This is a genomic window from Embleya australiensis (assembly GCF_051903075.1).
Classification (GTDB): Bacteria; Actinomycetota; Actinomycetes; order Streptomycetales; family Streptomycetaceae; genus Embleya.
The window spans coordinates 5,231,543-5,692,915 of record NZ_CP182422.1 but is presented as its reverse complement, the minus strand read 5'-3'; the positions used below and the strand labels follow the sequence as shown (position 1 = coordinate 5,692,915).

The window sequence follows — 461,373 nt, the reverse complement described above, 5'->3', positions numbered from 1 at the left end:
GCCGCGCGAGGTGCCCGGCTACGCGATCGACCGCATGTGCGCGGGGGCGATGACCGCGGTCACCACGGCCGCCGGCGGCATCGCGTTCGGCGCCTACGACGTGGTGGTCGCCGGCGGTGTCGAGCACATGGGCCGACACCCCATGGGCGAGGGCGCCGACCCGAACCCGCGGATCATCTCCGAGCAGTTGGTGGACCCCTCCGCGCTGGTCATGGGCAACACCGCGGAGAACATCCACGACCGCTTCCCGCAGCTCACCAAGGAGCGCGCGGACCGGTTCGCCGTGGGCAGCCAGGAGAAGGCCGCCAAGGCGTACGCCGACAACCTGATCCAGCCCGACCTGGTGCCGGTCGCGGCCCGCTCGGTCGAGCAGGGCTGGGGCCTGGCCACGGCGGACGAGCCGATGCGCCCGGGCACCACCCTCGAGGGGCTGGCCGCGCTCAAGACCCCGTTCCGCCCGCACGGCCGGGTCACCGCGGGCAACGCGGCCGGCCTCAACGACGGCGCGACCGCGTGTCTGCTCGCCGCCGAGGACACCGCGCGCGAGCTGGGCCTGCCGATCAAGATGCGCCTGGTGCAGTTCGCGTTCGCCGGCGTCGAGCCCGAGGTGATGGGCATCGGCCCGGTCCCGGCCACCGAGAAGGCGCTGGAGCGCGCCGGGCTGAGCATCGACGACATCGGCCTGTTCGAGCTGAACGAGGCGTTCGCGGTCCAGGTGTTGTCCTTCCTGGACCACTACAAGATCGCCGACGACGACCCGCGCGTGAACAAGTACGGCGGCGCGATCGCCTTCGGCCACCCGCTCGCCTCCTCCGGCGTGCGGCTGATGACCCAGCTCGCGCGCCAGTTCGAGGCGCACCCCGAGGTCCGCTACGGCCTGACCTCGATGTGCATCGGGCTCGGCATGGGCGGGACCGTCATCTGGGAGAACCCGAACTGGACCGGGGCCGACGCGGACACCACGACCGCCGGCGAGAACTCCGAGGGGAACGACAAGTGAGCGACCTGACGCGACTGGCCGCCGAGGTCTTCCCGGACGAGCTGGTCTCGCACTTCCCGGTGCGTGTACTCGACCTCCCGAACGGCGCCGGAAAGTTCGCGCTGATCACCATCGACAACGGCTTCGACCACACCAAGCCGAACACGTTCGGCCCGGCGGGCCTGGCCGAGCTCGGCGCCGCGATCGACACGATCGAGGCACTGGCCGCGGCGGGCGACATCGTCGCGGCCGGGGTGACCGGCAAGCCGTTCATCTTCGCGGTCGGCGCCGACCTCAAGGGCGTCGAGAAGGTCACCAACCGCGAGCACGCGCACGCCATCGGCAAGGCCGGCCACGACACGTTCAAGCGGCTGACCGCGCTGTCCGTGCCCACCTTCGCGTTCTACAACGGCGCGGCGATGGGCGGCGGCGTCGAGATCGGCCTGGCCTGCACGTACCGCACCATCTCCACCGCGGTGCCCGCCTTCTCGCTGCCCGAGTGTTTCCTGGGCCTGGTCCCGGGCTGGGGCGGCTGTGTGCTGCTGCCGAACCTGATCGGTCCGGACAACGCGGTCACGGTGATCATCGAGAACGCGCTGAACCAGAACCGTCAGCTCAACGGCCCCAAGGCCTTCAAGCTCGGGATCGCGGACGCGCTGGTGGACTCGGCCGACTTCCTGGCCCAGTCGCTGGTGTGGGCCAGCAAGGTCGTCTCCGGCGAGATCGTGGTCGAGCGCCCGGAGATCGACCGCGGCGCCGGCTGGGACGCGGCCGTCGCGCGAGGTCGGGCGATCGCCGACTCCAAGGTGCACGGGGCCTCCCCCGCTCCGTACCGCGCGCTGGAGATCATCGACGCGGCCCGCGACGGTGATGTGCAGGCCGGCTTCGACGCCGAGGACGACGCGCTCGCCGACCTGATCATGGGCGACGAGCTGCGCGCCGGGCTGTACTCGTTCAACCTGGTGCAAAAGCGCGCCAAGCGACCGGCGGGTGCCCCCGACCGGGCGCTCGCCCGCCCGGTCACCAAGGTCGGCGTGGTCGGCGCCGGACTGATGGCCTCCCAGCTCGCACTGCTGTTCGCGCGCCGCCTGCGGGTGCCGGTCGTGCTGACCGACATCGACCAGGAGCGGGTGGACAAGGGCGTCGGCTACGTGCACGACGAGGTCGACAAGCTGCTGCTGCGGGGGCGCGTCTCGCCGGACGCCGCGAACCGGCTCAAGGCGCTGGTGACCGGCTCGCTGACGAAGGACGCGTTCGCCGACGCCGACTTCGTGATCGAGGCCGTGTTCGAGGAGATGGCGGTCAAGCAGCAGGTGTTCGCCGAGGTGGAGGCGGTGGTCTCGCCGACCTGCATCCTGGCCACCAACACCTCGTCGTTGTCGATCACCGAGATGGCCTCGAAGCTGGCCCACCCCGAGCGGGTCGTCGGCTTCCACTTCTTCAACCCGGTCGCGGTCCTGCCGCTGCTGGAGATCGTGCGCGCGGAGCAGACCGACGACGGTGCGCTCGCCACCGCGTTCGCCGTCTCCAAGCAGCTGAAGAAGACCTCGGTCCTGGTCAAGGACGCCCCGGCGTTCGTGGTCAACCGTGTGCTGACCCGCTTCCTGGGCGAGGTGCTGGCCGCGGTGGACGAGGGCACCCCGATCGAGGTCGCCGACAACGCGCTGGCCCCGCTGGGCCTGCCGATGTCGCCGATGGTGCTGCTCGAACTGGTCGGCCCGGCGATCGCGGCCCACGTGGGCGGCACCCTGCACGGCGCCTTCCCGGACCGGTTCGGGGTGTCGCCGAACCTGGAGCGCGTGGTCAAGGCGGGCAAGCGCTCGTTCCTGACCTGGGCCTCGGGCGCTCAGGAGGTCGACCCGGAGGTGGTCGCGCTCCTGGAGGTGGGCGACTCGCCGTCCACGGAGGAGCAGGTCCGCGACCGCGCACTGGCGGCCCTGGCCGACGAGATCGACCGCATGCTCCAGGAGGGCGTCGTCGCCGCCCCGCAGGACATCGACCTGTGCATGATCACCGGCGCCGGCTGGCCCTTCCACCTGGGCGGCATCACCCCGTACCTGGACCGCGCGGGCGTCACCGAGAAAACCCTCGGCAAGCGCTTCCTGCCGACGGGCACGGCCTCGGTTCCGCAGTAGCTTCGGTTCCGCGATAGCGGTAGTCGAGAACATCCGACGGGCGGCCCGATGAATGGGGCCGCCCGTCGGCGTTCGTGTCGGGCGGGATCAGAACGTGGCCTCGGAGTCGGCCTTCTGGAAGTACCACAGGTTCTGAATACGCCGGAACATATACGTATAGCGGACGTGCGCCTGGCCGCCGGCGGCGCGATTCACGGAATCCGCCAACGGCCGGCCGTTCACGCTCACGTGATCCGAATCGAACCTGGCCCGGTTGTCGCGGAGTTCGAGCTTGGCGATGTCACCGAGATCAGCGTCTCGGCATCCGGATTCATCGATCTCCACAAATTCGTGGCCGCCATGCCACAACCACCGAAGGGTGGAGTCGCGACGTTCCCCGCCTTGATGTTGGGACACGCGGCCTCGAAATCGTTGCGCCACGTCGCGGTGAACCAGGTGAGGGCCGCGCTCTTCGCCTCCGAAACCGCCGCAGGATCGGGTGGCCGCTCGGGCGACCCGCCGCACCCGGCGACCAGAACGATGCCTGCGGCTACAACCGACACACAACGCCGAACACCGCTCATCACGGATCGGCGGGCTGCTTGGGCGGGGTGACGACCTCGCGCAGGTCCACGGGTATCCGGTCCGGGAGGCTCTTCGGAGGGGAGTAGCGCGTTGAGGCCGGTGATGTCCGCGCTGAACCCCGTACCCGCGTTGTTCGGACGGAGCCTGATGTCGTTGGCCCCGCCGGGCTTCACCTCGTGCGCATCGATCTTCCCCTGGTCGACGACCGGACCGGTGGTGGTGGACGGCGCCACGTCGAATACCACGCGACCGGTGTCGGAGTCCCAGGCCAGGGTCATCCGGGAGGGAGCCCCGGGCGTCGTATCGAAGCCACGGGCATCCCCCTCCAGCAGGCTGAACGCCGCCTGATCACTGGGGATGAAAAAGCGCAGCACCGTGATCCCGTTGCCCGGTACAACAGGCCCCGAGAGTTCGACCCGTGAGTGTCCGGGCCGCGGCGGACCATCGCCGAAGTAGACGTCGCCCGCCATCTTGTAATCCCAGTCGGGATCATCCATGAACGCCGGCGCCCCGGGGATCGCACCCGGGTAAACCACCGCCGGATTGGGATATATGTGGCCGCCGCGCCACTCGTCGCCGGTGAGTGCCTTGACCGCGCGCTTGATCTCGCCGGCGGAGGACTTCGCGGATTCGTCGTGCATGTGTTTCACGTTCCGGCCGGCTCGGATGATGCCGTCCAGTTCGTTGTCCGCGGCCTCCAACTCGGCCTTGGCGGCAAGATTTCGCTGCACCCGATCCGGGTGACCCGTGGCGTCCCCGCCCGTCATGCCGATGGACAGCGGATCGAGGTGCAGGTCCGGGGAGTTCTTCGCCCGATGTAATCGATCCCGCGCCTGCCGGGCCTGCTGCTCCAGGGATTGTCCGTTGCGCTGATACTCGGCGAGCAGCGCGGACCATCCGCTCAACGCGGCCTGCACGCCGAACAAACAGCCCTTCGTCACCCCGGCGTTGGCCGCCATCCGGCGGACGACCGTGTAGAACTCGGTGGTGCTGCGTCCGCGCCACTTGGCGGGGTCCTTCAGGACGGAGTCCAGTTCCTGTTCCACCTGCCCCAGGCGGTTGACCGCGTCGCGCACCTGACCGAGCAGCCCGTCCACGGCCGGCACGATGCCCGGTGCGGGATCGAAGCCGAGCCCCGGGAAGTCCTTCGCGTCCGACATCAGCCCATCACCTGCTCGATGCGGCCCTAGGCCGGAGGGGCGGGGGCGGTCGGGGCGGTCGCGTCGGCGGGCGCGGCGGGGACGGTCGTCGTAGCCGACACAGCGGGCGCGCCGGGCGCGCCTGGTGCGGTGAAGGACGCGCCGACGGCGGTTTCCGTCGCTCCGTAGCTCGCCTTCGCCGCGGCCACCCCCTGACGCATGTGGTCCACGCCCTGCGTGAAGCCGCGGATACGTTCGTCCCACTTCTCGTGGAACTCCGAGCACGCCTTGTCGAGATCCTTGTGCCCCATACGTTTGGGACCGATCTCCTCCAGGGCGTCCAGCGTGGTCCTGGAGACGGACGCTGCCTCGGCCAATCGGCCGGACACGCCTTCGAGCCAGGCGAGATCGATGACGAAATCGGTCATGGTGCCCACCCCCGTGAGGCCGCCGGCGATCGGCCCACGCCTCGGAGGTGGGCCTCGACGCCGATCGGGTCACGTTAAGCGAGCACGCGAACACCGTCAAGGAATCGGTTGGCCGCGGCTTCGGGCGGTCCGCGGTCGCCGGCTCGCACCGTCCCCGGTTCGGGCGGCGGGGCTTCGGCGGAGGCCACAATGGTGATCATGAGTGATGCGATGATGCGTGGGGCCTCAGTGCGCGACCTGAAGCGGTTGCGGGAGATCGAGGTCGCGGCCGGGGCGCGCTTCCTGGATGTGGGGATGCCGGAGATCGCGGCGGACGAGCCGTTCTCCGTAGAGGAGTTGGACGCGTATCGGACCGGCGGACGCTGCCTGGTGGTCGGCGAACCGGCGCTGGCCTACGTGATCTGGGACCTCGTGGACGGCGCCGCGCACATCGAGCAGGTCTCGGTACATCCCGACGGCGCGCGGCGCGGGCTGGGGCGGGCGATGATCGATCGGGTGCAGGCGGACACCGGGCTCGCGTTGACGTTGACCACGTTCCGGGATGTGGCCTGGAATGCCCCGTACTACGCGCGGATCGGGTTCCGCGCGCTCGACCCGGCCGAAGTGACGCCGGGTTTGGCGGCGATCCGGGCACACGAGGCCGCGCTCGGACTCGATCGTTGGCCCCGGGTGTGCATGCGCCGGCCGATCTCGGATCAGCACTGATCCGCGAATCCCCTGCCATTTCCGACAGTTGGTCCGCTAACTTCTGCGCATGAAGGATACGCCGGATGCGACGGGCGAGTCGGCCGAGGCCGACGAAGCGGACAGAGCCAGTGAGTCGGCCGACGCCGACGAGGCGGACAGAACGAACGATTCGGCCGATGGGGCCGAGGCCCACTTCGAGCCGGCTCCGGCGCCCGCGCGCAAGTCCTGGTCGCGCCGCCGCAAGGCGGCCGTCGCCCTGGTCGCTCTGCTGACCCTGTCGTTGCTGGTGGTCGGCGGGTGTACGGCCTGGCTGCTGTACTCGCTGAACTCCAACATCAAGCGCATCGACGGCGTGTTCGACCGGTCGGGCATCCCCGCCGCGGGACCACGTCCGCCGGCCGATCCCGCCGCCGGCCGGGCACTGAACATCCTGCTCGTGGGCATGGACGCGGCGGCCGCCGGCGCCGACCCCGAGGCGCTGCAGGGGCGGCGCAGCGACACCATGATGTTCCTGCACCTGCCCGCGGGCCGGGCGTCGATCTCGGCGATCTCGCTGCCGCGCGACGCGTGGGTGTCCATCCCGGGACACGGCGAGGCCAAGCTGAACGCGGCCTTTTCGTGGGGCGGGCCGGCACTGCTGGTGGCCACGATCGAGAATCTGACCGGAGTGCGGATCGACCACTACGCGGCGGTGGATTTCGGCGGCTTCAAGGGCATGGTCGACGCGCTCGGCGGCGTGTCCGTGGACGCCGACCAGGGCCGGACCAGGCTGGATGGCACCAAGGCGCTGGAATTCGTCCGACAGCGCTACGGATTGCAGCGCGGCGACCTCGACCGGGTGGCACACCAGCAGCAACTCCTGGGCGCGATCGCGAAGCAGATCACCGCGGAGGGCGTGCTCGGCAGTCCGCTGCGCACCGAGAACCTGTTGCAGGCGCTGACCAAGTCGCTGACCGTGGACGACAACCTGAACTTCAAGGTGCTGCTCGACCTGGCCACCGACCTCAAGGGCATCGACGAGACCGACCTGGCCTTTCGCACGGCGCCCGTGGCCGGCTTCGCCGAGCGTGGTGGTGGGCAGAGCGTGGTCCTGCTCGACGACAAACGTTGCCGGGAGCTGTTCGCCGCCGTCCGCGCCGACATCCCGTGGCCGGAGCCCGCCCCCGGCGAACTCTGGCGACCGTGAACGCTCAGCGCAGGCGGTGCAGGGCGCGGCGGGCGGCGCCGGCGACCGCGGGGTCGGGGTGGGTGGTCTCGGCGAAGCGCAGGACGTCCTCGGCGCAGGGGTGGCCCATCGTCGCCAGCTCGCCGAAGACCACGTCGGCGCCCGGGCCCTGACTGCCCGTCACCTCGGTGAGCAGGCCCAGCACCGCCGCCTCGTGTCGGCCGAGCAGCGCCGCGGCGGCGTTGTCGGCGGTCAGCCAGGCGAGTGTGCGCAGCGTCGCGGGCGGTACGTCGCGGTCGTGGGTCAGCCGCCAGTTCCACACGTGCGGGGCCAGCGTGGGGTCGGCGCCGGCGTCGGCGAGGGCCTGTTCGACGGCGGCCTCGGGCAGGTCGGCGTCACCCACGTGGGCGAAGAGCATCAGCCGCTCGGTGGGGCCGGCGGCGCCCGCGACCGCACACAGCTCGGACAGCGCGGCGTCGATCGGGCGGCAGCCGATCCAGCTCGCGAACGTACGGGTGGCGATCGGTCGCGGCCATGCCCCCATCGCGCCGAGCAGGCGGGCGCCCGAGGCGGCGGTGTAGTCGTCGACGGTGGCGACCGGCAGGCCCTGCTCGCGAAACATCCGGTGCACGAGGGTGCCGCCCAGGCCGGTGAGGGTGATGCCCTCGGCGGTGCGCCGAACGATGCCGAGCGCGGCCAGGCGATCGGCGAGCAGGATCACCCCCGCCCGCACCCGGGCCAACACCTCCCCGGACCACTCGCCGGAGAAGGCGGACACCCCCGGCGCGGGCGAGTGCGAGTGCAGGTGCGGGGGCGCCGGCGAGGGGGAGGTGGGTGCGGTCGCAGGCGCCGGCGGATGCGCGGGTGACGGGGACGCGGTCGCAGGCGCCGGCGGATGCGCGGGTGACGGGGACGCGGTCGCCGGCGCAGACGCGGTCGCCGGCGGGTGCAGGGGCGCCCCGGTCGCAGGCGCAGACCCCGACACCGGCGACTGCGAGTGCGACGGTGGGGTCGGCGCGGTCGCGGACTCGGGCGACGGTGGGGTCGGTGCGGTGCCGGGGCCATCCGTCCCGCACAGGCGACCCATCTCGCGGACCAGGTCGGGCGCGTCCAGGATCCGTCCCAGCGCGAACGCCTCGCCGTCGGCGGGCGGCTCGGGCGGCAACATCCGAACCACGTGGTCGAGGTCGCGACGCACCGCGAGGCCGACGAACAGCGACACCGGGAGCGGCCCGCCGAGTTGCACCAGCCCGGTGAACAGCGACGCGGCCAGCCCCTCGGGGACGTCCCAACGCTCGTCGTGCGCCTCCCCGAACGTCGCGTTGTCCTCGGCCACCACCACCATCGCGCGCGCGGCGAGCGCGATCAGCTCGCCGTCGTCCCCCTCACGCCACACCCGCAGGCCGTCGGCAACCCGCACCGCACCCTCGTTCGGCACCAGCAGCCCGGTGCCGATCGCGAGCGTCCACCGCCGGTGCAGCGCATGCTCGTCCCGGGCGGTACGGGGCGGCCCCTCGGCCCGCGACGGCTGCCGGGGGATGCCGAGTTCGGCCATGACGCAGTCGGCGACCGCGGTCGCCAGTACCCCCTCGTGGGTGATCGGCAACGGCCCGTGCCGCTCGACGTACTCCGCGAGCGCCGCCGCCTGCGCCATCAGCGGCGACATCCGCGCGGCCAACGCGCACTCGGATCGGGGCGGCACGTACAGCGGCGGCAGCGCGGGTTCGTCACATCCACCCGGGCCGGTGAGCGGGGCGGGCACGCCCAATTCCAGGAAGCGGGTGCGCAGCCCGTACATCCCCAGCGGCGTCAGCCGCACCGCCATGAACGGCGCCCCGCCACCCACCAGCTCACGGATCTCCAGCACGCCGAACGCCCGCAGGTCGTCCATCTGATGCGCCAACGACAAACCGGTGAACAGCGCCGGGTCGGCGACCGAGGGCGACCGGGGCCGCCCGTCGGGCGTGTACGAGAGCAATTCGAACAACCCACCCATCGGCACCCACCGACCCGCGTGGTCGTACAACTCCCGCAACAACTCACGGATCACATCTCCGCCGCGCAGCACATACGCGGCGCGCCGCACCTCGGGTCGCCCGGTGGCCTCGCCGACCGCGACGCCCTCCCACAGGCTCGACCACACCCGCAGGACGTCGCCGGGCCGCCCGACCGCCAGCGCCCGGGCAAGCTCCCCGGCGGTCGCGACCGTACGCCCGACCTCGATCAGGCCGGCCGTACACGCGATCGACCACACCTGGTGCAACGGCTCCACGTCGCGCGCACTGCGAACGCCGGCGACCGGTTCGTCGATGCCCAGCAGCCGCACCGCCTCGGCCGCGGGCGCCAGTCGCAAAACCCCGGTCGCGGTCACCGGACGCCCGCGACCGACCCAGCGGGCGAGGGTGAGGGCGGCGGCGAACGACGGCGCGGCCGAGGCGGCCCGAGCCAACTCCCGCTCGTCCGGCAACCGCACCGCCGGCAACGCCCGCCCTCGCCCGGGCCCGGTCGCATAGCCCGCCACGAACAACTTCTTCGCCGAGCCCCATCGTCGCGAGTCGGCCATCCTCGCCGGCAGTTCGTCCTCGTGCCGATCCAGCACCTCGAACAACGGGACGAGCCGGTCGCTGTCCGGGTGCAGCGGACCCTGCTCACGCAAAAACTCCAGGAACAACCGCAGCGCGGGCACCACCAGCGCCACCGTGTCCTCGCGGGGCAGCGCGACATGCGCCGGCACCAACGTCTCGAGGAGCGCGTTCAGATCGCCGGCCCGCCAGCGGGTGTGATCGTCGAGCCGCAGGCACGCGACCCGCAGATCGAGCAGGGTGCCGAGGACATCGACCATCCGCTCGGCATCCCGGGCAGGCCGACCGACCCGCGCGAGCCACGTTCCGAAGTCGGCCACGATGCCGCAGGAATCGGGAGATAGCGCCACGTCGCAGAGCGTAGTGAGCACCATCCCCGGTCCGCATGGATTTCGGACAATCCATGCGAACCACCGACCCAGCCCCCGCCCCGCCGGCAACAAGCAACAACGACGCCCCAAGCACCGGCCCCTACACACAACCGAACAACCCACACCCCCACAGGCACAACCCCAAACACCCTCAACCAGCCGCCGACCACGCCCACGCCCATGGGGGCGACCTCGGGCAGTCGGCGCCGATGCCCGCAGGCGATGTCGATCGCGCCTGCACCGGCGCCCGCGCCCGCAGGAGCGACCTGCGTCGCACAGCAACGGCCGGACGCCCACACTCCCCGCGCCCGCGCCCGCGGGAGCGACTCTCACTCAACTAAGCGGAATGGGATCTTTGCGTCCCCGCGCCCGCGCCCGCGGGAGCGACCTTGGTCCACCAGCACTTGGAGGCGGATAGCGCGTGCGGGACGACCGCAAGCACGTGGCGACTGCATCACAGGCCGGGGCAACCGCGCCGGCAGGGACGACCTCGGTCCACTGGTTCCTGCGCCTGCGGAGGCGACCTCGGCCGAGCGGCAACGCGCTCGCGGGCGCTGCCACCTGCGCTCGCCGGCCCGCCGGCCCGCGGCACCTGCGCCTGCGCCTGCACCCGCACGCGTGTCCTCGGGTGGCTGGCGACTGCGCGTGCGGGCAGGAAGGAGAAGGCGGCGAGGGCGACCTCGGGCTCCGGCGTCTGCGGTGAGCGGCCTCGGGCTGCCGGCACTTGCGGGGGCGGACGCGGACGCTTGTGGTCACCCGCGCCTGCGGGGGCCGGTGGCACCGTCCTCGGGCACGATCGGGGGTGGTTCTTGCCGGTGATGTCCGCCACTTTTGGCTGACGCGCCGTCAGATCACCTGCGGGCCTGCGGCGACACCGGTGCCCGGAACGGAAAAAGACGCCTGTCTCCCTTCAGGTGACGGGTCGTCAGGTGGCATGGTGACCCCAGCGCAGAGCACGGCCCGCGATGGGCGGCCCCGCGCCGAGGCGACAACGTACGCGATCCACAGTGAGGTGCCCCCGTGCTGCTCGACCCTTCCGCCGCCCTGCTCACCGATCGAGTGGCCGTGGTCACGGGCGCGGCCCGGGGCATCGGCGCGGCGACGGCCCTCGCACTCGCCAGGTTCGGCGCCGACGTCGCCGTCTGCGACCGCGAGCCCACCGGTCTCCGGGAGACCGCCAAAGCGATCGAGGCCGCCGGCCGGCGAGCCTTCGCGATGGAACTCGACGTCCGCGACGGCGACGGCGTCGAGCGCTTCCTCCACGACGCCCACACCGCCCTCGGCCCGCTCGACATCCTCGTCAACAACGCCGGCGGGGGCTTCTGGTCACCGTTCCTGGATGTCCGCCCCAAGGGCCAGAGCGCACTGGTCGACGAGAACTTCACCTCCGTCACGCACGTGATCCGACACGGCGCCCCGCTCATGCGCGACGGCGGCTCGATCGTCAACGTCACCAGCATCGAGGCGTTCCGCGCCGCGCCCGGCTTCGCGGTGTACGCCGCGATGAAGGCCGCCGTCGAACAGCTCACCAGGTCGCTCGCACTCGAACTCTCGCACCGCCGCATCCGGGTCAACTGCGTCGCCCCCGACGCCATCCCCACCCCCGGCGACGCCGATCTCGCGGAGACGTTCGAAACAGCCGAGGGCGCGTACGACTACGGCGCCAAAGTGCCCTTGGGCCTCGGCGAGGCCGACGACTGCGCCGCCCCGATCGTCTTCCTCGCCGGCGACCTCGCCCGCTTCGTCACCGGCACCACCCTGCACGTAGACGGCGGCACCATGGCCGCCTCCGGCTGGGTCCGCCGCCCGGACGGCACCTTCACCCCCTGACCCCGCCCCACCGCCCGCACCCGCCGGCGCCCGCCCGCACCCGCCGGCGCCCGCCGGCGCCCGCCAGAGCCCGCCGGCGACCCCTCGCGACCGCCACCCCGCCCGCCCCGCCCAGAACCACCCGAGCGCACCGACCGACCACCCGCCCCGACCGCGGAACTGGGAGTGCAATGGAATTCGGCATCTTTCTTCAGGGCTACAACCCGGCGTTCCGACGCGAGGGAAACCCGAACGCCGAACACGAAGCCCTGATGAACGACATGGACTTCGCGATCGCCGCCGACCGGGCCGGATTCAAGTACGCGTGGCTGAGCGAGCACCACTTCCTCGACGAGTACTCGCACCTGTCCGCCAACGACGTCATGTGCGGCTACCTCGCACACGCGACCGAGCGCATCCACATCGGCTCCGGCATCTTCAACCCGCTCCCCCAGGTCAATCACCCGGCCAAGGTCGCCGAACGCGTCGCGATGCTCGACCACCTCACCCGCGGCCGCTTCGAGTTCGGCACCGGACGCGGCGCCGGCAGCCACGAGATCCTCGGCTTCCTCCCCGGCATCGAGGACATGTCCGAGACGAAGGCGATCTGGGAGGACGTGATCCGCGAGTTCCCGAAGATGTTCCTCCAGGACGTCTACGAGGGCTACCAGGGCACCTACTGGCAACTCCCGCCGCGCCGGATCCTGCCCAAGCCGTACGGCACGTCGCACCCGGCCATGTGGTACGCCGCCGGCAGCCCGCCCTCCTACGTGATGGCCGCGCGCATGGGCCTGGGCGTCCTCGGCTTCTCGATCGGCGACCCGGCGAGCGCCGAGCAGCTGGTCGCCGGCTACAAGCGGGAGATCGTCAACGCCGAACCGATCGCCGACTTCGTCAACGACAACGTACTCGCGGTCAGCACCGGCTTCGTCGCGGAAACGAAGGAACGCGCCATCGCCAACGCCGTCGCCGCCCGGCCGATGTACCTCACCAGCAACGTCTTCCGCTACCACGACACCTTCCCGCACCCCGAGGGCATCCCCTACTGGCCCGAGACGATGCCCGACCTGACCCCCGAGCTGGTCGAGTTCGCCGCCGACGCCGGCGCGCTGATCTGCGGCGACCCGGACGGCGTCCTGGACGCGGTGCGCGCGTACGAATCGGTCGGCGTCGACCAGCTCGTCCTCGGCCTCGGCTGCGACGACCGCGAGAACACGCTCAAGACCATCGAACTGTTCGGCCGGCACGTCATCCCCAAGCTCGACACCGACCCCGAACACCGCACCACCCGCTTCCGCCGGCAAGCCTGACCGCCGGCGAAAGCGCCCGACCACCCACCCCCGGTCCCCGACCGACCCACCCCGTCCCCGACACGAGTCACCGCACGACCCGAAAGGCAGTCACGTCATGAGCTTCGCCGAATACCCGATCCGGGTGGGCAGCATGCTGTTCACCGCCGTGGACCCCGAGCGCGGCCACGAGGTGAGCTACAACCGCTGGTACGAGCGCGACCACTACTACGCCGGCTGCATGATCGGCCCCGGCCTGCTCGCGGGCAGCCGCTGGGTGGCCACCGCCGACCTCAAGGCGCTGCGCTTCCCGGCCGACAGCGACGTCGTACCCGCCATCGGCGCCGGCTCCTACGTCGCGATCTACTGGATCAACGACGGCCAGTTCGACGAGTGGAACGCGTGGGCCGTCGACCAGGTCAACTGGCTCTACGGAAACGACCGCGGCTTCCAGCACCGGGTGCACGCGCACACCGCCATGTACCTGCACGACAACCGCTGGTACCGGGACGAGGACCCGGTCCCGCTGGAACTCGCGCTCGACCGCAACTATCAGGGCCTGGTCTCGCTCGCCGTGCAGCGCGAGGAGGGCGTCTCGCAGGAGGACCTGGAGAAGTGGTTCTCCACCCACCTGCCGGAATTCCTCCGCGAGTCCCCGATCGCCTCGGTCGCCGCCTGGACCGCGGTCCCCCTCAAGGACGACGCGCCCGCCTTCGTCCCGCGCGACCCGAACGCCGCCACGCGCAGCATGCAGCTCTACTTCCTCGAGGGCGACCCGCGCGAAAGCTGGGACGGCTTCCGCGAGTGGGCCGCGCGCATCGACGCCTCCGGCATCGGCCGGGTCACCTACTGCGCCCCGTGGATCCCCACCGTGGTCGGCACCGACACGTACACCGACCGACTCTGGGACTGACCAGCCCCCGTCACCACGCCGTCGACGGGCCCGGATCCGAACGAACCCCAACCCGGACCCGACCCGTCGACGGCACGGCAAGCGACCCACACGTCAACGCAGTCGGCTGTGCCTGGTCCCGTAGAAGAAGTAGACGGCGAACCCGGCCACCATCCACACCAGGAACCGCAGCCACGTCTCGCCACTCAGATTGATCATCAACCACAACGTGGCCAGTATCGACAGGATCGGCAACCACGGCACGAACGGGACCCGGAACGCACGGGGCAACTCCGGCCTGGTCCGGCGCAGGATCAATACGCTCGCCGCGACCACCAAAAACGCGAACAGCGTCCCGATGTTGACCATCACGTCGATCTCGTGGATCGGGGTGAACCCGGCGATCGCCGCGACCACCACCGCGATCAGCATCGTACTGACGTGCGGCGTGCCGTACTTGGGATGCACCCTGGCGAACAACGGCGGCAGCAGCCCGTCCCGGCTCATCGCGAAGAAGACCCGGCTCTGCCCCATCATCAGGATCATGCACACGGTGGTCAGCCCGGCCACCGCGCCGATGCTGATGATCGTCGCGATCCAGCCCTTGTCGACCGACCGGAACGCCTCCGCCAACGGCGCGGCGGAGGACAACATGTCGTAGCGCTGCATCCCCACCACGACCAGCGACACCGAGACGTACAGGATCGTGCAGATCACCAGCGAGCCGAGGATCCCGATCGGCATGTCGCGCTGTGGCTTGCGGGTCTCTTCGGCGGCGGTGGCGACCACGTCGAAGCCGATGTACGCGAAGAACACCAGCGCCGCGCCGGAGAAGATCCCCATCGCGCCGTAGATCTGCGGCTCGAACCCGAACAGGGTTTGCACCAGCGGCGCCTTGAGCCCGCCGTGGCCCGACGCCGGCGGCTGCGAATCGGGCACGAACGGGTGGTAGTTGCCGGACTTGACGAAGAACAGCCCGGCGAAGATCACGAGCAGCACGATCGCGATCTTGATGGTGACCATCACGAGGTTGAACCGCGCCGACAACTTGACCCCGAACACGAGGATCACCGCGACGCCGAGCACCAGCAGCAGCGCCGGCAGGTTGACCTTGCCCCCGTCGCCCGGCGCGGCGGTGATCGCCTCCGGCAGTTCGAGACCCGCCTGGGAGAGCAGCGAGTTCAGATATCCCGACCAGCCGATCGAGACCACCCCGACGCCGAGCGCGAGTTCGAGGATCAGGTCCCATCCGATGATCCACGCGGGTAATTCGCCGAGCGTGGTGTAGGAGAACGTGTACGCGGAACCCGCCACCGGGACCGTGGACGCGAACTCGGCGTAGCACAGCGCGGCGAGCCCGCAGACGAACCCCGCCAGCACGAAGGACAGCGCGACCGCGGGGCCGGCGTAGTCCTTCGCCGCCGTGCCGGTGAGCACGAAGATGCCCGTGCCGACCACCACGCCGACCCCGAAGACCATCAGGTCCAGGGCGGACAACTCCCGGCGCAGACCGTGCCCTTCGGGTTCGTCGGTGTCTTGGATGGACTGTTCGATGTTCTTGGTCCGAAACAAAGCGTTGGCCATGGCAACACCTCCTGGTGGCGGAGACCGTTGCCATGATCGGGGCTTTCACTCCTGTTTACGGGGGATCGATCCTCGGCGCGTCAGGGTGATCTTGCTATTCGTCGCCGTCGCACTCGCGCCCCCGAAGGCGTCGCCCGCGCTCGCATCGCGAAGTCATCGCCCGCGCTCGCACCTCGAAGTCACCCCCGCTCGCACCCGGGCACGCAAACGGCCCCGGGGCGCGGAACGGGAAGGTGTACCCCTCCCGTCCCGCGCCCCGGGGCCGTCGTGGCGCGAGCCCTCGGTCAGGCCGTCGTCTCGTGCTGCTCGGCGTCGGCGTCGGCGGTCTTGGACGCGATCTCCTCGACCACCTGGCGCGAGATGTCCTGGGCGTTCAGCCCGATCCGCGCCAGCACCTCGTCGCGCTCGGCGTGGTCGAGGAACTCCTGCGGGATGCCGAAGTCGCGCAGCGGTACGTCCACCCGGGCATCGCGCATCGACTGGGCGATCGCCGCGCCGACACCGCCGGCGCGGCCGTTGTCCTCGATGGTGACCACGAGCCGGTGCCGGGCCGCGAGCGGCGCGAGACCGGCCGGTACCGGCTTGACCCAGCGCGGGTCGACCACGGTCGCCGCGATGCCCTGGTCGGCGAGCCGGTCGGCGACCTCGATCCCGGTCTCGGCCATCTGCCCGACGGTGACGATCAGCACGTCGCCGCCCTCGCCGCCGCCGTTGCGCTCGGGGCCGGTGCGGCGCAGTACGTCCATGCCGTCGATCCGGCCGATCGCCTCGATGTCGGGGCCCACCGCGCCCTTGCCGAAGCGCACCACGGTCGGCGCGTCGTCGACGTCCATCGCCTCGCGCACCTGCGCCCGCACCTGCGCGGCATCACGCGGCGCGGCCAGCCGCAACCCCGGGACGACCTGGAGGATCGACATGTCCCACATGCCGTTGTGGCTGGCCCCGTCCGGTCCGGTCACCCCGGCGCGGTCGAGGACGAAGGTGACCCCGCACTTGTGCAGCGCGACGTCCATCAGGACCTGGTCGAAGGCGCGGTTGAGGAAGGTCGCGTACACCGCGACCACCGGGTGCAGCCCGCCGGTGGCCAGGCCCGCCGCCGAGGTGACCGCGTGCTGCTCGGCGATCCCGACGTCGAACACCCGCTCGGGATACTTCGCGGCGAACTTGTGCAGCCCGACCGGGATCAGCATCGCGGCGGTGATGCCCACGACGTCCTCCCGCTCGTCGGCGACGGCGACCATCTCGTCGGCGAACACCGACGTCCACGACGCGCCCGACTTCTTCACCGGCAGGCCGGTCTCGGGGTGGATCACGCCGACCGAGTGGAACTGGTCCGCCGCGTCGTTGACCGCGTGCGCGTAGCCCTTGCCCTTCTGGGTGATCGCGTGCACGATCACCGGCCCGCCGAAGCCGCGGGCCCGGCGCAGCGCGTTCTCCACCGCCTCGACGTCGTGCCCGTCGATCGGGCCGACGTACTTCAGGCCCAGGTCCTCGAACAGGCCCTGCGGCGCGACCGCGTCCTTGAGGCCCTTCTTGGCGCCGTGCAGCATGTCGTAGACGGGGCCGCCGACGACCGGGGTGCGGCCCAGGACACCCTTGCCCCACTCCAGGAACCGCTCGTAGCCGCGCGTGGTGCGCAGCGTCGCGAGGTGGTCGGCGAGGCCGCCCTGGGTGGGACCGTAGGAGCGCTCGTTGTCGTTGACGACGATGATCACCGGGCGGTCCTTGGCCGCGGCGATGTTGTTCAGCGCCTCCCAGGCCATGCCGCCGGTGAGCGCGCCGTCGCCGATCACCGCGACCACGTGCCGGTCGGTCTGGCCGCGCACCTGGTAGGCCTTGGCCAGGCCGTCGGCCCAGGACAACACCGTGGAGGCGTGCGAGTTCTCGATCACGTCGTGCTCGGACTCGGCGCGGCTGGGGTAGCCCGACAGGCCGTCGGCCTGACGAAGCCGATCGAACCCGTCCTTGCGACCGGTCACGATCTTGTGCACGTAGCTCTGGTGTCCGGTGTCGAAGAGGATCTTGTCGCGCGGGGACTCGAACACCCGGTGCATCGCGATGGTCAACTCGACCACACCGAGGTTGGGACCCAGGTGTCCGCCGGTCTTGGCGACGGACTCCACCAGGAAGGTGCGGATCTCGTCCGCGAGCTGTGCGAGTTGCTCGGGCGAGAGGGCTTTGAGATCACGGGGTCCTCGAATGCCGTCCAGCAGGGCCACCCGTTCCTCCTTCATCGGATCCGTCACCGCCCCCACGGGTGTGCGTGCGGGAGAGGCGTCCATCGAGTCTAGACGCGGCGGTGCCGACGGATGGTTCGCATCGACCCACCACGCCGCGCCATCCGTGCGGCACGGCTCACATCGCGGCACCCGCGATCTGCGGCTCGGGCGTGCGTTCGATCGCGAAGGGGGTCATCTCGCTCATCACCATCGCCATCGCGCCCAGCACCTCGGCGCGCTCGCCGAGCGAGCCGGTGACCACGGACAATCGGCGCGAAGCGCTGGGGATGGCATAGCGGCCGACCGACTCGACGATCGGCGCGATCAGCAGGTCGCCGGCGCCCGCGAGGTCGCCGCCGAGGATGATCCGTTGCGGATTGAGCAGGTTCGTCAGGCTGGCCACGCCCACCCCGACGTGCCGGCCGGCGTCCGCGACCACCCGCCGACAGCCCGCGTCCCCGGCCCTGGCGAGTTCGATCATGCGCTGGATGGTCAGGTCGGTGCCGTGGCTGCCGCGCAGCAGATCCAGGAGGTAGGAGGCGTTGGTGAAGGTCTCCAGGCAGCCCCGGTTGCCGCAGCGGCACACCGGTCCCGACTCGTCCAGCGTTATGTGACCTATCTCGCCCGCCGTGCCGCCGGGACCGCGGTAGAGCCGGCCGCCGATCACCAGCCCCGCGCCCACACCGCCGGACACCTTGAGATAGGCCATCTCGGTACATCCCACGCCCGCGCCCCACACCGACTCGCCGAGCGCGCCGAGGTTGGCGTCGTTGTCGACCAGGACCGGCAGGCCCAGGCGCTCGCCCATCGCCTCGCGCGGGTGGCAGCCCACCCAGCCCGGCAGGATCGTGGTCGAGCCGAGCGCGCCGGTGTCGATGTCGATCGGGCCGGGCACGCCGAGGCCGACCCCGGTGACCTCGGAGCGCACCACGCCGGCCCGGTCGAGCAGCACCCCCAGCAGCCGGTCGGCCAGGGCGAAGCCCTCGTCGGCGGAGGAATCGACGTCGATCGGGACATGCTCCTCGGCGAGCACACGGTGCGCGAAGTCGCCGATCGCGACCCGTAGGTGGCGGTGTCCGAAGTCGATGCCGACGACCACGCCCGACGCCCGGCTGAGCGAGACGGCGCGGGCACGCCGTCCGCCGGAGGATGTGGGGGTGACCTCGACCATGTCGAGGGCCTTCAACTCCCGTACGATGTTCGACACCGTCGCCGCGGACAGGCCGGTGCTCCTGGCGATCTCGGCCTGGGTGAGCGCCCCCGCCATCCGCACCGCGTGCAGGACCCGGTCGAGATTGCCCCGATGCAGCGAGGACTGGGACCCCGACGAGTGCGGCCCCGGCGACTGGGCCTCCGGAAAGCGGGCCCCCGTCGTGCCGTCGGACATCTGCGTTCTCCTCGCCCCGGTGCATCTGTAAGCACGTGTTGTGTGCAAGTCCTGAACTCTAATGCGCCCTGTGCTTACACAGAAGAGTCAAACCTGAACACAGGCGTCACGATCGGGCCTCTATTCGCCACTCCGCGTACACGCGGTGCGGGGAAGGCGGCAAACACCCCTTCGCCCGGGGCGGCCGCCCCGCCTCGCCCGGTCGCCCGGCCGACGGCCGCCCCGGGTGGTCGCCGGAGTTACAGCCTCGGTTCCCACCGCTCGCCGCCCAGCGCCTCCTCGACGAGGCGGACCGCGCGCTCGGTGGCCGCCGCGCGCGAGCCCTCGTACTCGTACATCCGCAACGTCGCCTCCAGCGCGTGCACGGGCACCGCCTCCTTGAGGTCGACGCGCGCCGTGCCGTAGCCGTGCCGTGCCGCGGCCAGCGCCGCCTCCACGTGCTGGCGGGCCATCCGGGCCAGGATCACCGGGTATTTGCGCAGTACCTCATGGCTTCGATAACCGGGCGGACACAGGTCGTACAGCCATGCGACGGCGGTGTCCTCCCACCCCGGCGCCCCGGGCGGTCGAACACCCCGCGGCCAACCCGCCGGCGCGATTCCGTCCTTCCCGCGCGGCCTGGCCTGCGCCTCGTCCCCAGTCGCCGCATGCGCGAAACGACCCGGCCGCTCCCATGCCGGGGTGTCTCGATCGCCATTGCCGTACATATGTTCGATTATGCGCGGTGGTCGGCCGAGAATGCACATGTGGATCATGGAGGGGTACACCCGCACCCACGTTCGACCGACACCGCCGCACCCCGGCCCCTTCGGGCCGCCCGCCAACCTACGGAGGACCCGTGATTCAGGCCGCCCGCTCCGGCGACGAGGCCGCCTTCGCCCACATACCGCTGGTCGGCGTGTGGCGCAACGGCTTCCTGGAATCGGTACACCACGGCACGGCCGTACTGACCGGCACCGACGGGTCGGTGGTCGAGGGGCACGGCGCGGTCGACGCGCCGATGTTCCCGCGCTCGGCCAACAAGCCGTTCCAGGGCCTTGCGATGCTGCGCAACGGACTGGACCTGGACGGCGAACTGCTCGCCCTCGCGTGCGCGAGCCATTCCGGCGAGGCGTTCCACCTGGAGGGGACCCGGCGCATCCTGGCCCGGGCGGGCCTGTCGGAGACCGCGCTGCGGTGTGTACCGGACCTGCCCCTGGGCGCGGCGCAGCGCGACGCGTGGCTGGCGGGCGGTCGCGGTCCCGAGCGGATCGCGATGAACTGCTCGGGCAAGCACGCGGCAATGTTGCTCACGTGCGTGCGCAACGGCTGGTCGACCGAGGACTACCTGGCGCCGGGGCACCCGCTGCAAAAGGCCGTCCGCCGGGCGGTGGAGGACGTCGCCGGCGAGCCGGTCGCGGCGGTCGGCGTGGACGGGTGCGGGGCGCCGCTGTTCGCCATCTCGCTGGCCGGCCTGGCCCGCTCGTTCGGGCGCTTCGCGGGGGCGGCCGAGGGCACCCCCGAACGGCGGATCGCGGACGCGATGCGGGCGCACCCGCAGTGGGTCGCGGGCACCGGTCGCGACGTGACGGACCTGATGCGGGCGATCCCGGGACTGCTCGCCAAGGACGGCGCGGAGGCGGTGTACGCGGTGGGCCTGCCGGACGGCCGCGGCGCCGCGGTCAAGATCGCGGACGGGGCGACGCGGGCGCACATCGTCGCGATCGCGGCCCTGCTGTGGCGCATGGGCGCGGACGAGCAAACCCTCGCCCCGTTCACGCAGTCGCCGGTGTACGGCGCCGGCGAGGTCGTCGGCGCGATCCGCGCTTTCCCTCGTTTGAGTGAACCGGCCCGGTAGCCCTGTCGCCCCCATGGGCCGAACGCAACACTGACCGTGCGGCCGGTTGGGAAACCAACCGGCCGCACCATTGCCTGCGCCCAGGCACCTGACCCTCGTACCGGTGCGCCTGCGCCTGCGCCCGCGCTCGTGCACCTCCGCCTGCGGGGCCGGTGAGCCTGGCCGCGCTCGTACACCTGCGCCTGCGCCTGCGCCTGCGGGGCCGTGCGCCCGCCGGCGCAGGCTCACGCGGGCGCACCCGCCAGGGCGCCCGCGCCGAGGCCGCCCGCCGGCGGACGGGGCGGTCGAGTACGAGGGCCGATTCACGCCTGCGGGGCGACCCCGATGACGCGCCGAACAGCGCCGGCAAAACCCACGGCGGAACACGAACACCGGGCCGGGCTCCCGAGGGAGCCCGGCCCGGTGCGTGACCACCGCGAGGCCGTGACCGCGAAACCGCACCCAGCCCTCGATCGGGGTGCGATCAGCCCTTGTTCACCAGCGAACGCAGCACGTACTGCATGATGCCGCCGTTGCGGTAGTAGTCCGCCTCACCGGGGGTGTCGATGCGCACGACCGCGTCGAACGAGACACCGGTGTCGGTGGTGACCTTGACCGTCTTGGGCGTACGGCCCTCGTTCAGTTCGGTAATGCCCTCGAACGCGAAGGTCTCCTCGCCGGTGAGCCCCAGCGACGCGGCGCTGTGGCCCGCCGGGAACTGCAGCGGGATGACGCCCATGCCGATCAGGTTCGAACGGTGGATGCGCTCGTACGACTCGGCGATCACCGCACGCACACCCAGCAGCGAGGTGCCCTTGGCGGCCCAGTCGCGGGACGAGCCCGAGCCGTACTCCTTGCCCGCCAGCACCACCAGCGGGATGCCCGCGGCCTGGTAGTTCACCGACGCGTCGTAGATCGTCGAGACCGGGGCGTCGGCCTGCGTGAAGTCACGCGTGAAGCCGCCCTCGGTGCCCGGCGCGATCTGGTTGCGCAGGCGGATGTTCGCGAACGTGCCGCGGATCATCACCTCGTGGTTGCCCCGGCGCGAGCCGTACGAGTTGAAGTCCTTGCGCTCGACACCGTTCTCGGCCAGGTACTTGCCCGCCGGGCTGTCGCCCTTGATCGAGCCCGCCGGCGAGATGTGGTCGGTGGTGACCGAGTCGCCGAGCTTGGCCAGCACCCGCGCGCCCGCGATGTCGACCACCGGCGCCGGCTGCATCTGCATGCCCTCGAAGTACGGGGGCTTGCGCACGTAGGTGGACTGCGGGTCCCACTCGAAGGTGGCGCCCGTCGGGATCTCCAGCGACTGCCAGCGCGAGTCGCCCGCGAAGACGTCGGCGTAGCGGTCGATGAACATGTCCTGGTCGATCGAGGAAGCCACGACCTCGGCGATCTCCTCGTCGCTCGGCCAGATGTCCGCGAGGTAGACCGGCTTACCCTCGGGGTCCAGGCCCAGCGGCTCGGTGGTGATGTCGATGTCCATCGAACCCGCGAGCGCGTACGCGATCACCAGCGGCGGCGAGGCCAGGTAGTTCATCTTGACGTCGGGGTTGATCCGACCCTCGAAGTTGCGGTTGCCCGAGAGCACCGAGACGACCGCGAGGTCGGCGTCGTTGACCGCCTTGGAGACCTCCTCCGGCAGCGGGCCGGAGTTGCCGATGCAGGTCACGCACCCGTAGCCGACCAGCGAGAAGCCGACCTTCTCCAGGTACGGGATCAGACCCGCCTTCTCGTAGTAGTCCATGACGACCTTGGACCCGGGCGCGAGCGTGGTCTTGACCCACGGCTTGCGGGTGAGGCCCTTCTCGACGGCCTTCTTCGCGAGCAGCGCGGCGCCGAGCATCACCGACGGGTTCGAGGTGTTGGTGCAGGAGGTGATCGAGGCGATCACGACCGCGCCGTGGTCGATCTCGTACTCGACGCCATCCTCGCCGACCACCTTGGTCGGGTTGTGCACGCGACCGTTCGAACCGGTGGGGGCGTCCGAGGCCGGGAAGGACTCCTTGCCCGACTCGTCGCCGTTGGTGACGTAGTCCGGCAGCGCGCCGCGGAAGCGGGACTTGGCCTCGGTCAGCACGACCCGGTCCTGCGGGCGCTTGGGGCCGGAGATGGAGGGCACCACGGTGGAGACGTCGAGCTCGATGTACTCCGAGTACTCCGGCTCGTGGCTCGGGTCGTGCCACAGCCCCTGGGCCTTGGCGTACGCCTCGACCAGCGCGAGCTGCTTGTCGTCACGGCCGGTCAGGCGCAGGTAGGTAATCGTCTCGGCGTCGATCGGGAAGATCGCGCAGGTCGAGCCGAACTCCGGCGACATGTTGCCGATGGTGGCGCGGTTGGCCAGCGGCACCGCGCCGACGCCCTCGCCGTAGAACTCGACGAACTTGCCCACCACACCGTGCTTGCGCAGCATGTCGGTGATGGTCAGCACCACGTCGGTGGCGGTGACGCCCGGCTGCGCCTTGCCCGAGAGCTTGAAGCCGACCACGCGCGGGATCAGCATGCTGACCGGCTGGCCGAGCATCGCGGCCTCGGCCTCGATGCCGCCGACGCCCCAGCCGAGCACGCCCAGGCCGTTGACCATGGTGGTGTGCGAGTCGGTACCGACACAGGTGTCGGGGTAGGCCTGCCCGTTGCGGACCATGATCGTGCGGGCCAGGTGCTCGATGTTGACCTGGTGCACGATGCCGGTGCCGGGGGGTACGACCTTGAACTCGTCGAACGCGGTCTGGCCCCAGCGCAGGAACTGGTAGCGCTCCTTGTTGCGGCCGTACTCGATGTCGGTGTTGATCTCGAACGCGTCCGGACGGTTGAACACGTCGGCGATGACCGAGTGGTCGATGACCATCTCGGCGGGCGCGAGCGGGTTGATCCGGGAGGCGTCGCCGCCGAGGGCCTTCACGGCCTCGCGCATCGTGGCGAGGTCCACCACACACGGCACGCCGGTGAAGTCCTGCATGATCACGCGCGCCGGCGTGAACTGGATCTCCTCGCTCGGCTCGGCCTTCGCGTCCCAGCCGCCCAGGGCGCGGATGTGATCGGCGGTGATGTTCGCGCCGTCCTCCGTGCGGAGCAGGTTCTCCAGCAGGACCTTCAGGCTGTAGGGGAGGCGCTTGCTGCCCTCCACCTTGTCCAGCCGGAAGATTTCGTACGACTCGTCACCCACGTTCAGGGTGGAGCGAGCGTCGAAGCTGTTCGCGGACACGACGGTCTCCCTTGATCTTGTGCGTTTCTCCCGCATCCTGCCGACACCCACTCGACCTTCGCCAAGCAAGGTGACCCTAAGTAGGGGATGCCGGGGTCTGCGCCCCGCAGATATCTTGATGTCAAGACAAGTCTAGCCCAGGCGCCGACTCCCCCGTGCGGGTACCCGTCTCCGGCGCGCCGAAAGGTCGGTCGGGATTCGTCTCGACGATCTCTCCCACGCACGCGCGTGCACCCCTACCATGCGGGACAGCGAGTCCGGTACGACCCACCGTGTGGGTCCGGAGCGTGGCCTCGGGAACACGCCCGAGGCATGGGCGCATCGGGTGGGATGGCGACGAGGGGAATGACGCCATGAAGCGGATCCGGATCGGGATACTGGGCGCGGCTCGCATCGCACCGGCCGCACTGGTCAGGCCCGCGCGGCTGATCCCGGAGGTACGGGTCGCCGCGATCGCCGCGCGCGACCCGGCCCGCGCCGACACCTTCGCCCGGCGCCAGGGCATCCCGCGCGTGCACGCGACCTACGCCGATCTGATCGCGGATCCCGAACTGGACGCGGTCTACATCCCGTTGCCCAACGCACTGCACGCGCAATGGACGACCCGGGCGCTGGCGGCCGGCAAGCACGTGCTGTGCGAGAAGCCGATGGCCGCCAACGAGGCCGAGGCGCGGGAGATCGCCGACGCGGCGGAGCGCGCGGGCCTGGTCGCGATGGAGGCGTTCCACTACCGCTACCACCCGCTCGCGGGGCGGATGCGGGAGATCGTCGACGACGGCGAACTGGGCGAGATCCGCCGGATCGACACCTCGATGTGCTTCCCCCTGCCGCTGCCGGGCGACATCCGCTACCGCTACGACCTCGCGGGCGGAGCGCTGATGGACGCCGGATGCTACGCCGTACACCTGATGCGGCTACTGGCGGGCGACGACGACGGCGACCCGATCGAGGTCCTGGGCGCGCGGGCGCTCACCGTACCCCGCGACCGCCGGGTGGACCGCGCGATGTCGGCCCGGCTACGACTGCCGGGCGGTGTCCTGGGCGCGGTGCACGCGTCGATGTGGTCGCGACGCCTGCTCGACATGCGTGCGCACGTGGTGGGCACGCGCGGCGAGATGCGCGTATTCAACTACCTGATGCCGCACCTGCCACACCGGTTCACCGTGAGCGTGGGCAAGCGCCGGCGGCACGAACACCTGGGCGAGGCCGCGAGGACGCCGACCTACCGCCTGCAACTCCAGGCGTTCGCGGACGCGATCCGACTCGGTCGGCCGACCCTGACGCCCGCGGCCGACGCGGTACCCACCCTGCGCATCATGGACGCGATCTACCGCGGCGCCGGCCTGCCCCTGCGCGGGGAGGCCGGCGCCACACGCTGAGCGAGCGGCTCAATGCATGATGTAATGCAGGATGACGTCGTGCACGTGCCGGCCCTTGTCGTCGCTGCGGAACTCCACGCTGTAGGTCTGCGTGCCGACGTGGATCGCTATCTCGCTGGAGCTCAGGTAGGAGCCGGTGAAGCTCTTGTTGGAGACCATGCTGACGCTGCTGATCTTCGAGTAGGGCAGCGACGTGATCGCGACCTTCTTGCCCACGAAGCTGTTGTCCTGGATGATCGCGCGCCGATCGGTCAGGCCGATGAACCCGGTGCCGACACCCTTCGCGTCGTAGACCGCGATGATCTGCTCGCCCGGGAGCAGACCGCTCTGGATCTTCTCCAACTGCTCGCGCTTGTCGAAGACGACGTTTCCCGCCCCGCTCATCCCGTGCTCCTCCCGGTGGACCTGCGACACCCAGCCTAAGGCCGCCCGATCAGCGCCATTCGCCCGTGTCGTGGAAGTGGGTCAAGGTTGCCTCGTATGGGGTGAGATCCAACTCCTGGCGGGCCAACCACTCGTCCGAGTAGTACGAGTGCGCATAGCGCTCGCCGCCGTCGCACAGCAGCGTCACGATCGAGCCGGTGCGCCCCGCGGCGCGCATCTCGGCGACCAGGCGCAGCGCGCCCCAGAGGTTGGTGCCGGTCGAGCCGCCGGCCTTGTGGCCGGTGCGGCGGTGCAGTTCGCGCATCGCCGCCACCGACGCGGCGTCGGGGACCTTGATCATGCGGTCGACGATGTTCGGCATGAAGCTGGCCTCGACCCGCGGCCTGCCGATGCCCTCGATCCGCGACGAGCACGCCTCGGCGTACGCCGGGTCGTGGGTGCGCCACCCCTCGAAGAAGGCCGAGTTCTCGGGGTCCACGACGCAGATCTTGGAGTGGTGTCGGCGATAGCGCACGTAGCGGCCCATCGTCGCGCTGGTACCCCCGGTGCCGGCCCCGACGACGATCCACTCGGGGATGGGGTGCCGCTCCTCCGACATCTGCTCGAACACCGACTCGGCGATGTTGTTGTTGCCCCGCCAGTCGGTGGCGCGCTCGGCATAGGTGAACTGGTCCATGAAGTGGCCGCCGGTCTCCGCCGCGAGCGAGCGCGAGACGTCGTAGACGGTGGCGGCGTCGTCTACGAGGTGACATCGTCCGCCGTGGAACTCGATCAGCTCGATCTTCTCGGGGCTGGTCGTGGCGGGCATGACCGCGACGAAGGGCAGGCCGATCTGGTTGGCGAAGTACGCCTCCGAGACGGCGGTGGAGCCCGAGGACGCCTCGATCACGGTGGTGCCCTCCTCGATCCACCCATTGCACAGGGCGTAGAGGAACAACGACCGCGCGAGGCGGTGCTTGAGCGAGCCCGTGGGGTGGGTGGACTCGTCCTTGAGGTAGAGGTCGATGCCCCACCCGCTGGGCAGCGGATAGGCGAGCAGGTGGGTGTCGGCGGAGCGGTTCGCATCGGCGCTCACCTTGCGGATCGCCTCGTCCACCCAGTCCCGGGTCTTCGCGCTGAAACGGTCCACATCGTTGCCCACCGGCGTCACGTCCACTCCCCTGGCTGGTTCCTGTCCCCCGTGCCGGGTGTGGATGACGAGGGCTGTGGGATCGAGGGTCATCGATCGCCGCCCAGGCTACGGGCCGGCCCGCCATCTGCGGGACCAACCCCCGGAAAGGCCTATGAGCTGCACATACGTATTCTCGGCCGGAACGTGTGACGTGTCGGGGGGTCCGCCGCGTCTATGGGGTGGGTACGCGCGAGGGCGCGTAGGGACGAGGAGGGCCTATGGCGGGCTTCGACGCTGAGCCGGCCGATTTCCTGGAGTTCGCCAACGCGTGCAGCGGTCGGCTGTTCCGAACGGCGTGGCTCCTGTGTGGCGATTGGCATCTCGCCGAGGACCTCGTGCAGACGACGCTGGGCAAGCTGTACCGGGCCTGGAAGCGGGTCAGCCGGGCCGACAGCCCGGAGGCATACGCGCGCACCGTGCTCACGCGCACGTATCTGTCCCATCGACGCAGGCTGAGCAGCACCGAGCAGCCGTACGCGGACCTGCCGGAGGGCGCCGGTCCCGAGGAGGACCAGGCGTTGCGGCTGACCCTCCTGAAGAGCCTGGCCGAACTGCCGCCCAAGGACCGGGCGGTGTTGGTCCTGCGCTATTGGGAGGACCTGAGCGTGGAGCAGACGGCACGGCAGATGGGCGTGTCCGAGGGAGCCGTGCGCAGTAGGTCCATGCGGGCGCTGGAGAAATTGCGGAGCCTGCTCGGGAGCGAGTCCGGCTGGCTTTCCGCCGCATGAGGGGTCGACGAGTGCACCGCCGGCACGGCCGTACGGCTGGTGAACGAGACGATCCGGGTTCATACGGATGGCGAGGAGACGGTACGTCTATGGGGTCCGAGGAAAAGGAACTGGCGGCCGCGATGCGGACGTCGGCGTCGGGGCTGGTGCCCCCGACGGGATTGGTCGCGGGCGGCATCGCCCGAGGCAGACGGATGAAGCTGGTCCGCCGTCTCCAGGTGGGCGCGTCCGCCGCGGCGGTGCTCGCCGTGGCGGGCACGACCGTCCTCGCCGTCTCCGGCGGGGACAAGGGTGGCGACCGGCATGTCACGGGCCCGGCCGGCATCGCGACGGAGATCCCCGCCCCACCGACCACGACGGCGCCCAAACCCCGGCCGGCCCTGTCCGCACCGACCGGCCTGGTGCCCGTCCTGCCGCCGGTGCTGCTGCAAAACCTCCTGCAGCGTGTGCCGCAGGGCCTCGTGCGCTCCGGAGTCACCGGGTCGGATCAAACAGTCAAAACCTCCGCGGGCATACTCAGCGCGGGCGCGTCGGTGTCGTTGGTCCTCGACGACTCGTCCGGCCCCACCTTGTTCTCGGTGACGGTACGGCAGGACGCCGAGAAGTCCGACGAGTTCCACTGCCCGCCACAGGACGGCAGCACCAAGGCCACGTGCACGGACCGCAAGATGGGGAACGGCACCCGCGTGGTCGAGAGTCAGGACTGGGTCTACCCCGCGTCGGCGGACACCCCGGCAAACCGTGCCGACGGCAAGGCCGGTCCTTCGGGAAGAGGACCGAAGGACTGGTCCGTGCGCGTCGAGCGCCCCGACGGCGTCGTGGTGGAGATCAGGGAGATCGCCTCCAGCGAGGAGAAGGGCACCGTCAGCCGGGAGACGCCGATCTTCCAGATGGACGCGTTGCGTGGGTTCGCACTCGATCCGGTCTGGAGGGTATGGATCCCGCCCGAGATCAACAAGATCGCCGACAGCGCCCTGCCGGTATTCGTGCGCACTTCTTCCTCGGGCGCGAAGTACGAGCCGCAACCGCCGGCGAACGCGCCGTCCGGTCCGACGGGCGGCGGTGGGACGGCCGTTCCGCCTGCGGAACCGTTCGCGGGAACCTGGTCGGAACACACCCGCGGCACCGCGCCGGGGTCCGCGTCTCCCAGCACGTCGACCCCCGGCCCCGGAAACGGCGGCTGAAGATCTCCGCCGCCTGTCGGGCATGACCCGGCGTCGTCCGGGCAGGCGCCGGACGTCGAGCCCCCGAGCGCCTCTGACTCCCCCTCACGCTTCGGGGGCTCGATGCCGCCCGCAGCCGGACGTCTGGGATCCTGACGCGGGGTCCTGCCGACCTCGCGGATACTCAAGAGAGGCGGTCGCGATGACCGGGGGCATAGGTATCGGTCTGGGCGGCGTGGGGTTCGAGGGTGGCTACGCGCAGTACGGCCCGACGGACGCCGAGGAGCGTGCCGGGCACATCCTGCAGGTCTTCGACCGCGCCTTCGGCGCGCTGATAGACGGCGACCCGGCGGCGTTCCGGGTGAAGTTCCGCAAGATGGCCGCCTCGGCGTTCGCGTTCTACCGGGGCACGGCCTGCCTGTTCTACGCCGACTTGGACGGCCGCGAGGATCCCTTCCTCGACGAGCGCACCTCGCGGGTGTGGATCCACGGCGACCTGCACGCCGAGAACTTCGGCACGTACATGAACGCGGACGGCAAACTCGTGTTCAACGTCAACGACTTCGACGAGGCGTACGTCGGCCCCTGGACCTGGGACGTCAAGCGGTTCGCCGCCAGCCTCGCGCTGATCGGGCACGGCAAAGCGCTGAGCGACGACACCATCGCGTCCCTGGTCGCCGCCTACGGCGCGGCCTACCTCGACCAGCTGCGCCTGCTGACCGACAAGACCACGCCACAGGACTCCGCGCTGACCCTGGCGACGACCGAGGGTCCGCTGCTGGAGGTCCTGCGCCGGGCCCGCCTGCAGACCCGCATCGGATTGTTGCGCTCGGAGACGGTCGTGGCCGACCACGAACGGCGGTTCGCCATGTCGGGCGGCGCGTTCGAGCTGCCGGACGACGTCAAGGCGACGGTCCTGGAGGCGTTCGGCCGCTACCTCGACACGCTGCCCCCCGCGACTCGGCAGCGGCCGGACACCTACGACGTCAAGGACGTCGTAGGTCGGCGCGGAGTCGGCATAGGCAGCGCCGGCCTGCCCTCGTACAACCTGCTGATCGAGGGAAACACGGAGGCGCTGGAGAACGACGTGATCCTGTATATGAAGCAGGGCCAGACGCCTTCGGTCAGCCATCACGTCACCGACCCCGAGGTGCGCTCCTACTTCGAACACGAGGGACACCGCACGGTCATCTCCCAGCGCGCCCTGCAGGCGCACGCGGACCCGTGGCTCGGCTACACCGACATCGACGGGATCGGGCAACTGGTCGCCGAGGTCTCGCCCTACGCGAACGACCTGGACTGGTCCGACCTCAACGAGGTGGACACGATCACGGAGGTCGTGGAGTACCTGGGTCGCGCCACCGCGACGATGCACGCCGTCGCAGACGAGGAGAGTGGTCACACGCTCGTACCCTTCTCGACCGAGGACGCCATCCGCACGGCGATCGAGCGCGACGAGGACGGCTTCATCACGTCGCTGGTGGACTTCGCACACGCCTACGGCGCACGTGCCCGAGCCGACCACGCGATCTTCGTGGACCTCTTCCGCAACGGTCTGATCCGGGGTCTGTAGTCCCGCCTCGAGGCCCGGAGGGGCGCCACGCCGGCGTCTGATTCCCGCCGGCCCCCGGGTCGGGAACGGGTGACACTGGTCGACGTGATGGACGACGAGCAGTGCTACCGAGCGTGCAGCAGCCGGGACAGTCGGTTCGACGGCTGGTTCTACATGGCGGTCACGAGCACCGACATCTACTGCCGGCCGAGTTGCCCCGCGGTCAAGCCGAAGCGGGAGAACGCGAGGTTCTACCCCTCCGCGGCGGCCGCGCAGGCGGCGGGTTTCCGGGCGTGCAAGCGCTGCCGTCCGGACACCTCGCCGGGATCACCGGAGTGGGACGTGCGTGCCGACGTGGTCGGCCGGGCGATGCGCCTGATCGCGGACGGCGTCGTGGACCGCGAGGGCGTGGGCGGCCTGGCGGGCCGCCTCGGCTACAGCGACCGCCAACTGAACCGCCTGCTGATGGCCGAGGTCGGCGCGGGTCCCCTCGCGCTGGCCCGGGCCCGGCGAGCGCAGACGGCCAGGGTCCTGTTGGAGACCTCCGATCTCCAGATCGCACAGGTCGCGTTCGCGGCCGGCTTCGCGAGCGTGCGCCAGTTCAACGACACGGTGCGCGAAGTGTTCGGGCGCACTCCGACGGAGGTGCGCGGACGCGCCGGCGCGCGAGGCGTCGAGCCCGGCGAGATCCGGCTGCGCCTGCCCTACCGGGAGCCGATCGCGCTCGGACACGCGCTGGACTTCCTGGGTCTGCGGGCAGTGCCCGGCGTCGAGGAGTACGTGGACGGCGTCTACCGCAGGGTGCTGTCGCTCCCGCACGGCACCGGAGTGGTCGAACTCTCCCCCGGCCCCTCCTGGGTGTGGTGCCGGCTGGTCCTGGCCGATCTGCGCGACTTGGGCGCCGCCGTGCAGCGCTGCCGCCGCCTGCTCGACCTGGACGCGGACCCGCTCGCTGTGGACGAGGCGCTGGGCAACGCCGAACTCGCCGACGGCGCTCTGGCCGCCCTGGTGCGGGCCACGCCCGGGCTGCGATCGCCGGGTCACGTGGACCCCGACGAACTCGCCGTGCGGGCGGTGCTCGGCCAGCAGGTCTCGGTCGCGGGCGCGCGCACGATCGCGGGTCGGCTGACCTCCCTGTACGGCAAGCCGCTGCCCGCACCTCAGGGCACGCTCACTCACGCCTTCCCGACGGCCGCCGCGCTGGCGGACGCGGATCCGGCCGATCTGCCGATGCCCAACGCGCGTAAGAAGGCGCTCTTCGCCCTCAACGGCGCACTCGCGTCCGGCGCCGTTCGCCTCGACCCGGGGGTCGATCGTCGGGCCGCCGAGGCGGCTTTGTTGGCCCTTCCGGGCATTGGTCCCTGGACCGCGTCGTACATTCGACTGCGGGCACTCGGCGATCCGGACGTGTTCCTGCCGACGGATCTGGGCGTCAAGCACGCGCTCGCGGGCTTGAACCTCTCGATCTCGGCGGCGCAGTCGTGGTCCCCGTGGCGCTCGTACGCACTGCACCACCTGTGGGCGAGCCTGTCCGCAACGTCCACCGTCTCGGTGAAGGAAGTCGCATGAACCAGGACGCCCTGTTCGAGGCCGTCGAAGCGCCCGACCCCAACGTGCCGCCCGCCGTGTTCAACACCCCCCTCGACGGCCCTCGTCGATACGCGACGATGGACTCCCCCGTCGGCGAGCTGCTCATGATCGGCGACGGCCGCTCGCTCACCGCCCTGTTCATGGGCGCGACGCCACAAGCGGACTGGGTACACGATCCCGGTGCGTTCGGTGAGACGAAGGCGCAGTTGAGCGCTTACTTCGCCGGCGAACTGCGCGAGTTCGACCTGCCGTTGGCGCCGGTCGGCACGGCCTTCCAGCTCAAGGTCTGGTCGGCCCTGACCACCATCCCGTTCGGGCACACCATGTCCTACGGCGGCCTGGCGACGAGGTTCCTCGGCCAACCGACCGCCTCCCGAGCGGTCGGGCTCGCCAACGGTCGCAACCCGATCAGCATCATCATCCCGTGCCACCGGGTGATCGGCGCGAACGGCACGTTGACCGGCTACGCCGGCGGACTGCCGCGCAAGCAACGCCTGTTGGCCCTGGAGAACGTCCGCGTCACGGGATAGCCAGGCCGCCTTCGACGACACCACCGCGGGCACGGGACTCACGACTGGAACGCTCGCCGCACGAGCGCGGCCACCTGTCCCCGGCGGAGCGTGTCGTGCCAGGTGAAGCGCAGCACCAGGGCGCCCACGAGGGCGAGTTCGTTGGCTCTGGCCCGATCGCGAAACAGCGCGTCGGGTCGCGAGTGCACGTCCATGCCGTCCGCCTCCGCGAAAACGGGCCGCAAGCCCGTGAGCCACGCGAGGTCCACCCGGGCCCGACCGCCGCCGGGCAGGGCGACCTCGTGCTGCAACTCGTCCGGCGCGACCCCGCCGCGCACGCAGTCGAGCCGTACCCGCGACTCCAACGGGCTCTCGGCTCGCCCGTCCGCGATCGCGAGCAGGGGTCGCACCCGGCCCGCGCCGGGACGGCCCGCCGACGCCCGCTCGATCCCCGCGAGGTCCGCCTCCTCCACCAGCCCCAGGTGCAGCGCCGAGTCGAGCACCGCGAGACCTTCCTCGGGCGACAACCTCGGAACGAGGTCGGCGAGCGTGCGCACCGGCGTCGTCACCGGCAGGCCGTCCACCGTCACGACCTCGTCGGTTCGCAGCCGGCGGCGGTACGCCACGATCCCCGGCCCACCACGACGCGAGGCGGTGTCGGGCGTCGCCACGTGCACACATGCCTCGTGTGGCACGCCACGCATCCCGTGCATACGGGCCGCACTGTGCAATACGGCGACGGCCCGCTCTCCATACGCCGCGAGCCCGGCGCGCAACAACCCGCGCGAGGAGAGCACACATCGATCGGCATCGACGTGCCCCACGCCGCGCGCGATCTCGCGCACCTTCCCAGCGTTCACGAGCCTTCGCCACACCTGTCCGGATACTCCGGCGGATGTCGCTCGCTCCCGTGTCACCACTCCGTCGTACTGCCATGCCAGCTCCCGAAGGACTCGTAGGGCCTCTTGCATTCCCGGATCCTGGTCCGTGCGGCCTGCCGTGTGCTGCCGGCGACGGGGAGCTGTGGACAATCGGGCACTTGTGGACAACTTGAGGCGCGCTTTGCCGGATTCGCGGATGATCTTCAGCTGCTCGACATCTTCATGATCATCGAGGGCCGCCGAACGGCCGGCCCCAACCGGTGTGATGGGCACGTCCCCACTGCCTCCCGTCCCGAGGATCGCCATGCCCGACATCCGCAAGCACCGGCGCATCGCCGCCGTGTGCGCCGCACTCGCCCTCACCGCGGGCGCGAGCGCCGCGTACGCCGAGAGCCGCCCCACCCCCCGCGCAGCCGCCCCCGCGAGCGCGGCCCCCGCCGCGCCCGCCAAGGTGTCCTTCAACGTCGTCAGCGACGTACAGGGCGACCTGGCGGACTTCGGCCGGGCGCTCGACCAGATGAAGGTCGTCAACCCCGACAGCCGCGCGCTCGTGGTCAACGGCGACATCACACCGCGCGGCTACAAGGCCGAGTACGACCAGGTGAAGCAGGTCCTGAACTCGCGCCCGCACCCGGCGAACACGTACTTCACGATCGGCAACCACGAGTTCTACGTGCCCAAGTACTGCAACCCGGACAAGCTGTGCCAGGAGACCTGGCCGAACGGCACGACCGAGCAGTCGCTGTTCCAGAACTTCTATGACTTCACCGGCCTCGACAAGGTCTACTACGAGCGCGTCGTCGACGGTGTGCCGATGTTGTTCCTCGGCACCGAGAAGTACATGAAGTACAGCGATCCGTCCAAGTGGGACGAGGTGTGGTTCAGCGAGGAGCAGCTGACCTGGCTCGAGCAGCGGATGAACTACTGGGAGGCGCAGGGCAAGCCCACGTTCGTGTTCTCGCACCACGTCCTTCCGGACACGGTGTCGGGCACGCGCAACAAGCTCTACAAGTCGGACTACCTCCAGGCCGACCGGCTCATGAACATCCTGGGCGCCCACAAGGACGCCGTGCTGTTCACGTCCCACACGCACTGGGATCTGAACCTGTCCGACTGGGCCGTGCGCAAGGTCGTGCCGGGGACCGGCAACCTCGAAGGCTTCACGGTCGTCAACACCGGCGCCGTGCAGACCCAGTGGACCGACAACGGCTCCGGCGGCGAGAGCGCGCTGGACGGGCTGGAGAACAGCGGGCTTCAGGTCGAGGTCGCGAACGACCGGGTGACGATCAAGGCGCGCGACTTCCGGCGCAACCAGTGGATCAAGGAGCTGAACGTCCAGCTCCACACCAAGTGCGCGGCGGCCAAGCCGTGGACGGAGTCGATGACGTACAACAACGGCGACACCGTGGTGTGGAACAACCGCACCTGGCGCGCCAAGTGGTGGACGCGCGGCGAGACACCGGGCACGACCGGCCCGTGGGGCGTGTGGGAGGACCAGGGCGCCTGCTGATCGGCTGCGACCGAGTCGATGGGGGTGGGACCGTGCCGGGGGCGGTCCCACCCCCCATCCGTGCCGCCGAATCCGCGGACAGCGGCGCGACGACGGCGCGGCGCCACGTGCTCTGCGCGTCGGGTCGAGCGCACGCGAGCGCTATCGGGGCCCGGCACGAGGTCCGGCCGTTGTCGAGCCGGGCGGCGCGGGCAGGACTTCCGCCGCGAGCGTCGGCTCCGCGTCGGAGGTCGAGGTCTCCGGCAGCGGAGGCGGCCCGATCGTGGGATCGACCCGCACGAGGGTGAGGTCGCCGTCGGCGAGCACACCCGCCCGCCGGCGCGCGGCCACCCATCGGGCGAGTTCCGACGGGCCGCTTGCCGCCGGTTCCCGCAGTTCCTCCCACGGCCGGCCGCCCGCCAGCGCCGTGCGCAGGAACCACGCGCCCGCCGTGTCGTTGGCGACGTACAGCAGGTCGCGGTCGGTCCAGGTGCCCCGCGCGCACCGCACCCGTCGGGCGACCGCCGCGGGATCCGCGCCGTTGCTGGTCGCGACATCCATCCGCCGAGAGGTCGGGAACACGCGCCAGAGCCGGTCCCCACGGACCTGGAAGAGGTACGCGTCACCGAGCACCGCCGCGGCCCACTGGCCCCGTCCCGACAGCCACGGGTGCGGTGCGAGGTGTGCGGCGAGGACTGCGGACGCGTGTGCCCCACGGGTCAACTTGCGGAGTTCGTAGGGCTGTACCGGCATCCCGCGCCGGTCCCGCTCGACCAGGTAGCGCCTGGTCAGGTCGGGCCATCGGTCCGCCGCCCGCGCCAACACGTCCGCGAAGCCCGTACCTCCGCACAGCAGCGGTGTGGGCGCCGCCCCGCAGGCGCGGACCAGGAGTTCGGCCCAGCGCCGTGCGAGCAGGCTCTCCGCGGCGCCGTCCGCGAGCGCGACCCGCAGGGCGCCGGGTCGGTCCACCCGGGCTCTTCTGCAGGCGGGCCCGGCCGGGGTCAAAAACCCCCGGCCGGCGCCGTCACCGATCCAGACCGCGTCCTCGTACTCGAGTGGTTCGCCTTCGTGCCGGTGCAGCGCCAGGACCGTGACGTTCGCGCGCACCGTGCCGTCTCCTCTGTGGTGGTACGAGAACCTCTCAGCCGCGTACGTCCGCGATCGGGTTGGGGATGTCGACGTAGACGGACTGGGTCTCCAACGGGACTTCGAGTTCGTCGAGACCCGCGACGCGGGTGAGCAGGTTGGCTTTGCACCGCAGTGTGGCACCGTCGAGGAGGCGGTCCACCAGCGGGCGTCCGGCAGGGTGATCGGTGCGGGTGCGCACCAGTCGGTCGCGGAAGATCGCGATCAACGCCTGTTCGTCCGCCAGTCCTTGCGCACCCATCGCGCCCACGAGACCGAGCACGTTGTTGATCGCCAGGTAGTAGCCGAGCCGTTCGTCGATCACATGATCGGGGCACCACGTGCCCAGATCCCGACCCGCGCCCGGGAGCCAACGCGCCAGACGAGCGCCCCGTTCGGCGGAGAAGTAGTAACCCTGGTTGCCCCGATAGCGACCGCCGATGGGACGGCCGTCGGTGTCCAGCACGACCATCGTGTTCTGCTGATGCGCCTCCAAGCCCAGGCCGTATTCACCGTGCAGCCACAGGATCGGCGCGACCAACACGTCCAGATAGCGCCGAAACCACGACTCCGCGGTCTCCCGCAGCGGTGTCGCGGTGCGCGCGGCGAGCGTGTACAGCACATCGGCGAGCATCGACCTGCTCCGCGCCAGATCCGGGCGCGGAGCGGACAGGCCCGCGATGCAGTGCACCCGATCGCGGGCGCCGAACGGGTTGTCCCGCACAACGAGTTCGAGCCCCGACTCGCCACGCCCGCCCGGGATGTCGACGGCGATCCAGCCCAGGTCGCGCAGCACGTCGAAGCCGGGATGGGCGGAATGCATGACCCGTTTGAGGCCGGCATCGAGCATCCGGTGCACCGCGAGACCGCGGCGCAGTTCACTGCGGTGGTTCTCGCGCCGGGAGTTGGTGATCTCGACACCGAGCGAGGTCTTGAGCATCACGGGCGCGCCGGAGCGGTAGACCGTGCGCAGCGAGGATGTCGCCGACCAGGCGGGACCGCCGGGTCCCAGGTCGCGCAGCAGGCCGCGATCCAGGAGGGCCGCGACGCCCGGGCGGGCGAGCACGTCCCGGGCCTGCCACGGGTGCGCCGGCAACGCGACCATGCCCGGAGGCAGGTTCACGTCGCCCTCGGCGAGGCCGGCGAGGACGACCGGCACAGGCCGCCCCAGGTCGCCGTCGTGAACCGCGACCGAGGGGTCGACGGCGAACCAGTGCAACGGGAAGGAGCCGCGGAGTTCCGGCGAGTAGCGCGGCGAGGAGGGTCCGTACATGCCCTGCCGGGATGCCGGCGAGGGGTGCATCGGGTGACCGAGCACGATCGACTGCTCGGTGCTCAGGAACGGTGTGTTCCCGGCAACGTCCTCGGGCGACTTGCGACGCTCGGAGAGGTGGTGTGCGATCCGCCGGGTCGAGTCGATGACCCGATCCGTCATGTCGGCGATGGCGGTGATCGAGCCGACGCGACCGTGCGCGGCCTCGATCGCGAGCAGGACCGCGAGCGTGGTGGCGTCCAGTGCGACGCCGCTGCTCAGTCGGACCGGTCCGAATCGGTGCATGCCGGTCTCGGATCGATAAAGGATCGGCGCGACGACGGTGCTGGCGGTCGCGGGCAACGGAAGCCGTAACGGGCCGTCCGCCGGTACCACCGTTCCGCTCTCGCGGATGCGGCAGCGCAGCAGATTTTCGATGGCCGCGTGATCGGCGGCGCGCCCCGGCACGGGATCGAGCAGCGGATCGAGCAGCGGATCGAGCAGCGAATCGGTCGAGACCCGGTCACCGGGGCCGGAGTGCCGCGCGGCGCCGAGTACCGCGCCGGTGCGCGGGTGTTCGGGTTCGACGTGGGCCGGATGGTCACGCGCCGGCGAGGGTTCGTCGCCGGCGGGCCCCGGGATGGGCTTTCGAGGGCTGCCCGGTCGCGCCGGCTCCGGAAGCGCCTCCGCGGATGTCGACATGTGCGGTACGTACCTCCCCTGGTCTGCACGGCCGTGGGTCGGACTACGGTTCGGATCGTGGACGCGGTCCATTCGCCACCGCTCCGAGGGACGTTCACCGTACGGCAATCCGTCGGTTATCAGAATCATGTCCCGCAACGGGGCTGCGTGTGCGGGCTTTGCGCGATGGCGACCCCTCGTCATGATCCGCGACTCCGGCGGGCACGGCATCGACGGCGGATGCGAACTGCCACCCGAAACGTCGTCACCGAGCGGTCCGGAGGACTCCTCCGCACGATACGAACCTCCCGGTAAGAGCGACGTCAACGGCCGGAACAGGCGGCTCCGAGCCGGTTTCCGTCCGCCCGCGCCGGCCCGTGAACATGCCGGTGGGCCTGGGGCGGATCCGCCCATCCGCCGGCGTGGCGATCGGGACGGACGAGGGGAAGCCACGTGGCGCACCACTCACTTCCACAAGGAGCTTGCACCACTTCGGGACGGCTCGGGGCACTTGTGGAGGATATCCCTGCGACGATCGCGTGATCCGCCGATCACCATCACGCATCGCCGCCATGCGGTTACGATACGAACGCCCTTGTCCCGCAGGCGCCGAGGGTCGCATGCGAAGGGAATCTCCCGATCCATTCCGCGCGTCCGCGCGGGAGCCCGCACCCGCAGGGGGTGTCCGTCACCGTCCGACTCTGCCGATCTCACGCGCCCTTACGACGAGTTCGACCGCACGCGGCCTCCGTGAACGCGGTGCGCCCGCACCCGCGGGGAGGGAATCAGGCGACCGGCCACGGCAGAATCACCCACAGCGTCTTGCCGTCCGGGTGGGCCTCGATGTGAATCTGACCGGCGAGTTCGGTGACGATATTGCGGACGATCAGCAGGCCGCGGCCCGACGTGTCGTCGACCGTTTCCAACAGGGCGACCGGACGGTAGGGATGGCGGTCGCGAACACCCAGCCACAGCCAGCCGTCGTGCACGGTGCACGTCACCGAGACCTCCGGCGACAGTACGGCCGCGTGTTCGACGGAGTTGGTGATCAGTTCGGAGGCGACCAACTTGAGGGCGTAGCCCAGGTCGTGCCCGTAGGGCAGTCCCCAGTAGGTCAGATGGTCGGCGAGGGCACGCCGGGCCTGTGCGACGGAGGCGGGTTGGGCGGGCAGGGTGAACCAGCAGGATCGCTCGTATCCCGTTCCCATGTCACCCCTTTCGGCACCGCGCCTCAGCGTACTGACCGGCGCGCTTGCGGGCGCACGGTTGACGATTCGTCATATCGCTACGATTCGATGATCGGTCGCGTGTGTGAGCGAAGGTCGACATGGGCAAGACCATCGCAGTCCACGTCCCTCCCGGCGTGTGATTGTGAGCGCCGAACAACGGCATTCCTTCGCGAATGACCGGATTGTGCACGGTGCGGATTCCAGAAGGGTGACTACCTGTGGTGGAAGATCTCGATGCCGTCGAACAGGCCATGCTGGCCAATCTCCTCGACGGTCGGCGGCCTCGTCGGCGCAGTTCGGAAACGCCGACCCGGTCCAATCGACAACACCAGCCGCCGCAGCAGCGCCGTCAGGCGCAGTCGGTGCCGCGCGCGGTCATCCCGGCGCCGGCGCCCACCGCGGCTCCCAATCGGGACGCTACGCGCGTACTCGACATCGGTCGGGTGATCAAGCAGATCGACCCCCGGACCACCCCCGAGCAACGCCACGCGATGGCGACGAGTTGGACCCAGCTGGACCTGACGGCGGCCCAGGTGTTGGCCTGGCTGACCGCCGGCATCCTGCCCACCGAGTACAAGCTCGCGGCCGCGTGCCTGGAGCGAGGCCTGACCCCGCAGGACATGAAGACCCGCCTCGAGGGCGTACGCGTGGTGGAGCGACTGCGCAGCGAGGGCGTCGACGGGGTGGTGGCGCTGCTGCGCAGCGGTGCCGCGTAGGCGGGCCGCATCGAGGCACATCGCGGGCCCGGGCCGGGGATGATCATTGACATGGTTCATTACCCAGCCTAGCTTTTAGCGATGTGAAGGATTCGGGGGCGGGTACCGCCGCCCCACCCACTCTGACGCATCGCCAGATCTTGCTGGTCTTTTGCGGGTTGATGCTCGGCGTCATGCTGGCATCGCTCGACGCGACCATCGTTTCGACGGCGATGCCGACGATAGTCGCCGACCTCGGCGGGCTCGAACATCTGGCGTGGGTGACCACCGCGTACACCCTTGCCACCGCCGTCTCGATTCCGCTGTACGGCAAGCTCGGTGACGTACACGGCCGCAAGCGGCTCTTCCAGTTCGCCATCGTGGTCTTCCTCGCGGGCTCGATGTTGTGCGGAATCGCCCAGTCGATGGGGACCCTGATCGCCTTCCGGGTGATCCAGGGGCTCGGCGCCGGCGGGCTCATGAGCAACGCGCAGGCCATCATCGGCGATCTGGTGCCACCTGCGGAGCGCGGTCGCTACCAGGGGTTCATCGCGTCCACGGTCGCGTTCTCGACCGTGTGTGGGCCCCTGATCGGCGGCTTCTTCACCGAGGCACTGTCGTGGCGGTGGGTGTTCTATGTGAACATCCCACTGGGCGCGGTGGCTCTGATGGTCACGTCGGTGGTGCTCAGGCTGCCGCGCAAGGCGTATACCAAGCGTCCGTTCGACCGTTGCGGGCTCGCTCTGCTCACCTGCGGGACCAGCGCACTGATCCTGTTCACCAGCTGGGGCGGAACGCAGTACGCCTGGATCTCCGCACCGAGCCTGGCCCTGGCCGGCACGGCGGTCGCCATGCTCGCGGCGTTCGTCCTGGTCGAGCGGCGCGCGGCCGATCCGTTGATCCCCCTGCGGCTGCTCTCGCGCAATACGATCGTGCGCGTCGCGTGCCCCCTGACCATGGTCACCGGGTGCCTGACCATCGGGATGAGCACCTTCCTGCCGATCTACCAGCAGATCGTGCGCGGTCACGGGCCGACCGAGTCGGGGCTGCTGCTCGCACCGATGATGCTCTCGATGATGGTCTGTTCGACACTGACGGGTCGGTTGATCTCGCGGATCGGCAAGTACAAGCGTTTTCCCCTGATCGGCACCCTGCTCGCCGCGGCCGGGCTCGCGGTGTTGTCACTGCTCGGCACCGACAGCCCGTACCGGCATCTGCTGATCGGACTGATGGTGCTGGGATTCGGCCTCGGCACGATCGGACCGGTCACCACACTCGCGGTGCAGAACTCGGTCGACCAGGCCGACATCGGCGTGGCCACCGGCCTCAACTCGTTCGCGCGCTCGATCGGTTCGGCCCTGGGCGCGGCCGTGCTCGGAGCGGTGTTCGCGCACGGGCTCGCCGACGGCGCCGTCGCGGGTGGGGCCGGCGAGAGCGGCATGGGCGTGACGCGGCAGGCGATCGACGCGTTGCCGGCGGGGCAACGGGAGGCGACACTGACCGGGTTCGCGGACGCTCTGGACGCGGTATTCCTGGCCGCGATCCCGATCGCGGTGCTCGGCTTCGTACTCGCACTGCTGCTGCGGGAGATCCCGCTGCGCCGAGGACCGAAGCGTCTGACGGCCGCGTCAGCGGACACCGAGCGCAAGCTCTCCGAGGCCGGCTGACAGATCGCGCAGGTCCTCCGCCGCGTCCCAGGCCCAGTGGTTGGGGTTGGCGGCGAGCGCCTCGTCGGTCTCCAGCCGGCGCAACGCGAGTCCGGCCAGGTCCGGGACCAGGTCGTGCCGGCCCCGCCCGCTCAGTCGATGCAGCACCGCCACCACGTCGCACACGCGTCGGGTGAGGCTGCGTTCGGGCACTCCCTCGATCAGCCGGGACAGGCCGTAGCCGGCCATCAGGCCCAGGATCATGCCGCGTATGGCCGGTAGGTCGTGCCGCTCCCGCGCCGGTTCGAACCGGAGCCACCAACGCGCCCACGCCTCCGGCTCGGTGGTCGCACGGGCCTCGAAGGCGCTACGGCGCGGCGGCGGGGACGTGGAGCACGAGGATCCGGCGCGCATCAACCGTTCGAGCGCCGCGTCGACCGCGGCCTCCAACTCGGGATGCGGCGAGGGCAGTCGGTCGGTGTCCCGAGTCTGCTCGGCGGCCGTCACAGTCATCGTCGTCATGCGATGTATTGGAGCGGAGGGTCGCGTTGCCGCGCCCTGCGATCACTCGAACGAGGGACACTGTGTCGTATGAACGAGTGGGAGCTGTGGCGCCAGGACGACAATGGCGCACGTTTCCGGATCCGGGGTTACGCCGACCGGGTCGGCGCGATCGCCGGGCGGTTGGTGATCGAGTCCGGAATTCCGCACAAGCAGGTGTACTGGGTGGCCGGGCCACGCGTCCCGACCTGCCCCGCGCCGGCCGACGCCGCAGACCTGATCCAGGCGCTGTCGGCGACTCCGGAGCCGTCGGCCGCCGCGTTCCTCGCCGCGTTTCGGCGAGTCGGCGAATCCTTGCGGAACGATGGTCGGTTGGAGCCCGACACCATCGCGGCCGTGTTCCGCGCCGCGTGGGACACCGCCGAACCCGCCCCCGAAGAGCGGGAGTCGGCATCCAACGCCGAATCCGGGTATGCCGACGATCCCCTGTCCGCACCCGGCCGGGCCCGGGAGCATCTCACCCGCGCCGCCGTCGCGTTGCGCATTCAGGACCCGCAGGCGGTCATGCGCTGGCAGGATCTGCTCGACCTCGTAACACACGTGCCGCGCTGACGGCGGTCGCCGGGCAGGGGTCGACCGGGGGTCGACGTCGCGGAGGCAGGGACGCCCATCGACTCAGGGGAAACGATGCGCGAACTCCAGGCCGGCGATGCGACGCGGATCGGGCCTACGCGATCATGGCCGACTCGGCACCGGCGGTATGGGGCGGGTCTATGGGGTCTGATCCAGTCGTATCTGGCCAAGGATCCCGAGGACCACCCACCCGCCCCACAGGTACTGACCTACCTCCAAGCACTCGGCGTGGACGCGCACTCGGCCCCGGACACATGGCTCCCCGAAGCCGTCACCACGATGCTTCCCGCCCACCGACCCCCGCCGGCTCCTTGCCCGCCCCCGCGCCGTCCGGCCCGCCCACGCCGGCTCCCCCGCCCGCTGCCGCCCCGCCCCATCCCGCTCCCCCGCCGACTCGCGCCGGGCGGCCACCCACTCGCTGCCCGCGCACCCGCCGCACGACACGGCCGTCCCCGCACCACCGCCGAGCCACGTATCGACCTACGCGTCCTCACCCTGCGCCGAACCCCGCAGGCGTGGTCGCGCGGGTCCGATCGCGGCCGCCGTCGTGGCCTGCCAGCCGGCCGCAGGCACGGCGGTAACCGTGCCCGGGCTTGTCCACGACGACTCCCCCGCCACCCATCGGACCGACCCGCCGGCCACGGACACCCCCTCGACCCGGCCCTCCGCCGGAGGGCGCGTGTCATCGGGCGGCGGCACCCCCGGCGGTACCGCCCCCATCGCCGCGACCGTGCCCACGACCGCCGGGACCCGCGCCGCGGCGGCCCCGCCGAATTCCGGCGGTGAGACGCGGCACAGCCTCCAGCGCATCACCTTCGCCGTGCCTGCGGGCTGGACCGTCGAGCAGGGCGTGGACAGCCCGAACGTGGTGTGCGTGTTGCCGCCCACCGCGCTTCTGGGTCGCCCGAACGACGGGTGCGCGGTGGACGGTATGGAGATCCGCCTGCCGGACCCGCCCGGTGACGAATGGGGGCGGCGCTGGACCTCGAATCCGGCTCCGGGTGGGTCTGGCAGGGCGACGGGTGGCGCCGGGGCACCATCCCTCACGGCAGCGCGTGGATCACGTCCTCGACGATCGCGGAACGAGGTCTGCGCCCGGTCTGGGGCAAGTCCGCCGACTACCGGCGCTGAACGGCCGGTTGCGACAACGGCTCCGCCTATCACCCACGTGTGTGGTGGTTGCCGGTCACGAAGCTCTCGATCGAGACCTTCGCAATGCCGCCGAGGTTGGACGCGACGGTCGATCGGATCGCCGCGTCCTTCGACTTCTCGAGCTACTCGGGCAGCCGGGGGTGACCGGCGGTCCCGACCGCGCTCACGGCTTCTCCCAGATCTCGAACGCCCGTACCGTGAAAGGCACATCGGGGACGAAGACGCCCTCACCCGGATAGGTGCTGAAGTCGCCTTCCGTGGCGCATTCCCGGCTCTGATACATCGTCACGTAGCGATCCATGCGGTTCGCGAAGGACAGCGCATCGACCCCCTCGGGGAGGGAGACGCACTGCTCCACGTTGGAGTCGGCCAACTCGAAACTGGCCATCGGTGCGCCCGCAAAGCCCGGAGAGGGCCAGAAGCACACCTGCCCGGGCGCACACGCGGACGCGGCGGCGGTGTCGGCGGATGCGCCGGGCGCTCCCGCAGCGGTCAACAGGCTCGTGGTCAAGGCCAGCGCGCAAACAAAACGGCGTCGCATGCGGTTCATGGGATGTTCCCCGTTCGTCGAATCCGTGCCCCGGTTCCGACGTGCTTCCACGGTCGCTCGTGGAGGGGGAGAACGCACGCGAATGGCGGTGAATTAGCTCTAAAGAGTGCACTGAAGATCAATATCCCGCGTCCGGGAACCGAGGTGCGAAACGTTTCGTCAGTGTAGGTATCGGCTTTACTGGGAGGCTGTCATGGCTGTTGTGTCCGTCCCTCGTCGCCATCTCGTCCGCTCCGCGCTCGGTGTCGCCGCCGTCGTCGGCATCGCCGCGACGACCGTGTTGTCCGGAACGGCGCAGGCCGCCGGCGCCACCTACCTCACCAACATCCGCGCCGGGGAACACTCCACCTACGACCGCGTGGTCCTCGATTTCTCCGCCGGCGTGCCCGCCTACGGGAGCACCACGAGCAGCGAGCTCTACCAGTGCGCGAGCGGGAAGCCGATCAGCTTCCCCAACAGCGCCGAGTACCTCGAGTTGGACATCGCGAGCGCCGCCCACGACGACAACGGCAACCCCACCTATACGGGCCCGCGCCAGGTGACGACCAACCTGCCCTCGCTCACCGGATATGCGATCACCTGCGACTTCGAAGGCAAGCTTAAGGTCGGCATCGGCTACAAGAGCAATGTGCACCAGGTGGTCACGTCCGTTCTGACCAACCCGAGCCGCATCGTGATCGACGTCCAGCGCTGATCGACTTCCGGCGCCGATCGGGGGTCGGCCGCTCGGTCGCCGCGACCGACCCCCGACCACGTGGTCATCCGCCGTTCGACCGCCGCCGGTTCGGCGGCGGTCGGCACCAGCGGCGAATCGACCGCGAGCGGATCCACGTCTCGGCGGACGGTGCCCGCGTGTCCGCCACGGCCCCGCCCTCAAGTCGGATCGGCCCGCTCAGATCCCGCCGTGGTGTCGATGGAATGCCTCGGCCTCGACACCGTCGTCTTCGGCGCCCACCGCCGTGCGTACCGCGTCCGACAGACCGCGCGCCCGCATCCGCCGCGGACCCGCGGCGACCATCGGATCGCTGTTCAGGTCCTTCAACAGCGCGACACACAACGCCATCATCACCAACACGAACGGCAACGCGACCAGAATGGTCGCCTGCTGGAGAGACTTGAGCCCGCCCGCGACCAGGAGTACGGCCGCGACCGCGCCGATCAGGGTGCCCCATACGACCACCAGCAGGCGGCCCGGCCTGAGCGAGCCCCGGCTGGTCAGCGAACCGAGCACCAGCGACGCCGAGTCGGCCCCGGTAACGAAGTACAGCGCGACCAGGACCATCGTCACGGTCGCGGTGACGCCGTACAGGGGCAGTGCGTCCAGCATCGCGAACAGCCCCGATTCGGGCCCCTCGGCGACCTTGGCCACCAGGTCGGCCGTGCCGGTCTGTTGCATCCGCAGCGCGGTCCCGCCCATCACCGCGAACCAGACGGTGCTCGCCCCGCTGGGTACGAGCAGTACGCCGATCACGAACTGGCGGACGGTCCGGCCGCGCGAGATGCGTGCGATGAAGGTCCCCACGAAGGGGGCCCAGGAAAGCCACCATGCCCAGTAGAAAATCGTCCAGGAGGCCATCCACGCGTCGCCGCCGAAGGTTCCGGTGCGGGTCGCCGTGGTCAGCAGGTCGTTGAGGTAGCTGCCGACCGAGGCCGGCAACACGCCGAGGACGTACACCGTCGGGCCGACCACGAAGACGAACAACATGAGCATCAGCGCGAGCAGCACGTTCGCGGTACTGAGCCACTTGACGCCGCGATGGATCCCACTGAACGCGGACACCACGAACGCGGCAGTCAGGGCCACGATGATCACCACGTGCAGTGTGGAGGTGTCCTCGATGTCGGTGGTGAGGTCGAGGCCCTTGCCCACCTGGAGGGCACCGAGACCGAGGCTCGTGGCCGAGCCGAACACGGTCGCAAAGATGGCGAGCAGGTCGATCGCCCGGCCCGCCGCACCGTCGGCATGCCGACCCAGGAGCGGTACGAATGCCGCGCTGACCCGATTTCCCCGACCGCGCCGGAAGGTCGCGTACGCGAGGGAGAGGCCGGCGATCGCGTAGATGGCCCATGGGTGCAACGTCCAGTGGAACAACGTCCATTCGAGCGCCGCCCCGGCCGCGCCCGGGGTCTCCGGGACCGCTCCCGAGGCCGGTGGCGGCGTGGTGAAGTGCTGGATGGGCTCGGCCACCGCGTAGAACATCAGCCCGATGCCCATGCCCGCGCTGAACATCATCGCGACCCAGGCTCCCGTGCCGAACTCCGGTTCGTCGTCGTCTCGGCCCAGGCGGATCCGGCCGTACTTCGACAAGGCGATGAACACCGCGAGCACCAGGAAGAGGTCGGCGGCGACGACGAACAACCAACCGAAATTGCGGATCGTCCAGTCGAGGCCGGTCGATGCCGCCGTATCGAGCGAACCCTTCGCGAAGACGCCCCAGAGGACGACGGCGAGAACAGCGGCGAAGCCGATGCCCGCGACGACCGGGTCCACGCGAGGCGCGGCTGCGGCGTCCCGGCTCGATCCGCTCACTGAGTCATCCTTTTCGTCCGCGTATGCCTCACATCACATCGTGCGGGCTCACGAATCGGGAGGAGGGGGACGCGCCGGGTCGAACGTCGGTGTCACTCCTTTGTCGCAGCCATCCGCACGGCCTCCGCCGTCGACCGGTGAAGCGCCACGATGTCGCGAATCTGCTTGTCCGGGTCGCGAATCCAGTCCCCGCTCCAGAGGCGGTACACAGTCCAACCACGCCGCTCCAGGCGGGCTGTCCGCAGCCACTCGCGCTCGCGCGCGGAGGGCGTCGCGAGGTAGACCGTGCTGCGATCCGTCTCGATCGCGACGAGCATCCGTCGCGAGCGCCGTCTGCACCCTGCGACTGCGTTCGTCGATGTCACCGAGTCTGCGCCTGCGCCTGCGGACACCGGCGCGCCGGCGCGCGCGGCCTCGACCGCGTCCTCATCCACATGAGGGGTGTCGCCGATGCGGGCTCCGAGGCAGCCGCCGGCGCCCGCAGGCGGGCCTGCGGGCGCGGGCGGAGCTGCGGGTGCGGGCGGAGCTGCGGGGGCGGGCGGGGCTGTGGAAGATGCGCTGGTGGCTGCGGTCGGATGTCGGTCGCGGCTTCCGCGCCCATCGACAACGGCATCCACCCCCACTCGCTCGCAGGCGCACGCCCCGACCCCCGCACCCAGGTCCGCCGGACGGTCGGGGAGCGCAATCACGACACCCGCAGGTCCCCCGAACTCGTACATCGGGTCGAGACCGGCCTCCCTCAGCCGATCGAGCACGTCCGCATGAAACACGTCCGGGCCGTCGACGTCGCGCCTGTTCCCGCCGGGCCGCACACCCGCGACCGCCTCCACACGCACCGGCGCCCTCGCGACCGCTGCCTCGCCCTCGGATCTCCCACGGCCGCACCCGCACCCGCAGTCGTTTGAGGCCGCGTGCCGTAGCACCGTTCGCAACATCCGTGCACCGCGTGCGCGCAGTCGGGTCGGGTCGAGTTCGCTCGCCTCGAAGGCGGTCACCACGATCAGTCGCCGGCGTGCACGGGACACCGCCGACGCCACGAGTGCGTCCCCACCGGGCATGGTCGCCGCGCCGAATCGATGGATCAGCCGACCCTCTCGATCCCGCTTCGCCCCGACGCTGAGGAGCACCGTGTCCCACTCACCCCCATGAAGGGCCGCCGCGCGACCCACCACGAGGTCCGGGCCCGAGTGCCCCGCCGGCAGTGCGGCCTGGATCCGGCGCGCCTGCGACCCACCCAGGGTGACGACGGCAACGCTCTCGTCGGGATGGCGTGCCCGGTACTCCCGCACCGTCTCGACCACCGCCGCGACATCGTCCTCTACCGACACGATGTGCCGCACGGCCACCTCCCCGTGCACGCCCGGGAGTTCGGCGGCGGTCGCCCCGCCCGAAGGCACCGCGAGCCGTTCGTCGAGGGCACGGTGCGGGTAGCCGATCCGGATCGGCTCGACGAACCGGCTCACCGACGCGAGCACCGACCGCAGGTCGCCTTCTGAACCGGGGTCGCCGGGTTCGACCGGGCCGTCCGGATCGCCGAGCCCCGGCCCCAGGGGGTCGCCGATCACGACGACCCGATCCGCCCGCAACAGCGCCGGGATCGCGTCTCGTTCGCTCACTGTCCCCGCGTCGTCCACCACCACCAGGTCGAAGTGCACGCCATCCGGCAACTGCCGCGCCGCATGCGGCGACATCACGTGCACCGGCACGCTTGCCGGCATCGCCTGCGACCACGTCAACCCACCCGAGAGTGCGACCGCCCCGGGTCCACCCGCGCTCGCAGTCGCCGCCGCTTGTATCCGATACCGATGCGCGTGCGCCTGCAGGCCCACCACTCCGCCGGGGTCGCCGGCGGTCGCGGCGTGTGCGAGTGAGGCGTACAGGAATCTCTCGTACTCGTCCGCGACCTCGTCCGCCGGCACCGTCCGCGCCGTCAGGCTCGCGACGAGCGGGGCGAGGCCGGCGGTCGCCAGGCGGGCGTACGAGCGACAGCGGTCCGCGAGCACCTCCGGCGACACGCCCTCCGCCGAGATCGACCGGGCGAACCGGTCGAGGTGGGCCGCGATGTCGGGCAATGAGGTGTCGACTGCCAGGCCCAGGATCGGGAACAGGGTTTCGGTGTACGCCGCGAACGCCTGCCGTTGGTGCTCCGAGTCGGCCCACGCCGGCACCATCGCGCGCAGGAACGCTGCCTCGGGCAGTCCGCCCGGCTGCTCCCGGAAGAGCCGACGCAGCGCCCGTGCCTCCGCCAGCGCGAGCCGCATCCCGCCCCGATCGATGGGAAAGCGGGTGTGCTCGCGCAGATGGCGGCGGACGGCGGGACGGCCGTACCAGTGCGTGGCCGCCAGCAATTGTCGGATCGAATACGGCCCGGCAAGGATTCCCGGATCGATGACGACCGAGAACTCTCGCACCCGCTTGACGAGGGCCAGACACGCGGCCCACTCGGCCGGATCGCGCGGTTCGGGCCGATCGGGATGCAGTCGGGCCTGCCCCGCGGCCGCCCGGATCTCCCGGAAGCGGGCACGCAACTCGGCGAGTTCGCCGACCGTGGCACGCGCCTGCTCGGGAGTGTCGATCCGTACCCCGTGCCAGACGCCGTCGCGCAGGCCGCCCGCGTGCGCGAAACGTTCGAGGTCGCGCCCGAGCCGCCGGGCTTCGCGTGGATCGAGTTCCGCCGCACACCGGGGATCGAGTACGGGCCCGGTCCACGGCGCCCGTCCGACGAGGTGGTCCTGAATCTCGCGCAGGGTCAGCCCCCAGGCGCCGAACGGCTCGACCATGGCACGCCTGTGCCGATCCAACACCGCGCCGTCGTCCGCACCCGCCCCCTCGCTCGCGCCCCGCCTCCCGCCCGCACCCGCACCCGCACCCGCACCCGCACCCGCACCCGCGAGTGGCACCCGTGCCCCGACCCCGACGTCGGCGAGTTCCGCCCACAACCGCCGTACGCCATAGCGCTGTCGCGTCACCACGAGCACCGAACCGCCGGTGTCGATCTCCCGCCGGATGATCATCGCGGCGGTCCTGGTCTTGCCCGTCCCGGCCGCGCCCACCACCACAAGGACGGGAGGACGGGCGGACGCAGCGGCGAGGATCCGCAACTGATCCGGGTCGGCGTCGCCCACCCACCCCGTCGCCTTCGCGTCGGGATCCGCCGCCCGCAGGGTTACCGCGGCCCCGGCCAAGGCCGCGACGACGCCCCCGCGAGCGGTGTACCAGCGATGCCCCGGATCGGCCGGCAACGGAAACCGCCCGTCCGCCCAGCGCAGCAGCGCGGCACCGACGACCTCCCCCTCACCATGCGCCATGTCCCGTCCTCCCTGAGGAAGACTCTCCTCCCGGACGGCACACGCCCGCAGCGGGCAATCCCTCAAACCGGGGCTCGGTGCCCGCCGTTCCGGAACCCACCCGGGCCACGGCGCGTCGATCGGCGCACGCACCGCCGGCGGCCGCTTCCGGAACCACCGCCCGGGCCCGCTCCCCAGGCACCCGACACGCCCCGTCACCCGCGATACAACCGCGCCACCACCTCCTCGATCGTCGGCTCGCGCACGGACACGTCCCGCAACCCACCGTCGCGCGCGATCCTGGCGATCAACTCCCCCGCAGGCACCCCGTCCAGCGCGAAGGTGACCCGGCGACCGTCCGCCTCGACGCCCTCGACCGTGACCCCCGGCATGCGCACGTCCAGCTCGCGCGCCTCGTCCAGATCGACCACCACTCGCCGGCGCGAGCCGTAGCGCGCGTGCAGGGCTTCCAGCGTGCCGTCGTGGACCACATGCCCCCGGTCGATCACGATCAGGCGTCGGCACAGGTGTTCGATGTCGGCGAGGTCGTGGGTGGTGAGCACGGTCGTCACCTCCCCGCCGGCGCCGATGTCCGCCAGAAACGCGCGCAGCGACTGCTTGCTGACCACGTCGAGTCCGATCGTCGGCTCGTCCAGGAACAGCACGTCGGGTCCGTGCAGGAGCGCCGCGGTGATCTCGCCGCGCATGCGCTGCCCGAGGGAGAGTTGACGCACCGGCGTGTCCATGAACTCGTCCAGTTCCAGCATCGCCCGGCATCGCTTCAGCCGGGCCTCGTGTTCGACGCGCGGCACCGTGTACACCGCGCCCAACAGCCGGAACGACTCGCGCAGCGGCAGGTCCCACCACAGTTGCGAGCGCTGCCCGAAGACCACCCCGATCCGGCGGGCGAGCCGGCGCCGGCGGGGCACCGGCTCCAGTCCGCAGACGCGGATGTGGCCCGAGGTCGGGGTCAGGATGCCGGTCATCATCTTGAGCGTGGTCGACTTGCCGGCCCCGTTGGGTCCGATGTAGCCGACCATCTCGCCCCGGGCGATGCTCAGTGCGACGCCGTCGACCGCGGACACCGTCCGCGTTTCCCGCCGTACCCGGCCGATCTTGCGCTTGATCGTGAATTCCTTGCGCAGGTCGCGCACTTCGATCACCGTGTCGGTATCGATCATCGTCTCGGTCGCGGTGTCGATCACGATCCCGTACTCCTGTAGTGCCGAATCCCCGTCCGCCACACCAGCAGCGCGATCGCCCAGGCGAGCGCGGCGGCGGCCGGAGAGGACCAGGCGAGCCAGTTCGGCCCGCCGAGCGGATCCGCGTGCCCCGTCAGGAACAGCGCGGGCTGATAGCCGACGAGTGCGAGGCCGACCCCGTACCCGAACACCCGGCGCAGCACCCCCGGGTAGATCGTCGCCGGATAGCGGGCGAACTCCTTGCCGCCGTAGGTGAACGCGTTCGCGATCTCACCGGATTCGACGAACCAGAACGCGACGCAGGCGCCCAGCAGGAACACCGCCGCGAACAGCGCGCAGCCCGCGAGCGGGGTGAGCGCGAGCATCAGCACGCGCGCCGGTGTCCAGTCGATGTCGGCGTATACGAGGACTGCCACCAGCAGCACCGACGACTGCGCCACACGCCCGACGCGGCGCAACGCGAAGTCGGTGGCGAGCAGTTGCGGCAGCACCCGCAGCGGGCGGATGAGGATGGTGTCGAGCGTGCCCTTGCGGACGTAGGTGGACAAGCGTTCGATGTTACCCACCAGCAGGTCCGCGAGGTCGAACGCGAAGGCCGCGAGCGCGGACATCACCAACACCTCGCGCAGCCCGAATCCGCCGACCGTCGGCGAGACGCGGAACACCACCAGGACCACCGCGGCTTCGACGAGCGTGCCGAGCGCGCAGGACGCGACATCGATGCCGAACGACAACCGGTACTGGGTCTGACTGCGGATCTGGGCCCGCACCAGGCGCGCGTACGCCTGTCCGACTCCCGACTCAGCCACCCTGGATCACCAGCCTGTCGGTGGCGGCGCGCTGCACGCGCGACACGAGCGGGATCAGGATCGCGACCCACGCCAGTTGCAGGACGACGCTGCCGATCTGCTGTGCGGGGCCGGGACGTTCGACCAGCACGTCGAGCGGGATCTGGAACAACCCGGGGAACGGGGTGCCGAACCACAACACCACCTGCGCCCACTCGGGCAGGAAGCGCAGCGGGAAGAAGGTGCCCGCGAACACCCCGGAGGCGAGCAACCACACCGCACTCAGCCCGCGCGCGTCGAGGAGCCAGAACGCGCCGAGGTTGACCAGATAGCGCAGGCCGAAGCTGAGCACCGTGCCCAGGGTCAGCGAGATGACGAACAGCGGCACCGTGTAGACGCGATGCGGCACGTACAGGGTGAACATCAGGCCGCCGGCGAGGACGGGGACGACCATGCGGGCGAGGACCGCGTAGGCGGCGCGCCCGAGGTCGGCGGCCAGGAACGCTTCGAAGGGGTCGATGGGGCGCAGCAGATCGGCGGTCACGTCACCGCTGCGGACGCGGTCGGCGAGTTCGTTCCAGGACCACACGTGGACGACGCTGAGGATGCCCTGGCCGACCCAGACGTAGGTGGCGAGTTGGGTGGTGTCGTAGCCGCCCGGCCGGCGGCCGTCGTCGGCCAGGGCGCGCAGCAGCGAGTAGATCATCACACCGAAGACGATGTTGGTGAACAGTCCGGCGAGCGCCGCTTGGCGGTACGTGGACCAGCGGCGAAAGCCCGCGCCGAACAGCGCACCGAAGCGGTACACGCGGGCCCGGCGATCGGGCGGACGGTCGGGCCGCAGCGGGCGCGCGGAAACGAACGACATGGTGAAATCCCTTCCCCGGGCGGCGTGCGGCGTCGGCGGGGCCGAACAGGCACGCGAGTCCGGGCATACCGGAGTGACCTCGGTCGGAGGCGTGGGGATGCTCACTCTTGGTTTCGTTGCGCCGAGTCTGATGCGTGACGAACGCCGACTCCGGCCCGCAACACCCCGGGCAAGGCGAGCAAGAATAGCGGACACGCAGGTACGTTTCACCCAGGTTTTACTCACCCGTACGAGTGGGCACCCGATTTTTTCGCGCCAAGGGATGAACCGATGAGCACACTCGTGTGACGATCGTGTCCATGGTGCAGCAGTTGGGCAAGGGACAGAACACGCCGGTGACCCCCGCGAAGGTGCGCGCGGTCCTCGTCTGGCGGCCGGGGCCGGGTACACCCGGTCTGGACGCGTCGGCGCTGTTGTTGGGTGCGTCCGGTCGCGTCGCGAGTGACGCCGACTTCGTGTTCTACAACCAGCCGGCCCATCCGTCCGGCGCGGTGCGACACGTCGGGAAGGACGAGGGGACCTGGTCTCGGGACGCGCTGGAGATCGATCTCGGGTCGATTCCGGCGAGTGTGGATCGGGTGGTGCTCGCGGCGTCGGCGCACAACGGCACCTTCGCGGGCATCCGGGATCTGCACCTGCTGGTGAGCGACCCCGGGGCCGAGGCGGACCTGGTCCGGTTCGACATCGCGAACGCGACCGTGGAGACCGCCATGCTCGCGGGCGAGTTGTATCGCCGGGGCGGGGCCTGGAAGTTCCGGGCGATCGGGCAGGGCTACTCGACCGGTCTGGAAGGGCTCGCCACCGACTTCGGCATCTCGGTGACCGCCCCGCCGACGCCGCCCGCTCCCCCGCGGGTGCAGGCGCCGCCGCCGCCTCCTCCGCCGCCGGTGCAGCAGCCGGCTCCGCCCCGGCTGAACGTCCGCAAGCCGGAGCCGGAGCCGGCGCCGCGGCCCGCCTCCACGCCGCCGCCCGTCACCCGGCAGTCGCCGGCCCCGAGCAACCCGGCCCGGCCGCCGGTGCGGCTGAGCAAGGTGACGTTGACCAAGGCGTCGCCGATGGTCTCGCTGAGCAAGGAGGGCATCACCGGGAGTCGGATGCGGGTGAACCTGAACTGGGTTCAGGCCGCTCCCGGGCGCGGCATGCTCAAGCGGTTGATGGGGCCGACGGACCTCGACCTGTGCTGCCTGTGGGAGCTGTCCGACGGCAGGAAGGGGATCGTGCAGGCGCTCGGCAACTCGTTCGGCTCGGCCGACTCGCCCCCGTACGTGTACCTCGACGGCGACGACCGCACGGGCGCCAATGCCGCCGGCGAGAACCTGTTCATCAACCTCGATCACAAGAGCAGCTTCAAGCGCCTGTTGATCTTCGCGTTCATCTACAAGGGTGTGACGTTCGACGACGCACAGGCGGTGGTGACGGTGACGCCGGCGACCGGACCCGAGCTGGAGATCCGGCTCGACGAGACCGGCGGCGCGGCGCGGTCGTGCGCGATCGCGCTGGTGCAGAACCAGGGTGGGGATCTGACGATCCAGCGCGAGGTGCGCTACATCAAGGGCAACCAGGAGAAGGTCGACCAGGCGTACGGCTGGGGCCTGCAGTGGCGGGCGGGCACGAAGGACTGACGCGAAGCCGACACCCGCGCCCAGGCTCGCGCACGTCGCGGGCGCGGGTGCGGGTGCGACCGCGGGCGCGGGCGCGGGTGGTTCACAGGCATGGACTCTGTCGCAGGCGCACGGGCGGGGAAAGCGGTCGCAGGTGCGGCTTCTGTCGCGATTGCGGCCGCAGGCGCACGGGAGCGCTCGCGAGTATGCACTCGGTCGCGGGCGCAGGCGTACGAATGTGGTCGCGGGCGTGGATTCGCGGCGGCCGAGGCCAAGGCGCGCCGGTGGTCGCAGGAGCGTTCGGTCGCAGGTGCAGGCGCGGGCACCCTTCCGGTCGCGAGGGTGATCACGGGTAGTCGCGGGCGCAAGGCATCGTCACGGTCGCAAGTGCCATCACGGCAGTCGCGGGCGCAGGCACCGTCACGATTGCCAGTGCGATCACGGCAGGCGCAGGCGCAGGCCCCGGAAGGCGCAGGCACGCGGACGTCGGGCGCGGTCACCGGGAGGGCACATCGGCGGTCACGGGCGAGTCGCCGGTTGCGGGCGAGTTGGTGGTCGCGAGCGAGTCGCCTGTCGCGGGCGCATTGCCGGTCGCGGGCGGCTTGGTGGTCGCGCGCGGGCGTTGGGCGCGGTCGCGTTCACCGACGCGGGGACGCCCGCAAGTGCAAGCGCAGTTGCGGGCATGGCCGCGGTCGCGGGCGCACCTCTACGCCCACGCAGGCGCCCCCCGGGTGCAGCCGATTCGGCGCTTGCAGCCGGTGCAGTTGCCCTACGCCCATGCGGGCGCCTCCCGTGCGGCCATTCGGCGCCTGCGGCCGGCGCGCAGTCGCCCTACGCCCGGCCGCCCGCCCCGTGCCCGCTCATGCGTCGTCCGGGTGAGTTCCCTCCGGGCGTACGCCGATGCCCGGCAGGTCGACGTATCCGCCGGATGTCCAGGCCCGGGTGCGGAGCCTGCGGACGCCGTCTATGCCCCAGTGGGCGAATGCCTCCAGGATCGACTCGGCGGCCTCGACCGCGTGTTCGGCGCCGGGGCGCAGCCAGACCTGGCGTCCGTTGCCCGGCATGTTGCCGAGTTCGAGCCGGTCCTGTCCGACCCGGATCTCGGCCGTGTGCGCGGGTTCGGCGACGTCGCCCAAGACCAGCAGCACCGGTTCCACCCATCCGACCAGTGGCATGTCCACCACCAGCGAGGACAGTACGCGCGGAAGCGCGTCGCAAAAGTCGGCCCAGTCGCGCGGGTCGGGCCCGAACGGCAGGAACAGCTCGGCCAGGCTCATGTCGGGCCGGCTGACGCACCAGATGTACGGCAGTCCGGCGAGCGATTGCGCGCGCTCGAATCCGCGTCGTTCGAAGGCCTCGCCGGCGCGGGTGGGGAACAACTCCATCACCAGCGCCTCGTTCGCGTCGTCGCGCGAGAGCCGCAGGGTGATCCGGCGCGACCGCCACCGCAACCACGCGGCCGGCCCGCCACGCCAGGGCGCCGGCCCCAGGGTCGCGGTGAGCGCCGCGCCGAGCCGGGTGTGCGCGGCGTCCAACTCCCGCCCGCGGTCGCGGACATACGGCACCGTGCCCCAGGCGCCGATCCCGCCTCCGCCGCCGTAGGCGTACTGGCCCGGCACCACGGGGCCCTGCAGGCCCGGCGTCGGCGGCGGCGGATCCACGCGGACCGGCAGCGGAGCGGTGAGACGTACGCACGGCGCTCCCTCGGCGTGCTCACCGGGATCGCCCCGGCACAGCAGTCCGGGAATACCGGTCTCGATCACCAGGCGCCCGTCCCCGTCCCGGCGAGTCTCCCAGCCGAGTCGCCCGGCGGTCTCCTGGAGGGCTTCGACGGACCAGTCCCCCCACTCGGCGCCTCGGGCGGCGAGCAGCGTTCGAGCGAGTGTGTCGGCGGCAGGCATCACGGAGACGGCCATGCTCGACATGGTCACAGCACACGGGTCGATCGGACCAGACCCTTTACCGATCCGCGCTCGAAAAGATCGTCGGCGAACCCGCGTTCCCGCGGGCCCGCCGCGGCCCGAACCACCCCGGTCGTCCGCGCCGACGACCGACCGGCGACCGCCCACCAGCGACCGCAGTGCGCCGAACATCCGGTACCGAAAACCAGGCACCGAGCGCCCACCTCCGAGCACCAACCCCCGAACCCCCGTCAGAGCAGGCTGGTCTCCGGATACTTGCCGCTCGGCGTGACGATCGTCCCGGCATTGCCCCGCAGGATCTCGGCGGCCTGATCCAAAGCGCCGATCGCCGCCATGTCACCGGTCATCTCGACGAACCGGCAGATGGCGTCGACCTTGGGCCCCATCGACCCGGCCGGGAAGTCGCCGTCGCGCAGTTGCATGGGCGTGGCGTTGGCGATCTCCTGCGCGTCGGGCTGCCCGAATCCGCGCATCACCCGGGGCACGTCCGTGAGCAGCAGCAGCGCGTCGGCGTCGAGGGCTTCGGCGAGCAGCGCCGCGGTGAGGTCCTTGTCCACCACGGCCTCGACGCCGGTGAGTTGGCCGAGTTCGTTGCGCACCACGGGCACGCCGCCGCCGCCCGCACACACCGCGACCGCGCCGGAGGCGAGCAGTTGCCGGATCAGCCGGGTCTCCACCACGCGCGCGGGTTTGGGCGAGGGCACCACGCGGCGCCACCACTTGCCGTCCTGCTTGACGATCCAGCCGCGCTCGTGCGCGAGCCGTTTGGCCTCGTCCTCCTCGTAGACGGGGCCGACGAACTTGGTCGGGTCCTGGAAGGCGGGGTCGGCGGTGGAGACGAGGGTCTGGTTGATCAGTGAGCACACCTGACGGCCGGGCAACGCGTTCTGCAGCGACTGGAGCAGCCAGTAGCCGATCATGCCCTGGGTCATCGCGCCCAGCACGTCGAACGGGTAGGGCTGGGTGAGTGACTGGTCGGCGGCGGATTGCAGGGCCAGTACGCCGACCTGGGGACCGTTACCGTGGGTCACCACCAGTTCGTGCTCGCGCGCCAACGGGGCCAGCGACTTGACCGCCTTTTGGATGTTGTGCAGTTGGATGTCGGCGTCGGGCTTGTCCCCGCGCTGAAGCATCGCGTTTCCGCCGAGGGCGACGACGACGCGCATGGTGGATCCCTTCGGTCCGGGCGACGATCGCGAACGGCGATCGGCCGATCACATCGTCGCGGCAAAGCGGGATGAATGGGGTGTTCCGCAACCACGCGCGGCCCGGGTACCGGTGGTCCGGTGCCCGGGCCGCGCCGATCCTCCTGCCGCGTGTCAGTCGCCGAGGGTGGCGACCATGACGGCCTTGATCGTGTGCAGGCGGTTCTCGGCCTCGTCGAAGACGATCGAGAACTCCGATTCGAAGACCTCGTCGGTGACCTCCAGCGCCTCCATGCCGGTCTTTTCGAAGATGTCCCGACCGACCGCGGTGTTGCGGTCGTGGAAGGCGGGGAGGCAGTGCATGAACTTGACCTTGGGGTTCCCGGTCGCCTTCACCACATCCATGTTGACCTGGTACGCCTTGAGTTGCGCGATCCGGGTGTCCCAGACCTCCTTGGGCTCGCCCATGGACACCCACACGTCGGTGTAGAGGAAGTCCACGCCCTTGACGCCTTCGGCGACGTCGGTGGTGTAGGTGATCGTGGCCCCGGTCCCGACCGCGATCTCCTTGGCCTTGTCGACGATCTCCGGGTGGTTCCACAGCGCCTCGGGCGCCACCATGCGTACGTCCATGCCCAGCATCGCGGCGGTGATCAGCAGCGAGTTGCCCATGTTGTTGCGGGCGTCGCCGAGGTAGGCGAACGAGACGCGGTGCAGCGGCTTGTCCGAGTGTTCGCGCATCGTGAGCATGTCCGCGAGCATCTGCGTGGGGTGCCACTCGTCGGTCAGGCCGTTCCACACGGGCACGCCCGCGTACTTGCCGAGTTCCTCGACGTACTCCTGCTTGCTGCCTCGGTATTCGATGCCGTCGTACATCCGGCCGAGCACCCGCGCGGTGTCCTTCATCGACTCCTTGTGGCCGATCTGCGAGCCGCCCGGGTCAAGGTAGGTCACGCCCGCGCCCTGGTCGTACGCGGCGACCTCGAACGCGCACCGCGTGCGGGTCGAGGTCTTCTCGAAGATCAGCGCGATGTTCTTGCCGACGAGGCGCTTTTGCTCGATGCCCGCGTACTTCGCGGCCTTCAGGTCCGCGGCGAGGTCGAGCAGGTGATTGAACTCCTTGGGCGTGAAGTCCAATTCCTTGAGGAAGTTGCGGTGACGCAGATTGAAGGCCATGGCTCCGGGCTTCTCTTCGAACGGGGATCGGGGGATCCGGGGGCTCGGGGGTCGGGGAGCCGTCGGACACGGAGGTTCGACGGATCGGACGCGGGTGCACGACGGTCGGACGACGGCCGCACGGATCGGCAAACCGCCAGGTTAGACGGCCTCGCGCTCGACGGGACAACTCATGCAGCGCGGTCCGCCGCGACCGCGGCCGAGTTCGCTGCCGCGAATGGTGACCACCTCGATGCCGTTCTTGCGCAGGAAGGTGTTCGTGGTGACGTTGCGTTCGTAGGCGAAGACCACGCCGGGCTCCACGGCCAGTACGTTGCACCCGTCGTCCCACTGCTCGCGCTCGGCCGAGCGCACGTCCTGGGTGGCGGCCAGGACCCGGATGTCGGACAGGTCCAGCGCGCTCGCGATCGCCTTGTGCATGTCGTCGGCGGGGTGGTCGGTGACCTTGAGCGCCTCCTCGTGGTCACCCGGTTCGATCGTGTACGAGGGCAGCATGCCCATGCCCGCGTACTTGGTGAACGTCTCGCCGTCGAGCATCGTCATCACCGTGTCGAGGTGCATGAACGCGCGCTTCTTCGGCATGCTCAGCGCCACCACCTTGGTCGCGGAGCCGTGCTTGAAGAGTGCTCGCGCCAGCGCCTCGACGCCCTGCGGGGTGGTGCGCTCGCTCATGCCGACCAGTACCGCGCCGTTGCCGATGACCAGGACGTCGCCGCCCTCCATCGTCGCGGGGAAGCTGTTCTGGCCGGGGTTCCACACGTTGAAGTCACCCTTGGCGAAGTTCGGGTGGTAGGTGTAGATCGCCTCGAAGTGCACCGTCTCGCGCCGGCGGGCGGGCATCGTCATCGCGTTCACCGCGACGCCGTCGTAGACCCAGCACGAGGTGTCGCGGGTGAAGATGTGGTTGGGCAGCGGCTTGAGCACGAAGTCGTCCACGTCCATGGTGTGGAACGCGACGCTGTGCGGCTCCTCCATGTACTCCAGGATCTCCCGCTTGGTGATCCCGCCGACCAGGTAGCGCACCAGTTCGTTGACGTCGAAGCCCTCGAACAGGCCGCGCAGTTCATCCACCGCGAGCAGGCCGAACTCGCGTTCGTCGAAGACCCGGTCCAGGACCATCTTCTTCGCCGGCGGCTCGCTCGCGAGGGTCTCGCGCAGCAGGTCGGTGAACAGGTGTACGCGGATGCCCCGATCGCGCAGCGCGTCCGCGAAGGCGTCGTGCTCCTCGCGGGCCCGCTTGACCCACAGGACGTCGTCGAACAGGAGTTCGTCCTTGTTCGTCGGGGTCAGCCGCTTCATCTCCAGGTCCGGACGGTGCAGGATCACCTGCTTGAGACGACCGGTCTCCGACTCGACGTGGAACCCCATGGAATGGTCCTCCTGACCGTTGCGAACTGCGATGTGCGTGCCGGTCGTCGGGACCGGACAGGCTTGCGGATGGTGTTTCCGGTTCGTGGGGACACGATGCGCGTGCCGGGCGCGCACCGCGCTAGTGCCCGCGCATGTCGACGGTGATGTCCGCCGGCTCGGTGGGTGGCGCCTCGGCGCCGCCGGGGCCGTACTCGCCGCGCGCGGCCTTGACCCAGATGTAGACCGGGATGCCGAGCAGCAGCATGATCAGGCTCTTGAGCACCGCGTCGGAGCCCGCGCCGTAGACCATCCACAGCGTGAACACGAAGCCCACGACCGCGATGACCAGGTCCTTGGCCAGCGCCGCGCGAGAGACCGGGCGCTCGCGGGTGACCAGCCAGAACAGTTGTGCCGACGCGGAGAACAGGTACGGAATCACGGTGGTGACGGTGGCGAGCAGCAGGATCGTCTCGAACGCGTCCTCGGACCACAGGTAGTTCACCGCGACCACGACCGAGGTCAGGACCGTCGCGACGAGGATCCCGAACGCGGGCACCCCTGCCCGGTTGACCTCGGCGAACGGGCGGGGGAACATGCCGTCCCTGGCCGCGGCGTAGGGCATCTCCGCGCACAGCATGGTCCAGCCGTTGAGCGCACCGATCCCGGAGACGATCGCCATCGCGGCCATCAGGCCGCCCCAGACGCTCCCGCCGAACATGTTGTTCAGCGCGTCGGAGAACGGGGCCGAGGAGTCGACGAGTTCGCCGTGCGGCACGTTGCCCATCACCGCGATCGTGCTCAGCATGTACACCCCGGCGCAGGCGAGCGTGCCGAGGATCGAGGCCCTGCCGATGTTGCGCCGGGGGTCCTTGACCTTCGCCGCGGCGACCGAGGCGGCCTCGATGCCCGAGTAGGCGAACACCACCAGCGCGGCGGAGACCTGGAGGGCGCCGAGGAAGCTCTTGCCGCTCGCGTTGAACGGGCCGAAGTTGGCGTTGTCGATGAAGAACAGGCCGACGATGGCGACGAACATCAGCGGGACGAACTTGAGCACGGTGGTGACGACCTGGAACAGCCCCATGTTCTTGACGCCGGACAGGTTGATCAGGGCCGGGATCCACAGGCCGACGAGCGCGATCGCGATCTTGCCCGGTCTGGAGTCCCAGTGCAGGAAGTAGTTGACGTAGCCGACCCAGGCCACCGCGATGCCCGCGTTGCCGGCCCACGCGGTGATCCAGAAGGACCACGCATTCAGGAAGCCCGGGAACTCGCCGAACGCCTCGCGGGCATAGGCGTACGGGCCGCCGGCCGCGGGGACGCGGGCGCCGAGTTTGCCGAAGATCGCGGCGATCGCCAGCGCGCCGATGGTGACCAGGCCGAAGGCGAGGATGCTGATGGTGCCGTACTTGGCGAGCGTGGCCGGCAACAGGAAAATCCCGGTGCCCACCACGCCGCCGATCACCAGCGCGGTCGCCTGCGGCAGACCGAGGGTGCCCTGTGCCGGATCGGGGTCGTCCACCGCAGGTGGGGGCGCCGATGTGACCGTCGGAGCCTTGGGTTCCACCGCGTGGCTCATCGCTGCTCCTCCGTGTGTCGAGGCGGCCCGGCGTCGAGTGTGTTCGACGCCGTTTTTCCGCCACATTCGGATCCTGCACCCGGACCCGGGTCCCCGACCTCCGACACAGGTCCCCACCTGCGGCGACGCTCGGACCAATCGACCCGGGACCTTCGACCCGCCGCGATCGGCACATGGCTTTTAAGCGACATACCCGAAGTTGACGGCATTCACATACAAAAAGGGCGGCATCCGTGTTTCCGCGGATGCCGCCCTTGGTGCGAACAGGTGACGTGGACTCAGAGTCGCGGGTCCACCGGTTCCGATTCGAGCGCGAGTACGGCGAAGACCGCCTCGTGCACACGCCACAGCGCCTCGCCGGACACGAGCCGCACCAGCGCCTCCGCGCCCAGCGCGTGCTCGCGCAGTGCCATCGAGCGCTTGTGGCCGAGGCCGCGATCACGCAACCGGTCGAGGTTCACCGGTTCGGTGTAGTCGGCGCCGTAGATGATCCGCAGGTACTCCGGTCCGCGGCACTTGACCCCGGGCTGCACGCGCCGGTTGGCGACCCGGTCGGCCTCGCCCGCGAGCGGCTTGACCACCATGCCCTCGCCTCCGGTGGAGGTCAGTTCGGTCCACCAGGCGATGCCGGCCGCGACCTGCTCCTCGTCGGTGACGTCCACGATCAGTCGCCCGGTGGGCGCGAGCAGCCCCGAGGGGTCGGCCGCGACCAGCCGGTCGGCGAGCGCGAGATGCCACTCGTGGTCACGACCCAGGTAGGAGCCGCCACGGCCGGCGAGCACCTGGAACGGGGCGAAGCGCAGCCCGGTCAGGCCGTCGGTGGGCCAGCAGTACCGGCCGTAAGCGTCCACGAACGCGCGGGCGTTGGCCGTGCGTCCGGCGATCCGGTCGGCCAGGTCCCCGACGTCGATACCGCGTTCGAGTGCACGCGCCAGCGCGGCGCCGGCGACCGGCAGCGCGGCGGTCGCGGCCGCACCCACCGACGCGTACTGCTGCCGCAGCAGCTCCTGCGCCTTGGCCGACCAGGGCATCAACTCGGCGTCGAACAGCAACCAGTCGGTGTCCAGTTCGGCCCACAGGCCCGCCGCGTCGACCGCCCCGCGCACGCGGTCGAGGAAGCCGTCGGTGGTGGCTCGGTCGGGGAAGAAACCGCGGCCGGTGCGGGTCCACACCGCGCCCGCGCCCATCCCCTCGTCCACGCCGAACACCTCGCGTGCGACGGCCTCGTCCCGGCACACCAGGGCGATCGCACGCGAGCCCATGTGCTTCTCCTCGCAGATCACCCGGGTGACGCCGTCCGCGCGGAACTGGGCGAACGCCTCGGCCGGGTGTTCGAGCAGACCGGGCAGCGTGCTCGTGGCGCAGGGCGCCATCGTCGGCGGCAGGTAGACCAGCCAGCGCGGGTCGATGGCGAACCGGCTCATCACCTCGAGGGCCGCGGCCGCGTTCTCCTGGCGCACCGTCACCAGGCCCGCGCCGGCGGTCTCGATGTGCCAGCGACCGACCCCGCCGGGGGCCAGGTCCAGCACGTCGCCGAGGTCGAGGGCGCGCCCGTCGCGACCGCCGGGAGCGGCGGAGACGAGCGGTCGCACCGGCTCGTACCAGACCTGTTCGGCCGGTACCGCGACCAGTTCGCGCTCCGGCCAGCGCAGCGCGGTCAACTCGCCGCCGAACACCGCGCCGGTGTCCAGGCAGATCGTGTTGTTCACCCACACGGCGCGCGGCGTGGGCGTGTGACCGTAGACCACGGTGGCCTTGCCGCGGTACTCGTCGGCCCACGGGTAGCGCACCGGCAGGCCGTACTCGTCGGTCTCGCCGGTGGTGTCGCCGTACAGCGCGAAGCTGCGCACCCGCCCGGACATCCGGCCGTGGTACTTCTCCGGCAGGCCGGCGTGGCACACCACGAGCCGGCCCCCGTCGAGTACGTAGTGGCTGACCAGGGATTCGCAGAAGTCGACCACCTCGGTGCGGAACTCCTCGCTCTCCGCGGCCAGTTGTTCGAGCGATTCGGCGAGGCCGTGGGTGGTCTTGACCTGGCGGCCCTTGAGCGCGCGCACCAGCTTGTTCTCGTGGTTGCCCGGCACGCACAGGGCGTGTCCGGCGCCGACCATGCCCATCACCAGGCGCAGTACACCGGGCGTGTCCGGCCCGCGGTCGACCAGGTCGCCGACGAACACGGCGGTGCGGCCCTCGGGGTGCGCCGCGTCGACCGGCCGCCCGGCTTCGTCGCGGGTGAGCGTGTATCCGAGTTCGACCAGCAGCGACTCCAATTCGGCCCGGCAGCCGTGGATGTCGCCGATCACGTCGAACGGGCCGGTCAGGTGTCGCAGGTCGTTGTAGCGGCGCTCGTGGACGATCTCGGCGCGCGCGACCTCGTCGGTGCCGGAGAGCACGTGCACCCGGCGAAAGCCCTCGCGCTGGAGACCGCGCAGCGAGCGGCGCATGTCGCGGTGCTGGCGCTGGATCACCTGCGGGGGCAGGTGCATGCGGTCCGGGCGCTCGGCATTGCGCGCCTGGCATTCGTCCTGGGGTATGTCCAGCACGATCGCGATCGGGAACACGTCGTGGTCGCGGGCGATCCGGACCAGTTGCGCCCGGGCCTCGCGCTGCACGTTGGTCGCGTCCACCACGGTCAACCGGCCGGAGGCGAGGCGCATGCGGGCGACGTGGTGCAGCAGTTCGAACGCGTCGCCGGAGGCCGACTGGTCGTTCTCGTCGTCGGCGACCAGGCCGCGGAAGTAGTCGGAGGAGAGGACCTGGGTGTGCTTGAAGTGGGTGCGGGCGAACGTGGACTTGCCCGCGCCGGTGGTGCCGATCAGGACCACCAGACACAGGTCGGGCATGGTCAGTGCGCGGCGGGCGCTCGCGTCGTGGGTCATGCCGTCGCTCCGGTGCCTTCGTCGTCGGTGGGGGTGGTGGTGGTGGGGGCGTCGGTGGTCGCGGGGGTGTCGCCGGTGTGGGTGATCGTGCCCGCGCCGGCGTCGGTACGGGAGAACACCACCATCTGGGTGGAGGGGCCGACCTCGGGGTCGACCTCGCCGACCGGTTCGAAGCGCGTCGCGTAGCCGTAGGTCGCCGCCGCCCGTTCGGCCCAGGCACGAAACGTCGCGCGGTCCCATTCGAAGCGGTGGTCGCCGTGGCGCATGGCGCCGGCGGCGAGGCCGTGGCCGCCCGGTTCCTCGGGCGCGTAGCGGACGTTGTACTCGACGTTGGGCGTGGTGACCACGACGGTCGCGGGTCGGGCCGCGCCCAGTACCGCGTACTCGAGGGCGGGCAGACGCGGTTCGTCCAAGTGCTCGATCACCTCGCACAGCACTGCGGCGTCGTAGCCCACGAGCCGCTTGTCGGTGTAGGTCAGCGCGCCCTGGATCAGGCGCACCCGATCGCGCTGCCGCTCCGACATCCGGGCGAGCTTGAGCTTGCGCTCGGCGATGGTGAGCGCGCGGACGGACACGTCGACGCCGACGATCTCGCGAAAACGCGGTTCCCTGAGCAGGGCTCCGATCAACTTGCCGTCGCCGCACCCGAGGTCGAGCACCCGTTCGGCGCCGGCCGCCCGCAATGCCTCCAGAATCGCATCCCGCCGCTGCCGGGCAAGCGAGATGCCGGCCCCGCCGGCGACCTCGCCCGCAGACGCGTCCGCAGGGACGGGGGTCCCGGCCGCAGACGACACGACACCGGTCGCGGGCACGGACGCAACGCCCGAGGCCGCAAGCGCACCCGCAGGCGCAACGTTCGACGCCGCGGACACGGACGCACCCGCCGCAGGCACACCCGCAGACACGACGCCCAGGCTCTCAGGCGCACCCGCAGGCGCAGCACCCGCCGTCTCAGACGCACCCTCATCCGCACCCGCAGGCGCAACGTTCGACGCCGCAGGTACGGACACACCCGCCGCAGGCGCACCCGCAGGCGCGATGCCCGAGGTCTCGCCCGCACCCGCGGGCGCAATGCCCGAGGTCGCGGGCACGGACGCAGCGGTCGCGGGCGCCGGCGTACCGGTCGCAGGCGCGTGCGTGACGCCCGCAGGCGCAGGCGCAGCGCCGGCGCTCGCGACCGCTGCGCGCGCTGCGTCGTCAGTCGCGACCGCAGGCCCCGATCCCGGTGCCTGGTCCTCGTCCGGCTCGTCCGGTATCGCGTTGTCGAGGTCTTCCGGTGCGGTCTCGTCGATTTCGGCCAGTCGTTCGATCGCGCTGCGGGTGAGGGTGGCTCGGCGCGCGAGGTACCGGCTCGCGATCACGTCACGGTCCGGGTGCGCGGCCAGCCAACCCTCGCCGGCGCGGAGCAGTTTGTCCACCTCGTCCGGCGCGACCCAGTAGTGCTTCGCGTTGTCCAGCACCGGGAGGAGCACGTACAACTGTCGCAGCGCCTCCGCGAGCGGCATGGTGCCGGTCAACGCCAGCCGCACGTAACGCGATTCGCCCCACTCCGGGAAGCCCGCGTCCAGCGGCACGGTCTCGGTCCGTACCTGCCACCCCAGCGGCTCGAACAGCCGCCGGACCATCTCCGCGCCACCGCGCGCGGAAAGCGCGGGCACCTCGATCTCCAGCGGCAGTGCCATCGCGGGCAGTTCGGGGCGCGCGTCGCAGCGCCCCTGCATCGCGGTGCGAAAGACCGTGCCGAGCGCGACCGCGAGCAACGACGAGGCGGCGTAGGGCCGGTCGTTGACGTACTGCGCGAGCGTGAGGTCGGGCGAGCCCTTGGCTCCCTTGCCCCGCTTGACCCCGCGCGTGAGCGCGATCGGGTCGACGTCGAGCAGCAGCGCCGCGGTGCAGCGTGTCTCGTCCGCCTCGGGGTAGAAGACGTGGGCGTCGCCATAGGTGGTGCTGAACCGCTGGGCCTTCCCGGGATGCTTGTGCAGCAGGAAGCCGAGGTCGGTGGCAGGTCGATGCGTGGTTGCGATGGTCAGGAACACCGGACCGATTATGTGTCAGATGTACCGGCGCCGACGATCCTTTATTCGCCCGAAGGGTGCGTGCCCTCGACCGCCACGGACAGTTCCACCGCCGTCCCGGACGTCCCGGATCCGGGCGCGCCCGGCACCTCGCGCGGGCAGTGTTGTCGCAGCGTGCCCAGGTCGATCGGCAGGCCCCGTTCGGCGGCGGCGCGAACGAGGGCGGCGAACGCCGGATGCACGGCGGTGTCGTCGTCGGGGTCGTTGTCGGTGACGGGATGGTCGGTGGCGAGCTCGCGACCGGCCGGGCGCAGGCCGGCGACCGTCCGCCTGCCCGGAACGGACCAGCCCTCGGGCGCCGGCGCGGACAGCGGCAGGCACAGCGCGACCTCGGTGCCGGCGTCCGCGGCGGGTCGGCCCAGGTCCAGCCAGAAGGGGCCGCTCGGGGTGATTCCGTCCGCCGCGAGACTCGCGTACAGGTCGAACAGGGCCTCCTCGACCGCGACATCGGCGTCCACGACTGTCCCGTCCGCCCCCGCGACCACCGCGCCCGAGCCCGCACCACCTGCGCCTGCGACCACCGCGCGTGAGCCCGCACGCCCACCTGCCGGCTCCGCCCCCGCGACCACCGCGCCTGAAGCCGTACCTCCACCTGCCGGCTCCGGGCCACCCCCGGGCGTCGCGATGTACTCGACGACGCCCACCCACGCCTGCGCCCGGGTGAGCCGCAACCGCACGTCGTAGCGCGCCTCCGTGCCGGCGAGCACGCGCTCGGCCGCCGCAAGTGCCCGGTCCTCGCGCGCCCGTTCGACACGCACCGCCTCGCGACGGGTGTGCAGGGCCTGCTGCGGGGAGCCGCCGGCGGCCACCGCGATCCGTACCTCCGCGAGTGGCACCCCCGCCGCCCGGAGTGCGCGGACCACGCCCGCCTGTTCGAGTTGGCCGACCGAGTAGCGGCGATACCGCGTGCCCGGGTGTACGTCGGCGGGCACCAATACGCCCTGTTCGTCGTACCAGCGCAGGGCCTTGACGGTCAGGCCCGTGGCGCGAGCGAAGTCTCCGATGCCGAGGAACATCCTCATCACCTCCCGGCCGACCACGGTGCCCCCTCCCGTGACGGGAGGGTCCACCGCCCCGGGTCGGGCGCGTGCGCCGCGGGTGCGCACCGCCACGATCGGTGCGATCGCGGCGGTGCCATCGCGGCGGGCGCGCGGCCCGGGTCACCAGTCGTCGGGCTCGGTGACGGTCAGCAGGCGGACGAATCTCTCGTAGGACACCTGGCAACTCTCCAGGCGCTCGTAGGTACGGGCCGACAACGCGACGGGGGCGCTGGGTTCGAGAGCAACGCTCCAGAACCAGCCCGGTGCCCCCGTCGCCCGTCCGATGACGGGCACCAGGTCCACGACCCGGCGACGCAGCCGGTCCAGCTCGATGCGGCAGGCCCCCGCCGTGACATGGCCCCGAGCGGACCGCGCGAGCACGCGGCCGTTCGGGGCGATGAGCCGCCACCGCACGTGCTGCTCGGCGTCCAGGTGGACGTCGTAGCGCGCGTGCCGTTCCGGCGTACCGTCCGGGGCCTGCGACTCATCCGAAGCGACCGGCGACATAGTCGGCCGTCCGGGGGTCGCGGGGGGCACCGAAGATCGCGGTGGTGGGTCCGGCCTCGACGATGTGGCCGGGGGTGTTCTCCGCCGCGAGGAAGAACGCACAGTGGTCGGATACACGTTGGGCCTGTTGCATGTTGTGCGTGACGATGACGATGGTGACCTGGTCGCGCAACTCGCCGATGGTGTCCTCGATCCGCCTGGTGGAGGTCGGGTCCAGGGCCGAGCACGGCTCGTCCATGAGCAGCACGTCGGGGTCGACCGCGAGCGAACGGGCGATGCAGAGACGTTGCTGCTGGCCTCCCGACAGCGCGCCGCCGGGTTGCCTGAGTCGGTTGCGCACCTCCGTCCACAGGCCGGCCCGGGTCAGCGAGGATTCCACGACGGCGTCCTTGTCCGTGTTGCGCACGCCGGTCAGCTTGAGGCCGGCGACCACGTTGTCGTAGATGGACATCGCCGGGAACGGGTTGGGCTTTTGGAAGACCATCCCGACCCGGCGCCGGGTCTCGATCGGCCGGCGGGCGGAGTCGTAGATGTCCTCGCCGTCGAGCAGGACCCGGCCCGCGAGTTGGGCGCTGGGTACCAGTTCGTGCATCCGGTTGAGGATGCGCAGGAACGTGGATTTGCCGCAGCCGGACGGCCCGATCAGGGCCGTGACGGAGTTGGCCGCCATCACGAGGTCGACACGTTCGAGCACCTTGTGGGTGCCGAACCAGGCGCTGACGGTCTCCGCGGTGAGCGTCGAGCCACGCCCGCCGGCGGATTGAGCCGGTAAAGGCTGGGTCTCGGCTGCGGGAGCGAGAGTCGTCGCACCGCTGTCCGGGCTGGTCACGTGCGGAGCCTCCGGGGTGTGGAGTGGGACGGGAACCGGCGTCAGAGCGTCGCCGGGAGTATGCGTGCGGCGGATTCGTACAGTGCCCACACGACGGCGAGCACGACCGGGGTGCCGAGCAGGAGCGTGACTCGGCGATCGGGGTGACGGCGCAGGGCCCAGACCAGGACGGCGACCACGATGGTGAACGCCTGCGCCCACAGGAGCAGTCGCACGCCGGCGTTCGCGTAGCCGCCGGTGCCCTTCTCGTCCGCGCGTAGACCTTGCGGACGCCGGCCCTCCTGGGCCTTGGGGGCGCCCTGTAGTTCGGCGACGACCACCGTGCGGCCGCCGGGGCGGATCCACGAGTCGGCGGTGATCAGCACCAGTCGGTTCTCCCGGCCGGGGGCGAGCACGTCGTCCTTGCCGTTGGCGATGTGCCTGCGCTCGATCACCTTGTAGGTGAAATCGCCCTGCTGGGTGGTCGCCTCGATGCGCTGGCCGACGCGCAGGTCGTCGAGGTCGTGGAACGGGCCGCCGAAGCTGTACGCGCGGCCCATGATCACGCTGTGCCCGCCCTGCCCGGGCAGGCCGCTGGTCCGCAGGTGTCCGGGGCCCTTGGCGAGCGAGTCGGCGGTGGTGCCCTCGACCACGACCTGGCGCAGGCCGATCGCGGGGATCCGCAACATCGCCACCGGCCTGCCCTTGGCGATGGTGCCGCCGAGAGGGGCGACGTCGCGGTAGAGCTCGTCGGAGAGTCGGTCGGCCAGGATGCTTTGGTCGCGGGCCTGTTGGATGTCGGAGACGACGTACACGTAGCCGACGAAGCCCGCGATGAGCAGCGCGAGCAGCGCGACCGCGGCGCCCGCGACGGTGTACGGGTCGGCCCTGCTCGCGCGGGCCCCGCCCGCGGTCGCCGGCGGTTGCCCGCCGGCGCCGGCACCTGCGGGTGCGGTCGCGCTCGCGGGTGCGGGTGCGGTCGCGAGGGCGGTCGCCGGCGCAGTCGCGGGGGCCTTGGAGAAGGTGTCGGCGGTCATGCGGGCACTCCCTGGCGACCGATCAGGCGCAGGACGGCGGCCACCGGTGGTGGCCAGTTGCCGGTGCGGCGTTTGTGTCCGAGGGAGAGCAGTACGGGGCAGGCGACGAGCGCGCCCGCGCTCACGCACATCAGTACGAGCAGTACGATCGCGGACCCGTCGCCGTCGAGCGCGTCCTTGATCACGCTGGCGACCTTCGGGAACGGCCCCTTGTCGGTCGGCGGCGCGGCGGCACCCACCGGTGCGGTGGAGGGCGCGGCGGTCGACGGCGCGGCCGAGGGCGAGGCGCCGGGGTCGCCGGTGACCGGGGTGTTCGGGATGCCGGTGTTGCCGGCACTGGTGCCCGCGGAGGTACCGGTGTTCTTGTCGGTGTTTCCGTTCACGGGCGGGTTGGTGGGCGGCGGGGTTTCCCCGGTCCACTTGGGCGCGTCGGCGATCTTCTTGCGGGCGTCCGCGATCTGCTGCTTCTGCGCGTCGGTGAGCGGGGTGTAGCCGGGCGGCAGCGCGCCGGGCTGGAAGGTGCCCGTCTGCGTCTGCCCGGTGGTCGCCGCGTAGGCGAGGAAGGTGTCGATCTTGGCGGCCTTGGCGGCGGTGAGCTTGTCGGTGGAGACCATCGCCACGTCGGTGGCGGTGAGCGGATAGGCGTTCGCGGCGGTGCTGCGGTAGTCGTTGGTCAGCGTCGCCCCGTCCGGGCCCGGCTTGGCGGCGGCGATTCCGGCGCGCACGGTCGCGGGGTCGGTCGGGTCCACGAAGTTGCCCGCGGCGTTGCGGAGCTTGGCGACCGGCGTACCCATGCGCAGGGCCGCCTCGACCGAGGTCACGGCCATCACGGTGTGCGAACCGAAGGCGTCCTGACCGTCGTCCTTGGGCCCGAAGTCGCCCACGGTGCGGTTCATCGGCACCGCGTTGCCCAGGCGGTTGACGATGTCCTCGTACACCGTCTGCGGCACGTTCACGTTGGACTGGTTCTCCAAGCGGTTGGTGTACACCGCCAGCGGGTACGTCGCCGCGCCGACGCGCCACTCCGGCGGGCACACGATGCCGCCGGCATCCGGTGTCCCCGAGAGCCATGTGGCCGTTTCCGGGTCGGCGGCGAGCCAGGCGGTGAGTGCCCAGATCATGTCGTCCTGGACGCCGCGCAGGATCGGACTGCGGTCGGCGACGGGCCATTCGTGCGGCTGGTTGATGGCCTTGAACTCGGGGTCGTCGTAGACCTTGATGATCGCGCCCGGCCCACGCGGCCCCGTGGTGTAGGCCCCGGTGATCATTTTCGCGACCAGGCGCGGGGTCAGGCTCATCGACGTGATCGGCTCGTGGGTACTGGAGTCGTCGATGTTGAAGGCGATCGCCAGCGCACCGTTGGTCAGCGGCGCGTACACCGTCTTGTCCTTGTCGCGGGTGCCGGTCAATCCCACCGGGCGAGCCTGGTCGAGCGCGCCGCCGATGGGCTGCTGGGTGACACCGATGTCGGCTCCGTCCCGGAGGAAGACCTCGCGAGCGTTGGGGCCGGAGCCGGAACTGACCGTCATGTTCACGGGGTTGGTCCGCGCCCCGCACAGCCCGAACACCCACGAGGCACCGGCCTGGGAGAACTCGCCGGTGCCGCTGACCGACAGGTCCGGGTGTTCCATGCCCGGACACGCGTCGGGCGCGGGGATGAACGACAGCGGCGTCACAGCCGCCTGTCCGGCGGCGAAGGCCAGCGCCATCTCGGTGTCGGTGATCTGGTACTGGACGCCCAGATCGATGTGCGGCTTCGGCTGGAAGGAGGTGGCGGTACTGCCCGCCGCGGGCATCACGAAGGCCACGACCGAACACGCCTGTCGGTCCGAGCAACCCAGTTGTGGCAGTCGCAGCGCGGGCCTGACCTGGAGCCACGCCTCTCCGGATCCGTCCGCGCGGGTGGGCACTCCGGTCTGCTTGGTGGCGAGGATCGGCGGATTGCCGTCGGGTTGCTGGAAGACGCCGTTGTCCGTGTAGGTCGGCGACCAGCAGTCCCGAGGCCGGGGCGTGGTGCCCTTGCACTGCATCACGACGATGCTGTTGGTACCGGCGGCCAGGGTGAAGCCGGTCCACTTGACCAGGATGCGCTGGTTGACGAGGTTGGTGCTCTGCGACACCGTCACCGCCGGGCGGGCGGCGGGCTCGGCCGCGCCGGCCGTCCCGGCGACCACACCCAGCCACCCCGCGAGCAGCGCGACGCACAGCGCGATGACACCGGCGACGGACAACGCGCGGCCCGGCGAAGCGGTGGAACGCTCGATGCCGCTCACGGCAACCCCACTTCCCTCGCCCCCGTTCGAGGACGGTTCCCCCGCCGATTCCCCCCGGCGAGAACGACCCGCGCCGATCCTCGCGCGGCGCGGCGGCGCGAGGGGAGCGGAAACCGACACGGTGTTCGAAAGTTCGCCTGCGGCGTACGGACCGGACATCTCCCGGTCACCCGATCCGGCCTGCTCGCGCGAGTCAGCGGACATCGGGACCACGTCCTCGACCGAGTCGGCTGTACAGGAATGGCGCGCCGAACACCGCCGCCATCAGGCACACCAGGGTGAGTGCGTAGAACCAGACCGGCGGCAGCGGCGGCGAGTCGCCGGCTTCCACCGATCCGGCGCTGACCGGCCCGCCGGGACCGGACTTGTCGCCGCCGGCGACGACTTCGCCGGTGCCCGGGTCGAGGCCGGCTCCGCCGCCGGTGTCCGGCCCCTGGGTTGCGCCGGTTCCGCCGCCGGCGGCTCCCGGCGTGTCCCCGGGCTTGGGCGTGTTGCCGCCGGTGCCGTTGTTGGTGGTGCCGTTGTTGTTCTGGTTGTTGGCGCCGCCCGGACCGCCCTGCTGGGGCTGCTGTTGCTGCTGCTTCTGCTCCGGCGGCACCCAGGCCGGGTCGAAGGTCGGATTCGGGCAGGCGTCGTGGTCCGCCTTGGTCGGCTTGTCCAGGTTCGCCGGCAGTGCCCCAGGGTCCGGCGCGCCGGGGATCGACTTGATCGCGTCGTAGCCGAAGCTGACCAGCTTGGGGGGCAGCGGCGAGTATCCCAGCCGCGGCGCCTGACCCTGCCCGGCGCACAGGAAGTATTTGATGAACTTGCCGAGTGTTTCGCCCTTGGACTCGTCGAAGGAGAACTGCTTGGCGGCTGGCACGATCATGTAGCTGTAGCTGGAAATCGGATAGGCGCGCTTGTCCGGGTTGGTGTAGACGTCGTCCAGGATCTGCGTGCTGTCCGGGTTCAGCCGGGCCTTGGTGAGTGCGATCGACACCGCGTCCGAGCTGGGCTGGGTGTAGACGCCGGCGACGTTCTTGACCGAGGCGACCGGGAATTGCCGCTGGATCGCGTAGGCGGTCTCGACGTAGGTGATCGCGCCCTCGCCGTATCCGGCCGCGACGTAGTTGGCCACGCCTTCGGAGCCGGCCTGCGCCTTGGTGGCCCCCTTGACCGGGAACTCGGAGGTCATGCCGCCGGGGAAGAACGGCCGCCAGATGTCGTTGACCTGGTTGGTCAGGAAGGCGGTGAACTGCGCGCTCGTGCCCGAGCCGTCCGAGCGCACGACCGGGGTGATCGGGGTGGCGGGCAGGGACAGGGCAGGGTTGTCGTCCTTGATCGCCTTGTCGTTCCACACCTTGATCTGGTTGGTGAAGATCCCGGCGATGGTGCGCGGCGACAGCTGGAGGTTGCGGACCTGCTGGCCGCGGATCTTCAGGTTGTACATGAACGAGGTGCCGCCCGCGACGATCGGCAGGTATTTGAACTTGGTGTTGTCGGCCTGCAGGCGCGCGAGTTCGTTGGTCGCCTGCCCGGCCCGGTCGACGTAGTTGCCCTGGAAGGGGATCTCCGAGACCGCGAAGTCGACCAGGTGGCTCATGAAGTCGTTGCGTCCGGCGGTGGATCCGTTGGGGGTGTAGTCGACCGCGAGGCCGCGGGCGGCGACGTCGGCCGACCACTGCATGGTCGCGGGCGAGCTCCACGTGGAGCCGCTGCCGTGGATGCCGGCGGCGGCCGAGGCGGTGCCGGACGGCAGGACGAGCAGGGGGACGGCGAGCACGGACGCGATCGCCACGCGTAGCAGATGCGCGGGCAGGCGCGTGGTCCTGGTCATGAAGTGGGCTCCGGGGTGAGGGACTTGGTGGCGGCGCCGGCGCGGCGCCGTTTGCGGCGTCCGGACTCGCCGGGGGCGCGACCGCCGATCAGGCGCGCGAGGGAGAACAGCACGAGGACGATGAGCAGCAAGGTCACGGCGGCGCCCCACGCGAGGGAGTTGAGCTCGTCGCTGGGCGACTTGTAGTTCACCCAGATGAAGTAAGGCAGGGAGGTCTGCACCCCGCTGAACGGGTCCCAGTTCATGCCCGCGCCGCCGCCCGCGACCAGCAGCACGGGCGCGGTCTCGCCGACCACGCGGGCGCAGCCGAGGATGACGGCGGTGACCAGGCCGCTGCGGGCGGTGGGCAGTACCACGTTCCACAGGGTGCGGAACTCCCCCGCGCCCAGGGCCAGCGACGCCTCGCGCAGGCCGTTGGGCACCAAGCGCAACACGACCTCGGTGGCGCGGGTGACCACCGGCATCATCTCCACCGACAGCGCCAGGCCCGCGGCCAGGCCGCAAAAGCCCTGGCCGAGGGAGATGACGAAGAAGGCGTAGACGAACAGGCCGGCGACCACCGAGGGGATCGCGGTCATCGCTTCGACGACCACGCGCACCACGACGGCGAACCGGCCGCCGACCTCGTTCATGTAGATCGCGGCGATCACCCCGAGCGGGACGCTCAGCAGGATCGCGATGCCCATTTGTTCGAAGGTGCCGACGATCGCGTGTGCGGCGCCCACCGAGACCCCGTGCGGGCTCAGCGCGCTGAAGTGGCGCTGGGTGGCGGTGAAGAAGTCCGTGTTCAGGATGCGGCCGAAGCCCTTGACGAAGACGTAGCCGATCACGGTCGCCACCGTGCCGACCATCAGGGCCGCGCCGGTGGAGATCACGGCGCCGGCGACGCGGTCGCCGGCGGCCACCCGGTCCAGGCGCATGTGGGTGGCGATCGCGTACAGCAGCAGGAAGCTGAGGTAGGCGGTGATCAGGTAGCCCTGCCAGCCGGCGACCGGCAGGATCCGCCCGTACAGCACCCACGCGAAGCTCGCGCCGGCGACCATGGCGCCGAGCGCGACGCCGATGTCGTCGGGGGCGACACGGCGCAGCGCCACGCGGGCCTGCTCCGGTGGTCGCGGCGCGGACGCGGGCGGCGGCGCGTCGGGTCCGGGCCGAACGATCGGCTCGGTGACGGTCATCGTCGTGGATCCCCTCGATGGTGGGTCTGGTGGAGCCGTGGGTCGCTGTCGGGAGTTCGGTGGGCCGGGACGCGATGTCCCAGGCTCGATGTCTCGGGTCTCGGTGTCGGGTCCGGTCGAGCCTCGGTCAGATCTCGGTGGACTTGCCGCTGCGCGAGCGGGCGACCAGGACGCCGGCGACGGTGTTGACGGCGAGCGTGAGGACGAACAGCGCGAGGCCGGCGGCCATCAGCGCGGAGATCGACTCGGTGTCGGCCTCGCCGTACTTGAGCACGATCAGCGACGAGATCGTCGAGCCCTGGCCGTCGAGGATGCGGAACGAGAAGTCGGTCTTGAACGAGATGATCATCGCGACGGCGATGGTCTCGCCGAGGGCTCGGCCCAGGCCGAGCATCACGCCGCCGATCATGCCGCCGCGGCCGAACGGCAGGACCACCGCGCGGATCACCCCCCAGCGGGTGGCGCCGAGCGCGAGCGCGCCCTCCTTCTCGCCGACCGGCGCCTGGCCGAACACCTCGCGGCTGACCGCGCAGCAGATGGGGATGACCATCGTGGACACCACCACGCCGGAGATGAACAGCGAGGAGCTGAACTGGCTGTCCACGAAGCGGGCCTTCACGTCGATCGTGCGGATCTCGAAGATCGGCAGGAAGTCGAAGTTCGTGGCCAACCACCGGCTGACCGGGATCAGTTGGGGTTGCAGTACGAAGAAGCCGAAGATGCCGTAGATGATGCTGGGCACCGCGGCCATCAGGTCGACGATCGAGGTGAGCACCCCGCGTAGACGTCGTGGGGCGAACTCGGTGATGTACAGGGCCGCGGTGAGCGCGATGGGTACCGCGACGATCAGCGCGACGATGGCCACGAGCACGGTGCCGGTGAGCAGTCCGCGTACACCGAAGGTGCCGCCCTTGGGCTCCCACGCGTCCTCGGTGAGGAATCCCCAGCCGGCCCGGTCGAGCGCGCTGCTGCCCTGGTAGAGCAGGTAGCCACCGATCGCGGCGAGCAGGGCCAGGACCAGCATCGCGACACCACGCGTGGTCCAGCGGAACACGTGGTCGGCCCTGGTGCGACGGACCACGATCCGGCGGGGCCGATCGAGCAGCTCCGGCGATTCGGGGGCGAACACGGTCGGGTGTGCCATGGGTTGCGGCTCCTGGAAGCGGGTGGCGAACCGATCTGACCGTTCGTCAGACGGCCGGCGATCAAGCCGGAAACCCCTGCCTGGAGACAACCAGAGCGCAGCCCCCGGGCAACTGTCCGCTACGGAAACAACCGGTGCCGAGGGTGTACGGCAGACGTCGTGTCCGTGCCGCACGGGTGCCGGAGTATCCGGTTTCCGTTACAGGCGCGGCCCGTTCGTGTCGGCGCCTTGTGCGGCCCGGTGCCGTTTCCCTGCCGGACATCCCACCACGATCGGGCCGCCGGCAGCGTTGTCGGCGTCGGCCACTGCGGGTCGACGGCCAGCAAATGCCAAGAGAGAGTTGAGACTTCGAATGTCCAGCGTCTTCAGCATGCGCAAGACCGCCACCGTTTTGGGCACCGTCGGTGCCGCCATGGCGCTCGTCGTCGGCGCGAACGCGTCGGCCAACGCCAACACCTACGTCAACGCCGGTTCCGACACCCTCCAGAACGTCACCCAGGCGCTGACGACGGAGTACGCGGCGAACGTCGATCCCAATGGCAACGACTGGGTGACGGTGAATGCCGGCATAGCCGCCGGTGGCATCAACACCGGCAAGGCCGAGTGCAACACCCAGTACGGCGCCGGCACCGGTCACGCGTGGCCGAACGGCTCGGGTGAGGGCATCAAGGCGCTTCTGGACCAGCGTGCGGGCACGAACGCCAAGTGCCTGGACTTCGCCCGTTCCTCGCGTGGCCCGAAGACCGGCACCGCCGAGACCACCCTGACCTTCGAGCGGGTAGCCGGTGACGCCGTGACCTGGGCCACCAAGAAGGTCGGCGCGCCGACCAACCTGACCCGCGCCCAGCTGCAGGACATCTACCACTGCAACATCACCAACTGGAACCAGATCCCGGGCAGCACCGTGTCCGGCGTGATCCAGAAGCACGTCCCGCAGGCCGGCTCCGGCACCCGCTCGGAGTTCCAGGACAAGGTGCTCGGTTTCGACCCGACCGCCGCCTCCAACGGCGCGTGCGCCGCCACGGTCATCCAGACCGCGCAGGAGAACCGCGGCGACGCGCCGCAGATCACCTCCACCGACGCGATCATCGCCTACTCGGCCGCGGCCTACGGCGAGCAGACCACCCCCGCCTCCGGTGTGCCGAACCACACCAACGGCTTCAAGCTCGGCAACATCGACTCCAAGGCGCCGAACGCGACCGGCTTCGTCGGCAACCGCTCGGTGTACTTCGTCTACGACCCGCAGAACGGCACGGCGGCCAACGCCAACGTCGTCGCCTTCATCAACTGGGCCAAGAACCCGGCGCAGCGCCCGATCTGGAACACCTTCGGCTTCGCCGTCTGAGCCACGCCCACCGGCACCGCTTGACGTGACGTGATCAGCAGCGGGCCGTCTCGGATCGGCGATTCGAGACGGCCCGCTCCGCCCCCGCGTCAGGTGCCCACAACCGCACGAATGGCTCTCGGATCCGTGTGGTGGGCCCGCGCCCCCGAGTCCGCCGATCCGACGCTCCGCACACATCGCAGAAGAACTGTTCACCCTCCGGTGGCGGATCGCTCATCCGTCCGCCATCGCGAGCATCCGACGTTTCCCCCGCGGATGCCCAACAGGCCGCCGCGTGCTGTTTTGCTCGAACCCACTGACCCCGGAAGGGCATTCTTCATGAAGCTCCGTCGTCTGCTCGCGCTCGCCGTCGCGGTTCCGGCCGCGTTCGCGATCGCCACCGTGCCGGCCGTCGCCGAGGACTCCGCGCCCGCCGCGCCCGCGACCGCCGCGCAGGGCACCGTCACGGTGAGCCCGCTGTACGGTCCGGCCGACAGCACCGGCAAGGCGACCGCCCGCGCGAGCGTGCCGTGCGGCCCGGACGCGACCAAGTTCCGCTTCGTCCTGCGTTCGCCCGGCGCCAACGAGCGTGTGTTCGGCGGCTCGTTCCTCGGCACCGACCTGCCGGCCGACAGGGTCGCGGACACCTCGGTCGTCGGTCTGCGCGCGCTGTTCCCGGCGGGCTCCGCCGCCCAGGAGGGCGTCGCGCACAAGCTGGTAGCGCAGTGCTACACCTTCGACGCCGACGGCGCGCTGACCATCACCGAGCCGGCGTCGGTCGACCTGCGCGTCAACAACGGTGTGTGGACCTCGCTTTCGCCCGAGGTGCGCGCGCTGCCGACCAAGATCGGCGCGCTGCGCTTCGGTCTGGTCCTGTTCCGCGGCTTCGCGCCCGGTGACCGCGTGGACGGCGTCGTGCGCACCGCCGACGGCACCTCCACCCCGGTCTCGCTGCAGCCGCAGATCACCCCCGACGGCACCTGGGGCGGCGCGCTGCTGACGCTGCCGGCCACTCTGGCCGACGGTTCCTACACCCTCGTGCTCTCCGGCACGAACTCGCACGCGACCTCCTCGGTCGCGATCACCCTCGACTCGTCCCGCCTGTGGTGGTGACGCGGCGTCGGTGACACGCCTTGGGCCATCGGGATTCGTCCCGGTGGCCCACTTGCCGTCCGTCCCCGTTTCCTTTATTTCTCAACGGAGTTGACCAGATGAGCCTAAGACTCGCGCGCGTGCTGGCATCGTGCGGAGCCGGGCTGCTCGTGCTGTCGGCGCTGCCGGCGATCGCAGCGGCCGCCGACGGCGGTACACCCGCGCCGACGATCGTCGTCGACCCGGGGACGGGTGGGGCCACCACCAAGGTGACGTTGAAGGCCACTGCGCCGTGCCCGGAACCGGCGACGAACTACCGGTGGGTCGTCACCGGCGGCACCCTGACCGCACCGAGGTTGATCGGTGGCACCACGGGCAACCCGTTGCCCGCGGACCGAATCCCGGTTCGGGAGAGCCCGATCCAGCTCTTCCTGACCGGCACCGTCTTGGACGGTACGTTCAAGTTGTCCTCGGAGTGCATGGACAACGCCGGGAATGTGCTCAAGGAACTCGCGGCGGTCGATCTCACCACCGCCGACGGCCCCAACGGCAAGGCGTGGACCGTGGCGGCCCCGCCCACCACCGCGCCGCCGACCAGCACGCCCCCGACGACCACGCCGCCGACCACCACACCGCCCGGCGGGTCGGACGAGGTGCTGGTGCTCAATCCCGCCACGGGGCCGATGGACCAGAAGACGACCATCACCTCCTCGAAGGCGTGCCCGGCGACGGCGACCTCGGCCCTGTTCCAGCTGAAGCTTCCCGGCCAGGAGTCGGAGCAGCGTATGGGTGGCTTCACTCCCCTGCCGCTGGCCGCCGACCTCAAGCCTGTCTACCCGAGCAAGAAAATGTTTCCGGGCGGCGCCGCCACCTCCGGCAACTACCACATTCGTGCCCAATGCCTCGATGCCGGCGGAGCCATCGTGGTGGACGACCTCGCTCGCGTCGACCTGCTGGCGACGGATGGCACGTGGAAGGTCGTCGAACACGCCACTCCGGCCGGAACCTTCGACAATGAAATACGGATCCCGGACGCGGGCCCCGTCGCAGCGCGCCTGAGCCTGTCCGGCTTCCCCGCGGGTGAAGACTTCAAGGCCGTCATCACCAAGTCGGGTGACGCGGCCTTCCCGTCCGTGGAGCTGACCAACGCCAAAACGGACACTATCGGTGCTTATGTCAACAATCAGCTCATTTTCCCCCGTGACGGCGCCACCTGGGTCGACGGGAACTACACGGTGACGGCCACGGCCACCCCGTCCGGCACGAAGGTCGAGATTCCCTTCAAGCTGCTTCTGGTTCACGCCGGCGCCACCAACGGCTCGACCGCCGGCACCACGACGGGTACGACGACCGGCACCACCACCGGGACCACCACCGGCACCACGACCGGGACGACCGCGGGCACCACCACCGGGACGACCTCCGGGACCACGGCCGGTGACACCGCCGGTACCACGACCGGGACGACCACCGGAACGACCACGGGCACCACGACCGGGACGAGCACCGGGACCAGCTCCGGCAGTTCGGCCGGGACCGGCAACGGTGGCGGGGGCGGTGGGCTCGCGCACACCGGGGCGCTGCTCGACCCGCGGCTGCTCGGCACCGCCGGTGGCACGTTGCTGCTGATCGGCGGCGTCATGTGGTACCGCGCCCGCGGCAGCCGCAGCGCGCTGCTCGCCGGCAGCGGCACCTTCGGCGAGGGCGACGAGGACACTCCCGCGACCGCCTGACGAGGAAACACACCGCACGGCCGCCTGCGACACCCGGGCGGTGGGGTGAGAAGGGGGCTCTGTCGCAGCGCACGGGCTGCGACAGAGCCCTTTCCCGTCCCCCGGGCCGTCGGGCCCTCGGCTCAGCCGAGTTGGGACATCACCTGCGAGGCGATCAGCTCCAGGTGGTCGAGGTCGTGCAGGTCCAGGATCTGGAAGTAGATCCGGGTCGAGCCGACCTCGGCGAAGCGGCCGATCCGGTCCACCACTTCGGCGGGCGAGCCCGCGAGACCGTTCTCCTTGAGTTCGGCGGGCTCGCGGCCGATCGCCGCGGCGCGCCGGGACACCTCGGCGTCGTCCCGGCCCACGCAGGCCACGAGGGCGTTGGACAAGACCAGGTCCTCGGCCTTGCGGCCGTGCTCGACCAGGGCCTCGCGGACCCGGCCGAACTGCTGCGCGCTGGTTTCCACCGACGCGAAGGGGATGTTGAACTCGTCGGCGAAGCGGGCCGCCAGCGCGGGCGTGCGCTTGGCGCCGAGGCCGCCGACCAGGATCGGCGGATGCGGACGCTGCGCGGGCTTGGGCAGCGCGGGCGAGTCGGCCAACGAGTAGTAGCGCCCCTCGTAGCGGAAGTCGGCGCCGACCGGGGTGTCCCAGAGCCCGGTGACGATTTCCAGCTGCTCTTCGAGGCGGCCGAACTTCTCGCGCGGGAAAGGAATTCCGTAGGCGGTGTGCTCCTCCTCGAACCAGCCCGCGCCGATGCCCAGCTCGACCCGGCCGCCGGACATCGCGTCGACCTGCGCGACCTGGATGGCCAGCACGCCCGGAAGTCGGAAGGTCGCCGCCGTCATCAGTGTGCCCAGACGGATGCGCTTGGTCTCGCGGGCCAGTCCGGCCAGGGTGATCCACGCGTCGGTGGGACCCGGTAGGCCGTCGCCGCTCATGTGCAGGTAGTGGTCCGAGCGGAAGAAGGCTCCGAAGCCGAGGTCTTCCGTGGCCTTGGCGACGGTCAGGAGTGTGTCGTAGGTCGCGCCCTGCTGGGGCTCGGTGAAGATACGAAGATCCATGCGCCCATCCTCTCCCGAGGGCGCGGGACGCGTGCGAGGCGAGGGCGCGAAGCACCCCGGACCCGATCATGCGAGCCGCGCGGGAAAGGGCACCACGCGCGCCGAGCCGCGCCGCCGCCGCTGGGGAATCGCCGGGGTGTGCCGGTGCGGTTGGCCTGACCAGGCGGCGCTCTCCTCTGCCGCGCGCAGCCTGATCAGGTTGCGGAAGACGATCGCCCAGGCCGCCGCGCAGGCCCGGCGCTCGGCGGGCGCCAACCGCGCCCAGTCCGCGCAGGGATTGCCCGCCACGCCCTGTCGGGCCAGCAGGGTGAGCACCTTGGCCGCCCGACCCAGCACCCGGGCGGCGCCCGCGATCGGCACGCCGGCCGGGTCGCCTCCGGGCAGCGGGACGACCGTGTCGGCGGCCGAGCCCACGACCCGGGCGACGATCTCCCGCGCGTCACCCAGTTCGTCGGCGACCCGACACAGGCAGCCGCCACGGTCCGGCTTGCCGCTCCAGGCGTGCACCACCTCCTGCACGGTGTGCAGGGCGAGCGTGACCGCGGCCAGCGCGCGTGGCGTGGAATCGACTGTGGCCAGCTCGTCGTCCAACTCGGCGAAGGTCTCGATGGTGTGCATGGTGATCGCTCCCTCGTGCGGTGCCCGTCCGGCTCGTCCGGAGTTCGGCCGGTGTGTTCCGACGACTCCAGGTTGCGCCCGGGGAGCGGACGGATCGCTCGCCATCGAACAATCTGTGGACAACCAGGCGTATTTCGGCGGGGTTTCACTCTTCGGAGTGATGTCGTGAGGAGTTGTCCACAGGGCTTCTGCACGCAGGGTGACCACTGTGCCAACCTCGTCGTTTCCCGAAGGGGTGTCGCGATCGGCCTCGGGCGAACGTCGAGTTCGCGCCGGCCGCGATCCCCGAGGGTGATCGGCGATCCAGCACAGATCAAGGGGGTGGTGGCATGTCCCGCACCGACGGCGGCGGCGCGAGCGGCTACGCGGTCGACACGGCCGAACTGCACGGGTTGGTACAACGCCTGCACAACATCGGAGCCGACTACCTGGCGCCGGGCTGCGCCGCCGAGCCCGCCCGGGTCACCGACCACACCGCGCTCGACACGGAGGCACTGGGCCGGCTCCCGGGCGCCGCCGAGTTGGCCGACCGGCATCGCCGTGCCGCCGCGCGGATGGTCGACCTGTTGACCGAGATCCGCGCCGAGTTGGCCACGACGCGGGTCGAACTCGCCCGTACCGCCGACCGGTTCGCCGACACCGAGACCGAGGTCGGCACCCTGCTGCGCGCGGTGGCGGCACGATGAGCGCCGGCGACAACACGGATCCGTTCGCAGCGGTCCACGCCGCCCGCCCCGGTCTGGTCGGCGCGGCGGCCGACGGGTGGCGCCTGGCCGCCGCGCGGTTGACCGAACTGCGGGACGAGTTGGCCGAGACCGCCCGCCTCGGCACGCGGGTGTGGTTCGGCGGCGGCGCCGAGCGCTTCACCGCCCGCTGCCACGCACTGGCCGACAGCGCGGATCGGCTCGCCGTCCAGGGCACCGCGCTGCACGAACACCTCACCGAGGCGGCACATGCCCTTGCCCGGGCCCAGAAGAGCGCCACCGACCCGCAGGCCGCCGAGGTCGCCATCGCGCAACTGGAGGGCACCTACCGCGACTTGGGCGAGCGCCTGCCCCTCCTGCCGTGCGCTCCCACCGACACCGCGCCGAGCCGACCGACCACCGCGCTCCCCACCACCGCCCAGGCCGACGCACCGCCTCCGAGCCGACCATGCGCCACGACCGCGCCTACGAGCGGCGACCCGGACATCACCGCCCCGGCACCGACCGCAACGGAGGCGGCCGTCGCGGACCCGTCTCCCCTGCCGACATCCGTCGCTCCGACCACCCCATGCGCGCCGGCGACGCCCGACACCCCCGCGGCGCCTCCGCCCGCGCCACCGGCGCAACCACCGCCGCCCACCGCCCCACTGGCCACGTGCATCGCCGCCACCACGCCGCCACCACCGCCACCGACCACGCCGCCGGTACCGGGACCGCCGCCGATCACCTGCCCGCCACAAGCCGCGATGCCCACCCCGCTCACACCGGCCGTGGTCGCAACCCCGCTCCCCCGCGATCCCCGCCCGGTACAGCCGGCCGGCATCGGCCCGCGTCTGCGTCAGGCCGCCCCACCACCGTCGCCCCCGATCGCCCCGGTGACCGGCATCCGGATCGCCCCCGGCCTACGCGGCGACACCGGCGGCCACCCGGCGGCCACACACGACGCCGCACACACCGCCGACCCCGCCCCGACCGTCCTCGGCGGCACCACCCACACCGGCACGCCCACCACGCCCGCATCACCCACGTGGGTGACCGCCCCCACCACCGGCGGCACCCCCACCACCCCGATCCGCCCCCGCCGAACCAACCGCTACGCCACGCACTCGGCCCAAGCCTGGTCGACCCCGGAAGAACCCCCCGAGCAGCGCCCCTGAAGTAACACGAACAAAGGCAGAGCGGAGACACACCCCAAGGCACGACCGCCGTCCAGGAAGCGAATGGGGACGGGGACACGGGCGAGGGCGGGGACGCGCGCGTGGGGGCGCGGACGCGGGTGGGGGCGTCGGGTGAGAGCGCGGACGTGGACTCGGGCGCAAGCACCGACGCGGACGCGGGCATGCGCGCGGATGTGGGCATGCCCGCGTCGCGCGCGCAGGCGTGGGCATGGACCCGGCGGTTCAGGGCGGCAAGGAGCTCGGGCGGGTGGAGGTGGCCATGGATGTCGGTGCGGGCGCGGGTGCGGGCGCGGGTGTCGGGCGTAGGCGCGGAGCATAGGTGTCGGCGACGCCACCGACTCCTGCGTGGGCGCGGGCGCGAACCCGGGCGGCGACGTGGGCAACAACGCCACGATGGGCCGCGTGACGCGCGCCGCCACGAGCACGGGCCGCCCCGGCAAGGCGGGGCGGCCCGGTCGGCAACGGCGCCGAGGCGTCGTCGTTCTCCGGTCAGCGGCGGCCGCGGGCGCCCTCTCGCCTGGCTGCCCGAGGGGCCGGCTCCAGGATCGCGACCGACTCGATGTGGTGCGTGTTCGGGAAGAGGTCGAACGAGCGCAACGACCGGAGCTTGAAGCCCGCGGTCGCGAAGTAGGCCACGTCGCGGGCCAGGGCGGCGGGGTCGCAGGCGACGTAGGCGACCCGGCGCGGGGTCAGGCGCGCGATCCGCTCGACGACCGCCTTGCCCGCGCCCGCGCGCGGCGGGTCCAGGACCACGATGTCGGCGCGGCGCAGGAAGCCGGGTCGGCTCAGCACCTTCTCCACCGTGCCGACCTCGAAGCGCGCGCCCGGCACGTCCCGCAGGTTGTGGATCGCGTCCTCGACCGCCTGCCTGGAACTCTCGATGCCGATGATCGTGTCGCTGTCCGCGAGCCGCTCGGAGAGGGCGCCCGCGAACAGCCCGACGCCGCAGTACAGGTCGAGCGCCAGATCGCCCGGCCGCGGCTCCAAGCCCTCGACGACGGCCGCCACGAGCACGTCGGCCGCGGCCGGGTGCACCTGCCAGAAGCCGCCGCCCGACACCTTCCAGGTCCGTCCCGCGGCCACCTCGCGCACCGCGGGCCGACCGTGCACCTTGCGTACCCGGCCCTTGTCGTCGGCCCGGAACACCGACACGGCCCGGTTCAGCTCGACGATCGGCATGCGCCCGTCCGCGCCCTCGGCCGGCACCACGGTGACCGCGCGGTCCAGCGAGCCGGTCGCGGAGACCGCCTCGATCGAGGCCACGCCGGGCCACTCGTGCGCCTCGATGCCCAACTCCTCGACACCGGGCGCCGCGATCGGGCACGCGTCGATCGGCTGGACGTCGTGCGAGCGGTGCTTGCGCAGTCCCGCCCGGCCCGTCGCCGGGTCCACCGCGAACTGCACCCGCGTGCGCCATCCCAGGCCCTCGGGCTGCCCGGGCGGGCTGTCCACGGCCTCCACCTCGACCTGTACGTCGACCTTGCCGAGCCGCAGCAGCTGCTCGGCGACCACATCGCCCTTGAGTCGACGCTGCGCGGCGGGCGTGGCGTGCTGCCAGTCGCAACCGCCGCACATGCCGGGCCCGGCCACCGGGCACGCGGGCGTGATGCGATCCGGCGACGCCTGCAGCACCTCGACCACGTCTGCGCGCAGGAAACGCGACGTCGGCCCGCCGTCGGTGATCTCCACGACGGCCCGCTCGCCCGGAAGGCCGTGCCGAACGAAGATCACACGGCCCTCGTGGCGAGCGACGCAGTGCCCACCGTGAGCAACCGGGCCGATCTCGACCTCGTACCGCTCACCCCGCAGGGACTGGTCCGACTCGGGGGTGGTGGATCCGACAGACACGACACTCCTCGCACAGCTCGTACAACGTCGACGAAAACAGTCGATGAAAACAGCGGGCAACAGACGAAAACCAGGGGCCGAGCACAACCGACGCACGACAAGGGGCCTCGGATGCCCCGCGGCCGACCACGCCCAGGCGCACACCGACACGACGACGACACAAAGAAAGCGCCTCACGGAGGTGGGCGCGGCTTCCAGGGTAGTCCCTACCCGAAGAACCCGCGCCCACCGTCACCACACACCGTCACGACCCACCCGAACTCAGGACGCCCCCGCCCCAGACCCGGACCCGGGCCCCGACCCCGACCCGCCCCCGGGCCCACCCCGCTTCCCATCCCCACCCCGAGGCGTCCGCGCCGGCCCCCGCCGCACCGACCCCGGCGCCACCCAGGCCTTCGGCTCCTTCAGCCGCTCGGACGACTCCAGCTGCCACGGCACCGACGTGACCATGACCCCCGGCGTGAACAACAACCGCCCCTTGAGCCGCAGCGCACTCTGGTTGTGCAGGATCTGCTCGTACCAGCGGCCGACCACGTACTCCGGGATGTACACGTTCACCACATCGCGCGGACTGGACCGACGCACCGACTTCACGTACTCGATCACCGGCCGGGTGATCTCCCGATATGGCGAGTCGAGCACCTTGAGCGGCACCTCTATCCCACGCTCGTCCCACTCCCGCCGCAGCGCCTCCGTCTCGGCCGGGTCCACGTTGACCGTGACCGCCTCGACCACGTTCGGCCGGGAGTAGCGCGCGTACGCCAGCGCCCGCAGCGAGGGCTTGTGCAGCTTGGACACCAGCACGATGGCATGCACGCGCGAGGGCAGCTTGGTGTCGTCCATCTCCACGGCCGCCAGCTCCGTGGCCACCCGGTCGTAGTGCCGCCGGATCTGCTTCATCAACAGGAACAGCACGCCCATCGCGGCGATCGCGATCCAGGCGCCCTGCACGAACTTGGTCACCAGGACGATCACCAGGACCGCGCCGGTCATGCACAGGCCGAAGGCGTTGATCACCCGGCTGCGCATCATCCGCCGGCGCTCGGCCGGTTCGGTCTCGGTCTTCAGGTGCCGGGTCCAGTGCCGGATCATGCCCGCCTGGCTCATCGTGAAGGACACGAAGACGCCGACCACGTACAGCTGAATCAGCTTGGTGGGCTCGGCCTCGAACGCGACGATCAACACGATCGCGAACGCGGCCAGCATGATGATGCCGTTGCTGAACGCGAGGCGGTCGCCGCGCGTGTGCAGCTGCCGCGGCAGGTAGCGGTCCTGGGCCAGGATCGAGCCGAGCACCGGGAAGCCGTTGAACGCGGTGTTCGCGGCCAGGATCAGGATCAGGCCGGTGACCGCGAGTACGAGATAGAACAGCGGCGACGCGAAGGTGCCACCGAAGACCGCGTCGGCGACCTGCGCGACCACGGTCTTTTGTTCATACCCCGCCGGCGCCCCCTGGATCTGGCTCTCCGGGTTCTCCGCGAACCGCACCTTGGTCATGTTGGCCAGCGCCAGCATGCCCATCAGCATGGTCACCGAGATGGTGCCCATCAGCAGCAGCGTGGAGGCCGCGTTCTTGCTCTTGGGCTTGCGGAAGGCCGGTACGCCGTTGCTGATCGCCTCGACACCGGTCAGCGCCGCGCACCCGGAGGAGAAGGTGCGCAGCAGCAGGAACACCAGCGCGAAGCCGCTGAAGCTGTCCTCGGCCTCGATGTGGAACCCGGCGCTCTCGGCCTCCATGGTGGCGCCGGTGGCGGCCCGGATCAGGCCGAACAGCGTCATCCCGAGGATGGCGGCCATGAACGCGTAGGTGGGGACGGCGAAGAGCTTGCCCGACTCGCGGACACCGCGCAGGTTCATCGCCATCAGCAGCAGCACCAGGCCGACCGCCACCAACACCTTGTGCCCCTCGAGCGCGGGCACCGCGGAGGCCATGTTGGCGACGCCGGAGGAGACCGATACCGCCACGGTCAGCACATAGTCGACCAAGAGCGCGCTGCCGACCGTCAAACCGGCGTTGGGACCGAGGTTGACGTTCGCGACCTCGTAGTCACCGCCGCCACTGGGATAGGCGTGGACGTTCTGGCGGTAGGAGGCGACCACGGTCAGCATGACCACGACGACGGCCAGACCGACCTTCCACGAGAAGTGGTAGGTCGCCATTCCCGCCATGGAAAGGGTGAGCAGGATCTCGTCCGGCGCGTACGCGACGGAGGACAGTGCGTCGGAGGCGAAAATGGGCAGCGCGATGCGCTTCGGCAGGAGCGTCTCGGACAGCTTGTCGCTGCGCAAGGCTCGGCCGACAAGGATGCGCTTGGACAGATCGGTCAGTCTTGACACGCAGGTGATCGTAAGCCCATCGACTTTTGCCGGGTCGGGGGCATGCCGTAAGGCGTCCACGTGTAACGTCTCGGCGAGGTCTGCCACCCTGGTAACACCACAAACGAGCATCAGACCGGGCACAACGGACCAAATCCGGAAGGACGGCCGTGCACATCGTCATCATGGGCTGCGGGCGCGTGGGATCCACGCTGGCCCAGACGCTCGAGGAACTGGGGCACTCGGTGGCGGTCATCGACCGCGATCCCTCCGCGTTCCGCCGGCTGGGGTCGCACTTCTCCGGCCGCCGGATCAAGGGCATCGGTTTCGACCAGGACACCCTGCGCGAGGCCGGTATAGAAGAGGCCGGCGCGTTCGCGGCGGTCAGCAGCGGCGACAACTCGAACATCATCGCGGCGCGCGTCGCGCGCGAGACGTTCGGTGTGGAGAACGTGGCCGCGCGCATCTACGACCCGCGCCGGGCAGAGGTGTACGAACGCCTGGGCATCCCCACGGTGGCCACCGTGCGCTGGACCGCCGACCAGATGTTGCGCCGGTTGTTGCCCAGTGGCGCCGAACCGCTGTGGCGCGACCCCTCCGGCAGCGTGCAACTGGCCGAGGTGCACGTGAACGCGGCGTGGGTGGGGCACCGCATCAGCCGGCTCGAACAGGCGTCGGGCGCCCGGGTCGCCTTCGTCACCCGTTTGGGCGAAGGCATCCTGCCGACCTCCGAGACCGTGATCCAAGAGGGCGACCTCGTGCACGTGGTCATGCACCAGGCGGATGTGGCCGCCGTCGAGGCGGCCTTCGAGAAAGCACCGGAGGAGGGCTGATGCGGGTCGCAATCGCGGGCGCCGGCGCGGTGGGTCGCTCCATCGCCGCGGAACTGTTGGAGAACGGCCACGAGGTCCTGCTCGTCGACAAGGCACCGGACGCCATCAAGGTGGACAGCGTGCCGCAGGCCGAGTGGCTGCTCGCCGACGCGTGCGAGATCTCCTCGCTGGACGAGGCCGCGTTGCAGCGCTGCAACGTGGTGATCGCGGCGACCGGCGACGACAAGGTGAACCTGGTCGTGTCCCTGCTGGCCAAGACCGAGTACGGCGTGCCGCGCGTGGTCGCCCGGGTGAACAACCCGAAGAACGAGTGGCTGTTCAACGAGGCGTGGGGCGTGGATGTCGCCGTGTCCACGCCGCGCCTGATGTCGGCCCTGGTCGAGGAGGCGGTCAGCGTCGGCGACCTGGTCCGCCTGATGCGGTTCAGCCAGGGCGACGCCAACCTGGTCGAGCTGACCCTTCCGGGCGACGCCGCCCTCGTCGGCACGCGCGTCGGCGACGTGGCGTGGCCCGAGGACACGGCGCTGGTGACGATCATCCGCGAGGGCCGGGTACTGGTCCCGGGCAAGGACGACTCGCTGGAGGCCGGCGACGAGCTGCTGTTCGTCGCGGCGCCGCACCGCGAAGAGGAGTTGGAGGAGCTGCTGTCGGCCTGACCGACGGCAGTGCCGGTCCTGCCGGCGACCGGCCCCGGTCCGGCGGATCCCGGCGGGGCCGCACCGCCAAGCGCCGCACCTCACCGCACCGGAGAAGCAGCCGCACGCAACCACCCCGCGCCTGCTTCTCCGGCACCTCCACGCGGCACGGCACCGAACGCCGCGACCTCATCCCCCGGGATCGGCCCGACAGGGCCTAGGCAGCGACCAGGTCGCCGAGGATGTGGTCCGCCTCCTCGTTGAACGCACGCGCGATCGGTTCCTTCGCGTACGGGCGCAGCCGCCTGCGGAAGTCCGCCAGGAAGTCGTTGCACTGCGTGGACGACAGGTTGCCCGTGATCCGCAGCGCCTCGCCGGCCTTGGCGCACGCCGCGTCGAGATCGCCCTGGGCCAGGTGCGCCGCGGCCATGAACGTGGTGTCCTGCGCACACCGACGGGAAGCGCCGGCCCGGCGCAGCTTCATCGACGCGCCCGCGAAGCCGTGGATCTTGTCCGGCAGGCCGAGGTCGCGGTGGCTGTGCGCGAACTCGTGCTGCAACTCGGACTCGTCGAAGTAGTTGCACCACGAAGGGTCGTCCTCGACCGCGTTCGCCGCGTCCAGATGCCGTTCGGCCGTCCCCATCGCCCGCTCGCACGCGCGCCGGTCGCCCAGCGCCGCGTAGCCCCGCGCCTCCATCGAGGCGACGATCGCGCGCGCCCGCGGGCCCAGCCGGCTCCCGCCGCCCTGCTCGGCGGCCCGGGCCAGCTGGACCGCCTCCCACCCGTGGCCCAGATACACCGCCTGGCAGGCCATGTTGGCCATCACGTACGCCCCGTACGCCGGGTCGTCGGCCGCCTGGGCCAGCCGCAGCGCCTGGATGTGATAGCGCTGGGCGAGCGCGTGCCGGCCGGAATCGAACGACAACCACCCCGCCAACTCGGTGAGTTCGGCCACCGCCCGGAACAGTCTGCGGCCCACCTCGTCGCCGTAGGAGCCGGCCAGCTTGGTCCGCGCGACGCCGTTGAGGTGGTGGACCACGGTGTCCCGCAGATCCCCGCCGCCCTGGGCACGGTCGAGTCGGCGAAACGCCAGGACGGTCTGGTGGATGCGTAGTACGTCTGCGTCGCGCACCGTGGTGGGGCCGTGCGAGGCAAGCTGCTCGGGCTCGCCCTCGGCCCTGGATGCGGTCGACCAGAACAACGCGGGAGCGGCGAACGCCCCGGCGCCGAAGGTCGTGTTGGCCAGGAAAGTACGGCGGTTCATGTCTCTCTCCGACAATTCGGCCACGGCGTGTCTGACTTCGGCCGCGGTCCGGGCGACGATCAGCCCGTCGAAGGGGTCGGGGGTCGGTGGTCGCCGATCACGCAAGCCGAGGTCCGCGACGGTCAGTTCGCAGCCCAGACGTCGGCCCAGGGCCTCCGCCAACAGCTCGGGAATCGGCCACCGCGGCTGCGCGCCTTCGAGCCATCGGGCCACCGAGGTGTGGCTGCACCCGAGGTGCAGCCCGCGGCGCTCGGCCACCACGTTGACCCAGCGGGCCAGTTCGCGCCGGGAGAGACCGGCTTGTGTCACCAATGCGATGAGGTCACCGTTTCCGGCCACCGTCCCCGCCTCCTTCGTCCACTGGAGGTCTAACGGGACGCTAATCGCACAGTTACGGGATCATGCGGTAATGACTGATTCGACCGCAGTTGGTCCAAATTCTCTGGAATCGACCGGAGTTCTCAACAGGAATGATCACTCAAGCGACCAATTCGGCAAATCTTCCGATAATAAACTCCGACAGCCGGACAACGTTAACCGGAATCGAAGCGGGGGGTCGAAGCGGAAATCAGCACGCACGCCGCGACGCCCGTCGAGCCACAAGCCGAAAAACGCGGTCCGGAAAAACAAGCCGGAAACACAAGCCGAAAATACGAGCGCGCCAGGCCGAAATAGCGAGCCATACGAGCGCGCCAAGCCGAAATGGCGAGCCCGAACGAATGCCGGACTCACCCCCTCCGGGCTCGTCCCGCCCGGCCCCCGCTCAGTCCGCGACGCGGTCTTCCCGCCGCTCGTCGCGCTGCTCCACCACCGGAGCCGCGCCCGACTCCACGCCGGCGGCGCGCTCCCCCTCCGCACCCTCGTCCTCGTCCTCCTCGTCGGCGACCTTCACCGGCGCCGGAGCCTTGGACATGATCAGCCAGGTGATGTAGCAGGCCACCAGGAACGGCGGCACACCCAGCGCGACCTTCGCGATGCCCAGAGCCGTGACGTTGCCCGTCCAGTAGATCGGGATCTGGATCACGATGCGCAGCACGAACATGACGAACCAGACCCAGGTGGCCTTGCGGTACGCCGCGTAGCGGGCCGGGATCCGCCGCCAGGTGAAGTTCTCGCCCAGCATCGGGCCGAGCACGACGCCGATGATCGGCCAGCGGACCAGGATCGAGATCAGGTAGGCGAGCGCGTAGCCGCCCGACAACAACATCCCGAACGCGTAGAAGTTCTCCGCCTTGCCGGACTTCACCGCGATCCACCCGGCCAGCGCGACGCCCAGGAAGCCGCCGAGCGCGTGCTGCAGGGTCTCCCGGCGGATGATCCGCACCACCGCGAACACCAGTGCGACACCACCGGCGGTCATCGCCGCCGTCCAGGTGGACCGGCTGATCGTGTAGGCGATCACGAAGACCAGCCCCGGCACGGTCATGTCGATCATGCCCCGCACACCGCCGAAGGCGGCGATCATCGAGGCCGCGCTGTCGGTGGGGGCCGGGCGGTCGCCGGGCACGTCGGAAGCGGGTTTATCCATGGAGGCGGTCACTCGTTCACTCTCGGCCGACGGGGCGCAGTTCATACCTGGGGTTGAACAGAACGGGCCGCCCCTGAGTGGTGCTGACCCGACCGTGGGCGACCAACTGCCGCCCCGGCTCGATCCCGGCTATTCGCCGCCGACCCAACCAGACCACCGACAACGCGCCCGATCCGTCGTAGATCTCCGCCTCGAGCGCGGGTACGCCCGCCCGCGGCCGGAAGGTCACCGTGCGCAGCGTGCCGCCGACCGTGATCAGATCCCGCTCGACCACGTCCACGATCTTCGTGCAGCCGAGCCGCTGGGTGTCGTGCAGCAGCTCCTCGGCGTGCAACTCCTCGTGGGTCGACGTCCATCGATCCAACATCCGCCGCAATCGCCCGGATCTACGCTCCACGCCGGCTGCGCTACCACTCATGCCGGCAAGGGTACCGCCTATCCCACGGCCCTCCGAGGTCCGAAACCTCCCACCCACCATCGGCCCCCACGGCCCGACCGACACCACCGGCCCCGGACCCCGCCGCCGCGTCGCATCACGCCCGAGGTCCACGAACCGCACCGCGCCGGGCGACGCGCGGCCCTAACCCTCGAACCGATAGCCCATCCCGGGCTCGGTCAGCAGATGCCTGGGGTGCGACGGGTCGTGCTCCAGCTTCCGCCGCAGCTGCGCCATGTAGACCCGCAGATAGTTCGTCTCCGTCCCGTACTGCGGCCCCCACACCTCCTGCAACAGCGCCCGCTGGCTGACCAGCCGGCCCGCGTGCCGGACCAGCACCTCCAGCAGATGCCACTCGGTCGGCGTCAACCGCACGTCCGCGCCGTCGCGCGAGACCCGCTTGGCCGCGAGGTCCACCGTGAACGAGTCGGTGACCACGACCGGCGCCTCCTCCTCCGGCACCGCGCGCCGCACCGCCGCCCGCAGCCGGGCCAGCAACTCGTCCATCCCGAACGGCTTCGTCACATAGTCGTCCGCGCCCGCGTCCAGGGCCGCGACCTTCTCGGCCGAGGCGTGCCGCGCGGACAGCACGATGATCGGGATCCTGGTCCACCCGCGCAGACCCTTGATCACCTCGACCCCGTCGATGTCCGGCAGCCCCAGGTCCAGCAGCACCACGTCCGGATGCCGGTCCGCGGCGGCGGTCAGCGCCGCCGTACCGTCGCCCGCGGTGTCCACGTCGTAGCCGCGGGCCTTGAGGTTGATGGCCAGGGCCCGCACGATCTGTGGCTCGTCGTCGACGACCAGGACCCGTGTCATCGTTGTTCCTCCCAAGTGGTTCGTTCCTCGGCCGCGGGGGTGGATCCCGCGACCGCGCCGCCGGCCGGCGATCCGGCCGTGCGCAGCGCCAGCACCATCGTCAAGCCGCCACCGGGGGTGTCCTCCGCGGTCAGTGTGCCGTCCATGGCCTCCGCGAAGCCGCGGGCGACCGCGAGCCCGAGTCCGACCCCGTTGCCCTTCGGCGCGTCGCCCAGGCGTTGGAACGGTTCGAAGATCCGCCCCTTCGACTCGTCCGGCACCCCTGGACCGCGGTCGGCCACCCGCAGTTCGACCCGGTCCCTGAGCGCGCCGGCCGACACGTGTACACGGCGGCCCGGCGGGTTGTGCTTGACCGCGTTCTCGATCACGTTGGCCAGTACCCGCTCCAACAGCCCCGCGTCCGCGCACACCGCCGGCAGCGTCTCGGGGATGTCCAGCGCCACCCGCTCCTCGGCCACCCCGGCCAGCGCGCCCGGCACCACCTCGTCCAGACCGATGTCGCCCATCAGCGGGGTGACCGTACCCGTCTGCAACCGGCTCATGTCGAGCAGATTGCCGATCAGCGTGTCCAGCCGATCGGCGCCGAACTCGATCGCCGCGAGCAGCTCCGCCTCGTCCTCCTCCGACCAGCTCACGTCCTCGGCCCGCAGACTGGACACGCTCGCCTTGATCGTGGCCAGCGGGGTGCGCAGGTCGTGGGAGACGGCGGCGAGCAGCGCGGTGCGGATCCGGTTGCCCTCCTTGAGCTGCCGCGCCTGCGCCGCCTCCGCGACCAGCTTCCGGCGCTCCAGGACCACCGCGGCCTGCGCCGCGAACGCCCCGAGCACCCGCCGGTCCTCGGCCGGCAACACCCGCCCGGACAGGGCGAGCGCGAGCGAGTCGGACACCGGCACGTCCACGTCGGCGTCGTCGGGCTTGATCGCGGGATGCGGTCCCACGCTGCCGACGCACGACCACGGGCTGCGGTGTTCCTCGCGCTGGAGCAGCGCGACCGACTCCATCCCGAACGTCTCGCGCACCCGGTCGAGCAGCGCCGGCAACGCCTGCTCGCCGCGCAGCACGCTGCCCGCCAGAAAGCTCAGGGTCTGCGCCTCGGCCTGGCTGCGCGCGGCCTGGTGGGTACGCCTGGCCGCCAGGTCCACCACCGAGGCCACCGACAGCGCGACCAGCACGAAGATGCCGAGCGCGAGCATGTTCTCCGGGTCGGCGATGGTCAGGTTGTGCAGCGGCGGCGTGAAGTAGTAGTTGAGCAGGACCGAGGACACCACGGCGGTCAGGATCGAGGCCCACAGGCCGCCGATGAGGGCGACCGCGACGGTGACCGTCAGGAACAGCAACATCTCGGTGGACAACCCGTGGCTGCCGCGCGTCGCGTCCAGGACGAAGGTGAGCGCGACCGGCCCGATCACCGTCACCGCCCACGACGCGATCCGCCTGCCGCGCCCCAGGGGTGAGCGCAGCGGGCGCAGCACCCGCCCCACGCCCGCGTGTTCGTGGGTGACGATGTGCGTGTCGATGTCGCCGGACTGCGCGGCGACGGTGGCGCCCACGCCGGGGCCGAACAGGTACTGCCAGGGTTTGCGCCGGCTGCTGCCGAGCACGATCTGCGTCGCGTTGACGCCGCGCGCGAAGGACAGCAGCGCGGTGGGCACGTTCTCGCCGACCACCGAGTGGAAGGTGCCGCCGAGCGACTCGACCAGCGCACGCTGTCGGGCCAGCGCCTCCGGGGAGGCACCGGTAAGGCCGTCGCTGCGCGAGACGTAGACCGCGAGCAGTTCGCCGCCGGAGCCGCGGGTGGCGATCCGCGCGGCGCGACGCAGCAGCGTCTCGCCCTCGGGGCCGCCGGTCAGGCCGACCACGATGCGCTCGCGCGCCGGCCAGGTCGCGTCGATCTGGTGTTCGCTGCGGTACTGCTGGAGGTATTCGTCCACCCGGTCCGCGGTCCACAGCAGCGCCAACTCGCGCAGCGCGGTCAGGTTGCCGACCCGGAAGTAGTTGGACAGCGCCGCGTCGACCTTCTCCGGCGCGTACACGTTGCCGTGTGCCATCCGCCGACGCAGTGCCTCGGGCGCCATGTCGACCAATTCGATCTGGTCGGCCCGGCGGACCACCTCGTCGGGCACGGTCTCGCGCTGGGGCACGCCCGTGATCGATTCGACCACGTCGTTGAGCGATTCGAGGTGCTGCACGTTGACCGTGGAGATCACGTCGATCCCCGCGTCGAGGAGTTCCTCGATGTCCTGCCAGCGCTTCTCGTTGCGCGAACCGGGCACGTTGGTGTGCGCGAGTTCGTCGACGAGGGCGATTTTCGGCCGCCGGGTGATCACCGCGTCGACGTCCATCTCGGTGAACGAGCCGCCTCGGTGGACCATGTCCCGTCGGGGGACCACCTCCAGACCTTGAAGTGCCTCCTCGGTGCTGGGTCGGCCGTGGCATTCCACGAAACCGACCACGACGTCGCTGCCGCGCCTGCGCCGACGCTGCCCCTCGCCCAACATCGCGTAGGTCTTGCCGACGCCGGGCGCCGCACCGAGATAGATCCGGAGCTTGCCGCGTGCCATGACATCCATTCTCTGTCTCGGGTCGGAGGGTGCCGACACCGGCACGCTCCGACCCGCGAACATCGTGACCGCCTCGTCAGCGGGCGAGCTTGGCGAGTGCGATGTTGAGCTCCAGCACGTTCACCCGCTCCTGGCCGAGGAAGCCGATGGTACGACCGTCCTCGTGCTTGTCGACCAGTGCGCGCACCTTGGCCGCGTCCAGGTTGCCGCGCTCCTTGGCCACCCGCTCGACCTGGATCAGCGCGTACGCCCTGGAGATGTGCGGGTCCAGGCCGGATCCGCTCGCGGTGACCGCGTCCACGGGGACCCGGTCCTCGCCGACGCCGTTGAACCTGGCCACCTGTGCCTTGCGGTCTGCGACGAGCTTGACGAAGGTCGGGTTCTCGGGGCCGTAGTTGGACGCGCCCGAGCCGAGGCCGTCGTAGTTCGCGGCCGACGGACGCGGCTGGAACCACTTCGGGTCGGGCAGCGTACCGACGCCCGCCGCCTGCTCGGCGGTCAGCGGGCCGCCGCCCTGGAGGTAGGTGTATCCGGCGCCGTCCGCCGTCGCCAGCACTTCGCGGCCGTCCGCGTCGAACTTGCGCGGGTTGCCCTGGGCGTCGACGAGGTCGAAGGACTGGCCGATCAGGCTGGAGCCGACGTCCTTGCCGTTGACGGTGACCATCGAGCCGTCGGCGTTGTCCTTGAACAGCGCCTGGGCGATCCCGGTCATCGACAGCGGATACAGGATGCCCAGGAGCACGGTGAGGACGAGGAAGGCGCGCAGGGCCGCGCCCAGGACGCGGATGCGGGTACTGAAGTTGGTGGCCATCTGAATCAACCGATTCCGGGGATGAGCGAGACGAGCAGGTCGATGATCTTGATCCCGACGAACGGGGCGATCAGGCCGCCGAGGCCGTAGATCCGCAGGTTGCGGGCGAGCAGCTTGTCGGCCGACATCGGCCGATAGCGCACACCGCGCAGGGCCAGCGGGATCAGGGCGACGATGATCAGGGCGTTGAAGATCACCGCCGAGATGATCGCCGACTCGGGGGTGGCGAGCTGCATGATGTTGAGCTTGTCCAGCGGGCCCAGGGCCTCGGCGCCCTTGATGCTCGCGAACATGGCCGGGATGATCGCGAAGTACTTCGCGACGTCGTTGGCGATGGAGAACGTGGTCAGCGCGCCGCGCGTGATCAGCAACTGCTTGCCGATCTCGACGATCTCGATCAGCTTGGTCGGGTTCGAGTCGAGGTCGACCATGTTCCCGGCCTCTTTGGCCGCCGACGTGCCGGTGTTCATCGCCACGCCGACATCGGCCTGGGCCAGCGCCGGCGCGTCGTTGGTGCCGTCGCCGGTCATCGCGACCAGCTTGCCGCCCGCCTGCTCGCGCTTGATCAGCGCGAGCTTGTCCTCGGGGGTGGCCTCGGCGAGGAAGTCGTCCACGCCCGCCTCGTCCGCGATCGCCTTGGCGGTCAGCGGGTTGTCGCCGGTGATCATCACCGTGCGGATGCCCATGCGGCGCAGCTCGTCGAACCGCTCCCGCATGCCCTCCTTGACCACGTCCTTGAGGTGGATGACGCCCAGGATTCGGGCGCCCTCGGTGTCCTCGACCGCGACCAGGAGCGGCGTGCCGCCGGCGGCGGAGATGGCGTCGACCAGTTCGCCGGACCGGGCGGGGACGTTGCCGCCGCGTTCGGACACCCAGGCGTTGATCGCGGAGGCGGCGCCCTTGCGGACCATGCGCACGCCGCGCTCGTCGCTCAGGTCGACACCGGACATCCGGGTCTGCGCGGCGAAGGCGATCCACTCGGCGTGGGCGAGTTCGCCCTGGTGCCGCTCGCGCAGCCCGTACCGTTCCTTGGCCAACACCACGATCGAGCGGCCCTCGGGCGTCTCGTCGGCGAGCGAGGACAGTTGCGCCGCGTCGGCCAGTTCCGCCTCCTCGACCCCGTCCACGGGGAGGAACTCCGACGCCTGCCGGTTGCCCAGCGTGATCGTGCCGGTCTTGTCGAGCAGCAGCGTCGACACGTCGCCCGCCGCCTCCACCGCGCGTCCCGACATGGCCAGCACGTTGCGCTGCACCAGCCGGTCCATGCCGGCGATGCCGATCGCCGACAGCAGCGCCCCGATGGTGGTCGGGATCAGGCAGATCAGCAGCGCGACGAGGATGATCATCGACTGCTCGGCGTGCGCGTACATCGCCATCGGCTGCAGCGTGACGACCGCGAACAGGAAGATGATCGTCAGCGACGCGAGCAGGATGTTGAGCGCGATCTCGTTCGGCGTCTTCTGCCGGGCGGCACCCTCGACGAGGGCGATCATCCGGTCGATGAAGGTCTTGCCGGGCTCGGTGGTGATCTTGACGACGATCCGGTCCGACAGCACCTTCGTGCCGCCGGTGACCGCCGAGCGGTCCCCGCCCGATTCGCGGATCACCGGCGCGGACTCGCCGGTGATCGCCGACTCGTCCACACTCGCGACACCGTCGACGACGTCGCCGTCACCGGGGATGATATCGCCGGCCTCGCAGACCACCAGGTCGCCGATGGCCAACGCGGTGGCCGCGACCTTCTCCTCGCGGCCGTCGACCAGGCGGCGGGCGACCGTGTCGGTCTTGGCCTTGCGCAGCGTGTCCGCCTGCGCCTTGCCGCGTCCTTCGGCGACCGCCTCGGCCAGGTTGGCGAACACCACGGTCAGCCACAGCCACACGGCGACCAGCCAGGCGAAGGTGCTCGGGTCCTTGATCGCCATGACGGTGGTGATCACCGAGCCGATCTCGACGACGAACATGACCGGGGTGCGGACCATGATCCGGGGGTCGAGCTTGCGCAGCGCGCCGGGCAGCGACTTCAGCAGTTGACGGGGTTCGAACAGGCCGGCCGAGACCCGGCCGGGGCCGGCGGGGGCATCGACGTGTTCCTCGGTGGGGCGTATTGCGGTGTCTGTCATGCCAATCCCTCGGCAAGCGGCCCGAGAGCCAGGGCGGGGAAGAAGGTGAGGCCGGTGATGATCAGGATCACGCCGACGAGCTGGCCCACGAACAGGGGTCTGTGCGTCTGCAGGGTGCCCGCGGTGTCGGGGACGCTCTTTTGTTCGGCGAGTCGACCGGCCAGGGCCAGGACCAGCGCGATCGGCACGAACCGGCCGATCAGCATGGCCAACCCGATCATCGTGTTGTAGAACTCGGTGTTCGCGCCGAGCCCGGCGAACGCGCTGCCGTTGTTGTTCGCCCCCGAGGTGAACGCGTACAGCACCTCCGAGATGCCGTGTGGCGAATCGGAGTTGAGGATCGCCGCCTGTTCGCCGGGCAGCGCGATGGCGATGCCGGTGAAGGTCAGGATGGTCGCCGGCACCACGAGGATGTACATCGCGACCAGCTTCATCTCGCCGGCGCCGATCTTCTTGCCCAGGTATTCGGGCGTGCGGCCGACCATCAGACCGGCCACGAAGACCGCCAGGATCGCCATGATCAGGATCCCGTACAGGCCCGAGCCGACACCGCCCGGCGTGATCTCGCCGAGCATCATGCCCAGCATGGTGATGCCGCCGCCGAGGCCGGTGAACGAGGAGTGGAACGAGTTGACCGCGCCGGTGGAGGTCATCGTGGTGGAGACCGCGAAGACCGACGAGCCGGGGATGCCGAACCGCTGTTCCTTGCCCTCCATCGCGCCGCCGGCCAGTTCCGGCGCGGCGCCGTTGCCGTGCGCCTCGGTCCACCACATCAGGCAGACCGCGACGAACCAGATCACGAACATCGCGGCGAGGATCGCGTAGCCCTGCTTGAGGTTGCCCACGAGCCGGCCGAAGGCGCGCGGCATGGAGAACGGGATGACCAGGATCAGGAAGATCTCGAACAGGTTGGTGAACGCGTTCGGGTTCTCGAACGGGTGCGCCGAGTTGGCGTTGAAGAAGCCGCCACCGTTGGTGCCCAGTTCCTTGATCACCTCCTGCGAGGCCACCGGACCGCCGGGGATGGTCTGCGTCCCGCCCGACAACGTCTGCACGGTGTGCGGGTCGGAGAGGTTTTGGATCGTGCCGGACGCGACGAGCACGATCGTGCCGATGATCGCGATGGGCAGCAGGATCCGGATCGAACCGCGGATCAGGTCGACCCAGAAGTTGCCGATCTCACCCGAGCGGACCCGCACGAACCCGCGCACCAGCGCGATCGCCACGGCCATGCCCACGGCGGCGGACACGAAGTTCTGCACGGTCAGGCCGACCATCTGGACCGTGTGGCCCATGGCGGTCTCACCGGAGTACGACTGCCAGTTCGTGTTCGCCGTGAACGACGCCGCGGTGTTGAACGCCTGGTCCGGCGTGATCGGCTTCATCCCGAGGTCGAACGGCAGGTGGTCCTGGAACCGCTGCAGGGCGTAGAGCCCGAGCAGCGAGAACATGGAGAACCCGAGCACGCTGCGCAGGTAGACGGTCCAGCGCTGTTCGGCGTTCGGATCGGCGCCGATCAGCTTGTACAGGACGCGCTCGCCGCGCAGGTGTTCGTCACTGGAGTACACGCGGGCCATGTAGTCGCCGAAGGGGCGATGTACCGCGGCCAGGACGGCTATCAGCAGGGACAGCTGGAGTATCCCCGCGAGCGTGACGCTCACCTAGAACCTCTCGGGGAAGATCAGGGCCAGGACCAGGTAGCCGAGCAGGGCGATGGCGACGCTCAGGCCGACGATGCCGTCCGCGTTCACAGCTTCGCCACCCCCTTGGCGATCACGACGACCAGCGCGAAGAACGCGATCGTCAGGCATACGAAGGCCAGATCAGCCATCGCGGGTACTCCTTGGAACGGACGGGCGCTTGATCGCCCGTGACGAGCTCATTGATAGCAGCTCCAAGCCGTCAAAAATCCCTATAAAAGGGGCAAAACAGAAAGCGTTGGCGGCGCCCTAACGTGCTTATATGCCTTCTTGACGCGCCCTTGACATCAAGATTCGCGAGTGCCGGCAACCGCATACGCACAAAGCCCGGCCCCGCCTTTCGGCGGAACCGGGCTTCGGTGTCCTGGGGGTACAGCGGTCGAGCGGTGGGGCTAGCGCACCTCGGTGATCTCCGGGCCGCGCTGGAAGGGGTCCAGGTCGCCCGCGAAACGGTTGTCCTCGGCGCCCTGCTGCGGCACCGCGAGCCCGCTGTTCGGGTCCACCTGGGCGTTCTCCGGCAGGCGCAGCAGGATCGGGTCGCGCGGCGCCATCGGGTCGTTGCCGCGGACCACGACGGTGTCGCGGAACATGCCCTCCAGGTCGGCGCCCACGGCGGGATCCACCGCGGCCCGGCCGGAGATCACCCCGCGCAGGAACCAGCGCGGGCCGTCGCAGCCGACGAACCGGACCAGCTGGTGGCCCTGCGTGCCGTCGGGGAGCTGGACCGGCACCTGGGCGCGCAGCTCCCAGCCCAGGCCCGCGTCCTGCTCGTCCACGACGCCACCCTGCTGGGTGATGCCGGAGGCGATCTCGGCGCGCACCTCGTGCCAGATGCTCTCGTTGCGCGGGGCGGCGAACGCCTGCAGCTGCAGGCCGCTGTCCTCCAGCACCACGGTGGCCGCGATGATCATGTCGTTGGAGACCTCGACCCGCAGTTCCATCCGCGGATCGGCCGGGATGAGCATCCCGCCGAGGTCGATGCGATCCTCGTGCGGATCCTCGAGCTCGTCGAAGTCCCACGGTCCGTCCGGCCGGGGCGCGGGCGGGACCGGTCGACTCAGCTCGTCGAGGTCCGCGTCGTCGGAGTCCGATGCGGCTCCGGCGCCGGGCGCCTCGTCGGCATCGTCCTCGTCCTCGATGATCTCGTCGAGGTCTTCGCGCTCCTCGACGGGCAGATCATCCTTTTCGCTGCGTCGGCGACGACCGAACACGTCACAGTCCTTCCCTGTCGGAAGCCGAGTGTTGCACGATGCCCGCGCTGCCCGCCGCGCCGACGCTCGAAACGCCGACCGCCGCGTGCCCGCCGGTGGAACCGAAGCCGCCTTCGCCCCGCCCGGACCCGGGCAGTTCGGCGACCTCGTGGAACCCCGCTCGCTCGACCCGTTGGATCACGAGTTGGGCGATACGGTCGCCGCGTCGGAAGACGACCGGCGTACGCAGGTCGTGATTGACCACGACAACCTTGATTTCGCCACGGTATCCCGCATCGACTGTGCCCGGGGCGTTCACCAGGGACACTCCGCACCGCGCGGCGAGTCCCGAACGCGGGTGTACGAACGCGGCGTAGCCGTCGGGCAGCGCGATCGCGATGCCCGTGGGCAGCACCACGCGCTCCCCGGGGGCGATCTCCGCGTCCTGCGCGGTCACCAGGTCGGCGCCGGCGTCGCCGGGGTGCTCGTACGCGGGCAGCGGCAATTCGGGGTCGAGCCGACGCACCAGGACGTCCACACTCGTGCTCACGGGTTCACCTCGAACGCTCGGCCGGCCTTGATCAAATCGGGGTTGTCCAGCACGCGCCGGACTTCCTCCGCACGTCCATTGTCGACGAAGTGCTCGAGTCCGACGCTGACGAACAACGCGGCCGCCTCGACCACGATCGGCCCGTCCGGGGCGTCGAGCCGGCCCACCGCACGCGAGTAGATCTTGCGGCCGGCCACCGCCTCGCACCAGGCGTGGATGTACAGGGTGCTGCCCACCGGCACCGGGCGGCGGAAGTCCGTCTCCAGGTGCCCGGTCACCGCCGTGGTGTGGAGCATGTATCCGATCGCCCCGAGCGCCTCGTCGAACGCGCAGGTCAGCAGCCCGCCGTGGGCCAGGCCCGGGGCGCCCTGGTGTTGGGCGGTGACGGTGAACTCGGCGTCCACGGATACGCCCTCGCCGGCGCGCGTACGAAGGCGCAGCCCGCCCGGGGCGGCCTCGCCGCAGCCGAAGCAGTCGCTGTAGTGCTCGCCCAGCTCGGTGCCGGGCGACGGGGCGTCCGGGTGGGGCTGGGGCACCACCGCGTCCGGAGGCGGGGTCAGGGATGTTGGTCGACTCACGCCGAAGGACACTACCGTCGTTCCGACCGACACCTGCGCAGAGGCTCGGGGGCCTCGAGCGCCGCGGCCCGAGAGGGTCGCGGGACGGAAGGAAGCGCATGACCAAGAGTGTGGTCGTCACCGGGGCAACCGGTGGGATCGGCCTGGCCGTGGCCCTGGAACTGGCCGGATCCGGGTTCGACGTGATCGGCACCGCCCGGACCGAGGAGAAGGCCGAGCGGCTGCGCGAGAGCGCCGAGCGGGCCGAGGTGGGCGTGCGCACGGTCCTGCTCGACGTCGCCGACGCCACCTCGACGGTGCGGGCCTTCACCGAGATCGCCCAGATGACCGACGGCGGCCCGTGGGCGGTGGTCAACAACGCCGGCATCGCCCAGCCGGGCGCGATCGAGGACGTGGACGACGAGGGGATCCGCGCGCAGTTGGAGACCAACCTGGTCGCGCCCGCGCGGATCGCACGCCTGGTCCTGCCGCAGATGCGCCGTCGCCGCGACGGGCGGATCGTCAACATCTCCTCGATCTCCGGCCGGGTCTCCTCGCCCTTCGTGGGTTGGTACTGCGCGAGCAAGCAGGGCCTGGCGGCGATCTCGAACGCGCTGCGGATCGAGACGGCCGGTTTCGGCGTCAAGGTGGTGCTGATCGAGCCGGGCAGCTTCGGCACGGACATCTGGGAGCGGAGCATGGCCCGGATGCCGCCGCGCAAGACGTCGGCGTACCACGACTCCTACGAGGTCGCCGACGAGGTGTTGCGGCGGGCCAAGACGCTGCCCGATCCGGCTCCGGTGGCGCACGCGGTGCGCACCGCGCTGAGCGTGCCCCGGCCGCGCCCGCGCTACCTGGTGGGCAACGACGCCCGGGCCGGGGCGGCGCTGGACCTGCTGGCCCCGACCGTGCTTTCGGATTACGCCAAAGGAGTGGCGACGGGCCTGCGTACGCCCCCGGAGGGGGTCACCCGCGTCCTCGCCCGGTTGACCCGGCGGCACGGCCCCCGCTGAAACCCGCGGGCCGCCCATGACAGGCTTGGGGCCATGCAGGCGTACAGCGAACGACTCGGCGTGCCGGCCTCGTGGTGGGCCCTGACCGTGCTCATGGCCGTCTCGGGCGGGCTGGTGGGCCTGGCCTTCGGGATCGTGCCGACCATCGTGCTCACCCTGGTCCTGGGCGCGCTGACCGCGTGGGCCACGAGCGCCTACGGGTCGGCGCGGATCACCGTGACCGAGACCGAGGTGTGCGCGGGGCGCGCGCGGGTGCCGCTGAGCGCGCTGGGCGCGGGCGTCGCGCTCGACCCCGAGCAGGCGCGCTCGTTGCGGATGGAGAACGCCGACCCGCGCGCGTTCATGCTGCTGCGCGCCTACATCCCCGGGGCGGCGCGGATCGAGGTAGTCGACCCGGCCGATCCGACGCCCTACCTCTACCTGTCCTCGCGCAACCCCCAGCGTCTGGTCGACGTGGTGGCCGCGCTGCGCGCCCGCGCCTGACCCGGTCGCGGGCGGGCCCGGTCCGACTCGATCGAGCCGAAGGGGCTCGATCCGGACCGGCGCCGACAGTCAAGAACGCCCGCCCTGTGCCGGCGGACGTTCGACTTCGTACGTCATGCGTGCGTCTTCGGTGTCTCCCGTGCCCCATGTCGTGTCCTTGTGTTCAAGGACGCTCGGCGAACGTCGACGGTCCAACTCCTGCCGGTACCCGTGTGGCGTGTGCAGGGTTGCCGTTCATCGCCGGTCGTCCTCGACCGAACACGGTCAGGCGCAGTCGCTGCAGATCGGCTGGCCGTCCTTTTCCTTGGCCAGCTGGCTGCGGTGGTGCACCAGGAAGCAGCTGGAGCAGGTGAACTCGTCGGCCTGCTTCGGGACGACCCGGACGGACAGCTCCTCATTGGAGAGGTCCGCGCCGGGAAGCTCGAGAGACTCGGCCTGCTCGAACTCGTCGACGTCGACCGAACCGGCCGACTTGTCCACGCGCCGAGCCTTCAGCTCCTCGATGCTGTCTTCGTTGATGTCGTCGTCGGTCTTACGCGGGGTGTCGTAGTCGGTTGCCATGTACCTCTCCCCCTCCGGGTGGATCTGCGGTGCTCAGTCGTGCAGGCACCGCCCCTGAACCTTCATTGGACGATGCCTTCAGCGCACGTAACGCGCGAGGGGCCGGAGTTGTGCCCGACCCGAAGCGCAGATTTTGCCTTACATCAAGGCTCGTTACGCAATCGACACCCAACCGAACCCCCAAAGAGGTGACTTGGTTGGATGGGGGGCCACTGTAACCCCGTACCGCCCTGCACAACCAGGAGGAATCGTGACGGTCTACGCGCTGGGTGATCAAGTACCCAAGGTGCACCCCGATGCGTATGTGCACCCGGACGCGGTCGTGATCGGCAGCGTGGAGATCGGCGCGGATTCTACGGTGTGGCCGGGCGCCGTATTGCGCGCGGACCACGGCCGCATCGTGATCGGCGAGCGCACGTCGGTACAGGACGGGTGCGTCCTGCACACCACGGCGCCGTGGCCGACGGTAGTGGGCGACGAGTGCGTGATCGGTCACATTGTGCATTTGGAGGGCTGCGTGATCGAGGATCGTTGCCTGGTCGGCAACGGCGCGGTGGTCATGCATCAGGCCGTGGTGCGCACGGGTGCCCTGGTGGGAGCGGGTGCGGTGGTCGGAAATCGGATCGAGGTGCCGTCCTACGCGATGGCGCTCGGGGTGCCGGCGAAGATTCGGGAGAACGCGGTCGAGCCCGGGGCGTTCGCGGAGGCGGTGCGCAGCTACGTCGAGAACGGCCGCCGTTTCCGCCGCGACCTGCGCCGCCTGGACTGATCCGCGGCCGCCGGTCACGCTGACCGGATGTGTCCGATCGCACACGCGGGCGCGAGTTTGAATGCCCGGATCGACCCGTATATAAGTGCGACACGGGGGGTTGGAACCATACGGGGAGATACGTGCTCGAGTTGGCCGGCCTGGACAAACGGTTCGGCGCGAAGGTCGTCCTCGACGACCTCTCGCTGACCGTACAGCCAGGCCAGATGTTCGGATTCGTCGGCACCAACGGGGCGGGCAAGACCACGACCATGCGCATCGCGCTGGGCGTGTTGGCGGCCGATCGGGGCGAGATCCACTGGCGGGGTGCGCCGGTGGACCGGAAGGTGCGGCGACGCTGGGGATACATGCCGGAGGAACGCGGCCTGTATCCGAAGATGCGCATCCGGGACCAGCTGGTCTACCTGGCCGAGCTGCACGGGATGTCGCGGACCGAGGCGCACGCGTCGGCCGCGCGCTGGTTGACCCGGCTGCGGGTGACCGGCGCTCCCGGCGACCGCCTGGAGACCCTGTCGCTGGGCAATCAGCAGCGTGTGCAACTGGCCGCCGCGCTGGTGCACGAGCCGGAGCTGCTGGTCCTGGACGAGCCGTTCTCCGGCCTGGACCCGGTCGGTGTGGACGTGATGGCCGGCGTGTTGCGCGAGCGCACCGCGGCGGGGGCCTCGGTGGTCTTCTCCAGCCATCAGCTCGAACTCGTCGAGTCGCTCTGCGACGCGGTCGGGATCATCAACGGCGGGCGCATGCACGCCTCGGGCACGGTGGCCGAATTGCGCGGCGACGATCGCGCGGTGCGCTATCGGGTGCGCGTGGTGGGGGCGCCCGCGGGTTGGGCGGACGCGCTGCCCGGCGTGCGGGTGCTCGGCCCGGCCGAGGAGGACGCGGTGCTGGTCGAACTGCTCCCGGGGACGAGCGAGCAGGCGCTGCTGGACGCGGCCCGGGCGGCGGGCCGGGTGCTCGCCTTCGCCCCCGCCGCCCCCTCCCTGGCCGAACTCTTCCGCGAGGTGGTCAACGGCGAGGGCGCCGGCCCGGAGGCAGGCGACCCCGGGGCAGGCGACCCGCCGGCGGCGGACCCGGAGGCAGGTGGCACCGCGGGCGCGAACCCGGCGGTCGGCGAGGAATCGGAGGTCGGCGCGTGAGCACCGGTGGCAGCACGTTTTGGTCCGCCGTGCGTCTGGTCGCGCGCCGCGAGTTCACCGAGCGCATCCGGGACCGGGGTTTCCAGATCTCGGTGGCCGTCATGCTGGTGATCCTGCTCGCCTCGGTGACCATCCCGGCCGCGCTCGGCGGCGGCTCGGACAAGTACGACGTGGCCTTCCTCGGCCCGCAGAGCACGCAGCTGGCGCAGACCGCCGAACATCAGGCGGCGCTGCTCGACGTGGACGTGCGCGTGGGCACGGTGGCCGACCGCGCGGCGGCGGAGAAGGCGCTGGCCGACGGCAGGCTGGACGCGGTCGTGGACGACGGCCGGATCCTGGTGGACTCCAAGCTGTCCGACCCGCTGGCGGCCGTGCTGCAGAGCGCCTGGGCCACGGTGGAGCGCGATCTGCGGCTGAGCGCGCGCGGCATCGACCCGGGCGCGGTGAACCAGGCGTCGGCGATCCAGCCGATGCCCAAGACCACGCTGGATCCCGACGCCGACCAGCGCGACGCGCGCAAGGGCATCGCCTTCGTCGGCACCCTGGTGCTCTACGGCATGTTGATGCTCTTCTGCATGTGGGTGGCCACTGGCGTGGTGGAGGAGAAGTCGAGCCGGATCGTGGAGATCCTGTTGGCCACCGTGCCCGCCCGGGCGCTGCTGACCGGCAAGGTCCTCGGGATCGGCCTGCTCGGGCTGCTGCAGATGCTGGTGACCGCGGTGGTCGGGCTGGCCGCGGCGACCGCGCTCGGCACCGTCGAGTTGACCGGGGCGATGATCTATCCGGTGGCGCTGGTGCTGCTGTGGTTCGTGGTGGGCTACGCGCTCTACGCGTGCATGTTCGCCGCGGCGGCGGCGCGGGTGTCCCGCCAGGAGGATCTGCAGAACGTGATCACGCCGATGACCTCGCTGCTGATCGGCTCGTTCCTGGCCGCCGTCTTCCTCGGGCAAAAGGGCGGCACGATCGCCCACGTGCTGGCCTACGTCCCGCCGTTCTCGGCGATGCTCCAGCCGGTGCTGACCGCCGCCGACAAGGTGTCGGTGGTGGAGAACCTGGTCGCCTTCGCGATCGCGCTGCTGGCGCTGGTGGGGTTGGTCCGGCTCGCGGCCCGGATGTACGAGGGCGCGGTGTTGCGGATGGGCGGCAAGGTCGGCTTCAGGGAGTCCCTCGGCGCGGCCCGCAAGGGCTGACCCGGGCACCGCGCGCGACGTCGGGCCGGGGTCGATCCGGGCACCGCGTACGACGGGCCCGCCGCCTCCGATCGGGAGGCGGCGGGCCCGTCGCGCGTCGTGGTGCCGGTCAGGCGCGGTTGGCCGCCTTGCGGGCCTCCAGGGCCAGTCGGCGCTCCTCGAAGCGGGTCGCCTGGGTGTTCAGGCCGCCCAGGAACACCGCGAGCTCCTCGCGGGCCTTCTCGCCCTCGGGGCCCAGGTCGGTGCGCTCCATCACCTTGAGGTTGCGCAGCACCGGCAGGAGCACGTCGTTCTGGTGGATCGGCAGGTTGTACACGCCGCCCACGGCGAGCTTGACCGCCGCGCGCTCGAAGCCGCCGATGCCGTGTCCGGGCATCCGGAAGTCGGTGACCATGTCGGTCACCGCGCGCATCGCCTGGTCCGGGGCGAGCTCGAAGGCGGCCCTGAGCAGGTTCCGGTAGAAGACCATGTGCAGGTTCTCGTCGGTCGCCACCTTCGCGAGCAGCTGCTCGGCGATGGGGTCGCCGCAGGTGCGGCCCGAGTTGCGGTGCGAGACCCGGGTGGCCAGCTCCTGGAAGGTCACGTAGGCGATCACGTGCAGCGGATTGTCCATGTGGTCGCCCTGGTAGCCGGCCTCCATGTGCTCCATCCGCGAACGCTCCAGCGCGACCGGGTCCACCGCCCGGGCGGCCATCAGGTAGTCGCGGATCGCGATGCCGTGCCGGCCCTCCTCGGCCGTCCACCGGTGCACCCACGTGCCCCACGCGCCGTCGCGGCCGAACATCGCCGCGATCTCGTAGTGGTAGCTGGGCAGGTTGTCCTCGGTCAGCAGGTTCAGCGTCAGCGCTATCCGGCCGACGTCGGTGAGGCCCGACTCCTCCGGGCTCCACGCCTCGCCGCCGAGTACGCCGTCGAAGTCGCGACCCGCGCTCCACGGCACGTACTCGTGCGGGAACCACTCCTTGGCCACGGCGAGATGGCGGTCGAGCTCGACGGCGACGACCTGCTCCAACTCACGAAGCAGGTGCGGGCCGGTCGGTGCGGCGGCAAGAAGATTCATCGGCACTCCAGTGCATAGGCAGACGGCGTCGTACAGCGGCAGACACGGAGGACGACGCTGTGCATCGCCCGCACGACGCGTCCCTACGTTCCCGTAACTTACGACAGCGTAGGTTGGTTCCACCCTCAGACGGAAATGTGATCCCCGACTCTCGTACGTGCGTACGAATATGGGCGCTCGCGGCAGTCCACGACAGCGGGCGACCGCCGGCCGGAAACAGTCGGTGACGAGAGAGGGCGATCAGCCGATCGGGAAACCGATCCGCATCATCAGCCCGCCCTCTTCCCGGGGCTCGACCTCGATCCAGCCGCCGTGCGCGCGCACGATCGAACGCACGATGGACAATCCCAGGCCCACGCCCTTGTCACTGGCGATCCGCTCGGTCCGCAGCCGCCGGAACGGCTCGAACATGTTGTCCACCTCGTAGCCGGGCACCACCGGCCCGGTGTTGGTCACGGTCAGCACCGCGACCCCCGCACCCGACTCGGTGGAGATGTCGACGGTGCCGCCGGCCCGGTTGTAGCGCACCGCGTTCTGGATCAGGTTCATCGCGACCCGCTCCAGCAGCACCCCGTTGCCCTGGAGCACGGCCGGACCCAGCTCGTCGTGCAGGGTCACCTCGCGCTCGGCCGCCTCGGCGCCGGTCTGGTCCACCGCGCGGCGGGCCACCTCGGCCAGGTCCACCGGCTTGCGCTCGGTCAGCTCGTTGTCGCTGCGGGCCAGCAGCAGCAGACCCTCGATCAGCCCCTCGCTGCGCTCGTTGGTGGCCAGCAGCGTCTTGCCGAGCTGTTTGAGCTCGACCGACGCCTCCGGGTCGCCGAGCGCGACCTCCAGGAGGGTGCGGTTGATCGCCAGCGGTGTGCGCAGCTCGTGCGAGGCGTTGGCGACGAACTTGCGCTGCGACTCCAGCGAGCGGTCCAGCCGGTCGAGCATGTCGTCGAAGGTGTCGGCCAGCTCCTTGAACTCGTCGTCGGGCCCCTCCAGGTCGATCCGCCGGTGCAGGTTGGATCCGGCCACCTCGCGGGCGATGGAGGTGATCCGTCCCAGCGGGCGCAAGACCCGGCCCGCCATCACGTAGCCGAAGCCGAAGGCGATCACCGAGAGCAGCAGCAGCGCGAGCAGCGACTGCTGCAGGAGCGAGTTCAGCGCCGCGTCGCGCTGGTGGATCTGCTGGAGGCTCTGCCACTGGTCGAACTGCTCGGGCGTCATCGGCACACCGTTGATGGTCATCAAGGTGTTCGGGGCCAGGGTCAGATTCAGCCGGCCCTCGTTCAGGCTCTGCCGCACCAGCAGGTAGACGGTGGCGAGCAGGAGCACCCCGGCGATCACGAACATGCCGCCGTAGAGCGCGGTCAGGCGCATCTTGATGGTGGACCGCAGCAGGTCCGGGAGCTGTGAGGGGGCCATCCGCGACAGCCGCGACATCTCCGCCGCGTCGTCGGCGTCGCGGCCCAGGATCAGCCGCCGACCGCCGGCGGTCGGGCGCTGCGGATCGCGGCCCGCCTCGCGCGCGGGCTCGCGGTTCGGTTTGGTGGGCGGCGCGCTCGGCGGCGCGCTCGGCGGCGCGCTGGGGCGCGGCGGCTGGGGCGGCCGGCCCGGGCGCGGCGGCGGTCCGGAGCGCGGCGCGGCGGCGGACCCGGCCGAGGCGGGCGCGGGCGCGGTCGAGGCGCCCGGGGCCGGTGCCGCGGTCGACCCCGACGTGGGAGCGGGGGGTGTCGCCGCGACCGGGGTCGCGGCGGGGCCGGCTTCCGCCGGGACGGCCCGAGAGCTGTCGTTCATGGCGGTCCTCAAATGCGGTATCCGGCGCCGGGCACCGTCAGGATGACGGGCGGCTCGCCGAGCTTGCGGCGCAGCGTCATCACCGTGACGCGGACGACGTTGGTGAAGGGGTCGGTGTTCTCGTCCCATGCCTTCTCGAGCAGTTGCTCGGCCGAGACCACCGCGCCGTCGGCGCGCATCAGCACGTCGAGGACGGCGAACTCCTTGGGTGACAGGTGCACCGGCACCCCCTCGCGCAACACCTCGCGCCGGTTCGGGTCGAGCCGGATGCCGGCCCGCTCCAGGACCGGCGGCAGCGGGGAGACGGCCCGCCGACCGAGCGCGCGCACCCGGGCGATCAGCTCGCTGAACGCGAACGGCTTGGGCAGGTAGTCGTCGGCGCCCAACTCCAGGCCCTCGACCCGGTCGCTGACGTCGCCGGCGGCGGTCAGCATCAGCACCCGCATCGGGATGCCGGTGTCCACGACCGCCCGGCACACGTCGTCGCCGTGCACGATCGGCAGGTCCCGGTCGAGCACCACCACGTCGTAGTCGTTGACGGCGATCCGCTCCAGGGCGGCCTCCCCGTCGTATACGACATCGACGGCCATGGCCTCGCGGCGCAACCCGGTAGCGACCGCGTCCGCCAGAAGCTGCTCGTCCTCGACTACGAGAACCCGCACCGGCTGTGCCTCCTGCTCGAAAGACTCGAAAGCTTCGCGGGACGCGAAGGAATCGAGGATGAAGACGGGGATGGAGATGAGGTGGATCCGTTGTCCATCTTCCCTCGCGGCCCGGTAAAGCCCCGGTAAGCCGGCGCCGGGCCCGACCCGGCCCGGGGCGGGCGCGGCCGGGCCCGGCGCAGATGTCCGGTTGCCGACGTTACGGGACCCCCCGAAGGAGGGAAGGATTCCGGTACGCCCCGGAAAGTCCGACACCGGATCGTTGGCTCGCACAAGTCCCCTGGTCAGACCCCTGGATCGAGGGGCCGCAAAGGCCCCGCTTCGGTGGTTTCCCCGGCGTTGCACGGGGGGTAGGACAACCGAAACCGGCGACGACGAGTGACATTGGGGCGGCCTTATGGACGAATTCACGGCCGGCGTACTGCGGCGCATACGTGAGACCGAACAGGCGTTGAAGCAGGCGTGCGACACCGGTGACGATTTCCTCGTCGAGGTCGAGCAGTCCGAGTTGGACGATCTTCTGCGGATGGCGTCGGAGCACGGCGTGCGGGTGCTGCCCGAGAGCGCCTGAGCCACACCGGCCACACATCCCCGCGGTACAGCAGCAGACACACCCGTTCTTGTTTCCCCCGGCGAGGTCCCCAGCGGACGCCGGGGGTTCGGCTGTCCGGCCGAGACCCGTGAGGCCCGGATCACTTCGATCCGGGCCTCACCCGTGGGCGGGTCTACGCGTGCAGAGCGGCCAGGGCGCTCTGGAGTTCCGCGCGCAGTGCGGCGGGGGCGGCCAGGCACATCGTCGAGCCGTCCGCCTCGGGCCACAGGTCGACGACCACGTCGGCACCGGCCTCGCGGGCGATCAGCGCGCCGGCCGCGACGTCCCACGGATTCAGGCCGCGTTCGTAGTAGGCGTCGACCCGGCCCGCCGCCACCGAGCACAGGTCGATCGCGGCCGAGCCCGCCCGGCGTAGATCGCGCACCCGCGGGAGCAGCGCGGCGATCGCCTCGGCCTGTCGGGTGCGCCGCTCGACGGTGTAGCCGAATCCGGTAGCCACCAGCGCCCGGGCGGAGGGCACCGCGGGCCGGCAGTGGATCGGCCGGCCGTTGCGGAAGGCGCCGCCGTCGCGCACGGCGTGGAAGGTCTCGCCGACCACGGGGACCTCGACCACGCCCAGAAGCGTGCCCTCGGCGGTCTCGGCGGCGATCGACACGCACCAGCCGGGCAGGTCGTACAGGTAGTTGACGGTGCCGTCGATCGGGTCGATCACCCACCGCACCCCGCTGCTGCCCTCGCTCGCGTCGCCCTCCTCGCCGAGGAAGCCGTCGTGCGGTCGATGCGCCCGGATGCGTTCGATGATCAGCTTCTCCGCGGCCGTGTCCATCTCGGTGACCACGTCGGTGGGGCTGCTCTTGGTCGCCGCGACGCCGAGGTCGGCGGGGCGCTCGTGCAGCAGGAAGCCCCCGGTGTGGCGCGCCGCGTCGCGGGCGATGGCCAGGAGTTCCGCGGTGTCGATCGTCATGGGTCCATCCTGCCGGAGCGCTCACCGAGCAGCGCCGCCCCGCGCGGCGCCCGCGCGGTCGCCTCCGGGTCGGGGGCCGACGCCCCGGGGCGCGGCCGCAGTGTCCGGGGATCGGGACAGCAGCCGACCGGGCACACGTCGTGCGCGGCGCCCAGCACGCCCAGCGCGCACCGCGCGGGCGCCTCGCCGCGCACCGTCGCGGCCCGCTCGAGCACGAGTTCGCGCACCGCGGCGGCGAACCTGGGGTCGGCGCCGGTGGTCGCGGCCCGGGCCAGCGGCAGGCCGATCCGGGCGGCCGTGGCGGCGGCCTCGACGTCGAGGTCGTAGACCACCTCCATGTGGTCGGACAGGAATCCGATCGGCACCAGCACGACGGCGGACACCCCGGCCGCGCCCAGTTCGACGAGGTGGTCGTTGACGTCCGGCTCCAGCCACGGGACCTGCGGGGGGCCGCTGCGGCTGGAGTACACCAGGTCCCAGTCGTGTTCGCGGCCGACCGCGCGCGCGACGCCCTCGGCGACCAGGCGCGCGGTCTCCCGGTGCTGGGTGACGTAGGCGTTGCCGGCCGGGCCCGCGGTGCGTGCGGTGACGGTGGGGATCGAGTGGGTGACCATCACCAGGCGGGCGCCGGCCTTGACCCGCTCGGGCAGCCGCGCCAACGCCTGCGCCGTGTGGTCCACCAGCGGCTCGACGAAGCCCGGGTGGTTGAAGAAGTGCCGCAGCTTGTCGAACACCGGGGCCCGCTCGCCGACTTCGGCGCGGGCGGCGAGCAGGTTCTCGTGGTACTGCGCGCAGCCCGAGTAGGAGCCGTAGGCGCTGGTCACCAGGACCGCGGCGCGTTCGATCCCGTCGTCGGCCATCCGGCGCACGGTGTCTGCCAGGTAGGGGCGCCAGTTGCGGTTGCCCCAGTAGACGGGCAGCCGCACCCCGTGGGCGGCGAGGTCGGCCTCGACGGCCGCGATCAGCGCCCGGTTCTGCGCGTTGATCGGACTGGCGCCGCCGAAGTGCGCGTAGTGGCCGGCCGCCTCTTCGAGGCGCTCGCGGGGGACCCCGCGTCCGGCGGTCACGTTCTCCAGGAACGGCAGCACCTCGTCGGGGGCGTCCGGGCCGCCGAAGGAGAGCACCAGGAGCGCGTCGAACGGCTCGGGGTCGGGGGCCTGTGTCGCGTGCATGCCTGTGATCCTCGCATCGTGCGCCCCGCCCGCCCACATCACACCCCGGGCCGCGGGGGGTGTGGCGCGGGTGAGCCGCGGGTGAGTTGCCGCCCATCCTCCGGCGACCCCTTCCCGGTCCGTTGACCGGCGGGTAATGTCCGGCAGATCCCGCGTCCGACCCCAGGAGGAATCCCGTTGAGCAGCGCCGGCACCGCCGTCTCCAAGACGCCCCCCGCCTGGCGGAACTGGACCGGGAACCAGTCCGCGCGACCGCACTCGGTACTCACCCCGGGATCGGCCGAGGAGATCTCGGCCGCGGTCCGCCGCGCCGCCGCGCAGGGGCTCTCGGTCAAGGCCGTCGGCGCCGGCCACTCGTTCACCTCGATCGCGGTGACCGACGGCGTACAGATCCGCCCGGAGGGGCTGACCGAGGTGCACGCGCTCGACCGCGCGGCCGGCACCATCACGGTCGGCTCCGGGATGCGGCTGAGCGACTTCAACACGCTGCTCACCGGGTACGGCCTCGCGCTGACCAACATGGGCGACATCGCGGTGCAGAGCCTGGCCGGCGCCACCTCCACCGGCACCCACGGCACGGGCCGGGCGTCCGGCTCGCTGGCGGCGCAGATCCGCGGCATGGAGATCGTGCTGGCCGACGGCGAGATCACCACGTGCTCGCCGACCGAGAACGCCGAGTTGTTCGCGGGGGCCCGGGTCGGTCTGGGTGCGCTGGGCATCGTGACCGCACTGACCTTCGGCGTCGAGCCGAGCTTCCTGTTGGAGGCGCGCGAGGAGCCGATGCGGTTCGACGCGGTGCTCGCCGACTTCGACGCGCTGTGCGCGGACAACGAGCACTTCGAGTTCTACTGGTTCCCGCACACCGACAACTGCAACGTGAAGCGCAACAACCGGATCGAGGGGCCGGCGAAGCCGCTGTCGAAGGCGCGTTTCCTGCTCGACGACGAGTTGTTGTCCAACGGGGTGTTCTCGCTCGCGTGTCGGGTCGGCCGTGCCGCGCCGCGCACGGTGCCCACCATCGCCCGGCTCTCCAGCCGCGCGTTGTCGGCGCGCACCTACTCGGACACCTCGCACAAGGTGTTCACCAGTCCGCGCCGGGTGCGCTTCATCGAGATGGAGTACGCGCTGCCGCGCGCGGCGGCGACCGAGGCGCTGACCGAGGTGCGCGCGTTCGTGGACACCGCCGGCCTGCCGATCGGCTTCCCGGTCGAGGTGCGCGTGGCCCCGGCGGACGATCTGTGGATGTCCACCGCGTACGGGCGCGAGACCGCCTACATCGCGGTGCACCTGTACAAGGGGACGCCGCACGAGCGGTACTTCACCGAGGTGGAGAAGATCATGGTCGCGCACGGCGGGCGCCCGCACTGGGGCAAGATGCACACCCGCGACGCGAATTACCTGGCCGACCTCTATCCGAGGTTCGCCGACTTCACGGCGCTGCGGAACCGGGTCGATCCGGAGCGCCGCTTCGGCAACGACTATCTGCGTCGGGTGCTGGGCGACTGAGGCAGCGGGGGCGCCGGTCGGTCAGCGGGTACCCGCACCGGCGTTCGCATTCGTGCCGCCCCGGCCGCCCGCCTCATTCCCGGCCGCCGCGCCGCCGCCGGCGTCCGTGTCGCCGCCGGCCGAGCCGCCCGCCGGGGGTTTGGTCGGGGACGCGGGCGTGGTCGGCGGCGTGGAGCCGGTCGGGTTCGTCGAGGCGCTGCCGCTGGGCCGGGTCGTCGGGGTGGTCGAGGGCACCGAGGTCGCGCCCCCGCCGCCGTTCGGGGTCGACGTGGCCTTGTCGCCGGTGTCCGGGGCGTGGCTCGACGTCGATCCGGTCGATCCCGTCGGGCCGTGGGTGGCCCCGCCGGGCGACTTCGGGGTGTCGTCGCGGGTGCGCTTGTCGTCGACGATGCGCGAGATGGTCGAGCCGTCGTCGCCGTGTCCGAACAGACTCGCGAAGGAACGGCCGATCGCGGTCTCGGCGAGGGTGACCACGCCCATCGCCACCACGAACACCACCACCGCGCCGACCAGCGAACGGGCCAGCCAGACCCGCCGCTCGCCGGTCGGGGCGGGCTCCGCCCCGGTCTCGGCCCCGGCGTCGCCCGGCGTCCGGGTGTACTCGCCGACCGGCAGCAGCATCGTCTCGTCGGTCGCCCGCCCCGGATCGGCCACGCCCGTCGGCCGGTCGGGGATCGCGGTCGGCTCGGTGGCCGGCCCGCTCTCGGGCGGCGGGGTCAGCGTCGCGCGCACGTCGCGCAGTTGTTCGCCGGTGCGCCGGAACAGGTGGACGTAGACCGCGCTTCCGACGGTGGCGACCACGCTCGCGAGCGCCGCGCCGATCACCGTCCCGGCGACGCCGAGGGTGGAGAGCAGGAACGCCGAGGAGATGGCCGCCAGGGCACTGCCCACGACCTGCACCCCGTTGACATCGATCCGGCGACGTTCACGCTCGGTCCTTTCCGGCATCACTTTCCTTGCACGTTCGTTCACAACCGGCGGCTAATCATGAAAAACACGACTTCACCCTGGTTACGACTGAACGGCCCAGCGACATCGTTCCAATCGGCCCAATCTTGTGATCGACATCACCCCGGACGGCCGAAAACGACTCGTCCGAACGGGACGCGCCGATGCGGCGCGGTGTGTCCCGGTAGAGCCCCCGAATGGAGTACTGTTCACGCCAGGTTCCGGAAAGGCCTGTGCGCGAAGGGGGAGGCGACCGACCGCAGGGGTCAGGGTGGGGCACCGCCCCGGTATCTACCCGAAATGGTGTAACCAAGGCAATTCGGCCAGTCAGGTAATAAATCCGACACGCCGGACAACTCGGTCAGGTTGTGGTCATGCCGAGGCTGGGCAGGTCACACTCGTAGCGGGAGCAACGACGCAGGTGACGTCGGCAGGCACCACCCGGGAGGTCCCCATGCCCGAACTGCGTGTCGTGGCCGTCAGCAACGACGGCACACGGTTGGTGCTGAAGGCTGCCGACGGCACTGAGTACATGTTGCCCATCGACGAGCGGCTCCGCGCCGCCGTCCGGGGCGACCGCGCCAGACTCGGTCAGATCGAGATCGAGGTCGAGAGCCAGCTGCGTCCGCGTGACATCCAGGCCCGGATAAGGGCCGGTGCCACCGCGGAGGAGGTCGCACAGCTCGCCGGCATCCCCGTGGACCGCGTACGGCGGTTCGAGGGTCCGGTGCTCGCCGAGCGTGCCTTCATGGCCGAGCGTGCCCGCAAGACCCCGATCCGCCGCCAGGGCGAGACCACCGGTCCGCTGCTCGGCGAGATCGTCACCGAGCGACTGCACCTGCGCGGCGCCGACTCCGAGTCGGTGCAGTGGGATTCGTGGCGCCGCGACGACGGCAGCTGGGAGATCCTGCTGCTGTACCGCGCCGACGGCGAGATGCGCTCGGCGAGTTGGAGCTTCGACCCGCCCCGCCGCCTGGTGACCACCAACGACGACGAGGCGCGTTCGCTGATCGGCGAGCACCCGGCGGCGTCCGAGACGCCGTTCCCGTTCCGCCCGCGCCTGGCCACCATCCCGCGCGAGAGCGACGACGACGCGATCACCAGCCTGCTCGACGCCGTACCCGGACTGCGCGGCGAGCCGGCCGCACAGGAGCGGCAGGCCTCCCCCGGGCCGATGCGGATCGACGTCACCGCGCTGGCCGAGCGCCCGCGCGTGGGCAGCATCGAGCGTACGGAGCGGCCCGAGCGCCCGGAGCGGATCGAACGTGTCGAGCGGCCCGAGCGGATCGAACGCGCGGAGCGGGCGGAACGCCCCGAGCGCGCCGAGCCGATCGAGGAGGAGGAGACCCAGGCCCCCGCCGCGGCGGCGGGCGCGGGCAGCGCCTACGAGAACGTGCTGGTGCCGCGCGGTGTGGTCGGCCCGCACCGCGAGCGGCTGGTCGGCAGCACCGACCGGCAGGCCGAGGCCGACGGGGTGCGCCCCGGCCGCCGGGCGACAGTGCCCAGTTGGGACGAGATCGTCTTCGGCAGCAGGCGCAAACGGCGCGAATAACCGAATAACCGAATAATCACAGACGACACCACAAAGGAGCCGAGGTCTTCCTCGGCTCCTTGGTCGTGTCCCGTCTCCGGCGGCGCCGACCGCTCGCGGCTACTCGCCCGTGGCCACCGGGCGTTCCGGGTCGGAGATCCAGTCGCTCCACGAACCGGCGTACAGCGCGGCGGGTACGCCGATCAGGTGCAGCGCCAGCACCTCGTGCGCGGCGGTCGCGCCGGAGCCGCAGTAGGCGGCCACCCGCGCGCCGGGAACCACGCCCTTGGTCGCGAAGTATTCCGCCAGCTCGGCGGGTTCGCGGAACCGGCCGTCGGCGTGGGTGTAGTCGGTCGCGGGCGCGCTGACCGCGCCGGGGATGTGGCCGGCCTTGGCGTCGATCGGCTCGGTCTCGCCGCGGAAACGTTCCCCGGCGCGGGCGTCGAGCAGCACACCGCCGCCCGCCACGAACGCCGCGGTCTGGTCCGCGTCGAGCCGGGTCGTGCCGCCGGGGCGCGGTACGAAGGTGCCCGGCTCGGCGGGTGCCGGCACCACGTCGGTGACCGGCAGGTTCGCTGCCGTCCAGGCGCCGAGGCCGCCGTCGAGCACGCGCACCCGGTCGTGACCGAAGTGGCGCAACAACCACCACGCGCGCGCCGCGGCAATGCTCTGCCCCGCGTCGTAGACGACCACGTCGGTCTCCGGGCCGATCCCGTACCGCCGCATGGCCGCGCCGAACGCGGCCGGTTCGGGCACCGGATGCCGGCCGCCGGCGCCGGTCGGGGTGTGCGGTCCCGACAACTCCTTCGCGAGGTCGACGAAGTGCGCGCCGGGCACGTGTGCGACCCGGTAGGCGTCGATGCCGGGCGGGCCGCCCAGTTGCCAGGAGACGTCGAGCACGATCGGGGGCGACGAACCATCCAGGGCGGCGGCCAGGTCGGCCGCGCTGATCAGGGAACTCATGACGGCATCCTGCCTCGTGTGACGGCTCGGCGACGAGCACATGGGGCACGCGGCCGGCAGCATCGATGTCGTATCGTCCCCGATTGTCACCTTCTGCCGAGGAGGCAGCGATGAGTGTGTGGACCTCGCGATATCCCACCGGCGTGCCGTGTTGGGTGGACCTGGCCGTGCCCGATGTCGCGGCCGGACTGGCGTTCTATCGCGGACTGTTCGGCTGGGACGACGAGATCGAGCCGGCTCCGCCGGGCGGTTACACGACCTGCACCCTCGGCGGGCGGCCTGTCGCCGGCCTGCTCGACCGAGCGCCCGGGCAGCCGGGGCCGATCGCCTGGACCACGCACCTCGCGGCGGACGACATCGACGCGGTGGCTCGCGCGGTCGTCGCCGCCGGCGGCGAGGTGACGGTGCCGCCGATGGACGTGCGCACGCTGGGCCGCACGGCGGTGGCCGCCGACCCGACGGGCGGGGTGTTCGCCGTCTGGCAGGCGCGTGAACACATCGGCGCGGGGGTGGTGAACGAGCCCGGCGCCGTGGTGTGGAACGAGTTGTACACACCGGACAGCGACCGGGCGAAGCGGTTCTACGCGGACGTGTTCGGCGTCACCTTCCAGGACATGTCCGACGCCGACTTCGACTACGCCACCTTCCACGTCGACGGTGTGCCGCGCGGCGGACTCGCCGGGGTGCGCAACGGGCCGCCTCCGCACTGGGCCGTCTACTTCGCGGTGCGCGACGCGGACGAGAGCGTCGCACGGGTCGACGACTTGGGCGGCACCGTGCTGCGCGGACCGGAGGAGTCCCCGTACGGCCGGGTGGCCGCCATACGGGATCCGCAGGGCGCGCTGTTCAACGTGATCGCGGTGGCCTCGAATCCGAATGGTCCGGAATAGTCGACTGCTCCCGATCCGCCGCCGGATCGGGCCGGACCGGGCCGCCACTCCGACCGGAAACCGCTCCCCCCTTGAACCAAACGGGTGACGTAGAGTCGAGCTTGACGGGCTTCCGACCGGAGCGGGGTCCGGGATCGGCGGGACCCGTGCGCCTACGTACACACGGGCCCGCGTCGCCCGCGACCTTCCCCGCCGGGAGACGCACCATCGTTTCGACCATCGAGGGGGTCCATTTCCATGGGCAAGCTGTTCAAGATCGTCCTGCTGCTCGCCGCCGCCGCGGGTGTCGCGCTCGCTGTGCAGAAGAAGCGCAACCAGGCCTGAACCGGCGGTGATTCGGCACAAAGGGGCGACCCCCATCGGGGGCCGCCCCTTTGTTTGCAGAAAAGGCTGCGCTTGCGGAAAAGCTGCGCTTGCCGAGATGCCCGGCCCACCGAAACGCGCCGCGCCCGCCGAATCCGGCGCGCGCAGGCGCTAACTCCGCACTTCGAGCAGCGGGATCAGTTGTTCGGCCGCGGTCATCGAGCCGTGCACGCCGGTGAGTCGGGACTCGCCGGGCTCGCGCCGGGAGGCGACGACCGCGACGTCGCCGAAGGCCGCCGCGACGATGTCGCCGATGCGCTCGCGGACCCGGTCCTCGACCTTGGGTCCGAACCAGCCCGACTCGATCGCCTCGTCGCGGGTGACCACCCACATCCGGTCGCCCAGCATGTCGTCCCAGATCGCGTACACGTCCCGGGTCGCGCCGGGTCGGGTGTAGACGTGCCGGGCACGCGCCTCGCCGCCGAGCAGGGCCACTCCGGCGGACAGGCCGGGGTCGGCGTCCACGTCGACCCGATGCTCGGGGGCTACGTCGACCATGCCGTGGTCGGCCGTGACGTACAACACCGAGTCGGCGGGCATCCCCTCGGCCATCGCCCGGACCACCCCGTCGATCCGACGCAACTCCGCGCGCCACTCGGGCGAGTCGACGCCCATGCCGTGCCCGACGCGGTCCAGCTCACTCGCGTAGGTGTAGATCAGCACCGGGCCCGGCTGCGCCAACTGCCGGTGTACCGCCTCGATCCTGGGGGCGCCGAACTCGGCGCCGAAGTAGCGACCGCCGGCGAGCGCCGCCCTGGTCAGCGGCGTGTGCTCGAACATGGTGTCGTTGACCTGCGCGACGGTGATCCCGGCCGCGGCGGCGCGTTCGAGGACGCTCGGATACGGCTGCCACGCCCGGGGTTCGATGTCGCCGACCCAGCGCAGCTGGTTCATCAGCCGGTTCTCGCCGGGCACCGCCACCGCGTAGCCGACCAGGCCGTGCACACCGGGGGTGAGCCCGGTGCCGAACGACGCGAGGCTGGTCGCGGTGGTCGCCGGGAAGCCCGCGGTGAGCGGTGTACCGCTGCCGGCGAACGAGCCGGCCAGGAGCGAGTGCAGATACGGCGCCTCGACGGGATGCGCCCGCAACAACTCCCACCCCAGGCCGTCGATCAGGAACACACACGCGGCGCGCGCGGGCGCGAGGCCGAGGATGTTCCGCTCCCCCGGCATGCCGAGGGAGGCGGCTATGGAGGGCAGCAGGTCGCACAGCGCCCCGGCCTCGTAGCGGGGCAACGGGACCGGGGGTTGCTCGTCGAGCCAGACGGAGGTGCTCACTGGTTGATGCCGGCCACGGCCTCGGACAGCGCGCGGGCGAAGGTGAGCGTGCGCTCCACCGCCTCGGGGCCGTCGGCGGCCTCGCTCACCCGCAGCGACAGGTCGTCGGCGGTCAACGAGCCGGTGTAGCCGTGGTCGACCTCACAGTTCGGGTCGGCGCATCCGGCCGGTTCCAGGTCGATGCGGCCGACCGCGCCCCAGCCGATGGTGAGCACGGCTTCGCGCGGCGGGGCCCCCGGAACGTATTCGGCGGGGTTGCCCACGACCCGACTGACCACGACCGACTCGAGTCGGTCGATCCGCACGGTCTCGGTGGACGTGGTCGCGTAGGGCGTGGGCGAGGTGTCGTCGGGTGCGTGTTCGTCGGTGTGGCTGACCAGGAATCGGCCTGGCGTGAGCACCAGAACGGTGATGTGGCGGCGGACCTCATTGGAATCGAACGTGGTCTCCTGGTGCACCAGGAAAGCGTCGACCGGCTCGGTGCCGATCGTGGACTCGACCGCGTCGGCAACGAGGCTCGGGTAGTAACCGCTGCGCTCGATGGCCGTGCGCAGCCCCTGGGTCGAGGTGGTGGTCTTAGCCATACCCCCCATCCTGGCACCTCCGAGGGCACCCGTGCGCCATCCGCCTCGTCCGAAGATCGGGTCGGATACCGGCCGTTGCCGAATGGTGACGGTTTGTCGACGTAATGACAGGACCGAACGGGTGAGGTGGATGCGCACCGTTGGGGCGCCCTCTACGGATCGCCACCGTGCGCCTTTCGTGCGCCCTCCCGTTCGACGGCTCGGCGGGGTTGACTGATCTCTCGAGAGACCCGGCCGGGGCAACAGGGACGCGCCGTGCAGACGGTGGCACCGGCGGATCTCTCGCGACACTCGTGCCCCCGGGCGGGGGGACGAGTGACACCGCCTCATCGCCGGGGACACTCGGGGAAACGACCGGCGCGGGGCGGCTCGGTCCGGACAGCGTGAACGGCATGAAATGCGCAGCCATGTGGAGGGTAGGCGCGGAGGGGCATGCCGCAGAGCTGATCCGGCCCGGAGCCGCCGCCGTACGTAGGTGCCACAGCTCGGGGTGGCATGTGAGTACGGCGGCGGTTCCACATGTCCGGGCGACGTCGAGGGGTTCGCGGACTCCGGGCGCTACGGCCGCGACAGCGCCCTCGGGCCCAGGTCGGTGCGCGCCGGTGGGCGGGACAGCCGGATTCGCGCGCCCAGCACGTGTGCGCCCTCGGGCGCCACCACCACCGGGTTCAGCTCGACCGACGTCACCTGCGGCAGGTCGTCGGCGAGCCGGGACAGGCGCAGGAGGACGTCCTCCAGCGCGGGTACGTCCACCGGTCGGGCGCCGCGATATCCGAACAACATCGGCGCCGCCCGTACCTCGCGGACCAGATCCGCCACGTCCTGATCGGTGGCCGGCACCAGGCGGTGGGCCACGTCGCCCAGAAGTTCGCTCGCCGGTCCGGCCAGGCCGAAGGACAACACCGCGCCGAACGACTCGTCGTAGGTGAGCCCGAGCACCGTCGCGATCCCGTGCGGCGCCATCGACTGCACCACGAGCCGGGCCTGGTCCGGGCCGCCGAGGCGGGTGGTCAACTCGCGGAACACCCGGCGCAGTCCGGCCTCGGCGCCGATGTCCAGGCGCACGCCGTCCACGTCGACCCGGTGGCGCAGGTGTTCGGCGATGGTCTTGAGCGCGACCGGATAGCCCAGTTCGGCCGCCGCGCGCACCGCCGCGTCCTCGCTGTCCACCCGCACCGCCGGGCGCAGCCGAATGCCGTAGCAGTCCAGGAGTTCGGCGGCGTCGGCCGGCGACAGGCCGACCGCGTCCGCGCCGCCGAGCCGGGCCCGGACCAGCGCGCGGGCCTGGTCGGTGCGTACCTCGGAGTGTTCGGGCACCCGGCCCGTGGGCCGCCGGCGCCAGGCGGCGTAGCGCACCACCTCGGCCAGCGCGCGCACCGCGTTCTCCGGGGCCGGGTAGGAGGGCACCGAGCCGAACGCGGGCACGCCGTCGGCGTCCAGCCGGCGCAGCTGTGTGGGCAGCCCCTCGTGTGCGAGGTAGGTGGTCAGCAGCGGTTTGCCGATCTCCGCCGCCTGCCCGGCCATCTCCGCGATGGCACTCGCGACCTCGTCGCCGGAGGTGGTCAGCGGCGGGATGAACACGGTGATCACCGCGTCGGTCTCGGCACTGGCCAGCGCGTCGGCGAGCGCCGCGCGGAAGTCGTCGGCGGTGGCGCCGGTGGTCAGGTCGACCGGGCGCAGCGGGCGCAGGCCCGCGCTCGCGCAGGCGTCCTGGGTGAGCAGGCCGAGCGAGTCGGAATTGCCGATGATCGCGATCCGGTCGCCGGCGGGCAGGGGTTGGTAGGCGAGCAGTTGGCCGACGTCGAACAGTTCGGCGACGGTGGGCACGCGGATCACGCCGGCCTGGCGAAAGAGCGCGTCGACGGCCGAGTCGGGCAGGGTCAGCGCGCGGGTGACGTGGCCGAGTGGGACGCCCTGGCTGTGCCGTCCGGACTTGACCGCGACCACGGGTTTGGTGCGCGAGATCCGGCGGGCGAGGCGGGTGAACTTGCGCGGGTTGCCGATCGATTCGAGGTGCAGCAGCACCACGTCGGTGGCCGGGTCGTCCTCCCAGTACTGGAGCAGGTCGTTGCCGGAGACGTCGGCGCGGTTGCCGGCGGACACGAAGGTGGAAAGCCCGATCCCGCGGCCGACGGTGGATTCGAGGATGGCGATCCCGAGCGCGCCGGATTGGGCGAACATGCCCACCCGGCCGCGGCGCGGCATCCGGGGCGACAGGCTCGCGTTGACGCGCAGGTCGGGGTCGGTGTTCAGGATCCCGAGGCAGTTGGGCCCGATCACCCGCATGCCGCGCCGGCGGGCGGCGCGGACCAGCCGGCGCTGGCTCTCGCGCCCCTCGGGTCCGGTCTCGGCGAAGCCGGAGGACACCACGACCAGGCCGTGCACGCCCTTGCGGCCGCATTCGTCGACCACCCGGCGTACCGCGTCGGCCGGGACGGCGACCAGCGCGAGGTCCACGTCGCCGGGGATGTCGGACACCGACGCGTAGGTCGGCACGCCGTCGATCGGCTCGCCGCCCGCCTTCGGGTTGACCGCGTAGACCTCGCCGGTGAACTCGCCCGCGCGCAGGTTGGTCAACAGCGTGTGGCCGACCGTGCCCTCGCGCCGGCCGGCGCCGATCACGGCGACCGATCGGGGGGTGAGCAGGCGGGCGATCGAGCGTGCCTCGGCCCGGTGCTCGCGCCCGAGCATCACGCCGAGCGAGGTCTCGGTGGGGGCGAGTTCGAGGTTGAGCCGGACCACGCCGTCCTCGAACGCGGACTGCTGGGTGTAGCCGGCCTCGGTGAACACGGTGACCATGCGCCGGTTCGAGGGCAGTACGTCGGCCACGAAGCGTCGGATGCCGCGTTCGCGGGCGACCGCGGCGATGTGTTCGAGCAGGACCGATCCGACGCCGCGGCCCTGCTGGTCGTCCTGGACCAGGAAGGCGACCTCGGCGGTGGACGAGCGGCCCTGCGGACCGGTGCGCACCGAGCGGCCGTCGGGGCCGATCCGGTCGTAGCGCACGATCGCCACCATCTCGTCGCCGACGAACAGCCCCAGACCCACCCGGTCGACCCAGTCGTGCGTGGTGAAGCGCCGCACGTCGCGGTCGGACAGGCGGGGGTAGGGGGTGAAGAAGCGCAGGTATTTCGACTCGGCGGACACGCGCGCGTAGAAGTCGACGAGGCGACCGGCGTCGTCCGGGCCGACGGGGCGCAGGTGGGCGGTCGCGCCGTCGCGCAGCACGACGTCGGCCTCCCAGTGCTCGGGGGGCTTCGGCGGCGGACCTGCGGTGTCGGTGGGCTCCACGTTTGCGAGGCTAACCCCTGTGTCGTGCCGCCGGCGGATTCCAGGCGCCCCGACTCGGTTGGTGTCCGGCACGCCTGATAGACCATCAGATACCGTTCCCGGTCTCACTCCAGGAGGCAACCCATGTCCGCTCAGGGCCTGTCCGCCGCTTTCCCCGTCGCCGACATGGCCGCCGCGGTGCGGTTCATGACCGCCGTGCTCGGGGCCGAACCGACCTTCGTCGACGGGGAGCGCTGGGCGCAGTTCGACGTGGCCGGCGGCCGGCTGGCGCTGGCGGGTACCGACCGCGAGGGCGACGCGGCCTCGGTGATGGTCAAGGTCGCCGACCTGGAGGCGGCGCTCGCGCCGCTGCGCGAGGGCGGGTTCACGGTGGGCGAGCCGGTCGAGGGGCCGCACGAGGTGCGCGTCCGGGTGAGCGGCCCGGACGGCTGGGCGGCCGTGCTGTACCAGCCCCGGCGCTGACCCCGCGTCGGGGTGGAACGGTGAATTGCCATGATCATCGGAGTATCCGAGCGTCGGGGTGAGGCCGAGCCGGCACGTCCCGGCGCGTATGCCACCCCGCTGCCGCTCGCGCCCGGTAGCGTCCTTCCGGTGAACGGCTTGCGGATTCTGCCGGAGGTCGCCGACGCGCTGGCCGCGGGCCGGCCGGTGGTCGCGCTGGAGAGCACGATCATCGCGCACGGGCTGCCGCGGCCGGACAATCTGCGGATCGCGCGGGAGATCGAGGGGCGGGTCCGGGCCGCGGGCGCGGTACCGGCGACGATCGCGGTCGTGCACGGGCGCCCGTCGATCGGTCTGGACGCCGAGACGCTCGAATTCGTGGCCGGCTCCCGGGAGGTGCTCAAGGCCGGGATCCGCGATCTGGCGCCGGTCACCGCGCGGGGCGGGCACGCCGCGACCACCGTGGGGGCGACCGCGCATCTGGCGCATCAGGCCGGGATCCGGGTCTTCGCCACCGGCGGCCTGGGCGGGGTGCATCGCCAGGCCCGGGACAGCTGGGACGAGTCGGCCGACCTGATCGCGCTGACCGGGTGCGGGCTGACCGTGGTGTGTTCGGGGGTCAAGTCGATCCTGGACGTGGGCGCGACGCTGGAGCGGTTGGAATCGCTCAACGTCACCGTGCTCGGCTTCGGTACGCACGCCTTCCCCGGGTTCTATCTGGCCGACTCCGGCCATCGCCTGGAGTGGCGGGTGGACACCGCCGACGAGGTGGCCGACGTGGTGCGCGCGCACGAGGCGCTGGGGTTGGGTCGTACCGCCGTGGTGGTGGCCAATCCGGTGCCCCGGGGCGATCAGATGGATCCGGACCTGCACGATCGGGTGCTGGAGCGGGCGCTGGCCGCGCTGGCGGACAGCGGGGTGCGCGGCAAGGCGGTCACCCCGTTCCTGCTGGAGTTCTTCCACCGGGAGACCCGCGGCGCGAGTCTGGCCGCCAACATCGCGCTGATCCTGGGCAACGCCGACCTGGCCGCGCGGATCGCGAGGGCGTTGACCATCACCTGACCGTGCCCGGGGTCGATCGTCACCGGACGGCGTGCCGGGTACGTTCGTCACCCGGCCGGGTCGACCATCCGGGGCCAGGTCGCCCGCAGGCGCGGCACCGCGGGCGCGAACCGCGCCGCCGTGCGCACCGCCTCGCGCATCGACGCGTATTCGGCGACGCCGGTGCCCGCGATGTCGAACGCGGTGCCGTGGTCCACCGAGGTGCGCAGGATCGGCAGCCCGACGGTGACCGAGACGGTGCCGTCGAAGTCGAAGGTCTTGGCCGCGATGTGGCCCTGGTCGTGGAAGTGCGACAACACCCCCGCCCAGCGCCCGCGCAGCCCCTGGTGGAAGACCGAGTCGGCGGGGATGGGGCCGACCACGGCCAGGCCGCGGTCCCGGGCCCGGGCCACGGCGGGCGCCAGCACCTCGATCTCCTCGTCGCCGAACGCGCCGCCCTCACCGCCGTGCGGATTGACCGCCGCCACCGCGAGCACCGGGTCCGGCTCGTCGCCGAACACCCGCAACGCCTGGTGCGCGGCCGTGATCGCCGCGTCCACCCGCTCGGTGGTGAGCAGGTCGAGCGCGGTGCGCAGCGAGGCGTGTCGGGTGGTGAAGAAGATCTTCAGGCCGCCGACCACGAACATGGTGTCGGGATGGGCGGCGCCGGTGAGTTCGCCGAGCAGCTCGGTGTGGCCCAACTGCCCGGCGCCCGCCGCCCAGATCGATTCCTTGTTGATCGGGGCGGTCGCGATCGCGTCGACCGCGCCGGCCTCGGCGGCCCGGACCGCGAGCCGGATCGCGGCGAGCGCGGAGGCGCCGGCGGGTGCGCCGACCCGGCCCCACGGCATCGTGTCGGCGATCTCCGCGTCGGTCACGGTCGCGGTGTCCAGGATGTCGACCACCCCGGGCTCCGGCTCCGGCCGCGTCCCGATCCCGGCCGTGTCGATCGAGCGCACCTTCATCTCCAGGCCGCAGGCCCGGGCACCGCGCCGCAGCGCCGCCGCGTCGCCGACCGCGACACACCGGGCGATGTGCGGCAGGCCCGGGTCGGCCAGGGTGCGGGCGACGATCTCCGGGCCGATCCCGGCCGGATCGCCGAGGGTGAGCGCCACCACGGGCGGCGGGTCGCCGGCGTGGTCCATCGGGTTACCGGCGTGGTCCATCGTCGCTCTCCCCGGTCGTGATCGGCATCGGCGACGGCGTCGCCGTGATGGTGGAACTCATCCGCAGGTGCAGCGCGCACGCCACCGCCGCGTGCGCGTCGCCGACCAGGCCGCCCTTGGCCGCGAACGGCAATCCGTCGTGCGCCCCGCCGACCAGGCGGCCGGCCACCACCAGGGGCTGGACCTCGGTCTCCACCGCCAGCCCGTCGGCGCCGAGCGCCGTGCACACCGCCCCCGCGATGTCCCCGCCGGTGGCGTACACGCCCGCGAACGGCGCGGCGGCCAGCGCGCGTTTGACCGCCTCGCCGAGCAGCACCGGCAGGCGGGCGGCGATCACCGGGTCGACCCGATCGGGTATGCGGGTGCGGATCCCGGCCAGCGCGGCGCCGGTGCGGGCCAGCGCGACCAGGTCGGCGGCGAGCCGAATCGGGTCCGGCGCGTCGCCCACGTCCAGCCAGCGCGCGTCCAGGCAGCGCTGGGTCTGCGCGATCTGCTCCCGGCTGAGCCGGCTCAGGCTGCCGGCCACGCCGAGCACCGGGCGGCCGCTGGGCACCGTGCCCAGCGCGCCGGCCAGGGCCGCGCCGAACGGTCCGGGGTCGACCGGCAACCAGCGCAGATCCCCCTCCAGGGCGTGGGTCGCGGCGGCCAGCGCGAGGGTCTCCACGTCGGCGTCGGTGATCGCGTCGCAGACCAGCATCCGCGCGCCCGGATCGCCCAGGGCACGGGCCAGCGCCGGCCGATCGCCGCGCACCACGTCGAGCGGGATGTGCGCGACGGTGTGCTCGCTCGTGGCGAACGTACCGAGCACGCAGGAGGACCTGACCGGGTGAAACGGGTCGCGGGCCGCCTCGCTGTCCGCGATCGGCACGCCGTGTACGCGGTGCACGCCGCCCTCGGTGGTCCGGCCGGCCTCGGGATGGGCCGGCACCACCAGCGCCCGCACCGGCGGCCCCGGGCGGGCGTCCAGCACGTGCAGCAGAGCGGCGGTCTCCGCGCCCGGGTTGCCGCGCAGCGTGCTGTCCACCCGCTTGGCCACCAGCGGGGTGTCCGGGAACACCGAGGCGCCCGCGACGACCCGGCGCGCGGCCTGGACGCCGGGCAGGTGCCGGGTGGCCAAATCGAGCACGAGCACGTCGGGGGCGCTGACGCACGTGCGCGGCGGCCCGCCGGTGACGAGTGTGCGCATCCCGCGCCGGGCGAAGCGCACCGCGGTGGCGTTGGCGCCGGTGAGGTCGTCGGCCAGGACAAGCACGCGTGGGCCGGATCGCGCCGTACTGTCTGTCAATTACGGTCCCGAATGTCAGATCAAGATCATCTTTGTGCGCTTCGTTCCGTGTCCCCGGGGAGTCTGGCTGCCCCCGCCGCGACGGTCAACGTGTATGGCCCGGTCTCGGTCGTTGACCGCTCGAACGGGTGATGCGAGGGTGCGTTTCTGCACGGGCGACGCCGTGTTGCGGTACAGCGAGACCACACGACAGACGGAGGAATTCGGCGATGACGACGGGTGCGACCGAGGCGTTTCGCGCTGCGCGCGACTTCCTGCTCGAACACCGCGAGGATCAGCCCACCGCGTGCCGGGACTTCCCGCGCCCCGAACCCGCCGAATTCAACTGGGCGCTCGACTGGTTCGACGCGATCGCGCGCGACAACGACACCACCGCGCTGTGGATCGTGGCCGAGGACGGCACCGACACCAAGGTCTCCTTCGCCGAGTTGTCCCGGCGTTCCGACCGGGTCGCCGGGTGGTTGCGGGCGCGGGGCGTGCGGCGCGGCGACCGGATCCTGCTCGTGCTCGGCAACCGGGTCGAGTTGTGGGAGGCGATGCTGGCCGCGATGAAGCTCGGCGCGGTGATCATCCCGGCCACCACGATGCTGGCGCCGGTCGACCTGACCGACCGGGTCACCCGGGGCGGCGTCGCGCACGTGATCGCCGAGTCGGCGGTGACGGCGGGCTTCGCCGAGGTGCCGGGCGAGTGGACCCGGATCGTGGTGGGCGAGCCGACCGAGGGCTGGCTGTCGTTCGACGACGCGCGGGTATCCGACGCCCCGTTCGCGCCCGACGGGCCGACCGCCGCAAGCGACCCGCTGCTGCTCTACTTCACCTCCGGCACCACCGCGCAGCCCAAGCTCGTCGGGCACACCCAGGCGAGCTATCCGATCGGGCACCTGTCCACCATGTACTGGATCGGCCTGCGGCCCGGCGACGTACACCTGAACATCTCCTCGCCCGGCTGGGCCAAGCACGCGTGGAGCAACTTCTTCGCCCCCTGGAACGCCGGTGCCACGATCCTGATCGTGCGTCAGGAGCGGTTCGCCGCCCGCCCGTTGCTGGACACCATGGTGCGCTGCGGGGCGACCTCGTTCTGTGCGCCGCCGACCGTGTGGCGGATGCTGGTCCAGGAGGACCTGGGCGCGTGGCGCACCTTGTTGCGCGAGGTGATCGGCGCGGGCGAGCCGCTGAACCCCGAGGTGATCGAACAGGTGCGGGCCGCCTGGGGGTTGACCATCCGCGACGGCTTCGGGCAGACCGAGACCACCGCGCAGATCGGCAACGCGCCTGGGCAGGAGGTCCGTCCGGGCTCGATGGGCCGCCCGCTGCCCGGATACACGGTGGCGCTGGTCGACCCGATCTCCGGCGAGGTGGTCACCGACACCGGCGCCGAGGGCGAGATCTGCCTCGAACTGGCCGCGCGCCCACTGGGTCTGATGGCCGGCTACCTCGACGACCCGGAGCGCACCGCCGAGTCGATGCGCGACGGTTTCTACCACACGGGCGACGTCGGCACCCGGGACGCGGACGGCTACATCACCTACGTGGGCCGCTCCGACGACGTGTTCAAGGCGTCCGACTACCGCATCTCGCCGTTCGAGCTGGAGAGCGTACTGATCGAGCACGACGCGGTGGCCGAGGCCGCCGTGGTGCCCTCGCCCGATCCGGTCCGGCTCGCGGTGCCCAAGGCGTACGTGGTGCTCGCCCCGGGGCACGAGCCCACCCGGGAGACGGCGCTGTCGATCCTGCGGCACGCGCGCGCGGTGCTCTCGCCGTACAAGCGGGTGCGCCGGATCGAGTTCGCGGAGTTGCCCAAGACCATCTCCGGCAAGATCCGCCGGGTCGAACTGCGGGGTAGAGAGCGCGAGTTGCACGACGAGGACCTGGCCTCGCGCGGCACCCTGGAATGGTTCGAGGAGGACTTCCCCGAGCTCAAGGGCAGCTGACCCGGGGCGGACGAACACCCGGTTCGCGCGGGGGCCGAGCCGGGCCCGGCCCCCGCGCGGCGGCTCAGATCTTGTCGGCGATGATCTTCGCGATCGCGATGTGCTGCGCGCGCGGCAGATCCTTCGCGGCGGGTGACAGGCTCACGTGCATGTCGACGATCACGTCGCCGTGCGTCTTGGCGAAGTAGACCTCGGGGACACTGGGCGCCGGGTAGCTGCCGGTGCCCGGCACGTACAGCGTGGGGAATGCGCCGAGGTCGGTGATCGGCTTGCCGTACTTCGACACCTCGTTCTTGGCCACCACGCTCTCCGGCGTGTCGGCGCCCTTGCTGCTGCGCAGGAAGTACTGCAGGGTCACCAGTCCGGAGTCGCCGGGCCCGTAGTAGCGGCAGGTGCGCAGCGTCTCGTCGTTCTTGGTGCGGGTGACCTCGGTGTTCAGCACACCCTTGAGCTCGGCGGGCGTGAGCAGTTCGCAGAACGCCTTGGGGTCGAGGTTGCCGGTACCGCCGGGCTTGGTGGTGCCGGGCGCCGTCGCCGGCGCGGTGCCCTTGCCCCCGCCGGGCTGGGTCGCGGGTGCGCCGGTCGCCCCGCCGGTCGAACCGCCGCCGGCACTCGCCTGGGGCGCGGCCGTGGCCGGATCCTTCTTCTTGTCGTCGTCACCCTTGACCTTGTCGGCCAGGCCGCAGCCGCTCGACAGAGCGATGACGGACGCGGCGACGAGCAGTCCCGAAAGGGCAGGCTTACGCAGGTACAACTGGTTCTCCATCCCCGTGTGGCGACCCGGCGCCGTCTTCCACCCCCGTGGACGCGTGACGGGACGTCACGCCGGCGCCGCTCGCTCGATGTTGCCGGTGCGTGTGTTCGGCAGGGTGAGGCTAATGCACGAAATGGCCCGCCGCTGAAGTGTCGTGGGAGCGATACCGTGCCGGATGTGACGATTACCGCAGGTGACTTCGACCGGCTCGGACGGGCGGCGGCGCTGGCTTGGGGAGGCGCCCGTACGGCACTGGGGGTGGTCGCGCTGCTCGACCCACCCCGCGTGGCCCGCCCCTGGATCGGCGACGACGCGAACCGCACCGGAGCGCTGGTGTTCGCCCGCGCCCTGGGCGGCCGCGACCTGGCCCTCGGCCTCGGAACCATGATCACCGCAGCACGCGGCGAACCGATCCGCCTATGGGCCCTGATGGCCGCCGCTGCCGACGTAGGCGACGTCCTGATCACCGCAGCACACGCCAAGGCCCTCCCCAGAGGCCACCGCACCATCATCGCAACCCTGGCCGCCGGCTCAGCCCTACTCGGCACAACCCTGGCCCTAACAGAACGCCACACCCCCTGAAACATCCCCCCGCCCCCCACCACTCCCCCACCCCGCGCGCAGCCCCCCATTGGCGCGTCAGCGCCCCCGACCCGGGCCAACCCTGGAGATCGACGCGCGCAGCGCGGAGAGCGGCGGAGCCGCAAAGTTTGGGCTGGGTGACCCGGAGCGAAGCGGAGGGACACCCAGCCCCGAGCGAGGGGCCGCTTTTCTGCGGAGGAGCGAAGCGGAGGAGCAGAAAAGCGGCCCCTCGCGAGCCGGCGCGAAGCGCCCAAAAAGAAGCAACGCCGCCGACACGACTGCGGCCCCCCGCCCCGCTCACGTCGCGACTCCGCCCACCCGCTTCCCGCCCCGCCCGAACCGGCGCGAAGCGCCCAACAACCAGAGCGCCACCCCAGGTCGCCGGGCAACCGGGGCGGCGCTCATACCCGTCACACCATCACGCCGAGGCCGAGGGCGCCCCCGCCGCGACCTCCAAAGCCAATCGCCGCTTGTTCCAAAACGCCACCACCTCGAGCAGCAGCCCCGCGACAACCGCCAAGCCAACCGCAGTCCACGGCATCTGCGTACCGACCAGCTTCAGTTCGAAGAACCGCTGCAACCACGGCACCGTCAACACCAAGGCGAATCCCGCGCCCATCACCAGCACCAGCGCTATCCGCCACCACGTATACGGCCGCGCGATGATCGCCAGCACCCACAAGCCGACCAAAAACAGCGTCAGCGTCGCGATCGAGGTCTCCGCCGTACGCGTGGCGTCCGTCGCCCCGTAGTGCGAACGAGCCAGCAGATACGCGGTGAACGTCGCGGTGCCCGCGATCACGCCGGAGGGCCCGGAGTAGCGCAGCACCCGCCTGACGAAGCCCGCCCGGGCCCGCTCCTTGTTCGGCGCCAGCGCCAGGAAGAACGCCGGCGTACCGATGGTGAACCACGCGAGCAGCGTCAGGTGCCGCGGCAGGAACGGATACGGCACGTTGGCGATGACCACCAGGATGGCCAGCAGCACCGAGTAGGCGGTCTTGGTGAGGAACAGGTTCGAGACCCGCTCGATGTTCCCGATCACCCGCCGGCCCTCGCCGACCACCGACGGCAGCGTGGCGAAGCTGTTGTCGAGGAGCACGATCTGCGCGACGCCCTTGGTGGCCTCGCTGCCCGAGCCCATCGACACGCCGATGTCGGCGTCCTTGAGCGCGAGCACGTCGTTGACGCCGTCGCCGGTCATCGCCACGTTGTGGCCGCGCGACTGGAGCGCGGCGACCATGTCCCGCTTCTGCTGCGGGGTGACCCGGCCGAAGACCGTGTTGGCCTCCAGCACGTCGGCCAGTTCGTTCTGATCGGTGGGCAGCGTCCGGGCGTCCACCGGGTGGTCGGCGCCCTTGATGCCCAGCTTGGCGGCCACCGCGCCGACCGAGATCGCGTTGTCCCCGGAGATGACCTTGGCGGCCACCCCCTGGTCGGCGAAGTAATCCAGCGTCGCGCCCGCGTCGTGCCGCAACCGCTGCTCCAGCACCACCAGCGCCGCAGGCGTGACATCGGCCCCGTCGGGGCCGCCGACCAGCGCGTCGACCGTGTCCGCGAGCGCGGCGTCGGTACGCACGAGCAGCAGCACCCGCAGGCCCTGCGCGCCGAGCCGCTCGGCCTCGCCCAGCAGGTCGCCGTGCGCCTGCGTGGTCACCAGCACCTCGGGGGCGCCGATCAGCCACGTGGCACGGGCGCCGGCCACCTCGAAGGTCGCCCCGCTGTACTTGCGCGCCGAGGAGAACGGCACGCTCTCCACCGAGGTCCAGCCCTGCTCGACCGGGCACTCGTCGATGATCGCGGCCAGGCTCGCGTTCGGCCGGGGCTCGGTGGTGCCGAGCGCGCCGAGCGCGGAGCGCACCGGCAGGCCCTCGGCCAGCTCGCGGACCTCGGCGACGTTCATCCCGCCCTCGGTCAGCGTGCCGGTCTTGTCCAGGCACACCACGTCGACCCGGGCCAGGCCCTCGATCGCGGGCAACTCCTGGACCAGGCACTGCTTGCGGCCCAGGCGCACCACGCCGACCGCGAAGGCCAGCGAGGTGAGCAGCACCAGGCCCTCGGGCACCATCGGCACGATGCCCGCGATCATCCGGGTCACCGCCTCGCGCCAGGTGGTGTCCTCCAGCCGGTACTGGCTGATGATCAGCGCGATCGAGGCCGGGAAGAGGATCCAGGTGACGTACTTGAGGATCGTGCTGATCCCGTTGCGCAGCTCGGACGCCACCAGCGTGAACTTGCTGGCCTCCTCCATCAGCTGCGCGGCGTACGCCTCGCGACCGACCCGGGTCGCGGTGAACGCGCCGTTGCCGGCCACCACGAAGCTGCCGGACATCACCGGGTCGCCCGGGCGCTTGATCACCGGGTCGGCCTCGCCGGTGAGCAGCGACTCGTCGATCTCGAGGTTGTCGGCCTCGACCACGACGCCGTCCACGGCGGCCTTGTCGCCCGCGCCCAGCTCGATCACGTCGTCGAGCACCAGTTCGGACGGGGACAGCGCGATGGCCTGTCCGTCGCGGCGCACCACCGGCTTGGACTCGCCGATCACCGCGAGGCGGTCCAGGGTGCGCTTGGCGCGCATCTCCTGGATGATGCCGATCCCGGTGTTGGCGATGATCACGAAGCCGAACAGGCCGTCCTTGACCGACCCGACGGACAGGATGATCAGCCAGAGCACGCCGATGACGGCGTTGAACCGGGTGAAGACGTTCGCCTTGACGATCTCGGTGGTGGATCGGCTCGACCGCACGGGGACGTCGTTGACGTCGCCTCGCGCGACCCGTTCCGCGACGTCCGCGGTGGTCAGTCCGACGCCGAGGCGCACGTTCGGTTCGCTTTCTTTCCCGTCGGGTCTGTCGACCGGCGGGATGGCTGTCGTCTCTCCGGGCCCGGCGCCCGGCAACGGCTGAGTCATGGGTCTACCGTAAGTGCCCGGGGTGATCCCGGTTGGCGGTGGGCCGACCGTTGTGATCCGCCCACCGCCGCGGCGCCCTATTCGACGACCGTGACCGGTCCCAGATCGAGGGCTTCCATGGGCTCGCGGATCTTGTCCGCGTCACCGACGAGCACCGCCACCAGGCGCGCGGGATCGAAGCCGCGCGTGGCCGCCTCGGCGGCGTCCTTGGTGGCCACGTCGGCCAGCTTCAGGTAGAGCTCGGGCAGATAGCCGTCGGGCAGCCGCTCGGCGGCCATGTCGGCGAGCGAGTCGCACACCGCGCGCGGCGTCACGTACTTCAGCGGCGCGACCCCCACGATGCTCTGCACGGCCGCGTCCCGCTCGCCGTCGGTCAGGCCCTCGGCGGCGAGTGTGCGCAGCACGGTGACCAGGTCCGCGACGGCCGGTCCGGTGACGTCGGTCTCCACCGAGCCGTGGATGGCGAGCAGCGAGCCGTTCGGCAGCGACTGGTTCGCCGCCCGCACGCCGTAGGTGTAGCCCTTCTCCTCGCGCAGGACCCGGTCCAGGCGCGAGGTGAGGGTGCCGCCCAAGCAGTAGGTGCCGATGGTCAGCGCCGGCCACGAGGCGTCCTCGCGGCCCGGGCCGATCCGGCCCACCAGCAACTGCGTCTGCACACTGCCGGCGCGGTGCACGATCACCACGCGCGCGTGGTCGTCGGCGACCACCGGGCCCGGCCGCGAGGGCTCGGCGGGCGACGCGCTCCAGGTGCCGATGGTGCGCTCCAGCACACCCGTGACATCGACGCCCGCGAAGTCGCCGACCACCACGAGGGTGGCGGTCTGCGGGCGCACGTGCGCGGTGAAGAAGTCCCACACCGCCGCCCGGTCCACCCGCGCGACGCTCTCCGCGGTGCCCGCGCGCGGCCGGGACAGCCGCACCGCGTCGTCGAACAGCGTCGCGTTCAGCGCGAACGCCGCGCGCCGGGGCGGGCTGGCCATCTCGTGCACGATCTCGTCCAGCCGCTGGCGCACCAGACGGTCCACCTCGGCGGCCGGGAACGCCGGCGCCCGGACCGCGTCGGCGAGCAGCCCCAAGGCCCGCTCCAGGCGCGAGGCCGGCACGTCGAGCGCGACCCGCACACCGGGGTGGTCGGCGTCGGTGTCGATCGTCGCGCCGCAGCTCTCCAGTTCGGCGGCGAACTCCTCCGCGCCCATCCGATCCGTGCCCTCGGTGAACGCGCGCGCCATGATCGTGGCGACGCCCTCGCACTCGGTCGGCTCGGCGGCCAGCGGCGAGTCGAGCACCAGCTCGACCGCCACCACCTTCTGTCCGGGCCGGTCCACCCGCAACACCGCGAGGCCGTTGCCGAGCACCGAGCGCTCGGGCGCGGGGAAGGTCCATTCGCGGGCCGCTCCCGCGCCGGGGCGCGGGTGGAACACCATCTCGCCGGTCTGGGTCACGCGACCTGCTCCTCGTTCTCGTCCGCGTCGTCGGTCGGTTCGTACACGAGCACCGCACGGTTGTCCGGCACCAGGCGCTCGGCGGCAACCGCCCGCACCTCCTCGGCCGTGATGTCCAACAGCCGATCCAGCGCGGTGAACGCCAGGTTCGCGTCGCCGAACAGCGTCGCGTAGCGGCACAGTTCGTCGGCCCGACCGCCGACGGTGGCCATCGTGTCCAGGTAGGCGCGCTCCAACTGGGCCTGCGCGCGCTCGAGTTCGGCCGGGGTGGGGCCCTCCTCGGCGAACCGGGCGAACTCCTCGGCCAGCGCCGCGTCGATCGCCGCCACCGCGCCCGAGCCGGACGCCTTCACATCGAGCATGGCCACCGAAGCGGTCCCGGACAGCCGCATCAGACCGACCCCGGCGTACACCGCGAGTTCGTCGTGCCGCACCAGGCGGGTGTTCAGCCGCGAACTCTCCCCCTCGCCCAGCACGGTCAGCGCGATGTCGGCCGCGTCGGCGCCCCGGGTGCCGTCGGCCGGCATCCGGTAGGCGGCCATCAGCGCGGGCGAGGGCACCTCCTCGTGCACCGTCTCGCGCAGCTCGGCGCCGATCACCGGCGCCAGTGCGCCGTCGGCCGGCACCGGCTTGCCGTCGTGCGCGGGGATCGTGCCGAAGTACTTCTCCACCCAGGCCAGCGTCTGCTCGGGGTCCACGTCGCCGACGATCGCCAGGACCGCGTTGTTCGGCGCGTAGTAGGTCCGGAAGAAGGCCCGGCAGTCCTCCAGGGAGGTGGCGTCCAGGTCGGCCATCGAACCGATCGGCATGTGGTGGTAGGGGTGGCCCTCGGGGAAGGCCATCGCCACGAGCCGCTCCCACGCGGTGCCGTAGGGCACGTTGTCGTAGCGCTGCCGGCGCTCGTTCTTGACCACGTCGCGCTGGTTGTCCAGGCTCTCCTCGGTCAGTGCCTGCAGCAGCCCGCCCATGCGGTCCGCCTCCAGCCACAGCGCGAGTTCCACCTGGTGCGCGGGCATCGTCTCGAAGTAGTTCGTGCGCTCGAAGCTGGTGGTGCCGTTGAGCGAACCACCCGCCGACTGCACGAACTCGAAGTGCTCGTTGCCGTGCACGTTGGCCGAGCCCTGGAACATCAGGTGCTCGAAGAGGTGCGCGAGCCCGGTCCGCCCGGGCCTTTCGTGCCGTGAACCCACGTCGTACCAGAGGCAGACGGCGGCCACGGGGTCGACGTGGTCCTCCGAGAGCACCACGCGGAGCCCGTTGCCGAGGGTGTGCGTGGTCGCGGTGAACCCCAACGATGCAGTCGCCGGTCCTGCCATAAGCCCATCCGTCCTCTCCTGGAGGGTGACCGCCGCGACGGCGGCCACCCTCACCCTAACGACGCGCGGGACCGGTTCGACTCCCGCTCGCGGGGCTGTTCGCGACGGGCGAAGCGGGACGCGCGGAGCTACTGCTGGTAGCCCTCGACCTGGCGCGCGGGACGCGCCGCGGCCGTCTCCGGATCCGCGCCGGCGTCGCGCAGCGCCTGACGCTGCCTCAGCAGATCCCAGCACCGGTCCAGTTCGGCCTCCACCTCGGCGAGCCGCCCGTGTTCCTCGTCGGTGGTGAGCGCGCCTTGCGCAAGTCGGTCGCGCAAGGCACGCTCCTGCTCGACCATGTCGGTGATGCGGTCGCGGATCTGCTTGTCGTCCATCGCGCGGAACCTTTCTTCCTCCTGCTCGAACGGCGGCCGGGAACTGCGGCACAACCGTGGGCCAAAGGGCTGTCCTTCCCCCCTCGCACGGCCCCCAAGCACGCTGTCACCCGGGTCGATGCACTCACTTGTCGCACCGGCGCGCCACAATGGGCACGCCGTGCGGGCCGTCCCCGGCCGCGCCGCCCTCGGGCGGACACGGGAGACACGGCCCGGCGCCGGCCCGAAGAAGCAAAGGAGCAACGCCGCGCATGGCCCGCCGTAGTACGAAAACCTCCGGTCCGCAGCCACCCGACGACTTCGAGGAACGCATCCTCGACATCGACGTCGTCGACGAGATGCAGGGCTCCTTCCTGGAGTACGCCTACTCGGTGATCTACTCGCGGGCACTGCCGGACGCCCGCGACGGGCTCAAGCCCGTACATCGCCGCATCCTGTACCAGGCCGCCGAGATGGGCCTTCGCCCCGACAAGGGCTACGTCAAGTGCGCCCGCGTCGTGGGCGAGGTGATGGGCAAGCTGCACCCGCACGGTGACGGCCCCATCTACGACACCCTGGTGCGCATGGCGCAGCCGTTCTCGATGCGCCTGCCGCTGATCGACGGCCACGGGAACTTCGGCTCCCTCGGCGGCGACGACCCGCCCGCCGCGATGCGCTACACCGAGTCCCGGCTGTCCACGGCCGCGATGTTGATGGTCGACTCGATCGACGAGGACGTCGTCGACTTCGGCCCCAACTACGACGGCCAGGAGCAGGAACCGGGCGTGCTGCCCGCCGCGTTCCCGAACCTGCTCGTCAACGGCGCGTCCGGGATCGCGGTCGGCATGGCGACCAACATGCCGCCGCACAACCTGGTCGAGGTGGTCGCCGCCGCCCGGCACCTGATCCGCCACCCCACCGCCGACCTCGACGACCTGATGCGCCACGTGCCCGGCCCCGACCTGCCCACCGGCGGTCGGATCGTCGGCCTCGGCGGTGTCCGCGACGCCTACGAGAAGGGCCGCGGCACGTTCAAGATCCGGGCGACCGCCACGGTCGAGTCGGTCACCGCGCGCCGCAAGGGCATCGTGGTCACCGAACTGCCGTACAACGTCGGCCCGGAGCGGGTGATCGCCAAGATCAAGGAGCTGGTGCAGTCCAAGAAGGTCCAGGGCATCGCCGACCTGAAGGACCTCACCGACCGCTCGCACGGCTTGCGCCTGGTCATCGAGATCAAGAACGGCTTCAACCCCGAGGCGATCCTCCAGCAGCTCTACAAGCTGACGCCGATGGAGGAGACGTTCGGCATCAACAACGTCGCCCTGGTCGACGGCCAGCCGCTCACCCTGGGTCTGAAGGAACTGCTCCAGGTCTACGTGGACCACCGCTTCGAGGTGGTCCGCCGGCGCAGCGAGTTCCGCCGCCGCAAGCGCCAGGAGCGCCTGCACCTGGTCGACGGCCTGCTGGTCGCGCTGATCGACATCGACCGCGTGATCGAGCTGATCCGCTCCAGCGACAACTCCGCCCAGGCGAAGGAACGCCTGATGGAGACGTTCTCGCTGTCCGACATCCAGGCGTCCTACATCCTGGACACCCCGCTGCGCCGGCTCACCCGGTTCGACCGGATCGAACTGGAGGCCGAGCAGGAGCGGCTGCGCGCCGAGATCGCCGAGCTGACCAAGATCCTGGACGACGACAAGCTGCTGCGGAAGGTCGTCTCCGACGAGTTGGCCGCGGTGTCCAAGAAGTACGGCACGCCGCGCCGCACGGTCCTGCTCGAATCGGCCGACGTCCCCGCCGCGGCGGTCCCGCTGCAGGTCACCGACGCGCCGTGCTCGGTCCTGCTGTCCTCGACCGGCCTGCTGGCCCGCACCTCCACCGGCGGCCCGCTGCCGCCCGAGGGGGGCCGGGCCAAACACGACCTGGTGGTCTCCTCGGTCGCGGCGACGGTGCGCGGCGAGGTCGGCGCGGTCACCAGTACCGGCAGGCTGCTGCGGATCAACGTGGTCGACCTGCCCGCGCTCCCGGAGACCGCGACCGCGCCGAACCTGGCCGGCGGCGCCCCGCTGTCCGAGTTCGTCTCCCTGGAGTCCGACGAGCGTGTGGTGTGCCTGACCACGCTCTCCGCCGACTCCCCCGGGCTCGCGCTCGGCACCGCGCAGGGGGTGGTCAAGCGGGTCGTGCCGGACTATCCGGCCAACAAGGACGACCTGGAGGTGATCGCGCTGCGCGACGGCGACTCGATCGTCGGCGCGGTCGAGTTGCGCACCGGCGAGGAGGACCTGGTCTTCATCACCGACGACGCGCAGCTGTTGCGCTTCCAGGCGTCCATGGTCCGGCCCCAGGGCCGCCCGGCCGGCGGCATGGCCGGCATCAAGCTTGGCGACCGGCAGTCCGTGCTCTCGTTCACCGCGGTCGACCCGGGCGCCGACGCGGTGGTGGTCACCGTGGCCGCGTACAGCGGCGACGCGCTGTTCGGCGCGGAACACGGCACCTGCAAGGTCACCCCGTTCGCCGAGTATCCGCGCAAGGGCCGGGCCACCGGCGGGGTGCGCTGTCAGCGCTTCCTCAAGGGCGAGACCACGCTGCGCCTGGCCTGGGCGGGCCCGGCGCCGGCACGCGGCTCCGACGCCAAGGGGCAGCCGGTCGAGCTGCCCACCCCGGACCCGCGTCGGGACGGCTCGGGCACCCCGCTGGCCAAGCACGTCGAAGTGGTCGGCGGTCCACCCGGCGCGGTCTGACCGAGGAGCCCGCCCCACGGGCCGGCTCCCACGAAACGGGCCCCCGCGGCGTCCCTCGCCGCGGGGGCCTCTCCCGTCCCGGGGCGTCCCGACCACGGCCGGGACGCCCGCTCAGCGCGCCGCGAACTTCTCCAGCAGTTCGATCGAGCGCGTGTACTTCTTGCGCAGTCTCACCTGCGTCGCCGGATCGAGCTGACCCAGGCGGGCCTCGGACCGGTTGTCCGCGATGTCCGCCCGCTTGACCACCAACGCGATCGGGTCCGCCGCCGCGCGGGCCATGCTGCGCTCCAGCGGCTCGCCGGGCAGCTTGGACAGTGCGATCACCGCGGCCACCACCTGCTCCGGCACACCGGCGGCGCGCAGGTCGTCCGCACCCACCGGCGTGTCCTCGATCACATCGTGCAGGACCGCCGCCATCCGCGTGTAGGTCCCCTCGACGTGCTGCATCACCCGCAGCGGGTGCGTGATGTACGGGTGACCACCCTTGTCCAACTGACCGTCGTGCGCGGCCCTGGCGAGCGCCACCGCGTCGTCCAACGTGAAGCCGGCTATCGCCGGGCTCCCGTCGGTCCGTCCCTGGGGCATGGCCGCCTCCCATCGTTACCGTGTGCAACAACCGTACCGGGATCACCCGATCGGGGCGCTCGGGGCGGGGCCGATCCGGTGCCCGCCTCCGCTGCGGCTGTACCGTGCACGGTCGTGGAAACCTGCGTCTTTCTCTCGCACGAACTGGCCGAGCCGATGGCCGGCACCGCCCCCACCACGCGCGGATGGCTGCTGATCGAGCATCCCGGGCCGTGGGCGGCGAAGGCGCTGGTGGACAGCCGGGGTCTGGCCGACGGCGTGGGTCGCGAACTGGAGGCGCGCGCGGCACGGGCGGGCTTTCGCGCGACGCTGATCCGCAGGCCCGACGAGACGGGCGCGCGGGCCGAGGCGGAACCGGCCGAGCCCGACGCGCCGCGCACGGTCTTCCTGGCCTGGACCGAGCCGGGCGCGACCTGGCTGCGCCGCCTGCTCGTGAGCGACGTCACCGAGCTGCTCGCCCACGATTTCGCCGCGCTCGCCGGACCGGTCGAGCCCTCGGTGGGCGAACCGGTCGCCGAGCCGTTGATGCTGATCTGCACGAACGGCAAGCGCGACCGCTGCTGCGCGGTCGAGGGCCGCCCGCTGGCCGCCGCCCTCGCCACGAGCTTCCCGGAGGCCACGTGGGAGGCCACCCACCTGGGCGGGCACCGATTCGCCCCGACCGCCGTGGCGCTGCCCCAGGGCTACCTGTACGGCCGCCTGGACCCCGTCGCGGCCGGCGCCGTGCTCACCGCCGCACGCCGCGGCGAGATCGCACCGGAGCACTGCCGGGGCCGGGCCACCTGGTCCCGCGCCGGCCAGGCCGCCGAACTCGCGGTCCGGGAGGAGTGCGGCGAGCGCCGGGCCGACGCCCTGTCGGTGCACGACGAGCGGGCCGAGGACGACGGCGGGTGGACCGTACTCGTCCACCACGTCGACGGGCGCCGCTGGACCGTGGTCGTGAACCCGCGCGAGGAGGCCCCGGCCCGGCCGGAGAGCTGCGGCAAGGGCGGCGGCCTCCCGATCAGCATGCGGGCCAGGGTGGCGGCGACCTCGCGTCAGTAGGCGCCCGCCCCGGTCAGCGAACGCACCTCCATCTCGGCGTACTTCGCCGCGTCCGCCTCCTCGTCCGAGCGCAACGTGCCGATCCAGCCGCACAGGAAGCCGATCGGGATGGACACGATCCCCGGGTTCTCCAGCGGGAACCAGTGGAAGTCGACACCGGTCACCAGCGGCGTCTTGCCCCCGGAGACCACCGGCGAGAACAGCACGAGCACAAGCGCCGAGCCGAGCCCGCCGTAGATCGCCCACACCGTGCCGTTGGTGTTGAACCGCCGCCAGAACAGCGTGTAGAGCAGCGTGGGCAGATTCGCCGAGGCGGCCACCGCGAAGGCGAGCGCGACCAGGAAGGCGACGTTGAGCTTCTGCGCGGACAGGCTCAGCCCGATCGCGATCCCGCCGATCACGATCGCGGACAACCGCGCCGCCCGCAGTTCGCTCTTCTCCTCGGTCGCCTCCTTGCGGATCACGTTCGTGTACAGGTCGTGCGCGAACGACGCCGAAGAGGCCAGGGTCAGCCCGGCCACCACCGCCAGGATGGTCGCGAACGCCACCGCCGCGATCACCGCGAGCAGCACCACACCGCCGAACGTGTCCGGCCCGCCGCCCAGTTCCTCCGCGAGCAGCGGCAGCGCGGTGTTGCCCGCCGCGTTCGACTTGCGGATCTTGTCCGACCCGAGCACCGCCGCCGCGCCGAACCCGAGCACGATGGTGAGCAGGTAGAACGTGCCGATCAGCCCGATCGCCCACATCACCGAGTGCCGCGCGGCCCGCGCGGTGGGCACGGTGTAGAACCGCACCAGGATGTGCGGCAGCCCCGCGGTGCCGAGCACCAGGGCGATGGCCAGGCTGATGAAGTCCAGTCGGCTGGTCAGGTTCTTCCCGTACTTCAGGCCCGGTTCGAGGAACTGCTGCCCGTGGCCGCTGGTGTGCGCGGCGGTGTGCAGCAACGCGTCGAGATCGAAGTGGAATCGCCACAGGACCAGCAGGGTCATCAGGATCGCGCCGCCGAGCAGCAACACCGCCTTGACGATCTGGATCCAGGTGGTGCCCTTCATCCCGCCGAAGGTCACGTAGACCACCATCAGCGCGCCGACCCCGACGATCGTCCAGGTCTGCGCCGAGCCGCCGCTGTCGCCGAGCAGCAGCGCCACCAGCGTGCCCGCGCCGACCATCTGGGCGATCAGGTAGAAGATCGAGACCACGATCGTCGCGGCGCCGGCGGCGGTGCGCACCGGCCTGCGGCTCATCCGGAACGCCACCACGTCGGCCATGGTGAACCGGCCGCAGTTGCGCACGAGTTCGGCCACGAGCATGAGCACGACCAGCCACGCGACCAGGAAGCCGATCGAGTACAGGAAGCCGTCGTAGCCGAACAGCGCGATCAGCCCGGCGATGCCCAGGAAGGACGCCGCCGACATGTAGTCGCCCGCGATCGCGAGCCCGTTCTGCGCGGCGGAGAACTCCCGCCCGCCGGCGTAGAAGTCGTTGGCCGTGCGGTTGTTGCGACTGGCCCACACGGTGATGCCGAGGGTGATCAGCACGAAGACCACGAACAGCAGGCCGGTCAGGCCGCGATGGCCGGCGGCGGCCGCCAGGTGCGGGCCGGTCATCGGAACATCTCCTGGGTCTCCCAGCGCAGGTTCAGCGCCGCGCGGTCGCGCTTGGCCCGGGCGTTGCGCGCGTACGCCCACGTGATCGCGAAGGTGCTCGCGAACTGGAGCAGCCCGAACGCCAGCGCGACGTTGAACGTGCCCAGGAGCCGGTGCGCCATGAAGTGCCGCGCGAACGTGGACGCGAACACGTAGAGCAGGTACCACGCGAGGAAGGCCAGCGACATCGGGAAGACGAAGTCGCGGTAGCGGCGCCGAATCTCCTGGAACTCGGGGCTCGCCTGCACGCGCAGGTAGATCTCCGCCGCCGGATCCGGCTCCGGGTCGCCGAACGGCACACCCAGGGTGGGTGTGGGTCGGTACGAACTGGTCGTCACCGTAGCTCTCCTCGTCGATCGCCGAACCGCGCGATGCCTCCCGGTCCGAGCGCCGACACAGGCGTTCGATGGGACTGGTGTTCAGCATGGTCAGCGGGCGCGGGCCGCACGGCCAGGTTCTGCGCGATTCACCTGTACGGATGAACCACCGGCACGGCCGCGCTCCTGGCGCCGCCATGCGTCGTGGAATCGTCTGGCCAACGAGGGGTCGAGCTCCGCCGATACGGGAGACCGGTCGGTCACACGCCAATGAGTGACATTGGTCCTTCTATCGCAGATATACGGAGTGTTTGGTCAGGATGTCCCGATCATGAAAAAGCCGGGCCCGATGGGACGAATCCCACCGGGCCCGGCGTGTGTGCGACGGGAGTCCTCGAACCGGGATCCCCGGTGCGAGGGACCTCGATTCAGGCGTCGATGCGCGACCGGTCGAGCAGCGACGCGGAGTTGGTGATGAACTCCTTGCGCGGCGCGACCTCGTTGCCCATCAGCAGGTCGAACACCCGCTCCGCCGCCTCCAGATCGCCGAGGTTGATCCGGCGCAGGGTGCGGTGTCGGGGGTCGACCGTGGTCTCCGCGAGCTGATCGGCATCCATCTCGCCCAGGCCCTTGTAGCGCTGGACCGGGTCCTTCCAGGCCACGCCCTTGCGCTCGAATTCGAGCAGCGTGCGCCGGAGTTCGCCGTCGGAGTAGGTGTAGACGTACTTGTCCTGGCCCTTCTTCGGCCGGGACAACTCGATCCGGTGCAGCGGCGGGACCGCGGCGAACACCCGGCCGGCCTCGACCATCGGGCGCATGTAGCGCTGGAAGAGGGTCAGCAGCAGGCAGCGGATGTGCGAGCCGTCGACGTCGGCGTCGGCCATGAAGATGATCTTGCCGTAGCGGGCCTGGTCGATGTCGAAGGTGCGCCCCGAGCCGGCCCCTATCACCTGGATGATCGCGGCGCACTCGGCGTTCTTGAGCATGTCCGAAACGGACGCCTTCTGCACGTTCAGGATCTTGCCCCGAATCGGCAGCAGGGCCTGGAACTCCGAGTTGCGGGCGAGCTTGGCGGTGCCGAGCGCGGAGTCGCCCTCGACGATGAACAACTCGCTGCGGTCGACGTCGTCGCTGCGGCAGTCGGCCAGCTTGGCGGGCAGCGCCGAGGTCTCCAGGGCCGTCTTGCGACGCTGGGCCTCCTTGTGCTGCCGCGCGGCGATCCGGGTGCGGGCCGCCGAGACGACCTTCTCCAGGACGGCGCGCGCCTGCGCCTTGTGGTCGCGCCCGGTGGAGGTCAGGAACGCCTTGAGTTCCTTGGACACCACGTTCTGCACGATCCGCGCGGCGGCCGAGGTGCCCAGCACCTCCTTGGTCTGCCCCTCGAACTGCGGCTCGGCCAACCGGACGGTGACCACGGCGGTCAGCCCCTCGGTGGCGTCGTCCTTGGTGATGTCGTCCTCGGCCACGCGCAGCAGCTTGGTCGAGCGCAGCGCGTCGTTGACCGTGCGCCGCAGCGCCTGGTCGAACCCGGCGACGTGGGTGCCGCCCTTGGGGGTGGCGATGATGTTCACGAACGAGCGCAGCGTCGAGTCGTAGCCGGTGCCCCAGCGCAGCGCCACGTCGACGCCCAGCTCGCGCTGGACCTCGGTGGGCACCATGTGTCCCTGCTCGTCGAGCACGGGCACGGTTTCCTTGAACGTGCCGGAGCCGGTGAAGCGCAACACGTCGCAGAGCGCGCGGTCGGGAGCGAGGTATTCGCAGAACTCGCTGATCCCGCCGGAGTAGTGAAAGACCTGTTCGTCTACTTCGCCCTGATTCGCCCCATTACGCTCGTCGCGAACAACGAGGGTCAGTCCGGGCACCAGGAACGCGGTCTGGCGGGCCCGCGCGTGGAGCAGTTCGAGGTCGAGGGCGGCGTCCTTGAGGAAGATCTGCCGGTCCGCCCAATAGCGGGTCCGGGTCCCGCTCTTGGCCTTGGCGATCTTCTTGATTCGGCGCAGTCCGTTACCACTGCTGAACGGAGCGTCGGCGCCGAGGTCGGCGAACTCGCCGGGCACGCCGCGGCGGAACGAGATGGCGTGGGTGTGTCCGCCGCGGTCCACCTCGATGTCGAGTCGGGCGGACAGGGCGTTGACCACCGACGCGCCGACGCCGTGCAGGCCGCCGGACGCGGCGTAGGAACCGCCGCCGAACTTGCCACCGGCGTGCAGCTTGGTCATGACGACCTCGACACCGGACAGGCCGGTCTTGGGCTCCACGTCGACGGGAATACCGCGACCGTTGTCCCGAACCTCCACCGAGCCGTCCGCGTGCAGGAGCACCTCGATCCGGTCGCCGAAGCCCCCGAGGGCCTCGTCGACCGAGTTGTCGATGATCTCCCACAGACAGTGCATCAGGCCCCGACTGTCGGTGGAGCCGATGTACATGCCGGGGCGCTTGCGGACCGCGTCCAGACCCTCGAGGACGAGGAGGTGCCGTGCGGTGTAGTTCGAGTGGTCGGGCTCGCCCGCCAGGAGCGCGGTGGACTGCGCGGTCGTCTGGGCGGTCACGCGGTGCAACTCCTCGCATGTAGTCGAGTAGTCGGATCGCCGCGTACGCGTCGATCCGTACGGCGCGTTCGCGGTGTGTCGAACCCACCGAAGTGGGCCCGGTGATCACCCTCGTCGCGCCGGAGAGCAAGGCTACCGGGGCCGGAAGACACCCCGACGACGGCTCGCCGCCGCATACTAGCCGGCATCCGAACACATCTTCGACCACCCGATCGGGTGGCCGGCATGAACCGTACGCGCACAGGGCACGTCCTATGCACAAGGAACGAGTTGCAAAAGGGGTGTGCCGAGAAGCTGTTGAACATGACACGATCACCCCGGGAACGTTCGAGGCTGATTTGATGTTGGACATCGATGAAGGCTTCGTCGAGTAGAGAAGAGGCGACGTGAATTCGGTTCTGACACCCGCCAGTCCGTTGACGGCCGCCGACCGTTGTGATCGGTGCGGCGCCCAGGCATACCTTCGGGTTGTCCTTTCCAGCGGCGGCGAACTGCTGTTCTGTGCGCACCACGCCCGCAAGTTCGAGCCGGAACTTCGGAAGGTGGCCGTGGAGATACAGGACGAGACCGACCGCCTCACGGCGGTCCCCGTTACCGCACCGGACGACGACAACTGACCAAACAGCCGACCCTCTGAGATCCCGACGAGCAGACATCGCGCCGATGGCGGCCACCGAGGTGGCCGCCATCGGCGTCTGTCCCGCGCACCCGCCCGCCTCAGGGCAGGTGGTCGGGGTCCGAAACGTGCGTGATATCCCTCACAATCCGGCGGCATCCCGGATGTCCCGGACGAACGCGGCGACCCGGGTGTACACGCCCGGCTTGCCCGCCAGTGCACATCCGTCGCCCCAGGACACGATCCCGGCGACTCGGCCGCCGATCAGCAGCGGTCCGCCGCTGTCCGCGCTGCACGCGTCCTTGCCGCCCCGCTTCTCCCCCGCGCACACCATCGACGCGGCGTCGTAGGTGCCGTACCGCCCACCCGGATACGCGGTACCGCACGTGGCATCGGACACCACCGGCACGGTGACCTGCCGCAGCGTCGGGGAGTAGTCGCCCCGTCCCGTGGTGTCACCCCAGCCGACCACCGTCGACGGGGTGTCGACGGCGTACACGTCCTCGTCCGCGCCGACCAGCGACGCACTGCCGGTGCTCAGCGGCTCCTCCAGGGTCAGCACCGCCCAGTCGCCCGAGATCCAGGCGGCGTCGAAATCCGGGTTCACGTACACCGAGCCGACCGCGACCTCGCGGCCCGCGGTGGTGCGCAGATCGGTCCGGCCCTGGATCACCTTGAGATCCGGGCGATCGTCGCGTTTTCCGTTCTGGTCGAACATGCAGTGCGCGGCGGTCAGCACCTTCGTGGGTGCGATCAGCGTGCCACCGCAGAACTGCCCCGATCGCGCGGAGCCGTACTCGGCACGACTGGAGAGGGCCACCGCCCACGGATAGGTCGCGGTGTCGGCGGGCGACCCGCCGACCACGCCGCGCGGGGGCCCGGCGGGCGCGGAGGGCGCGGCCCCCGTCAGGACCGCCGCGACCACGATCGCGGCCAACGCGGCCGCCGATCCTCGTGTGTACCGCCGGAAACTGCTGCGTTCGTTCCGCTCGGGCGCTCGCACCATCATGGGGAACCTCTCGCCGGCTACCGTCAGGTAGTATCCGGTGCCCAGGCGTGACGATCCGGAATCCTTCGCCCCGGCGAACGGGTGATTGAACCGCGTCCGCACACACGAAGGCCCCGGATGGTGTATCCGGGGCCGTGCGGACGGGTCGATCGGGTCGGTCGGATCAGTCGAGGTAGTCGCGCAGCACCTGGGAGCGGGAGGGGTGGCGCAGCTTGGACATCGTCTTCGACTCGATCTGTCGGATGCGCTCGCGGGTGACGCCGTAGACCTTGCCGATCTCGTCCAGCGTCTTCGGCTGACCGTCGGTGAGCCCGAAGCGCATCGACACCACACCCGCCTCGCGCTCGGAGAGCGTGTCGAGCACCGAGTGCAACTGTTCCTGGAGCAGGGTGAAGCTGACCGCGTCGGCGGGCACGACCGCCTCGGAGTCCTCGATCAGGTCGCCGAACTCGCTGTCCCCGTCCTCGCCGAGGGGGGTGTGCAGCGAGATCGGCTCGCGGCCGTACTTCTGCACCTCGATGACCTTCTCGGGGGTCATGTCGAGTTCCTTGGCCAGTTCCTCCGGGGTGGGCTCGCGGCCCAGGTCCTGGAGCATCTGGCGCTGAACGCGGGCGAGTTTGTTGATCACCTCGACCATGTGGACCGGGATGCGGATCGTCCGCGCCTGGTCGGCCATGGCCCGGGTGATCGCCTGCCGGATCCACCAGGTGGCGTAGGTGGAGAACTTGTAGCCCTTGGTGTAGTCGAACTTCTCCACGGCGCGGATCAGACCCAGGTTGCCCTCCTGGATCAGGTCCAGGAAGAGCATGCCGCGGCCGGTGTAGCGCTTGGCCAGCGAGACCACCAGGCGGAGGTTGGCCTCAAGCAGGTGGTTCTTCGCCCGGCGGCCGTCCTCGGCGATGATCTCCAGTTCCATCCGGAGCTTGGGTTGCACCTTCTCGCCGGAGCCCAGCTTGTCCTCGGCGAACAGGCCGGCCTCGATCCGCTTGGCGAGGTTGACCTCCTGCTCGGCGTTGAGCAGCGGGACCTTGCCGATCTGCTTGAGGTAGTCCTTGACCGGGTCGGCGGTGGCGCCCGCGGCGGCGACCTGCTGGGCCGGCGCGTCGTCCTCGTCGTCGGAGAGGATGAAGCCCTTGCTCTCCGGCTCGTCGGGTACCGCGTCCTCGACGACCACGTCGGGCTCGTCGGGCAACTCCTCGGCGTCCGGCTCGGCTTCGCCGGCCGTCTTCTTGGCGGCGACCTTCTTCGGCGCGGCCTTCTTGGCGCCGGCGGCGGCGGTCTTCTTCGCGGCGGCCTTGCGCGGCGCGGCGGCGGGTGCCGGGGCGGCCTCGGCGATCGGGTCCGAAGCGGCGTTCTCGTCGGGTGTCGTGGCGCTGGTGGTCGGCTCCGCCGTGATACCGGGAGGCGTGAAGCCGGGCGCCGTGCCGCCGGGCGCGGGGGCGGCCGGCACGGGGGCGGCCGCGGCGCGGTTGGTGACGACGGTCTTGGTCGCCGTGCGCTTGGCCGCGCTCTTCGCCGCCACGCTCTTGCGACTGCGCTTGGGCGCCGCCGAGTCCGCGGCACTGACCATGATGGTCACCCCCTCCTGGTCGAGGACCTGGTTGAGGCTGCGCAGGACGTTCTTCCACTGGGTGGCCGGAATCTGGTCGGCCTCGAACGCCTGGCGCACCTCGTCGCTGGCGATGTACCCCTGGGCCTCACCCCGCTCGATCAACGACTTCACATTGACGAATTCGGCGATCTCGGGCGGGAGCGAACGGGATGTGCTGGCCGACACAAACAACCTCTCGACGATCTGGACGGCGTCACGGCCTGGTGAACAGGCAGGCGCCGCCAAGCGAACGACACTCGGGCGGACAGCGCGTGGTTCCGGCAAACCGGTTGCACTCGAGTCAGCGCTTCGGCTTGTTTTGCTATTCCCGAACGGCTGCCACCTTCGTACTCATCGGGCCAGGCGAAGAAGTGTTACGCGCCCCTTCAGTGGCGCAGCTCACACGATTCCCCCTTGCGGCGCGCGCCACACCCTGTGTGAGGGATGTATGCGGGATCCGCCTCAATCGTCGCCGGTGATCCGCACCCCCAGGATGGTCACGTCGTCGTCGCGGCCCCGGTCGCCGATGAGTCCGTCGAGGATGGCGGTCAACAGCGGCTCCAGGCCCTCGTTGGCTCCTCGGGCCATGTCGACGAGGTCGTCCAGCCCTTCGTCGATGCCGCGTCCGCGCGTCTCCACGAGCCCGTCGGAGAAGCCGATCAGGATGTCGCCGGGATCGAGGCGCACGGTGTGCTGGGTGCGGTGTTCGGCCACCCCCAGGGGCGTGGACTCCTCGCCGATCTCGACCAGTCGGGACTTGCCGTCGGCCGAGACGACCACCACCGGCAGATGCCCCGCGTCGGCGAGGTCGAGCAGGCCGGTGGTGGGGTCGATCACCGCGTAGACGAGCGTGGTCAGCGACTCGTCGTCCTCGGTGGCGGTGAACAGCCGGTCCAGGCCGGTGAGTACGGCGGCGGGTTCGGGATCGGTGAAGGCGAGCGCCCGCAGCGCCGAGCGCACCCGGCCCATGCCGGCCGCCGCGGTCAGCCCCTTGCCGATCACGTCGCCGACCACGATCGCCACCCGCCCGTCGGGCAGTTGGAACACGTCGTACCAGTCGCCGCCGACCTCGAAGTCGGGCGCGCCCGGCAGGTAGCGAAAGCCGAACTCGACCCCGGGCACCGCGGGTAACCGATCCGGCAGCAGGCTGCGCTGCAGGGCGACCGCGGTGCGGTGTTCGCGCTCGTACAGCCGGGAGCGCTCGACCGCCAGCGCGCACTGCCCCGCGAACGCCTCCAGGAAGATGCGGTCGTCCGACCCGAACGCCCGTCCGTCGTCGAAGGTGTAGCGCAGCACGCCCAGCGGCGCGCCGGAGCCGACCAGCGGCAGGATCGCCCGGGAGGCGCCGGGGCCGTCGGCGCAGGTGTACCGCGCCACTCCGTCGGTGACCGCCGCCACCAGGTCCGCCGGCCAGTGTGCGGGCATGCCCCGGCGGCGGCCGACGGTGCGCTGCGCGGGCACGTTGGGCCAGGGGTACACCGGTGTGGTCTCGTCGAGGAGATATGCCTCCGAGCACACGGCGGCGATGCCGACGCCGAGTTCGCCGATCGCGTCCTCGACCTCGGGCACGCTCAGGGTGCCGGCGATCCGCGCGGTCATCGCCTGGAGGCCGGCGGTGCGCCACTGCCCGGCGCGCAGCAGGTCCTCGCAGCGACGCTGCTCGGTGACATCGCGCACCACCAGCAGCACGCCGATCGCCGGGCCTTCCTGGTCGACAGGGTCGGGAACGGGCAACCACTGTGCCTCGTAGGCCCGTTCGCGCCCGTCCACGGGCTCCGGCCGGGCCGGGTCGGCGGAGTCCGCGAAATCCGGGGCGTCCGCGACGCCGTCGGGGCCGGTCGCGTGCGGCTCGATGTGGGGTTCGCCGTCGGCCAGCACCCGGGACAGCACCGCCTCGATCCGCCGGCCCCGCGCGTCCGGGGAAACCTCGCCGGGACGCTTGCCGAGCAGATCGGCGGCGGCGCGCCGATGCATCCGGGCGAGCGCGCCGCTGACCCGGCGACAGCGCAACTGCCGGTCGTAGAAGGCGAATGCGGTGGATCCATGGGCGCTCAAGGTGTCGAGCAACGCCGCGTCGACGGCCGCGGGCCGCTCGCTTCCGCCCTTGTCGTCGTTCATTGCCTCACAACCCCACCTGTTGGCAATTACGGGCCGGCGAGTCGGATCGAGTCAGATATCGAGAGTACGCACGCGAACCGCCTCACCGGGAGGATTGCCCCGAACTCTCCCCGTCTCGCGCGCCACGTGGCGAACTGCCGTGCGCATGTGGACGGGTCGGGGTCGGTCGTCGGTCCGCCGGCGGATGGCCGGGCCATCCATCGGAGCGGCGACCGAGGCATACGCGCGCCCCTCCGTCGACCCGGGCGGTGGGTCGGCGAAGGGGCGATGCGCGGTATCCGGGACGCGGCGGCGCGGGTCATCCCTCGCGGGGGGCGGGGAACTGGCGGTCCACCTCGGGGTGTACCGCGAGCAGCGACCGCATGGCGGTCTCGGCGCTTTCCCCGTCACCGGCGGCGACCGCGTCGACCAGACGCGCGTGCAGCGCGACCGACGCCTCCGACAGGTGTTCGCACCCGGCGACATGGCCGCCGGACACCTGGAGGGCGGCGGCCAGGATGCTCGCGAGGTGGTCGAGCATCCGGTTGCCGGCGACCTGGAGCAGCAGGCCGTGGAACTCGGCGTCGGCGCGGCTGAAGGTCAGCGGATCGGGCTGGGCCACCGCCCGCTGCATGATCTCCACGACGTCGCCGAGCCGACGGACGATCTCCGGGTGGTTGCGACACGCGGCCATGTGCGCGGCCAGCGGCTCGATCCCCCAGCGCAGTTCGAACAGTTCGCGACGCTGCGAATCACGCTGGGGGCCGCACGCGCGCCACTCGATCACGTCGGGGTCGAGCAGGTTCCAGTCGCTCACCGGGCGCACCCGGGTGCCGACGTTGGGCCGGGCGCTGACCAGGCCCTTGGCTTCCAGGACCCGGAGCGATTCGCGCACCACGGTCCGGGAGACCTCGAAACGCTGGCCGATCTCCTCGGGCACCAGCGGGCGTTCGGCGCCGACCTCGCCCGCGACGATCATCTGGCCGAGCTGCTGGACGAGTTGGCCGTGCAGGCCCCGCCCCCGGCCGACGCCGGGTTTGCGGACGGCGCGGGCCGGTTCGAGGTCGGGTCCGTCCCACACGTACGGCCGGCGGGACATCGGGTCGGTGCCGGCGGCGCCCGGCTCGCCGGCGCGGAACGCGTCGGCCGAGCCGCTCGCCGGGGCGTGGGTCATTGTCTGATGGGCAGCGATACTCACGCTCTCCATCTCGGCCTCGAACGGGTCGGGCTTGAGCCGCAAACCCGCTCCCGGCTGAAAAACACACGAAAGGGTGATCTACCTTGCGGGTCGATCGTCCGAAAGTGTGAAGCCCGCACGACCCCACGAAGCGGCCCCGCCCTCCGAGGCGGCCCCGTCCTCAGGCCCGCCGACGACGGAACGTCACCATCGCCAGTACGGCGACCACACCCGTGAGTCCGGCCAGAGCCGCGCCGTCGACCAGCGGCGACCACGCGCCGCCACCCTCGCCGACCACGAGCATCCGGTCGGCGGCGCGGAACGGAAGGTAACGCACCAGGTCCCGCTGCGCCGGCGGAACGCCGGCCCGAATGGCCGCCGCGATCAGCCGTTCGGCGCCCGCGGGCAGCGCCGCGACGGCGACCGCGATCAGCGGCGCGCCGCGGGACAACACCCCGACGCCCAGGCCGAGTACGGCGGCGAGCACCACGTAGCCGACGAAGCCGACCAGGATCCGCGGCGCCGGAGGGTCGATCGCCGCGAGGTCCGGGAAGGTCGGACCGAACACCGCGCGGGCCGTGGCCAGATCGGCGCCCACCGCCAGGACCGCGACCAGCGCGGCGGCGAGCGCGGTGCCGACGACCTTGGCCAGGAACACCCGGTCGCGTCGCGGCAGGGCGAGGAAGAGCGTGGGCAGCGCGTCGCGACGCTGCTCGTGCGCACATGCCAGCGCGATCGCGAGCATGATCGCCGGGACCAGGACGGGTGTGTGGCCGGGGCCCGCGGTGAGCAGGTTGGCCACCTCGCCGGAGCCGATCGGCGCGGCCCCGGCCTGGCGGACCGCCACCCATGTGCTCCCGGCGGCGAGTGCGATCAGCGCCAACGCGCCCCACCAGGTGGCGCGCAGGCTTCGGGCTCGCGCGAGTTCGTACCGGATCGCGCTCATGCGCTCCTCACCTCGTCGGTCTGTCGGGCACGGTCGGCGGAGCGCCAGGCGCGGGCGAATCGACGCCGCGGCGGACGCGCGGCGGGCGGGTCGTCGAGGGCCGGCCCGGGCGCGTCGAGCGGGTGTACCTCGGGCGCGGCCTCCGGGGCCGGTTCGGCGCGTCGGGGGTCGGGGGTGAGGGCGGTTCTCGGGAGGTCGACGCGGGTGGGGGTGTCGAAGCGGGGGCCGGATGGGGCGAGCGTGGACTCGGCGAGGGCTTCGGTGAGGTGATCCGTCGTCGTCGGGGTGGGATCGACGCGGTGGTCGGTGGGTGATGCGGGGGTGGGGACGGGCGCGGGTGCGGGCGCGGGTGCGGGTGCGGGTGCGGCCGGGTGGTGGTCGGCGCGGACCGGGTCGTCCGTCCAGGCCAGGTCGTCGGTCCAGGCCGAATCGTCCGTCTGTACCGGGTCGGCGGGGTGGTGTGTCGCTCGGTCCGCGGGTGTCGGGTCGGCGCGGCGTCCCGTTGCGGTGGGCACCGCGTCGGCGGGGGGCTCGGGCGGGTGGGCGTTGGGGGGCTCGGCCTGGTGCTCGGTTCGGTGCCCGGCGTAGTGCTCGGTCCGGTGTTCGTCGCGGGTGGGTTCGGCCGTGACGGCCGTGCGCTCGCGGCGGCGGGTGATCGCATCGGCGAACGCGTCGCCCACGCCCGGCTCGCGTTCGGTCAACTCGTGCAGCAGTACGCCGCCGCGGAAGGCGATCTCGCCGACCCGGGCCCGATCCGCACCGATCGCGGTGAGTGTGGTGCCCCCGGGGCGCGTGGTGTGTACCCCCTCGGCCCGCAAGAGCGCGGACAGCCGGGCCACCTGCGGGGTCCGTACCGCCACCCCCGTGCGCACCCCTCGGCGCAGGAAGTCGGCGGCCGACTCGTCCGCGACCAGCCGCCCGCGGCTGATCACCAGCACCCGGTCGGCGCACCGCGCGGTCTCGGCCAAGATGTGCCCCGCGACCAGGACGGTACGACCCTGGGCGGCATAGGCACGCAGGAAGTCGCGCAGCCACCGCACCCCCTGCGGGTCCAGGCCGGCGGCCGGTTCGTCCAGGATCAGCGTGTCCGGATCGCCGAGCAGCGCCGAGGCGAGCGCGAGTCGGCCGAGCGCGCCGGCCGAGAGCACCCGGGCCCTGGCGCCGGCCACGGGGGTCAGGCCGACCAGGTCCAGCACCTCGTCGACCCGACGTGCCGGGATGCGCCCGGCCGCGGCGAGCATCCGCAGGTGCGCCCGCACGCGCCGGCCGGGGTGGGCCGCGCCCGGCCCGACGCAGGCGCCGACCACGGTGGCGGGGCGACGCATTCGGCGATAGCGACGGCCGTCGTACCGCGTCTCGCCGCCACCGCGTTCGAGATCGAGCATCAGCCGCAGCGTGGTCGTCTTGCCCGCGCCGTTGGGCCCGAGCAGGGCGGTCACCTTGCCCGGCAGCACGTCGAAGGAAAGGTCGTCGACGGCCACGATGCCGCCGTATCTCTTGGTCAGCGCACGTGTCTGGATCATCGCCATCGCCATCGCTCCTGGTCATCCCATGTGTGGGAGATCTTTGGATCTTTGGCAACATACCGGCGAAATCATAATTTTCCCGGCATTTGGCCCCGTATCGGCGAGCTGGGGAAAAGTCCCCCGAACCTGGACAGGTCGCGGGGTGCGGGAGGACCATCGAACTACCGCCGAGCACGTCTCTGGAGGTCGGTATGTCTCTTCCCGATCCGGGCGTCCTGGACGCCGTCCGCCGCAGGCGGAGCGACCTCGACGACGCGTTGTTGATCGTTCGTGACGGTCTGGTCGCCGACCGCGCGGGTCCGCGCCGGACGGCCGTGCTGTGTGCGGGGCTGCGGGAGTTGCGGGCCGATCTGTACGAACACGTCGCGGCCACCGAGGGGCCCGACGGGCTCTACGAGGAGGTGCGCCGCGCGGATCCCAGGTTCGAACCCACGGTGTGGCGGCTGCGGGGTGAACACACCCGCCTCGGCCTGCTCCTCGACGACCTGCTCTCGGGCCTGGCATACGACCCGCAGGACGCGGCCGGCTGGCCGGCGCTGCGGCCGAGGGTGCTGGACCTGCTCGCCCAACTGGTCCGCCACCGCAGCCGTGACGCCCAGCTCGCGTATGACGCGATGGCAGTGGACCTGGGCGGACAGGGCTGACGCCGACGGGGAGTGCGGCCGGGTCGGTGTGCCGGGGGTCCGCCGCGCCGCGCCATCAGGGCTTGGCCGTGGGGCGGGGGTTGGTAATCGAGCGGGGGTTGGCGATCGGGTAAGGGTTGGCGGTCAGGCTTCGGGGCGCAACATCGGCGGGTTGAGCTTCTCCGCGGAGCCGCGACGGAACAGTTGGGCGGGGCGGCCGCCCTGGCGCGTGGTGGTGCCGCCGGTGGGCACGAGGAAGTCGGGGGTGCCGGTGACCTTGCGGTGGAAGTTGCGCGGGTCCAGCGCCACGCCCCACACCGACTCGTACACCCGGCGCAGCTCGCCCACGGTGAACTCCTCGGGGCAGAACGCGGCGGCCAGCGAGGAGTATTCGATCTTGGACCGGGCCCGCTCGACACCGTCCTCCAGGATCCGCGCATGGTCGAACGCGAGCCGACCGCCGTCGCCCAGCAGTTCGCCGACCGAGGACCAGCGCGCACCCGCCGCGTCTCCGCCGGGGCGCGGCGCGGGCAGGTCGGGGGCCAGGACCAGGTAGGCGACGCTGACCACGCGCATCCGGGGATCCCGGCCGGGGTCGCCGAAGGTGGCGAGTTGTTCGAGGTGCACGGGCAGCCGATCCAGACCGGTCTCCTCGGCCAACTCCCGCGCCGCGGCGGCCTCCAGCCCCTCCCCCTCGCGCACGAACCCCCCGGGCAATGCCCAGGCCCCCTGGAACGGCGGCTCGCCCCGACGAATGGTCAGGGCACTCAGAGCGTGCTCGCGCACCGTGAGGACGACAAGATCCACGGTGACTCCGAAGGGCGGGAAGAGCGAGGTCTCGGAGCGCGGCATGGAGCGATCCTAGTGCCCGAAAGCCACTAGCTGTCTGGCTGACGATAAAACCACCCCCAACCTCACCCTTCCCGCCGGCCCCTCGAGCAACATCCGAACTCCCCCGAAGCGGAGCAACGTTCCGCCGCCCAATTGCCCCACCGACGGGCGGGGTGGCACATCGAACGAAACGGGGCGTGGCGCCGATCGGGACCTGCACGGACCACACCACGGGCCGGCCCGGACCGACAGGGTCGGTGCGGGTGGTCACTGAAGGGGTAGCGGCACGCGGGCGGATGCCCGCCGTGAGGAAACACAGCGCGGGGACGGCGCCCGTCGGCACCGGACGACGGGAGCGCGGGCATGGGGCCGGCTCGATGAGGCAGTCCACGGCTCACGGTCCGTACGGGCCGACGGTGCAGGGGCGGGACGGCGGCCTGGTGAGGGCCCGGGGTCGGGGACGGCGTGCGGGATCCGGCGGGGCGGAACACGATCGCGGCACGTGTGGCCGCAGCCGCGGCGGGCAAGGCGAGATGGTGGCGTGACGCCGCGTGCGGCGGCCGGAGGGTCGTGGCAGCGGCCGGCCCGGGGCTGCCCGGCGCGGTGTCGGACACCCCCCACGCGCCAGGAGACCCGCCACGCCACACCACACCACGCCCGACATCGCGCCGCCCTCTGCCGGGCCCGCCACCGCCACATCCCGCCGCCGCCCGGGTCGTGCCGGCTGCCGGCGGGCGGGGGTTGGCTATGTGGAGAGTTGGAGGGATTCGGGGGCCGCTTCGATGATGGGTTGGCCGGTGCGGTTGACCCGGACCGTGAAGGGGTCGCCGGCGATGCGCAGGTCGCGGAGTTCGAGTTCGCCGATGTCCAAGGGGCCGCCCGGGCGCACGGTGACGCGGCCGGTGGGGGCGTCGGGGCGGATGCCGGCGAAGGCGACCAGGACCGGCAGGATCGCGCCCGCGGCGCGAGCGTGCGGGCGGCAGGCCAGCGGGTGGGCCACCGGTGCGTGGCCCTCGACGCGCTGTTCGCCCACGTGCATCTCCGGCAGCCGGTACTGGAACCACGGCGCGGCGTCGAGCAGTCCGGCGAACAACCGCTGTGCGGCGTCGGGATGACCGGCCTCGGCCAGCCCGGCCACCGCCACGCACGTGTCGTGGGTGCGCACCACCCCGCCGCGCGCGGCGAGCGGGTGATAGCCGGGCGTACGGACCGAGGCGCCGCGCAGGCCCCAGCCGCAGTCCAGGTCGGGCGCGGTGAGCCGACGGGCCACCGCCTCGCTGCCGCCGGCGTCCAGGATGCCGCTGCCGGGCAGGTGCGCCATCGCCGACGAGGCCACTGGGATCGGCCGACCGCCGGGGTCGAGCGCCGCCGCGTAGTACTCCCCCGCCGCGTCCTCGGCCCGGAACGCCCGGCGAAACGCCACGGCCAACTGCTCGGCGCGCTCGCGCAACGCCGCCCCGCCCGGCAGGTCGTGCGCGTCGAGGAGCGCCGCACCGTGCCGCGCGGCCTCGTACGTCTGGGCCTGGAGCTCGCACGGCGCCGGCCCCTCGGGCCCCAGTCGGACGAAGTCGCCGGGCCGCTCGCCCAGCGTCCGGGTCAGATGTCCGAGCGCGCGGCCGAGCGCGGGCAGCAGCGCGGCGGTCTCGGTGGCCGGCAGCCCCCACCGCCACGCCTCGCCGAGCAGCGTGACGAACAGCGCGGTCGAGCCCGCGCAGTCGTAGCGCACCTGCCCGCCGCCCCGCCCCAGGGTGTGCGGGATCCGCCCGACCTCCTCGCCGACCCCCGGTCGCGACCGCACCCCCTGGCGCGACGCGAGCAACCGCAGCACGCCGCTCGCGAAGCGGGTGCCCAGCGGCAGCAACATCCGGGCCGTCCACAACGCGTCGCGCCCGGTGGGGGCGAGTTGCCAGGGCACGCCGACGGCGGGCAGCGCCGCGGTCGGCAGGTTCGGGTCGGGGACCACGAGCAACGCCCGCAGATCGCGCAGGCCCTGGTCGACCCAGGCCGCCACCCGTACGTCGTCGCAGCGCACCCGCGGCTCGGTCCACGGCGGTCGGCCCGAGACCGCGCGCGGGCCGGACCGGCCGGGAACCGGCTCGGCGAGCACGCGCATTTCGACCGCCCACGAGCGGGCCGGCTCCAGCGCCACCTCCCAGCGCAGCGTCGCGGTGGCGGCCAGCGCGGTGTCCGGCGCGGGCTCGGTCACCGCGCGCACGGACATCCCGTCCGGCGCACTCCAGCCCAGGCCCGCCGCCGCGACCCGGGCGGGCAGTTCGGCCGGCCGGTATCCGGCGCGCAGCGCGTCGAGCGGGATCAGGTCGGCGCCCAGCACCATCTCGACCGGGAAGCTCAGCGACCGGCGACCGGTGTTGCGCACCACGATCCGCTCCCGCCCGTCGGCGAACCGGGTGCGCTCGACCACCAGGGCGGGGTCGGGCGTGGTGTCCGCGGCGAATCGGCGCATCGCCAGGTATCGCACGGTCCCCGCGGCGACCACGTGCCCGGACACCGGCTCCGGCTCGATGCCGCCGAGCGTCAGCACGTTGCGCGAGAGCGTGCGTCGCCCGTCGTGGTACATGCCCTCCACGCCCTGACCGCGCAGTTGCCCGTCACGACCACTGATCACCATGCCCGGCGCGTCCACGCAGACGAGCGCGTCGTGCGCGACCGGATGTGGAATCGTGCTCACCGTCACCGCTCTCGCCTCCCGCTTCTCCCAGGTCCCACGCGGGGCCGTGTCCGCGCCGGTCCACCCGGACGGCGGCGACGCGTCGAGCCGCACCGCACCCCCGCGTTCGACAACCGGCCCCCGGCCCCCCAACGCTCATGGCGCCCGGTTGGTCACGGCATCGCGGAAGATCCGCCGCCGCACCTCGGCGGCGCTCAGCGGACTGTTGATCGCCGAGTGCAGCAGCCGCGCCATGGTGTATCCGGGATCGGCGCGCAACGCCCCGGTCACCGCGACCCGGGCCAGCACCCCGTCGTGCGCCGTCCAGGCCGCCCACGCGGCGAGGGTGAGCGGCGGCGCGGACGCGGGCGCGAACGCACGACGGGCAAGCACGGTCCACAGGGCGAGCAGCGTGCGGTCGTCGGCCTCCCCCGGCGTCTCCCCGTGCCAGGCCATCACCTCGTCCCGCACCCGCGCGTCGCCGAGCCCCAGCACCAGCCGCGCCGCCTCCTCCGGCTCGATCTCGGTATCACCGGCCCGAAACCGAACACGGTGACTCGCCAACGCCATCAAGGTGCGCCCCGGCTCGAAGCCCGCGGGATCACCCCGCACGTCGGTATACGCACGCAGCATCCGCTCACGCATCGCATACTCCGGCGGCCGAAACAGCCGCACCAACTCGGCCAACGAGGCCGGCTCCGGCAACCCGGCCCAAACCGCGGTGGCGGCCACGGTCGAATTACGTTCGGTACGCAGCGGCGTGCCTTCCATCGGGCAACACCGCGCATCGGAACACCCATAGGACCACCACCGCCCGGCGGCAACACACACCGCTTCCCGAACCTCGATCCCCAGAGCCGCACACTCCCGCACAATCGCCACATACAGCGGCCGCAACCGACCAACAGCCACGGGCAGCCCGCCGAGGGAGGCGGAGGACGAACCAGGCAACGCCTCCGCGCGTCCTCCCGACGCATCCGAAGCGCCCAATCCACCGGCGGTATCGGCTACACGCGACGCACCCGCCCCGTCGGATCCACCGGCGGTGTCGGTCGCACGCGACGTCCCGGCAGCCTCCTCGGCCCCGCTCACCGGGCTGCGCTCCCCGTCCGCGTATATCGCCACCGCCACCCCGCGCGCGCCGGTCCGCACCAGTAGGCGCGCGAAGTGCCGGGCGGCGTTCGCGAAGTCGGCCGGCGCCGGAAGGTCGTGCCGCAGAACCGGCCCCACCCGGCTCCGATCCCCCGGCAGGATCCCGAGCAGCACCACACTGTCGGTGGGCCGCACACCGATCAAATACGGCACGGCCTCCACCAGATCGGCGGGCGAACGAACCCGCAGGACGGACTGCGGGGACATGGCCACATAGGGCGTACGGTCGAACCCATCGGTGTCGTTCATGCATCGAGCGTGCGCTCGCCCCCACCCCCGACCGGACTTGTCCAACCGGGCTGTGCGCAACTCGCCCCTTGTGGACCGCCGATTCGACACCACCGAACCACAGCATCCCCACGGCCAAGGCCCACGCAAGCCTTCAACGGCTGCAGCGAACCCAACCGAAGCCACCAACCGACCCGCAGCGGACCAGCACGCCCGAAACCACGGGGTGAGCGGGCAGACTCGGGCCGAGTCCGCAGGGGAGCCTCCCCGAGTGAGCCGGGCGCCCCCGGCGCACGCTGCGCTTGTGGTTGCGGGTGACCGGTCCGGGGCCGGCCAGAGTCGGCGACGGGCCGCCGCCGGCGTACGGGGCTCCGAGACGGAGGGCTCCCGACGAGACGGGTGTGTTGCTCACCGAAACCCGGCCGGCAGCGGCGGGCAGGAGGGCGCTCGGGTCGAGCCCGCCGGGGAGCCTTCCCGAGTGGGCCGGGTGTTCCCGGCGAGCGTTGCGCTTTGGGTTGCGGGTGGCCGGTCTGGGGCCGGCCAGAGTCGGCGATGCGCCGCCGCCGGCGTACGGGGCTCCGAGACGGAGGGCTCCCGACGAGACCGGTGTGTTGCTCACCGAAACCCGGCCGGCAGCGGCGGGCAGGAGGGCGGCCGGGTCGAGCCCGCCGGGGAGCCTTCCCGAGTGGGCCGGGTGTTCCCGGCGAGCGTTGCGCTTTGAGTTGCGGGTGGCCGGTCTGGGGCCGGCCGGAGTCGGCGATGCGCCGCCGCCGGCGTGCGGGGCTCCAAGACCCGGGCCTCCCGACGAGCCTGGCGCAGTGCTCGGCGAAAACCGGCCGGCAGCGAGGGAGCGGGAGGGCGCTCGGGTCGAGCCCACCGCTGGCGTTCCCGACTGAGTCGGGTGTTTTCAGCGGGTGTTGCGCCTTTGGTCGCGTGGGCCGGTCCGGGGCCGGTCCGAGTCGATCGTGGGCCGCCGCCGGCGTGCGGGGCTCCGAGACCCGAAGCTCCCCACGAGACGATCGCGTTGCTCACCGAAAACCGGCCGGCAGCGGCGGGCAGGAGGGCGCTCGGGTCGAGTCCTCCGAGGAGCCCTCCCGAGTGGGCCGGGTGTTGTCGGCGTGTGGGTGGCGAGGTTCACGAAACCGGACGGTGTGGGGTGCCGTGACCTCGGCGTGAGAGAAATCCGCAGGTCAGCGCGGAGAGGGGAGGGTTTGAAGGGTCTCGGGATCCGGTTTCGGCCCTCACTGGGCACTTTCGGTCCCCTCGACGACCTCCGCGAGGTCGCAGCGCCCGCAGCTGCCTCCGACCAGGCAGTTTCGGTCTCCATACTCGCGCCGAAGAGGCCGGAGCACACGAAACCCGGCACTCGACACCCGACTCTCCACCCCGCCCCCGCAAAACCGCAGGTCACAGAAACCCGAAACCCACAACCACCCACCGAGATCCGGTTCCGAACCCCAACCCACCCCGGAAGGCTCCTCGGCAGACTCAACCCGAACACCCACCCACTCCCCCCTGCCGGCCGGATTTCAGTGAGCAACACGCCCGCCGGAAACACCCGACCCACTCGGGAAGGCCACCCGGGAACCCGACCCGACCACCCACCCGCCCCCTCGCTGCCGGCCGGTTTCCGGTGAGCAACACACCCGCTTCGTCGGGAACCCTTCATCTCGGAGCCCCGCACGCCGGCGGCGGCCCACCATCGACTCAGACCAGCCCCGCACCAGCCACCCGCAACCACAAGCGCAACGCCCGCCGAAAGCGCCCGACCCACTCGGGAAGGCTCCCCGGCGGGCTCGACCCGGCCGCCCTCCTGCCCGCCGCTGCCGGCCGGTTTTCGCCAAGCAACACACCGGTCTCGTCGGGAACCCTCCGTCTCGGAGCCCCGCACGCCGGCGGCGGCCCACCACCGGCTCAGACCAGCCCCGCACCAGCCACCCGCAACCACAAGCGCAACGCCCGCCGGAAACACCCGACCCACTCAGGAAGGCCGCCGGGGAGCCCGACCCACGCTCCCGGCTGCCAGCCGCTTTTCCGTCGACCAAAGCACCCGTCTCGGAGCCCCGCACCGGCCACCCGCAACCCAAGGCGCAACGCCCGCCGAAAACGCCCGACCCACTCGGGAAGGTCCCCGCAAACCCAACCCCCACCAGAGACCCCGCCCCCACCCCCAAGCAAACAGGCGCGCCAACATCGCGCGGCAAGCCCGCGTGGGCCGTCGCCGTCGCGCGGTGGGGCGGACGTGCAGCCGAGCCGGGTGACGCAGGCGGGCCGGGGCGTTCTGGGGTCGGGCGGGGGTGGTTGTGGGCGAGGGTGATCGGTGGGTAGGCGACGCGTTTCTGCACAAAAGCGTGCACCGGCTCTCCTCTCCGTCGGGGTGGGGGGTTACAAAGGGGGCATGAAACAGGACGACGCCGGCACCGGCCCGAGCGATACCGGCCGCAGCGATACCGAGCCGGGCGCCCCCGAACCAGGCGAAACCGAGCCAGGCGCCACCGCACCGGGCGCCACCGAACCAAGCGCCACCGATCCCTCCCGGCCCGACCCCGGCTCCGCCCCAGAGGACGGGTTGCGGGAACGTGCCGATGCCGTGTTGCGGGAGCTCGTAGGGGGTGCGGCTCGGCTGCGGGAGGATCAGTGGCGGGCCGTGGAGGCCCTGGTCGCGCGGCATCGGCGGGTTCTGGTGGTGCAGCGCACCGGGTGGGGCAAGTCGGCGGTGTACTTCGTGGCCACTGCGCTGCTGCGTGCTCGTGGGGCGGGGCCCACCGTGATCGTTTCGCCGTTGTTGGCGTTGATGCGCAATCAGGTCGATGCCGCCGCTCGTGCCGGGATCCGGGCCCGCACCATCAACTCGGCCAACGTCGACGATTGGGACGCGGTACAGGCGGAGGTCGCCGACGGCACGGTGGATGTGCTTCTGGTCAGCCCGGAGCGGCTCAACAATCCAGACTTTCGGGACACCGTGTTGCCGAAGTTGGCCGCCACCACCGGGCTGCTCGTGGTGGACGAGGCGCACTGCGTCTCCGACTGGGGGCACGACTTCCGGCCCGACTACCGTCGCCTGCGCACCCTCCTGGAGGAGTTGCCGGCGGGCGTTCCGGTCCTGGCCACCACCGCCACCGCCAATGCCCGGGTGAGCACCGACGTGGCCGAGCAACTGGACCCGACCGGCGACGCGTTGGTCCTGCGCGGCGCGCTCGATCGGGAGAGCCTGTCGCTGGGCGTGTTGCGGCTGCCCGATCCGGTCGAGCGGCTGGCCTGGCTCGACACGCACCTGCCCGAGCTGCCGGGCTCGGGGATCGTCTACACGCTGACCGTCGCGGCCGCCGAGGAGGTCACCGCGTTCCTGCGCTCGCGCGGCCACGCGGTCGCCTCCTACTCGGGCCGCACCGAGGACGCCGAGCGGCGGGTCGCCGAGGCCGACCTGCTGGCCAACCGGGTCAAGGCGCTGGTGGCCACCTCGGCCCTGGGCATGGGCTTCGACAAGGGCGACCTCGGCTTCGTCGTACACCTGGGCGCCCCGCAGTCGCCGATCGCCTACTACCAGCAGATCGGCCGGGCCGGGCGCGCGGTGGAGCGGGCAGACGTACTGCTGCTGCCCGGCCGCGAGGACGAGGCGATCTGGCGCTACTTCGGCTCGCTGGGTTTCCCCGCCCGCGAGCAGGTCGAGCGCACCCTGGCCGCGCTGGAGGAAGCCGGGCGCCCGCTGTCCACCCAGGCCCTCGAACCCCTCGTGGAGCTGCGCCGCAACCGCCTGGAGCTGATGCTCAAGGTGCTCGACGTCGACGGCGCGGTCAAGCGGGTGCGCGGCGGCTGGATCACCACCGGTCGGCCCTGGGCCTACGACGCCGAGCGCTACGCGCGCGTGGCCGCAGCGCGCGAGCACGAACAGCAGTCCATGCGCGACTACCAGGCCGACGGCACCTGCCGGATGGAGTTCCTGCGCCGCTGTCTGGACGACCCGGGCGCCGCCCCGTGCGGGCGCTGCGACACGTGCGCCGGGCCGCGCCACGACACGCGGGTGGATCCCGCCTCGCGCGACGCGGCCCGTGCCGCGCTGGGCCGGCCGGGCGTGGAGGTGGAGGCGCGGCGGATGTGGCCCACCGGCATGGCGGTCACCGGGGTCGCGTTCAAGGGCCGCATCCCCGACGGCGAGCAGGCCGCCGCGGGTCGGGCTCTGGGCCGCTCCTCCGACATCGGCTGGGGCAACCGGCTGCGGCCGATCCTGGCCCCCGGCGCGCCCGACGGACCCGTCCCCGACGCCGTGTTCGCCGCCGTCGTCGAGGTCCTGGCCGGATGGGGCTGGCAGCGGCGACCCGGCGGCGTGGTCACCATCGCCTCGCACACGCGCGGCACGTTGATCGACAGCCTGGGCGAGCGGTTGGCCGAGGTCGGCCGGCTGCCCTGGCTGGGCCGGGTGGAATACGCGCCGGGCGCCGGCGGCCCCGCCCCGCGCAGCAACAGCGCCCAGCGGCTGCGCACCGTCGCCGACGCGTTCGTGCTGCCGCCCGACGTCGCCGAGCGGGTGGCCGCCCTCGGCGCCCCGGTCCTGCTGGTCGACGACCGCACCGACACGGGGTGGACGCTCGCCGTGGCGGCCCGCCTGCTGCGTCGCGCCGGCGCCGTCCAGGTGTTGCCCCTGGTGCTCATGGTGGAGGGGTGACCCGCCCGGGACGGCCGCCCGCCCCACGCCGGCCGGTCGCCCACCCCGCCCCGCCCGGTCGCCGCGCCGTCACACGGACGTAGCGAATGATCACCGGTACGTGTTGCCGAGTTCGTCGACGTCACGCAAGAATCGACAAGGCGTTCTCTTCACTTTCCCGTGCGGGCCCCGTCGGCGCCGCTCCGCCGCGAGCCGCCCGTAGTCGGAGCGTGCGCCGCTGTCCGCCATGGACGGAAGGAGGACCGTGCACATCGCCGCAACCGCGTCCCCGGCGCCGGCCCACACCGGCACGCCCCCGGCCAGTCCCTCCCGCTGGTTGGACCCGGAGTCCTGGCGCGCGCGCCGGATTCCCCTGCTGCGCGATCCGCGAGCACTGCTCAAACGGCTCGACGATCTGCATCGGCCGGTGGCCCGCACGGCGGTGGTCGCGGTTCTGGATCGATCCGAACGGCCGGTCGCCAGCGCGTCCTTCGGCTTCGGCGAGGGCCGCACCGACGGCTGGCGCTGCCGCAACCTGATCCTGGCCAACCTGCGCCTGATCGTCCCCGACGACCTGCGCCGGGGCACCCCCACGCACACCACGGTGTTGGCGGTGCATCGTGAGGGCGGGCGCGGCTGGGTGGCGGACGACGGCCGCTGGATGTGGGGGCTGCACGACGCGTGTGTCCTGCACGGTCTGCGCTGCGGCGCCTTCGCGATCGTCGCGGAGGACGGCTGGCAACTGGTCGCCGACGGGCGTTGCGGACGTACCCCCGCGCTGCCCCCGGGCCGCGACGGCGGTCCCGGCGCCAAAACGCCGATCAGGGCAGCGGGCATCGCCCCGGCCCGCCCCGCGACGGAACTGCCGCAGGTGCGCTACCTGCCGGAGACGGGGCCCACTCCCCTGGTACGACCCTCCGCGTCCTGATGGACACGTGTGTGATCAGGCGGTGAGACCACGTTCGGCGAGCCAGTCGACCAGATCGGTCGTGACCGTCAACGCGTGGTCCTGAACGAGCTCCGGACTCTGCAGCCGCACTCGCAGATGTTGCGCGTGGAACGGCTTGATCCCGGAGATCAACTTGCGTACCCCGAACACGTTGCAGAACGCCCGGTCGTCACCGGCCGAGAAGGCGCGGTCCCATTCCTGGCGTTCTTCCCCGATCAAGGTCGTGTAGGCGTACCGGTTGAGATAGCCCGACAACATGTCGATGACGGTGCTACAGGCCCGGTACTGCTGGATTTTCAGCCGGTCCTCCTGGTCGCTGAGGAACCGGTCAAGGAGCTGCGCGATCGACGGCGATTCCGACATGGCAACGAACCGTAGCCGACCTTGGCGATCCGCGGGGCAGGGGGCCCGAGTTCGGTCGGACCGGATACGGCCGGGCCCCCTACGTGCTACGACGTGTTACGCAACGCCGGTGAGCGCGCGCACCTGCTCCACGTCGCCGCAGACCGTGACCGACGCCCCGGCCGTGAGCGCCGAGGTCAGGATCCGACCCGCGTCGGCGCCCTCGGCGAAACCGTTGACCACGACGACGACCGCGGCCCGCCGCAGCGGACGCGAGGCCGGCAGCGACGCGTAGAACACGTCCTTGCCCTCGTCGTACTGGCGCCAGTACTGCGCGGCGCCGAACGTCTCCTCGTGCTGCTGCCACGGGTGCGGCCCACCCGTGGTCAGCACCAGGATCGCGCCGGGCTCCGTGCCGGCCTCCAGGAGCGCGTCGACCGCGTCGTCGGCGACGTCGAAGACGTCGTCGGCGCCGGCGGGGATCAGCGTCACGCGCGGCGTCGGCGAGGCGGACGGGTCGGGGCCGGGCTTGGTCGCACCCGGCTTCGGGGGACCGGGCTTGGCCGGACCGGGCTTGGCCCCCGCGCTCGCCTGCCGCGGCACGGCGGGCTTGGGCGGGCTCGGCTTCGGGCGCGGTCCGGGCTTGGGCACCGCGCCGGAGGGACGCGGCACGGACGGGGTCTCTGCTGCGGACGTCGTGTCCGCGGTGTTTTCGGCAGTCACCGGATTCACAGTCATGTCTGGGGAAGGCTCGGTTCGTTCGTGGCGGTACCGGGATGCCCGGCGGTGAGGAGACGCGGGGAGGGATCGGTGGAGTCCCGTTCCCCGGAGAACACGCGCGGCATGGTGGCAGTCCTATCAAAGCCGCGCGGGGCGTGCCCACCCAGGGTGCTCCTGGGGTGTGGCCCGGGCGTACGACGGCGCATACTACGATGCCCCGTCAGCTCGGCCGGATCAATCGTCCACCACCACCCCGTGCTCGATCACCAAAGCTGCCAGCCCCTCCGCGTAGCCCTGACCGACCGCCCGCAGGCGCCAGGAGTCGCCGCGCCGATAGACCTCGGCCAGGATCATGACGGTCTCGTCGCCTCCGCTCAACCGGAATTCGGCGAGTCGACGGCAGGTCACGGGGTCGACGATACCGACGGTCACCGGCACCTGGGCGAAGGTGGTGCCACTCGTCGCGTCCAACGCGAGCGCGACGACGACCCGACTGCGGCCGGGGGGCAGCGTGGTGACGTCGATCTCGACCGAATCCGAGCCCGGTTCCACGTCGTTGGTGGTCCCGGTCTGGAGTTTGCCGGCCAACCGCACCGCGCCGCTGGCGTGTACCGGCTGGTTGAAGAACACCAGGTCGCCGTCGTCGGCCACCCGCCGATCGTCGTCGAGGACGAGGGCCACGGTGTCGCCGTCCACCTGCGCCGGCGCCCACCACGCGGCCTCGATCCGCACCGTGCCCGCGAACGGGCCCAGATCCTCGATCGTGACCGCCTGCCCCCGCGTCAGCCCGCGCGGCGGCGCGATCGCCGGCCGCGGCGGCACGGTCGGCACCGGACCCTCGGCCGCCGACTCCGCCGACACCTCGCCCGACGCCGGGTGTTCCGGCTTCGGCGGCACCGGCTGGACCGGCCCGGACGGCCCCGGCACGGGAGGCGGCACCGGCACCGTCGGCCGCGGCGTCGTGCGCCCCCCCGCGCCCGGCGGCACCTGCGGCGGCGTCTGCGGTCCCGGTACGGGCGGCGGCGTACGCGGACCCGCGTCCGGCACCGACGGCACCTCGGGCGGCGGCGGCAACACGTCCGGGACGGTCGCCTCCAACACCTCGGCGGCCGACGACCCGGCCGCGACCGGCAGATCGGCCGCGGTCGGCGGCGGCGGAATGCTCGGCAGCGTCGCCCCGGCACCCGGCACCGGCGCCGGCGTGGTGGCGGACCCCGCCCCGGACATCGGCGTGCCCGACGCGGACTGTGCCTCGGTGACGTCGAACGCCTCCGTCGGCGCGTCCGGCCCGAACGCCTCCGTCGCCTCGAATGCCTCGGTCGGCTCCGCCACCGCGGGCAGCACGTCCGAACCGTCCACCGGGGTGTCGTAGGGTCGGTACGGTCCTGGCGTGAACGACCCGGCGTCGGCCGCCACCGACGCGCTCGGCCGGGGCAGCAGGAAGCCGCTGGTGGTGCGCGGCATCCCCGGCACGGCCAGCGCCAACGACGCGGCGGCCACCTGGGACGCCGCGTCGGCCGCGCTGCTGCGCCCGCGCTCCAGGTCGGCGAGCAGGGCCAGGAACACCGGCTCGATCAGCACGCGGATGCCGCGCTGCCGGGCCCAGTAGGTGCGGTCCGCGGACTCGTCCGGATCGGCGACCACAAGCACGTCCACCCGGTCGTGGATGCCCGACGCCACGGACAGGTCCGCCCGGGCCATGCGACGCTCCAACTCGCCCCGGGTGACCGCCAGATAGCCGTGGAACAGCACGTGCAGACCCGACTCCAGCGGTCGCCCCCGGGCCAGGATGCGCGGCCCGCCACGACCCTCCTCGACGGTCGAGCGGGCCATCCCGACGATCTCGTCGAGCGCGGTGCGCGGAATGCCCAACTGCGCCGCGACCCGGGTCAGATCGGCCCGTTCCTCCCGGTCGATCGGCCCGGCGGCGACCATCGACGCGGCCAGCGCGGTCACGTACAACCGGTCCAGGTCCTTGCGCTGCTCCTCGGAGATGCCCAGGGAGACCGCGAGTTCGGCGAGGTCGATCGCCTCCTGCGGGGTGATCACCCGGTCCTCCAGGGCCGCGTCGAGCACCGCCAGGTAGCTGTCGGGCCCCTCCCCCACGCCGGTCGGCGGCCCGTACGCGCGGGCCTTCTCCAGGTACGACACCGCGTCCCGGCGGCGCACCTGCTCGGCCTCCTCGCGAGCGCGCCGGGCCGTGTGCGCGTCGTCGCGGGTGAACACGCGCGGCGGATCGGCGCTGCGCCGCGGCCAGTTGAGCGAGGCGGCCACGGTCCGGGCCTGCTGCCAGTGCCGGGCCTCGCCCGCGCCGCGACTCAGGTAGTGCTCCAACAGGCGCGCCGTACCCATCGCCTTGGCCGCCGCGCCGTGTCCGCCGTCCACCGGCACCCCGGCCGCCTCGCAGCAGGCGAGCAGGGTGAACCTGGGCGCCTCCGGCAGGTGGTGCGGCGCCTCGCGCATCGTGCATACGGTGGTCAGCGGCGGCACGGTCGGTCGGCCCCGGCGCTGGAACTCGCGCTCGACGAAGCCGATGTCGAAGCGCGCGTTGTGCGCGACCACGACCCGCTGCCGGAACAGGTTGGCCAGCCACGGCGCGACCTCGGCGAAGGTCGGGGCGTTGACCACGTCGTCGTCGAACAGCCCGTGGGCCTGGAAGTCGCCGGCGGGACCCTGCGGATCGAGCAGGGTTGTGAAGAACTCGGTCACGCGTCCGTCGAGATCGCATTGCGCGACCGCGATCTCGATGATGCGATGTCGATGTGGGGACAAACCCGTCGTCTCCACGGCCACCACCGAGTAGCCGGGGCATGCGAGGCGATCACCGATGCGCACAGTCACCCCCCAATGATGATGTGCCCGGTGCGGCCTCCTTCGGTCGCACCCCGGCAAGCCCGACCTGCGGCGCGCGTCCACCGTACGCGCTCGCGACCGGTGCGGGGTACGGCGCGACCGATCGGTCGTAACCGTACCGCTGGTGACGAGTCATCAGATATGACACACGATCAGGACGTGCTCGCCGAGGGCTGCGGCTTGCCGACCCGGATGCCCTTCAGGACGGTGTCGAGCGTCGCCTTGTCCGGGGCTCCGGCGGCGATCGCCAGCTTGAACAACACGCACGGGTATCTGCCGTCCTCGTTCTTCTCGTCGATCACCACCGCCTGCGCCCAGGCGGCGTTCGCATTCGTCCCCAAGTCCTGCGGCGCGCCGGAGACCCGGCCGCGCAGGATGTATCCCGGGTGACCGTCCACCGTGATCGCCTTGTCCAGTTCCATGCTCTCCAGCTTGACCTTGCCCTTGCCGCCGTCGCCGCTCACGGACTTCTTCAGATCGGCGACCACATCGGTCATGGAGTCGGCCCGGCGAGCGGTCAGCGTCAGATCCGCCACGTAGCACTTGCGCTCCGCCTGGAACCGGGTCTCCACATCGGATCCGCCGCTGCGCGACGCCGACCTGCTCGGGCAGGGGCCCTCCACCGCCTGGTCCGCCGGGGAGTCGGGGTCGGGGACGATCCAGTCCTTGAACCTGGGCACGGTCAGCCCGGTGATGGGGTCGGTGAGCGTGCCGTCCGTGGCCACCGTCGTGCCGCCGTCGTCGTCCCCGCCCAGAAGCACGATCAGCGCGGCGATCAGTCCGCCCACCACGACCAGCGCCAGCACGCCCAGTCCGATCGCCTTGCCGCGACCGGGTCGGGCGGCGCCGGGGGGCGGCCCGATCGGCTGATAGCCGCCGGGGTATCCCCCCTGGGGGTAGCCGGCGTGTGGCGGACCGGGCGGGGCGCTGCTCGGCGGCGGCGGAATCTCGCCCTGCGCACGGGTCCGGGTCGAGGCGGTCCACTGCGCTCCGTCCCACCATCGCTCGGAGCCGGGAGCCGACGGGTCTTCGTACCAGCCGGGAGGAATCGAGGCAGTCACCCGCGTGACGGTACAACCGGCCCCGGCGCGACACGAGCGCCACCCGACAAACGTGACCGTTCGGAAACGCGGACACCGCGAGCGGGCGCGATCAGCCCAGGTCGAGGCCGAGTTGACCGTCGACGGCCGGCTCCGGGCGGGGTCGCTTCAGGTGCCGCCACGCGGGCAGGTCGTCCCAGTACGCCCACGACATCCGGTGGTGGGGGGTGGGGCCGAATTCGGCCAACGCGGCGCGGTGCACCGGGGCCGGATAGCCGGCGTTGCCCGCGAAGCCGTACTCGGGGTACTTCTCGCCGAGGCCCGCCATCATCGCGTCGCGATGCACCTTCGCGAGCACCGAGGCCGCCGCGACGCTGACGCACGACTGATCGCCCTTGATCACGCAGCGCACGACCCACGGCGCGCCGAGGAAGTCGTGCTTGCCGTCCAGCACGATCGTGTCGGGGCGGATCGGCAGCGCGGACAACGCGCGCACCGCGGCCAGCCGCAGCGCGGCGGTCATGCCGAGCGTGTCGATCTCCTCCGGCTCGGCCGCACCGAACGCGTACGCCCGCACCCACGGATCGACCGCGGCGGCCACCTCCTCGCGACGCCGCGCGGTAAGCAGCTTCGAGTCGGTGAGCCCGGCGGGCGGTACGGACAGGTCGGTGATCGCCGCGGCGACCAACACCGGCCCGGCCCACGCACCACGCCCGACCTCATCCACGCCCGCCACCACACGTGCGCCGCGAGCGATCAGCTCCCGCTCGACGTCGTAGGTCGGCGCCGCGATCCGCCCACCGCCCTTACGCGGCCCGACGACCTTCTTGCCGGCCGCCTTCTTCCCGGCCACCTTCTCGGCGGTGATCGTCCTGCCCGCGACCTTCTTGGCGACGACCTTCTTGGCAGCGACCTTCTTGCCGGCGACCGGCCCGGCAGCGGCCTTCGTGCCCGCCGTTGCCCTCGGGGCGCTGCGCGCCCGGGTATGCGGCGTGGTGTCGGTGCTCGGCTCCGGGGCCGTTGCCGCGGTGTCCGCCGGGGTGTTCGTCGGTTCGGCGCTGGGCTGCTTCACGCCTCCACCGTAGGTCACCCGTCAGCGGTGGCCGACCACCGTCTCGCGCTCGCCGTCGGCGATCGAAAGCGGCGGCTTGGGCTCGAAGTAGGTCGACACCCCCGCCGCCCGCAACCGGTCGCGCAGCGCCCGCGCCCCGGCCGCGCCCGCCAACGCGGCCTCGGCCGCCGCGGCCAGGTCCAGGTCGACGCCGTCGTGGTCGGTGACGGTGCCCGTGCCGGCCCAACTCGGCCGCATCCGGCCCCGCCCCGACTCGACCCACGCGCACTCCAGCAGGGCCGCCAGCGCCTCGGCGGTGCCCTCGCCGTGCCGGGCGATCAGTTCGTCGCCCCGCCCCTCCACGAGCAGGCCGAGCACCCCGCCGAGGGTGACCGGATACTCCACGCCCGCCCGCCGCGCGGACATCCCGAGCGCCGCCGCCCGACGGGCCAGCCCGAAGCCGAGCAGGTGCCCCAGGAACGCCTCGTCGGACAACTTCACCAGACCGTCCAGCGGCGCGAACCCGCGCCGCCCGAGGTGCCCGTCGTCGTCGGTGGCCAGCAGGTACGGGTGCACATGCGCCAACAACCTCGGTTCGGCCGACGCGCCACCCACCAGGTCCGTACCGGCGGGTGCGCCCCGCCCGTCCGTCGGCCGCGCCCGCAGCCGTTCGATCCGGTCCACCAGGGCCGGCTCCGGCTCGCTCCCGGCCTCGTCCCGCTCCGCCCGAAAAGCCCGGAAGCCGGCGATCGGGTCGCGCGGTACGCACCCCGCCGCCATCCCCGGCACCAGGAGTTCGTCCCGGAACCGCCGCCAGTCCGCCCGCACGAGAGCCAGCTCGGTCAGCGCGTCCACGACCGCCTCGGTGCCGTACGCGCGCGCGGCGGCCCGATCGGCGGCCCGTTCCTCGAAGCCCACCACGGGCGCGCACACCCGCCGGTACAGCGCCGCGTAGCCCGCCGCGATCCGGGCCGACGCGCCCCGTCCGGCGAACGCGTCGGCCAGCCCGACCACCGCGTCCACGCCGTGGCAGGCGATGCGGTCCGCCAGCGGGGGTCGGCGGCGGCGGGAGTGGCCCAGCGCGTGCGCGATCACCACCCGCAGCCGGCGGCCGGTCATCACATGGGGCAGCGTGCCGCCGAGGACCAGGTGTCGGTGCAGCAGCGTCCCGGGCCGGCGCACCACCCGCAGTTCGCACCCCGCGCCGCCGGTCAGCACGATCCCGTCCGGGACCGGCACCCGCAGGTCGGCGGCCACGTCCTCGACCAACTCCCACAACACCGGCTGCGCCACCGCGTCGACGGCGAGTCCGGCCGGCAACCGGCGCGGGCCGGCGAGTTCGAGCAGCAGTGCGACCACCGCGACCACGCCCAGGCCCCACAACACCGCCGCGCCCGAGGTGAAGAACCGCCCGTGGTCGACGATCGCGCCCGTGGCGAAGGCCACGACCAGAAGCGGCAGCGCGAGCACGACGTAGAGCACGCCGAGGAGCAGTACCCCGGCGAGTGCGCGTAGGCCCGTCCGTGCGCCCATCGGTCCCCCTCGAGGAATATTCACCCGTTCGAGGACGACCCTAGAGCCTGGCCCACGACCCGCGCGGGATCCGCGGGCATCCGTGCATATCGACCGGCGGCCGGGCGCCCGCCGAAGGCCCACAGAGGGCTCGGCCGAGCGCCCGCCGCCCGGCCGACGACCCCCTCAAGGCAGCAGCGGCTCCAGCAACCGATGCGGCTGCCGCATCGCCCGGGTGACCGGATCGTCCCGGCGCAGCAGGTTCGCCCCCGGCCCCGGCGCCACCTCGGTCTCCGCCGGGCCGACCGTCGCCCCGCACGCCGCGCAGAGCCCGTGCGGGTCGACCACCCCGCCGCAGCTCTCGTGCCGGAAGATCCGGCAGGGCACCCCGTTCTGCACGTGCTGCTCGCCCCAGCGGGCCATCGCCCGGATGATCGGCCACAGGTCGATGCCACGCTCGGTGAGCACGTACTCGTCGCGCGGCGGGGACTCCTGATAGCGGCGCCGATCCAGCACGCCCGCGTCGACCAGCGTCTGCAACCGACCGGAGAGCACCGCGCGCGGGATGTCGAGGTGCCCGAGGAAGTCGCTGTAGCGCCGCACGCCGTAGAAGACGTCCCGGACGATCAACAGCGTCCAGCGCTCGCCGACGAGTTCCAGCGTGCGGGCGAGCGCGCAGTCCTGCTGTCCGTAGTCCTTGCCCAAAGCCATGCGAGCACTTTAACCCCGGGTCGGTTCATTCATCGAACCAATGAATGCTACGTTGCTCGGGCATCGTCGGTTCATTCACCGAACCTACGCGCCAGGAGTCGCATTCCGGGGAGCACAACCATGTCCATCGCCACATCCACCGCCACGCGCACGACGCCCGCAGCGCCTGCCGCGCCCGAGTCCACCCTCGACAGAACCGGCGCCGACCGCACCGTGCCGGTGGTGGCGCTGGGCACGCTGCTGCTCCTGGCGACCTACACGATGCCGATGGCGATCGTTCCGGACACCGTCCGCGACCTGCACGCCGGTCCTAGCGGCCCGGCCTGGATCCTCAGCGCCATCGGCCTGGGCCTGTCCGCCGCCCTGCTGATCACCGGCAGCCTCGCCGACGACCTCGGCCGACGCCGGGTGTTCACCGCGGGCGCGCTCGGCCTGACGCTGTCCTCCGCGCTCACCGCGCTCGCCCCGTCACTGCCGCTGTACGTGGTCGGCCGCGCCCTCCAGGGCGTCGCCGGCGCGGCGATCATGTCCGCCGGACTCGGCCTGCTCGCGCACAACCACCGGGGCCCCGCACGCGGGCGGGCGATGGCCGCCTACGGCTCCTCGATCGGCGTGGGCATGGTGCTCGGTCCGCCGACCGGCGCCGCCTTGATGCAACTGCACCGGTCCGCGCCCTACTGGTTCACCGCCCTGGCCGCACTCGGCTTGGCCGCCGTCGCCCGCAGCATGCCCGAGTCGCGCGCCGAGCACCCGCGCCGGCCGGACGTGTGGGGCACGCTCACCCTGGGCCCGGGCCTGATCGCGCTCACCGCCGCGTTGATCGAGGGCCGCCAGGGGTGGTCGCGCCCGGTGGTCGACGCACTGCTCGTGGCCGCCGTGCTCCTGCTGGCCGGCTACGCCGCGACCGCGCTGCGCGGCCGGGCACCGATGCTGGACCTGCGCATGTTCGCCCGGCCCGCGTTCCTGGCCGCCACGTTCGGTGCGCTGATCGCCGGCATCGCGGTGATCGCCATCGCCGCCTACCTGGCCACCGTGTTCCAGGGCACCCTCGGCCTGAGCGCCCTGGGCTCCGCGCTCCTGCTCGGTCTGTGGTCGGCCATGGCCGCGATCACCTCCTTCGTCGTCGGCCGGGTGCACGTGCTGCCCGACGCCGCCCACCGCTTCGCCGCGGGCCTGCTCGTCTCCGCCGTCGGCTTCCTGGGCCTGTACGGGATCGGCCCCGCCGACTCCTGGCTCCGGGCCGTACCCGGCCTGCTGGTCGGCGGCTTCGGGGTCGGCCTCGTCAACACCGCGCTGGCCCGCCTCGGGGTGGAGAGCGTGCCCGCCGACCGCGCGAGCATGGGCTCCGGCGCCAACAGCACCGCCCGCTACACCGGCGCCTCGATCGGCGCCGCGCTCGTGGTCGCCCTCGTCGACGCGGGCGGCATGGACCTGGCCATCCTGATGGCGGCCGGCGCGTCCCTGCTCGGCGCCCTCGTCGTACTCGGCCTCCGGCGCGCCGAGCGGCGGGCATAGACCGAGCAGCGGGCCTGGATCGAGCAGCCCCGCACCGGCCGCGCGGCGGCAGGCGGCACCTCGGCGCAACCTGCGGGAATACCCTCGGCATCAAAGCGAATAAACCCACAAAACTGCCCATGTCGGACACCCGCCGGCGACGCGGAGCCGCGCGTCTGGAAAACTCGGGTCATGTGACGAGCGATGTGCAGACACCGACGACGGATCGACCCGCAGCGCCGGCGGGTCGCCGTCGTTTCCGGGCACTCGGCAACGCGATCATCGAGCGTCCATACCTGATAACCGCGGGTCTGATCGGCCTGATCATCGTCACCGGGGTGAACGGCCCCGACTGGCCGGCGCAATACTTCCGCACCTGGCTGATCCGCGACCACGGCACCTACCTGTGGAACAACCAGTGGTACGGCGGCCACCTGCTCCCGGGCTACAGCATCCTCGCGCCGGTGATCGCCTCCAAGATCGGCACCGCCACCCTCACCGCGCTGTCCTGCGTCACCTCGGCGTGGGCCTGGGACAAGCTCCGGGTCGGCGCCAACGACTTCGCCCGCCAGGTGGGCAGCTGCTGGTTCGCGGTGATGTGCAGCGTCGACTACCTGATCGGCCGCACCCCGTTCGCGCTCGGCGTCGCGGCGGGCATGCTCGCGATACTGGCCGCCCGCCGCAGGCACCCGCTGTGGGCCGGCTTCGCCGCGCTGCTGTGCGGCCTGTCCAGCCCGCTGTCCGGCGCGTTCCTGATGCTGGTCGCGCTCGCGTGGGTACCCAGGGAGCGGGTCTGGCCGACCCGGCTGTGCTTCGCCCCGGCCGCGCTCGGCCTGGTCGCCGCGCTCGCGTTCCCGAACGAGGGCATGTTCCCGTTCCCGTGGTGGCGGTTCCTGCCGATCCTGGCCTTCGCCGCGGTCGGCCTGGCGATACTGCCCAAGGAGCTGAAGAGCGCCCGGCGCTTCCTGTGGTTGTACGCCGCCACCGCGGTGATCTTCTTCTTCGTGCCGACCTCGCTCGGCGGCAACCTGGCCCGGCTGGGCGAGCTGACGTCCGGGCCGCTGATGGCGGTGGTCCTGCTCTCGGCCGGCCGGCGCCGGCTGGTGGTGCTGCTGACCCTGCCGCTGCTGGTCTGGCAGTTCCAGTCCGCCGCGCTGGCCATTACGCACGACATCAAGGACTCGCCGGGCGAGAAGCCGCAGTACTACGCGGGCATGCTCGACTACCTCCAGAAGAACAACACCCACCCGCTGGGCCGGGTGGAGATCCCGTTCACGCGCGGGCACTGGGAGTCGGTCTTCGTCGCCGAGAAGATGCCGCTGGCGCGCGGCTGGGAGCGCCAGCTGGACCGCAACTACAACGCGGTGCTCTACCAGAAGGACCTGACCGTCGAGGAGTACCGCGACTGGATCGACGACACGGGCGTGCGCTTCGTGGCCCTGCCCGACATCCCGATCGATCCGTCGGCGGTCCCCGAGGCCGACCTGATCCGCAAGGGCATCCCGTGGCTCAAGCCGGTCTACACGGAAAAGGACGGGCGCTGGCAGATCTGGGAGGTGGAGAACCCGAGCCCGATCGTCGAGGGGCCGGGCGAGCTGACCGAGCTGACGCCCAGTCGGTTCTCCTTCAACGCACACTCCGCGGGCACGTTCGTGGTGAAGATCCACCCGACCTTCTGGGTGACCGCAGACCGGCCCGAGATCGTGATCAGGGCGACCAAGGACGAGTGGAGCGAGATCACCGTCGACCGCCCCGGACCGGTCACGGTGTCCGCGCGCGACGCCAAACTCTTCAAGGGCAACAAACCCTGATCCGCGCCGGGTGGGCGGGGGCGGGTCCGCGACCCGCCCCCGGCCCGCTCACGGCGCCGGCGGCGTGTCCGCGTCCAGACCGCCGGCCCACTTGGGCGCCCGGGGCTGCCACGCCTTGACCTCGGCCAACAGGCTCGCGGCACTCCGCGCGACCAGCAGCGTCGAGCGCAGATCCGGCTTGAGGAAGCCGTTGGCGGTCATCGTGTCCAGCGCGTCGAGCAGCGGACCCCAGAAGCCGTCCACCTCCAGGACCGCGACCGGCTTGGCGTGGATGGCCAGGTGCTGCCAAGTCCAGACCTCGAACAACTCCTCCAGCGTGCCCGCCCCGCCGGGCAGCGCGACGAAGGCGTCCGCCTGGGCCGCCATCGCCGCCTTGCGCTCGTGCATGGTCTCGGTGACCTGAAGATCGGTCAGGCCGCGGTGGGCGATCTCGCGATCCACCAGCGAGCGCGGCATCACGCCGATCACCTCGCCGCCCGCCGCCAGGCAGGCGTCGGCGACCGCGCCCATCAGACCCACGTGTCCGCCGCCGTAGACGATCCCGACACCCGCCTCCGCGAGCCCGCGGCCGAGTTCGGTCGCCGCCTCCCGGAACCGGGGCGAGACGCCCGACGCCGACCCCGCGAACACCGCTACCCGCATGACGGGCTCCCCTCGTCGAAGACCACCGTGGTGGTGTGCGCAGAAAAATACGCCGATCGAATTCTGCCCAATCCGGTCACGCCCCCGGACGGCGGTCCCGTCCGGGGCGGCGTGGCCGAGCCTCATCGGGTCGGTGCCGAATCGGTGGCGCATCGAGTCGATGAATCGCCTCTCACCCGCCACGGCGGCGGCACAGTCCCGGCATAGAAGGGCAAATTCGGCCATCGTCGGTGGCTGTCACCGAACCCGACGTTGACGGGAAGACCCCTCGCCACGGCAGAATGCCCGCGTGCCCGCCACCGAGCGCCCTGCCTCGGACATCCCGTTCGAGCGGCTGTTTCCCGATCTGGACGACCATGGCCGTGAACGCCTGGTCGCCGCCGCGAGAGCGCTCGATCTGCGCCGCTCCCTCGACGACCCCGCGCGCTGGTTCTGGAACGAGCCCGACCCGCTGAGCCCGGAACCCGAGCCCGAGCCGTCGCCGCACATCCTGGGCACCGCGCTGCTCCTGTACGAGGCCGACGGGGACTGGCTGGAACTGGGTCTGGACGTCTGGCAACTGGACGGGCCCTTCGTCAGCGTCACCGCCACCGTCGAGGTGGCGTGCTGGTGCGACACCGACCACAACATGCACGCGGTCCAGCGCGCCGAATGGCCGGCGTCCACCGCGCAGGCGTTCCTGGAGGCGTTCCACACCGCCGCGCTGTCCGTGATCCGCCGCATCGAGGGTCCGCGCGACCCGCGCGACCTGCGCGCCCGCGCGGGGCTGCCCAACCCGCCCGAACCACCCCCTGAGGATGACCCCGCCGTGCCCCCGAATGGCCCCGTGGTCTGAACCACCGATTCATCCGAACGAAGGATTTTTTCGCGGCACACCGGTGATTCCTCGATGGACATTGCGCCATGGCCCGTCATACATCGGACAATCCGGCGTCCTACCTCAATGCCCACCTGCATCCCATCGGCCCCGGCGTGAAAAACTGGGGGCGTCATGACACATGCTCTGGACGGCCGCATACCCCTGGGGGAGCCCACATCGGGCGCGGGCGGCACCGCCCGCCGTACGTGGCGCCGACACGCGCGCACGGTGCTGATCGGGATCACCGAGCACCCGTACGTGATCACTCTGGCCCTGGTCGGCCTGCTGACCGTGCTCGGCATCAACGGCGCCGACTGGCCGGCCCAGATCTTCCGCGCCTGGCTGGTGCGCGACCACGGCGCGGTGTTGTGGAACAACCAGTGGTACGGCGGGCACCTGCTGCCCGGCTACAGCGTGATCACCCCGGTCCTGGCCGGCGGCATCGGCACGCGCCTGCTCACCGCGATCTCCTGCGTCGCCGCCGCGTGGGCGTTCTCCCGATTGCGCCTGGGACGCGGCGACCTGGCCCGCCGGGTCGGCAGCTGCTGGTTCGCGGTCATCGTCAGCATCGAATACCTGATCGGCCGCACCCCGTTCGTGCTCGGCGTGGCCACCGGCCTGATGGCGATCCTGGCGGCCCGGTCCGGGCATCGGGCGTGGGCGGCGGTGGCGGCCGGCTTCTGCGGCCTGGCCAGCCCGCTGGCCGCGGCGTTCCTGTTGATGATCGCGCTGGCGTGGGTGCCCTCCGAGCGGGTGTGGGCGACCCGGTTCAGCCTGTCCCCGGCCGTGCTCGGCCTGGTGATGTCGCTGGTCTTCCCCGGCGGTGGCGACTTCGCCTTCCCGCTGTGGCGGTTCGCCGCGATCCTGGGCTTCGCGGGCGTGGGGCTGGCCCTGGTGCCGCGCACCGAGGTCAGCGCGCGCCGCTTCCTGTGGTTGTACGCGCTCTCCTCCACCGTGCTGTACCTGATCCCCAGCGCCGTGGGCGGCAACGTGGCCCGGCTCGGCGAGTTGTGCGCCGGCCCGCTGATGGCCGTGGTGCTGCTCTCGCTGGGTCGCCGTCGCCTGGTGATCCTGCTCGCCGTACCGCTGCTCGCCTGGCAGTTCTCCTCCGCCGGTAAGGCCGTCGCCTTCAACAACCAGGACAGCACCGGCAAGAACTCCGCCTACTACACCGGGATGCTCGACTTCCTGGAGCGGGCCAATCTGCCGGTGGGCCGGATCGAGATCCCGTTCACCCGCGGCCACTGGGAGACCGTCTACGTCGCGGAGCACATGCCGCTCGCCCGCGGCTGGGAGCGCCAACTCGACCGCGCGCACAACTCGGTGCTGTACGGCCCCGGCCTGGACGAGGCGCAGTACCACGCGTGGGTGCGCGAGACCGGGGTGCGCTTCATCGCCCTGCCCGACGTCCCGCTGGACCCGTCGGCCAAGCGCGAGGCGGAGATCCTGCGCGCCGGCGCCGACTGGCTGGTGCCGGTGTGGTCCGACCCGCACTGGGTGATCTGGGAGGTGGCCGACCCGGTTCCGCTCCTGGACGGCCCCGGGCAGCTGGTCGACATCACCCCGAGCGGCTTCACCCTGCTCGCCCAGCAGGCCGGCACGTTCACCATACGGATCCACCGGACCAGCTGGTTCGTCGCGAACAAGCCCAATACGAGCATCGGCGAGACCAAGGACGGCTGGACCGAGGTGACGGTCACCGAACCCGGCGAGGTCACCATCACGGCCAAGGCGTCGGCCGTCCTGCCCTGACCGGGGCGGGTAGGGTAATTCGGGTTCATGCCCTGGTGGAAAGGTAAAGCAGACCGATGGCCGAGCACCACGACCACTCCAGCCACGATCACCACGATCACGAAAAGGGCCGGATCTTTGTGATGGGCCGCCCGGTGGACTCGTACCCCGCCATGGCGCCCGAGGCCGCGCGCGGCAAGGTCCTGCGCGTCACCGTGGTCGGCGAGGAAGTCCTGCACCGGCCCTGCGCCGAGATCACCGAGTTCGGCACCGACGAGCTGAACACGCTGATCGACGACATGTTCCTGACCATGTACGTCGCCGACGGCGTGGGCCTGGCCGCGAACCAGGTCGACGTCGGCATCCGGCTGTTCGTCTACGACTGCGTGGACGAGGACGGCCACCGGCACGTCGGCCACATCCTCAACCCGGTCCTGGACGAACTGCCCGCGACCGAGCGGCACCTGGAGGAGGCGGGCGAGGGCTGCCTGTCCGTCCCGGGCCCGCACGAGGACCTGGCCCGCCCCGATCGCGCCATCGCGCGGGGGGTGGACAAGGACGGCAACCCGCTGGTGATCGAGGGCGAGGGCTACTTCGCCCGCTGCCTCCAGCACGAGACCGACCACCTCAACGGCTACCTGTACATCGACCGGCTCTCCAAGCGCGAGCGCAAGAACGTGCTCAAGGAGATGGAGTCGATGCGCGACGAGGTATTCGCCAAGCGCGAGGCGAAGGCCAAGCAACTCGCGGGCTGACGCCCGAAAGCGAGCAACACCGAAAGGGGCGGGGAACCGGTACCGGTTCCCCGCCCCTTTCAGGCGTTCACCTCATCCCGAGGCACGCACCGCTCTCGCGGTCAGCTGCACCCGCTGGTCGAGCCGCAGCCCTCGCAGACGTAGCAGCTGCCCGCCGGGCGCATCTTGATCCCGCAGGAGAAGCACAGCGGCGCGTCCGCGCTGCGGCCCTGGCGGGCCTCCAGCAGCTCGGTGGAGGAGTGCACCGCGGCCGGCACCGGCTTCAGGTCCGGGGCCTTGGGCGCGGCATCGGTCGGCGCGGACTGCGCGAGGGTGCGCATGTCCTCCGCGGCGGCCGGCTCGTCCGGCTCGTAGGAGCCGGTCTCCAGGTGCCGGGTGCGCTCCGCGGCCGAGTGGATGCCGAGCGCCGAGCGGGTCTCGAACGGCAGGTGGTCGAGCGCCAGGCGGCGGAAGATGTAGTCGACGATCGACTGGGCCATCCGCACGTCCGGGTCGTCGGTCAGACCGGCCGGCTCGAACCGCATGTTGGTGAACTTGGAGACGTAGGTCTCCAGCGGCACGCCGTACTGGAGGCCCACCGAGACCGCGATCGAGAAGGCGTCCATCATGCCCGCGAGGGTCGAGCCCTGCTTGGACATCTTCAGGAAGACCTCGCCGAGGCCGTCGTCCGGGTAGGAGTTGGCGGTCATGTAGCCCTCGGCGCCGCCCACCGAGAAGGAGGTGGTGATGCCGGGCCGACCCTTGGGCAGGCGCTTGCGGACCGGGCGGTACTCGACGACCTTCTCCACCACGGTGGTCGCGGTCGACTTGCCGTCGTCGGCCTTGCCCTTGTTCTCGCCCTTGCCGGCCGAGAGCGGCTGGCCGACCTTGCAGTTGTCGCGGTAGATCGCCAGCGCCTTGATGCCCAGCTTCCAGCCCTGGAAGTAGATCTCCTCGATCTCCTCCACGGTGGCGTCCTCGGACATGTTGACCGTCTTGGAGATCGCGCCGGAGATCCACGGCTGGATCGCCGCCATCATCCGCACGTGGCCCATCGGCGAGATGGTTCGCTCGCCCATCGCGCAGTCGAAGACCTCGTAGTGCTCGGTCTTCAGGCCGGGCGCGTCCACCACGTGGCCGTGCTCGGCGATGTGCTCGACGATCGCCTCGACCTGCTCCGGCTGGTAGCCGAGCCGGGTCAGCGCCCGGGCGACCGTGCCGTTGACGATCTGCATCGAGCCGCCGCCGACCAGCTTCTTGAACTTCACCAGCGCGAGGTCGGGCTCGACACCGGTGGTGTCGCAGTCCATCATCAGGCCGATCGTGCCGGTGGGGGCCAGCACCGAGGCCTGCGCGTTGCGGAAGCCGTGCTTGTCGCCGAGCTTGACGACGTCCTTCCACGCCTTGGTGGCCAGGTCCCACACGGGGGTGTCCAGGTCGTCCATACGCTTGCCGGCGTCGTTGGCGTCGGCGTGCTGGCGCATCACCCGCTTGTGCGGCTCGGCGTTGCGGGCGTAGCCCTCGTACGCGCCGACGATGGCGGCCAGTTCGGCGGAGCGCTTGTACGCGGTGCCGGTCATCAGCGAGGTGATCGCACCGGCCAGCGCCCGGCCGCCGTCGCTGTCGTACGCGTGGCCGGTGGCCATCAGCAGCGCGCCGAGGTTGGCGTAGCCGATGCCCAGCTGGCGGAACGCGCGGGTGGTCTCGCCGATCTTCTCGGTCGGGAAGTCGGCGAAGCAGATCGAGATGTCCATCGCGGTGATGACCAGCTCGACGACCTTGGCGAAGTTGACCGCGTCGAAGGTGTCGTCCTCGCGCAGGAACTTCATCAGGTTCAGCGAGGCGAGGTTGCAGGACGAGTTGTCCAGGTGCATGTACTCCGAGCACGGGTTGGACGCGGTGATCCGACCCGACTCGGGGCACGTGTGCCACTTGTTGATCTCGTCGTCGTACTGGATGCCGGGGTCGGCGCAGGCCCACGCGGCCTCGGCCATGCGCCGGAACAGCGACTTGGCGTCGACCGTCTCCAGCACGTCGCCGGTGAGCCGGGCGCGCAGCCCGAACTCCTTGCCCTGCTCGACCGCGTTCATGAACTCGTCCGAGACCCGGACCGAGTTGTTCGCGTTCTGGTACTGCACCGACGCGATGTCGGCGCCACCGAGGTCCATGTCGAAGCCCGCGTCGCGCAGCGCGCGGATCTTCTCCTCCTCCTTGACCTTGGTGTCGATGAAGTCCTCGATGTCGGGGTGGTCGACGTCGAGCACGACCATCTTGGCCGCGCGGCGGGTGGCGCCGCCCGACTTGATCGTTCCGGCGGAGGCGTCGGCGCCGCGCATGAAGGAGACCGGACCCGAGGCGTTGCCGCCCGAGGTGAGCAGTTCCTTGCTGGAGCGGATCCGGGACAGGTTCAGGCCGGCGCCCGAGCCGCCCTTGAAGATCAGGCCCTCTTCCTTGTACCAGTCCAGGATGGAGTCCATCGAGTCGTCGACCGACAGGATGAAGCACGCGCTGACCTGCTGCTTCTGCGCGGTGCCGACGTTGAACCAGACCGGCGAGTTGAAGCTGAAGATCTGGTGCAGGAGGGCGTACGCCAACTCGTGCTCGAAGATCTCCGCGTCGGCGGGGCCGGCGAAGTAGCCGTTCTCCTCGCCCGACTTGCGGTAGGTCTTCACGACCCGGTCGATCAGCTGCTTCAGGCTCCACTCGCGCTGCGGCGTGCCCACCGCACCGCGGAAGTACTTGCTCGTGACGATGTTGACCGCGTTCACCGACCAGGAGTCGGGGAACTCGACGCCGCGCTGTTCGAAGTTGATCGAGCCGTCGCGCCAGTTGGTCATGACGACGTCACGACGCTCCCAGACCACCTCGTCGTACGGGTGGACGCCGGGGGTCGTGTAGACGCGCTCGATCCGCAGGCCCTTGCCGGGTCGTGACCGACCGGCACCGCGTGCTGAGCCGCTCGTCGTCTCTGTCATGCCGTCTCCTCTTTTGAACAACGCCGTGGGCAGGCCGGGGCATCCCGATGGGAGGACCCGGATGACCGGTCGGGTGGTCCGTCGTTCCTGTGCTACCGACGTGTACTACCGAATGAAAATGTGAATGACCCGCGCGTGGATGACCCGCGCTCAGTCCGCGGCGGGAGCGTCCGCCGCGTTCGCGGGCACCTCGGGCCCGCTCGACTCCGCGCGACCGGCGCGCAGCAGCGCGACCTCGGCCTCGAAGTCCTCCAGGGACTCGAAGGCCCGGTACACGGACGCGAACCGCAGGTAGGCGACCTCGTCGAGCTCACGGAGCGGGCCCAATATGGTCAGGCCCACGTCGTGGGTGGTCAACTCGGCGCACCCGGTGGCCCGCACCGCCTCCTCGACCCGCTGGCCGAGCAGGGCCAGCGCGTCACCGGTGACCGGGCGGCCCTGGCACGCCTTGCGCACACCGGCGATGACCTTGTCCCGGCTGAACGGCTCGGTGACGCCGCTGCGCTTGATCACCGTGAGCGAGGCGGTCTCGATCGTGGTGAAGCGTCGTCCGCAGTCGGGGCACGAGCGACGGCGCCGGATGGCGGCCCCGTCGTCGGTGGTCCGGCTGTCCACGACGCGGCTGTCCGCTCGCCGACAGAAGGGGCAGTGCATGCCGTTCCCTCTCCCCCTCGTTCAGACGCAGGTCCTGCGTGGTGCTCGTGCGCGTCGCGCGCGGAGCGGCGAAACGTGCCCTGGTGGTGCCGCGGGTTGCCGCGCCCTCGCCCCGAGGGCCCACGCCTGGGGGCCCGTCCGGTGCGGTCCGGGAATGCTCCGGGAACATAGTATATACGGCAACCACAACTTGTGGGCTTCTGCAACGCCCTCGACCACAAGATGTAGTGGCTACGGTAGACCGCGACCCGGGGCGCTGCAAGCCGACTCGCAGACACTCGGAGAGCCCGTGGTGACCTCTCGTCATCCCCGCAGGTCACCGCCCGAGGAGTCGGCGAAATTAACCCGACCGGCCGCGTGTCGCGGTACGCGAGCGGCGCATGCGACATTTCGGGCATCGCTTCCGTGGGCAATTCCCGAACGGAATTCGAATGTATGTACGATTACTACAGCGGGAACCGAATGATCGCCACCGGATTGGCCTAAATTCACTCGAACGTGTGTTTGGCGCAACCTTTCGAACCCGACTACCGTTCTCCACGTGCGAGCAATCCGTCGAAAGGGCCAGCCGTGACCGGAGAAGCCACCGGAGCCATCCACCCCGGAATCCGCACCGAAACCCTCCCCGCGAAACACCCGCACAGCGCCACCGTGCCGCCGCCGGCGCCCGCCCCGGGCACCGAGAACGCGCAGGTCCAGGGCGGTGCGACGCGGCGTCCGGCGGGGGGGCTGACGCCGCGCCAGACGCGCGTCCTCGAAGTGATCCGCACCTCCGTCGAGTCGCGCGGATATCCGCCGAGCATGCGCGAGATCGGCGAGGCGGTCGGACTGTCCAGCACGTCCTCCGTCGCGCACCAGTTGATGGCGCTCGAACGCAAGGGCTATTTGCGCCGTGATCCGCATCGGCCGCGCGCCTACGAGGTGCGTTCGCCCGACGGCGGGCGTCCGCTGGCGCCGGCCGGGCCGCACGCCGAGCGCGGCTCGCAGGCCGCGTCCTACGTCCCGGTGGTCGGCCGGATCGCGGCCGGCGGTCCGATCCTGGCCGAGCAGTCCGTCGAGGACGTCTTCCCGCTGCCGCGCCAGTTGGTGGGCGACGGTGACGTGTTCCTGCTCAAGGTCAGCGGTGACTCGATGATCGAGGCCGCGATCATGGACGGCGACTACGTCGCGGTCCGCCGCCAGCCGGTCGCCGAGAACGGCGACATCGTCGCGGCGATGCTCGACGGCGAGGCCACCGTCAAGCGCCTGCGGCACCGGGACGGCCACCGCTGGCTGATGCCGCACAACCCGGCCTACGAGCCCATCCCGGGCGACGAGGCCACCATCCTGGGCCGTGTGGTCGCCGTCATGCGCCGAGTCTGAGATGACCGGGGACCCCCACATACCGCCCACGGGCGGTCGTCCGGCGAACCCACGCCGAACGACCGCCCGTTCCGCGTCCGGGCCAAACCCACCGCCACGGTGCCCCTCGACCACCCACACGCCGCAACACCCCCTCGGCAATCGAAACGACACGGCCCACCCCCCGAACCGGCCCACGCCCCCCGCCCACCCCCAGGCGCGCCAGCGCCCCCGCCCCAGGCCGCCCGCGTGATCGACGCGCGCAGCGCGGAGAGCGGCGGAGCCGCAAAATTTGGGCTGGGTGACCCGGAGCGAAGCGGAGGGACACCCAGCCCCGAGCGAGGGGCCGCTTTTTCTTGGAGGAGCGAAGCGGGGGAAAGAAAAAGCGGTCCCTCGCGAGCCGGCGCGAAGCGCCCAACAAGCAGCAACGCCGCGCACACGACTCCGCCCCCGGGCTTCACTTGCCCGCGAGACTCCGCCCGCCCGCTTCTCGCCCCGCCCCCTCCCGACCCAACCCCTCGCGAGCCGGCGCGAAGCGCCCGAGAGTCAGTCCTTGTCGATCGCGGCCAATGACCGGCGGACCTGATTGCGGTCCTCCGTGTACCACAGGGGGGGCATCGAAGCCCTGAAGAAGCCGCCATACCGCGCGGTGGCCAGCCGGGGGTCCAGCACCGCCACCACCCCCCGGTCGTTCATCGACCGGATCAGCCGGCCGGCCCCCTGGGCCATCAACAGCGCCGCGTGGGTGGCCGAGACCGCCATGAAGCCGTTGCCGCCACTTTCCTGGACCGACTGCGCCCGTGCGCTCATCAGCGGGTCGTCGGGACGCGGGAACGGGATCCGGTCCATGATCACCAGTTGGCAGGACGGCCCGGGTACGTCCACCCCCTGCCACAGCGACAGCGTGCCGAACAGGCACGTGCGCGGCTCGGCCGCGAACCGCCGCAACAGCTCGGCCAGCGAGTCGTCGCCCTGGCACAGGATCGGCACGTCGAGCCGCTCGCGCAGCGCCTCCGTGGCCGCCTCGGCGCCGCGCCGCGAGGAGAACAGGCCCAGCGCCCGGCCGCCAGCGGCCTCGATCAGCTCGGCCAACTCGTCCAGCGTCCCGGTGTTCATCCCGTCGCGGCCCGGCGGCGACAGGTGCCGCGCGACGTAGAGGATGCCCTGCTTGGGATAGTCGAACGGCGAACCCACGTCCATGCAGCGCCACGGCGCCAGGTCGGCGTCGCCGTCCGCATCGTCCTCCCCCGCCGCCTCCTCGTCGTCGCCCGGCCGCACCGCGACCTCCGTGGGCACCGGATCGGGCGCGTCGGTCAACATGCCCTCGGGGCTCAGCCCCAGGCTGCTCGCCACGCCGCGGAAGTTGCCGCCGAGCATGAGCGTGGCCGAGGTGAGCACCACGGTGCGGTCGCCGAACAGCGCCTCGCGCAGCAGCCCGGCCACCGCGATCGGGGCCACCCGCAGCGACGCGCCGGTGCGCTCGTTGCGCTCCATCCAGATCACGTCGTGCGGCGACTCCCGCAGGATGCGCTCGCAGGTGTCGTGGATGTGTTCGACGCCGGCCAGCGCCTGGCGGCGGGCCGCGTCCTCGTTGCTCAGCGACTTGTCCCGGACCTCGCCGAGCGAGGTGATCACGCCCCGGCTCGCATCGCGCAGTGCGGTCACCGTCCAGCCCAGGTCCGGATCCACCTCGCGCAACCGGCCAGGCTCGCGCCCGTCCAGCGTCTTGCGGAACGCCTCCGAGGCGGCGTTCAGGTTGTCCACCGCGCCCTCGTTGGCCAGCTTGCCGGCGCGCCGCGCGGCCCGGTCGACCGCGCTCAGGCTCAGCTCGGCGGTGGCCACGCCCGTGGCCCGGCTCGCGAACTCGTGCGCCTCGTCGACGATCAGCAGCTCGTGCTCGGGCAACACCGGCGCGTCCTCCAACGCGTCGATGGCGAGCAGTGCGTGGTTGGTCACCACGATGTCGGCCTGCTTGGCCCGCTCGCGCGCGGCCTCGGCGAAGCAGTCGTCGCCGTACGGGCACCGCGAGGCGCCCAGGCACTCGCGCGAGGACACCGACACCTGGGCCCAGGCCCGGTCGTTGACCCCCGGGCTCAGGTCGTCGCGGTCGCCGGTGTCGGTCTCGTCGGCCCACTCGCGCACCCGGACCACGTCCTGCCCGAGTTTGCTCGTGGGCGCCGGGTCGAACAGCACCTCGCCCTCGTCGGGCGGCCCGTCGTGCAGCCGGTGCAGGCACAGGTAGTTGCCGCGCCCCTTGAGCGTGGCGAAGGTCGGCGAGCGGCGCAGTTGCGGGCGCAGCGCCTCGACCGTGCGCGGCAGGTCGCGCTCGACGAGTTGGCGCTGGAGCGCGAGGGTCGCGGTGGCCACCACGACCTTGCGGTGCGCGGCAAGCGCGGGCACCAGGTAGGCCAACGATTTGCCGGTGCCGGTGCCGGCCTGGACCAGCAGGTGTTCGGCGCGCGCGACCGCGCCGGCGACGGCCTCGGCCATCGATACTTGTCCGGGTCGCTCCGATCCGCCGACGGCGGCGACGGCGGCGTGCAGGAGTTCGGTCAGCGCGGGACGGTCGGAGTCGCTCATCGGGCGACAAGCCTAGATGCTCCGACCGACATCCCCGACCGCGCGGCCCGCTTCGTCCGACTCCTCCCCGAAGGTTTTCCGGCTCAGCCGAGCTTGGCCAGCACCGCCTTGGCCATGGCCTCCTGGCCGAGCGCGTTGGGGTGCACGGGGCCGGCGGGCGACTCCGGCTTGACGCCCTCGACCCACTTGGTGCCGACCGGCTTGCACACGTCGTGGCCGGCCGAGCCGGTGTAAGTGTCAACGTATTCCGCGCCCTGCTTGGCCGCCTCCTTGGCGATCATGTCGTTGAGCGCGGGCACCACCTTGCGCAGGTACGGCAGGTCGCCGTCGGCGACGGGCACCTGGGTGGGGCAGCCGGGGCCGCTCTCCGGGAGGATCGTGGGGTAGCCGACGACCAGGATCCGGGCCTTGGGCGAGCGCTCCTTGATGCCGGTGATGGCGGCGGCCAGCTTGGGCCCGGTGTCGGCGATCCGCTTGGTCAACTCGTCGTTGCCGCCCGGGGCGTACTTGTCGGTGCACGGCTGGGTCGAGGTGGTGCTGCGGCTTTGCAGCACGCACATCGTGACGATCTCGGAGAAGCCGATGTCGTTGCCGCCGACGCCCAGGGTGACCAGCGCGGTGTCCGGGCGCAGCGCGTCGAACTGCGGCGGCGGGGTGCCCTGGGTCTGCTGGCCGACCGTCAGGTCCGGGGTCCTGGCTCCCCCGCAGGTGACGTCGACGAAGCCGGCGATGTTCTTCTGCTTGGCCACCAGGTGCGCGTAGTTGCTCTCCGAGCGGCTGCAGCCGGGCGGCGCGGTGGGCACGATCACCGGTATCTTCACGCCTGCCGCGTACGAGTCGCCGAGCGCGACATAGGTGGCGCCACTGGCGGCGGCGGGCAGTGCGCCGGCCGGTGCGGGGGCGGCCTGCGTACCCGCGGGGGCGCCGCTCTTCGCGGCGGCGGATGCCTTGGCATCGCCGGAGTCGTCCGAGCAGGCGGACAGCGCGCCGAGCGCCGTCAGTGCGGCCAGGCCCGCGATCACCCTGCGAGTTGTGCGCACGAGCGCTCCCCTCTCGTCGTTGCCCGCCCATTACCCGTCGGTAGGTATCGGCGTTCCGGCGAGACTACGGTTTTCCGCGCCCGAATGCCGGCCTCGGTGCCGGCTCAGTCGAGCTTGATCGTCTCGCGGCGAGCGCCCGCCGCCGCGCGCGCTCGCGAGGGCAGGTCCTCCAGCATGGTCAGGCACTCGCGGGCGGCGTCGATCTCGATGTCCTGGAAGGTGGCCGCGACCACGTCCACCCGCTCCTCGTCGGCCTCGATCACCACGCGCCCGTCCGGCCCGTACACCCCGCTGCGTCCGCACGCCGGGCCCAGGCCGGTGTCGCCGATGTGGTTGGCCACCACCGTGTAGCAGGTGTTCTCCAGGGCGCGGGCGGCGAAGTAGAGGTCGCGCCGGTGTTCGCCGTCGCCGCGCGTGTACACCCCCGGGCACAGGTACGCGTCGCAACCGTCGTGCACGGCCGCGCGCGCGTGTTCGGGAAAGCTCACGTCGTAGGCGCTGCCCAGGCCCAGCCGCCAGCCGGCGATCTCGATCGTGCAGCCGTGGTCGCCGGGGCGGAACAGTTCGCGTTCCTCGCGCCACAGGTGTTGGCGGTCGTAGGCCACGTGCGCGTCCCCGTCGCGGCCGATCACCAGCAGCGAGATGGTCCGCCCGCCCGCGCGGCGCACCGCGGCGCCGACCACGGCGACCGTGCGGGTGGCGTAGCAGGCGGCCTGCAACTCGCCGAGCCGGGTGTCGCCGGGCACGATGTCGCACGGTTTCACGTCGGGTCGGAACAGGTCGAGGTCGTAGCCCGACAGGAACAGCTCCGGCAACACCACGACATCGGCGCCGGCCGAGGAACCGAAGCGCACGAGTTGCGCGGCCGTGGCGACATTCGCGGGGATGTCGCCCGGCTGCGCCTGGGCCTGTGCGGCGGCGACCCTCAGGGGTTGCCTCGCGTTTTCGGCGACGTCGGTCACCCGCCGCATTCTGGCATCGTGATGGGGATCACACCATCGGCAAACCGGACAGGTTGTTCGTGAGCCCGGGTCGGATCGGGGTGCGTCTCACATGCACAGCGCGTTGGGCACGGTCCCGTGCGCGCCCACGTGCGGGCGGGTGGGGCGGTCCCGGTAGCCGTCCAGGAGCAGCCGATTGCGGTTCAGGCACAGCCGGTCGATCCGGGGCGTGAGCAGGTCGAACAGCTCGAAGCGGTCCCCCAGTTCGGGGAACGCCGCCTGGTGTTCCAGCACCTCCTCGCGCACCAGCGCCCAGAATCCCTCCTGGGGGATGCCCAGGTGGGCGACCGCGAGATCCGCGAGGTAGCGGTGGTGGCCGACCAGGAGCGCGGCGTGGATGAACTGGCACAGGTAGTCGGGCTTCTCCCGGAGCAGGACCGCGTCCACGTCGGCGGGCAGCGCGGCCAACTCCGGCAGCGGCCGGTCGCTGATGTTGACGTCGTCGACGAAGTCCTTGATCGCCAGCCGGACCGGGACGTCGTGCTCGTCGAAGACCACGATCGTGTTCTCCCCGTGCGGCGAGAACACCAGGCCGTAGCGGTACAGGCAGTGCAGCAGCGGCGGCAGCAGCGCATGGAAGAGCCGGCGCAGCCACACCCGGGGGGCCAGGCCGGAGCGTTCGATCAGTTCGACGACGAACGGCCGCCCGGCCGGGTCCACGTGCAGCAGCGAGGCGAGGGTGCGGGCGCGCTCGCCGGGGTCGAGGTGCGGGGCCAGCGGTTCGCGCCAGATCGCGCCGAGCAGTTCGCGGTACTGGTAGGGCACGCCGGGCAGTTCCTCGAGGACCGGATGGCGCACGGTGATCGACGCGGTCTCGCCGAGCATGATCACCCGGCATTCGTCGCGCAGGAACGGGTCCGCGTCGCGCAGGCCGTGCACCCACGCGGTGACCGCGGGCGCGGCGAGGGTGCGCTCGCTGGGCAGGCCGCGCCACACCAGCGTGTTGAGCACCGACAGCGGCAGTTTGACGGTGCGGCGGGTGGGGCGGTCCACGTTGAGGAAGGTACGGACCGACTGCTGGGCCAGGTGCCGGTCCTCGGCCTCGCCCAGCGGCACGATCCGCCCGGCGGCCAACTCCGGCGCGAACAGCGTCGCGATCGCCTCGTCCCACTGCCACGGGTGCACCGGAAGCCACCGGAACTCCTCCGGCGCCGACACCCGCGCGGCCAGTGCGTGGTGGAAGCGCTCACTGGTCGCCGGGCCCAGTTCCTCGTCGTAGAGCCGCTGTTCGGCCAGGCCCGGCACCGCCCGCCACTGTGCCAAGTCCCGGTGCACCGCGATCCACGGCAGCCGCATCGGCTGCCGCGCCTCGGGCGCGTAGGCGCGCGCGTCGCTCGCCGAGAAGCCGACGCGGCCCTTGTTCGGCACGATCCACGGGTGCCCGGTCTGGTGGCCCTCCAGTTCGGCGTAGCCCAGGTCGGCCAGCACGGCCGCGGCCGGCGCGCTCGCCGCGATCGCCGCGTCGGCGGCCAGCGTCGCGGTCAACTCGCGCACCAGGTGCCCTGCGGTGTCGCCGGCGAGGCCGATCACGGTGTGCGCGTCGAGCAGGAACTGGAGCATGTCCTCGGCCGGATCGGCGCCGCCCTCCCACTCGCGCACCACCGACGCCGGGTCCACGTGCCACGCGTCGTAGGCGCCGCGCCGGGCCCGGAAGCGGTAGTGCACGTCGCCGGACACCCCGACGGTGTAGGCGTCGCCGTCGGCGACGGGGGCGAGCAGTTCCTCGTAGGCGAACTCGGCGATCGCCTTGGCGATCATGTCCCGGTTGACCCGCCGCCACAGCTCCGGATCCGTGGAGGGCGCGCCGTGGCGCGCGGCGGGCACCCGGGAGGCGGGCTCAGGCGCTGCGTGTCGGGCGCCCTGGTGCGGCAGTTCGGCCTCGATGGGCTCCGCTTCCGGGTTCGACTGCGACATGGCGTACCTCTGCGGGGTCGGTCGCGCTCCGTCGGTGCGGTCGGCGGGCGGGCTCGGTGTCGCCCGCGGCCAGGCCGAACGTGGTGAACGCGGTGCGGATCGGCAGTCGGTAGACCGCGCTGCCGCACACGGAATTGAGGATGGTCGCGGCCCGGTGCGCGCCCAGGCCCAGATCGGGTGTGCCCACGCCGTGCGTGTGCAACTCGGCGTTTTGCGTATACAGGCCGCCGGTGATGTACGCGGGCAGGATGACCCGGTGGTCCAGGTCGATCAGCGGGCGCCCTGCGGCGTCGCGGGTGATCAGGTCCCACAGCGGGTCGAGCATCGCGGGGTGCCGCTGCGCGTAGCCGGTGGCCAGCACGACCCGATCGGTGCGGACGGTGAACGCGCGGTCCTGCTCGCCGTGCCGGCAGCCCAGTTCCACCCCGTCGCCGGTGATCCGCGCGGCGGTGACCGTCACATCGGGCATCAGCGTGGCGCGCACCCGGCCGCCGGCGATGCCGCGCTCGTACAACTCGTCGTGGATCGCGGCGATGGTGTCCGCGCTGATCGCCTTGTACAACTGCCACTGCTCGGGCAGCAGTCGGTCGCGCACCGGCTCGGGCAGGCCGTGGAAATAGCGCGTGTAGTCGGGCGTGAAGTGCTCCAGGCCGAGTTTGGAGTATTCCATCGGGGCGAACGCGGGCGATCGGGTCAGCCAGGTCAGCCGCCGGCTGGGGCCGGTGCGCCGGCGCAGCAGGTCCAGGAACACCTCCGCGCCGGACTGGCCCGAGCCGAGCACCGTGACGTCCTCGGCGTCGGTGAGATCGGCGCGGTGGTCGAGGTAGTCGGCCGCGTGCAGCACGCTGTCCCCGAGCAGGTGCGCGAACGGCTCGGGCACCACCGGTTCGGTGCCGATGCCCAGCACCACGTGCCGCGCGTGCACCCGGTGGTGCTCGCCGCCGGCCACGTCGCGAAAGTCGATCCGGTACAGGTCGCCCTCCCAGGCGACGGAGACCACCTCGCTGCCGAAGCGGCAGGCGGGCAGCGCCTCGGCGACCCAGCGGCAGTAGTGGTCGTATTCGCGCCGGGGCACGTGCAGGCGTTCGGCGAAGTAGAACGGGAACAGCCGGTCGTGCGCGCGCAGATAGGCCAGGAACGACCACGGGTTGGTCGGGTCGACCAGGGTGACCAGGTCGGCCAGGAAGGGCACCTGGAGGGTGGTGCCGTCCAGGAGCAGCCCCGGATGCCAGCTGAACGTGGGCGCGCGGTCCAGGAACAGCGTGCGCAGCGGCTCGACCCGGTCGGCCAGCGCGGCCAGCGCCAGGTTGAACGGCCCGATGCCGATGCCCACCAGGTCGTGCACCACCGCGCCGGGGTCGGCCGCCCGGCGCGGCGCGGGCAGGAAATCGGTCACGGCCGGGCACCCGATTCCCGCGCGGTACGCGGGCGCACCATCAGCGCGGCGGTCTTGTCCGGCAGGCGCACATCGCCCAGGCGCCTGAAGCCTGCCCGCTCGAACGCGCGCACCGACGCCTCGTTGCGCACGTCCGGCTCGGCCACCACGCGCATCGTGTCGGGCGCGGCGCGCAGCACCAGTTCGGTGACCGCGCGCAGCAGCAGCGAGCCGATCCCGCGCCCGCGCGCGCCGGCCGGCCCGATCAGCAGGTGGATGCCCACGTCGTGCGGGCGCGCGGGGTAGTGCCGGGCCAGATCGTCCAGGTCGGCGCGGTACAACTCCCAGTAGCTGACCGGCTCGTCGTCGAGGCAGCCCAGGTAGGCGCTGCTGTGGCCGCGCACGGCCTGGCCGGCCAGGTGTCGGCGCACCACCTCCTCGTCCCCGGCCAGCTCCCACCAGCGGGCGGTCACCGGGTCGTTCATCCACGTGTGCAGGAGCGGCAGATCACGCTTGGGGTTCACCTCGTGCAGCGAGAACCGGCCGACCGGCAGGGTCAGCGCACCCCAGCGGGCCGCCTCGGTGAGCGGGCCGGTCGGCCCCGTGCGCGGCCGGCGGGTGGTCAGGCGCAGCGTCTCGGCCTCGGCGAGCGGGATCTCGGGGGACGAGAGGAATGACGGGCTCATACGGGGACGGAACCTCCTGGGGCCGGGCTCACGCGGGGACGTCGGCGAGCGGATTGCGGATGTGCACGTAGATCGACTGGGTGGCGACCGGCCCGACGAGTTCGTCGAGGCCGTGCAGGCGGGTCAGCAGGTTGGCCTTGCAGCGCGGACGCGGATCGGTGAGCAGCGAGCGCGCGGCGCCGCTGTCCTCGGCGTAACGGGCCAGCAGGGCGCGCAGCCGGGCCAGCAGGACCCCCTCCTCGACCAGCCCCTGGGCGCCGAACGCGCCGATCAGGCCGAGCAGGTTGTTGACCCCCAGGTAGTAGGCCAGGCGTTCGTCGGCGATCTCGTCCGGCACGATCGTGTCGCTGGCCACCCCGGCCGCGGGCAGCCGGCGAGCCAGGTCGCCGGCGCGCGAGGCGCGGAAGTAGTAGCCCTGGTTGTCCCGGTAGCGCCCGCCCGAGGGCAACCCGTCGGCGTCGAGCAGGACCAGGGTGTTCTGCTGGTGTGCCTCCAGCGCGATGCCGGCGTGCCGGTCCAGCCACAACACCGGCTCGGCCACCACCGCCAGGTAGCGCTCGAACCATTCCTCGGCCACCGACGCCGGCGCGCGCCCGGAGCGCTCGGCGAGGGTGTGTACGTGTCCGGCCAGGCGCGAGGGGCCGATCCCGGGGCGTTCGGCGACCAGCGCGGCCAGGCACGAGACCCGGTCGCCGGCGCCGAACGGGTTGGCCCGCAGCACCAGTTCCAGGCCGGCGGCGGGCCGGTCCGGGCGTGGGAACGGCTCCGGCGGCGCCACCGAGATCCAGGCCGGGTCCCGGACGATGTCGAACGTGGGGTGCACGGCCCGCAGTTCGTGTTCCAGGCCGGAGCGCAGGATGCGGTGCACCTCGATGCCGCGCAGCAGTTCCTTGGGCAGGTTCTCCCGGCGGGAGTTGGTGATCCGCAGGCCGAGGGAAAGCTTGAGCATCACCTCGGCGTCGGGCCGGTACACCGTGCGCACCGAGGAGGTGGGGTGCCAGGGGGCGCCGGCGGGGCCCAGGTCGCGCAACCGGCCGGCGTCGAGCAGGGCGCGCAGGTGCGGGCGCCGCGGCAGGTCGCGGGCCTGCCACGGGTGGGCGGGCACGAGCACGGTGCCCTCGGGGGCGCGCAACTCCCCGGCGAGGTCGGCCAGCACGTCGGCGGCCTCCCGCTCCAGCGCGCTGTCCTGGCCGACCAGGTCGGCGTCGGCGGCGAACCAGTGCAGCGGGAAGGATCCGCGCAATTCCGGCGACCACGCGGCGTCCTCGTCGGGGTCGAGCCGGTCCCGGCTCTTGGGTGTGGGGTGCATCGGGTGGCCGAGCACCAGGGACTGCTCGGCGGCCAGGAACGGGGCGGTCCCGGGCGGGTCTTCGGGATGCGCGCGCCGGTGGGCGACGTAGCGCTCGGTGTGGGTGACCGAGTCGGCCACCCGAATCGCGGTATCACCGCAGGCCCCGCCCGCCGCGCCGGTCCCGCTCGCACTCGCCTCGTCGCCGAGCAGCAGGGCCAACGTGACCGCGTTCAGCGGCCCCTCGCCGTCCAGGTGCGCGGCGCCGAAGCGGTGCCAGCCCGCCGGCGACCAGTAGCGCACCACGACCGTCAGGGTCCGGCCGACCCCGGGCAGTTCGACGGTGAGTGTGCCCGACTCCGGTCTCGGCAGCGCGTGTTCGCGCACCCAGCAGCGGAGCAGGCATTCGACCGTCGCCGCGTCGGCGGCGTGCCGGGGGTTCGGCGCGTCGAGGTGGTCCGTTTCGGGGTCCGTCCGCACGGCGGACGGGTCGGGACCCGCGATGGTCATCGCTGCTCCGTGTGGTGTCGGTCGACCCGGGGGTCGATGCCCGTGAATCGTGAATCGTGCATCGTGCCGGAGGCGGCACTCGGGATATGGAGATTTCGACCCGTGTCGATTGTTTGGCGAGGATGGTCGCGAATATGCGAGGCGCGCGGGAGCGAAGATTGTTGATGGAGCGTCAGCCCGAGGTCGCGCTTTCCGCGCGCCCCGCCTCGACCACCGCGGCGAGCAGCGCGCCGAGGTCGGCGCCGGTGGTGTCGGGGTTGAGCAGGGTGAGTTTGAGGCGGACCGCGCCGGGCCCGTCGCCCAGTTCGGTACGGCCGACCACCGCGCGCCCCTCGTGCAGCAGTCGGCGGCGCAGCGCCGCGTTGACCCGGTCCGCCTCGGCCCGGTCGGCCGGGTCGTCGGGGTCGTGCCCTCGGGGGAGGTAGCGGAAGAGCACGCTGGTGAGCACGGGCTCGGCGGCCAGTTCCAGGTGCGGGTCGGCCCGGATCGCCTCGGCAGCGTGTCGGGCCAGGTCGTGGCAGCGGTCCACCAACGCGCCCAGTCCGGCCCGGCCGAGCGCACGCAGGGTGACCGCGATCTTGAACACGTCGGCGCGGCGCGTGGTGCGCGGCGAGTTGCCCAACAGGCTGACGTAGCCGGCGCGTTGGTCGTCGTCGGGGTTGAGGTAGGCGGCGCGCTGGGCGAGCGGCCCGAGTAAGGCCGCGTCGCGGACCAGGAACACCCCGGCCGCGATCGGCTGCCAGCCGAGTTTGTGCAGGTCCAGGCCCACCGAGTGGGCCCCTTCGAGGCCGGTGAGCAGCGGCGTGAGCCGGTCCGAGAACAACGCGCCGCCGCCGTAGGCCGCGTCCACGTGCAACCACGCGCCCGCCGCGCGCGCGACCGCGGCGATCGCCGGCAGCGGGTCGATCGCGCCCAGGTCGGTGGTGCCGGCCGTGGCCACGATCGCCGCGATCCGGTCGTTGCCCGCCCGCACCCGTCCGACCGCGGCCGCCAGCGCGTGCGGGTCCATCCGGTGGTCGGCGTCGGTGGGCACGGTGACCACCGCGTCCTCGCCCAGGCCCAGGTGGCCGGCGCAGCGGCGGATGGAGAAGTGCGCGGCCTGCGAGCACAGGATCCGCCGCCGGCCGACGCCGGGGCCGAGCGCGTCGCGGGCCAGGAGCAGTCCCATCAGGTTGGACTCGGTGCCGCCGCTGGTGATCGTGCCGCCTGCGCCGCCGGGCGGGAAGCCGACCAGGCCGGCGAGCGCGGCCACCACCTCGGCCTCCAGGGCCACCGCCGCCGGCGCCTGGTCCCACGAGTCGAGTGAGGGGTTCAGCGCGGAGGCGATCAGGTCGGCGGCCACCGCGACGGCCAGCGGCGGGCAGTGCAGATGGCCGGCGCAGCGCGGGTCGGCCGGGTCGGCGGACCCCCATGCGAGCAGCGCGGACAACTCGCGCAACGCGGCGAAGTCGCCCACCCCGATGTCCGGCAGCGTCCCGGGCCCGGGGCCCGCCGACGCCGCACCGCGCGCGGCCGGCACCGGCCCCGCCGCGCCGGAGCCGAGCACCCGGGCCACCTCGACCGCGACCCCGACCGGCCCACCCGACGGCAACGGCCCACCCCGCGCACCGACCCCGGCATCCATCGCGCCGAGCGCAACGTCCACCAGCGCCCGCAACGCATCGGCCCCGCCCACACCCCCCGAGAGCGACACCCCAACTGGGTGCCCCACCCCCCACCCGCCACTCACACCGACCCCGATCCAACAGCCACGAACCCAACCCCCGAAAACCCGCCGCTCCCACCCCCGGCACCCGCGAACCCACCACCCGGGAACCCACTCATCTCGGACTCGGCAACCCCCCACCCGACCCCCGAAAACCCGGCACTCCCACCTCCGGCACCCGCGAACCCGACGCCCCCAAACCCGCTGGTCTCGGACGCGGCAACCCCACACCCGCCACTCGGGAATCCGGCGCCCCCAACTCCGGCACCCTCGGACCCGACGCCCTCAAATGCACTGGTCTCGGACTCGGCAACCCCGCACCCGCCACCCGAGGGTCCGGCACCCTCGGACCCGACGTCCGGGAATCCGGCGCCCCCAACCCCGGCACCCTCGGACCCACCACCCGGGGACTCGGCGGTCGGGCCGCCGTTTCCGGTCCCGGTCGCCCCGTTTACGGATGGGGGCATCGAGGCTCCGGCACTCGCGGCCCCGGCTGCCCCCGGCCCGGAACCCGCCGCCCCGGCACTCGCGCGCGCGAACCGGGCCGGCCCGGTTCCGGCGCTGCCCGGACCGGCGGTCGGGCCGGGGTATCCCGCCCCGGCCGCCTCGATGGCCTCGGCCAGGCGCTCCAGGACCGCGTCGGCCTGGACCTCGGTCATCGTCAGCGGCGGCAGCAACCGCACCACGCTGTCGTGCCGCCCGCCCAGTTCCACGATCAGCCCCCGGGCCAGCGCCTCGCGCCGCACCGCGAGCGCCAGGCCGGGCGCCGCGGGCCGGGCCCCGATCGCATCCGGCGCCGCGTCGGGCTCGACGATCTCCACGCCGAGCATCAGGCCCCGCCCGCGCACCTCTCCGATCGCGGGCCGGCCGGGCATCAGGTCCCGCAGCGCGCCCGCGAGTTGTGCCCCGACGCGGGCCGCGTGCTCGTGCAGGCGGTGCTCGCGCACGAAGGCGATGGTCGCGGTGCCGGCCGCCATCGCCAGCTGGTTGCCGCGGAAGGTGCCCGCGTGCGCGCCGGGCCACCAGCGGTCGAGCTCGGCCCGGTAGACCACCACGGCCAGCGGCAGGCTGCCGCCGATCGCCTTGGAGACCACCATCACGTCGGGCACCACGCCGGCGTGGTCCACGCCCCACATCGCGCCGGTGCGCCCCAGGCCGGTCTGTACCTCGTCGGCGATCAGCGGGATCCCCCGCTCGGCGGTGAGCCGGCGTAGCTCGCGCAACCACTCGTCGGGCGCCGGCAGCACCCCGCCCTCGCCCTGGACCGGTTCCACGATCATCCCGGCCGGCGTCGGCACGCCGCCGCTCGGGTCGGCGAGCAGCGTGCCCGCGTAGTGCGCGGCGATCCGCGCGCCCTCGGCCCCGCCGACGCCGAACGGGCAGCGGTAGTCCTGTGGGAACGGCAGCCGCACCGTGTCGCCCGTGCCCGCCCCGGTCGCGTCCCGAATCGCGGTGTCGCCGCTCACGGCCAGCGCCCCCGCGGTCATCCCGTGGTAGGCCCCGGTGAACGCGACCACCCCGCGCCGCCCGGTCGCGGTCCGCACCAGCTTGAGCGCCGCCTCCACCGCGTCGGTGCCGGCCGGCCCGCAGAACTGGATGCGCCCGTCGCGCGCCAACTCCGGCGGCAGCGTGGCGAACAACTCCTCGACGAACCGGTCCTTGACCGGGGTGGCCAGGTCGAGCACGTGCAGCGGCGCGCCGGTGTCGAGCACGCCCCGGATCGCGGCGAGCACCACGGGGTGGTTGTGCCCCAGGGCCAGCGTGCCGGCGCCGGAGAGGCAGTCGAGGTAGCGCCGCCCGTCCGCGCCCTCGACGGTCATGCCGCGGGCCCGCACCGGCACGATCGGCAACGAGCGCGCGTAGGTGCGCGCCGAGGACTCGCGGCCGGCCTGTCGCCGCAAAATGCCCGGCACGTCGACACTCGCGGCCCCCGAGCGCTGCCGGCCGATCGCCGCACCGACCCGCCCCCCTCCATCGGGGCTCACGGCGTCGGCGGGCGGTCCCAGCGGGGTCGGGTCTGGGGCACCGGAGCGGTCGTCCGGCCTGGTCAGGGCGGCGGTCATGACTGCGGCACCTCCACGAGGGCGATCGGAAACTTAGGTAAGGCTTACCTTTGCACGACAGCGGATCGCAACACCATCACCACAAAGAGTGACGTTCGTCGAATCGACGACTCCCTTGCTGACAACGACCGAACGGCCGCCCGATCACGGGCGGCGGTCCCTCCGATACTGTCGACCGGCACACACGGGGGGCGCACACGGGAGGTAGGCGCTTGACGCGCGGCGTTCGCACGCTGTTCGTCACGCTGACGGTGGCGGTGTCGCTGCTGGTGACGGGCACCGTCATGGCACTGACACTGGACGGCGTCGGCACCGACGACGGCCACGGCCGGGGACCGGCGGCACTCGCCGATCCGGGCGATCCCGCGCACTGGACCCCGGAGCGGATGAGTCGGGCCAAGCCGCGCGAGCCGCGCGGCAACGAAGAAGGCCCGGCCGTACCCCTGCCCTCGCCCGAACCCGGACGAACCGGGGCACCGGCCGGCCCCGAACCGCTGCCCGACGTGCTCGCCGAGGCCAAACCGCCCCCGGTACAGGCCCGCGCGGTCCCCCGCCCCTACACCGGCGAGGCCGGCACGGTCGCCGTCGGCAAACTGTTCTTCGAGGCCCCCGACGGCCCCTCCGTCTGCTCGGGCACCGTGATCGCCGACCCCAAGCGGCCCGGCCGCAGCAACCTGGTGTGGACCGCCGGCCACTGCGTCCACGCCGGACACGGCGGCACCTGGTTCACCAGCCTGCAATTCGTACCCGCGTTCAACAGCAGCGGCCAGGCCACCCTCGCCAACCTCGCCAACCCCGGCCCGGTCGCCCCCTTCGGCCAGTGGTGGGCGACCTCCGTGGCCACCTCCGACCAGTGGCGCGCCGGCGGCACCAACGCCACCTCCTCCGCCACCTCGTACGACTACGCGGTGGTCGAGGTGAAGAACCCCGACCGCAACGGACCCAGCCTGGAAGAGGTGGTCGGCCGCGCCCTGCCCGTGTGGTTCGACGCCCCGCGCGAGCTGGCCGAGGCCGGCGCCTACGGCTATCCGCAGGACGCCCCCTTCGACGGCCTGACCATGTTCGGCTGCGCCCAGGCCCCGCGCCGGATGACCGTCGACCCGAACACCCCGCCCCTGCTGCGGATCGGCTGCACCATGACCGCCGGCGCCAGCGGCGGCGGCTGGTACGCCACCGCCCCCGACGGCACGCTGTGCCTGATCGGCAACAGCGCGCTCAGCGGCGCCGGCCACACCTGGATCGCCGGCCCCTACCTGGACCAGGACGCCCGCCGCATGCTGGACAACCTCAAGCGCAAGCGCTGACCGGGCCGGACACGACGAAGGCCCGGGTCGCGGACGCGACCCGGGCCCTCACCATCCGACGATCAGCGCGTGACCACCACGAACCGCTCCAGCTCGGCCGCGAGTTGCCGACCCACCCGGGCATGCAGCCAGGTGCCCGACTCGCGGTGCTCGGTGCCGAGCAGTTCGCCGCTCGCGTGCACCTTCGCCACCAGGTCGCCGCGCTCGTACGGCACGACCACCTCGACCTCGACGTCGGGACGCGGCAGTTCCTCGTCGATCAGCGCGAGCAGTTCGTCCATGCCCTGCCCGGTGCGGGCGGACACCACGATCGCGTGCTTCTCCCGACGGAGCAGCCGCGCCAACACCTCCGGATCGGCCGCGTCGGCCTTGTTCACCACCACGATCTCCCGCACCCGGTGTGCGTCGACCTCGGTGAACACCTCGCGCACGGCCGCCAGTTGGGCCTCCGGCGTGGGATCGGAGCCGTCCACCACGTGCAGGATCAGGTCGGCGTCGGCGACCTCCTCCAGGGTGGACCGGAACGCCTCGACCAGCTGGTGCGGCAGGTGCCGCACGAAACCGACCGTGTCCGCCAGCGTGTAGCCGCGTCCGCTGGGCGTCTCCGCCCGGCGCACCGTCGGATCCAGCGTGGCGAACAGCGCGTTCTCCACCAGCACGCCCGCGCCGGTCAACCGGTTCAGGATCGAGGACTTGCCGGCGTTGGTGTAACCCGCGATGGCCACCGAGGGAACCGCGTTGCGGCGGCGCTCCTGGCGCTTGGTGTCGCGGGCCTTCTTCATGTCCGCGATCTCGCGGCGCATCTTGGCCATCTTCTCCCGGATGCGCCGACGATCGGTCTCGATCTTCGTCTCACCGGGACCACGCGTGGCCATGCCGCCACCGCCGCCGCCACCCATCTGGCGCGACAGCGAGGCACCCCAGCCGCGCAGGCGGGGCAACATGTATTGCATCTGTGCCAGCGAGACCTGCGCCTTGCCCTCTCGGGACTTGGCGTGCTGCGCGAAGATGTCCAGGATCAGCGCCGTGCGGTCCACGACCTTGACCTTGACGACGTCTTCCAGCTGGATGAGCTGACCGGGCGTCAGTTCACCGTCGCAGACCACGGTGTCCGCGCCGGTGGCGATCACCACGTCGCGCAGTTCGCGGGCCTTGCCGGAGCCGATGTAGGTCGCCGGGTCTGGCTTGTCGCGGCGCTGGATCAGTCCGTCCAGCACCTCCGAACCCGCGGTCTCCGCGAGCGCGGCGAGTTCCTTGAGCGAGTATTCGGCGTCGGCGGCGGTTCCGTCGGTCCAGACCCCGACGAGGACCACCCGTTCCAGGCGAAGCTGTCGGTATTCGACCTCGGTGACGTCGGTCAGCTCGGTGGAGAGACCGACCACCCGGCGCAGCGCACTGCGCTCGTCACGGTCGAATTGGTCGCCGTCGTAGTCGACCGGACGACCCCCGACGTCATCGCCCGGTCCGAATCCGTCGAAGGCCGCTCCGTCGTCGAAGCCGTCGGCGTCGTCGAAATGGGGAGTCGAGTCCGTGTCGTCGTGTCCGGCGCGGTGTGAGCGAGAAGTCATATCGTCCTGTTCAACGTAGTCGGCGGGCCGCTCCATTCCCCGAAGCGGCCGTCACGATGGTCCCACGAGGGTCCGCACTCGGGCATCCGGGTTTTCGGCCGGTTCGCCCGAGGCGAACCGGGGCGTGGCCCGCCGCGTTCTCACGAGGTCAGCAGTCGGGCCTGCCCGACTTCGGTGCGCACCTTGATCTTGTGCGGCGACTGGTCGTTGCGCGAGACCTTGACGTCGCTGTCGCCGATCGTGGTGGACACATCCGCCGCGTACTGCTGCCCGCCGGGCACCCGCACCGTCGCCCGACCCGCGTCGGTCTTGGCGCTGACGTCGGTGGGCGCCTTGGTGAAGGTCATGTCGATCGAGCCCGCGCTCGTCTGCGCGGTCACCTTCGCCGAGGCGATCCCCTCGCCGTCGATCTTGCCCGCGCTGGTGTGCAGGTTGAGCGTCCCGGTCACATCGCGCAGCGTCACGTTGCCGGCGTCGGTGCGGATGTCGAGCGCGGCGCCGCCGCGCGGGATGGTCACCTCGTACGCCACGAAGCAGGCCTTCTTGCTCGCGCAGTCGTAGTCCAGGACCAACTGGCCGCTGCCGTCCACGTTGTGCGTGGTCGTCGGCGCGGTCTTGTCGTAATGCTGTTTCTCGGTCACCTTGACCACGTTGACGTCGCCCTCGGTCACCTTGACGTTGCCCGCCGCGCTGTCCACCTTGAGCGACTTCACGCTCTGCGTGACGTCGTAGGAAGTGGTCTTCTTCTCCGCGTCGTGGTCGGTGTCCACGTTGAACTCGCACGCGGTCAGCACCAGCGGAAGCGCGACGAGCGGAACGAGCAGGGCCAGACGACGGTTGCGGGCAGCCATAAGGGTCTCCTTGGGTCGGGGCGGGGTACGCCGCCCGAACGCACGACCACTCCCCCGCTGTCCTCTTGCCCTCCAGGCTAGGAAGCACCCCTGTTCCGCGCGTCGGTCCGGCGTCGGGTTGACCGGCTCCTTCCCTGGCAGGAGGCGACCCCGAGGCACTCCACCTCCGGGCAGGGCCCGCCTCGGGGTTCTCCCGGACCCCGGTACCGGTACCGGAGCCGCCGGTCAGTGCGCCAGCCGCGCGCCCAACGCCGGGGCCAGCGCCGCGAATTCGGCCGATTCGGCGTCGTCGAGCACGGCATACGCGGCCGCCACCAGCTCGTCCGTGGTGTCCTCCGCGGCCTGTCGACGTGCCGTCAGCTCGTCGGTGACCTGCGGAAACGGCTTGGTGTGGCCGTAGAACTCGAGGTAGGGGCTCGCCTCGGCCACCTGCGCCTCCACCGCGGTCAGGCGATGCGCGGCCAGGGCCAGGATGTGCAGCCCGCCGCGATGCTCGCGCAGCGTCTGGAGGTTCTGCGCGAGCCGGGCGGGCGCGTCATCCGGAAGAGGTACACCGCGCCAGGCCGAGTACAGCGGGGCCAGCGCGCCCAGGTCGTTCGCCCGCACGATCGTGGTGGTGATCTCCGCCAGCCGGGCCGCCTCCGGCAGGTCGGCGAGGTGCTCGCGCCCCCAGTCGCGGGCACATTGGGCGTACAGCGCGCCGACCCGCTCGGGCGGCGCGACCTTCCTGCCGCCCTGCCACAGCGGAAGCAGCGCGTCGGCGGTGAAGTGATGGAACGCGGCGACCACCGCGGCGTCGTCGACGTCGCCGAGCACGCCGCCGCGGCCGGCCACGTAGAGCGTCACGCCGTCCAGCCCCAGTTCGGCGCCGCGCGCGACGGTGTGCGGCGCGAAGAAGAACGCCCCGGCCGCCTGCACCGTCTTCTTGACCGCGCGGGTGGTCTCGCGGGCGGTGTCCATGCTGCTCATGCTCGTGTCTCCCCGGGGACGACCTTGCTTGACCATGTCAGGCAAGACCTATCACGGCGGATCGAACGAGCACAGGTGTTCGGACACCGGTTCCGCGACGCCCGCACCGGGGTCACAGGCGGGCGAGGTCGACCCGTCCCTCGGCGACGATCACGGCCGGGCCGGTCATCTCGATGTGCCCGTCCACCCGCTCGGTGATCACCAGGCGCCCGCCGGGCACGTCCACCGTGTAGGTGACCGGCTCGCCGGTGACCGAGGGCTCCGCACCGTCGGCGCGCGCCGCGGCGACCATCACCGCACACGCGCCCGTGCCGCAGGACCGGGTCTCCCCCGAGCCGCGCTCGTGCACCCGCATGGCCACGTGACCCGGCGCCCGGCGCACCACGAACTCGACGTTGACCCCGTGCGGATAGGCCCCCGCGGGGGTCACGGTCGGCGCGGTGTACAGGGTGCCCGCCTGGGCGAGGTCCTCGACGAAGACCACCGCATGCGGGTTGCCCATGTCCACGTTGGTGGCCGGTCGCACCCGCCCCTCGACGTCGACCCCGATGCCCTCGGAACCGGGCAGCCGGGCCGGGCCCATGTCCACGGTGACCGGGCCCTCGGCGGACACCGTAACCGCCTTGACCCCACCGCGCGTGGCCACGCGCAACTCGCCCGCCTCGGCCAGGCCCCGCTCGACCAGGAACCGTGCGAACACCCGCACGCCGTTGCCGCACATCTCCGCGATCGAGCCGTCGCCGTTGCGATAGTCCATGAACCACTCGGCCTCGCCCGCCAGGTGCTCGGCGGCCGGATCCTTGGCCGAGCGCACCACCCGGAGCACCCCGTCGCCGCCGATGCCCGCCCGCCGGTCGCACAACGCGGCGACCTGCGCGGCGGACAGGTCCAGTTCGCCGTCGGCGTCCGGCACGATGACGAAGTCGTTCTCGGTGCCGTGCCCCTTGAAGAAGTGCAAAGTGCTCACCCCGCAATCCTAGGACGGGGCGGGACGGAGCACGCGCGAGCGGCCTCGGCGGAACTCCGCCGAGGCCGCTCGCGCGGTTCATTGGCCCGTTATCGGTCCGGGTGCACCACGCCGGCCGCGCCGCCGCCCCGGCGGGTGGGTTCGGCCACCGCCTGGACGCGCCCGCCGGGCAGGAATTCCAGCGCCGCCGCGGCGCCGATCTCCGGGTTGGCCTTGAGCACGTGCCCGCGCTGTTCCAGCCCCGTGCGCAACCACGCCGGCACCCCCGGTTCGACCTCGGTGGCCGCGCCGTTGCGCTGCGACAGTCGCGGCGCCGCGACCGCCTGCGGCAGCGAGAGGCCGCGATCGAGCCGCTCGGTCAGCACCTGGAGCACCGTGGTGATGATGGTCGCGCCACCGGGCGAGCCCACCGCGATGAACGGCCGGCCGTCGCGCAGCACGATCGTCGGCGACATGCTGCTGCGCGGCCGTTTGCCCGGCGCGGGCAGGTTGGGGTCGAACACGCCCGGGGTCAGCGGAGCGAAGTTGAAGTCGGTCAATTCGTTGTTGAGCAGGAACCCGCGTCCGGGCACGGTGATCGCACTGCCGCCGGTCTGCTCGATGGTCAGCGTGTAGGAGACCACGTTGCCCCAGCGGTCGGCGGTGACCAGGTGCGTCGTGGACAACCCCTCGATCGGCTCGGTCGCCTCCGGCGTGCCGCTCGCCCGGCACTGCCGGTCGTACGGCGGCTTCGGGTCACCCGGCGGCACCGGGCTCACGGCGGCGTGGTCCGGGTCGATCAGGCACGCGCGTTCCCTGGCGAAACCGTCGGCGAGCAGGCCCTTGAGCGGCACGTCCACGAACGCGGGGTCGCCCACGTAGCGGTTGCGGTCCGCGAAGGCCAGGCGCGACGCCTCCAGGTAGTGGTGCGTCGCGGCGACCTCGTCCTGCGCGCGCGGGTCGGTGGTCTCCAGGATGTTCAGCGCCTCGCCCACGGTGGAGCCGCCCGACGAGGACGGGGCCATGCCGTAGACGTCCAGGCCCCGGTAGTCGAGGTGGGTCGGCCGCTGCTCCCGGATCCGGTAGTTCGCCAGGTCGCCGTTCTCGATCAGTCCGGGCCGGAAGACCCGGTCGGCTCCCGGTGCCACCGGCGGTTGTTGCGCGGTGCGCACCACCTCGCGGCCGAGGCCGCCGCGATAGAACCAGTCGACGCCGTTGCGACCGAGTTGCTCGTACGTGCGGGCCAGGTCCGGATTGCGGAACACGCTGCCCACCACCGGTGGTTGCCCGTTCGGCAGGAACAGCTGCGCGGTCGGCGTGATGTCGTCGAACCGGGACGCGTTCGCCGCGGTCTGGTCGTGGAACGTCTGGTCCACCACGAACCCGCGCTCGGCCAGCTGCCGAGCCGGTTCGAGGGCGGAGCGCAGACTGGTCGTACCCCACGTGCGCAGCGCGGTGTTCCACGTCTGCGGCGTGCCGGGAACCCCCACCGAAAGTCCGGAGTTGACCCCCTGGTCGAACGGGATGGGCAACCCGGTGGCGGGGTCGAGGAACGCGTCCTTCTGCATCTTGGCGGGCGCCGTCTCCCGCCCGTCCAGGGTGCGCACGCTGCGACTGCGCGCGTCGTAGTAGACGAAGTAGCCGCCACCGCCGATCCCCGACGAGTACGGCTCGGTCACGCCCAGCGCGGCGGCCGTGGCCACCGCGGCGTCCACCGCGTTGCCTCCCCGGCGCAGCACGTCCAGGCCGATCCGGGTGGCGTCGGGATCGACGCTGGACACCGCGCCGCCCCATCCGGTGGCCACGGGTTGTTTGGCCGGCGCCTCCGCCGGCCCGCCGGGTGACGCGGACGCCACTCCCGGGATGGTCATAGCGAGCCCCAGCGCCGCGACCGACGCCATGGCGCGACGAACCGAGCGAATCACGACCAGCCTCCCCCGAACAGGTTCCGGTGTGTCACGAACCCCCACCGTGCCACGCCGGCCCCACCCGCAACACCCCCAAGTCCCCACCCGGGACCAGGTTCACCCGGTCGCGCGCACCCGGCCCGGAGCGGACGCGCATCAAGTCGCCCGGCGTCCGCGCTACCGAGCGCCTACCCTTTCCAGGGCCGCTTCGAGCAGGTCGGCGCGGGTGTGGTCCAGCCATTCGATTCTCGGGTCGCGGCGGAACCAGGTGTCCTGGCGGCGGGCGAACCGGCGCGTGGTGCGGACCGTGTCCTCGCGGGCCTCCTCGTCGCCGCACTCGCCTGCGAGCATGCGCAGCACCTGGGCGTAGCCCAGCGCGCGGGAGGCGGTGCGGCCCTCGCGCAGCCCGACCCGCTCCAGCTCGCGCACCTCCTCGACCAGGCCCGCCGCCCACATGCGGTCCACCCGTGTGGTGATCCGCTCGTCCAGCACCGGCCGGGGGACGTCCACCCCGATCTGCACGCTGTCGTAGAGCGAGCGGTGGGTGGGCAGGGTCGCGGTGAACGGCCGCCCGGTCAGCTCGATGACCTCCAGGGCGCGCACGATCCGCCGGGCGTTGCTCGGCAGGATCACCGCGGCGGCGGGCGGATCGGCGACCGCCAGGCGCGCGTGCAGCGGCCCGGGGCCCACCCGCTCGGCCTCCGCCTCCAGGCGGGCCCGGATCTCCGGGTCGGTGCCGGGAAACTCCAGGTCGTCGAGGACGGCGCGGACGTACAGCCCCGAACCGCCGACCAGGATCGGGGTCCGCCCGCGTGCGAGCAGGTCGTCGACCACGGCCCGCGCGTCGCGTTGGTATTCGGCCACGCTGGCGGAGCTGGTCACCTCCCACACGTCGAGCAGGTGGTGCGGGACGCCGCCGCGCTCGGCGACGGTCAGCTTGGCGGTACCGATGTCCATGCCCCGGTAGAGCTGCATGGAGTCGGTATTGATCACCTCCCCGTCCAGCGCACGGGCCAAGGCGACCCCCAGATCGGACTTTCCGGCCGCAGTGGGACCGACGACGGCAATGACACGGGGACTCACCCCCCAAGTCTGCCGGATCGCCGACGGGTCGCCGCGCACGGCGGTGAGCGACGGCGCCCGTCCCGGCACGCGCCGGCGTGCGCGCGCCGTCGCTCGTTGCGGTACGGCCGCGCGCGAGGTCGTGACCGGCCACGTTCGCTCTCGTTGAGTTCGGACACAGACATACGGCCAAGGAGCAAATGTGAGTGTTTTCGACTGGTTCAAGCGGCGCCCCGACACGACGGAGACGGGCGGTTCGTGCTGCTCGGGCAACACGGCGGGCACGGATACCGCCACGCTGGTCGAGGACCGGCCCGGGACGCCGGCCGAGGGGCACGCGGCGACCGAGACCGGCGAACCGGTCGCCGCCCCGGCGCCCCGGACCGCCGGGGACGAGGCCGTCGCGGCGGAGGCGGCAAAGACCCCGGAGGAGCCGGACACGGGTGCCGCCCACGACGCCGATGCCGAGGACGCGCCGGCCGAGAGCGGCGACGGCACACCCGAGGTGGCCGGCAAGCAGCCCGCGGCGGCATCGGGCGCGTGAGTCGGACATCGGGCGGCGGTCACCGGATCCGGTGACCGCCGCCCGTCGCGTTCCCGGGGGCACGCGCACCGGGGCACGGCGGAGGCGCCGCCGGCCCGGCCGGCGGCCGGGCCGCGCCCTCCCGCCCGTCAGGCGTCAGGCGTCAGGCGTCAGGCGTCAGGACCACAGCGCCACGAAATAGCCCACGCCATAAGGCGCTTCGTCATACAGCAGCCGCCCGCTCCGGCCCGGGCCCGCCGCCCCGGCCAACACCTGCAGCGCCGGTCGGCCCCCCACCCACAGCTCCTCCGCGAGCGCCGGGTCGAGCGCCGCCAGCGCCGCCGGGTCGGCCGTGTCCAGTGCCGCGGCGAGCGCGACGTCGTACGGCTCGGCGCGCGCGTCGAGGTAGCCGGGGGCCTTCTCGGTCCGGCACGCGGACCCGTCGCCCACCACCAGGAGCGCCACCCGATCCGCTCCCGCGACCAGCTCCGCACCCCACGTCGCACAGCGCGCCGGATCGGCGTCGGCGGCGATCACCGCGCCGGACACCGGGCTCGGCGCGGTGCCCGCGGCGACCCGGTCGGCGGCCCACGGGGAACGGCCGAGCAGCCACGCGCCGACGGCCAGCGCGGGCGGCAGTTCGTGGTCCGCACCGCCGCCGAGGGTGACCTCCAGGTCGACCCCGTACCGCGCGAAGGAGCCGACCCCGCCGTCGCCGAGGGTCGCCTCGACGGGGCCCGCCCCCACCACCACCAACCGGTCCGGCGCGCTCGCGGCCAGTGCGGCCAGCGCCTGATCGCACGCCGCGCGCAGCGCGTCCAACTCCGCTACGGCCCCGCGGGCCAGCTCGGGCACGATCATCGGGGGGCACGGGACTACCGCGGCGGCTACGAGCATTCAGGGAGAGTACTAAGCGGCCGCCGCGACGCCTCCCGGGTCGCATGATGGGATGGATCACATGCGTGAACTGATGCTGGTGCGACACGGTGAGACCGAGTGGAGCAGGTCCGGGCGGCACACGGGGCTGACCGACATCCCGCTCACCCCCGAGGGCGAGACGCAGGCGAAGGCGGTGGCCGACCTGCTCGCCGGGCGCGAGTTCGGGTTGACCCTGGTGAGCCCGCTGGGCCGGGCCCGGCAGACCGCCGAACTGGCCGGGATCACCGGCGGGACCCCGGAACCCGACCTGGTCGAGTGGGACTACGGCGGCTACGAGGGCATCACCACGGATCAGATCCGCGAGCGGGTGCCCGGCTGGGTGTTGTGGCGCGACGGGGTGATCCCCGGCGACGCGGCACACCCCGGCGAGTCGATCGCCGACGTGGGCCGGCGGGTGGACCGGGTGCTGGAGAAGGTGCGCCCGGTGCTGGCGCGCGGCGAGGACGCGGTGCTGGTCGCGCACGGCCACCTGCTCCGGGTGCTCACCGCCCGCTGGCTGGGTCTGCCGCCCGAGGACGGCCGGCTGTTCCGCCTGGAGACCGCCCGGCTGTCCACCCTCGGCTACGAGCGCGAACAGCCGGCGATGCTCGGCTGGAACGTGTCCTGACGAAGCGGCGCGAACACGGCCCGACCGGTCAGTCGCAACAACCCGCCGTCGCCGTCGGCGCCCCCACCGTGACCGGGGCGCCGATGCTCGGCATCCCGAGCAGTACGCCCGGGCTCGGCGCGGGGGTCGCGGTGCGGCGCTCCCACGCGTCGCCCGCGCGGGTGCGCCGGATGGCGAGCGGGGGGCGCTCGGCCAGCAGGTGGTGCGGCGCGGCGTAGGTGATCTCGACCGAGACCATGTCGCCGGGCCGCACACCGTCGGCGGGGCGCTCGAAGTGCACGAGCCGGTTGTCCGGGGCGCGCCCGGACAGCCGCGCGGTGTCGTGGTCCTTGCGGCCCTCGCCCTCGGCGACCAGCACCTCCAGGGTGCGACCGACCTGGGTGCGGTTCTCCGCCCAGGAGATCTCCTCCTGGAGCGCGAGCAGCCGCTGGTAGCGCTCGGTGACCACTTCCTTGGGCACCTGGCCGTCCATCGTGGCGGCGGGGGTGCCGGGGCGCTTGGAGTACTGGAAGGTGAACGCGGCGGCGAAGCGGGCCTCGCGCACCGTGTGCAGGGTCTGCTCGAAGTCCTCGTCGGTCTCGCCGGGGAAGCCCACGATGATGTCGGTGGAGATGGCCGCGTCGGGCATCGCCGCGCGCACCCGCTCGATGATCCCCAGGTAGCGGTCCTGGCGGTAGGAGCGGCGCATCGCCCGCAACATCGTGTCGGACCCGGACTGCAGCGGCATGTGCAGCTGGTGCATGACGTTCGGCGTCTCGGCCATCGCGGCGATCACGTCGTCGGTGAAGTCGCGCGGGTGCGGCGAGGTGAAGCGCACCCGCTCCAGACCGTCGATCCGCCCGCACGAGCGGAGCAGCTTGGAGAACGCCTCGCGGTCGCCCATGTCGGAGCCGTACGCGTTGACGTTCTGGCCGAGCAGGGTGACTTCGATCACGCCCTCGCCGACCAGCGTCTCGATCTCGGCGAGCACGTCGCCGGGGCGGCGGTCCTTCTCCTTGCCGCGCAGCGCGGGCACGATGCAGAACGTGCAGGTGTTGTTGCAGCCCACCGAGATCGCCACCCAGGCCGCGTAGGCCGACTCGCGGCGGGTGGGCAGCGTGGAGGGGAACACGTCGAGCGATTCCAGGATCTCGACCTGGGCCTCCTGCTCGACCCGGGCCCGCTCCAGGAGCACCGGCAGCGAACCCACGTTGTGCGTGCCGAAGACCACGTCGACCCACGGCGCCTTGCGCACGATGGTGTCCCGGTCCTTCTGCGCGAGGCAGCCGCCGACCGCGATCTGCATGCCGGGGCGTTCGGCCTTCGCGGGCGCGAGATGGCCCAGATTCCCGTACAGCTTGTTGTCCGCGTTCTCCCGGACGGCGCACGTGTTGAAGACGACCACGTCGGCCGGCTCCCCCTTGGGCGCGCGGACGTAGCCCGCCTCCTCGAGGAGGCCGGACAGCCGCTCGGAGTCGTGGACGTTCATCTGGCACCCGTAGGTGCGGACCTCATAGCTTCGCGCAGTCATAACACCCGACAGGGTACGGGGTTTGCTTCCTGGCGTGTGTGGCCGACCTCCATGGCAATATCGCCGCCGTGCCCTCCTTGTCGTTCCTCCCCGTTTCCCTGCGCGACGCCTACGCGCGACGCCCCCGCCTGGTGCAGGCCGGGGTGGCGACGCTGCTGCTGTTCTGCCTGGTCGGGGGCTACCTGGTGCTCGGCAAGGACGACCGCCCGGCGCCGAGCGGGCCGGTCTCGCTGGCCACCGGGGTGCCGATGGGGGTGTACCACCGCTACGGCGAACTGCTGCGGCCCCGGCTGTCCGCGGACCTGGGCGTGCGGGTGAGCGTGGATGCCAGCGGGGGGTCGGTGGAGAACCTGCGTCGGGTGGTCGCGGGCGTGAACACCTTCGGCATCTCCACCGCCGACGCGGTGGCCGATCTGGGGCCGGGCGACCGGGACCAGTTGCGCGCGGTGGCGCGGCTGTACGACGACTACGTGCAACTCGTGGTGCCGGTCGGCTCGCCGGTGCAGAAGATCACCGACCTGCGCGGGCGTCGGGTGGTGGTCGGGCTGCCCGGCTCGGGGGTGGAGCTGATCACCCGCCGGCTGCTGAGCGAGGTGGGCATGAGCGACATGGAGCAGGCCATCACCCCGGTGCGGGTCGGCATCGGCGAGGCCACCGAGCGGCTCAGGGACGGCACCGTCGACGCGTTCTTCTGGTCCGGCGGGCTGCCCACCGGAGCGGTCTCCGATCTGGCCGAGCGCTGGCAGGTGCGGCTGGTGCAACTCGGCGACCTCGCGGGCAAGCTGCGCGATCGTTACGGGCCGGTGTACCGCGAGGCGGTGGTGCCGGCCGACGCCTATCCCGGCGGGACCGAGACGCCGACCATCGCGGTGCCGAATCTGCTGGTCACCCGGGCGTCGCAGGATCCGGAGCTGATCAGGCGAGTGACCGAGACGGTGATGGAGAACCGCGAGGTGATCGGACGCGAGGTGCACGCCGCCCAGTTGGTCGACCCGAGGACGGCGATCTTCACCGATCCGCTGCCGCTGCACACGGGCGCGCTGCGGTGGTACCGATCGGTGAAACCCTGATGGGACAGATCGTGATGCCCAGGGCGTCGCGCGAACGGCTTCGATGGCACATGCTGGGTCGTGTCATCGTGTTCGGGACCGACATCTACGCTCTGAGCCTGTGGGCCAGACCGTGCGCGGTCCCCGAACCGACGCCGTGAGCCGACCGGGGGGAAGGCTGCACAGCATGTTCAGGGAGGCCCGCTTGCTCGGGAGGAGGGTGCGACCGCGGTGTCCGAGGGGGAGATCGGCCGAATACTGAACAATCGTTACCGGCTGAGCCGCAGTCTCGGCCGAGGCGGTATGGGCGAGGTCTGGCTGGCCGTCGACACCGCCCTCGGTCGCGAGGTCGCGGTCAAGGAACTGCTGCTGCCCAAGTCGCTGGACGCGGGATCCCAGCGTTCGTGGCTGGAGCGCAGCAAGCGCGAGGCGATCGCGGCGGCCCGTATTCGCCACGAGAACGTGGTGACGGTGCACGACGTCTTCGAGGAAGACGGTTTGCCGTGGATCGTCATGGAATTGGTGATTTCGCGGTCGTTGGCCGACGTGATCCGCGCGGAGGGTCGACTCGACCACGCCGAGGCGGCGCGGATCGGCCTGGACGTACTGCGGGCGTTGCGCGCCGCGCACGCCAAGGGTGTGCTGCACCGTGACGTGAAGCCGGCCAACGTACTGCTGGGCATGGACGGCCGGGTGGTGCTCACCGACTTCGGCATCGCCACCTTCGTCGACGCGCCGCAGGTGACCCAGTTCGGCGAACTGCTCGGCACGCCGGGCTATCTGGCGCCCGAGCGCGCGGAACAGTTCGCCCGGTCCCGCCCGAGCGTGCTCACCGACGACGCGAACGGGGACCACACGCTCGCCGACCGGCCGGACGTGCTCGATCCCGCCTCCGACCTGTGGTCGTTGGGCGCGACGCTGTACGAAATGGTCGAGGGCATGGCCCCGTTCAGCCGGGCCTCGCCGGTGGAGGTGGTGGACGCGGTGGTCAACGCGCCGCCCGCGCCGCCCCGGCACGCCGGTCCGCTGGAGTCGGTGATCATGGGCCTGTTGCGCAAGGACCCGACCCGGCGCCTGGACGCCAAGGAGACCGACGCGCTGCTGACCCGGGTGGTGCAGGACTCGGTACCGGTGACGTGGGGCGGTGATCCGCTGCCCCGCCGCGACGAGCGCGCCGCCGAGCGGGACGAGGACGTCGACGCGACGTTCGCGGGCGAGCCGCTGGCCGACGAGCCGTCCGCGCGCCCGGCGCGCCGGTCCCGCTGGTGGCGGCGCACCCGGGTCGCGCTACCCGCCGCGCTGGCCTTCCTGCTGGTCGCAGTCGGGGTGTCGTGGCTGGCGGTGGAGAACAACCGGGCCGAGGGCGGCACGCACGAGGCCGACCCGCTCGCGAACCTGCGCAAGAACTCGCCGACCTACCGGGAGATGGTGGCCCGGGGCCGGGTGATCATCGGGGTCAAGCCGGACCAGCCGGGGTGGAGCGTGCGCACCGGCGATCAGGCGTATCAGGGCTTCGACGACGACGTGGCCCTGATGATCGCCGAGGACCTGGGGTTCAAGGACCGCGTCACGTTCATGGACGTGGAGACGCAGAACCGCGAGTACCGGATCACCAGCGGCCAGGTCGACCTGGTCGTGGCGAGCTACACGATCAACGCGGTCCGCGCGCAGAAGGTCTCCTTCGCCGGGCCGTACTACATCGCCGGGCAGGACTTCCTGGTCCGCACCGACGATCCCGGGGTCAAGGGCCCCGAGGACCTCGCGCACAGCTCCGTGTGCGTGGTGCGCGAGTCGACCTCGGCACTGCGCATCCGTGGCGACTTCCCGACCATGCGGGTCGAGGAGCGCGGCAAGTACTCGGAGTGTGTGGACGAGTTGCTGGCCGGCAGGGTGCGCGGGGTGAGCACCGACGACGCGATCCTGTCCGGCTTCGTCGTGCAACACCCGGGGGCACTGCGGATCCTGGGCCGGCCGTTCTCCGACGAGCCGTACGGAGTGGGCCTGAGCAAGGGCGACATCGCGCTCGCCGAAGCCGTGTGCGGCGCGCTGAACCGGCACATCGCCAACGGCGACTGGCAGCGCGCCTACGACGCGCGGTTGCGCCCGCTGGGCCTGCCCCAGCCGCGCGCGCCGCAGTGCCGGGTGAACGAGTAGGCCGCCGACGGGGACGGGCCCGCGTCCGCCTTCCCTGCGGCCGGGCCCGCGCGGGTGGACCCGGCGCGCGGTGAATCGGACCCGGCTTCGGCGCCGGGTGGATCCCCTCTGGCGCGGCGCCGGTTCAGTCGGCCCTGGGCACCGTCAGCGTGACGGTGAGGCCCCCGCCCTCGCGCGCGGCGAAGTCGATCGTGCCACCGCTCGCGGCGAGCAGCGTGCGGGCGATGGACAGGCCCAGACCGGAGCCGTCGACGTTCTGGTGCCGGGGGCTGCGCCAGAAGCGGTCGCCCACCCGGCGCATCTCCTCGAAGGTGAGCCCGGGGCCGCGGTCGCTGACCCGGATCTCCACCTCGCCGCCCACCGCCGCGCACGCGACGGTGATCGTGCTGTCCTCCGGGGCGAACTTGAGCGCGTTGTCCAGGATCGCGTCCAGCGCGCTGCCGAGCGTGACCGGGTCCACGTTGCCCGTGAGCGCGAGCGGGCCCTCCTGTTCGAACCGCCGGGCGCGCGAGCGGGCCAGGGTCTGCCACGCGTCCACGCGCTCGTGCACCAGCGCCGCCACGTCGACGGCCCGCGCGGACGGGCGGGCGTTCTCGGCCAGTGCCAGTTCGAGGAGTTCGTCCAACACGCGGGTGAGCCGACGGCCCTCGTCCCGCACCCCCTCCAGGGTCTCGCCGTGTCCCGGCGGCAACGACAGGCCCAGTTCCTCGATCCGCAGGAGCAGCGCCGACAGCGGATTGCGCAACTGGTGCGAGGCGTCGGCGGCGAACGCCCGCTGCTGGTCCACCACGGTCTCCACGTGGTCCGCCATCTCGTTGAACGAGCGTGCCAGGCGCCGCAGTTCCGGCGGCCCCTGGGCGCCTGCCACGCGCGCCCCGAGCCGGCCGGTGGCGATCTCGTGGGTCACCGAGTCGAGCACCCGCACCGGGCGCAGCACCCAGCCGGTCAGCCGGGTCGCGAGCAGCAACGCGGCCAGTACCGCGACCACTTCGCCGGCGAACAGAATCAGCCACACCTGCTGGATCTTCGAACGCATCCGACCGGTCGGCGAGTCGGTGAGCACCACCGCGACCACGTCGCCCCGGTGGATCACCGGCACCGCCACCACGATGCGATCGCGCTGCCAGGGCCACACCTGTCCGGGGTCGTCGCTGCGCCGTCCGGCCAGCGCCTCGGTGAACGCTGGCGAACGCGGATCGACCCGAAATCCCTGATGGGACACGGCGATCGGCTGACCGCGCCGGTCGAAGGCGCCGACCCGAATGCCGTAGACGGCCTCGTAGCGCTCCAGCTCGGAGCGGAGCATGTCGAGGTCGACGGCGTCCGGTCCGGGCGGCACGCCGCCGTCGGTCTGCGCGCGCAGCGTGTCCGAGACCACGGTCAGCTGGGTGTCCGAAACGAACCGGGTGAGGTCGTCCACGCGATCGCGGATCAGCTCCTGCTGATGCGCGGCGGCACGGGAGATGGCCAACGGGATGCCGAGGGCGATCAGCACCGCGGTCATCAGGGCGAGGAGCAATGCGAGCAGGCGGGTGCGCACGGGAACCGGTGACGATCCTTCGGGAAGCCGGTGGGATCAGGCCTCGGGGACGACACGGTAGCCCACGCCGCGCACCGTCTCGACGATCGCCGGGTTCCCGAGCTTGGAGCGCAGCGACGCGACGTGCACCTCCAGGGTGCGATTGTTGCCCGCCCAGCTGGTGTGCCAGACCTCGCTGATGATCTGTTCGCGGCGAAAGACCACACCCGGGCGCTGGGCGAGGAGGGCGAGCAGGTCGAACTCCTTGCGGGTGAGCACCACGTCGACGCCGCCGACGGCGACCCTCCGGGTGGCCGGGTCCAGCTCGATGCCGCCGGGCCCCTTGGCGGACGGCGGGCTCTCCGCGGCGGGCGCGTCGCTGCGCGTACGCCTGCTCACCGCGTGTATTCGGGCCAGCAGTTCGCCGATGTCGTAGGGCTTGGTGACGTAGTCGTCGGCGCCCAGGTTCAGCCCGTGTATTCGGGATCGGATGTCCGCCCGCGCGGTCACCATGATCACCGGGACGTCGCACAGCCTGCGGATCCGGCTGCACACCTCGAAACCGTCGTGGTCGGGCAGCGACAGGTCCAGGAGCACCACGTCGGGCACGTCGTCGAGCGCGGCGAGGGCCTCCTCGCCGGTGGTCGCGTGCCGCACGGTGAATCCGTGTCGGCCCAGCACCGCGCGTAGCGGCGCGGCGACACGCAGGTCGTCCTCAACGAGCAGGAGGCGCACGTGGTTCCTCACATCTGACGGTCCGTTACCGACTCTTGACCTCAAGACAAGCTCAAGTGCACTGACTGGAGGGGTGCTGCCTGCCTTAGTGTCACGCACCACCCGGCCTCGCCGGGAGCCCTCGAACCCACCTGCCACCCGGTCGCGCAAAAAGATACGGGACGACTCTGGACGGAGCCCGCCATCGTGACGACGGATGCCTCTGACACCACACCGAAGCCGCCGGTGCTCACCAAGAGCGAAGTCGGCAAGGACGCCGTCCACCCCGGCGCACCCCTTGTCGTCTTGGAGAACGTCAACAAGCACTTCGGCGCCCTGCACGTGCTGCAGGACATCGACCTGACCATCCACAAGGGCGAGGTCGTCGTCGTCATCGGTCCGTCGGGATCGGGCAAGTCGACCCTGTGCCGCACGATCAACCGCCTCGAGGCGATCGACGGCGGCCGGATCACCATCGACGGCGCCCTGCTGCCGCAGGAGGGCCGCGAGCTGGCCCGGCTGCGCTCCGACGTGGGCATGGTGTTCCAGTCGTTCAATCTGTTCGCGCACAAGACCGTGCTGCAGAACGTCACGCTGGGCCCGCTCAAGGTCCGCCGCGAGAAGGCCGATGTGGTCACCCGCCGCGCGCACGAGCTGCTCGACCGGGTCGGTGTGGGCAGCCAGGCGGACAAGTACCCCGCCCAGCTCTCCGGCGGTCAGCAGCAGCGCGTCGCGATCGCCCGCGCGCTGGCCATGGAGCCCAAGGTGATGCTCTTCGACGAGCCCACCTCGGCGCTCGACCCGGAGATGATCAACGAGGTCCTCGAGGTCATGCGCGACTTGGCCCGCGAGGGCATGACGATGGTCGTGGTGACCCACGAGATGGGCTTCGCGCGCTCCGCCGCGAACCGAGTGATCTTCATGGCCGACGGCCGCATCGTCGAGGAGAACACGCCCGAGGAGTTCTTCAGCAACCCGCGCAGCGACCGGGCCCGGGACTTCCTCTCCAAGATCCTGCACCACTGAGCGCCGTCGGGCGCCCCCAGCCCGCCCGACGCCGCCGCGACTCCCGCTCCGCAGCCCGTGGTTCGGCCACCGCCAGGCCTGTTCCCCTTTTCCGAAGGACGTTGATCATGAAGATGCGCTCATCCGTGGCCGTCGCCGGCATCGCCGTGCTCGCCCTGTTCGGCACCGCGTGTGGCAAGGACGGTTCGCCCGAGGCCAAGACCCCGGCCGGTTCGACCGGCGGTTCGCAAGGTGCCCCCGGCGCGCCCGGCGGCGCCGCGCCCGAGCTGCCCACCTACACGCCCAAGACGGGTGTGGCGCTCACCGGCTCCAAGACGTTCGACGCGGCCAAGTCGCGCGGCAAGCTGGTCGTCGGCGCCAAGGAGGACCAGCCCTTCCTCGGCTCCAAGGACCCGGCCACCGGCAAGGTCTCCGGTTTCGACATCGAGATCGCCAAGATGATCGCGGCCGACCTCGGCTTCGGCCCGGACAAGATCGAGTTCAAGGCGATCGCCTCGACCAACCGCGAGAACGCCCTGGTCAACGGCGACATCGACTACTACGTCGGCACCTACAGCATCACCGACAAGCGTAAGCAGCAGGTGTCCTTCGCGGGTCCGTACTACATCGCCGGCCAGTCCCTCCTGGTCCGCAAGAACGAGACCGCGATCACCGGCAAGGACACCATCAAGGGCAAGACGGTCTGCTCGGCGAAGGGCTCGACCCCGCTGCAGAACCTCCAGAGCAACTTCCCCGACACCACCACCCGTGTCTTCGACACCTACTCGCTGTGTGTCGAGAGCCTGCTCTCCAACCAGGTCGACGCGGTCTCCACCGACGACGCGATCCTCAAGGGCTACGCGGCCAAGGACCCGAAGGCGCTCAAGGTGGTCGGCGAGCCGTTCACCGCCGAGAACTACGGCGTCGGCCTGAACAAGGACGACTCGGTCTTCCGCAACGCGGTCAGCGACGCCATCGAGGCGCACGAGAAGAACGGCGACTGGAAGAAGGCGTACGACGCCACCCTGGGCCTGTCCGGCTCGGCGGCCCCGGCCATCCCGGCGCTCGTCCGTTACTGATCGTCCGCACTCACGCGCGCCGGCCGGTCCCGGCTCCCCCTCGACCGGCCGGCGCGTGCCCCCTCCCGTCCCCGCCGCACCGGATCGTGGGCACGGGCCGTCACGCCAACCCCTGAACCCACGATCTCGGAGAGGAGGGCTCGATCACGATGCTCGAAGTGATCCAGGACAACTGGGACCTCTTGCGGCACGGCTTCGTCGGGACGCTCAAGCTGACCGTCGTCTGTGGGATCGTGTCGCTTCTGCTCGGCACGCTGATAGCCGCGTGTCGGGTCTCGCCGGTGCCGCCGCTGCGCTGGTTCGGCGCCACCTACGTCAACCTTTTCCGCAACACCCCCCTGACGCTGATCTTCTTCGCCGTCGCGCTCGGTTTCCCGAAGCTGCGCTTCAACTTCTCCTACTTCGAGTTCGCGGTCATCGCGCTGAGCACCTACACCGCCGCGTTCATCTGCGAGGCGATCCGCTCGGGCATCAACACCGTGCCGATCGGTCAGGCCGAGGCGGCCCGCAGCCTCGGGATGTCCTTCACCCAGACGCTGAGCCAGATCGTGCTGCCGCAGGCCGGTCGGGCGGCGGTCCCGCCGATCGGCAGCCTGCTGATCGCGATGGTCCGCAACTCGGCCATCGCCAGCGCCTTCAACGTCACCGAACTCATGGGCACCAGCGCGCAGATGGTCGAGAACGGCTACAAGTCGCTGTGGGTCCTGCTGTGGATCGCGGTCGGCTACCTGATCATCACCCTGTCCATGAGCGCCGCGCTGGCCGCGCTCGAAAAGAAGCTGGCGGTGGCCCGATGAGCCGCGAAGCGAGCGTCCTGTTCGACGTCCCCGGTCCCAGGGCGCGTCGGCGCAACCTGATCATCGGCGTCGTCGGCAGTCTGGGTCTGGCCGCGTTCCTGGTCTTCGTGATCGTGCGGTTCAACGACACCGGCCAGTTCGAGTCGGCGAAGTGGGACCCGTTCCAGTACAACGGTGTCCAGCAGTTCATCTTCGACGGCCTCAAGGCCACGCTGAAGGCGTTCGCGCTGGCCGCGGTGTTCTCCATCGTGCTCGGCGCCTTCCTGGCCGCCGGCCGGCTCTCCGATCACAAGATCGTGCGCTGGGCCTCGACCACGTTCGTGACCTTCTTCCGCGCCATGCCGCTGCTGGTGCTGATCTTCATGCTCTACCTCGTCCCGGGCAGCCAGGGCTGGTGGAAGTGGGATCCGATGTGGCCGCTGGTGGTCGGTCTGACCATCTACAACGGCACCGTGCAGGCGGAGAACATCCGCGCCGGCATCCTGGCCGTGCCCAAGGGGCAGAGCGAGGCGGCCTACGCGCTGGGCATGCGCAAGACCCAGGTGATGACGATGATCCTGGTCCCCCAGGGCATCCGCACCATGCTTCCGACGATCATCAGCCAGATCGTGGTGACCCTCAAGGACACCTCGCTCGGCTTCCTGATCACCTACCCGGAACTGCTCGCGGCGGCCAAGCTGATCGGCGGCTACCAGGACTACAACATGCCGTTCATCCCGGTCACCATCATCGTCGGCACCATCTACGTGGCGATGTGCATGATCCTGTCGGCGTTCGCGACCTGGCTGGAGCGCAGGCTGCGCACCTCCCGCAAGGGCAAGCCGCCGGCCGTCGTCCCGCCGACGCAGGCCGAGTCGTCCCTCGACAAGATGGCCGTCGTCTGACCCCGTCAAACGCCCGGTCCCGCCCCCGCACCACCGACCGACGCCCCGCGGTGAACGCCACCCGCGGGGCGTCGCTTTGTCGTCGTAGGGCCCCGGTGCCGGATGATGGGCGACGAGTACGACACGTCTTGCAACACTTGGGGGGCCACGATGGCGGGCAACGCTCCGCGCGCGGACTCGGTGATCATCGCGGGCGCCGGGCCCGCCGGTTTGGCCGCCGCATTGGCGCTGGCCGGGCGCGGGGTGCGCTCGGTGGTGCTCGACATGGGCAACGGCACGCCGCGCGCGGGTTCGCGGGCCTGCGGTCTGGAGGCCTCGACGCTGGCCTTCGTCTACGACCTGACCGGCACCCGGCTGGACGGCGCCGCCGAACCGTGGGGGGTCCAGCGCATCCGCCGTCGCGGTCGCGACGTACCGCAGCCGGTGGCCGAGCCCGAGGCCCCCGTGCGCTACGGGCTGTCCCAACAGCGCCTGGAGCGCGCCCTGTTGGACGCCGCGCACGCCAGTCCCCTGGTGACCACCGCGTGGCGCCACCGGATCGAGGGCGTCGAGCAGGACGAGACCTCGGTCACCGTGCTCGCCCGGGGCCCGGGCGGGCCGGTCAGGTTTCGGGCCCAGTGGCTGGTCGGCTGCGACGGGGCCCGCTCGGTGGTGCGCCGCGCGGTCGACGTGCGCTTTCCGGGTCGGCCGCGGGTGGACCGGCTGTTGTGCGCCGACGTGAAGGTACGGCTGCCGCGCCGGATCACCGCGACGGCGCTGGTGCCGCCGGACCCCTCGCTCGCCGACGAGCCCGCGAGCCCGGACCTCGGCGGGCCGGCCACGCCGTGGTTGTTCGTCGACCCGCCGTTCCACCGCGGCGGCACCGTCCTGGCCCAGCCGCTGCCGGACGACGTGTGGCGGCTGACCTGGCAGTTGCCGATGGCGCACGGGGTGGCGAAGGCCGCCGAGGAGACCCGGGTGATCCCGGTGACGGGTGATCCGGCCGACCCCAAGCGCATCGCCGCGCGGGTGCGCTCGGTGCTGCGCACCCTCGACGCGCTCTCGCCCGAGCCCGACGCGTCCGAGGATCCCGCGCACGACCTGCTGTGGAGCGGCGAGTACGAGGTGCATCAGCGGCTCGCCCGACGATTTCGGGTCGGCCGGGTGCTGCTCGCGGGCGACGCCGCGCACCTGGTCCACCCGTCCGCCGCCGACGCGGTCGAACTCGGCCTACAGGACGTGCGCAACCTGGCCTGGAAGCTGGCCTTCACGCTGCGAGGCTACGCGCCCATCCGGCTCCTGGAGACGTACCACGGCGAACGCCGGGGCGCCGCCCGCCGTCGGCTCGCGCTCGGCGAGGACGCGCTGCACTTCCTCGCGCCCGCGAGCCCGGCGCAGAAGGTCGGCCGCCGGCTGACCCTGATGGGCGCGCGCGGCAAGGGCACCACGCTGCGCCGACTCGACCCGCGCGGGCCGGCGGCGAGCACGTCCGGCCCGGACTACACCGGCTCGCCGCTGCTCACCCCCGGGCCGGGTGTGGGCGAGTGGATCCGCGACGTCGAGGTGTTTCGCGCGGACGGCGCCGAGGGGTGGCTGAGCGAGTGCCTGGACCGCGGCCTGGTCGTGCTGCTGATCGCCCCCGGCATAGAGGTGTGGCACGGCGACGGCTGGCGCGAGGCGGGCCTGATGCCGAGGCTGCGCGGACGGCTGGACAAACTCGCCGCGCCCGCCGAGCTGGTGGTCACCCCGGACTATCCGGGCGCCACCGCCCACACGATCCTGCTCATCCGCCCCGACGGCTACGTAGCCGCCCACCTGCCCCCCGAGAACCTGGACATCCTCGAGGAATCCATAGACCGAGCCCGCGGGGCCGGCCGCTGAAGCCACCCCGAACCGGCCCGCATGATCAGACCGGGAGCCCCGACTCTGCGAGGTGGCGTCAAAAAGGCCCCATGGCCTGCATGTTCGCAGGTCAGGGGGCCCTTGTTCGGGTGGGCGGTGGATGAGTCGGCCTTTACGCCGGGTTCTGTCTCCCGGGAGCCTTGCGGCGCCCGGGGAGGCGGCCATCCATCTACGACTGCCGTTGCCGACAGCCTCCAGCGGTCTACCCGCGAACTCGGGCGGGCCGCCCTCGAACGTTCGCGCAGAGCACGTTTCACGGTGCTCCTCTTGACCTTGCTCCGGGTGGGGTTTACCTAGCCGCCCGAGTCACCTCGGGCGCTGGTGGTCTCTTACACCACCGTTTCACCCTTACCGGTCGTCCGAGGACGCCGGCGGTCTGTTTTCTGTGGCACTGTCCCGCGGGTCGCCCCGGGTCGGTGTTACCGACCACCCTGCCCTGTGGAGCCCGGACGTTCCTCGGCGGAACCCTCCGAGGAGGAATCCCGACGCGGCCGCCCGGCCGACTCATCCGCCGTGTCGTCCATCCTAGCCGGGGCGAAGCGAACCCTTCGCCGGGTGCCGTCGGCCTCGGTGAGCCGCACCCGTACCCGCTCGCCCAGGCCCAGGCCCGCACCGTCGAAGCGGGCCCGGACGGCCGGCTCGGCGAGTTGTACCGTGCCGCCGTCGCCGCGCTCGTTGAGATCCACCACCACCGCGTCGAACACGTCGCCGACGTGGTCAGCCAGCACCACCGCCTCGACCAGGGAGACCGCCTCGCGCTCGACCTCGTGGGCCCGGCGATCGCCGGCCTCCATCGCCTTGGGCAACTCGTGCAGCCGCGCGCCCACCCACTCGGGCACCTCGACGCCGGCGACCAGCGAGACGCAGATCTCGCCCGCGTACCGGTCGACCAGGCGCCGCAGCGGCGCGGTCACGTGCGCGTACTCGTCGGCGACCGCCGCGTGCCCGGCCTGCTCGGGCGCACCCGCGTCGAACGCGGTGTAGCCGGCCCCGCGCAGCAGCCCGGTGGCCTCCTCCAGGAAGGCGGCGTGCCGGGGGTTGTCGGGATCGAGCGAGCGGATCACCGCGCCGTAGGTGGCGCTCTCGGGCCACGCCACGTCGAGCGCGCGCCCGACCCGGCGGACCCGGTCGAGCGCCTCGGGCGACGGTTGCGGCAGGGTGCGCAGGACGCCGATGCCCGCCCGGGTCATCAGGTCGGCCGCGGCGATCCCGGTGAGCAGCGAGATCTGCGCGTTCCAGCCCTCGGCGGGGAGCGGCGCGCGGTACTCCAGCCGCCACGAGTCGCCGTGCTCGACGATCTCCTGCTCCGGGATCGGCAGGCTCACCCCGCCGCGTTCGATCTCCAGCCCCTCGCGCAACCGGCCGATCTCGGCAAGCAGCGCCAACGGCTCCGCCGCCGACCCGCTCTCGATCGCCCGCTGCACCCCCGGATAGTCGTAGCGGGCCCGGCTGCGCACCAGTGCGCGAAAGACGTCGGTGCCGACCAGGTCGCCGGACCCGTCCAGGTCGAGCACCCACACCAGGGCCGGCCGGTCCCGACCCGGGAGCAGGCTCGCCGCCGCCTCGGACAGGGCCGGCGGATGCAGCGGGATGCGCTCGTCGGGCAGGTACAGCGTCTCCACCCGGCGCATGGTCTCCGCGTCCAGCGCGCCGCCCGGGACGACCCACGCCGCGACGTCGGCGATCGCGTAGTACACCCGATAGCCGCCGTCCCGACGGGCCAGGTGCATCGCCTGGTCCAGGTCCATCGACTCGGCCGGATCGATGGTCAGGAACGGCAGCCCGGTCAGATCCCGCCGAGCCAGCGTGGGCCCGCGCCGCACCGCCGCATCGGCCTCCGCCAGCACCTCCGGGGCGAACGCCCCCGGCAACGCCAGATCGGTGCGCAGGCGGGCGAAACCCGCCCGCAGGAGATCACCGTCGGCGGACCTGATGTGGAGATGACGACGAGGCACGAGTCGAGCTTAGGAAAGATCCGCTGCGCCGAGAAGGACTTTCCCGGCTTTTCGCCCGCGCGCCCGGAGCGCCGGCGGCGCGTTCGGTCGGGGTCGTCCCCATAAACTTGGTCGGTCGCCCCGGCCGTCCGCAAACCCGGTCGGCCGCCCTGCCGTCCGCGTCGCTTGGAGTTGCGCCCGTGCTCGTGTTGTTGCCGCCCTCCGAGGGCAAGGCCGCCGCGGGGGCGGGCCCCGCGCTCGATCTCGCCGGTCTTTCGATGCCGGAACTGAACTCCGTGCGGCGGCAGGTGCTCGACTCGCTGATCACCCTGTGCGAGGGCGACGAGCGCAAGGCGCTGGAGGTGCTCGGCCTCGGCCCGAAGCTGCGCGGCGAGGTGCTGCGCAACCTCGATCTGCGCGAGGCGGCGACACTGCCGGTGGCCGGGCTGTATACCGGAGTGCTCTACGACGCGCTGGACCTGTCCTCGCTCACCGGCGCGGCGGCGGCGCGCGCGGCCGGTTCTATCCTGGTCTTCTCCGGGCTGTGGGGCGCGCTGCGCCCGACCGACCGGGTGCCGCCCTACCGCTGCTCGATGGGGGTACGGCTGCCCGGCATCGGCGCGCTCGCCGGCCAGTGGCGCGCGGTGACGGCGCCGGTGTTGCCCAGGCTCGCGGGCGACGACCTCGTCCTGGACCTGCGGTCGGCGGCGTACGCCGCGGCCTGGAAGCCGGTCGGCGCGGTGGCCGAACGCACCGCGACCGTGCGGGTGCTGCACGAGCGGATCGTGGACGGGGTGGCCAAGCGCTCGGTGGTCAGCCACTTCAACAAGGCGACCAAGGGCCGGATCACCCGCGACCTGCTGGTCTCCGGCGCCGAACCGCGCAACCCGGCCGAACTCGCCGACGCGCTGCGGGAACTGGGCTGGACCGTGGAGACCGCCGAGCCGAAGCAGGCGGGCACCCCCTGGGCCCTGGACGTCGTGGTCGCCGCGATCTGACCCCTCACCCCTGCCGCCGGAACACCTCCCGCCCGGCCACTGTGCCGACGAACTCCCCGTGGAATTCCGGCCCGTCCCGGGTCAGCCGGGCCGTCACCACCACCGGCCGCCCGGATGGGGTGTGACCCGTACAGGTCACCACGATCGGCGGCCGGGACGCCGAGCCCCGGGTGTCACGGCAGTCGAGTTCGCCCGCGACGTCGACGCCGGCCCGCTTCAACTGCTCGACGGCGAAACGCTCCGCGGCCGAGCGGGTCACCGCCTCGGCGGCGCCGCCGATCCGGTCCCCGGCCTCCCGGGTGCCCTGCTCGACGACCCTCCTGGCATCGTTTCCGGTGCACCCCACGGCAAGTGGCAAGAGGGCGATCGTGATCGCCGTCGATCCCACCTTGACAAAACCGGGGAGCTTCATGATCCTGACGCTTCCTCCGCAGACGGAAAACAAAGCATTTCGTCCTACTTTCGGACGATCCGCGCGTCACGTCAGACGGAGTGGACGACCCGACATCCATGGGGGATGAGTGAGTTACCCGCCGCCGCCCGGCCAGGACCCGAACCAGCCGTACGGCCAGCCCCAGTACGGGCAACCGCCCTATCCGGGTCAGAGCCAGGGCCAGGGCCAGTACCCCGGTCAGTACCAGCAGCCCCAGTACCCGCAGGGGCAACCGGGCCCGTACGGACAACCGCAATACCCCGGCGCCTACCCGCAGGGCGGCGGTTACCCGCCCCCGCCGAACCAGAGCCGCAAGGGTCTGTGGATCGGTGTCTCGGTGGTCGCCGTGCTCGCGATCGTCGGCGTGCTCGTCGCCGTGGGGCTGTCCGGCGGCGACGACGACAAGAAGTCGACGGCATCCTCCACGTCGTCGGCGACCACTACCGGCGCCCCGAAGTCGGGTTCGCCGACCCCGACGGGCAAGGCGACCAAGCGCACCGTCGCGCCCGATCCCACCTCCGACGACGACTCGACCACCGGCCCCGGTCCCGGCACGCGCGGGCTGGGCGAGGACAACTTCCTCACCACGATGCACCGCCTGATCCCGGGCACGAAGTCGACGTCGGACGCCGACCTGATCTCGCAGGGCAAGCAGGCCTGCTCCGACCTCAAGTCGGGCAAGTCCCTGCTCGACACCGCGATGAAGGTGACCGCGGTCAGCGGTGTGTCCGAAAAGGGCATGCTCGTCGGCGGCGCCATCGCGGCGTTCTGCCCGGACCAGTCGGGCAAGGTCTCCTGACCCGCCCCACCGCCCGAACGCCGGCCTGAAAACCGGCTCGGGCCCGGACGATCCCGGCCCGCGAGATGAACGAGTGAATCTCGCGGGCCGGGCGTTTCCCCTTCACGATCACGTCGTTGACCAGCCTGCCGAACCTGGTCGGCACGCTACGTGGAGGAACGAACGCAGTGACGAACATGAAGAAGATCGCCGCCGTCGCGGCCATGGCCGGTGGCATCGCGGCCATGGGCGCCGGAATCGCCAACGCGAGCGCCGACGCGGACGGCGCGGCGGTCAACTCGCCCGGTGTCGTCTCGGGCAACAACATCGAGGCCCCCATTCACGTGCCGGTCAACATCTGCGGCAACACCGTCGACATCCTGATCGGCGTGCTCAACCCGACGTTCGGCAACACCTGCGTCAACGCCGGCTGACTCGCCGCCCCGGCCCGCCTCCTTGGTCGGTGGCCGGCGCAACCGCCCCGTTCTCGGTTCTCCGGGAACGGGGCGGTCGTCGTTGTGAGCGCCGCGCCGAACACAAGCGATCCGCGATGTACATTTCTCGCAGGCTCGCGGCGTCTTACCCGTGCCATTCCGCGCCATTTCGCACTGGTCCGGTCATCTCCGAACCCGGTCGGCAGATGGGCGCGGGCGACCCGCGATGATGGGGATTGCCCGGACGGGTCTTCCGCGTTGTATACGCAGAGGCGCCGTGTGGGGCGCGCACGAAACGCACGCGGAAGAAGGGGTTCCATGGAGCGAATGGGCAGAATGGCCGGATGGCTGCGCCGTCGACCGCGTGAGGATCCGGACACCGTTCGCGACCGGCGGGCCGGACTGCTCATGGACGTGGTGGAGCGCGGTTGGCCCGTCTGTCCGGCGGCGCACCCGGTGGGCTTCGGCTGTTCCTGCGACCGGGTCGGCTGTCCGTCGCCGGGCATGCACCCGGTCTCCTTCGCCTGGCAGACCCAGGCGTCCACCGACCCCGTACAGGTGGCGCGCTGGCTGGAGCTGTATCCCGACGCCAACTTCGTGACCGCGACCGGCACGGGCCACGACGTGCTCGACGTGCCCGCGCGGGCCGGCGAGATCGCCCTCGCGGTGTTCGCCGAGCAGGGCATCGAGATCGGCCCGGTGGCCTCCTGCGGCCCCGACCGCACGCTGTTCTTCACCGCGACCCGAGGCACCCCCGCCGACGAGGACGAGTGGTGGCCCTGCGAGTTGGACTGTCACCCGGAGACGCTGGATGCCCACCCGGGGCTGCGCTGGCACTGCCGGGGCAGCTACGTCCTGGTGCCGTCCTCGCAACACCCCTCGGGGCAGCCGGTGCGCTGGATCCGCGGCCCCGAACTCGCGCTGCCCGACCCGCTGCGGGTGCTCGACGTCCTCACCGACGCGTGCGACACCGTGGGCGCCGCGGCCGCCGACGGACACTGGGCCTAGCGGCCGCCACCACGGCCGTCGGGTCGGCGACCGTCCCGCCGACCGCTCACTCGCCCTCGGCGCCGACCAGGCCGTACACCCAGCCGACCAGCTGCACCTTGCCACCGGCCTTCGGGACCACCGCGACATACTCCGAGAGCCGGTGCTCGGTGACCGACCGGCTCGGCTTGCCGGTCAGGAACGCCAGCGTCGACGGGTCCACGTCGCCGAGTCGGCGCGGGGGCTGCACGGTGAGCTTGATGCTGTGCTGGAGCGCGAACAACACCAGCGCACCGCCGTCCGCGGTGCGCACCGCCAACGGCGGGAACTGCGCCGCCGGGCTGTCCACGGCCTGCCGTACGTAGCCGTCGCCGATCGGCTCGTCCCGCTGCTTGCGCAACTGCGCGGTGTACGGGTCGGGCCCGAACAACTCGGCGCGGGTCTTGCCGTCCTTGAGGAACTCGCTGAGTACGGGGGCCAGTTCGCCGGGCGAGGCGGCAAGTCCGGTGGCGGTGGGAGAGACCTGCTCCAGGTAGCCGGACGAATCCCGCTTCAGCTTGGGCAGTTCGCTCTGCAGCGTCGGCCCCCACGCCGCCTGCCATACCGCGTCCGGGCCCGCCCGGAGGAAGACCAGGAACTGCGGCTTGGCGTTGTTGAAGTTCGGGGTGTTCCGCACGGCGAACCACTTGGGCCAGCCGATCACCTTCGGGATCAGGAACTCCGGCCGCTCGTGCAGGATCGGGGCCCGGCCCAGATTGCCGTTCGGGTCGGTGAAGGCGAGGATGCGCAGACCGGCCTGGTCGAGCACGCCGAGCGAGCCCGTCTCCGCCCGTGCGTTGAGCGGGAGATCGCGGTTCGCGTACGCCTGGTTGTTCTGCACCTCGTACTCGTGCAGCACCTTGGCGGCCTCGTGCTTGTCCAGCGCCGCGACGGGCGTGCTCGCGCCGCTGACGGTGACACAGCCGGTCGCGGCGAGCGCGGTCGCGAGCAGGGCGGCGACCGCGGCCGGCATGCGGGATATGCGCATCGGTAGTCGGCAACTCTTCCGGGGGAGCGGGCAGGAGGAGATCTCGCGAAACCATACTGCCCGCACCCCGCGACACACCGCGCCCGCCCGGCGGGTGCGGCAGGACACGCCCTACGCCAGGGTGAGGATCTCGGCCCCGGTGTCGGTGACGACCAGCGTGTGCTCGAACTGGGCGGTGCGCTTGCGGTCCTTGGTGACCACGGTCCAGCCGTCGTCCCACATGTCGTAGTCGTGGGTGCCCAGGGTCAACATCGGTTCGATGGTGAAGGTCATCCCGGGCTCCATCACGGTGGTCGCCCGCTCGTCGTCGTAGTGCGGGATGATCAGGCCGGAGTGGAACGAGCTGTTGATGCCGTGGCCGGTGAAGTCGCGCACCACGCCGTAGCCGAAGCGCTTCGCGTAGGACTCGATGACCCGGCCGATCACGTTGATCTGCCGACCCGGCTTGACCGCCTTGATGCCCCGGTTCAGCGCCTCGCGGGTGCGCTCGACGAGCAGCCGCGACTCCTCGTCCACGTCGCCCACGAGGTAGGTCGCGTCGGTGTCGCCGTGCACGCCGCCGATGAACACGGTGACGTCGATGTTGACGATGTCGCCGTCCTCGAGCCGGGTGGTGTCGGGGATGCCGTGGCAGATCACCTCGTTGATCGAGGTGCAGATGGTCTTCGGGAAGCCCCGGTAGCCCAGGCAGGACGGGTAGGCGTGGTGGTCGAGCACGTACTCGTGGGCGACCTTGTCCAGCGCGTCGGTGCTCACCCCGGGCGCGATGTGCGCGGCGGCGGCCTCCATGGCGCCCGCCGCGATCCGCCCGGCGATCCGCATGCGCTCGATGGTCTCGGCGTCCTGCACCTCGGGCCCGGTGTACGGGGTGGGGGCCGGCTTGCCGACATACTCCGGCCGCGGGATGTCGGCGGGTACGGAACGGATGGGGGTCGGCTTACCGGGTACGAGAATCGCCATAACCAGCGAGTGTAGCCGGCGCCGCGACCGAGCCGGCGGGTGATCCGGTCGGCGACGGCATCGAGTGGGTGGAGGACGGCCGTGAGGTTCAGACTGTGGCGCAGGCCCGAGGGTCGCGCCGGCGAGTGGTACTACTGCATCAAACACGGCAAGGTCGAGGAGGGACCCGACTGTCCGGCCCGCGACCGGCTCGGCCCGTACGCGACCCGCGCCGAGGCGGCGAACGCGTTGGAGACCGCCAAGACCCGCAATCAGGCGTGGGAGAACGATCCGCACTGGAACGACCCCGGGCGCCGCTGACCGGGCGTACGGCGCGGCGGGCGGGTCACTCGGCGGGTTCGGGGACCCGTCCGCCGCCGACGGTGAGCACCCCGGGCAGTTCGGACAGGCCCGACACCAGCTCGCCGGGTTCGCCCGGCCCCTCCAGGAGCAACACCACCGCCGCGGCCCTCGGTTCGGTCGCCGCGGCCTCGCCGGCATCCTCGACGGGCTCGCGCTCACGGTTGTGCACGGAGACGTCCACCACGGTGAATCCGGCGCCGGTACAGGCCACCAGGACCGCGGACAACACGCCGTGTCCGGGCAGGTAGGAGACCCGGATCTCGGCCGCCCGGTCCCGGGGGCCGCCGATCCGGCGGATGATCGGCGGATAGCCGTAGACGACCACGAAGTGCAGCGTGGTGACCCCGATCGCCAGGTACGGCAGGCCCGCGCCGCAGGCCATGCCGATCGCACAGGTGAGCCAGACCACCGCGGCCGTGGTGAGGCCGCGCACGGTGTCGCGGCGGACGAAGATCAGGCCGCCGCCGATGAAGCCGATGCCGGAGACGACCTGCGCGGCGATCCGGGAGGGGTCCCAGCCGACGTGGCCCGCGGGCAACACGTCGGCGAAGCCGTACTTCGAGATCTCCATGAACAGCGTGGTGCCGACCCCGACCAGCGCGTGGGTGCGCAGTCCCGCGCTCTTCTGCCGCACCTCGCGCTCGACGCCGATGACGCTGGAGAGCACGAAGGAGAGCATCAACTCGGAGAACTGGGTCCACCCCTGACTCGCGCCGATCCCCTCCGACCACGCCGCCAGGGTCGTTCCGGAACGCACGCGCCCACCTCCTCCGCCCGGGACCGGGGTCCCGGGGCTGCTCGATCTTCTTCCTCTGCTCGCACGCTATGACTCCATACGGAGCAATGGGTCACGGCCGAGGTTCGGATACCGCGATCGAGGGAGGGGTGGGCGACGGGAAATCAGGCGCGCGAGCGAGCCGTGGTGCGCGTGCGCGAGGCGGTCGTCCGGGTCACGGCCTTACGCGGACGCGACGTAGCCGTCTTGGATACGGCCTTTCGGGGGCGCGAGCCGGCCGTCTTGGATACGGCCTTTCGCTGGGACGCGGCCTTTCGAGGACTCGATACCGCCTTTCGGGTACCGGATACCGCCTTTCGGGGACGCGAGGCGGTCGGTTTGGACACCGGGCGCTTTCGCATGGCCGCGGCCGACGCGGGCGCCGCCGGGGCGTCGACCGTACGGTCGTCGACCGTTTCGGTGTCGCCGTTGCGCTGGATGTAGCGAAGTGCGGTCAGCGCCTCGCGCTTCGTTTCATAGGACGCGGACTTGATGACCGTCGAACCGTTGGCGGCGGTCAGCACGAATCCGAACTTGCCGGAGCGTCCCTTGGTGACGATGAATTTGGCCGGCACGACATCTCCTTGGGAGAGAAGAGAAAGTTTTCTCCTCCACGGAAACATGGTTCGTCCCGGTTGTCATATATAAGGGCTATTTACGGGTGAATCGGCCTCCGCAGCCGAAAACCACTGTGACGTCGACTGCATCCGGGCGCGGACCCCGTGTTCTCTTCGGTTTCGGCCGGCAGGATCGCGCCCATGACAACCCCCTCGTCCCCCAAGCGTGACCCGCGCGACCTGCCGAACATCGACGATCTGGTGGTCGGCGTCCTCGGCGGCACCGGTGAGCAGGGCCGCGGCCTCGCGTACCGCCTGGCCGTCGCCGGCCAAAAAGTGATCATCGGCTCGCGCAGCGCCGACCGTGCCGCGTCCGCCGCGGCCGAACTCGGCGCCGGCGTGCGCGGCGCCGACAACGCCACCTGTGCGGCCGAGAGCGACATCGTGATCATCGCCGTGCCCTGGGAGGGCCACCGCGATCTGCTGCTCTCCCTCACGGGCGAGCTGGCGGGCAAGATCGTGGTCGACTGCGTGAACCCGATGGGCTTCGACAAGCAGGGCGCGTTCGTGCTCGACGTCGAGGAGGGCAGCGCCGCCCAGCAGGCCGCCGCCGTGCTCCCCGACTCGACCGTCACCGCCGCCTTCCACCACGTGTCCGCGGTGCTGCTGCTCGACCCGAACGTGGAGTCGCTCGACACCGACATCATGGTGCTCGGCGACAAGCGCGAGGCCACCGACGCGGTGCAGGCACTCGCGTCGCGGATCCCCGGCATGCGCGGGGTGTACGCCGGGCGGCTGCGCAACGCGCGGCAGGTCGAGGGGCTGACCGCCAACCTGATCTCGACCAACCGCCGCTACAAGGCACACGCCGGACTGCGTGTCACCGACGTGTGAGCCGGCCCGGCCACGCCCGCCGGTGCCCGTGCGACGCACGACGGCGTGCGGCCCCGCGCATCCGAGGATGTGGGGGTCGCACGCCGTTCGTGCTTTTCGGGGCCGAAGCCGAGGGCGCTTGGAGATCGCCCGGGATCGCCCGGGGATCAGACCTGGGCGGCGCTCCAGGTCTGGAGCGGGCGGGTGACCAGCTCGCCGGCGCCGTTGTCGATCGCGTCCCGCAGGCCGCCGAGCACGTGGGTGACCATGCCGGCGGTGACCGGGTCGGTCAGCACATGCTGTACGTCGGCCTCGACGCCGAGCCGGGTGTGCACCTCGGGCACCGCGATCTCCGGGCCGGAGACGACGAAGTTGCCCAGGTCCCGCAGCAGCGCCTTGAGCTGGATCAGCGCGCGAATGCCGCCCTGGGGGCCGGGCGAGGCGGAGATCGCGACGATCGACTTGCCGGTCAGCACGCCCTGGGCGTACGGACGCGAGGCCCAGTCCAGCGCGTTCTTGAGCACACCCGGCAGGCTGCGGTTGTACTCGGGGGTGGTGATGATCAAGCCGTCGGCCTCGGCGATCGCCTCGCGCAGGCGCACCACCGTGGCGGGTGGGTTCGGCTCCAGGTCCTGGTTGAAGTGCGGCAGTTCGTCGAGACCCTTGAACACCTCGATCTGCATGCCCTCGGGCGCGAACGGCTGGAGGGCGTTCAGCAGTGCCGTGTTGAACGACTCGGCGCGCAGCGAACCGGAGATGGCAAGGATGCGGGACATGGGTTCCTCCATGGATGGAGAGAGGGTGCCGGGTAGGGCGCGGAAGCAGGTTGTTGAACGTTTAACAATGTAGCGCGGGCTTGTTGTGGATTCAACTTCCGATTGCCGAGTGGGTGCCGGGTGGGTGCCGATCGGGCGGTCGTCGGGGGCGACAATGGACCCGCGTCGCGCCGGAAAGCGCCGCGACCGAGGTCCGTCCGCACTCGTCTGGAGCCCCCGCCATGCCCCGCATCGTCGTCCTCGCCGTGATCGTGTGCGTGCTGGCGCTCGCCGCCGCCGCGGTGGCCTTCGTCAACGGGAGCTGGCTCGGCCTGCCGTTCGTGCTCCTCGCCGCGCTCGACGGCAACATCGCGTTCTACTACCTGCGCCGGCAGCGGGTGCGCCGTGCGCGCGACCTCGCCGCGCGGGCCTGATCCCCGCCGCCCGATCCCCGCTCCCCCGCCGCCCGCCTGCCGTCCCCCGTAAGGGTGGACGCCGGTGCCGGATGGCGTGTCGGCATCGAATTCGAACAAAGGTTCGAGCTACGCTTCGATCCGACGTTGTCCACAGGCGTGCGCCGGTCGTGCCTCCGTGTCGGTGCGACGGGTTAGCGTTCAAGGTGTGAAGCGAACACCACAGACCGGCAAGGCGGCATCCATGGCTGGACAGGATCGCGAGAAGGCGCTCGAAAACGCCCTCGCCCAAATTGAACGGCAGTTCGGGAAGGGCTCGGTGATGCGCCTCGGCGACGAGGTGCGCGCACCGATCGAGGTCATTCCCACCGGCTCGATCTCGCTCGACGTGGCGCTGGGCATCGGCGGGCTCCCGCGCGGCCGGGTCGTCGAGGTCTACGGCCCGGAAGGCTCCGGCAAGACGAGCCTCGCGCTGCACGCGATCGCGAGCGTCCAGCGGGCCGGCGGCATCGCGGCCATCGTCGACGCGGAGCACGCGCTCGACCCGGAATACGCCAAGAAGCTCGGCGTCGACACCGACGCCCTCCTGGTCTCCCAGCCGGACACCGGTGAGCAGGCGCTGGAGATCGTCGACATGCTGACCCGCTCCGGCGCGGTCGACATCATCGTGATCGACTCGGTGGCGGCGCTCGTGCCGCGCGCCGAGATCGAGGGCGAGATGGGCGACTCGCACGTGGGTCTCCAGGCCCGACTGATGAGCCAGGCGCTGCGCAAGATCACCGGTGCGCTCAACCAGACGAACACCACCGCGCTGTTCATCAACCAGCTGCGCGAGAAGATCGGCGTGATGTTCGGTTCGCCGGAGACCACGACCGGTGGCCGGGCGCTGAAGTTCTACGCCTCCGTCCGCCTCGACATCCGGCGGATCGAGACCCTCAAGGACGGCACCGAGGCGGTCGGCAACCGCACCCGGGTCAAGGTCGTCAAGAACAAGCTCGCGTCGCCGTTCAAGCAGGCCGAGTTCGACATCCTCTACGGCATCGGGATCAGCCGCGAGGGCGGCCTGATCGACATGGGCGTGGAGCACGGCTTCGTGCGCAAGTCCGGCGCCTGGTACACGTACGAGGGCGACCAGCTCGGTCAGGGCAAGGAGAACGCGCGCAAGTTCCTCCGCGACAACCCCGACCTCTCCGACGAGATCGAGAAGAAGATCAAGGAGAAGCTGGGCGTCGGCCCGCGGGTCGACGCACCGGCGGAGGCGGAACCCGAGGAGGGCTGAGTCCGTGGTTCGCCCTGCCGGCGAGTGGTCGAACACGTGGGGAGACGGGTCCGCCGACGGATCCGTCTCCCCAGCCGCCCGGCCGCCCGTCGATCCCGCCGAACTGCGAGCCGCGATGGCCGCCATCGAGGCCGCCGCCCCCTCGGGCGCCGACACCGGGGCCGGCGGCACACGCGGTGGTGGTGGCGGGCGACGCGGTGCTCCGGGAGCCGGCACCCGCCGGACCCGCACGGCGCGCCGTGCCCCAGGGGAGCACGAGGCGGGCGAACCGGATCCGATCGACGACGGCTCGGGGGCCGACGTCACGGGCACGGACCGACGCGCTCGCGGTCGTGGGACCGGGAGTGGTCGGGCGAAACGCGACAGGCGGGCCGGGACTCGGGGCCGGGCCCGTCGTGACACCGAGGACTCGGAGCGGCCGGCCGACGAGGACGTCGACGCGGCTCCGGAACCGCTCGCCGATCCGGAGGCGACGGCGCGGGCGATCTGTCTGCGGCTGCTCACCGGGCGGGCGCGCACCCGGGCCCAACTGGCCGACGCGCTGCGCCGCCGGGAAGTGCCCGACGAGGTCGCGGAATACGTACTGGGCCGCTTCACCGACGTCGGTCTGATCGACGACACGGCCTTCGCCGACGCGTGGGTGAGCACCAGGCACACGGGCAAGGGGCTGGCCCGACGGGCCCTGGCCCAGGAACTTCGCCGGCGCGGGGTGGACGCGGTCGTGGTCGACGAGGCGGTCGCGCAACTGGAACCCGAGCAGGAGTTGGAGACCGCCCGGACCCTGGTCGCCCGCCGGTTGCCGGGCACGCGCGGTCTGGACCGGGACAAGCGAATCCGCAGGTTGGCGGGCATGCTCGCGCGCAAGGGATACGGCGAGGGGCTGGCCGTGCGCGTCGTCCGCGAGGCGCTCGATCACGAGGCCGAGGCCGACGAGAACGACGACCCGGCCGAGACCCCGTGGCGCGCCTGGGACGGGCCGGCCTGATCCGGCCCCCCGCCACGTCGCGCGGTGACCTAGCCTGGGAGCGTTGTCCCAGCCGTCGGGGCGTCACGAGCGTGTCCGTCGGCACCGTTGCGCTCCAGCCGTCCGCTTGAAGGGCCATCCGCCTTGGCGATCAGTGTGTTCGACATGTTCTCGATCGGGATCGGCCCGTCGAGCTCCCACACGGTGGGTCCGATGCGCGCCGCGCGGATGTTCGCGCAGCGGCTGAAGAGCGAGGGTGTCCTCGACCGGGTCGCCTCGGTCCGGGTCGAGCTGTACGGCTCCCTGGGCGCGACCGGGCACGGACACGGCACCCCGCGCGCGGTGCTGCTCGGCCTGGAGGGTTACTCGCCGCGCACGGTCGATCCGGAGGAGGTCGAGCCGGAGCTGGCCCGGATCCGCGAGTCGGGGACGTTGCGGCTGCACGGCGTGCACGAGATCGCCTTCGACGGCGACCGCGACCTGGTGCTGCACCGGCGCAAGACGCTGCCGTACCACGCCAACGGGATGACCGCGTGGGCCCGCGACGCCGACGGCGCCGAGCTGCTGAGCAAGACCTACTACTCCGTCGGCGGCGGCTTCGTGGTGGACGAGGACGCGGTGGGCGCGGACCGGGTCAAGCCCGACGACACCGTGCTGCGTCACCCCTTCCGCACCGGCGACGAGTTGTTGCGGCTGACCCGGGAGACCGGGTTGTCGGTATCCGCGCTGATGCTGGAGAACGAGAAGGCCTGGCGCACCGAGGCGGAGATCCGGGCCGAACTGCTCGAGATCTGGCAGGTGATGCGCGGGTGCGTGGAGCGCGGCCTGGCCACCGAGGGAATCCTGCCGGGCGGCCTCAAGGTGCGCCGTCGCGCCGCCCGTACCGCCCGCACGCTGCGCGCCGAGGGCGACCGGCCCACGCACGCGATGGAGTGGGTCACCCTGTGGGCGATGGCGGTCAACGAGGAGAACGCGGCGGGCGGGCGGGTCGTCACAGCGCCCACCAACGGCGCCGCCGGGATCATTCCGGCCGTGCTGCACCACTACGTGGAGACCGTCCCCGGCGCCGACGACGACGGTGTGGTGCGCTTCCTGCTCGCCGCGGGGGCGATCGGCATGTTGTTCAAGGAGAACGCCTCGATCTCCGGCGCGGAGGTCGGTTGCCAGGGCGAGGTCGGTTCGGCCTGCGCGATGGCCGCCGGTGGTCTGGCCGAGGTGCTGGGCGGCACCCCCGAGCAGGTGGAGAACGCCGCCGAGATCGGGATGGAGCACAACCTCGGGCTGACCTGCGACCCGGTCGGCGGCCTGGTCCAGATCCCGTGCATCGAGCGCAACGGCATGGCTGGGGTCAAGGCGGTCACCGCGGCCCGCATGGCGCTGCGCGGCGACGGCCGGCATCACGTGTCGCTGGACAAGGTCATCAAGACCATGAAGGAGACCGGCGCCGACATGAAGACCAAGTACAAGGAGACCGCCCGGGGCGGCCTCGCGGTGAACATCATCGAGTGCTGAGTCTCGTCGAGTGTCCAGTCTCGTGGGTGCCGGGTCTCGTCGAGTGCCCGGTCGCGGGGTGCACCATCGCATCGACGGGGTGAGGTGTGCTTCCGGGGACGAGGGGTAGGCATGCGCCCGTGAATGACGAGAGTGGTCCCCTCCTGGTGCAGGTGTCGGCGGTCGGAGCCGGTCATACGTTGGTGACCGTGCACGGCGAGATCGACATGGACAGCGGTCCGATCCTGGACGACGCGCTGGGTCGACAGGTGTCGGCCGAGCCGACCCGTCTGCTCCTGGACCTGTCCTCGGTCGCCTTCATCGACTCCTTCGGACTGCGCATCCTGGTCCGCGCGGAGCGACGTGTGCGGGAGGGGGGCGGTTCGCTGCGGCTGATCGCGCCGACGCGCGCGGTCGAGCGGGTGTTGCGGCTGACCGGCTTCACGCTGATGGTCGCCGTGCACGACACGGTGCGCGAGGCGCTGGACGCCGAGGAGGCTCCCGTCGGGCACGAGTAGCCGCGCCACTGTCCGATACACGCTGCGCTGTGAGCGGAATCGGTACCAAGCATGATCAAAGTGCGGTCGAGGGGTGGCCGGATTCGATCATGCACGCCACACTTGGAATGTCCGCGCGCCGGATGTTTCTGCTGTCGCCCGAAGGCCGTGGACCTGTGGCCGTCCCGTCGAGCGCAAGCCCGACGGGACGGCCGCCGCATGTTCGGGGCGGGGGCGGGTGAGGCGGCCCCGTGCCCGGATCAGCCCAGGGTGCGCTTGAGGAATCCCGCCATCGTCGAGCGATACTCGCGCGCCTCGGGGAGCAGCGCGGTCAGCTCGCCGGCCGCGTGCACGAAACCGTCCCAGCGCTTGCTCTCGACCGCGACGCCGGCCTCCGCCAGGCGCTTCGCGTACGCCTCGCCCTCGTCCCGCAGCGGGTCGTACTCGGCGGTGAGCACCAGCGCGGCGGGCAGCCCCGCCAGGTCCTCGGCGTGCAGCGGTGAGGCCAGCGGGTCGGTGGCCTCGCTGCGCGGGCTGGACAGGTACTGCGCGATCGCGAACTCCAGGCCGGCGCGGGTGAGCAGGTAGCCCTCGCCGTTCTCCGTCACCGACGGCTGCGCCAGGGTCAGGTCCAGGATCGGGCAGTCCAGCACCTGGGCCACCGGGGTCGGCTGGCGGCGGTCGCGCAACATCAGGGCGCAGGCGGCGGCCAGGTTGGCCCCCGCGCTCGTGCCGCCGATGGCGACCTTGTCCGCGTTGACGCCCAACTGGAACGCGCGCTCCTGGACCCAGATCCACGCGGCGTACGCGTCCTCCAGGGGCCAGGGGAACTTGAACTCGGGAGCAAGGCGATACTCGACCGAGACCACCACCGCGCCGCTCTCCGCGGCGATGTGCGCGCAGTGGCTGTCGGACGCGTCGACCGAGCCCAGCCACCACGCGCCGCCGTGGAGGTACACGTAACCTGGACGACCGCCCTTCGGCGCGGGTCCGGCCGGCGTGTACACGCGGGCGGTGATCTTCCCCGGCTCGGGCTCCTTGACGGTGATGCTCACTTCCCGCGTCGTCACATCTTTCGGCGCGGGCTCGACGGACGCGAGGATGGTCGTCTCGAGACCTTTGTTCGACGCGGCACGACGCTCCGCCAGGGGCAGGTCGGCCGGAAGGGGCGGCGCGGCGGCGACAGCGTCGAGGATCGGCTGGATCTGCGGTGCGACGGGCATGCGACTCCTCCGAACGGAACTACGAACCAGCACAGTAGAACTTCACGTCCGGAGTTGACAGAGCGTCAGAAGTCGAGCGCGTGACATAGGCCACACAGAAACGGCACGAAGGGCGTCAACCGTCCCAGTTGCCCCCAGCGTTCAATAGACGAACCCAACGAGGAGTACGTGTTGACCGTCATCGACGAACCCCGGATACCGGGCGCGCCCCCGTCCGGACCGGGCCGGGGCGCATCCGACGAGCGCGTGTCGGGAGCCCTGTCGTTCGTGGAGCGCGGCCTTCGCCTCCTGTGGCGACCGCTGGCCGTCTACGCCGCCACCGCGCTGGCGCAATTGCTCGTGCTCTCGTGGATGATCCCGCCGGGCGGACCGAGCCTGCGGGATCGGCTGTTGCAGTGGGACGCGCACTGGTACGTGGACGTCGCCGCGCACGGCTATCCGGACAGCTTCACGTACACGCCCGAGGGCGACCTCACGGGGAACACGCTCGCGTTCTTCCCGCTGTATCCGGGCCTGGTCCGGATCGTGCACTACCTGACCGGGACCGACTACGAGACGGCCGGCCTGATCGCCGGGCACCTGGCCACGGCCGCCGCGATGTGCGTGCTGTACGTATTCATGACGCGCCTGTACGACCGGCGCGCGGCGCTGGTGATGGTCGTCCTGGTGGGCGGCGCGCAGCCGATGTCCGTGGTGTTCTCGATGGCCTACAGCGAGACCCTCTTCCTGGCGCTCGCGGTGGGCACGCTGTTGGCCGCGCATCGCCGGGCCTGGCTGACCGCGGGCCTGCTGGCGTGTCTGACGAGCGTGACCCGGCCGGCGGGCATCGCGGCGATCGCCGCGCTCGGGGTGGCGGCGCTGATGGAGATGTGGCGGCATCGGCGGCTGATGTCCGCGCCGATCGCCGCGTGTGCGATCGCGTGTATGGGGATGCCGCTCTACCTGTTGTGGGTCGGCGAGCGGTTGGGCGAGGTCGACGCCTGGTTCACCATCCAGGACGCCGGGTGGGGTACGAAGTGGGACAACGGGGACGCGGTCCGGCACTTCCTCACCGACACGCTGCGCAACGGCGACCAGTGGATAGCGGTCAGCACGGCGGTGCTGATCATCGCGGCGGTCGTCGGCTCGCTGGTCGCGCTGAACCGGCGCATCTGGCCGCCGCTGGCGGTGTACGGGCTGTCGATCCTGGTGATGACGCTGTGTCAGAGCAACTACTACCACTCGAAGTTGCGGCTGATGATCCCCACGCTGCTGTTCTTCGTCCCGCTGGCGACGGTGCTGGCCCGGGCCCGGACCCGCACGGCCGTACTGGTGCTGAGCGGGGCATGCCTGTTCGGGATGTGGTACGGCGCGTACATGCTGACCACGTGGCACTACGGAATCTGACCGGAGCCCGGCCGGCCTGCGGCCCGCCGTGGATTCGCCTGCCGCGACTGTTGTGATCGGCATTCGGGTGATGGCCGAATAGTTGGGCATTTACCGACGATTAGCATCCATTCCCGTGACAGAACATCACAATGCGCGGATGTTACGCGACACGACCGACGTGCTCATCCTCGGTGCCGGGCCCGCCGGGCTCGTCCTCGGGACATCCATCGCGACGAGGGAGTCCCTTTGATGACCGCGCACACGCCGACGAGGACGAACGGTGGTGACGACACGGCCCGCCTGAGCGCGGCGATCGACATCGTCCGACACCAGGACACCGCGACGCTGCTCGCGCTGCTGTTGCCGGGTCTGGACGGGCCGGAGTTGCGGGCGCTCGTGGATCGTTGCCGCTTCGCGCACGCCGGGCTGCTCGTGTGCCCACCCAGCGTGGCGGAGTTGCGGACGGAGCTGGCCGCGCACGGTTTGGACGCGGATGCCCCGCGGCGGCCCAGCGTGGTGGTCCGCGAACGGCTCGCGTTACGACACCGGCGCGATGTCGCCGATCTCGACGTGGGCATCCTGCGCCCCGTCGTATGGGGTCCGGACGGCGAGCGCCGGGCGGTCGAGGTGTTCGTGCTCCCCGTGCCGCCGGGGTCCGGGCTGGCGGACATCGCCGCGCACGAGCGGGAGCGGGAACACGAGACGCACCTGGCGTTCGAGGTCGAGCGGCCCGATCCGCTGGTGCTGCGCGGCCTGTGTGCGACGTTCGCCCGGCACGGGGCGCTCGCCGACGGCGGCGGGTACAACCCGCACGAGGACGGCACGGTCTTCTACTTCACCGCTCCCGCCGACTCGAAGGCCGGGTACAGCCGCCTGGAGCTGTACGCGGGCGGCGACCACCGGCAGGTGCTGGCCGCCCACCTGGCGGACTTCCGGACCAGGCAGCTCACCGAGACACCGCTGCGGCTGTCGACCGGGGCATGAACGACCCGGGCCCTCGCGACGTGTGCGCGGCTGGGTCTGGCCGACGCCATGGAGACCGGCGCCGCCGTCGGGCTCACGGCACCGGCGCGAGCGGTCGACGCCGATCCGCCGAGCCTGGCACGGCTGTTGCGCTACCTCGCCATGCCGGGTGTGGTCGTGGCGGACCCGAACGGCTTCCGGCTCACCGAGGTCGGCGCGCTGCCGCGCACGATCCCCCGGTTCGATGCGGCCGTTGGCACTGATGTACGGCGGCCCGTTCCATCGGTCCTTCGCGCTGCTCACGCACACCGTGCGAACCGGACCACACCGGCTCCGAGCGGCTGTTCGGCGAGAACCATTTCGACTACTTCGCCCGCCGGCCCGAACTCGCCGCCTGCTTCGACGAGTCCATGGCCGCGCGTGCGCACATGTTCGATCCGCTGCCGGCGCACCCGGTATTCACCGCGACCGGCGGTGCGGCCGGGCCCGGGACCGTGGTCGATGTCGCGGACGGCACGGGCGAGTTGCTCGGCCGACGTCGGGGGCCGCGAGCGCGGCGTCGAGCACTACGGTCGGCTGCCGGGCGAGGCCGGGGTCCGGCTCGTCGACGCCTCGCCGCTGCCGCTGGGCGCGAGTGTGCCGCATGTCCGCAGGGCCGACGCGTCGCGCCGCCGAGACCGGAGGCGGGGGCTCGCATACGACGAAAGCCCCGGCCGGGATCGGCTCGGGGCTTTCGGAAGTTTGGTCCTCCGCGTGGTCCGCCCGGATTCCACTGGCGGGCACGCTGAAGGCACTCGTCACTATGCCACACCCTCGGCACCTGGGTCAAACTTTTGTTCGATCCGGGGTCGGGCGGCCGGGCCCGGCCGCCCGCGTCAGCGCAGGTGTGCGGTCTCGTTGAAGACGCGCAGCGACGCGTTGCCGTCGGACCACCACTGGACCGCGCTGATCGCCGCCGCCGACAGCTCCATCCGGAACATCGACTCCGCCGGCGCGCCGAGGGCGATCCGGACCAGGGTCTTGATCGGCGTCACGTGGGTGACCACGAGCACGGTGCGGCCGGCGTACCGGGCGATCGTCTTGTCCCGGGCCACCTCGACCCGGCGGGCCACCTCGGTGAAGCTCTCGCCGCCGGGCGGGGCCGCGTCGGCCGAGGTCAGCCACGCGTCCAGGGCGTCCGGGGTACGCTCGCGCGCCTCGGCGAAGGTCAGCCCCTCCCACGCGCCGAAGTCGGTCTCCCGAAAGCCCGGCTCCTCGCGCACCTTCAGCCCGAGCCGCTGCGCCACCGCCTCGGCGGTCTGCCGGCAACGACCCAGCGGCGAGGACACGATCGCCTCGATGGTGCCGCGCTCGGCCAACGCCTCGGCCGCGCGGGCGGCCTGCCACCGGCCGCGCTCGGACAGGTCCGGGTCGGCGCCGGTGCCGGAGAAGCGCTTTTGCGGGGTGAGCGCGGTCTCGCCGTGGCGCAGCAGCACCAGGGTGGTCGGGCGGCCCAGGTCGGGCCCCCAGCCGGGAGCGGTCGGGCGCACCTTGGGCGCCGCAGTCGACTCGCTCGGCGCGGGTTCGGCGGCCGGCGCGGCCTCGTCCGGCCCGGCCGTCGCGAACGCCGTGGAGTTCTGCGGGGTCCAGGCCCGGCCCTTGGCCGCCGCGTCCATCGCCTCGTTGGCGAGGCGGTCGGCGTGCTTGTTCCGCTCGCGCGGGATCCACGTGTAGGTGACCTGCCCGGACGGATAGATTCCGCGGGCCTTGGTCGCCAGGTCGCGCATGTCGGCGTGCTTGATCTTCCAGCGGCCCGACATCTGCTCGACCACGAGCTTGGAGTCGGCCCGCACCTCCACGGTCGCCGTCGGGTCGATCGTGTGCGCGGCGGTCAGCCCCGCGATCAGGCCCCGGTACTCGGCCACGTTGTTCGTGGCCACCCCGATCGCCTCGGCGATCTCGTGCAGTACCTCGCCGGTGGCCGCGTCACGCACCAGCGCGCCGTAGGCCGCCGGGCCCGGGTTGCCCCGAGAGCCGCCGTCGGCCTCGACGACGAGCCTCACAGGCCCGACTCGGCGGTGCGGACGAGGATGCGCCGACAGTTCTCGCAGCGCACGATCGCGTCCGGCGCCGCGGCCCGGATCGCGCCCAGGTCGGTGATCCCCAGCTCCAGCCGGCAGCCCTCGCAGCGGCGCTGGAACAGCGGGGCCACCGCCACGCCGTGCGACTGCTCGCGGATGCGCTCGTACAGCTTGATCAGATCGGCCGGGATCGCGCTCGCGACCACCGTGCGCTGCTTGGCCGCGGCGTCCGCCTCGGTGTCGATCTCCGCCTCGGCGGCGGCGCGGCGCGCCTCGGCGGCGTCCCGGGCGGTCTGCGCCGCGTCCCGCTCGCCGACCAGCTGTCCCAGGCGGCCCTGGATCTCCTCGCGGCGCTCCATGACCTCCAGGACGACCTCCTCGAGGTCGTCCTGGCGCTTGGCGAGCGAGGTCACCTCGCGCTGCAGGTTCTCCAGGTCCTTGGGCGAGGTGACGTGGCCCGAGTCGAGCCGCTGCCGGTCGCGCTCGGCGCGCTTGCGGACCTGGTCGACGTCCTGCTCGGCCTTGGCCTGGTCGCGGGCCGCGTCGCTCTCCTCGGTCTCGGCGGCGACCACGAGGTCGCGCAACCGGGCGAGCTGCGAGCCGAGGCGGTCGATCTCCTCGTTCTCCGGCAGCGTGCGCTTCTTGTGGGCGAGCAGGTCGATTCGCGAGTCCAGGGCCTGGAGGTCGAGCAGGCGAAGCTGGTCGGCGGGCGCGGCGTTCAGCGGGGGCTCCTTGAATACGGGTCGGGTGGATACGGCGCGGACGGGCCGGCGGGCCGATCATCCGCGTCGCGGTGCCCGGTCGCGGTGTGGCAAGTGTGGTCTGGCGAGTGTGGTGTGGCTGTGGGTACGGCGGTGATCAGGGATGCGGTGTGTGGAACGTCCATGGATCGGTGACTAGTTCCGAGACGTGGGTTTCCACCGTAGTACCGCCGGCGGTCAGTGCACGGGTGAGTTCGTCGGCCGCGTAGCGCAACCACGGCCACTCGGTGGCCCAGTGTGGGGCATCGAGCAGCGCGGGGCCGCCGGCCTCCAGCGCCTCGGACGCCGGGTGGTGGCGCAGGTCGGCGGTGACGTAGACGTCGGCGCGGCTGCGTCGGACCGCGGCGAAGAGGCTGTCGCCCGCGCCGCCGCACACCGCGACGGTACGCACGAGGCGATCCGGGTCGCCGGCCACGCGCAGGCCCGTGGCGGTGGCGGGCAGGGCTCGGGCGGCCCGGGCGGCGAACGCGGCCAGCGTCTCGGGGGCGGCCAACTCGCCGATCCGGCCGATGCCCCGGCACTCGCTCGGGTCGGCCGGGGCCGGGTCGAGCGGCGCGGTGACGGTCAGCCCGAGGGCGGCGGCGAGTGCGTCGGAGACCCCGGGGGCGGCCGAGTCGGCGTTGGTGTGCGCCACGTGCAGGGCGCAACCACCGGTGATCAGCCGGTGGACGACGCGCCCCTTGAACCCGGTCGCGGCCACCGAGTGCACGCCGCGCAGGAAGAGCGGGTGGTGGGTGACCAGGAGGTCGGCGCCGCGCGCGAGCGCTTCCTCGGCGACCGCCAGGGTCGGGTCGACGGCGAACATCACCGAGCGCACCTCGGCGTCCGGGTCGCCGCAGACCAACCCGACCGCGTCCCAGGATTCGGCCCAGTCGGGATGGTAGATCCGTTCGAGGGTGGCGACGACGTCGGAGAGCTTGGGCACGAAGGGAGGTTACCTCTCCGCGCCCGCCGCCCCGATTCGGGCATCTCGGACGGACGGTGACGGAGCACACCGGAATGCCTCCGGGTTGTGTGAAGTCGGCCCCATCCGAAGCGTTTGTGCGGTATGCAGGCTCGCACTGTCGTACGACACGAGGGGGACGACGACGATGCTGCACTGTCTGCTGTGCGGTACGCCCTATCTGGAGACGGACGCGTACTGCCCGGGCGAACAATGCGGCACCGACCTGCATGGTCAGCGCATGGGCGACCCGGCCTGCGCGGTACAGGCGTGGTGCGAGCCCCGTCGGATCACCGCGGCTCCCGGCGAGACGGTCATGGTGACGCTGACCCTGCGCAACACGGGCAGCGTGTCGGACGTCTACGACCCGGAACTGCCCCGGGACGCCGCCCGGCGGATCGGCCTCGACCGGCCCGGGCCGCCCGAGCTGCATCCGGGCGAGGTCCGGACCTGGACGATCGTGTACACGGTGCCCCCGGACGTGGAGGACCAGCTCGCGCCGAACGGGATGTTCGGCCTCGGCGAGGTCGGCGCGGACGGTGGCGGCAGCGCGTTCGAGGAGGACTCCCGGGTCGTCGAGGAGAACGACGTGCCGGTGCGGGTGGTCTCCGCCCGGGACATGCGGGTGGCGGCGTGCGCGCCGTTCTCGGTACGGGTGGTCGCCGGCGGCGGCGCGGGGACGTGGGGTGCGGCGGGGGCCGCCGCGGGTGCCTCGGTCGACCGCGAGCGTCGGAACGGGAATCGGCGGACGAAGGTCGTCGCGGCCGTGTTCGCCACCGTGGCCGCGATCGTGGTGGCCGTGGTGCTCGGCATGGCGATGGCGGATTCGGACGACACCTCGCCGGCGGCCAAGACGAATCCGACCACGTCCGCGCCGGAGTCGACGAGCCCGATGCCGGCCGCCGGGCCGACCACCGAGGCGCCGGTGACGAGCACGCCGGACGCGAGCGACTCGGCCGTGCCCAGTACGAGCGCGCCCACCCGGCTGACCGTGCCGAACGTGGTCGGGATGACCGAGGCGCAGGGCGTCGCGCTGCTGCGCGAGAAGGGCTTCCGGGGCACCATCCGGGGCAGCGGCGGCACGATCGTGTCCACCGATCCGGCGGCCGGGACAAAGGTGGACCGGGATCGGGCGGAGGTCGTGGTGGTGATGTCGGGGGCCAGGACGACCCCGCCGCCGACCACCGCCGCGCCGATCTCCTCCCCCACGGCGACCGCGCCGGCGACGACGACGGTGCCGCCGCTGGTCGGCGCGTCGTCGTCCGAGGCCGAGTCCCGGCTGCGCGGCGCCGACCTGGTGGCGCACATCGTGCGCGTGCCGACCGCCGATTCGCCGGAGGACACGGTCTTCGACTGCGCTCCGGGCGAGGGAGCGAAGGTTCGGCGCGGCTCGACGGTGACCGTGAAGGTGGCGACGGCGCCGAGCGCGGGGTCGCCGGCGCCGCGCTGACGGCGGGGGCCGGGGCCGGTCGGCACGGCGGGCCTGGTCGCTTCCCCATGCCATGCAATAGCTTGCTTCAGTCAAGAACAGGCGAAGGGAGCTTGCTCATGCTGGATCTCACCGGCGCGTCCGCGATCGTCACCGGCGGGGCCTCCGGGCTCGGCGAGGCCACCGCCCGCCGCCTCGCGGCCGGCGGCACCTCCGTGGTGATCGCGGACAAGAACGAGGAACGCGGCAAGGCGGTCGCCGCCGAGATCGGCGGTGTCTTCGTCGCCACCGACGTCACGCAGGAGGAGCAGGTACAGGCTGCGGTGGACGCGGCCGTCGCCGTCGCGCCGCTGCGTGCGCTGGTGTCCTGCGCGGGCACCGGCATGGGCGCGCGTACCGTGGCGCGGGACGGCACCCCGCACGCGCTGGCCGCGTTCGAGTTCATCGTCCGGCTGAACCTGACCGGCACGTTCAACGCCGTCCGCCTGGCCGCCGCCGCGATGGCCTTGGTCGAGCCGCAGGCCGACGGCGAGCGGGGCGCGATCGTGTGCACCGCCTCGGTGGCCGCGTTCGACGGGCAGATCGGGCAGGCCGCGTACGGCGCCTCCAAGGCCGGCGTGGTCGGCCTGACCCTGCCGGTGGCGCGCGACCTGTCCGCGATCGGCGTACGGGTCAACACCATCGCGCCGGGCACGATGGACACCGCGCTGTTCGCCGCCGCGCCGCAGGCAGTCAAGGACACCCTCGGCGCGCAGGTGCTCTTCCCCAAGCGCATGGGCGTGCCCGACGAGTTCGCCTCGCTCGCGTACGAATTGCTCACGAACAGCTACCTCAACGCCGAGGTGATCCGGCTCGACGGCGGGATTCGCTTTCAGCCGAAATAGCGGTAATCACTGCGAACCGGGAGCTTTCCCCCATCGATCGGCGGCAATGGTCGGCACGCCCGTCCCCATGATGTTGGGATGGGGTCGTGAGCGATCAGACCTCCGCGTGGCAGCACCCCCTGCCCGTGCACCTGCCCGGCCTGGCGCCGCCGATCCGTCGCGACTGCGCGATCGGCGGCGTGGTGTTCGTGGGCGCGCTCGTCCTGCTCTTCACCCGTTCGTATGTGGTCTGGAGCGTGTGGGATCCGAGTCCGTGGTTGCGGCTCGCGCCGTTGCTGCTGCTCACCGTCGCCCAGTGCCACCGCAGTTCGTCGCCGCGCTTCGCCCTCGCCATCGGACTCGTCGGCGAGGGCGTCGACACCGTGCTCGGGCCCTCGATCGGCGGCCTGATCATGTGGTCGGACGTGCTGTACGCGGTCAGCGTGTACGGCAGTTCGCGACTGGCCTGGCGCCTGTTGTACGGCAATCTGACGGTGCTGGTGGTGAGCACGATCACCATCTGGGCGACGACCCGCAGCTTCCGGACCTTCGTCCTCGCCGTCTTCTACATCGGCCTGGTCGCCATCTCCCCCGCGCTCACCGGGTTCTCGGTGCGCGAGCACCGGGAGAAGGCCGAGGTGGAACGGCTGCGCTCCGCCCAGACGGCACGGCTGGCCGAACTCGACCACCAGGCCGCCGTGATCGCCGAACGTGCCCGGATGGCCCGCGAGTTGCACGACGTGATCGCCAACCACCTGAGCGCGGTCGCGGTCCAGTCCACCGCCGCGTTGTCCGTGAAGAGCCTGGACGAGGCGCGGCTGCGCGAGGCGCTGGAGGTGATCCGAGAGAGCAGCGTGCAGGGGCTCACCGAGATGCGCCGGATGATCGGTCTGCTGCGCTCGGAGAACACTCCCGAGGAGCCGGTGTCGGTACCTCGCCTGGCCGAGACCGATCGACTGGTCGAACACGTGCGCCGGGCCGGGCTGCACGTGGACATCGAGATCGTCGGCATGGTGCGCGAGTTGCCCACCCCGGTCGACCTCGCGGCCTATCGGGTGGTCCAGGAGACACTGACCAACGCCCTCAAGCACGCCACGCCGCAGCGGTTGCGCCTGGTCTTCGCCTATCGCGCCGATGATGTGGTGATCACCGGCGAGAACGGGATCGACCCCGACCACGTCACCGGACTGCCCGGCGCACGGGCGGGTCTGGTCGGCATGTCGGAGCGGGTCTCGTTGCTCGGCGGCCTGTTCGAGGCGGGCCCGCGCGACGGCCGGTGGCATCTGCGGGCCGAACTCCCGTGCGGTGACGACGTGGTGCTCGACGCCGGAATCAAGAACGCCCCGACGGGGCCGAAGGGTGGGACCGGGTGAACGACCCCGAGACGCTGCGGGTGCTGGTCGCGGAGGATCAGGCGGCGGTCCGGGCGGGGCTCGTCCTGATCCTGGACGCGGAGCCGGGCATCGAGGTGGTCGGCGAGGCCGCCGACGGCGAGGACGCGGTGGCGCTGGCCCGGACGTTGCGGCCGGACGTGGTGCTGATGGACGTACGGATGCCGCGCCTCGACGGGATCAGCGCCACCCGGGAGTTGACCGCGGCGGGCCTGGACGTGCTCGTGCTGACCACGTTCGACCTGGACGAGTACGTGTTCGGCGCACTGCGCGCGGGCGCCGCCGGGTTCCTGCTCAAGACGGCCGACGCCGCCCGGTTGGTCGAGGCGGTACGCCTGGTCGCGCGCGGCGACGGCTTCGTCGCGCCGGAGGTCACCCGTCGGCTGATCCACGCGTTCGCGAGCCCGCCCCCGACCCGGCCGGCGGACGGCCCGGACGTCCCCGCCGAGGCCCTGGCCTCACTCACCCCGCGCGAAAGCGACGTCCTGGCCTGCCTGGGCCGAGGCATGTCCAACCAACGCATCGCCGCCCACCTGGACATGGCCGAGGCCACCGCGAAAACCCACGTCAGCCGCATCCTCACCAAACTGGGCCTCAACAGCCGAGTCCAAGCCGCAATCCTGGCCCAACAACGCGGCATCGCCGAGTAGGGACGTGCGGGCTTACGTCCACCTGGACACGGCTACCTCGCCGCGGCCGTCGTCATTCGCCCCCGCACCTGATCGTTCCGGGCGCGTCAACGGCTCCATGACCTCATCCGCGTCCTGACCCGATGGCCTTCTTCGCTGGGGAGTGCTTCTTTCCTTGCAGCTGACAGGACCCTCGACAAGCCCCATCGTTGCAGGTCAGTGCACTCTCCATTGTTCCGATCAAGAAGCGGACAGGCCGGCTCACGAGGGCGCACGGCTAACCGTTTTCTCGGCCCGGCAGGGCAGCACCCTCCAGGAAGGCGTGATAGGTCTCGACGGCGTCCGGCTCGATTTCGGAGTTGGAGGGGCCGTAGCGGGTGTCGGTGCGGTCCCGCTTCGGCCCGGAGACCCAGAACTCCTCGTTGGTCTGCACGTCGTAGAAGTTCGCGTCGAACATCCGAGTCCGGCCGGTGCCATCGATGCTTGCGTGCGGTGCGCGCTCCGTTGCGTCCGATGCTGCTTCGGCGCCGGATGTGGGGTCAAGTTCGGTCGGTTTCCCGGATGGGAAATCTGCTTGGTCTCGCTCCCTGTGCGCTTGCGTGTGCCTCCGGGCGATTCCGTGGGAATTGGGGAGCCGAATTGGGGATGTGGAGGTCGGGTGGGGGCTCGCTCGATTGGGCCATCCTCTGGCGTGTGGGGGTGGGGCGATGGGTGGGCTGAGCTGGGGGGATGGCGGCTGGGCGGGAATATGCAGATGAACTGACCAACTGGTCCTCAATGCGGGTCACTTCACTCAATTGGGTGAAGGGAGTCGCAACTCGTTGAGGTGGCCCGAAGGCGCTGCGTACGGTCATGCCGTCCCGTCGGGGGGAGCGATCCGAGGCGGGGCGGCCGCGTCGGCGACCGGGGCACCCGGTCGCTCGACAACCGTTTCCGGGCATCGGTCGACGGGCGCGCGACGCGTCGTCGGCCGGGGCGCGAGGGCACTGTCGAGGGGGGAAGTCCAGGGATGGCGACGACGACTCGCGGACACCGGGCGGAGCGCACCGGCGGCCACGGCGCGCCGGGTACGAACCTGGTCGACCGCGTCCGTGCGGCGCTCGATCGCGATGCGGTCGGTGCCCGGGAACAGGGAAACGACGGGCGGGCCCCGGGCTCCGCCGATGCGTGGGATGTGCGCTTCGACGACTTCTGGTGCACCGTACGGCCGCCGGGCCACGCGGCTCGCGCGCAGGGCTGGAAGATCCATGTCAGCGCGCGGACCGGGGATGCCCCGCACGTGCTCGGCCGGGTCTGCGACGTGTTGTTGCCGCGCCAGGTGGCGTTCAAGTTCGCCGGTGACCTGGAGCGGTTGCGGATGCTCAACTCCCGTGAGGCGGACCGGGCTTCGGCGGGCAAGTTCATCACCGTCTATCCCGACGACGACGAGCAGTTCATGGAACTGGTGGACGCGCTCGACGAGGTCACCCGCGAGCTGACCGGCCCGGGCATCCTCTCCGACCGGCCGTGCCGGCCCGGCAGCGTGGTGCACTACCGCTACGGCGGATTCGGCCGTCGGGCGGTGCTCGGCAACGACGGCGGCTATCGCGCGGTGCTGACCGACCCCGACGGGTCGGCCGTGGACGACGCCCGGGAGGCGTGGTTCGCTCCGCCGTCGTGGGCGCCGGATCCGCTGGTACGGCGGGCCCGTTCGGCGCCGGCCGCCGCGTCCGAGCCGGCGCCTCGGCGGGCGGCGGTGCTGATCGGCGGCCGATTCGCGGTCACCTCGGCGCTGCGGCACTCCGCCAAGGGCGGCGTGTTCCTGGGCAAGGACACCACCGACGACACCGACGTCGTGGTCAAGCAGGCTCGCGCGCACATCGAGGTGGACCGCTCCGGGCGGGACGCGTGCGCGGCGCTGCGGCACGAGGCGGTGCTGATGCGGCGGCTCGAACACACCGGCGTAACCCCTCGGCACGTCGCGCTGCTCGAAGAGGCCGAGACGATCTTCCTGGCCCAGGAGCGGGTACCGGGCGAGCCGTTGCGTGCCTGGGTGGTCCGGCACGCCGCGGATTTGGGCGTACCGTGGGCACTCGCTCGGCCTCTCGTCGAGGGGCTGATCCGGCTGGTCCGGACCGTGCACGGCGAGGGTCTGGTGATTCGCGACCTGTCGCCGACGAATGTGCTGGTCGGGCCGGACGGCGCGCTGCGGCTGGTGGATCTGGAACTGGCCGCCGAGATCGGGGTGTCGGCCGGCGCCGCGGGTACGCCCGGCTATCGGGCGCCGGAGCAGCGGCCGGGCGTCGACGGCAGCCATCGCGCGCATCCCTCGGCCGACCTGTACAGCCTCGGCGGCCTGTTCTTCCTGCTCGCCACCGGCGCCGACCCGGCCCTGCCCGAGGACGTCGGCACCACCCGCGACACGGTGGAACGCCTCGGCGCATGGCTGGAGTTGGCGGCCCAATACGGCGAAACCGCACGGCGCCTGGCCCCGGCGATCCGCGGCCTGTGGCACGAGGACCCGACCCAACGCTGGTCGACGGAGCGGGCATCGGCCTTCGCGGCGGGGACGGCGGGCGGGGACGCGGCGGACACGGTCGACGATGCGCGCTCGCGCTCGGGCGACGGGCCGAACGGTGAGCCGGACGACGGGGCTGCCGCCGGGCCGAACGGCGGGTCGGCCACCGGGTCGCGCTGCGAACCGAGCGACAGGGCAGCCACGGGGACGAGCGACGGGACGCCTACCGGCGTGGGAAACGTGACGCGCGCACAGTCGGTGGGCCTGTCGGGCGACCGGGTGGGCAGCCGGTCGGACCGCATGACGGCAGACCTGCCGAGCGACGACCCCCGCCGCGAATCGGACCACGCCGTGGGCGCGGCGAGCGGCCGGGTGGACAGGCGGTCGGACCTCGCGCGCGCAGACCTGCGGAGCGGTGGCCCTCGGCGCGAATCGGGCCGCGCCGTGGGCGCGGTGGGCGAACGGTCGGGACTCGTACCGGCAGACCTGCCGAGCGACGACCCCCGCCGCGAGTCAGGCCTCGGCGGTGCCGCCGACGGGTGGGCCGGATGTGCCGGGCGGCGGGATGCGCCGGACGGGCCTCGGCCGCACCCGGACACCGAGGGTGACAAGGTGCCGCCGCATCCGCAGCCGCCCGAGGACGACGTGCTGCTTCGGGACGGGCTCGCGCACCTCGTGGCCACGATGACGCCCGGGCGGGTGGATCGGCTGTGGCCGATGACGGCCGGCGCGGCGGCGATGGATCCGTGCAGCGTGCAGTACGGCGCGGCCGGCGTGCTCGGCGTGTTGGCCCGGGCCGCGCACACCACCACGCTCGAACCCCGGCTGCGCTACACCCTGCATCGCGCGGTCGAGGACAGCGCCGCCTGGCTGCGCGATCGGGCCGCGGCCGAGCCGGTGGTCTTACCCGGGCTGCACTTCGGGCGTTCCGGCACCGCCTGGGCCCTGCACGACGCGGCGGCGCTGCTCGGCGACGCCGAACTGGCCGCCGGCGCCGCCGACCTCGCCCTGCGCGTACCGATCGCCTGGCCCAACCCGGACGTGTGCCACGGCGCCGCCGGGGCCGGTCTGCTCCAGGTCCGAATGTGGCGGGCCACCGGCGACGAACGGTTCCGGCAGCGCGTCGTCGCGTGTGCCGACACGCTGCTCGGCGCCGCCCGGCAGACCGGCGACCTGACCCTGTGGCCCGTACCGCAGGACTTCGACTCGCGCCTCGCCGGCGCCGCGCACCTCGGATTCGCGCACGGCGTCGCCGGGGTGGGCGCGTTCCTCCTCGAAGCGGCGCTGGCCACCGGCCGCGAGGGCTACCTCGACGGCGCCCGGGCGGCGGCGCACACCCTCACCCGTACCGTGCGCGTCGACGGCGACGGCGCGTGGTGGCCGCAGGGTCCGGGCGATCCGGCGGGGATCCGGTTGGCGTACTGGTGCAGCGGCTCGGCCGGCGTCGGTACATTCCTGATCCGGCTGTGGCGGGCGGACCACGATCCGCTCCACCGCGACCTGGCCGAGCGGGCAGGCGCGGCGGCCCATCGTGCCCGGTGGCATTCGGGCACCACCGCGTGCCACGGCCTCGCGGGCAACGGGGAGTTCCTGCTCGACCTGGCCGAGGCGCTGGGCGAGCCGATCCATCGTGCGCGGGCCGCCGAGCTCGCCGATCAGCTGCGGGTACGGACCGCGATCGTCGACGGCCTGCGGGTGCCGGCCGACGAGAGCGCCACGGGTGTGTCCGCCTCGTACGGCACCGGCACCGCCGGTGCCCTCGGCTTCCTGCTCCGGCTCCGCCACGGCGGAGCCCGGTTGTGGTTGGACGGTGAGGAAGCGTGAGCACCATGGTGTCGACTCGACCGCTACGCCGGATCAGTTGGTCGTTCGCGGCCGACGGCGGGCACGCCACGTGCCTGGCCACGCCGGGCGACGGCACGTGGCGGGTGGAGTCGTGGTCGTTGCGACCGGGGCGGGCCAGTGGCGCGATCCCGGTCGGCACCGGTGCGCCCGAGCGGCTGCACACGCAGTTGCTCGCCCTCCCCGACGGTCGGGTGCTGGCCTGCCGACACGAGCCCGGGCGGCACGAGTTGGTCCTGCTCGAAGCCGACGACGCGGGCAGCGAACGGCACTTGGCCATGGTCCGGCTGCCGGGCCTGCGGCTGCTCCCCTACCCCGGTACGGACGCGCTCGCCCTCGCCCTCGGGGCGGACACGTCCCCGTCGACGACGGTGTGGCTGGTCCGTGAGGACGGGCGGTTGGACCCCGCCGCCGAGTTGTCGGGGCTGTACAGCGGGGGGGTCTGGCTCGATCCGGACGGCGGCCGGCTCGCCCTGGACAAGGTGCGCGGCGGCCGGGTCAAGACGGTCGCGCTCGACCTGGAGACGGCGACCGTACGCCCGTTCCTGGAGCTGACCGACGAGAGCAACGACCGGCTCCTGCTCGCCGATCCGGTCGGCGGCCTGCTGGTGATCGCGAGCGACGCGCCGGGCTCGGATCGGCTCGGCTGGATCCGGCTGCCCACCGATCGCACGCAGGCGCCGGGCCGGGTGCGGTTTCCCGAGGTCGTACATGTGCCCGACGCACAGGTACGCCCGATCGCGATCGCGCCGGACGGCCGCCGGGTGGCGATCCAGCTCGACCGGGGGGCGATCTCGCGGCTGGCCGTATGGACCCCGGAGGATGGCGAGCTGGTCGAGGCGGCCACGCCGGACGGGTGCCTGGGCGCGGTCGGCCGGTGGACCGAACAGGGGTTGCGCATCCCGTTCTCCGCGCCGGATCGGCCCAGTTGCCTGGCCCGGCTCGACCCGTCCCGGCCGGGGTCGTGGCGCCAGGACGGCGAACCGGGCCCGTTCGTCGGCTTCGACGACGCGGACCGACCCCAGTGGCGGCCGGCCCATCTGGAACTGCTGGTCGGCGGGACCGGTCCGGTCGAGTCGATCGTCTACGGCGGCCCCGACTGGCGGTGCGCCGAGCACGTCCTGCTCGCCCTGCACGGCGGCCCGGCGGCGGCGTGGCGGTTCGAGTTCGACCCGCTGCTGCAACGGCTCGCGGCGGCGGGCATCGCGGTGGTGGCGCCGAACCAGCGCGGCAGTACCGGATACGGCGCCCGCTTCGCCCGCGAGCTGCACGGCGCGTGGGGCGGCCCGGATCTGGCCGACGTCACCGCGATCGGCCGCACCCTGGCCGCCGAGCGGGCCGCCTTCGGCCGTGCGCCGGCCGCCCTGTTCGGGGTCAGCTACGGGGCCTACCTCGCGCTGCTCGCCGCGTCGTTCGCGCCGAGTGCGTGGTCGCGCTGCCTCGCGGTCGCGCCGTTCCTGTCCGGGCCGAGGTTGATCGCCGAGGCGTCGCTGCCGATCCGCGCGCTGATGACCCGGCTCGGCGGGGACACCGAATACGTCGACGACCAGGGTCCGCGCGACGTGCTCGCGGTGTGCGAACGCATCGCCGTACCGCTGCTGTTCGTGCACGGCGACCGGGACGACACCATCCCCGTCGGCCAGTCCAGGGCGCTGCGCCACACGCTGCTCGCGCACGGCCGGGTCGAGGGCGCCGACTTTCGTTATCTGGAGCTTCCCGGTCTCGGCCACGAGGCCCTGGCCGGGGATGGGGCGCCCGAACTCCACGCCCACCTCACCGGTTTCCTGCAAACCGGCCGGGTGTGACGACAGGGGGGAATCGCCCCGCACCACCCGTCGCGGGCAACCGCTCGCGGCGGCGGCACGTCCCGAAGGAGATTCACCATGGAGCACATCGAGACCGACCTCGCCGCGCTGCAGCAGCTTCCCGAGACCGAGTCGGTCGAGCTGGGCGGGCACGGCGGCAACGGGTGTCAGTTCACCTGTCTGCTGATCACCTGCCTGCTCTTCACGATCAACTAGCGCACCGCGTCCGGGACGCGGATCCGGTACCGGACTCGGCACCCGGATTCGGTAGACGTCTCGGCAGCCGAACTCGACAGCCGGACGTGGTTCGCGGGCACGATCGGTCGCGCTCGTGAGACCGGTCGACGCTTCGGTCGGGTCAACAGGTTGTTCGACACGTACGAACCCGGGACCGGGAGTTCCTGCCGGAATCAGGAGCTCCCGGTCACCGGGCCCAGATCAGCATCGCAATCCGGGCGACCGACGCCCAGGGGGCACGCCGCTCGCGCGCGTTTTTCCCCGCGACGGCGAGGGCGGGAGCGGGGGCGCGGCTGGCGCGCCGGTCCGCTGCGCTCGACGGCCCGCGCATCCGAGGAGGCACGCCGTGGTCGACGTCCCGATAGCCGCGCAGGCGCTCCCGGCGGGCGCGCCGACACCGACGCCGATACCGGCGTCGGCGCCGAAGGATCGCACCGGCACCGGGGTGCGCGGCGCGCTGCGGGTGGCACCCGGGGCGACGGTGACCCTCGCGCTCGCCGTCCCGGCCGGATCGATCGCCGCGCTGTTGTTGCCGGCGGCGGTGGCCGGCTCGGTGGACGCGGTGGTGCGGGGCGACTCCGCCTCGGGGCCGACCGTACGGCTGATCGCCGTCCTGGTCCTCGGCCTGCTGGCCGGTCTGCTCGCGGAGATCGCCGGTCCGGGGCTGGCCGCCGAACTCACCGCGCGCCTGCGCCGCCGGCTCGCCGTACACGTCACCGACCTGGGCACCGGTTCGCGGAATCCTTTTCCCGCCGGCGACGTCACCTCGCGCCTGGTCGGCGCCGCGCCCGACGCGGCCGGGCTCGTCCCGTCGCTGCTCGGCACGCTCGGCGCACTGGTCACCTCGCTCGGCGGCATCGTCGCGCTGGCCCTGATCGATCCGTGGCTCGCGGTCGGCTTCCTCGGCGGGCTGCTGCCGGGGCTGCTCGTGGTGCGGGTGTTCATGGCCCGCGCGACCGACCTGTTCACTCGATACCAGGCGGTACAGGGCGGGTTGGCCGGCCGGTTGACCGACGCGCTCGCGGGGGCGCGGACGATCCGCGCGTGCGGCACGCGTGAACGGGAGATCGCCCGGATCCTGGCCCCGCTGCCGGAGCTCTCGGCCGCCGGGCACGGCCTGTGGCGGGCCCAACGCAGCGCCGTCGCACAGGTGTTGCTGCTCGCGCCGATGGTCGAGCTGACGGTGCTCGCGACGGCGGGGTGGTTGCTCGCCGAGGGGCGGATTCCCCCGGGGCAGTTGGTCGCGGCGGCCGGATACGCGGCGCTGGGTCTGGGGTTCCTGGAGCAGGTGGAGGCGCTGGTCGGGGTGGCGCATGCCCGTGCGGGGCGGGTACGGGCGGCCGAGTTGCTGGCGGTCGAGCCCGCCGGGTACGGCACCGCGCGCACTCTGCCGCCGGGGGGCGGCGAACTGGTCTTCCGGGGGGTGCGGGTGCGGGCGGCCGACTCGGCCGGGGGGCGGGTGGTGCTCGACGGGATCGACCTGACGGTGCCGGCGGGGGCGTGTGTGGCGCTGGTGGGAGCGTCCGGGTCGGGCAAGTCGACGCTGGCGGCGCTGGCCGGGCGGCTGCGCGAGCCGGACGAGGGCGAGGTGCTGCTCGACGGGCTGCCGGTGACCCGGTTGGCGCGCGGCGAGTTGCGGCGGGGGGTCGCGTACGCGTTTCCGCGCCCGGTCCTGGTGGGCACCGATCTGACGGAGGCGCTGGCGTACGGCCGGCCCGGGGCGGATCCGGAGGCGGTGACCGGGGCGGCCCGGATGGCCTACGCGGACGACTTCGTCCGCCGACTGCCGGCCGGCTACGCGACCCGGATCGACGGCCTGGCGCTGTCCGGCGGCGAGGTGCAACGGCTCGGCCTGGCACGCGCGTTGGTCCAGGACGCGCGGGTCCTGGTGCTGGACGACGCGACCAGCGGCCTGGACACGGTCACCGAACACCACATCCACGAGGCCTTCCGCACGGGCCTGGCCGACCGCACCCGAATCGTCGTCGCCCACCGCGCCACGGCAGCGGCCGACGCCGACTTCGTGGCCTGGCTCGAATCCGGCCGCGTCAAGGCCCTCGGCCCACACACGGAACTGTGGAACGACCCGGCATACCGCGCGGTATTCACGAGGGAGGAGCGGACGTGACGGGGGATGGGGCCGGGGGCGAGATGGAGACCGATACCCGAGCCGGGGCCGAGCACGAGACGTGGACGGGGGCCGCGCCGGGGTCTTGGGCCGGGCCCGAGGTCGGGATCGAGTCCCGGACGGGCGACCGGATCGAAGCCGACATCACGACCGGGCCCGAGGTCGACGCCCCCGTGGCAACCGCCGGCGAGTCCCGACCTTGGGATGCGATCGGGACCTGGGACGGGACACGGACGCGGGCCTCGTCGGGGTCTTGGGTCGGGCCCGAGGTCGGGATCGAGTCTCGGACTGGCGACGGGGTCGGGGCCGACATCACGACCGGGCCGGAAGTCGACGCCCCCGTGGCAACCGCCGGCGAGCACGGATCCCCGTCTCGGGCCGTGATCAGGTCCTGGGAGGAGACCCGAACGGAGACCGCGCCGGGGCCTCGGGCCCGGCCCGAGGTCGAGGTCGGATCCGGGAGGGGCGACCTGGACGGGGCGGACAGCACGACCGGGCCCGAGACTGATGCCCCCGTGGCGACCACTGGCGGGCACGGATCCCCGTCTTGGGCCCCGATCAGGTCCTGGGAGGAGGCCCGGACAGGTGACCGGGCCGGCTCCGACGCCGCGATCGGGCACGAGATTGATGCCCCGGTGCCGACCGCCGGCGAGTCCCCGCCTCGGGACGCGATCGGGATCTGGGACGAAACACGGATGCGAGCCTCGTCGGGGTCTTGGGCCGGGCCCGAGGTCGGGATCGAGTCTCGGACCGGCGACCGGGTCAGGGCCGACATCACGACCGGGCCCGAGGCCGACGCCCCCGTGGCGACCGCCGGTGGGTCCCGGCCTCAGGGCGCGATCGGGTCTTGGAGCGAAGGCTCGGTCGGGGGGCGGAGTGGTGAGTGGGCCTGGTGTTCGGCGGTGTCCGTGCACGCGACGCGGATGGTCGAACCACGCGCGAGCGCCGCGCGCCCGACGGCTAGTGCCGCCGACGACAGGACGGAATCCGGCGAACCGGCCGGGACCGAAGGGGGAAGCCGGATGACGGACGACGACCACGACGGGCCGACGGACCGCCGCCGACGGGTGGTGATCCCGGTCTGGGACCTGGGCGGCCTTCCCACCGAGCCGGCCAAACGCGCCACCGCTTCCGACGAGGGCGACCGCGAGCCGCCCCGGGCCACGGAGACCCGATCCGCCCGCCGCCTGGTGGTGTGGTCGGGCACTACGCCGGAGGTCGCCCAGACCCCAATCCGGGTCGACCCGGACGAATCACCCGACCGTCCGGGCCGCCGACGAGCTCCCCGCCCCGGCCGCCCACACCGCGCAGCGGCGCCGCGTCGGGACGCCGACGAGGGGCCAGGGCCGGACGAGACACCGCCAACGCCGGCAAACGGAGGCGGGTGGCGGATCCTGCGCACCGGCCGACGCGCGGGCCCGGCCCGGGAATCGGCCACGGACGGCTCGACATTCGACCCGACGCCGGCGGACTCCACGCATACCGCCCCGGAAGCCCCGCTCGGCCGCCCGCAGTCCGACGCCCGACCGGCGGCAGCGGTACCGGAGCAGCGCCACGAGGACGGCTCGGCCTCCGAAGCAAAGCCCACACCGACCGACCCGGCGCAACGACCCGACACGGGACGCCGCCGACGCATCCTGGGCCCGGGCCGGCGGCGGAAGTCGGCGGCAGCGAAGGAAGCCCCAGCGTTCTCCTCGACCTTGGCTGCGCCCCCCACGCAAGACAACACGGCAGAAACACCCGACGCAGGCCGACGCCAAGAGCCGGCGGCAAGTGACGGAGGCCCGGCATCCGCCCCGGGCCCGGGCGTACACGCCACCGAGGGCGACACGGCAGGGACACCCGATCCGGCCCGCAGCCGGCACAGGCGGCCGCGCACGAGCCCGCACCGGGAGCCGGCGGCAGCGGAGGAAGGCCCGGCATCCGCCTCGGAACCGGGAGTGCACGCCTCCCGAGGCGACACGGCAGGGACGCCCGACCTGGGCCGCAGATGGCACAGGCCGCGCACCGACCCGCGCCGGGAGCCGCCGGCAGGCGAGGAAGGTCCGGCATCCGCCCCGGACCCGGGAGTGCACGCCTCCCGAGGCGACACGGCAGGAACGCCCGACCTGGGCCGCAGATGGCACAGGCCGCGCACCGACCCGCGCCGGGAGCCGCCGGCAGGCGAGGAAGGCCCGGCATCCGCCCCGGACCCGGGCGTGGACCCCGCCCGAGGCGACACGGCGGGAACGCCCGATGCGGGGCGCCGTCGGCACAGGCCGCGCACCGACCCCGACCTGCGCCGGGAGCCGGCCGCAGACGAGGAAGGTCCGGCACCCGCCCCGGACCCGGGAGCGCACGCCTCCCGAGGCGACACGGCAGGAACGTCCGGCCCGGGCCGCAGATGGCACCACAGGCCGCGCACGAGCCCGCGCCAGGAGCCAGCGGCAGCGGCAGCGGCAGCGGAGGAAGGCCCGGCATCCGCCCCGGGCCCGGGCGTGGACCCCGCCCGAGGCGACACGGCGGGAACGTCCGATGCGGGGCGCCGCCGACGTATCTCGCGCACGGGGGCGCAGGAGGGCTCGGCGGAGGCTTGGGGGGCCGCTTCGGTCTCCTCGGGTGACGAACCCGCGCGTGGTGACATGGTGCGGGAGGCCGATGGAGATCGCCGGCGGCGTGCCTGGAGTGGCGAGCGGCAACAGGTGCCGGTCGCACCGGGGTTGGGTCCGGACGGCGAGCCGGTGTCGGCACTGGCTCCGCCGGTCGGTCCCGGGGACTCGGTCGCAAGGCGGCGGCGGATCCTGGGCAGGGGTGGAGCGGACGGGCGGCGGCAGCGAGCGGAAGTGGGGCTTCCGGATCGCGCGATCGGTTCGGAAGCGGGCCCGGGGGAGGTTCGTCCGGGACGGCGTTGGCGGGTTCGGGGGGCGAGGTCGGCGGGCGAGGTACCGGGCGGGGGGCCGCAGGCTCCGGGTTCGGCCGAGGCCGGCTCCGTTGGTGGTGAGGTCGATTCCGGCTCCGGCCCGCGTCACCCCCGTCCGACCGACCGTCTCCCCCGAGACGCCTCCCCGGGAGACGAAACCGCGACCGGCTCGGCGCAATCGCCACTCCCGTCCGATGCCCCCGCGCGCAAACCCCGTCGCCATCGGCGCGTGGGCCGTGCCCCGGCCCCGGATCCGGCTCGGGCCGAGGACGCCGACCGCCCGACACCCGCCCGACGCGGCGGCGGCCGACGCCGCAAGCCGCGTAAACAATCGGTACGCGGCATCCGAAACGCGCTTGCGCGCAACGCACTTCCCGAAGGTCGACCCACCGCACCGCCCGAAGACGGGTCGGCTCCTTCCTTCCCGCCACCGGACGCCGACCCCCTCGCAACGCCCCGGTCCACGGCGGCCGGCGCACTCGATCCGTCGAACGGCGTTCGCAACGAGGGAGACGCGCAGCCGCTCGCCCTCCCCGCGCCGAACCGACCAAACCGCCTGAACCGTCCGGACGGACCGAACCGCCCGCACGAATCTGGGCGCACAACCACGCCCGACGACCCCGCGTGGGCCGAGCCCGGCGGCGACCGGTCGAGCCGGCGGACCCAGGGCCCCGATCCGGCATCACATGATCCGAGCGAAGCGATCGCCGACGCGGCAGCGCCCGACCCTGCCGTGCCGCTCGGGGCAGAGGCGGCGCCGACACCGCCCCCAGGCGCGACCACCCCCGAGCGCCGAAGGCGACACAGCGCCGGCCCCTACGGCGGCGGACTGCGCGCCGGGCGGGCGTTGTTGGCAGACGCGTTGCGGGAGCGGCGGGCGGCGTTGGGGCGGGTCCTGGGGTGGTCGGTGGCCGAGGGAGTGCCGGCGTTGTTGTCGGGGGCGCTGCTGGCCGCCGCGCTCGATCGTGGGTTCCTGGTCGGGCGGCTCGGCGTGGGGTTCGTGCTCCTGGGCGTACTCGCGCTGGCGATGCTGATCCGGGCCGCCGCCACCTACGCGATGTTCCCGCATCTGGCGGACGTGGTGGAGCCGTTCCGGGACACCCTGGTCCGACGGGTGGTGACCTCGGCCGTCCTCGACGCGACGTCGGGACGGCCGGACGCGGGCCGGGACGCCGACGCGGCGGTGGCCCGGCTCACCGAGCAGGTGGAGAGTTGCCGCAATCTGACCGCCTCGCTCCTGCGCACGCTGCGCCAGCTCGGCGTGACCATCGTCGCCGCCCTGCTCGGACTCGCCCTCCTCGCCCCCGTGTTGCTCCCGCTCGTGCTGATCCCGCTCGCCCTCGCGACCTGGTTGTTCGTCCGCCTGCTGCCCCCGCTGGCCAGGCGCCGGCGCAACCTCGTGCTCGCCGACGAGCGCATCGCGATCCGCACCGCCCACACCGTGGCCGGGCTCCGGGACGTGGTGGCCTGCGGCGCCCAGGAGCGGGTAGCCGCCGAGATCGGCGCCGCCGCCGACGCCCAGGCCCGCGCGACCAGGCTGCTCGCGCGTGCCTCGTCCCTACGCCTGCTCGTGGTCGCCCTGGGCGGCCAACTCCCGCTGCTGGCTGTGCTGATCGCGGCCCCGTGGCTGGTCCGCGAAGGCATGCTCAGCACCGGCGAGGTGGCGGGCGCCGCGCTCTATCTGGCCCAGCACCTGGAGCCCGCCGTACGCGCCGCGACCGCGACCGTGGGTGGCTGGTTGCTGGAACTCCTCGTGGTCGCCGGGCGGTTGGCCCAAGCGGCGGCCCCGGACCCGGCGACTCCCGCCGCGACGGCCCCGAACACGGCAGGCCCCACCCCACTCCCGTCACCCGCCGCCGCCCACGGCCCCCTCGTCCTCGACCGCGTCACCTTCGCCTACGGCCCCTTCGCCGAACCGGTGGTCCGCGACCTGTCGATGACCCTCGACGCCGGTTCGCACCTGGCCGTCGTCGGCCCCAGCGGGATCGGCAAATCCACCCTCGCGGCCCTGCTCGCCGGCCTGCTGACGCCCGATCAGGGCACCGTGTCGCTGGCCGGCCGCCCACTCGCCGCGCACCCGGATGCCGCGCTGCGGAACACGATCGCGGTGGTCCCGCAGGAGGCGTACGTCTTCACCGGCTCCGTCCACGAGAACCTGAGCTACCTCGACCCCGACGTCTCCCGGGCCGACCTGGACCGCGCGGTGCGCCTGGTCGGTGCCGCCGAACTGGTCGCCCGGCTCGGCGGCTACGAGGCCCACCTCGCCAACCCGGGCACGTTGTCCGCGGGCGAGCGCCAACTGATCGCGCTGGCCCGGACGTACCTCTCTCCCGCCCGCTTCGTCATCCTCGACGAGGCCACCTGCCACCTGGATCCGCCCGCCGAAGCGCTGGCCGAGGCCGCGTTCGCGACGCGCGCGGGCGCCCTGGTGGTGATCGCGCACCGGATCGACTCGGCCCGCCGCGCGGACCGCATCCTGCTCATGGACGGCAACCGGCCGATCCCGGGCGCCCACCACGAACTGCTCACCCGCGCACCGCTGTACCGCGACCTGGTCGGCGCGTGGGAGCACCGCCCCACCGACGCCGGCGGCTGGTTCGAGAAGCCGACGAAGCCGACGAAGCCGACCAGGATCGCGGAGGGCCCACCGCCCCGGACCTGACCCGGGGTCAGCCCGCGTACCCGTCGAGGATCTCCTTGAAGCCGTACGGCACATGCGGCCCGAAGAACAACTGCTCCACCACACCGACCCCGACCCGGCCCGCGCCGGTCAGTTCGGTCACCCGGATCACCTGCTGCTGGTGCTGACGGTCGAACCGGAGCGGGTCCACCTTGTCCAACTCCCAGCTCTCGTAGCCGACCTTCAGCTCGCCCTGCCAGACCCCGTGCCCCCACTCCGGGTGCAGATAGCCGAGCCCGGCGAGCAGTCCGCGGGCGCCGATCGGCTCGATCCGGTACGCGAACGGCTCCCCGTTCTCGTCCGTCATGTGGAACTCGCCGCCCTCGATCCGCCGCGTGCCCGGCACCCACGTGAGTGCGTGCCGATGCGGCGTCAGCTTGGCGAACGCGGGCTCGTCCTCGGGCAGCGGTACGGCGGCCGGGTCCGGGGCCGCGCCCAGCGGCGTGGCCGCCACCCGCTTGCCGTCCACGTGGTACATCCGCCCGTCCGCGCGCTCGAACGAGGCCCACAGGCTGACCTCGTCGGCCCAGTGGATCGGCGTCCACAACCACAACATCGGGTTGAACGGCTTGGGCGCGCCCTCCTCGCGCTCGCCGACCGGGCGTACGCCCCACGAGCGGTCGCGGGTGCCGAGCGTGGTCGCCGGGTCGATCTCGAGCACTCGGCCATCGGGCAGCGTGATGGTGCCCGACCAGACGCCGAGCTGGGTCAGCCGGGTCGAGTCCATGATCACGTGGTGGCCGTTGCGGGTGGTGGTGCGCTCCTCCTCGATCGCCGCGGCGCGCGCGGTGAACGTCAGGTCGCAGCCGAGGCCGTGCTCATTCGGCTCGACGTACAGGCGCAGCACCTTCAGCGGTGTGCGTACCTCGATGCCGAACGGGCCGACGGTGAGGTCGAATCGGTCCAGCGGCGCCCGGCGGGACGCGTGCAGGCTGTGCTGGACGCCGTCGATCCCGATCGTGAAGTGCGCGTCGGCGACGAACCGGTTCGGGTACAGGCCGTGCGAGGCGGCGAAGTAGAACCCGCCGTCGCGGTCGTAGCCGTTGAACCAGTAGCGGTCGTAGGCGTTGCGGTCCGAGGTGGCGGGTGTGGCCACCGGCTCGGGGGTCTGGTGGATCGGGAAGTCGTCGGCGGAGGTCAGCACGGGGAACCCCTTCTCGGTGCGGCCCGAGAGGCGACCCTCGCGGCACGACACGTGTCAACGGTGCGGGCGAAAGGCGGGGCCGGAGGTGATCGCGCCACCTCCGGCCCCGCGCTTCGGAGTCAGCGCGGGTCGCGCTTGAGGAACAGCAGGTCGTCCGCGGTGTAGCCGGCGCCGAGCTTGCGGTCGGCGTAGTGCGCGGAGAGCACCTGGTCCAGCTCCTCCGGCGTGAAGGTGGCCTGCTTGGAGTCGAACTTGGCCTGGAGGGTGGGGCGTTCGATCACCGCGACGAAGCCGCCGTGCACCACGAACGCCTGCCCCGTGATCTGTTCGGCGGCCGGGCTGGCCAGGTACGCGACCAGCGGCGCGACGTGCTCGGGCGCCAGCGGGTCCAGCTCGCCCTCGGCCAGCGCGCCCGCGCTCTCCCCGAACACGTGCGTGGTCATGCTCGTACGCGCCCGCGGGCAGATCACGTTGGCCCGTACGCCGTACTTGACCAGCGCGTTGGCGGTGGACATGGTCAGGCCGACGATCGCCGACTTGGCGGCGGCGTAGTTCGGCTGCCCGGCCGAACCGGCCAGCCACGCCTCGGACGCGGTGTTGATCACCCGCGCGTACACCGCGCCGCCGGTCGCCTTGGACTTCTCCCGCCAGTACTTCGAGGCGTGGTGGGTGGTGTTGAAGTGGCCCTTGGCGTGCACCGCCAGGACCGAGTCCCACTCCTGCTCCGTCATCGAGAAGATCATCCGGTCGCGCAGGATGCCCGCGTTGTTGACCACGATGTCGATCGAGCCGAAGGTGTCGATCGCGAGCTGTATCAGCTTGCCGGCCGCGTCGAAGTCGGAGACGTCGCCGCGGTGCGCGGCCGCCTTGCCGCCGGCCGCGACGATCTCGGCGACGACGTCGTCGGCGGGGTTGGGGCTGCCTTCGGGGGCGAAGTCGTTGATCACGACGGCCGCGCCCTGCTTCGCGAGTTCGAGGGCTTCGGCGCGGCCGAGGCCGCGACCGGCGCCGGTGACTACGGCGACCTTGCCATCCAGCGACGTGGTCATGCGGATTCTCCCGTGGGGTCGGTGGCTTTGCTGCGGTCGCGTGTGGGTTGGCTCGGGCATTGGTCTGCCCACCCGCCCACCCGGGGTGTCGGGTGGGCGGGCTGCGGATTACGGCGCCGCTTGTTGTGAGCTTGTGGGTGCTGCCGGGTGGTGCCGGGTGCTGCGGGGTGGTGCCGGGCGCTCTAGGTGCGCTTCGTCAGAGGGTGACGATGGTGCGGATCGACTCGCCGCTCTTCATCAGGTCGAACGCGTCGTTGATGTCGGCGAGGGTGAGGCGGTGGGTGATCATCGCCTCCAGGTCGAGCCGACCGGCGCGCCACAGCTTGGTGATCCGCTCGTACTCGGAGACGATGTCGCCGCCGCCGTAGATGCTGCCGATGATGCGCTTCTGGTCGAAGAACAGCTCGAACATGTTGAACGAGACGTTGTCGTCCATCGCGCCCGCGCCGACGATGATCACGTCGCCGCCGCGCCGGGTGAGCTCGTACGCGCTGCGGGCGGTGAACGACTTGCCGACCACCTCGAAGACGTAGTCGAAGCCCTGGCCGGCGGTCAGGTCGCGCTTGGCGTCGGCGGCCTGGTCCGGGGTGATCGCGTGCGTGGCGCCGAACTTCTTCGCCCACACGTGCTTGGACTCGGCCGGGTCGATCGCCACGATGTCGGCGGCACCGGCCGCGCGCAGGCCCTGGATCACCGCGATGCCGACGCCGCCGGCGCCGATCACCGCACAGGACGCGCCCGGCTGGATCCGCGCGCTGTTGAACACCGCGCCGACGCCGGTGGTGACGCCGCAGCCGATCAGCGCCGCGATCTCGTACGGCACGTCGTCGGCGACCTTGACGGCGCACGGCGCGGCGACGACGACCTCCTCGGCGAAGGTGCCGGTGCCGGTGAAGCCGTACGACGGGGTGCCGCCGAAGGTGAAGTTCTGGTTGCCGGCGTTCATGAACCCGGCCAGGCACAGGTTGGACTGGCCGCCGCGGCAGTAGTTGCAGGCGCCACACGGCGGCGCCCAGCAGATGATGACGCGGTCGCCGACCGCGACGCTGCTCACGCCGTCGCCGACCTCGACCACCTCGCCGGCGCCCTCGTGGCCGGGTACGAACGGCGCGGGCTGGGGCAGGACCCCGGTCATCGCGGACAGGTCCGAGTGGCACACACCGGTCGCGTGCAGCTTGACCCGCACGCGCCCCGGGCCCATGCCCACCGCCTCGACGTCGTCACGAACGTCGAGCTTGTCCTGGCCGGTCTCGTGCAGAACCGCTGCGCGCATGGGGGCTCCTCGTTTTTCCTGCACCAATACTTGGCTCGGTCAAGAACTATAACGTGTTCCTGTTTTGACTCAAGACCAATGACACGGTCAAGGTATCCGCCCCTGCTGCGGGACGAAAGGCATGCAGCTCCCCCAACGAGACCTCACCCCTGTACGTCACATCACACGGCAGTCGGGCGGCGGAACAAGAGGGGGCCCGGATGGCAGGCGCGCCGGAGGACGGCGACGCCGACGGTACGGCGTCGGCCCGGCTGTCGGCCGCGCGCGGGACGGTACTCAAGGGCGACGCGTACCCGCTGTGCGGCGACGCGTCGCTCGCGGAGGACCTCGTCCAGGAGGCGCCGGCGCGGGCACTGGGCACCCGACGGGCCCGGTCGGTGGAGCATCCGGAGTCCTACGTCCGCACGGCGATCCCGAACCCGGTGATGGACGGCACACGCCTGAGCGCCCGCCGGCTGCGGGTCCGGCCGCTGTTCGTGATGCCGACGGAGCCCACCGGGGAGGGGAGGTCGCCGCGCCGGCCGGCCCGTTGGCCCTGCGCGCGGACGACCTCGCGCGAGCGGGTCGACGCCGGGCGCGGCGGCGGCGACCCCGACGGTCTGCGCGGTGGTAGGGACGACGGTGGCATACAGGCGCCGCTGATCACGTTCGACCTGGACTTCGAGTCGGAGGCCGTGCAACGGATGTGCCACATCGGGCCGGAGGTCCCGGTCATGCGCGACGGCATCGTGGTGGCGGGCCGATTGCCCGAAGCATGTGCCGCCGCCCCCCGGCGCCGGCGGCTGGGCGGTCAGCATTCCCGTCACGCGGCTCGATCCCCGGCAGAGCCCCGATTGGTTGTGCGGCGCTCTGACGTGGTCCGAGATTCGCGCAAAACCCGGCGCGATTTTTCCGACTCGCCGCGGTGATGACCGCCTACGGAGAGGCGGACCAACCGCTTCCCCCAGGACAGCCCTCTGCTCCTCGTCGAGACCGGAGTCGAGGAGCGCCGGCCTCCGGCCGGGTCAGCACCGGCGATCCGGTCCCGACCCGGCGCCCGGCGCGGTCTTCCGCGCCGGGCCCGTGGCGCGCCGTCAGGCGCTGTACTCCACCACCGTGTCGGAGAGCACGATCGCCTCGTCGCGCTCGACGGCGCAGGTGTTGATCAGCAGCTTCCCGTCCTCTGCCCAGACCCGCACCCGCATCGTCTCGCCGGGGAAGAAGATGCCCGCGAACTTGGTGCGGTAGCGCTTGACCCGCGAGACGTCGCCGCCCAGGACGTTGTCCACGACGGCCTTCAGGGTCAGCCCGTACGAGCACAGGCCGTGCAGGATCGGGGTGTCGAAGCCGGCCGCCTTGGCGAAGTCCGGGTCGGCGTGCAGCGGGTTCCAGTCGCCGGACAGGCGGTACAGGAGCGCCTGGTCGGCGCGGGTGGCCACATCGATCGTGTGGTCGGCCGGACGCTCCGGTACGTCGATCTTCGTCGCCGGCCCGCGCTCGCCGCCGAAGCCGCCCTCGCCCCGGACGAAGATCTCGGCGCGGGAGTCGTACAGCTTGGTGCCGTCCTCGAGCTCGGCCGACGATTCGAGCACGATCACCGCGGCCTTGCCCTTGTCGAACACGTCGGCCACCCGGCTGGTCGCCTTGACGCCCTTGGCCTTGGCCGGCAGCGGGTTGTGCACCACGATCTCCTGGCCGCCGTGCAGCACCGCGCGCAGGTTGATGTCGATGCCGGGCAGCGAGGAGAGGCTGCCGCCGACCTTGGTGCCGGCCACGGTCGCGAACGTGGGCAGCACGTGCAGGTTCTTCTCGTACGTGTAGCGCAACTCGTCCGCGCCGGTGGCGGGCGTGCCCGCGCCCAGGCCCAGGTGGTAGAGGATCACGTCCTTGTTCGACCAGGCGATCTCACCCGTGCGGGGCTCTGCTCCGGTGGCCTTCGCGGCGTCGATCGGCATGGTGTCTCCTCTGGTGTGGCTGTGATGATGACCGGTGACTCGGGACTGCGATGGCGCCGACCACCCGGACCGCGCCACCCGCCCAAAACTAGAACTCGTTCTTTTTACATGCAATGATCGGCCATTCGCCCGGCTGCGGCCGGGATCACGTCACCCCGGGAGCCGTCATGACCGCCGCCGCCCCCGAAGCCTCGGACGCCGCCGAGCCGCCGCCCGTGCCGGCCGACGTACTGCGCGAGTTGCGCCTGACCTGGACGCCGCGCCCGGACGCCGACAGCGCGGGCCGCGCGGCCCGACACCGCCTGGCCGAGGCGACCCGCCGCCTGATCGAGGCGGTGAAGACGGTCGACCCGCACGACGCGGAGGCCATGCTCGAAAGCGTAGCTGACGATGTATCAGATTTGGCGGATCGCATCGCCGCATTGACCCGTGTGGGCGAGCGCACACCGACCTCGCGCGACCTGGCCCTGCACGAGCGCAGCCCGTTCATCGGCGCCGCGAACCCGATCGCCCCGCCGATGTCGATCATCGGCGACGGTCCGCTGGTGCGCGCGCACGCGACGTTCGGCGCCGCGTTCGAGGGCCCGTACGGGCGGGTGCACGGCGGCATCGTGGCGGCGGCGTTCGACGAGGTGATGGGCTGCGCCCAGTCCGGCGCGGGGGCGCTCGGGATGACCGTGTCGCTGACCGTGCGGATGCGGCGGGCGACGCCGCTGTACACGCGGATCGACTACGAGGCCGGCGTCACCCGGGTCGAGGGCCGCAAGGCGTGGGTCACGGCGCGCTCGTACGCCGGGGGCGAACTGGTGGCGGACGCGGAGGCGTTGTTCATCCGAGCGGCGCGGGCCTGAGGCGGGGCGGGGCCGGGCCGTCGGGGTGGGTCCGGCGCGCGGGGGCGGGGCGGGCCTGCGTCGGGCCGGTCGATCACGCGAGACGGCGTCGGGGGCGTACACCTCGTACGCCCCCGACGCCGTGCTCATCCGATCCTGATCCTGCCGTCGGCCCGGCCGCCCGCGCCCGGCGCCGTGGGCGGGGCTACTTGAGCGCGATCCGGTCGAACAGGATCAGGCCGTCCTCGAACAGCGACAGGCCGTCGATCTTGGCGCTCTTCCCCTGGACCGCCGCGGCGAAGGACTTCTCGTAGGCGAAGAACGGGACGTCCTTGACGATCTCGGCCTGCACCGTCTGGTACGCGGCCTTGCGCACCGCCGGGTCGTCACTGTTGCGGGCGTCGTCGAGCGCCTTGTCCACCGCGGGGTTGTTCCACTTGGTGCGGTTCTCCGGACCCTTCGAGTGGGTGAAGTTGTAGAGCACCGGCTCCGGTTCGTCGAAGGTGATCACGAACTCCGAGGCCTGGAAGTCGTTGTTGATCATCACCTTCTGGATGTAGGCCGCTCCCTCGAGGAATTCGGTCTTCATCGTGATGTTCTTCATATTGCCGATCTGGGTGAGCCAGTACTCGGCGGTCAGCCGCGCGCTGGCGCTGCTGTTGGTGGTGTACGTGAAGTTCAACGACTTGCCCTCGGCGGCCAGTTCGTCGAGCAGCTTCTGCGCTTCGACCCGGTTGTTGGTCGCGTACACGGCCTCCGGGTTCGCGAACGGCGACGCGGGCTGGAACAGGCCCTTGAGGGTCTGGCCCGGCGAGCCCTGGATCGTCTGGTTGCGGTCGTCCGGGTTCATGATCAACGCGAACGCGCGGCGGGCGCGCGGGTCGTTGAACGGCGGCTTGGACGTGTCGAACATGGTCATGAAGCCACCGCTCTTGGGGTCGAGCGTGACCGTCATGCCGTCCTTGCGGGCCTGTTCGGTGGACGGGAAGTGCGCGGTGGTCATCAGCTGGGCCTGGCCCGAGGACAGCGCGGCCAGGCGCTGCTTCTGGTCCATCACCGGCTTGAAGATCAATTCCTTGAGCGCGGGCTTGCCCTGACCCCAGTACGAGTTGTTGCGCTCCAGCGTGAGCTGCGAGTCGCGCATCCACGTCTTGAGCTTGAACGGGCCTGCACCGACCGGCTTTTGCGCGAACAGCTTCGGGTCGGAGCGGATCGCCGTGGGCGATCCGATGAACGCGAGGTTGTGCGCCACGACGAGGTCGAAGTGGGCGTTCGGCGCGGGCAGCGTGACCTTGACGGTCAACCCGTCGACCGCCTCGAACCTCATCCCCTTGACGGCGGTGAACTGTACCGACCGGTTCGCGGGATCGGCGTGCCGCTCCCAGTTGAACTTGACCGCCTCGGCGTCCAGGGCGGTGCCGTCGGAGAACTTCACGTTCGGCTTGAGCTTGATCGTCCACACCGAGTTGCCCTCGGCGGCGGTCGCGCTCTCCGCGATCTGCGGTTCCGCCTTGCCGGTCTTGGGGTTGATCCAGAAAAGCATGTCGAACACGGCCGCGGCCTGGTTGCCGCCGGTGAGGGAGGACACCGTGGTCATGACCGGGTCGATGCCCTTGGCCTCCTGGGTGATGAGCACCGTCATCGAGCCGGAGGCTCCGCTGCCGGCGTCGTCGTCGCCGCCACAGGCGGTGGCGCCGAGCGTCAGGCCGACGAGTCCCGCGACCACGCCGGATCGGCGCAGCAGGCGGGTTGAGAAGGGTGTGGAGTTCACGGTTCGCACGGGACGCTCCTGCGTTCGGGAAGCACAAGGCACGCCGTCCCGGGAGCGGGGTGGCGTCGTTTTCCTTGATCCAGACGTGGATGTACGGCCACGGTAAGGAGAAATCTGACGGGCCGTCAAATAACAATTCGGCACCGTCCGTGACGGTACCGCACCCCCAATCCCCAATTTCCACCACCCGATGTGACGCTCCGTCAGGAGTCATGGAGGGTGGGCCCGGAGCACCATCCACCCCAGCCACGGACCGTACACGTCCCGCGATCGAACGCCTTTCAGACCGTCGGCCCGGCCCTCGACGAAGGCCCCACGCGGATCTCGGACACGGCCCAATCCCCAAGGTGGGCACTTCACTTCCTGGCGCTCAAACACTGGAGCCCACACAACCGTCGTCACCGGCAACCCAGGACAGGCACCCGCATCGCCCCGGGAACGGCCCTCGAAACCACCTCGCCGCACAGCGGCGGCGCGGACCGGTCGCGGGCGCGGGCGCGGTGGCTCGCCGCACGGGCAAGGCGGCCCGGGCTCGGGGCGCAGTGGCATGCCGCACAGGCGAAACACCAGTCGGGACGGCCCGGGCGCAGGGCGGGTGGTCCGAGCACGGGCGGGACGATCAGGACACCGAGCGGGGCGGCCCGAACACCGGTCGTGGCGGCCCGGGCACCGGACGCGAGGCGGCAACGCAATCCACATCGGCACCCCTTGCGAACCGCGCCGCGCCGATGCCGTGAAGCAGGTCGCAGGTCGGCGACCGAACCGCGAGCTCAAGGGGCGGCCGAGATCCGCACCGCGGGCGGCGGTCGAGGCAGGCGCGGCACCAAAACGCCAACACAACAATAGGGAGGCGCAACGCCTGAGCGGCAACGCCCACAGGCACAACGCCCGAGTCGCAAAGCCGGAGACCCGACGCGAGCGAGACATCGAAAAGGGACGTCGGGCTGCCGGTCGTCCGACCGGCCGCGTCCCCGGTGCCCTGGTCTGTCGCGATGGCGCCGACGAATACCGATTCGGCCATAGGACCGAACCCGAACGGAACCGACCCGGCGCCACTACGTGGTGCGTATACACATATCGAAGCGTCGTGCGGCGTGGCCCACGCCGGCGGTGGCCCCGCTCGTGGCCGGAGGCGGCTCGGGCGACTCCCGACGGCTCGTCCGCCGCCCGGAGTAGCGCAGTGTCGTCCATCGGCTCATCGGGCGGTGGGGCGCCGGGCCCGACCTCGTCGACCACGGCGCAGTCCCACCCGCCGACGCTGCTGGAGGCGGCATCCTCGTCACCGACGCGCCGCCGTTGCCGCAGACCTGCTCGGCGGCGCCCACCGCGCAGGCACCGGGTGCGCCCTACGCCACGGTCACCACCTGGGTGACGACAATGCGCGACACCGACGCGGGTGCGGTGCGGGTGCGGGTGCGCGTGCGCCCCAACGTCCGGTCCGCAATGCCTACCGAGGGCGTTCAACTTCCTTTTGACCCGCTGCCGGGAAAAGCCCAAGGAGAGGTCAAGGCGTCCGTCATGAGAATCGCGCCGGCCTCCACCCAGGACGCCGAAGGCAAGCGCTACTGAACGCTCACGGTGCTCGGCGCCACGCGCGCCCGCGAGCGGAAACCGGTGCGCGCGGGTCAGCGGATGGCCGTCGCGGCACGCGCTCCTGTGCGCTCCACCAGGCCGGCCCACGCCGCCGGGTGCACGGCCAGCACCGGAGAGTCGACGACCTTGCTGTCCCTCACTCCGACAAGGGCTCCCAAAACCGCGACTTCGACGCAGTTCTCTCCCCCGCTGTAGCTGCTGGTCGTCCATCCCCCGCGAGCTTCCATGCCGTCTCCAGTTCCGCGAGCCTCTGCGCAACAAGTTGCATCGAGTCGTTCGCACCCAGCGCTGCTGCCTGAAGTCGATCGTAAGCGAACGAATACGCGGCGATACAGGCTGGTCGCGAAGTCCACGAAGCTCCCGTCAGGGCCTCCGTGTACACGACTCGTCTGGCTCCGAAGTCGAACAGCGTGAATGGCCCCGCCATACCGGGGTGTCCACCGGCACTGAGAGGCACCACCTGCAGTTGCACGTGAGGCAGGGTGGAGACCGTGATGAGCAGGTGGGCAAGTTGGGCACGCAGCACCGCGTTGTCGCCAAGGGGCCGATGCAAGACGGGTTCGTCGATCAAGAACAACAGCACGCGCGATCCGTCGGAGAGCGCTTGGAGGTTGGCAAGTCGCCCAGTGCGCTTTCGCGCCCGCCGGATCACCTCGTCCTCGGGAAGCGCGGGCAGGTAGGCGCGGATCGCTGCGACCGCGTATTCATAGACCTGGAGAGGCCCAGGGATCAAGCTGGATTCGTAGGCGCGAGTGACGACGGCCCGCTGTTCCGCTTGAATGAGTCGATCAATGCGAGCATCGGAACCTTCACTCGGGTCGGTGCGCCACCACCCGGACTGCTCGCCTTCGTGCAAGCCCTCGATAATGTCGGTGATCTGAGCGCTGGCGATCTCATCCTCGAAGCGTCTCGAGCCGACCGGCGGCGCGAAACCCAGCATGGTGAGTGGCAGCCCGAACAACGCCTCCAGGACTGTCTGGTAGTCACTCGACGGCCAAGGAGGCTCCGCACTCTCCCAGCGTCGAACCTGACGCACACTGACGCCGATCCGGAGCCCGCATTCCGCCGCCATGCATTCGAACGCGTCGGCCAATCGCTGCTGCGAATGCCATCCGCGTTGGTGCCGCGCGGCGACGAACGCCGGGTTGCCCGGCTCGATCGAACGTTTCACGACACCCCCAGGATGGTCACCGATACACACGCTAACGACCTCGGTAGACGCATTCGGCCGATTCGTGATTGTTCACCGGTGGCGAATGGTGGCGTCGGTTGGCGATGGCAACTCGTCGGCGCCCCGAAAGTTGGCCCATCACCTCACCCCCGTCAAGGCCGGAGGCCCTTCAGGGTCAGGTCGACCAGGCTGTCGGCGTATTCGGGGGTAAGGGGGCCGCTGCGGAGCAGCCAGCGTTGGTACAGAGGGGCGTAGAGGAGTTCCAGGGCCAGGTCGAGATCCAGGTCGGGGGCCAGCTGACCGGCGCGTTGGGCGCTGCGTAGGCGCTCCTTCTTGGCCTCGTCCACGGGGGCGGCCATTTTTTCGTGGTAGAGCCTGGCCAGCTTGGGGTCGTTGATGATCTCGGCGTTGAGGGCGCGGATCGGGCCCTCGAAGGCGGGGTCGGCGAATTCCGCGACGGTCTCGCGCATCAGGTATTTGAGGTCCGTCTCGAGATCCCCCGAGTCGGGCAGCACGATGCCCTCGCCCGGGTCGCTCAGGGCGAGGAATGCCTCGAAGACGACCTCGCCCTTCGAGCCCCACCAGCGGTAGATGGTCTGCTTGCCGACGCCCGCCCGTGCGGCGATCGCCTCGATGGAGAGCTTGGCGAAGCCCAGTTCGGAGACGAGTTCGCGGGCGGCGGTCAGGATCGCCCGACGGGACTGTTCGCTGCGTCGGGACGGATTCGGCCTGCCAGCGGATCCGCCCTCGGCACGCGCACTCTCCGCGCTGCGGTCACTGCTGTCGTCGATGGTCATGCGCCCACTGTACCGCATAAACGAGACGATACGTCTCGTCTTGACACGGCCTCGTCGATCGCGCATGCTTCGGGGAGTCCGAGCGAGACGATACGTCTCGTCTTGACATTCCAACGCCGAAGATGCATGCTTCAGCGAAAGGAAGCGAGACGCAACGTCTCGTCTCACGAATCAAGGAGTTGTCACCCATGTTCCGCACTCGGCCCTCCGTCGCACCCTTCGCCCACCAGGTCACCGACGCGTTCTCGGTCCTCGACATGCGGACCACGAGTGGTCCGGCTCCGCGACTCACCGCCGAGGTCGCGGCGAGTCCCACCGAGGCCCTCCGGCCGATCGTCCCGCCTCGGCCGCAGCTTCGGCGCGCTCGGCGCGTCGGCGTCCCCCAACCCCCTCGTACCGGTCGTCGCACGGCGACCTCGTCCGGCTACCGACCCAGGTGAACCCGATGACGACAACCACGACATCCACACAGTCCACCCAGGCCGACCTCACCGACCCCAGCCACCTGGAAGAGAGCACGCGCATGACCACCACCGCACCCACTACCGCCACAGCCACAGCCACCCAAGCAACCACCGCCGCCATCCGCCGCGACCCCCGCGTCTGGTTCATCACCGGTGCCTCTCGTGGCCTGGGCCGTGCCTTCGCCGAGGCCGCGCTGGTCGCCGGTGACCGGGTCGTCGGGGCCGCGCGGGATGTCACCCCACTGGCCGACTTGGTCGCCGCGCACGAGGATCGTTTGCGGCTCCTGACCCTCGACGTCACCGACCGCGACGCGGTGTTCCGTGGCGTAGCGCGTGCCGTGGCGGCCTTCGGGCGAATCGACATCGTCGTCAACAACGCGGGGGCGAGCCTGATCGGCATGGTCGAGGAGGTGACGGAGGCCCAGGTCCGCGCCCAGTTCGACGTCAACTTCTTCGGCGCCCTGTGGGTGAGCCAGGCCGTACTCCCCTATCTCCGCGAACAGGGTTCGGGCCACATCGTGCAGATCAGCTCGATGGGCTCGGCCGTGGGCTTCGCCGCCACCGGTCTCTACAGCGCGAGCAAGGGCGCCCTCGACAACATGTCCGGTGCGCTGGCCATGGAGGCGGCGGGCTTCGGGGTGAAGGTGACCCTGGTCCAGCCCGGTGGCTACGAGACCACGCTGTTCACCCAGGGCCTGACCATGACGACCGAGAACGAGGTGTACGCGCCACTGCGCGCCGAACTGGCGGAAATGTGGGGGGAGTCGAAGGACGCCGACCCGGCGAAGGCGGCCGCCCTGTTGCTGCGCATCGTCGACATGGCCGAGCCGCCGCATCGGATCATCCTGGGCGGCGCGGCCTACGACATGATCGCCGAGCTCGACCGGGCCCGCCGGGAGGAGGTGGCCCGGTGGGAGGAGCTGAGTCGCGAGGGCGACTGATGCCTCGGATCGGCCGCCTGCGCGGCGGCTGCTGGTCCACCTCTTCGGAATTGGCTCCTGACGGCAGGCCACTCGGCCAGTACGGTCGGCACCATGGGTGCAGAACGTCGCGGTTTGCTGTTGGGCATGGCGGCCTACGTCATGTGGGGCCTGTTCCCCCTCTTCTGGCCACATCTGAAGCCTGCGGGCCCGGTAGAGATCCTGGCCCACCGGATGGCCTGGTCGCTGCTGTGCATGCTGGTCCTGCTCGCGGTGCTCCGGCAGTGGTCGTGGATCCGCGAATTGGCCCGCACCCCGGGCAAGTTGATCACCGTGACGGTGGCCGCCGTGATGATCTCGATCAACTGGGGCACCTACATCTACGGCGTCAACCACGACCAAGTCGTGGAGACCTCGCTGGGCTACTTCATCACGCCGCTGGTACTGATCGGCATCGGTGTCGTGGTCCTCGGCGAGCGCCTGCGCAGGATTCAGTGGGCCGCGGTGGCGCTGGGGGTCGCCGCGGTGGTGGTCCTGATCGTGGCCTACGGCCGGGTCCCGTGGATCGCGCTCACGTTGGCCGCGTCGTTCGCCACCTACGGCTACGTCAAGAAGCGGATGAACCTCCCCGCAACCCACTCGCTCGCGGTCGAGACGGCGGTGATGTTCCTGCCCGCGCTCGGCTACTTGACCTGGTTGGCATGGACCGGCGAGGGCACGTACGGGCACGAGGGAGCACCGCAGGCGCTGATGCTGATGGGCGCGGGCGTGATCACCGTGATCCCGCTGCTGTGCTTCGCGGTGGCGGCCAACTCGGTGCCGCTCAGTTCGATCGGCATGCTGCAATACCTGGCTCCGATCATCCAGTTCGGGATCGGCGTGGCGGTCAACCACGAGCCCATGCCGGCCGCCCGGTGGGCGGGGTTCGGTCTGGTGTGGATCGCCCTCGTGGTGCTCACCTTCGACGCGATCCGCCAGTCCAGGCGCGAGCGGGTCGCCGTTGTGCCCACCGAGCGGGCGGCCGAGGCCCCGTCCGCCGTCGAGCCCCGGGATCTGCCGGTCTCGGCCGCGCCGGAGCGGGAGGCGGCCTCGTGAGCGTCGAACAATTGCGGCTGGCCGTCTACCGGGGCTTCGCCGACACCGGGCGGGCGCCCTCCGACGCGGAGTTGGCGGCGACGCTGGGCGTGTCGGAGCCGACCGTGCGTGCGGGGTTGCGGGCCCTGCACGAGCAGCGGCACATCGTGCTGCGCGACGACGCGATCGTGATGGCGCATCCGTTCAGCGCGGTGCCGTTGGGCTTCTCGGTGATGGGCCGGCACACGCTGTGGTGGGGCGGCTGCGCGTGGGATTCCTTCGCCGTGCCGCACCTGGTCGGCGAGGAGGTGCTGGTCGCGACCCGATGTCCGGGGTGCGAGGGGGCACTCGCCTGGAACGTGGGCATCGACGAGCCGCCGAAGGGCGACGAGGTGGCGCACTTCCTGGTCCCGATCACGATGTTGTGGGACGACGTGGTGCACGCGTGCGGCAACCAGCGACTGTTCTGCGACGAGGGCTGCGTGGACCACTGGCTCGCCCGCACCGGCCAGACCCGGGGCTACGTCCTCGACCTCACCAAGCTGTGGCGTCTGGCCGAACACTGGTACGAGGGCCGCATGCACCGAGGCTACGAACGCCGAGACCCGGCATCGGCAGCCACATACTTCACCTCGGTGGGCCTCCAGGGCCGGTTCTGGGGCCTGTGACACCTACGCACACCGGACCACCCTCGCGGCCGGGACCGAAAACCGGAGAGCCGGCGGGCAGTCGGGGAACCGGGGAGCGCCCGGCGGTCAGTTGTCGGCCGCAGCGAGCGTGACGCCGAAGCCGGCGATGACCGTACCGGTCGACGCATCGAGCGCACGCCGAAAGCGCGGCCGGCGCAGCCTCGCGCGCAGGCTGTTCGCGCCGAGGATGATCGCCGCGAACCACACCATGCCCTCGATGTCGTGGACGAGGGCAAGCAGTATCCCGAAGGCCAGATGCGGGGCACCGGAGGGAATGAACTGCGGGATCACCGCCATGTAGAAAACGCCGACCTTCGGATTGGTCAACGAAGTGAGCACACCGCGCCCCCACGCCGACCACAACCCGGGGGCGGCCTTGCCACCGGCGGCCGAGGCGACCTCGACGTCGACGTCCACCTCGGTATAGCGATTCACCCACGCAGCCCGCAGCAATCCATAACCAAGCCAAAGCAGGTAGCAGGCACCGACAACGCGCAAACCCGTATACGCAATCTGAGATGTGGTCAGCACCGCAGAAACACCGGCTGCCGCAGCCGCACCCCAAACCAACGTCCCGGACCCTATGCCGAGCGCGGTCGCGAACCCGTGCCGATTACCCCGAACCAGCGCCGCCCGCAACACAATCGCGGTATCCGGCCCCGGCACAACCGTCAACAGCCCCGCAACCAGGGCAAACGAAGCAAGGTGTGAGAGGGCATCCATGAAGGCATGCTGCCGGCACCGGAAGCTGACGCATAGTCACGACAGGGCGTGAGCCGAGTCGTCCGCTCACCAAGCGGACCGCCAGGTCCGCAAGGCGCCCCGGGGCGGCGCCACGCGGCTCGACAAGGGTCACAAACCGCCTATCTCGGCACCCGCAGCCGAGAAGCCGAGGACTCGCTGAACAATCTCGGCCGCCGGTCGGCGAGCCTCCACGCCTCGGCGATCCAGGCCGATCCCCCACCCCGACACCGGAACTGGCCAGGAACACAGCCCGGCACCAACACAACGGAATCAACAAGAACGCAGCAACCACGAGCAGCAGCCGGCGAGCGCGCACACACCGGACACCGAGCCCGACCGGTACGGGCACCGTCACATGCCGTCGTGATACCCGGGCCGGTCGGCGCAGCGGTCGGGTCGGGCTTCCCGGCGGGGCTTCCCGAGTGGGCCAGGCTGGTCCTGACGCGCGTCGCGCTTTCGGTCGCGGGGCGCCGGTACGGGGCTGGTCCGAGTCGGTGATGGGCCGCCGCCGGCGCACGGGGCTGCGAGACTTGGGACTTCCGGCGAGGCGCGTGCCTTGGTCGGCGAAACCGGCCGGAAACGGCGGAGCGGGAGGGCGCTCGTGTCGGGTTCCCCGGGGCCTTCCCGAGTGGGCCGGGGCGTTCCCGGCCGGCGTCGCTCCTCGGGTTGCGGGTGACCGGTCCGGGGCTCGTCTGAGCCGGACGTGGGCCGCCGCCGGCGTGCGAGGCTCCGGGCTCCCGACGAGACGAGCATGTTGCTCACCGAAACTCGGCCGGCAGCGGCGGGTAGGGAGGGCGCTCGGGTCGAGTCCACCGAGGAACCTCCCCCAGTGGGCCGGGCGTTCCCGTCGGGCGTTGTGCTTTTGTGGTTGCGGGTGGCTGGTGCGGGGCCGGTCTGAGCCGGTGGTGGGCCGCCGCCGGCGTGCGGGGCTCCGATACTCCGGCTTCTGGCGAGGCGGGTGTGTTGCTCACCGAAACCCGGCCGGCAGCGGCGGGCAGGGAGGGCGCTCGGGTCGAGTCCGACGAGGAACCCTCCCGAGTGGGCCGGGCGTTCCGAGCGGGCGTCGCGCCTCGGGTCGCGAGTGGCCGGTCCGGGGCCGGTCCGAGTCGGAGATGGGCCGCCGCCAGCGCGCGGGGCTCCAAGACTCCGGACTCCCAACGACACGAGCATGTTGCTCACCGAAAACCGGCCGGCAGCGGCGGGCAGGGAGGGCGCTCGGGTCGAGTCCGCCGAGGAACCCTCCCGAGTGGGCCGGGCGTTCCCGGCGCCCGTTGCGCTGTTGGTTCCGGGTGGCCGGTCCGGGGCCGGTCCGAGTCGGAGATGGGCCGCCGCCAGCGCGCGGGGCTCCAAGACTCCGGCTCCCGGCGAGACGAGCATGTTGCTCACCGAAAACCGGCCGGCAGCGGCGGCAGGGTGGGCGCTCGGGTCGAGTCCGCCGGGGAGCCTTCCCGAGTGGGCCGGTCGTTCCCGGGGCCCGTTGCGTTGTTGGTTCCGGGTGGCCGGTCCGGGGCCGGTCCGAGTCGGAGATGGGCCGCCGCCGGCGTGCGGGGCTCCAAGACTCGAGACTCTCGACGAGGGGGTGTGTTGCTCACCGGAAACCGGCTGGCAGCGAGGGAGCGGGAGGGCGGTCGAGTCGGGCTCCGCGAGGAACCTTTCTGGGTGGGTTGGGCGTTCCCGGCGGTCGTCGCGCTGTTGGTTGCGGGTGGCTGACGCGGGAAGGGTCCGGGTCGGTGATGGGCCGCCGCCGGCGTGCGGGGCTCCGGGACTCCGGGCTCCCGGCGAGTCGAGCGTGTAGCTCGGCAAAGACCAGCCGGCAGCGGCGGAGAGGGAGGGCGCTCGGGGCGAGTCCGACGAGGAGCCTTCCCGGGTGGGTCGGGCGTTCCCGTCGGGCGTTGTGCTTGTGGTTGCGGGTGGCTGGTGCGGGGCTTGTCCGAGTCGGTGGTGGGCCGCCGCCGGCGTGCGGGGCTTCGAGACTCAGGGGCCCTGACCAGCCGGGTGCATTGCTTGGCAAAAACCGGCTGGCAGTGGCGGGGAGGGCGGGCGGTCGGGTCGAGTCTGGCGGGGCTGCCTTCCTGAGTGGGTTGGGTCGCTTCGGGGTGCGGTGGGTGTGTGGGTGACGAAGGTTCACGAACTCGGATCGCGTGAGGTGCTGTTGCCTCGGTGTGAGAGAAAACCGCAGGTCGGTGCAGGCAGGGGCTGCTTGGGGTGCATCGGGATCCGGTTTTGGCCTCTGTCGGGCACTTTTGGTCTTCTGGGCGGTCTCTGTGGGGTCACAGTGTCCGAAGCCGGTTCCGATGGGGCGGATTCGGTGTCCACGCTGGCGTTGAAGGGGCTGGAGCACACGAAACCGGCACTCGGCGCCCGACTTTCCGCGCCGAACCCGCAAAACCGCAGGTCACCGAAGCTCGAAGCGCACAACCACCCTGCCGAGATCCGGTTTTGAAACCCCAACCCTCCACAGCGCCCCCGAAATGCCCTGACCCGCTCGGGAGGTCTCCTCGTCGGACTCGACCCGAGCGCCCTCCCTCTCCGCCGCTGCCGGCTGGTCTTTGCCGAGCTACACGCTCGACTCGCCGGGAGCCCGGAGTCCCGGAGCCCCGCACGCCGGCGGCGGCCCATCACCGACCCGGACCCTTCCCGCGTCAGCCACCCGCAACCAACAGCGCGACGACCGCCGGGAACGCCCAACCCACCCAGAAAGGTTCCTCGCGGAGCCCGACTCGACCGCCCTCCCGCTCCCTCGCTGCCAGCCGGTTTCCGGTGAGCAACACACCCCCTCGTCGAGAGTCTCGAGTCTTGGAGCCCCGCACGCCGGCGGCGGCCCATCTCCGACTCGGACCGGCCCCGGACCGGCCACCCGGAACCAACAACGCAACGGGCCCCGGGAACGACCGGCCCACTCGGGAAGGCTCCCCGGCGGACTCGACCCGAGCGCCCACCCTGCCGCCGCTGCCGGCCGGTTTTCGGTGAGCAACATGCTCGTCTCGCCGGGAGCCGGAGTCTTGGAGCCCCGCGCGCTGGCGGCGGCCCATCTCCGACTCGGACCGGCCCCGGACCGGCCACCCGGAACCAACAGCGCAACGGGCGCCGGGAACGCCCGGCCCACTGGGGGAGGTTCCTCGGCGGACTCGACCCGAGCGCTCTCCCTCCCCGCCGCTGCCGGCCGGGTTTCGGTGAGCAACACACCCGCCTCGCCAGAAGCCGGAGTATCGGAGCCCCGCACGCCGACTGCGGCCCGTCAGCGGCTCGGACAAGCCCCGCACCAGCCATCCGCGACCAACAGCGCAGCGCCCGCCGGAAGGGCCCGACCGCCCGGGAAGACCCCCGGAGAGCCCGACCCGACCACCCACCCGCTCCGCCATTGCCAGCCGGTTTTCGGTGAGCAACACGCCCGCCTCGCCGGGAGCCTGGAGGCTTGGAGCCCCGCGCGCCGGCGGTGGCCCATCGGCGGCTCGGAGCGGCCCCCGACCGGCCATCCGCAACCGAAGCGCGAGGTGGGGCCGGGGTGGCCGGTCCACCCACGAGCGCTCCTTGGCGGATTCGGCCCCAGCGCCTGCCCTCCCCGGCGTTGCCGGTCGGACTTCGGTGGGCGGCACGGCCATCTCGTCGGGAGCTTCGGGGCTTGGAGTCCCGCACGCCGGCGGCGGACCACTCCACGACCCGGGTCGGCCGCCTGCGGGCCGCCTCGGGTTGGGTGAGGGGCGGGGGTGTCAGGCCTCTCTCGATATCAGGGACAGGATGTGGGCGCGGCCTCGGGCGGTGAAGGCTGATTCCAGGGTTTCGCGGTCGGATTCGGTGAAGGGGCGGTATGGGGCTGTTGTGTCGCTTCGGGGGTCGCGCCACCAGATGGGGTCGGGGGCCGTGTGCCAGGCTTGGCGGGTCAGGACTCTGGTGAGGATCTTGTTCGTGCTGGTCTGTGGGAGTGCTTCGGCGATCCGGATGTAGCGCGGGTGCCAGGCGCGGGACAGGTCCGGTTGGGCCGCCAGCCAGTCCGCGAAGGCTGCCGGGTCGAAAGTGGCGCCCTCGCGCAGGACCAGGGCCGCCATCGCCTGGTCGCCCGCCGCCTCGTCGGGGACGCCGTACACCGTCGCGACCGCCACGTCCGGGTGCCGGGACAGGATTCGGGCGACCGGCGTCGCGCCGAAGTTCTCCCCGCCGACGCGCAGCCACTCCCCCGTGCGGCCGGCGAAGTAGACCAGGCCGTCCTCGGTGCGGTAGGCGAGGTCGCCGCTCCAGTACCAGCCGTCGCGCATGCGTTGCGCGGTCGCCGCCGTGTTGTTGTAGTAGCCCTCGAAGGTGCCCGCGCCGCCGACGTTGACCAGTTCGCCGACCGCCGCCTCGGGGTTGGTCATCCGGCCCGCCGCGTCGAAGGTGGCCGGTGGGCATTGCTCGCGCGTGTCCGGGTTCAGGATCCGGATGTCGCCGTTCGGCCGGCCCAGCGCGCCCGGCGGCATGTCCGGGACCGGGCTGAACGACAACCCGCCCTCGGTCGAGCCGAACCCGTCCCGCACCGTGCAGCCGAAGCGTCGGGCGAAGCGCTCGACGTCCTGCGGCCCGCCCTCGTTGCCGAACACGCGCGTCAGCGGGTTGTCCGCGTCGTCGGGGCGCTCGGGTGTGGCCAGGATGTACGACAGGGGCTTGCCCACGTAGTTGGCGTAGGTGACCCCGAACCGCCGCACGTCCGGCAGGAATCCCGACGCGGAGAACCGCCTCCGCAGCACCAGTTCGGCCCCGGCCGCCAGCGCCGGCGCCCAGCACGTGACCACCGCGTTCGAGTGGAACAGCGGCATCGCGCAGTAGGCCACGTCGGTCCCGTCCAACCGCTCCATGGCCACCACGCTCGCCCCCTGCCCGGCGATCTTGCCCTGCGAGCAGATCACCGCCTTGGGGTGCCCGGTCGTCCCGGACGTCAGGATCAACATGAACGTGTCCTCGACCCCCGGCCGCTCGACCGGCGGCTCGACCCCCGCGTACGGCTCCAGCGCCCGCGCCCAGGCCGGATCGTCCACGCACAGCAGCCGGTCCGCCGGGAAGTCCGGTGCGGCGGTGCGCAGCTGTTCCAGATGCGCCGCGTCGGTCAGGACGAGCGAGCAGTCCGTGTGGTCGATGTCGCGCGCCAACTCGGTCCCGACCCGGGTCGGGTTCAGCCCGACGATCACCGCGCCGGACAGCGCCGCGGCGCCGAGCAGCAGCGGAAACTCGGGCACGTTCTCCAGCATCACCCCGATGTGCCACGGTCGACCCTCGACCCGCAGCGCCCGCAGCAGGGCGGCTCGACTGGCGGATTCCGCGACCACCTCGGCCCAGGTCCACGCCCGGTCCTCGTCGCGCAGACCGGCGCTGTGATCCCCGGCCCGCTCGCGTAGCAGTGCGTCGAGTGTGGTGCTCCAACGTCCAGACACGACAGGACTCCTGACGGACAGACAGACAAACGGACAGACGGACAGACGGACGGACGGGAAGACGGACGGATGAATGGGTGGATGGATGCCCGGGTGGACAAACCGACCGACGCGCCTACATGGCACGATCAAGCTTCTGCTTCGCGCAACCTAACCCGCGTGCGCGCGGATCGGAAGACGGCCAAGATCGATACCGGACCGGAACCACACCGAATGTGGCCTCGCTTGCCCGCACGTGACGCGTCGGACAGATTGAAGCCGTACGCATCGGGGGAGGCAGGCATGGACATGAGTATGGATTCGGGCATACCAGGCAGAATTCGCAGCGCACTTTTCCTTGACTTTGACAATATTTACAGCGGACTGCGGGAGACGGACCGCGCGTCCGCGGAGATTTTCGCTCGCAAACCGTCCCAGTGGTTGGAGTGGTTGGAGAACGAGGCGACCGAGCGCGGCCTGCGCCGATCGTTGCTCGTCCGCAACTGCTACCTCAACCCGGTGATGCACGACCGTTACCGGGCGTTCTTCACGCGGTCGGCCTTTCGCGTGATCGACTGCCCGCCGCTGACGGGCCGGGGCAAGAACAGTGCCGACATCCACATGGTGATGGACGTACTCGACACGCTCCAGCACTCGACCAGGTTCGACGAGGTGATCATCATGAGCGCCGACGCGGACTTCACTCCGGTCCTGCTGCGGTTGCGCAGCCACGACCGGCGCACGATGGTGATCGCCAGCGGTCCGGCCGCCCAGGCGTATGTCGCCGCGGGCGACGTGGTGATCAGCGACCAGGAGTTCATCGAGCGGGCGCTGCGCGACGAGATCGACGTGGCGCCGGCCGACGAGGGGGTGCGCGAGCAGGTGATGGCGCACGTACGCGAGCAACTCGACGGCTCCGAGGAGCCGATCGTGCTCGCCACCCTCGCCCACTCGGTGCTGCAACAGGTCGGTCGCGAGCAGGTCACCCGCACCCGCTGGGGCGGCGCGGCCACCTTCTCCTCGCTGCTCGAACTGATGCTGGAGCAGGGCACCGACGAGAAGTTGTCGATCAGTCGGGTCCCACCCGGGTACATCTACGACCGCACCCGACATCAGCCGCCCTCGGCTCGTCCCAACGGCCAGGGCCGGATGGACCACCTGCGCGAGCCGGTCCGCGACCTGATCGACCGGGTGGCCACGGTCACCGGCGCACCGCGGCTGTCCCCGGAGGAATACCACGTGCTCTTCGCCGAATTGCACGCCGAGGTCAGCGAGAACGGCTTCCAGGGCAACCAGACCTCGGGCGCGGTCCGCGACCGGTGTGCCGAGCGGATGCAGACCATCGCCCGCAAGGCGATCGCGTTCGTCACCACGGGCCTGGTCTACTCCGGCTACTGGTCCTCCACCGCACACCCGGTCGCCTCCGCCGACGACCTCGCCGTCGCCTTCCTGCGCAACGTCGAGACGCTGTGCGCCAACGCCCGCCTCTACCTCAACGACACCGAGCGCGCCCTCCTGGCCGAATGGCTGCTCGGTACCGCGACCACCAACCACGCGACCGCGAACCACGCGCCTGCGAACCACGCGGCCGCGCATCACGCGGGGGCCGACCACGCGGCCGCCGATCCCGCCGCCGACCTCTCCACCGTCCCCGGCGCCGACAACGCATAGCCGGTCCGGCGGGTGCGACCCCGAGGGCGCACCCGCCGGACCGAAAAGGCGGCCCGTACCGGGGCCGCCCGCGCTAGAACTGTCCGCGCCGGTACAGCCCGACCACCGCGGCGCCGCCGAGCCCGATGTTGTGGGTGAGCCCGACCTTGGCGTCGGCGACCTGGCGCGCGTCCGCCAGACCGCGCAGCTGCCAGCTGATCTCGGCGGCCTGGGCCAGGCCGGTGGCGCCCAGCGGGTGGCCCTTGGAGATCAGCCCGCCCGAGGGGTTGACCACCCAGCGCCCGCCGTACGTGGTGGCGCCCTCGGCGACCAGCTTGCCGCCCTCGCCCTCGCCGCACATGCCCAGCGCCTCGTAGGTGAGGATCTCGTTGATCGAGAAGCAGTCGTGCAGCTCGATCACGTCGACGTCCTCGATCCCCAGGCCGGACTGCTCGAAGACCTGCCGCCCGGCCGCCGCCGACATCGGTTTGCCGACCACGTCGATGCAGCTGTTCGAGGCGAAGCTCTCCTCGGTGTCGGTGGTCATCGACTGGGCCAGGATCTCGATCGCCTGCTCCTCCAGGCCGTGTTCGCGCACGAAGCGCTCGCTGACCACGACCGCCGCGGCAGCGCCGTCGGAGGTGGGCGAACACTGCAGCCGGGTGAGCGGCGAGTGGATCTCCTTGGCGGCCAGCACCTCGTCGAGCGAGTACTCGACCTGGAACTGCGCGTACGGGTTGTTCACCGAGTGCCGGTGGTTCTTGACCCCCACGTGCGCGATCTGCTCGGCGGTGGTGCCGTAGCGGGCCATGTGCTCGCGCGCCGCGTTGCCGAAGATCTGCGCGGTCGGCGGCGCGGTCATCGAGAACCCGTGCGCGTCGCCCATGATCTTGTAATGCCGGGCCACCGGCGACGTGGAGAAGTCGCCCTCGCCGCCCCCGCCGAGCGAGCCGCGCTTCATCTTCTCGAAGCCGATCGCGAGCACACAGTCGTTCAGCCCGCCGGCGACGAACTGACGGGCCATCATCAGCGCGCTGGAGCCGGTCGCGCAGTTGTTGTTCACGTTGTACACCGGGATGCCGCTCAGGCCCAGCTCGTACACCGCGCGCTGACCGGCGGTGGACGCCTGGAAGCAGTAGCCGACCGGGGCCTGTTCCACCTTGTCGTAGCCGACACCCGCGTCCGCGAGGGCCTTGCCGCCGGCCTCCTTGACCATGTCCCAGTACTGCCAGTCGCGGCTCTCCGGCTTCTCGAATTTGGTCATGCCGACGCCGACGATGAACGCCTTTTGTGCCATGTTGCCAACTCCTACGGAAACGGATCAGGATCGGGAAGGGGAAGCGGAAGGAAAAGAGGAACGAGAACGGAAACCGAAGCGAAAACGGCAACGAAACCGGAAGCCGAAAACCGGAAACGAGACCGGAACCCGCAACGGCCCGGCGAACGGCAGGACCTACTTCTCGCTCGGCTGCGGATCCCTGGGCAGCCCGAGGATGCGCTCGCCGACCACGTTGAGCTGGACCTGCGTGGTGCCGCCCGCGATGGTCAGGCAGCGGCTCATCAGGAAGCCGAACGCCGCCTTCTGGCCGTCCCCCTCGTCCACCGCGCCCAGCGGGCCGAGCAGTTCGAGGCTCAGCTCGGACTCGCGCTGCTGGTGCGGGGTGCCGACGAGCTTGCGTACCGAGGCGCCCGCGCCCGGCTCCAGGCCGGACAGCCGGGCCAGCGTGGTACGCAGCTCGATCAGCGCCAGCGAGGACGCCTCGGCCACCAGCGCGCCCAGGCGCTCCCGGAAGCCGCCGTCCACGAACTCGCCCGCCGGGCCGTTCACCGCCGCGACCAGATTCGCGATGCCCGCGCCGAACGAGCTGCCCGCGCCCATGTGCACCCGCTCGTTGCCGAGCGTGTTGCGGGCCACCTGCCAGCCGCCGTCGACCTCGCCGACGACCATCTCGTCCGGGACGAAGAGGTCTTCGAGGAAGATCTCGTTGAACATCGCCAGGCCGCTGATCTCCTTGAGCGGACGGATGTCCAGGCCCGCCGAGGCCATGTCCACGATGAAGTACGTCAGGCCCTCGTGCTTGGGCTTGTCCGGCGAGGTGCGCGCGAGCAGGATGCCCCACTGCGACTCGCGGGCCCGCGAGGTCCACACCTTCTGACCGTTGATCAGCCAGCCGCCCTCGGTCCGGGTCGCGCGCGTGGAGATCGCGGCCAGGTCGGAGCCCGCGCCCGGCTCGGAGAACAGCTGGCACCACTGGATCTCGCCGCGCAGCGTCGGCGGCGCGAACCGCTCCTGCTGGGCCTGCGTCCCGTAGGCGATCAGCGACGGGATCACCCAGTTGCCCATGGTGATGTCCGGCAGCCGCACGCCGAGCGCCTTCATCTCCTGCTGGATCACCAACTGCTCGACCGGCCCGGCCCCGATGCCGTACGGCTTGGGCAGGTACGGCGCCGCGTAGCCCAACGGGGCCAGCCGCGCGCGCTGTTCGGCCCCGGACTCGCCGGCCACCTCGGCCAGGATCGCCCGCGCGGTGTCGCGCAGCCGCTCCGCCTCCTCGGGCAGGTCCAGGACCAGATCCCGGCGCGCGCCGGCGCTCGCCAGCTCGGTCACCCGCAGCCGCCACCGCGCGGCGGGCCCCGCGTACTGGCGCAGGGTCAGCCCCCGGCGCAGGTAGATGTGCGCGTCGTGCTCCCAGGTGAAGCCGATGCCGCCGAGGATCTGTACGCAGTCCTTGGTCGTGGTGAAGGCCGCCTCGATCGCATACGTGGCGGCGATCGCGGCGGTCAGCGACCGGGTCGGCGCGTCCGAGCCCGCGTCGTACGCGCGCGCCGCGTCCCACGTGACCGCGCGCGACTGTTCGACCCGGACCAGCATGTCCGCGCACAGGTGCTTGATCGCCTGGAACTGCCCGATGGGGCGGCCGAACTGCTCGCGCACCTTGGCGTACTCGGTCGCCGTGTCGAGCGCCCACGCGGCCACGCCGCAGGCCTCGGCGGACATCAGTACGGCCGCCAGGTCGCGGGCCAGGGCCTCATCCACGCCGGCCAGCACCCGCGTGGCCGGGACCACGGTGTCCACCGTCACCTCGGCACTGCGTCGGGTCGGGTCCACGCTCTTGAGCGCCCGGACGTCGACGTCCGGCGCGTCCACCGCGACGTACACCACCGCGCCGTCGGTTCGGCGGGCCGCCAGCACCAGCACGTCGGCGAGCGCACCGCCCAGGATCGGCGTGGCCACTCCGCTCACCCGCAGCCCGCCCGCCTGCTCGGCGGCCGTCACGGTGCCGGGGCCGGTCGCGACCGCGCCGATCAGCGTGCCGTCGACCAGGCCGGGCAGCAGTTCCTTCGCCGCGTCGCCACCGTCGGCCTGCAGCAGCGCCGAAGCCAGGACGGTGGGCAGGAACGGGCCGGGGAGCATGCCGAGGCCGGCCTGTTCGAGGGCCACCGCGGTTTCGACCAGGCCGTAGCCGGCGCCGCCGAACTCCTCGGCGACATGCATCCCGAGCAGGCCCTGCTCGGCGAGGGCCGGCCAGTGTCCGGGGCGCTCCTCGCCGTCCGCCTCGAGCACCCGGCGCACCTCCTGGATGGGTGCAACACGTTGCACCCATCCGCGTACCGATTCCGCCAGGGAGCGGTGCTCCTCCGTGATGCCGATGGCCATATCGCGCCTTCCATGACTTCCGTGACTGGGTCCAGTACTTGCGATAGTAGAACCCGTTTCAATTGTTGGGGACCCCGATGTGGCCCCCGACACGGTGGCGCGGGGGCGGCTGCGGCAGCATGGGGTCCGGCCGGCCGACGGCGGCCCGGCGGTGTACCGACCCGGCCCGCGTGGTCCGACCCAGGAGATCCCGACATGAGCACCATCGACCCCGCCGTGCGGGCCGCGTTCGAGGCCGCCACCGGATTCATGCCGGCCGACGAGGGCGACGCGCTGTACGCCGCGGCGGTCCTGGCCGCCCGGGTCGGCCCGCTGGTCGAACTGGGCACGTACTGCGGGCGGTCGACGATCCTGCTCGCCGCGGTCGCGCGCGACGCGGGCACGGTGGTGGTCACGCTCGACCACCACCGCGGCTCCGAGGAGCAGCAGCCCGGATGGGAGTACCACGACCCGAATCTGGTCGACGCCGAACTGGGCGTGATGGACACGCTGCCGACGTTCCGCCGCACGCTGTATCGCAGCGGGCTCGAACCGTACGTGGTGGCCCTGGTCGGACACAGCCGCACGATCGCCCCGCTGTGGAACACCCCGGTGGGCCTGGTGTTCATCGACGGCGGGCACACCGACGAGCACGCGCAGGGCGACTACGAGGGCTGGGCGCCGCACGTCGCGGTCGGCGGACTGCTGCTGATCCACGACGTGTTCCCGAACCCGGCCGACGGCGGCCAGGCACCGTACCGGGTCTACCGACGCGCACTCGCCTCCGGCGCGTTCGAGGAGCTCCCGGGCCGAGGCTCGCTCCGGGTGCTGCGCCGCGTGGCGGCCGGAATCTGACCGGAGCGACGCACGGGCGGTCACGGGAAGCGAGCCGGGGGCGAAACAGGGGTGCTCCGGGCCTGACCCGCGCGTCCTCCGCCCCGTCGTTCGGCGTCAAGATCGAATCGAGCCTGATTCGATTCCCGAAAGCAATCCGATCCGGTCCCGCGCGGGTCGCGTTTGCTGGGACAATGCCCATCCGGAAGGACGCGGGGGGATGGTCATGTCCGATCAGCATCAGCACGACGACGGGCCCGGCGAACCCGCGGCGGAGGGCGAGCGGTTCGAGACGGTCTGGGACCGGACGGCCAACGGCGGCGTGGGCGGCTGGGTGCGCCGCCGGATCACCGCGGAGCCGACCGCCGTGAACCCGGGCGCGCCACCGCGTCCGCATCACGAGCCCACCGCCCACCTGCCGGCCGCCACGCCGCCGGCAAGGCCCGCCACGCCGCCGCCCACACCACCCGCACCGCTCGCACCACCCGTGTCGCCCGACGAGCAGGACACCGTCGACAACCCGGCGGCGGCCCGCGGCATGCCCGCCGGCCCGCCACCCCCGGGGTGGCCGGTTTCCGCCCCGCCCCCGGCGTCCGCCCCGCCCCCGGCGTCCATCCCGCCCCGGATGTCCCCCCAGCCGCCCGCCGTTCCCCCGCCGCCGGTGCCCATGCCCCCGAACCCGTCGGCGCCGACCGCGGACTGGTACCGCCAGGACCCCGGGCACACCCCCGTCCACGGCATCCCGGGCGACCGGCCCGACCACGGCGTGCCGCCGGCCCGCGACGTCCCCGCCGCCCCGGACTGGTACCGCGGCGCCACCCCGCCGGCCCCCGGCCCGATCTCGCCCACCCCGCCCGGCCCCTCGTTCGAGCGCACGCTCCTGTTCATCGTGGCCGCCGTCGTCCTGATCGCCGCCGCCGGCACCCTGGTCGCCCTGAAGCCGTGGGCGGAGGACGACAAGAAGCCGGCCGCCCACGGCTCACCGAGCGTGGAATCCACCGCCGGCTCGCCCTCCCCCTCCGGCAACGCGGCGGGCGCCCAACCCGGCGTCCCGTCGACCCCGCCGCCGGCCCAACAGACCACGATCACCACCCCACCGCCCGCGAGCCCCACACCGGACGGCCGCACGCAGGCCGCCGCGTTGGACACCCTCCTCTCCCGCAGCGGTTCGTCCCGGCAGTCGGTGATCGACGCGGTGAACAACATCGGCTCCTGCTCGTCGCTGGCCGCGTCCCGCTCCGCGCTGCTCGACGCCGCCGCGCAACGCGACCAGCTGGTCACCCAGTTGGACACGATGCGCTTCGATGCCGCCCCCGAACTCCAGGCCGCCGCACCGACGTTGCGCACCGCGTGGACCGCCTCCGCGCGCGCCGACCGATCGTTCGCCGCGTGGGCGCAGTCCGCGGCCGACTCGGGCTGTCCGGGCACCCAGGCGCTCTACGACGAGGGAGCCACGATCAGTTCCGAGGCGTCCACCGCGAAGAAGTCGTTCGTGACGACCTGGAACGCCGTCGCCTCGCGCTACGGCCTCACGTCCAGGAGTGAACTTGACCTCTGACCGCCGCGACGATCGCGGCCGTCCCGACGACCCCCCTCCCCGCTACCGCCATCACCCGCCCGCCGCCGACCCGTTCGGCCACGCGCCCGCACAGGAGGCCCGGATCGAGACGGCGCACGACCGCCTGCGCCGCCGTCGGCGGATCACCCTGACCGTGGCCGCCCTGGCGCTGGCCGCCGCCGGCGCCGGCACCATCGCGGTGGCCTGGCCGAGCGGGCACGACGCGGCGCGCACTGAGGCCGCCCACACGCGGTCGGCGACCGCGGCCGGCGACCCGCCGAGTACGCCCCACGCCGCACCGGCCGACGGCGCACCCGCCCCGAACGCGACCACCTCGACCGGCGAACCACCGCCCGCCGCCCCGGCGGAGACTCCCGCGACCGCCGTCGTCCCGCCCCCGCCCCGCGCCGGTGGCGGCGGACTCCCGCTGTCAGGGCGGTTGGTGATGCTCGACCCGGGCCACAATCCGGGCAACGGCGGCCATTCCCGCGAGATCAACAAGCAGGTGTACGCGGGCGGGCTGACCAAGGAGTGCGACACCACCGGCACCGAGACCGACCAGGGTTACACCGAGGCCGAGTTCACCCTCGACGTGGCACACCGCGCGAAGCGCCTGCTGGAGGCCCAGGGCGCCACCGTGGTGTACACGTGGGAGAGCGAGGCGTGGGGGCCGTGCGTCGACGAACGCGCGGCGCGGGGCAACACGGCCAAAGCGGACGCCGTGGTGTCCATCCACGCCGACGGCGGTCCGGCCGGCGGGCGCGGCTTCCACGTCATCCTGCCCGCCTCGGTCAAGGACAAGAACGTGGACACCACGCCGATCCTGGCGCCCTCGCGCACCCTCGGCGGCCTGCTCGCCAAGGCGTTCCGGGCGGCCACCGGCACCTCGCCCGCCACCTACCTGGGCACCGACGACGGGCTGGTCACCCGTACCGATCTCGGCGGGCTGAACCTGTCCACCCGACCCAAGGTGTTCATCGAATGCGGCAACATGCGCAACGCTTCGGACGCCGCGCAGTTCACCGACCCGAACTGGCGCGAGCGCGCCGCGTCCGGGATCGCGACCGGGATCACGGCCTATCTGTTGAAGGGGACGTGAGCCACGAGTCCCCCGTCCCCTAGGGTCGTTGCGATCGTCCCGACGCGCGTGCGCGGCGGTGACGCTCCCCGGTTCGCGACGTCCACGCGTGCCGGGCACCGCCGGACGGTTCCCGGTCGGGACACGGACCACCGCGAGCCGCACGATCGGGCCCGGCGCGAGCCGCCCACGCACCGCACGTCGTTCGGCGCACCCCGCGCCGTCGGCGTCACGTCCCCCTCCGTATCGCCAAAGGAGCAACGTTGAACCGGAAAGGGATCACGAGGGGCGATGCGATCGTCATTCTCGCGATCGTCCTGATCTTCATCTTCTCGTTCTTCAAATACTACGAAGTCAGCGCCACCTCCCACGGCAGCAGCAACATCAGCGACGACGGGGACCTGCTCGGCGGCGGCCGCAGCGAGTCCAAGAGTTGGAACGCCTGGACGGTCGACTTCTACCCGCTGATGCCGGCCGTCGTCCTGGTGCCGCTGCTGGCCGTGCTGCTCATGGTCATCGGCCGTTTCACCGCGCAGCCGGACAAGCCGGCCCTGGGTCTGGCCCCGCGCCAGTGGGCGATCGCGTTCGGCGTCTCCGGCGCGATCAGCGGTTTCTTCGCCCCGTTCGGGGCGGGCGGCATGATCGGCGACCTCGTCGAGGGCTCGGCCCCGTCCCGCTTTACGGTCGATTCCGGACCCACCGTCTTCGCCTGGCTGATGATGGTGGCCGGACTGGTCGCGGCGCTGTTCCTGATCATCGGCGACCGCATCCCCAGCCTGGCGTCACCGCTGTTCAGCCCGGTCCCGCAGCAGCCGTGGGGCTACCCGCCGAACGCCACCGGCGGCTATCCGGCCCCGCTGGACCCGAACACCGGCCTGCCGATGGCGATCGACCCGAACACGGGTTACCCGCTGCCGAACGCCACCGGCGGCTATCCCGCGCCGCCCGGATACCCGGCGACGGGGGTGGGCACCGCCGCCGCGCCGATGGCCGGCGTCCCCGCGCACATGCCGCCGCCGACCCCCGCCGGGTCGACCGCCGCCGTTCCCGAGGCCGCGCCCGGCACCACCGCGCCGGGCGCACCCGCCGCTCCGGGCGCCGCCGCTCCGGGCGCCGGCGCACCGGGCGCCGGCGAGTCCGGCACGGGCGCACAGCCGGCCGCCGCCGGGACCGGCGCGCAGCCGCCGGAGTTCGCCCAGTTCTGGTTCGCCGTGCCCGAGGCCCGACCGCTGGCCCCCACCGAGGGCCTGTCCAAGGAGCCGGTGGCCACGCTGCGGACCGGCCAGTGGTACCTCGCCGTCGCCCCCCACCCGGGCGGCGTCCTGGTCGAGGCCGACGGCGTCCGCGGGGTCCTGAGCGACGTCTCCGGAATCCAACGCGGAGAATGACGGTATGTCAGGCCGCGGTGCCGGTGCGGGCGACCGTACCGGCACCGGGCCGCGGCGCGACGGCCGCGGTCCGTCGCGGCACGCGCATGTCCACGCAGTACGAAAGCCCCGTCAGGGAGGAGCACGATGCCACGCAAAGGCGTCACCCGAGGTGATCTGATCGTCGCGGTGGCGGCGATCGGAGTTCTGGTCTTCTCGTTTCTCCCCTGGTACACGGTGACCGCCAAGGGCAGAGATCTGACCGAGGGCACCACCCACTACTCGGCGTGGATCGGCGACTTCACACCGCTCGCGCCCGCCGTCGTGCTGCTGTCCTCGATCTCGCTGGTGCTGCTGCTGATCGGCCGGTACACCTTCCGTCCCGGCTCGCCGCCGACCGAGATCCAGTTCGCCGGGGTCGCCCTGCGGCAGTGGGGCGTCGTGCTCGGCGTGGCGTCGGCGTGGAGCGCGGTGTGGGCCGTGCTGGGCGCGGACGGCGGCTACGACAAGCTGGCCCGCACCGCGCAGCGGATCGCCCGCGCGGGCGGCGACTCGCAGGCGACCGTGGACGCCGCGCACGGCTATGGCGCGTGGGGACTGGCCGGGTTCGCCGTGTTGCAGGCCGTGTTGCTGCTCACCGTGGACCGGATCGGCGGGCTGAACGTGCCGCTGGTGCGCCCGCGCGAGGCCGGCTGGCCCGGCTACCCCGGCGGCGGCTTCCCCGGCGCGCCCGGCGGCTATCCGCCCGGTCCGCCCGGAACCGGCGGCTTCCCGGTGCCGCCTCCGGTCGCGCCGCCCGTGTACGGCCCGTCGGGCAACACTCCCCCGCCGCAGACCCCGCCGATGCAGCCCCCGGCGATGCAGCCGCCCGCGGTGCAACCTCCGGTGCTGCTGCTCAAGTCGGACGACTCGGCGGCGAATCCGGCGATCGGCGCCGACCGGGTGCCGGCCGCCACGGGCGGGGACGCCCGGGACTCGGCGGCGGATTCCGGCGATCCGGGCACGTTCGAACAGTACTGGCTGGCCGTGCCCGAACCCCGCACACTGCGGCCGCTCGACGTCTCCGGCGACGCGCCGGCCACGCTGCACCCCGGGGTCTGGTACCTCGCGGTGGGCGTGCGCGACGGCGGCATCGTCATCGATATCGACGGCGTTCAGGGCGTGTTGACCGACCTGACGGGTATTCAGCGCGGCGAGTAGACATCCGCGGAAAATGCCCCCATACGGTGTGTCGTATGGGGTCGGGGTACAGATCGTTCCCCCGTCTGGCACAGTGTCCCCGGACCAATGCACCGAGGACGCGCGGGGGCGATGTCGGTGGCACGACTTGGGTCGCCCCCGTACGCTGTCGGCGCCCATCCCCCTCGGGAGGAGTATTCAGTGGACGTCAGAAAGCTCTCGCGTGGCGACGCGGTCATCGGGGTCGCCGCCGTGCTCATCTTCATTTTCTCGTTCTTCGACTACGTCGGTGTCAAGGGCGAGGTTCCTCGGGGCTTCGACGGCGCTTGGAGCGCCTGGTCGGGCACCATGGCACCGGTCATCTTCGCGTGCGTGCTGACCCCGATCATCGCGGCGGCGCTGTTCATCCTCGGCGGTCTGCTGCCGCCCTTGCGGGACAAGCAGATCCTCGGCCTGACCGCTCGTCAGTGGGCACTGCCGCTCGCGGTGGTCTCGCCGATCAACGCCCTGTGGTCGATCGGCCGCGCCTCCGACGGCCTGGAGATGAAGGCCGGCGGCATCCTCATCGTGCTGCTGGTCCTCGTGCTCAGCGGCGCCCTGATCGCCACGAGCGTGGTGCCGGCCCTCCAGGCGCCGCTGCTCGGCGCGGGTGGTCCGGGTGCGGGCGCGGGTCAGCCCGGCCAGTACGGCGGCCCGCAGGGTCAGCAGCAGTTCGGCGGCGCGCCCTATGGCGGCCCGCAGGGCCCCCAGGGTCAGCAGCCGTACGGCGGCGCCCCGCAGCAGGGCGGCTTCGGCGGCCCGGCGCCGCAGGGTCCCCAGGGACCGCAGGGCGGCTTCGGCGCCCCGGGCCCGCAGGGCCCCGGCGGTGGGCAGCAGCCCGCCCCGGGCGGTGCGCCGTTCCAGCCCTTCTGGTTCTCGGTGCCGGACTCGCGCCCGATGCTGGACGAGCACACCAACCAGGAGAAGGGCGTGCTGAACACGGGCGTCTGGTACCTGGCGGTGGCCGAGCACCCGAACGGCCTGCTCGTCGAGGTCGACAACGTGCGCGGCGTGCTCCAGAACACGATGGGCATCCAGCGCTCGTGACACCGGTGCTCCCGAGGAACCGGTGATACCGAGACCCCGCGAACAGATACAGGCAGGGGCGTCGTCCACTTCGGACGGCGCCCTTTCGCCTGTCCGGGGGAGGCGACCTCCCCGAAAAGTAAAACGTGTTCTAGTCTGCGGAGGCGATTCACCGCGCCGCGGCACGCCGCGTCGCGCGGTTCCGTACGACTTCGGGCAACCGTGGGCAAACATGGAGGTACCGCCATGAGGCTGGGTCTGACGTTCGGGTACTGGGGCCGAGGCCCGTCCGCCGACTTCGTCGAGACGGCGCGCGAGGCCGAACGCCTCGGCTTCGACTCGGTCTGGACCGCCGAGTCGTGGGGCTCGGACGTGTTCACCCCGCTGACCTGGATCGCGGCCAACACCTCGCGGATCGCCCTGGGTACCGCCGTCACGCAGATGACCGCCCGCACCCCCACCGCGACCGCGATGCACGCGTTGACCCTGGACCACCTGTCCGGCGGGCGGATGATCCTCGGCCTCGGGCTCTCCGGGCCGCAGGTGGTCGAGGGCTGGTACGGGCGGCCGTTCCCCAAGAGCCCGCTGACCTTCACCCGCGAGTACGTGGACGTGATCCGCCAGGTGCTGCGCCGCGAGGGGCCGGTGGTGGCCGAGGGCCGCTACGCGCAGCACCCGTACGCGGGCGAGGACGGCAGCGGTCTCGGCAAGCCGCTCAAGTCGATCACCCACCCGCTGCGCGCGGACCTGCCGATCTTCCTCGGCGCCGAGGGGCCGAAGAACGTGCATCTGACCACACAGATCGCGGACGGTTGGCTGCCGCTGCACTGGGCGCCGACCCGTCCCGAGGTGTACGCGGACGCGCTGCGGGACAAGCCGGCGGGCTTTCGGATCGCGCCGATGGTGCAGGTGGCACTCGGCGACGACGTCGAGCGGGCGATGTTCCCGATCAAGGCGGCGATGGGCTTCTACGTCGGCGGGATGGGCGCGAAGAACAAGAACTTCCACGCGGACCTGATGCGCCGGTTCGGCTATGCCGAGGAGGCGGACCGGATCCAGGAGTTGTTCGCGGCCGGCAGGCGCGACGAGGCGATCGCCGCGGTACCGAGCGCCTTCGTCGACGAGATCGCGCTCGTCGGCCCGGCGGCCCGGATCCGCGAACGTTTCGCCGCGTGGGCCGCCGACCCGCACGTCACCGACATGATCGTCACCACGCGCGACCCGGAGGCCCTGCGCCTGCTGGCCGACCTCGCGTCCTGACCCGAGGCCGCGCGGGCCGGGCGGCGTCCCCGGTCTAGGTCACCGTCGACATGCACAGTTCCTGTCCCCGGGAGGGCAGCGGATAGTAGACCGGGGACCGGGCCGGGCAGGTGGGGCCGGCGGACGAGGGCATCGGATGGATCTCGTCGATGCGCAACCGGCCCTGGCCGTCGCGTTGGAAGGCGCCCTGGCACGGTACGAGCGCGGCCAGGAAGGCCCATTGGCGCCCGTCGCGCACCTCCGCCGGCACACACTCGCCGGGTCGGAAAATCCGCTCCAGGCACAGCGCGGGCTGCCCGGGCGCGATCGGCCACCGGCTGCGCCCGTCGGTGCTCATGCAGTCCGCCGTGCCGCCGGCGGCCGAGGTGCGGGCCAGCACCCGCTGCCGCGCCGCCGGATCCTCACAGGGCAGCGTGCGCGGTCCGGCGGGCCGCCAGGTCGGCGAGCCGTCGCCGGCGAAGTCCACGCAGGCGCCGACCTGTACCGAGGCCACGAACGCCGCGACCGGATCGCCGGAGGCGCCGGCGGTCGGCACCCCGGCGGGGCCCATCGCTCCGCGCTCCCGGTCCTCGCGGCCCCGCTCGTAGGCGACCCCGGCCAGCACCCCGCCCACCAGCGCGATCACCACGAGCGCGGCCACCAGTACCCAACTGGCCCCGCCACCCTCGTGCACCTCGGCCGGCTCGGGCAGGTCGTAGGGGTCCTGCCGATCGTCGCTGTCGTCGATCCGCGGCACCATCGCCTGGACGATCTTGGCGAGTTGCATCGTCTCGGTGGTCTCGGAAGCACCGGTGCCGTCAGGTGCGGGTTGGGGTGCGGGCTCGGGCTCGGGCTCGGGCTCGGCCGGCTTCGCCGGGGTCGACGCGGCGGCCTTCGGGTCCGATCCGGCCTCGTCCGATCGTCGCGGTTCCGCCGGGTCCGGGATCGACCCGGCATCGGCCACGGCCGAGTCGACGGGCTCGTCCCGCTCGTCCTGCTCCTCCTTGTCGACCGGCTTGGCCGGTCCGAGGCGGTCCGCGAGGGGCACGGTCGGCGGGTCGCCGACCAGGCGGCCGCGGCGGTGGTACGCGTCGATCAACTCCAGGGCGGCGCCCGGGAGCCACGAGGCAGCCCCGTAGGCCCCCTCCCGAGCCGTCACCGCCCCGGCCGCCCCGTCCAGCAACTCCCGCGCCGTGGGCCGGGCCTCCGGATCACGCACCAGGCAGGACCGGATCAGGTCGGCGACCTCGGCCGGTACATCGGCCAGTTCGGGCTCACCGGTCGCCACGCTCCGCCGAATCGCCGCCTCCCCCACACCGGAGTGCGGAGGATGTCCGGTCGCCGCGAAACACAGCAGCGCACCGAGCGCGTAGATGTCGGAGGCCGGCACCGGCTCCTCCCCGCGCGCCTGCTCGGGCGCGAGGTAGCCGGGCGCGGCGAGCGGGGCGTCCGGGCCCGCGCCCGTGATCCCGAATCCGGTCACCCTCGGCCCGTCGGAGGCCACCACGATCTGCGCGGGCCGCAGGTCACCGTGGACCAGCGACGCCTGATGGATCGTCACCAGCCCCTCGGCGATCCCGGCCGCGAGCCAGCGCACCGCGTCGGGCGTCAGCGGCCCACACGAGATCACCAGGTCGGCGAGCGAAGGCGCCGGCACGTACGCCGAGGCCACCCACGGATTGCGGGCCGCCCCACCGCTGCCGATCACCTCGATCACACCGGGCCCGCGCACCTTCTGCGCGCGCTTGATCCCCTGCTGCTCGCCGTACAACATCCGCACGGCCATCGGCCGCCCGGCACCGGTCCGCGCCAGATACACCCAGCCGGGACTACCGACCCCCAGCAGCCCCACCACCGTGTAGGGCCCTATTCGATCCCCAGGCTCCAACCCAGCCGCCATACCCACCTCGCCACCCAAACAACCCAACCCCCCTGTCCAAACCCTATTGCCGCCCCCCACCCCCCAAGACCACGGCCACACGCAGACGAACGGCGAGCCGACATCGAGCCCGGAATCGCGGCGGGCGGGGGCGGGCCGAGCGGGGCGGGGCGCCGGACTCGCGGGGTGAGCGAGGCGGGATGCCGGGGTCGGGGAGCGGGGCGGTGCGCCGGAGTCGCAGGGTGAGCGGGGCAAGGCGCCGGAGTCGCGAGGAAGCCGGGCGGGACGCCCGCCCGTCAGCCCGTCAGCCCCTCAGCCCCTCACGCAGATATCCGACCCGCACCGCACCTGTGCCGGGTCCAAGCCCACCGGCAGGCCGTCGCCCTCGTAGGCCGTGGGGGTGCCGCCGAAGACCGCCGTCGTTGCCGGTTCGCCGCCTAGTGCCGCCGTGGCCAGGATCATCGCGCCCGCCGTCCAGGCCGTGCGCTCCACCGGCCAGATCGCGTCGTCCTCGAAAACGTAGCCGGTCCAGTACAGGCCGTCCTCGTGGCGCAGCCGCTGGATCCACGAGACGATCTCCACCGCCCGGTCGCTCTCGCCCAACGCCCACAGCGCGATGGCCAGTTCGCAACTCTCCGCGCCGGTCACCCACGGCCGGTCCGAGACGCACCGCACGCCCAGGTCCGGCACCACGAAGGTGTCCCACCCGTCCTTGATCCGCTCGTCCGCGGCCGGCCCGCGCAGCGCGGTGCCCAGGATCGGGTAGTACCAGTCCATCGAATAGCGGCTCTTGTCCAGGAACCGCTCCGGGTGCGAGAGCACCGCGTGGCCCAGTCGACCCGCCGCCAACTCCCAGTCGGGCTGCGGCTCGCCGAGGTGTTCCGCGATGGCCAGCGCGCAGCGCAGCGCCTGGTACATGCTCGCCGACCCGGTGAGCAGCGCGTCCGGTACCGGCACGCCGTGTTCGTCCCGCTTCCAGCGGATCTCGCCGCCGGGGGCCTGGAGTTCGAGGATGAAGCCCATCGCCGCGCGCAGCTTCGGCCACATCCGGACCAGGAACTCCTCGTCCCCGGTGAGCAGATGGTGGTGCCACAGGCCGACCGCGAGGTAGGCGGTGAAGTTGGCCTCCTTGTTGCGGTCGGTCACCTCGCCGTCCACGTACGCCGCGTACCACGAGCCGTCGGGCTCCTGGCGGCTCGCCAGCCAGCGATAGGCCCGCTCGGCCTCGGCGTGCCGGCCGGCCACGTCCAGAGCCATCGCGGCCTCGGTGTGGTCCCACGGGTCGAGGTGTCCGCCGACGAACCACGGGATCGACCCGTCGGGCCGCTGTACCGCGGCGATGCCGTCGATCGTCGCGGCGACCTGATCGACGGTCAGCACGCCTTCCAGCGCCAGCAGTTCGAGCGCCGGCTCGGATCCGGGCCGGGCGAGGCTCATGCGCCCGCCCCGTCGAGCGTCCCGTCGGGACCGACGGCCCGTGCGGCCCCCGCGACCCCGGCTCCGGTGTCCGTCTCCCCCGTCGGCCGCGGCTTGGTCGCATAGACCACCAGGCTCTTCCCGATCAGCGGATCCAGCGCCTTCTCCGCGAGCCGCGTGGCCAGCGGGCGCTTCATGATGTCCCAGACCAGGAGCTTGTGCCACGCCCGGACCGGCAGCGCCTTGTCGTTGTCCACGCCGACCGCGCACTTGATCCACCAGTACGGCGAGTGCAGCGCGTGCGTGTGGTGCGTCCCGTACGGCCGCAGTCCCGACTCGCGGATCCGGGCCGCGAACTCGTCGCCCTTGTAGATCCGGATGTGCCCGCCCTCGACCTCGTGATACGCGTCGGACAGCGCCCAGCAGATCTTCTCCGGCCCGTAGCGCGGCACCGTCATCGCGGCCAGCCCGCCCGGCTTGAGCACCCGGAACAGCTCGCCCAGCACGCCCTTGTCGTCCGGGATGTGCTCCAGCACCTCGGAGATGATCACCCGGTCGAAGCTCGCGTCCGGGAAGGGCAGCGCCAGCGCGTCACCGACCATCGCCTCGGCGCGCGCCCCGGCCGGGACCTCGCCGGCCGCCCGCATGGAGGCGAACATCGCGTCGACCTCGGCGATGTCCTTCGCGTTCTGATCCAGCGCGACCACGTCGGCGCCGCGCCGGTATGCCTCGAAGGCGTGCCGGCCACCGCCACAACCCATGTCCAGGACCCGATCCCCGGGGGCCAGCGGAAAGCGGGAGAAATCCACGGTGAGCAAGTCGGCGACTCCGTCTCGTAGTGCGCGAACCGGTTGCGGGGGCGCCCGGCGAGGATGGGCTGGGGTCAGCTGTTTCGGGATCCGACGGCGGGCTTCGCGGACGACACCCGCCCGAACGGCGACCGGCCGAGCAGCACGTCGCTCGCTCTCTCGGTCAACCCGCGTCGCCCCGCACCGGCCGTGCTCGGCACGGTCGGACCGGCCGCGAGCGCGGCCCGATACCGCTCCACGGTACGCACCGCCGTATTGCGCCAGGTGAACCGTTCGAGCACCCGGGCGCGGCCCGCCTCGGCCAGCCGGGCCCGCAGTTCGGGGTCGTCGAGCAGTCGGCCCAGGGCCGCGCGCAGTGCCTCCGGGTCGCCCGGCGGCACCGCCAGGCAGGTCACCCCGTCCGGCCCGGCGACCTCCGGGATCGCCCCGCCCGTACTCGCCACCAGCGCCGTGCCGCACGCCATCGCCTCGGCGGCGGGCAGCGAGAAGCCCTCGTAGAGCGACGGCACGCAGGCGATCTCGGCGCTGCGGATCAGGTCGACCAGCTCGTCGTCGGTGAGTTCGGACACGAAGCGGATGGCCGAGCCCAGCCCCAGCCGCTCGATCGCGCGCAACACGGGACCGTCGCCCTTGGGCCGGCCGACCACCACGAGTTCGACCCGGTCGTGCTCGACGCGCAGCTTGGCCAGCGCCTCGACCAGGTGGATCAGGCCCTTGAGCGGCACATCCGCGCTCGCCGTGGTCACGATCCGTCCGGGCACCTTGGCCACCGAGGGATCCGGCGCGAACCGGTCGGTGTCGGCGCCCACCGGCACCACGGTGACCCGACTGGGCGAGACGCCCAGGTGGTCGACGATCTCGGCCTTGGACGAGCCGGAGACGGTGACCACCTCGGTCAGCCGCGCGGAGACCCGCTTCTGCATGGTGGTGAACCCGTACCAGCGGTGCAGCGTGGCCTTGCGCCGCAGCGTCGTGGCCTCGCCGATCTCCAGCGCGCGGTCCACGGTGATCGGGTGGTGGATCGTGGTGACCAGCGGGAACCCGAGCCGGGGCAGCGCGAGTTGCCCGTAGCCCAGCGTCTGGTTGTCGTGCACGACGTCGAACTCGCCGCGCCGGGCCGCGAGGTGGCGCCACGCGCGCAGCGAGAAGGTCAGCGGCTCGGGAAAGCCCGCGGTCAGCATGCCGCCGACCTCTAGCACGTCGATCCAGTCGCGATACTCGCGCAGCTTGGGCATCCGGAACGGATCCGGTTCGCGATACAGGTCCAGGCTGGGCAGCGTGGTCAGCTTCACGCCCTCGTCCACGACCGCGTACGGCGGGCCGGAGATCACCTCGACCTCGTGTCCGAGCCTGGTGAGTTCGCGGGAGAGGTGGCGGACGTAAACTCCCTGTCCGCCGCAGTACGGGTCGCCCCGATACGCCAGCAGGGCGATTCGCAGGGGTCGCTCCGGGGAGGTCCGCGCCGGGCCCACCTGGGCGTTCACAGCGGATGCGGTCTCCCGTGTCACGAATGGCCCCCTATCGCTGCCCTCGTCGGAGCATAGTAGTCGCGTAATCTAGAACAGGTTTCAGTATGTGCCCGTCGGAGAGCAGCCAAGATACCGCCGGGTACCCACTGCGACGTGCACCGCGTGACCCGTAACACACCGCCCGGCGGACCGCCGCGCATCGAGAGGCTGACATGACGACGTATACGAAGGCCGACCGGGCGCCGCTGACCGAGCGCCAGGAGGCACGCCGACGCCGCATCCTGCGCGCGACCACCCAACTGGCCGCCCGAGGCGGTTACGAATCGGTACAGATGCGCGAGGTCGCGGAGCTGTCCGAGGTGGCGCTCGGCACGCTGTACCGCTACTTCCCGTCCAAGGTGCATCTGCTGGTGGCCACCATGTACGACCAGCTGGATCAGCTGCACAGCCAGCTGCGCCGCCGCCCGCCGAAGAGCGTCGGCGCGCGTGAGCGGGTGGTGGACACCCTGCTCCGGGCGTTCAAGGGGATGCAGCGCGAGCCGCACCTGACCGAGGCGATGATGCGGGCGCTCCAGTTCGCCGACCGCTCGGTCGGCGCCGAGGTGGACACGGTCAGCCGGGAGACCACCTCGATGATCCTGGAGGCGATCAGCGGCGACGAGCCGCCGAGCGAACCGACCACGGAGGAGTTGGCGGTGATCCGGGTGATCACCCACACGTGGCACTCGTCCCTGATCGCCTGGCTCAACGGCCGCGCCTCGATCGCCCAGGTCCGCACCGACATCGAAACCGTCTGCCGGCTGATCCCGGAGGACTGAGGCCCCCCGCCCCTCCCGCGAGGGCACCCGGCCGGGCCCGCTTCGGCCCGGCCGGAGCACTCGCGCCAGGGCCTAGTCCGGCGGGAACACGGCCGCGCCGGAGGCCGCGTCCACGATCGAGATGGCCTCGACCGGGCAGCTCTCGGCCGCCTCCAGGATCGCGTCCGAGGCGTCCGTCTCCCCCGCCGTCGGGTGCGACTGCCGACCCGCGTCCAGCTTGAAGTCGTTCGGCGCGCTGCCGATGCACATGCCCGACCCGATGCATACGCTCCGGTCGACCTCGACCCGCCAGCGATCACCCATCAGTACTCCTCTTTCGCTCGACTCCTGCGTCCGCCCGCACGCGGCCCGCGGCCGCGACGGTCAGATCTGCGCGTCGTAACCCGCGGGCAGCGCGATGGACTTGGCCTCGGTGTACGCGTCGAGCCCCTCGATACCGAACTCACGGCCGATGCCCGAGTTCTTGTAGCCGCCGAACGGGCCGAAGAAGTCCAGGCCGAACGTGTTCACCGAGTACGTACCGGTCCGGATCCGCCGGGCCACGTCGATCCCCTTCTCGATGTCCGTCGTCCAGACGCTGCCCGACAGGCCGAAGTCCGAATCGTTCGCGAGGGCGATCGCCTGCTCCTCGTCGTCGTAGGCGATCAGCGCCACGACCGGGCCGAAGATCTCCTCCTGGGCGATCCGCATCGAGTTGTCCACATCGCCGAACAGGGTGGGTTCGACGTACCAGCCCTTCTCCTGCGCCTCGGGACGACCGCCGCCGGCGAGGATCTTGGCACCCTCCTCCTGGCCGATGCGGATGTAGTCGAACGAGCGCTGCTGCTGGCGCTTGGCCACCAGCGGGCCGACCTGGGTGTCGGCCGCCATCGGGTCGCCGACCTTGAGTTCGCCGACCCACGCGGCGAAGCGCTCGGCGATCTCGTCGTAGCGGGCGCGCGGGGCCAGGATCCGGGTCTGCGCCACGCACGCCTGGCCGTTGTTCATGTACGAGTTCGGCAGCAGCGTGGTCGCGGTGTGCTCCAGGTCGGCGTCGGGCAGGATGATCGCCGCCGACTTGCCGCCCAGCTCCAGGGTGACCCGGGTGAGGTTGCGCGCGGCGACCTCCATGATCCGCTTGCCCGCGCCGACCGAGCCGGTGAACGCGACCTTGTCGATGCCGGGGTGGCCGACCAGGTACTCGCTGACCTCGCGGTCCGCGGCGACGATGCTCAGCACACCGTCGGGCAGCCCCGCGTCCCGGCAGATCTCGGCCAGGATGTACGAGTCGAGCGGCGTCTCCGGCGACGGCTTGAGCACGACGGTACAGCCGGACGCGATGGCCGGCGCGAGCTTGGCGGCGGTGACGAACTGCGGAACGTTCCACGGCACCACGGCGGCCACCACGCCGACCGGCTCGCGGCGCACGAGCAGCGGGTTGAGCAGGCCGGTGCGCTTCTCCTCCCACCGGTACTCGCGGGCGATCTTGGCGACGGTGTCGTAGATCATCCCGGCGCCGATGGCCTGCGCGAACAGGCCCCAGCCGACCGGCGAGCCGTTCTGCGAGGCGACCACCTCGGCGAGTTCCTGCGACCGCGTCATGAAGCCGTCGCGGATCTTCTCCAGGATGGTGATGCGCTCGTCCAGGGACATCCGCGGCCACGGGCCCTCTTCGAACGCCTTGCGCGCGGCGGCGACCGCGGCGTCCACGTCGGCGGTCGACGCGTGGGGAACGCGCGCGATGACCTCTTCGGTGTGCGGCGAGACGACCTCGATCGTGTCCGTGCCCAGCGGGTCGACCAGCTGTCCGCCGATGACCAGTTGGCTGTGCTCCACGATATCCGTCATCACGGTCCTCCTCGGTGCGCACACGCTGCGCGCGGTACAGGGGCTTGCGGGTGGGGCTTGCGGACGTTGAGCAGAACTCCGACTAGAACAGATACCAGTTCGCCGATGAGGGAACAACGGATTCACGGCTCGAATGAGACTGGAGTCTCACTGGCTGACAGGTAAGGATCGTACGTGCCGGATCTCGATCTGACGACCCCTCAAATCACCGGCCCGGTGGTGTATGAGAGAACGTGTTCTATGGTGATCATCGGAGCCGGATTCCCGTCCGGCGGCCGTTGGGCGCCGCTTCGAGAACCGTCGAGAAGGAGGCCGCCCATGACCACCGCGTCCGATCGCCCCATTCCTCCCGTGCCGGATGCCGATGCCGCCGGGTCGGCGGTGGGAGCTTCGTCGCCCGCCGCCGGCGCCGATGTGCCCACCGCCGAGTCGGCTGCCCGTGCCGATGCGCCCACCGTCGCCGATCTGGGCAACGGTGTGTGGACCGTTCCGGTTCCGATCCCGAACAATCCGCTCGGCTGCACGCTCGTCTACGTGCTCGAAACCGACGCCGGGCCGGTCCTGGTCGACGCGGGCTGGGACGACCCGATCTCCTACCGTGCCCTCGTCGACGGCCTGGTCGAGGTCGGGACCTCGATCGAGGACGTGCACGGCGTCCTGGTCACCCACGCCCACCCGGATCACCACGGGTTGTCGGAGAAGGTGCGCGAGGTCTCCGGCGCGTGGATCGCGCTGCACGCGGCCGACGCGCAACAGGTCGAGCAGATCAACGCCGCCCCGCGCGCGGCCTGGTTGCGGCACCACCTGGAGGTGCTGACCCTCGCGGGCGCGCCGCAGGAGGCCGTCGACGCGCTGACCGCGCTGCGGACCCGGAGCGCGAACGACGGCACGAGGCCGCGCCTGCGCTACGCGGTGCCCGACCGGGAGTTGGTACACGGCGAACTCGCGCCCGCGCCGGGGCGGGCGGTGCGTACCGTGTGGACGCCCGGCCACACTCCCGGCCATGTCTGCCTGCACCTGGAGGACGGCGACGGGCGGCTGCTCTCGGGCGATCACCTGCTGCCGTCGATCACCCCGCACATCGGGCTCTACGACGACGCCGAGGAGGCCGATCCGCTCGGCGACTTCCTCGCCTCGCTGACACGTGTCGCGCGGCTGCCGATCACCGGCGTACTGCCCGCCCACGAGCACGTCTTCACGGACGCGGCGGGCCGGGCGGCCGAGGTGGCCCGGTTGCACGAGGTACGGCTCGCGGCGCTGCACGCGCGGCTGCGCGAGCGCTCGCTGACCCTGTGGCAGATCGCCGAGGGCATGGACTGGAACCGCCCGTGGGCCCGGTTGGGCGCGCAGAACCGGCAGTTGGCGCTCAGTGAGGCCGCCGCGCACCTGCGCCACCTGGTCAAGCGGGGCCGCGCCGCGGCCGAGGCGCAGGGCGACCCGGCGCGGTATACGGCCCTGTGACTCCCGGGGCCGAGGGGGCACCCGGGTAGGGTTGGCCGGGACTTGCGGCGGGCCTGTCGAAGGGCCTGTCGGCGGGTCCGGTCCGCGGTCGGTGCCGCGGTCCGAACCGAGGTCCGATCCGATCGGATCCGCTTCGCTCCGATCGGCGTTCACGAAAGGCCATGCATGCCCTCCCCCCGACGCCGCAGGCGCGCCGCGGCGGCCTCCGTGCTCACGACGGCGCTGTTGTGCTCGGCTTGGACGGGGGGCGTGGCGTCGGCCGACACGCCGACGCCGGTGTCCGCGGTCGGGTACACCACGACGGCCAAGGCCCAGGGCGGTCCGGTGCCGCTCGCGCTGTACGGGAAGACCGACCCGACCACGGACGGCGTGTACCGGCAGTCGTTGGCGATCATGGCGTTGGCCTCGACCGACACGCAGCCGGCGCCGACCGCGGTCGAGTGGCTGCTCGGGCAGCAGTGCGCCGACGGCGGGTTCACCGCGTATCGGGCCGATCCGGGCGTGCCGTGCGATGGCGCGCGGGAGGACACCGTGGCGACGGCGACCGCGATCGAGGCGTTGCGGGCGCTGCGGACGTATGACACTCGGGTGGCGCGAGGGGTGGACTGGCTGCGGTCGAAGCAGCTCGCCGACGGCTCGTTCGCGAGTGTGCCAGGGCCGAACGCGGTCGGTGACGCGACCGCGACGGCCGCCGCGACCAGCGCGATCGTCACGGCCGGCACGTCGCCGGAACTGCTCCGTACGCCGCAGGGGCGCACCCCGACGGACGCGCTCGGGGCGGCCCAGCTGCGGTGCGACGCGCCTGCCGCGGACCGGGGGGCGTTCGCCGGTGGGCCGGGTGCGCCGGTCGATCCGCTGCTGACCGCGCGCGCCGTGCTGGCCCTGGGCTACGGCACCCAGCCGGCCGTGGCCGCCCCGTCGATCGCGGTCACGCCGCTGACCTGTCCCGGGGCCGAGCCGAACCGGCAGGCCGCCGCGCAGGCCGGCGCCGCGTGGCTGGCCGCCAAGCTCAAGGCCGGCGGCAACCACCTCGGCGGCCCCACCGACTTCGCGGCCACCACGACGGCCGTCCAGGCCCTGGCCGCGACGGGCCACCCCGCGGAGGCGGGCGCGGCGGCCGACTGGCTCGCGGCGGGCGCCAAGACGATGGCCGGCAACGACCCGGTCCGCCTGGCCTCCCTGATCCTGGCGGCCGTCTCCACGGGCCGCACGGTAACCACATTCGGCGGCCTGGACCTACCAAGCCTGCTCCGAGACACCGGCCCGGCCCCGACCCCCACCGCCGACATGGCCAACCAGAGCAACCTGATCAACGGCCCCGAAGACCACACCCTCCGCGACACCCTCGCCGCAGTAATCGCAGTCCTCCTGGCCGCCACACTGATCATCGGCATGCGCCGAACCCGCCGAGAAGACTGACCCCCCGCGGGCACCCCAACCAAACAACCCACCACGGCCCCACCCCCAACCCACCCGGCCGGAACGCCACACACACCCAGCCGGACCACTCAACCCAGCCGGAACCCAAGCAGCCTGACCAAGCCACTCAGCCCGGCCGGCGTTTGAGGCCAAGTAGCCCGGCCGGCGCTTGAGGCCGCCTCGGCCAGGGACAGCCAATACAGCCCGGCCGGCGCTTGAGGCCACCCCGGCCGAAGGCCAGGCAACCCAGCCCAACCCGCGCATGAGCCCACCTCGGCCAGGGACAGCCAATACAGCCCGGCCGGCGCTTGAGGCCACCCCGGCCGAAGGCCAGGCAACCCGGCCCAGCCCGCGCGCTTGAGGCCACCCCGACCAAGGCCAGGTCACCCGGCCCCGCCCGGCCCGCGCGTTCGAGGCCACCTCCGCGACAACACCCGTCAATGCCGAAGGCCCGGCAACACCACCTCCGCCCCCGCGACCCGCGCCTCCTCATCGCTGAAGACCCGAGACCGAATCAGGAACCGCCACCCCGTGGGCGCCTCGACCGAGAACCCGCCACCGCGCCCACGAACCACGTCCACGGTCAGATGGGTGTGCCGCCAATACTCGAACTGCGCCGCCGACATATAAAACGGCTGACCGGCGACCCATCCGAGCAACACATCCGCATCGCCGACCAGGAACTCCCCCCGCGGATAACACATCGGCGACGACCCGTCACAACACCCACCGGACTGGTGAAACAACAACGGCCCATGCTCCGCCGCCAGTTCCCCCACCAGCTCGGCCGCGGCCCCGGTGATCGCGACCCGCTCGACCGCCCCACCCTCCGCGTCCGACATCACCGCACCTCCTCCTCCGCGACCGCCACGACCGCCGTCGCGACTCAGAAGAACCCGAGCTTCTTCGCCGAGTAACTCACCAGCAGATTCTTGGTGTTCTGGTAGTGCCCCAACATCATCCGATGCGTCTCCCGCCCCAGCCCCGAGGCCTTGTACCCACCAAAGGCCGCATGTGCCGGATAGGCGTGATAGCAGTTGGTCCACACCCGCCCTGCCTTGATCTCCCGCCCGAACCGATAGGCCCGCGTCGCATCCCGCGTCCACACCCCCGCGCCCAGCCCGTACAGCGTGTCGTTGGCGATCCGCAACGCCTCGGCGTCGTCCCGGAACGTGGTCACCGACACCACCGGACCGAAGATCTCCTCCTGGAAGATCCGCATGTCGTTGGTGCCCTTGAAGATCGTCGGCTCGACGTAGTACCCGTCCTCGAAGCCCTCGACCGTCTTGCGCGCACCACCGATCAAAACCTCGGCACCCTCCTGCCGACCGATGTCCAGATACGACAGGATCTTCTCCAACTGATCGTTGGAAGCCTGCGCACCGACCATCGTCGCCGGATCGAGCGGATTGCCCTGCACGATCGCCCGGGTGCGTGCCAACGCCCGTTCCATGAACCGGTCGTAGATCGACTCGTGGATCAGCGCCCGGGACGGACACGTACAGACCTCGCCCTGGTTCAGCGCGAACATCACGAAGCCCTCGACGGCCTTGTCGAAGAAGTCGTCGTCCTCGTCCGCCACGTCGGCGAAGAAGATGTTCGGGCTCTTCCCGCCGAGTTCGACCGTCACGGGGATGATGTTCTGCGAGGCGTACTGCAGGATCAGTCGCCCGGTGGTGGTCTCGCCGGTGAACGCGACCTTGGCCACCCGGCTGCTGCTTGCCAGCGGCTTGCCCGCCTCGAAGCCGAAGCCGTTGACCACGTTGACCACGCCGGGCGGCAGCAGGTCGGCGATCAGCTCGATCAGTACCAGGATGCTCACGGGCGTCTGCTCGGCCGGCTTGAGCACGACGCAGTTCCCGGCCGCCAGCGCGGGGGCCAGCTTCCACGTGGCCATCAAAATGGGAAAGTTCCACGGGATGATCTGCGCGACCACGCCGAGCGGTTCGTGGAAGTGGTACGCGACGGTGTCCTCGTCGAGCTGCGAGATGGACCCCTCCTGGGCCCGGATCACACCCGCGAAGTAGCGGAAGTGGTCGACGGCCAGCGGGAGATCCGCGGCCAGCGTCTCGCGGACCGGCTTGCCGTTCTCCCACGTCTCGGTGACCGCGAGGCGTTCGAGGTTCTGCTCGATGCGGTCGGCGATCTTGAGCAGGAGCAGCGAGCGTTCGGTGGCGCTGGTCCGGCCCCAGGCGTCGGCCGCGGCGTGCGCGGCGTCCAGGGCCAGTTCGACGTCCTCGGCGGTGGAGCGGGCCACCTCGCAGAACGGCTGACCGGTCACGGGGGTGATGTCGTCCATGTACCGACCCTGCACGGGCGGCACCCACTTGCCGCCGATGTAGTTGTCGTATCGCGGTTCGAACGTGACGATGCTGTCCGGTTGGCCGGGCTGACTGTAGACCACGCGAGCCTCCGCTTCCCTTGCCGTGCAGTGGGCATGACGGACCGTCGGCGGCCCCACCGGCCTCGGAAAGCGGGCCGGGCCGCCTGCGGCCGACGGTAGTCGCTCGGCCGCCGATGGTCACCGGGTCCGGGGAGAAAAGCCGCGTTGTCATCGGCGCCGACCAGCGGCATGCACGGGACTTCGCGGAATTCACCGGCGACTCGCGCCACCAGAGAGCGAGTTGGCCACAATCATCGAATACTTCATCTGGATGTCACCTGTGACATGTGCCATTGTACTCGACGTCGTGTTCTCGATGTGGGTCGCCGATCGTGGCCCACCTGCGCCCGAAGGGCCGTACATGAGCACTCACGCACGCCGTAGAACGTGGTTTGCCACAAGCGTTCCCCTCTTGGCGCTGGTCGTCGGTGTGTTGCCGATCGCAATCACGCCGACGGCCTCGGCCGGCCCCTCCCCGGACACGAACTCCCGGGTCGGGCACGTGAACACGCAGCCGGCGGCCGACCCGGGAGACGAGGTCGACCGGGTCGGTTCGCCGCTCCCCCTCGGCCCCGACCGGGGCCCGGGTCCGCTCGACGGCGGCAACGGCGCGCCCACCGGCCGGGGTCCGGCGGCGACCGACCTCCCGCTCGGGCCTCGACTTCGGACCGACGCCGCGCCGGTGCCCGGCTGTACGCTCGCCGAGTTCGCCGCGTTGTCCCCGCAGGCGCTGGCCGACTTCCTGACCCGCGCCGACGTCGGGCCCGACTGTCTGCGTGGCTTCCTGTGGACCTACACCCCGGAGCTGGGCCGGGTGTTGACACCGGCTCACCTCCAGGCGGTGCTGGCCCGGATCACCGCGCTCGCCCCGGCCTACGACGGCGGCAACGCCTCGCACCTGTACGAACTCTGGTACTTCACGCACGCTGCGCTCTACCTCGACTGGGACAACCCCGCGATCGACCTGCGCGGCCCCGCGACGGTGGCCGCGATCAGCTCGGCGGCCGACGCGTTCCGCGCCGCGACGCACGCGTTCGACGTCACGCCCACCTCGGGCGCGCTGCTGCGCGAGATCCTGATCAGCGTCGACGTCGACGGCGTCCGCGAACACCAACTGCCGCTGGCCGCCCGGGTCCTACGTGACATGGACGGCAGTACCGACGCGTGGCAGAGCCCCACCCGCAGGGAAGCGGCGCTGGCCGCCCAGAACTTCGCGTACCACGGCATCGCCAACGGCGACGCGGGCTACCAGTCCGCCGTCGCGGCCGACCCGGCCTACCGCGCCGGGCTGAAGGCGTTCGTCGGCTACCGCCACCTGAACGTGCCGACCAGTGCCGGGCTGCTGCGCAACGCCGTGTTCGAGTACGGCCGGCTCGGCCGCATCCCGAGCCTGACCGCAGAGACCGTGACGGGCCTGGGCGCCCTGCTCGCCGACACCGAGGGCTGGTACGGCCGCTTCTCGGTGCCGTGGAGCGAGATCGCGCACTGGCTGGAGACGTACGGCGGTTGCCATGCGGCGGGGGTGTGTCGGGCCGACGTCGAGGCGCAGGTCTTCCCGAACACGTACACCTACGACCTGGGCGACATCGAGGTGCACACCTCACTCGACCGGGCCACGGTCGAGCAGCTGTACTACGCGTCCAAGCAGGTCAAGGAGCAGTTCTTCCGCACCCTCGGCACCGACCAGCCGCTGGCCGGCGACCCGAACCACAAGCTGACCGTCCGGCTCTACGCGAGCATGGCCGACTACCACACCTACCAGCCGTTCCTGTACGGCTACGCCACCAACAACGGCGGCCTGTACATCGAGGACGGCGCCACCTTCTACACCTACCAGCGGGTCGTGCCGCGTGACTCCAAGCTCCAGTTGGAGGAGCTGTTCCGGCACGAATACACGCACTACCTCAACGGCCGCTACGCGGTGCCGGGTTCGTTCGGCCAGGGCCCGTGGTACGCGGACAACCGAACCACCGCGTTCGACGAGGGCATGGCCGAGTACATGGCGGGTTCGACCCGTGACCAGGGCGTGAAGCTGCGCAAGTCACTGGTCACAAAGATCATCTCCGACATCCAACAGTACGGCAGCCGCCCGTCGGTCCGCGAAGCCCTGCACTTCAAATACGACGACGCCGGCTACTTCTTCCGCTACTACGCCTACGCCGGCTCGTTCTTCTCCATGCTCGGCCGCGACCACCCGGACCAACTCACCGAGATGTACACCTACTTGCGCACCAACGACGTCGCGGGCTTCGACGCCTTCCTCGACCGCATGAGCGCCCCGACCCACCAGGCCGAGTTCGACACCTACCTGGACCAACAGATCGCCGGCGTCGACACGTTGACCATCCCGGTGGCGAAGTACACCCCCACAGCCCAACTCGCCGCAACGGGCCCGGAATACATCCGCCAGGTCTTCCACCGGTCCACATCCAACAACCCGACCTCATGCACGGCGTACTACGACCAGCACCCCCGCTTCACCTGCGAGGGCGCGATCACCGCCAACATCCCCTCCACCGCCCCCGGCGAAATGCACACCGCCATGGCCACCACGATCGACTACTTCATCCTGACCCGGGCCGGTGCCGCCCTGAACAACCTGGCCGACATGAACTGCCACTTCACCGAACCAACCCCCTGGCCCAACGCCCAAGCGGCCACCTCCACCTACACCTGCGAAGGCCCCCTCCGCCCCTGACCGCCCCCCAAACGACGGCCCCCGAGCGCTGCCCACCCCGCGCCGGGGGCCGTCACAGTCCCCGGACACGACCCGCGTGCCGCCTATGGCGCGACGATGGCCACCACGGTGACGAGGAGTTCGCCCTGCGCGCGTGCCTCGCGGAGGCGGAACAGTGCGCGTAGGCGCGGCGACAGCGCGTCGTCGGCCAATACCCGTTGCGCCAGTCTCAGCGCTTCCCGAGGTCGACCGAGTGCGGCCGAGTGCCGGTTCGCGTCGATCAGGACCCATCCCGCGACCTCGCCCAACTCGGCGACGGCGGCGAGGTATTCCCGCTCGATCGCGGGCGGTACGAAACTCGTCGTTACACGCCGCTGAGCGTCCACGCCGTGTTGCACGCGACGAGCCGGATCAACCGACCTGGCTGGGGCGTACGTTCATGGTGCGGCTCGTGTTCCGGCCCAAGCGGGCGGTGGCAATCGAGGTGCGGGCCGTGTGGCGCCGCTTCGACCTGGGAGCCAGGGGGCCGGCCCGCCCGTTCCGGAAGACCGGCAATCCCTGCGCTCCGGGCGGCACCCGGTCGGTCGGGCCGGGCCTGGGGGGTCGGGCAGACTGGGGTCATGTCTGTGGTGAAGATCAATGCGTTGACTGTGCCCGCCGAGATGCGGGAGACCCTGGAGCAGCGGTTTGCGTCGCGTGCCGGGATGGTGGACTCGCAGGACGGGTTCGAGTGGTTCGAGTTGTTGCGGCCGGTCGAGGGGACCGACAAGTACCTCGTGTACACCCGCTGGCGCAGCGAGGAGGACTTTCAGGCGTGGATGGCCGGGACCATGCGGGCCGCGCATGGTGGCGGTGCTGACGGTGCCGAGCGGCCCAAGCCGGCCTCGACCGACTCGGCTCTGTGGTCCTTCGAGGTGATCCAGAGCACTGGGCCGAAGGGCTGACCCGTCCGGGGGTTGGTTATAGGTCGACCGCCCGTACGCCCAAGTGGTCGTCGAGCGCTTGGCGGCCTGCGGGGGTCACGGCGAGCGCGCGGGTCGTGCCGATTCGGGTGACCCAGCCGACGGTGAGTGCGTGGGCGCATAGCGCGGCGCCCACGGCTCCGCCCAGGTGGGGGCGGCGCTCGCTCCAGTCCAGGCACGCCCGAACCGGCGGCCGGCGCGAGCCAGGCGGCGGGACGGTGATCCCGAGTTCGGCGAGCCGCAGATGGGAGCGCCTGGGAGAGGTGCCCTGCGATCCCCCGGCGCCGGTCGCGTCTTCATGACCAAGGCACTCACCGCACGGAACGACAACGAGATCCGATCGGGAATCGCGGGAATCGCGGGAAACTCAGGGAGCAAGGCGAACATCGCCCGACCCGGCACTAACCTTGCCCCATGCCACGCTACGACTACCGCTGCCACGCCTGCGACGTGACCTTCGAGGTCAACCGCCCGATGGCCGCCTCCAACGACCCGGCCACGTGCCCGGCCGGCCACGCCGACACCACGAAGCTGCTCTCCACGGTCGCGGTTACCGGCGCCGCCTCCGCCCCCCGCCCCACCGGAGGCGGCGCAGGAGGCGGCTGCTGCGGCGGCGGCTGCTGCGCCTGACCCGATCCGATCAACACCCGGAACCCACGCCCGACGGATCCCCGTGCTCAACGGTCGGCGCTACCCGGTGGGACGACCCACTGCGCGGGTTGACCGGTGAGGTCGGCAATCATGTCGAAGTCGCCGTCGTAGTGGAGCACGGTCAGGCGGTGCCGTTCGGCGATGGCGGCGATAAGCAGGTCCGGGAGCGAGAGAGCACGGTGAAACCCGGCGTCGAGCGCGTGTCGTTGGACCTCCAGCGCGCGGGTAAAGATCTCCTCGCTGCTGTACACATAGTCGAAGGCGTGGAGCCAGGTACTGATCCGCGTGGCTTCCGCAACATCCCGAGCCGAGTGGATCATCTCGTACTCGGTGGGTTGGCACACGGCAAGGAAGTAGCGTTCGTGGAGAGGCTTGAGCACCTCTCTGACGTTCGGCTTCGTCCAGCGCGCGAGGGCTGATTTGTCGATCAGATAGCGGTCCTGCATCAGGCTGCCTGGCCACCCGGGTGCTTGAGGGAGCCGTCCGGGTTGCGGGGCCCGGTGCTCTCTACGATCTCGCTGAAATCGAGTTCGCCGGCGTCCATGGCATCGAAGAACTCCTGGCGAAGGTGGCGCTTGACGGCGTCCTCCATCGCGAGGCGCACAGCCTTGGCCTTCGTTTTGGTGCCGTATATGCGCATGGCCTCGGCAACCATGTCGTCGTCGAGGTCGATGACGGTTCTGGCCATGCGGCGCTCCTTCAATGGGTGACCCGAGATGCAAAACGATATCACTAGCATGGATTGATCGATATCGTTTCAACCTGGCCGAGCCGGATCGGGGCTACGCGGCCAGAGGCTTCGGGGTTTCCTTGTCGCATTCCCAGTGGGCCAGGGCCGAGCGGTCGAGGAGGGTGATGCCAGCGTCGGCGGCCAGGGCTTCGGCCTTGGCGGAGAAGCAGCCGGCCGTGGTGGCCAGCAGGAGCGGGCCGGGGCGTTCCGCAGCGGCGTCGAGGGCGGAGACGAAGTCCTGGACCACGCCGCCCGCCACCGGGCCCGGGCCGTCCGCGCTGCGACAGCGCAGCACCGCCGGTGTCCCGTCGCCGCGCCTGGCGTGGACGTCCACCGCGTACGCGTCCTCTACCACCCGCACCGTCTCCACCTCGGCCAGGCCGTCCCGCTCGCACAGTTCGGCCACGTGCTCCGCGAGCCGGGCCGGGTCCATCCGGTCCAGGCGCGCCTGCGCGTCGCGCAGCGCGCGGTCGTCGCGATACTCGATCGGCTCGTCGGCCCTGGGCCGGTATCCCGCCAGCCAGATCACCGAGGCCAGCCCCGCCGCCGCGCAGATGTACACCACCATCATGCTGTCGGACTGGTTCACCCGAACACCTTCGAGGACGAACCAGACACCGATGGCGAGGAGTTCGAGCCCGGCGACCAGGATGGCCAGATTGAGGTAGGCCCTCACCGTCGTACGTGCCATGTCCGTCGTCCCCCCGGTGACGCATCGGCCGGTCGTACCCGTGTCGTTCACGTTGTCCCGAACTCGTTTCGAGCCGAACTGCCCTGATCCGAGCGGCTCGACCGACCTTCGGCCGCACCGTCGTCGTCCTGTCGCCATCCCGACGATCGGGAACCGTCACCCGGTTCCCGACTCCCGCCACAACCGGACGAGACCCGGACCACACCCGGACCACACCCGAACCATCCGACCGGACCGCGACCGCACGACAACGGGACACCCTACGAAGGTGCCCTCACGCGCCGTCCGGCAGGTTGGTCCAACCACGACCGTCGGCCCTGCCGTACCACCCACTGGCCGCCGTGGTCCCGCCGTCCACCGGGATCAGATGACCCGTCACATACGACGATGCGGCACTGGCCAGGAAGAGCACAACCTTCGCGTAGTCATCGGGTTCGCCGAATCGCGCCAACGGGACCCACGAACCGATCAACGCCGGGTCGCGATCGCGCAATTTGGCCTCGTATGTCGTCTGCGGCGTGTTCGCCATGTCCGGGGCGATCGCGTTGACCCGAACCCCCTTGCGCGCCACATCGACCGCGAGCGACTTGGTGAACGCGATGATCGCGGCGTTGTACGCGGAGTAGACCGGACACCCCGGGATGCCGCGCAGCGCCTCGACCGTCGACACGTTCACGATGCTCCCCCGGCCCCGCTCGACCATCGACGGCAACACCGCGTGCGTGACCCGCAGCACGTGTTCGAAGTTGATCGCGTGCAGCGCCCGCCACTCCTCCTCCGTACTGCGCAGGAAGGTGGTCGAGGGCCGGTAGTCGCCCACGTTGTTCACCAGGACGTCCGCGCCGCCCGCCGCGAGCGCCGCGTCGCGCAGCCGCTCCACCGTCGCCGACTCCCGGATGTCGCCGAGGACCACCTCCACCCGCCCGCCGGCCGCCTCGATGTCCGTACGCGCCTGCTCGGCCCAGTCCGCGTCGATGTCGTTGAGCACCACGAGCGCGCCCGCGCGGGCCAGCAGCCGGGAGACCCCGCCGCCGATGCCCGCACCACCTCCGGTGACGATCGCGACCTGGCCGGCGAGGGGTTCGGGGTCGAGCATGGGTGGTGCCTCCTCGGCGGATATGACGATGCGTCAGATCTGCGCATGCTCCCCCAGGTCGGCCACGAGGTCAACGCCGAACCCGACCCGGACGATCTTCGCCACACCCCCGCCTCCGGCCCCACCGATCGAGCCCGGGGGACCGAGACCAGGCAGGATGGGGGCAACGAACACAACCGGTGCGCCCGACCCCGTCGGCACGCACCACGACGAAGGGATCACATGGACATCAAGGTCGAGGACGTCCCGGCGCAGCACCGCTTCGAGGCCCGGGTCGACGGCGCCCTGGCGGGCTTCGCCGAGTACATGACCACCGACACCCTGATCGTGTTCACCCACACCGAGGTGGACCCGAGCTTCGAGGGCAAGGGCGTGGGCGGCACCCTCGTCCGCGGCGCCCTCGACCTGGTCCGCGCCGGCGAGCACAAGGTGCTGCCGCTGTGCCCGTTCGTCAAGGCGTGGATCGGCAAGCACCCGGACTACTTCGACCTCGTCTACGACGCCCCGCCGAGCAAGGTCACCGACTGACGCCACGCCCCGACGGCCCGGTCCCGGTCCCGTACCCACCCGAACCGCCCACCCCGTCGCGCGACCCCCTCCCTCGGTTGGGCGTACGCATGGCCTCGCCGTAGGCTCGACTCCCGTGAACAGCCTGCGCATGATCGACACCTGGCCCGTCGGGAAGGCCGCCGCGGCCGTGGTCACCCGCGATGGAGTGGTCAAGAGCGAGCACGGTCCGGTGGACGAGCCGTTCCGGCTCGCCTCGGTGACCAAGTTGCTCACCGCGTACGCCGCGCTCGCCGCGATCGAGGAGGGGGCGATCGAGCCGGACGACCCGGCCGGGCCGCCCGGATCCACGATCCGCCACCTCCAGGCGCACACGTCGGGCCTGGCCTTCGACGAGGACCGGGTGCTCGCCGGCCCCGGCCGCAAGCGCATCTACTCGAACACCGGCTTCAACCTGCTCGGCGCCACCATCGAGAAGGCGTGCGACATCCCGTTCGGGGAGTACGTGCGGCAGGCGGTCTTCGCCCCCCTGGGCATGACCGAGACCACGATCGGCGACTCCCCGGCCGCCGGCGGCGTGTCCACCGTGCGCGACCTGACCCGGTTCGCGGCCGAACTGCTCGCCCCGCGCCTGCTCGCGCCGGAGACCGTACGCGCGGCCACCGCCGTGGCCTTCCCCGGCCTGGACGGCGTACTGCCGGGCTACGGCACCCGGCGGCCCAATGACTGGGGCCTGGGCTTCGAGATCCGCGGCACCAAGTCGCCGCACTGGACCGGAACCACCAACTCGCCCGCCACATATGGCCACTTCGGCGCGTGCGGCACCTTCCTGTGGGTGGACCCGGAGCTGGACGCGGCCTGCGTCTGCCTGACCGACCGCGAGTTCGGCCCCTGGGCCGCCGAGGTCTGGCCGATCCTGAACGACGCGGTGGTCGCCGAACTGCGCTGAGCCGAAGCGCACCCCTTCACTCGGCTCGTCCTGCGCCGCGCCGGCCGGCGCGGCGCATACCGTCGACCCGTGGTGTTCTCCGTACTCGCGGCGCTCGCCGCCGCCCTCTGCTACGGCGTCGGAACCGTCCTGCAGGCCCTGGGCGCGCGGCGGACCGCCGGCGCGTCCGGACTCGATCCCCGGGTGCTGACCCGGGCGCTGCGCCAGTGGCCGTTCGTGCTCGGCACCGGACTCGATCTGGCCGGGTACGCCTGCCAGTTCGTCGCGCTGCGCGAGTTGCCGATCTTCGCCGTCGAGGCCGCCCAGTCGGCCAACCTCGCGGTCACCGCGGTGCTGGCCGTGCCGGTCCTGGGCGCCCGGCTGCGCGGCCCGGAGTGGGGCGCGGTCGCCGCCGTCTGCGCGGGCCTGGCGTTGCTCGGCGTCTCCGCGGGGCACGAGGGCCCGGCCCACACCCACGCCGCCTTCCACTGGTCGCTGCTCGTCTGCGTCGCGCTGCTCGGCCTGGCCGGATGGGCCGCCGCCCGCCTCGCCGAACCGTGGCGCTCGCGCCTGCTCGGCCTGCTCTCCGGACTCGGCTTCGGCCTGATCGCGCTGGCCACCAGGGTGCTGACCGACCTGTCCTTCCCGGACCTGCTCGGCTCCCCGACCGTCTACGCGCTGGTGATCGGCGCCGCGCTGACCTTCCTGCTGTACACGATCGCGTTGCAGGGCGGCGCGGTCACCTCGGTCGCCGCCGCGCTCGTCGTCGGCGAGACCGTACTCCCGGCGGGCGTGGGCATCGTCTTCCTCGGCGACCACAGCCGCCCGGGCCCCTACGGCCCGCTCGCGCTGACCGGTTTCGTGTTCGCCGTCGCGGGCGCGATCGCCCTCTCCCGCTTCGCCGAGGGGGAACCCGACCGGCCCGGGTAAACGCGGTCGGCCCCCGTCGCCGTCGCGACGGGAGCCGACTCCCCGAGAGCACATGATCCGAACGTCACCCACCGGGACGCCCCGACCGGTCCGCTCACTCCTCCGGTTCGATGATCTGGTAGTCCAGCTCACCGATCGAGTGCGCCAGTTCGGCGGGGGTGTACACCGCGCCGTCGTAGACGAACGCGGGCTCGATCGCGGTCTCGGTAAGCCCCTCGGCGCTGGTGTCTTGGACGACGATGGCCCAGCCGATGACGGGGCACAGGACGGGCTCTTCACCGGACCTGGTCACCTCGACGTCCCACCCGGGTTCGGCCGGGGCGAGATTGACGACGCTGCGGCGGGTGTAGCGCATGGCGGGACTCCTCGGCTGCACGTGAACCGGCGGTCTGCGCCGGTTCGAACAAGCCTATGGTGCCGGTGTGACTGCTGGGGTCACGGGGCGTATGCAGTGCGAAGACCCGCAGTCGTACGGCCCGCCGCCCTCGGTCGTGCACCCCGCCGGCCCGGGCGTGTGCGCCCGGTCGACCGGGGTAGGTACCGCCCGAACACGCCCGGTGGATGCCGTGCGCCCGCGAGTGGTCGGGTCCCCGGGGCGAGCCCAGGAATGCCCGCGACCCCGCGCCTGTTGACAGGCACGTACACGCAGCACGGGGCACGAACGTTTGGGAGGACGCATGGCCACGGTCGCACTGACCAAGGAGAACTTCGAAGAGGTCGTATCCGGCGACGGCCTGACCGTCCTGGATTTCTGGGCGGCCTGGTGCGGGCCCTGCCGGTCGTTCGCGCCGACCTTCGAGAAGGTCTCGGAGGCCACGCCCGACGTCGTCTTCGCGAAGGTGGACACCGAGGCGGAGACCGATCTCGCGCAGGCGTTCTCGATCCAGTCGATCCCGACCGTGATGCTCGTCCGCGACGGCGTCGTGGTCTTCTCGCAGCCGGGCGCCCTGCCCGAGGCCGCGCTGGTCGATCTGATCAAGCAGGCGCAGGGGTTGGACATGGACGAGGTCAAGCGCAAGATCGCCGCGGGCTGACCGACCGCGAGATCGGGCCGTTCATCCCGATCCATGCCGTTTGCACCTTCGACGCGGCAGAGGTCTACTTGAAGGAACGAGAGGGGCCCGCACGGATAGACGCGGAGAAGCGGTCGAAGTAGGGCCGCGCACCGCGCAATCAGGATCCGCGAGAAGTGGATGGGCCCCTCTCGGTTCGGTAACTCCGGTTACCTGGAGCAGGCGACACGGAAGCCCGTCGGATCACATCCGACGGGCTTCCGCGCGTTCACGCCCCAGGCGCCGCCGGCCCACCCCGCGCCGCCGTCGGCCACCCCGGCCCCACCGCCGGTCGCGCCCGCAGGTGCGCCCGCAGCGTCGCGATCTCCTCCCGCAGCCGCGCGGAGCGGGCCGGCTCGCTCGGGTCCGCGCGCGGGATCCGCCCCGCCACCAGTGCCAGTTGGGCCTCCTCGATCTCGCCGATCAGCACCCGGACCGGCCGGGGCCGAGGTCCGCCCCGCACCTGCCGCCGGCTGTACCGCCGCGGCAACAACTCGGCCTCCACGGGCCGGATCGCCCCGGTCGCGGCCTCCTCGGCGGCCACCTCGCGAAATCTGGCCAGATAGTGCCGCCGCGCCGACCGGTACACCAGCATCGCGACCACGAAGTCGACCCCGACCCGGGCAAGCACCCCCCGCCACCCGGGCGGCAGCGGCGCGTTGAAGAACCAGTGCATCCCCATCGCCAGCACCCAGCAGCCGAGCGCGACCGACACCCGCCGAGCGAGCGGCCGACCGTCGCGCGCGACCCGGTAGCCGATTCCGGTGCCCGCGACCGCGCTCATCGCCCAGTGCGAACCCCACCCGGTGATCCCCACCCGCACCGCGAAGGACGTGTTCACCGAGGCGCCCGGGTCGGTCGCGCCGTCGAGCAGGATGGTGTTCAGCGCGTACAGGAGGTTCTCCACCACCTGGAAGCCGAGGCCGACCAGCGCCCCGTACACCCAGCCGTCGATCGGCGCGCGGATCACCCCGGCCCCGATCAGCGCGAGTATCAGCAGACCGCAGAGCTTGAGCGTCTCCTCATTGAACGGCGCGGTCATCGCAGCCCCCCACGTGTCCGCGAAGTCGACGCCCCGGGTCTTCGCCCAGATGTCGCCCAATCCGGTGTTGGCCAGGATCGCGCACCCGGTCGCGGCGGTCATCCCCCACACGACGCATACGATCGAGCCGGCGTGCGGCGGCTCGACGACCGGTCGGATCCGGCGCGGCAGCAGGTAGCCGATGCCGAGGGTGAGCAGGAGCAGAAAGCCCGCGAGGGCCGCCGCGGCCGGGAAGACCCGTACCGTGTCCCGGTATTCGTGCACGATGACGCCGAGTCCGAACAGGCACCCCAGGAGTGCCACCCCCACGGCGACCGGAGCCGAGGGCTCGCCGGCCGACCGGACCACGCCACCCCTCACGCGGCCTCCTCGGTGAACGTCAACGAGCGCAGTACGTCCGCCACCTGTGCCCACTGGGGATCGGCGGTCGCCGGCGGCGCGAGCGCGATCAGCCGGATGGCGAAGGCGTCCTCGGGGCCGGGATAGATCACCGCCTGCCCGGTGTCGCCGTCACGGGCCACGGTGCCGACCATGCCCCGGGCCCCGGCGTGGGCGACCAGCGGTCCCGGCACGCCGAGTCGGGCATGCCGGTCGCCGACCCGGAGCGTGTCGCGCAGCCCCGTCCACAGCGCGTCGGCGTTCTCGGTCCGGGGCAGCGAGATGTACACGACCGACAGGTCCACGTCGCCGTGCCGCAGCACGAACCGCCGCGAGGGGGTGGTGGCCGCCCGGTCGAGGATCCAGCCGGCGCCGACCCGGAACCACGCGCGGTGGTCGTCGTCCGGTCCGACCCGGAACACCGTGCCCGCCCGGACCCGCTTGTCGCCCGAGATCCACGAGTCGATCAGCGGCCACCCGCCGGTGAGCAGCACCAACACGGCGGCGACCGCGAGCGGACCCCACCAGCGAGCCCGCCGCGGCCCGGGGAGGATGCGGGCGTCGGTCATGTCTCCAACGTCCGCCGAACGGCACGATTCCGCCCGACGAACATCGGCCGTCGGGCGGAATCGATCCCTCGAAAGGGTTGGCCGAAGCTTCGGGTCAGAGACCGAACTCGACGGGGGGCAGGTCCAGTGCGAAGCACGCGTCGCGCACGACCGCCTGCTCGGTCTTGTCGAAGTGGCCGTCGGCGCCGCCGATCACGATGCCGATCTGGATCACCGCGCGCGCCTCGGTCGGCTTCTTCTTCACCTTGGCGATGTCCTGGAGCACGGACACCTTGCCCAGTTCGAAGTCGGCGGTGAGCTTGGCCAGATAGGTCTCGAAACGCTGTTCCAGGTCGCTCGCGGCGAAGTTGCGCAGCACGTCGTTGCTCGTGATCAGCGCGCTCACCCGCTGCCGCTCGGCCGGGTCGATGGAACCGTCGGCCGCGGCGACCAGCGCACACATCGCCATGCTCGCGTCCCGGAACCCGCCGCTCTTCAGCTCGTTCTTCTTCGCTTCCAGCTGTCCCTGCATCGTCTGGGCGGACTGCTTGAACTTGTCCCACAGAGCCATGGGGATCCCCCTGCCTCGCGTACATACGCGTAGATTTCGAGCCTTCAATCTACAGACTCGTAGAAGATACCCGTTACTCGGGCACCCGCAGAATCCATTCTGCGGGGACGAGGCACCGGACGGAGCGGCGCCACACCGTTCGGCGCGGCGGCGCGCTCATGCCCCGTGCAGCGTGGCGGTGAACCGGCGGTTGTAGGAGTCGGTGGCATCGAACTGGAGGGTGCCGTCCGTCGCGATCGACAAGAGAGTGTCGTTGCGGACACAAAAGCCGGAGCTGTCGGGGAGGATGCCGCCGCCCAGCACGATCCGTTCCCGCGTGTACTCCTTCAGTCTTGCCGGCGTCTCGCAGATCACCTTGTTGTAGGAGTCCAGGTAGACGATCCGTGCCGACAGGTCACCGACTTGACCCCGGTTCAGCACGATCCGGATATTCACCGGTTGATCCGTGTTCTGTGCGTCCGAGAATCTACCCGCCCACGGCCGTACGAACTGCATCGGCAGTTCCGCCGGTCCCGATGGGGACGGAGGGACGGTCGGCTTGGGCTTCGCGGACGCGCTCCGCTTCCCCACGCCCACGGTCGCGTACAACCCGCCCGCCGTCAGCGCCGCGCCGAGCAGGAGGATCAGCGGGTACTTCCACCACATCCCGCGCCGCTTCCCCGCGCGCCCGGCCCCGGCGGCGACCTCCGTCGGCTCCGGCGCGAGCCGGGTCTCCTCCGTGCCGGCCACCCGGGTCGGTTCGGCGCCGATCACCCGGGTCGGCGCCGCGTCGTCCGCAGCCGGTTCGGTCTCGATCTCCAGCAGCTCCACGGCCCGCCGGGCGGTCGACTCCACCACCGGACCCGGCAACCAGCCGGGCACGAACAACCGCCGCGGATCGCCCTCCGGCGCCAGCGCGGTCACCACCTGATCCGCCGTCGGCCGCACGGCGGGATCCTTCCGCAGGCACGCCTCGATCACCAGATGCATCGAGTACGGCACCCGGGACAGGTTCGGCTCGTGCCCGATCACCCGGTACATGTGCGCCTGGTCGTTGCCCTCGCCGAACGGTCCGACCCCGGTCGCCGCGTGCACCAGCACCGAGCCGAGCGAGAACACATCCCCGGCGGGCCCGACGTCGAGGCCGTTGGCCTGCTCCGGCGACATGAACGCGGGCGAGCCGACGGACACGCCCGTCGTGGTCAGCGCGGTGGCGTCCGCGGCCCGGGCGATGCCGAAGTCGATCACGCGGGGGCCGTCGAGGGTGAGCAGTACGTTGGACGGCTTGAGGTCGCGGTGCACGAGCCCGGCGTCGTGCACGCTCACCAGCGCCGCGGCCAGCCCAGCGCCCAGCGCCCGCACCGCCTCCTCGGGCAGCGGCCCGGCCAGTCGAACCGCCTCGTGCAACGACGGCCCGGCGATGAACCGCGTGACCAGCCACGGCCGCGCCGCCTCGGCGTCCGCGTCCAGCACGGTCGCGGTCCACGGCCCGGCCACCCGCCGGCCCGCCTCGACCTCGCGCCGGAACCGCACCCGGAACTCCGGGTCGTCGGCCAGCTCCGGACGCACCACCTTCACCGCGACCAGGCTCCCCCGCCCGGTCCGCCCCAGGTACACCCGACCCATCCCGCCCGAACCGAGATGCCGCAGCAGGCGGTACCCCCCGATCACGACCGGATCGTCCTGCGCCAACCCCCGCACACCACACCCCCGTCGGGTCGGGCGACCGCCCGACTTCCTCACCCCCGAACAATACGATCACCCGGGATTCGCGGTTGTCCGATGCACGCGCCGAGCCCGTACCGGAGTCGCGCGGGGGCCGTCCGGACAGCCGAACGCCCCGGAGTCCGGTCCGGCCGGTCCCCGGGGCGATGCGGATGCGGGTCAGCCCGCGAGTGCGCTCTTGGCCTTCCACTGGTCGTAGCTCATCTGCCAGTTGCCGAAGCCGTTGCCGGGCTCGGTGGTCTCGGTGTTGGTCGAGCCCTTGACCACGACCGGGTCGCCGACCTCGACCCGGTTGAAGAACCACTCGGCGTCCGGGACGGTCATCCCGACGCAGCCGTGGCTGGTGTTGGCGACGCCGATGTTGGCGGTGTTCCACGCGGCCGAGTGGAAGAAGGTGCCCGAGGAGGTGAAGTGCACCACCCACGGCACGTCCGGAAGGTTGTAGCTGTCACCCAGGCCGACCGTGGTGGAGTCGAGCGTCTCCTTGGCGTTCTTGTTCAGGATCACGTGCGTGCCGCCACGCGTGGGGAACTCGGCGGAGCCGGCCGACACCTTGATCGTCTTGACCGCGACGCCGTCCTCCATGATGGTCAGCCGCTTCTTCGGGACGTCCACCTCGACGACCCGGTTGGTACCGACCGTGAAGGTGCTCTCGTAGTCGCGCGCGAAGTAGGTGCCGGGGCCGCTGGCGACACCGCCCAGGTTCGCGTTCAGGGTGACCTTCGTACCGCTGGGCCAGAACTCGCGCGGGCGCCAGTCGACCCGGTCCTTGCCGGAGATGTCCTTGGTCCAGCCCCACGAACCCTCGACGTTCGGCGTCGTGGTGACCTTGAGGTTGCGCTCGACCTCGGCCTTGTCCTTGACCGCGTAGTCGAACATCACCGACACCGGCTGGCCGACGCCGAAGGTGCCGCCGTTGGCCGGCCGCAGGGTGACCTTGTTCACCGTGTCGGCCTTGAGCGTGCCGAACTTCGTGGTGGCCGAATTCTCCGCGCCCTTCTTGCCCTTCGTGGTCGCGGTCACCGTGTAGGCCGCGCCCGGCACGGTGCGCGTGGTGGAGGTCCAGGTGCGGCCGTCGGCCCCGATCGTGCCCTCGATCGCCCGGTTCTGCGCGTCCACGACTCGCACCGAGGTCAGCGTCCCGGAGTCGGCCGTCACGATGACCGGCTTGCCCGGCAGGACCCCCTGGGTGCCGTCGGCCGGGTCCACCGTCACCCGCGCCGGTGTGTCCTTCGCCTCATTGTCCGCGTCACCCGGCTTCGCCTGTGCCGCGTCCGACTTCGCCGCCTTGTCGGCCCCTCCCGAGCCGCATCCCGTGAGCACCACCGCGGCCGCGACCAGCGGCAGCGCGAGAACACGAATTCCCTTGCGGGAGCCGGATATCAGGGGCTTACGCACGTACGACCTCACGAGGGGTGGACGACCGGGGATCGTTCAACACTAACAATGCGGATCAATTCCCCGTTCCCCCACGCGGTGTGACGGTTTCGACATGATCCGGACGCAACCGCCCGCCCCGGCACGGCGCGAAGCCGCGCCCGGGACAAATCCCGGACGCGGCTTCGGAGTTGCTGCACCCATCGCGCGGCGGTCGAGCGCCGCGCGAGGTGGACTACGCGACGGCGGTGCGCCGGCGCTGGGCCGGGGCGCCGGTCGAGCCGCCGGAGCGGCCCGAGGTCGCGCCGGACGCGGCGGCCGACGGACGCCGTCCGGTACCGCTGCCGCCGCCCTGGCCGGGCCGACGACCGCGACCACGACCGCCGCCGGCGCCGCGGCGCGGCGACTCGGCGGCCGGCGAGGAGATGACGACCGGGACGCCGGAGGGCACCTGCGCGCCGGTGACGCGGGTGAGTTCCTCGTCGCCCGAGCGCACCTGGATGGTCTCGGCCTCGATGCCGGCGATCATCATCAGCCGGGCCATCTCGCGGCGCTGGTTCGGCGTGACCAGCGTCACGACGCTGCCCGACTCGCCGGCGCGCGCGGTACGGCCGCCGCGGTGCAGGTAGTCCTTGTGGTCGGTCGGCGGGTCGATGTTGACCACGAGGTCCAGGCCGTCCACGTGGATCCCGCGCGCCGCGACGTTGGTCGCGATCAGCGCGGTGACGTGCCCGCTCTTGAACTGCTCCAGGGTGCGGGTGCGCTGCGGCTGCGACTTGCCGCCGTGCAGCGCCGCGGCGCGCACGCCGCTCTGCAACATCTGCCGGGTGAGCCGGTCGACCGCGTGCTTGGTGTCCATGAACATGATCACCCGGCCCTCGCGGGCGGCGATGTGCGTCGCGGCGGTGTGCTTGTCGGCCTCGCTCACGTGCAGCACGTGGTGCTCCATCGTGGTGACCGCGCCCTGCGACGGGTCGACCGAGTGCACGACCGGGTCGGAGAGGAAACGCTTGACGAGCCGGTCGACGTTGCGGTCGAGGGTGGCCGAGAACAACATCCGCTGCCCGTCCGGCTGCACCTGGTCGAGCAGCGCGGTGACCTGCGGCATGAAGCCCATGTCGGCCATCTGGTCGGCCTCGTCGAGCACCGTGATGCCGACCGCGTCCAGCCGCGCGTCGCCGCGGTCGATCAGGTCCTTGAGCCGGCCCGGGGTGGCCACCACGACCTCGGCGCCGTTGCGGAGCGAACTGGCCTGGCGACCCAGCGACATGCCGCCGACGACCGTGGTCATCCGCAGCTGCACCGAGGTGGCGTACGGCATCAGCGCGTCGGTGACCTGCTGGGCCAGCTCGCGGGTGGGCACCAGGACCAGCGCGAGCGGCTGCTTGCTCTCCGCGCGGCGACCGGCGATCCGGGCCAGCATCGCGAGGCCGAACGCGAGCGTCTTGCCCGAGCCGGTCCGGCCGCGGCCGAGCACGTCCCGGCCGACCAGCGCGTTGGGCAGGGTGGCCGCCTGGATCGGGAACGGCTCGGTGACGCCGTTGCGGGTGAGCGCGGCGAGCAGCTGCTTGGGCATGTCCAGCTCGGCGAACGCGGCGACCGCGGGCAGCGACGGGGTGGTGCTGACCGGCAGCGCGAACTCGGCGACGGGCGCCGCGGTCATCGGCTTGCGCCGGTTGCCCGACGGGGCGCCGCCGCGGCCTCGACCGCCACCGCCGCCGTAGCCGCCCCGGCCGGAGCCGGAGCCGCCGCCGCTGCGGCCGTAACGATCGTTGGAGCTGGAACGGGGGGTGCGATTCATGGAGAACCTTCCTCGATGCGGCGCGTATCGAGGACGTCTCCGCGCGGCGGGAAGCCGCACAAGGAGTCGCAAGAACGAGCCGGAGTACCTGAACTGAAGAACCGACGCGGTGACTCGGGTCACGCGCGTCGAGATGTTGCGCAACGGTCGGGCGCCTGCCGAAGAGCGGCGGCCGATGTGCCGGACCGTGCGAGGCCGCGCGACGAGGTCGCGTCGGGCAGGGTCCTGAACGACGGATGTCGGGCATCCGCCTGGGTGGTGCGCCGTGGCTCCCCCGGTTTCGGGAGTCGCCGACCGGGGCGGCCGGCGGCCACGGGAAGGGCCCGCACCTTGCGGCGCGGGCCCTCGCTGCGTGACCGAGGCCACGCCCATGAGCGCAATCAGACGATGTTGATGTTCTCCGCCTGCGGGCCCTTCTGGCCCTGCGTGACGTCGAAGGAGACCTTCTGGCCTTCCTGCAGCTCACGGAAACCCTGAGCGTTGATGTTCGAGTAGTGGGCGAAGACGTCGGGGCCGCCACCGTCCTGCTCGATGAAGCCGAAGCCCTTTTCGCCGTTGAACCACTTCACGGTGCCAGTAGCCACGTATCTTCCCCTTCGGGGCAGTACCGGGATCCCGCACCCTGCGAGACCCGAATCGTTGCTGATTACCCCGCCCGGAGTTGGACACCGGAAAAACAAAAGTGCACCTGTTGGCTACAACCAGCAGGCGCACAGAAAATTCCATGGGAACCACAGCAGCAATTAACGTTAGCACGCCGGACCGCCAAGCCGGCGGGATCGTCTCGATCTTGTCCGAACCGCCCGGCCGGCTCCCGCCCGCCACCACGCGCGCCGGTCCACCGATCGGCGCCGGGTGCGACCATGGACGCTCCCCGCCAGTCCCCCAGCCCCGAAGGGTTCGCGTGTCCTCCTCCTCCGGCATCCCCGCGTCCGACGACTCGGTCCAGCCGATCTCCCTCTCCCCCACCGGCACTCCCCTCACCCTCGAGGACATCAGCGCGCCCGGCGGCTGCGGCGACGGTTGTGGCTGCGCCGGCGGCGGCATCGACATCGACGCCGACCTGCTCGACGCGTTCGTCACCGAGCAGGTGCTGCTGCGCCTCGAATCCGAGCCGGCCTTCCTCGCCCACTCCATCGCGGCGCTCGCCGCGGCGGACGAGATCGACGCCGAACTGGCCGAGGAGATCGAGGAGTTGGAGTCCGACCCGGTCCTCCTGCTGGACGTCCTCGGGGCCACCCGGCAGACCCTGCCGGAGATGGAATCCGACGCCGTCGTCCTGCTCTTCCGCTACGTGATCGACCATGTCGCGCTCGGTCCGGAGGAGTTGCCGTTGGAGGACCGCGTACAGATCGAGTGGCGCGTGCCGCCGATCGAGCGCTGAGCCGGGGCCCCTCCCGGACGAGGGCGCGCCCCTCGTCCTACGGCTCGGCCCGCCCGTTCCCGGCGACCTCCGGGAGCGGGTCGGGGGCCGTCGGCGCGAGTGCGGTCCGCGACAGTGGCCGGCCCGAGCCCGGCCGCCATCGGCCCGTGAACAGGAATCCGGCGCCGAGGCCGATCAGCGCGGCCGAGACGTGCCCGATCGTGGTGAAGTCCGGCAGGTCGCCGTACCACTGCACCGACGAGAACGGGTACAGCAGGCAGCCCAGCGCCCACAGCGGCCGCAGCGGTTTGGGCAGCAGCGGGGTGACCGCCGCTATGGCCGCCATCGAGGCGTAGCTCACCCCGTAGTCGAGCGTGTACCGGGTGTCCTCGGGATACGTGCCCGCGCGGATCGCCGCGATCAGCACGACCGCGGTGAGCAGTGTCGCGCCCACGTGGCCCAGGAGCGTGACGCCGACCGCACGCACCGTGCCGAGCCGGCGCTCCAGCACCGCCATGCACACCCCGATGCCGAATCCGATCGTGGTCACGTTGCCGAACAGGGTGCCGTGCACGTCCGCCACCAGCAGGCTGCCCGCCATCGCGCGAAACGGATGGTGGTCCAGGTTGTCGAGGTTGGTGCTGATGTCGGCCAGGAGCCGGTCAGCGGCCGACTCGGACATCAGGCCGCCGACCACGATCCCGTTGATCGCCAGCAGGATCAGCACGACGAAGGTCGCGGGGCTGCGTCGCGGGTATCGGGCGACGTCGCGCAGCCGGTTCGCGAGGTTCCGGGTCACGGTGCGTTTCTCCTTGGGCCGGCGCGGGGACGCGGCGCGAACCACCATGCTGCATCACCGGCCGGGGTCGCCGTGTCCCGACCCCGGGATCGGGGCGACCGGCGCCCGGGGTTGGAGCGGGCGACGGCGACTCGACACACCCCCCGCCGGGTGCGGCAGGATCGCCCTCGACGGTGCCGGGACGAGGGAGATGGCGTGACTGCGGTGGGTCGGGTGGCGGACCGGTACGAATTGGTGGAACAGCGTGGTCGTGGCGGGCTCGGGCGGGTGTGGGCCGCGCGGGACTCGGTCGAGGATCGCGAGGTCGCGGTCAAGCTGCTGCACGGCCCGCCGGACGAGGCGGCCGCGACCCGGTTCGTGGAGCGCACGCGGGCCGCCGCGCCGTTCGATCACCCCGGCCTGGTCGCGGTGTCCGACGTCGGCCTGACCGACGACGGCACGCCGTTCCTGGTCACCGAACTGCTCTCCGGCCGCGACCTGCGCACAGTGCTGCGCGGGGGGCTGCCCGAACTGCCCGCCGTATCCGAGGTGTTGGACTGGACGGCGCGGATCTGCGCCGCGCTCGACCACGCGCACCGGGCCGGCGTGGTGCACGGCGACCTCAAGCCGGCCGACCTGTTCCTGACCGCCGACGGCGGGATCCGCGTCCTCGACGTCGGCCTGGCCGACCGGCTCGGGGCGGTCGCCGCGACCGGCACCGCCCTGATCGGCACGCTCGCCTACACCGCGCCCGAACGGCTGCGCGGTCGCCCCGCCGAACCGGCCGCAGACCTGTACGCACTGGGCTGCGTGCTGTACGAACTGCTCACCGGGACACCGCCGTTCGGCACCGGGGACATCGCGGCCACGGTGTACGCCCAGCTCCAACGCACCCCGGAGGCCGTGGACCGGCGCCGCCCCGACGTCCCGCCGCACGTGAGCCGCCTGGTCCTGGACCTCCTCGCCAAGGACCCGGCACAGCGCCCGCCGACCGCCGCCGAGGTGGCCCACCGCCTGACCGACCCGCGAGCCTCCATCGAGGCACCACCCGCCCCGACCGGGATGGCACCGACCGAGGCCGGCCCCCTGCCGGATCCGACCGACGTGCCGCCCACCACGGCCGAGGCGCCGCCCGCCCCGGCGGAAGTGCCGCCGACCTCCGCCGAGGCGCCGGCCGCGCCCGCCGAGACACCGCCCGCGCCGGCCGTGGTGGTGCCGCAGCCGACCGGCCCCCTGCCGGATGCGGCCGACGTGCCGCCGACAACGGCCGATGTGCCTCCGACCTCCGCCAAAGCGCCGCCCGCGCCGATCGAGGCAGCGCCGACAACGGCCGATGTGCCATCCGCCCGGGCCGCGGGGCCGCTGACGCTGACCAAGACACCGGCCGCGTCGACCGAGGCACCGCCGACCACGGCCGAGGCACCGCCGGTCCCGGCCGGGCCTCTGCCGGATGCGGCCGTCGTCCCGCCCGTTGCGGTCGAGGCGGGGTCCGCCCACTCCCACGCCGCCCCCGCCGCCCCGGTCGACCCGGCGCGCCGGCCCACCCCGCCGCCGCTTCCCCCGGCGCCGCCGAGCTTCCCGCCGGGAGCGCCCGCCGCCTCGGGGTTCGGCATCCCCGCCCCTTCCGCCCCCGCCGACGACGAGGCCGGGTTGCGGCGGGCGGTCGCGGCCAGCGACCCGGACGCCGCCGTGCAGCTCGCCTACCACCTGGCCGACACCGGCCGGGATGCCGAGGCCGAGGCGCTCTACCGGGAGGCGCTGGCCCGCAACCACCCGGATGCCGCCAACGACCTCGCCGACCTGCTCGCCGCACAGGACCGGCACGCCGAGGCCGAGGAGCTGTACCGCCGCGCCCTCGTCCAGGGCCATCCCGACGCCGCGAACAACCTCGGCCTGCTGCTGCTCCGCCTCGGCCGCGCCCCGGAGGCCGAACACCTGTTCCGGCACGCCGCCGCGCGGGGCCACGACGACGCCGGGCACAATCTCGGCCTGCTCCTCGCCAACACCGGTCGGCTCGACGAGGCCGAGCAGTGGTTCCGACACACCTACGCGCAGGGCCACCCCGACGCGACGGTCAACCTCGCCGGCCTGTTGGCCGCGAAGGGCCGGATGAAGGAGGCCGACAAGCTGTACCGGCGCGCCCTCACCGAGGGCCACCGCGACGCCTCGATCGGCTACGCCGGCCTGCACGAGCGCCGGGGCCGCGTCCGCGAGGCGGAGGAGATGTACCGCCGCGCCCTGGCCGAGGGCCACCCGGCGGCGGCCGGCCGGCTGGCCCGCTTCCTCGACACCCTCGGCCGCGGCCAGGAAGCGATGTGGCTGCGCTCGTAGACGACCCCGCCCCGACCGCACAGACACCACGCACGAACGCCACGCACGACGCCCCACCGGGGCCTGTCGTGCGTGGCGAACGGGTGACGAAACGGTTGTGACGCGCCGTTACGGCATCGTCTCGTCGCGGTCGGAGCGGCGGTGCGCGCCGGTCCCGGTCCGGTATGCCTCCTCGTCCCGGGCCTGCCACTCGGCGATGCTCTCGTCGCGGTAGCCCTGCGCCGCGCCCCAGCGCACGGTCAGCGCGTACAGAACCACCAGGTCGAGCGCCACCACGATGGTGGACCAGACGGGGTGCGCGGCCAGGAAGCCGATCTCGGCGATGATGTTCAACATCACCAGCAGCGAGCCGGCCACCCTGGCCCAGGTCTTGCCGGTGAGCAGCCCACCACCGATGAGCAGTTGCAGCCCGCCGAAGATCAGCAGGATGACGCCCCAGGTGTTGTAGTTCCAGACCAGCAGATCACCGGAGCGGGTGACGAAGTACCCGTCGGAGAACAGGGCCGTGAACCCCTGGAAGAGGTTGAGGACACCCAGGACGAGCAACGTGCAGGCGGCGAATGCCACCCAGCCGGACCAGGCGCTCGTCCTGCGGGTTGTGCTGTTCATGGCCTACTCCCAACCCCGGCCGGACGGCCGGGCGGATGTGCCTGATTTTCACTCGATTTCCATGCGGCGCCGCCCGCTTGCCCGCCGTCGCGCAGACGGCGACCCGACGAGTCGACCCTCTCGCACCTTGACACGCCGAGACATAATTTGCACCTTTTGTCCAATCCGAGTAGATCTCCCGATTTCATGGAACCCGCATGGGACGAACACGGGCCGTGATCGAGGAGAGGACGCCGGCGATGTCGAGGTCAGCCGAGCAGGTCCGGACCGGGCATCCGGTGCGCTTCACCCTGGCCTGCCTCCTGGTGGTCCTCGCCTGTCTGCTCACCCCGGTGGCGGTGACCGCCGCGTGGGCGCGGAACGAGGTGGCCGACACCGACCGCTTCGTCGCCGCGCTGGCCCCGCTGTCCGGGAACACCGCGGTACAGGACGCGGTCTCCGCCCGCCTGGCCACGGCGGCCGTGCAGGCAGTCGACGTGGGCGGGCTGACCGACTCGCTGCGCGAGGCGCTCGGCCTGGGGCCGAACAACGGCTCCGGGCCGGTGTCCGGCTCACTGCAGAGCCTGCTGGCGGGCGTGGCCCACCAAGCCGCGCAGGTATTCGTGGCGAGCGACGCGTTCACCGTGATCTGGCGGGACGCGCTCCGGATCGCGCACGCGTCCGCGCTGGACGTACTCGAAGGCCGGGACAGCGGCACGGTGAGCGCCACGAACGGTGAGGTGGTGCTCGACCTGGGGCCGATGATCGATCAGGTGCGGCAGGGCCTGGTGGGTCGGGGTTTCGCGCTCGCCTCGAACATCCCCGACACCGACCGCCGCTACGTGCTGGTGCACCGCGAGGGGTTGCGCACCGGGCAGGACGCGTTCCGCTTCCTGGACACCGCGGGCACCTGGCTGCCGATCGTGGTCGTGGTGCTGTTCGTCCTGGGCGTGTGCCTCGCGCCGCGCCGCCGGCCCGTGCTGCTGTGGGCGGGCGTGGGCACCGCGCTGACCCTGCTCGCGCTGGGCATCGTGCTCGCGGTGGCCCGTCGGACCTACCTGGACGACCTGCCGCCGGAGGTCTCCCGGGACGCGGCGGCGGCGGTCTACGATGCGCTGGTGAGCTTCCTGCGCCGGACCACCCGCACGCTGGGCGTGGCCGCCGTGGCGCTCGCGATCGCGGCCTTCCTGGCCGGACCGGCCCGCCCGGCGAGGACGATCCGGCGTGCCTTCGCGGTCGCACCGGACCGGGCGGGGGCGGCGTTGGCCCGGCACGGTTTCGGCACCGGGTCGGTGGGCGCGTTCGTGGCCGCGCGCCGGGGGCCGGTGTACGCGGTGACGGGCCTGCTCGGCGGGATCTGGCTGTGCCTGTGGAACCAGCCGACGGTGTGGTCGGTGCTGCTGATCGTGCTGGTGGTCGTCGCGGCGGTGGCGGTCCTGGAAGTGGTCGCGGCGGCCGGGACACGCCGGGAGGTCGAGACCGCGCGGTGAGTCACCGCGGGCCGGCTCAGGGTTGACCGGGGTTCTGCCCGACGCGGCGGAACTCGGACGGGGACTGCTGTACGCGTCGGGAGAACAGCCGGGCGAAATAGGCCGGGTCGTCGTAGCCGACGTTGCGCGCCACCTCGTGGATGGACTGGTCGGTGGACAGCAGCAGCCGCTTGGCTCGGGACAGTCGGGTGCGCACGATGTATTCCTTCGGCGTGGTGCCGGTCGCCCGCTGCATCTCACTGCGCAGCCCCGCCTCGTCCAGGCCCAGTCGCCGGGCGTGTTCGCCGACGGTCAGCGGCTCGGTGGCGTGCTCGTCGAAGTAGCGGACCACCCGCGAGCCGTCCTCGTCGACCCGGATCGTCTTCAGGTCGATGATCAACTGGTGCACGATCGCCGAGGTGACCACCTCGCGGTTCGGCGCGCCCGGCTCCACCGCGGTCAGCAGCCGGTCGAAGCCCTGGCGCAGCGGCCGTACCCCGCCGAGCGACATCACCGGCTCGGTCCGGTCCAAAAACCCCAGGTCCTCGTACGCCGCCGCGGTCGGCCCCTCGAACAGCACCCAGTGCTCGCGCCAGCCCGTCGGGTCGGGGCTGTACGCGTGGTACTCGCCGGGGAAGAGCAGGAACGCCGCCGGGGCCTGCACCGGAATCCGCGGCGCGTGCCGGTTGCCGAACCGGAACCAGCCCGATCCGCCGGTGATCAGGGTGAGTTGGTAGCAGCCGAGCACCCTGCCCTCGAACCGCATCGCGGTGACCTGCTGCCAGCCGACGCCCAGGCACACCAAGCCGAGCCGCTGGTGCTCCTTGGCGGGCGTGAGATAGCGCGCGAAGATCATGGTGCGCCGATGGTACGGCGGCCGGCCCCCGCCGCGAAGCGGTTCCTCACGCCTTGACCCCGCCCGCGACCAGGTCGGTGCGCCAGAACCGCTGGAGCGACCAGAACGCGGCGATCAGCGGCAACACCGACACCAGTGCGCCGACCACGACGAGGTTGGCGTGCGGGTGGCTGAGGTCGCCGTTCCAGGCGTTCAGGCCGAGCGTGACCGGCCACAGGTGCTGGTCGTTGAGGGTGATCTGGGGCAGGAAGAAGTTGTTCCAGACCGCGACCAGCTGGAACAGGAAGATGGTCACCAGCGCGGGCGACATGATCCGCAGGCCGATGGTGTGGAAGATGCGGAACTCGCTCGCGCCGTCGAGCCGGGCCGCCTCGATCAACTCGTCGGGCACCGACGCCTCGGCGTAGGTCTTGGCCAGGAAGACGCCGAACGGGCTGACCGCGGCGGGCAGCAGCACCGCCCAGATCGTGTCGACCAGGTGCACCTTGGACAACATGAGGTAGATCGGCAGCGCGAGCATCGGGGTGGGGATCAGGACCGCGCCCAGGATCACCGAGAAGATGGCGCCCCGGCCGCGGAAGCGGTACTTGGCCAGCGCGTAGCCGGCCATCGCGGCCAGGAAGGTGGCGACCACCCCGCCGCCGACCGCGTACAGCACCGAGTTGAGGACCCAGCGCAGGAAGATGCCGCCGTCCTCCTCGAACAACTGGCGCAGATTGGCACCCAGGTTCCAGTCCGCGAACCAGAAGCCGTTGCTGCCGTACAGGTCGCTGGAGGACTTGGTCGCGGAGACCAGGAGCCACCACACCGGCATCAGGAAGTAGGTCGCCACCAGGAACAGGAACGAGGTGGTCAGCACCTGCGAACGCATCGGCGCGGTACGGCCCTTGGCCGGCGTCGGCGCGGGGTGCGCGACGGGTGCGCGGACCGGGCTCGCGGGCTTGTCGGTCAGTGTCGTCACAGCGAGGACCTGCCGTTCGTGAGCCGGGCGGAGAGTTTGAGCACGGCGAAGGACAACACGCATGTACCGAACGCGAGCAGCACCGAGATCGCGGCGCCCTGGCCGTAGTCGTTGTTCTCGACGGCCTTGTGGTAGGCGGACATGATCGGCGTGTAGTCGGCGTCCAGCGACGAGGTCAGCGGGCGCAGCACGCGCGGTTCGGTGTAGAGCTGAAGCGTGCCGATCACGGAGAACACGGTGGTCAGCGCGATCGCCGGGGCGACCAGCGGCACCTTGATCCGCCACGCGGTGCGCCACGGGCCGCACCCGTCCAACTCGGCGGCCTCGTACAGCTCCTGCGGGATCGCCTGGAGCGCGGAGTAGATGACCAGCATGTTGTAGCCGGTCCAGGTCCAGGTGACCACGTTGGCGATCGACCACAGGACCGCGTCCTCGCCGAGGAAGTCGGACGGCAGTCCGACCGCGTCGAGCATGCTCACCACCGGGCTGGAGCGCGGCATGTACAGGAATGCCCACAGGATGGTGGCGATCACCCCGGGGATCGCGTAGGGCAGGAAGTACGCGGTGCGAAAGAAGCCCTTGAGCCGCGCCGACTTGGCGTCGAGGAGCAGCGCGAGCACCAGCGCGAGGCCGAGCATCACCGGCACCTGGATCACACCGAAGAGCAATACCCGGCCCACGCCGTGCCACAGCGCCTCGTCGTGCAGTGCCTTGGTGTAGTTCTCGAACCCCGCGTACACCCGCTCGGGCGGGGTCAGTCCCAGGCCGGAGCGCCGCATCTTGTGCAGGCTCTCCACGATCGCGTAGCCGACGGGGACTGCGTACATCGCGACGAACAGCACGCCGAACGGGGCGAGGAACATCAGGGGTGCGGACCGCCGGCGCTTGCGCCGCGGGATCGGTGCGCTCAAGGGCGGGCTCCCGGTGAATGTCGTGGATGCTGCGATTGCGTGTGGACCGGCGGGCGGGGCCGGTGGGCCGGTGACGCCCGCCGCCGCGCGGGATGACGCGCGGCGGCGGGGCACGGTGCGGACGATCCGCGGCGTCGGGGTGGTGTCGCCGGGTCAGCCCGCGGCGGCCTTCAGGCCCTTGTCCTGCATGGCCTTGATCGTGGCGCCCTGCACTCCGGTGAGCGCGTCGGCGAGTTTGCCGTTGCCGGCGCCGGCCTTGCCGACCCGGTCGGTCAGGTCGTTGGAGACCTGGGTCATCGTGGGGCCCCACTGCCAACCGGTCGGAGCCTGTGCGGCGGACTCCTTGAAGATGTCGTAGATCTTCGCGTTGCCGAAGTAGGCGGACGGCTGCTGCATCGCGTCGAGCGTGGTCCCGGCGGTTGCGGCCGGGTAGATGCCCGCGTCCTTGACCAGCGTGGTCAGGCTCGCGGGGTCGCTGCTCATCCAGTCGGCGAAGGCGACCGCGGCCTTGGTGTTCTTGCAGCCCTTGAGTACGGCGGTGCCGGAGCCGCCGATGTTGCCGGTGGTCTTGCCGTTCGCGTCCCACTGCGGCATCGGGGCGACCGCCCACTTGCCCGCCGCGCCCTTGGCGTTCTCCTCCAGGAGTGCGGTGAACCAGACCGGGCCGACGTAGCTCGCGACGCTGCCGTCGTCGAAGCGCTTGTACCAGTCGGGGGTGAAGGTCGGGTCCGAGGAGACGGCCTTCTTGTCGAGCAGTTGCTGCCAGTACTGGGTGACCTTCTGCGTGCCCGGTTCGGTCATCGAGACCTTCCAGGTGTCGCCCTCGGGCTTGAACCAGCTGCCGCCGTTCTGCCAGGCCATGCCCGCGTACCACCACGGGTCGTTGCCGCCGAACGCCGAGTAGGCCACCGACGGGTCGGCCGTGTGCAGCGTGTCGGCCTGGCGGGCGAACTCGTCCCAGGTCTTGGGCGGGGTCAGGTTGTGCTTGGCGAACACGTCGGTGCGGTAGAACATCGCGACCGGGCCGGTGTCCACGGGGATGCCGTAGGTCTTGCCGGCGACGCTCATCTGCGACCAGGCGCCGGCGGAGTACTTGGCCTTGACCGCCGAGGCCTCCTTGTCCACGTCCTGGAGCGCGCCCTCGACCAGGAAGCTGGGCAGCGTCTCGTAGCCCATCTGCGCCAGGCACGGCGCGTTGTTCGCCTTCACCGCGGCGAGCATCTTGGCGTAGCCGCCCTTGGAGCCGGGCTCGACCTTGTTGTAGCTGACCCGGATGTCGGGGTGGGACGCGTTGAACGCGTTCACGGCCTTCTCATAGGCCGGGTTCCAGCCCCAGAAGTCGAGCTGTGCGGTGCCGCCGGACGCCTTGTCGCCCGAGGCTGCCTTGTCGGCGCCGTCCTTCTTGTCACCGGAGTCCGAGCCGCAGGCGGTGAGCGCGGTCAACGCCGCGACGGTGACCGCGACGGCTGCGCGACGAGCCGTGCGGCGGCCGATGCGCGGGCGGGTGCTGGCCCACATGGTGGCCGTCCCTTCATAGGGGCAGGGCTCGACGGAGCCCGGCGGGGCGGAGGCATTGGGAGGATGTCTGGCCGCCGATCATGTGCCCTGCCCGACGGGGCGTCAACGGGTTGCCGCACGGTTCGTGGTTTTGTCGAGGTGATCCGCAAGAAAAGTCCAAGTGGCCGGTCACCGCGTGGCAACCAGAGTGAACCAGAGAGTATCGATCCAGGTCGGAGCCCTGGAGACAGGGGTGAGTGGGTTCAGAAAAGTCCACGATGCTGTGAAGAAGAGTGCATATCCGGGGCGGGTGCCTCGGGCACGATGATCCGGACCCACCGCACCGGATCTGCCCGAGGAGCGTCTTGACCACCCCCAGCCTCGTCCCGAGTCGAGACGGCTTCACCCTCGACGGCAGGCCGTTTCGTCTGCTCGCCGGTGCCCTGCACTACTTCCGCGTCCACCCCGCGCAGTGGGACGACCGACTGGCCCGGCTGCGCGGCCTGGGCCTGAACACGGTCGAGACGTACGTCGCCTGGAACCTGCACGAGCCGACCCCGGGCACCTTCGACTTCACCGGCGGCAAGGACCTGGTCGCGTTCCTGCGCGCGGCCGAGCGCCAGGGGCTGAAGGCGATCGTGCGGCCCGGCCCGTACATCTGCGCCGAGTGGGAGTTCGGCGGCCTGCCCGCCTGGCTGCTCAAGGACCCGGGGATGCGGCTGCGCTGCTCCCACCCGCCGTATCTGGCCGCGGTGGACCGCTGGCTGGACGCGGTGATGCCGCTGGTCGAACCGCTGCTCGCGGAGCACGGCGGGCCGGTGATCGCCCTCCAGGTGGAGAACGAGTACGGCAGCTACGGCAACGACGTGGCCTATCTGCGGCACCTGGTCGACGGGATGCGCCGGCGCGGCGCGAGCGGGCTGCTGTTCACCTCCGACGGGCCGACCGAGCCGATGCTCCAGGGCGGCACGGTGGCCGGGGTGTTGCCGACGGTGAACTTCGGCTCGCGCGCCGACGAGTCCTTCGCGGCGCTGCGCCGCTGGTCGCCGGACGGGCCGCCGGTGTGCATGGAGTTCTGGAACGGCTGGTTCGACCACTGGCGCGACCCGCACCACGTGCGGGACGCGGCGGACGCGGCGGGCGTGCTGGACGACATGCTCGCGGCCGGCGCGTCGGTGAACCTGTACATGGCGCACGGCGGCACCAACTTCGGGCTGATGAACGGCGCCAACGAGCAGGAGGGCGTCTACCAGCCGACGATCACCAGCTACGACTACGACGCGCCGATCGGCGAGGCGGGCGAACTCACCGAGAAGTATTGGGCGTTCCGCGAGGTGATCGGCCGCTACGCGCCGCTGCCCGACGAGCCGCCGCCGGCGCTGCCGGCGCGCGTGAAGCTCGGCGAGGTGGCGCTGCCGTCCTCCGCGCCGCTGCTCGCGCACGTCGAGGACCTGTCCGCGCCGGTGTACTCGCCGAACACGCTGACCATGGAGGAGTTGGACCAGGCGTACGGGTTCACCCTGTACCGCACGTGGGTCAGCGGCCCGCGCGAGAGTGCGCCGCTGTTCGTGGACGGACTGGCCGACCGGGCCCAGGTGTTCCTGGACGGGGTGCCGGTCGCGGTGCTCGATCGCAGCGAGGGGCGCACCGCGTCGTGCGAGTTGTCCGTGCCCGCCGGCGGCGCGCGGTTGGATCTGCTGGTGGAGAACTGCGGCCGGGTCAACTACGGGCCGGGCCTGCACGACCGCAAGGGCATCAGGGAGGGTGTGCGGTGGGAGCGGCAGCGCCTGTTCGGCTGGCAGATGTATCCGCTGCCGCTGGACGCGTCGGGGGGACCGGTGTTGCCGGACGCCTCGGGGCCGATCCCGGCGGGTGTTCCGGTGGTGCGTAGCGGCACGTTCGACGTGGCGACGGTCGGCGACACGTTCGTCCGGCTCGACGGCTGGACCAAGGGCCTGGTGTGGATCAACGGCTTCCTGCTCGGCCGCTATTGGTCGGCGGGGCCGCAGCGCACGCTCTATGTGCCGGCGCCGGTGTTGCGGGAGGGGGAGAACACGGTGACCGTGCTGGAGCTGCACGGTCCCGGCGGGGCGCACGTGACCTTCACGGACACTCCCGACCTGGGCGAGCCCGCGGCGGCGCCGGTCCTGTAGCCGGAGGAACCTCGGGGGCGACCAGGGCGTGTCTTCAGACCCCCGTCGGGCTCCGCGGCGTCCGGTGCCGTGCATCGGCGTGCCGGAGAAGCAGGTGCATAGTGGTTCTATTCGCCTGTTTCTCCGGGGCGGCGAGGTGCGGTGCCGGGCGTCGTGGAGCTCGGCGGGGGTCTGAAGACACGCCCTGGGTCCGCGTCCGGTTCGCTGACCCCGCCGCGGCGGGCCAGGTCGACGAACAGCCGGGCCGAGCGCTCCCGGGAGTCCTCGCGGCAGACCAGCATGATGCCGCGCCACAGCGGCGGGTCGAGCGAGCGGATCGAGGCCGAGTCGCCGAAGACGTCCTCGGCCACGTCCCGGTACCACAGCAGCGAGCCCTCGCCGTTGAGGACGCCCGCGACCCAGTTGACCCGGTCGTTGTGCTCGCAGCGGGCGAGCGGACGCACGCCCATCTCGGCGAACATCGCCTCGAACTGCGAGCGCCGCTCGCTGCCGCGCTCGGGCAGCACCATCGGCAGGCCGTGCAGCGCGTTCCACGGCACCGGGTCGGGCAGCCGGGTGTCCGGCGGCGACACCAGCACCACCTCGGTCTCGGCCAGCCGGTAGGTGCGCAGGTCGCCGGGTCCGGGTGTGTCGGCCACCCCGATCGCGGCGGTACCCGCGCGGACCGCCGCGAGCACCGCCTCGCGCCCGTCGTGCCGGGTGACCTCGATCGGCGCCTCGGGGTGCTCGGCGGCGAACGCCGCGACCAGGCGGGCGACATGGCCGATCGCGAGGGTGGACGTGGTGGCCACGGTCAGGGTCGGCTCGGACGCCGCGCCGACCGGCCGTCCGATGTCCTCGATCGCGGTGACCGTGTCGAGCACCGTGCGGGCGAGCCGGACCACCCTGGAGCCCTCGGCGGTCAGGCCCACCGTGCGCCCTTCGCGTACGAACAGCTCGGCCCCCAGCTCGTGTTCGAGCGCCTTCAGGGCGCGGGACAGCGCGGACTGGGCGACGTAGAGGGCTTCCGCGGCCGCGGTCATGGTGCCGAAGTTCGCGACGGCGACGAGGTAACGCAGCTGCTGGAGGGTCACGCGCCGCACCCTAACGGTCACGCCGCCCGCACCGGCAGGGGTTCGAAACGGGCAATTCGCGTACGTCGCCGAGTCGTCGGGACGCTCACGCCGGATCGGTAGGGCATGGATGCATGCCGTACGGGCAAGAGTCGTCGCCGTTCCGGAACTGGGATCGTGATCGGTCCGGTGGGCCGGGGCGCCGCGTGTCGGCCGGGTATCGCCCCGGTGTCGCCCGGGTGCGGCGGGGTTCGACGGGCGCTCGTGGGGGTGTGGGCGAGCGGAGGGGCGCCGGCCGGTTCGTCGTTGACTCCTGGATGGCCGAAACCGACGATACGGCGCGGTGGTTCGACTGCCGCCGATTCTTCGATTCCGTACCGCTTTCCACGGTTACACGGTCTTTCCATCGCGACATGCACGTTTTCCCACCGCCACGGACGCCCCGACTCGGGCGTCACCGGGGCAATTCGCCATGCCCGCCCCTACGTTCGCGCCCCTGCCGCTCGCACCGACCGGTTCCTCGCAGGTTTCCCGGATGGAGGCACTTGCCCATGACGTCGACGTCCCCGCGTCGCGATCAGGTTCTCGCGGTGAGCCCCCTGGGGCGCCCCGACGCCCGACTCGTGATCGCCGCACATCGGGCCGGCGCGCTCGCGGTGCTCGACCTCGGCCGGGAACGCGAGCCGGCGCTGGCCGAGTTGGCCCGCGCGGGCGTGCTTGCGGGCTTCGGCGTACGGGTCCCGGTGGGTTGTCCGCTCGGGCCGCGGGAGCTGCCCGAGCAGGTGGACACGGTGCTGCTCGCGCCCGACGCGCCGTGGTCGATCGCCGACGCCGGTCCCGGACGGCGGGTCCTGGTCGAGGTCACGTGCGCCGAGCAGGCGCACGCGGCGGTGGCCGGCGGCGCGGCGGGGGTGATCGCGCGAGGCGCCGAAAGCGGCGGCCGATGCGGCGAGTTGACCACATTCGTGCTGCTTCAGCAGTTGCTCGCGGACGCGCGGGTGACGGTACCGGTGTGGGCGGCCGGCGGGATCGGGCCGCACACCGCCGCCGCGGCGGTCGCGGGCGGTGCCGCCGGGGTGCTGCTCGACACCCAGCTGGCCCTGGTCGCGGAGAGCACGCTGCCGGCCGATGTGGCGGCGGCGGTTCGGGCGATGGACGGCAGCGAGACGGTCGTGATTCGGGGGCATCGGGTCTATCGCCGGCCGGATCTGCCGATCGACCGCCTCGCTGCGGCGGCGGCCGGCGATCTCGGCCTCGCACTGGGCGCGGGCGGACTGCATCGCGAGTTGTTGCCGGTCGGGCAGGACGGCGGGTCGGCCGCCCGGCTCGCGGATCGGCACGGCACCGCCGGTCGGGTGGTGTGCGCGGTACGCGAGGCGATCGTGGACCACGTGGCCTCGGCCGCCCGGCACGGTGCGCGGCTGCGGCCGGTACAGGGGCCGATGACGCGGGTGAGCGACCGGGCCGCCTTCGCGCACGAGGTGGCCCGGGCGGGCGGGTTGCCCTTTCTGGCGCTGTCCCTGCTGCGCGGCCCCGAGGTGCGCGCGCTGCTCGCGGAGACCGGCGCGCTGCTCGGCGATCTGCCGTGGGGTGCGGGCCTGTTGGGCTTCGCGCCGCCGGAGTTGCGCGAGGAGCAGGTGGCCGCGGTGCTCGCCGCCCGCCCGCCGTATGCGCTGATCGCGGGTGGTCGGCCGGATCGGGCCGCGCCGTTGGAGGCCGCCGGGATCCGCACCTACCTGCACGCGCCCTCCCCCGGGCTGCTGGACCAGTTCCTGCGCGAGGGCGCCCGGCGGTTCGTCTTCGAGGGCACCGAATGCGGCGGGCACGTCGGGCCGCGCGCCAGTTTCCCGCTGTGGGAGGCGCAGGTGGACACGCTGCTCGCCTTCGCAGAGCGGCACGGCGGCGCGGCCGGGTTGGACCTGCTGTTCGCGGGCGGGATCCACGACGCGCGTTCGGCGGCGATGGTGGCCGCGGCGACGGCGCCGCTGGTCGAGCGCGGTGCCTCGGTCGGCGTGCTGATGGGCACCGCGTACCTGTTCACCCGCGAGGCGGTGGCGGGCGGGGCGATCGTGCCCGGGTTCCAGGCCGCGGCGGTCGAGTGCGCGGCGACCGCGCTGGTCCAGACCGCGCCGGGGCATGCCACGCGCTGTGCCGACACGCCGTTCGTGGCCGCGTTCGAGGCCCGTCGGCGCGATCTGGAGTCGCGCGGGGTGCCGGCCCGCGAGGTGTGGGCCGAGTTGGAGCGGCTGAACCTGGGCCGGTTGCGGATCGCCGGCAAGGGGCTGCGCCGGGAGGCGGACGGGCTGGTCGCGGTGGACCCGGACGCGCAGCGCCGGGAGGGCATGTTCATGCTGGGCCAGGCCGCGGTGTTGCGGTCCGCGCCGACCGACGTGGCCGCGCTGCATCGCGAGGTCACCACCGGGTCGGCCGCGTGGCTGGCCCGCCGGGTGCGCGAGGTGGGCGGGGCGGACCGACCGGCCCCGCCCCGGCCGCAGGACGTGGCGATCGTGGGCATGGCCTGTGTGCTTCCCGGTGCGCCGGACCTGGCGAGCTATTGGCGCAACATCCTGGCCGGCGTGGACGCGGTGACCGAGGTGCCGCGCGAACGCTGGGACACCGAGCGGTACTTCGCGCCGAGCACCGAACCGGGCGCGACCGCGCGCGGCTCGGTCCGCGGCGCGGCGCCGGGAGCGGTGCCGGCCGGGCGGACGCCGTCCAAGTGGGGCGGGTTCGTGCCCGCGATCGGCTTCGACGCGACCGGTTACGGCATCCCGCCCGCCTCGCTCGCCGCGATCGAACCGGCCCAACTGCTGGCGCTGCACGTGGCGTCGGGGGCATTGGCCGATGCCGGCTACGGCCCCGGGCGGGCCTTCGCCCGGGAGCGGACCTCGGTGATCTTCGGCGCCGAGGCGGGTACCGACCTGGCCGGCGCGTACGGGTTCCGGGCCTTGTTCCCGGGGTACTTCGGCGCGCTGCCGGCCGATCTGGATCGGCAACTGCCCGCCCCCACCGAGGACTCCTTCCCCGGCGTGCTGGCCAATGTGATCGCCGGCCGGATCGCCAACCGGCTCGATCTGGGCGGGGTCAACTTCACCGTGGACGCCGCGTGCGCGGCCTCGCTGGCCGCACTCGACCTGGCCTGCAAGGAACTGAACACCGGGTCCAGCGATCTGGTCCTGTGCGGCGGGGTGGACACCCACAACGGGATCAACGACTACCTGATGTTCTCCTCGGTGCGGGCGTTGTCGCCGACCGGGCGGTGCGCGACGTTCGACGCGGACGCGGACGGGATCGCGCTGGGCGAGGGCGCGGTGTGCGTGCTGCTCAAGCGGCTCGCGGACGCCGAACGGGACGGCGACCGGATCTACGCGGTGGTCAAGGGCGTCGGCGGGTCCAGCGACGGCCGCTCGCTGGGGTTGACCGCGCCGCGCCCCGAGGGCCAGCGGCGGGCGCTGGAGCGTGCCTACCGGGCGGCGGGCGTGTCGCCGGCGCGGGTCGGCCTGGTCGAGGCGCACGGCACCGGGACGGTGGTCGGCGACCGGGCCGAACTGGACACCCTCACCGAGGTGTTCACGGCGCATGGGGCCGCTCCCGGCGCCTGCGCGGTGGGCTCGGTGAAGTCGCAGATCGGCCACACGAAGTGTGCGGCCGGGCTGGCCGGGTTGGCCAAGGCGGCGCTCGCGGTGCACTTCGGGGTGCGTCCGCCGACGCTGCACCTGCGCCGACCGCCGGACGCGGGGCCGTTCGTGTTCGACAACCGGGCCCGCCCGTGGACGGCGCCGGTGGGCGAACGCATCGCGGGGGTGAGTGCGTTCGGCTTCGGGGGCACCAACTTCCACGCGGTGTTGGCCGGTGCGGAGCCTGGCGGGGTGAGCGGACCCGGTGGCGCCGATGCCGCTTGGCCGGTCGAACTGTTCTGCTTTCGCGGCGCGGATCGGGCGGCGGCACTCGCGGCCCTCGATCGGCTGGCGGCGCGGCTGGATGCGGGCGAGGACCTGCCGTTGCGGGGGTTGGCGGCGATCGCGGATGAAGTGGTCGAGCCCGGGTCGGGTGCCGAGATCCCGGTGTGGATCGCTTTCGTTGCGGCTGATCACGCGGATCTGCGGGTGAAGCTGACCCTGGCCCGGGCGGGGGCGGCCGATGCCGCGGGCGAGATCTTCCACCGGAAGGACGCGGAGGTGGGGGCGGAGGCCGGGCTCGGCACGGAAGCGGGGGCCGGAGCGGGTGGGCAGGTGGCGTTTTTGTATCCCGGGCAGGGGAGTCAGCGGCCGGGGATGCTTGCCGATCTGTTTGCCCGGTTTCCCGAACTGTGCGACGGGCTGCGGGACATCGATCCCGAGTGTGTGCGGGCCATGTTTCCGGCGGCGGCTTTCGACGCGGAGGAGCGGGCCGCGCAGGCGGCGCGGCTCACCGATACCCGCCGGGCGCAGCCCGCGCTCGGGGTGGCGGCGGTCGCGCTGACCCGGCTGCTCGACCGGTTCGGGGTGTGGCCGGACCAGGTCGCGGGGCACAGCTACGGCGAGGTGGCCGCGTTGTGGTCGGCGGGCGTGCTGGCCACCGGGGACCTGGGCCGGCTCGGCGAGGTGCGCGCGGCGGCGGTGCTGGGGGCCGCCGGCGCGGAACCCGGTGCGATGGCGGCGGTCACGGCCGGCGCGGACCGGGTGGCCGAGGTGCTGGCCGGGATCGACGACGTGGTGCTCGCGAACCGCAACACGCCGACCCAGACCGTGGTGTCCGGCCCGGAGGCGGCCCTGACCTCGGCGATCACCGCACTGGCCGAGGCGGGCCTGTCGGCCCGGCGGCTGCCGGTGGCGTGTGCGTTTCACAGTCCCGTGGTCGCGGCGGCGGCCGACACCCTCGCGGTCGCCGTCGCGGACCTGGACATACGTCCGCCCAGGATCCCGGTGTGGTCCAACGGCACCGCGGCGCGCTACCCGGGCGCGCCCGCCTACATCCGGGCGCTGATGGCCCGTCAGGTGGCCGAGCCGGTGCGGTTCGCCGAGCAGATCGAGGCGATGTACGCGGCGGGGGTGCGGATCTTCGTCGAGGCCGGACCGGGCCGGGCGCTGACCGGGATGGTCGGAGCCATCCTCGGCGACCGGCCGCACACCGCGGTGGCCTGCGACGTCCCCGGCGAGGACGGCCTGCGCCGACTGCTCACCGCGCTCGCCGAACTCGCCGTCGCCGGCGTGCCGGTGCGGGTCGCGGGCGGGCTGGCCGGGCGGGTGCGGCCGGAGGACGTCGAGCCCGGCCCGCGACCGGCCTGGACGGTGGACGGCCATCTGGTGCGGACCGCCGACGGCCGGCCGGTGGCGGGTGGGCTGCGCCCGGCGACCCCGGTGGCCCCGCTGCCGACCGGGCCGGTGGCCGAGTCGGGTGTGCCAGAGCGCTCGGCGCGGGACGCGGTGGTGCTCGAATACCTGGCCGGCGCGCGGGCCGCGGTCGCCGCACAGCGTGAGGTGCTGCTCGGCTACCTGGGCGTACCGGGCGGGGTTCCCGAGTCGCCGCCGATCGTGCCCGCACCGGAGCCGACTCCCGTGCGGGTGGAGCCGGCTCCGGTGCGGGTGAAACCGGACACACCGGCCGCACCGGCCGGGCCGGCCGGGCCGCTCACACCCGCGCAGGTGTTGGACGTGGTCCTCGACATCGTGGGCACCCGGACCGGCTATCCGAAGGACATGCTCGATCCGGCCCTGGACCTGGAGGCGGACCTGTCCGTCGACTCGATCAAACGCACCGAGATCATCGGCGAACTGGCGCTGCGGTTGCGCCTTGCCGGCGGCGCGGGCGTCGCGGGCACGGCCGACGCCGAGCCGGTCGACGCGGAGGTGATCGAGCGGCTGGCCAGGGTCAAGACGATCGACGCGATCGTGGCCGGGGTGCTGGAGGCGGGGACCGCCGGGAACGAACGGGCGGTGCCGATCGAGCCGATGGTGGACGAGCGCGCCGCTCCCCTCGCCGGCCGGCCCACCCGGCATGTCGTCGAGTGTGTGCCGATCGAAGAGCCGCCCGCCGCAGCACCCGGGGATTCGGAAAGCCCTTCCCCCGAAGGGCGGTTGCGTGGCCGTCGCGTGGTGCTGGTCGAGGACGGGGGCGGCGTCGCCTGGGCGCTGGCCGATGCACTGGCCGCGCACGGGGTCGTGGTGGAGTCGCGGGCGCGGGATCGGGTCGAGGCGGGTGCGGATCCGGGCTGGACGGAGGTGGACACGCTCGTACACCTCGGCGCGCTCGCCGACGGTCCCGACCCCGTGTTCCCGGACGCCTTCGCGCTGTTGCGGGACGCGCTCGTGGCCGGCGTACGGCAGGTGTTCCTGGTCACCGCCGGCGGTGGTCGGTTCGGCCGGGGTCCGGAGGCCGCAGGGCCGGATCCGGTACCGGGGGCGGGGTTGGCCGGGTTCGCCCGGGCCGCCGCGCTGGAGTATCCCGATCGGGTGGTCCGGGTGCTGGACCTGGATGCCAAGACCGAACCCGCCCGGCTCGCCCACCGGCTCCTAGCCGAACTGGGCCGCACCCCCGATCGGCCCCGGCCCGGCGCACCGGTCCTGCTCGGCCTGGCCGGCGAACACCGGCTGACCCTGCGTCCTCGGCCGGCGCCGCTCCCGGACCTGCCCCCCGCCGACCGGGACGCCCTGCTGCGCGAGCGCATCGGCCCGGCCTCGGTGGTGCTGCTGACCGGCGGCGCGCGGGGCATCACCGCCCGCGCGGCGATCGGCCTGGCCCGGGCCACCGGGTGCCACATCGAACTCCTCGGTCGCACCGGCCTCGACGACGAGCCGGAGCCGCAAGCGCTCGCCGCCGCGCCGGACGCGCCCGCGCTGCGGGCCGCGTTGATCGCGGGCGGGATGCGCGAACCGGCCCTGATCGAGGCCGAGTCGACCCGGATCCTGCACCGCCGCGAAGTGCGGGCCACGCTGGCCGAGACGGCCGAGCACGCCGCCTCGGTACGGCTGCACGCGGCCGACGTCACCGACGCCGACGCGGTCCGCAGGGTCCTGACCGGCATCGCCGAGCGGCACGGCCGGCTGGACGGCATCGTGCACGGCGCGGGGGTGCTGGCCGATCGGCTGTTGGCGGACAAGAGCGCGGAGTCGTGCCGACGGGTGTTCGCCACGAAGGTGGCCGGGGCCCGGGCCCTGGTCGCGGCGCTGCGCACACTGCGCCCGACCCTGGCTCCGCCGGCGTTCCTGGCCATGTTCGGCAGCGTGGCCGGGGTGTACGGCAACCGGGGCCAGACCGACTACGCGGCGGCCAACGACGCCCTGGCCACCCTCGCGTGGCACTGGTCGGCCGGGTCCGACGACACTCTCGCGCCGGTGGCCCGGCGGGTGGTGACGGTCGACTGGGGTCCGTGGGCGGCGACCGGCGGCGGCATGGTGACGGCGGAGTTGGCCCGCGAATACGCCCGACGCGGCGTGCCGTTGATCGATCCGGAACACGGTGTGCGGGCGCTGCTGGACGAACTGGCCGCCGGTACGGACCCGCAGGCCGTGTACGTCTGCCTGCCGGCCGACGGGTCGGTGGCCGGGTGAGCGCGCGCGGCCCGCGTCCGGACGATGCGGCGATCGTCGGGATCGGTGCGATCTTCCCGGGCGCGGCCGGGCCCGACACGTTGTGGCGGCTGGTCGAGTCGGGGGTGGACGCGATCACCGACGTGCCGCCGCATCGGTGGGATCCGGCGCTGCACTACGCGCCGGGCACGGCCGGCGAGCCCGCTCGCGGCGACCGGTTCTACTGCCGGCGCGGCGGTTTCGTGGACGACCTGGCCACGTTCGATCCGGTGCGCTTCGGCATCATGCCCGCCGTGGTCGCCGGCGCCGAACCGGACCAGTTGCTGGCATTGCGGGCCGCCGCCGAGGCGATCGCCGACGCGGGTGGCGAGGCCCGACTGCCGGACCGGTCCCGGGTCGGCGTGGTCTTCGGTCGTGGCGGCTACATGGGCGTGGCCACCGCACGGCTCGATCAGCGGGTTCGCACGGCGCATCAACTGGCGGCCCTACTCGGCGAGTTGGCGCCGGAGCTGGATCGGGACCGAGTGGCCGCGATCCGGGAGGCGTTCCAGGCGTCGCTCGGCCCGGAGCAACCCGAGGCGTCGATCGGCCTGGTGCCGAGTTTCACGGCGTCCCGGATCGCCAACCGACTGGACCTGGGTGGGCCCGCCTACACGCTGGACGCGGCCTGCGCGACCTCGCTGCTCGCCCTGGACCAGGCCGCCGCCGAGTTGCGGTCCGGGCGTTGCGACGCGGTGATCGCGGGCGCCGCGCACCACTGCCACATCGCCACGTTGTGGAGCGTGTTCACCCAGTTGCGGGCGCTCAGCGCGAGCGAGCACATCCGGCCGTTCGATCGGGCGGCCGACGGCACGCTGATCGCCGAGGGCACCGGCGCGGTGCTGCTCAAGCGTTTCGCCGACGCCGAACGCGACGGCGACCGGGTGTACGCGGTGGTGCGCGGCGTCGGCGTGTCGAGTGACGGCCGGGCCGCGAGTCTGCTGAGTCCGCTGGTGGACGGGCAGGTCCGGGCGCTGGAACAGGCGTGGCGGGCCGCCGGGTTGGATCCGACGGAACCGGGTCTGCTCGGTCTGGTCGAGGCGCACGGGACCGGTACCCCCGTCGGGGACGAGGCGGAACTCCTCACGCTGGGCAAGGTGTTCGGGCCGCGTGTGGGCAACGGGCCGGCGGATGTCGCGCTCGGCACGATCAAGTCCAACATCGGTCACACGATGCAGGCGTCGGGGATGGCCGGTCTGCTCAAGGCGGCACTCGCCCTGCATCACCGCACGTTGCCGCCGACCCTGCATGTCGACGATCCGCATCCGGGCTTCGCCGGCACCCGGATGCGCCCGCAGGGTCGGGCCGAGGCGTGGCCGGCCAACCCGGTGGGCGGGCGGCTGGCGGCGGTCGACGCGTTCGGCTTCGGCGGGGTGAACGCGCACGCGGTGCTGGAGCAGCCGCCGGCAGGGCGGGCGGTGGCGCTGCCGACCGGGGGCCGGCCGTCGGCGGGCGAGGGCGAGCTTCCCGATGTGCTCACGCTGGCCGCCGATTCGGTGCCCGATTTGCTCCGCCTGCTCGCCGATCGGGCGGCCCTGGGCGGGTCGACCGGTTCGGCCGTCTCCGCCGGCCCCTGTCGGCTCGCGGTCGCCGATCCGACGCCGAAGCGGCTCGCGCTGGCCGCGCGTGCCGTGGAGCGCGGGGTGCCGTGGCGCGGCCGGGCCGAGATCTGGTTCACCCCGCGTCCGCTGCTCGGGCCGCACGCGGCGAATCCGGGGCGGGTCGCGTTCCTGTTTCCCGGTCTGGAGCCGGAGATATCGCCGCGCCTGGACGATCTGGCCGATGCGTACGGCCGGCCCCGGCCCGAGACCACCGGCGCCGAGGACCTCGTCGGCCGGGCGGTGGACGCGCTGACCGCAGGCCGGTTCCTGGCCGCCGAGCTGGAACGGGCGGGTCTGGTACCGGATCTGCTGGCCGGGCACAGCATGGGCGAGTGGACCGCGATGGTGGTCGCCGGGATGTACCCGCGCACGGCGGTGGACGGCTTCCTCGCGTCGCTGCGCCCGGACTCGCTGGACGTCCCGGACCTGGTCTATGCGGCGGTGGGCTGCGGCGTCGCGGTAGCCGAACGGCACGTGGGCGCCGAACCGGTGGTGGTCTCGCACGACAACTGCCCCAACCAGAGCGTGATTTGCGGACCGGCCGATGCCGTCACCGAGGTTCTGGGTCGGCTGCGCCGGGAGGGCTTGATGGGTGGCGAACTGCCGTTCCGGTCCGGCTTCCACACCCCGATGTGGGCGCCCTACCTGGGGCAGGTGGCCGACGCGTTCGAGCAACTGCCGCTGTGTACCCCGCGCCTGCCGGTGTGGTCGGCGACCTCCATCGCGCCGTATCCGGCGGATGCCGCCTCGGTTCGCGAGCTGACCGTACGTCATCTCCTCGAACCGGTGCGGTTCCGGGAGTTGATCGAGGAGCTGTACGCGGGCGGTGTACGGGTGTTCGTCCAGCCCGGCGCGGGCAGCCTGGTCGGCTTCGTGCACGACTCCCTGCGCGGCTGCGACGCGCTGGCCGTGGCCGCCCACTCCACGCTGCGCCCTGGCCTGGCGGGCTTCCGCCGAGCGCTGGCGGCGTTGTGGGTGGAGGGCGCGGCGATCGATCCCCAGGGGCCGGCACGAACGGGCCCGCCCGCGGCCGAGCGGGAGTCCGGGCCCGTCGGCGACTTCACCGCCGCACGACCGCCCGCCGGGCCGATCGTCCGGCTCGACCTCGGCTCCCCCGTGGTCTCGTTGGGACCGGCCGCCGGATCGCTGCGATTGACCGGTACGTCCCGCCCGCCCGCCACATCCACGCATCCGGTGCTGGCGGCGTTCCACGCGACGCTCGCCGAGGCCGAGCGCACGGTGGCGGCGGCCATGGCAGCGGGAATGGCCGGCGAAGCCGAGACGCCCGGGTTGCCCGCGACGCCGCCCGGCCGCGCGGGCACCGGCACCGACTCGCGCCGGGCGTACCGCTTCTCGCTCGTCGACCACCCCTACGTCCGCGACCACTGCGTCTACGAGCAGCCCGAGTGGTGGCCGGACCCCGCGGATCGGTTCCCGGTAGTGCCGATGACCACGCTGGTCCGGCTGGCCGGCGACGAGGCGCTGAGCGCGGCCGGGCCGGGTCGGGTGGTCGTCGGGTATCGGGACGTACGCTCCCTGCGCTGGTTGCCGGTGGCTCCGCCGACCGACACCGAACTGGTCCGCACCACCATGGACCCGGACCGGATCCGGATCGCGTTCGGCCGTTACATGTCCGCCGAGGTGCTGCTCGCGGACGAGGCCGCCGCCCACCCGGCACCGGCCCCCGACCGCACACCGCTGACCGGCGAGACCCCCGCGCCGGTGCGCGCGCCGGATCTGTACGGGGACCGCTGGATGTTCCACGGACCCGGATTCGCCGGAGTCGAGCAGGTGTTGACCGTCGCCGACGACGGCATCCGGGGCATCCTGCGTGCGCTGCCCGCGCCCGGGGCGCTCCTCGACGCGGCCGGGCAACTGCTGGGCCACTGGATGCAGTTGCGGTTGACCACGGACCGCCTGGTGTTCCCCATGTCGGTGGCGGCGATCGACGGGTACGGACCGGAACCCGAGCCGGGCGCCCGGCTGTTGGCCACCGCCCGAATCCGGGAGATCGGCCCCACCACGGTGCGCGGTGACGTCGAGTTGGTCGACCCGGGCACGGGCGCGGTGCGGATCCGGGTGCACGACTGGGTCTATCGCCGGTTCGCCGCCGACGAGCGGGTGTGGCCGATGAAGTTCACCCCGCACACCACCGGCATCGCCGAGCCGCAGCCGGAGGGCTGGTGTCTGCTGCGCACGCGGTGGCCCGACCCCGCCGCGCAGGACCTGGTGACCCGCCGCTACCTGGACACCGCCGAGCGGGCCGAGTTCGCCGCCCAGGCCCCCCGGGACCGCCAAGGGTGGCTGCTTCGGCGGGTCGCGGCCAAGGACGCGGCCCGGCACCACCTATGGGCGCACGGGCACGGTCCGCTGTACCCGGCCCAGATCCGGATCGACACCGCCGACCCCGGCCGCCCGCTCGCGCACGTGGTTGCCGAGCCCGATGCCCTCGCCCCGACCCCGCTGCACGTCGCCATCGCGCACCACCACCGCCTGGGGGTGGCCGTCGCGGGCCCGGGACCGCTCGGCATCGCCGTCGCCCGCCTCGACCCCGAAGGCTCACCCCCGGCCCCCGACACACACGACTTGCCGGCCGCGCTCGTGGGATCCGACAGCGAGCCGCGCGAGCTGTGGGCGCTGCGCCTTCGCTGTGCCAGGGAGGCGGCCGACCGTGCGGCCGGCACCGACCACCCATCGCACGTGGTGACCTCGGCCCGGCCCGTCGGCCCGCACGAGACAGAGCTCTCCGTCCGCCCCGCAGCGGCCGGCGGCGCCGAACTCCTCGTCCACACCCGGGACATCACCGACTCCGACGGCACCCGGATCGACCACTACGTGGTCGCGTGGACGAGCGCCCGGCAACCAGGAATCCCCACCACCTCACATGGGAGCACCCGATGAGCGCGGACCCGCACGCCGACCGGATCCTGGCCGAGGTGGCCGGGATGCTCGCCGAGATCGTCGGCGAGGAACTGCTGATCGCCGCCGAGATCACCCCGGACAGCGGCTTCGACGACGATCTGGCCCTGGAGAGCATCGAGTTCGTCGCGCTGGCCGGCCGGCTCCAGGAGCGCTACGGCGACCGGGTCGACTTCATCGCCTTCCTCGCCGACCTGGAGATCGAGGAGATCATGGCGATGACGGTCGGCCGCCTGGTCGAGCACATCGCGGCCTGTACCCGCACCGAGGCCGTCGGTGGTGCCGGTCGATGAGCGAGGTGCACGCGAACGACCTGCGCTTCCACGTCCAGCGGTTGTCCCCACCCGCCGACCGACCCGCACTGCGCACGCCGGTGGTCTTCCTGCACGGTCTGGTGTTGGACAATCTCTCCAGCTTCTACTACACGCTCGCCGCGCCGGTCGCCCGCGCGGGCGCCGAGGTCGTGCTCTACGACCAGCGCGGACACGGCCGCACCGAGCGGCCCCGCAGCGGATACGACCCGGACAGCGCGGTCGCCGATCTGGCCGCGCTGCTCGACGCGTGCGACGTACCGACCCCGGTACACCTGGTCGGCAACAGCTTCGGCGGGCTGATCGCGCTGCATGTCGCCCGGTCCAGGCCCGACCTGGTGGCGAGCCTGGTGCTGATCGAGGGCCAGTGCCTGGACGTCCCGGCCGACGCCGAACCGTACGCGGGCGGCTGGGTCGAGGAGATGGCCAACACGCTCAACCTGGCCGCGCTCGGCCTGGCGGCCCATCCCGGTCCGGAGCGGCTGCCCGTGGGGCCGGCGCGTAAGGCGGCCCGACTGCGGGCCGGCGCCGACGCGCTCCTGAACGGCACGACCCTGATCGAGGACGTCACCCTCCTGCGCGCCCCGACCGAGGCCGAACTCGCCGCGGTGACCTGCCCGGTGCTCGCGCTGTACGGCGAGTTGTCCGAACTGGCGCCACCTGCACGGCGGTTGGCCGAAGTGCTCCCGCACTGCACGCTCAGCGTGTTGCCCGGCGTCGCGCACACCGTGCTGCGTGAGGCCACCGCGCCCGTACTGGCCGCGCTGCTCGACTGGTTGCCCCGGCACGAGCCGGTGTCGATGCGGCCCGGGGTCGGCCGATGAGATTCATGTTCGTGGTGCCGCCGTTCGCCGGCCACGTCAACCCCACCGTCGCGGTCGCCGCCGCACTCGCCGAGCGTGGGCACGAGGCGGTGTGGTGCGGGCCGCCGGAGATCCTGGACCTGCTGCCGTTGGGCGCGAGGTTGTTCGCCACCGCCGACTCCCCCGGCGCCCCCGGCGGGTATGCCCGACTGCACGCGAGATGGCAACGGCTGCGCGGGGTGAGCGCGTTGCGCTTCCTGGTCGAGGAGACCCTGGTCCCGCTCGCGCACACCATGCTGCCCGGCGTCGCGGCGGCCGTGGCCGGCTACCGGCCGCACGTGGTCGTGGCCGACCAGCAGACCTTCGCCGGTGCCTTCGCCGCCGTGAAAGCCGGTGTCCCATGGGCTACTTCGGCGACCACTTCGGCCGAGTTCACCCGGCCGCTGGTGGGCTTTCCGAAGATCGCCGACTGGGTGCGGATCCGGATCGCCGAGGCGGCGGTGGCGGCCGGCGTACCCGGCGACTGCGATCCGCGCTTCTCGCCCCGGCTGGTGCTGGTCTTCTCCACCCCGGAACTGGTCGGCCTGACCGATCCGGTCCCGGCGCACCACTGCTACGTGGGCCCCGCGTTCGGCCGCCGGCCAGCGACGGTGGACTTCCCGTGGGACCGGCTCGATCCGGACCGCCGGCACGTCCTGGTCTCGCTCGGCACGCTCAACCGCGACGCCGGCGACCGGTTCTATCCGGCCGTGGTGGCCGCCACCCGCCCGCTCGCCGATCGACTCCAATTGATCCTGGCCGCGCCGGAGCGGCTGGCCGGGGCGCCCGCCGAGCATGTCCTGGTCCGCGAGTTCGTCCCGCAACTGGCCCTGCTCCCGCACCTGGACGCGGTGGTCACGCACGGCGGCCACAACACCGTATGTGAGGCGCTGGCGTTCGGCCTGCCGCTGGTGCTCGCCCCGATCCGGGACGACCAGCCGATCGTGGCGCGCCAGGTGGTGGCGGCCGGCGCCGGCGTCCGGGTGCGCTTCGGGCGCGCGCACGTACCCGAGTTGCGCGCGGCCGTCACCGACGCGCTGGATCGCCCCGAACTGCGTGCGGGCGCCGCCCGAATCCGTGCCTCGTTCGCCGCGGCCGGCGGCGCCGACGCCGCCGCCGAACGTCTGGAGAAGCTGTGCTGAATCCCGTGGACGGACCGTTTCCGTGGCTCGCCCTGCTGATCGGGCTCGGCCTGGCGGGCGGCACGCGCACCCTGCGCCGGCGGCTGCGCGCGCTGCCAACGCTGCCCGAATTGCCCACACCTGGCGCCGCATCGACGGAGGACCGGCAGACCGGTCCCTGGACATGCGTATCCGCGACCGGCGTCCACCCGGACGAGGCCACCGTCCGCGCGGCGGTCGCTCACGCGGAGGGGCACGACCTGCTCCTGCTCGATCTGGTTCCCGGCGACCTGTCCAGCGACGAACTACTCACCCTGCTTGCTCGGTTGGACCCTGTCCGCATCCACCGCGACCCGCTTGCCCGTGGCCGGGGCGCGGGCCACGCGCTGCTCGTGCACGAGGACGTGCTGCGCCGGGCCGCCGTGCCGGCCGACGACCTGGACGACCTCGACGGCCCAGGCCTGATCGAACTCATCGCCCGCCTCAAGCCGTTCGCCGCGCTCGGCACCGGGCACGCGGTCGCGCCCGGGTTGTCCGCGACGCGTCCCGACCCCGCGCTGCGCAAACGTCGGCTGCGGGCGAACGGGGTGCCGGTGTGGCCGACCCTGATCGGCAACCTGGGTGAGGCCGCCGCGTACGCCGGTGCGTGTGTGACCAGCCCGTTCTGGGGTGCGGTGGTCTTCCTGGCCATGTGGACGCAACCCTTCGCCGTGGTCGCCGGCCGCTCGCCGGTGCGCCCGCGCGACCTGGGCCGGGCCGGCGCGCTGCGTCCGTTCCTGGCCGTGCCGCGCTGGCTCCGCACGGTCTCCGGGCCCCGTCCGACCGCTGCGGCCAAGCGGCCGGCGCCGGATCCGGCAGCGCTGCGCCCGGCGTACGAGCGCAGCGTCGCCGACGGCCTCGACGCCTTCTTCGAGGACCGGCGCGACACCTGTCCGTGGTGCGGCTCGGACCGGCTCGCCGCGCACCGCCGGGTCCGCGACCACCTCCAGGGCAAGCCCGGCCGCTTCACCCTCGAACGGTGTCGGGATTGCGCGCACGTCTTCCAGAACCCGCGCCTGTCCCTCGCCGGACTCGACTACTACTACCGCGACTTCTACGACGGTCTCGGCGGCGCGGGCGCCGAGGCGCTGTTCGGCACCATGTCGCGGACCTACCGCGCCCGTGCCGAACTGCTGCGCCGACACACGCCGGAGGACTCCGGCCCACGCGCCTGGCTGGACGTGGGCACCGGCCACGGGCACATGTGCGTGGTCGGCCGCACCGTGCTCCCGGACACCGTCTTCGACGGCCTCGACATGGGCGACGGGGTCGCCGAGGCCGAGCGGCGCGGCTGGATCCGCACCGGGTACTGCGGTCAATTCCCGGAGCTGGCCGACGGCTTGGCGGGCGGCTACGACGCGGTCGGCATGCACCACTACCTGGAGCACACCCGCGATCCGCTCGCCGAACTCGACGCCGCCGCCAAGGTCCTGGTCCCGGGTGGCCGGTTGCTGATCGAACTGCCCGACCCGCAATGCCGGTACGGGCAGCTGCTGCGCGGCCTGTGGTTGCCGCTGTTCCAGCCCCAGCACCAGCACCTGATGCCCTGGCGCAACCTCGAAGCCGCGCTCCACGCCCGGGGGTTCACCGTGCTCGCGCGCGAACACGGCCGGGCGCATCAGGGCAACGACTTCACCGGCGCGGTCTCCCAGGCCCTCACCGCGCTCGGACCCGACCCGGCCATGCCGTGGGTCCCCGGCGGCCCGACCCCGCTGCGCCGGGCCCGCCGCGTCGCACTGGTCACGCTGTCCGTGCCGTGCTTCGTCGTGGCCGTACTGCTTGACGCCGTCGGCGCCGTGCTCGCCCGCGTGGCGGGCGAACACGGCATGAGCAACGCCTACCGTCTCCTCGCCCGAAAGGATCCGGGATGACCCGCCCGCACAGCGGCCCGCCGACGGCGGCGGCGCTGCCCACCGCTCGCGGTGCGGCGCCCGTGTTGCGCCTGGTGCCGTTCGCCTTCACGCAGGCGTTCGGCCGACCGCCGGCCGGGGTCTGGTCCGCGCCGTACGTGCTGCGCCGGACCGGCTCGCGGGCCGGGGCGGGCACCGCCGTGGCGCTGTCCTGGCGGGTGGTGGTCGCCGCCGCGCCGCGCGCCGACGGGAGGTTGCGGCTCGGCTCGATCGACCGGCCCGACGAGGGCGTCGAGGTGGACTCGAGGGGCGCCATCGGCCCGGTCCCGGAATGGGCCCGCCCGGTGCTCGCGGGCACCACCGGCGCGGGTGGGCTCGATCTGCTGGTACACACCGACCTGCCGGAGTGCACCGGGCTGTCCGCGGCCGTGCCGCTGGCCTGTACGGCGGCGCTGATCGAGGCGGCGTTCCACGACCCGGAGCCGGGCGATGCCCACCGGTCCCGCATCCGGCTCAGCGATCCACCGTTGGGTGCGGTGGCGCTGTTCGCCAGGCTCCGCCACGTGATGGTGTTCGGGGGCGATACCGGCGCGCCGAGCCACGTGCCGTTCGACCCGGATGGGCTCGGCCTGCGCTTCGTCCTGGCGGTGCCGAGGCGGGCGGGTGGCGCGGCCGGCGGGCCGATCGTGGGGCCGACCGCCGAGCCCGCTCGCAACGCCCTGGCCGCCGGCGCGATCGAGGCCCGCCCGCTGCCGGGCGCGGACGGGCCCACGATCGCGGTGGTACCGGGCGCCGCGCTCGCGGCCGTCCGCCGGGCGCTGGTGCACACCTACACCCGCGCCGGCGAACCGGCCCCGCGCGTTCTCAGCGCCGCACTCGGATCCCCCTGCACCCGGGTCGCGTAGGCCGACCCGGGCCGGGGCTCACACGTACTCGATCTCCTGGACCCCCTGGCGCCGGGAGTAGTCGAGCAGCGTCCGCACCTCGCGGCTGATCGGACCGCGCCCGCGCACCATGCCGACCGTCCGGATCAGCCTCGGGCTCATCGACCGCACGGCCACACTCGACGCGAACGGCTGGGCCAGGTCGGCGTACCAGAGCACCGATCCGTGCCCGGCCACCACGCACGGGATCCAGGCCCCCCGGTCGTCGGTCTCCATCGCCACCGTCGGCCGCACCCCGGCGGTGGCGAACAACATCTCGAAGTCGGCCCGCCGCGCGCTGCGCCGGGACGGCAGGATCATCGGCAACTCCTCCAGGTCCGTCCAGGAGACCGGATCCGGCAACCGGGTGTGCTTCGGCGAGACCAACACCACCTCGTACGAGCGCAGCGGCAACACCTCGAAGCCGCCGGGCGCGGGCAGGTCCACCATCGCGATGTCGGTCGCCCCCGAGCGCAGCGACGCGAACAGCGCCTCCCGGCTGTCCTGTCGGTCCACCACGATGTGCAACTCCGGGTACCGCTTGGCCAGTCCGGGCAGCAGGCAGCTCGTGCACTCGATCGCGAGCGTGGCGGTCGCGGCGAGGTGCACCGTACCGCTGTGCGTCGGCTCCTCGATGTGCACGAGGTCCTTGATCGCCTGCACGCCGCGCAGCACCTTGCGCGCGAGGTTGATCACCTGGGCCCCGGCCGCCGTGGGCACGAGGCCCCGGCCAACCCGGGCGAACAGGACGACGTTCAGCTCGCGTTCGAGGCTCTGCAACGACCGGGAGAGCGCGGGCTGCACGACGAACAACTCCTGTGCGGCGCCGGTCAGACTGCCGTGCTCGGCGACGGCGATGAGGTAGCGCAACTGTTGGAGGGTCACGGGGTATCGATGCCTCCGCCCGGGAGCAGGATTTCGACCCGCTCGTGTGCCCGGGTGCGGGATGACGTTCGGAGTGCCGCACGGTGCCTGTCGACCATGGTGTTCCTCCAGGGTGAGACGTGGTGCCGGGGGGCGACTGAAACGGGGCGCGACATCGATGACGGAGCGAGCGCGCGGGCCGACGCGGCGCCCGAGGCGACTGCCCCGAACACCGCGCCGGCCCGCCCGGCGGTGCCGCGTTGCGCTGCGACCGGCACGGTTCGGCCGGTGCGCCGTGGACGGATCGGGTAATCGGTTCGTTGCAATCCGTTCGCTACGACTGTGGATCAGAACCAGTTCACGGTCCAGCGAAACGCGGCGTCGGCTTTCGCCCCGACGGAATCGGTGGCGCTCACCTCCGTGGCGAACGTCCCCACACCCCACGCCCGACCCGAGATCACACACGTCGACGCGTTCAGGAACAGACCCGCCGGCAGATTCCGCCCGACGCACGAATACGGCCCGGTCCCACCCGAGACCCGAAGCGCCAGATTCACCTCCTGATTGAACTTCGACGTCTGCGCCCCCGGATCGGCGATCGCCACGGTCGACGGACCCGGACCGCCCGGGATCGCCTCGGGCGGCAACGGGATCACCCAGAGCGGGCTGTTCGCGCCTTCGGAGCCGACGTAGAGCGACTTGCCGTCGGGGGCGTACATCAGCGACTCGCCCTGGGTCGTGCTCGGCGCGGCGAACTTGGCGAGTTGCTGCCCGGGCGCCGAATACACGGTGATGTCCGAGTAGTTGCGGATCGCGAACGAGCGCCCGTCGGGCGCGAACGCGCCGTCGGTGGCGGTGTCCGGTGCCGGTCCGATCCGGGTGAGTTCGTTGACCTGGTCGCTGCGCAGGCGCGGCGGCGCCTGGTAGAGCGAGCCGGGCGCGCCGAAGAGTTTGCTCGCCACGTAGAGGCGGTTGTCGCGCGGGTCGATCAGCGCGGTCTCGGCGTCGTGCGCGCCGTCGGCGAAGCGCAGCGGGAAGCTCGTGGCCGGCACGGTGGCATCGGCGAGGGTCGCGGGCTCGGCGATGCGGTACAGCGTCACCTGGGTCCGGGTGGAGAAGTTGTTGCCGATGTCGGCCGCGAAGATCGCGGAGTTGCCCGCGTCGTCGGTGCCGACCGAAATCGCCTCCCAGTCGGTGTTGGTCGCGCCCGACACGTGCAACACCGCCACGGTGCGGCAGGTGTTCGAGTCGATCGCGAACACGTCGGGCGCGTTTCCGCTGTCGTTGAGGGTGTAGGCGATGCCCGGGTGCCGGGAACTGGGCGCCAGGCCGCTGGATTCGCCGATGCGCGCGTCGGCGAGGGTGCATTGGATGTGGGGCGGGTCGGCCGCGTGTGCGGGGGTGATGCCGACCGCCGTGGCCAGGGCCGTGGCGAGTGCGGCGACGGCGGCGGTGCGGGCAAGGCGCAGGGCGCGGGCGGCCCGCCTGTGACCGGGCGGTGCGGGCGCGTCGATCGGGGGGCGGGTTTCCGGTGGGGTCGCGGAACGTGATCTGTTCATGTTTCCAGGAGATGAGGCCGCTCTCACCCGCGTCCAATACCGGTCCGGCATGCATTCATGACGGAACGACATGGCTGCTCCGGTGGTGCACCGCTTGGGCATCGATGCATGCGCGCCGGGTCGGTATACGGCCGGTGACCGCCGCGTGGACCGGCCGAACCGGCCTGTCTCCGGGCCAGTTCAGGCCCCTTGCGCCGAGCGGAATCCGGCTCCCGTGAGGCGGGCGGGGCCGACTCCCTTGTGCGCGGTGGAGGTTGTTTCGTCGGGTCGCCGAATCCACGCTGCGGTTCCGCTTCGTCCATGCCAAGGAGGCGCCAGGTCATGGCCCACTTCCGATCCGGGTCCCGGTCGACGGCCCGGGGCAAACCCCGGTCCACCACCCTCGTCGCACTGTCCGTCGGGGTCGTACTCGGTGCGATCGCCGGGGTCACCGCCCCGGCCTCGGCCGGCCCGTCCGAGCGGGTGCCGGCCGCTCGCGCGGCCGCAGCCGCGATCCCGCACTACGACCACGTGGTGGTCGTCGTGCACGAGAACGCCAACCAGGAGGAGATCATCGGCAGTTCGCAGGCGCCGTATCTCAACCAGCTGGCCGCCGGCGGCGCCTCCCTGACCGACTTCCACGGCGAGACGCACCCCAGTCAGCCCAACTACCTGGCGATGTTCTCCGGTTCCACCCAGGGCGTCACCGGCGACGAGTGTCCGCCGCCGGGCGCGCCGTACAGCGCGGACAACCTCGGCCGGCAGCTGATCGACGTCGGTGCCACGTGGGGCAGTTACAACGAGGACTGGTCGGCGGCCAACCCCGGTGCGTGTACGAATGGTTCGTATGCGCGCAAGCACAACCCGTGGTTGTCCTTCGCCAACGTGCCCGCCACCACCACATATCCGATGACCGCGTTCCCGACGGATTACGCCGCCCTGCCCACGGTCTCCTACGTGGTGCCCAACCTGTGCAACGACATGCACGACCGCCTGTTCAACCCGGCGTGCGGGATCTCCACCGGGGACACCTGGACCCGGAACAGGCTGAGCGGCTACGCGGAATGGGCCAAGACGCACAACAGCCTGCTGGTGGTCACGTGGGACGAGGACAACTTCCGCAGCGAGAACCGGATCGCGACCATCCTGTACGGCGCGCACGTCAAGCCGGGTCGGTATGCGGGCCGCGAGGACCACTACAGCCTGCTGCGCACCTTCGAGGACATGTACGGCACCCGGCACTCCGGCCAGGCGGCGACCGCGACCCCGATCACCGAGGTATGGGACGACGGTGGTCCGGGTCCGTCGACCGTGGCGATCGCCGATCCGGGGGCGCAGACGTCGAAGTTCAATCAGGAGGTGAATCTGGCGCTTCGGGTCTCGGGTGGGACCGGGCCGTATTCGTGCGTCGGGCGGAATCTGCCGGCGGGTCTGTTCCTGAACGCGTCGACGTGTGTGATCTCGGGTCGGGCGTGGGGTGTGGGGACGTTCGCCACGGAGGTGAGCGCCACCGATTCCGTCGGGGCGAAAGCCGACGCCGCGTTTCGCTGGACCGTGAACTGGTTCTGATGGTCGGCGAGTTCCGGCCTTGAGCTGATTCCGATCGCTCGACGCGTCGAGCGGGTGGGCGTCGAGGGCTCGAACCAGCCCTCGACGCCTGCCACTTCCTTTCTTCCTGCCCGTGCCCGGCCGCCCGGAGGTCCCGGATGTATCTGTCGTCCAGTCGTTCCGCCGATCTCGCGTCCGGTGCGCGTGATCCGAGGGCGCAGGCGCCGCCGGCGCCGCCACCGCCGACCGGGCGTGGTGTACGGCGGGTCGCGCCCGTGGTGCTCGTCCTCGGCGTGGTCTCGCTGGTGACCGACGTCTCGGCCGAGATGGTCACCGCCGTGCTCCCGGTGTATCTCGTGCTCGGACTCGGGCTCTCCCCCATGGCGTTCGGCATGCTCGACGGGCTGTACAACGGCGCCACCGCGGCGTCGCGGCTGCTCGGTGGGCACGTCGCGGACCGATTCCGCCGGCATCGCACGGTCGCCGCGGTCGGCTACGGGATCTCGGCGGGCTGCAAGCTGCTGCTGCCGGCCGCCGGCGGGGTCGCGGCGATCGGCGGGGTGCTCGCGGCGGATCGGGCCGGCAAGGGGCTGCGGACCGCGCCGCGCGACGCGCTGATCTCGATGGCCGCGCCGCCGGCCGAGCAGGGGCGGGCGTTCGGGGTGCATCGGGCGATGGACACGGCGGGGGCGCTGTTCGGGCCGCCGGTCGCGCTCGCGGTGTTGTGGGTGACGGCCGACGCGTACGACGCGGTGTTCGTACTGAGCTTCTGCTTCGCCGCGTTCGGGCTGCTCGTACTGTTGCTCTTCGTCCGCGACCCGGCGGGCGGTACCGGCGAGTTCGGGGTGCGGCGCGCGCCGGTGCGGCTGGGGGACGCGGCGGCGGTGTTGCGGGTGCCGGGCTTCGCCCGGGTGTGTACGGCCGCGCTGCTGCTCGGCGCGGCGACCGTCGGGGACGCGATGGTGTACCTGCTGCTGCAACGGCACACCGACCTGTCGCCGCACCTGTTCCCGCTGTTGCCGCTGGGCACAGCGCTGGTCTTCCTGCTGTGCGCGGTCCCGGCCGGCACCGCCGGGGATCGGTGCGGGCGCGGCCGGGTTTTCCTGGCGGGTCATGTCGCGCTGCTCTGCGGCTACCTGGTGCTGCTCGCACCGCTGCCTGATCGGGTGTTGATCGTGGCGGTCCCGACCCTGCTCGGGGTGTTCTACGCGGGCACCGATGGCGTCCTGATGGCGCTTGCCGCACCGGCCGCACCGGCGGAACTGCGCGGCGGGGCGCTGGCGTTGGTACAGACCGGGCAGGCGGGCGGACGGGCGCTGGGCGCGGCCGGGTTCGGCGCGGCGTGGACCCTGTACGGCCCGCACACCGCCGTGCTGCTCGCCGCCGCCGGGCTGGCCGTCGCCCTGCTCGCCGCCGTCGCGCTGCTGGCCGCCGGCACGCTCGCCCCGGGCGCCGGGCCTTCGGCCGGCTCGAAGGGGGCTTCCCGATGACCCGTACCGCGCGCCTGACCGTGCTCACCGTGGTCACCGCCCTCCTCGTCGGCCTCGCCGTGATCTACACCCTGCGGGCGGCCGGCGACGGGCGCGCGGGGCGGGACGGCGACTACACGGCGCTGAAACTGGACCGTCCGGGCCGCATCGTGTTCCGCAGCACCGCCGCCGACGGCGGCCGGGACCACCTCGCGGCGGTCGACGCGGCGCACCCCGACGAGCGGCGGGCCGTGGCCGCGCGTGGTTGCCTGGTCTTTCACGCCGCGCACGGCACGGGGGTGTGCCTGCAACCGGCCCGGTTCGCCCTCGGCACCTACGACGCGGTGCTCCTGGACACGAACCTGCGCGAGACGAGCCGGCGCGCGCTGGCCGGGACGCCCTCGCGCGCCCGGGTCTCGCCGAGCGGCCGACTGGTCGCGTGGACGTCGTTCGTCAACGGCGAGTCGTACGCGGGCCTGAACTTCTCCACCCGGACCGCGATCCTGGACACCCGCGGCGGCCGACTCGACGACAACCTGGAGTCGTACACGCTGCGCCGCGGCGACGAGACGGTCCGCTCCCCCGACGTCAACGTGTGGGGCGTTACCTTCGCGGCCGACGACAACACCTTCTACGCGACGGTGGCCACCGGCGGCCACACCTGGCTGGCGCGCGGCGACGTGGCCGCCCGTACGTTGCGCACGGTGCGCGAGAACGCCGAGTGCCCGTCGTTGTCCCCCGACGGCACGCGCGTCGCGTACAAGAAGCGGGTCCCGGGCGCGGACCCCGACCGCCCGTGGCACCTGTTCGTCCTGAACCTGGCCACCAACGTGGAAACCCCGCTCGCCGAGACCCGAACCCTCGACGACCAGGCGGAATGGCTCGACGACGCACAGGTCGTGTACAGCCTCCCGGGCGACCTGCGCGGCGACATCTGGACCGCGCGCGCCGATGGAACGGGCCGCCCCGGCCTGCTCATTCCACACGCCCTGTCCCCAGCCGTCCTGCGCGGCTGAGTAACCCCGGGCGGCGTAGGCTCCGACCGAAACGGACGATCGAACCGATGGGAGGCACGGCATGTCGGTACTGAAGGGCAAGTCGGCCGTGGTCACAGGGGGTTCGCGCGGAATCGGGCGCGCAGTGGTCGAGCGGCTGGCCCGGGACGGCGCGGACGTGGTGTTCGGCTACGCCCGCGACGAGGCCGCCGCAGAGTCGGTGGTCGCGGCGGTCGAGGCGGCGGGCGGCCGGGCCCGGGCGGTACGGGTCGACCTGGGCGAACCGGGCGCGGCCGAGTCGTTCATGGCAACGGCCGACGAGCACCTGGGCGGCCTCGACATCCTGGTCAACAACGCCGCGACGGGCACCGCCTCGACGCCGATCGCCGAGCTGACCGAACAGGACTTCGACCACGTCCTGTCCGTCAACACGAAGGCTCCCTTCCTGACCATCCGCTACGCGGCCCGCCACATGCGAGACGGCGGCCGAATCATCAACATCTCCACCCTCAACACCATCCGCCCGGCCCCCGGCATCGCGGCCTACGCGGCAAGCAAGGGCGCTCTGGAACAACTCACCAAGATCGCCGCCCACGAACTCGGCCCGAGAGGCATCACCGTCAACTCGGTCGCCCCGGGCGCCACCGACACCGACCTCCTCAACTCCGCGAATCCCCCGGAGGCCCTGGCCGCCGTCCCCGGTCGAACCCCCCTACGCCGCCTCGGCCTCCCGGCCGACATCGCCGACACCATCGCCTTCCTCGCCGGCCCCGACGCCCGCTGGATCACCGCCCAAACCCTCCACACCAACGGCGGTCTCGGCTGACCGTCGAAACGAGTCGGTGGCCTCCGTCATCACGGGCCGCGGCGATCGCGGCCGACCGTGTCGAAAGCCTGCCGAGTGCCCTGGCCGCACACCGGAGCCGCGATGGAATCCACTGCGCCGGGCACCACGGGCACGGCGCCAGGGGATCGCGTTCGACCCGGTCCGACTCCACGTGTGGATGGAGCGGACCGAGATCGGGCATTACGTCGAAGTGCCGGTGGAGACCACCGCCTACACGACCGTTCCGCGTATCCCCGGGAGGCGATCCCCATCAGCTCGACCCACCCCGCATTCGAGCGCGCCACCGAGTCCCTGGCCATCGGGCCCAGGCGCCACGATCTGCTGGATACATACCTGCGCTGGACGAACGACCCGGTGGTCATGCGCGGCAACGGTCGATTCGAGGCGGAGGGACGTGAAGCGCTCCGCGCCGCGCTGGAGGTCATGATTGCGGGGCCCGACGCTCACTTCACCGTGTACGACCGCCTCCGCACGGATCCTCACGGGGGGCCGCTACCGATCGGCACCGCGACCTTGTCCATCGACCGCCCCGTCGCTGCGGCCGAGTTCTTCCTCACCCTGGGCGACGAAGGTCGCGGCCGGGGACTCGCGGCCCCCGCAACCCGCCTGGTGCTCGACTTCGCCTTCGAGGAAACCGGCTTGGAGAACGTGTTCCTCGCGGTCTTGGAGCCCAACGTGGCGGCGATCCGGGCCTGCACACGAGCGGGATTCCAACGCATCGGCCATCGCCGCCGCAGTGCGCTGTGGGCAGGCAGTCGGGTGGACGAAGTCCTGATGGACGCCATCTCGACGTCGTCGGACCCGGCTTGAATGGCCGACCGGGTCAAGCCGAGCCGCCCGGGAGTGCGGTGACGGTGTCCCGGGGCGGCAGTGCGGCCACGAATGGATGGTCTCGACCGGTGGGGCCGACGTTCATGCTGCCGCCGGGGGAGCCGAGGGTGGCGAAGAATTCGGCGTTGACGTCGTTGAAGTGCCGCCATTCCTGCGGCATGTCGTCCTCGGAGTAGATCGCTTCGACGGGGCACACCGGCTCGCAGGCGCCGCAGTCGATGCACTCGTACGGCTGGATGTAGAGCATGCGCTCGCCCTCGTAGATGCAGTCGAGGGGGCATTCCTCTATGCATGCCTTGTCGGTGATGTCCACGCAGGGCAAAGCGATCACATACGTCATCGAACTGCGGTCCCTTCCAGGTCGTTCGTACCGTTGCGACGCGGTCGAACGTATGACCTCAAGTAATGTCGAGGTCAACAGGAGGCCGCCCATGACGAGCTACCGTTCCGGCGAGGTTCGGGCCCGCCCGGACGACTTGCTGACCATCGGCGAGGTGAGTGCCCGGACTGGGGCGACCGTCTCCGCTCTGCGGTTCTACGAGGAACTGGACCTGATCGCCTCCGAACGCGACGATCGCAACCAGCGCCGCTACCCGCGCCACATGCTTCGCCGGGTTGCGTTGATCTCGGTCGCGAAGCGCATCGGCATCCCGTTGCAGGACCTCCGGGAGGCGTTCGCCGACGTGCCGCTCGACCGTCCGCCCAGCCACCAGGAGTGGCAGCGCGCCTCGCGCGGCTGGAAGCGGCGACTGGAGGAGCGTCGGCAGACCATCGAGCGGCTTGAGGCCGAGCTGACCGGGTGCATCGGCTGCGGATGCCTGTCGATGAAGGCCTGCGCCCTGCTGAACCCGGGCGACACGCTCGGCGGCGACGGCGTGGGGCCTCGACGAGTGTGAAAGTCCCGCGCTAGGCGAGGGTCCGTTCGCGGGCCTGGGTGGCGGAGATGAGCCCGGCCAGGGAGGTGCGGGTTTCCGCGAGCGCGGAGATCCGGTTGTCCAGACCTTCGAGGTGTTCCCGAAGGGTCTCCAGCTTGCATTCGGCGATCGTGCCGTCCTGGCGAATGCACGGCTGTAGGTCGCGGATGACGCGGGTCGGCAGGCCGGCGTCCAGCAGCGCGCGAATGCGTCGGACCACGGCGGGGGCGCCGTCGCCGTAGCGGCGGTGGCCGCTGTCGAGGCGGTCGGGTTCCAGGAGGCCCTGCTCCTCGTAGTAGCGCAGCAGCCGGACCGGGGTGCCGGTGAGGGCGGCGAGTTCACCGATCTTCATGTGCTGCTCCTCACATTCCCTTGAATCTCACATCAGTGTGAGATCTTAACGTAGGGGCCATGACGAACACAGCTCGCCCCCTGACCCTTTACGGTTTCCTGCGCCCCAGGCCGGAGTACGCGGACGAAGTCCGGCGCACCCTCTCCTCCTTCGTGGAACCCACCCGGCAAGAGCCCGGCAACCTGGAATACCACCTCCACGAACACGAGGACGGCCGCTTCTTCCTCTACGAGGTCTGGCGCTCCCAAGAAGACCTGGACCGGCACAACGCACTGCCGTCGCTGCGCGCCTTCCTGGACAACCTGTCGACCTACCTGGAGGAAGCGCCGGAAGGCTACTTCGACACCATGCTCAGCCCGTACCCCGAGCCCGATCCGATCCCCGCCTGAGGCAGGCAACCGTCCCAGCCACATGGGAACTTCCCCCCGAGCCCACCGGCCGCACATGCAAGGCGCTCGACTGGAAACCCAGTCGAGCGCCTGCCGGTCGTCGTTCTGACCGCGCGTCAGGCCGTACGCAGAGTCGACAGCAGCGCCGACCAAGAGCCCGGGGTGACAACGAGGTGGCCCACGCTCGGGTCCTTCGAATCACGGACCGGCACGACCGCGTAGCCGGGGGCGACTTCGAGGCAGTTACCGCTGTTGCCGCTGTAGCTCGACTTGCGCCATGGCGCGGCGGGCGAGTCAAATGCAGTGCTCATCAGGATTCTCCAGGAGTTTGCGCAAGTGATTCACTGTCCGACCTGGGGATAGAGCGTCGGTTTTGGCCAGATCGTAACGTCGTTCGACTTCACTGACTCCACTTGCGTCCGAGATCAACTGGCCGGTGGTTACTGACTCGATGTACCCAACTTCGCCTTCGGGCAACGTCATCAGTAGGAAGCTTCCGTTCATGGCGGCGTGCACGGTCGCACTGATGGGCAGCACCTGAAGCACGATGTGCGAACGCCCCGCGATGCCGATCAGGTGCTCCAACTGTTCCTTGACAATGGCCGGGTCCATCTTCGCGAGTCGAAGCAGCACCGCCTCGTCGACGAGTGCCCACATTTGCGGCGGAACCTGACGAAACAACAATCGTTGACGCGCCATTCGCCCGGCGACCAGTTCATCGACCGATGCGTTCACGGGACGCATGCCGTTGATCAACGCACGGGCGTAGGACTCGGTTTGCAGCAATCCGGGCAGTGCCTGGGGCTCGAAGAGGCGGATGCGAGTCGCGCGGGGTTCGGCGCGCAGCAGATCGCCGAACCACTTCGGGTGGATCGGGTTCTCGTTGTCGATCAAGTCGTGCAGATCGCACAGCAGTCCGTCTCCGCCGAAGCGAGCGTCGACCGCACGAGTGAAGGACCACGCGGGGCGTCGTTCGCCACGCTCGATTTGGTACACAAGCGAACCCGAGCAGTGCCCGATCGCGCCGAGGTCGTCGGCGCTCAGGTTCGCGGCGTTTCGCCGTTGGCGCAGGTGACGGCCGTACACCGTTTGCGCGTTCGATGTCGTCGGTTGGTCGTCCGACACAGTGCTTGCCTCCCGATGTGCTCAGCTCCGCCTGTGCGACGGAATCACTACCAAACGTAGTCATCGGAGGGTCAATCTGGGGATCACTTCACACATCACGCAAGGCGGAAACAATGCGCAATGGCATGACTTTGACGCTGTACCGCGTCGACCAAGACGGTACGAGGATGGTCAAACCACCTACCCGATACGGGAGTTCGCTGCCGTGGCCGTTCGGCGACAACCCCGCCGACGCCAACCCACCGTGCACGTGCTCGCCGGATTGCCGCTACCCGGGTTCCGGCACGGCGCCGCGCGCGACCTCGTCCCCACGTCCGGGAAGGACGTCGACCACGTGAGGAATTCTCTTGCCCGCGCGCGCTCTTGGGTGCTGCGACTCTTGGCTCCCGCGTCCCGCGACCGGCCTGGGAGTCGGGTCGAGCGGGCCCCGCGAGCGGGCGGGCCCGCCGCGCCGGAGCCGGCGGACCGGCGAAGCGGATGGCGGGACTTCGTGCCGCCGGGGCCTGCCGGTGACGAGCCGCCCGTGCAGGACTCGGCGACAGTCGTTCCGCCGTACCTGATGACGCCGGGCGAACTAGCCGCGCGGCGCCGACGCTACGCCGAAGGACCTGCGCAGGTCGACACCCGCGCGCGGCCCGCCCACGACTGGGCCGTGGCCGCGCGCGCGGCGGGGGTGATGGCGTGAACCCGCAGGCCGGCCGCCCGCGTTCAGGACCGCCGGTGCACCACGCGCGCCGACGTCTGGTCCCGCGCCAGCACCGTCATCGTGTCGATGTTCACATGTGGCGGGCGCGTTGCCACCCATCCCACGCATTCCGCGATGTCCTGGGCCACCAGCGGCGTCATTCCCGCGTACACCGCCGACGCGCCCTCGGCGTCCCCGCCGAGCCGGTTCAGCGTGAACTCGGTCTCGACCATGCCCGGGTCGATCTGGCACACCCGCACCGGCCGCCCGCGCAACTCCAGCCGCAACACCCGCGTCATCGCCGTCACCGCGTGCTTGGCCGCGTTGTACCCGGCGCCGCCCTCGTACGGCTCCCGCCCCGCCACCGAGCCGATCGTGATCACCTGACCGTCGCCGGAGGCGAGCAGCAGCGGCAGGAACGCCTTCGTCACCCGCAACGTCCCGAGCACGTTCGTCTCGTACATCGCCGTCCACGCCGCCTCGTCGGCCTCCGCGACCGACTCCGTACCGCGCGCGAAGCCCGCGTTGTTGACCAGCACGTCACACCGCTCCACCTCGGCGGCGAACGCGGCGACCGAGTCCGGATCGGCGACGTCCAGCGGCAGCGCCCGGCCCCTTCCGGCGCAGCGCGCGACCACGTCCTCCAACCGGTCCTTGCGCCGCGCGCCCAGCACGACGTCGTAGCCCAGACTCGCCAGGTGCACGGCGGTCGCGGCGCCGATCCCGCTGCTCGCGCCGGTTACCACGGCACAACCTCGGGGCGCGGAAGCGGGGTTCGCGGTCTCGTCCTGGCTCATCACGGCATTCCTCTCGTCGACGCCGGCCTCCCCGCACCGTATGCCGGATCGCCCCGCCCCCACACCGCCGCCCTCCGGTTCAGCCGGAGGATCCGCCCTGCCCCGACGTCCAGGGCCACCCCAACCGCCCCCGCCGCTGCGGCGGCGCGGCCGATTCGGCACGCTCGGACGGCGGCGCCGAAGCGGCCTGCCCGACCGGCAACGGCGGCAGCGCCTCGCGGTCCAACCACGCCTCGAACAACGCGTCCAGCGGCCGGGAGGCGTACCGCCCCGCGTGCGCGGTGAAGTCGTCGGTGGTCACCAGCCCGTGCCGGTGGCTCGTCGCCCAGTTCCGCAACATCGCGAAGAACGCCGCATCGCCCAGCGCACACCGCACCGCGTGCACGGTCAGCGCGCCCCGCCCGTAGATCCGGTCGTCGAAGATCAGCTTCGGGCGCGGCGACCCGAGCAGCAGGTCCTGCGGCCGACCGCTCAGGTCGGTGTGCTCGATCGCGGCCTGCACGGCGGCGCTGCGCCCGCCCGAGCGCTCGGACCACAACCACTCCGCGTAACGCGCGAAGCCCTCGTTCAGCCAGATGTGCCGCCAGTCGGCCAGGCCCACACTGTTCCCGAACCACTGGTGCGCCAACTCGTGCGCGACCAGCCGTTCGGCGCCGCGCGCCCCGTCCACGTGGTTCGCCCCGAAGGTGGCCATCCCCTGCGCCTCGATCGGAATGTCCAGGTCGTCGTCGGTGACCACCACGGTGTACTCGCCGAACGGGTACGGCCCGAACAGCTCCTCGAACAGCGTCATCATCTGCGGCTGCCGACCGAAGTCCGACCGGAACCGGGACACCAGCCGCGCCGGCACGTGCGCGACCTGCGGTACGCCCGTCCCCGGGAGCGGAACGGTCTCGTAGCGCCCGATCGAGACGGTGACCAGGTAGCTCGCGGTGGGCGCGGGCTGCTCGTAGACCCAGGTGGAGTTGCCGCCCCGGGTGCTGCGGGTGAGCAGCCGGCCGCCGACCACCACGGCGTACATCGACGGCGCGGTGACCGAGATCTGATACGCCGCCTTGTCGTCGACCCGGTCGTTGCACGGGTACCACGACGGCGCGCCGATCGGCTGGCCGGCCACGAGCGAGCCGTCGGTCAACTCCTCCCAGCCGACCCCGCCCCAGGGGCTGCGTACCGGCTTGGGATTGCCGACGTAGTGCACCTCGACGGTGAACGCCGCCCGGGCCCGGATCGCCGTGCCCGGCCGCACCCGCAACTTGCCCGCGCGGTGCGTGTAGCGCGCCTGGTGACCGTCCACGAGCACCCGACCGATGCGGAACTCGGCCAGGTCGAGCACGATGTCGCCGAGCGGGCGGTCACCGGCCACCGCGCCGATCCGGGCGCTGCCGGCCAGGCGGTTGGGCCCCGGGCGGTAGTCCAGGGTCAGCTCGTAGCGGTGGACGCGATAGCGCGGGTCGCCGTGTGTGGCGAAGTACGCCTCGCCGGCACCCGAGCGCGGCCCCTGGTCGCTCACCGATTCGTGCTCCGTCCCCGTCGCGCCCACCGTCACGGGACGAGCCGTGTCCCGCGACGCCGTCTCGAAACGCATTTACCGCCGCCATGCCTCGATCGGATTGCCCAGCCAGCCCGTGTCCTCCGGAACGGTCTCGCCCCGCATCACCAGCGAGGCGGGGCCCAGCGTGCTGCGTGCCCCGATCGTGCTGCCCGGCAGTACGATCCCGCGCGGGCCCAGCGTGGCGCCCTCGCGAAGGATCACAGTATCCATGCGCATGATCCGGTCGTGGAAGAGATGCGTCTGGAGTACGCAGCCGCGTCCCACGCTCACCGCGTCCTCAAGGGTGACCAGGTCGGCCTCGGGCAGCCAGTAGCTTTCGCACCACACGCCGCGCCCGATGTGCGCACCCAGGCCGCGCAGCCACAGGTTGAGCACGGACGTCCCGGAGACCCGGCCGACCAGCCACGGCACGGCCAGCACCTCGACGAAGGTGTCGGCCAACTCGTTGCGCCACACGAAGCCGCTCCACAGCGGGTGCTCGACCGGGCGGAAACGCCCGACCAGGAGCCACTTGGCCGCGATCGACACCACGCACGCCGCCACCCCGCAGGCGAGCAGGACCAGGCCGGAGAGCAGCGCGGCCAGGACGAGCGAGTACGTGCCGAGCCAGGCCAGCGCGGCCAGGGTGAGCAGCGCCAGCGCCGCCGAGCACAACACCGGGATCGCCCGGCACAGCTCGACCAGACCGCGCGCCCAGCGCAGCCGGGCCGGCGGGTCGTAGGTCAGGCCCTGGTCGGCGACGTCGGCCGAGCGCGGCAGGCGCATCGGCGGCATGCCCAGGTACGAGCCGCCCTTCTTGGTCTTCTTCGGCGTCGCCGACAACACGCCGACCAGGCCGCGCGCGGGCACGGAGCGGCCGGGGGCGGTCATCCCGGAGTTGCCCAGGAAGGCCCGCTCGCCGATCGTCGCCGCGCCGATCCGGATCCACCCGCCGCCGAGTTCGTACGAGGCGATGAGCGTGTCGTCGGCCAGGAACGCCCCGTCGCCGACGGTGGTCAGGCTCGGCAGCGCCAGCACGGTGGACGCCTCGACGCCCTTGCCCACCTTCATCCCCAGCGCCCGCAACCACACCGGCGTGAACAGGCTCGCGTAGATCGGGAACAACTTCTCCCGGGCCAGGTCCATCAACTGCGTGACGGTCCACGCCTGCCAGCCGATCCGGCCGTGCAGCGGGTGGTAGCCGGGACGCAGGCCCACACTGAGCAGCCGGACCAGGAGCACGATCGAAAGGGCGTACACCGCGGCGAACGCGGCCACCGCCGGAACCAGCGCGAGCAGCGCGCCGCCGAGCGCCGTACCGAGCCCGTCGCCGGGGTGCACGAACGCGCCGAGCACGGCCAGCGCGGGCAGTGCGGCCAGAACGGGGAGCAGCGTCGGCAGCAGCCCGGCCACCCCGTACAGCACCGACCAGGAGGCCCGACGCGGCGGCCGGTCGCCGAACCGGCCCCGGTCCACCTTGCCCAGCCGTATCGCCGGCACCCCGCCCCAGCGCCGGCTCGGCGGCACGTTGCCGGTGACCGCGGAGCCCGCCGCCACCTCGGCCGAGCGGCCGATCCGCGCGCCCGGGAAGAGCGTGCTGCGGGTGCCCACGATCGCGCCGGCGCCGACCTTGATCGCGCCGATCTCCAGGCGGTCGCCGTCCAGCCAGTGGCCGGACAGGTCCACCTCGGCCTCCACCGCGCAGCCCCGGCCGAGCTTGAGCAGGCCGGTGACCGGCGGCAGCGTGTGCAGGTCGACGTCGCGGCCGACCTTGGCGCCGAGCGCGCGGGCATAGCGCAGCAGCCAGGCCCCGGACAGCGAGGTAGCTCCGCTCGCGTCGGCCAGCTGCTCGGCCGCCCACAGGCGCAGGTGCACTCCGCCGCCGCGCGGATACGTCCCCGGGCGCAGCCCGCGCAGCAGCAGTCGGGCGCCGCCGGCGGAGATGGCGACCCGGCCGGGCGGGCTGAACAGCACGGCCCAGCCGGCCGCGACCCACCACCAGGACGCGGTGGGCGCCCACGGGTAGTGGCCGAACCAGGCGGCGACGTTGCCGAGCGCGAGCAGGCCGACCGTCCAGCGCAGGCCGATCAGTGTGTACAGCGGGACGAGCAGGAGCAGTTGGGCCACCCGGGCCCGGGTCGGCGTGGGCGCCACCTTGCGGCTCGCGCCCGCGTCCTGCGCCGAGCGCTCCAGCCGGCGGGCGAGTTTGCGCAGTGTGGGCTGCTGGTAGATGTCCGCGACGGCGGCGGCCGGATATCGCTCGCGCAACAGCGTGGTGAGCCGGGCGGCGGCCAGGCTGTTCCCGCCGATCGCGAAGAAGTCGTCCTGCGCGGTGTCGGGGGCGATGCCGAGCACGTCGGTCCACTGCTCGGCGAGCCAGGCCTCGGTGCCGTACAGCTGTTCGGTGGGGCCGCTGTCCTCGGTGTCGGCGAGCGGCCAGGGCAGCGCGTCGCGGTCCACCTTGCCTGAGGTGCGGGTGGGCAGGTCGGCGACCGGGGCGAGGCGGGGTACGAGGGCGGCGGGCAGTTCGGCGCGCAGCCGGGCCACCGCGTCCTCGCGGTCCCAGCCGTCGCCGGTGACCAGGTAGCCGACCAGGAGCTGGTTGCCGCCCTTGACGGTGCGGACGGCCGCGGCGGCGCCCACCACGCCGGGCAGCGCCTGAAGGGCCGCGTCGATCTCGCCCAGTTCGATGCGTCGGCCGCCGAGCTTGATCTGCTCGTCGCCTCGGCCGACGAAGACCAGGCCCTCGGGGTCGGCGCGGACCACGTCGCCGCTGCGGTAGGCGCGCGCCCAGCCCATCGATTCCAGCGGGGCGTACTTCTCGGCGTCCTTGGCCGGGTCGAGGTAGCGGGCCAGGCCGACGCCGCCGATCACCAGCTCGCCGGTCTCGCCCATCGCGACGGGGCGGCCCTCGGCGTCGACCACGGCCAGTTCCCAGCCGTCGAGGGGCAGGCCGATGCGGACCGGGCCCTCGCCGGTGAGCGGCGCGCCGCAGGCGACCACGGTGGCCTCGGTCGGGCCGTACGTGTTCCACACCTCGCGGCCCTCGGCGACCACCCGCTCGACCAGCTCCGGCGGGCATGCCTCGCCGCCGAAGATCAGCAGGCGTACATCGAGCAGCGCCTCGGTCGGCCACAGCGCGGCGAGGGTGGGCACGGTGGAGACCACGGTGATCTCCTGCTCGGCCAGCCAGGGTCCGAGGTCGGCGCCGGAACGTACGCGCGAGCGGGGCACGGTGACCAGGCAGGCGCCGTAGCGCCAGGCCAGCCACATCTCCTCGCAGGAGGCGTCGAAGGCGACCGACAGGCCCGCCATGACCCGGTCGCCGGGGCCGATCGGCTCGTCCTGGAGGAAGAGGCCGGCCTCGGCGTCGACGAAGGCGGCGGCGTTGCGGTGGGTAACGGCGACGCCCTTGGGCTTGCCGGTGGAGCCGGAGGTGAAGATGATCCAGGCGTCGTCGGCGGGGGTGGGGCGGGCGGACGGGCGCGGGTCGCTGACGTGGCGCGGGTCACCCACGTGAGTGACGCGCAGGTCGCGTTCGGCGCCCAGTACGGCGGCCACGCCGGCCTCGCCGAACACCAGGTCGGCGCGCTCGTCGGGGTCCTCGGCGTCGACCGGGACGTAGGCGGCGCCGGCGGCGAGCACGGCGAGGATGCAGATGTACAGGTCGTTGCTGCCGGAGGGCACCCGGACGCCGACCCGGTCGCCAACGCCGATCCCGGCCTCGGCGAGCCGCCGGCGCAGGCCCTCCACCTCGGCGGCCAGGGCACGATACGTGAGCGTACGGCGGCCGTCGTCGAGGGCGGGTTCGTTGGGGTGGGCACGGACGGTGGCGTCCAGGATGTCCACGAGCGTGCGGGGGGTCGACGCGGGCCGTCCGGAGTAGACGGCGGGGGTCGACGTGGGCGCGGTACCGAACGGATCGTCGGTGGCGCGCAGCGGTAGCGCTATGGCCATGAGGTCCTCATCCCTGGTCCCCGTCAAGGCCTGCGATTGGCTCCCGGGGAGGTGTCGCGGGCCCGGCCCCTGGCCGACCGGGTCGCTTCTCGAGCGTGGCAACCCGACCGACACTAACCCCGTTCACCTCGAAGCCACGACTCCTGACGCGATCAACTACCGCTGAAACAAAGGCTTCTGACGCACCGTCACATCTCACTTGACGCCCTATCAGGTCCCAAGCCCCCCTGCAATCAAGCCTCCTGACGCCCCGTCAGCCAACAACCCGCGTTACACCCCACCCCAAACTCCTGTGACCCACGCAACACGCTAAGCCCACCCCACCCACCCCCGCCCGCCAACGGCGCCCGGACGGATGACGCCGTCTACGGGGCGGGGGCCTGCGTCGGGCCCGCTGCGGCGCGCAGGCAAGGCCGGACACGGAAACGAACGCAAGCCACCCGGTCGGCCACCGAAGCCGGGCGGGGCCGGGCCGGGCCGGGGACCGGGCCAGTCGGTCGAGCAGCTGGGGCCGGGTCGAGCCGGGCGGTGCCGGATCGAGTCGGTCGAGCGGGTAGGACAAGGCCGTGGCTGGACGGGCCGGGCCGACTGCGACGCGATTCCACCTGGGCGTGAGCGCTCGCCACCGGGAACCGGCGTCGACCGGATACCGCCCGCGCGGCTCGCCGAGGCGCAGCCGGGCGCGGCGGTGGGGTTGGCGCGAGTGTTCCTCGCGTACGTCGAGGATGTCGGCGATCTCGCGGTGGCTGTGTCCGAACGGCCCGCGCAGCACGAACACGGCCCGCTCGGCGGGGGTCAACTCCTCCATCAGGGTGAGCATCGCGAGCGAGACCGACTCGCGCTGCTCGGCGGTCTCCAGCACGCCGAGTACGTAGTCGCCCCGGTCGGTCCGAGCCGGTTCCGGCAACCACGGGCCGACGTAGAGTTCGCGACGCGCTCGGGCCGAGGAGAGTCGGTTCAGGCAGATGTCGGTCAACACCTTCGTCAGCCACGCGGCGGGCTCGCGCACGGCGTCGTGGTCGCTCCGTCCGCGAAGGTACGCGTCCTGTACCGCGTCCTCGGCCTCGCTCGCCGACCCGAGCAGCCGATACCCGACCGCGAACAGCCGAGGGCGATGCGCCTCGAACTCCCGGGCCGCCGACTCCCGCGCGCCGTTCTCGGCGTTCCCATGGGTTTCCCTGGTCACCGCCTCCGCATTTCGGCTCGTGCCGCCCGGCCCCACGTGCGGGCCGGGCGGTACACCACACCCCGAGGTCGGCGGCTCAGCCGTCCATCCGCCCCGCCCCCAACGGCATCCCGGCCAACCGCGCCGGCTCCGCGATCACCTCGATGTCGGTGATCCGCCCGTCCGCGAAGCTCAGCCGCAGTACCGCGAACAGTCGCCCACCCGGCGCGATCACGATGCCGGGCCGCTCGTCCACGAGCGCGACCGCGCCCAACCGGGCCCGGTGGGCGAACAACCGGGTCTCCTCGGCCACCGCCCGCGCACCGCGGACCTCGCCGGCCACCCCACTCGGCACCGCGAACGGGTCGACGCGGCGCACCACGTCCGGCGCGAGCAGCTCGACCAGCGTGTCCAGATCGCCGCCGCGCGAGGCGGCCAGGAACGCGTCCACCACGGTGTAGTGCCGGGCCAGGTCGACCTCGTCGAGCACGGCCCGCCCGCGTACCCGCTCGCGCGCCCGGCTGGCCAGCTTCTTGCTCGCCACCGGCGTACGTCCCACCACCGGCGCGATCTCGGCGAACGGCACGGCGAACATGTCGTGCAGGACGAACGCGACCCGCTCGGCGGGGGTCAGCCGGCCGAGTACGACCAGCATGGCCAGACCCACGGATTCGGCCAGCACCGCCTCGTGTTCGGGTTCGGGCCCACCCGGCCGCTCCAGGACCGCCTCCGGCGCCGCCGTCAACGGTTCCTCGCCCCGGGTCCGACGGATCCGCAACATGTCGAGACACACCCGCGCGGTGACCGTGGTCAGCCACCCGCCCAGGTTCTCGACGCCGTCGATCCCGGCCCGGTCGACCCGCAACCAGGCCGCCTGCACGGCGTCGTCGGCGTCGTCCAGCGAGCCGAGCATGCGATAGGCGACCGTGCGCAGGTGCTCACGATGCGCCTCGAAGCGCTCGGCCAGGGCCTCGCTTGCGTTCATGGTCACCTTTCCGATCAGGCATCAGTCAGAGAGGAGAAGAGCCGCTACCGAGCACGATGCCGATCGATGGAGGAGACAACAGCCGACTTTACCGCCGACCCATCGGCCCCTCGCGGCACCCGGGCGGCGCGCAGCACGGCACGGCCCGAGCCCGAAAACCCGAGATCCCGCCCCCCACGCCGGGCCGCCCCGGCGCGCTCCCGCACGCCCCGACACCGGCCCGGTCCCGGCCCGACACCACCCCGACATCCCGATGCCCCACCCCGACACCCCAGGAGCCCCCGTGAAGTTCTTCCGTCTCGACGCCGCCATCCGCGTCGAAGGCTCGATCAGCCGATCCCTCGCCGACCTCGCCGAGGCCGAGTGGACCCGGGCGTTCCCGGACGCCGAGTTCGTCCGGCGCGACCTGGGTCGTCATCCCCTGCCCCCGGTCTGGCCGATCGCCGAGGCGAGCCGAACGACGCCGGAGCACGCCCGTACCCGGGAACAACGCGCGGCGACCGCGCTCGGCACGGAGCTGGCAGACGAGTTCCTGTCCGCCGACGCCTTCATCCTCGCCGTGCCGATGTACAACTTCGGCGTCCCCCAGCAGGTCAAGACCTGGATCGACCTGATCATCACCGACCACCGCGCCGCCGACGTCAGCCGCCCGATCGTGTCCGGCCGCCCGGCCCTGCTCGTCCAGGCCCGGGGCGGCGGCTACGCTCCCGGCACCCCGCGCGCCGGCTGGGACCACGCCACGCCGTACCTGAACCGCATCCTCGGCGACGTCTGGGGGTTGGACGTGGTCGCCGCCACGGCCGAACTCACCGCCGCCGACGTCAGTCCCGCCCTTGCGGACCTGCGTCCGTTCGCCCGCCAGTGCCTCGTCGACGCCCGAGCCGACACGATCCGCCACGCCCGCGACATCGCCGACCGGCTGCGCGCCACCCCCAACTCCCGTACACCCGAACCGATCACGGCCTGACCGACCCGTCGCCGAGGGCGCGGGACGGCACCCGCCACCGCCCCCTCGGCGCACCCGACGAAGCCGACGGACCGTCATGCGGCCACTCCGGCGGGGATTTTCGCGTCCGCGAACATATTGGGTACAGATCGAGTACAGCCCCGATACGCGCCCGCATCGGCCATCCGGCCCGTCGGGCACCGGCAACAATCAGCCATCGCGGCCGGATTCGCCGTTATGTGCGGGCCGGAATGCCTGCGATCGGTGCTGGATATGCTCAGTGGCGACCCGAACCCCTTCCCGAGCACCACGTTTTCCCATGTCGAGGTTCGGCACGTCGTGTGCGGAGATCCACCCCCTCCGATCTCCGCCGGCCCGGTTCGACGACCACCACGGCTCGACGGGACAGGACAGGGCGTCAAGCGCACCGGAGGCACCACCTTCACCCCAAGGAGGAACCACCAGATGTCGCACTTACCTCGTTGTGAAGGAACCGCGAGATGACGGCCGCGCCGCGACCCGAGGAGCCGGCGGGCGCCGAACCCCCGGCCTCCCGGCCGATCGGCTCGTGCCACCGGGAGTTGGGGCTGACCCTGTACCGCCTGCGCCTGGAGCGCGGACTCTCCCTCCGGGCCCTCGCCCGATGTCTCGGATACAGCTCGCACAGTGCGTTCGCCGACTTCGAGAAGGCCCGACGCATGCCCGGCGAACCGCTCCTGGTCGCCTACGAGCGCCTGTTCGAGCTTCCGCAGGGACTCCTGCTCGAACTACACGCACGGGCGTTGGCCGAACGCGCGGCCCGGTTGACCGCGATCCGGGAAAGCACCGTCCTGGGCGGCATGGAAACCCTCGGCACACCCACACCCACACCCACACCCACACTCGACACCTCGGCCCGCTCCCCGGCGCCCCCCGCCGCACCACCCGGCCCCCCAGGCACCGATCCGGCCGGCAAGCCCGAGCGGGAGGTTACGCGCGTCAACCGGAGCAAACGAGCCGAACCCCCGGCCCCGCTCGATCGGAAGAGCCGCCTCACCGGATTCGCCCGCAGACCCAAGGCCACCGGCGGCCTCGCCGGCCTGGGCGCGGCGGTGGCACATTTCCTCGGCCGCCGTACCGACGCCAGACCCGGCGCCCGAAGCATCGCAAAACGCTGATCCTCCACCATCACCGCACGCACACACGTCGCAAGGGCCGCCGCCCTCCGCCCCGGCGAGGCCGTCCCCATGCGACGACACAAACGCCACCACCACCACCCGCACAGGGCACGGCCCGGCACTCCCGCCGGGCCGCGCCCCCGCTACGAACTCCCCCGCTGCCGCGCCGCGTTGCGATCCACCGGAGCCACACGCACCGGTCACTCAACCCGACGCCACCACCTCCTCCTCCCGACCCGCCCGCGCGTGCGACCTCGCGCCCGCCTCGCGCCGATCGAACAGGCCCAACAGCGGAACCGTCATGACCGTGGTGATCAGGGCGACCAGGACCAACGCGGCGAACAATTCGTCACCGACAATGCCCGCCGCAAGCCCGATGTTGAGCGCGATCAACTGCATCAGCCCCCGAGCGTTCATCAGCACACCGACCCGGACGGCCACCGGCCGTGGCTCCCCGCGCAGCCGTGCGGCGGCCCAACAGCCACCGAACTTGCCGACCACCGCGACGACCACCGCCGTCGCCCCGAACACCATCACCGACGGGTCGGCGAACACGTCGAATCGGGTGTTCAGACCGGAGTAGGTGAAGAACATCGGTACGAACACCACCTGGGTCACGGACTGGGTGGACCGCACCAGCCGCTCCGAGTTCTCTCCGCGCGGCATGGCCATCCCGACGCAGAACGCGCCGAACACCGCGTAGAGGTCGATCACGTCGGTGAACCACGCGGCGCAGAACAGCACCACGACGACGAGCAGGAGCCGTGTGTCGTCGCCGAGACCCGGACGCTCCACGATCCACCGGAGCAGCAGGCGTCCCAGCAGGAACAGCACCACGACGAACAGCAGGGAGCCGCCGATCGTCTTGACGACCGGTCGCACCTCGCCGGACGCCCCGCCCAGCACCCCCGCCAGCATGATCCAGGCGAGGGCGTCGTCGGTGGCCCCGGAGGCCAGCGCGAGGGACCCGAACCGGGTCCCGGACAGGCCGCGTTCGGTGATGATCCGGGCCAGCATCGGAAACGCGGTGATCGCCAGGGCGACTCCGACGAAGGCCGCCGTGACCCAGACCGACACCCCGTCGACGAAGATGCCCACGTGCCCGTACGCCGCCAGGGTCAGCCCCATGCCCAGGACCAGCGGGATCACCACCCCGGCGGCGGAGACCGCGACCGCGGTGCCGGCCAGTCCGCGCCCGGCGTGCGCCCGGAATTCGTACCCGGTGGCGAACATCAGCGCCACCAGGCCGATTTGGCCGGCCACGTACAACACCGGCTTCAGCTCGGGCGGGAACACCTCGGCGGAGGCGCCGGGGGCGACCAGCCCGAACAGGGAGGGGCCGAGCAGCACCCCGGCGATCATCTCGCCGACCACGGGTGGCTGCCCGAATCGGCCCACCACGAGGACGACCAGCCGACACGTCAGCAGGATCACCACGACGGCCAGGAAGAACACGGGCGCGAGTTCCGACGGAGTCATCGCCTCGCCCCTCTCATCGGCCGGCGGGAACGGAAGGCGCGGGACCGGCGGACGCGGGACCGGCGGGCGAGGCGCCGAAGTAGGCGCGGCACAACCCCCGTCGGCGGGCGTCATGAACCATGTAGGCGCTGAGCACGAGTTGGGTGAGGCTGCGCGGGACGGCGGCCCATCGGTCCGTGAGGCGCATCACCGCGAGCCGGACCCGGGGCCGGCGCGGGTTCGCGGCGGCCGGATCGGGGCGCGGAACGAGCAGGCAGGGTCCTCGGTTGGGCAGGGAACGGGTGTGCTGCGCCGAGGAGTCGAGCCGAAAGCGGCGCAGCGTCTCCTCGGCCGCGACCCGCAGGGTGAGCAGGGCGAAGCCGCGGGCCGGGCACGGGCGGTTGGCGGTGACGCCGAACGGAATGTACTCGGCGGGCCGGGTGTCCGGGCGCGACCACCGATCGGGGTCGAAGGCGAGGCCCTGGGAGCCCTGGTACTCGGGGTAGTTGAACAGCAGTACCGAACCGGTCGGGATGGGCTCGCGTCCCTCCCGGGGGATCTCTCGCGAGGTGATCCGGTGCGCCACGCCGAAGAGCGGGAAGTGCAGCAGCGTCTCGTCGATGATCCGGTCCAGGTGGTCCGGGTCCGAGCCGGGCGCCTGGAGGCGGGTCTGCACGTCGCGGTGTGTGGCCAGGGCCAGCAGCAGGTGGGCGGACGCCTCCGACATCTGCACCACGGCGGTGTTGAAGAACGTGCCCTGGAGGTAGTACGCCTGCTCCCGCCGGTCCAGCGATTCCGGCAGCGGCCCGGGCGGCGGGTCGTCGGCGAGCCGGGCCCGCAGGTGGTCGGTGAGCCGGGCCCGCCGGTCCATGTGCCGAAGGCCCAGGCACTTGATCGAGTCGACCACGTCGTTCGCGTGGTCGGTGATCAGGTTTCGTACGTGACGCGGGCAGGGCTCGCGGAAGACCACCTCGTAGTAGACCTCGGCCCAGACGGGCATCATCAGGTCGCGCAGGCGCACGTGCAAGGTCCTTGCGGCGCGCGGGTGTTCGCGTGGCCCGCCGGGCGTCGGATCGACACCGCTCAGTTCGTCGAGGACATTGCGCGTGCAGCGGCCGACCAGTTCGGTCCACTGCTCCCGGGAGATGCCCGCCAGGATCCGTCGGGTGGTCCTGGCCACGTCGTCGTAGCGGGGCCCGGGTTCCAGGTGTTCCTGGTGCACCTCCGGGCCTGGGGCCAGCCAGTACCAGAACAGGTCGGACAGGGCGGCGCCACGACTGCGGCCGTCCGCCGCCGGATGCCCGTACACCCGCTTGAACTCCTCGGCGGACACCTCGGGTCCGGGCGCGCGCACACCGTCCGCACCGCCCGCCCGGGCGAAGATGCGGACGCGCAGCGCGACCACGATCCCCGGCAGCCAGTAGGGCAGCACCGCCACCGCGAGCACGACCGCGCCGACGATCGACCAACCGACGGCGCTCATGCGACCACTCCGCCGAATCGGGTGTCCGCCCCTGGCGTCACGGTGGGACCGGGCGCGGATCCCCACCCCGGCACCCGGACCAGGTCGGGCGTCAGATCGGCGAGTCCGGAAGCGCCGCACAGGGCCAGCGCGTCGTCGAGTTCGTCCCGCATCAGGTGCAGCAGCCGTCGTACGCCCTTCTCGCCGCCCTCGGCCAGCGCCCACATCACCGGTCGGCCGATGCCTACGGCGACCGCGCCGAGCGCCAGCGCCTTGACCACGTCGGTGCCCCTTCGGATCCCACCGTCCAGCACGATCGGGATACGCCCCGACACCGCCGCGACCAGCTCGGGCAGCAGCTCCAACGTCGATGGCACGGTGTCGAGTTGCCGACCGCCGTGGTTGGACAGCAGCAGTCCGTCGACACCGTGCCGAACCGCGAGCCGCGCGTCCTCGGGATGCAGCACACCCTTGAGCAGGACCGGCAGATCGGTGAACCGCCTTAATCGATCGACGTGTTCCCAGGAGAACTCCGGGGACATCGCGATCTGCCGTACGTGCCCGCGCTCGCCGTCCCGCAGATCCACCAGGTTCTCGCAGCGCATCCCCGGCGGCAGGTCGTGGAAGCCGTTGCGCCGGTTGCGTTCGCCCGCGCCGAGCACCGGCGAGTCGACGGTGACCACGAGGGCGGTACAGCCGGCCTCCTCGGCCCGGCGTACCAGCGCCTCGGTGATCCCCGGGTCGGGTTGGACGTAGAGCTGGAACCACAGCGGCGGCGCCTGGCCGGGCTCGGCGGCGGCGCGGGCCGCGTCGGCGACCTCGCCCACCGCCACCGTGGACGCCATGGAGACGATCATGATCGCCCCGGCGGCGGCCGCCGCCCGGGCGGTGGCCGCCTCTCCCTCCGGATCGACCAGTTTGTGGAAGGCGGTCGGCGAGAGCAGGATCGGCAGGCGTGCGCGACCGCCGAACAGGCTTACGCACAGGTCCCGTTCGCCGCAGCCGCGCAGCACCCGGGGCAGCAGTTGCAGTCGGGCGAAGGCCGCCTCGTTGGCCCGTACGGTGATCTCGTCGCGCGCTCCACCCGCGATGAAGTCGGCGTATACGGGATCCAGTCGGGCGCGCGCGGCCTCCTCGAAGTCGTACACGGTGAACCGCACCCCGCTCACCGCCCGGCCGGGCTCGGCCGCCGGTCCAGTTCGCGGGCGAGGAAGGCCACGAGTGGGGCGTGGTGGACCTGCGGATGGTCCCACTCGTTCTCCAGGTTCTCCGTCATGTTGTGCGTGGCCGACAACTCACCGTCGCGGAAGTGCCGGATCACCGGGTGCAGATAGGCGGCGTCGATGGAACCGTCCACCGAGTTCTGCGCGGTGCGGCGCACGGTGATGTCGAACGGGTCGACCTTGTCGTGGTCGGGCCCGTACTCGAGGGTGATGGTGAAGTAGTCGCCGCCGTCGGGCGATCGGCTCTCGTGCGCGTAGTCGACCGGCACCTCCTCGCGGTAGTGCGCCCGCCCGTCGTGGTCGACCACGATCAGGTCCCCGATCACGCCGAACTGCTGCCACAGCGCCGAGCTGCGATTGACCCGGGCCACCACGGCATCCGCGAGCGCCACGGGCGTGGCCGGCAACGTCCGCTGCGGCCAGGGACGTTGGTGGTACCGCTCGTCGAGGATGTGGCTCAGCGCACGGACGGCGTAGCGGAAGCCGTGGATGAAGCCTCCGGTGGACTTCTTGAAGTCGCGCTGCTGCATCAGGGTGCCGGCGAAGTACAGACCGGGCACGTTCACCGACTCGTAGGCCGGGGACAGGGCGGCGAACCGGTCGTCGATGACGAGTTCGGGGCGGCAGTCCGGGTCGAAGATCGAGGCGTCGAAGCGGAAGCCCGTACAGACCAGGACCCGGTCGTAGTGGAGTTCCTTGACCACCTCGTCGGCACGCGAGAACGCGAACCGCACCCGGTAGCGCCCCGCGTCGCCGCCCTTGTCCACGGACAACACGCGGCCGTCCAACACGGCGTTGCGCAGCTTGAGTTGGTAGGTGTCGAGGAAGTTGGCGTTGATCGCGCGCAGGTGTCCGACGAAGTGGGTGTTCCAGGCGAGCCGGATGGAGTGCGGCCCGGCCACGTGGATCACCGCCGCGGTCTCCAGGAGGTTGTCCGCGGTCTCCAGCGCGGAGTTGCCCTTGCCGAGGATCAGGACCCGTTGGTCGACGAAGTCCTCCGGGTCCACGGACACCGTCGAGTAGTCGTCGGCGGTCTCGATGCCCGGGATATTCGGGGTGTTGGGCCGGGTCAGTCCGGTCGCCACGATCAGTCGCCGGGCGTCGTGTCGCATCCCCCGTTGGTCGGTCACGGTGAATCCGCCGTCGGTGCGGCGCCCGATCCGCTCGACCCGGGTGTCGTAGGCGATGTCCAGGTCGAATACGGCGGCGAAGTCGGCCAGATAGCGCACGAGGTCGTCGGCGTGCGGGAAGTAGCGCTTGCTGTACCGGGTGAACAACAGCTCGGGATCCGGGGACAGGAGTGAATTCCAGTCCATCCGCATGTTCAGTTCGGGATCGTCGGTGCCGTTGTACACCTTGTTGATGGAGATCAGTTTGCGGTGCCGCGGGAAGGTGCGGAAGAAGGTGCCGGGAGTGCGGCCACTCTCCAGGACCCGGTACCCGTGCCCGGCGGCCTGGAGTAACTGCGCGATCTGGAGCCCGGCGGGGCCGGCGCCGATCACCAGGTAGTCGAGGAGGTCGGGGGACGTGGCGGAGGCGGTGGGCGTGCCCGATATGGAGGTCATCGAACTCTCCTTGCGCTCCGGGCGAGGACGGGCCCGGAGACCGGTGGGGACGGATGGGGACGGAGTTGGACCGATGAGGACGGAGTTGCGGGAAGTGCGCGGGGGCGTGCGGGCGCAGCGGGGTACGGGGGCTGCGCGGGCGCGGGTGCGGTGCCGACCGGGCGGGGCGGGTCGGGGGCCGACGGGGCGGGGCGGCGCTGAACGGTCCGGCCGCGGCCGAGAATCGCGGCGTGACGTCGAGTCCCTTGAAGACTCAACAAACACGGTAGTAACGAGGGTCACGCCGGGCAACCACACGACGCAACCGAATGATGACGCGAACGGGGCACCGGATCCGCCCGCGCGGGTGGGTCGCGCGGGGCGGGCCGATGCGGGCCGCCGCGGAGCCGCGCCGCCGAAACGAGCGGAGAAGACGCGGGACGCGGTCGTCGCCCGCCACAACGTCGAGCCGACGGTTCGTCGCACTCGACGATGTTCGGCGCGGCCGGGGTGGGAATGCTGGGCCTGTGGGCGTCCGGCAGGGCGGCGCCGGCAATGCCCTCCCTCGTGACGGAGGTGCCCGCGAGGTGGGCGTGGGCGCGCGGCGAGTGACGAGCGACCAGCGACAGGAGATCCGGTGGAGACGACTTCCGATGCGGCTCGGCGGCGGCGCACGGCCCGGGACGCGGCGGTGGCGGCGGCCGTGCGGCAGGGGCTGCTGGGCGCGGCCGAACCGCTGGTCGGGCTGCTGGATGTGGACGGCCTGCTCGGCACGGTCGCCGAGTTGCACGCGGCCTTCGCCCCGGCCCCGGTCCGGCACGCCTTCGCGGCCAAGGCGTGCGCCCTCGCCCCGGTGATGCGGCTGATGGCGGACGCGGGGATGGACTGCGAGGTCGCCTCACCCGGCGAGCTGCGGTTGGCACTGGCGGCCGGCTTCCCGCCCGAGCGCATCGTGTACGACAGCCCGATCAAGACCGTCGCGGAGCTGGAGTTCGCCCTCGCCCACGGCATCGCGCTCAACGTGGACAACTTCCAGGAACTGGACCGCGTCGACGCCCTGCTCGCCGGCGCGCCCGCGCCCGCGCCGCTCGGGATCCGGGTCAATCCCCAGGTGGGGCGCGGTTCGGTGGACTCCACGAGTACAGCCACGGCGACGTCGAAGTTCGGCGTGGCGCTGCGCGACGAGGGCGCGACCGAGGCGGTCGTACAGGCGTTCGTCCGCCACCCGTGGCTGACCCGGATCCACACCCATGTCGGCTCGCTGGGCTGCCCGTTGTCGCTGATGGCCGAGGGTGTGGCGGCGGCCCACGCGCTGGCCGAGCGGGTGAACGCCGAGGTGGGGCAGCGCCGGGTCACCGGTCTGGACATCGGCGGCGGCCTGCCGGTGAACTTCGCCGACGACACCGACACGCCGACCTTCGCCGACTACGTCGCCGAGCTGCGCCGGGCCGTACCGACCCTGTTCGACGGCCGCTATGACCTGATCACCGAGTTCGGCCGCTCGATCTTCGCCAAGAACGGCACCGTCGCGTCGATCGTCGAATACACCAAGACCACCGGCGGCCGCCGCATCGCCGTCACCCACGCGGGCGGCCAGATCCTCACCCGCGCCATGTCGATGCCCGAGGCGTGGCCGATCCGCATCGACGCGTTCGACGCGAAGGGCCGGCCGAAGTCCGGCCCGACCGAACCCCACGACATCGCGGGCCCGCTGTGCTTCGCCGGCGACCTCTCGGCGATCGCCCGCGACCTGCCCGTACTCGAACCGGGCGACATCCTCGCCCTCCACGACACGGGCGCCTACTCCCTGTCCACCCACTTCTCCTACAACTCGCTCCCCCGCCCGGCCATCCACGGCTACCGCACCACCCCGACCGGCGAAACCACCTTCACCCCGATCCGCCCGGCCCAAACCCTCACCGAGGTCCTCACCGACAGCGGCACAACCCACATCGAATCCCTGACCGCTCCAAGCACGCCTGCGGTCGATCGTCGTCACCCATGACCACGTCGTCCTCGAACGCCGGAGCATGGGCCATCACGGACAACGGGATCTCCCGAAACGCCGTACCCGGCTCCTCGAACACCCGCGACGGCCACCCGGCGTACCAGTGATAGGGCCGCGTCCAAAGGGGATCAGTCCGTCATGAAGGTCGTCGTCTCGGTGATCGGGGCCCGGTCCGTGCGGAAGGGACGCGTGGTCGGGTCCTCGAAGCCGATCGACATGCCGCAGTAGAGAATCAGCCCCTCCGGGGGTGACACGACCTCCGCGACGGTCGCCCGATACACCGACCATGCCATCTGCGGGCAACTGTGCAGTCCCTCCGCGCGAAGCAGCAGCATGACCGTCTGGAGATACATGCCGAGATCGGCCCACTGGGCGGATCCCATCTCGCGGTCGATGAAGCAGAAGAGCGCGGCGGGCGCCCCGAAGCAGTCCCAGTTCGCGGTCACGGCCTGTGCGCGTGCCCGCGTGTCCCGACGCGAAATGCCGAGCGCGCCGTAGCGCTGCTCGGCAGCCGCGGACCGCCGCTCGCGGTAGGGCGCGCCCAGTTCGGGCGGGTACATCTCGTACTCCCGCGCGTCTCCGGGATCACCCGCGGCCACTCGCTCGGCGGTGCGCTTCTTGAGCCGATCCAATGCGGAACCGGCGAGCACGTAGGTGTTCCAGGGCTGAAGATTGGCCCCGGAAGGCGCCCGGGACGCGGCGGACAGCACTCGTTCCAGCACCTCCCGCGGAACCGGATCGCCGGTGAAACCGCGCACCGCACGCCGAGTCGCCACGGCCTCGTACACGTCCAAGCACAACCACCTCCCACGCCCCCTGACCACGCCCACCTACACCTGTGACGACTCGGGAAACAAAGAGGTGACCGGCACAATCCCGGCGGTTCATCGGTGTCGGCGCTGCGGCCCGATGAGGGTGGCGGCGGTGGGGGTCGTGCCGTGGACCGTCGCGCTGATGCTCGGGGCCGTCGCGGTGTCGCGGGCCGGGACGGACAGGGCGAGCAGGGCGACGTCGTCGCGGTCGGCGTCGGGCAGCGTGCCCAGGAGAGCGACGGTGTCCTCGACGAGGGTCCCGGCGGTAAGGGGGCCGGGGCGCAGGGCCAGGAAGGCGGTCAGGCCCTCCTGGTCGAGTCTGGCGCCTGCGGCGGTACGGGCCTCGGTGAGTCCGTCGGTGTACAGGAGCAGGCCCTGGCCGTGGGCCAGATGCAGGGTGCGGGAGGCGAACGTGGCCTCGGCGAACGCGCCGACGAGCATGCCGCCCTCGGCCCGTACCGTCTCCACCCGGACACCTGCGCCCGGGTCGGGGCTGAGGTGGTAGGCGGGAGGATGGCCGCCGGTAGCCAACGTGACGGTGAATCCGCCGTCGGTGTGCGGGTCGAGCATGCCGAAGATCGCGGTGCAGAATCGGGTGCCCACCGAGGCGTCCAGCAGCAGGGCGGTGTTGAGCGCGCTGAGCGCGGCGGTGGGGTCGGCGTCGATCAGGGCGGCGGCGCGCAGGGTGTAGCGGGTCAGCGAGGTGACCGTGGCGGCCTCGGCGCCCTTGCCGCACACGTCGCCGAGGAAGAACGCCCATCGCCGGGCGCCGAGCGGGAAGACGTCGTAGAAGTCGCCGCCCACCTCCTGCGGCGAGGCCGTCTGGTAGTGGCAGGCCAACTCCAGGCCGGGTACCGCCGGCAACAGCGGCGGTATCAGGGTCCGTTGCAGCGTGGAGGCGAACGCGGCGATGGCGGCCCGGTCCCGCTCCGCGCGCCGCCGCGCCTGCTCCTCCGCGCGGCGCCGGTCCTGCTCGATCCGGTGCCGTTCCTGCTCGGCCCGGACGGTGTTCAGCGCGGACAACCGCAACTCCAGCTGGTCGCGCACTATCGCGGCCAGGTCCGCGAGGGTGGCCGCGTCGGCGGCGTCGACGCGGCGCGGGCGGGTGTCGAGGATGTTGACGGTGCCGAGCCGGTGCCCGTCGGCGGTGACGATCGGGGCGCCGGCGTAGAACCGCACCCCCATGGGTCCGGCCACCAACGGGTTCGAGCACGCGACGGGATCCACCAGCGTGTCCGGGATGATCAGCGTCTCGTCGCTCAGCACCGCCGAGTCGCACAGGCCCGGGTCGCGGCCGATCTCGGTGACGCCGAGCAGGCCGTGTACGGCCTTGAATCGGATGCGATCGGTGTCGACTATCGTCACGGTCGCGACGGGCACGTCGAACAACCGTGCCGCGAGGGCCGCCACCCGGTCGTACGCGCCGTCGGGGAGAGTGTCGAGGGTGTCGTAGCGACGCACCGCCGCGATCCGGTCCGCCTCCACCGCCGACGACCCCTTCGTCGGCCGGGCTTGGGGTACGGCTGTTCGTTCGGACATGTGCCTCGTCTCGTCTGCCCCCGTGAAGTCACCCACCAGGACGGCGGGAACCCGTACGACCATCCCCGAGGCGGCGGACGTGGCCCGCACGGGGGCGGTCGCGGTTCGTCCCTCGTCGTCGACCGGTGGTGCAGGTTCCGGTGGTGGGCGAGGTCGTCCACGCCTTGGGGAGCCACCTATCCCTGCCCCCGATCCGCCGAGCCGAACTCGCGCCGATCCTCGCGGCCGGCCGAGGCTTGAGTCGCCGATCAGGGGGCAGGCGTGCGGGCGCGGCCCATACGAGCGGTCGGCGCGCCGGCGCCGAGCCGAAGTGCCGTCCGCCGTCCGCCGTCCGCCCATGTCCCTTGCCTCTTGCCTCTTGCCTCTTGCCCCGGAGGAAGGTCAGGTCATGACTCGACTTCACCGTTCCCTCTTCCGGTGGCGGGTGCCACGGCAGACCGGCGCGGCCGCGCGGGCCCGGGACGAGGCGCGAACCGCACTCGCCGGCTGGGGCTGGGACGAGGACCACATCGCGACGGCCGTCCTGGTCGTGTCGGAGCTGTCGACCAACGCGCGTCTGCACACCGACGGCCCCATCGGCCTGGCCATACGCCGCACCATGCGCGGAGTGCGCCTGTCGGTCACCGACACCAACCCCCACCCCCCGACCCACCGCAACACCGGCCCCCAACACGAGGGCGGCTTCGGCCTGCACATCCTCGACACGATCACCACCCGCTGGGGCATCCGCACACACCGAGCCGGCAAAACCATCTGGGCCGACCTCGAAGCCCCCCACCACAACCCCCACCCGTGGCCGGCCCGAGCCCGATCAACAGCCGCCACGACCCGAGTACGCATCCCCCCATCACTGCGCCGCGCAAGACGCAGCGGCACAAGCCTGATCCTCATGACCACATTCGCAGCGGCATAACCCGCCCAACGACCCCGCGCCCGAATCCGATCACCGAATCGAACCTTCACCGCCCTCGAGCACAAACGGCGCCTCGAATCGTCCCGCACCGCTTCCCTGACCGCGTCTTCGCGTCGGACGGGTTCGGCCGTTCGGCTTCCGCCCCACAGCCGGCTTCGGCCGGCTCGCACCAGCCACCCCGGGCGCCGCCGACACCCTGACCCCGCTCAGATCGATCCGCGCGGCACGGCCGAACGGCACCCCGATCCACGTCATCTCGGCCAACCTGTCCGCGCACAAGGGCGGGACACTCCGGCGGAACCTGTAGGCCCGTAGGACCTGTTCGAGCACTCGCACCCGGGACAGCAGCACAGTGCACCGAGACCGGGGTGGTCTCGGCGCACCGGCAATGGGTGGGACAGCTACGCCTGGGCGGGTACCAGGACACCGACCGGAACGGTCGGGTCGTCCGGGACGGGTCCGGTCAGCCCGGCGGTGCCGGCGTGGAGCACGGCCCGGCCCTGCGGGCGGCGTCGATCCGTGCGATGACGACTGCGGCCGACGGAACGAGCCGGTCAGGTCGGTCCGTTCGCGCACATCTCCCACTCACCGCCACGCGCCTTTCCGTTGAACGATCTCAGCGCGGATTGGGGCTCTTATCCGGGTGCAGGCAGTTCCATGTGTTCGCGCCGACCATGCCGTCCACGGTGATCCCGCACCGACTCTGAAGACTCTTGACGGCAGTACGCGTACTGGCCCCGTAGATGCCGTCCTCGGCGATCCCGTAGCCGTAGAGGTTGATCAGGCACTGCGCGTGCCTGACGGCCGAGCCGGTGTCGGTGTAGTAGAGGTTCGGGTGGCCCGAGCTGTAGGGGCAGGGGCTCTCCGCGAGTACCGCGACCGATGCGAGAGCGGGAGAAGAAATGCCTGGAGCGGTGGCGGCGGACGTGGCGGAAGCACTTGAAGCCGTGACGGTGACGCCGGCAAGAGCCGCTACCCCGCGACGGCACACGCAGCGAATTTTCCGAGCAATCTCATTGTCTCTCCATCTCATGACTCGACATGGGGCCGCGTGCCTCCCCCACAAGAGCGTCACCGGTGCACTGGCCGGCGCAAGCGCCGACACCCACATGCGAAGGACGTAACGAACCCGGCCGCCCCCGTCTTCGCAAGGGCGACCGCAGACCACCGCGCACGCACGCCACCCCACGCGGCCTTCCGCTCGGCGTGGGCATCGGCCCGGGACATGAAAAAGCCCAAGTCAGCGGGCTGACCTGGGCTTCGTTTCGGGTGGGCACAGACAGACTCGAACTGTCGACCCCTGCTTTGTAAGTGCCGATGGCATGGTGACGGGAGGTACCACAGAGGGACGCTGTGTCCCGTTTTGAATCCGTCTGACACCCCGAAGTCGGTGCCCGATACCGCCGAATGTCGGCGAGTGCCGGAACGGCCGTGCACGCGCCGCGCGCGCAAATGCGTGCACTGGTCGGAGGTTTCCGTGGTGCGCCCCAGAGCTCTTCCGGGGCGCACCACGTCGTTACGGGGGCGCGGGCTCAACCTTTCGGGTGGTCGCGCCGTCGTGGTGGTGACGAACCCGAAGCTCGGTTCGTAGCGTGGCGATCGGGTTCCGTGCTTCGGGTATGGCTTGCACGCACGTGTCGCTGTGATGGCTTTGCGCGATAGGACCGTCCGAAGTGTTCGGCGGGTGGCCTCATCGCCGATTGGGATGTGTGGATCGGATCGCCGGTGCGGATACGCGGGCGGCCACCCTCGCGGAGCCCCCTCGGTACTTCTTCCTGGGAGGGGAGGTGCGTGGTGGCCGGGATCTGGGTCGGAGTGGACATCGGCGGGACTCACCATCACTGCGTCGCGATCGACGAACGCGGAAATGTGTTGCTGTCACGTCGGTTGGCCAATGACGAGGCCGACCTGCGGGCGTTGATCGCTGACCTGACGGCGTTGGGCGTCGATCCCGTCTGGGCCGTGGACCTGCCGGACGGCCCGGCCGACCTGCTGCGGACGTTGCTCCACCACCAAGGTCAACAACTCGTCTACCTCCCCGGGCGATTCATGCACAGTGCCGCGGGCTCCTATCCCGGTGAGGGCAAGTCCGACGCCCGTGACGCGGCGATCCTCGCCGACCAGGCCAGAGTGCGCCGGGACCTGCGAACCTTGTCCCCACCGGACGCGATCGCGGTCGACCTCGCGCTGCTGACCGCGCGCCGCGTCGACCTGGTCTGCGACCGCACACGCGTCTACAACCGCATCCGAAGCCACCTCGGCACCATCGCACCGGCCCTCGACCGGGCACTCGAAGTCCGCCTACAGGGACCGCTGATCCTGCTGGGCCACTACCCCACACCGACGGCCCTACGAAGGATGGGCACGCGCCGTTTGGCAGCGTGGCTGCGACGGCGACACATCCCCCGCGCGGAAGCACTGGCGGAACGCGCACTGACCGCCGCCCACCGTCAACACGTGATCGTCCCAGGAGAAGAACCCACGGCGGCCCTGATCACCGAACTCGCCCACGAGGCCCTCGCGTTGCAACGGCGCGTCCGCGAGATCGAACACCGGATCACCACACGGTTCCACGCCCATCCCGACGCCGCGTTGATCACCAGCATGCCCGGCATCGGCGACGTCCTGGGCGCCCACTTCGTCGCCGCCACCGGCGGCGACCTCACCCGCTTCGCCAACGCCGGAAGCCTCGCCGCCTGCGCGGGCCTCGCCCCGATACCACACGACAGCGGCCGGGTATCGGGCGTACGCCGCCGCCCCCACAACTACAACCGACCCCTACAACGCGTCTTCTTCCAATCCGCACGCATCAGCATCGGCTGCCCCGCCTCGAAAACCGACTACGACCGCAAACGAACCGAAGGCAAGCGCCACACCCAGGCCGTCCTCGCCCTCGCCCGCCGCCGCGTCGACGTCCTATGGGCCATCCTCCGCGACCGCCGGCCCTACCAGCCCCGGTGAGAGTGATCTCCCGCCTTCAACACGGAGCCCTGCGTCCACGTTCCGGTACCGGCTCGAGCGAGGGCCACCCAACAAGGAGCAGGCCTGCCGTCAGGACGGGATTTCTCCACACCTCTCCTCCCATGTCGGTCGCTTTGTCTAGCCTTGACACGAGGTGACGGGAGGCCGCTGGGCGACGGCGGTCGAGGCAGAGGTGGGGACTCATGGCTCGTCGTAAGTCGATCACGTCTCAGTTGCTCGGTGCGTATCAACAGCGCCAGAAGGTCCACGAGCAGGAACAACGCCGCATCGCCGCCGAGGAGGCCCGCTTGGCGGCCGAGTTCGACCGGCAGGCCAGGGCGGAACTGCAACGGGCCAAGGCAAAGCAGCAGAAGCAAGCCGCCGCGGACCGTAAGCGCGTGCGGGAGGAGGCCGAACGACGCCGCGAGCAGAAGCGAATCGACGCCGCCGAACAAAAAGCCAAGCAGGAACTCGCGCGCATCCGCCAAGAGGCAGAGCGTCGGGAGGCCGCACGCGAACGAGACAGGCAACGGGCCTCGGCCGAGACGACCAAGGAGGCACAACGTCTGGCCGTGGAACGGATGACGAGCCTGGCGGACGAGTCGACTCGACAGGCCGCGGCCCGAGTCGCCGGATTCGACACGTTGTTGGCCCGCCGGTACCTGAACCTCACTGATCACCGACTGGCGGTCGGCCGCAACTTCGACCTCGGCGGGCCGGAGGATTTGGCGCGGTCGGTGTGCGAGGTCCTCGCCCATCCGATCCACGAGACGGGCGAGCCCGAGCGGTGCCGTGCCACCTATGCCCCCGAGCAGCGCCAACTCGTGGTGGAGTTCGAGCTTCCCCGGCAGAGCGTGGTTCCCACCGCTTCGGCGTATCGATACGTGAAGGCCCGCGACGAGATCGTCCCTCAGCCCCGCAAGGAAGTGGAGGTCAAGGCCATCTACGGTCGCCTGGTCGCCCGGACCGCGTTACGGATCCTCGATCAGTCGTTCCGCACCACGCCTCCACAGTTGGTCGACACGGTCGTCTTCAACGGACACGTATCCGCGAAGGACCGAGCCACCGGCAAACCGATCCGCCCGTGCCTGATCAGCGTCGAGGCACCTCGCGACAGGTTCGAGGAACTGGAGTTGGACGAACCGGAACTGGACCCCGTCCTGTGCCTGCGCGGACTCAACGCGATCGTGTCCCCGCATCCCTTCGACCTCGAAGCCGTGCGCCCGGTAATTCAGTTCGACCTGTCCCGCTACAAGTTCGTCGAGGAAGTCGACGTCGTCGCGCGCATGGACGCCCGCCACGACCTCCTCACCCTCACCCCCGGAGAGTTCGAACACCTGATCCGCCGACTCTTCGAGGCCGCGGGCATGAAGGCGTGGGTCACCCAGCAGTCCAAGGACGAAGGCGTCGACGCCGTCGCCGTGGTCGAGGACCCGCTCATGAGCTTCACCTGCGTCATCCAGGCCAAGCGCTACAGCAAAGTCGTCGGCCTGGAGGCGGCCCACGCACTCGCCGGCGTCATGGAGGACAAGAACGCCGGCAAGGCGATCCTCGTCACCACCTCGTGGTTCGGCAAGGCCAGCCGCGACTTCGTCCAACGCCACGGCCGCATCGAACTCATCGACGGCCGCGGCCTCAAAGCCATGCTCGCCGAACACCTCGGCCTCGACGTCCTCATCAGCCTCCCCAAAGTCCCCCCGGGCTGGGACCGCCACGACATCAACTGACACAGCGGGACGATGCCCGCCAGTTCCGAGGGCACTGGTACGAGCCCCCCCGGAACATGCACCGACTCTTCGCCATTCGTCGGTCGAGACGTCCGGTCGCGGACTAGCGTGCTGAGAACTAGGCACGCGGGAGTGTGGAACATGGGTCCGGTTGACGACGCCCGAAGGCAAGGGCGTGAAATCGAACAGATCAGGTTCGCGGAAGAACGGGAACGTCTCAGGCACTGGGGCATCGACTCCCGCCGGGGAGTTCAGATGGCTCCCGAGCTTGCTGCCTTCGCGGGCGACATGGCAGGACGCCTGTCCAGGCGGAAACTGGAATCGCTGTTCCTGCACGTCGACACCCGCGAAGAACGCGTTGGACTGTTCAGCGGCAAGAGGCAGTTGATGAGGGTTTTCGAGTCGGTCGGCAAAGCGTGGCAACTGGCGACGTTCACACCCGAGAACGGCTCCAACGAGCACAGCGCCGTATTGTCTCCCGACGGCCGTCTGTTCGAGGCACGCAGGCTGGACGCGCTGTTTCACCGCGGTATTCTCAAAGGAGGCGGGTTGGCGTTGGTACCAACAAGGAAACACGTCGTTGGACTAACCCCTGACCTGCAATCGCTCCTCTTGGACTACCTGGACTCGCGAACCGTGATCTGCGCACGCGACCCCTACCGAATCGGATAGACATCCCAACGGAACACCCCGCGCGACGCGCGTCTTGAACCCAGAGGCGATCGACGTCGCGTAAGACGGCCGCAGCGACAACCGCCAGCCATCAAACTCATCGAGGAGCAGGCCACCCGACCGAGGGCGTTGGTCGTCGTTCCAATCGGGCGGAATTTCAAGATCCAGTCGGAATGCAGCACCCATTTTCCTGATCTCCCGCAGGCCGGACACGCCAGTTGAGGCGTCCACGTTCGACCATCATCCTGCTATGCGTAATTCGATCGGTTCATCTCGCCTTCATCCTCGACCAGGTAGTTTTCAGGGGAGAAACGACTGAGTGCGCGCTCAAGACGTGAGGTCGAAACAGGAAAGTAACAACTTCGCGATGCGACCAAAACGAGACATAGCACCCTGCCGGTGCGCCGGATGCCGCAGTGTCGAAGCAATCGCCTATTCGGAATGACCCGCTCATCGACCAAGAGAACGAGTTCGCGGTGCGCCGGGCGCGCGGGATCCACGCTCCGCCAGTGAAAGTCTCGAATTTGGTTCCAAGGGATGCGCACGCCACGTCCGCGAACACTCAGGGCCAGTGCGTTGCGATCGACACGCACCGCGAACGCTTCTTCGGACACGATCATTGCCAACAGCAGGAACAGAAGGAGCGAATAGACGGCCACGATCATGAACCACGCCGGAAAGACATAACTGGGGGGCAGGGGGTCACTGGCCAAGCAGCAGACGACGAGCCAGAGAACAAAACTTAGCAGGATCGCACCATATCTGCGGTACCCGAACGTTCTTCCTTCGACGTGGAGTTCTTCGATGTCGTCGCGAATAATGCCTCGTTCGGGATTGGCGCCAGGATCCCATGCCCGGCGACCGAAGTACCCAAGCGCCCGTTCCAACTCGACGCGGCGCAGGCCCAACGAGAATAGTTCACAAACCACGATCTCGTTCGCGCACGACAGGCGTCGCGGGAACACCCAGAATCGATGAGGCCGCGTAGCAACCGTCGATCTGTGATCAATTTGCAGAAATAGCAAACCGGTCGCGGGCTCCGCATCTCTCCATGAGATAACTCCCACGCGAGTGATCTCTGCCCAATCCCAGTGGTGGGTTTCACCTGCTCGCTCGTACCGAACGCCTTTTTCGTCGATTCTAAGCCTGACAGGGCTCCTCAACGCGCCCAGCACGGGCAGGGCGGGAAGCAGTAGGAGATAAGTCCAAAGGGCGACAGCCAAAAGATTCGGCCAGTGGTAGCGCTCAAGGGAGACGCGCGTCAGGAGAGTCACCGAAGGGGTAAAAGCCATGACGAGGAGCAGGAAAGTGAGAGCCATCAGTGGCGTTTTTGGCACCGTACGATCAATGGCCGGTGCGGCGGCGGAAGGATTCGTCTCAAAATGAGGTTCGCCTTGCATCCGAGCCGACGCGTCGCCAGCTGCAACGAGCTTTTTTCCACCGAAGAGGGCCAAGGCACTTTTCAGTTCTGCAGGGGCGCAATCCAGTTTGGTCAAGTCGGCGGCGACGACTCCGCCGAGCTTGCGCGACAGGAACGCTCGGCGCGGAAACCAATAGGTCTTCTCGTGAACCTCGGACTCGAAGTTTAGGACAAGGAAGTATCGCCCGCGTCTTCGCCCCAGGATGCTCGCACACCATACAATCCGGGCGTGCGTGATGGTGTGCCAAGAGTGACGGTAGAACGCTCCGGGACCGCGTGCGAGTACGATCTCATCCCTGTCGACGGAAAGATCATACTTTTGCACGAATACCTTGATGCCAATCAAGATACAGCCTGCCAGCGCGCCAATAAGCGGGAAAGCCAAGCGTCGCGGTAATTTCAAGGGAACAGCTTCGGCCCGGCCGTCGACCAGCCGAGTGGGCCGCGCATTTGCGAAGTCGAAACTGCCCATTGCCAGGTAGCGCGCGATCAGCCCGAACCCCACGAGTAAAAACAATACCAATGCAATCATGCTTCCGGTGCGAGTCCGCCTGGTATAACGAACGGTCTCGCCCGTTGGGACTTGGGAACGCAACACCAGCCACGTCTCTCGCCACGCGGTTACCTGTTCTGCAGGCACATCACACGCCGCCAAGTAGGCGGCCGTCGCTGCCCAGGTTGGCAGCGTTTCCAGTGTGGTCAACGTGGCGATGTCGTCGACCGCGAGGCATCCCCGCGTCCGTCGGCTGATCACCTGAGGGCTACTGCCACACGTGACTCCGACTTCGGCCAGCCTTCGTACAAAGCCCGACGCCGAGGTCTCGCCCCGCACGTTGGGCCAGGCCCTCATGTCGTCGACATCGGCTGGGTGAGGGGCTCTGTTGACCGCCAAGGCGATTCGCCCCGCCGTGTTGCGGTCGCTCTTCTGCGGCTCGGGGCGGCCCGAGGCCAATAGACGCTCACGAGTCGCCGAGTAAACGGTGTTCAAGTCCAGTAGGCCCGGACCGCCGGGGACCCCGTCCTCGACGACGCTAAGCAACGCCCCAGTGAAGGCGGTGTGTCGCTCGTCGAGCGGAGCGATCGCCCGGACGTTCTCGTGCGCGGCGGTCAAGACGAACGTTCCCTCGATGGCAGCCTGCTCCGCCAGTCCCTGCGAATCCCCCATGCTGCCCAAGGCCCTGCCGCCGTAACAGCAATCCAAGATGACGACACGGCGCACAGCCCGGGATTCCAAGAGCGCTTTACGCAGATGCCGATACTCCAGGCCGGTGTAGCCCTCACCCTGTATCGACTCCGGCAAGGACAGGAACAATTCGCCTGTATCGCTTTCCAGGAGGCCGTGGCCCGCGTAGTAGACGAGCAGGGTGTCCGTAGCTTCCCGCGCCGCCTCTCGGACGACATCTACGATCGGTTTACCCGTCGGTGGATCCGCAATTACCCGTAGATTCCTTTCGGGCAATCCCCACGAGTGAGATCCCCCAAGCATCGCTGCGAGGTCGTTCAGATTGTTCGCCACCGTGGGCAGGTCGTCGAGATCGTCGTACCTGGCTACACCGATGAGGACCGCTCGAGACGTCTGCGGATCGGGCAGGTTCACGTCGGTTGATCCTGGCATTCATGCCCAGGATCGCCCGTTTGATCCAGGAATGCGAGCAAGCGTTGGACTTCAGCCTCACTCATGTCGGTAAGCGTGATTTCGGATGCTCCACGTCGCACAGTGATCTGCGGCGACCTCGGCCTGGTTCCTCGCCACGCGGCCACGGCTACCGCCAGTGAGGCTGCCGACCAGCCGCTGTCCGTGATCAGCTGGATGACATCGAGAACAGACCCCATCTCGTCGAGCCGCGAAGGTTCTCGCCCGGACAACGACGTGCGAGCCGTGCCACGCAAGCCGGGGTCGCGACCCAACCAGGCGTAAAGGGAGCGCAGTTCGTTCTCGCCACCACTGACCTGTAGCTCCACACGCATTGGTGCCCCCGTTCTCGACCACGCCACAATCACCCCACTACGGGTAATCGCCCGGAATCGATCTCATCTTGGCATCCTCACTCCCCATGCGTCCGTTCGATCAGGTCATTCGCCCGGTCTCTCACTCATCCGAGGTAAATTGCGGGCCCAGGCGTCGCTGGGGATCGCTGAGGTCCTCCAACCTCGGTCAAGGAGATTCGAACCAACGCCTCCTCGTCATCCGCGGAACGCGGCAGCTGCTTGCCGCCAGTCCACAACACGCTGATTCCGCCGGGCTCGATACGAGGGGTCCTTGGCAACCATGTCGATCAGGTGGGCCCCGCGCGGAAGCCCAGCCTCGACCAGGAGGCGCAGGCGGATGATCGAAAGCGTGAGTTCGTGGACGCCGACGAGAACGCCCGCTTCCCACTCCAAACGGTGGTCGGTTCCATAGCCGTGGCTGAGGGCGTTGCGTATGGAGGCGGCGACGAGCGCCCACTCGGCGACCCGGCCGTCGAAGAACCACTCACAGAATTCCTCGCCCAAGTCGTTGGCAAGTTCCGCGAGCCGTTTCTCCAGAGACGGCCCGTTCGATCTGATCGCGGAACGGATCCTGTCGCGGTCCTTGCGGTTGAGACCGGTCAGTTTGAGGGCTTCCCACACCCTGTTCGTGAACGTGTCGCTCTCGGCGACGGCGGCGTGCAGGCCCCGATGGAGGGTCTCGGCCGCGTTCACGGCCTCCACGACCATTGTCTGCAGAGTGCCGCGCTGCTTGTGCGGTTGGGCAACTGTGACGGGGAAGATGTGGTCCTCGGCGAGACGCAACCATTTCGGGATCAGCACCGATACGTCGACGTCGTCCGCCGTGAATGTCGGCGTGCAACCCCGCAGTTCGCCCTCGGCTGCGACTGCGTCGACGACCTCGGGATCGACGCTGACGGGAAGAGTGCGGTGCGCGAGCGGAGAGTCCGGCCCTCGGTAGGCGAGCGGTTGAAGCCTGCAGTCGAACTCGTACACGGGCTCGTGGAAGGCGATCGAGATCAGTGATCGCAACGGCATGATGATCCGCTGCGCCAAGGTCTCAAGCGTGAACCCGGCTTCGCGTTCAACCTGGATGGCGACGAGTTCCCTCAGTGACCGGACGCGTGGCCCCGTGGTGCCCACGAGGTCCGCGAAGATGGTGACCGTAAGACCATCCCCGCAGTCCACTACGGTGGCTTCGGGAGCGTGATAGTCCTCTTCTGTGCGGGCTCCCCGGGGGCCTCGCAGACCACCGCGGGGCCACCAGGTGGACAGGCCGGTCACCTCGAACATCGCGGCTTCATAGAGGGCGTCCTCGGAAAGAGCGTCACCTTCCAGAAGCGAATGGGACCACCAACGTTGGGCATGTTGGTCGTCCGCCCCGTCCCGCTCGTCGAAGGGTACGTCGAACCGTCGGCCCGGGCTGCGGTACAGCGTGGAGTGAGCGCTGACAAGGGTGTATCGCCTGCCCAGGCAAGCACCGTAGATCGTCACGGACGGAACCATCGCGACGCTGTCGTCTGCCTTCGGCTCCCACGGCAGTGTGCCGATGACATCCAGACGCCAGTGATCCGTCTCGCGCGTGAGCGTTCCCGAGACCCGCCTCTCCGGGTGTCCATCCATCCACCACACGCCGCTCCGGGCGTCGATCATTCAGCCCACCCCACGATGTGAACGAGGCTCGGCAAAACCGATCACCCCACCGTAGCGTCGGGCGCGGACACGGTCGTCTCGCCCACCATGTTGGGCCGGGCGGTTCGTTCATTGAAAGAAAGCGTTTTGCGGATCCCGTGGTGCTCTGGGCCGTCCTCGTCGGTCATCCTGATGCACCCGACGTGACCTTGAACGGCTCCGTCAGTTCGATCTGGAGGGCTAGCGAGGGACATCCACAATCGGGCTGCGCTGCGTCGGCACCGCCCCAGCTGGAATTGGCCGAGGACCAGCTGAATTTCGCTGTGCCACCTGCGCTGATGGGGAACCGCATTGGAATATTCCGTGCGCTGGTCGGAGGTTTCCGTGATGCGCCCCAGGGTTCTTCCGGGGCGCATCACGTCGTGGAGAGAGCGCGGAACCACCTACGCGAGCGCTCCTGCCGAGCTACTGGCGGGGATCGCCCGTGCCGGGATCGGCGTGGTACAGGCGCGCGATCTCCTCCGAGACTCCGAGACGCGCCGTGACTTCCGCGAGTATCCGCAGGGCTTGGGGGTCGTTGACGGCAAGCGCGGCAAGGACGGCGTCCAAGTCACTCCCGTCGTGCCCCAAGCCGCCCATGACCCCCGCAAGCACTCGGTGAGCGTGCGCGTTTCCTGCCGCGAGCGCTTCCTTCCAGACCTTCACTGCGTCCTCTTCGCGATCGAGATCGATCAAGAGGATCGTAAGATTGGTAGGCGCATGCGGGTGGCCTTCGGCAATGGCGGCTCGGTACAGGTGTTCAGCCTCCTCGACGCGTCCCAGGCTCACCAAGAGGTTCGCGAAGTCGTTGGGTGTGAGGGGGTGCCCGCTGTCGAGCGCAGTGCGGTACAGATTCTCTGCTTCCTCGTCACGGCCTTGTTGCGCCAGCAGCAGCGCCAGGTTGTGGGCTGCGTTCGGGTCACCGCCGGCGAGTGCGATCCGTAGGAAGCGCTCGGCTTCCTCCAATCGCCCGAATTGCATCGCGAAGTACGCGATCCAGGTGGCTGCCTCCGGGTCTCCTTGGGCGCACGCGAACCGCAGGCAGTGCTCGGCTTCTTGGATACGACCCGCCTGTGCCAAGAAGAGACCCAGTTCGAGCGGGGCCTCGGGAACACCGTCGCTGACCGCGCGCCGGTAGAGCTGTTCCGCACGGTCGAAGTCTCCTGCGGTCGCCAAGGCACGTGCGAGACCAAGGGGCTCGTCGAATCGTCGGAGTTGGTCGCCGATAGAAGCCAGCCGGTTCCGTACCGCGGCTGCGTCCGAGGGGCGATCGTTTGGTTCTTTCGCCAAGAGTTCGAGAACCAACTGGGCCAGCTCCGCCGGGATTTCCGGGCGTATGTCCTGGGGCGGTGTCACGTGTTCTTCGAGATGGGCCCACATGTGGCCGGTCCCCTGGAGATAGTGGAAAGGTGGCTTGCCGGTGAGGAGTTCGTAAAGGACGCAGCCGAGCGAATAGAGGTCGCCACGGTGATCGCCCAGGCGTCCACGCCAACGCTCGGGTGGCATGTACTGGGGCGTACCGATCGTGGAACTGGCGGTTGCGGTGAGAGCCGCGTAGGTACGGGCGAGGCCGAAGTCGAGGATCTTGATGCGACCTTCGACGGTAAGGAACAGATTCGCCGGCTTGAGGTCGCGGTGGATCAGCTTGATCTTGTGTGCGGCCTGGAGTCCGTCGCAGACCTGGGACATCCAATCGACGATCCGTTCGAGAGCAAGTGGCTCCCCTCGGAGCACGTGGGCCAGGTCGTGGCCCTGGAGTCGTTCCATCACGAGGTACATGACCTCGTGTCCGTTGCCTCCGCCGGCGTCGTAGACGGTCACAACGTTGGGGTGGTTGAACCTGGACACCGATTCGGCTTCCCGGACGAACAATTCCTCGGCCCGCGCGTCTTCCGTGTTGGTCAACAGCTTGACGGCGACGGTCCGAAGGAGTCTCGGATCGTGGGCAGTCCAAACCTCCCCCATACCGCCACGGCCGAGGCGTTCGAGCAGTTCGTAGCGTCCATCGATGATCCGGCGCGTGGTGGTCACGACCGCCCCCCGTTCACGTATTCCCAGGACGATGCTCTACCAGTCAACTCCTCGGCCGCGCGGGGGGTTTCCCGCATAGCTCTCGCCGCCGCCCTGGCCACCGATGAATCCGGAACCTTTCCATCTCCTCGGGCAGGGATGGTTCATCGCGGGCGCTCGACAGTTGAGGAATCAACAGGTGATCCAGCTGCCAATCGTGGTGAAGAGCGACGCGATGCGCCGACCCGGGATATCCGCCTCCAGGCACCCTCGCCATCCTGAACGAGCCGTTGGCGGCCCCCGGCGCCCGACCGGGTGCCGGGGGAAGGTTCGTCGAGTGGATCGACCCCGGACTACGACGCGGCTCGGGACTGCTCACACCCTCATCCCAACAGGGTTGCGATGTTCGGCCACGACCGATCTCCGCGTCTCAGCAGCGCCATTCATCCACGTTGCGATCCTCGGTCACCCCCTCATGGTGACCGCCAAACGACTCGTTCGACCTCGGCGACGGTGTGCTCGTCGTTGCGATCCTCGGCCACCCCCAAGGGTGACCGCCACCACCTCCGGGGCCGCCCCCGGGCCTGTCCCAGCACCCGGTGTGAAGTTCGCGAAAATGCCCTCGGGGTGGGCAGGTGGTCACTACCGTCGGGCCCCTCACCCTGGGGGCAACATGGCTGAACTGTTCGGAAACACCCGCCCGCGCAACGAGGTTCCGACGTGGGGCCGCGTGGTGTTGGTGCTCATCCCGATCGTGTCGATCGGGTTCGCGATGTGGTTGCCGTTCTTTTACCTGGCGAAGACTCGCCACCGGCCGCGTGACTGGTACTTCACCGTGGTGTTCGCCTTGGCTGTGGTGTTCTACGTGATCGCCGCGAGCACGACCGAGGACTCACCGATCGCAACGATCCTGGCAACGGCCGTGATCTTCTTCATCCTGTTCGCGTCGGTGTACGCGTGGCTGGAGACGCGCCCGAAGCGTGCATGACACAAATAGGCCCCCCGCTGCCTTCGGGCAGCGGGGGGCCTATTTGTGTGTCGGCCAGGCCCTCACGCCGATGAAGAGCAGGGCCTAATCGTCCTCCCCGAAGCCGTAGCGAACGTTCTGGTGTTGGCAAGACGGGCAACTGATGTAGGCGTCGGAGTTGTTGCCATCTTCGTAGGGCAGATACGACGTACCGCCCGAGAGCGAGGACTGACACACCGCGCAGCTGCCGCCTCCGCTCTTGCTGCGGGTCGATGGGTCTACGAGCACGCCACCTTCATCGAAGTAGACGCGCCACCCCATGCATGCGCCGTTGTGGCATTCGTATCGACCTCCACCCGAGTCGGCCCACAGGGACTCGCCGCAGTCAGGACATGCCCGGCCCGATCCTGCGCCGATGCTCCCGAACAGCTTGCCAAGGAACCCCATCGGTAATTCCCCCCCCACATCGACGATCTCGTAGTCATCAGATCGCATGAGTACTGGCCGGGTCTGTCGAACCAGTCGTTGGGGGTCGCCAGCCTTGTCGAAAGCCGTGATCTCGCCGAGGTCACGGTGGCGCGCATGCGGGTTCCCCTCCCTGTGGTGGCAGGGAGGGTGGCGGCGATGTCGAAAATCTCGTGACCGAGTTCACAGAACAGCCCCCGCTGCCTCACGGCGGCGGGGGTTTTCGCGCGGCCGGTTCACCCACTCTGCCCCTCGAAGTAGAGCCGCCCGTCCGCAGGGTCGTCGCCGAGTCCTTGTGCGCGGTGTGGCTCGACGCCGGGTCAGCGGGTGACGGTCAGCCGGATCGGTGTGGTGGGCTCGACCGGTGTCCCGGCCGCCGGCTCCATCGACTTGACCGTCCACTGGTAGGCGATGTTCGCCGCGTCCTTCATCACATCGTGACCATCGGGGGCTGTGGCTGCGGCGACCTCGAAACAGAGCAGGGGGTCGGCGCCGGTGCTCAGGTCTTTGCCAACAACGTTCGGCACGGCCTGCGGCCACTGCTGCCCGTAGCACGCAGTGCCGGGTTTCACGGCCGGGTCGGTGTGGGTGGTCGCCTCGGGTGCGGGTGCTGCCGTCGTTCCCTTCGGCGGGGGCGCGGGGGTCTTCGCCGGGGGCGCTGCCTTCGTGCTCGGCGCGGGCGGCAAGGCCGTTGTTGCCGGCACGACGGGCGCCGGAGACGTGGCCGCCGGCTGGGCATCCTTGTGCTTCTTCGGCGCCCCCACGGTGACCCCGATGGCCCAGAACCCGACGAGCAGCATGCCGACCGCGATGAGCGCGGTCCGGACCTTGTGGCGGATGTACCACGGTCGCGGCCGGTCGGCGGGTGGTGTGGGCGGTGTCCAGGCCATGGCGGGACGGTAGCGGCCCGCACGGTCGCACGTGGCCGGTTCGGGAATCCGAGCCGGTCGACCTCGCGCCGGACATGCGTCCGCCCCGCCTCCCGAGGGAAGCGGGGCGGCTTCGTCATGTCAGTCGATCGGCTTCGCGCCGTGCCCCGCGACAATCGGGTCGATCCACCGGGCGAGAACGAAATCCCGGTCCGTCAACTTGCCCCCGAGATCGTGCGTGGTACTGGAGAACTTGATGCGCTGCCACGTGATGTGGATGTCGGGGTGGTGTCGGATCTCGCGGGCCTTCGCACCGACGTACATCGCCAGGTGCAGGGTCTCGTGGTATGCCTGAGTGAACGTGCGCTCGATTGCATCGCCCACGTGCGTCCAGCCCGGCAACTCGGCGAGCGACTTGGTGATTTCGTCGTTGGTCAGCGGCGTCGGAGCCACGTGCACCACCCCCATGCGGGCCGATCGTAGCCAGCAGGTCGGCGAGGTCGCGCCCGTATGCGTGATCGACCCACGGGCGCATCCGGTCCCGCACGAGGGCGAGTTCGGCGCGGGCGCGCGCGGAACCGGTCGACGTGCCGACGAGCGTCGCGCGTTCGGCGAGGTCGAGGGCGCGCTCCGGTTCCCCGGCCGCGGCGGCGACGGCCGCGTGCCGGGCCTGGACACGGCGACGTCGCGGCGGTGTGCGTCGGGCATCGCGCCGAGCACGCGCGTCCACACCCGGTCTGCCTCGGCGATGGCGTCGGGATCGTGCATGCGGCCGTAGCAGGTCGCTCGTTGGGCGTCGATGTATCCGGGGGTACGGCGGCAGGCGTCACCCCAGGGCAGGTCGTCGTCGATGCGTTCGACGAGCTGCTGTGCCTCACCGAGGAGAGCGTCGACACCAGCGCGGTCGCCCCCGAGGGAGCGGCCGTGTGCGCCGTACACGGAGGCGATCACCCGCACCTTGGGGGTGAGAGATCGCGGGTCGGCGAGCGCCGCGTCCGCGAGGTCGATTGCCCCGGCGCCGTCCCTTATATCGACGCGCAGCGAGGCCTTGTTCGCGAGGGCGTATCCGATGAGCTGGTGGTCCCGCGCGCGGTGGGCCATGTCGAGGGTGATGTCGCGCCACCGGATCGAGGACGGGTGGTCGCCAGCGTCCTGGTACAGCCGCCCGAGGAGCGCGGCATAGGCAGCGCCGACGCGGAGAAGATCCCGCCGGAGTTCACCGGCCGCCGACCCGGAGAGTTCGCAGATGAGTTGGTGCTGCGCGGTGACGGTGGCGACGAGCTGGTGCGGGCCGAGGAGCATGTCGGCCCGGTAGTGGCCCTGGAGTTGCTCGCGGAAGTAGAGGACGAGCGCAGGATCCACGGGCTGCCGCGACGCTGGGGCGCGTGCGGCAACGGTGGGTGGGGCGAGGGCGGATGCCGTCCCGGTGAGGGCAGCGCCGACGATGAAATCACGACGGAGCACGGGCTGCATTCGAGCGGTGGTGAACGTTCATCAGGTGTGGGATCGGTCATCGTCGTGCTCTCGGACGAAGCGACGGTCGACCGTCAAATCCGGGGCCATCACGTCGTAGGCGACGGCATAGGACGGGGACGGGTGATCCCCGCCGGCGACCCAGGGCGTAGGCAGTCGAGGCCCGGTCAGCTTCAGGTGCCGCATGGGATTGTGCGCCGGGTGCTGGAACAGGTGGATGTCGGCGGCGTCGTGGATCGCCACGCTGAATATCAACCCGATGCCACCGTCCAGCTTCAGGCGGTGGTCGACCCGCTTGTTCCGGTCCTCTTGCTGCATCACCAGGTCCGGCAGGAACAGGAAGCGGTGCGGGTCCAGGGGAACGAGAATGCTCAGGTGGGCCGCCGAGAGCATTTGGTCGTCGGAGTCCTGGCCGTTGAGGACCACCACGGGCACGTCACCGCTCATCAGGCAGGCGGCGCTGACGCCGACGCCCCAGGGCCGCTGGTCGACGAGGAAGGCCAAAGGCCCGAGGTACTCCTCGATGAACCGCAGGTGGTCGTCGTTGTCCGCCGCCGACCGAATGTTGGGCGGCGCGTCGAGTGTCCCACCACCGGAGGCCGCCTTGAGGTGATCGAGGCGCTTGCGCTGACGGGTGGTCCGCAAGAGTTGCGCCGCGATCCACCACGACATCCTGCGTCGGTCCGCCGGACGCAGGGGCCAGCGGCGCGGCAGCGCGTACTCGGCGTCGTCCAGAATCATGCTGAAGACTCCCGCCGCGCCGGCCTCGATCCGGCACAGACCCCTCTCCGCCTCGTGGTGCAGGGTGCCGTCTGGTGCGGTGCCCCAGTAGAAGCCCTTGACCGCGGCGACGTTCCTGACGTTCGTGGGAAAACACACCGACGGATCCTCGGCATTCCGCGCGATGGTGAAGTGCCCGCGATTGCGCCGCTGTTCGGCAAACCTGCGCAGGTACATCTGCGGGACGGTGTGGTCGTTGGCCGTCACGGCCCCGCCTGTGCGTCTGCCTCGGCGCGGGTACGAGCCTGCCAGGGTGCTTCAGGGTCCGCGAGGGTATCGAGCATGAGCTGACACCACGTCAGGGCGGCGTTGACCGCGAGGTGCGCGTGCCGGGGTCTCAGTCCCACGCGGGTGGTGGCCGGGCCGTGGCCGGGGCCGTAGCCGCGGTTGCGCAGCTCGGCGAGGCCGATCGCGATGCCCGAGACCGACCCGAGGATGCGCTTGACGGCGTCGCTGCCGTCCGGGCCCGGCGTGTGGGACGAGGGGTGCAGGTCTAGGAGCTGCTGCGCCTCCTTGACCAGGGCGGGTATGCCCATGGTGTCGTCGACGGTGACGCCGCGCTCGGTCAGGACGACCTTCGCGGTGCTCTCGATCAGCTCCTTCGCGCTGCCCACCGCGAGCGCGGGATCGTCCAGGACGGCCCGCTGGATCCGGGCTAGTTGCTCGCGGATCGCCGACGCGTCCTTGAGGTGGGCAAGGTTGCCCACCACCAACCGCGCGCCGACGGGGGTGATGTGCCCAGTCTCGGGATGGGTGGCGTAGCCGTCGCGCAGGAGCGAGTTGCGCAGGCTCCCCGTCGCGTCACCCTCCCACCCGTCGATCAACCGCTCGAACACGCGCAGGACCCGGTCGACATGGCCGGGGTCGGTCCAGTCGACGGACTCCAGATAGGTCTGGGTGGTCTGCCGACGGATACTCGGGTCGTCGTAGGTGCTGTCGGGGTTGGGTGCGAACTCCTCGTCCTGGAAAGCGGTCGCGATGGCACCGACGTAACTGTCGGTCATCAGGTGCCGGAAGCTGCTGCGGGTGGCACGACTGATCAACTCGGTCATCGCGAACCCCCGATCAGACGACGCGGATCGGGACAGCCATTTCCGGCATCCTTGGACATGCCACGACGGTAACGGCAGTCACCAGCACCGGGCTTGCATTATTCGACGTCCGTCACACCACCGTGATCACCGCAGGGTGACCCCGGTCCGCGTCATCGTGAGGCCCGCACCAGGCTGGGGCTCGGCGCGAGCAACATGACGAACACGTCGGATTCCGAGTGGGTCCTATGCCTGGTCTGTGGTGAGTTCGCCGATCAAGACGCGGATGCGCTGCTCGATCTCGTCGCGAATCGGGCGCACGGCGTCGACGCCCTGGCCGGCCGGGTCGTCCAGGGCCCAGTCCAGGTATCACTTGCCGGGGAAGATCGGGCAGGCGTCGCCACAGCCCATGGTGATCACCACGTCAGAGGCTTGGACGGCCCCGACGGTCAGGACCTTTGGCGTCGCGTTCGAGATGTCGATGCCGACCTCCTTCATCGCCTCGATCGCCGCCAGATTGACCTGGTCACCGGGGATCGAGACTGCGGAGCGGACCTCGATGGCGCCATTCCCCGGGTGTTCGAGGAAGCCGGCGGCCATCTGGGAGCGGCGGGCGTTGTGGACGCAAACGAACAACACACGCCCCCGCCATCCTCACAGCCTTGGCCGAGGCCCTCGACCAGGCCGGGCAACGCCCGCGTGCACGAAGTATCGCCGTCAAAGCCGCAGACGCGGGAATGCTGGCCCCGCTACGCAGCCTTGTCGCCATGCGCCCTGACGATCCTGGCCGCCCAGCCTGGACGTCCACGATTTCGAACCCGCGCCATGGCCCTGATCGCAGCAAGCCTGTTGATGCCTCATGAGCGATCCGTATTGGGAAGAGTCCGCATTGTGGTGGTGGCGAAGTCGAAGCTTGGTTCGTAACGTGCCGATCGGGTTCCGTTCTTCGGACATGGCTTGTACGCACGTGCCGCTGTGATGGCTTTGCGCGATAGGACCGTCCGAAGTGTTCGGCGGGTGGCTCATCGCCGATTGGGATGTGTGGACCGGATCGTCGGCACTGATACGCGGTCGGCCCCCTCGCGACACCCCTCGGTAATTCTTGCTCGGAGGGGGATGCGTGGTGGCCGGGATCTGGGTCGGAGTGGACATCGGCGGGACTCACCATCGCTGCGTCGCGATCGACGATCCCGAAAACACGCTGCTGACCCGTCGGGTGGCCAACGACGAGGCCGACCTGCGGGCGTTGATCGCGGACGTGACGACGCTGGGCGTCGATCCCGTGTGGATCGTGGACCTGCCGGACGGCCCGACCGACCTGCTGCGGACGTTGCTCCACGACCGAGGCCGGCAACTCGTCTACCTCCTCGGGCGATTCATGCACAGTGCCGCGAGCTCCTATCCCGGCGGGGGCAAGTCCGACGCCCACGACGCGGCAATCCTCGCCGACCAGGCCAGAGCGCGCCGAGACCTGCGAACCCTGTCCCCGCCGGACGCGAACGCGGTCGACCTCGCGCTGCTCACCGCGCGCCGCGTCGACCTCGGTGGACCTCCCGGGCGTCATGACGTCGGCGCCGGTGGGGCGGCCCGGGTGTTGTTCGTCGCACGCGCGATGCCGGGCAGAGGGGTCCAGGTTTTGCGGGTTTCGCCGAGGTGGAAGTTGAGGATCTCGCGTGATCCGTAGCCGGCTTCGGCGGCGTGTTGCCCTGCTCGCGCACGGCGTCGAGTTCGGGGCGCCGCAGGCGGCGGCCGGTGGGGAGTCCTCGGCTGGAGTCGAGGGGTCCTTTCAGGCGAGCAGGTCGTAGCGCGTCCACAGGTAGAGCGAGGAGACGGCGACCGTTGCGGCGGTGACGATCAGGCCGTATTTGGTGAACTGCCAGAAGGTGATGGGTTGGCGGTTGCGTTCGGCGATGCCCAGGACGACGACGTTGGCGCTGGCGCCGATGGCGGTGGCGTTGCCGCCGAGATCCGCGCCCAGGGTCAGGGCCCACCACATGACGTGGCCACCGCTGTCACCGACGTCGTGGACCAGGTCGACGGTGATGGGGGCCATGGTGGCGACGTACGGGATGTTGTCGACGACGCCGGACAGGACGGCGGAGGCACCGAGCATCATCTGGGCGCCGCCCTGTTCGTCGTCGCCGATCAGGTCGGACAGGGATTGGGAGACCTGGTCGATGACACCGGTGTCGATGAGGCCGCCGATCATGACGAACAGGCCGGCGAAGAACGCGAGGGTGGGCCATTCGACCTCGCCCAGCACCTCGTTGGTCTCGACGGTGGAAACCGCGATGAGCACGCCGGCGCCGAGCAGGGCGACGATGCTGGGCTCGTAGTGCAGGACCGGGTGCAGGACGAATCCGGCGACGACCAGGGCGAGGACGACCAGTCCCTGGATCAGCAGGCGTGGGTCGCGGATCGCCTCGCGCTCGTCGAGGGCCATGATCTCCGCGGCGCGATCCTCGTCGTAGACGAACGTGCCGCGGAACATCACCCGGCACAGGCCGATCAACACCAGTACCAGGACGGCGGCGAGTGGGGCGAGGTGGACCAGGAAGTCGTTGAAGGTCAGTCCGGCGCGGCTGGCGATGATGATGTTGGGCGGGTCGCCGACCAGGGTCGCGACGCCGCCGATGTTGGCGGCCATGACCTCGGCGATCAGGAACGGCGCCGAGGGCAGGGCGAGCCGTTCGCACATCAGCAGCGTCACCGGCGCCACCAACAACACCGTGGTGACGTTGTCCAGCAACGCGGAGGCGACCGCGGTGATGACGATCAGCATCACCATCACCCGGAAAGGTTTCGCGCGAGCCTTCTTCGCGGACCAGATCGCCAGATACTCGAACATGCCGGTCTTCTTCAGCACGCCGACGATCATCATCATCCCCAGCAACAGGAAGATGACGTTCCAGTCGATGCCGCTGTCCTGGGAGTAGAACGCCGAGACGTCGTCGGTCGCGCCGACGGCGAGCATCAGGCCGGCGCCGCCCATCGCGGCGGCGACCCGATGGATCTTCTCGCTGATGATCAGTGCGTACGTGCCGACGAAGACGGCGATAGCCGCCCAGCTGTGCCAGTCGCTCATGTCACCCCGAGCAGTTGTTCGAGCAGGTGGGACGCGGTGATCACGCCGAGAAGCCGGGGCCCGCCGGCCGGGCGTTCGTTCGGCCGATCGATCACCGCGATCAGCGGACTGCGTTCGCGCGCCATCAGCGCGGCGACCTCCAACGCGGTGGCGTCGGGGCCGGTGATCGAGGGCACCGGCTTCTCGCGCGGCAGACACTCCCGTACGGTGCGCCCGGCCAAAGCGCGGCAGAGACGGTCAGCGTGCGGCTCGTCGATCACCGCCGCCAGTGCCGGGTCGTCGAGCACGTAGCCCGGCACCAGCAGGCCCACCAGGCGTGATGCGGGCAGGATCGCGTACGGCTCGCCGCTGTCGTCCAACACGAGGACACCGGGCAGGCGCTGTTCGGCGACCAGACGGGCCGCGTCCAAGGCGTCGCCGTCGAGCGTCACCACCGGGTACTGGGTGGCCAGGTCACGTGCGCGCATCACGAACTCCTTCTGTCTTGCCGGCGGCGGATCCGGTTTCCGGTGTGTGCGGGTGCGGCTTCGCGACGGCCACCGCGTGGACCGGAGCGGCGTCGTCGTCCGGGATGCCGACCAGGTCCTCGACGTCGAACGCGCGAGCCACGGGCACGTCCGTGCTGCTGTGCGCGACAATCGAGAAGGCTATGCACACCGCGATCACGGTGTATGCCTGCTCACCGTGCGGAATGCCCGACTGGAGCACCAGCAGGCCGTAGACGACCGATGCGAAGCCCTTGGGCCCGAACCACGCCGCCGCCAACCGCTCGCGCCGGTCGATGTCGGTGCCCAGCAACGACACGAGCAGCGACGCCGGCCGGATCACCACGATCGCCAGGACCACCGCGACGTAACCGCCCACCGACAGATCCCCGAACAGGCTCGGGGTCAGCAGCGCCCCGAACACCAGCAGCGCGGCGAACTTCGCCAACTCCGACAGCGCCTCGCCGAGCGGCTCGAACACCGCCTTGGACTCCGGCGAGATCGACGCCGTCACGGCCCCGGCGGAGAACGCGGCAAGGTAGGGGTTGGCGTGCGTGAGGTGGCAGGTCGCGTACAGGATCACCCCCGTCGCGAGCGGCAACAGCGGCTGCAGTTTGGGTTCGGCGCCCAACAGCCTGAACCGGGTGAGCAGGTGGACCAGCAGCGGCAGCACGACGCCCATGGCGAGTCCGGCGACCAGTTCGGCGCCGATCTTCGCCGGCGACGCCTCGGCGGAGTGCGCGGTCGGCCCGGCCGCGGCGATCAGCAGCAGGACCACCGGCAGGGCCAGCCCGTCGTTGACGCCGCTCTCGACATTGAGCAACTCGCGCAACCGGGCCGGAACCTCCTTGCGCCCGACGATCGCCGACGCGAACACCGGGTCCGTCGGCGCCAGGACCGCGCCGACCAGGAACGACGTCGTCCAGTCCAGTCCGACGAGGTAGTGCGTGGCCAACGCCATGCCGACGAAGGCCAACGGCATGCCCAGGCCGAGCGCCCGGGCGGGGTTGCGCCAGGTGGTGCGCAGCTTGGGGAAGGAGACGTGCATGCCGTCGGTGAACAACACCGCGAACAACGCCAGGTCGGCGGTGACCGAGACGATCGTGCTGTCCGGGGTGATGTGGATCAGCCCCAGACCACCGTCACCGACCAGGGCACCCCCACCCAGGAACAGCAACGACGTGGACAACACCGACCGCGCGGCCAAACCCGACAACAACACCGCCACCAGCAGCGCGACACCGAACACGGCGATGAGCACCACGACAAGCCCCCGATCGACGAAGGGAGTTCTGTTGACCGCCGACCAGGCTTCCCGGCACACCGAGGAGGAACCTACACGTTCTCGACCCGGAGACGACAGACGCACATCGACACGGTCAAGTCCCCCTTCGCTGCCGGGAGTAGGCAATCACCTCGCGGGACTCGCCATCCGCCGGCACCGCCCGCTCGGCCGTCCTGCCGGCTCGACGGCCATCTCGGGCGCCTCCCCTTCCTCACCGCGAAACCGTGGCGAGGGCAAATGCGAGCATCAGCACAAGGAGCGCGCGAGTGGTCCCTGGTCCCACATGTCGCCAGTACCACCTCCGCACCCCGTTCACGTCGTCCGGCATCGCCCACCGGACGTCCTGAGGCGCGGACCGGCCCGGGGCGAGCAATGCCACAGTCGGTGCGTGTGGAAGTCCGGCACCCGCCACACCTGGTCGCCTCGGGCACGCAACGGGGCCGCCAGGAATACCAACTCGCGTTTCCACGGCAGCTCTCGCGTCCGTGTCACCCGGACCGGCCCCGCAACAGCCTTGAGGAACACGACCCGAAGCACCGTCACCCACACCCGGGCCGGCGGGAGCCCCAGACGAAAGCCGCGGGCGTCGCGATCGCCGGCGGGATCGCCAACTCGCATAAGTCGCTCGCCGAACCGTCGTCCGCACCGCTCCGATCCGGTGCCGAGGCAACCGCCCGACGTCGTGGAACGCCCGGGGTCGGCCGGCCCCGGCACCGTCACGAAGTCTTTCGCCGTCGGATCACCGGTCGACGCCCGGGAGGGGGACGCTCGGCTCACCACGCCCCACACGCGCGCGCAGGTCCCGGATGAATTCCTCGACCTGGTCGCGGTCGTAGCCACGTCGGACGATCGCGAACCGGGGCGGCTCTCCCAACGGGCCACCGTCCTCCCCACACAAAAAGCGATCGACCGCGTTTCGGTCATAGCCACGAAGCACCAGATCGAACCCCGGAAACTTGTCGGTCATCACACGCTCCTCATCCCCGGTCACGGCCCGGACGGGCTGTCCGCGCCCAGGGACACTGTCGCGACGACGACGCCCCGCCCGCAGTGCCGCATCCCGGCAGAGTTCGGGGCCCATCGTCGACCGAGTCATCCCTCGGCCGGGCGCTGCGGCACACCGCCGTTCGCCCCGCCTGGGGTCGGCTGGGCGAGTCTGGGACGGGGTGTGGAAGCCCGTCCGATCCGGGCCGCGGATCCGTGACGACCCGACGCGAGCGTGTCCACACGACGACGATCGGCCGATCGAGTCGGGCGGCTTCAACTCCACGCTCAGTCTCGAACTCCTCTTGATGCCGGACAGTCGCCAGCCGTGGACACGGTCCGCATCGGGATATCGGGCACCCGGGGGGAATCGGCCGGGGGCTGACGGCAATCGATACGCGTCACCGTCCCGCAGGTGGACGTCGCGCCGCCGATTCGCGCCCGCCTCACCCGCGGTTCCCGGGCCCCGCCCGCCGGCGGTGATCGGAGTCACGCGGCACCCGGATGACGACGCCGACGCCGATCGGGTGGATCGGGGCACCGACGATGGCGCATTCGTGAATCCGTCCGATCGCGGTCGCGGTCGGGCGGACGTCGCGTGCCCGACCGGGCCGCCCCGGCGTGATCGCCGAACGTGTATGTCATTCCTCGGTCCCGATCGATGTGTTCGGGTCGGCGGGTACGTCGCGTTGTACCGATCGTGCGTGGCGATCCTCGATCCTTCCGACGGGCCCTCCCGGTGGGATACCGGCCAGCGGATTCCGGCGCCGGTGACGAAACAGGCCATTTGCGTCGAGACGTGGTTCGGGTAGTGGCAATCGCCCCCTATCGGTGCGGACCTTGTGCAAGGAATAGGGGAGGTGCCCTCGTTCCGGCCGTGAGGTCGGACGAGCAGGCGTCCCACGAGGGGGGTCTCGTGCAATTCCTCGCACCCGCCGAGGGCCCGGTGGCATGTCGCACCGTGCCCGGGGCACGTGCGCGCCGATCCGCGTACGCAAGCCCGATGTTCGGGGCGTCCGTGCGCGGCCCCGTCGTGTCCGGCGACTCGGGGTTTCACCGCGTTCATCCGTCGTGAGGCGCGTTCGTCCCCGTGCGCGGGGGCGTTGCCCGGCCGCCGTCGTCGCATCCGTCGCACCACAGAGGAAGGCAACCGCATGCCACACGACACCGTCACCGTCTTACCGGCCCGCGGCCCACGCAGGGCCCCGGCCCGCCGGATCGCCTCGCTGACCGCGGTCCTCGCGCTGGCCCTGGCGGGCCTGACCGCGGCCGTGACACCGGCGCACGCCTCCTTCCCGGGCACCAACGGGAAGATCTACTACTCGGACGACGTCTCCGGGAACCGGGACATCTACGCCGTCAACCCAGACGGCACCGGCGCCACACAGATCACCGACACCGCCGACGACGACTCCAACCCGGCGTCCTCGCCCGACGGTTCGAAGATCGTCTTCAACCGGTTCACCGACGGCCAGGGCGTCTACACGATGAACGCCGACGGCACCGGCGTCACCCAGGTCGGGAGCGGCAACTTCGACGACCGGTCGAGCTTCTCCGGCGACGGCACCAAGATCGTGTACCCGGCGTTCGACAGCGGCCTGGTCGTCGTCAACGCCGACGGCACCGGCGCCACCGTGCTGGGCACCAACACCAACGCGAACAGCCCCGCCTGGTCCCCCGACGGCACCAGGATCGCCTTCACCCTGTCGGGGAACATCTTCACCGTCCACCCCGACGGCACCGGCACCACCCAACTCACCACCAACCCCCCGGGAACCCTCGCGGGGGCCCCGAACTGGTCGCCCGACAGCACCCGGATCGCCTACAACCAGCGCGCAGGCATGGGCGCCGGCCAGGTGTACGTCATGAACGCCGACGGCACCGGCCAGACCAACATCTCCAACGACGCCATCACCTCCAACGCACCGCTGTGGGCACCGGACGGCACCAAAATCGCCTTCACGCGCGGCGGCGCCCTGTGGACGATGAACCCCGACGGCACCGGCAAGACCTCCGTCCTCGCCGCCGGCACCGGATCCCGCAACTTCACCAACTGGGCCGCAGGCCCGCCGCCCGCGAACGCGGACATCGCCGTCTCCCTGACCGCGCAACCGCACCTGGGCATCCTCGTGCCGTACCTGTCCTACACGGTCACCGCGCACAACAACGGCCCCGGCGCCGTCACCTCCGCCACCCTCACCGCGACACTGCCCGCCGGGAAGACCGCGACGAACCCGTCCCCGGGCTGCACCTCCGCCCCCGGCAGCGTCACCTGCACGTACGGCGCCATCGCCAACGGCGCGAGCGCCGTCTCCACGTTCCGCCTGCCGATCGGCCTGCTCACCATCGGCCAGGTCACCGTCACCGCCACCCGCACCGCATCCGCCCCCACCGACAACAACGCCGCGAACGACCACGCATCCCGCACCTGCACCGTCGTCTCGATCATCCTCGCCACCTGCCCCTGACCCCCGCACCACACACGCGACCGGCAACCCACGCAAGCGGCACCACGACACGAACGGCCGGGCGGCCCCGAACACCGGGCCCGCCCGGCACCGCACACCCCGCCCACCGATACCCCCCACCCCGGAACGGCCACGCGTCGACCGGAGCCCACACCCGGGAGGAACCGATGTCACCCAGTCCGACCCACCGCCCCGCCCGGCGGTCGCTCCGCACCACGCGTCGCCTGGCCGTGCCCGCACTGACGGCCGCGATCATCGCCCTGGTCCCGATACCCACCGCCCACGCGGCCGACTCCACCACCTGCACCGGCAGCAGCACCGTCACCTACAGCCCCGGCCTCACATTCACCCCCCGCACCGTCACCTACAACGAGGCCGAGACCCTCACCTCCTGCCTCTCCACCGACGCCACCCTCACCGCCGGCGCCAGCACCAACACCACCACCCTCCCCGGAGCCTCCTGCCTCGGTGCCGGACCCGGTTCCGGCACCTACACCATCACCTGGAACAACGGCCACACCAGCGTCCTGACCCTGACCTACACCGACGTCATCGCCGCGGGCGTCGAAACCGTCATCGGAACCGGCACCGTCACCGCCGGCCAATTCACCGGCGGCACCGCCCTCGTCACGACCGTCCTCACCGCACCCGACCCCCTCCAATGCCTCACCACCACAGGCGTCACCAGCCAGACCGGCATCGTCACCGCACAGATCACCACCCTGTGAACCACCCACCAACACCACACCCCGACACAGCCGACCCACGCCCCCTCCCCCCCACGGACCGGGACCATCACGGACTCGGACCGCGCTGCCGACCGCCCGCCCCGGCCGCGCCGACGCAGGTGGCGAACGGGCACGCGACAGGTACGGCCATACGCAGCGCCACAGGTGGGTACGGGGGAGGGCGCACCTCAGCCGTCGGCGGGTTCACCCGGCCCCTCGAAGGCGGGCATCGGACGCGCTGCTCGAAAGCGGCAACCTCACGGGTGAATACAACCGAGCACCCTGCCCGCCATGATCGTTGGACGCCCGCAGCTCAGCCATAGCCCACCGACAGGTCGGTTGTGGCTCAGGTCCGGTTGGCGGCGACGGGGCGGGCAGGGAAGAAGCCGGGACGGGCTCCGCTTCCGCTGAAGGTGACGATCCGTGCATGCTCAAGAACGTCCGGGGGCGGCGTCGCGTTCTCGACAACGATCGCCTGGCCGGGGAAGGCGAGGAACGAGCGGTAGAAATGGTCGATCACGTTCGGGGGGATGCGGTCGGCGTCGTAGTCCGGCTCTTTGTACGTCACCAGAGGCGAGTCCAAGACGAGGAAGCCGAGGTGTGGGAGTCTGCGGTCCAGGCAGTAGCGAACCAAGGCAATGGTGAACGCGGCGTGCAGAAGTGCGCGCATGCCCCGGCCGTGGCTGGCGCGTGCCGTTCCGCCGGCACTGACATCCCCGCTGTAGGGGTCGTAGCCGGCGTTCTCCACCTCCGGGATCCGCCAGGAATCCAGGGCGCGTTGGAAGAGGTCGTTGAACGACGACAGGATTCTTCCCGCGATCAGGGATTCCCGCCGCTTGGACGGCAGGGCGCCCTGGGCCACCAACTGGGAGCGGTGCTCTTCCAGTTCATCGAGCCGGGCCCGCAGTTCCAGGTCGCGTTCGATGCGCAGCCGCTGGTCGACAGTGTCCTGCAGTCGGTCGCGGAGAGGGGTCAGTCGCGCTTCGATCTGCCTCAGGGCTTGGTCGGCCTCGGCCGCCTGCGCGCTCAGGGCAGTTCGATGTTCGGCCAGTTCGTCGCGCTGGCCTTCCAGTCCCTCGATAGTCAGCCGGAGGTCGGCAAGAAGGGAGTGAGTCTTGGCAGACTCGACGAGCACGGCTTCGTGAAGTTGAGTGGTCTCCTGATGGCCGTGCTGGGCCTGCTGGTGTTCGGGGTCCGCCCCGCAGAAGACGCAGCGGCCGACCCGGAAGTAGCCCAGCAGATTGCCCGCCTCGCTGACCATCTCCAGTCGAGCGAGGTCTGTCTCGTATTGCTGACGCAGGATGTCGAATCGCGCCAGCAGGTCGAGCACCTCACCTGTGCGTGACTCCAACTCCGCTTCTTTCTCGGCCAGTTGTGTACGAGCGGCGACGGCTCGGGCCTGCTGCTCGGACTCGCCGGCCAGCGAGCGTGCCATGTCGTTGAGGCTTTCCTCTAACCGCGCCAGTTGATCTCGCAGTTCGTTGGGGGTCTGGTCGCGGGAGAGTTTGGCGTGCAGGTCCAGTGCCAGCGAATCGATCAGATTGATCTTGCCCCGCTGGACGCGCCGTTGAGTGGAGTTGGGAAGTTTGCTCGCCGGGGCCTCGTCCTCGCCGGTCAGCATCAGCTTCATGACCGAACGCGCTCTGGTCCTGACCGCCGTGCCGCGCGCGCGCTGCGAGGGCGGATTCGTATCGATCATGCGCGTGTCGGTGACCACGCTGAGGTGAGTCAGGTCGGCAAGTTTGAGCAGGTCGGTGTTGCCCCCCTCGTTCGTGCGGACGTACGTGTCGTCCAGTCCCAGCTTGCTGAGCAGGTAGTGCGAGATGTCACGACGACTGCGGATCCTGCGGGCCGAGACGATCGATTCGGGAGTGGCATGGGACAGCTCCCTCAGGTCGTCATGGTGTACGTGAATGCTCTTGCCGCCGGGCTTGCGGACCAGCGTGAGGGGTGTGCCATCGGGGAGCAGCAGGCCGAGCAGGATCTGTCCGTATCCTTCGGCGCGCGGGATCGAGGGACGGACATGACCGCCGAGCATGTAGTCGATGGAGTCGACAAGGAACGTCTTGCCTGTGTTGGAGGAGCCGTAGATCACCGTGAACTTGGGGTCGAACTCCACGCTGGCCGTGGGCAGGCCCGCACCGGCGTACGTCAGATGTGTCAAGGTGAAGTTAGCCATGGCCGGCCTCCAAGCGCCGTGTTTCGGCGGTGAATTCCTCGTGCCAACGGGTGGTGATGTCGCGCGTGGCCGCCACCGCGTCCGTGGTGGCGGCGAACTGCTCTACGGCCCACCGCGCGCGCTGACGCAGCTCGCCGATGTACGGGGCCTCCAGGATGCCGACGAACCCCGAGCCGCGCTGGGTCACCTGGTAGACGAGCCCGTCACCGGTCGCCTCGACCGTGGCCAGGCCGGCTCGCAGCAGCACCTCCAGTCCTTCCTGTATCACCTGCCGCTTCATGCCGAGTTCGCCAGGCTGGGCGGGCAAGCGTGGATGGAGGCTGGGCGGACCGTCGAACTGGCTGCTGTGCAGCATGACGTGGTCCAGGACCACCAGCCAGGACAGGTCCAAGGGGTGAGGATGGCTGCGGGCCAGCAGGACCAACGTCCGCATCCCCACCTCAATCGAACTGTTGAGCGGGTTCATCGGCCACCTCCTTTGCACCAGAGCAGCTTGTCGACGTTCGCCAGTTGGTGGCACATGCCCTGACGCTGGCTGTTGCGGAAAAGGTGCAGCAGGGGCGACCCGGTGAGGCTCAGCTGCCCGGAGGCTTTGAGTACCTGCTGGAGGCGGTCCCAGCCTGAGGGGTAGTCGATGGCGGCCACCTCGATCAGGTTGGTCAGCACGTCGTCCTTCAACTCCTCGTACGTGTCCCCCGCGATGCTCTCGCGTGCGTACATGCGCAGGGCCTCCGAGTCGAAGAACGCCACCCGCTGCCGCCCAAGGTGCTCTCCCGAATCGGGGTGCTCGAAGGCGTGCTGCACGGTCGCGATGTCCTCGCCGAATCTCTCCTGATAAACGTCCAGAAGCTGCTGGAGGTAGCGCGCCTCATTGACCTGGGGCTCAGGAGGGGGAAGGAGCTTGCGGGGCTTGCCGGTGGGCGGCAGGTTGAAGCGGGAGGCGAACAAGGGCGACTTGCTGTAGATCTCCAGGACCTCGTCCAGGTTCACGGTCCAGAACATCGAGAAGTCCGTGCTCTCCGCCAATGCCCGTACGTCCGCCCGGGTCTGCGGGGACAATGCGGCGACCGGCTTGGTCCGTCCGCCCAGGTACGTGAGAAACCGGGCCTTGAGCGCGGCCGGGGTCAGCACCGTGTCCTTGAGCCGAGGATGGATCCTCGGCGCCACGAAAATGTACCGGGCGGGGAGCGTCCGGCTCGTGTCCAGCGTCGCCACGAATGGTTTGATCATCTCGGGTAGCGCGTCGTCGAGCGTGAGGTCGTCCGTGTAGTGCTTGCACTGGTAGCAGTGCCAGACACCGTTCAACCGCTGCTCGCTCATGAAGGCCACGACGTCGGCGCCGCGGTCGTTGGTCCCGCCCAGGACCTCGACGCCGAGGTAGCCGAACTCGTCCCTGCGCATGCGGACCCACTCACAGGTGAACTGCTCCCACTGCTCCGGCGTCCAGTAGAAGACCTGCTGCAGGGGTGTCCGGCTGTCGAACTGGTTGTGCGGCACGACCGACGGCGGCGGCACATACTGCGACACCGACACACCGTCCGCGCTTCTCGGACCATCGCCCTGCGATAACGCGTCCACTCCGCCCCCCGCTGCGCCATTCCCCATGTACACGCCGCAGCCCACTTCTACCATCGGAGATCGTCGATGGACAGGGCTTCTCCAAGGGGCTCCATTACGGCTCCGGCACCGAGGCGGATGTCCCAGAACGATCGGCCGTCCACGGCGAACCGATATCGCGACGCCGGCGATGTACAGCGCGCGCTCCACCAGGAGCCACGCCGGCACGTTCGACCTGTAGGCGGCAGCTCTTGGCCCCGACCACCGCGAGGACCTGCCCAGACCCTCTGGGTGTCGGTGAGTCCACTCATCGTGGGTGCCCCGGTGGTGAGGGCGACAACTCTCGCGTGACGCAGCGTAAGAAGGCGCGGCTCAACTGATATGGGCCCGGGTTCGTACGTGCAATGTTGCCCGGAGCGCCGGGCTCCCCTCGGGCACGCAGCGGCTGGTTCCGCCCTGGATTTTGGGAGTCAAAGTTAACCGCGTTCCCGAAAACTGCAGCTCAGGAGCCTATAGCCGATCCTATGCGGGCGAGTCGCACGAGGCTGAGTCCCGAACCCAGCGAATGAAAAGTCCGCTGCTCCCCCATTGGCGCTCAGTCTCGAAATCCTCTTGACGCCGGACAGCCGCCAGCCGCCAACCGTGGACATGGTCCGCATTGGGATATCGTGCACGCACGGCACTCCGGACGGCCTTCAAGCGGGCGAACTCACCGTCACGGACAGCGATAAGCCCAGGTCAGCGGGCTGACCTGGGCTTCGTTTCGGGTGGGCACAGACAGACTCGAACTGTCGACCCCTGCTTTGTAAGAGCAGTGCTCTAACCAACTGAGCTATGCGCCCGGATGTGAGAGGACAGCCTACCGAATCTGTGGGGGTGCGTCGTGCCGGGTTGGGGTGGGGGTGGTCACGTGGTGGGGTGGCGGGGGCGAGGGAGGCGGGGCGCTGGCTGGGGCGGGTGGCTTGGGGGGCTGGGTGGGGCTGGAGTTCGTTGGGGTGGGGTGGGAGGGTCTAGCGGCTGTGGCCGTGCATGGGCATGGGCGCGGCTCGTCCGCTGCTTCGCGGGCCGGGCTGGTTGGCCGGGGCCGCGTGGATGCGGGTGTTGAGGCGGGGCTGCCGGTGCTTTCGTCGTAGGGCGGTTGCACGGGGCGGTCCCGAAACCCCTGACCGAGGCAGGTACTCATGCACCGCAACCGGCATCGACCGCTCGTCCGCGCCGCTCTCGTCGCGTGCGCCGCCGTCGCCGCGCTCACCGGCGGCCTCCTGAGCACCACCCAAGCCGACGCCGCCACCGAAGCCCGCGCCGCCACCCCGGCCACCCACTCCGCCCCTACCGCCGCCTCCTGGGCCGCCCCCCTCTCCACCAGCGGCCGCTGGATCGTCGACGCCAACGGTCAACGGTTCAAGCTGCGTTCCGCCAACTGGAGCGGCGCCCAGGGCACCTGGAACGGCTCCGGCGACATCGCCGACCCCGCCAACCACCACGGCGGCGAGAACGCGAACGGCATGCCGCTCGGGCTCGACCGGGCGAGCCTGCCGTCGATCCTGGCCGGCTTCCACGCGGTCGGCGTCAACAGCGTCCGCCTGCCCTTCTCCAACGAAATGGTGCACGCGAGCACCCCCGTGCCCGACGCCGCAGTCGCCGCCAACCCGGGACTGCGCGGCAAGACCCCGCTCCAGGTCTTCGACGCCGTGGTCGCCGCACTGACCGCCGACGGCTTCGCGGTCGTGCTGAACAACCACACCGGCACCACCCGTTGGTGCTGCGGCCTGGACGGCAACGAACGCTGGAACACCTCGCGCAGCACCACCGACTGGGCCAACGACTGGGTCACCATGGCAAGCCGCTACCGAACCAACAAGCGGGTCGTCGGCGCCGATCTGTACAACGAGGTCCGCCGCAACATCACCGACGACCCGAACTGGGGCTGGGGCAACGACAAGGACTGGCAGGCCGCCTCCCTCCTGGCGGGCAACCGCATCCTCACCGAGGCCAACCCGGATCTGCTGATCATCGTCGAGGGCATCAACTGGACCGGCATCCCGCTCGACGGCCTGCCGCACGGCCGCCCGACCCTGACTCCGGTCCGCACCCTGTCGCACACCCTCGTCGACCCGAACAAGCTGGTCTACTCGGCGCACTTCTACGGGTACACCGGCCCCAACCACAGCGGCGCGTACGGCACCGGCGAGACCCACGACGCCCGCTACCAGGACCTGACGCGTGATCAACTGTTCGCGGAGATAGACCGGTCGGCGCAATACGTGACCACCGACGGGCAACACCACACCGCCCCCGTCTGGATCAGCGAGTTCGGCACCGGCGCGGAGGAGACCGACCCGGCCGCGCGGGCCTGGTTCACCAACTTCACCGACTACCTCGTCGCACGCGATCTCGACTTCGCCTACTGGCCGTTGCTCGGCTGGAAGGGCAACGGCCGGGGAGACTCCTGGGCCCTCCTGCGCTACGACCCCAACGGCGTACGCAGCGGCATCCTCGACGACCCGAACGACTGGCGCGCCGCCGCCTGGACCAGGCTGATCGGCGCCGCCGGCCGCACCGGCCCGATCGCCCCGTCCGCCCGGTGGAACATGCTCGACCTGGGCAGCACCGACGCCCAACCGTCTCTGCGCATGCGCGCCCGACCGGACTGGGACTCCGGTGCCCGCAAGGGCGTATGCCCCGACGGCGAGCGGATCATCGGCCTGGCCCACACCGGCAACCGGGGCCTGTGCACCACGATCGGCGGCCCCGACCTCGGCGCGCCGGATGCCGACACCACGGTGGTGCGCGACGAATCGTACGTGCGCGACGACTGGGCAACGGGCTACACCAAACTCCAGTGCCCCACCGGCATGGCGATCACCGGGTACAGCGTGCGCGGCGCGACCGTCTCCGCGACCCTGTGCACCCGACCCGCCGGCGCCCCGCTCGGCACCCGGGCCCGCACCCTGTGGTTCGACCGAGGCGACAACCGCCCGGCGAACGGCACCGACGGCACCAACAGCCCCAACGGCACAGGCGGCGAGTTCGCCCCCGGTGCGTACAAGGGCCAGTGCAACGCCGACGAGTACGCGGCCGGCGTCGCCTTCATCCGCCGAGTCGGCTCGTCCGGCACCCCGGACGCCCTCCTCTGCACCCGCCTGAGCTGAACGCCCCAGGCACCAGGCACCTACCGCCCCGCGCCCCCGCTCCCGCCACCCGCGTCCGGCAACTGCGAGGGCTCACCCGTCGGCACGGCCGGGGGCGCGGTGCTGCCCGGCAGGTCCCGATTCCGCGGTGTCTGAGGAGTGCCGGTCGGGGCCTGCGCCCGGAAATCGGGCATCTTCGCCCGCGCGGCCAGATTGACCTCCGGATCGACCCAGAGCGCCCAACTCGGCGACATCACGATGTCCCGAAGCTGCTTGATCGGCACGATCGCGTACCCCGGCATCCCTATCCCCACGCTCCCGGCGTCGAACCTCGACGTCGACGTCGCCGAAACCCGCACACCGTCGCGGCGGATCACCTGCGCGGCCCATGCCGAGGGTTCCTTGCCGCCGGGGTCGACGGTCTGCCCCTCGGGCCGAGTCTGCGCGAGGTAGCCGTGCGTGCCGTCGGCTTCCACGAAGACATCGCAGAGGCGGTACACATTCCGTACCGCCGCGCAGTCGTCACCCGCCGGATCCTGACCGCTCGCCTGCACCGTCACCGTGAGCGTCGCCGCTCCCTTGTTGGTCACCACCAGCATCACGGCGAACGCACCCACCGAAGTCGGGTCCCCCGTCTTCGGCGCGATCCCGGCCCCGCTGGGGTCCCGCATGTTGCCGCCCAGCGGCGTCTGCCGAAGGATCCGCGCGATCTCCTGCGGGGAGACGGCTTCCTTGCCCGGCGGCGGAACGGCCGCCGGGTCGGGAGGAGGGCTCGTACTCGGTCCGGGCGCACCGCTCTGCACGCCCGCCGGCCCCGACGTCGCCCGTACCGCCGACCGGCCGTCGTCCATCCCCGGGAGCACCACCGCGGCGGCCCCGCCCAGCGCCACCACCGCCAGCGCCGACGCGCCGATCCGCATCCGACGCGCCCGGCGCATCCGTCGCCCCCGGGCGATCCCGCCCGCGACCAACCCCGCAGGTGGGACCAATTCGGTCGCCGCCCCGCGCATCGCGGCGGCCAACTGCTGCTCCTCAGAACCCGGGGATCCCATCGGCCTGCTGTCTCCTAGACATCCGTTCCACCACGTGTCGTGCCCCACCCCGAGCCGGTGTCGGCAGGTCGCCCGCGCCCCGCTCGGATCAGGCGGCCGTTCCGTTCCGTACCCTCCCGTACCGGATACGGGCGCGACCACGGAGCGCGACCGGCAACCCACCGAACCGCGCCCCATGCCGCCCGCTCACCCACTAGATAGAACGCAGTGGACCCCCCGGCGCGTCACGGAACTTCGCCCGGAACATGAAGTACGTTCCACGCCAAGGCAGTTGAATCCCGAAGCCACGGTATCGAACCGCACCCCACGTCGCCCCGAGGCACACGGTCCGTACCGATCCGCCCACCGTGTCCCACGACCCACCGGCCATCCGCCCACGATTCGCCCGTACCGGAGCGATGATTCCGCACCCCCCGCGGAGTCTGCCTTTCGGCGGTACGGAGACCGCCGCGCACGCGCAGCCGACCCGCACGTCGCCCCCGAGGAGCCCATCCGATGAACCCGAACACCCCCGACGACCTGCGAACGCTGCTCGAAACCCACATCGCCGAGGGAGCACTCCCGGGCGCCGTCGCCCTGATCGCCCGCGGCGACCGCGTCGAGGTACGGGCCGCCGGCTCCCTCGACACCGCCGGCACCGCCCCGATGGCCCGGGACTCGATCTTCCGCATCGCGTCCCTCACCAAGCCCGTCGTCGCCGCCGCGGCCATGATGCTGATCGAGGACGGCCGGATCGCCCCGGACGACCCGGTCGACGACCTCCTCCCGGAACTGGCCGACCGAAGCGTGGTCCGCACGCCCACCGCCGCGATCGACGACGTGGTCCCCGCCGATCGCCCGATCACCGTGTTCGACCTGCTCACCTTCCGGGCCGGTTACGGCTTCCCGAGCGACTTCTCGCTGCCCGCGCTCGCCCCGCTGATGGAAAAGCTGGGCCAGGGTCCGCCGCAGCCGCAACAGGTCCCCGCGCCCGACGAGTGGATGGCGCGGCTGTCCGACATCCCGCTGCTCCACCAGCCGGGCGAGGCCTGGCTCTACAACACCTGTTCGGACATCCTCGGCGTACTGATCGCCCGGGCGGCCGGTCGTCCGCTGCCCGAATTCCTCGCCGAACGGCTGTTCGAACCGCTCGCCATGGTCGACACGGGATTCGCGGTACCGCCCGCCGACCTGGGGAGGTTCACCACTTGCCACCTCGCCGACCCGGACGGCACCCTCCGCGCCCTCGACGGTCCCACCGGCCAGTGGAGCACCCCACCCGCCTTCCCGTCCGGCGGAGGCGGCCTGGTCTCCACCGTGGACGATTACCACGCCTTCGCCCGCCTGCTCCTCGCCGAGGGCACCGTCGCCGGGCGGCGTCTGCTCTCCCCGGAGTCGATCCGCCGGATGACCACCAACCACCTGACCCCGGCGCAGCGCAAGGCCACCGACCTGTTCCTGGAGGGCCAGGGGTGGGGCTTCGGCGGCTCCGTCGACATCGAGGCCGTCAACGCGTGGAACGTTCCCGGCCGCTACGGATGGGTCGGCGGCACCGGCACCACGGCCCACATCGTCCCGGCGACCGGCAGCACCGCCATCCTCTTCACCCAGGTGCAACTCGCGGGCCCCACTCCGCCCGCCGTGATGCGCGCGTTCTGGGAACTCGCCGCCCACACCTGACTCCGCGACCCACCGGCGGCCCCGGGAATCGTCCCGCCACCCGGCAACGTTGCCCTGCGACATGACGACATCGGACCCGGCGCCCACCGCCGCCGCCCCGCTTCGCTACACCGCCTTCTCCACCGACCCGAACGGCGGCAACCCCGCCGGCGTGGTCCTGGACGCCGGCGCCCTGACCGACCGGGACATGCTCACGATCGCCGCCGAACTTGGCTACTCCGAAACAGCGTTCCTCACCCGAACCGAAGCCCGCCCCGAACCCACAACCACAACCGCAGCCCCAGCCGCAGCCGCAGCCGCAGCGGAAACCCCAGCCGAAACCGAGGCCGACCCCACCACCCCCCGCACCTACACCGTCCGCTACTTCAGCCCCCTCGCCGAGGTCTCCTTCTGCGGCCACGCCACCATCGCCGCCGCAATCGCCCTCGCCGAACGCATCGGCCCCGGCCCGCTCGCCTTCACCACCCCGGCCGGCCTCGTCCCGGTCGACGTCATTCCCGGCCCCGACGGCCGGCTCCGCGCCACGCTCACCAGCGTCGAGCCGCACCACACCCCCGCCCCGGCCGCCGACGTCGCCGAGGCGCTGGCCCTGCTCGGCTGGAGCGCCGACGACCTCGACCCCGAACTGCCGCCCGGCTACGCCTACGCCGGCGCCCACCACCTGATCCTGGCCGCCGCGACCCGGTCCCGCCTGGCCGACCTGGACTACGACTTCGACGGCCTCGCCGCCTTCATGCGGGCCCGCGACCTGACCACGCTGCAACTGGTCCGACGCACCTCGGCGGACACCTTCCACGTCCGCGACCCGTTCCCGGTCGGCGGCGTGATCGAGGACCCGGCCACCGGCGCCGCCGCGGCGGCCCTCGGCCACTACCTGCGCGCCCTGTCCCTGGTCCCCGCGCGGGCCACCCTCACCCTGCACCAGGGCGACGACCTCGGCCGTCCCGGCGTACTCACCGTCGACCTCGACGAACACGACCCCCGCATCCGCGTCTCCGGCCCGGCCGTCCCGATCCCCGACCCGGCCGGCTGAACCCGTGCCCGACGCCGCCACCCCACCGCGCCGGCGACGACCCCGATCCGGATTAGCCAATTTGTGCCGCACGTGGTCCAGACCATTGACCGACCGGAATCACCGCTTCTAGCGTGAAAGAGCGCCCCCGGTAACGAAGGCACGCGACTCGCGCAGGTCGCACCCGACACGATCCGCACCCGGATCGTGTGGTTCCACGTTCGGATGCGGATGTCGACGTCCCATCGACTCGCGACATCCGCGCTCCGGCGCACGTGCGCACGCGCGCGGACCGTTTCGAGGCCGCGTCCGAACGAGTCTGCCCGTCCCGGCACGACTTCGTTCACGAGGAGAAGTTCGATGCGCAAGAGCACCATCCTGGCCACGCTGAGCGCTTCGGTGCTCGCCCTGCCGTTCCTGCTGCCGGCGTCCTCCGCCTCCGCCCACGGGTACATCTCCAACCCGGCCAGCCGCTCCGCGTTGTGCGGCGAGGGCAAGGTCAAGCGCTGCGGCGATATCCAGTGGGAGCCGCAGAGCGTCGAGGGTCCCAAGGGCTACCCCGCGGGCGGACCGCCCGACGGGCAGCTGTGCGCCGGCGCGGACGGCCGCTGGGCCCCGCTCGACAACCCCCGCAACGGCACCTGGCCGGCCACCCCGCTCACCTCCGGCGCCTCGTTCAGCTTCACCTGGGAGATCGAGGCCCGGCACTCGACCACGTCGTTCCGCTACTACATCACCAAGCCGACCTGGAATCCCGCGACTCCGATCAGCCGCGCCCAGATCGAGAGCACCCCGTTCCTGACCGTCCCGTACCACGGTGCCCAGCCCGCCGCGCACCAGGTGCACACCGGCACCCTTCCGGCCGGCCGCACCGGCCGGGCGCTGATCTTCGCCGTCTGGGACATCGACGACACCGACAACGCGTTCTACTCCTGCTCCGACGTGACCTTCTGACCGAAGCACCCACCGGTACCACCCCGTCACACTCCGCCCGGCGGTCGCCCACAACGGCCGCCGGGCCCGCCACGCCCGCCCCCAACGCACCCACACACCCGCCCATCCACCAGGCCCGACGGCCCACCCCACACACCGCCCCCAAGCGCCCCGTCCGACCCCGGACACGCGCCGAAGGGACGGTTGGTGGACCTCCATCGGACAGCACCTGGAAGGATGGGCAGGATGGAGTGCGCACAGTTCACACGGTGACGGGAGCAGGCGTGGTGGTCGGATCCGCACGACGGTCCCTCGGGGGCGGCCTTCCCCTGTCGATCACGCTCGCGCCGCTGCTCCTGGCGCTGCTCCCGGGCGCGTTCGCCGGCGGCGAGACCCGCCCGTGGCGCCGGCGCAAGGAGGCCGCCCGCTCGGCCGCGCTGGCCGCGCGCGAGGCGGCGGGCGAGGCGTTCCTCCAGCTGGACACCGCCCAGCGGGACATGATGCTCTCGCTGGAGACGGTCCGAGCCGTACGCGGCGCGCGCGGCACCGAGGACGCGCTGCGCAGCTTCGCCGCCGTGAGCCTGCGAATCGACGAGGCGAGCGCGGCCTACATCGCGCTGATGGACCGGCACCCGCTCGACGTGGAGCTGGAGACCGACGAATACGAGTCCGCCCGGCGGGAGTTGGCCGAGGTGGCGAGCCGGCTCGACGCCGTGCGCCAGGAGTTGGACCGCTTCGGCACCTCGCTCGGCCCGCTGCTCGCCGACGCCGAACAGGCGCTCGGCCAACTGCCCCCCGCCGTGGACCGGGCCCGCCGCGCCGCCGCCGAGGCCGAACAGGCGGTCGCCGCGACCGAGCGGGCCGGCCTCGGCTCGACCACGCTCACCACCCGACTGGCCGCCGTACGCGCCGATCTGACCGAGCTGGACCGGGGCCCGGCCGCGCTCGGTATCCCGGGCACGCTGGAGGTGGCCCGGCGGATCGAGACCGCGGCCGGCGAGCTGCGCGCGGAGGCCGAGCGGCTGCCCAGGCAGCGCGAGGAGGTCACCAACCGGCTGTCCTCGCTGCGCACCCGCGCCCAGGCGCTGGAATCCCGCCTGGGCACGATCGAGCCTGCCCTGCACCGACTGCGCCGCGACTACGTACAGTCCTGCTGGGTCGACCTGGAGCAGGTCCCGGCGCGCACCCGACAGTCCCTGGGCGTGGCCCGCAGCCGCCTGGAGGAGGCCGGCGCCGCGGCCGGGCGCGGCGAGTACGCCGACGCGGTCAGCCGGCTGGCCACCGCCCGGGCCACCCTCAAGGACGCCGACGAGGCGATGGCCTCGGTCAACGACCGGCTGCACGCCCTCGAAGAGGTGGCCCGCGACCCGGAGGCCGAGTTGGAACGCACCCGATTCGCGCTGCGCGACGCCCAGCGGCTCGCCCTCGGCGGTCGGGCCAACGCCGAGGAGCGCTACGCCCGCCGGCTGGACGCGCTGGTGTACCGCCTGGAGGCGATCGCCGCGGAGCCGGAGCAGCCCCGCCCCGACTGGTGGCGCTTTCTCAGCGAGACCCGGGACATCCGCGCCGAGGTCGCGGCCACCGTGCAGGTGATCCGCGAGGACCGGGCCGGCCCCGGCCCGCACTGACGCCAAACCCGGACACTACGCACAGCGATCATCCGTCGCCAAAAAGCCGACATTTTCCGCAGTCGGCGCATCATCGGCAACTCCACGTAGCGATTTCGTCGCCATGTTCGACCAGTCGGGTAAAGAATCGGCACCGGTGGCCACTTTCCCGAAATTCAAGGTTTAAAGTCGACGGACCGGCCGACTTCGGGACCTTGGTCCCGATTCACGGGGACGGATCCCGCGCGCCGCGCCGGCGACCACGATGCTGACACCGGGAAGTCGCACATGCCCGTGCTCTTGATGCTCCTGTTCGTGTTTCTCCTCGTCCTGGCACCGCCCTGCCTGCGCGCGCTGCGCCGGGCTCCGCGGACGGCCCCGGTGTTGCCCCTGCACACCGACGACATCACCGACATGCACCGCATGATGGCCGTCGCCTACGAGGAGGAGCGCGCGGTGCTGCATCGCCGGGCGGTCAACTGGCTGCACTCGCTCGGGCGCGGTCCGCTGCGGGTGACCGACGCCCAGGCGGCGACCGGCAACCGCGGCTGCGACCTGGTCACCCTCGGCGACGGCACGGTGCTCGGCCTGTCCTCGACCGGGGTGGTCATGCACGAGTTGTGCGGTGCGCTCGACCGGTTCACCGAGGTCGCGCTGACCCGGGTGCGCGCCGCGCGCGACGGCTTCGAGCTGACCTTCGACATGGAGTGCGGCCGACAGCTGCACGCCCGCGCCGAACTACTGACCGTCCGCGGCGCCTGCGTCTGACCGATCCGGCGCCGCCCCGCCCGGCTCCGCAACCGCGTCCACCCAGCACTCGCGCACCGTGTCCGGCCCGGGTCCGCGCAGCGCCACCGTCGCCGCGTAGCCGACGCCCGGCGCCAGGTCGTACATCCGCACCGCATCCTGCCCGCGGTGCGGATGTCCGTCGTCCGGGTGGTCGATCGCCGCGAGGTCGCCCGGCACCCCCGCCGCCTCCGGCGGGTCCGGCCAGTCCAACAATCGGGGCGGCTCGCCCGCGCCGGACACCGTCAACCGGCGCGGATCGACGGTCAGACCGAGCCCGTACACCTTGAGCAGCGCCTCCTTGCGGGTCCACCGGGTGATCGCGTCGGCCGCCCGCAGGCGCGCGGGAAGCCGATCCTGCGCGGCCAGTTCGGCACCGGACAGGGTGCCCTCGACGGTCGCGATCCGCTCCACGTCCACGCCCACCTCGGCGCCCTCGACCACCGCGAGCACGACCCGCTCCCCGGCGTGCGAGATGGAGAAGTCGAGCCCCGCCGGGCCGTGCGCCACCCTCGGCTTGCCCCGGTCGCACCCGCAGAGCCGGCAGGTCGTGTCGAAGCGCACCTCGCCCGGGGCCACGTCGAGCCGGGCCGCCAGCACCTGTCGGGCCAGCGCCCGCGCGGTGGCGAACCTCGCCTGGTCGGCCGGTCGGCGATACCGCTCGTATCTGGCCCGCTCGGCCGCGTCGAACCAGGCCCGCGCGACCGCGTCCGGATCCGGCTCGGCCCACCACACAACACACTCGGCAGGTCCCACGACGGCCCCTCCTCCTCGTCGCGCACCATTCAACCGCGCCCCACCGGCCCCGGCCCCGATCCTCCGGAACAGGTGCGGCAACCCGCCGCGCCGGAGCACCGGCGCCCTACGCGCCGACCACCGGCCGAATCCGACTCCGGCTCCGCTCCAGCAGCCACTCCGCGATCCGCTCCCCCGCGGACAGTCCCATCGCGGCCAACGCCTCCACATGCGGCACCGACCAGTCGCTGTCGGCCAGTTCGCCATGCCCCGGCCGTACCCCGGCGACCGCGGCCCGCAACAGTTCGATGTCCAGGAGCGAGTCGCCGGCCGCGAACACCACGTCGGCCGAGGCCCGTCGGGCCACCTCGCGCACCGCGTCGCCCTTGGTCAGCGCGTCCGGGACGAGGTAGAGCTTGCGTCCCTGAAGCGAGACGCCGTAGCCGCGCGCGTTCGCCCACTCGGTCAGCTCCGGCACGAACTCCGGCGGCAGTGCCGCGCGTTCCACCACCAGGTAGCCGAACAGGTCCTCGGCCACCCGGAGTTTGAGCGTCCACTCGGGTCGGGCGACCACTTCGAGGTGGGCGATCACCTCCGGCAGCGGCGCGGCCTTCGCGGCGAGCGTCTTGCGCACCCCCGCGTGCCAGTCCGGGTCGCTCTCGCCGTGCACGAGCAGGTGGCCGCCATTGGCACAGATCGCGAACTCCGGCGCCCGGCCGGGCAGTACGATCCGCCCGTACTGCTCCCGGGTACGCGTCGTGGTGGGCACGAACGTGCTGTGCTCGGCGAGTTCGGCCAACAGCTCGCTCGCCCGGCGGGTGACGAAGGACATCGGCGCGCCCTCGTACTCCTCCACGCACACCAGCTCGGGCGTCGGTTCCTCGGGGCCCAACCCCAGCCGCGCGGCGGCCTTCGAGTAGATCAGGGTCCGGTCCAGGTCACTGGCCACCAGCACGTTCACGCGGCACTCCCGTCCCGGCGAAAGCCCGGTTTGACCAGACCCACGCACGAGTACGGCAGGTCGTCCACGTCGATCACCGGCACCCCGCGCTGGGCGGCGAGCATCCGCACGTGGTCCAGCTCGGCGCCGACCCCCTCTCGGGCCAGGATCTGCCACGGCACCCGGCGCAGCAGCACCCGCGTGGTCTCGCCGACCCCGGGCTTGATCAGGTTGATGTTGTCGATCCCGTACTCGGCGCCGATCCGCTCGACCGCGCGCCATCCGGCCCAGGTCGGCGTGCGGTCGCTCGCGGCGAGCACGGGTTGGTCGCGCGCCACGTCCTCGGCGACCGCGTCGAACCGTTCGGCGACGGCGTCCAGGAACAGCCCGGACACGTCCGCGCCGGCCAGTTCGGCGTAGAACTTCGCGCCGTGGAACTCGTCCGGCCCGATCAGGTCGTCGCGCAGCACGGTGCGCGAGACCAGCCCGGACACCGTCGAGTTCAGGCACGCGGACGGGATCAGGAAGTCGTCCCGGGTGCCGTAGGTACGCACGCACGAGCCCGGGTCGGCGAGCACGGCCAACTCCGGGTCGAACCGCATGCCGGTGGTCGCCGCGGTCACGTCCAGCGCGTCGGACAACTCGCGGGTGATCGCGCCCTTGCCGGTCCAGCCGTCCACGAAGACGATCCGCGACGGGTCGAACTCGCGGCCCAGCCACCGCAGCGCGGTGGTGTCGATGCCGCGTCCGCGCACGATCGACACGGCGAAGTGCGGCAGCGTCAGGCCGTGCGCGCGCCGGGCCCAGCGGCGCATCAGCACGCCCACCGGGGTGCCGGCCCTGGCCAGCGAGACCAGCACCGCGTCCCGGCCGCGCTCGGCGAGGATGGTCTCGGTGACCACGCCGACCGCGTGCGCGATCCGCTCCGCCGAGGCGTCCAGCGCGGCGTGGAACAGCGCCTGGTACTCGGGCGAGGGCTGGTACTCGATGGGCAACGACTCGGCGTAGTGCGCGCCCGCGTGCTGGATCGCCTCCTCGCGCTCCTCCAGCGGCGCTTCCAGCTCGACCGCGGACAGGTCCTTGAGCAGCCAGGCGACCTCGTCGGCGGCGTAGGAGGAGAACGCGGGACCGTACAGCGGCTCCGGCAGCTTCCCGGTGTCGGGTCCGGCCGCACCGGGCCGATCGTTCACGGACTGGTGGTTCATGACCTGCGCACCTCGGGGGTGAAGGAGGGGACGACGAGCAGACCGACGTGGTCGGTGACCCGGGACAGCGCATCCAACAGCCCGCCGGGCGCGCGCAGTTCGGGGGTGTCGGCGACCGAGTCGACGACGATCAGCACCTCGTCGAAGCGCCGCTCGGGGTCGGCGCCGGCCGCGACGTTGTACGCGTAGCGCTCGCCGGGCCCGTCCGCCGGATCGTCGTGGGCGGGGAATTGCAATCGGGTACGGATCGCGTAGCCCGGATCGTCCACGGCCAGCACCGGCGAGCGGGTCGTGGTCGAGTAGCGCACCTCGACCCCGGCCGGCACGTGCTCGGCCAGCGCACGGGCCAACCGCAGCGGTGTGTACATCAGTTCCTCGAAGCCGAGGACCAGGATCCGCCGGCCCACCACCTGCCCGGCCAGCGCCGCGCCGAGGGCGGGCAGGACCCGCTCCAGGGTGTCCTGGTCGGCCTGGGTGAACCCGTGCCGCCCGCCGTCGGGCAGGTCGGCCGGCCAGTCCAGGTCGAGGGTGCGCACCGTGCCGGGCGGCTCGTCCGCCGGCCCGCCGGCCTCGTGCGCGGCGACCAGCGCGGTGCCGCGCGCGAGCACGTCCTCGGGCAGGTCGACGGTGCCGGCCGCGAGCGCCACCACGTCCACCCGGGCGCCGAGTTCGGCCGCGAAGACCTCGAACTCGGCCCGGTCGGCGGGACCGCGCACGTCGATCAGCGCGGCGATCACGTAGTGCGCCCGAGGCGCGACCGCGTGCAGTGCCCGGATCGTGTTGGACACCGTGCGCCCGGTGGACAGTTCGTCGTCCACCAGGACCAACGGCCCGCTCCCGGAGAGCAGTTCGCGATCACGCGGCAGGATCAGGTGCGAGGTGGCATGCGAGTGCTCCTCCTCGAAGGAGCCGAACCGGTCCACCCCGGCCACCGGACGCCGGGTGGAGTGCAGGTAGGCCGCCCCCGGCAGCGCCTCGGCCACGCAGTGCCCCAGGCCCGTGGCGGTCTCCGCGTAGCCGAGCACCACCGGCGTCGGCTCGTCGGCCAGCACGCGCGCCACCCGCATGCCCAGGTCGCGGCCCGCGTCGTGCACCACCTCGGGCAGTTGCGGGACGTGCTTGCCCAACACGGTGGACACCAGCAGGTGGGCCCGGCGCGGGTTGCGCCGCAGCGCGAGCCCGACCAGTGCGTCGAGCCCGTCCCCGGCGAGCGCCACGTCGAGTCGCTCGGCGACCCAACTCCCCGACCAGGTCGCCGTATCCGTCGACCCGCCCGATGCCTTCGGCCCGCCCGGCCCTCCCGGCTCGCCCGGCCCTCCCGACCAGGTTTCCATCCGATGTTGCGTCACGCACGAACCCGCTTCCCTTGTTGCCCCGTATCGACCGATCCCGCCGGGACGTCCCGCCCCGGCCGCCGGCTCACTCCATGACCCCCGCCGCGAGCAGGTCCACGAACGTGACGTCCTCGCGGGCCACGCCGAACGCGTGCGCCCGGCGCATCACCGCCTGCGCCCACGCGCGGTGCGGCTTCACCTCGTTCATCTTGTTGGTGTACGCCGAGCGCAGCACCCCGCCGCCGGCCGCGCTCTCCGCGAGGATGTCGCCGGCGTCGCAGTACTCCTCGTGCGTGACCACCGACATCGCGTGGATCACCGCCACGTGGCTGGGGTGGATCGCGGTCTTGCCGAGAAGCCCGTTGGCCTTGTCCAGTTCGAGTTCGCGGATCAGCCCGTCCAGGTCGGCGGAGATCAGCCGGGTGCGCAACTCGACCGCCTCCGGATCCTCCGCCTCGGCGAACGGCGTGCGCCGCAGCTGCGGCTTGAACAGCCGCTCACCCTGCGGGAAGTACTCCCACACCGGCCCGCTGATCACGTGTCCGGTGCCGTCGGCCCGACCGAAGACGTTCACGATGTCGCCGATCAGCTGGGCCACCAGGTGCACGTCGTAGGCGGTCAGATCGCGCGAGCGGCGCAGCGCGTACGCGGACTGGAAGTCGGTGGCCCCGATCCGTACCGCCAGGATGCGCTCGCGGTGCGCGGCGATCAGCTCGGCGAGTTCGGCGAGCACGGCCCGCCGATGCTCGATGTAGGCGATCGACGGCGACTCCAGGACGGGCATCGCGAACAGTCGGCGACCACTCATCGTGATCGCCTCGTCCAGTGCCTTGAGGTAGCGCGCGCCGCTGTCCGGCTCGAACTTGGGCAGTACGAATCCGGTCAGCACGCCGAGCGTGTCGCCGAGCCGCTCGGCGAGGTCGGTGATCTGCTCGGGGTGGCGGACCCGGATGAACAGCAGCGGCCCCTCGGCCCCGGAGCCGGCGAACGCGGCCAACTGCTCGACCAGGTTCTGCTCGGCACCGACCACCTCGCGGTCGTCGATCGAGTCCTCCAGGCACAACACCATCGAGGTCACCCCGCGGGCGGCCTGCTTGGCGATGTCCGTCGCGAGCGTCGCGCGCGTGGCGGGACTGTACAGGGTCGCGCCGAGAGCCGAGGCGAGCACGCCGGCATCGCTGTCCCGGTCGAACGTCTGCGGCTCGCGGTGGAACAGGTGGTCGCGGACCGCATCGTCCAGGTAGCCGAAATGCCGCATCGTGATCTGATCCCCCTCGACCGTCGGTGGTGATGGCACAGGCGCGTCGGGAAGGGAACCCGTACCCGCCCCGGATATATCGAAAGGCGCATTACGCGCCGAGCCGGTGAGCCGCCGGCAGGTGCTGCCTACGGTAACCGAAAAGCAAAATCGAAGACGTACGATCCGGTTATAGGACCATGTGTTCACACAATCGTCACGGCCCCGACCCACGTTGAGCCCGACTCCGTCGGGACGGCAGGATGGGGACATGACCCAGGTGATGTCCAAGGGAGCGAATACGGCCCTCCCCGCCCGGTCCGTGCGCGTGGTCCTCGAATGGCGGCCGGGAGCCGGTGTCCCGGACATGGACGCCTCGGCCCTGCTGCTCGGCGCGGACGACAAGGTGCGCGGCGACCACGATTTCGTCTTCTACAACCAGCCCAGACACCCCTCCGGCACGGTCGTCCACGAGGGCAAGAACACCGCCCCCGACCGCTGCACCGACGGCGTCCGCGTGGACGTCGCGGCGCTCGCCCCGGATGTCCGCCACGTGATCGTGGCCGCGTCCGCCGACGGCGGCACGATCGGCGCGGTGCCCGGTCTGGTCCTTCGACTGTACGACGTCGACGGCGGAGGCGAGCTGCTCAACTTCCCGATCACCGGCGCGACCACCGAAACCGCGTTCGTGTTCGGCGAGATCTACCGGCGCGGCGACCAGTGGAAGTTCCGCGCGGTCGGCCAGGGCTACGCGAGCGGTCTCGCCGGTCTGGCCACCGACTACGGGATCAGCGTCGACGACGAACCGGCCCCCGCAGGCGCCCCGCCGGCCCCGGCTCCCGTGCCGCTGCCGCCGGTGCACCAGTCGCCGCCCACCGCACCGGCGCCGCCGCCGGCCCCGGTCTTCGGCAACCCTCCGGCGCCGCAGCCGCAGCCGACCTACCAGGACGCGGCGCCCACCGCCGTGCTGCCGCAATACGACCGGGGCCCCGTGCCCGCCCCGCCCGCGGGGCAGCAGCCGGCGCCGCCCCAGGGTGTGCTGCCCGTCTCGGGCAACGCGCCGTACGGCGGCCCCTCGGTGCCGCCCCCGCCGCGCCACGACGGCCCGACGATCCCGCCGCCGCCGGCCCCGCACACGTTCGGTGGCCCGCCCCCGGGCTACCCGCAGACGCCCTCGGCCGGCGCCCCCGTACCGCCGCCGCCCGGCCCGGGCGGCACCCCGCCGCAGGGCTTCGCGCAGCCTCCCGGCACCCCCTCGCACGGCGTCGGGTTCCAGACACCGCCCGGCGTGATGCACATGCCGCCGGGCGGCCCGCAGCTCCCGGCTCCGGGTCAGTACACGCCCGCACACGGCGCTCCGCAGCCGCCGGGGCCGTACACGCCCTCGCACGGCGCTCCGCAGCCGCCCGGGCAGTACCAACCGGGCATGACCCCGCCGCAGGGCATGGGCATGCCCCCGCAGCCGCACCAGGGCACCCCGCCCCAGGGCCACGGCGGCCCGCCGCAGCTGCGCCGCCTGGACTCGCCGCCGCAGGGCCCGCAGTTCCAGGGCTGACCCGCCCCGCGCACGGGTGACCCGGTCCGCCGACGGACCGGGTCACCCGGCGCACCGGATCACCGGTGCCCGCGGCTCACTTGTAGCCGCGCGCCCACAGCAGACCCCACCCGTACTCGCGGTCCAGCTCGGCCTGATAGCCGTGCACGTAGCGGACCTCGCGGCGGACCACGATGTCGTCGCCGTGGTTCTCCACCACCGCCACCGCACAGGTGTGCGCCTCGCGCGCGTGCTCGTCCAACCGCACCTCGATCGGCAGACCCGCGTTCGGGAACAGCGTGACCACGCCGTTGACCTGGTCGAACGCCGGAATGCCCTCGTAGATGTAGACGAAGATGAGCAGTCGGCGCACGTTGCGCGCCTGGTCGATGTTGATGAAAAGCGTCTCGCCCGACGCCGACCCGGAGCGGTCGTCGGTGTCCAGGCGCACGTACGGCGGCTGGCTGAACTGCCCGTACAGGTTGCCGAGCGCCTGGACCACGCCCTTGGAGCCGTCGGACATCTCCCACATGCAGCCCAGGTCGAGGTCGATCTTCTGCGGCAGCGGCGGCGACTGCACGGCCAGCGGCCGGAACAACCCGCCGCTGCGCTGCCGCGGCGGTGCCTGCTCGACCTGCGGGTTCCAGTGCAGGTTGACCCGCAGCGTGCCGGTCGCCGAGCCCGCCTGGGTCAGCGAGACCTCGGGCGTCGAGCGGGTCAGCGCGACCTTGTGCCCGCCGTGGTCCGGCTCGCGTTCGATCAATCCCCGACGCCAGTCGAAAAGCGGCATCAAGCCCTCCCCTGATCCCGAGCCCGCGTACGCGTGGTGGCGGCTTCAGTACACAACATAACCGGGCCGGAAAAAACCGGTACCGCGCCCGACGGATGTTCGGACGCGGTACCGGTCGTGCTCGCGGGACGTGCCGCCGGGTGGTTAGACGACCCCGGCCTTGGTCTTGGCCTCGCCGTTCTGCCCGGGGACGTGCCCGATCCGCTTGTTGCGGACGATCGAGGAGATCAGCGCGACGCCGATGAAGCCCACCCCGACCACGCCGGTGATCACCTCGTGGATCTCCCACTTGATCGACGCCAGGAGGATGCCGGCGAGCGCGCCGATCGCGTACATCGCGCCGTGCTCCAGGTACACGTAGTCGTCCAGCGTGCCCTGGCGCACCAGGTAGACGGTGAGCGACCGGATGTACATCGCGCCGATACCCAGACCCAGCGTGATCATCAGCAGGTCCTGGGTGATGGCGAACGCGCCGACCACACCGTCGAAGGAGAACGACGCGTCCAACACCTCGAGGTAGAGGAACATGAAGAACGCGGCCTTGCCGGCGGCCAGCTGCGCGGTGTTCGGGCCGCTGCGCGCGGCCTGGACCGCCGCGGCGCCCTCTTCGGCGTCCTCGTCCTCGTCCTCCTCGGCGTTGATCTCGCCGAGCGTGCCGTGCGATTCGAAGTAGTCGGAGAGCCCGCCGACGGCCAGGTACGCGATCAGGCCGAGCACGCCCGCCACCATGACCGTGCCCTCCTTGTGCGCGGGTGCGAGCGACTGCGCCACGACCACCAGGGTGACCAGCGCGATCAGGGTGGACAGCACGTCGAAGCTGCCGAGCTTGCCGGTGAACCGTTCCAGCGGGCCGACCCAGTGGTGCTCGCGCTCCTCGTCGAACATGAAGTCAAGGAAGATCATCAGCAGGAACAGCCCACCGAAGGCCGCGATCGCCGGGTGCGCCTCGTCCAGGTGATCGGCGTAGGTCATGCCGTCGATCATCTTGTTCTCGTGGAACGCGAGGTCGACCACATCCGTCGGGCTCATCCCCGCGGTGAGACTCACGATGAGCAGCGGGAAGACGAGACGCATGCCGAAGACGGCGATGAGAATGCCGACCGTCAGGAACATCTTCTGCCAGAAGGCATTCATCTTCTTGAGGATCGTGGCATTTACTACAGCGTTGTCGAAAGACAACGAGATCTCGAGGATCGACAGGATCAGCACGATGCCGAATCCGGTCGCTCCCCAGAAATAGGCGGCGACGGCGAGACCGACCGCCGTCACCGCGAACGACCAGCCGAACGTACGGATTACCACGGATGAGGTCCTTATCTACCTGGGATTGCAATCTCCGGGCGGGTCATCAGGAAGACCGGCCCTCATCCCCCGCCCGAGAGTCCTCGGGAAAGGCGTCAGGGCCGGCCCCACCGGGTGACCGACCCTGACACACCGTCAGCGCGTACTCACTGCACGCTGACGCCGAAGTCGAGTGCGATCCCCCGCAGGCCCGAAGCGTACCCCTGCCCTACTGCGCGGAACTTCCACTCCCCCTGGTAACGGTAAAGTTCTCCAAAGATCATGGCAGTCTCGCTTGACGCGTCCTCGGTCAGGTCGTAACGCGCCAGCTCGTTGTTGTCCGCCTGATTCACGATCCGAATGTAGGCGTTGCGGACCTGGCCGAAGGTCTGCCCGCGCATCTCCGCGTCGTAGATGGAGACCGGGAAAACCACCTTCTCGACCTGCTCCGGAACGGCCGTCAGGTCGACCAGGATCACCTCGTCATCGCCGTCGCCGTCACCGGTGAGGTTGTCACCGGTGTGCTCGATCGACCCCTCGGGGCTCTTCAGGTTGTTGTAGAAAACGAAATAGTCGTCGCCGAGCACCTTGCCCGCCCCACCGCACAGCAGCGCACTCGCGTCCAGGTCGAACGAGGCGCCCGTGGTGGCGCGCGCGTCCCAGCCCAGACCCACCAGCACATTGGTGAGGTTGGGTGCGGCCTTGCTCAGCGAGACGTTTCCGCCCTTGGCGAGGGTGACCCCCATCGAATCCTCCTGATCGTCGTACATTCGCGTTCAACCTTGCCACGCCCCCGACCCCCCGGGGCCCCCTTTTTGCACAGCTCTGGACATGCACAGGCGCACATTTCGACAACCCTCGGCGCGGGCCCGACCGGTCCGGGACGACGAACGCCCGCCGACCGCGGTGAGCGGTCGGCGGGCGTCGATCATGTGCGCCCGGGTCAGACGTTGACCCCGAAGTCCTTGGCGATGCCGCGCAGGCCCGAGGCGTAGCCCTGGCCCACCGCGCGGAACTTCCACTCCGCGCCGTTGCGGTACAACTCGCCGAAGACCATCGCGGTCTCGGTCGACGCGTCCTCGGTGAGGTCGTACCGGGCGAGTTCCTTGTTGTCGGCCTGGTTCACGATGCGAATGAACGCGTTGCGGACCTGGCCGAAGCTCTGCTGCCGCGTCTCGGCGTCGTAGATCGAGACCGGGAAGACGATCCGCTCGACATCGGCGGGGACACCCGCGAGGTTGACCTTGATCGCCTCGTCGTCGCCCTCGCCCTCACCGGTGAGGTTGTCGCCGGTGTGCTCGACGGAGCCGTCCGGGCTCTTCAGGTTGTTGAAGAAGACGAAGTGCCCGTCCGACGGCGCCTGGCCGCTTCCGTTGAGCAGGATCGCGCTCGCGTCGAGGTCGAAGTCCGTGCCGGTGGTCGTACGCACGTCCCAACCCAGGCCGACGAGAACGGCGGTCAGGCCGGGAGCCTCCTTCGAGAGCGAGACGTTGCCGCCCTTGCTCAGGCTGACGCCCACGAGTCCTCCAAAAAGTTCATGGAGCAACGGGTGCCCCGGGGTTTTCGCCTACGACGTGACAACGCGCCGATCCTAGTCATGAGTTCCTGACCGGCGGGAGGTCTCGCCGCGGCACGGGTACCCGCCCCGGCCCGAGCTACGCGCGAACCGGCCGGCGAACCTCGCCTCACAGCGCCGCGAGCGCCCTGTGGTACTCCGTCCGGTCCCGCGCGTCGGGCATCGCGTTGACCACGCTCCAGCGGATCACCCCGCCCCGGTCGATCACGAAGCTCGCCCGCAACGCGCACCCCTTGTCCTCGGCGAAGACCCCGTACGCCCGAGCCGCGGCGCCATGCGGCCAGAAGTCCGAGAGCAGCGGAAACCCGTAGCCCTCCGCCTCGGCGAACACCCGCTGCGAGAACGGCGCGTCACAGGAGAGCGCGAGCACCTGCACATCGTCGTTCTGGAAGGCGGACAGCCCGTCGCGCAGCGCGCCCAGCTCGGCCGTGCACACGCCGGTGAACGCGAACGGATAGAAGACGAGGAGCACGTTCTTCTCCCCCCGGAAGTCCGCGAGCCGCACACCCTCACCGTGCTGGTTCCGCAGCTCGAAGTCGGGGGCCTCGCTACCGATCTCCACGGCCATCGTGCGCATCTCCTCGTCCCGGGCAACGTCCGCTTCGCGCCGGCGAGCCTAGCCGGATGGCGCGCGCGAGTCGGCACGAGCGGGTGGGGGGTCGGCGTTCGGCGGTCGGGGGAGCGGGCAGTATGCGGGCATGTCCTCGATCGAGATCGTCAGCGGCCCGTGGGGCACCGCCTCCATGCCCGCCGAGGCGCAGCGCACGCGGGCCCTGGCCGCCTGGGACGCCTTCCGCGACCTGGCCGACCGGGTCGACCTCGACGCGCCGTCCCGCCTGCCGGGCTGGGACGGCCGCGCCGTGATCACCCACCTCGCGTCCTGGCCCGAGGCCCCGCTGCTCGCCCGCCTGCTGGCCGAGGCGAGCGGCCGACGGGCCCCGGACACGGCGCCGATGCACCAGGACGAGGTCAACGCGCGCCTGGTCCTGGCCCACCGCGACGCCGATCGGGAGGAACTGCTCGCCGCGCTCGACGACGGCCGGACCCGACTGGTCGCCGCGTTCGACGCCACCACCGAGGACCCGTCCCTGGCCCTGGCCCGCACCGGCTCGCAGGTCGGCCCGGTCCCGCTGCTCACCCAGCTCGGCGCGATCGCCTACGAGCTGGCCGTACACGCGCTCGACCTGGCCCCCTGCGGTGCGGGCGAACCGCCGCCCGAGCTGCTGGACGCCGGCGTCCTGGCCCTGGCCGACATCACCGGCGCGCTCGCCGCCCGGCACCGCGTCCGGGCCCGCACCGGACTGGCCGTGCCCGGCGGCGGCTGGGGCTTCGCCGCCCCCGGCGCGGCCGGCACCGGCTGGGAGGTCTTCCCGCTCCCGCCCGGCCGGCCGAACCTGCCCGCCGTCGAGGCCCGCGCCGCCGCCCTGCTCCTGGACGCCTCCGCCGGCCGCCGCCCGGTCCCCGCACTCCTGGCCCGCCGCGACCTGAAACCGCACAACCTCCCGGGCCTGCTGTCCCTGGCCCCCCTGCTCGACCACGTCCCGGGCCTGCCCGGCGGCCCGGCCCTGCGCCTGACCGCCGCCGCGCTCGGCGGCGTCGGCCGCATGACGGCCCTGCTCCCCACCCTCACCCGAACCCGCCCCTGACCCGAAGGCGCCGGGACGGCCCCGAACAGCCGAGACCCCGGTGCGGTGACCTTTGTCACCGCGCCGGGGTCTCTTCGTCTGCTTACCGCAGTGGCGTCGAGTCACTTCTTGCCGCTGCGCACCGCCTTGGGCGACACCAGACGGGTCGCCGACCAGTCCTTGACGGCGCCGAAGCTCGTCGTGCGGGCCAATCCCGCCGTCGGCGCGGCTTCACCGATGTCCGAGGGTTCTACATATCCGTCCCGGCCGGTCTTCGGGGTCAGCAGCCAGATATGGCCGCCATCCGTGAGCGTGGCGAGGGCATCCACGAGGGTGTCGACGAGATCGCCGTCGTCCTCCCGGAACCACAGCAGGACGACGTCGGCAACGTCATCCTCGTAGTCCTCATCGACGAGTTCGTTTCCGGTGAGTTCCGCGATCTCCTCGCGCAGCTCCTCGTCCACGTCGTCGTCGTAACCGAGCTCCTGGACCACCTGTCCGGGCTGGAACCCAAGTCGAACGGCCGAGTTGGCCCGCTCTTCCGCGTGGTCCGCGGTCGCGCTCACGAATCAACCTCCCTTGTCCGGCCCCACAACGCTTCGGGGCTCACGCGCGTAAGTCCACACGCGCCAGGCTGTTCGCGCAAGTACCCAGGTCACGTACTCGCGCAAACGCCACACCCATGTAGTGCGGAAGCTACCCCCGCCGGGCATGGATCACGCAACGTATTCGAGGGTCCAGCCTGACAGACGAAAGCTCACCAGGTGCGCCGGGGCCGTCCCGCGGCCGGATCCGCGCCCCCGACCCGCTCGATGACCGCGTCGGCGCCGGGGATCACCAGACCGGTGTGCCCGTCCTCGAACCGCACCACGTACGGCGGCCCGCCGTCCGGGCCTCTGACCTCGATGATCTCCCCGAATCGATCGCCTCGGCCGACCGTCTTCCCGTGCACGTGGAGCCGGTCGCCAATTCGTGCCCGCATCAGCCCTGACCTCCCTGTCGAACGGGTGCGAAACCACTCACACCCTCCCAGGGAACTACGCCAGTGCGCTGTGCGTAAGACAGTCGGCGTAAGGTCTTGGAGGTTCACGGTTGCATCACCCCGCAATCGCGAACCGCCGCGTGGAGCGTCCGGTGACAGCCGGACGATCAGGGCAGCTCCGCTCCTGTCGCGGTAACCGAACACGGATCGGGCTCGGTACATGATCGGTGGATGAGACGCAGGCGGGCACCCCGCCGGTCCATTACCGGTCGGTAGAGATGACGGATCCGACGTCCGGGTACCACGATGGGGACGGCGCGACACCGCTCAGGGTGGTCGACCCCGCTCTCGCGGGGAGGGTCCCCATCTACCGATAAGGCGAAGGAACAGCGTGGCTTCCGGACGAGAGCGCTTCTCGATCATCAGCGACGGCCTCCCGAGCCAGCTCCCCGACATCGATCCGAACGAGACCGGGGAATGGCTGGAGTCGCTGGACGCAGTCATCAACGAGCAGGGCCGCCAGCGAGCCCGATACATCATGCTCAAGCTGCTCGAACGGGCCCGTGAACGTCAGGTCGGCGTGCCGGGCCTGCGGAGCACGGACTACATCAACACGATTGCCCCGGAGAGCGAGCCCTGGTTCCCCGGCGACGAGAACATCGAACGGCGCATCCGTGCGTTCGTGCGGTGGAACGCCGCGATCATGGTGTCGCGGGCCAACCGCCCCGGCCTGGGCGTCGGTGGTCACATCGCCACCTACGCGTCCTCGGCGAGCCTGTACGAGGTGGGCTTCAACCACTTCTTCCGCGGCAAGGACCACGGGGAGTCGGGCGACCAGATCTACTTCCAGGGACACGCGTCGCCGGGCATCTACGCACGTGCCTTCCTGGAAGGACGTCTGAGCGAGGCCCAGCTCGACGGCTTCCGGCAGGAGAAGTCGGCCGCGCCGAACGGGCTGCCCAGCTACCCGCACCCGCGGATGATGCCGGAGTTCTGGGAGTTCCCGACCGTCTCGATGGGTCTCGGCCCGCTCGGGGCGATCTACCAGGCCCGGTTCAACCGCTACCTGCACAACCGCAACATCAAGGACACCTCGCGCAGCCACGTCTGGGCCTTCCTCGGCGACGGCGAGATGGACGAGCCGGAGTCGCTCGGCAACATCGGCCTGGCCGCGCGCGAGGAGCTGGACAACCTCACCTTCGTGATCAACTGCAACCTGCAGCGACTCGACGGTCCGGTGCGCGGCAACGGCAAGATCATCCAGGAGCTGGAGTCGTACTTCCGCGGCGCCGGCTGGAACGTGATCAAGGTCGTCTGGGGCCGAGACTGGGACCCGCTGCTGGCCCAGGACACCGACGGCGCGCTCGTGAACAAGATGAACACGACGCCCGACGGCCAATTCCAGACCTACGCGGTGGAGTCCGGCGCCTACGTGCGCGAGCACTTCTTCGGCGACGACGCGCGGCTGCGCCGCATGGTGCAGGACCTGAGCGACGAGGACATCCAAAAGCTCGGTCGCGGCGGGCACGACTACCGCAAGGTCTACGCGGCCTTCAAGTCGGCACGTGAGCACGTCGGCCAGCCGACGGTGATCCTGGCGCAGACGGTGAAGGGGTGGACGCTCGGCCCGAACTTCGAGTCGCGCAACGCCACGCACCAGATGAAGAAGCTCACCAAGTCGGACCTGAAGGCGTTCCGCGACCGGCTCTACCTGCCGATCTCGGACGAGCAGCTCGAAGCCGACCTCCCTCCGTACTTCCACCCGGGTGAGAAGTCCGAGGAGATGGAGTACATGCGCGAGCGGCGCGCCGCGCTCGGTGGCTCGCTGCCGCAGCGGCTGGACCGGTCCAAGGCGCTCAAGCTGCCCGGCGACCCGGTCTACAGCGTGCTGAAGAAGGGCTCGAAGCAGCCGGTCGCCACGACGCAGGCGTTCGTACGCCTGCTCAAGGACCTGATGCGCGACCCGGAGATCGGCAAGCGCTTCGTGCCCATCGCACCGGACGAGTACCGCACCTTCGGCATGGACGCGATGTTCCCGACCGCGAAGGTCTACAACCCGCACGGGCAGACCTACGACTCGGTCGACCGGGAACTGCTGCTGTCGTACAAGGAGTCGGCGCAGGGCCAGATGTTGCACGACGGCATCTCCGAGGCCGGTTGTGTGGCGTCGCTGATCGCCGCGGGCTCGACGTACTCGACGCACGGCGAGCAGATGATCCCCGTGTACGTCTTCTACTCGATGTTCGGGTTCCAGCGCACCGGCGACCAGTTCTGGCAGATGGCCGACCAGCTCAGCCGCGGCTTCGTGCTCGGCGCCACCGCCGGTCGCACCACGCTGACCGGCGAGGGCACCCAGCACGCGGACGGGCACTCGCAGCTGCTGGCCTCGACCAACCCGGCCTGTGTGGCGTACGACCCGGCCTTCTCGTACGAGATCGCGCACATCGTCAAGGACGGTCTGCGGCGGATGTACGGCGAGAACGCCGAGGACGTCTTCTACTACATGACGGTCTACAACGAGCCCATCGCGCAGCCGGCGGAGCCCGCGAACGTCGACGTGGACGGCATCCTCAAGGGCCTGTACCTCTACCAGGACGGCCCCGCCAAGGAGGGCGCGCTGCGCGCCCAGATCCTCGCTTCCGGTGTCGGCATGCCGTGGGCGCTGGACGCGCAGAAGCTGCTTGCCCAGGACTGGAACGTGGTCGCCGACGTCTGGTCGGTCACGTCCTGGAACGAGCTGCGGCGCGACGCGGTCGCGGCGGAGGAGCACAACCTGCTCCACCCCGAGGCCGAGCCGCACATCCCGTACGTGACCCGCGTACTCGACGGCCGTCCCGGCCCGGTGGTGGCGGTCAGCGACTGGATGCGGGCCGTCCCGGACCAGATCTCGCGCTGGGTCCCGGCCGACTTCGCGTCGCTGGGCACCGACGGTTTCGGCTTCGCCGACACCCGCGGCGCGGCCCGGCGCTTCTTCCACGTGGACACCGAGTCCGTCGTGGTGGGTGTGCTGTCGGAGCTGTCCCGCCGGGGCGAGATCGACCCGGGCGTGGTGGCCAAGGCCATCGCGCAGTACCAGCTCCTGGACGTCAAGGCGGCCGGAGTGGGCACGGTCGGCGGCGACGCCTGACCCGCCGGTGACCTGCCGATAGTGCGGCCGAGGCCCCGATCCGTGCGCGGATCGGGGCCTCGGCCGTTATTTCCCGCTCCTTCGGGATCACCCCGGTCTAGACTTTCCGGGCCGGCCGCGGGACTTCGGTTTGCGACTTTCGGAATCGCCTCTCAAGCGTCACTTCGCTGTTCGCTCCTCCATTCCCCGGCCGGCATCCACTTTTGGTCGGGCCGAGGGGATGCGTGGTGGACCGCCGGGACCTGGTCGCGTGCGAGGACGTGGTGATGTTCGTCAACGCGGCGGTGACCTCCACCGGGCAACGCGAGTTCCGTGACGACGCGACCGCACAGCGGTTGTCGGTGGAGTTCCTGCACGAATACATCCTGGGCAACTACCGCGAGCTCTACGCCGCGTCGCTGGCCCTGGACATCAACGACTTCAACGCCGCGCTGATCGTTCGCAACCTGCTGGTGAGCAGCCGCGACCTGACCCCCGAGGTGCGCCGCCGCGAGGGTGAACTGATCGCCCGCCGGCTGGAACTGATGGCCCCTCAGCGGGTCTGGCGGCTGTTTCGCGAGCTGGCCCGACGCGGCGTCAACAACCGGCGCACCCGGGCGATCATGCGCGACTGGACCGCGCAGCGCCGCGATCCGGTCTTCGACGCGGTGAAGTATCGCACCGGGGTGAAGGCGACGATGCGGCACGCGCATCTGGAAGTGCCCGCCGAGACCGGGACGTTCCTGTTCAGCTCGCCCCGGAAGGTGTCGGCGTTCGGCACGCCGCTGTTCGAGACGTGGCGACAGGCGCACTACGCGCAGCGCGCGCTCTACGACCTGCCGTACAACGTGGCCGAGGGGCTGGCCTCGATGCACGGCATCAAGCGGGCCGTGTTCCTGGAGAAGATCGCCCCGCAGCTGACCCGCCTGGAGCGCCTGCGCCTGCAGGACGCGGCCGAGCGGGCCGGGGTGGCGGCGGTCCGGGCCGATCTCACCGCGATGCCGCTGACCCGGCTCGCGTCCTATGTACTGTCCCTGTCGCAGGCCGAACGGGCGGCCCGGCACGACGAGTTGCGGCACGCGATGACCGTCTCCGCACGCCGCGTGGCGGGCCCCGCCGCGGGCACCTGGGGGCGGGTGGTCGCGGTGCTCGACGACAGTTTCTCGTCCTTCGGTTCGACCGCGAAGCGGCAGCGCCCGCTGGCCGTGGCGCTCGCGTGTCGGTTCCTGCTCAAGGCGCTGGCCAAGGAGTTCACCGGGTTGTGGACCTCGGGCACGCACGACCCGCTGCTGGTGCGGCCGAGCGGGCCGACGCCGCTGGGCGAGCGCTTGATCGACGCGCTGGAACTGGCCCCGGACCGGCTGATCGTGGTCTCGGACGGATGGGACAACAGCCCGCCGGGCCTGGCTGCCGAGGTGTTGCGGGTGTGGCGCGAGCGGTTGGATCCGACGGGGGCGACCGCCGTGGTGCATCTGAACCCGGTGTACGACGCGGAGGGCTTCGACGTGAAGCGGTTGTCGGCGAGCGTGCCGACGGTGGGGGTGCGCGACGCCGAGGACGTGCCGGCGCTGGTGGAGTTGGCCCGCTTCGCCGAGGGGCGGGCCGGGTTCGCCGAACTGCGCCGCTATCTGGCGGATCGTCAGGACCGGTTCCGGTCCCGGGAGGCGGCGGCGTGAACGGCGGTTTCGCGGCGACCGGGCTGATCGCCCGGCCGGCGCAGGTGTGGGGCGCGGTGCGACTGGTGCCGCTGGTGCGCGAGGAGCCGCTGGTCGGCCTGCGGCTGGATCGACGGGTGTACGAGGTCGGTGATCCCTCGATCGTGGAGGTCGGCGACGGCACCTACTACCACTCCTTCATTCCGCACGCCTTCGTCGCGTCGTGGGATCCCGACGGCGATCGAACGGCGGCGTTCGGTACCCAGCTCCAGGAGCGCCCGGTCACGCCGCGCAACGCGCGGATGAAGATGCCGGGCCGGCGCGCGCTGCGCCGGATGGCCCGCGGCGTGAACAACGATCGGCTGCGTTTCCTGCCGATGCACCTGGCCATGGAGGGGTATCTCGCGCTGCACTTCGGCGGGCCCTCGATCGTGTGGGAGGAGTGGACCGATCGGGCCGTCCGCGAGGGTTTGTCGCCGCGGATGGAGGAGGCGTACTGCGGATACGCGGTGCGCGGGCTGGCCGACGCGCTCAAGGTGTTCGAGATCCATCGGGGCCAGTGCGGGGTCGCGCTCTACGTCGCGGACACGCTCGCGAGCGTGTTCGTGGTGCCGCATCCGTCCGACTACCGGGCCCTGCACGCGACGCTGCTCGAAGACCTGTACGGCGAGGTGCTGTTCCACTACGCGAACTACGTCGAGGCGGTGCCGGACTTCGTGGTGGGGATCGAGGCCGAGCGGGTGTCCTCGCTCGCCGACCTGCGCCGGGCGGCGGCCGGGCAGGCCGGGGCCTGGGAGCGGTTCCACCACCTGATGTTGTCCGGCCTCACCGGCGAGGGCGCCTACACGAGCGAATCGATCCACCGGCTGGGGCCGTTCGAGCTGTCCCGCTTCCTGCCCTCGTTCCGGCTCGACGAGGAGAACCACATCGGCGAGCGGATCGTGCACCGGGACGGGCGGCTCGCCTACTGCAAGACGTTTCGACTGTCCGCGGCGCAGGTCCGTCGGGGCCACCTGCTCTCCACGCTGCACGCGCACGGTTGGGCCCTGGACGCGGCGGCGACCGCCCTGCACACCACGCCGTCGGCGCTGGCCCGGCGGATCCGCGAGTCCGGGTTCGAGGGCCTGCTGCGGCAGCACGTGGTGGACCGCCTGGAGCGCGAGGGCCGCCGCCGCTGAGGCCGCCCCGCGCGGGGCGGCCCAGCGCGTGCCGGGAGTTCGGCTCAGTCGCGGTCGTTGAAGGTGCCCGCCATGTCCGGGTAGCGCCCACCGGTGACCTGTCCGGCGATCGGTTCGAGCGCGGCCAGTTCGGCGTCGGTCAAAACCAGGTCGACCGCCCCGACGTTCTCCTCCAGGCGGTGCCGCTTGGTGGTCCCGGGGATCGGCACCACCGACAGGCCCCAGGCCCGGGTGCGCGACTGCACCCAGGCGAGCGCGACCTGCGCCGGGGTGACGCCGTGTGCCTCGGCGATGGTCCGCACCGGCGCCAGGATCGCCGCGTTCGCCGCGGCGTTGTCGCCGGTGAAGCGCGGCTGGAGCCGGCGGAAGTCGCCCTCGGGCAGCGTCTCGGCGCTGGCCCAGGCACCGGTGAGGAAGCCCCGGCCGAGCGGCGAGTAGGCCACCAGGGCGGCGCCGACCTCACGTACGGCGGGCACCACGCTCTCCTCGATGTCGCGGGTGAACAGGCTCCACTCCGACTGCACGGCGGCGATCGGGTGCACGGCCGCCGCCGCGTGCAGCTCCTTCGCGGTCACCTCGGACAGGCCCAGGTGCCGGACCTTGCCCTCGCGGACCAGTTCCGCCATCGCGCCGACCGTCTCCTCGATCGGCACCCGGACGTCGCGGCGGTGCATGTAGTACAGGTCGATCACATCGGTGCGCAGCCGGCGCAGGCTGGCCTCGGCGGCCTGCTTGACGTAGGCCGCGTCGCCGCGGATCTCCCGCGCGCCGTCGGCGGTGTAGCTGATCGCGAACTTGGTGGCCAGGGTGACCCGGGCGCGCCGGTCGCCCTCGGCCAGGAAGGCCCCGAGCAGTTCCTCGTTGGTGTGCGGGCCGTAGACGTCGGAGGTGTCGAACAGGTCGACCCCCAGGTCCAGGGCCCGTTCCAGGGTGGCCACCGATTCGTCGTGCTCGGCGCCCGCGTAGAAGGCGCTCATGCCCATGCAGCCCAGGCCCTGGGGGAAGATCTCCGGGCCGTGCTCACCCAGCTTGAGAGTGCTCATCGTCGTTGCTCGCCTCCGCGTCCGCGTACATCTCGATCTTGTGGTCGATGACGAGCAGGCAGGTCTGGAGATCGCTGATGCGGTTGCGGACCTCCTCGCGGTGGTCCGCCAACAGCTCTCGGCGCGCGCGCCGGGTGTGATCGCCCTGGCGGACCAGCTCCGCGTACCGGAGCATGTCCGCGACCGGCATCCCGGTCAGGCGCATCTTGCCGACGAACTCCAGCCAGTCGAGATCGTGGTCGCTGTAGCGACGACGACTCCCCTGCCCGTTACCGTCCCCTCCCGTCCGGGGGCGCTGGCGGCTGACGTGCCGCATCAGGCCGATCCGCTCGTACCAGCGCAGCGTGTGCGCGGTCAGACCGGTGCGTTCGGCCACCTCGCCGATCGAGTACTTGCCGACCTCGTAGTCCGCGGACGGCCGGGTCTGCTGTACCGACATCGAGAAGCCTCCGATGGGAGGCCCGCCCCGGTGGGACGGGCATGACGGGAACGCTACGGAGTTCGAGCGCACTCCAAGCAAGCCCCCGGTCTCACGCGTCGGTCAAGTCGGCGGCGGCGCCGGAGCACGTGGCGAGGGGCGGCAAACCACCCCCAATCACCGAGGGTGAACGGGGGCGTTGATATCGTTCGCGCGTCGGCGACCGGTTTGTCGCCGACGGCGTCGAACGCAGCGAAGTCCGGTGTGATCCCGGCGCTGTCCCGCAACCGTGATGGCCCGCCCCGCTCCCCGGGGTCGCGGCCGAGCCGGGTCGCCTCGTCCGCGCCGACGACATCGGCCTCGCAGGAGGGGCGATCCGTCCCCACGGGTCCCGACGCCTGCCGCGTCCCGTGGACCTGGAGTTTCCGTTGAGATCCGTACCCCTGCTGCGTTCCGCCGCCGTGCTGCTGTTCGGCGCGCTCGTCCTCACCGGGTGCGGTGACTCGGACGACTCGAAGGACGACAAGTCCCAGGGCACGCCGGCGGCGTCCGGCGCCGGGTCGGGGCCCGACGCCAAGGCGTTCCCCGCGACGGTGGACTCGGGCGGCGCCAAGGTCACCATCCCCGCCGCGCCGAAGAAGATCGTCTCGCTCGCACCGACCGCGACCGAGATGTTGTACGCGATCGGCGCGGGCGGCCAGGTCACCGCGGTCGACGACCAGTCGAACTTCCCGGCGAACGCGCCCAAGACCAAGCTGTCCGGCTTCAAGCCGAACGTCGAGGCGATCAGCAACTACACGCCCGACCTGGTGGTGACCACCGACGACACCGACGGCGTGGTCGCGGCGCTGAACAAGTTGAAGATCCCGGTGGTGCTGACGCCCGCCGCGAAGACCTTCGAGGACTCCTACGCGCAGCTGAACACGCTGGGCGCGGCCACCGGCCACAGCCGCGAGGCGGGCGAGGTGGCGTCGAAGATGAAGGCCGACATCGCGGCCGTCGTCGCCGCGACGCCCAAGCCGGCGAAGCCGCTGACCTACTTCCACGAGCTGGACAACACGCTGTTCACCTCGACCTCGAAGACCTTCATCGGTCAGGTGTACGCGCAGTTCGGTCTGAAGAACATCGCCGACGAGGCGGACAAGAGCGGTTCGGGCTACCCGCAGCTGTCCGCCGAGGCCCTGGTGCAGTCCGACCCCGACCTGATCTTCCTCGCCGACGCCAAGGGCGGCGGGCAGAGCGCCGAGACGGTGGCCAAGCGCCCGGGCTGGGACCGGCTCAAGGCCGTGCGCGGGGGCGGTGTGGTCGCGCTCGACGACGACATCGCCTCGCGCTGGGGTCCGCGTGTGGTGGACCTGGTCCGGGCCGTGGCGGACGCGGTCACCAAGGCCGGTGCGGCGAAGGGCTGACGGCCCGCCCATGCGGGACCTTGCGGCGACCCGACGCCGGCCGGCACTGCTGCCCCTGCTCTGCGCGGGCGCCGCGCTGGTCGGCGCGGTCGTGCTCGGTCTGGTCGTGGGCGCGGCCGACCTGCCCGCGCGCGGGGTGGTGCTCGCGCTGCTCGACGAGTTGCCGCTCGTGCACGTCGACCACGGGTTGTCCCCGGTGCAGCACGCCGTGCTGATGGACCTGCGGCTGCCGCGCGTGCTGGCCGCGGTGGCCGTGGGCGGGCTGCTCGCCCTGGCCGGGGCCGGGTACCAGGGCGTCTTCCGCAATCCGCTGGCCGACCCGTACCTGCTCGGCGCCGCGTCCGGCGCGGGGCTGGGCGCGACGCTGGTGATCGTGTACGCGCACGGGGACAGCGTGGGCGGCGTGCCGGTGGTGCCGCTGGCCTCATTCGTCGGGGCGATGGGCGGGGTGCTGCTCGCGTATGCCATCGGCGCCACCGCGAACCGCTCCGGCGGCACCGCGAACCTGGTCCTGGCGGGGGTGGCGGTCGCCCAGTTCCTGGCCGCCGCGCAGACCTACGTCCAGTCCGCCAACACCGACGAGCTGCGCCGGATCTACTCGTGGATCTTCGGCCGGCTGTCCGGGATCGGCTGGGCCGATCTGCGTATGGTCCTGCCGTACGCGCTGCTCAGCACGGTGGTGCTGATCCTGCACGGCCGCCTTTTGGACGTGATGTCGGTGGGCGACGAGGAGGCCGCGGGCCTGGGCGTGCGGGCCGGCCGGGTCCGGCTCGTGGTGCTGCTCGCCGCGTCCCTGGCCACCGCGTCGGCGGTCGCGATCAGCGGCCTGATCGGTTTCGTCGGCATCGTCGTGCCGCACCTCGTGCGCCGCTTCGTCGGCGGCAGCTATCGGCGGGTGTTGCCGATGTCGCTGCTGTGCGGGGCCACGTTCCTGGTCCTGACCGACGTGCTCGCCCGCACCCTGACCGCGCCCGGCGAACTGCCGATCGGCGTGGTCACCGCGTTCGTCGGCGCGCCGTTCTTCGTCCTCGTGCTGC

The 461,373-nt window shown here is 71.5% G+C and carries 362 protein-coding genes, 1 tRNA gene, 1 other RNA gene and 5 pseudogenes (2 of these 369 only partly in view); 152 read left to right on the top strand and 217 right to left on the bottom strand.

The genetic code is table 11. From position 1 onward, the window contains the following. Positions 1–1,000: the 3' portion of a thiolase family protein gene (locus ACMXN5_RS24645; protein WP_439677027.1), read on the top strand. It extends 248 nt beyond the left edge of the window; the window shows 1,000 of its 1,248 coding nt (coding positions 249–1,248); its start codon lies off the left edge, out of view; its stop codon occupies positions 998–1,000. Continuing rightward, the gene (locus tag ACMXN5_RS24640) at positions 997–3,114 is read left to right on the top strand and encodes a 3-hydroxyacyl-CoA dehydrogenase NAD-binding domain-containing protein (RefSeq protein WP_439677026.1); all 2,118 of its coding nucleotides are present in this window, start codon (positions 997–999) and stop codon (positions 3,112–3,114) included. Before ACMXN5_RS24645 ends, ACMXN5_RS24640 begins: the two co-directional genes overlap by 4 nt. Positions 3,115–3,201: 87 nt before the next feature. Here the strand turns inward: ACMXN5_RS24640 and ACMXN5_RS24635 are convergent, their stop codons facing one another. The 3 genes from ACMXN5_RS24635 to ACMXN5_RS24625 form a co-directional block, all read right to left on the bottom strand. Further along, positions 3,202–3,342: a hypothetical protein gene (locus tag ACMXN5_RS24635; RefSeq protein ID WP_439677025.1), complete on the bottom strand. Its 141-nt coding sequence runs from the start codon at positions 3,340–3,342 to the stop codon at positions 3,202–3,204. Further along, a complete protein-coding gene (locus ACMXN5_RS24630) occupies positions 3,339–4,775 on the bottom strand; it encodes a hypothetical protein (RefSeq protein WP_439677024.1) in 1,437 nt (478 codons plus the stop codon). The genes ACMXN5_RS24635 and ACMXN5_RS24630 overlap by 4 nt, the downstream gene beginning before the upstream one ends. Before the next feature lie 89 nt (positions 4,776–4,864). Then, positions 4,865–5,245 carry a hypothetical protein gene (locus ACMXN5_RS24625; protein ID WP_439677023.1) on the bottom strand — a complete coding sequence of 127 codons (381 nt, stop codon included), beginning with the start codon at positions 5,243–5,245 and terminating at the stop codon, positions 4,865–4,867. A 198-nt stretch (positions 5,246–5,443) separates the two neighbouring features. On the opposite strand from ACMXN5_RS24625, the gene ACMXN5_RS24620 reads away from it, so the two are divergent. Beyond that, complete coding sequence (locus ACMXN5_RS24620) at positions 5,444–5,950, top strand: GNAT family N-acetyltransferase (RefSeq protein ID WP_439677022.1); 507 nt, start codon at positions 5,444–5,446, stop codon at positions 5,948–5,950. A 49-nt stretch (positions 5,951–5,999) separates the two neighbouring features. Next, positions 6,000–7,118: an LCP family protein gene (locus ACMXN5_RS24615; RefSeq protein ID WP_439677021.1), complete on the top strand. Its 1,119-nt coding sequence runs from the start codon at positions 6,000–6,002 to the stop codon at positions 7,116–7,118. Between the two features lie 4 nt (positions 7,119–7,122). Here the strand turns inward: ACMXN5_RS24615 and ACMXN5_RS24610 are convergent, their stop codons facing one another. Further along, positions 7,123–10,029 (bottom strand): hypothetical protein, encoded by a 2,907-nt coding sequence (locus tag ACMXN5_RS24610; RefSeq protein WP_439677020.1) that lies wholly within the window; start codon positions 10,027–10,029, stop codon positions 7,123–7,125. A 1,041-nt stretch (positions 10,030–11,070) separates the two neighbouring features. Here ACMXN5_RS24610 and ACMXN5_RS24605 point away from each other — a divergent pair. From ACMXN5_RS24605 to ACMXN5_RS24595, 3 genes are all read left to right on the top strand, one after another. Beyond that, the gene (locus tag ACMXN5_RS24605; protein ID WP_439677019.1) at positions 11,071–11,880 is read left to right on the top strand and encodes an SDR family NAD(P)-dependent oxidoreductase; all 810 of its coding nucleotides are present in this window, start codon (positions 11,071–11,073) and stop codon (positions 11,878–11,880) included. Between the two features lie 170 nt (positions 11,881–12,050). Continuing rightward, the gene (locus ACMXN5_RS24600; RefSeq protein WP_439677018.1) at positions 12,051–13,169 is read left to right on the top strand and encodes an LLM class flavin-dependent oxidoreductase; all 1,119 of its coding nucleotides are present in this window, start codon (positions 12,051–12,053) and stop codon (positions 13,167–13,169) included. Positions 13,170–13,266: 97 nt separating this feature from the next. Beyond that, a complete protein-coding gene (locus ACMXN5_RS24595; protein WP_395791173.1) occupies positions 13,267–14,061 on the top strand; it encodes a hypothetical protein in 795 nt (264 codons plus the stop codon). Between the two features lie 93 nt (positions 14,062–14,154). Here ACMXN5_RS24595 and ACMXN5_RS24590 read toward each other — a convergent pair whose 3' ends face one another. The 4 genes from ACMXN5_RS24590 to ACMXN5_RS24575 all read right to left on the bottom strand — a co-directional run bounded on the left by ACMXN5_RS24590 (position 14,155) and on the right by ACMXN5_RS24575 (position 19,937). Next, positions 14,155–15,624 (bottom strand): amino acid permease, encoded by a 1,470-nt coding sequence (locus ACMXN5_RS24590; RefSeq protein ID WP_439677017.1) that lies wholly within the window; start codon positions 15,622–15,624, stop codon positions 14,155–14,157. 284 nt (positions 15,625–15,908) lie between these two features. Continuing rightward, entirely contained in the window at positions 15,909–17,858 is a 1,950-nt protein-coding gene (gene dxs / locus ACMXN5_RS24585) for a 1-deoxy-D-xylulose-5-phosphate synthase (protein WP_439677016.1), read from the bottom strand. A 121-nt stretch (positions 17,859–17,979) separates the two neighbouring features. Continuing rightward, the gene (locus tag ACMXN5_RS24580; RefSeq protein ID WP_395791984.1) at positions 17,980–19,110 is read right to left on the bottom strand and encodes an ROK family transcriptional regulator; all 1,131 of its coding nucleotides are present in this window, start codon (positions 19,108–19,110) and stop codon (positions 17,980–17,982) included. Positions 19,111–19,469: 359 nt separating this feature from the next. Beyond that, positions 19,470–19,937, bottom strand: coding sequence for a hypothetical protein (locus ACMXN5_RS24575; RefSeq protein ID WP_439677015.1), 468 nt, complete (start codon positions 19,935–19,937; stop codon positions 19,470–19,472). Positions 19,938–20,068: 131 nt separating this feature from the next. Between ACMXN5_RS24575 and ACMXN5_RS24570 the strand changes: the two genes are divergently transcribed. Beyond that, complete coding sequence (locus tag ACMXN5_RS24570) at positions 20,069–21,067, top strand: asparaginase (protein ID WP_439677014.1); 999 nt, start codon at positions 20,069–20,071, stop codon at positions 21,065–21,067. A gap of 463 nt (positions 21,068–21,530) precedes the next feature. Here ACMXN5_RS24570 and acnA read toward each other — a convergent pair whose 3' ends face one another. Continuing rightward, positions 21,531–24,248, bottom strand: coding sequence for an aconitate hydratase AcnA (gene acnA, locus ACMXN5_RS24565; RefSeq protein ID WP_439677013.1), 2,718 nt, complete (start codon positions 24,246–24,248; stop codon positions 21,531–21,533). A gap of 353 nt (positions 24,249–24,601) precedes the next feature. Here acnA and ACMXN5_RS24560 point away from each other — a divergent pair, with 353 nt between their 5' ends. Continuing rightward, complete coding sequence (locus tag ACMXN5_RS24560) at positions 24,602–25,627, top strand: Gfo/Idh/MocA family protein (RefSeq protein WP_439677012.1); 1,026 nt, start codon at positions 24,602–24,604, stop codon at positions 25,625–25,627. A 9-nt stretch (positions 25,628–25,636) separates the two neighbouring features. On the opposite strand, the gene ACMXN5_RS24555 is transcribed toward ACMXN5_RS24560, so the two are convergent. Both ACMXN5_RS24555 and ACMXN5_RS24550 read right to left on the bottom strand, forming a co-directional pair. After that, a complete protein-coding gene (locus ACMXN5_RS24555; protein WP_078979150.1) occupies positions 25,637–26,011 on the bottom strand; it encodes a PH domain-containing protein in 375 nt (124 codons plus the stop codon). Positions 26,012–26,060: 49 nt separating this feature from the next. Continuing rightward, complete coding sequence (locus ACMXN5_RS24550) at positions 26,061–27,233, bottom strand: PLP-dependent cysteine synthase family protein (RefSeq protein WP_439677011.1); 1,173 nt, start codon at positions 27,231–27,233, stop codon at positions 26,061–26,063. 167 nt (positions 27,234–27,400) lie between these two features. Here ACMXN5_RS24550 and ACMXN5_RS24545 point away from each other — a divergent pair, with 167 nt between their 5' ends. The 5 genes from ACMXN5_RS24545 to ACMXN5_RS24525 all read left to right on the top strand — a co-directional run bounded on the left by ACMXN5_RS24545 (position 27,401) and on the right by ACMXN5_RS24525 (position 32,745). Continuing rightward, positions 27,401–27,910, top strand: coding sequence for a SigE family RNA polymerase sigma factor (locus ACMXN5_RS24545; protein WP_078974894.1), 510 nt, complete (start codon positions 27,401–27,403; stop codon positions 27,908–27,910). A gap of 89 nt (positions 27,911–27,999) precedes the next feature. After that, positions 28,000–29,094, top strand: coding sequence for a hypothetical protein (locus tag ACMXN5_RS24540; protein ID WP_439677010.1), 1,095 nt, complete (start codon positions 28,000–28,002; stop codon positions 29,092–29,094). Positions 29,095–29,275: 181 nt separating this feature from the next. After that, positions 29,276–30,646 (top strand): DUF2252 domain-containing protein, encoded by a 1,371-nt coding sequence (locus ACMXN5_RS24535; protein ID WP_439677009.1) that lies wholly within the window; start codon positions 29,276–29,278, stop codon positions 30,644–30,646. 87 nt (positions 30,647–30,733) lie between these two features. Further along, positions 30,734–32,194, top strand: coding sequence for an AlkA N-terminal domain-containing protein (locus ACMXN5_RS24530; protein WP_439678071.1), 1,461 nt, complete (start codon positions 30,734–30,736; stop codon positions 32,192–32,194). After that, positions 32,191–32,745, top strand: a complete 555-nt coding sequence (locus ACMXN5_RS24525; RefSeq protein WP_379996313.1) for a methylated-DNA--[protein]-cysteine S-methyltransferase — start codon at positions 32,191–32,193, stop codon at positions 32,743–32,745. Before ACMXN5_RS24530 ends, ACMXN5_RS24525 begins: the two co-directional genes overlap by 4 nt. 38 nt (positions 32,746–32,783) lie before the next feature. Here ACMXN5_RS24525 and ACMXN5_RS24520 read toward each other — a convergent pair whose 3' ends face one another. Further along, on the bottom strand, positions 32,784–33,584 hold the full coding sequence (locus ACMXN5_RS24520; RefSeq protein WP_439677008.1) for a hypothetical protein: 801 nt from the start codon (positions 33,582–33,584) through the stop codon (positions 32,784–32,786). A 325-nt stretch (positions 33,585–33,909) separates the two neighbouring features. On the opposite strand from ACMXN5_RS24520, the gene ACMXN5_RS24515 reads away from it, so the two are divergent. Next, positions 33,910–35,115 carry a DUF4073 domain-containing protein gene (locus tag ACMXN5_RS24515; protein WP_439677007.1) on the top strand — a complete coding sequence of 402 codons (1,206 nt, stop codon included), beginning with the start codon at positions 33,910–33,912 and terminating at the stop codon, positions 35,113–35,115. A 141-nt stretch (positions 35,116–35,256) separates the two neighbouring features. Here ACMXN5_RS24515 and ACMXN5_RS24510 read toward each other — a convergent pair whose 3' ends face one another. The 3 genes from ACMXN5_RS24510 to ACMXN5_RS24500 form a co-directional block, all read right to left on the bottom strand. Further along, positions 35,257–36,201 (bottom strand): hypothetical protein, encoded by a 945-nt coding sequence (locus ACMXN5_RS24510; protein ID WP_439677006.1) that lies wholly within the window; start codon positions 36,199–36,201, stop codon positions 35,257–35,259. A 34-nt stretch (positions 36,202–36,235) separates the two neighbouring features. Beyond that, positions 36,236–38,173: an IucA/IucC family protein gene (locus tag ACMXN5_RS24505; RefSeq protein WP_439677005.1), complete on the bottom strand. Its 1,938-nt coding sequence runs from the start codon at positions 38,171–38,173 to the stop codon at positions 36,236–36,238. Positions 38,174–38,937: 764 nt separating this feature from the next. Then, positions 38,938–39,360 carry an ATP-binding protein gene (locus tag ACMXN5_RS24500; RefSeq protein WP_078974902.1) on the bottom strand — a complete coding sequence of 141 codons (423 nt, stop codon included), beginning with the start codon at positions 39,358–39,360 and terminating at the stop codon, positions 38,938–38,940. Positions 39,361–39,602: 242 nt separating this feature from the next. On the opposite strand from ACMXN5_RS24500, the gene ACMXN5_RS24495 reads away from it, so the two are divergent. Together ACMXN5_RS24495 and ACMXN5_RS24490 are read left to right on the top strand one after the other, a co-directional pair. Beyond that, positions 39,603–40,097, top strand: a complete 495-nt coding sequence (locus tag ACMXN5_RS24495) for a hypothetical protein (protein ID WP_380042770.1) — start codon at positions 39,603–39,605, stop codon at positions 40,095–40,097. An 83-nt stretch (positions 40,098–40,180) separates the two neighbouring features. Further along, positions 40,181–41,743: an MDR family MFS transporter gene (locus tag ACMXN5_RS24490; protein ID WP_395791143.1), complete on the top strand. Its 1,563-nt coding sequence runs from the start codon at positions 40,181–40,183 to the stop codon at positions 41,741–41,743. Here ACMXN5_RS24490 and ACMXN5_RS24485 read toward each other — a convergent pair. After that, a complete protein-coding gene (locus ACMXN5_RS24485) occupies positions 41,705–42,244 on the bottom strand; it encodes a hypothetical protein (protein ID WP_439677004.1) in 540 nt (179 codons plus the stop codon). The two genes, ACMXN5_RS24490 and ACMXN5_RS24485, sit on opposite strands and share 39 nt — an antisense overlap. Before the next feature lie 69 nt (positions 42,245–42,313). Between ACMXN5_RS24485 and ACMXN5_RS24480 the strand changes: the two genes are divergently transcribed. Next, positions 42,314–42,835: a hypothetical protein gene (locus tag ACMXN5_RS24480; RefSeq protein ID WP_439677003.1), complete on the top strand. Its 522-nt coding sequence runs from the start codon at positions 42,314–42,316 to the stop codon at positions 42,833–42,835. Positions 42,836–43,336: 501 nt separating this feature from the next. Here ACMXN5_RS24480 and ACMXN5_RS24475 read toward each other — a convergent pair. Then, the gene (locus tag ACMXN5_RS24475; RefSeq protein ID WP_439677002.1) at positions 43,337–43,744 is read right to left on the bottom strand and encodes a hypothetical protein; all 408 of its coding nucleotides are present in this window, start codon (positions 43,742–43,744) and stop codon (positions 43,337–43,339) included. Between the two features lie 78 nt (positions 43,745–43,822). Between ACMXN5_RS24475 and ACMXN5_RS24470 the strand changes: the two genes are divergently transcribed. After that, complete coding sequence (locus ACMXN5_RS24470) at positions 43,823–43,987, top strand: hypothetical protein (RefSeq protein WP_439677001.1); 165 nt, start codon at positions 43,823–43,825, stop codon at positions 43,985–43,987. 184 nt (positions 43,988–44,171) lie between these two features. Here ACMXN5_RS24470 and ACMXN5_RS24465 read toward each other — a convergent pair whose 3' ends face one another. Next, positions 44,172–44,558, bottom strand: coding sequence for a peptidase inhibitor family I36 protein (locus ACMXN5_RS24465; RefSeq protein ID WP_439677000.1), 387 nt, complete (start codon positions 44,556–44,558; stop codon positions 44,172–44,174). 193 nt (positions 44,559–44,751) lie between these two features. Between ACMXN5_RS24465 and ACMXN5_RS24460 the strand changes: the two genes are divergently transcribed. After that, complete coding sequence (locus ACMXN5_RS24460; protein ID WP_439676999.1) at positions 44,752–45,252, top strand: AMIN-like domain-containing (lipo)protein; 501 nt, start codon at positions 44,752–44,754, stop codon at positions 45,250–45,252. A gap of 198 nt (positions 45,253–45,450) precedes the next feature. On the opposite strand, the gene ACMXN5_RS24455 is transcribed toward ACMXN5_RS24460, so the two are convergent. From ACMXN5_RS24455 to ACMXN5_RS24435, 5 genes are all read right to left on the bottom strand, one after another. Beyond that, positions 45,451–47,088 carry a BCCT family transporter gene (locus ACMXN5_RS24455; protein WP_439676998.1) on the bottom strand — a complete coding sequence of 546 codons (1,638 nt, stop codon included), beginning with the start codon at positions 47,086–47,088 and terminating at the stop codon, positions 45,451–45,453. Positions 47,089–47,180: 92 nt separating this feature from the next. Beyond that, a complete protein-coding gene (locus ACMXN5_RS24450) occupies positions 47,181–50,396 on the bottom strand; it encodes a hypothetical protein (protein ID WP_439676997.1) in 3,216 nt (1,071 codons plus the stop codon). A 194-nt stretch (positions 50,397–50,590) separates the two neighbouring features. After that, positions 50,591–51,556, bottom strand: coding sequence for an ABC transporter ATP-binding protein (locus ACMXN5_RS24445; RefSeq protein ID WP_439678069.1), 966 nt, complete (start codon positions 51,554–51,556; stop codon positions 50,591–50,593). A 20-nt stretch (positions 51,557–51,576) separates the two neighbouring features. After that, positions 51,577–52,386: an ABC transporter permease gene (locus ACMXN5_RS24440; RefSeq protein ID WP_439676996.1), complete on the bottom strand. Its 810-nt coding sequence runs from the start codon at positions 52,384–52,386 to the stop codon at positions 51,577–51,579. Beyond that, positions 52,379–53,233, bottom strand: coding sequence for an ABC transporter permease (locus ACMXN5_RS24435; protein ID WP_439676995.1), 855 nt, complete (start codon positions 53,231–53,233; stop codon positions 52,379–52,381). The genes ACMXN5_RS24440 and ACMXN5_RS24435 overlap by 8 nt, the downstream gene beginning before the upstream one ends. A 299-nt stretch (positions 53,234–53,532) precedes the next feature. On the opposite strand from ACMXN5_RS24435, the gene ACMXN5_RS24430 reads away from it, so the two are divergent. Continuing rightward, positions 53,533–54,855, top strand: a complete 1,323-nt coding sequence (locus ACMXN5_RS24430) for a TerD family protein (protein WP_439676994.1) — start codon at positions 53,533–53,535, stop codon at positions 54,853–54,855. Positions 54,856–55,694: 839 nt separating this feature from the next. On the opposite strand, the gene ACMXN5_RS24425 is transcribed toward ACMXN5_RS24430, so the two are convergent. From ACMXN5_RS24425 to pstC, 15 genes are all read right to left on the bottom strand, one after another. Then, complete coding sequence (locus ACMXN5_RS24425) at positions 55,695–56,750, bottom strand: hypothetical protein (protein WP_439676993.1); 1,056 nt, start codon at positions 56,748–56,750, stop codon at positions 55,695–55,697. A 236-nt stretch (positions 56,751–56,986) separates the two neighbouring features. Continuing rightward, positions 56,987–57,922, bottom strand: coding sequence for a carbamate kinase (gene arcC / locus ACMXN5_RS24420; protein WP_439676992.1), 936 nt, complete (start codon positions 57,920–57,922; stop codon positions 56,987–56,989). Between the two features lie 153 nt (positions 57,923–58,075). Then, positions 58,076–59,077 carry an ornithine carbamoyltransferase gene (argF, locus tag ACMXN5_RS24415; RefSeq protein ID WP_439676991.1) on the bottom strand — a complete coding sequence of 334 codons (1,002 nt, stop codon included), beginning with the start codon at positions 59,075–59,077 and terminating at the stop codon, positions 58,076–58,078. Between the two features lie 141 nt (positions 59,078–59,218). Further along, entirely contained in the window at positions 59,219–60,445 is a 1,227-nt protein-coding gene (locus tag ACMXN5_RS24410; protein ID WP_439676990.1) for an arginine deiminase, read from the bottom strand. Positions 60,446–60,566: 121 nt separating this feature from the next. Further along, entirely contained in the window at positions 60,567–62,003 is a 1,437-nt protein-coding gene (locus ACMXN5_RS24405) for an APC family permease (protein ID WP_439676989.1), read from the bottom strand. Between the two features lie 278 nt (positions 62,004–62,281). Continuing rightward, complete coding sequence (locus ACMXN5_RS24400) at positions 62,282–64,882, bottom strand: polynucleotide kinase-phosphatase (RefSeq protein WP_439676988.1); 2,601 nt, start codon at positions 64,880–64,882, stop codon at positions 62,282–62,284. Continuing rightward, the gene (locus ACMXN5_RS24395) at positions 64,879–66,918 is read right to left on the bottom strand and encodes a 3' terminal RNA ribose 2'-O-methyltransferase Hen1 (RefSeq protein ID WP_439676987.1); all 2,040 of its coding nucleotides are present in this window, start codon (positions 66,916–66,918) and stop codon (positions 64,879–64,881) included. Before ACMXN5_RS24395 ends, ACMXN5_RS24400 begins: the two co-directional genes overlap by 4 nt. Positions 66,919–66,959: 41 nt before the next feature. Beyond that, entirely contained in the window at positions 66,960–67,973 is a 1,014-nt protein-coding gene (locus ACMXN5_RS24390; protein ID WP_439676986.1) for a MerR family transcriptional regulator, read from the bottom strand. Positions 67,974–68,117: 144 nt separating this feature from the next. Beyond that, positions 68,118–68,504 carry a hypothetical protein gene (locus ACMXN5_RS24385; RefSeq protein ID WP_078974919.1) on the bottom strand — a complete coding sequence of 129 codons (387 nt, stop codon included), beginning with the start codon at positions 68,502–68,504 and terminating at the stop codon, positions 68,118–68,120. Beyond that, complete coding sequence (locus ACMXN5_RS24380; RefSeq protein ID WP_439678067.1) at positions 68,482–69,198, bottom strand: phosphate ABC transporter ATP-binding protein; 717 nt, start codon at positions 69,196–69,198, stop codon at positions 68,482–68,484. Before ACMXN5_RS24380 ends, ACMXN5_RS24385 begins: the two co-directional genes overlap by 23 nt. 176 nt (positions 69,199–69,374) lie before the next feature. Beyond that, positions 69,375–70,349, bottom strand: a complete 975-nt coding sequence (locus ACMXN5_RS24375) for a sortase (RefSeq protein ID WP_439676985.1) — start codon at positions 70,347–70,349, stop codon at positions 69,375–69,377. Then, positions 70,346–72,622 (bottom strand): hypothetical protein, encoded by a 2,277-nt coding sequence (locus ACMXN5_RS24370; protein ID WP_439676984.1) that lies wholly within the window; start codon positions 72,620–72,622, stop codon positions 70,346–70,348. The genes ACMXN5_RS24375 and ACMXN5_RS24370 overlap by 4 nt, the downstream gene beginning before the upstream one ends. A gap of 193 nt (positions 72,623–72,815) precedes the next feature. Then, on the bottom strand, positions 72,816–74,438 hold the full coding sequence (locus tag ACMXN5_RS24365; RefSeq protein WP_439676983.1) for a phosphate ABC transporter substrate-binding protein PstS: 1,623 nt from the start codon (positions 74,436–74,438) through the stop codon (positions 72,816–72,818). Continuing rightward, positions 74,435–75,616, bottom strand: coding sequence for a phosphate ABC transporter permease PstA (pstA, locus tag ACMXN5_RS24360; RefSeq protein WP_439676982.1), 1,182 nt, complete (start codon positions 75,614–75,616; stop codon positions 74,435–74,437). The genes ACMXN5_RS24365 and pstA overlap by 4 nt, the downstream gene beginning before the upstream one ends. A 127-nt stretch (positions 75,617–75,743) precedes the next feature. After that, positions 75,744–76,760, bottom strand: a complete 1,017-nt coding sequence (gene pstC / locus ACMXN5_RS24355; RefSeq protein ID WP_439676981.1) for a phosphate ABC transporter permease subunit PstC — start codon at positions 76,758–76,760, stop codon at positions 75,744–75,746. Positions 76,761–77,130: 370 nt separating this feature from the next. Between pstC and ACMXN5_RS24350 the strand changes: the two genes are divergently transcribed. The 3 genes from ACMXN5_RS24350 to ACMXN5_RS24340 all read left to right on the top strand — a co-directional run bounded on the left by ACMXN5_RS24350 (position 77,131) and on the right by ACMXN5_RS24340 (position 80,909). Next, the gene (locus ACMXN5_RS24350; protein WP_439676980.1) at positions 77,131–78,105 is read left to right on the top strand and encodes a PstS family phosphate ABC transporter substrate-binding protein; all 975 of its coding nucleotides are present in this window, start codon (positions 77,131–77,133) and stop codon (positions 78,103–78,105) included. 318 nt (positions 78,106–78,423) lie between these two features. After that, the gene (locus ACMXN5_RS24345; RefSeq protein WP_439676979.1) at positions 78,424–79,197 is read left to right on the top strand and encodes a hypothetical protein; all 774 of its coding nucleotides are present in this window, start codon (positions 78,424–78,426) and stop codon (positions 79,195–79,197) included. Positions 79,198–79,217: 20 nt separating this feature from the next. Then, the gene (locus tag ACMXN5_RS24340) at positions 79,218–80,909 is read left to right on the top strand and encodes a hypothetical protein (protein WP_439676978.1); all 1,692 of its coding nucleotides are present in this window, start codon (positions 79,218–79,220) and stop codon (positions 80,907–80,909) included. A 122-nt stretch (positions 80,910–81,031) separates the two neighbouring features. Here ACMXN5_RS24340 and ACMXN5_RS24335 read toward each other — a convergent pair whose 3' ends face one another. Next, entirely contained in the window at positions 81,032–81,955 is a 924-nt protein-coding gene (locus ACMXN5_RS24335) for an LLM class F420-dependent oxidoreductase (protein ID WP_395788567.1), read from the bottom strand. A 66-nt stretch (positions 81,956–82,021) separates the two neighbouring features. After that, a complete protein-coding gene (locus tag ACMXN5_RS24330) occupies positions 82,022–82,573 on the bottom strand; it encodes a hypothetical protein (RefSeq protein WP_395788565.1) in 552 nt (183 codons plus the stop codon). Positions 82,574–82,902: 329 nt separating this feature from the next. Between ACMXN5_RS24330 and ACMXN5_RS24325 the strand changes: the two genes are divergently transcribed. Together ACMXN5_RS24325 and ACMXN5_RS24320 are read left to right on the top strand one after the other, a co-directional pair. Further along, complete coding sequence (locus ACMXN5_RS24325) at positions 82,903–83,259, top strand: hypothetical protein (protein ID WP_439676977.1); 357 nt, start codon at positions 82,903–82,905, stop codon at positions 83,257–83,259. Next, the gene (locus ACMXN5_RS24320; protein WP_439676976.1) at positions 83,256–84,434 is read left to right on the top strand and encodes a hypothetical protein; all 1,179 of its coding nucleotides are present in this window, start codon (positions 83,256–83,258) and stop codon (positions 84,432–84,434) included. Before ACMXN5_RS24325 ends, ACMXN5_RS24320 begins: the two co-directional genes overlap by 4 nt. A 510-nt stretch (positions 84,435–84,944) precedes the next feature. Here ACMXN5_RS24320 and ACMXN5_RS24315 read toward each other — a convergent pair. Both ACMXN5_RS24315 and ACMXN5_RS24310 read right to left on the bottom strand, forming a co-directional pair. Further along, positions 84,945–86,303 carry a class I SAM-dependent RNA methyltransferase gene (locus ACMXN5_RS24315; protein WP_439676975.1) on the bottom strand — a complete coding sequence of 453 codons (1,359 nt, stop codon included), beginning with the start codon at positions 86,301–86,303 and terminating at the stop codon, positions 84,945–84,947. A gap of 261 nt (positions 86,304–86,564) precedes the next feature. Further along, positions 86,565–88,640 carry an APC family permease gene (locus ACMXN5_RS24310; RefSeq protein WP_439676974.1) on the bottom strand — a complete coding sequence of 692 codons (2,076 nt, stop codon included), beginning with the start codon at positions 88,638–88,640 and terminating at the stop codon, positions 86,565–86,567. A gap of 149 nt (positions 88,641–88,789) precedes the next feature. Between ACMXN5_RS24310 and ACMXN5_RS24305 the strand changes: the two genes are divergently transcribed. Next, positions 88,790–89,452: a potassium channel family protein gene (locus tag ACMXN5_RS24305; protein ID WP_439676973.1), complete on the top strand. Its 663-nt coding sequence runs from the start codon at positions 88,790–88,792 to the stop codon at positions 89,450–89,452. Beyond that, a complete protein-coding gene (locus tag ACMXN5_RS24300) occupies positions 89,452–90,108 on the top strand; it encodes a potassium channel family protein (RefSeq protein WP_078974936.1) in 657 nt (218 codons plus the stop codon). Before ACMXN5_RS24305 ends, ACMXN5_RS24300 begins: the two co-directional genes overlap by 1 nt. Positions 90,109–90,304: 196 nt before the next feature. Here the strand turns inward: ACMXN5_RS24300 and ACMXN5_RS24295 are convergent, their stop codons facing one another. The 12 genes from ACMXN5_RS24295 to ACMXN5_RS24240 all read right to left on the bottom strand — a co-directional run bounded on the left by ACMXN5_RS24295 (position 90,305) and on the right by ACMXN5_RS24240 (position 103,644). Then, entirely contained in the window at positions 90,305–91,690 is a 1,386-nt protein-coding gene (locus ACMXN5_RS24295) for a transcriptional regulator (protein ID WP_439676972.1), read from the bottom strand. A 424-nt stretch (positions 91,691–92,114) separates the two neighbouring features. Then, complete coding sequence (locus ACMXN5_RS24290; protein WP_439676971.1) at positions 92,115–92,879, bottom strand: DUF3159 domain-containing protein; 765 nt, start codon at positions 92,877–92,879, stop codon at positions 92,115–92,117. Positions 92,880–92,895: 16 nt separating this feature from the next. Beyond that, positions 92,896–93,297, bottom strand: coding sequence for an OB-fold nucleic acid binding domain-containing protein (locus tag ACMXN5_RS24285; protein WP_078974939.1), 402 nt, complete (start codon positions 93,295–93,297; stop codon positions 92,896–92,898). Positions 93,298–93,459: 162 nt separating this feature from the next. Next, complete coding sequence (locus tag ACMXN5_RS24280) at positions 93,460–94,134, bottom strand: response regulator (RefSeq protein WP_078974940.1); 675 nt, start codon at positions 94,132–94,134, stop codon at positions 93,460–93,462. Beyond that, positions 94,131–96,695, bottom strand: coding sequence for a DUF4118 domain-containing protein (locus ACMXN5_RS24275; RefSeq protein WP_439676970.1), 2,565 nt, complete (start codon positions 96,693–96,695; stop codon positions 94,131–94,133). Before ACMXN5_RS24275 ends, ACMXN5_RS24280 begins: the two co-directional genes overlap by 4 nt. 76 nt (positions 96,696–96,771) lie before the next feature. Then, complete coding sequence (locus tag ACMXN5_RS24270) at positions 96,772–97,506, bottom strand: potassium-transporting ATPase subunit C (RefSeq protein WP_439676969.1); 735 nt, start codon at positions 97,504–97,506, stop codon at positions 96,772–96,774. Positions 97,507–97,511: 5 nt separating this feature from the next. Continuing rightward, on the bottom strand, positions 97,512–99,626 hold the full coding sequence (gene kdpB, locus ACMXN5_RS24265) for a potassium-transporting ATPase subunit KdpB (RefSeq protein WP_439676968.1): 2,115 nt from the start codon (positions 99,624–99,626) through the stop codon (positions 97,512–97,514). Then, positions 99,623–101,287, bottom strand: a complete 1,665-nt coding sequence (gene kdpA, locus ACMXN5_RS24260) for a potassium-transporting ATPase subunit KdpA (protein WP_439676967.1) — start codon at positions 101,285–101,287, stop codon at positions 99,623–99,625. Before kdpA ends, kdpB begins: the two co-directional genes overlap by 4 nt. Then, positions 101,288–101,377 (bottom strand): K(+)-transporting ATPase subunit F, encoded by a 90-nt coding sequence (kdpF, locus tag ACMXN5_RS24255; RefSeq protein ID WP_391581698.1) that lies wholly within the window; start codon positions 101,375–101,377, stop codon positions 101,288–101,290. Positions 101,378–101,718: 341 nt separating this feature from the next. Beyond that, on the bottom strand, positions 101,719–102,537 hold the full coding sequence (locus ACMXN5_RS24250; protein ID WP_439676966.1) for a DUF3710 domain-containing protein: 819 nt from the start codon (positions 102,535–102,537) through the stop codon (positions 101,719–101,721). Position 102,538: 1 nt separating this feature from the next. Then, positions 102,539–103,066: a dUTP diphosphatase gene (gene dut / locus ACMXN5_RS24245; RefSeq protein WP_078974946.1), complete on the bottom strand. Its 528-nt coding sequence runs from the start codon at positions 103,064–103,066 to the stop codon at positions 102,539–102,541. After that, positions 103,063–103,644, bottom strand: coding sequence for a PaaI family thioesterase (locus ACMXN5_RS24240; RefSeq protein ID WP_439676965.1), 582 nt, complete (start codon positions 103,642–103,644; stop codon positions 103,063–103,065). Before ACMXN5_RS24240 ends, dut begins: the two co-directional genes overlap by 4 nt. 98 nt (positions 103,645–103,742) lie before the next feature. Here ACMXN5_RS24240 and ACMXN5_RS24235 point away from each other — a divergent pair, with 98 nt between their 5' ends. Then, complete coding sequence (locus ACMXN5_RS24235) at positions 103,743–104,636, top strand: SDR family oxidoreductase (protein WP_439676964.1); 894 nt, start codon at positions 103,743–103,745, stop codon at positions 104,634–104,636. A 33-nt stretch (positions 104,637–104,669) separates the two neighbouring features. Further along, positions 104,670–105,119: a DUF3093 domain-containing protein gene (locus tag ACMXN5_RS24230; RefSeq protein ID WP_379996094.1), complete on the top strand. Its 450-nt coding sequence runs from the start codon at positions 104,670–104,672 to the stop codon at positions 105,117–105,119. A 264-nt stretch (positions 105,120–105,383) separates the two neighbouring features. Here the strand turns inward: ACMXN5_RS24230 and ACMXN5_RS24225 are convergent, their stop codons facing one another. Continuing rightward, positions 105,384–105,680, bottom strand: coding sequence for a DUF4193 domain-containing protein (locus ACMXN5_RS24225; protein ID WP_078974949.1), 297 nt, complete (start codon positions 105,678–105,680; stop codon positions 105,384–105,386). 250 nt (positions 105,681–105,930) lie between these two features. On the opposite strand from ACMXN5_RS24225, the gene ACMXN5_RS24220 reads away from it, so the two are divergent. From ACMXN5_RS24220 to ACMXN5_RS24210, 3 genes are all read left to right on the top strand, one after another. Continuing rightward, a complete protein-coding gene (locus tag ACMXN5_RS24220) occupies positions 105,931–106,449 on the top strand; it encodes a gamma carbonic anhydrase family protein (RefSeq protein ID WP_439676963.1) in 519 nt (172 codons plus the stop codon). Between the two features lie 122 nt (positions 106,450–106,571). Then, entirely contained in the window at positions 106,572–107,585 is a 1,014-nt protein-coding gene (locus ACMXN5_RS24215) for an ABC transporter ATP-binding protein (protein ID WP_439676962.1), read from the top strand. After that, entirely contained in the window at positions 107,582–108,775 is a 1,194-nt protein-coding gene (locus ACMXN5_RS24210) for an ABC transporter permease (RefSeq protein ID WP_439676961.1), read from the top strand. Before ACMXN5_RS24215 ends, ACMXN5_RS24210 begins: the two co-directional genes overlap by 4 nt. Before the next feature lie 109 nt (positions 108,776–108,884). On the opposite strand, the gene ACMXN5_RS24205 is transcribed toward ACMXN5_RS24210, so the two are convergent. From ACMXN5_RS24205 to ACMXN5_RS24195, 3 genes are all read right to left on the bottom strand, one after another. Beyond that, positions 108,885–109,835: an acyl-ACP desaturase gene (locus ACMXN5_RS24205; RefSeq protein ID WP_439676960.1), complete on the bottom strand. Its 951-nt coding sequence runs from the start codon at positions 109,833–109,835 to the stop codon at positions 108,885–108,887. A gap of 240 nt (positions 109,836–110,075) precedes the next feature. Beyond that, positions 110,076–111,614 carry a sensor histidine kinase gene (locus tag ACMXN5_RS24200; protein WP_439676958.1) on the bottom strand — a complete coding sequence of 513 codons (1,539 nt, stop codon included), beginning with the start codon at positions 111,612–111,614 and terminating at the stop codon, positions 110,076–110,078. An 8-nt stretch (positions 111,615–111,622) separates the two neighbouring features. After that, positions 111,623–112,276, bottom strand: coding sequence for a response regulator transcription factor (locus tag ACMXN5_RS24195; protein WP_078974953.1), 654 nt, complete (start codon positions 112,274–112,276; stop codon positions 111,623–111,625). A gap of 397 nt (positions 112,277–112,673) precedes the next feature. On the opposite strand from ACMXN5_RS24195, the gene ACMXN5_RS24190 reads away from it, so the two are divergent. Beyond that, complete coding sequence (locus ACMXN5_RS24190; RefSeq protein WP_020555845.1) at positions 112,674–112,847, top strand: hypothetical protein; 174 nt, start codon at positions 112,674–112,676, stop codon at positions 112,845–112,847. A gap of 154 nt (positions 112,848–113,001) precedes the next feature. Here the strand turns inward: ACMXN5_RS24190 and ACMXN5_RS24185 are convergent, their stop codons facing one another. Both ACMXN5_RS24185 and ACMXN5_RS24180 read right to left on the bottom strand, forming a co-directional pair. Next, entirely contained in the window at positions 113,002–113,793 is a 792-nt protein-coding gene (locus ACMXN5_RS24185; RefSeq protein WP_439676957.1) for an inositol monophosphatase family protein, read from the bottom strand. Then, positions 113,790–114,965: a ferrochelatase gene (locus ACMXN5_RS24180; RefSeq protein ID WP_439676956.1), complete on the bottom strand. Its 1,176-nt coding sequence runs from the start codon at positions 114,963–114,965 to the stop codon at positions 113,790–113,792. Before ACMXN5_RS24180 ends, ACMXN5_RS24185 begins: the two co-directional genes overlap by 4 nt. Before the next feature lie 171 nt (positions 114,966–115,136). On the opposite strand from ACMXN5_RS24180, the gene ACMXN5_RS24175 reads away from it, so the two are divergent. Then, entirely contained in the window at positions 115,137–116,471 is a 1,335-nt protein-coding gene (locus ACMXN5_RS24175) for a D-arabinono-1,4-lactone oxidase (RefSeq protein ID WP_439678065.1), read from the top strand. 21 nt (positions 116,472–116,492) lie between these two features. On the opposite strand, the gene ACMXN5_RS24170 is transcribed toward ACMXN5_RS24175, so the two are convergent. Further along, positions 116,493–117,419 carry a hypothetical protein gene (locus tag ACMXN5_RS24170; RefSeq protein WP_439676955.1) on the bottom strand — a complete coding sequence of 309 codons (927 nt, stop codon included), beginning with the start codon at positions 117,417–117,419 and terminating at the stop codon, positions 116,493–116,495. A gap of 421 nt (positions 117,420–117,840) precedes the next feature. Between ACMXN5_RS24170 and sepH the strand changes: the two genes are divergently transcribed. After that, positions 117,841–118,971, top strand: a complete 1,131-nt coding sequence (gene sepH / locus ACMXN5_RS24165) for a septation protein SepH (RefSeq protein ID WP_379996076.1) — start codon at positions 117,841–117,843, stop codon at positions 118,969–118,971. A gap of 99 nt (positions 118,972–119,070) precedes the next feature. Here sepH and ACMXN5_RS24160 read toward each other — a convergent pair whose 3' ends face one another. Continuing rightward, a complete protein-coding gene (locus tag ACMXN5_RS24160; protein WP_395788518.1) occupies positions 119,071–119,913 on the bottom strand; it encodes a sulfurtransferase in 843 nt (280 codons plus the stop codon). A gap of 110 nt (positions 119,914–120,023) precedes the next feature. On the opposite strand from ACMXN5_RS24160, the gene ACMXN5_RS24155 reads away from it, so the two are divergent. Then, a complete protein-coding gene (locus ACMXN5_RS24155) occupies positions 120,024–120,803 on the top strand; it encodes a VOC family protein (protein WP_439676953.1) in 780 nt (259 codons plus the stop codon). Positions 120,804–121,277: 474 nt separating this feature from the next. Here ACMXN5_RS24155 and ACMXN5_RS24150 read toward each other — a convergent pair whose 3' ends face one another. From ACMXN5_RS24150 to ACMXN5_RS24140, 3 genes are all read right to left on the bottom strand, one after another. After that, on the bottom strand, positions 121,278–122,444 hold the full coding sequence (locus ACMXN5_RS24150; RefSeq protein WP_439676952.1) for an alkaline phosphatase family protein: 1,167 nt from the start codon (positions 122,442–122,444) through the stop codon (positions 121,278–121,280). Then, positions 122,441–123,028, bottom strand: coding sequence for a DUF5998 family protein (locus tag ACMXN5_RS24145; RefSeq protein ID WP_161365428.1), 588 nt, complete (start codon positions 123,026–123,028; stop codon positions 122,441–122,443). Before ACMXN5_RS24145 ends, ACMXN5_RS24150 begins: the two co-directional genes overlap by 4 nt. A gap of 558 nt (positions 123,029–123,586) precedes the next feature. Next, a complete protein-coding gene (locus ACMXN5_RS24140) occupies positions 123,587–126,319 on the bottom strand; it encodes a bifunctional acetate--CoA ligase family protein/GNAT family N-acetyltransferase (RefSeq protein ID WP_439676950.1) in 2,733 nt (910 codons plus the stop codon). Positions 126,320–126,442: 123 nt separating this feature from the next. On the opposite strand from ACMXN5_RS24140, the gene ACMXN5_RS24135 reads away from it, so the two are divergent. Continuing rightward, positions 126,443–126,781 (top strand): VOC family protein, encoded by a 339-nt coding sequence (locus ACMXN5_RS24135; RefSeq protein WP_126641737.1) that lies wholly within the window; start codon positions 126,443–126,445, stop codon positions 126,779–126,781. A gap of 30 nt (positions 126,782–126,811) precedes the next feature. Next, complete coding sequence (locus ACMXN5_RS24130; RefSeq protein ID WP_395788511.1) at positions 126,812–127,822, top strand: pseudouridine-5'-phosphate glycosidase; 1,011 nt, start codon at positions 126,812–126,814, stop codon at positions 127,820–127,822. A 47-nt stretch (positions 127,823–127,869) separates the two neighbouring features. Here the strand turns inward: ACMXN5_RS24130 and pdxA are convergent, their stop codons facing one another. Both pdxA and ACMXN5_RS24120 read right to left on the bottom strand, forming a co-directional pair. Then, positions 127,870–128,967 (bottom strand): 4-hydroxythreonine-4-phosphate dehydrogenase PdxA, encoded by a 1,098-nt coding sequence (gene pdxA, locus ACMXN5_RS24125; protein WP_439676949.1) that lies wholly within the window; start codon positions 128,965–128,967, stop codon positions 127,870–127,872. After that, entirely contained in the window at positions 128,951–130,252 is a 1,302-nt protein-coding gene (locus tag ACMXN5_RS24120; protein WP_439676948.1) for a four-carbon acid sugar kinase family protein, read from the bottom strand. Before ACMXN5_RS24120 ends, pdxA begins: the two co-directional genes overlap by 17 nt. A 209-nt stretch (positions 130,253–130,461) precedes the next feature. Here ACMXN5_RS24120 and ACMXN5_RS24115 point away from each other — a divergent pair, with 209 nt between their 5' ends. Then, positions 130,462–132,183 (top strand): AMP-binding protein, encoded by a 1,722-nt coding sequence (locus ACMXN5_RS24115; RefSeq protein WP_439676947.1) that lies wholly within the window; start codon positions 130,462–130,464, stop codon positions 132,181–132,183. Between the two features lie 64 nt (positions 132,184–132,247). Here the strand turns inward: ACMXN5_RS24115 and ACMXN5_RS24110 are convergent, their stop codons facing one another. Continuing rightward, the gene (locus ACMXN5_RS24110) at positions 132,248–132,937 is read right to left on the bottom strand and encodes a hypothetical protein (RefSeq protein WP_439676946.1); all 690 of its coding nucleotides are present in this window, start codon (positions 132,935–132,937) and stop codon (positions 132,248–132,250) included. A 177-nt stretch (positions 132,938–133,114) separates the two neighbouring features. Between ACMXN5_RS24110 and ACMXN5_RS24105 the strand changes: the two genes are divergently transcribed. Next, on the top strand, positions 133,115–133,519 hold the full coding sequence (locus tag ACMXN5_RS24105) for a hypothetical protein (protein WP_439676945.1): 405 nt from the start codon (positions 133,115–133,117) through the stop codon (positions 133,517–133,519). A 418-nt stretch (positions 133,520–133,937) separates the two neighbouring features. On the opposite strand, the gene ACMXN5_RS24100 is transcribed toward ACMXN5_RS24105, so the two are convergent. From ACMXN5_RS24100 to ACMXN5_RS24085, 4 genes are all read right to left on the bottom strand, one after another. Beyond that, a complete protein-coding gene (locus tag ACMXN5_RS24100) occupies positions 133,938–136,427 on the bottom strand; it encodes an HAD-IC family P-type ATPase (RefSeq protein ID WP_439676944.1) in 2,490 nt (829 codons plus the stop codon). A gap of 77 nt (positions 136,428–136,504) precedes the next feature. After that, entirely contained in the window at positions 136,505–137,869 is a 1,365-nt protein-coding gene (locus tag ACMXN5_RS24095; RefSeq protein ID WP_439676943.1) for a M16 family metallopeptidase, read from the bottom strand. Further along, entirely contained in the window at positions 137,866–139,185 is a 1,320-nt protein-coding gene (locus tag ACMXN5_RS24090; RefSeq protein ID WP_395788495.1) for a M16 family metallopeptidase, read from the bottom strand. Before ACMXN5_RS24090 ends, ACMXN5_RS24095 begins: the two co-directional genes overlap by 4 nt. Before the next feature lie 128 nt (positions 139,186–139,313). Continuing rightward, positions 139,314–139,559, bottom strand: a complete 246-nt coding sequence (locus ACMXN5_RS24085) for a DUF2630 family protein (protein WP_379996044.1) — start codon at positions 139,557–139,559, stop codon at positions 139,314–139,316. A gap of 251 nt (positions 139,560–139,810) precedes the next feature. Here ACMXN5_RS24085 and ACMXN5_RS24080 point away from each other — a divergent pair, with 251 nt between their 5' ends. Beyond that, positions 139,811–142,279 carry a DNA topoisomerase (ATP-hydrolyzing) subunit A gene (locus tag ACMXN5_RS24080; RefSeq protein ID WP_395788493.1) on the top strand — a complete coding sequence of 823 codons (2,469 nt, stop codon included), beginning with the start codon at positions 139,811–139,813 and terminating at the stop codon, positions 142,277–142,279. 111 nt (positions 142,280–142,390) lie between these two features. On the opposite strand, the gene ACMXN5_RS24075 is transcribed toward ACMXN5_RS24080, so the two are convergent. Next, positions 142,391–142,864 (bottom strand): HD domain-containing protein, encoded by a 474-nt coding sequence (locus ACMXN5_RS24075; protein ID WP_439676942.1) that lies wholly within the window; start codon positions 142,862–142,864, stop codon positions 142,391–142,393. Positions 142,865–142,978: 114 nt separating this feature from the next. Here ACMXN5_RS24075 and ACMXN5_RS24070 point away from each other — a divergent pair, with 114 nt between their 5' ends. Then, on the top strand, positions 142,979–143,908 hold the full coding sequence (locus tag ACMXN5_RS24070; protein WP_439676941.1) for a sucrase ferredoxin: 930 nt from the start codon (positions 142,979–142,981) through the stop codon (positions 143,906–143,908). Here ACMXN5_RS24070 and ACMXN5_RS24065 read toward each other — a convergent pair. The 3 genes from ACMXN5_RS24065 to ACMXN5_RS24055 form a co-directional block, all read right to left on the bottom strand. Further along, entirely contained in the window at positions 143,902–145,515 is a 1,614-nt protein-coding gene (locus ACMXN5_RS24065; protein WP_439676940.1) for a solute symporter family protein, read from the bottom strand. The genes ACMXN5_RS24070 and ACMXN5_RS24065 overlap by 7 nt on opposite strands. Next, positions 145,512–145,892, bottom strand: a complete 381-nt coding sequence (locus ACMXN5_RS24060; protein WP_439676939.1) for a DUF485 domain-containing protein — start codon at positions 145,890–145,892, stop codon at positions 145,512–145,514. The genes ACMXN5_RS24065 and ACMXN5_RS24060 overlap by 4 nt, the downstream gene beginning before the upstream one ends. 407 nt (positions 145,893–146,299) lie before the next feature. Next, entirely contained in the window at positions 146,300–148,420 is a 2,121-nt protein-coding gene (locus ACMXN5_RS24055) for a type IIA DNA topoisomerase subunit B (RefSeq protein WP_395788483.1), read from the bottom strand. Between the two features lie 386 nt (positions 148,421–148,806). On the opposite strand from ACMXN5_RS24055, the gene ACMXN5_RS24050 reads away from it, so the two are divergent. Continuing rightward, positions 148,807–149,037, top strand: a complete 231-nt coding sequence (locus ACMXN5_RS24050) for a DUF7455 domain-containing protein (protein ID WP_020555816.1) — start codon at positions 148,807–148,809, stop codon at positions 149,035–149,037. A 141-nt stretch (positions 149,038–149,178) separates the two neighbouring features. On the opposite strand, the gene ACMXN5_RS24045 is transcribed toward ACMXN5_RS24050, so the two are convergent. From ACMXN5_RS24045 to ACMXN5_RS24020, 6 genes are all read right to left on the bottom strand, one after another. Beyond that, positions 149,179–150,042, bottom strand: coding sequence for a S1 family peptidase (locus ACMXN5_RS24045; protein ID WP_439678064.1), 864 nt, complete (start codon positions 150,040–150,042; stop codon positions 149,179–149,181). A 166-nt stretch (positions 150,043–150,208) separates the two neighbouring features. Beyond that, positions 150,209–151,828, bottom strand: coding sequence for an RNA polymerase sigma factor (locus tag ACMXN5_RS24040; protein WP_439676938.1), 1,620 nt, complete (start codon positions 151,826–151,828; stop codon positions 150,209–150,211). A gap of 270 nt (positions 151,829–152,098) precedes the next feature. After that, complete coding sequence (locus tag ACMXN5_RS24035; protein WP_439676937.1) at positions 152,099–153,754, bottom strand: SpoIIE family protein phosphatase; 1,656 nt, start codon at positions 153,752–153,754, stop codon at positions 152,099–152,101. A gap of 298 nt (positions 153,755–154,052) precedes the next feature. After that, the gene (locus ACMXN5_RS24030) at positions 154,053–154,907 is read right to left on the bottom strand and encodes a FadR/GntR family transcriptional regulator (protein ID WP_439676936.1); all 855 of its coding nucleotides are present in this window, start codon (positions 154,905–154,907) and stop codon (positions 154,053–154,055) included. A 184-nt stretch (positions 154,908–155,091) separates the two neighbouring features. Continuing rightward, positions 155,092–155,856 (bottom strand): hypothetical protein, encoded by a 765-nt coding sequence (locus tag ACMXN5_RS24025; RefSeq protein WP_439676935.1) that lies wholly within the window; start codon positions 155,854–155,856, stop codon positions 155,092–155,094. After that, positions 155,853–157,379: an ABC transporter ATP-binding protein gene (locus ACMXN5_RS24020; protein WP_439676934.1), complete on the bottom strand. Its 1,527-nt coding sequence runs from the start codon at positions 157,377–157,379 to the stop codon at positions 155,853–155,855. The genes ACMXN5_RS24025 and ACMXN5_RS24020 overlap by 4 nt, the downstream gene beginning before the upstream one ends. Positions 157,380–157,573: 194 nt before the next feature. Here ACMXN5_RS24020 and ACMXN5_RS24015 point away from each other — a divergent pair, with 194 nt between their 5' ends. After that, entirely contained in the window at positions 157,574–158,026 is a 453-nt protein-coding gene (locus ACMXN5_RS24015) for a hypothetical protein (protein ID WP_439676933.1), read from the top strand. A 123-nt stretch (positions 158,027–158,149) separates the two neighbouring features. Here the strand turns inward: ACMXN5_RS24015 and ACMXN5_RS24010 are convergent, their stop codons facing one another. The 3 genes from ACMXN5_RS24010 to ACMXN5_RS24000 form a co-directional block, all read right to left on the bottom strand. Continuing rightward, positions 158,150–158,857 (bottom strand): NUDIX hydrolase, encoded by a 708-nt coding sequence (locus ACMXN5_RS24010; RefSeq protein ID WP_078974980.1) that lies wholly within the window; start codon positions 158,855–158,857, stop codon positions 158,150–158,152. Between the two features lie 724 nt (positions 158,858–159,581). Next, entirely contained in the window at positions 159,582–161,525 is a 1,944-nt protein-coding gene (locus tag ACMXN5_RS24005) for a glycogen debranching N-terminal domain-containing protein (protein WP_439676932.1), read from the bottom strand. A 135-nt stretch (positions 161,526–161,660) separates the two neighbouring features. Further along, the gene (locus ACMXN5_RS24000; RefSeq protein ID WP_439676931.1) at positions 161,661–162,905 is read right to left on the bottom strand and encodes a DUF4192 domain-containing protein; all 1,245 of its coding nucleotides are present in this window, start codon (positions 162,903–162,905) and stop codon (positions 161,661–161,663) included. Positions 162,906–165,282: 2,377 nt separating this feature from the next. Between ACMXN5_RS24000 and ACMXN5_RS23995 the strand changes: the two genes are divergently transcribed. Both ACMXN5_RS23995 and ACMXN5_RS23990 read left to right on the top strand, forming a co-directional pair. Beyond that, positions 165,283–167,547 (top strand): RecQ family ATP-dependent DNA helicase, encoded by a 2,265-nt coding sequence (locus ACMXN5_RS23995; protein ID WP_439676930.1) that lies wholly within the window; start codon positions 165,283–165,285, stop codon positions 167,545–167,547. Positions 167,548–167,791: 244 nt separating this feature from the next. Further along, positions 167,792–168,454 carry a hypothetical protein gene (locus tag ACMXN5_RS23990; protein ID WP_439676929.1) on the top strand — a complete coding sequence of 221 codons (663 nt, stop codon included), beginning with the start codon at positions 167,792–167,794 and terminating at the stop codon, positions 168,452–168,454. Between the two features lie 15 nt (positions 168,455–168,469). Here the strand turns inward: ACMXN5_RS23990 and ACMXN5_RS23985 are convergent, their stop codons facing one another. The 7 genes from ACMXN5_RS23985 to ACMXN5_RS23955 all read right to left on the bottom strand — a co-directional run bounded on the left by ACMXN5_RS23985 (position 168,470) and on the right by ACMXN5_RS23955 (position 176,704). Continuing rightward, entirely contained in the window at positions 168,470–168,838 is a 369-nt protein-coding gene (locus tag ACMXN5_RS23985) for a hypothetical protein (RefSeq protein ID WP_395788461.1), read from the bottom strand. Positions 168,839–168,934: 96 nt separating this feature from the next. Further along, entirely contained in the window at positions 168,935–169,540 is a 606-nt protein-coding gene (locus ACMXN5_RS23980) for a hypothetical protein (RefSeq protein ID WP_439676928.1), read from the bottom strand. 231 nt (positions 169,541–169,771) lie between these two features. After that, the gene (locus tag ACMXN5_RS23975; protein WP_439676927.1) at positions 169,772–172,378 is read right to left on the bottom strand and encodes a TerD family protein; all 2,607 of its coding nucleotides are present in this window, start codon (positions 172,376–172,378) and stop codon (positions 169,772–169,774) included. Positions 172,379–172,542: 164 nt separating this feature from the next. After that, positions 172,543–173,451: a DUF2510 domain-containing protein gene (locus tag ACMXN5_RS23970; RefSeq protein ID WP_439676926.1), complete on the bottom strand. Its 909-nt coding sequence runs from the start codon at positions 173,449–173,451 to the stop codon at positions 172,543–172,545. A gap of 91 nt (positions 173,452–173,542) precedes the next feature. Continuing rightward, the gene (locus ACMXN5_RS23965; RefSeq protein ID WP_439678063.1) at positions 173,543–174,223 is read right to left on the bottom strand and encodes a ribonuclease HII; all 681 of its coding nucleotides are present in this window, start codon (positions 174,221–174,223) and stop codon (positions 173,543–173,545) included. A 300-nt stretch (positions 174,224–174,523) separates the two neighbouring features. Then, a complete protein-coding gene (locus ACMXN5_RS23960) occupies positions 174,524–176,014 on the bottom strand; it encodes a hypothetical protein (protein WP_439676925.1) in 1,491 nt (496 codons plus the stop codon). A gap of 165 nt (positions 176,015–176,179) precedes the next feature. Beyond that, positions 176,180–176,704, bottom strand: coding sequence for a winged helix-turn-helix transcriptional regulator (locus ACMXN5_RS23955; RefSeq protein ID WP_439676924.1), 525 nt, complete (start codon positions 176,702–176,704; stop codon positions 176,180–176,182). A gap of 120 nt (positions 176,705–176,824) precedes the next feature. Here ACMXN5_RS23955 and ACMXN5_RS23950 point away from each other — a divergent pair, with 120 nt between their 5' ends. Both ACMXN5_RS23950 and ACMXN5_RS23945 read left to right on the top strand, forming a co-directional pair. Then, positions 176,825–178,219 carry an MFS transporter gene (locus ACMXN5_RS23950; RefSeq protein WP_439676923.1) on the top strand — a complete coding sequence of 465 codons (1,395 nt, stop codon included), beginning with the start codon at positions 176,825–176,827 and terminating at the stop codon, positions 178,217–178,219. 173 nt (positions 178,220–178,392) lie between these two features. Beyond that, positions 178,393–180,009 (top strand): hypothetical protein, encoded by a 1,617-nt coding sequence (locus tag ACMXN5_RS23945; RefSeq protein ID WP_439676922.1) that lies wholly within the window; start codon positions 178,393–178,395, stop codon positions 180,007–180,009. A 48-nt stretch (positions 180,010–180,057) separates the two neighbouring features. On the opposite strand, the gene ACMXN5_RS23940 is transcribed toward ACMXN5_RS23945, so the two are convergent. Continuing rightward, positions 180,058–180,651, bottom strand: a complete 594-nt coding sequence (locus tag ACMXN5_RS23940) for a TIGR00730 family Rossman fold protein (protein WP_439676921.1) — start codon at positions 180,649–180,651, stop codon at positions 180,058–180,060. A 289-nt stretch (positions 180,652–180,940) separates the two neighbouring features. Here ACMXN5_RS23940 and ACMXN5_RS23935 point away from each other — a divergent pair, with 289 nt between their 5' ends. The 3 genes from ACMXN5_RS23935 (at position 180,941) to def (ending at position 183,996) form a co-directional block, all read left to right on the top strand. Continuing rightward, a complete protein-coding gene (locus ACMXN5_RS23935) occupies positions 180,941–181,486 on the top strand; it encodes a hypothetical protein (protein ID WP_439676920.1) in 546 nt (181 codons plus the stop codon). 156 nt (positions 181,487–181,642) lie between these two features. After that, positions 181,643–183,262, top strand: a complete 1,620-nt coding sequence (locus ACMXN5_RS23930) for a hypothetical protein (protein ID WP_439676919.1) — start codon at positions 181,643–181,645, stop codon at positions 183,260–183,262. 56 nt (positions 183,263–183,318) lie between these two features. Then, entirely contained in the window at positions 183,319–183,996 is a 678-nt protein-coding gene (gene def, locus ACMXN5_RS23925) for a peptide deformylase (protein WP_379995984.1), read from the top strand. A gap of 101 nt (positions 183,997–184,097) precedes the next feature. Here def and ACMXN5_RS23920 read toward each other — a convergent pair whose 3' ends face one another. Both ACMXN5_RS23920 and nrdR read right to left on the bottom strand, forming a co-directional pair. Next, positions 184,098–186,950 (bottom strand): vitamin B12-dependent ribonucleotide reductase, encoded by a 2,853-nt coding sequence (locus tag ACMXN5_RS23920; RefSeq protein WP_439676918.1) that lies wholly within the window; start codon positions 186,948–186,950, stop codon positions 184,098–184,100. A 150-nt stretch (positions 186,951–187,100) separates the two neighbouring features. Next, complete coding sequence (nrdR, locus tag ACMXN5_RS23915) at positions 187,101–187,604, bottom strand: transcriptional regulator NrdR (protein WP_439676917.1); 504 nt, start codon at positions 187,602–187,604, stop codon at positions 187,101–187,103. 570 nt (positions 187,605–188,174) lie between these two features. On the opposite strand from nrdR, the gene lexA reads away from it, so the two are divergent. Then, positions 188,175–188,966 (top strand): transcriptional repressor LexA, encoded by a 792-nt coding sequence (gene lexA / locus ACMXN5_RS23910; protein WP_379995978.1) that lies wholly within the window; start codon positions 188,175–188,177, stop codon positions 188,964–188,966. A gap of 525 nt (positions 188,967–189,491) precedes the next feature. Here lexA and ACMXN5_RS23905 read toward each other — a convergent pair. The 9 genes from ACMXN5_RS23905 to ACMXN5_RS23865 all read right to left on the bottom strand — a co-directional run bounded on the left by ACMXN5_RS23905 (position 189,492) and on the right by ACMXN5_RS23865 (position 203,107). Beyond that, the gene (locus ACMXN5_RS23905; RefSeq protein ID WP_439676916.1) at positions 189,492–191,525 is read right to left on the bottom strand and encodes an ATP-dependent DNA helicase; all 2,034 of its coding nucleotides are present in this window, start codon (positions 191,523–191,525) and stop codon (positions 189,492–189,494) included. Positions 191,526–191,608: 83 nt separating this feature from the next. Then, positions 191,609–192,565, bottom strand: a complete 957-nt coding sequence (locus ACMXN5_RS23900) for an SGNH/GDSL hydrolase family protein (RefSeq protein ID WP_439676915.1) — start codon at positions 192,563–192,565, stop codon at positions 191,609–191,611. A gap of 104 nt (positions 192,566–192,669) precedes the next feature. After that, positions 192,670–193,527, bottom strand: coding sequence for a carbon-nitrogen hydrolase family protein (locus ACMXN5_RS23895; RefSeq protein WP_395788433.1), 858 nt, complete (start codon positions 193,525–193,527; stop codon positions 192,670–192,672). Between the two features lie 87 nt (positions 193,528–193,614). Continuing rightward, positions 193,615–195,480, bottom strand: a complete 1,866-nt coding sequence (locus tag ACMXN5_RS23890; protein WP_439676914.1) for an IucA/IucC family protein — start codon at positions 195,478–195,480, stop codon at positions 193,615–193,617. Continuing rightward, a complete protein-coding gene (locus ACMXN5_RS23885) occupies positions 195,404–196,876 on the bottom strand; it encodes a lysine N(6)-hydroxylase/L-ornithine N(5)-oxygenase family protein (protein ID WP_439676913.1) in 1,473 nt (490 codons plus the stop codon). The genes ACMXN5_RS23890 and ACMXN5_RS23885 overlap by 77 nt, the downstream gene beginning before the upstream one ends. Continuing rightward, a complete protein-coding gene (locus ACMXN5_RS23880; protein ID WP_439676912.1) occupies positions 196,873–197,541 on the bottom strand; it encodes a GNAT family N-acetyltransferase in 669 nt (222 codons plus the stop codon). Before ACMXN5_RS23880 ends, ACMXN5_RS23885 begins: the two co-directional genes overlap by 4 nt. Positions 197,542–197,569: 28 nt before the next feature. Next, positions 197,570–199,339: an IucA/IucC family protein gene (locus ACMXN5_RS23875; protein WP_439676911.1), complete on the bottom strand. Its 1,770-nt coding sequence runs from the start codon at positions 199,337–199,339 to the stop codon at positions 197,570–197,572. Between the two features lie 172 nt (positions 199,340–199,511). Continuing rightward, positions 199,512–201,032 (bottom strand): pyridoxal phosphate-dependent decarboxylase family protein, encoded by a 1,521-nt coding sequence (locus ACMXN5_RS23870; RefSeq protein WP_439676910.1) that lies wholly within the window; start codon positions 201,030–201,032, stop codon positions 199,512–199,514. 32 nt (positions 201,033–201,064) lie between these two features. Then, positions 201,065–203,107 (bottom strand): diaminobutyrate--2-oxoglutarate transaminase, encoded by a 2,043-nt coding sequence (locus ACMXN5_RS23865; RefSeq protein WP_439676909.1) that lies wholly within the window; start codon positions 203,105–203,107, stop codon positions 201,065–201,067. A 212-nt stretch (positions 203,108–203,319) separates the two neighbouring features. Between ACMXN5_RS23865 and ACMXN5_RS23860 the strand changes: the two genes are divergently transcribed. Then, positions 203,320–204,411: a trypsin-like serine peptidase gene (locus ACMXN5_RS23860; protein WP_439676908.1), complete on the top strand. Its 1,092-nt coding sequence runs from the start codon at positions 203,320–203,322 to the stop codon at positions 204,409–204,411. Between the two features lie 62 nt (positions 204,412–204,473). On the opposite strand, the gene hflX is transcribed toward ACMXN5_RS23860, so the two are convergent. The 6 genes from hflX to miaA all read right to left on the bottom strand — a co-directional run bounded on the left by hflX (position 204,474) and on the right by miaA (position 211,735). After that, on the bottom strand, positions 204,474–205,979 hold the full coding sequence (gene hflX / locus ACMXN5_RS23855) for a GTPase HflX (protein ID WP_439676907.1): 1,506 nt from the start codon (positions 205,977–205,979) through the stop codon (positions 204,474–204,476). A gap of 140 nt (positions 205,980–206,119) precedes the next feature. Continuing rightward, a complete protein-coding gene (locus tag ACMXN5_RS23850) occupies positions 206,120–206,830 on the bottom strand; it encodes a DUF4097 family beta strand repeat-containing protein (protein WP_439676906.1) in 711 nt (236 codons plus the stop codon). Positions 206,831–207,055: 225 nt separating this feature from the next. Beyond that, positions 207,056–207,799, bottom strand: a complete 744-nt coding sequence (locus ACMXN5_RS23845; protein ID WP_439676905.1) for an SCO6745 family protein — start codon at positions 207,797–207,799, stop codon at positions 207,056–207,058. A 112-nt stretch (positions 207,800–207,911) separates the two neighbouring features. Then, on the bottom strand, positions 207,912–208,766 hold the full coding sequence (gene dapF / locus ACMXN5_RS23840) for a diaminopimelate epimerase (protein ID WP_439676904.1): 855 nt from the start codon (positions 208,764–208,766) through the stop codon (positions 207,912–207,914). 89 nt (positions 208,767–208,855) lie between these two features. Continuing rightward, the gene (gene ggt, locus ACMXN5_RS23835) at positions 208,856–210,646 is read right to left on the bottom strand and encodes a gamma-glutamyltransferase (protein WP_439678062.1); all 1,791 of its coding nucleotides are present in this window, start codon (positions 210,644–210,646) and stop codon (positions 208,856–208,858) included. Positions 210,647–210,829: 183 nt separating this feature from the next. After that, a complete protein-coding gene (miaA, locus tag ACMXN5_RS23830; RefSeq protein ID WP_439676903.1) occupies positions 210,830–211,735 on the bottom strand; it encodes a tRNA (adenosine(37)-N6)-dimethylallyltransferase MiaA in 906 nt (301 codons plus the stop codon). 181 nt (positions 211,736–211,916) lie between these two features. On the opposite strand from miaA, the gene ACMXN5_RS23825 reads away from it, so the two are divergent. Continuing rightward, entirely contained in the window at positions 211,917–212,258 is a 342-nt protein-coding gene (locus tag ACMXN5_RS23825) for a hypothetical protein (RefSeq protein ID WP_439676902.1), read from the top strand. 156 nt (positions 212,259–212,414) lie between these two features. Here ACMXN5_RS23825 and ACMXN5_RS23820 read toward each other — a convergent pair whose 3' ends face one another. After that, positions 212,415–213,134, bottom strand: a complete 720-nt coding sequence (locus ACMXN5_RS23820) for a hypothetical protein (protein WP_439676901.1) — start codon at positions 213,132–213,134, stop codon at positions 212,415–212,417. Between the two features lie 61 nt (positions 213,135–213,195). On the opposite strand from ACMXN5_RS23820, the gene ACMXN5_RS23815 reads away from it, so the two are divergent. After that, the gene (locus ACMXN5_RS23815; protein WP_395788405.1) at positions 213,196–213,783 is read left to right on the top strand and encodes a histidine phosphatase family protein; all 588 of its coding nucleotides are present in this window, start codon (positions 213,196–213,198) and stop codon (positions 213,781–213,783) included. Between the two features lie 28 nt (positions 213,784–213,811). Here ACMXN5_RS23815 and miaB read toward each other — a convergent pair whose 3' ends face one another. Continuing rightward, positions 213,812–215,293: a tRNA (N6-isopentenyl adenosine(37)-C2)-methylthiotransferase MiaB gene (gene miaB / locus ACMXN5_RS23810; RefSeq protein WP_439676900.1), complete on the bottom strand. Its 1,482-nt coding sequence runs from the start codon at positions 215,291–215,293 to the stop codon at positions 213,812–213,814. A 68-nt stretch (positions 215,294–215,361) separates the two neighbouring features. On the opposite strand from miaB, the gene ACMXN5_RS23805 reads away from it, so the two are divergent. Together ACMXN5_RS23805 and ACMXN5_RS23800 are read left to right on the top strand one after the other, a co-directional pair. Further along, positions 215,362–216,363 (top strand): TAXI family TRAP transporter solute-binding subunit, encoded by a 1,002-nt coding sequence (locus tag ACMXN5_RS23805; protein ID WP_439676899.1) that lies wholly within the window; start codon positions 215,362–215,364, stop codon positions 216,361–216,363. A gap of 210 nt (positions 216,364–216,573) precedes the next feature. Continuing rightward, the gene (locus ACMXN5_RS23800) at positions 216,574–218,496 is read left to right on the top strand and encodes a bifunctional serine/threonine-protein kinase/glutamate ABC transporter substrate-binding protein (RefSeq protein WP_439676898.1); all 1,923 of its coding nucleotides are present in this window, start codon (positions 216,574–216,576) and stop codon (positions 218,494–218,496) included. A gap of 124 nt (positions 218,497–218,620) precedes the next feature. Here the strand turns inward: ACMXN5_RS23800 and ACMXN5_RS23795 are convergent, their stop codons facing one another. After that, complete coding sequence (locus tag ACMXN5_RS23795; RefSeq protein WP_439676897.1) at positions 218,621–220,036, bottom strand: ATP-binding protein; 1,416 nt, start codon at positions 220,034–220,036, stop codon at positions 218,621–218,623. A gap of 36 nt (positions 220,037–220,072) precedes the next feature. Next, positions 220,073–220,750 (bottom strand): response regulator transcription factor, encoded by a 678-nt coding sequence (locus ACMXN5_RS23790; RefSeq protein WP_439676896.1) that lies wholly within the window; start codon positions 220,748–220,750, stop codon positions 220,073–220,075. Positions 220,751–220,975: 225 nt separating this feature from the next. On the opposite strand from ACMXN5_RS23790, the gene ACMXN5_RS23785 reads away from it, so the two are divergent. The 5 genes from ACMXN5_RS23785 (at position 220,976) to ACMXN5_RS23765 (ending at position 226,354) form a co-directional block, all read left to right on the top strand. Further along, the gene (locus ACMXN5_RS23785) at positions 220,976–221,755 is read left to right on the top strand and encodes an amino acid ABC transporter ATP-binding protein (protein WP_126641699.1); all 780 of its coding nucleotides are present in this window, start codon (positions 220,976–220,978) and stop codon (positions 221,753–221,755) included. Between the two features lie 107 nt (positions 221,756–221,862). After that, the gene (locus ACMXN5_RS23780; protein WP_439676895.1) at positions 221,863–222,813 is read left to right on the top strand and encodes a glutamate ABC transporter substrate-binding protein; all 951 of its coding nucleotides are present in this window, start codon (positions 221,863–221,865) and stop codon (positions 222,811–222,813) included. Between the two features lie 149 nt (positions 222,814–222,962). Further along, positions 222,963–223,610 (top strand): amino acid ABC transporter permease, encoded by a 648-nt coding sequence (locus ACMXN5_RS23775; protein WP_439676894.1) that lies wholly within the window; start codon positions 222,963–222,965, stop codon positions 223,608–223,610. After that, entirely contained in the window at positions 223,607–224,494 is an 888-nt protein-coding gene (locus tag ACMXN5_RS23770) for an amino acid ABC transporter permease (RefSeq protein WP_439676893.1), read from the top strand. Before ACMXN5_RS23775 ends, ACMXN5_RS23770 begins: the two co-directional genes overlap by 4 nt. A 150-nt stretch (positions 224,495–224,644) precedes the next feature. Beyond that, positions 224,645–226,354, top strand: coding sequence for an FAD-dependent monooxygenase (locus ACMXN5_RS23765; RefSeq protein ID WP_439676892.1), 1,710 nt, complete (start codon positions 224,645–224,647; stop codon positions 226,352–226,354). Between the two features lie 118 nt (positions 226,355–226,472). Here ACMXN5_RS23765 and rnpB read toward each other — a convergent pair. Together rnpB and ACMXN5_RS23755 are read right to left on the bottom strand one after the other, a co-directional pair. Further along, positions 226,473–226,882: RNase P RNA component class A (gene rnpB / locus ACMXN5_RS23760), an RNA gene on the bottom strand. An 80-nt stretch (positions 226,883–226,962) separates the two neighbouring features. After that, positions 226,963–228,123: pseudogene (locus ACMXN5_RS23755) on the bottom strand (RNB domain-containing ribonuclease); the annotation flags it as partial. 386 nt (positions 228,124–228,509) lie between these two features. Between ACMXN5_RS23755 and yaaA the strand changes: the two are divergent. Then, on the top strand, positions 228,510–229,307 hold the full coding sequence (gene yaaA / locus ACMXN5_RS23750) for a peroxide stress protein YaaA (protein ID WP_395788389.1): 798 nt from the start codon (positions 228,510–228,512) through the stop codon (positions 229,305–229,307). Between the two features lie 4 nt (positions 229,308–229,311). Here the strand turns inward: yaaA and ACMXN5_RS23745 are convergent, their stop codons facing one another. Then, positions 229,312–229,665 (bottom strand): hypothetical protein, encoded by a 354-nt coding sequence (locus tag ACMXN5_RS23745; RefSeq protein WP_439676891.1) that lies wholly within the window; start codon positions 229,663–229,665, stop codon positions 229,312–229,314. 163 nt (positions 229,666–229,828) lie between these two features. On the opposite strand from ACMXN5_RS23745, the gene ACMXN5_RS23740 reads away from it, so the two are divergent. The 3 genes from ACMXN5_RS23740 to ACMXN5_RS23730 all read left to right on the top strand — a co-directional run bounded on the left by ACMXN5_RS23740 (position 229,829) and on the right by ACMXN5_RS23730 (position 231,960). Continuing rightward, positions 229,829–230,539: a DUF732 domain-containing protein gene (locus ACMXN5_RS23740; protein ID WP_439676890.1), complete on the top strand. Its 711-nt coding sequence runs from the start codon at positions 229,829–229,831 to the stop codon at positions 230,537–230,539. Positions 230,540–230,715: 176 nt separating this feature from the next. After that, complete coding sequence (locus tag ACMXN5_RS23735) at positions 230,716–230,952, top strand: chaplin (RefSeq protein ID WP_439678061.1); 237 nt, start codon at positions 230,716–230,718, stop codon at positions 230,950–230,952. Positions 230,953–231,270: 318 nt separating this feature from the next. Beyond that, positions 231,271–231,960 carry a bifunctional DNA primase/polymerase gene (locus ACMXN5_RS23730; RefSeq protein WP_395788381.1) on the top strand — a complete coding sequence of 230 codons (690 nt, stop codon included), beginning with the start codon at positions 231,271–231,273 and terminating at the stop codon, positions 231,958–231,960. A gap of 46 nt (positions 231,961–232,006) precedes the next feature. Here ACMXN5_RS23730 and ACMXN5_RS23725 read toward each other — a convergent pair whose 3' ends face one another. Both ACMXN5_RS23725 and map read right to left on the bottom strand, forming a co-directional pair. Then, positions 232,007–232,966 (bottom strand): hypothetical protein, encoded by a 960-nt coding sequence (locus ACMXN5_RS23725; protein ID WP_439676889.1) that lies wholly within the window; start codon positions 232,964–232,966, stop codon positions 232,007–232,009. A 111-nt stretch (positions 232,967–233,077) separates the two neighbouring features. Further along, a complete protein-coding gene (gene map, locus ACMXN5_RS23720; protein ID WP_379995904.1) occupies positions 233,078–233,926 on the bottom strand; it encodes a type I methionyl aminopeptidase in 849 nt (282 codons plus the stop codon). A gap of 81 nt (positions 233,927–234,007) precedes the next feature. Here map and ACMXN5_RS23715 point away from each other — a divergent pair, with 81 nt between their 5' ends. Next, positions 234,008–234,226, top strand: a complete 219-nt coding sequence (locus ACMXN5_RS23715; protein ID WP_246127151.1) for a hypothetical protein — start codon at positions 234,008–234,010, stop codon at positions 234,224–234,226. A gap of 25 nt (positions 234,227–234,251) precedes the next feature. Here ACMXN5_RS23715 and ACMXN5_RS23710 read toward each other — a convergent pair whose 3' ends face one another. Together ACMXN5_RS23710 and ACMXN5_RS23705 are read right to left on the bottom strand one after the other, a co-directional pair. Beyond that, positions 234,252–235,025, bottom strand: a complete 774-nt coding sequence (locus tag ACMXN5_RS23710; RefSeq protein WP_439676888.1) for an MgtC/SapB family protein — start codon at positions 235,023–235,025, stop codon at positions 234,252–234,254. Between the two features lie 143 nt (positions 235,026–235,168). Next, positions 235,169–235,618 carry a YegP family protein gene (locus tag ACMXN5_RS23705; protein ID WP_439676887.1) on the bottom strand — a complete coding sequence of 150 codons (450 nt, stop codon included), beginning with the start codon at positions 235,616–235,618 and terminating at the stop codon, positions 235,169–235,171. A 183-nt stretch (positions 235,619–235,801) separates the two neighbouring features. Between ACMXN5_RS23705 and npdG the strand changes: the two genes are divergently transcribed. Continuing rightward, entirely contained in the window at positions 235,802–236,494 is a 693-nt protein-coding gene (npdG, locus tag ACMXN5_RS23700) for an NADPH-dependent F420 reductase (protein ID WP_101897013.1), read from the top strand. A gap of 146 nt (positions 236,495–236,640) precedes the next feature. Here npdG and ACMXN5_RS23695 read toward each other — a convergent pair whose 3' ends face one another. Continuing rightward, entirely contained in the window at positions 236,641–237,249 is a 609-nt protein-coding gene (locus ACMXN5_RS23695; protein WP_439676886.1) for an NADPH-dependent FMN reductase, read from the bottom strand. Between the two features lie 221 nt (positions 237,250–237,470). Here ACMXN5_RS23695 and ACMXN5_RS23690 point away from each other — a divergent pair, with 221 nt between their 5' ends. The 5 genes and pseudogenes from ACMXN5_RS23690 (at position 237,471) to ACMXN5_RS23670 (ending at position 241,893) form a co-directional block, all read left to right on the top strand. Then, complete coding sequence (locus ACMXN5_RS23690) at positions 237,471–237,662, top strand: hypothetical protein (RefSeq protein WP_439676885.1); 192 nt, start codon at positions 237,471–237,473, stop codon at positions 237,660–237,662. 223 nt (positions 237,663–237,885) lie between these two features. Next, a pseudogene (recA, locus tag ACMXN5_RS23685) lies at positions 237,886–238,899 on the top strand (recombinase RecA); the annotation flags it as partial. A gap of 25 nt (positions 238,900–238,924) precedes the next feature. Next, the gene (locus ACMXN5_RS23680) at positions 238,925–239,905 is read left to right on the top strand and encodes a regulatory protein RecX (RefSeq protein ID WP_439676884.1); all 981 of its coding nucleotides are present in this window, start codon (positions 238,925–238,927) and stop codon (positions 239,903–239,905) included. A 123-nt stretch (positions 239,906–240,028) separates the two neighbouring features. Beyond that, the gene (locus tag ACMXN5_RS23675; protein ID WP_439676883.1) at positions 240,029–241,396 is read left to right on the top strand and encodes an L-serine ammonia-lyase; all 1,368 of its coding nucleotides are present in this window, start codon (positions 240,029–240,031) and stop codon (positions 241,394–241,396) included. 119 nt (positions 241,397–241,515) lie between these two features. Next, positions 241,516–241,893 carry an STAS domain-containing protein gene (locus ACMXN5_RS23670; protein ID WP_439676882.1) on the top strand — a complete coding sequence of 126 codons (378 nt, stop codon included), beginning with the start codon at positions 241,516–241,518 and terminating at the stop codon, positions 241,891–241,893. A gap of 239 nt (positions 241,894–242,132) precedes the next feature. Here the strand turns inward: ACMXN5_RS23670 and ACMXN5_RS23665 are convergent, their stop codons facing one another. After that, positions 242,133–243,095, bottom strand: coding sequence for an alpha/beta hydrolase (locus ACMXN5_RS23665; RefSeq protein ID WP_395788365.1), 963 nt, complete (start codon positions 243,093–243,095; stop codon positions 242,133–242,135). A gap of 171 nt (positions 243,096–243,266) precedes the next feature. On the opposite strand from ACMXN5_RS23665, the gene ACMXN5_RS23660 reads away from it, so the two are divergent. After that, on the top strand, positions 243,267–244,481 hold the full coding sequence (locus ACMXN5_RS23660) for a hypothetical protein (RefSeq protein WP_439676881.1): 1,215 nt from the start codon (positions 243,267–243,269) through the stop codon (positions 244,479–244,481). 231 nt (positions 244,482–244,712) lie between these two features. Continuing rightward, on the top strand, positions 244,713–245,447 hold the full coding sequence (locus tag ACMXN5_RS23655; RefSeq protein ID WP_439676880.1) for a hypothetical protein: 735 nt from the start codon (positions 244,713–244,715) through the stop codon (positions 245,445–245,447). 854 nt (positions 245,448–246,301) lie between these two features. Here ACMXN5_RS23655 and ACMXN5_RS23650 read toward each other — a convergent pair. The 3 genes from ACMXN5_RS23650 to ACMXN5_RS23640 form a co-directional block, all read right to left on the bottom strand. After that, positions 246,302–247,468, bottom strand: coding sequence for a bifunctional RNase H/acid phosphatase (locus tag ACMXN5_RS23650; RefSeq protein ID WP_439676879.1), 1,167 nt, complete (start codon positions 247,466–247,468; stop codon positions 246,302–246,304). Further along, on the bottom strand, positions 247,465–248,208 hold the full coding sequence (locus tag ACMXN5_RS23645; protein WP_395788684.1) for a zinc ribbon domain-containing protein: 744 nt from the start codon (positions 248,206–248,208) through the stop codon (positions 247,465–247,467). Before ACMXN5_RS23645 ends, ACMXN5_RS23650 begins: the two co-directional genes overlap by 4 nt. A 136-nt stretch (positions 248,209–248,344) precedes the next feature. After that, positions 248,345–249,172: a Nif3-like dinuclear metal center hexameric protein gene (locus ACMXN5_RS23640; RefSeq protein WP_380031692.1), complete on the bottom strand. Its 828-nt coding sequence runs from the start codon at positions 249,170–249,172 to the stop codon at positions 248,345–248,347. A 166-nt stretch (positions 249,173–249,338) separates the two neighbouring features. Here ACMXN5_RS23640 and ACMXN5_RS23635 point away from each other — a divergent pair, with 166 nt between their 5' ends. The 4 genes from ACMXN5_RS23635 (at position 249,339) to ACMXN5_RS23620 (ending at position 253,523) form a co-directional block, all read left to right on the top strand. Then, on the top strand, positions 249,339–250,640 hold the full coding sequence (locus tag ACMXN5_RS23635; RefSeq protein ID WP_439676878.1) for a PASTA domain-containing protein: 1,302 nt from the start codon (positions 249,339–249,341) through the stop codon (positions 250,638–250,640). A gap of 101 nt (positions 250,641–250,741) precedes the next feature. Beyond that, positions 250,742–251,503: an SDR family NAD(P)-dependent oxidoreductase gene (locus tag ACMXN5_RS23630; RefSeq protein ID WP_439678060.1), complete on the top strand. Its 762-nt coding sequence runs from the start codon at positions 250,742–250,744 to the stop codon at positions 251,501–251,503. 86 nt (positions 251,504–251,589) lie between these two features. Continuing rightward, positions 251,590–252,855, top strand: coding sequence for a sensor histidine kinase (locus ACMXN5_RS23625; protein ID WP_439676877.1), 1,266 nt, complete (start codon positions 251,590–251,592; stop codon positions 252,853–252,855). Further along, positions 252,852–253,523, top strand: a complete 672-nt coding sequence (locus ACMXN5_RS23620; protein ID WP_439676876.1) for a response regulator — start codon at positions 252,852–252,854, stop codon at positions 253,521–253,523. The genes ACMXN5_RS23625 and ACMXN5_RS23620 overlap by 4 nt, the downstream gene beginning before the upstream one ends. A gap of 256 nt (positions 253,524–253,779) precedes the next feature. Here the strand turns inward: ACMXN5_RS23620 and ACMXN5_RS23615 are convergent, their stop codons facing one another. Next, positions 253,780–253,959: a hypothetical protein gene (locus ACMXN5_RS23615; protein ID WP_439676875.1), complete on the bottom strand. Its 180-nt coding sequence runs from the start codon at positions 253,957–253,959 to the stop codon at positions 253,780–253,782. Between the two features lie 552 nt (positions 253,960–254,511). Here ACMXN5_RS23615 and ACMXN5_RS23610 point away from each other — a divergent pair. From ACMXN5_RS23610 to ACMXN5_RS23590, 5 genes are all read left to right on the top strand, one after another. Continuing rightward, positions 254,512–257,823 (top strand): lanthionine synthetase LanC family protein, encoded by a 3,312-nt coding sequence (locus ACMXN5_RS23610; protein ID WP_439676874.1) that lies wholly within the window; start codon positions 254,512–254,514, stop codon positions 257,821–257,823. Positions 257,824–257,828: 5 nt separating this feature from the next. Then, positions 257,829–259,646 carry an alpha/beta fold hydrolase gene (locus ACMXN5_RS23605; protein WP_439678059.1) on the top strand — a complete coding sequence of 606 codons (1,818 nt, stop codon included), beginning with the start codon at positions 257,829–257,831 and terminating at the stop codon, positions 259,644–259,646. Positions 259,647–259,724: 78 nt separating this feature from the next. Beyond that, the gene (locus ACMXN5_RS23600; RefSeq protein WP_379995868.1) at positions 259,725–259,862 is read left to right on the top strand and encodes a VenA family class IV lanthipeptide; all 138 of its coding nucleotides are present in this window, start codon (positions 259,725–259,727) and stop codon (positions 259,860–259,862) included. Positions 259,863–260,229: 367 nt separating this feature from the next. Further along, the gene (locus ACMXN5_RS23595; protein ID WP_439676873.1) at positions 260,230–262,011 is read left to right on the top strand and encodes an ABC transporter ATP-binding protein; all 1,782 of its coding nucleotides are present in this window, start codon (positions 260,230–260,232) and stop codon (positions 262,009–262,011) included. A 3,632-nt stretch (positions 262,012–265,643) separates the two neighbouring features. Beyond that, entirely contained in the window at positions 265,644–267,572 is a 1,929-nt protein-coding gene (locus tag ACMXN5_RS23590; RefSeq protein ID WP_439676872.1) for an ATP-binding cassette domain-containing protein, read from the top strand. A gap of 7 nt (positions 267,573–267,579) precedes the next feature. On the opposite strand, the gene ACMXN5_RS23585 is transcribed toward ACMXN5_RS23590, so the two are convergent. The 3 genes from ACMXN5_RS23585 to ACMXN5_RS23575 all read right to left on the bottom strand — a co-directional run bounded on the left by ACMXN5_RS23585 (position 267,580) and on the right by ACMXN5_RS23575 (position 271,056). Next, positions 267,580–268,734: a hypothetical protein gene (locus ACMXN5_RS23585; protein WP_439676871.1), complete on the bottom strand. Its 1,155-nt coding sequence runs from the start codon at positions 268,732–268,734 to the stop codon at positions 267,580–267,582. Positions 268,735–268,853: 119 nt separating this feature from the next. Beyond that, the gene (locus tag ACMXN5_RS23580) at positions 268,854–269,783 is read right to left on the bottom strand and encodes a 3-oxoacyl-ACP reductase (RefSeq protein WP_439676870.1); all 930 of its coding nucleotides are present in this window, start codon (positions 269,781–269,783) and stop codon (positions 268,854–268,856) included. Positions 269,784–269,979: 196 nt separating this feature from the next. Beyond that, the gene (locus ACMXN5_RS23575; protein WP_379995859.1) at positions 269,980–271,056 is read right to left on the bottom strand and encodes a Zn-dependent alcohol dehydrogenase; all 1,077 of its coding nucleotides are present in this window, start codon (positions 271,054–271,056) and stop codon (positions 269,980–269,982) included. Between the two features lie 200 nt (positions 271,057–271,256). Between ACMXN5_RS23575 and ACMXN5_RS23570 the strand changes: the two genes are divergently transcribed. Continuing rightward, positions 271,257–271,964, top strand: a complete 708-nt coding sequence (locus ACMXN5_RS23570) for a hypothetical protein (protein WP_439676869.1) — start codon at positions 271,257–271,259, stop codon at positions 271,962–271,964. 165 nt (positions 271,965–272,129) lie between these two features. Here the strand turns inward: ACMXN5_RS23570 and ACMXN5_RS23565 are convergent, their stop codons facing one another. After that, positions 272,130–272,990, bottom strand: coding sequence for a MaoC/PaaZ C-terminal domain-containing protein (locus ACMXN5_RS23565; RefSeq protein ID WP_439676868.1), 861 nt, complete (start codon positions 272,988–272,990; stop codon positions 272,130–272,132). A 167-nt stretch (positions 272,991–273,157) separates the two neighbouring features. Here ACMXN5_RS23565 and ACMXN5_RS23560 point away from each other — a divergent pair, with 167 nt between their 5' ends. Beyond that, positions 273,158–273,841: a PaaI family thioesterase gene (locus ACMXN5_RS23560; protein ID WP_439676867.1), complete on the top strand. Its 684-nt coding sequence runs from the start codon at positions 273,158–273,160 to the stop codon at positions 273,839–273,841. Positions 273,842–274,025: 184 nt separating this feature from the next. Here ACMXN5_RS23560 and ACMXN5_RS23555 read toward each other — a convergent pair whose 3' ends face one another. After that, positions 274,026–275,591, bottom strand: a complete 1,566-nt coding sequence (locus ACMXN5_RS23555; RefSeq protein WP_439676866.1) for an ABC transporter substrate-binding protein — start codon at positions 275,589–275,591, stop codon at positions 274,026–274,028. Between the two features lie 1,377 nt (positions 275,592–276,968). On the opposite strand from ACMXN5_RS23555, the gene ACMXN5_RS23550 reads away from it, so the two are divergent. After that, entirely contained in the window at positions 276,969–277,160 is a 192-nt protein-coding gene (locus ACMXN5_RS23550) for a hypothetical protein (protein ID WP_439676865.1), read from the top strand. 56 nt (positions 277,161–277,216) lie between these two features. On the opposite strand, the gene ACMXN5_RS23545 is transcribed toward ACMXN5_RS23550, so the two are convergent. The 3 genes from ACMXN5_RS23545 to ACMXN5_RS23535 form a co-directional block, all read right to left on the bottom strand. Continuing rightward, entirely contained in the window at positions 277,217–277,411 is a 195-nt protein-coding gene (locus ACMXN5_RS23545) for a DUF397 domain-containing protein (protein ID WP_439676864.1), read from the bottom strand. Beyond that, entirely contained in the window at positions 277,321–278,355 is a 1,035-nt protein-coding gene (locus ACMXN5_RS23540) for a helix-turn-helix domain-containing protein (RefSeq protein ID WP_439676863.1), read from the bottom strand. Before ACMXN5_RS23540 ends, ACMXN5_RS23545 begins: the two co-directional genes overlap by 91 nt. 152 nt (positions 278,356–278,507) lie before the next feature. Next, positions 278,508–279,152: a TetR/AcrR family transcriptional regulator gene (locus tag ACMXN5_RS23535; RefSeq protein WP_439676862.1), complete on the bottom strand. Its 645-nt coding sequence runs from the start codon at positions 279,150–279,152 to the stop codon at positions 278,508–278,510. A gap of 445 nt (positions 279,153–279,597) precedes the next feature. Between ACMXN5_RS23535 and ACMXN5_RS23530 the strand changes: the two genes are divergently transcribed. From ACMXN5_RS23530 to merB, 3 genes are all read left to right on the top strand, one after another. Further along, entirely contained in the window at positions 279,598–280,557 is a 960-nt protein-coding gene (locus ACMXN5_RS23530) for an SDR family NAD(P)-dependent oxidoreductase (RefSeq protein WP_439676861.1), read from the top strand. Positions 280,558–280,650: 93 nt separating this feature from the next. Beyond that, on the top strand, positions 280,651–281,631 hold the full coding sequence (rarD, locus tag ACMXN5_RS23525) for an EamA family transporter RarD (protein WP_439676860.1): 981 nt from the start codon (positions 280,651–280,653) through the stop codon (positions 281,629–281,631). Beyond that, positions 281,628–282,278 carry an organomercurial lyase gene (merB, locus tag ACMXN5_RS23520; protein WP_379995833.1) on the top strand — a complete coding sequence of 217 codons (651 nt, stop codon included), beginning with the start codon at positions 281,628–281,630 and terminating at the stop codon, positions 282,276–282,278. Before rarD ends, merB begins: the two co-directional genes overlap by 4 nt. A gap of 87 nt (positions 282,279–282,365) precedes the next feature. Here merB and ACMXN5_RS23515 read toward each other — a convergent pair whose 3' ends face one another. Then, the gene (locus ACMXN5_RS23515) at positions 282,366–283,022 is read right to left on the bottom strand and encodes a LysE family translocator (protein ID WP_439676859.1); all 657 of its coding nucleotides are present in this window, start codon (positions 283,020–283,022) and stop codon (positions 282,366–282,368) included. A 3,731-nt stretch (positions 283,023–286,753) separates the two neighbouring features. Beyond that, positions 286,754–288,445: a long-chain-fatty-acid--CoA ligase gene (locus tag ACMXN5_RS23510; protein WP_439676858.1), complete on the bottom strand. Its 1,692-nt coding sequence runs from the start codon at positions 288,443–288,445 to the stop codon at positions 286,754–286,756. 69 nt (positions 288,446–288,514) lie between these two features. Between ACMXN5_RS23510 and ACMXN5_RS23505 the strand changes: the two genes are divergently transcribed. Then, positions 288,515–290,095, top strand: a complete 1,581-nt coding sequence (locus ACMXN5_RS23505; protein ID WP_439676857.1) for an NYN domain-containing protein — start codon at positions 288,515–288,517, stop codon at positions 290,093–290,095. Positions 290,096–290,168: 73 nt separating this feature from the next. On the opposite strand, the gene ACMXN5_RS23500 is transcribed toward ACMXN5_RS23505, so the two are convergent. Both ACMXN5_RS23500 and ACMXN5_RS23495 read right to left on the bottom strand, forming a co-directional pair. Beyond that, entirely contained in the window at positions 290,169–291,371 is a 1,203-nt protein-coding gene (locus ACMXN5_RS23500) for a lipid-transfer protein (RefSeq protein ID WP_078975061.1), read from the bottom strand. Positions 291,372–291,527: 156 nt separating this feature from the next. After that, a complete protein-coding gene (locus ACMXN5_RS23495; protein ID WP_439676856.1) occupies positions 291,528–293,732 on the bottom strand; it encodes an acyl-CoA dehydrogenase in 2,205 nt (734 codons plus the stop codon). Positions 293,733–293,927: 195 nt separating this feature from the next. Between ACMXN5_RS23495 and ACMXN5_RS23490 the strand changes: the two genes are divergently transcribed. The 7 genes from ACMXN5_RS23490 (at position 293,928) to ACMXN5_RS23460 (ending at position 302,052) form a co-directional block, all read left to right on the top strand. After that, positions 293,928–294,566: a class I SAM-dependent methyltransferase gene (locus ACMXN5_RS23490; RefSeq protein ID WP_395788316.1), complete on the top strand. Its 639-nt coding sequence runs from the start codon at positions 293,928–293,930 to the stop codon at positions 294,564–294,566. Positions 294,567–294,771: 205 nt separating this feature from the next. Next, positions 294,772–296,103: a hypothetical protein gene (locus ACMXN5_RS23485; RefSeq protein WP_439676855.1), complete on the top strand. Its 1,332-nt coding sequence runs from the start codon at positions 294,772–294,774 to the stop codon at positions 296,101–296,103. Further along, positions 296,093–297,202: an N-acetylmuramoyl-L-alanine amidase gene (locus ACMXN5_RS23480; RefSeq protein ID WP_439676854.1), complete on the top strand. Its 1,110-nt coding sequence runs from the start codon at positions 296,093–296,095 to the stop codon at positions 297,200–297,202. The genes ACMXN5_RS23485 and ACMXN5_RS23480 overlap by 11 nt, the downstream gene beginning before the upstream one ends. Positions 297,203–297,444: 242 nt before the next feature. Then, on the top strand, positions 297,445–298,569 hold the full coding sequence (locus tag ACMXN5_RS23475; RefSeq protein ID WP_439676853.1) for a hypothetical protein: 1,125 nt from the start codon (positions 297,445–297,447) through the stop codon (positions 298,567–298,569). 126 nt (positions 298,570–298,695) lie between these two features. Continuing rightward, positions 298,696–299,748, top strand: a complete 1,053-nt coding sequence (locus ACMXN5_RS23470; RefSeq protein ID WP_439676852.1) for a hypothetical protein — start codon at positions 298,696–298,698, stop codon at positions 299,746–299,748. A gap of 180 nt (positions 299,749–299,928) precedes the next feature. Further along, the gene (locus tag ACMXN5_RS23465; protein ID WP_439676851.1) at positions 299,929–300,813 is read left to right on the top strand and encodes a hypothetical protein; all 885 of its coding nucleotides are present in this window, start codon (positions 299,929–299,931) and stop codon (positions 300,811–300,813) included. A 225-nt stretch (positions 300,814–301,038) separates the two neighbouring features. Continuing rightward, complete coding sequence (locus ACMXN5_RS23460) at positions 301,039–302,052, top strand: LLM class F420-dependent oxidoreductase (RefSeq protein WP_439676850.1); 1,014 nt, start codon at positions 301,039–301,041, stop codon at positions 302,050–302,052. Positions 302,053–302,086: 34 nt separating this feature from the next. Here ACMXN5_RS23460 and ACMXN5_RS23455 read toward each other — a convergent pair whose 3' ends face one another. From ACMXN5_RS23455 to ACMXN5_RS23440, 4 genes are all read right to left on the bottom strand, one after another. Further along, entirely contained in the window at positions 302,087–303,919 is a 1,833-nt protein-coding gene (locus tag ACMXN5_RS23455; protein WP_439676849.1) for a serine/threonine-protein kinase, read from the bottom strand. A 303-nt stretch (positions 303,920–304,222) separates the two neighbouring features. After that, on the bottom strand, positions 304,223–305,347 hold the full coding sequence (locus ACMXN5_RS23450; RefSeq protein WP_439676848.1) for a prenyltransferase: 1,125 nt from the start codon (positions 305,345–305,347) through the stop codon (positions 304,223–304,225). After that, positions 305,344–306,144 carry a class I SAM-dependent methyltransferase gene (locus tag ACMXN5_RS23445; RefSeq protein WP_439676847.1) on the bottom strand — a complete coding sequence of 267 codons (801 nt, stop codon included), beginning with the start codon at positions 306,142–306,144 and terminating at the stop codon, positions 305,344–305,346. The genes ACMXN5_RS23450 and ACMXN5_RS23445 overlap by 4 nt, the downstream gene beginning before the upstream one ends. 65 nt (positions 306,145–306,209) lie before the next feature. Further along, a complete protein-coding gene (locus tag ACMXN5_RS23440) occupies positions 306,210–307,619 on the bottom strand; it encodes a glycosyltransferase family 4 protein (protein ID WP_439676846.1) in 1,410 nt (469 codons plus the stop codon). 197 nt (positions 307,620–307,816) lie between these two features. Here ACMXN5_RS23440 and ACMXN5_RS23435 point away from each other — a divergent pair, with 197 nt between their 5' ends. After that, positions 307,817–308,422, top strand: coding sequence for a TetR family transcriptional regulator (locus tag ACMXN5_RS23435; protein ID WP_379995801.1), 606 nt, complete (start codon positions 307,817–307,819; stop codon positions 308,420–308,422). Positions 308,423–308,494: 72 nt separating this feature from the next. Here ACMXN5_RS23435 and ACMXN5_RS23430 read toward each other — a convergent pair whose 3' ends face one another. Both ACMXN5_RS23430 and ACMXN5_RS23425 read right to left on the bottom strand, forming a co-directional pair. Further along, complete coding sequence (locus ACMXN5_RS23430; RefSeq protein WP_439676845.1) at positions 308,495–308,725, bottom strand: ferredoxin; 231 nt, start codon at positions 308,723–308,725, stop codon at positions 308,495–308,497. Positions 308,726–308,785: 60 nt separating this feature from the next. After that, positions 308,786–310,249: an aldehyde dehydrogenase gene (locus ACMXN5_RS23425; RefSeq protein ID WP_379995797.1), complete on the bottom strand. Its 1,464-nt coding sequence runs from the start codon at positions 310,247–310,249 to the stop codon at positions 308,786–308,788. A 318-nt stretch (positions 310,250–310,567) separates the two neighbouring features. Here ACMXN5_RS23425 and ACMXN5_RS23420 point away from each other — a divergent pair, with 318 nt between their 5' ends. Then, positions 310,568–311,710 carry an MBL fold metallo-hydrolase gene (locus ACMXN5_RS23420; protein ID WP_439676844.1) on the top strand — a complete coding sequence of 381 codons (1,143 nt, stop codon included), beginning with the start codon at positions 310,568–310,570 and terminating at the stop codon, positions 311,708–311,710. A gap of 165 nt (positions 311,711–311,875) precedes the next feature. Next, positions 311,876–313,129, top strand: coding sequence for a prenyltransferase/squalene oxidase repeat-containing protein (locus ACMXN5_RS23415; protein WP_439676843.1), 1,254 nt, complete (start codon positions 311,876–311,878; stop codon positions 313,127–313,129). 437 nt (positions 313,130–313,566) lie between these two features. Here the strand turns inward: ACMXN5_RS23415 and ACMXN5_RS23410 are convergent, their stop codons facing one another. Both ACMXN5_RS23410 and adh read right to left on the bottom strand, forming a co-directional pair. After that, a complete protein-coding gene (locus ACMXN5_RS23410) occupies positions 313,567–313,971 on the bottom strand; it encodes a DUF779 domain-containing protein (RefSeq protein ID WP_395788289.1) in 405 nt (134 codons plus the stop codon). A gap of 44 nt (positions 313,972–314,015) precedes the next feature. After that, on the bottom strand, positions 314,016–315,533 hold the full coding sequence (gene adh, locus ACMXN5_RS23405; protein ID WP_439676842.1) for an aldehyde dehydrogenase: 1,518 nt from the start codon (positions 315,531–315,533) through the stop codon (positions 314,016–314,018). Between the two features lie 481 nt (positions 315,534–316,014). On the opposite strand from adh, the gene ACMXN5_RS23400 reads away from it, so the two are divergent. Next, positions 316,015–318,210, top strand: a complete 2,196-nt coding sequence (locus tag ACMXN5_RS23400) for a collagenase (protein ID WP_439676841.1) — start codon at positions 316,015–316,017, stop codon at positions 318,208–318,210. Between the two features lie 83 nt (positions 318,211–318,293). On the opposite strand, the gene ACMXN5_RS23395 is transcribed toward ACMXN5_RS23400, so the two are convergent. Then, on the bottom strand, positions 318,294–318,575 hold the full coding sequence (locus ACMXN5_RS23395) for a hypothetical protein (RefSeq protein WP_439676840.1): 282 nt from the start codon (positions 318,573–318,575) through the stop codon (positions 318,294–318,296). 234 nt (positions 318,576–318,809) lie between these two features. Between ACMXN5_RS23395 and ACMXN5_RS23390 the strand changes: the two genes are divergently transcribed. Then, positions 318,810–319,133 (top strand): antibiotic biosynthesis monooxygenase family protein, encoded by a 324-nt coding sequence (locus ACMXN5_RS23390; protein WP_395788283.1) that lies wholly within the window; start codon positions 318,810–318,812, stop codon positions 319,131–319,133. Positions 319,134–319,149: 16 nt separating this feature from the next. Here the strand turns inward: ACMXN5_RS23390 and ACMXN5_RS23385 are convergent. Then, positions 319,150–319,389, bottom strand: a pseudogene (locus ACMXN5_RS23385) (transcriptional regulator); the annotation flags it as partial. Between the two features lie 176 nt (positions 319,390–319,565). On the opposite strand from ACMXN5_RS23385, the gene ACMXN5_RS23380 reads away from it, so the two are divergent. After that, complete coding sequence (locus ACMXN5_RS23380) at positions 319,566–319,781, top strand: FmdB family zinc ribbon protein (RefSeq protein ID WP_439676839.1); 216 nt, start codon at positions 319,566–319,568, stop codon at positions 319,779–319,781. 47 nt (positions 319,782–319,828) lie between these two features. On the opposite strand, the gene ACMXN5_RS23375 is transcribed toward ACMXN5_RS23380, so the two are convergent. The 4 genes from ACMXN5_RS23375 to ACMXN5_RS23360 form a co-directional block, all read right to left on the bottom strand. Beyond that, on the bottom strand, positions 319,829–320,248 hold the full coding sequence (locus ACMXN5_RS23375) for a PIN domain nuclease (RefSeq protein ID WP_439676838.1): 420 nt from the start codon (positions 320,246–320,248) through the stop codon (positions 319,829–319,831). Further along, a complete protein-coding gene (locus ACMXN5_RS23370; RefSeq protein WP_439676837.1) occupies positions 320,248–320,490 on the bottom strand; it encodes a type II toxin-antitoxin system VapB family antitoxin in 243 nt (80 codons plus the stop codon). The genes ACMXN5_RS23375 and ACMXN5_RS23370 overlap by 1 nt, the downstream gene beginning before the upstream one ends. Positions 320,491–320,584: 94 nt before the next feature. Next, positions 320,585–321,223: a restriction endonuclease gene (locus ACMXN5_RS23365; protein ID WP_439676836.1), complete on the bottom strand. Its 639-nt coding sequence runs from the start codon at positions 321,221–321,223 to the stop codon at positions 320,585–320,587. A 274-nt stretch (positions 321,224–321,497) separates the two neighbouring features. After that, positions 321,498–322,319: an SDR family NAD(P)-dependent oxidoreductase gene (locus ACMXN5_RS23360; protein WP_439676835.1), complete on the bottom strand. Its 822-nt coding sequence runs from the start codon at positions 322,317–322,319 to the stop codon at positions 321,498–321,500. A 222-nt stretch (positions 322,320–322,541) separates the two neighbouring features. On the opposite strand from ACMXN5_RS23360, the gene ACMXN5_RS23355 reads away from it, so the two are divergent. From ACMXN5_RS23355 to ACMXN5_RS23345, 3 genes are all read left to right on the top strand, one after another. Then, positions 322,542–322,847: a GNAT family N-acetyltransferase gene (locus tag ACMXN5_RS23355; RefSeq protein WP_380041563.1), complete on the top strand. Its 306-nt coding sequence runs from the start codon at positions 322,542–322,544 to the stop codon at positions 322,845–322,847. Between the two features lie 115 nt (positions 322,848–322,962). Next, positions 322,963–323,775 carry a serine hydrolase domain-containing protein gene (locus tag ACMXN5_RS23350; protein WP_439676834.1) on the top strand — a complete coding sequence of 271 codons (813 nt, stop codon included), beginning with the start codon at positions 322,963–322,965 and terminating at the stop codon, positions 323,773–323,775. Positions 323,776–323,844: 69 nt separating this feature from the next. After that, positions 323,845–324,684 (top strand): DMT family transporter, encoded by an 840-nt coding sequence (locus tag ACMXN5_RS23345; protein WP_439676833.1) that lies wholly within the window; start codon positions 323,845–323,847, stop codon positions 324,682–324,684. Between the two features lie 94 nt (positions 324,685–324,778). Here ACMXN5_RS23345 and ACMXN5_RS23340 read toward each other — a convergent pair whose 3' ends face one another. Beyond that, complete coding sequence (locus ACMXN5_RS23340; RefSeq protein WP_078975104.1) at positions 324,779–325,039, bottom strand: hypothetical protein; 261 nt, start codon at positions 325,037–325,039, stop codon at positions 324,779–324,781. Positions 325,040–325,349: 310 nt separating this feature from the next. On the opposite strand from ACMXN5_RS23340, the gene trxA reads away from it, so the two are divergent. After that, the gene (gene trxA / locus ACMXN5_RS23335; RefSeq protein ID WP_268812471.1) at positions 325,350–325,718 is read left to right on the top strand and encodes a thioredoxin; all 369 of its coding nucleotides are present in this window, start codon (positions 325,350–325,352) and stop codon (positions 325,716–325,718) included. Between the two features lie 247 nt (positions 325,719–325,965). On the opposite strand, the gene ACMXN5_RS23330 is transcribed toward trxA, so the two are convergent. The 7 genes from ACMXN5_RS23330 to ACMXN5_RS23300 all read right to left on the bottom strand — a co-directional run bounded on the left by ACMXN5_RS23330 (position 325,966) and on the right by ACMXN5_RS23300 (position 333,741). Next, entirely contained in the window at positions 325,966–327,138 is a 1,173-nt protein-coding gene (locus ACMXN5_RS23330; RefSeq protein ID WP_439676832.1) for a PrsW family intramembrane metalloprotease, read from the bottom strand. After that, the gene (locus ACMXN5_RS23325) at positions 327,135–327,725 is read right to left on the bottom strand and encodes a hypothetical protein (protein ID WP_439676831.1); all 591 of its coding nucleotides are present in this window, start codon (positions 327,723–327,725) and stop codon (positions 327,135–327,137) included. Before ACMXN5_RS23325 ends, ACMXN5_RS23330 begins: the two co-directional genes overlap by 4 nt. A gap of 94 nt (positions 327,726–327,819) precedes the next feature. Continuing rightward, entirely contained in the window at positions 327,820–328,275 is a 456-nt protein-coding gene (locus ACMXN5_RS23320; protein ID WP_439676830.1) for a tellurite resistance TerB family protein, read from the bottom strand. Between the two features lie 156 nt (positions 328,276–328,431). Next, on the bottom strand, positions 328,432–329,925 hold the full coding sequence (locus ACMXN5_RS23315; RefSeq protein ID WP_439676829.1) for a serine/threonine-protein kinase: 1,494 nt from the start codon (positions 329,923–329,925) through the stop codon (positions 328,432–328,434). Between the two features lie 213 nt (positions 329,926–330,138). Continuing rightward, positions 330,139–331,377 (bottom strand): Ig-like domain-containing protein, encoded by a 1,239-nt coding sequence (locus ACMXN5_RS23310; protein ID WP_439676828.1) that lies wholly within the window; start codon positions 331,375–331,377, stop codon positions 330,139–330,141. A 214-nt stretch (positions 331,378–331,591) separates the two neighbouring features. Continuing rightward, the gene (locus tag ACMXN5_RS23305) at positions 331,592–333,157 is read right to left on the bottom strand and encodes a DEAD/DEAH box helicase (protein ID WP_439676827.1); all 1,566 of its coding nucleotides are present in this window, start codon (positions 333,155–333,157) and stop codon (positions 331,592–331,594) included. Between the two features lie 380 nt (positions 333,158–333,537). Then, on the bottom strand, positions 333,538–333,741 hold the full coding sequence (locus tag ACMXN5_RS23300; protein WP_020554660.1) for a cold-shock protein: 204 nt from the start codon (positions 333,739–333,741) through the stop codon (positions 333,538–333,540). 320 nt (positions 333,742–334,061) lie between these two features. Between ACMXN5_RS23300 and ACMXN5_RS23295 the strand changes: the two genes are divergently transcribed. Next, entirely contained in the window at positions 334,062–334,541 is a 480-nt protein-coding gene (locus ACMXN5_RS23295; protein ID WP_395788259.1) for a hypothetical protein, read from the top strand. 37 nt (positions 334,542–334,578) lie between these two features. Here ACMXN5_RS23295 and ACMXN5_RS23290 read toward each other — a convergent pair whose 3' ends face one another. Further along, on the bottom strand, positions 334,579–335,319 hold the full coding sequence (locus ACMXN5_RS23290) for a rhomboid-like protein (protein ID WP_439676826.1): 741 nt from the start codon (positions 335,317–335,319) through the stop codon (positions 334,579–334,581). Positions 335,320–335,514: 195 nt separating this feature from the next. Here ACMXN5_RS23290 and ACMXN5_RS23285 point away from each other — a divergent pair, with 195 nt between their 5' ends. Further along, positions 335,515–337,629, top strand: coding sequence for a protein kinase domain-containing protein (locus ACMXN5_RS23285; protein WP_439676825.1), 2,115 nt, complete (start codon positions 335,515–335,517; stop codon positions 337,627–337,629). 108 nt (positions 337,630–337,737) lie between these two features. On the opposite strand, the gene ACMXN5_RS23280 is transcribed toward ACMXN5_RS23285, so the two are convergent. Further along, a complete protein-coding gene (locus ACMXN5_RS23280) occupies positions 337,738–338,238 on the bottom strand; it encodes a DUF7144 family membrane protein (RefSeq protein ID WP_439676824.1) in 501 nt (166 codons plus the stop codon). 239 nt (positions 338,239–338,477) lie between these two features. Here ACMXN5_RS23280 and ACMXN5_RS23275 point away from each other — a divergent pair, with 239 nt between their 5' ends. Continuing rightward, complete coding sequence (locus tag ACMXN5_RS23275; protein ID WP_439676823.1) at positions 338,478–339,707, top strand: hypothetical protein; 1,230 nt, start codon at positions 338,478–338,480, stop codon at positions 339,705–339,707. Between the two features lie 16 nt (positions 339,708–339,723). On the opposite strand, the gene ACMXN5_RS23270 is transcribed toward ACMXN5_RS23275, so the two are convergent. From ACMXN5_RS23270 to ACMXN5_RS23255, 4 genes are all read right to left on the bottom strand, one after another. Further along, complete coding sequence (locus ACMXN5_RS23270) at positions 339,724–340,542, bottom strand: AraC family transcriptional regulator (protein ID WP_439676822.1); 819 nt, start codon at positions 340,540–340,542, stop codon at positions 339,724–339,726. A 46-nt stretch (positions 340,543–340,588) separates the two neighbouring features. Beyond that, a complete protein-coding gene (locus ACMXN5_RS23265; protein WP_439676821.1) occupies positions 340,589–341,503 on the bottom strand; it encodes a carbohydrate ABC transporter permease in 915 nt (304 codons plus the stop codon). Beyond that, positions 341,500–342,366 (bottom strand): carbohydrate ABC transporter permease, encoded by an 867-nt coding sequence (locus ACMXN5_RS23260; RefSeq protein ID WP_439678058.1) that lies wholly within the window; start codon positions 342,364–342,366, stop codon positions 341,500–341,502. The genes ACMXN5_RS23265 and ACMXN5_RS23260 overlap by 4 nt, the downstream gene beginning before the upstream one ends. Before the next feature lie 201 nt (positions 342,367–342,567). Continuing rightward, entirely contained in the window at positions 342,568–343,932 is a 1,365-nt protein-coding gene (locus tag ACMXN5_RS23255; protein ID WP_439676820.1) for an ABC transporter substrate-binding protein, read from the bottom strand. Positions 343,933–344,276: 344 nt separating this feature from the next. On the opposite strand from ACMXN5_RS23255, the gene ACMXN5_RS23250 reads away from it, so the two are divergent. Then, complete coding sequence (locus tag ACMXN5_RS23250) at positions 344,277–346,064, top strand: glycoside hydrolase family 35 protein (protein ID WP_439676819.1); 1,788 nt, start codon at positions 344,277–344,279, stop codon at positions 346,062–346,064. A 107-nt stretch (positions 346,065–346,171) separates the two neighbouring features. Here the strand turns inward: ACMXN5_RS23250 and ACMXN5_RS23245 are convergent, their stop codons facing one another. Further along, entirely contained in the window at positions 346,172–347,137 is a 966-nt protein-coding gene (locus ACMXN5_RS23245) for a LysR family transcriptional regulator (RefSeq protein WP_439676818.1), read from the bottom strand. 530 nt (positions 347,138–347,667) lie between these two features. Here ACMXN5_RS23245 and ACMXN5_RS23240 point away from each other — a divergent pair. From ACMXN5_RS23240 to ACMXN5_RS23210, 7 genes are read left to right on the top strand one after another with little or no spacing between them, the layout of a single operon-like run. Next, positions 347,668–354,645, top strand: coding sequence for an SDR family NAD(P)-dependent oxidoreductase (locus ACMXN5_RS23240; protein WP_439676817.1), 6,978 nt, complete (start codon positions 347,668–347,670; stop codon positions 354,643–354,645). Further along, positions 354,642–359,165: a beta-ketoacyl synthase N-terminal-like domain-containing protein gene (locus tag ACMXN5_RS23235; RefSeq protein ID WP_439676816.1), complete on the top strand. Its 4,524-nt coding sequence runs from the start codon at positions 354,642–354,644 to the stop codon at positions 359,163–359,165. The genes ACMXN5_RS23240 and ACMXN5_RS23235 overlap by 4 nt, the downstream gene beginning before the upstream one ends. After that, positions 359,162–359,476, top strand: a complete 315-nt coding sequence (locus ACMXN5_RS23230; protein ID WP_395788236.1) for an acyl carrier protein — start codon at positions 359,162–359,164, stop codon at positions 359,474–359,476. Before ACMXN5_RS23235 ends, ACMXN5_RS23230 begins: the two co-directional genes overlap by 4 nt. Then, positions 359,473–360,318, top strand: coding sequence for an alpha/beta fold hydrolase (locus ACMXN5_RS23225; RefSeq protein WP_439676815.1), 846 nt, complete (start codon positions 359,473–359,475; stop codon positions 360,316–360,318). Before ACMXN5_RS23230 ends, ACMXN5_RS23225 begins: the two co-directional genes overlap by 4 nt. Then, on the top strand, positions 360,315–361,478 hold the full coding sequence (locus ACMXN5_RS23220) for a glycosyltransferase (protein ID WP_439676814.1): 1,164 nt from the start codon (positions 360,315–360,317) through the stop codon (positions 361,476–361,478). The genes ACMXN5_RS23225 and ACMXN5_RS23220 overlap by 4 nt, the downstream gene beginning before the upstream one ends. Before the next feature lie 5 nt (positions 361,479–361,483). Then, positions 361,484–363,367 (top strand): methyltransferase domain-containing protein, encoded by a 1,884-nt coding sequence (locus ACMXN5_RS23215; protein ID WP_439676813.1) that lies wholly within the window; start codon positions 361,484–361,486, stop codon positions 363,365–363,367. Continuing rightward, positions 363,364–364,251 (top strand): hypothetical protein, encoded by an 888-nt coding sequence (locus ACMXN5_RS23210; protein ID WP_439676812.1) that lies wholly within the window; start codon positions 363,364–363,366, stop codon positions 364,249–364,251. The genes ACMXN5_RS23215 and ACMXN5_RS23210 overlap by 4 nt, the downstream gene beginning before the upstream one ends. Positions 364,252–364,269: 18 nt before the next feature. On the opposite strand, the gene ACMXN5_RS23205 is transcribed toward ACMXN5_RS23210, so the two are convergent. Both ACMXN5_RS23205 and ACMXN5_RS23200 read right to left on the bottom strand, forming a co-directional pair. Further along, the gene (locus tag ACMXN5_RS23205) at positions 364,270–365,154 is read right to left on the bottom strand and encodes a LysR family transcriptional regulator (RefSeq protein WP_439676811.1); all 885 of its coding nucleotides are present in this window, start codon (positions 365,152–365,154) and stop codon (positions 364,270–364,272) included. A gap of 326 nt (positions 365,155–365,480) precedes the next feature. After that, complete coding sequence (locus ACMXN5_RS23200; RefSeq protein WP_439676810.1) at positions 365,481–366,692, bottom strand: putative Ig domain-containing protein; 1,212 nt, start codon at positions 366,690–366,692, stop codon at positions 365,481–365,483. 321 nt (positions 366,693–367,013) lie between these two features. Between ACMXN5_RS23200 and ACMXN5_RS23195 the strand changes: the two genes are divergently transcribed. From ACMXN5_RS23195 to ACMXN5_RS23175, 5 genes are all read left to right on the top strand, one after another. Then, positions 367,014–368,240: an alkaline phosphatase family protein gene (locus tag ACMXN5_RS23195; RefSeq protein ID WP_439676809.1), complete on the top strand. Its 1,227-nt coding sequence runs from the start codon at positions 367,014–367,016 to the stop codon at positions 368,238–368,240. Between the two features lie 137 nt (positions 368,241–368,377). Beyond that, a complete protein-coding gene (locus tag ACMXN5_RS23190; protein ID WP_439676808.1) occupies positions 368,378–369,709 on the top strand; it encodes an MFS transporter in 1,332 nt (443 codons plus the stop codon). After that, positions 369,706–370,704 (top strand): TolB family protein, encoded by a 999-nt coding sequence (locus ACMXN5_RS23185; RefSeq protein WP_439676807.1) that lies wholly within the window; start codon positions 369,706–369,708, stop codon positions 370,702–370,704. The genes ACMXN5_RS23190 and ACMXN5_RS23185 overlap by 4 nt, the downstream gene beginning before the upstream one ends. Positions 370,705–370,765: 61 nt before the next feature. Beyond that, the gene (locus ACMXN5_RS23180; protein ID WP_439676806.1) at positions 370,766–371,509 is read left to right on the top strand and encodes an SDR family NAD(P)-dependent oxidoreductase; all 744 of its coding nucleotides are present in this window, start codon (positions 370,766–370,768) and stop codon (positions 371,507–371,509) included. Positions 371,510–371,611: 102 nt separating this feature from the next. Further along, on the top strand, positions 371,612–372,340 hold the full coding sequence (locus ACMXN5_RS23175) for a GNAT family N-acetyltransferase (RefSeq protein ID WP_439676805.1): 729 nt from the start codon (positions 371,612–371,614) through the stop codon (positions 372,338–372,340). Between the two features lie 13 nt (positions 372,341–372,353). Here the strand turns inward: ACMXN5_RS23175 and fdxA are convergent, their stop codons facing one another. After that, positions 372,354–372,701, bottom strand: a complete 348-nt coding sequence (fdxA, locus tag ACMXN5_RS23170) for a ferredoxin (RefSeq protein WP_439676804.1) — start codon at positions 372,699–372,701, stop codon at positions 372,354–372,356. Positions 372,702–372,792: 91 nt separating this feature from the next. On the opposite strand from fdxA, the gene soxR reads away from it, so the two are divergent. Then, a complete protein-coding gene (soxR, locus tag ACMXN5_RS23165; RefSeq protein ID WP_439676803.1) occupies positions 372,793–373,257 on the top strand; it encodes a redox-sensitive transcriptional activator SoxR in 465 nt (154 codons plus the stop codon). Positions 373,258–373,267: 10 nt separating this feature from the next. Here the strand turns inward: soxR and ACMXN5_RS23160 are convergent, their stop codons facing one another. Further along, a complete protein-coding gene (locus ACMXN5_RS23160) occupies positions 373,268–373,627 on the bottom strand; it encodes a MerR family transcriptional regulator (RefSeq protein WP_439676802.1) in 360 nt (119 codons plus the stop codon). A gap of 59 nt (positions 373,628–373,686) precedes the next feature. Between ACMXN5_RS23160 and ACMXN5_RS23155 the strand changes: the two genes are divergently transcribed. Beyond that, positions 373,687–374,016 (top strand): putative quinol monooxygenase, encoded by a 330-nt coding sequence (locus ACMXN5_RS23155; RefSeq protein ID WP_439676801.1) that lies wholly within the window; start codon positions 373,687–373,689, stop codon positions 374,014–374,016. Between the two features lie 116 nt (positions 374,017–374,132). Here the strand turns inward: ACMXN5_RS23155 and ACMXN5_RS23150 are convergent, their stop codons facing one another. Beyond that, on the bottom strand, positions 374,133–374,327 hold the full coding sequence (locus ACMXN5_RS23150; protein WP_439676800.1) for a DUF397 domain-containing protein: 195 nt from the start codon (positions 374,325–374,327) through the stop codon (positions 374,133–374,135). Then, entirely contained in the window at positions 374,311–375,141 is an 831-nt protein-coding gene (locus ACMXN5_RS23145; RefSeq protein WP_439676799.1) for a helix-turn-helix domain-containing protein, read from the bottom strand. The genes ACMXN5_RS23150 and ACMXN5_RS23145 overlap by 17 nt, the downstream gene beginning before the upstream one ends. Before the next feature lie 523 nt (positions 375,142–375,664). Here ACMXN5_RS23145 and ACMXN5_RS23140 point away from each other — a divergent pair. Next, complete coding sequence (locus ACMXN5_RS23140; protein ID WP_439676798.1) at positions 375,665–375,826, top strand: hypothetical protein; 162 nt, start codon at positions 375,665–375,667, stop codon at positions 375,824–375,826. Positions 375,827–375,849: 23 nt separating this feature from the next. Here the strand turns inward: ACMXN5_RS23140 and ACMXN5_RS23135 are convergent, their stop codons facing one another. The 5 genes from ACMXN5_RS23135 to ACMXN5_RS23115 all read right to left on the bottom strand — a co-directional run bounded on the left by ACMXN5_RS23135 (position 375,850) and on the right by ACMXN5_RS23115 (position 384,261). Continuing rightward, complete coding sequence (locus ACMXN5_RS23135) at positions 375,850–376,623, bottom strand: SDR family NAD(P)-dependent oxidoreductase (RefSeq protein WP_439676797.1); 774 nt, start codon at positions 376,621–376,623, stop codon at positions 375,850–375,852. A gap of 79 nt (positions 376,624–376,702) precedes the next feature. Continuing rightward, positions 376,703–378,208, bottom strand: coding sequence for a M1 family metallopeptidase (locus ACMXN5_RS23130; protein WP_439676796.1), 1,506 nt, complete (start codon positions 378,206–378,208; stop codon positions 376,703–376,705). Continuing rightward, complete coding sequence (locus ACMXN5_RS23125) at positions 378,209–382,111, bottom strand: Pls/PosA family non-ribosomal peptide synthetase (RefSeq protein ID WP_439676795.1); 3,903 nt, start codon at positions 382,109–382,111, stop codon at positions 378,209–378,211. A 253-nt stretch (positions 382,112–382,364) separates the two neighbouring features. Further along, positions 382,365–383,297, bottom strand: coding sequence for a sigma-70 family RNA polymerase sigma factor (locus tag ACMXN5_RS23120; protein WP_439676794.1), 933 nt, complete (start codon positions 383,295–383,297; stop codon positions 382,365–382,367). A gap of 76 nt (positions 383,298–383,373) precedes the next feature. Beyond that, positions 383,374–384,261: a sigma-70 family RNA polymerase sigma factor gene (locus ACMXN5_RS23115; RefSeq protein ID WP_439676793.1), complete on the bottom strand. Its 888-nt coding sequence runs from the start codon at positions 384,259–384,261 to the stop codon at positions 383,374–383,376. A 283-nt stretch (positions 384,262–384,544) separates the two neighbouring features. Between ACMXN5_RS23115 and ACMXN5_RS23110 the strand changes: the two genes are divergently transcribed. Further along, positions 384,545–385,228, top strand: coding sequence for an FMN-dependent NADH-azoreductase (locus ACMXN5_RS23110; protein WP_439676792.1), 684 nt, complete (start codon positions 384,545–384,547; stop codon positions 385,226–385,228). Between the two features lie 479 nt (positions 385,229–385,707). Further along, positions 385,708–386,364 carry a helix-turn-helix domain-containing protein gene (locus ACMXN5_RS23105; RefSeq protein WP_439676791.1) on the top strand — a complete coding sequence of 219 codons (657 nt, stop codon included), beginning with the start codon at positions 385,708–385,710 and terminating at the stop codon, positions 386,362–386,364. A gap of 204 nt (positions 386,365–386,568) precedes the next feature. Here the strand turns inward: ACMXN5_RS23105 and ACMXN5_RS23100 are convergent, their stop codons facing one another. From ACMXN5_RS23100 to ACMXN5_RS23085, 4 genes are read right to left on the bottom strand one after another with little or no spacing between them, the layout of a single operon-like run. Next, positions 386,569–387,843 carry a cation:proton antiporter gene (locus ACMXN5_RS23100; protein WP_395788189.1) on the bottom strand — a complete coding sequence of 425 codons (1,275 nt, stop codon included), beginning with the start codon at positions 387,841–387,843 and terminating at the stop codon, positions 386,569–386,571. A 13-nt stretch (positions 387,844–387,856) separates the two neighbouring features. Next, the gene (locus tag ACMXN5_RS23095; protein ID WP_439676790.1) at positions 387,857–389,305 is read right to left on the bottom strand and encodes a cytochrome P450; all 1,449 of its coding nucleotides are present in this window, start codon (positions 389,303–389,305) and stop codon (positions 387,857–387,859) included. Further along, positions 389,302–390,444 (bottom strand): alpha-hydroxy acid oxidase, encoded by a 1,143-nt coding sequence (locus ACMXN5_RS23090; protein WP_439676789.1) that lies wholly within the window; start codon positions 390,442–390,444, stop codon positions 389,302–389,304. The genes ACMXN5_RS23095 and ACMXN5_RS23090 overlap by 4 nt, the downstream gene beginning before the upstream one ends. A 5-nt stretch (positions 390,445–390,449) precedes the next feature. Further along, positions 390,450–392,072 carry an NAD(P)-binding domain-containing protein gene (locus tag ACMXN5_RS23085; protein ID WP_439676788.1) on the bottom strand — a complete coding sequence of 541 codons (1,623 nt, stop codon included), beginning with the start codon at positions 392,070–392,072 and terminating at the stop codon, positions 390,450–390,452. A gap of 616 nt (positions 392,073–392,688) precedes the next feature. Between ACMXN5_RS23085 and ACMXN5_RS23080 the strand changes: the two genes are divergently transcribed. Continuing rightward, positions 392,689–394,056, top strand: a complete 1,368-nt coding sequence (locus ACMXN5_RS23080; RefSeq protein WP_439676787.1) for a diaminopimelate decarboxylase — start codon at positions 392,689–392,691, stop codon at positions 394,054–394,056. Positions 394,057–394,187: 131 nt separating this feature from the next. Here ACMXN5_RS23080 and ACMXN5_RS23075 read toward each other — a convergent pair whose 3' ends face one another. Next, positions 394,188–394,853 (bottom strand): nitroreductase family protein, encoded by a 666-nt coding sequence (locus ACMXN5_RS23075; RefSeq protein WP_439676786.1) that lies wholly within the window; start codon positions 394,851–394,853, stop codon positions 394,188–394,190. Between the two features lie 90 nt (positions 394,854–394,943). Beyond that, positions 394,944–396,410 carry a PP2C family protein-serine/threonine phosphatase gene (locus tag ACMXN5_RS23070; protein WP_439676785.1) on the bottom strand — a complete coding sequence of 489 codons (1,467 nt, stop codon included), beginning with the start codon at positions 396,408–396,410 and terminating at the stop codon, positions 394,944–394,946. A 388-nt stretch (positions 396,411–396,798) separates the two neighbouring features. Between ACMXN5_RS23070 and ACMXN5_RS23065 the strand changes: the two genes are divergently transcribed. Continuing rightward, on the top strand, positions 396,799–397,323 hold the full coding sequence (locus tag ACMXN5_RS23065; protein WP_439676784.1) for an ATP-binding protein: 525 nt from the start codon (positions 396,799–396,801) through the stop codon (positions 397,321–397,323). Positions 397,324–397,939: 616 nt separating this feature from the next. Here ACMXN5_RS23065 and ACMXN5_RS23060 read toward each other — a convergent pair. After that, on the bottom strand, positions 397,940–398,314 hold the full coding sequence (locus ACMXN5_RS23060) for a peptidoglycan-binding domain-containing protein (RefSeq protein ID WP_439676783.1): 375 nt from the start codon (positions 398,312–398,314) through the stop codon (positions 397,940–397,942). An 800-nt stretch (positions 398,315–399,114) separates the two neighbouring features. Between ACMXN5_RS23060 and ACMXN5_RS23055 the strand changes: the two genes are divergently transcribed. From ACMXN5_RS23055 to ACMXN5_RS23045, 3 genes are all read left to right on the top strand, one after another. Continuing rightward, positions 399,115–400,284: an IS110 family transposase gene (locus tag ACMXN5_RS23055; RefSeq protein ID WP_439676782.1), complete on the top strand. Its 1,170-nt coding sequence runs from the start codon at positions 399,115–399,117 to the stop codon at positions 400,282–400,284. Between the two features lie 203 nt (positions 400,285–400,487). Next, complete coding sequence (locus ACMXN5_RS23050; protein ID WP_439676781.1) at positions 400,488–402,011, top strand: restriction endonuclease; 1,524 nt, start codon at positions 400,488–400,490, stop codon at positions 402,009–402,011. Between the two features lie 141 nt (positions 402,012–402,152). Beyond that, positions 402,153–402,683 (top strand): hypothetical protein, encoded by a 531-nt coding sequence (locus ACMXN5_RS23045; RefSeq protein ID WP_439676780.1) that lies wholly within the window; start codon positions 402,153–402,155, stop codon positions 402,681–402,683. A gap of 248 nt (positions 402,684–402,931) precedes the next feature. On the opposite strand, the gene ACMXN5_RS23040 is transcribed toward ACMXN5_RS23045, so the two are convergent. The 4 genes from ACMXN5_RS23040 to ACMXN5_RS23025 all read right to left on the bottom strand — a co-directional run bounded on the left by ACMXN5_RS23040 (position 402,932) and on the right by ACMXN5_RS23025 (position 409,773). Next, entirely contained in the window at positions 402,932–405,700 is a 2,769-nt protein-coding gene (locus ACMXN5_RS23040; protein ID WP_439676779.1) for a caspase family protein, read from the bottom strand. Further along, positions 405,697–406,071, bottom strand: a complete 375-nt coding sequence (locus ACMXN5_RS23035) for an effector-associated constant component EACC1 (protein ID WP_439676778.1) — start codon at positions 406,069–406,071, stop codon at positions 405,697–405,699. Before ACMXN5_RS23035 ends, ACMXN5_RS23040 begins: the two co-directional genes overlap by 4 nt. A 216-nt stretch (positions 406,072–406,287) precedes the next feature. Continuing rightward, positions 406,288–407,724 (bottom strand): HEPN domain-containing protein, encoded by a 1,437-nt coding sequence (locus ACMXN5_RS23030; RefSeq protein WP_439676777.1) that lies wholly within the window; start codon positions 407,722–407,724, stop codon positions 406,288–406,290. 444 nt (positions 407,725–408,168) lie between these two features. Continuing rightward, a complete protein-coding gene (locus ACMXN5_RS23025) occupies positions 408,169–409,773 on the bottom strand; it encodes a tetratricopeptide repeat protein (RefSeq protein WP_439676776.1) in 1,605 nt (534 codons plus the stop codon). A 652-nt stretch (positions 409,774–410,425) separates the two neighbouring features. On the opposite strand from ACMXN5_RS23025, the gene ACMXN5_RS23020 reads away from it, so the two are divergent. Continuing rightward, positions 410,426–410,740, top strand: a complete 315-nt coding sequence (locus ACMXN5_RS23020) for a hypothetical protein (protein ID WP_439676775.1) — start codon at positions 410,426–410,428, stop codon at positions 410,738–410,740. Positions 410,741–411,504: 764 nt separating this feature from the next. On the opposite strand, the gene ACMXN5_RS23015 is transcribed toward ACMXN5_RS23020, so the two are convergent. From ACMXN5_RS23015 to ACMXN5_RS22995, 5 genes and pseudogenes are all read right to left on the bottom strand, one after another. Continuing rightward, positions 411,505–411,984: a hypothetical protein gene (locus ACMXN5_RS23015; RefSeq protein ID WP_439676774.1), complete on the bottom strand. Its 480-nt coding sequence runs from the start codon at positions 411,982–411,984 to the stop codon at positions 411,505–411,507. Between the two features lie 210 nt (positions 411,985–412,194). Beyond that, a complete protein-coding gene (locus ACMXN5_RS23010; protein WP_439676773.1) occupies positions 412,195–413,415 on the bottom strand; it encodes a 4a-hydroxytetrahydrobiopterin dehydratase in 1,221 nt (406 codons plus the stop codon). A gap of 132 nt (positions 413,416–413,547) precedes the next feature. After that, the gene (locus ACMXN5_RS23005) at positions 413,548–414,513 is read right to left on the bottom strand and encodes a DUF4238 domain-containing protein (protein ID WP_439676772.1); all 966 of its coding nucleotides are present in this window, start codon (positions 414,511–414,513) and stop codon (positions 413,548–413,550) included. Continuing rightward, entirely contained in the window at positions 414,510–415,358 is an 849-nt protein-coding gene (locus ACMXN5_RS23000; RefSeq protein ID WP_439676771.1) for an abortive infection family protein, read from the bottom strand. Before ACMXN5_RS23000 ends, ACMXN5_RS23005 begins: the two co-directional genes overlap by 4 nt. 225 nt (positions 415,359–415,583) lie before the next feature. After that, positions 415,584–415,976, bottom strand: a pseudogene (locus tag ACMXN5_RS22995) (arsenate reductase ArsC). A gap of 484 nt (positions 415,977–416,460) precedes the next feature. Between ACMXN5_RS22995 and ACMXN5_RS22990 the strand changes: the two are divergent. Further along, positions 416,461–417,021: an IS110 family transposase gene (locus ACMXN5_RS22990; protein WP_439676770.1), complete on the top strand. Its 561-nt coding sequence runs from the start codon at positions 416,461–416,463 to the stop codon at positions 417,019–417,021. A 102-nt stretch (positions 417,022–417,123) separates the two neighbouring features. Here the strand turns inward: ACMXN5_RS22990 and ACMXN5_RS22985 are convergent, their stop codons facing one another. The 4 genes from ACMXN5_RS22985 to ACMXN5_RS22970 form a co-directional block, all read right to left on the bottom strand. After that, the gene (locus ACMXN5_RS22985) at positions 417,124–418,422 is read right to left on the bottom strand and encodes an SLC13 family permease (protein WP_439676769.1); all 1,299 of its coding nucleotides are present in this window, start codon (positions 418,420–418,422) and stop codon (positions 417,124–417,126) included. Then, the gene (locus ACMXN5_RS22980; RefSeq protein WP_439676768.1) at positions 418,419–418,889 is read right to left on the bottom strand and encodes a CBS domain-containing protein; all 471 of its coding nucleotides are present in this window, start codon (positions 418,887–418,889) and stop codon (positions 418,419–418,421) included. The genes ACMXN5_RS22985 and ACMXN5_RS22980 overlap by 4 nt, the downstream gene beginning before the upstream one ends. Then, positions 418,876–420,171, bottom strand: a complete 1,296-nt coding sequence (locus tag ACMXN5_RS22975) for a cation:proton antiporter (protein ID WP_439676767.1) — start codon at positions 420,169–420,171, stop codon at positions 418,876–418,878. Before ACMXN5_RS22975 ends, ACMXN5_RS22980 begins: the two co-directional genes overlap by 14 nt. A gap of 760 nt (positions 420,172–420,931) precedes the next feature. Beyond that, positions 420,932–421,159 (bottom strand): hypothetical protein, encoded by a 228-nt coding sequence (locus ACMXN5_RS22970; protein ID WP_439676766.1) that lies wholly within the window; start codon positions 421,157–421,159, stop codon positions 420,932–420,934. Positions 421,160–422,330: 1,171 nt separating this feature from the next. Here ACMXN5_RS22970 and ACMXN5_RS22965 point away from each other — a divergent pair. Continuing rightward, positions 422,331–423,644, top strand: a complete 1,314-nt coding sequence (locus tag ACMXN5_RS22965) for a hypothetical protein (protein ID WP_439676765.1) — start codon at positions 422,331–422,333, stop codon at positions 423,642–423,644. 167 nt (positions 423,645–423,811) lie between these two features. Beyond that, positions 423,812–424,372 carry a hypothetical protein gene (locus ACMXN5_RS22960; RefSeq protein WP_439676764.1) on the top strand — a complete coding sequence of 187 codons (561 nt, stop codon included), beginning with the start codon at positions 423,812–423,814 and terminating at the stop codon, positions 424,370–424,372. Positions 424,373–424,718: 346 nt separating this feature from the next. Here the strand turns inward: ACMXN5_RS22960 and ACMXN5_RS22955 are convergent, their stop codons facing one another. The 4 genes from ACMXN5_RS22955 to ACMXN5_RS22940 form a co-directional block, all read right to left on the bottom strand. Next, on the bottom strand, positions 424,719–426,551 hold the full coding sequence (locus ACMXN5_RS22955) for a hypothetical protein (RefSeq protein WP_439676763.1): 1,833 nt from the start codon (positions 426,549–426,551) through the stop codon (positions 424,719–424,721). Then, the gene (locus ACMXN5_RS22950; RefSeq protein WP_439676762.1) at positions 426,544–427,017 is read right to left on the bottom strand and encodes an ABC-three component system middle component 2; all 474 of its coding nucleotides are present in this window, start codon (positions 427,015–427,017) and stop codon (positions 426,544–426,546) included. The genes ACMXN5_RS22955 and ACMXN5_RS22950 overlap by 8 nt, the downstream gene beginning before the upstream one ends. Further along, positions 427,014–428,078, bottom strand: a complete 1,065-nt coding sequence (locus ACMXN5_RS22945; RefSeq protein ID WP_439676761.1) for an ABC-three component system protein — start codon at positions 428,076–428,078, stop codon at positions 427,014–427,016. Before ACMXN5_RS22945 ends, ACMXN5_RS22950 begins: the two co-directional genes overlap by 4 nt. Before the next feature lie 798 nt (positions 428,079–428,876). Further along, positions 428,877–428,950 (bottom strand) — tRNA-Val (locus ACMXN5_RS22940). 339 nt (positions 428,951–429,289) lie between these two features. On the opposite strand from ACMXN5_RS22940, the gene ACMXN5_RS22935 reads away from it, so the two are divergent. After that, complete coding sequence (locus ACMXN5_RS22935) at positions 429,290–431,260, top strand: glycoside hydrolase family 5 protein (protein WP_439676760.1); 1,971 nt, start codon at positions 429,290–429,292, stop codon at positions 431,258–431,260. 20 nt (positions 431,261–431,280) lie between these two features. Here the strand turns inward: ACMXN5_RS22935 and ACMXN5_RS22930 are convergent, their stop codons facing one another. Next, positions 431,281–432,291 carry a hypothetical protein gene (locus ACMXN5_RS22930; protein ID WP_439676759.1) on the bottom strand — a complete coding sequence of 337 codons (1,011 nt, stop codon included), beginning with the start codon at positions 432,289–432,291 and terminating at the stop codon, positions 431,281–431,283. A 495-nt stretch (positions 432,292–432,786) separates the two neighbouring features. On the opposite strand from ACMXN5_RS22930, the gene ACMXN5_RS22925 reads away from it, so the two are divergent. From ACMXN5_RS22925 to ACMXN5_RS22905, 5 genes are all read left to right on the top strand, one after another. Next, positions 432,787–433,950, top strand: a complete 1,164-nt coding sequence (locus tag ACMXN5_RS22925) for a serine hydrolase domain-containing protein (RefSeq protein ID WP_439676758.1) — start codon at positions 432,787–432,789, stop codon at positions 433,948–433,950. A 61-nt stretch (positions 433,951–434,011) separates the two neighbouring features. Next, the gene (locus tag ACMXN5_RS22920; protein WP_439676757.1) at positions 434,012–434,983 is read left to right on the top strand and encodes a PhzF family phenazine biosynthesis protein; all 972 of its coding nucleotides are present in this window, start codon (positions 434,012–434,014) and stop codon (positions 434,981–434,983) included. Positions 434,984–435,322: 339 nt separating this feature from the next. Next, a complete protein-coding gene (locus tag ACMXN5_RS22915) occupies positions 435,323–435,916 on the top strand; it encodes a lytic polysaccharide monooxygenase auxiliary activity family 9 protein (protein WP_395788163.1) in 594 nt (197 codons plus the stop codon). A 248-nt stretch (positions 435,917–436,164) separates the two neighbouring features. Beyond that, positions 436,165–437,523, top strand: a complete 1,359-nt coding sequence (locus ACMXN5_RS22910; RefSeq protein ID WP_439676756.1) for a hypothetical protein — start codon at positions 436,165–436,167, stop codon at positions 437,521–437,523. Positions 437,524–437,790: 267 nt separating this feature from the next. Further along, entirely contained in the window at positions 437,791–438,270 is a 480-nt protein-coding gene (locus ACMXN5_RS22905; RefSeq protein ID WP_439676755.1) for a hypothetical protein, read from the top strand. Here the strand turns inward: ACMXN5_RS22905 and ACMXN5_RS22900 are convergent. The 4 genes and pseudogenes from ACMXN5_RS22900 to ACMXN5_RS22885 all read right to left on the bottom strand — a co-directional run bounded on the left by ACMXN5_RS22900 (position 438,241) and on the right by ACMXN5_RS22885 (position 443,760). After that, the gene (locus tag ACMXN5_RS22900) at positions 438,241–439,044 is read right to left on the bottom strand and encodes a 4'-phosphopantetheinyl transferase family protein (RefSeq protein WP_439676754.1); all 804 of its coding nucleotides are present in this window, start codon (positions 439,042–439,044) and stop codon (positions 438,241–438,243) included. The two genes, ACMXN5_RS22905 and ACMXN5_RS22900, sit on opposite strands and share 30 nt — an antisense overlap. Before the next feature lie 106 nt (positions 439,045–439,150). Next, the gene (locus ACMXN5_RS22895) at positions 439,151–439,984 is read right to left on the bottom strand and encodes an HAD family hydrolase (RefSeq protein ID WP_439676753.1); all 834 of its coding nucleotides are present in this window, start codon (positions 439,982–439,984) and stop codon (positions 439,151–439,153) included. After that, positions 439,981–442,502: pseudogene (locus tag ACMXN5_RS22890) on the bottom strand (phosphoribosyltransferase). The gene ACMXN5_RS22895 and the pseudogene ACMXN5_RS22890 overlap by 4 nt, the downstream one beginning before the upstream one ends. A gap of 85 nt (positions 442,503–442,587) precedes the next feature. Next, positions 442,588–443,760 carry an HpcH/HpaI aldolase/citrate lyase family protein gene (locus ACMXN5_RS22885; protein WP_395788153.1) on the bottom strand — a complete coding sequence of 391 codons (1,173 nt, stop codon included), beginning with the start codon at positions 443,758–443,760 and terminating at the stop codon, positions 442,588–442,590. Positions 443,761–444,010: 250 nt separating this feature from the next. Between ACMXN5_RS22885 and ACMXN5_RS22880 the strand changes: the two genes are divergently transcribed. After that, a complete protein-coding gene (locus ACMXN5_RS22880; RefSeq protein ID WP_439676752.1) occupies positions 444,011–445,294 on the top strand; it encodes a TerD family protein in 1,284 nt (427 codons plus the stop codon). Between the two features lie 76 nt (positions 445,295–445,370). Here ACMXN5_RS22880 and ACMXN5_RS22875 read toward each other — a convergent pair whose 3' ends face one another. The 5 genes from ACMXN5_RS22875 to ACMXN5_RS22855 all read right to left on the bottom strand — a co-directional run bounded on the left by ACMXN5_RS22875 (position 445,371) and on the right by ACMXN5_RS22855 (position 449,488). Beyond that, positions 445,371–446,063: a Tellurium resistance gene (locus ACMXN5_RS22875; protein ID WP_078975205.1), complete on the bottom strand. Its 693-nt coding sequence runs from the start codon at positions 446,061–446,063 to the stop codon at positions 445,371–445,373. 144 nt (positions 446,064–446,207) lie between these two features. Further along, positions 446,208–447,365 carry a DUF475 domain-containing protein gene (locus tag ACMXN5_RS22870; RefSeq protein WP_439676750.1) on the bottom strand — a complete coding sequence of 386 codons (1,158 nt, stop codon included), beginning with the start codon at positions 447,363–447,365 and terminating at the stop codon, positions 446,208–446,210. A 146-nt stretch (positions 447,366–447,511) separates the two neighbouring features. Continuing rightward, positions 447,512–448,090 carry a TerD family protein gene (locus ACMXN5_RS22865; RefSeq protein ID WP_126642955.1) on the bottom strand — a complete coding sequence of 193 codons (579 nt, stop codon included), beginning with the start codon at positions 448,088–448,090 and terminating at the stop codon, positions 447,512–447,514. A gap of 197 nt (positions 448,091–448,287) precedes the next feature. Then, positions 448,288–448,863, bottom strand: coding sequence for a TerD family protein (locus tag ACMXN5_RS22860; RefSeq protein WP_126642884.1), 576 nt, complete (start codon positions 448,861–448,863; stop codon positions 448,288–448,290). A gap of 166 nt (positions 448,864–449,029) precedes the next feature. Beyond that, complete coding sequence (locus ACMXN5_RS22855) at positions 449,030–449,488, bottom strand: peroxiredoxin (protein ID WP_439676749.1); 459 nt, start codon at positions 449,486–449,488, stop codon at positions 449,030–449,032. 130 nt (positions 449,489–449,618) lie between these two features. Here ACMXN5_RS22855 and ACMXN5_RS22850 point away from each other — a divergent pair, with 130 nt between their 5' ends. Continuing rightward, positions 449,619–450,566: a maleylpyruvate isomerase N-terminal domain-containing protein gene (locus ACMXN5_RS22850; protein WP_439676747.1), complete on the top strand. Its 948-nt coding sequence runs from the start codon at positions 449,619–449,621 to the stop codon at positions 450,564–450,566. Positions 450,567–450,667: 101 nt separating this feature from the next. On the opposite strand, the gene ACMXN5_RS22845 is transcribed toward ACMXN5_RS22850, so the two are convergent. Both ACMXN5_RS22845 and ACMXN5_RS22840 read right to left on the bottom strand, forming a co-directional pair. Then, the gene (locus tag ACMXN5_RS22845; protein WP_379995360.1) at positions 450,668–451,111 is read right to left on the bottom strand and encodes a DUF3052 domain-containing protein; all 444 of its coding nucleotides are present in this window, start codon (positions 451,109–451,111) and stop codon (positions 450,668–450,670) included. A gap of 191 nt (positions 451,112–451,302) precedes the next feature. Further along, the gene (locus tag ACMXN5_RS22840) at positions 451,303–451,527 is read right to left on the bottom strand and encodes a DUF1918 domain-containing protein (RefSeq protein ID WP_439676746.1); all 225 of its coding nucleotides are present in this window, start codon (positions 451,525–451,527) and stop codon (positions 451,303–451,305) included. Positions 451,528–451,918: 391 nt separating this feature from the next. Between ACMXN5_RS22840 and aceE the strand changes: the two genes are divergently transcribed. From aceE to ACMXN5_RS22825, 3 genes are all read left to right on the top strand, one after another. Beyond that, a complete protein-coding gene (gene aceE, locus ACMXN5_RS22835) occupies positions 451,919–454,654 on the top strand; it encodes a pyruvate dehydrogenase (acetyl-transferring), homodimeric type (protein ID WP_395788141.1) in 2,736 nt (911 codons plus the stop codon). A gap of 224 nt (positions 454,655–454,878) precedes the next feature. Further along, positions 454,879–456,309, top strand: coding sequence for a hypothetical protein (locus ACMXN5_RS22830; protein WP_439676744.1), 1,431 nt, complete (start codon positions 454,879–454,881; stop codon positions 456,307–456,309). Then, positions 456,306–457,466 (top strand): ARPP-2 domain-containing protein, encoded by a 1,161-nt coding sequence (locus ACMXN5_RS22825; RefSeq protein ID WP_439676743.1) that lies wholly within the window; start codon positions 456,306–456,308, stop codon positions 457,464–457,466. The genes ACMXN5_RS22830 and ACMXN5_RS22825 overlap by 4 nt, the downstream gene beginning before the upstream one ends. A 44-nt stretch (positions 457,467–457,510) precedes the next feature. Here ACMXN5_RS22825 and ACMXN5_RS22820 read toward each other — a convergent pair whose 3' ends face one another. Next, positions 457,511–458,509, bottom strand: a complete 999-nt coding sequence (locus ACMXN5_RS22820; RefSeq protein WP_439676741.1) for an aldo/keto reductase — start codon at positions 458,507–458,509, stop codon at positions 457,511–457,513. Then, positions 458,487–458,948 carry a MerR family transcriptional regulator gene (locus tag ACMXN5_RS22815; protein ID WP_395788133.1) on the bottom strand — a complete coding sequence of 154 codons (462 nt, stop codon included), beginning with the start codon at positions 458,946–458,948 and terminating at the stop codon, positions 458,487–458,489. Before ACMXN5_RS22815 ends, ACMXN5_RS22820 begins: the two co-directional genes overlap by 23 nt. A 407-nt stretch (positions 458,949–459,355) precedes the next feature. Between ACMXN5_RS22815 and ACMXN5_RS22810 the strand changes: the two genes are divergently transcribed. Together ACMXN5_RS22810 and ACMXN5_RS22805 are read left to right on the top strand one after the other, a co-directional pair. Beyond that, positions 459,356–460,336 (top strand): ABC transporter substrate-binding protein, encoded by a 981-nt coding sequence (locus ACMXN5_RS22810; RefSeq protein WP_439676740.1) that lies wholly within the window; start codon positions 459,356–459,358, stop codon positions 460,334–460,336. A gap of 10 nt (positions 460,337–460,346) precedes the next feature. Beyond that, positions 460,347–461,373 carry the 5' portion of a FecCD family ABC transporter permease gene (locus ACMXN5_RS22805; protein ID WP_439676739.1) on the top strand. It continues 26 nt past the right edge of the window, so only the first 1,027 of its 1,053 coding nucleotides appear in the window; its start codon is at positions 460,347–460,349; the stop codon falls past the right edge of the window.

Coding starts and splice junctions, on each gene's coding strand:
- ACMXN5_RS24625 (WP_439677023.1), bottom strand. CDS start 5,245: ATGACCGATTTCGTCATCGATCTCGCCTGGCTCGAAGGCGTGTCCGGC.
- ACMXN5_RS24620 (WP_439677022.1), top strand. CDS start 5,444: ATGAGTGATGCGATGATGCGTGGGGCCTCAGTGCGCGACCTGAAGCGG.
- ACMXN5_RS24615 (WP_439677021.1), top strand. CDS start 6,000: ATGAAGGATACGCCGGATGCGACGGGCGAGTCGGCCGAGGCCGACGAA.
- ACMXN5_RS24600 (WP_439677018.1), top strand. CDS start 12,051: ATGGAATTCGGCATCTTTCTTCAGGGCTACAACCCGGCGTTCCGACGC.
- ACMXN5_RS24595 (WP_395791173.1), top strand. CDS start 13,267: ATGAGCTTCGCCGAATACCCGATCCGGGTGGGCAGCATGCTGTTCACC.
- ACMXN5_RS24590 (WP_439677017.1), bottom strand. CDS start 15,624: ATGGCCAACGCTTTGTTTCGGACCAAGAACATCGAACAGTCCATCCAA.
- dxs (WP_439677016.1), bottom strand. CDS start 17,858: ATGAAGGAGGAACGGGTGGCCCTGCTGGACGGCATTCGAGGACCCCGT.
- ACMXN5_RS24580 (WP_395791984.1), bottom strand. CDS start 19,110: ATGGCGGGGGCGCTCACCCAGGCCGAGATCGCCAGGAGCACCGGCCTG.
- ACMXN5_RS24575 (WP_439677015.1), bottom strand. CDS start 19,937: ATGTACGGCAATGGCGATCGAGACACCCCGGCATGGGAGCGGCCGGGT.
- ACMXN5_RS24560 (WP_439677012.1), top strand. CDS start 24,602: ATGAAGCGGATCCGGATCGGGATACTGGGCGCGGCTCGCATCGCACCG.
- ACMXN5_RS24555 (WP_078979150.1), bottom strand. CDS start 26,011: ATGAGCGGGGCGGGAAACGTCGTCTTCGACAAGCGCGAGCAGTTGGAG.
- ACMXN5_RS24550 (WP_439677011.1), bottom strand. CDS start 27,233: ATGACCCTCGATCCCACAGCCCTCGTCATCCACACCCGGCACGGGGGA.
- ACMXN5_RS24545 (WP_078974894.1), top strand. CDS start 27,401: ATGGCGGGCTTCGACGCTGAGCCGGCCGATTTCCTGGAGTTCGCCAAC.
- ACMXN5_RS24540 (WP_439677010.1), top strand. CDS start 28,000: ATGGGGTCCGAGGAAAAGGAACTGGCGGCCGCGATGCGGACGTCGGCG.
- ACMXN5_RS24535 (WP_439677009.1), top strand. CDS start 29,276: ATGACCGGGGGCATAGGTATCGGTCTGGGCGGCGTGGGGTTCGAGGGT.
- ACMXN5_RS24530 (WP_439678071.1), top strand. CDS start 30,734: ATGGACGACGAGCAGTGCTACCGAGCGTGCAGCAGCCGGGACAGTCGG.
- ACMXN5_RS24525 (WP_379996313.1), top strand. CDS start 32,191: ATGAACCAGGACGCCCTGTTCGAGGCCGTCGAAGCGCCCGACCCCAAC.
- ACMXN5_RS24515 (WP_439677007.1), top strand. CDS start 33,910: ATGCCCGACATCCGCAAGCACCGGCGCATCGCCGCCGTGTGCGCCGCA.
- ACMXN5_RS24505 (WP_439677005.1), bottom strand. CDS start 38,173: ATGTCGACATCCGCGGAGGCGCTTCCGGAGCCGGCGCGACCGGGCAGC.
- ACMXN5_RS24500 (WP_078974902.1), bottom strand. CDS start 39,360: ATGGGAACGGGATACGAGCGATCCTGCTGGTTCACCCTGCCCGCCCAA.
- ACMXN5_RS24485 (WP_439677004.1), bottom strand. CDS start 42,244: ATGACGACGATGACTGTGACGGCCGCCGAGCAGACTCGGGACACCGAC.
- ACMXN5_RS24480 (WP_439677003.1), top strand. CDS start 42,314: ATGAACGAGTGGGAGCTGTGGCGCCAGGACGACAATGGCGCACGTTTC.
- ACMXN5_RS24470 (WP_439677001.1), top strand. CDS start 43,823: ATGGGGGCGGCGCTGGACCTCGAATCCGGCTCCGGGTGGGTCTGGCAG.
- ACMXN5_RS24465 (WP_439677000.1), bottom strand. CDS start 44,558: ATGAACCGCATGCGACGCCGTTTTGTTTGCGCGCTGGCCTTGACCACG.
- ACMXN5_RS24460 (WP_439676999.1), top strand. CDS start 44,752: ATGGCTGTTGTGTCCGTCCCTCGTCGCCATCTCGTCCGCTCCGCGCTC.
- ACMXN5_RS24450 (WP_439676997.1), bottom strand. CDS start 50,396: ATGGCGCATGGTGAGGGGGAGGTCGTCGGTGCCGCGCTGCTGCGCTGG.
- ACMXN5_RS24445 (WP_439678069.1), bottom strand. CDS start 51,556: ATGATCGATACCGACACGGTGATCGAAGTGCGCGACCTGCGCAAGGAA.
- ACMXN5_RS24435 (WP_439676995.1), bottom strand. CDS start 53,233: ATGTCGTTCGTTTCCGCGCGCCCGCTGCGGCCCGACCGTCCGCCCGAT.
- ACMXN5_RS24430 (WP_439676994.1), top strand. CDS start 53,533: ATGGTGCAGCAGTTGGGCAAGGGACAGAACACGCCGGTGACCCCCGCG.
- ACMXN5_RS24425 (WP_439676993.1), bottom strand. CDS start 56,750: ATGGCCGTCTCCGTGATGCCTGCCGCCGACACACTCGCTCGAACGCTG.
- arcC (WP_439676992.1), bottom strand. CDS start 57,922: ATGCGCGTCGTCGTCGCCCTCGGCGGAAACGCGATGCTTCAGCGCGGG.
- argF (WP_439676991.1), bottom strand. CDS start 59,077: ATGGCCTTCAATCTGCGTCACCGCAACTTCCTCAAGGAATTGGACTTC.
- ACMXN5_RS24410 (WP_439676990.1), bottom strand. CDS start 60,445: ATGGGGTTCCACGTCGAGTCGGAGACCGGTCGTCTCAAGCAGGTGATC.
- ACMXN5_RS24405 (WP_439676989.1), bottom strand. CDS start 62,003: ATGAGCCACGCGGTGGAACCCAAGGCTCCGACGGTCACATCGGCGCCC.
- ACMXN5_RS24400 (WP_439676988.1), bottom strand. CDS start 64,882: ATGACCCACGACGCGAGCGCCCGCCGCGCACTGACCATGCCCGACCTG.
- ACMXN5_RS24390 (WP_439676986.1), bottom strand. CDS start 67,973: ATGTTCCTCGGCATCGGAGACTTCGCTCGCGCCACGGGCCTGACCGTC.
- ACMXN5_RS24385 (WP_078974919.1), bottom strand. CDS start 68,504: ATGTCGCCGGTCGCTTCGGATGAGTCGCAGGCCCCGGACGGTACGCCG.
- ACMXN5_RS24375 (WP_439676985.1), bottom strand. CDS start 70,349: ATGACCGCCGACACCTTCTCCAAGGCCCCCGCGACTGCGCCGGCGACC.
- ACMXN5_RS24365 (WP_439676983.1), bottom strand. CDS start 74,438: ATGACCAGGACCACGCGCCTGCCCGCGCATCTGCTACGCGTGGCGATC.
- pstA (WP_439676982.1), bottom strand. CDS start 75,616: ATGACCGTCACCGAGCCGATCGTTCGGCCCGGACCCGACGCGCCGCCG.
- pstC (WP_439676981.1), bottom strand. CDS start 76,760: ATGGCACACCCGACCGTGTTCGCCCCCGAATCGCCGGAGCTGCTCGAT.
- ACMXN5_RS24350 (WP_439676980.1), top strand. CDS start 77,131: ATGCGCAAGACCGCCACCGTTTTGGGCACCGTCGGTGCCGCCATGGCG.
- ACMXN5_RS24345 (WP_439676979.1), top strand. CDS start 78,424: ATGAAGCTCCGTCGTCTGCTCGCGCTCGCCGTCGCGGTTCCGGCCGCG.
- ACMXN5_RS24335 (WP_395788567.1), bottom strand. CDS start 81,955: ATGGATCTTCGTATCTTCACCGAGCCCCAGCAGGGCGCGACCTACGAC.
- ACMXN5_RS24330 (WP_395788565.1), bottom strand. CDS start 82,573: ATGCACACCATCGAGACCTTCGCCGAGTTGGACGACGAGCTGGCCACA.
- ACMXN5_RS24325 (WP_439676977.1), top strand. CDS start 82,903: ATGTCCCGCACCGACGGCGGCGGCGCGAGCGGCTACGCGGTCGACACG.
- ACMXN5_RS24320 (WP_439676976.1), top strand. CDS start 83,256: ATGAGCGCCGGCGACAACACGGATCCGTTCGCAGCGGTCCACGCCGCC.
- ACMXN5_RS24300 (WP_078974936.1), top strand. CDS start 89,452: ATGCGGGTCGCAATCGCGGGCGCCGGCGCGGTGGGTCGCTCCATCGCC.
- ACMXN5_RS24290 (WP_439676971.1), bottom strand. CDS start 92,879: ATGGATAAACCCGCTTCCGACGTGCCCGGCGACCGCCCGGCCCCCACC.
- ACMXN5_RS24285 (WP_078974939.1), bottom strand. CDS start 93,297: ATGAGTGGTAGCGCAGCCGGCGTGGAGCGTAGATCCGGGCGATTGCGG.
- ACMXN5_RS24280 (WP_078974940.1), bottom strand. CDS start 94,134: ATGACACGGGTCCTGGTCGTCGACGACGAGCCACAGATCGTGCGGGCC.
- ACMXN5_RS24275 (WP_439676970.1), bottom strand. CDS start 96,695: ATGGCACGCGGCAAGCTCCGGATCTATCTCGGTGCGGCGCCCGGCGTC.
- ACMXN5_RS24270 (WP_439676969.1), bottom strand. CDS start 97,506: ATGGCCACCAACTTCAGTACCCGCATCCGCGTCCTGGGCGCGGCCCTG.
- kdpB (WP_439676968.1), bottom strand. CDS start 99,626: ATGACAGACACCGCAATACGCCCCACCGAGGAACACGTCGATGCCCCC.
- ACMXN5_RS24235 (WP_439676964.1), top strand. CDS start 103,743: ATGACCAAGAGTGTGGTCGTCACCGGGGCAACCGGTGGGATCGGCCTG.
- ACMXN5_RS24230 (WP_379996094.1), top strand. CDS start 104,670: ATGCAGGCGTACAGCGAACGACTCGGCGTGCCGGCCTCGTGGTGGGCC.
- ACMXN5_RS24225 (WP_078974949.1), bottom strand. CDS start 105,680: ATGGCAACCGACTACGACACCCCGCGTAAGACCGACGACGACATCAAC.
- ACMXN5_RS24205 (WP_439676960.1), bottom strand. CDS start 109,835: ATGAATCTTCTTGCCGCCGCACCGACCGGCCCGCACCTGCTTCGTGAG.
- ACMXN5_RS24200 (WP_439676958.1), bottom strand. CDS start 111,614: ATGAACGACAGCTCTCGGGCCGTCCCGGCGGAAGCCGGCCCCGCCGCG.
- ACMXN5_RS24190 (WP_020555845.1), top strand. CDS start 112,674: ATGGACGAATTCACGGCCGGCGTACTGCGGCGCATACGTGAGACCGAA.
- ACMXN5_RS24185 (WP_439676957.1), bottom strand. CDS start 113,793: ATGACGATCGACACCGCGGAACTCCTGGCCATCGCCCGCGACGCGGCG.
- ACMXN5_RS24180 (WP_439676956.1), bottom strand. CDS start 114,965: ATGCACGCGACACAGGCCCCCGACCCCGAGCCGTTCGACGCGCTCCTG.
- ACMXN5_RS24170 (WP_439676955.1), bottom strand. CDS start 117,419: ATGCCGGAAAGGACCGAGCGTGAACGTCGCCGGATCGATGTCAACGGG.
- ACMXN5_RS24160 (WP_395788518.1), bottom strand. CDS start 119,913: ATGAGTTCCCTGATCAGCGCGGCCGACCTGGCCGCCGCCCTGGATGGT.
- ACMXN5_RS24155 (WP_439676953.1), top strand. CDS start 120,024: ATGAGTGTGTGGACCTCGCGATATCCCACCGGCGTGCCGTGTTGGGTG.
- ACMXN5_RS24145 (WP_161365428.1), bottom strand. CDS start 123,028: ATGGCTAAGACCACCACCTCGACCCAGGGGCTGCGCACGGCCATCGAG.
- ACMXN5_RS24135 (WP_126641737.1), top strand. CDS start 126,443: ATGTCCGCTCAGGGCCTGTCCGCCGCTTTCCCCGTCGCCGACATGGCC.
- ACMXN5_RS24130 (WP_395788511.1), top strand. CDS start 126,812: ATGATCATCGGAGTATCCGAGCGTCGGGGTGAGGCCGAGCCGGCACGT.
- pdxA (WP_439676949.1), bottom strand. CDS start 128,967: ATGGACCACGCCGGTAACCCGATGGACCACGCCGGCGACCCGCCGCCC.
- ACMXN5_RS24115 (WP_439676947.1), top strand. CDS start 130,462: ATGACGACGGGTGCGACCGAGGCGTTTCGCGCTGCGCGCGACTTCCTG.
- ACMXN5_RS24100 (WP_439676944.1), bottom strand. CDS start 136,427: ATGACTCAGCCGTTGCCGGGCGCCGGGCCCGGAGAGACGACAGCCATC.
- ACMXN5_RS24090 (WP_395788495.1), bottom strand. CDS start 139,185: ATGGCAGGACCGGCGACTGCATCGTTGGGGTTCACCGCGACCACGCAC.
- ACMXN5_RS24085 (WP_379996044.1), bottom strand. CDS start 139,559: ATGGACGACAAGCAGATCCGCGACCGCATCACCGACATGGTCGAGCAG.
- ACMXN5_RS24080 (WP_395788493.1), top strand. CDS start 139,811: ATGGCCCGCCGTAGTACGAAAACCTCCGGTCCGCAGCCACCCGACGAC.
- ACMXN5_RS24075 (WP_439676942.1), bottom strand. CDS start 142,864: ATGCCCCAGGGACGGACCGACGGGAGCCCGGCGATAGCCGGCTTCACG.
- ACMXN5_RS24065 (WP_439676940.1), bottom strand. CDS start 145,515: ATGACCGGCCCGCACCTGGCGGCCGCCGCCGGCCATCGCGGCCTGACC.
- ACMXN5_RS24045 (WP_439678064.1), bottom strand. CDS start 150,042: ATGGTGCGAGCGCCCGAGCGGAACGAACGCAGCAGTTTCCGGCGGTAC.
- ACMXN5_RS24035 (WP_439676937.1), bottom strand. CDS start 153,754: ATGAACGACGACAAGGGCGGAAGCGAGCGGCCCGCGGCCGTCGACGCG.
- ACMXN5_RS24030 (WP_439676936.1), bottom strand. CDS start 154,907: ATGACCCACGCCCCGGCGAGCGGCTCGGCCGACGCGTTCCGCGCCGGC.
- ACMXN5_RS24025 (WP_439676935.1), bottom strand. CDS start 155,856: ATGAGCGCGATCCGGTACGAACTCGCGCGAGCCCGAAGCCTGCGCGCC.
- ACMXN5_RS24020 (WP_439676934.1), bottom strand. CDS start 157,379: ATGATCCAGACACGTGCGCTGACCAAGAGATACGGCGGCATCGTGGCC.
- ACMXN5_RS24015 (WP_439676933.1), top strand. CDS start 157,574: ATGTCTCTTCCCGATCCGGGCGTCCTGGACGCCGTCCGCCGCAGGCGG.
- ACMXN5_RS24010 (WP_078974980.1), bottom strand. CDS start 158,857: ATGCCGCGCTCCGAGACCTCGCTCTTCCCGCCCTTCGGAGTCACCGTG.
- ACMXN5_RS24000 (WP_439676931.1), bottom strand. CDS start 162,905: ATGAACGACACCGATGGGTTCGACCGTACGCCCTATGTGGCCATGTCC.
- ACMXN5_RS23995 (WP_439676930.1), top strand. CDS start 165,283: ATGAAACAGGACGACGCCGGCACCGGCCCGAGCGATACCGGCCGCAGC.
- ACMXN5_RS23985 (WP_395788461.1), bottom strand. CDS start 168,838: ATGTCGGAATCGCCGTCGATCGCGCAGCTCCTTGACCGGTTCCTCAGC.
- ACMXN5_RS23960 (WP_439676925.1), bottom strand. CDS start 176,014: ATGGGCGCACGGACGGGCCTACGCGCACTCGCCGGGGTACTGCTCCTC.
- ACMXN5_RS23955 (WP_439676924.1), bottom strand. CDS start 176,704: ATGGCTTTGGGCAAGGACTACGGACAGCAGGACTGCGCGCTCGCCCGC.
- ACMXN5_RS23950 (WP_439676923.1), top strand. CDS start 176,825: ATGTCCATCGCCACATCCACCGCCACGCGCACGACGCCCGCAGCGCCT.
- ACMXN5_RS23940 (WP_439676921.1), bottom strand. CDS start 180,651: ATGCGGGTAGCGGTGTTCGCGGGGTCGGCGTCGGGCGTCTCGCCCCGG.
- ACMXN5_RS23930 (WP_439676919.1), top strand. CDS start 181,643: ATGACACATGCTCTGGACGGCCGCATACCCCTGGGGGAGCCCACATCG.
- def (WP_379995984.1), top strand. CDS start 183,319: ATGGCCGAGCACCACGACCACTCCAGCCACGATCACCACGATCACGAA.
- ACMXN5_RS23920 (WP_439676918.1), bottom strand. CDS start 186,950: ATGACAGAGACGACGAGCGGCTCAGCACGCGGTGCCGGTCGGTCACGA.
- nrdR (WP_439676917.1), bottom strand. CDS start 187,604: ATGCACTGCCCCTTCTGTCGGCGAGCGGACAGCCGCGTCGTGGACAGC.
- ACMXN5_RS23905 (WP_439676916.1), bottom strand. CDS start 191,525: ATGAGCGACTCCGACCGTCCCGCGCTGACCGAACTCCTGCACGCCGCC.
- ACMXN5_RS23890 (WP_439676914.1), bottom strand. CDS start 195,480: ATGTCGCAGTCGAACCCGGAAGCGGAGCCCATCGAGGCCGAACTGCCG.
- ACMXN5_RS23880 (WP_439676912.1), bottom strand. CDS start 197,541: ATGAGCCCGTCATTCCTCTCGTCCCCCGAGATCCCGCTCGCCGAGGCC.
- ACMXN5_RS23875 (WP_439676911.1), bottom strand. CDS start 199,339: ATGACCATCGCGGGTCCCGACCCGTCCGCCGTGCGGACGGACCCCGAA.
- ACMXN5_RS23865 (WP_439676909.1), bottom strand. CDS start 203,107: ATGACCGCCGCCCTGACCAGGCCGGACGACCGCTCCGGTGCCCCAGAC.
- hflX (WP_439676907.1), bottom strand. CDS start 205,979: ATGACTTCTCGCTCACACCGCGCCGGACACGACGACACGGACTCGACT.
- ACMXN5_RS23850 (WP_439676906.1), bottom strand. CDS start 206,830: ATGGCTGCCCGCAACCGTCGTCTGGCCCTGCTCGTTCCGCTCGTCGCG.
- ACMXN5_RS23845 (WP_439676905.1), bottom strand. CDS start 207,799: ATGAGCAGCATGGACACCGCCCGCGAGACCACCCGCGCGGTCAAGAAG.
- ggt (WP_439678062.1), bottom strand. CDS start 210,646: ATGGCGTCGGTCGCGGCGCTGGGGCTCGCTATGACCATCCCGGGAGTG.
- ACMXN5_RS23820 (WP_439676901.1), bottom strand. CDS start 213,134: ATGCTCGTAGCCGCCGCGGTAGTCCCGTGCCCCCCGATGATCGTGCCC.
- ACMXN5_RS23815 (WP_395788405.1), top strand. CDS start 213,196: ATGCGTGAACTGATGCTGGTGCGACACGGTGAGACCGAGTGGAGCAGG.
- miaB (WP_439676900.1), bottom strand. CDS start 215,293: ATGACTGCGCGAAGCTATGAGGTCCGCACCTACGGGTGCCAGATGAAC.
- ACMXN5_RS23780 (WP_439676895.1), top strand. CDS start 221,863: ATGAAGATGCGCTCATCCGTGGCCGTCGCCGGCATCGCCGTGCTCGCC.
- ACMXN5_RS23775 (WP_439676894.1), top strand. CDS start 222,963: ATGCTCGAAGTGATCCAGGACAACTGGGACCTCTTGCGGCACGGCTTC.
- ACMXN5_RS23770 (WP_439676893.1), top strand. CDS start 223,607: ATGAGCCGCGAAGCGAGCGTCCTGTTCGACGTCCCCGGTCCCAGGGCG.
- ACMXN5_RS23765 (WP_439676892.1), top strand. CDS start 224,645: ATGGCGGGCAACGCTCCGCGCGCGGACTCGGTGATCATCGCGGGCGCC.
- ACMXN5_RS23735 (WP_439678061.1), top strand. CDS start 230,716: ATGAAGAAGATCGCCGCCGTCGCGGCCATGGCCGGTGGCATCGCGGCC.
- ACMXN5_RS23730 (WP_395788381.1), top strand. CDS start 231,271: ATGGAGCGAATGGGCAGAATGGCCGGATGGCTGCGCCGTCGACCGCGT.
- ACMXN5_RS23725 (WP_439676889.1), bottom strand. CDS start 232,966: ATGCGCATATCCCGCATGCCGGCCGCGGTCGCCGCCCTGCTCGCGACC.
- map (WP_379995904.1), bottom strand. CDS start 233,926: ATGGCGATTCTCGTACCCGGTAAGCCGACCCCCATCCGTTCCGTACCC.
- npdG (WP_101897013.1), top strand. CDS start 235,802: ATGACAACCCCCTCGTCCCCCAAGCGTGACCCGCGCGACCTGCCGAAC.
- ACMXN5_RS23695 (WP_439676886.1), bottom strand. CDS start 237,249: ATGTCCCGCATCCTTGCCATCTCCGGTTCGCTGCGCGCCGAGTCGTTC.
- ACMXN5_RS23690 (WP_439676885.1), top strand. CDS start 237,471: ATGCCCCGCATCGTCGTCCTCGCCGTGATCGTGTGCGTGCTGGCGCTC.
- ACMXN5_RS23665 (WP_395788365.1), bottom strand. CDS start 243,095: ATGCCCGTCGCACCGCAGATCCAGCCGATCCTCGACGCTGTCGCCGCC.
- ACMXN5_RS23655 (WP_439676880.1), top strand. CDS start 244,713: ATGACCGCGCACACGCCGACGAGGACGAACGGTGGTGACGACACGGCC.
- ACMXN5_RS23635 (WP_439676878.1), top strand. CDS start 249,339: ATGCTGCACTGTCTGCTGTGCGGTACGCCCTATCTGGAGACGGACGCG.
- ACMXN5_RS23615 (WP_439676875.1), bottom strand. CDS start 253,959: ATGTTCGACGCGAACTTCTACGACGTGCAGACCAACGAGGAGTTCTGG.
- ACMXN5_RS23610 (WP_439676874.1), top strand. CDS start 254,512: ATGGCGACGACGACTCGCGGACACCGGGCGGAGCGCACCGGCGGCCAC.
- ACMXN5_RS23605 (WP_439678059.1), top strand. CDS start 257,829: ATGGTGTCGACTCGACCGCTACGCCGGATCAGTTGGTCGTTCGCGGCC.
- ACMXN5_RS23600 (WP_379995868.1), top strand. CDS start 259,725: ATGGAGCACATCGAGACCGACCTCGCCGCGCTGCAGCAGCTTCCCGAG.
- ACMXN5_RS23580 (WP_439676870.1), bottom strand. CDS start 269,783: ATGACCACGTCGCTGGATGGCAAGGTCGCCGTAGTCACCGGCGCCGGT.
- ACMXN5_RS23575 (WP_379995859.1), bottom strand. CDS start 271,056: ATGCGCGCAGCGGTTCTGCACGAGACCGGCCAGGACAAGCTCGACGTT.
- ACMXN5_RS23570 (WP_439676869.1), top strand. CDS start 271,257: ATGGCAGGCGCGCCGGAGGACGGCGACGCCGACGGTACGGCGTCGGCC.
- ACMXN5_RS23565 (WP_439676868.1), bottom strand. CDS start 272,990: ATGCCGATCGACGCCGCGAAGGCCACCGGAGCAGAGCCCCGCACGGGT.
- ACMXN5_RS23560 (WP_439676867.1), top strand. CDS start 273,158: ATGACCGCCGCCGCCCCCGAAGCCTCGGACGCCGCCGAGCCGCCGCCC.
- ACMXN5_RS23550 (WP_439676865.1), top strand. CDS start 276,969: ATGCGCGACACCGACGCGGGTGCGGTGCGGGTGCGGGTGCGCGTGCGC.
- ACMXN5_RS23545 (WP_439676864.1), bottom strand. CDS start 277,411: ATGGAAGCTCGCGGGGGATGGACGACCAGCAGCTACAGCGGGGGAGAG.
- ACMXN5_RS23535 (WP_439676862.1), bottom strand. CDS start 279,152: ATGACCATCGACGACAGCAGTGACCGCAGCGCGGAGAGTGCGCGTGCC.
- ACMXN5_RS23530 (WP_439676861.1), top strand. CDS start 279,598: ATGACGACAACCACGACATCCACACAGTCCACCCAGGCCGACCTCACC.
- rarD (WP_439676860.1), top strand. CDS start 280,651: ATGGGTGCAGAACGTCGCGGTTTGCTGTTGGGCATGGCGGCCTACGTC.
- ACMXN5_RS23515 (WP_439676859.1), bottom strand. CDS start 283,022: ATGGATGCCCTCTCACACCTTGCTTCGTTTGCCCTGGTTGCGGGGCTG.
- ACMXN5_RS23505 (WP_439676857.1), top strand. CDS start 288,515: ATGAATGGGTGGATGGATGCCCGGGTGGACAAACCGACCGACGCGCCT.
- ACMXN5_RS23500 (WP_078975061.1), bottom strand. CDS start 291,371: ATGGCACAAAAGGCGTTCATCGTCGGCGTCGGCATGACCAAATTCGAG.
- ACMXN5_RS23495 (WP_439676856.1), bottom strand. CDS start 293,732: ATGGCCATCGGCATCACGGAGGAGCACCGCTCCCTGGCGGAATCGGTA.
- ACMXN5_RS23490 (WP_395788316.1), top strand. CDS start 293,928: ATGAGCACCATCGACCCCGCCGTGCGGGCCGCGTTCGAGGCCGCCACC.
- ACMXN5_RS23485 (WP_439676855.1), top strand. CDS start 294,772: ATGTCCGATCAGCATCAGCACGACGACGGGCCCGGCGAACCCGCGGCG.
- ACMXN5_RS23470 (WP_439676852.1), top strand. CDS start 298,696: ATGCCACGCAAAGGCGTCACCCGAGGTGATCTGATCGTCGCGGTGGCG.
- ACMXN5_RS23460 (WP_439676850.1), top strand. CDS start 301,039: ATGAGGCTGGGTCTGACGTTCGGGTACTGGGGCCGAGGCCCGTCCGCC.
- ACMXN5_RS23450 (WP_439676848.1), bottom strand. CDS start 305,347: ATGAGCCTCGCCCGGCCCGGATCCGAGCCGGCGCTCGAACTGCTGGCG.
- ACMXN5_RS23435 (WP_379995801.1), top strand. CDS start 307,817: ATGACGACGTATACGAAGGCCGACCGGGCGCCGCTGACCGAGCGCCAG.
- ACMXN5_RS23430 (WP_439676845.1), bottom strand. CDS start 308,725: ATGGGTGATCGCTGGCGGGTCGAGGTCGACCGGAGCGTATGCATCGGG.
- ACMXN5_RS23425 (WP_379995797.1), bottom strand. CDS start 310,249: ATGACGGATATCGTGGAGCACAGCCAACTGGTCATCGGCGGACAGCTG.
- ACMXN5_RS23420 (WP_439676844.1), top strand. CDS start 310,568: ATGACCACCGCGTCCGATCGCCCCATTCCTCCCGTGCCGGATGCCGAT.
- ACMXN5_RS23415 (WP_439676843.1), top strand. CDS start 311,876: ATGCCCTCCCCCCGACGCCGCAGGCGCGCCGCGGCGGCCTCCGTGCTC.
- ACMXN5_RS23410 (WP_395788289.1), bottom strand. CDS start 313,971: ATGTCGGACGCGGAGGGTGGGGCGGTCGAGCGGGTCGCGATCACCGGG.
- ACMXN5_RS23390 (WP_395788283.1), top strand. CDS start 318,810: ATGTCTGTGGTGAAGATCAATGCGTTGACTGTGCCCGCCGAGATGCGG.
- ACMXN5_RS23380 (WP_439676839.1), top strand. CDS start 319,566: ATGCCACGCTACGACTACCGCTGCCACGCCTGCGACGTGACCTTCGAG.
- ACMXN5_RS23375 (WP_439676838.1), bottom strand. CDS start 320,248: ATGCAGGACCGCTATCTGATCGACAAATCAGCCCTCGCGCGCTGGACG.
- ACMXN5_RS23370 (WP_439676837.1), bottom strand. CDS start 320,490: ATGGCCAGAACCGTCATCGACCTCGACGACGACATGGTTGCCGAGGCC.
- ACMXN5_RS23365 (WP_439676836.1), bottom strand. CDS start 321,223: ATGGCACGTACGACGGTGAGGGCCTACCTCAATCTGGCCATCCTGGTC.
- ACMXN5_RS23360 (WP_439676835.1), bottom strand. CDS start 322,319: ATGCTCGACCCCGAACCCCTCGCCGGCCAGGTCGCGATCGTCACCGGA.
- ACMXN5_RS23355 (WP_380041563.1), top strand. CDS start 322,542: ATGGACATCAAGGTCGAGGACGTCCCGGCGCAGCACCGCTTCGAGGCC.
- ACMXN5_RS23340 (WP_078975104.1), bottom strand. CDS start 325,039: ATGCGCTACACCCGCCGCAGCGTCGTCAATCTCGCCCCGGCCGAACCC.
- ACMXN5_RS23325 (WP_439676831.1), bottom strand. CDS start 327,725: ATGACCGACGCCCGCATCCTCCCCGGGCCGCGGCGGGCTCGCTGGTGG.
- ACMXN5_RS23320 (WP_439676830.1), bottom strand. CDS start 328,275: ATGGCTCTGTGGGACAAGTTCAAGCAGTCCGCCCAGACGATGCAGGGA.
- ACMXN5_RS23305 (WP_439676827.1), bottom strand. CDS start 333,157: ATGAATCGCACCCCCCGTTCCAGCTCCAACGATCGTTACGGCCGCAGC.
- ACMXN5_RS23280 (WP_439676824.1), bottom strand. CDS start 338,238: ATGAACAGCACAACCCGCAGGACGAGCGCCTGGTCCGGCTGGGTGGCA.
- ACMXN5_RS23275 (WP_439676823.1), top strand. CDS start 338,478: ATGTCGAGGTCAGCCGAGCAGGTCCGGACCGGGCATCCGGTGCGCTTC.
- ACMXN5_RS23270 (WP_439676822.1), bottom strand. CDS start 340,542: ATGATCTTCGCGCGCTATCTCACGCCCGCCAAGGAGCACCAGCGGCTC.
- ACMXN5_RS23260 (WP_439678058.1), bottom strand. CDS start 342,366: ATGTTCCTCGCCCCGTTCGGCGTGCTGTTCGTCGCGATGTACGCAGTC.
- ACMXN5_RS23255 (WP_439676820.1), bottom strand. CDS start 343,932: ATGTGGGCCAGCACCCGCCCGCGCATCGGCCGCCGCACGGCTCGTCGC.
- ACMXN5_RS23240 (WP_439676817.1), top strand. CDS start 347,668: ATGACGTCGACGTCCCCGCGTCGCGATCAGGTTCTCGCGGTGAGCCCC.
- ACMXN5_RS23230 (WP_395788236.1), top strand. CDS start 359,162: ATGAGCGCGGACCCGCACGCCGACCGGATCCTGGCCGAGGTGGCCGGG.
- ACMXN5_RS23225 (WP_439676815.1), top strand. CDS start 359,473: ATGAGCGAGGTGCACGCGAACGACCTGCGCTTCCACGTCCAGCGGTTG.
- ACMXN5_RS23220 (WP_439676814.1), top strand. CDS start 360,315: ATGAGATTCATGTTCGTGGTGCCGCCGTTCGCCGGCCACGTCAACCCC.
- ACMXN5_RS23210 (WP_439676812.1), top strand. CDS start 363,364: ATGACCCGCCCGCACAGCGGCCCGCCGACGGCGGCGGCGCTGCCCACC.
- ACMXN5_RS23200 (WP_439676810.1), bottom strand. CDS start 366,692: ATGAACAGATCACGTTCCGCGACCCCACCGGAAACCCGCCCCCCGATC.
- ACMXN5_RS23195 (WP_439676809.1), top strand. CDS start 367,014: ATGGCCCACTTCCGATCCGGGTCCCGGTCGACGGCCCGGGGCAAACCC.
- ACMXN5_RS23190 (WP_439676808.1), top strand. CDS start 368,378: ATGTATCTGTCGTCCAGTCGTTCCGCCGATCTCGCGTCCGGTGCGCGT.
- ACMXN5_RS23185 (WP_439676807.1), top strand. CDS start 369,706: ATGACCCGTACCGCGCGCCTGACCGTGCTCACCGTGGTCACCGCCCTC.
- ACMXN5_RS23180 (WP_439676806.1), top strand. CDS start 370,766: ATGTCGGTACTGAAGGGCAAGTCGGCCGTGGTCACAGGGGGTTCGCGC.
- ACMXN5_RS23175 (WP_439676805.1), top strand. CDS start 371,612: ATGGAATCCACTGCGCCGGGCACCACGGGCACGGCGCCAGGGGATCGC.
- fdxA (WP_439676804.1), bottom strand. CDS start 372,701: ATGACGTATGTGATCGCTTTGCCCTGCGTGGACATCACCGACAAGGCA.
- soxR (WP_439676803.1), top strand. CDS start 372,793: ATGACGAGCTACCGTTCCGGCGAGGTTCGGGCCCGCCCGGACGACTTG.
- ACMXN5_RS23160 (WP_439676802.1), bottom strand. CDS start 373,627: ATGAAGATCGGTGAACTCGCCGCCCTCACCGGCACCCCGGTCCGGCTG.
- ACMXN5_RS23155 (WP_439676801.1), top strand. CDS start 373,687: ATGACGAACACAGCTCGCCCCCTGACCCTTTACGGTTTCCTGCGCCCC.
- ACMXN5_RS23150 (WP_439676800.1), bottom strand. CDS start 374,327: ATGAGCACTGCATTTGACTCGCCCGCCGCGCCATGGCGCAAGTCGAGC.
- ACMXN5_RS23135 (WP_439676797.1), bottom strand. CDS start 376,623: ATGAGCCAGGACGAGACCGCGAACCCCGCTTCCGCGCCCCGAGGTTGT.
- ACMXN5_RS23130 (WP_439676796.1), bottom strand. CDS start 378,208: ATGCGTTTCGAGACGGCGTCGCGGGACACGGCTCGTCCCGTGACGGTG.
- ACMXN5_RS23125 (WP_439676795.1), bottom strand. CDS start 382,111: ATGGCCATAGCGCTACCGCTGCGCGCCACCGACGATCCGTTCGGTACC.
- ACMXN5_RS23115 (WP_439676793.1), bottom strand. CDS start 384,261: ATGAACGCAAGCGAGGCCCTGGCCGAGCGCTTCGAGGCGCATCGTGAG.
- ACMXN5_RS23105 (WP_439676791.1), top strand. CDS start 385,708: ATGACGGCCGCGCCGCGACCCGAGGAGCCGGCGGGCGCCGAACCCCCG.
- ACMXN5_RS23100 (WP_395788189.1), bottom strand. CDS start 387,843: ATGACTCCGTCGGAACTCGCGCCCGTGTTCTTCCTGGCCGTCGTGGTG.
- ACMXN5_RS23095 (WP_439676790.1), bottom strand. CDS start 389,305: ATGAGCGCCGTCGGTTGGTCGATCGTCGGCGCGGTCGTGCTCGCGGTG.
- ACMXN5_RS23085 (WP_439676788.1), bottom strand. CDS start 392,072: ATGACCTCCATATCGGGCACGCCCACCGCCTCCGCCACGTCCCCCGAC.
- ACMXN5_RS23070 (WP_439676785.1), bottom strand. CDS start 396,410: ATGTCCGAACGAACAGCCGTACCCCAAGCCCGGCCGACGAAGGGGTCG.
- ACMXN5_RS23065 (WP_439676784.1), top strand. CDS start 396,799: ATGACTCGACTTCACCGTTCCCTCTTCCGGTGGCGGGTGCCACGGCAG.
- ACMXN5_RS23050 (WP_439676781.1), top strand. CDS start 400,488: ATGGCTCGTCGTAAGTCGATCACGTCTCAGTTGCTCGGTGCGTATCAA.
- ACMXN5_RS23045 (WP_439676780.1), top strand. CDS start 402,153: ATGGGTCCGGTTGACGACGCCCGAAGGCAAGGGCGTGAAATCGAACAG.
- ACMXN5_RS23035 (WP_439676778.1), bottom strand. CDS start 406,071: ATGCGTGTGGAGCTACAGGTCAGTGGTGGCGAGAACGAACTGCGCTCC.
- ACMXN5_RS23030 (WP_439676777.1), bottom strand. CDS start 407,724: ATGATCGACGCCCGGAGCGGCGTGTGGTGGATGGATGGACACCCGGAG.
- ACMXN5_RS23020 (WP_439676775.1), top strand. CDS start 410,426: ATGGCTGAACTGTTCGGAAACACCCGCCCGCGCAACGAGGTTCCGACG.
- ACMXN5_RS23015 (WP_439676774.1), bottom strand. CDS start 411,984: ATGCTGCTCGTCGGGTTCTGGGCCATCGGGGTCACCGTGGGGGCGCCG.
- ACMXN5_RS23000 (WP_439676771.1), bottom strand. CDS start 415,358: ATGACCGAGTTGATCAGTCGTGCCACCCGCAGCAGCTTCCGGCACCTG.
- ACMXN5_RS22985 (WP_439676769.1), bottom strand. CDS start 418,422: ATGAGCGACTGGCACAGCTGGGCGGCTATCGCCGTCTTCGTCGGCACG.
- ACMXN5_RS22980 (WP_439676768.1), bottom strand. CDS start 418,889: ATGCGCGCACGTGACCTGGCCACCCAGTACCCGGTGGTGACGCTCGAC.
- ACMXN5_RS22970 (WP_439676766.1), bottom strand. CDS start 421,159: ATGACCGACAAGTTTCCGGGGTTCGATCTGGTGCTTCGTGGCTATGAC.
- ACMXN5_RS22965 (WP_439676765.1), top strand. CDS start 422,331: ATGCCACACGACACCGTCACCGTCTTACCGGCCCGCGGCCCACGCAGG.
- ACMXN5_RS22960 (WP_439676764.1), top strand. CDS start 423,812: ATGTCACCCAGTCCGACCCACCGCCCCGCCCGGCGGTCGCTCCGCACC.
- ACMXN5_RS22955 (WP_439676763.1), bottom strand. CDS start 426,551: ATGGCTAACTTCACCTTGACACATCTGACGTACGCCGGTGCGGGCCTG.
- ACMXN5_RS22950 (WP_439676762.1), bottom strand. CDS start 427,017: ATGAACCCGCTCAACAGTTCGATTGAGGTGGGGATGCGGACGTTGGTC.
- ACMXN5_RS22935 (WP_439676760.1), top strand. CDS start 429,290: ATGCACCGCAACCGGCATCGACCGCTCGTCCGCGCCGCTCTCGTCGCG.
- ACMXN5_RS22930 (WP_439676759.1), bottom strand. CDS start 432,291: ATGGGATCCCCGGGTTCTGAGGAGCAGCAGTTGGCCGCCGCGATGCGC.
- ACMXN5_RS22925 (WP_439676758.1), top strand. CDS start 432,787: ATGAACCCGAACACCCCCGACGACCTGCGAACGCTGCTCGAAACCCAC.
- ACMXN5_RS22920 (WP_439676757.1), top strand. CDS start 434,012: ATGACGACATCGGACCCGGCGCCCACCGCCGCCGCCCCGCTTCGCTAC.
- ACMXN5_RS22915 (WP_395788163.1), top strand. CDS start 435,323: ATGCGCAAGAGCACCATCCTGGCCACGCTGAGCGCTTCGGTGCTCGCC.
- ACMXN5_RS22905 (WP_439676755.1), top strand. CDS start 437,791: ATGCCCGTGCTCTTGATGCTCCTGTTCGTGTTTCTCCTCGTCCTGGCA.
- ACMXN5_RS22885 (WP_395788153.1), bottom strand. CDS start 443,760: ATGCGGCATTTCGGCTACCTGGACGATGCGGTCCGCGACCACCTGTTC.
- ACMXN5_RS22880 (WP_439676752.1), top strand. CDS start 444,011: ATGACCCAGGTGATGTCCAAGGGAGCGAATACGGCCCTCCCCGCCCGG.
- ACMXN5_RS22875 (WP_078975205.1), bottom strand. CDS start 446,063: ATGCCGCTTTTCGACTGGCGTCGGGGATTGATCGAACGCGAGCCGGAC.
- ACMXN5_RS22865 (WP_126642955.1), bottom strand. CDS start 448,090: ATGGGGGTCACCCTCGCCAAGGGCGGAAACGTCTCGCTGAGCAAGGCC.
- ACMXN5_RS22855 (WP_439676749.1), bottom strand. CDS start 449,488: ATGGCCGTGGAGATCGGTAGCGAGGCCCCCGACTTCGAGCTGCGGAAC.
- ACMXN5_RS22850 (WP_439676747.1), top strand. CDS start 449,619: ATGTCCTCGATCGAGATCGTCAGCGGCCCGTGGGGCACCGCCTCCATG.
- ACMXN5_RS22840 (WP_439676746.1), bottom strand. CDS start 451,527: ATGCGGGCACGAATTGGCGACCGGCTCCACGTGCACGGGAAGACGGTC.
- ACMXN5_RS22820 (WP_439676741.1), bottom strand. CDS start 458,509: ATGAGCACTCTCAAGCTGGGTGAGCACGGCCCGGAGATCTTCCCCCAG.
- ACMXN5_RS22815 (WP_395788133.1), bottom strand. CDS start 458,948: ATGTCGGTACAGCAGACCCGGCCGTCCGCGGACTACGAGGTCGGCAAG.